The organism is Providencia rettgeri (assembly GCF_001874625.1).
Lineage (GTDB): Bacteria > Pseudomonadota > Gammaproteobacteria > Enterobacterales > Enterobacteriaceae > Providencia > Providencia huashanensis.
The window spans coordinates 3,170,552-3,631,924 of record NZ_CP017671.1 but is presented as its reverse complement, the minus strand read 5'-3'; the positions used below and the strand labels follow the sequence as shown (position 1 = coordinate 3,631,924).

The 461,373-nt window shown below is 40.0% G+C and carries 438 protein-coding genes, 1 tRNA gene, 1 other RNA gene, 12 pseudogenes and 1 riboswitch (1 of these 453 running past the window's edge); of the genes and pseudogenes, 279 read left to right on the top strand and 173 right to left on the bottom strand.

Features of this window, described 5'->3' with window-relative positions:
* On the top strand, positions 1 to 2,126 hold the 3' portion of the coding sequence (gene relA / locus RB151_RS16875) for a GTP diphosphokinase (RefSeq protein WP_042848182.1). Its footprint begins 106 nt before the window's first position; 2,126 of the gene's 2,232 nt are visible here — the last part of the coding sequence; its start codon lies off the left edge, out of view; it ends in the stop codon at positions 2,124 to 2,126.
* A 60-nt stretch (positions 2,127 to 2,186) separates the two neighbouring features.
* Here relA and RB151_RS16870 read toward each other — a convergent pair whose 3' ends face one another.
* Positions 2,187 to 2,816 (bottom strand): hypothetical protein, encoded by a 630-nt coding sequence (locus tag RB151_RS16870; protein WP_042848180.1) that lies wholly within the window; start codon positions 2,814 to 2,816, stop codon positions 2,187 to 2,189.
* A gap of 362 nt (positions 2,817 to 3,178) precedes the next feature.
* On the opposite strand from RB151_RS16870, the gene mazG reads away from it, so the two are divergent.
* From mazG to RB151_RS16840, 6 genes are all read left to right on the top strand, one after another.
* A complete protein-coding gene (gene mazG, locus RB151_RS16865; RefSeq protein ID WP_042848178.1) occupies positions 3,179 to 3,973 on the top strand; it encodes a nucleoside triphosphate pyrophosphohydrolase in 795 nt (264 codons plus the stop codon).
* A gap of 569 nt (positions 3,974 to 4,542) precedes the next feature.
* A complete protein-coding gene (gene pyrG / locus RB151_RS16860; protein WP_042848176.1) occupies positions 4,543 to 6,180 on the top strand; it encodes a glutamine hydrolyzing CTP synthase in 1,638 nt (545 codons plus the stop codon).
* A 65-nt stretch (positions 6,181 to 6,245) separates the two neighbouring features.
* Positions 6,246 to 7,547: a phosphopyruvate hydratase gene (gene eno, locus RB151_RS16855; RefSeq protein ID WP_042848174.1), complete on the top strand. Its 1,302-nt coding sequence runs from the start codon at positions 6,246 to 6,248 to the stop codon at positions 7,545 to 7,547.
* Between the two features lie 230 nt (positions 7,548 to 7,777).
* On the top strand, positions 7,778 to 8,689 hold the full coding sequence (locus RB151_RS16850) for a hypothetical protein (protein ID WP_071548532.1): 912 nt from the start codon (positions 7,778 to 7,780) through the stop codon (positions 8,687 to 8,689).
* Between the two features lie 66 nt (positions 8,690 to 8,755).
* Positions 8,756 to 13,732 carry a TcdA/TcdB pore-forming domain-containing protein gene (locus RB151_RS16845; protein ID WP_071548531.1) on the top strand — a complete coding sequence of 1,659 codons (4,977 nt, stop codon included), beginning with the start codon at positions 8,756 to 8,758 and terminating at the stop codon, positions 13,730 to 13,732.
* A 299-nt stretch (positions 13,733 to 14,031) separates the two neighbouring features.
* Positions 14,032 to 15,417 carry an SLC13 family permease gene (locus RB151_RS16840; protein ID WP_042848171.1) on the top strand — a complete coding sequence of 462 codons (1,386 nt, stop codon included), beginning with the start codon at positions 14,032 to 14,034 and terminating at the stop codon, positions 15,415 to 15,417.
* A gap of 75 nt (positions 15,418 to 15,492) precedes the next feature.
* Here the strand turns inward: RB151_RS16840 and RB151_RS16835 are convergent, their stop codons facing one another.
* Positions 15,493 to 16,431 carry a filamentous hemagglutinin N-terminal domain-containing protein gene (locus tag RB151_RS16835; protein WP_042848169.1) on the bottom strand — a complete coding sequence of 313 codons (939 nt, stop codon included), beginning with the start codon at positions 16,429 to 16,431 and terminating at the stop codon, positions 15,493 to 15,495.
* Positions 16,432 to 17,037: 606 nt separating this feature from the next.
* On the opposite strand from RB151_RS16835, the gene RB151_RS16830 reads away from it, so the two are divergent.
* A complete protein-coding gene (locus RB151_RS16830; protein ID WP_158516035.1) occupies positions 17,038 to 23,076 on the top strand; it encodes a TcdA/TcdB pore-forming domain-containing protein in 6,039 nt (2,012 codons plus the stop codon).
* A gap of 60 nt (positions 23,077 to 23,136) precedes the next feature.
* Here the strand turns inward: RB151_RS16830 and RB151_RS16825 are convergent, their stop codons facing one another.
* Both RB151_RS16825 and RB151_RS16820 read right to left on the bottom strand, forming a co-directional pair.
* On the bottom strand, positions 23,137 to 26,295 hold the full coding sequence (locus tag RB151_RS16825; RefSeq protein WP_042848167.1) for an efflux RND transporter permease subunit: 3,159 nt from the start codon (positions 26,293 to 26,295) through the stop codon (positions 23,137 to 23,139).
* 15 nt (positions 26,296 to 26,310) lie between these two features.
* A complete protein-coding gene (locus RB151_RS16820) occupies positions 26,311 to 27,498 on the bottom strand; it encodes an efflux RND transporter periplasmic adaptor subunit (RefSeq protein ID WP_048608073.1) in 1,188 nt (395 codons plus the stop codon).
* Positions 27,499 to 27,632: 134 nt separating this feature from the next.
* Between RB151_RS16820 and acrR the strand changes: the two genes are divergently transcribed.
* The 3 genes from acrR to mscK all read left to right on the top strand — a co-directional run bounded on the left by acrR (position 27,633) and on the right by mscK (position 32,138).
* On the top strand, positions 27,633 to 28,283 hold the full coding sequence (gene acrR, locus RB151_RS16815; protein ID WP_042848164.1) for a multidrug efflux transporter transcriptional repressor AcrR: 651 nt from the start codon (positions 27,633 to 27,635) through the stop codon (positions 28,281 to 28,283).
* Positions 28,284 to 28,295: 12 nt separating this feature from the next.
* Positions 28,296 to 28,649, top strand: coding sequence for a DsrE/DsrF/TusD sulfur relay family protein (locus tag RB151_RS16810; protein ID WP_042848163.1), 354 nt, complete (start codon positions 28,296 to 28,298; stop codon positions 28,647 to 28,649).
* Between the two features lie 108 nt (positions 28,650 to 28,757).
* Positions 28,758 to 32,138, top strand: coding sequence for a mechanosensitive channel MscK (mscK, locus tag RB151_RS16805; RefSeq protein WP_071548529.1), 3,381 nt, complete (start codon positions 28,758 to 28,760; stop codon positions 32,136 to 32,138).
* On the opposite strand, the gene RB151_RS16800 is transcribed toward mscK, so the two are convergent.
* Complete coding sequence (locus tag RB151_RS16800) at positions 32,135 to 32,311, bottom strand: DUF2496 domain-containing protein (protein WP_042848160.1); 177 nt, start codon at positions 32,309 to 32,311, stop codon at positions 32,135 to 32,137. The two genes, mscK and RB151_RS16800, sit on opposite strands and share 4 nt — an antisense overlap.
* Positions 32,312 to 32,338: 27 nt before the next feature.
* On the bottom strand, positions 32,339 to 32,887 hold the full coding sequence (gene priC, locus RB151_RS16795) for a primosomal replication protein PriC (RefSeq protein ID WP_042848158.1): 549 nt from the start codon (positions 32,885 to 32,887) through the stop codon (positions 32,339 to 32,341).
* A gap of 143 nt (positions 32,888 to 33,030) precedes the next feature.
* Here priC and apt point away from each other — a divergent pair, with 143 nt between their 5' ends.
* The 9 genes from apt to RB151_RS16750 all read left to right on the top strand — a co-directional run bounded on the left by apt (position 33,031) and on the right by RB151_RS16750 (position 43,907).
* Positions 33,031 to 33,582 (top strand): adenine phosphoribosyltransferase, encoded by a 552-nt coding sequence (gene apt / locus RB151_RS16790; protein ID WP_042848155.1) that lies wholly within the window; start codon positions 33,031 to 33,033, stop codon positions 33,580 to 33,582.
* 111 nt (positions 33,583 to 33,693) lie between these two features.
* Positions 33,694 to 35,616: a DNA polymerase III subunit gamma/tau gene (dnaX, locus tag RB151_RS16785; RefSeq protein WP_048608071.1), complete on the top strand. Its 1,923-nt coding sequence runs from the start codon at positions 33,694 to 33,696 to the stop codon at positions 35,614 to 35,616.
* Between the two features lie 48 nt (positions 35,617 to 35,664).
* Positions 35,665 to 35,994, top strand: a complete 330-nt coding sequence (locus tag RB151_RS23095; RefSeq protein ID WP_004260403.1) for a YbaB/EbfC family nucleoid-associated protein — start codon at positions 35,665 to 35,667, stop codon at positions 35,992 to 35,994.
* Positions 35,994 to 36,593 carry a recombination mediator RecR gene (gene recR, locus RB151_RS16775; protein ID WP_042848149.1) on the top strand — a complete coding sequence of 200 codons (600 nt, stop codon included), beginning with the start codon at positions 35,994 to 35,996 and terminating at the stop codon, positions 36,591 to 36,593. Before RB151_RS23095 ends, recR begins: the two co-directional genes overlap by 1 nt.
* A gap of 805 nt (positions 36,594 to 37,398) precedes the next feature.
* Complete coding sequence (gene htpG / locus RB151_RS16770) at positions 37,399 to 39,267, top strand: molecular chaperone HtpG (protein ID WP_071548871.1); 1,869 nt, start codon at positions 37,399 to 37,401, stop codon at positions 39,265 to 39,267.
* A 192-nt stretch (positions 39,268 to 39,459) separates the two neighbouring features.
* Positions 39,460 to 40,104 (top strand): adenylate kinase, encoded by a 645-nt coding sequence (gene adk, locus RB151_RS16765; protein ID WP_004913624.1) that lies wholly within the window; start codon positions 39,460 to 39,462, stop codon positions 40,102 to 40,104.
* A 173-nt stretch (positions 40,105 to 40,277) separates the two neighbouring features.
* Positions 40,278 to 41,243, top strand: coding sequence for a ferrochelatase (gene hemH / locus RB151_RS16760; RefSeq protein ID WP_071548528.1), 966 nt, complete (start codon positions 40,278 to 40,280; stop codon positions 41,241 to 41,243).
* 123 nt (positions 41,244 to 41,366) lie between these two features.
* Entirely contained in the window at positions 41,367 to 42,488 is a 1,122-nt protein-coding gene (wzz(fepE), locus tag RB151_RS16755) for an LPS O-antigen length regulator Wzz(fepE) (protein WP_225832991.1), read from the top strand.
* A 105-nt stretch (positions 42,489 to 42,593) separates the two neighbouring features.
* Positions 42,594 to 43,907 carry an inosine/guanosine kinase gene (locus RB151_RS16750; protein ID WP_048608064.1) on the top strand — a complete coding sequence of 438 codons (1,314 nt, stop codon included), beginning with the start codon at positions 42,594 to 42,596 and terminating at the stop codon, positions 43,905 to 43,907.
* 331 nt (positions 43,908 to 44,238) lie between these two features.
* Here RB151_RS16750 and eutH read toward each other — a convergent pair whose 3' ends face one another.
* Together eutH and RB151_RS16740 are read right to left on the bottom strand one after the other, a co-directional pair.
* Positions 44,239 to 45,483 (bottom strand): ethanolamine utilization protein EutH, encoded by a 1,245-nt coding sequence (gene eutH, locus RB151_RS16745; protein ID WP_042848141.1) that lies wholly within the window; start codon positions 45,481 to 45,483, stop codon positions 44,239 to 44,241.
* 20 nt (positions 45,484 to 45,503) lie between these two features.
* On the bottom strand, positions 45,504 to 46,943 hold the full coding sequence (locus RB151_RS16740; protein ID WP_042848140.1) for an FGGY family carbohydrate kinase: 1,440 nt from the start codon (positions 46,941 to 46,943) through the stop codon (positions 45,504 to 45,506).
* Between the two features lie 250 nt (positions 46,944 to 47,193).
* Here RB151_RS16740 and RB151_RS16735 point away from each other — a divergent pair, with 250 nt between their 5' ends.
* The 4 genes from RB151_RS16735 to RB151_RS16720 all read left to right on the top strand — a co-directional run bounded on the left by RB151_RS16735 (position 47,194) and on the right by RB151_RS16720 (position 51,091).
* On the top strand, positions 47,194 to 48,594 hold the full coding sequence (locus RB151_RS16735; RefSeq protein WP_042848137.1) for an NAD(P)/FAD-dependent oxidoreductase: 1,401 nt from the start codon (positions 47,194 to 47,196) through the stop codon (positions 48,592 to 48,594).
* Positions 48,591 to 49,820, top strand: coding sequence for an NAD(P)/FAD-dependent oxidoreductase (locus RB151_RS16730; RefSeq protein ID WP_042848135.1), 1,230 nt, complete (start codon positions 48,591 to 48,593; stop codon positions 49,818 to 49,820). Before RB151_RS16735 ends, RB151_RS16730 begins: the two co-directional genes overlap by 4 nt.
* A 35-nt stretch (positions 49,821 to 49,855) precedes the next feature.
* Positions 49,856 to 50,632 carry a DeoR/GlpR family DNA-binding transcription regulator gene (locus tag RB151_RS16725; RefSeq protein WP_042848132.1) on the top strand — a complete coding sequence of 259 codons (777 nt, stop codon included), beginning with the start codon at positions 49,856 to 49,858 and terminating at the stop codon, positions 50,630 to 50,632.
* Positions 50,633 to 50,740: 108 nt separating this feature from the next.
* Positions 50,741 to 51,091 carry a DUF1937 family protein gene (locus RB151_RS16720; RefSeq protein WP_042848131.1) on the top strand — a complete coding sequence of 117 codons (351 nt, stop codon included), beginning with the start codon at positions 50,741 to 50,743 and terminating at the stop codon, positions 51,089 to 51,091.
* A gap of 68 nt (positions 51,092 to 51,159) precedes the next feature.
* Here the strand turns inward: RB151_RS16720 and RB151_RS16715 are convergent, their stop codons facing one another.
* The 3 genes from RB151_RS16715 to RB151_RS16705 form a co-directional block, all read right to left on the bottom strand.
* The gene (locus RB151_RS16715; RefSeq protein ID WP_071548527.1) at positions 51,160 to 51,951 is read right to left on the bottom strand and encodes a hypothetical protein; all 792 of its coding nucleotides are present in this window, start codon (positions 51,949 to 51,951) and stop codon (positions 51,160 to 51,162) included.
* A gap of 111 nt (positions 51,952 to 52,062) precedes the next feature.
* Entirely contained in the window at positions 52,063 to 53,814 is a 1,752-nt protein-coding gene (gene ybaL / locus RB151_RS16710) for a YbaL family putative K(+) efflux transporter (protein ID WP_042848129.1), read from the bottom strand.
* A 286-nt stretch (positions 53,815 to 54,100) separates the two neighbouring features.
* Positions 54,101 to 55,324: an MFS transporter gene (locus RB151_RS16705; RefSeq protein WP_042848128.1), complete on the bottom strand. Its 1,224-nt coding sequence runs from the start codon at positions 55,322 to 55,324 to the stop codon at positions 54,101 to 54,103.
* Between the two features lie 256 nt (positions 55,325 to 55,580).
* Here RB151_RS16705 and ushA point away from each other — a divergent pair, with 256 nt between their 5' ends.
* Positions 55,581 to 57,251 carry a bifunctional UDP-sugar hydrolase/5'-nucleotidase UshA gene (gene ushA / locus RB151_RS16700; protein WP_042848127.1) on the top strand — a complete coding sequence of 557 codons (1,671 nt, stop codon included), beginning with the start codon at positions 55,581 to 55,583 and terminating at the stop codon, positions 57,249 to 57,251.
* Between the two features lie 42 nt (positions 57,252 to 57,293).
* Here ushA and RB151_RS16695 read toward each other — a convergent pair whose 3' ends face one another.
* The 5 genes and pseudogenes from RB151_RS16695 to copA all read right to left on the bottom strand — a co-directional run bounded on the left by RB151_RS16695 (position 57,294) and on the right by copA (position 62,738).
* Positions 57,294 to 57,581, bottom strand: coding sequence for a hypothetical protein (locus RB151_RS16695; RefSeq protein ID WP_042848125.1), 288 nt, complete (start codon positions 57,579 to 57,581; stop codon positions 57,294 to 57,296).
* An 11-nt stretch (positions 57,582 to 57,592) separates the two neighbouring features.
* Positions 57,593 to 58,065 (bottom strand): annotated as a pseudogene (gene ybaK, locus RB151_RS16690) (Cys-tRNA(Pro)/Cys-tRNA(Cys) deacylase YbaK).
* Between the two features lie 29 nt (positions 58,066 to 58,094).
* Positions 58,095 to 58,892 (bottom strand): TraB/GumN family protein, encoded by a 798-nt coding sequence (locus RB151_RS16685; protein ID WP_048608060.1) that lies wholly within the window; start codon positions 58,890 to 58,892, stop codon positions 58,095 to 58,097.
* A 170-nt stretch (positions 58,893 to 59,062) separates the two neighbouring features.
* Positions 59,063 to 59,644, bottom strand: coding sequence for an HdeD family acid-resistance protein (locus RB151_RS16680; protein WP_042848118.1), 582 nt, complete (start codon positions 59,642 to 59,644; stop codon positions 59,063 to 59,065).
* Positions 59,645 to 59,795: 151 nt separating this feature from the next.
* Positions 59,796 to 62,738, bottom strand: a complete 2,943-nt coding sequence (gene copA, locus RB151_RS16675; RefSeq protein WP_071548526.1) for a copper-exporting P-type ATPase CopA — start codon at positions 62,736 to 62,738, stop codon at positions 59,796 to 59,798.
* Positions 62,739 to 62,855: 117 nt separating this feature from the next.
* On the opposite strand from copA, the gene cueR reads away from it, so the two are divergent.
* On the top strand, positions 62,856 to 63,266 hold the full coding sequence (gene cueR / locus RB151_RS16670) for a Cu(I)-responsive transcriptional regulator (RefSeq protein WP_042848115.1): 411 nt from the start codon (positions 62,856 to 62,858) through the stop codon (positions 63,264 to 63,266).
* Here cueR and RB151_RS16665 read toward each other — a convergent pair.
* The 5 genes from RB151_RS16665 to tesA form a co-directional block, all read right to left on the bottom strand.
* A complete protein-coding gene (locus tag RB151_RS16665; protein WP_042848113.1) occupies positions 63,220 to 63,699 on the bottom strand; it encodes an NfeD family protein in 480 nt (159 codons plus the stop codon). The two genes, cueR and RB151_RS16665, sit on opposite strands and share 47 nt — an antisense overlap.
* Positions 63,696 to 64,640 carry an SPFH domain-containing protein gene (locus tag RB151_RS16660; RefSeq protein ID WP_042848111.1) on the bottom strand — a complete coding sequence of 315 codons (945 nt, stop codon included), beginning with the start codon at positions 64,638 to 64,640 and terminating at the stop codon, positions 63,696 to 63,698. Before RB151_RS16660 ends, RB151_RS16665 begins: the two co-directional genes overlap by 4 nt.
* Positions 64,641 to 64,653: 13 nt before the next feature.
* Positions 64,654 to 65,511: a co-chaperone YbbN gene (locus tag RB151_RS16655; protein ID WP_042848109.1), complete on the bottom strand. Its 858-nt coding sequence runs from the start codon at positions 65,509 to 65,511 to the stop codon at positions 64,654 to 64,656.
* 59 nt (positions 65,512 to 65,570) lie between these two features.
* Complete coding sequence (locus RB151_RS16650; protein ID WP_042848107.1) at positions 65,571 to 66,374, bottom strand: SDR family oxidoreductase; 804 nt, start codon at positions 66,372 to 66,374, stop codon at positions 65,571 to 65,573.
* Between the two features lie 79 nt (positions 66,375 to 66,453).
* Positions 66,454 to 67,095, bottom strand: a complete 642-nt coding sequence (tesA, locus tag RB151_RS16645; protein WP_042848104.1) for a multifunctional acyl-CoA thioesterase I/protease I/lysophospholipase L1 — start codon at positions 67,093 to 67,095, stop codon at positions 66,454 to 66,456.
* Between tesA and ybbA the strand changes: the two genes are divergently transcribed.
* The 3 genes from ybbA (at position 67,063) to RB151_RS16630 (ending at position 71,778) form a co-directional block, all read left to right on the top strand.
* Positions 67,063 to 67,749: a putative ABC transporter ATP-binding protein YbbA gene (ybbA, locus tag RB151_RS16640; protein ID WP_042848102.1), complete on the top strand. Its 687-nt coding sequence runs from the start codon at positions 67,063 to 67,065 to the stop codon at positions 67,747 to 67,749. The two genes, tesA and ybbA, sit on opposite strands and share 33 nt — an antisense overlap.
* Positions 67,746 to 70,193, top strand: a complete 2,448-nt coding sequence (ybbP, locus tag RB151_RS16635) for a putative ABC transporter permease subunit YbbP (protein ID WP_042848100.1) — start codon at positions 67,746 to 67,748, stop codon at positions 70,191 to 70,193. The genes ybbA and ybbP overlap by 4 nt, the downstream gene beginning before the upstream one ends.
* Positions 70,194 to 70,407: 214 nt before the next feature.
* Positions 70,408 to 71,778 carry an esterase-like activity of phytase family protein gene (locus RB151_RS16630; protein WP_071548525.1) on the top strand — a complete coding sequence of 457 codons (1,371 nt, stop codon included), beginning with the start codon at positions 70,408 to 70,410 and terminating at the stop codon, positions 71,776 to 71,778.
* Between the two features lie 129 nt (positions 71,779 to 71,907).
* Here the strand turns inward: RB151_RS16630 and RB151_RS16625 are convergent, their stop codons facing one another.
* The 5 genes from RB151_RS16625 to ppiB form a co-directional block, all read right to left on the bottom strand.
* Entirely contained in the window at positions 71,908 to 73,146 is a 1,239-nt protein-coding gene (locus RB151_RS16625; RefSeq protein ID WP_042848096.1) for a CynX/NimT family MFS transporter, read from the bottom strand.
* A gap of 119 nt (positions 73,147 to 73,265) precedes the next feature.
* On the bottom strand, positions 73,266 to 74,348 hold the full coding sequence (gene purK / locus RB151_RS16620; RefSeq protein ID WP_071548524.1) for a 5-(carboxyamino)imidazole ribonucleotide synthase: 1,083 nt from the start codon (positions 74,346 to 74,348) through the stop codon (positions 73,266 to 73,268).
* Complete coding sequence (purE, locus tag RB151_RS16615; protein WP_048608054.1) at positions 74,348 to 74,863, bottom strand: 5-(carboxyamino)imidazole ribonucleotide mutase; 516 nt, start codon at positions 74,861 to 74,863, stop codon at positions 74,348 to 74,350. Before purE ends, purK begins: the two co-directional genes overlap by 1 nt.
* 149 nt (positions 74,864 to 75,012) lie before the next feature.
* Positions 75,013 to 75,738 carry a UDP-2,3-diacylglucosamine diphosphatase gene (lpxH, locus tag RB151_RS16610; RefSeq protein WP_042848091.1) on the bottom strand — a complete coding sequence of 242 codons (726 nt, stop codon included), beginning with the start codon at positions 75,736 to 75,738 and terminating at the stop codon, positions 75,013 to 75,015.
* A 10-nt stretch (positions 75,739 to 75,748) separates the two neighbouring features.
* Positions 75,749 to 76,243, bottom strand: coding sequence for a peptidylprolyl isomerase B (gene ppiB / locus RB151_RS16605; RefSeq protein ID WP_042848090.1), 495 nt, complete (start codon positions 76,241 to 76,243; stop codon positions 75,749 to 75,751).
* Positions 76,244 to 76,512: 269 nt separating this feature from the next.
* Between ppiB and cysS the strand changes: the two genes are divergently transcribed.
* Positions 76,513 to 77,901: a cysteine--tRNA ligase gene (cysS, locus tag RB151_RS16600; protein ID WP_071548523.1), complete on the top strand. Its 1,389-nt coding sequence runs from the start codon at positions 76,513 to 76,515 to the stop codon at positions 77,899 to 77,901.
* A gap of 926 nt (positions 77,902 to 78,827) precedes the next feature.
* On the opposite strand, the gene fruA is transcribed toward cysS, so the two are convergent.
* From fruA to folD, 5 genes are all read right to left on the bottom strand, one after another.
* On the bottom strand, positions 78,828 to 80,522 hold the full coding sequence (gene fruA, locus RB151_RS16595; RefSeq protein WP_071548522.1) for a PTS fructose transporter subunit IIBC: 1,695 nt from the start codon (positions 80,520 to 80,522) through the stop codon (positions 78,828 to 78,830).
* 11 nt (positions 80,523 to 80,533) lie between these two features.
* A complete protein-coding gene (gene fruK, locus RB151_RS16590; protein ID WP_042845343.1) occupies positions 80,534 to 81,478 on the bottom strand; it encodes a 1-phosphofructokinase in 945 nt (314 codons plus the stop codon).
* Positions 81,475 to 82,647 (bottom strand): fused PTS fructose transporter subunit IIA/HPr protein, encoded by a 1,173-nt coding sequence (gene fruB / locus RB151_RS16585; RefSeq protein ID WP_071548521.1) that lies wholly within the window; start codon positions 82,645 to 82,647, stop codon positions 81,475 to 81,477. Before fruB ends, fruK begins: the two co-directional genes overlap by 4 nt.
* A 404-nt stretch (positions 82,648 to 83,051) precedes the next feature.
* Positions 83,052 to 83,264 carry a ribosome-associated protein YbcJ gene (ybcJ, locus tag RB151_RS16580; protein WP_071548520.1) on the bottom strand — a complete coding sequence of 71 codons (213 nt, stop codon included), beginning with the start codon at positions 83,262 to 83,264 and terminating at the stop codon, positions 83,052 to 83,054.
* Between the two features lie 17 nt (positions 83,265 to 83,281).
* Positions 83,282 to 84,139 carry a bifunctional methylenetetrahydrofolate dehydrogenase/methenyltetrahydrofolate cyclohydrolase FolD gene (gene folD / locus RB151_RS16575; protein WP_071548519.1) on the bottom strand — a complete coding sequence of 286 codons (858 nt, stop codon included), beginning with the start codon at positions 84,137 to 84,139 and terminating at the stop codon, positions 83,282 to 83,284.
* 187 nt (positions 84,140 to 84,326) lie between these two features.
* Here folD and RB151_RS16570 point away from each other — a divergent pair.
* Positions 84,327 to 84,403: transfer RNA gene (locus RB151_RS16570), tRNA-Arg, on the top strand.
* Positions 84,404 to 84,479: 76 nt separating this feature from the next.
* Here the strand turns inward: RB151_RS16570 and RB151_RS16565 are convergent.
* The 8 genes from RB151_RS16565 to csrA all read right to left on the bottom strand — a co-directional run bounded on the left by RB151_RS16565 (position 84,480) and on the right by csrA (position 89,106).
* Positions 84,480 to 84,695, bottom strand: coding sequence for a helix-turn-helix transcriptional regulator (locus RB151_RS16565; protein ID WP_071548518.1), 216 nt, complete (start codon positions 84,693 to 84,695; stop codon positions 84,480 to 84,482).
* 36 nt (positions 84,696 to 84,731) lie between these two features.
* Entirely contained in the window at positions 84,732 to 85,304 is a 573-nt protein-coding gene (locus tag RB151_RS16560) for a 3'-5' exonuclease (protein ID WP_071548517.1), read from the bottom strand.
* A complete protein-coding gene (locus tag RB151_RS16555) occupies positions 85,294 to 85,842 on the bottom strand; it encodes a hypothetical protein (RefSeq protein ID WP_071548516.1) in 549 nt (182 codons plus the stop codon). Before RB151_RS16555 ends, RB151_RS16560 begins: the two co-directional genes overlap by 11 nt.
* 2 nt (positions 85,843 to 85,844) lie before the next feature.
* The gene (locus RB151_RS16550) at positions 85,845 to 86,516 is read right to left on the bottom strand and encodes a hypothetical protein (protein WP_071548515.1); all 672 of its coding nucleotides are present in this window, start codon (positions 86,514 to 86,516) and stop codon (positions 85,845 to 85,847) included.
* Between the two features lie 2 nt (positions 86,517 to 86,518).
* A complete protein-coding gene (locus RB151_RS16545) occupies positions 86,519 to 86,989 on the bottom strand; it encodes a hypothetical protein (protein WP_081363970.1) in 471 nt (156 codons plus the stop codon).
* Positions 86,990 to 87,003: 14 nt separating this feature from the next.
* The gene (locus RB151_RS16540) at positions 87,004 to 87,780 is read right to left on the bottom strand and encodes a hypothetical protein (protein ID WP_071548513.1); all 777 of its coding nucleotides are present in this window, start codon (positions 87,778 to 87,780) and stop codon (positions 87,004 to 87,006) included.
* Positions 87,781 to 87,862: 82 nt separating this feature from the next.
* Positions 87,863 to 88,765 carry a recombination-associated protein RdgC gene (gene rdgC, locus RB151_RS16535; RefSeq protein ID WP_071548512.1) on the bottom strand — a complete coding sequence of 301 codons (903 nt, stop codon included), beginning with the start codon at positions 88,763 to 88,765 and terminating at the stop codon, positions 87,863 to 87,865.
* A 152-nt stretch (positions 88,766 to 88,917) separates the two neighbouring features.
* Complete coding sequence (gene csrA, locus RB151_RS16530; RefSeq protein ID WP_071548870.1) at positions 88,918 to 89,106, bottom strand: carbon storage regulator CsrA; 189 nt, start codon at positions 89,104 to 89,106, stop codon at positions 88,918 to 88,920.
* A 33-nt stretch (positions 89,107 to 89,139) separates the two neighbouring features.
* Here csrA and RB151_RS16525 point away from each other — a divergent pair, with 33 nt between their 5' ends.
* Entirely contained in the window at positions 89,140 to 89,448 is a 309-nt protein-coding gene (locus RB151_RS16525) for a hypothetical protein (protein WP_237071482.1), read from the top strand.
* Here RB151_RS16525 and RB151_RS16520 read toward each other — a convergent pair.
* The 3 genes from RB151_RS16520 to RB151_RS16510 all read right to left on the bottom strand — a co-directional run bounded on the left by RB151_RS16520 (position 89,423) and on the right by RB151_RS16510 (position 90,638).
* Positions 89,423 to 89,668, bottom strand: coding sequence for a hypothetical protein (locus RB151_RS16520; protein WP_071548511.1), 246 nt, complete (start codon positions 89,666 to 89,668; stop codon positions 89,423 to 89,425). The two genes, RB151_RS16525 and RB151_RS16520, sit on opposite strands and share 26 nt — an antisense overlap.
* Positions 89,669 to 89,697: 29 nt before the next feature.
* Positions 89,698 to 89,907 (bottom strand): hypothetical protein, encoded by a 210-nt coding sequence (locus RB151_RS16515; RefSeq protein ID WP_071548510.1) that lies wholly within the window; start codon positions 89,905 to 89,907, stop codon positions 89,698 to 89,700.
* A gap of 98 nt (positions 89,908 to 90,005) precedes the next feature.
* Positions 90,006 to 90,638, bottom strand: coding sequence for a LexA family protein (locus RB151_RS16510; protein WP_071548509.1), 633 nt, complete (start codon positions 90,636 to 90,638; stop codon positions 90,006 to 90,008).
* Between the two features lie 102 nt (positions 90,639 to 90,740).
* On the opposite strand from RB151_RS16510, the gene RB151_RS16505 reads away from it, so the two are divergent.
* The 12 genes from RB151_RS16505 (at position 90,741) to RB151_RS16440 (ending at position 97,326) form a co-directional block, all read left to right on the top strand.
* Positions 90,741 to 90,926 (top strand): Cro/CI family transcriptional regulator, encoded by a 186-nt coding sequence (locus RB151_RS16505; RefSeq protein ID WP_071548508.1) that lies wholly within the window; start codon positions 90,741 to 90,743, stop codon positions 90,924 to 90,926.
* Between the two features lie 57 nt (positions 90,927 to 90,983).
* Entirely contained in the window at positions 90,984 to 91,442 is a 459-nt protein-coding gene (locus RB151_RS16500; RefSeq protein ID WP_071548507.1) for a YmfL family putative regulatory protein, read from the top strand.
* A 282-nt stretch (positions 91,443 to 91,724) separates the two neighbouring features.
* Positions 91,725 to 91,904 carry a DUF4222 domain-containing protein gene (locus tag RB151_RS16490; protein ID WP_071548505.1) on the top strand — a complete coding sequence of 60 codons (180 nt, stop codon included), beginning with the start codon at positions 91,725 to 91,727 and terminating at the stop codon, positions 91,902 to 91,904.
* Between the two features lie 9 nt (positions 91,905 to 91,913).
* Positions 91,914 to 92,975 carry a conserved phage C-terminal domain-containing protein gene (locus RB151_RS24445; protein ID WP_071548504.1) on the top strand — a complete coding sequence of 354 codons (1,062 nt, stop codon included), beginning with the start codon at positions 91,914 to 91,916 and terminating at the stop codon, positions 92,973 to 92,975.
* Positions 92,972 to 93,220: a hypothetical protein gene (locus RB151_RS24440; protein ID WP_237071480.1), complete on the top strand. Its 249-nt coding sequence runs from the start codon at positions 92,972 to 92,974 to the stop codon at positions 93,218 to 93,220. Before RB151_RS24445 ends, RB151_RS24440 begins: the two co-directional genes overlap by 4 nt.
* On the top strand, positions 93,220 to 93,858 hold the full coding sequence (locus tag RB151_RS16475) for a phage N-6-adenine-methyltransferase (protein WP_048608715.1): 639 nt from the start codon (positions 93,220 to 93,222) through the stop codon (positions 93,856 to 93,858). Before RB151_RS24440 ends, RB151_RS16475 begins: the two co-directional genes overlap by 1 nt.
* A gap of 1 nt (position 93,859) precedes the next feature.
* The gene (locus tag RB151_RS16470) at positions 93,860 to 94,327 is read left to right on the top strand and encodes a hypothetical protein (RefSeq protein WP_071548503.1); all 468 of its coding nucleotides are present in this window, start codon (positions 93,860 to 93,862) and stop codon (positions 94,325 to 94,327) included.
* 356 nt (positions 94,328 to 94,683) lie between these two features.
* Positions 94,684 to 95,070: a RusA family crossover junction endodeoxyribonuclease gene (locus tag RB151_RS16460; RefSeq protein ID WP_071548501.1), complete on the top strand. Its 387-nt coding sequence runs from the start codon at positions 94,684 to 94,686 to the stop codon at positions 95,068 to 95,070.
* Positions 95,067 to 95,606, top strand: a complete 540-nt coding sequence (locus RB151_RS24640) for a DUF968 domain-containing protein (RefSeq protein ID WP_071548499.1) — start codon at positions 95,067 to 95,069, stop codon at positions 95,604 to 95,606. Before RB151_RS16460 ends, RB151_RS24640 begins: the two co-directional genes overlap by 4 nt.
* Positions 95,607 to 95,637: 31 nt before the next feature.
* A complete protein-coding gene (locus tag RB151_RS16450; protein WP_071548497.1) occupies positions 95,638 to 96,036 on the top strand; it encodes an antiterminator Q family protein in 399 nt (132 codons plus the stop codon).
* Between the two features lie 667 nt (positions 96,037 to 96,703).
* A complete protein-coding gene (locus tag RB151_RS16445) occupies positions 96,704 to 96,922 on the top strand; it encodes a hypothetical protein (protein ID WP_071548867.1) in 219 nt (72 codons plus the stop codon).
* A gap of 17 nt (positions 96,923 to 96,939) precedes the next feature.
* The gene (locus tag RB151_RS16440) at positions 96,940 to 97,326 is read left to right on the top strand and encodes a DUF1327 domain-containing protein (RefSeq protein ID WP_071548496.1); all 387 of its coding nucleotides are present in this window, start codon (positions 96,940 to 96,942) and stop codon (positions 97,324 to 97,326) included.
* Here the strand turns inward: RB151_RS16440 and RB151_RS16435 are convergent.
* Positions 97,313 to 97,531 (bottom strand): hypothetical protein, encoded by a 219-nt coding sequence (locus RB151_RS16435; protein ID WP_071548494.1) that lies wholly within the window; start codon positions 97,529 to 97,531, stop codon positions 97,313 to 97,315. The two genes, RB151_RS16440 and RB151_RS16435, sit on opposite strands and share 14 nt — an antisense overlap.
* A gap of 152 nt (positions 97,532 to 97,683) precedes the next feature.
* Here RB151_RS16435 and RB151_RS16430 point away from each other — a divergent pair, with 152 nt between their 5' ends.
* The 32 genes and pseudogenes from RB151_RS16430 (at position 97,684) to RB151_RS16290 (ending at position 122,280) form a co-directional block, all read left to right on the top strand.
* Complete coding sequence (locus RB151_RS16430) at positions 97,684 to 98,097, top strand: putative holin (RefSeq protein WP_071548492.1); 414 nt, start codon at positions 97,684 to 97,686, stop codon at positions 98,095 to 98,097.
* Positions 98,097 to 98,465 (top strand): hypothetical protein, encoded by a 369-nt coding sequence (locus RB151_RS16425; RefSeq protein ID WP_071548490.1) that lies wholly within the window; start codon positions 98,097 to 98,099, stop codon positions 98,463 to 98,465. Before RB151_RS16430 ends, RB151_RS16425 begins: the two co-directional genes overlap by 1 nt.
* Positions 98,462 to 98,818, top strand: a complete 357-nt coding sequence (locus tag RB151_RS16420; protein WP_071548488.1) for a D-Ala-D-Ala carboxypeptidase family metallohydrolase — start codon at positions 98,462 to 98,464, stop codon at positions 98,816 to 98,818. Before RB151_RS16425 ends, RB151_RS16420 begins: the two co-directional genes overlap by 4 nt.
* A complete protein-coding gene (locus RB151_RS23375) occupies positions 98,803 to 99,192 on the top strand; it encodes a hypothetical protein (protein ID WP_158516034.1) in 390 nt (129 codons plus the stop codon). The genes RB151_RS16420 and RB151_RS23375 overlap by 16 nt, the downstream gene beginning before the upstream one ends.
* Complete coding sequence (gene lysC, locus RB151_RS24635; RefSeq protein ID WP_423810738.1) at positions 99,077 to 99,331, top strand: Rz1-like lysis system protein LysC; 255 nt, start codon at positions 99,077 to 99,079, stop codon at positions 99,329 to 99,331. Before RB151_RS23375 ends, lysC begins: the two co-directional genes overlap by 116 nt.
* Positions 99,332 to 99,457: 126 nt before the next feature.
* Positions 99,458 to 99,739, top strand: coding sequence for a hypothetical protein (locus RB151_RS16410; RefSeq protein WP_141240661.1), 282 nt, complete (start codon positions 99,458 to 99,460; stop codon positions 99,737 to 99,739).
* Positions 99,740 to 99,749: 10 nt separating this feature from the next.
* Positions 99,750 to 100,124 (top strand): hypothetical protein, encoded by a 375-nt coding sequence (locus RB151_RS16405; RefSeq protein ID WP_071548482.1) that lies wholly within the window; start codon positions 99,750 to 99,752, stop codon positions 100,122 to 100,124.
* Between the two features lie 71 nt (positions 100,125 to 100,195).
* The gene (locus RB151_RS16400) at positions 100,196 to 100,384 is read left to right on the top strand and encodes a hypothetical protein (RefSeq protein WP_071548480.1); all 189 of its coding nucleotides are present in this window, start codon (positions 100,196 to 100,198) and stop codon (positions 100,382 to 100,384) included.
* Positions 100,385 to 100,844: 460 nt separating this feature from the next.
* Positions 100,845 to 101,483, top strand: coding sequence for a hypothetical protein (locus RB151_RS16395; protein WP_145927308.1), 639 nt, complete (start codon positions 100,845 to 100,847; stop codon positions 101,481 to 101,483).
* The gene (locus RB151_RS16390; RefSeq protein ID WP_071548476.1) at positions 101,465 to 101,818 is read left to right on the top strand and encodes an HNH endonuclease signature motif containing protein; all 354 of its coding nucleotides are present in this window, start codon (positions 101,465 to 101,467) and stop codon (positions 101,816 to 101,818) included. Before RB151_RS16395 ends, RB151_RS16390 begins: the two co-directional genes overlap by 19 nt.
* A 1-nt stretch (position 101,819) precedes the next feature.
* Complete coding sequence (locus RB151_RS16385; RefSeq protein WP_071548474.1) at positions 101,820 to 102,032, top strand: hypothetical protein; 213 nt, start codon at positions 101,820 to 101,822, stop codon at positions 102,030 to 102,032.
* 123 nt (positions 102,033 to 102,155) lie between these two features.
* Positions 102,156 to 102,623 carry a phage terminase small subunit P27 family gene (locus RB151_RS16380; RefSeq protein WP_071548472.1) on the top strand — a complete coding sequence of 156 codons (468 nt, stop codon included), beginning with the start codon at positions 102,156 to 102,158 and terminating at the stop codon, positions 102,621 to 102,623.
* Positions 102,577 to 104,319 (top strand): terminase large subunit, encoded by a 1,743-nt coding sequence (locus tag RB151_RS16375; RefSeq protein ID WP_071548470.1) that lies wholly within the window; start codon positions 102,577 to 102,579, stop codon positions 104,317 to 104,319. Before RB151_RS16380 ends, RB151_RS16375 begins: the two co-directional genes overlap by 47 nt.
* Complete coding sequence (locus RB151_RS16370; RefSeq protein ID WP_071548469.1) at positions 104,320 to 105,657, top strand: phage portal protein; 1,338 nt, start codon at positions 104,320 to 104,322, stop codon at positions 105,655 to 105,657. It begins immediately after the preceding gene.
* 5 nt (positions 105,658 to 105,662) lie between these two features.
* Positions 105,663 to 106,513, top strand: a pseudogene (locus tag RB151_RS16365) (head maturation protease, ClpP-related).
* Between the two features lie 14 nt (positions 106,514 to 106,527).
* A complete protein-coding gene (locus RB151_RS16360) occupies positions 106,528 to 107,742 on the top strand; it encodes a phage major capsid protein (RefSeq protein ID WP_071548467.1) in 1,215 nt (404 codons plus the stop codon).
* A 46-nt stretch (positions 107,743 to 107,788) separates the two neighbouring features.
* Positions 107,789 to 108,037 carry a hypothetical protein gene (locus tag RB151_RS23530; protein ID WP_094301218.1) on the top strand — a complete coding sequence of 83 codons (249 nt, stop codon included), beginning with the start codon at positions 107,789 to 107,791 and terminating at the stop codon, positions 108,035 to 108,037.
* On the top strand, positions 108,037 to 108,363 hold the full coding sequence (locus tag RB151_RS16355; RefSeq protein WP_071548465.1) for a head-tail connector protein: 327 nt from the start codon (positions 108,037 to 108,039) through the stop codon (positions 108,361 to 108,363). The genes RB151_RS23530 and RB151_RS16355 overlap by 1 nt, the downstream gene beginning before the upstream one ends.
* Positions 108,364 to 108,372: 9 nt before the next feature.
* Entirely contained in the window at positions 108,373 to 108,699 is a 327-nt protein-coding gene (locus tag RB151_RS16350; RefSeq protein WP_071548463.1) for a phage head closure protein, read from the top strand.
* Positions 108,692 to 109,141: an HK97-gp10 family putative phage morphogenesis protein gene (locus tag RB151_RS16345; RefSeq protein WP_071548461.1), complete on the top strand. Its 450-nt coding sequence runs from the start codon at positions 108,692 to 108,694 to the stop codon at positions 109,139 to 109,141. The genes RB151_RS16350 and RB151_RS16345 overlap by 8 nt, the downstream gene beginning before the upstream one ends.
* Complete coding sequence (gp17, locus tag RB151_RS16340; protein WP_071548459.1) at positions 109,138 to 109,473, top strand: tail completion protein gp17; 336 nt, start codon at positions 109,138 to 109,140, stop codon at positions 109,471 to 109,473. The genes RB151_RS16345 and gp17 overlap by 4 nt, the downstream gene beginning before the upstream one ends.
* Before the next feature lie 60 nt (positions 109,474 to 109,533).
* Positions 109,534 to 110,019 carry a phage tail tube protein gene (locus RB151_RS16335; protein ID WP_071548457.1) on the top strand — a complete coding sequence of 162 codons (486 nt, stop codon included), beginning with the start codon at positions 109,534 to 109,536 and terminating at the stop codon, positions 110,017 to 110,019.
* Positions 110,019 to 110,411: a phage tail assembly chaperone gene (locus RB151_RS16330; RefSeq protein ID WP_071548455.1), complete on the top strand. Its 393-nt coding sequence runs from the start codon at positions 110,019 to 110,021 to the stop codon at positions 110,409 to 110,411. Before RB151_RS16335 ends, RB151_RS16330 begins: the two co-directional genes overlap by 1 nt.
* 56 nt (positions 110,412 to 110,467) lie before the next feature.
* Positions 110,468 to 110,692 carry a phage tail assembly protein T gene (locus RB151_RS16325; RefSeq protein WP_071548453.1) on the top strand — a complete coding sequence of 75 codons (225 nt, stop codon included), beginning with the start codon at positions 110,468 to 110,470 and terminating at the stop codon, positions 110,690 to 110,692.
* Between the two features lie 32 nt (positions 110,693 to 110,724).
* Positions 110,725 to 113,829 (top strand): tape measure protein, encoded by a 3,105-nt coding sequence (locus tag RB151_RS16320; RefSeq protein WP_071548452.1) that lies wholly within the window; start codon positions 110,725 to 110,727, stop codon positions 113,827 to 113,829.
* Between the two features lie 2 nt (positions 113,830 to 113,831).
* On the top strand, positions 113,832 to 114,428 hold the full coding sequence (locus RB151_RS16315) for a hypothetical protein (protein ID WP_071548450.1): 597 nt from the start codon (positions 113,832 to 113,834) through the stop codon (positions 114,426 to 114,428).
* Entirely contained in the window at positions 114,428 to 115,009 is a 582-nt protein-coding gene (locus tag RB151_RS16310; protein WP_071548448.1) for a hypothetical protein, read from the top strand. Before RB151_RS16315 ends, RB151_RS16310 begins: the two co-directional genes overlap by 1 nt.
* A gap of 106 nt (positions 115,010 to 115,115) precedes the next feature.
* Complete coding sequence (locus RB151_RS16305) at positions 115,116 to 115,955, top strand: hypothetical protein (RefSeq protein WP_145927307.1); 840 nt, start codon at positions 115,116 to 115,118, stop codon at positions 115,953 to 115,955.
* Between the two features lie 89 nt (positions 115,956 to 116,044).
* A complete protein-coding gene (locus RB151_RS16300) occupies positions 116,045 to 116,443 on the top strand; it encodes a DUF6950 family protein (protein WP_071548444.1) in 399 nt (132 codons plus the stop codon).
* Positions 116,444 to 120,754: a phage tail tip fiber protein gene (locus tag RB151_RS16295; protein ID WP_071548442.1), complete on the top strand. Its 4,311-nt coding sequence runs from the start codon at positions 116,444 to 116,446 to the stop codon at positions 120,752 to 120,754.
* Between the two features lie 65 nt (positions 120,755 to 120,819).
* Positions 120,820 to 121,212, top strand: coding sequence for a hypothetical protein (locus tag RB151_RS23785; protein WP_237071478.1), 393 nt, complete (start codon positions 120,820 to 120,822; stop codon positions 121,210 to 121,212).
* A complete protein-coding gene (locus RB151_RS16290; RefSeq protein WP_237071476.1) occupies positions 121,213 to 122,280 on the top strand; it encodes a pyocin knob domain-containing protein in 1,068 nt (355 codons plus the stop codon). It begins immediately after the preceding gene.
* A 43-nt stretch (positions 122,281 to 122,323) separates the two neighbouring features.
* Here the strand turns inward: RB151_RS16290 and RB151_RS16285 are convergent, their stop codons facing one another.
* From RB151_RS16285 to RB151_RS16190, 19 genes are all read right to left on the bottom strand, one after another.
* The gene (locus RB151_RS16285; RefSeq protein WP_071548440.1) at positions 122,324 to 123,547 is read right to left on the bottom strand and encodes a tyrosine-type recombinase/integrase; all 1,224 of its coding nucleotides are present in this window, start codon (positions 123,545 to 123,547) and stop codon (positions 122,324 to 122,326) included.
* A 231-nt stretch (positions 123,548 to 123,778) separates the two neighbouring features.
* The gene (locus RB151_RS16280) at positions 123,779 to 124,936 is read right to left on the bottom strand and encodes a tyrosine-type recombinase/integrase (protein ID WP_071548438.1); all 1,158 of its coding nucleotides are present in this window, start codon (positions 124,934 to 124,936) and stop codon (positions 123,779 to 123,781) included.
* Between the two features lie 451 nt (positions 124,937 to 125,387).
* Positions 125,388 to 126,020, bottom strand: a complete 633-nt coding sequence (locus RB151_RS16265; protein WP_071548435.1) for an MT-A70 family methyltransferase — start codon at positions 126,018 to 126,020, stop codon at positions 125,388 to 125,390.
* Positions 126,007 to 126,234 (bottom strand): hypothetical protein, encoded by a 228-nt coding sequence (locus RB151_RS16260; protein WP_071548433.1) that lies wholly within the window; start codon positions 126,232 to 126,234, stop codon positions 126,007 to 126,009. Before RB151_RS16260 ends, RB151_RS16265 begins: the two co-directional genes overlap by 14 nt.
* A gap of 339 nt (positions 126,235 to 126,573) precedes the next feature.
* Positions 126,574 to 126,903, bottom strand: a complete 330-nt coding sequence (locus RB151_RS16255; RefSeq protein WP_071548431.1) for a hypothetical protein — start codon at positions 126,901 to 126,903, stop codon at positions 126,574 to 126,576.
* The gene (locus tag RB151_RS16250) at positions 126,903 to 127,223 is read right to left on the bottom strand and encodes a hypothetical protein (RefSeq protein ID WP_071548429.1); all 321 of its coding nucleotides are present in this window, start codon (positions 127,221 to 127,223) and stop codon (positions 126,903 to 126,905) included. Before RB151_RS16250 ends, RB151_RS16255 begins: the two co-directional genes overlap by 1 nt.
* 275 nt (positions 127,224 to 127,498) lie before the next feature.
* Positions 127,499 to 127,834: a hypothetical protein gene (locus RB151_RS24435; RefSeq protein WP_145927306.1), complete on the bottom strand. Its 336-nt coding sequence runs from the start codon at positions 127,832 to 127,834 to the stop codon at positions 127,499 to 127,501.
* A gap of 77 nt (positions 127,835 to 127,911) precedes the next feature.
* Positions 127,912 to 128,466, bottom strand: coding sequence for a hypothetical protein (locus RB151_RS16245; protein WP_071548427.1), 555 nt, complete (start codon positions 128,464 to 128,466; stop codon positions 127,912 to 127,914).
* 12 nt (positions 128,467 to 128,478) lie between these two features.
* Positions 128,479 to 128,949, bottom strand: a complete 471-nt coding sequence (ssb, locus tag RB151_RS16240) for a single-stranded DNA-binding protein (RefSeq protein WP_071548425.1) — start codon at positions 128,947 to 128,949, stop codon at positions 128,479 to 128,481.
* The gene (locus tag RB151_RS16235; protein ID WP_071548423.1) at positions 128,950 to 129,822 is read right to left on the bottom strand and encodes an ATP-binding protein; all 873 of its coding nucleotides are present in this window, start codon (positions 129,820 to 129,822) and stop codon (positions 128,950 to 128,952) included.
* Positions 129,823 to 129,837: 15 nt separating this feature from the next.
* Positions 129,838 to 130,191 carry a hypothetical protein gene (locus RB151_RS24430; protein ID WP_071548421.1) on the bottom strand — a complete coding sequence of 118 codons (354 nt, stop codon included), beginning with the start codon at positions 130,189 to 130,191 and terminating at the stop codon, positions 129,838 to 129,840.
* A gap of 141 nt (positions 130,192 to 130,332) precedes the next feature.
* Positions 130,333 to 130,806, bottom strand: coding sequence for a class I SAM-dependent methyltransferase (locus RB151_RS16225; protein WP_071548419.1), 474 nt, complete (start codon positions 130,804 to 130,806; stop codon positions 130,333 to 130,335).
* 10 nt (positions 130,807 to 130,816) lie between these two features.
* A complete protein-coding gene (locus RB151_RS23490) occupies positions 130,817 to 130,993 on the bottom strand; it encodes a hypothetical protein (RefSeq protein ID WP_167363358.1) in 177 nt (58 codons plus the stop codon).
* Positions 130,994 to 131,198: 205 nt separating this feature from the next.
* Positions 131,199 to 132,140 carry a hypothetical protein gene (locus RB151_RS16215; protein WP_071548415.1) on the bottom strand — a complete coding sequence of 314 codons (942 nt, stop codon included), beginning with the start codon at positions 132,138 to 132,140 and terminating at the stop codon, positions 131,199 to 131,201.
* 64 nt (positions 132,141 to 132,204) lie between these two features.
* Entirely contained in the window at positions 132,205 to 132,570 is a 366-nt protein-coding gene (locus RB151_RS16210; protein ID WP_071548413.1) for a hypothetical protein, read from the bottom strand.
* Position 132,571: 1 nt separating this feature from the next.
* On the bottom strand, positions 132,572 to 132,793 hold the full coding sequence (locus RB151_RS16205; protein WP_071548412.1) for a hypothetical protein: 222 nt from the start codon (positions 132,791 to 132,793) through the stop codon (positions 132,572 to 132,574).
* 29 nt (positions 132,794 to 132,822) lie between these two features.
* A complete protein-coding gene (locus RB151_RS16200; protein ID WP_145927305.1) occupies positions 132,823 to 133,062 on the bottom strand; it encodes a hypothetical protein in 240 nt (79 codons plus the stop codon).
* 297 nt (positions 133,063 to 133,359) lie between these two features.
* Positions 133,360 to 133,551, bottom strand: a complete 192-nt coding sequence (locus tag RB151_RS16195) for a hypothetical protein (protein WP_071548408.1) — start codon at positions 133,549 to 133,551, stop codon at positions 133,360 to 133,362.
* Positions 133,552 to 134,093: 542 nt separating this feature from the next.
* On the bottom strand, positions 134,094 to 134,786 hold the full coding sequence (locus RB151_RS16190; protein ID WP_071548406.1) for an XRE family transcriptional regulator: 693 nt from the start codon (positions 134,784 to 134,786) through the stop codon (positions 134,094 to 134,096).
* A 108-nt stretch (positions 134,787 to 134,894) separates the two neighbouring features.
* On the opposite strand from RB151_RS16190, the gene RB151_RS16185 reads away from it, so the two are divergent.
* The 37 genes from RB151_RS16185 (at position 134,895) to RB151_RS16005 (ending at position 160,215) form a co-directional block, all read left to right on the top strand.
* Positions 134,895 to 135,122, top strand: a complete 228-nt coding sequence (locus RB151_RS16185; protein WP_071548404.1) for a transcriptional regulator — start codon at positions 134,895 to 134,897, stop codon at positions 135,120 to 135,122.
* A 179-nt stretch (positions 135,123 to 135,301) separates the two neighbouring features.
* The gene (locus RB151_RS16180) at positions 135,302 to 135,619 is read left to right on the top strand and encodes a CII family transcriptional regulator (protein WP_036978872.1); all 318 of its coding nucleotides are present in this window, start codon (positions 135,302 to 135,304) and stop codon (positions 135,617 to 135,619) included.
* Positions 135,620 to 135,686: 67 nt separating this feature from the next.
* Positions 135,687 to 135,812 (top strand): hypothetical protein, encoded by a 126-nt coding sequence (locus tag RB151_RS23905; RefSeq protein WP_255468396.1) that lies wholly within the window; start codon positions 135,687 to 135,689, stop codon positions 135,810 to 135,812.
* Positions 135,805 to 136,638 (top strand): replication protein, encoded by an 834-nt coding sequence (locus RB151_RS16175; RefSeq protein ID WP_071548402.1) that lies wholly within the window; start codon positions 135,805 to 135,807, stop codon positions 136,636 to 136,638. The genes RB151_RS23905 and RB151_RS16175 overlap by 8 nt, the downstream gene beginning before the upstream one ends.
* A complete protein-coding gene (locus RB151_RS16170) occupies positions 136,638 to 138,008 on the top strand; it encodes a replicative DNA helicase (RefSeq protein WP_071548400.1) in 1,371 nt (456 codons plus the stop codon). The genes RB151_RS16175 and RB151_RS16170 overlap by 1 nt, the downstream gene beginning before the upstream one ends.
* A gap of 25 nt (positions 138,009 to 138,033) precedes the next feature.
* Positions 138,034 to 138,426 carry an ASCH domain-containing protein gene (locus tag RB151_RS16165; protein WP_071548398.1) on the top strand — a complete coding sequence of 131 codons (393 nt, stop codon included), beginning with the start codon at positions 138,034 to 138,036 and terminating at the stop codon, positions 138,424 to 138,426.
* Positions 138,426 to 138,653 carry a MarR family transcriptional regulator gene (locus RB151_RS24425; protein WP_071548396.1) on the top strand — a complete coding sequence of 76 codons (228 nt, stop codon included), beginning with the start codon at positions 138,426 to 138,428 and terminating at the stop codon, positions 138,651 to 138,653. Before RB151_RS16165 ends, RB151_RS24425 begins: the two co-directional genes overlap by 1 nt.
* A complete protein-coding gene (locus tag RB151_RS23370) occupies positions 138,640 to 138,891 on the top strand; it encodes a hypothetical protein (RefSeq protein WP_158516033.1) in 252 nt (83 codons plus the stop codon). The genes RB151_RS24425 and RB151_RS23370 overlap by 14 nt, the downstream gene beginning before the upstream one ends.
* The gene (locus RB151_RS16155) at positions 138,878 to 139,117 is read left to right on the top strand and encodes a DUF551 domain-containing protein (RefSeq protein ID WP_158516032.1); all 240 of its coding nucleotides are present in this window, start codon (positions 138,878 to 138,880) and stop codon (positions 139,115 to 139,117) included. Before RB151_RS23370 ends, RB151_RS16155 begins: the two co-directional genes overlap by 14 nt.
* The gene (locus RB151_RS24420) at positions 139,114 to 139,338 is read left to right on the top strand and encodes a Lar family restriction alleviation protein (RefSeq protein WP_081363967.1); all 225 of its coding nucleotides are present in this window, start codon (positions 139,114 to 139,116) and stop codon (positions 139,336 to 139,338) included. Before RB151_RS16155 ends, RB151_RS24420 begins: the two co-directional genes overlap by 4 nt.
* The gene (locus RB151_RS16145) at positions 139,331 to 139,615 is read left to right on the top strand and encodes a hypothetical protein (RefSeq protein WP_071548390.1); all 285 of its coding nucleotides are present in this window, start codon (positions 139,331 to 139,333) and stop codon (positions 139,613 to 139,615) included. Before RB151_RS24420 ends, RB151_RS16145 begins: the two co-directional genes overlap by 8 nt.
* Before the next feature lies 1 nt (position 139,616).
* A complete protein-coding gene (locus RB151_RS16140; RefSeq protein WP_071548388.1) occupies positions 139,617 to 140,060 on the top strand; it encodes a YbcN family protein in 444 nt (147 codons plus the stop codon).
* A gap of 99 nt (positions 140,061 to 140,159) precedes the next feature.
* Entirely contained in the window at positions 140,160 to 140,450 is a 291-nt protein-coding gene (locus RB151_RS16135) for a DUF1364 domain-containing protein (RefSeq protein WP_071548387.1), read from the top strand.
* Entirely contained in the window at positions 140,447 to 140,812 is a 366-nt protein-coding gene (locus RB151_RS16130; protein WP_071548385.1) for a RusA family crossover junction endodeoxyribonuclease, read from the top strand. The genes RB151_RS16135 and RB151_RS16130 overlap by 4 nt, the downstream gene beginning before the upstream one ends.
* On the top strand, positions 140,802 to 140,993 hold the full coding sequence (locus RB151_RS16125; protein WP_071548383.1) for a hypothetical protein: 192 nt from the start codon (positions 140,802 to 140,804) through the stop codon (positions 140,991 to 140,993). The genes RB151_RS16130 and RB151_RS16125 overlap by 11 nt, the downstream gene beginning before the upstream one ends.
* Positions 140,990 to 141,601 carry a hypothetical protein gene (locus RB151_RS16120; protein ID WP_071548381.1) on the top strand — a complete coding sequence of 204 codons (612 nt, stop codon included), beginning with the start codon at positions 140,990 to 140,992 and terminating at the stop codon, positions 141,599 to 141,601. Before RB151_RS16125 ends, RB151_RS16120 begins: the two co-directional genes overlap by 4 nt.
* A gap of 361 nt (positions 141,602 to 141,962) precedes the next feature.
* On the top strand, positions 141,963 to 142,538 hold the full coding sequence (locus RB151_RS16115) for an MT-A70 family methyltransferase (RefSeq protein WP_071548379.1): 576 nt from the start codon (positions 141,963 to 141,965) through the stop codon (positions 142,536 to 142,538).
* 427 nt (positions 142,539 to 142,965) lie between these two features.
* Positions 142,966 to 143,379: a putative holin gene (locus RB151_RS16105; protein WP_071548375.1), complete on the top strand. Its 414-nt coding sequence runs from the start codon at positions 142,966 to 142,968 to the stop codon at positions 143,377 to 143,379.
* A complete protein-coding gene (locus tag RB151_RS24415) occupies positions 143,376 to 143,654 on the top strand; it encodes a hypothetical protein (protein ID WP_071548373.1) in 279 nt (92 codons plus the stop codon). The genes RB151_RS16105 and RB151_RS24415 overlap by 4 nt, the downstream gene beginning before the upstream one ends.
* Positions 143,641 to 144,123, top strand: a complete 483-nt coding sequence (locus RB151_RS16095; protein WP_071548371.1) for a TIGR02594 family protein — start codon at positions 143,641 to 143,643, stop codon at positions 144,121 to 144,123. Before RB151_RS24415 ends, RB151_RS16095 begins: the two co-directional genes overlap by 14 nt.
* Position 144,124: 1 nt before the next feature.
* A complete protein-coding gene (locus RB151_RS16090) occupies positions 144,125 to 144,574 on the top strand; it encodes a lysis protein (protein ID WP_071548369.1) in 450 nt (149 codons plus the stop codon).
* Positions 144,575 to 144,800: 226 nt separating this feature from the next.
* Positions 144,801 to 145,169: a Gp49 family protein gene (locus RB151_RS16085; protein ID WP_071548367.1), complete on the top strand. Its 369-nt coding sequence runs from the start codon at positions 144,801 to 144,803 to the stop codon at positions 145,167 to 145,169.
* A gap of 117 nt (positions 145,170 to 145,286) precedes the next feature.
* Positions 145,287 to 145,514, top strand: coding sequence for a DUF2560 family protein (locus RB151_RS16080; RefSeq protein ID WP_071548364.1), 228 nt, complete (start codon positions 145,287 to 145,289; stop codon positions 145,512 to 145,514).
* Positions 145,515 to 145,600: 86 nt separating this feature from the next.
* Positions 145,601 to 145,798 carry a hypothetical protein gene (locus RB151_RS16075; RefSeq protein WP_071548362.1) on the top strand — a complete coding sequence of 66 codons (198 nt, stop codon included), beginning with the start codon at positions 145,601 to 145,603 and terminating at the stop codon, positions 145,796 to 145,798.
* 83 nt (positions 145,799 to 145,881) lie between these two features.
* Positions 145,882 to 146,370, top strand: coding sequence for a terminase small subunit (locus RB151_RS24410; protein ID WP_071548360.1), 489 nt, complete (start codon positions 145,882 to 145,884; stop codon positions 146,368 to 146,370).
* Complete coding sequence (locus RB151_RS16065; protein WP_071548358.1) at positions 146,351 to 147,793, top strand: terminase large subunit domain-containing protein; 1,443 nt, start codon at positions 146,351 to 146,353, stop codon at positions 147,791 to 147,793. Before RB151_RS24410 ends, RB151_RS16065 begins: the two co-directional genes overlap by 20 nt.
* 2 nt (positions 147,794 to 147,795) lie before the next feature.
* Positions 147,796 to 149,886 (top strand): portal protein, encoded by a 2,091-nt coding sequence (locus RB151_RS16060; RefSeq protein WP_071548356.1) that lies wholly within the window; start codon positions 147,796 to 147,798, stop codon positions 149,884 to 149,886.
* A 14-nt stretch (positions 149,887 to 149,900) separates the two neighbouring features.
* A complete protein-coding gene (locus tag RB151_RS16055) occupies positions 149,901 to 150,815 on the top strand; it encodes a scaffolding protein (RefSeq protein ID WP_071548355.1) in 915 nt (304 codons plus the stop codon).
* A complete protein-coding gene (locus tag RB151_RS16050) occupies positions 150,815 to 152,098 on the top strand; it encodes a P22 phage major capsid protein family protein (RefSeq protein ID WP_071548353.1) in 1,284 nt (427 codons plus the stop codon). Before RB151_RS16055 ends, RB151_RS16050 begins: the two co-directional genes overlap by 1 nt.
* Positions 152,099 to 152,152: 54 nt before the next feature.
* Positions 152,153 to 152,362: a hypothetical protein gene (locus RB151_RS16045; protein ID WP_071548352.1), complete on the top strand. Its 210-nt coding sequence runs from the start codon at positions 152,153 to 152,155 to the stop codon at positions 152,360 to 152,362.
* Positions 152,340 to 152,837 (top strand): packaged DNA stabilization gp4 family protein, encoded by a 498-nt coding sequence (locus tag RB151_RS16040; RefSeq protein WP_071548351.1) that lies wholly within the window; start codon positions 152,340 to 152,342, stop codon positions 152,835 to 152,837. The genes RB151_RS16045 and RB151_RS16040 overlap by 23 nt, the downstream gene beginning before the upstream one ends.
* On the top strand, positions 152,809 to 154,602 hold the full coding sequence (locus tag RB151_RS24405) for a packaged DNA stabilization protein (RefSeq protein WP_081363966.1): 1,794 nt from the start codon (positions 152,809 to 152,811) through the stop codon (positions 154,600 to 154,602). The genes RB151_RS16040 and RB151_RS24405 overlap by 29 nt, the downstream gene beginning before the upstream one ends.
* Positions 154,599 to 155,321 (top strand): phage tail protein, encoded by a 723-nt coding sequence (locus tag RB151_RS16025; RefSeq protein WP_158516031.1) that lies wholly within the window; start codon positions 154,599 to 154,601, stop codon positions 155,319 to 155,321. The genes RB151_RS24405 and RB151_RS16025 overlap by 4 nt, the downstream gene beginning before the upstream one ends.
* Positions 155,322 to 155,328: 7 nt before the next feature.
* A complete protein-coding gene (locus RB151_RS16020) occupies positions 155,329 to 155,778 on the top strand; it encodes a DUF2824 family protein (RefSeq protein WP_071548347.1) in 450 nt (149 codons plus the stop codon).
* Positions 155,779 to 155,789: 11 nt separating this feature from the next.
* Positions 155,790 to 156,494: a DNA transfer protein gene (locus tag RB151_RS16015; RefSeq protein ID WP_071548345.1), complete on the top strand. Its 705-nt coding sequence runs from the start codon at positions 155,790 to 155,792 to the stop codon at positions 156,492 to 156,494.
* Positions 156,494 to 157,876 carry a phage DNA ejection protein gene (locus RB151_RS23780; RefSeq protein ID WP_071548343.1) on the top strand — a complete coding sequence of 461 codons (1,383 nt, stop codon included), beginning with the start codon at positions 156,494 to 156,496 and terminating at the stop codon, positions 157,874 to 157,876. Before RB151_RS16015 ends, RB151_RS23780 begins: the two co-directional genes overlap by 1 nt.
* On the top strand, positions 157,876 to 160,215 hold the full coding sequence (locus tag RB151_RS16005) for a hypothetical protein (RefSeq protein ID WP_071548341.1): 2,340 nt from the start codon (positions 157,876 to 157,878) through the stop codon (positions 160,213 to 160,215). Before RB151_RS23780 ends, RB151_RS16005 begins: the two co-directional genes overlap by 1 nt.
* Positions 160,216 to 160,225: 10 nt before the next feature.
* Here the strand turns inward: RB151_RS16005 and RB151_RS16000 are convergent, their stop codons facing one another.
* Together RB151_RS16000 and RB151_RS15995 are read right to left on the bottom strand one after the other, a co-directional pair.
* Positions 160,226 to 160,705: a hypothetical protein gene (locus tag RB151_RS16000; protein ID WP_094301217.1), complete on the bottom strand. Its 480-nt coding sequence runs from the start codon at positions 160,703 to 160,705 to the stop codon at positions 160,226 to 160,228.
* A gap of 389 nt (positions 160,706 to 161,094) precedes the next feature.
* Entirely contained in the window at positions 161,095 to 161,346 is a 252-nt protein-coding gene (locus RB151_RS15995) for an Arc family DNA-binding protein (protein WP_071548339.1), read from the bottom strand.
* Positions 161,347 to 161,453: 107 nt separating this feature from the next.
* Here RB151_RS15995 and RB151_RS15990 point away from each other — a divergent pair, with 107 nt between their 5' ends.
* From RB151_RS15990 to RB151_RS15960, 8 genes and pseudogenes are all read left to right on the top strand, one after another.
* Positions 161,454 to 161,609: an Arc family DNA-binding protein gene (locus RB151_RS15990; protein WP_071548338.1), complete on the top strand. Its 156-nt coding sequence runs from the start codon at positions 161,454 to 161,456 to the stop codon at positions 161,607 to 161,609.
* Positions 161,606 to 161,815: a hypothetical protein gene (locus RB151_RS24400; protein WP_071548337.1), complete on the top strand. Its 210-nt coding sequence runs from the start codon at positions 161,606 to 161,608 to the stop codon at positions 161,813 to 161,815. Before RB151_RS15990 ends, RB151_RS24400 begins: the two co-directional genes overlap by 4 nt.
* A 5-nt stretch (positions 161,816 to 161,820) precedes the next feature.
* Positions 161,821 to 162,681: a phage antirepressor N-terminal domain-containing protein gene (locus RB151_RS15980; RefSeq protein WP_071548336.1), complete on the top strand. Its 861-nt coding sequence runs from the start codon at positions 161,821 to 161,823 to the stop codon at positions 162,679 to 162,681.
* Between the two features lie 123 nt (positions 162,682 to 162,804).
* Positions 162,805 to 165,096, top strand: coding sequence for a phage head-binding domain-containing protein (locus RB151_RS23775; protein WP_081363965.1), 2,292 nt, complete (start codon positions 162,805 to 162,807; stop codon positions 165,094 to 165,096).
* Between the two features lie 415 nt (positions 165,097 to 165,511).
* A pseudogene (locus tag RB151_RS15970) lies at positions 165,512 to 165,991 on the top strand (tyrosine-type recombinase/integrase); the annotation flags it as partial.
* Positions 165,992 to 166,182: 191 nt separating this feature from the next.
* Complete coding sequence (locus tag RB151_RS23365) at positions 166,183 to 166,347, top strand: hypothetical protein (RefSeq protein WP_158516030.1); 165 nt, start codon at positions 166,183 to 166,185, stop codon at positions 166,345 to 166,347.
* 145 nt (positions 166,348 to 166,492) lie between these two features.
* Positions 166,493 to 167,065, top strand: a complete 573-nt coding sequence (locus RB151_RS15965; RefSeq protein WP_071548335.1) for a hypothetical protein — start codon at positions 166,493 to 166,495, stop codon at positions 167,063 to 167,065.
* 66 nt (positions 167,066 to 167,131) lie between these two features.
* Positions 167,132 to 167,812: a hypothetical protein gene (locus tag RB151_RS15960; RefSeq protein WP_071548334.1), complete on the top strand. Its 681-nt coding sequence runs from the start codon at positions 167,132 to 167,134 to the stop codon at positions 167,810 to 167,812.
* Between the two features lie 59 nt (positions 167,813 to 167,871).
* On the opposite strand, the gene RB151_RS15955 is transcribed toward RB151_RS15960, so the two are convergent.
* From RB151_RS15955 to RB151_RS15945, 3 genes are all read right to left on the bottom strand, one after another.
* Complete coding sequence (locus RB151_RS15955; RefSeq protein WP_071548333.1) at positions 167,872 to 168,288, bottom strand: hypothetical protein; 417 nt, start codon at positions 168,286 to 168,288, stop codon at positions 167,872 to 167,874.
* Between the two features lie 428 nt (positions 168,289 to 168,716).
* Positions 168,717 to 168,974, bottom strand: coding sequence for a DUF2798 domain-containing protein (locus RB151_RS24395; RefSeq protein ID WP_071548332.1), 258 nt, complete (start codon positions 168,972 to 168,974; stop codon positions 168,717 to 168,719).
* Positions 168,975 to 168,986: 12 nt separating this feature from the next.
* The gene (locus RB151_RS15945; protein ID WP_071548331.1) at positions 168,987 to 169,658 is read right to left on the bottom strand and encodes a hypothetical protein; all 672 of its coding nucleotides are present in this window, start codon (positions 169,656 to 169,658) and stop codon (positions 168,987 to 168,989) included.
* A 144-nt stretch (positions 169,659 to 169,802) separates the two neighbouring features.
* Between RB151_RS15945 and RB151_RS15940 the strand changes: the two genes are divergently transcribed.
* The 4 genes from RB151_RS15940 to RB151_RS24390 all read left to right on the top strand — a co-directional run bounded on the left by RB151_RS15940 (position 169,803) and on the right by RB151_RS24390 (position 172,532).
* Positions 169,803 to 170,108, top strand: a complete 306-nt coding sequence (locus RB151_RS15940) for a MerR family transcriptional regulator (RefSeq protein ID WP_071548330.1) — start codon at positions 169,803 to 169,805, stop codon at positions 170,106 to 170,108.
* Between the two features lie 655 nt (positions 170,109 to 170,763).
* On the top strand, positions 170,764 to 170,952 hold the full coding sequence (locus RB151_RS15935) for a hypothetical protein (protein ID WP_036960459.1): 189 nt from the start codon (positions 170,764 to 170,766) through the stop codon (positions 170,950 to 170,952).
* A gap of 742 nt (positions 170,953 to 171,694) precedes the next feature.
* A complete protein-coding gene (locus RB151_RS15930) occupies positions 171,695 to 171,982 on the top strand; it encodes a hypothetical protein (protein ID WP_071548329.1) in 288 nt (95 codons plus the stop codon).
* Positions 171,983 to 172,211: 229 nt separating this feature from the next.
* The gene (locus tag RB151_RS24390; protein WP_071548328.1) at positions 172,212 to 172,532 is read left to right on the top strand and encodes a DUF3024 domain-containing protein; all 321 of its coding nucleotides are present in this window, start codon (positions 172,212 to 172,214) and stop codon (positions 172,530 to 172,532) included.
* Here the strand turns inward: RB151_RS24390 and RB151_RS15920 are convergent.
* From RB151_RS15920 to dcuC, 5 genes and pseudogenes are all read right to left on the bottom strand, one after another.
* Entirely contained in the window at positions 172,517 to 172,837 is a 321-nt protein-coding gene (locus RB151_RS15920) for a hypothetical protein (protein WP_071548327.1), read from the bottom strand. The genes RB151_RS24390 and RB151_RS15920 overlap by 16 nt on opposite strands.
* 130 nt (positions 172,838 to 172,967) lie before the next feature.
* Positions 172,968 to 173,459, bottom strand: a pseudogene (locus RB151_RS23770) (transposase); the annotation flags it as partial.
* A 250-nt stretch (positions 173,460 to 173,709) separates the two neighbouring features.
* Positions 173,710 to 174,759 (bottom strand): asparaginase, encoded by a 1,050-nt coding sequence (locus RB151_RS15910; protein WP_071548325.1) that lies wholly within the window; start codon positions 174,757 to 174,759, stop codon positions 173,710 to 173,712.
* 71 nt (positions 174,760 to 174,830) lie between these two features.
* On the bottom strand, positions 174,831 to 176,105 hold the full coding sequence (locus RB151_RS15905) for an amidohydrolase (RefSeq protein WP_071548324.1): 1,275 nt from the start codon (positions 176,103 to 176,105) through the stop codon (positions 174,831 to 174,833).
* Positions 176,106 to 176,131: 26 nt separating this feature from the next.
* Complete coding sequence (gene dcuC, locus RB151_RS15900; protein ID WP_071548323.1) at positions 176,132 to 177,496, bottom strand: C4-dicarboxylate transporter DcuC; 1,365 nt, start codon at positions 177,494 to 177,496, stop codon at positions 176,132 to 176,134.
* Between the two features lie 222 nt (positions 177,497 to 177,718).
* Between dcuC and RB151_RS15895 the strand changes: the two genes are divergently transcribed.
* Positions 177,719 to 178,651, top strand: a complete 933-nt coding sequence (locus RB151_RS15895; RefSeq protein WP_081363962.1) for a DMT family transporter — start codon at positions 177,719 to 177,721, stop codon at positions 178,649 to 178,651.
* A 78-nt stretch (positions 178,652 to 178,729) separates the two neighbouring features.
* Here the strand turns inward: RB151_RS15895 and RB151_RS15890 are convergent, their stop codons facing one another.
* A complete protein-coding gene (locus RB151_RS15890; protein WP_081363961.1) occupies positions 178,730 to 179,266 on the bottom strand; it encodes a MarR family winged helix-turn-helix transcriptional regulator in 537 nt (178 codons plus the stop codon).
* 485 nt (positions 179,267 to 179,751) lie between these two features.
* A pseudogene (locus RB151_RS23765) lies at positions 179,752 to 180,050 on the bottom strand (integrase); the annotation flags it as partial.
* 184 nt (positions 180,051 to 180,234) lie between these two features.
* Between RB151_RS23765 and RB151_RS15880 the strand changes: the two are divergent.
* From RB151_RS15880 to RB151_RS15870, 3 genes are all read left to right on the top strand, one after another.
* Positions 180,235 to 180,438, top strand: coding sequence for a hypothetical protein (locus tag RB151_RS15880; RefSeq protein ID WP_071548322.1), 204 nt, complete (start codon positions 180,235 to 180,237; stop codon positions 180,436 to 180,438).
* A 52-nt stretch (positions 180,439 to 180,490) separates the two neighbouring features.
* On the top strand, positions 180,491 to 181,102 hold the full coding sequence (locus tag RB151_RS15875; protein WP_048608050.1) for a hypothetical protein: 612 nt from the start codon (positions 180,491 to 180,493) through the stop codon (positions 181,100 to 181,102).
* Positions 181,103 to 181,495: 393 nt separating this feature from the next.
* Positions 181,496 to 182,026: a GNAT family N-acetyltransferase gene (locus RB151_RS15870; RefSeq protein ID WP_071548321.1), complete on the top strand. Its 531-nt coding sequence runs from the start codon at positions 181,496 to 181,498 to the stop codon at positions 182,024 to 182,026.
* A 484-nt stretch (positions 182,027 to 182,510) separates the two neighbouring features.
* Here the strand turns inward: RB151_RS15870 and RB151_RS15860 are convergent, their stop codons facing one another.
* The 3 genes from RB151_RS15860 to RB151_RS24630 all read right to left on the bottom strand — a co-directional run bounded on the left by RB151_RS15860 (position 182,511) and on the right by RB151_RS24630 (position 184,300).
* Positions 182,511 to 183,245: a class I SAM-dependent methyltransferase gene (locus tag RB151_RS15860; RefSeq protein WP_042845325.1), complete on the bottom strand. Its 735-nt coding sequence runs from the start codon at positions 183,243 to 183,245 to the stop codon at positions 182,511 to 182,513.
* A gap of 38 nt (positions 183,246 to 183,283) precedes the next feature.
* Positions 183,284 to 183,820, bottom strand: a complete 537-nt coding sequence (locus RB151_RS15855) for a GNAT family N-acetyltransferase (protein WP_071548861.1) — start codon at positions 183,818 to 183,820, stop codon at positions 183,284 to 183,286.
* Between the two features lie 315 nt (positions 183,821 to 184,135).
* Positions 184,136 to 184,300 carry a hypothetical protein gene (locus tag RB151_RS24630; protein ID WP_420720285.1) on the bottom strand — a complete coding sequence of 55 codons (165 nt, stop codon included), beginning with the start codon at positions 184,298 to 184,300 and terminating at the stop codon, positions 184,136 to 184,138.
* Positions 184,301 to 184,398: 98 nt separating this feature from the next.
* Between RB151_RS24630 and RB151_RS23760 the strand changes: the two are divergent.
* Both RB151_RS23760 and RB151_RS15845 read left to right on the top strand, forming a co-directional pair.
* Positions 184,399 to 184,488: pseudogene (locus RB151_RS23760) on the top strand (Arm DNA-binding domain-containing protein); the annotation flags it as partial.
* A 171-nt stretch (positions 184,489 to 184,659) separates the two neighbouring features.
* Positions 184,660 to 185,073, top strand: a complete 414-nt coding sequence (locus RB151_RS15845) for a hypothetical protein (RefSeq protein WP_071548319.1) — start codon at positions 184,660 to 184,662, stop codon at positions 185,071 to 185,073.
* Between the two features lie 389 nt (positions 185,074 to 185,462).
* On the opposite strand, the gene RB151_RS15840 is transcribed toward RB151_RS15845, so the two are convergent.
* The 3 genes from RB151_RS15840 to RB151_RS15830 are packed head-to-tail and all read right to left on the bottom strand — an operon-like array spanning position 185,463 to position 188,630.
* A complete protein-coding gene (locus RB151_RS15840) occupies positions 185,463 to 186,122 on the bottom strand; it encodes a MarC family NAAT transporter (RefSeq protein WP_048608043.1) in 660 nt (219 codons plus the stop codon).
* 21 nt (positions 186,123 to 186,143) lie between these two features.
* Complete coding sequence (locus tag RB151_RS15835) at positions 186,144 to 187,778, bottom strand: FUSC family protein (protein WP_071548318.1); 1,635 nt, start codon at positions 187,776 to 187,778, stop codon at positions 186,144 to 186,146.
* Between the two features lie 3 nt (positions 187,779 to 187,781).
* A complete protein-coding gene (locus RB151_RS15830; RefSeq protein ID WP_042845314.1) occupies positions 187,782 to 188,630 on the bottom strand; it encodes an efflux RND transporter periplasmic adaptor subunit in 849 nt (282 codons plus the stop codon).
* Positions 188,631 to 190,160: 1,530 nt separating this feature from the next.
* Between RB151_RS15830 and RB151_RS15820 the strand changes: the two genes are divergently transcribed.
* From RB151_RS15820 to RB151_RS15810, 3 genes are all read left to right on the top strand, one after another.
* Positions 190,161 to 190,598, top strand: a complete 438-nt coding sequence (locus tag RB151_RS15820) for a hypothetical protein (protein WP_071548317.1) — start codon at positions 190,161 to 190,163, stop codon at positions 190,596 to 190,598.
* Between the two features lie 522 nt (positions 190,599 to 191,120).
* The gene (locus RB151_RS15815; protein WP_071548316.1) at positions 191,121 to 191,804 is read left to right on the top strand and encodes a hypothetical protein; all 684 of its coding nucleotides are present in this window, start codon (positions 191,121 to 191,123) and stop codon (positions 191,802 to 191,804) included.
* Positions 191,805 to 192,287: 483 nt separating this feature from the next.
* Entirely contained in the window at positions 192,288 to 192,866 is a 579-nt protein-coding gene (locus RB151_RS15810) for a cytochrome b/b6 domain-containing protein (RefSeq protein WP_042845306.1), read from the top strand.
* A gap of 203 nt (positions 192,867 to 193,069) precedes the next feature.
* On the opposite strand, the gene RB151_RS15805 is transcribed toward RB151_RS15810, so the two are convergent.
* The gene (locus RB151_RS15805) at positions 193,070 to 193,558 is read right to left on the bottom strand and encodes an isochorismatase family protein (RefSeq protein WP_048608039.1); all 489 of its coding nucleotides are present in this window, start codon (positions 193,556 to 193,558) and stop codon (positions 193,070 to 193,072) included.
* 241 nt (positions 193,559 to 193,799) lie between these two features.
* On the opposite strand from RB151_RS15805, the gene RB151_RS15800 reads away from it, so the two are divergent.
* The 5 genes from RB151_RS15800 to arsC are packed head-to-tail and all read left to right on the top strand — an operon-like array spanning position 193,800 to position 198,092.
* Positions 193,800 to 194,135: a metalloregulator ArsR/SmtB family transcription factor gene (locus tag RB151_RS15800; RefSeq protein ID WP_042845301.1), complete on the top strand. Its 336-nt coding sequence runs from the start codon at positions 193,800 to 193,802 to the stop codon at positions 194,133 to 194,135.
* Positions 194,136 to 194,182: 47 nt separating this feature from the next.
* A complete protein-coding gene (gene arsD / locus RB151_RS15795; protein ID WP_071548315.1) occupies positions 194,183 to 194,548 on the top strand; it encodes an arsenite efflux transporter metallochaperone ArsD in 366 nt (121 codons plus the stop codon).
* A gap of 13 nt (positions 194,549 to 194,561) precedes the next feature.
* Entirely contained in the window at positions 194,562 to 196,313 is a 1,752-nt protein-coding gene (arsA, locus tag RB151_RS15790) for an arsenical pump-driving ATPase (RefSeq protein WP_071548314.1), read from the top strand.
* Between the two features lie 53 nt (positions 196,314 to 196,366).
* Entirely contained in the window at positions 196,367 to 197,656 is a 1,290-nt protein-coding gene (locus tag RB151_RS15785; protein WP_071548313.1) for an arsenic transporter, read from the top strand.
* Positions 197,657 to 197,666: 10 nt separating this feature from the next.
* Positions 197,667 to 198,092, top strand: coding sequence for a glutaredoxin-dependent arsenate reductase (gene arsC / locus RB151_RS15780; RefSeq protein ID WP_071548312.1), 426 nt, complete (start codon positions 197,667 to 197,669; stop codon positions 198,090 to 198,092).
* A 218-nt stretch (positions 198,093 to 198,310) separates the two neighbouring features.
* Here the strand turns inward: arsC and RB151_RS15775 are convergent, their stop codons facing one another.
* From RB151_RS15775 to RB151_RS15755, 5 genes are all read right to left on the bottom strand, one after another.
* Positions 198,311 to 198,889 (bottom strand): DJ-1/PfpI family protein, encoded by a 579-nt coding sequence (locus RB151_RS15775; protein WP_071548311.1) that lies wholly within the window; start codon positions 198,887 to 198,889, stop codon positions 198,311 to 198,313.
* 29 nt (positions 198,890 to 198,918) lie between these two features.
* Positions 198,919 to 199,773: a tagatose bisphosphate family class II aldolase gene (locus tag RB151_RS15770; RefSeq protein ID WP_042845292.1), complete on the bottom strand. Its 855-nt coding sequence runs from the start codon at positions 199,771 to 199,773 to the stop codon at positions 198,919 to 198,921.
* Between the two features lie 111 nt (positions 199,774 to 199,884).
* The gene (locus RB151_RS15765; RefSeq protein ID WP_042845291.1) at positions 199,885 to 201,360 is read right to left on the bottom strand and encodes a DUF2264 domain-containing protein; all 1,476 of its coding nucleotides are present in this window, start codon (positions 201,358 to 201,360) and stop codon (positions 199,885 to 199,887) included.
* Between the two features lie 64 nt (positions 201,361 to 201,424).
* Positions 201,425 to 203,032 carry a sulfatase family protein gene (locus RB151_RS15760; RefSeq protein ID WP_042845290.1) on the bottom strand — a complete coding sequence of 536 codons (1,608 nt, stop codon included), beginning with the start codon at positions 203,030 to 203,032 and terminating at the stop codon, positions 201,425 to 201,427.
* Positions 203,033 to 203,056: 24 nt separating this feature from the next.
* Positions 203,057 to 204,292 (bottom strand): anaerobic sulfatase maturase, encoded by a 1,236-nt coding sequence (locus tag RB151_RS15755; RefSeq protein WP_042845289.1) that lies wholly within the window; start codon positions 204,290 to 204,292, stop codon positions 203,057 to 203,059.
* 525 nt (positions 204,293 to 204,817) lie between these two features.
* On the opposite strand from RB151_RS15755, the gene agaR reads away from it, so the two are divergent.
* The 11 genes from agaR to RB151_RS15700 all read left to right on the top strand — a co-directional run bounded on the left by agaR (position 204,818) and on the right by RB151_RS15700 (position 214,783).
* Positions 204,818 to 205,594 carry a transcriptional repressor AgaR gene (gene agaR, locus RB151_RS15750; protein WP_042845288.1) on the top strand — a complete coding sequence of 259 codons (777 nt, stop codon included), beginning with the start codon at positions 204,818 to 204,820 and terminating at the stop codon, positions 205,592 to 205,594.
* Positions 205,595 to 205,646: 52 nt separating this feature from the next.
* Positions 205,647 to 206,930, top strand: a complete 1,284-nt coding sequence (gene kbaZ / locus RB151_RS15745) for a tagatose-bisphosphate aldolase subunit KbaZ (protein WP_048608028.1) — start codon at positions 205,647 to 205,649, stop codon at positions 206,928 to 206,930.
* Positions 206,931 to 206,938: 8 nt separating this feature from the next.
* A complete protein-coding gene (locus RB151_RS15740) occupies positions 206,939 to 208,123 on the top strand; it encodes an SIS domain-containing protein (protein WP_042845283.1) in 1,185 nt (394 codons plus the stop codon).
* A gap of 32 nt (positions 208,124 to 208,155) precedes the next feature.
* On the top strand, positions 208,156 to 208,650 hold the full coding sequence (gene agaV / locus RB151_RS15735; RefSeq protein WP_042845281.1) for a PTS N-acetylgalactosamine transporter subunit IIB: 495 nt from the start codon (positions 208,156 to 208,158) through the stop codon (positions 208,648 to 208,650).
* 46 nt (positions 208,651 to 208,696) lie between these two features.
* Positions 208,697 to 209,467, top strand: a complete 771-nt coding sequence (gene agaW / locus RB151_RS15730) for a PTS N-acetylgalactosamine transporter subunit IIC (protein ID WP_042845280.1) — start codon at positions 208,697 to 208,699, stop codon at positions 209,465 to 209,467.
* Positions 209,457 to 210,344: a PTS system mannose/fructose/sorbose family transporter subunit IID gene (locus RB151_RS15725; RefSeq protein WP_042845278.1), complete on the top strand. Its 888-nt coding sequence runs from the start codon at positions 209,457 to 209,459 to the stop codon at positions 210,342 to 210,344. The genes agaW and RB151_RS15725 overlap by 11 nt, the downstream gene beginning before the upstream one ends.
* 51 nt (positions 210,345 to 210,395) lie before the next feature.
* Positions 210,396 to 210,827, top strand: coding sequence for a PTS galactosamine/N-acetylgalactosamine transporter subunit IIA (gene agaF, locus RB151_RS15720; protein ID WP_048608013.1), 432 nt, complete (start codon positions 210,396 to 210,398; stop codon positions 210,825 to 210,827).
* On the top strand, positions 210,824 to 211,996 hold the full coding sequence (gene nagA, locus RB151_RS15715; RefSeq protein ID WP_042845274.1) for an N-acetylglucosamine-6-phosphate deacetylase: 1,173 nt from the start codon (positions 210,824 to 210,826) through the stop codon (positions 211,994 to 211,996). Before agaF ends, nagA begins: the two co-directional genes overlap by 4 nt.
* A 38-nt stretch (positions 211,997 to 212,034) precedes the next feature.
* Positions 212,035 to 212,865, top strand: a complete 831-nt coding sequence (gene kduI, locus RB151_RS15710) for a 5-dehydro-4-deoxy-D-glucuronate isomerase (protein ID WP_042845272.1) — start codon at positions 212,035 to 212,037, stop codon at positions 212,863 to 212,865.
* Positions 212,866 to 212,941: 76 nt separating this feature from the next.
* A complete protein-coding gene (gene kduD, locus RB151_RS15705; RefSeq protein ID WP_042845271.1) occupies positions 212,942 to 213,697 on the top strand; it encodes a 2-dehydro-3-deoxy-D-gluconate 5-dehydrogenase KduD in 756 nt (251 codons plus the stop codon).
* Between the two features lie 18 nt (positions 213,698 to 213,715).
* Entirely contained in the window at positions 213,716 to 214,783 is a 1,068-nt protein-coding gene (locus tag RB151_RS15700) for a glycoside hydrolase family 88/105 protein (protein ID WP_042845268.1), read from the top strand.
* Between the two features lie 216 nt (positions 214,784 to 214,999).
* Here the strand turns inward: RB151_RS15700 and RB151_RS15695 are convergent, their stop codons facing one another.
* The 5 genes from RB151_RS15695 to RB151_RS15675 form a co-directional block, all read right to left on the bottom strand.
* The gene (locus tag RB151_RS15695; RefSeq protein WP_042845267.1) at positions 215,000 to 215,719 is read right to left on the bottom strand and encodes an oligogalacturonate-specific porin KdgM family protein; all 720 of its coding nucleotides are present in this window, start codon (positions 215,717 to 215,719) and stop codon (positions 215,000 to 215,002) included.
* A gap of 122 nt (positions 215,720 to 215,841) precedes the next feature.
* The gene (locus tag RB151_RS15690) at positions 215,842 to 217,401 is read right to left on the bottom strand and encodes a sulfatase-like hydrolase/transferase (protein ID WP_048608009.1); all 1,560 of its coding nucleotides are present in this window, start codon (positions 217,399 to 217,401) and stop codon (positions 215,842 to 215,844) included.
* 572 nt (positions 217,402 to 217,973) lie between these two features.
* Positions 217,974 to 220,937 carry a TonB-dependent receptor plug domain-containing protein gene (locus RB151_RS15685; protein WP_071548310.1) on the bottom strand — a complete coding sequence of 988 codons (2,964 nt, stop codon included), beginning with the start codon at positions 220,935 to 220,937 and terminating at the stop codon, positions 217,974 to 217,976.
* 25 nt (positions 220,938 to 220,962) lie between these two features.
* The gene (locus tag RB151_RS15680) at positions 220,963 to 222,417 is read right to left on the bottom strand and encodes a porin family protein (protein ID WP_071548309.1); all 1,455 of its coding nucleotides are present in this window, start codon (positions 222,415 to 222,417) and stop codon (positions 220,963 to 220,965) included.
* Between the two features lie 75 nt (positions 222,418 to 222,492).
* Positions 222,493 to 223,248 carry a Slam-dependent surface lipoprotein gene (locus RB151_RS15675; protein ID WP_042845264.1) on the bottom strand — a complete coding sequence of 252 codons (756 nt, stop codon included), beginning with the start codon at positions 223,246 to 223,248 and terminating at the stop codon, positions 222,493 to 222,495.
* A gap of 445 nt (positions 223,249 to 223,693) precedes the next feature.
* Here RB151_RS15675 and RB151_RS15670 point away from each other — a divergent pair, with 445 nt between their 5' ends.
* Together RB151_RS15670 and RB151_RS23755 are read left to right on the top strand one after the other, a co-directional pair.
* Positions 223,694 to 224,317, top strand: coding sequence for an NAD(P)H-binding protein (locus RB151_RS15670; protein ID WP_071548308.1), 624 nt, complete (start codon positions 223,694 to 223,696; stop codon positions 224,315 to 224,317).
* Between the two features lie 17 nt (positions 224,318 to 224,334).
* Entirely contained in the window at positions 224,335 to 224,526 is a 192-nt protein-coding gene (locus tag RB151_RS23755; RefSeq protein WP_225832987.1) for a hypothetical protein, read from the top strand.
* 313 nt (positions 224,527 to 224,839) lie between these two features.
* On the opposite strand, the gene cfa is transcribed toward RB151_RS23755, so the two are convergent.
* From cfa to RB151_RS15645, 4 genes are all read right to left on the bottom strand, one after another.
* Positions 224,840 to 226,003, bottom strand: a complete 1,164-nt coding sequence (gene cfa, locus RB151_RS15660) for a cyclopropane fatty acyl phospholipid synthase (protein ID WP_042845262.1) — start codon at positions 226,001 to 226,003, stop codon at positions 224,840 to 224,842.
* A gap of 443 nt (positions 226,004 to 226,446) precedes the next feature.
* Complete coding sequence (locus tag RB151_RS15655) at positions 226,447 to 227,742, bottom strand: cytosine deaminase (protein ID WP_042845259.1); 1,296 nt, start codon at positions 227,740 to 227,742, stop codon at positions 226,447 to 226,449.
* Positions 227,735 to 228,982, bottom strand: coding sequence for a cytosine permease (gene codB, locus RB151_RS15650; protein ID WP_042845257.1), 1,248 nt, complete (start codon positions 228,980 to 228,982; stop codon positions 227,735 to 227,737). Before codB ends, RB151_RS15655 begins: the two co-directional genes overlap by 8 nt.
* A 157-nt stretch (positions 228,983 to 229,139) precedes the next feature.
* Positions 229,140 to 230,027, bottom strand: coding sequence for a LysR family transcriptional regulator (locus RB151_RS15645; RefSeq protein ID WP_042845255.1), 888 nt, complete (start codon positions 230,025 to 230,027; stop codon positions 229,140 to 229,142).
* 100 nt (positions 230,028 to 230,127) lie between these two features.
* Between RB151_RS15645 and RB151_RS15640 the strand changes: the two genes are divergently transcribed.
* Complete coding sequence (locus RB151_RS15640) at positions 230,128 to 230,571, top strand: PACE efflux transporter (protein ID WP_042845253.1); 444 nt, start codon at positions 230,128 to 230,130, stop codon at positions 230,569 to 230,571.
* Between the two features lie 58 nt (positions 230,572 to 230,629).
* Here RB151_RS15640 and dbpA read toward each other — a convergent pair whose 3' ends face one another.
* Positions 230,630 to 232,003 carry an ATP-dependent RNA helicase DbpA gene (gene dbpA / locus RB151_RS15635; RefSeq protein ID WP_048607997.1) on the bottom strand — a complete coding sequence of 458 codons (1,374 nt, stop codon included), beginning with the start codon at positions 232,001 to 232,003 and terminating at the stop codon, positions 230,630 to 230,632.
* 551 nt (positions 232,004 to 232,554) lie between these two features.
* On the opposite strand from dbpA, the gene RB151_RS15630 reads away from it, so the two are divergent.
* The 5 genes from RB151_RS15630 to RB151_RS15610 all read left to right on the top strand — a co-directional run bounded on the left by RB151_RS15630 (position 232,555) and on the right by RB151_RS15610 (position 237,747).
* Positions 232,555 to 233,700 (top strand): trans-sulfuration enzyme family protein, encoded by a 1,146-nt coding sequence (locus RB151_RS15630; RefSeq protein ID WP_042845250.1) that lies wholly within the window; start codon positions 232,555 to 232,557, stop codon positions 233,698 to 233,700.
* Positions 233,701 to 233,740: 40 nt separating this feature from the next.
* Positions 233,741 to 235,165, top strand: coding sequence for a Na+/H+ antiporter NhaC family protein (locus RB151_RS15625; protein ID WP_042845248.1), 1,425 nt, complete (start codon positions 233,741 to 233,743; stop codon positions 235,163 to 235,165).
* A gap of 15 nt (positions 235,166 to 235,180) precedes the next feature.
* Positions 235,181 to 236,176: a D-cysteine desulfhydrase gene (locus RB151_RS15620; RefSeq protein WP_071548307.1), complete on the top strand. Its 996-nt coding sequence runs from the start codon at positions 235,181 to 235,183 to the stop codon at positions 236,174 to 236,176.
* 64 nt (positions 236,177 to 236,240) lie between these two features.
* Entirely contained in the window at positions 236,241 to 237,347 is a 1,107-nt protein-coding gene (locus tag RB151_RS15615) for a trans-sulfuration enzyme family protein (RefSeq protein ID WP_197679463.1), read from the top strand.
* A gap of 55 nt (positions 237,348 to 237,402) precedes the next feature.
* Positions 237,403 to 237,747, top strand: coding sequence for a DUF3088 family protein (locus RB151_RS15610; protein ID WP_052219313.1), 345 nt, complete (start codon positions 237,403 to 237,405; stop codon positions 237,745 to 237,747).
* An 83-nt stretch (positions 237,748 to 237,830) separates the two neighbouring features.
* On the opposite strand, the gene dmsD is transcribed toward RB151_RS15610, so the two are convergent.
* From dmsD to RB151_RS15595, 4 genes are all read right to left on the bottom strand, one after another.
* Positions 237,831 to 238,448 (bottom strand): Tat proofreading chaperone DmsD, encoded by a 618-nt coding sequence (gene dmsD / locus RB151_RS15605; protein ID WP_042845240.1) that lies wholly within the window; start codon positions 238,446 to 238,448, stop codon positions 237,831 to 237,833.
* A gap of 371 nt (positions 238,449 to 238,819) precedes the next feature.
* On the bottom strand, positions 238,820 to 239,572 hold the full coding sequence (locus RB151_RS15600; RefSeq protein WP_042845239.1) for an energy transducer TonB: 753 nt from the start codon (positions 239,570 to 239,572) through the stop codon (positions 238,820 to 238,822).
* A gap of 358 nt (positions 239,573 to 239,930) precedes the next feature.
* A complete protein-coding gene (locus tag RB151_RS23360; RefSeq protein WP_155405740.1) occupies positions 239,931 to 240,098 on the bottom strand; it encodes a hypothetical protein in 168 nt (55 codons plus the stop codon).
* 33 nt (positions 240,099 to 240,131) lie between these two features.
* Entirely contained in the window at positions 240,132 to 240,602 is a 471-nt protein-coding gene (locus RB151_RS15595) for a multidrug/biocide efflux PACE transporter (protein ID WP_042845237.1), read from the bottom strand.
* A gap of 110 nt (positions 240,603 to 240,712) precedes the next feature.
* Here RB151_RS15595 and RB151_RS15590 point away from each other — a divergent pair, with 110 nt between their 5' ends.
* Both RB151_RS15590 and RB151_RS15585 read left to right on the top strand, forming a co-directional pair.
* Entirely contained in the window at positions 240,713 to 241,567 is an 855-nt protein-coding gene (locus RB151_RS15590; RefSeq protein ID WP_042845235.1) for a LysR family transcriptional regulator, read from the top strand.
* Positions 241,568 to 241,756: 189 nt separating this feature from the next.
* On the top strand, positions 241,757 to 242,236 hold the full coding sequence (locus RB151_RS15585; RefSeq protein ID WP_071548305.1) for a DUF4822 domain-containing protein: 480 nt from the start codon (positions 241,757 to 241,759) through the stop codon (positions 242,234 to 242,236).
* A 60-nt stretch (positions 242,237 to 242,296) separates the two neighbouring features.
* Here RB151_RS15585 and RB151_RS15580 read toward each other — a convergent pair whose 3' ends face one another.
* The 9 genes and pseudogenes from RB151_RS15580 to nrfA all read right to left on the bottom strand — a co-directional run bounded on the left by RB151_RS15580 (position 242,297) and on the right by nrfA (position 252,490).
* The gene (locus RB151_RS15580; protein ID WP_071548304.1) at positions 242,297 to 243,241 is read right to left on the bottom strand and encodes a phosphotransferase; all 945 of its coding nucleotides are present in this window, start codon (positions 243,239 to 243,241) and stop codon (positions 242,297 to 242,299) included.
* Positions 243,242 to 243,331: 90 nt separating this feature from the next.
* Positions 243,332 to 244,684: a molecular chaperone gene (gene yegD / locus RB151_RS15575; protein ID WP_048607984.1), complete on the bottom strand. Its 1,353-nt coding sequence runs from the start codon at positions 244,682 to 244,684 to the stop codon at positions 243,332 to 243,334.
* A gap of 490 nt (positions 244,685 to 245,174) precedes the next feature.
* Positions 245,175 to 245,573, bottom strand: a complete 399-nt coding sequence (locus RB151_RS15570) for a hypothetical protein (protein WP_042845227.1) — start codon at positions 245,571 to 245,573, stop codon at positions 245,175 to 245,177.
* Between the two features lie 322 nt (positions 245,574 to 245,895).
* Entirely contained in the window at positions 245,896 to 246,936 is a 1,041-nt protein-coding gene (gene nrfF, locus RB151_RS15565) for a heme lyase NrfEFG subunit NrfF (RefSeq protein ID WP_042845226.1), read from the bottom strand.
* A complete protein-coding gene (locus RB151_RS15560; protein ID WP_042845225.1) occupies positions 246,929 to 248,803 on the bottom strand; it encodes a heme lyase CcmF/NrfE family subunit in 1,875 nt (624 codons plus the stop codon). Before RB151_RS15560 ends, nrfF begins: the two co-directional genes overlap by 8 nt.
* 24 nt (positions 248,804 to 248,827) lie before the next feature.
* Positions 248,828 to 249,784, bottom strand: a complete 957-nt coding sequence (gene nrfD / locus RB151_RS15555; RefSeq protein WP_071548303.1) for a cytochrome c nitrite reductase subunit NrfD — start codon at positions 249,782 to 249,784, stop codon at positions 248,828 to 248,830.
* Positions 249,781 to 250,451, bottom strand: a pseudogene (gene nrfC / locus RB151_RS15550) (cytochrome c nitrite reductase Fe-S protein). The gene nrfD and the pseudogene nrfC overlap by 4 nt, the downstream one beginning before the upstream one ends.
* Positions 250,448 to 251,017 carry a cytochrome c nitrite reductase pentaheme subunit gene (gene nrfB / locus RB151_RS15545; RefSeq protein WP_042845222.1) on the bottom strand — a complete coding sequence of 190 codons (570 nt, stop codon included), beginning with the start codon at positions 251,015 to 251,017 and terminating at the stop codon, positions 250,448 to 250,450. Before nrfB ends, nrfC begins: the two are co-directional and overlap by 4 nt.
* A 47-nt stretch (positions 251,018 to 251,064) precedes the next feature.
* Positions 251,065 to 252,490, bottom strand: a pseudogene (gene nrfA / locus RB151_RS15540) (ammonia-forming nitrite reductase cytochrome c552 subunit).
* A gap of 808 nt (positions 252,491 to 253,298) precedes the next feature.
* On the opposite strand from nrfA, the gene napF reads away from it, so the two are divergent.
* The 15 genes from napF (at position 253,299) to RB151_RS15465 (ending at position 267,437) form a co-directional block, all read left to right on the top strand.
* Entirely contained in the window at positions 253,299 to 253,790 is a 492-nt protein-coding gene (gene napF, locus RB151_RS15535) for a ferredoxin-type protein NapF (protein WP_042845220.1), read from the top strand.
* Positions 253,780 to 254,058, top strand: coding sequence for a chaperone NapD (napD, locus tag RB151_RS15530; protein ID WP_071548302.1), 279 nt, complete (start codon positions 253,780 to 253,782; stop codon positions 254,056 to 254,058). Before napF ends, napD begins: the two co-directional genes overlap by 11 nt.
* Positions 254,039 to 256,525 carry a nitrate reductase catalytic subunit NapA gene (napA, locus tag RB151_RS15525; protein WP_048607977.1) on the top strand — a complete coding sequence of 829 codons (2,487 nt, stop codon included), beginning with the start codon at positions 254,039 to 254,041 and terminating at the stop codon, positions 256,523 to 256,525. The genes napD and napA overlap by 20 nt, the downstream gene beginning before the upstream one ends.
* Before the next feature lie 6 nt (positions 256,526 to 256,531).
* The gene (gene napG, locus RB151_RS15520; RefSeq protein WP_042845217.1) at positions 256,532 to 257,242 is read left to right on the top strand and encodes a ferredoxin-type protein NapG; all 711 of its coding nucleotides are present in this window, start codon (positions 256,532 to 256,534) and stop codon (positions 257,240 to 257,242) included.
* Complete coding sequence (gene napH, locus RB151_RS15515; protein ID WP_071548301.1) at positions 257,229 to 258,092, top strand: quinol dehydrogenase ferredoxin subunit NapH; 864 nt, start codon at positions 257,229 to 257,231, stop codon at positions 258,090 to 258,092. Before napG ends, napH begins: the two co-directional genes overlap by 14 nt.
* Positions 258,089 to 258,538 (top strand): nitrate reductase cytochrome c-type subunit, encoded by a 450-nt coding sequence (napB, locus tag RB151_RS15510; RefSeq protein ID WP_042845215.1) that lies wholly within the window; start codon positions 258,089 to 258,091, stop codon positions 258,536 to 258,538. The genes napH and napB overlap by 4 nt, the downstream gene beginning before the upstream one ends.
* 9 nt (positions 258,539 to 258,547) lie before the next feature.
* The gene (gene napC / locus RB151_RS15505) at positions 258,548 to 259,186 is read left to right on the top strand and encodes a cytochrome c-type protein NapC (protein ID WP_048607975.1); all 639 of its coding nucleotides are present in this window, start codon (positions 258,548 to 258,550) and stop codon (positions 259,184 to 259,186) included.
* 199 nt (positions 259,187 to 259,385) lie between these two features.
* Positions 259,386 to 260,126 carry a heme ABC transporter permease gene (locus tag RB151_RS15500; RefSeq protein ID WP_042845213.1) on the top strand — a complete coding sequence of 247 codons (741 nt, stop codon included), beginning with the start codon at positions 259,386 to 259,388 and terminating at the stop codon, positions 260,124 to 260,126.
* On the top strand, positions 260,123 to 260,335 hold the full coding sequence (gene ccmD, locus RB151_RS15495) for a heme exporter protein CcmD (RefSeq protein ID WP_048607973.1): 213 nt from the start codon (positions 260,123 to 260,125) through the stop codon (positions 260,333 to 260,335). Before RB151_RS15500 ends, ccmD begins: the two co-directional genes overlap by 4 nt.
* On the top strand, positions 260,332 to 260,820 hold the full coding sequence (gene ccmE / locus RB151_RS15490; RefSeq protein ID WP_042845209.1) for a cytochrome c maturation protein CcmE: 489 nt from the start codon (positions 260,332 to 260,334) through the stop codon (positions 260,818 to 260,820). Before ccmD ends, ccmE begins: the two co-directional genes overlap by 4 nt.
* Positions 260,817 to 262,748: a heme lyase CcmF/NrfE family subunit gene (locus tag RB151_RS15485; protein ID WP_042845207.1), complete on the top strand. Its 1,932-nt coding sequence runs from the start codon at positions 260,817 to 260,819 to the stop codon at positions 262,746 to 262,748. The genes ccmE and RB151_RS15485 overlap by 4 nt, the downstream gene beginning before the upstream one ends.
* A complete protein-coding gene (dsbE, locus tag RB151_RS15480) occupies positions 262,745 to 263,302 on the top strand; it encodes a thiol:disulfide interchange protein DsbE (protein WP_042845205.1) in 558 nt (185 codons plus the stop codon). The genes RB151_RS15485 and dsbE overlap by 4 nt, the downstream gene beginning before the upstream one ends.
* Complete coding sequence (locus tag RB151_RS15475) at positions 263,299 to 264,369, top strand: cytochrome c-type biogenesis protein CcmH (protein WP_042845203.1); 1,071 nt, start codon at positions 263,299 to 263,301, stop codon at positions 264,367 to 264,369. Before dsbE ends, RB151_RS15475 begins: the two co-directional genes overlap by 4 nt.
* Positions 264,370 to 264,781: 412 nt before the next feature.
* A complete protein-coding gene (locus RB151_RS15470) occupies positions 264,782 to 265,252 on the top strand; it encodes a DUF2946 domain-containing protein (RefSeq protein ID WP_225832980.1) in 471 nt (156 codons plus the stop codon).
* A 157-nt stretch (positions 265,253 to 265,409) separates the two neighbouring features.
* Positions 265,410 to 267,437, top strand: a complete 2,028-nt coding sequence (locus tag RB151_RS15465) for a TonB-dependent copper receptor (RefSeq protein WP_071548300.1) — start codon at positions 265,410 to 265,412, stop codon at positions 267,435 to 267,437.
* A gap of 54 nt (positions 267,438 to 267,491) precedes the next feature.
* Here the strand turns inward: RB151_RS15465 and RB151_RS15460 are convergent, their stop codons facing one another.
* Positions 267,492 to 268,376, bottom strand: coding sequence for a helix-turn-helix domain-containing protein (locus RB151_RS15460; RefSeq protein ID WP_042845201.1), 885 nt, complete (start codon positions 268,374 to 268,376; stop codon positions 267,492 to 267,494).
* An 897-nt stretch (positions 268,377 to 269,273) separates the two neighbouring features.
* Here RB151_RS15460 and RB151_RS15455 point away from each other — a divergent pair.
* On the top strand, positions 269,274 to 269,528 hold the full coding sequence (locus RB151_RS15455) for a helix-turn-helix domain-containing protein (RefSeq protein ID WP_042845200.1): 255 nt from the start codon (positions 269,274 to 269,276) through the stop codon (positions 269,526 to 269,528).
* A gap of 142 nt (positions 269,529 to 269,670) precedes the next feature.
* On the opposite strand, the gene RB151_RS15450 is transcribed toward RB151_RS15455, so the two are convergent.
* Entirely contained in the window at positions 269,671 to 270,666 is a 996-nt protein-coding gene (locus RB151_RS15450) for a hypothetical protein (protein WP_042845198.1), read from the bottom strand.
* Between the two features lie 250 nt (positions 270,667 to 270,916).
* On the bottom strand, positions 270,917 to 271,753 hold the full coding sequence (locus RB151_RS15445) for a MurR/RpiR family transcriptional regulator (protein WP_042845197.1): 837 nt from the start codon (positions 271,751 to 271,753) through the stop codon (positions 270,917 to 270,919).
* A 394-nt stretch (positions 271,754 to 272,147) separates the two neighbouring features.
* On the opposite strand from RB151_RS15445, the gene RB151_RS15440 reads away from it, so the two are divergent.
* From RB151_RS15440 to iolB, 9 genes are all read left to right on the top strand, one after another.
* Positions 272,148 to 273,659 (top strand): CoA-acylating methylmalonate-semialdehyde dehydrogenase, encoded by a 1,512-nt coding sequence (locus tag RB151_RS15440; protein WP_042845196.1) that lies wholly within the window; start codon positions 272,148 to 272,150, stop codon positions 273,657 to 273,659.
* A 12-nt stretch (positions 273,660 to 273,671) separates the two neighbouring features.
* Positions 273,672 to 275,609, top strand: coding sequence for a 3D-(3,5/4)-trihydroxycyclohexane-1,2-dione acylhydrolase (decyclizing) (gene iolD / locus RB151_RS15435; RefSeq protein ID WP_094301216.1), 1,938 nt, complete (start codon positions 273,672 to 273,674; stop codon positions 275,607 to 275,609).
* Between the two features lie 501 nt (positions 275,610 to 276,110).
* Positions 276,111 to 277,097: an inositol 2-dehydrogenase gene (gene iolG / locus RB151_RS15430; RefSeq protein WP_042845192.1), complete on the top strand. Its 987-nt coding sequence runs from the start codon at positions 276,111 to 276,113 to the stop codon at positions 277,095 to 277,097.
* Positions 277,098 to 277,488: 391 nt separating this feature from the next.
* Positions 277,489 to 278,895 (top strand): sugar porter family MFS transporter, encoded by a 1,407-nt coding sequence (locus RB151_RS15425; protein ID WP_042845190.1) that lies wholly within the window; start codon positions 277,489 to 277,491, stop codon positions 278,893 to 278,895.
* Positions 278,896 to 278,949: 54 nt separating this feature from the next.
* On the top strand, positions 278,950 to 279,378 hold the full coding sequence (locus tag RB151_RS15420) for a PTS sugar transporter subunit IIA (RefSeq protein WP_042845189.1): 429 nt from the start codon (positions 278,950 to 278,952) through the stop codon (positions 279,376 to 279,378).
* Positions 279,379 to 279,989: 611 nt separating this feature from the next.
* A complete protein-coding gene (locus tag RB151_RS15415) occupies positions 279,990 to 281,123 on the top strand; it encodes a Gfo/Idh/MocA family protein (RefSeq protein ID WP_071548299.1) in 1,134 nt (377 codons plus the stop codon).
* A gap of 25 nt (positions 281,124 to 281,148) precedes the next feature.
* Positions 281,149 to 283,053, top strand: coding sequence for a bifunctional 5-dehydro-2-deoxygluconokinase/5-dehydro-2-deoxyphosphogluconate aldolase (locus tag RB151_RS15410; protein ID WP_071548298.1), 1,905 nt, complete (start codon positions 281,149 to 281,151; stop codon positions 283,051 to 283,053).
* Positions 283,054 to 283,083: 30 nt separating this feature from the next.
* The gene (gene iolE / locus RB151_RS15405) at positions 283,084 to 283,977 is read left to right on the top strand and encodes a myo-inosose-2 dehydratase (RefSeq protein WP_071548297.1); all 894 of its coding nucleotides are present in this window, start codon (positions 283,084 to 283,086) and stop codon (positions 283,975 to 283,977) included.
* 245 nt (positions 283,978 to 284,222) lie between these two features.
* Positions 284,223 to 285,053: a 5-deoxy-glucuronate isomerase gene (iolB, locus tag RB151_RS15400; RefSeq protein WP_042845181.1), complete on the top strand. Its 831-nt coding sequence runs from the start codon at positions 284,223 to 284,225 to the stop codon at positions 285,051 to 285,053.
* A 91-nt stretch (positions 285,054 to 285,144) separates the two neighbouring features.
* On the opposite strand, the gene RB151_RS15395 is transcribed toward iolB, so the two are convergent.
* Both RB151_RS15395 and RB151_RS15390 read right to left on the bottom strand, forming a co-directional pair.
* Entirely contained in the window at positions 285,145 to 285,786 is a 642-nt protein-coding gene (locus tag RB151_RS15395; RefSeq protein WP_048607963.1) for an NAD(P)-dependent oxidoreductase, read from the bottom strand.
* A 197-nt stretch (positions 285,787 to 285,983) separates the two neighbouring features.
* Positions 285,984 to 286,952 (bottom strand): FUSC family protein, encoded by a 969-nt coding sequence (locus RB151_RS15390; protein ID WP_071548296.1) that lies wholly within the window; start codon positions 286,950 to 286,952, stop codon positions 285,984 to 285,986.
* A 208-nt stretch (positions 286,953 to 287,160) separates the two neighbouring features.
* Between RB151_RS15390 and RB151_RS15385 the strand changes: the two genes are divergently transcribed.
* Complete coding sequence (locus tag RB151_RS15385; protein WP_042845176.1) at positions 287,161 to 287,781, top strand: malonate decarboxylase holo-ACP synthase; 621 nt, start codon at positions 287,161 to 287,163, stop codon at positions 287,779 to 287,781.
* 138 nt (positions 287,782 to 287,919) lie between these two features.
* On the opposite strand, the gene RB151_RS15380 is transcribed toward RB151_RS15385, so the two are convergent.
* The gene (locus RB151_RS15380; RefSeq protein ID WP_048607961.1) at positions 287,920 to 288,549 is read right to left on the bottom strand and encodes a glutathione S-transferase family protein; all 630 of its coding nucleotides are present in this window, start codon (positions 288,547 to 288,549) and stop codon (positions 287,920 to 287,922) included.
* A 383-nt stretch (positions 288,550 to 288,932) separates the two neighbouring features.
* Here RB151_RS15380 and RB151_RS15375 point away from each other — a divergent pair, with 383 nt between their 5' ends.
* The 5 genes from RB151_RS15375 (at position 288,933) to tehB (ending at position 293,420) form a co-directional block, all read left to right on the top strand.
* Positions 288,933 to 289,490, top strand: coding sequence for a cytochrome b (locus RB151_RS15375; RefSeq protein ID WP_042845173.1), 558 nt, complete (start codon positions 288,933 to 288,935; stop codon positions 289,488 to 289,490).
* A gap of 13 nt (positions 289,491 to 289,503) precedes the next feature.
* Positions 289,504 to 290,082 (top strand): YceI family protein, encoded by a 579-nt coding sequence (locus RB151_RS15370; protein WP_042845172.1) that lies wholly within the window; start codon positions 289,504 to 289,506, stop codon positions 290,080 to 290,082.
* Positions 290,083 to 290,364: 282 nt separating this feature from the next.
* Positions 290,365 to 291,138 carry a hypothetical protein gene (locus RB151_RS15365; protein WP_042845171.1) on the top strand — a complete coding sequence of 258 codons (774 nt, stop codon included), beginning with the start codon at positions 290,365 to 290,367 and terminating at the stop codon, positions 291,136 to 291,138.
* A gap of 172 nt (positions 291,139 to 291,310) precedes the next feature.
* The gene (locus RB151_RS15360) at positions 291,311 to 292,390 is read left to right on the top strand and encodes a linear amide C-N hydrolase (RefSeq protein ID WP_048607959.1); all 1,080 of its coding nucleotides are present in this window, start codon (positions 291,311 to 291,313) and stop codon (positions 292,388 to 292,390) included.
* 133 nt (positions 292,391 to 292,523) lie between these two features.
* Positions 292,524 to 293,420 (top strand): SAM-dependent methyltransferase TehB, encoded by an 897-nt coding sequence (gene tehB, locus RB151_RS15355; protein WP_071548295.1) that lies wholly within the window; start codon positions 292,524 to 292,526, stop codon positions 293,418 to 293,420.
* A gap of 48 nt (positions 293,421 to 293,468) precedes the next feature.
* Here tehB and clcA read toward each other — a convergent pair whose 3' ends face one another.
* On the bottom strand, positions 293,469 to 294,875 hold the full coding sequence (gene clcA, locus RB151_RS15350; RefSeq protein WP_048607958.1) for a H(+)/Cl(-) exchange transporter ClcA: 1,407 nt from the start codon (positions 294,873 to 294,875) through the stop codon (positions 293,469 to 293,471).
* 344 nt (positions 294,876 to 295,219) lie between these two features.
* On the opposite strand from clcA, the gene hcp reads away from it, so the two are divergent.
* Positions 295,220 to 296,872, top strand: a complete 1,653-nt coding sequence (gene hcp, locus RB151_RS15345) for a hydroxylamine reductase (RefSeq protein ID WP_042845165.1) — start codon at positions 295,220 to 295,222, stop codon at positions 296,870 to 296,872.
* Positions 296,873 to 296,949: 77 nt separating this feature from the next.
* A complete protein-coding gene (hcr, locus tag RB151_RS15340) occupies positions 296,950 to 297,954 on the top strand; it encodes an NADH oxidoreductase (protein WP_042845164.1) in 1,005 nt (334 codons plus the stop codon).
* 99 nt (positions 297,955 to 298,053) lie between these two features.
* On the opposite strand, the gene RB151_RS15335 is transcribed toward hcr, so the two are convergent.
* Positions 298,054 to 298,290, bottom strand: coding sequence for a HEAT repeat domain-containing protein (locus tag RB151_RS15335; RefSeq protein WP_042845162.1), 237 nt, complete (start codon positions 298,288 to 298,290; stop codon positions 298,054 to 298,056).
* A 578-nt stretch (positions 298,291 to 298,868) separates the two neighbouring features.
* A riboswitch (M-box (ykoK) riboswitch) is annotated at positions 298,869 to 299,041 on the top strand.
* A 73-nt stretch (positions 299,042 to 299,114) separates the two neighbouring features.
* On the opposite strand from RB151_RS15335, the gene RB151_RS15330 reads away from it, so the two are divergent.
* On the top strand, positions 299,115 to 300,185 hold the full coding sequence (locus RB151_RS15330; RefSeq protein ID WP_042845160.1) for a magnesium transporter: 1,071 nt from the start codon (positions 299,115 to 299,117) through the stop codon (positions 300,183 to 300,185).
* 30 nt (positions 300,186 to 300,215) lie between these two features.
* Here RB151_RS15330 and RB151_RS15325 read toward each other — a convergent pair whose 3' ends face one another.
* Positions 300,216 to 300,749 (bottom strand): SprT family zinc-dependent metalloprotease, encoded by a 534-nt coding sequence (locus tag RB151_RS15325; RefSeq protein ID WP_042845158.1) that lies wholly within the window; start codon positions 300,747 to 300,749, stop codon positions 300,216 to 300,218.
* Between the two features lie 108 nt (positions 300,750 to 300,857).
* On the opposite strand from RB151_RS15325, the gene RB151_RS15320 reads away from it, so the two are divergent.
* The 3 genes and pseudogenes from RB151_RS15320 to RB151_RS15310 all read left to right on the top strand — a co-directional run bounded on the left by RB151_RS15320 (position 300,858) and on the right by RB151_RS15310 (position 302,034).
* Complete coding sequence (locus RB151_RS15320) at positions 300,858 to 301,181, top strand: ArsR/SmtB family transcription factor (RefSeq protein WP_042845157.1); 324 nt, start codon at positions 300,858 to 300,860, stop codon at positions 301,179 to 301,181.
* A 1-nt stretch (position 301,182) separates the two neighbouring features.
* Positions 301,183 to 301,619, top strand: a pseudogene (locus tag RB151_RS15315) (YeeE/YedE family protein).
* Between the two features lie 4 nt (positions 301,620 to 301,623).
* Positions 301,624 to 302,034 (top strand): DUF6691 family protein, encoded by a 411-nt coding sequence (locus tag RB151_RS15310; protein ID WP_042845154.1) that lies wholly within the window; start codon positions 301,624 to 301,626, stop codon positions 302,032 to 302,034.
* An 83-nt stretch (positions 302,035 to 302,117) separates the two neighbouring features.
* Here RB151_RS15310 and metK read toward each other — a convergent pair whose 3' ends face one another.
* The gene (gene metK, locus RB151_RS15305) at positions 302,118 to 303,269 is read right to left on the bottom strand and encodes a methionine adenosyltransferase (protein WP_042845152.1); all 1,152 of its coding nucleotides are present in this window, start codon (positions 303,267 to 303,269) and stop codon (positions 302,118 to 302,120) included.
* 715 nt (positions 303,270 to 303,984) lie between these two features.
* Between metK and speA the strand changes: the two genes are divergently transcribed.
* The 3 genes from speA to RB151_RS15290 all read left to right on the top strand — a co-directional run bounded on the left by speA (position 303,985) and on the right by RB151_RS15290 (position 308,544).
* Positions 303,985 to 305,889, top strand: a complete 1,905-nt coding sequence (gene speA / locus RB151_RS15300; RefSeq protein ID WP_048607955.1) for a biosynthetic arginine decarboxylase — start codon at positions 303,985 to 303,987, stop codon at positions 305,887 to 305,889.
* A gap of 97 nt (positions 305,890 to 305,986) precedes the next feature.
* The gene (locus tag RB151_RS15295; RefSeq protein WP_071548294.1) at positions 305,987 to 307,162 is read left to right on the top strand and encodes a tyrosine-type recombinase/integrase; all 1,176 of its coding nucleotides are present in this window, start codon (positions 305,987 to 305,989) and stop codon (positions 307,160 to 307,162) included.
* Positions 307,163 to 308,151: 989 nt separating this feature from the next.
* A complete protein-coding gene (locus tag RB151_RS15290; RefSeq protein WP_071548293.1) occupies positions 308,152 to 308,544 on the top strand; it encodes a hypothetical protein in 393 nt (130 codons plus the stop codon).
* Between the two features lie 20 nt (positions 308,545 to 308,564).
* Here the strand turns inward: RB151_RS15290 and RB151_RS15285 are convergent, their stop codons facing one another.
* Positions 308,565 to 310,832, bottom strand: coding sequence for an NACHT domain-containing protein (locus tag RB151_RS15285; RefSeq protein ID WP_006661141.1), 2,268 nt, complete (start codon positions 310,830 to 310,832; stop codon positions 308,565 to 308,567).
* 191 nt (positions 310,833 to 311,023) lie between these two features.
* Here RB151_RS15285 and RB151_RS15280 point away from each other — a divergent pair, with 191 nt between their 5' ends.
* Complete coding sequence (locus RB151_RS15280; RefSeq protein WP_071548292.1) at positions 311,024 to 311,590, top strand: recombinase family protein; 567 nt, start codon at positions 311,024 to 311,026, stop codon at positions 311,588 to 311,590.
* Between the two features lie 120 nt (positions 311,591 to 311,710).
* On the opposite strand, the gene RB151_RS15275 is transcribed toward RB151_RS15280, so the two are convergent.
* The 4 genes from RB151_RS15275 to RB151_RS23745 all read right to left on the bottom strand — a co-directional run bounded on the left by RB151_RS15275 (position 311,711) and on the right by RB151_RS23745 (position 315,380).
* The gene (locus RB151_RS15275; RefSeq protein WP_071548291.1) at positions 311,711 to 312,271 is read right to left on the bottom strand and encodes a hypothetical protein; all 561 of its coding nucleotides are present in this window, start codon (positions 312,269 to 312,271) and stop codon (positions 311,711 to 311,713) included.
* Between the two features lie 164 nt (positions 312,272 to 312,435).
* Entirely contained in the window at positions 312,436 to 313,056 is a 621-nt protein-coding gene (locus tag RB151_RS15270) for a hypothetical protein (RefSeq protein ID WP_071548290.1), read from the bottom strand.
* 906 nt (positions 313,057 to 313,962) lie between these two features.
* Positions 313,963 to 314,568: a hypothetical protein gene (locus RB151_RS23750; protein WP_237071473.1), complete on the bottom strand. Its 606-nt coding sequence runs from the start codon at positions 314,566 to 314,568 to the stop codon at positions 313,963 to 313,965.
* Positions 314,569 to 314,711: 143 nt separating this feature from the next.
* On the bottom strand, positions 314,712 to 315,380 hold the full coding sequence (locus tag RB151_RS23745) for a hypothetical protein (RefSeq protein ID WP_237071470.1): 669 nt from the start codon (positions 315,378 to 315,380) through the stop codon (positions 314,712 to 314,714).
* 1,841 nt (positions 315,381 to 317,221) lie between these two features.
* Here RB151_RS23745 and speB point away from each other — a divergent pair.
* Positions 317,222 to 318,142: an agmatinase gene (gene speB, locus RB151_RS15255; RefSeq protein ID WP_042845149.1), complete on the top strand. Its 921-nt coding sequence runs from the start codon at positions 317,222 to 317,224 to the stop codon at positions 318,140 to 318,142.
* A 159-nt stretch (positions 318,143 to 318,301) separates the two neighbouring features.
* Here speB and RB151_RS15250 read toward each other — a convergent pair whose 3' ends face one another.
* Positions 318,302 to 319,048: an SDR family oxidoreductase gene (locus RB151_RS15250; RefSeq protein WP_042845148.1), complete on the bottom strand. Its 747-nt coding sequence runs from the start codon at positions 319,046 to 319,048 to the stop codon at positions 318,302 to 318,304.
* A 516-nt stretch (positions 319,049 to 319,564) separates the two neighbouring features.
* On the opposite strand from RB151_RS15250, the gene RB151_RS15245 reads away from it, so the two are divergent.
* Entirely contained in the window at positions 319,565 to 320,344 is a 780-nt protein-coding gene (locus RB151_RS15245) for an acetoin reductase (RefSeq protein ID WP_042845147.1), read from the top strand.
* 65 nt (positions 320,345 to 320,409) lie between these two features.
* On the opposite strand, the gene RB151_RS15240 is transcribed toward RB151_RS15245, so the two are convergent.
* Positions 320,410 to 321,285 carry an alpha/beta fold hydrolase gene (locus tag RB151_RS15240; RefSeq protein ID WP_042845145.1) on the bottom strand — a complete coding sequence of 292 codons (876 nt, stop codon included), beginning with the start codon at positions 321,283 to 321,285 and terminating at the stop codon, positions 320,410 to 320,412.
* Positions 321,286 to 321,448: 163 nt separating this feature from the next.
* On the opposite strand from RB151_RS15240, the gene RB151_RS15235 reads away from it, so the two are divergent.
* Positions 321,449 to 321,697, top strand: coding sequence for a Pathogenicity locus (locus RB151_RS15235; RefSeq protein ID WP_071548288.1), 249 nt, complete (start codon positions 321,449 to 321,451; stop codon positions 321,695 to 321,697).
* Here the strand turns inward: RB151_RS15235 and RB151_RS15230 are convergent.
* A complete protein-coding gene (locus RB151_RS15230; protein ID WP_042845141.1) occupies positions 321,694 to 322,425 on the bottom strand; it encodes a TerC family protein in 732 nt (243 codons plus the stop codon). The two genes, RB151_RS15235 and RB151_RS15230, sit on opposite strands and share 4 nt — an antisense overlap.
* 76 nt (positions 322,426 to 322,501) lie before the next feature.
* Positions 322,502 to 323,185: a DNA mismatch repair endonuclease MutH gene (gene mutH / locus RB151_RS15225; protein ID WP_042845420.1), complete on the bottom strand. Its 684-nt coding sequence runs from the start codon at positions 323,183 to 323,185 to the stop codon at positions 322,502 to 322,504.
* A 939-nt stretch (positions 323,186 to 324,124) separates the two neighbouring features.
* Between mutH and sgrR the strand changes: the two genes are divergently transcribed.
* Complete coding sequence (gene sgrR / locus RB151_RS15220; RefSeq protein ID WP_048607951.1) at positions 324,125 to 325,804, top strand: HTH-type transcriptional regulator SgrR; 1,680 nt, start codon at positions 324,125 to 324,127, stop codon at positions 325,802 to 325,804.
* A gap of 81 nt (positions 325,805 to 325,885) precedes the next feature.
* Here sgrR and leuD read toward each other — a convergent pair whose 3' ends face one another.
* From leuD to leuA, 4 genes are read right to left on the bottom strand one after another with little or no spacing between them, the layout of a single operon-like run.
* The gene (gene leuD, locus RB151_RS15215; protein ID WP_042845138.1) at positions 325,886 to 326,488 is read right to left on the bottom strand and encodes a 3-isopropylmalate dehydratase small subunit; all 603 of its coding nucleotides are present in this window, start codon (positions 326,486 to 326,488) and stop codon (positions 325,886 to 325,888) included.
* Between the two features lie 11 nt (positions 326,489 to 326,499).
* Positions 326,500 to 327,903, bottom strand: a complete 1,404-nt coding sequence (leuC, locus tag RB151_RS15210) for a 3-isopropylmalate dehydratase large subunit (RefSeq protein ID WP_071548287.1) — start codon at positions 327,901 to 327,903, stop codon at positions 326,500 to 326,502.
* A gap of 1 nt (position 327,904) precedes the next feature.
* Entirely contained in the window at positions 327,905 to 328,993 is a 1,089-nt protein-coding gene (leuB, locus tag RB151_RS15205; RefSeq protein ID WP_048607947.1) for a 3-isopropylmalate dehydrogenase, read from the bottom strand.
* Between the two features lie 2 nt (positions 328,994 to 328,995).
* Complete coding sequence (gene leuA / locus RB151_RS15200; protein ID WP_071548286.1) at positions 328,996 to 330,573, bottom strand: 2-isopropylmalate synthase; 1,578 nt, start codon at positions 330,571 to 330,573, stop codon at positions 328,996 to 328,998.
* 901 nt (positions 330,574 to 331,474) lie between these two features.
* Between leuA and leuO the strand changes: the two genes are divergently transcribed.
* The 21 genes and pseudogenes from leuO (at position 331,475) to lpxC (ending at position 356,733) form a co-directional block, all read left to right on the top strand.
* Positions 331,475 to 332,443 (top strand): transcriptional regulator LeuO, encoded by a 969-nt coding sequence (gene leuO / locus RB151_RS15195; protein WP_042845131.1) that lies wholly within the window; start codon positions 331,475 to 331,477, stop codon positions 332,441 to 332,443.
* A 342-nt stretch (positions 332,444 to 332,785) separates the two neighbouring features.
* Positions 332,786 to 334,618: an AMP-dependent synthetase/ligase gene (locus tag RB151_RS15190; RefSeq protein ID WP_080750874.1), complete on the top strand. Its 1,833-nt coding sequence runs from the start codon at positions 332,786 to 332,788 to the stop codon at positions 334,616 to 334,618.
* 340 nt (positions 334,619 to 334,958) lie between these two features.
* Positions 334,959 to 336,686 carry an acetolactate synthase 3 large subunit gene (ilvI, locus tag RB151_RS15185; protein ID WP_042845418.1) on the top strand — a complete coding sequence of 576 codons (1,728 nt, stop codon included), beginning with the start codon at positions 334,959 to 334,961 and terminating at the stop codon, positions 336,684 to 336,686.
* A gap of 2 nt (positions 336,687 to 336,688) precedes the next feature.
* Positions 336,689 to 337,180 carry an acetolactate synthase small subunit gene (ilvN, locus tag RB151_RS15180; protein ID WP_042845128.1) on the top strand — a complete coding sequence of 164 codons (492 nt, stop codon included), beginning with the start codon at positions 336,689 to 336,691 and terminating at the stop codon, positions 337,178 to 337,180.
* A gap of 84 nt (positions 337,181 to 337,264) precedes the next feature.
* Positions 337,265 to 338,275 carry a catabolite repressor/activator gene (cra, locus tag RB151_RS15175; RefSeq protein ID WP_042845417.1) on the top strand — a complete coding sequence of 337 codons (1,011 nt, stop codon included), beginning with the start codon at positions 337,265 to 337,267 and terminating at the stop codon, positions 338,273 to 338,275.
* A 697-nt stretch (positions 338,276 to 338,972) separates the two neighbouring features.
* Complete coding sequence (gene mraZ / locus RB151_RS15170; protein ID WP_042845126.1) at positions 338,973 to 339,431, top strand: division/cell wall cluster transcriptional repressor MraZ; 459 nt, start codon at positions 338,973 to 338,975, stop codon at positions 339,429 to 339,431.
* Between the two features lie 2 nt (positions 339,432 to 339,433).
* The gene (rsmH, locus tag RB151_RS15165) at positions 339,434 to 340,387 is read left to right on the top strand and encodes a 16S rRNA (cytosine(1402)-N(4))-methyltransferase RsmH (RefSeq protein WP_042845125.1); all 954 of its coding nucleotides are present in this window, start codon (positions 339,434 to 339,436) and stop codon (positions 340,385 to 340,387) included.
* Entirely contained in the window at positions 340,387 to 340,707 is a 321-nt protein-coding gene (gene ftsL, locus RB151_RS15160) for a cell division protein FtsL (RefSeq protein ID WP_048607944.1), read from the top strand. Before rsmH ends, ftsL begins: the two co-directional genes overlap by 1 nt.
* Before the next feature lie 11 nt (positions 340,708 to 340,718).
* The gene (ftsI, locus tag RB151_RS15155) at positions 340,719 to 342,485 is read left to right on the top strand and encodes a peptidoglycan glycosyltransferase FtsI (RefSeq protein WP_042845122.1); all 1,767 of its coding nucleotides are present in this window, start codon (positions 340,719 to 340,721) and stop codon (positions 342,483 to 342,485) included.
* The gene (gene murE, locus RB151_RS15150) at positions 342,472 to 343,959 is read left to right on the top strand and encodes a UDP-N-acetylmuramoyl-L-alanyl-D-glutamate--2,6-diaminopimelate ligase (protein ID WP_048607943.1); all 1,488 of its coding nucleotides are present in this window, start codon (positions 342,472 to 342,474) and stop codon (positions 343,957 to 343,959) included. The genes ftsI and murE overlap by 14 nt, the downstream gene beginning before the upstream one ends.
* A complete protein-coding gene (gene murF / locus RB151_RS15145) occupies positions 343,956 to 345,320 on the top strand; it encodes a UDP-N-acetylmuramoyl-tripeptide--D-alanyl-D-alanine ligase (protein ID WP_048607942.1) in 1,365 nt (454 codons plus the stop codon). The genes murE and murF overlap by 4 nt, the downstream gene beginning before the upstream one ends.
* Positions 345,314 to 346,396: a phospho-N-acetylmuramoyl-pentapeptide-transferase gene (gene mraY / locus RB151_RS15140; RefSeq protein ID WP_042845119.1), complete on the top strand. Its 1,083-nt coding sequence runs from the start codon at positions 345,314 to 345,316 to the stop codon at positions 346,394 to 346,396. Before murF ends, mraY begins: the two co-directional genes overlap by 7 nt.
* A 1-nt stretch (position 346,397) precedes the next feature.
* Complete coding sequence (gene murD, locus RB151_RS15135; protein ID WP_071548284.1) at positions 346,398 to 347,708, top strand: UDP-N-acetylmuramoyl-L-alanine--D-glutamate ligase; 1,311 nt, start codon at positions 346,398 to 346,400, stop codon at positions 347,706 to 347,708.
* On the top strand, positions 347,708 to 348,901 hold the full coding sequence (gene ftsW / locus RB151_RS15130; RefSeq protein ID WP_042845117.1) for a cell division protein FtsW: 1,194 nt from the start codon (positions 347,708 to 347,710) through the stop codon (positions 348,899 to 348,901). The genes murD and ftsW overlap by 1 nt, the downstream gene beginning before the upstream one ends.
* Positions 348,898 to 349,970: pseudogene (gene murG, locus RB151_RS15125) on the top strand (undecaprenyldiphospho-muramoylpentapeptide beta-N-acetylglucosaminyltransferase). The gene ftsW and the pseudogene murG overlap by 4 nt, the downstream one beginning before the upstream one ends.
* Before the next feature lie 46 nt (positions 349,971 to 350,016).
* On the top strand, positions 350,017 to 351,480 hold the full coding sequence (gene murC, locus RB151_RS15120) for a UDP-N-acetylmuramate--L-alanine ligase (RefSeq protein ID WP_042845115.1): 1,464 nt from the start codon (positions 350,017 to 350,019) through the stop codon (positions 351,478 to 351,480).
* A gap of 2 nt (positions 351,481 to 351,482) precedes the next feature.
* Positions 351,483 to 352,403: a D-alanine--D-alanine ligase gene (locus RB151_RS15115; protein ID WP_071548283.1), complete on the top strand. Its 921-nt coding sequence runs from the start codon at positions 351,483 to 351,485 to the stop codon at positions 352,401 to 352,403.
* A 1-nt stretch (position 352,404) separates the two neighbouring features.
* Positions 352,405 to 353,211, top strand: a complete 807-nt coding sequence (gene ftsQ / locus RB151_RS15110; RefSeq protein ID WP_042845113.1) for a cell division protein FtsQ — start codon at positions 352,405 to 352,407, stop codon at positions 353,209 to 353,211.
* A gap of 29 nt (positions 353,212 to 353,240) precedes the next feature.
* Positions 353,241 to 354,497: a cell division protein FtsA gene (gene ftsA, locus RB151_RS15105; protein ID WP_042845112.1), complete on the top strand. Its 1,257-nt coding sequence runs from the start codon at positions 353,241 to 353,243 to the stop codon at positions 354,495 to 354,497.
* 60 nt (positions 354,498 to 354,557) lie between these two features.
* Entirely contained in the window at positions 354,558 to 355,715 is a 1,158-nt protein-coding gene (gene ftsZ, locus RB151_RS15100) for a cell division protein FtsZ (protein WP_042845111.1), read from the top strand.
* A 100-nt stretch (positions 355,716 to 355,815) separates the two neighbouring features.
* A complete protein-coding gene (lpxC, locus tag RB151_RS15095) occupies positions 355,816 to 356,733 on the top strand; it encodes a UDP-3-O-acyl-N-acetylglucosamine deacetylase (protein ID WP_042845110.1) in 918 nt (305 codons plus the stop codon).
* A gap of 36 nt (positions 356,734 to 356,769) precedes the next feature.
* Here the strand turns inward: lpxC and RB151_RS15090 are convergent, their stop codons facing one another.
* Positions 356,770 to 357,291 carry a DUF721 domain-containing protein gene (locus tag RB151_RS15090; RefSeq protein WP_048607937.1) on the bottom strand — a complete coding sequence of 174 codons (522 nt, stop codon included), beginning with the start codon at positions 357,289 to 357,291 and terminating at the stop codon, positions 356,770 to 356,772.
* A gap of 83 nt (positions 357,292 to 357,374) precedes the next feature.
* Between RB151_RS15090 and secM the strand changes: the two genes are divergently transcribed.
* From secM to mutT, 3 genes are all read left to right on the top strand, one after another.
* Positions 357,375 to 357,902: a secA translation cis-regulator SecM gene (gene secM / locus RB151_RS15085; protein WP_042845101.1), complete on the top strand. Its 528-nt coding sequence runs from the start codon at positions 357,375 to 357,377 to the stop codon at positions 357,900 to 357,902.
* A 99-nt stretch (positions 357,903 to 358,001) separates the two neighbouring features.
* Complete coding sequence (gene secA / locus RB151_RS15080; RefSeq protein WP_042845099.1) at positions 358,002 to 360,713, top strand: preprotein translocase subunit SecA; 2,712 nt, start codon at positions 358,002 to 358,004, stop codon at positions 360,711 to 360,713.
* A gap of 65 nt (positions 360,714 to 360,778) precedes the next feature.
* Complete coding sequence (gene mutT / locus RB151_RS15075; RefSeq protein WP_071548282.1) at positions 360,779 to 361,168, top strand: 8-oxo-dGTP diphosphatase MutT; 390 nt, start codon at positions 360,779 to 360,781, stop codon at positions 361,166 to 361,168.
* 130 nt (positions 361,169 to 361,298) lie between these two features.
* Here mutT and yacG read toward each other — a convergent pair whose 3' ends face one another.
* The 7 genes from yacG to ampD form a co-directional block, all read right to left on the bottom strand.
* Positions 361,299 to 361,496, bottom strand: a complete 198-nt coding sequence (yacG, locus tag RB151_RS15070) for a DNA gyrase inhibitor YacG (RefSeq protein WP_042845096.1) — start codon at positions 361,494 to 361,496, stop codon at positions 361,299 to 361,301.
* Between the two features lie 15 nt (positions 361,497 to 361,511).
* The gene (gene zapD / locus RB151_RS15065; RefSeq protein WP_042845094.1) at positions 361,512 to 362,270 is read right to left on the bottom strand and encodes a cell division protein ZapD; all 759 of its coding nucleotides are present in this window, start codon (positions 362,268 to 362,270) and stop codon (positions 361,512 to 361,514) included.
* 8 nt (positions 362,271 to 362,278) lie between these two features.
* On the bottom strand, positions 362,279 to 362,884 hold the full coding sequence (gene coaE, locus RB151_RS15060) for a dephospho-CoA kinase (protein ID WP_042845092.1): 606 nt from the start codon (positions 362,882 to 362,884) through the stop codon (positions 362,279 to 362,281).
* 165 nt (positions 362,885 to 363,049) lie between these two features.
* A complete protein-coding gene (locus RB151_RS15055; protein ID WP_071548281.1) occupies positions 363,050 to 364,237 on the bottom strand; it encodes a type II secretion system F family protein in 1,188 nt (395 codons plus the stop codon).
* 2 nt (positions 364,238 to 364,239) lie between these two features.
* The gene (locus RB151_RS15050; protein WP_071548280.1) at positions 364,240 to 365,637 is read right to left on the bottom strand and encodes an ATPase, T2SS/T4P/T4SS family; all 1,398 of its coding nucleotides are present in this window, start codon (positions 365,635 to 365,637) and stop codon (positions 364,240 to 364,242) included.
* A gap of 12 nt (positions 365,638 to 365,649) precedes the next feature.
* A complete protein-coding gene (ppdD, locus tag RB151_RS15045) occupies positions 365,650 to 366,075 on the bottom strand; it encodes a prepilin peptidase-dependent pilin (RefSeq protein WP_042845088.1) in 426 nt (141 codons plus the stop codon).
* Positions 366,076 to 366,346: 271 nt separating this feature from the next.
* Positions 366,347 to 366,889: a 1,6-anhydro-N-acetylmuramyl-L-alanine amidase AmpD gene (gene ampD / locus RB151_RS15040; RefSeq protein WP_370661217.1), complete on the bottom strand. Its 543-nt coding sequence runs from the start codon at positions 366,887 to 366,889 to the stop codon at positions 366,347 to 366,349.
* A 106-nt stretch (positions 366,890 to 366,995) separates the two neighbouring features.
* On the opposite strand from ampD, the gene nadC reads away from it, so the two are divergent.
* From nadC to acnB, 6 genes are all read left to right on the top strand, one after another.
* Complete coding sequence (nadC, locus tag RB151_RS15035; protein WP_071548279.1) at positions 366,996 to 367,898, top strand: carboxylating nicotinate-nucleotide diphosphorylase; 903 nt, start codon at positions 366,996 to 366,998, stop codon at positions 367,896 to 367,898.
* 623 nt (positions 367,899 to 368,521) lie between these two features.
* Positions 368,522 to 369,292 carry a pyruvate dehydrogenase complex transcriptional repressor PdhR gene (gene pdhR / locus RB151_RS15030; RefSeq protein WP_042845083.1) on the top strand — a complete coding sequence of 257 codons (771 nt, stop codon included), beginning with the start codon at positions 368,522 to 368,524 and terminating at the stop codon, positions 369,290 to 369,292.
* Positions 369,293 to 369,464: 172 nt separating this feature from the next.
* Positions 369,465 to 372,131, top strand: a complete 2,667-nt coding sequence (aceE, locus tag RB151_RS15025; protein ID WP_042845081.1) for a pyruvate dehydrogenase (acetyl-transferring), homodimeric type — start codon at positions 369,465 to 369,467, stop codon at positions 372,129 to 372,131.
* Positions 372,132 to 372,144: 13 nt separating this feature from the next.
* Positions 372,145 to 374,013 carry a pyruvate dehydrogenase complex dihydrolipoyllysine-residue acetyltransferase gene (aceF, locus tag RB151_RS15020; RefSeq protein ID WP_048607932.1) on the top strand — a complete coding sequence of 623 codons (1,869 nt, stop codon included), beginning with the start codon at positions 372,145 to 372,147 and terminating at the stop codon, positions 374,011 to 374,013.
* Positions 374,014 to 374,217: 204 nt separating this feature from the next.
* Entirely contained in the window at positions 374,218 to 375,645 is a 1,428-nt protein-coding gene (gene lpdA / locus RB151_RS15015) for a dihydrolipoyl dehydrogenase (RefSeq protein WP_094301215.1), read from the top strand.
* A gap of 973 nt (positions 375,646 to 376,618) precedes the next feature.
* Complete coding sequence (gene acnB / locus RB151_RS15005; RefSeq protein WP_042845076.1) at positions 376,619 to 379,216, top strand: bifunctional aconitate hydratase 2/2-methylisocitrate dehydratase; 2,598 nt, start codon at positions 376,619 to 376,621, stop codon at positions 379,214 to 379,216.
* Between the two features lie 71 nt (positions 379,217 to 379,287).
* Here the strand turns inward: acnB and RB151_RS15000 are convergent, their stop codons facing one another.
* On the bottom strand, positions 379,288 to 379,665 hold the full coding sequence (locus RB151_RS15000) for a VOC family protein (RefSeq protein ID WP_071548278.1): 378 nt from the start codon (positions 379,663 to 379,665) through the stop codon (positions 379,288 to 379,290).
* A 192-nt stretch (positions 379,666 to 379,857) separates the two neighbouring features.
* On the opposite strand from RB151_RS15000, the gene RB151_RS14995 reads away from it, so the two are divergent.
* The 4 genes from RB151_RS14995 to RB151_RS14980 all read left to right on the top strand — a co-directional run bounded on the left by RB151_RS14995 (position 379,858) and on the right by RB151_RS14980 (position 382,964).
* On the top strand, positions 379,858 to 380,229 hold the full coding sequence (locus RB151_RS14995) for a YacL family protein (RefSeq protein WP_042845072.1): 372 nt from the start codon (positions 379,858 to 379,860) through the stop codon (positions 380,227 to 380,229).
* A gap of 137 nt (positions 380,230 to 380,366) precedes the next feature.
* Entirely contained in the window at positions 380,367 to 381,239 is an 873-nt protein-coding gene (gene mscS / locus RB151_RS14990; RefSeq protein WP_048607929.1) for a small-conductance mechanosensitive channel MscS, read from the top strand.
* A gap of 212 nt (positions 381,240 to 381,451) precedes the next feature.
* Positions 381,452 to 382,072, top strand: a complete 621-nt coding sequence (gene argO / locus RB151_RS14985; protein ID WP_042845070.1) for an arginine exporter ArgO — start codon at positions 381,452 to 381,454, stop codon at positions 382,070 to 382,072.
* 157 nt (positions 382,073 to 382,229) lie between these two features.
* The gene (locus tag RB151_RS14980; RefSeq protein ID WP_071548277.1) at positions 382,230 to 382,964 is read left to right on the top strand and encodes an oxidative stress defense protein; all 735 of its coding nucleotides are present in this window, start codon (positions 382,230 to 382,232) and stop codon (positions 382,962 to 382,964) included.
* On the opposite strand, the gene RB151_RS14975 is transcribed toward RB151_RS14980, so the two are convergent.
* On the bottom strand, positions 382,961 to 383,875 hold the full coding sequence (locus tag RB151_RS14975) for a LysR family transcriptional regulator ArgP (RefSeq protein WP_042845066.1): 915 nt from the start codon (positions 383,873 to 383,875) through the stop codon (positions 382,961 to 382,963). The genes RB151_RS14980 and RB151_RS14975 overlap by 4 nt on opposite strands.
* 317 nt (positions 383,876 to 384,192) lie before the next feature.
* On the opposite strand from RB151_RS14975, the gene rpiA reads away from it, so the two are divergent.
* Both rpiA and serA read left to right on the top strand, forming a co-directional pair.
* Positions 384,193 to 384,855, top strand: a complete 663-nt coding sequence (rpiA, locus tag RB151_RS14970) for a ribose-5-phosphate isomerase RpiA (protein ID WP_042845064.1) — start codon at positions 384,193 to 384,195, stop codon at positions 384,853 to 384,855.
* A 471-nt stretch (positions 384,856 to 385,326) separates the two neighbouring features.
* A complete protein-coding gene (serA, locus tag RB151_RS14965; RefSeq protein ID WP_042845062.1) occupies positions 385,327 to 386,577 on the top strand; it encodes a phosphoglycerate dehydrogenase in 1,251 nt (416 codons plus the stop codon).
* 43 nt (positions 386,578 to 386,620) lie between these two features.
* Here serA and RB151_RS14960 read toward each other — a convergent pair whose 3' ends face one another.
* The 3 genes from RB151_RS14960 to zapA all read right to left on the bottom strand — a co-directional run bounded on the left by RB151_RS14960 (position 386,621) and on the right by zapA (position 387,982).
* A complete protein-coding gene (locus tag RB151_RS14960) occupies positions 386,621 to 387,211 on the bottom strand; it encodes a 5-formyltetrahydrofolate cyclo-ligase (RefSeq protein ID WP_042845060.1) in 591 nt (196 codons plus the stop codon).
* Positions 387,212 to 387,360: 149 nt separating this feature from the next.
* A non-coding RNA gene (ssrS, locus tag RB151_RS14955) (6S RNA) lies at positions 387,361 to 387,542 on the bottom strand.
* A 110-nt stretch (positions 387,543 to 387,652) separates the two neighbouring features.
* Positions 387,653 to 387,982 (bottom strand): cell division protein ZapA, encoded by a 330-nt coding sequence (gene zapA / locus RB151_RS14950; protein ID WP_042845059.1) that lies wholly within the window; start codon positions 387,980 to 387,982, stop codon positions 387,653 to 387,655.
* Positions 387,983 to 388,121: 139 nt separating this feature from the next.
* Between zapA and RB151_RS14945 the strand changes: the two genes are divergently transcribed.
* From RB151_RS14945 to gcvP, 7 genes are all read left to right on the top strand, one after another.
* Entirely contained in the window at positions 388,122 to 388,700 is a 579-nt protein-coding gene (locus RB151_RS14945) for a YecA family protein (protein ID WP_042845057.1), read from the top strand.
* 158 nt (positions 388,701 to 388,858) lie between these two features.
* Positions 388,859 to 390,181 (top strand): Xaa-Pro aminopeptidase, encoded by a 1,323-nt coding sequence (pepP, locus tag RB151_RS14940; RefSeq protein WP_071548276.1) that lies wholly within the window; start codon positions 388,859 to 388,861, stop codon positions 390,179 to 390,181.
* 32 nt (positions 390,182 to 390,213) lie between these two features.
* Positions 390,214 to 391,392, top strand: coding sequence for a 2-octaprenyl-6-methoxyphenyl hydroxylase (gene ubiH / locus RB151_RS14935; RefSeq protein WP_042845054.1), 1,179 nt, complete (start codon positions 390,214 to 390,216; stop codon positions 391,390 to 391,392).
* Between the two features lie 27 nt (positions 391,393 to 391,419).
* Complete coding sequence (gene ubiI / locus RB151_RS14930) at positions 391,420 to 392,649, top strand: FAD-dependent 2-octaprenylphenol hydroxylase (protein ID WP_071548275.1); 1,230 nt, start codon at positions 391,420 to 391,422, stop codon at positions 392,647 to 392,649.
* Between the two features lie 544 nt (positions 392,650 to 393,193).
* Positions 393,194 to 394,288, top strand: a complete 1,095-nt coding sequence (gene gcvT, locus RB151_RS14925) for a glycine cleavage system aminomethyltransferase GcvT (protein ID WP_042845051.1) — start codon at positions 393,194 to 393,196, stop codon at positions 394,286 to 394,288.
* A 45-nt stretch (positions 394,289 to 394,333) separates the two neighbouring features.
* Entirely contained in the window at positions 394,334 to 394,726 is a 393-nt protein-coding gene (gene gcvH, locus RB151_RS14920; RefSeq protein ID WP_042845049.1) for a glycine cleavage system protein GcvH, read from the top strand.
* Between the two features lie 715 nt (positions 394,727 to 395,441).
* On the top strand, positions 395,442 to 398,318 hold the full coding sequence (gene gcvP, locus RB151_RS14915; protein ID WP_042845048.1) for an aminomethyl-transferring glycine dehydrogenase: 2,877 nt from the start codon (positions 395,442 to 395,444) through the stop codon (positions 398,316 to 398,318).
* A 115-nt stretch (positions 398,319 to 398,433) separates the two neighbouring features.
* Here gcvP and RB151_RS14910 read toward each other — a convergent pair whose 3' ends face one another.
* The 3 genes from RB151_RS14910 to ygfZ all read right to left on the bottom strand — a co-directional run bounded on the left by RB151_RS14910 (position 398,434) and on the right by ygfZ (position 401,106).
* Positions 398,434 to 399,324, bottom strand: coding sequence for a hypothetical protein (locus tag RB151_RS14910; RefSeq protein ID WP_225832977.1), 891 nt, complete (start codon positions 399,322 to 399,324; stop codon positions 398,434 to 398,436).
* A gap of 160 nt (positions 399,325 to 399,484) precedes the next feature.
* Positions 399,485 to 400,105, bottom strand: coding sequence for an HD domain-containing protein (locus tag RB151_RS14905; RefSeq protein WP_071548274.1), 621 nt, complete (start codon positions 400,103 to 400,105; stop codon positions 399,485 to 399,487).
* A gap of 11 nt (positions 400,106 to 400,116) precedes the next feature.
* On the bottom strand, positions 400,117 to 401,106 hold the full coding sequence (ygfZ, locus tag RB151_RS14900; protein WP_071548273.1) for a tRNA-modifying protein YgfZ: 990 nt from the start codon (positions 401,104 to 401,106) through the stop codon (positions 400,117 to 400,119).
* Positions 401,107 to 401,355: 249 nt separating this feature from the next.
* Here ygfZ and sdhE point away from each other — a divergent pair, with 249 nt between their 5' ends.
* Both sdhE and RB151_RS14890 read left to right on the top strand, forming a co-directional pair.
* The gene (gene sdhE / locus RB151_RS14895; protein ID WP_042845042.1) at positions 401,356 to 401,622 is read left to right on the top strand and encodes an FAD assembly factor SdhE; all 267 of its coding nucleotides are present in this window, start codon (positions 401,356 to 401,358) and stop codon (positions 401,620 to 401,622) included.
* Positions 401,603 to 402,013 (top strand): protein YgfX, encoded by a 411-nt coding sequence (locus tag RB151_RS14890; RefSeq protein WP_042845040.1) that lies wholly within the window; start codon positions 401,603 to 401,605, stop codon positions 402,011 to 402,013. Before sdhE ends, RB151_RS14890 begins: the two co-directional genes overlap by 20 nt.
* Before the next feature lie 53 nt (positions 402,014 to 402,066).
* Here RB151_RS14890 and fldB read toward each other — a convergent pair whose 3' ends face one another.
* Positions 402,067 to 402,585 carry a flavodoxin FldB gene (fldB, locus tag RB151_RS14885; protein WP_042845038.1) on the bottom strand — a complete coding sequence of 173 codons (519 nt, stop codon included), beginning with the start codon at positions 402,583 to 402,585 and terminating at the stop codon, positions 402,067 to 402,069.
* 117 nt (positions 402,586 to 402,702) lie between these two features.
* Between fldB and xerD the strand changes: the two genes are divergently transcribed.
* The 7 genes from xerD to RB151_RS23740 all read left to right on the top strand — a co-directional run bounded on the left by xerD (position 402,703) and on the right by RB151_RS23740 (position 414,625).
* Complete coding sequence (gene xerD, locus RB151_RS14880) at positions 402,703 to 403,605, top strand: site-specific tyrosine recombinase XerD (protein WP_042845037.1); 903 nt, start codon at positions 402,703 to 402,705, stop codon at positions 403,603 to 403,605.
* Positions 403,606 to 403,626: 21 nt separating this feature from the next.
* Positions 403,627 to 404,331 carry a bifunctional protein-disulfide isomerase/oxidoreductase DsbC gene (gene dsbC / locus RB151_RS14875; protein ID WP_071548860.1) on the top strand — a complete coding sequence of 235 codons (705 nt, stop codon included), beginning with the start codon at positions 403,627 to 403,629 and terminating at the stop codon, positions 404,329 to 404,331.
* Between the two features lie 9 nt (positions 404,332 to 404,340).
* A complete protein-coding gene (recJ, locus tag RB151_RS14870) occupies positions 404,341 to 406,074 on the top strand; it encodes a single-stranded-DNA-specific exonuclease RecJ (protein WP_042845035.1) in 1,734 nt (577 codons plus the stop codon).
* A 119-nt stretch (positions 406,075 to 406,193) separates the two neighbouring features.
* A protein-coding gene (gene prfB / locus RB151_RS14865; RefSeq protein WP_105881210.1) for a peptide chain release factor 2 occupies positions 406,194 to 407,295 on the top strand; the annotation gives its coding sequence in 2 pieces (ribosomal slippage) (positions 406,194 to 406,271 and positions 406,273 to 407,295; 1,101 coding nt in all).
* Positions 407,296 to 407,302: 7 nt separating this feature from the next.
* Positions 407,303 to 408,820, top strand: coding sequence for a lysine--tRNA ligase (gene lysS, locus RB151_RS14860; protein WP_042845032.1), 1,518 nt, complete (start codon positions 407,303 to 407,305; stop codon positions 408,818 to 408,820).
* An 844-nt stretch (positions 408,821 to 409,664) separates the two neighbouring features.
* Entirely contained in the window at positions 409,665 to 410,213 is a 549-nt protein-coding gene (locus tag RB151_RS14855; RefSeq protein ID WP_042845030.1) for a hypothetical protein, read from the top strand.
* A 20-nt stretch (positions 410,214 to 410,233) separates the two neighbouring features.
* Complete coding sequence (locus RB151_RS23740; protein ID WP_237071456.1) at positions 410,234 to 414,625, top strand: hypothetical protein; 4,392 nt, start codon at positions 410,234 to 410,236, stop codon at positions 414,623 to 414,625.
* A 211-nt stretch (positions 414,626 to 414,836) separates the two neighbouring features.
* Here the strand turns inward: RB151_RS23740 and RB151_RS14845 are convergent, their stop codons facing one another.
* The 3 genes from RB151_RS14845 to RB151_RS14835 all read right to left on the bottom strand — a co-directional run bounded on the left by RB151_RS14845 (position 414,837) and on the right by RB151_RS14835 (position 417,435).
* A complete protein-coding gene (locus RB151_RS14845; RefSeq protein ID WP_048607902.1) occupies positions 414,837 to 415,658 on the bottom strand; it encodes a helix-turn-helix transcriptional regulator in 822 nt (273 codons plus the stop codon).
* 905 nt (positions 415,659 to 416,563) lie between these two features.
* On the bottom strand, positions 416,564 to 416,926 hold the full coding sequence (locus RB151_RS14840; protein ID WP_042845026.1) for a nitrous oxide-stimulated promoter family protein: 363 nt from the start codon (positions 416,924 to 416,926) through the stop codon (positions 416,564 to 416,566).
* Positions 416,927 to 417,222: 296 nt separating this feature from the next.
* Entirely contained in the window at positions 417,223 to 417,435 is a 213-nt protein-coding gene (locus tag RB151_RS14835; RefSeq protein WP_042845025.1) for a DUF465 domain-containing protein, read from the bottom strand.
* Between the two features lie 265 nt (positions 417,436 to 417,700).
* Between RB151_RS14835 and eco the strand changes: the two genes are divergently transcribed.
* Positions 417,701 to 418,177, top strand: coding sequence for a serine protease inhibitor ecotin (gene eco, locus RB151_RS14830; RefSeq protein ID WP_042845024.1), 477 nt, complete (start codon positions 417,701 to 417,703; stop codon positions 418,175 to 418,177).
* 44 nt (positions 418,178 to 418,221) lie between these two features.
* On the opposite strand, the gene RB151_RS14825 is transcribed toward eco, so the two are convergent.
* Positions 418,222 to 418,659, bottom strand: coding sequence for a universal stress protein (locus RB151_RS14825; protein WP_042845023.1), 438 nt, complete (start codon positions 418,657 to 418,659; stop codon positions 418,222 to 418,224).
* Between the two features lie 300 nt (positions 418,660 to 418,959).
* Between RB151_RS14825 and RB151_RS14820 the strand changes: the two genes are divergently transcribed.
* Positions 418,960 to 419,889: a cation diffusion facilitator family transporter gene (locus RB151_RS14820; protein ID WP_042845021.1), complete on the top strand. Its 930-nt coding sequence runs from the start codon at positions 418,960 to 418,962 to the stop codon at positions 419,887 to 419,889.
* 210 nt (positions 419,890 to 420,099) lie between these two features.
* A complete protein-coding gene (locus tag RB151_RS14815) occupies positions 420,100 to 421,140 on the top strand; it encodes a galactose-1-epimerase (protein WP_042845020.1) in 1,041 nt (346 codons plus the stop codon).
* Between the two features lie 129 nt (positions 421,141 to 421,269).
* On the opposite strand, the gene RB151_RS14810 is transcribed toward RB151_RS14815, so the two are convergent.
* The 3 genes from RB151_RS14810 to prpB form a co-directional block, all read right to left on the bottom strand.
* The gene (locus RB151_RS14810; protein ID WP_071548271.1) at positions 421,270 to 422,724 is read right to left on the bottom strand and encodes a bifunctional 2-methylcitrate dehydratase/aconitate hydratase; all 1,455 of its coding nucleotides are present in this window, start codon (positions 422,722 to 422,724) and stop codon (positions 421,270 to 421,272) included.
* A gap of 13 nt (positions 422,725 to 422,737) precedes the next feature.
* On the bottom strand, positions 422,738 to 423,901 hold the full coding sequence (gene prpC / locus RB151_RS14805; protein ID WP_042845018.1) for a bifunctional 2-methylcitrate synthase/citrate synthase: 1,164 nt from the start codon (positions 423,899 to 423,901) through the stop codon (positions 422,738 to 422,740).
* A gap of 62 nt (positions 423,902 to 423,963) precedes the next feature.
* The gene (gene prpB / locus RB151_RS14800) at positions 423,964 to 424,851 is read right to left on the bottom strand and encodes a methylisocitrate lyase (RefSeq protein ID WP_042845017.1); all 888 of its coding nucleotides are present in this window, start codon (positions 424,849 to 424,851) and stop codon (positions 423,964 to 423,966) included.
* Positions 424,852 to 425,095: 244 nt separating this feature from the next.
* Here prpB and prpR point away from each other — a divergent pair.
* The 3 genes and pseudogenes from prpR to RB151_RS14785 all read left to right on the top strand — a co-directional run bounded on the left by prpR (position 425,096) and on the right by RB151_RS14785 (position 428,426).
* Positions 425,096 to 426,675 (top strand): annotated as a pseudogene (gene prpR, locus RB151_RS14795) (propionate catabolism operon regulatory protein PrpR).
* 47 nt (positions 426,676 to 426,722) lie between these two features.
* Entirely contained in the window at positions 426,723 to 426,923 is a 201-nt protein-coding gene (locus tag RB151_RS24385; RefSeq protein ID WP_071548270.1) for a hypothetical protein, read from the top strand.
* Between the two features lie 360 nt (positions 426,924 to 427,283).
* Positions 427,284 to 428,426, top strand: coding sequence for an MFS transporter (locus RB151_RS14785; protein ID WP_042845016.1), 1,143 nt, complete (start codon positions 427,284 to 427,286; stop codon positions 428,424 to 428,426).
* A gap of 68 nt (positions 428,427 to 428,494) precedes the next feature.
* Here the strand turns inward: RB151_RS14785 and RB151_RS14780 are convergent, their stop codons facing one another.
* Both RB151_RS14780 and RB151_RS14775 read right to left on the bottom strand, forming a co-directional pair.
* Entirely contained in the window at positions 428,495 to 429,439 is a 945-nt protein-coding gene (locus RB151_RS14780; protein WP_042845015.1) for an ATP-grasp fold amidoligase family protein, read from the bottom strand.
* A gap of 382 nt (positions 429,440 to 429,821) precedes the next feature.
* Positions 429,822 to 430,919: a fatty acid desaturase family protein gene (locus RB151_RS14775; protein ID WP_042845014.1), complete on the bottom strand. Its 1,098-nt coding sequence runs from the start codon at positions 430,917 to 430,919 to the stop codon at positions 429,822 to 429,824.
* A gap of 576 nt (positions 430,920 to 431,495) precedes the next feature.
* On the opposite strand from RB151_RS14775, the gene RB151_RS14770 reads away from it, so the two are divergent.
* The 4 genes from RB151_RS14770 to fghA all read left to right on the top strand — a co-directional run bounded on the left by RB151_RS14770 (position 431,496) and on the right by fghA (position 434,366).
* Entirely contained in the window at positions 431,496 to 431,822 is a 327-nt protein-coding gene (locus RB151_RS14770) for a DUF1090 family protein (RefSeq protein WP_042845013.1), read from the top strand.
* Positions 431,823 to 432,124: 302 nt separating this feature from the next.
* Positions 432,125 to 432,397, top strand: a complete 273-nt coding sequence (gene frmR, locus RB151_RS14765; RefSeq protein WP_042845012.1) for a formaldehyde-responsive transcriptional repressor FrmR — start codon at positions 432,125 to 432,127, stop codon at positions 432,395 to 432,397.
* A 17-nt stretch (positions 432,398 to 432,414) separates the two neighbouring features.
* Positions 432,415 to 433,527, top strand: coding sequence for an S-(hydroxymethyl)glutathione dehydrogenase/class III alcohol dehydrogenase (locus tag RB151_RS14760; protein WP_042845011.1), 1,113 nt, complete (start codon positions 432,415 to 432,417; stop codon positions 433,525 to 433,527).
* Between the two features lie 11 nt (positions 433,528 to 433,538).
* Complete coding sequence (fghA, locus tag RB151_RS14755) at positions 433,539 to 434,366, top strand: S-formylglutathione hydrolase (protein WP_042845010.1); 828 nt, start codon at positions 433,539 to 433,541, stop codon at positions 434,364 to 434,366.
* A 96-nt stretch (positions 434,367 to 434,462) separates the two neighbouring features.
* Here the strand turns inward: fghA and RB151_RS14750 are convergent, their stop codons facing one another.
* The 9 genes from RB151_RS14750 to hemP form a co-directional block, all read right to left on the bottom strand.
* A complete protein-coding gene (locus RB151_RS14750; RefSeq protein WP_042845009.1) occupies positions 434,463 to 434,681 on the bottom strand; it encodes a HEAT repeat domain-containing protein in 219 nt (72 codons plus the stop codon).
* A 328-nt stretch (positions 434,682 to 435,009) separates the two neighbouring features.
* Entirely contained in the window at positions 435,010 to 435,222 is a 213-nt protein-coding gene (locus RB151_RS14745; RefSeq protein WP_042845008.1) for a HEAT repeat domain-containing protein, read from the bottom strand.
* Positions 435,223 to 435,529: 307 nt separating this feature from the next.
* On the bottom strand, positions 435,530 to 436,321 hold the full coding sequence (locus RB151_RS14740) for a heme ABC transporter ATP-binding protein (RefSeq protein WP_395347456.1): 792 nt from the start codon (positions 436,319 to 436,321) through the stop codon (positions 435,530 to 435,532).
* Positions 436,322 to 437,323: a FecCD family ABC transporter permease gene (locus RB151_RS14735; RefSeq protein ID WP_071548269.1), complete on the bottom strand. Its 1,002-nt coding sequence runs from the start codon at positions 437,321 to 437,323 to the stop codon at positions 436,322 to 436,324. It lies immediately after the preceding gene.
* Positions 437,320 to 438,141, bottom strand: a complete 822-nt coding sequence (locus RB151_RS14730; protein ID WP_042845005.1) for a heme/hemin ABC transporter substrate-binding protein — start codon at positions 438,139 to 438,141, stop codon at positions 437,320 to 437,322. Before RB151_RS14730 ends, RB151_RS14735 begins: the two co-directional genes overlap by 4 nt.
* 16 nt (positions 438,142 to 438,157) lie before the next feature.
* Positions 438,158 to 439,207, bottom strand: coding sequence for a hemin-degrading factor (locus RB151_RS14725; RefSeq protein ID WP_042845003.1), 1,050 nt, complete (start codon positions 439,205 to 439,207; stop codon positions 438,158 to 438,160).
* Positions 439,208 to 439,231: 24 nt separating this feature from the next.
* Positions 439,232 to 441,232, bottom strand: a complete 2,001-nt coding sequence (locus tag RB151_RS14720; protein ID WP_071548268.1) for a TonB-dependent hemoglobin/transferrin/lactoferrin family receptor — start codon at positions 441,230 to 441,232, stop codon at positions 439,232 to 439,234.
* Positions 441,233 to 441,314: 82 nt separating this feature from the next.
* Positions 441,315 to 441,587, bottom strand: coding sequence for a hypothetical protein (locus RB151_RS23220; RefSeq protein WP_129466200.1), 273 nt, complete (start codon positions 441,585 to 441,587; stop codon positions 441,315 to 441,317).
* Between the two features lie 82 nt (positions 441,588 to 441,669).
* Positions 441,670 to 441,843 carry a hemin uptake protein HemP gene (gene hemP / locus RB151_RS14715; RefSeq protein WP_094301214.1) on the bottom strand — a complete coding sequence of 58 codons (174 nt, stop codon included), beginning with the start codon at positions 441,841 to 441,843 and terminating at the stop codon, positions 441,670 to 441,672.
* Positions 441,844 to 442,068: 225 nt separating this feature from the next.
* Here hemP and RB151_RS14710 point away from each other — a divergent pair, with 225 nt between their 5' ends.
* Positions 442,069 to 442,698, top strand: coding sequence for an NAD(P)H-binding protein (locus RB151_RS14710; RefSeq protein WP_042844998.1), 630 nt, complete (start codon positions 442,069 to 442,071; stop codon positions 442,696 to 442,698).
* Between the two features lie 168 nt (positions 442,699 to 442,866).
* Positions 442,867 to 444,192 (top strand): MFS transporter family glucose-6-phosphate receptor UhpC, encoded by a 1,326-nt coding sequence (gene uhpC, locus RB151_RS14705; protein WP_042844996.1) that lies wholly within the window; start codon positions 442,867 to 442,869, stop codon positions 444,190 to 444,192.
* Positions 444,193 to 444,245: 53 nt separating this feature from the next.
* Here uhpC and RB151_RS14700 read toward each other — a convergent pair whose 3' ends face one another.
* From RB151_RS14700 to RB151_RS14680, 5 genes are read right to left on the bottom strand one after another with little or no spacing between them, the layout of a single operon-like run.
* Positions 444,246 to 445,190 carry a DUF1177 domain-containing protein gene (locus RB151_RS14700; RefSeq protein ID WP_048607809.1) on the bottom strand — a complete coding sequence of 315 codons (945 nt, stop codon included), beginning with the start codon at positions 445,188 to 445,190 and terminating at the stop codon, positions 444,246 to 444,248.
* 2 nt (positions 445,191 to 445,192) lie between these two features.
* Positions 445,193 to 445,915 (bottom strand): dipeptidase PepE, encoded by a 723-nt coding sequence (pepE, locus tag RB151_RS14695; RefSeq protein WP_042844993.1) that lies wholly within the window; start codon positions 445,913 to 445,915, stop codon positions 445,193 to 445,195.
* A gap of 3 nt (positions 445,916 to 445,918) precedes the next feature.
* Positions 445,919 to 447,112 carry an aminotransferase class V-fold PLP-dependent enzyme gene (locus tag RB151_RS14690; RefSeq protein WP_080750873.1) on the bottom strand — a complete coding sequence of 398 codons (1,194 nt, stop codon included), beginning with the start codon at positions 447,110 to 447,112 and terminating at the stop codon, positions 445,919 to 445,921.
* A 20-nt stretch (positions 447,113 to 447,132) separates the two neighbouring features.
* Entirely contained in the window at positions 447,133 to 448,761 is a 1,629-nt protein-coding gene (locus tag RB151_RS14685) for an OPT/YSL family transporter (protein ID WP_042844990.1), read from the bottom strand.
* 53 nt (positions 448,762 to 448,814) lie between these two features.
* The gene (locus RB151_RS14680; protein WP_048607806.1) at positions 448,815 to 449,528 is read right to left on the bottom strand and encodes an IclR family transcriptional regulator; all 714 of its coding nucleotides are present in this window, start codon (positions 449,526 to 449,528) and stop codon (positions 448,815 to 448,817) included.
* 642 nt (positions 449,529 to 450,170) lie between these two features.
* Between RB151_RS14680 and galE the strand changes: the two genes are divergently transcribed.
* From galE to RB151_RS14650, 6 genes are all read left to right on the top strand, one after another.
* Positions 450,171 to 451,196: a UDP-glucose 4-epimerase GalE gene (gene galE, locus RB151_RS14675; RefSeq protein ID WP_071548267.1), complete on the top strand. Its 1,026-nt coding sequence runs from the start codon at positions 450,171 to 450,173 to the stop codon at positions 451,194 to 451,196.
* Positions 451,197 to 451,208: 12 nt separating this feature from the next.
* On the top strand, positions 451,209 to 452,261 hold the full coding sequence (locus tag RB151_RS14670) for a UDP-glucose--hexose-1-phosphate uridylyltransferase (protein ID WP_042844984.1): 1,053 nt from the start codon (positions 451,209 to 451,211) through the stop codon (positions 452,259 to 452,261).
* Positions 452,262 to 452,354: 93 nt separating this feature from the next.
* Positions 452,355 to 453,515, top strand: coding sequence for a galactokinase (gene galK, locus RB151_RS14665; RefSeq protein WP_042844983.1), 1,161 nt, complete (start codon positions 452,355 to 452,357; stop codon positions 453,513 to 453,515).
* Between the two features lie 29 nt (positions 453,516 to 453,544).
* Positions 453,545 to 454,585, top strand: coding sequence for a galactose-1-epimerase (gene galM, locus RB151_RS14660; protein ID WP_042844980.1), 1,041 nt, complete (start codon positions 453,545 to 453,547; stop codon positions 454,583 to 454,585).
* Between the two features lie 163 nt (positions 454,586 to 454,748).
* The gene (locus RB151_RS14655; protein WP_042844978.1) at positions 454,749 to 455,753 is read left to right on the top strand and encodes a substrate-binding domain-containing protein; all 1,005 of its coding nucleotides are present in this window, start codon (positions 454,749 to 454,751) and stop codon (positions 455,751 to 455,753) included.
* Positions 455,754 to 456,039: 286 nt separating this feature from the next.
* Positions 456,040 to 457,671, top strand: a complete 1,632-nt coding sequence (locus RB151_RS14650) for a sodium/sugar symporter (RefSeq protein WP_042844975.1) — start codon at positions 456,040 to 456,042, stop codon at positions 457,669 to 457,671.
* 124 nt (positions 457,672 to 457,795) lie between these two features.
* On the opposite strand, the gene RB151_RS14645 is transcribed toward RB151_RS14650, so the two are convergent.
* The gene (locus RB151_RS14645; RefSeq protein WP_042844974.1) at positions 457,796 to 458,710 is read right to left on the bottom strand and encodes a LysR family transcriptional regulator; all 915 of its coding nucleotides are present in this window, start codon (positions 458,708 to 458,710) and stop codon (positions 457,796 to 457,798) included.
* A gap of 112 nt (positions 458,711 to 458,822) precedes the next feature.
* Between RB151_RS14645 and RB151_RS14640 the strand changes: the two are divergent.
* The 4 genes and pseudogenes from RB151_RS14640 (at position 458,823) to RB151_RS14625 (ending at position 461,156) form a co-directional block, all read left to right on the top strand.
* A pseudogene (locus tag RB151_RS14640) lies at positions 458,823 to 459,669 on the top strand (HARLDQ motif MBL-fold protein).
* Between the two features lie 24 nt (positions 459,670 to 459,693).
* The gene (locus RB151_RS14635) at positions 459,694 to 460,482 is read left to right on the top strand and encodes a MipA/OmpV family protein (RefSeq protein ID WP_071548266.1); all 789 of its coding nucleotides are present in this window, start codon (positions 459,694 to 459,696) and stop codon (positions 460,480 to 460,482) included.
* Between the two features lie 11 nt (positions 460,483 to 460,493).
* Positions 460,494 to 460,730 (top strand): hypothetical protein, encoded by a 237-nt coding sequence (locus RB151_RS14630; protein WP_042844971.1) that lies wholly within the window; start codon positions 460,494 to 460,496, stop codon positions 460,728 to 460,730.
* A 42-nt stretch (positions 460,731 to 460,772) separates the two neighbouring features.
* Complete coding sequence (locus RB151_RS14625; RefSeq protein WP_071548265.1) at positions 460,773 to 461,156, top strand: hypothetical protein; 384 nt, start codon at positions 460,773 to 460,775, stop codon at positions 461,154 to 461,156.
* Positions 461,157 to 461,373: the final 217 nt, after the last annotated feature.

The window sequence follows — 461,373 nt, the reverse complement described above, 5'->3', positions numbered from 1 at the left end:
TCCATACCTGGCAATACTGTCATGACAAATTAGCTGGACAAGAAAAAGCGCCTTTATTGCTATGGCGCGGCATTGAAATGACCGAGATACTCTCTACATTGAGTATGGATATCGGTAGCTTACAAGCAGCTTTGCTTTTCCCTTTAGTCGAAGAAGGGGAGCTAAAAGAGCAAGATGTGATTGATGAGTTTGGTAATTCTATTAACGAACTTGTTAAGGGCGTGTTGGAAATGGACGCAATTCGCCAGCTCAAAGCCACGCAGTCGAGTGAAACAAGCTCGATACAAGTGGATAATATCCGTCGTATGTTACTGTCGATGGTAGAGGATTTCCGCTGTGTTGTCATAAAATTAGCTGAACGCATCGCACATTTACGTGAGGTAAAAGATGCAACAGAAGATGAGCGCGTATTAGCCGCTAAAGAATGTTCAAATATCTATGCGCCTTTAGCAAATCGTTTGGGGATAGGCCAGCTAAAATGGGAACTAGAAGATTTTTGTTTCCGTTATTTGCACCCTGATGAGTATAAAAAAATTGCTAAATTACTCCATGAGCGCCGTATCGATCGTGAAGAATACATTGATAACTTCGTAGGGACATTACGAAAGTATATGTTAAAAGAGAGTATTCAAGCTGATATCTACGGTCGCCCTAAGCATATTTACAGTATCTGGCGCAAAATGAAGAAAAAATCTTTAGCGTTTGATGAACTGTTCGATGTGCGTGCAGTGCGTATTGTCGTCGAACGCTTGCAAGATTGTTATGCTGCTCTAGGGATTGTACACACCCACTTTCGTCATTTGCCGGATGAGTTTGACGATTATGTGGCGAATCCAAAACCAAATGGTTATCAATCGATTCATACGGTGGTACTTGGGCCAAATGGTAAAACCCTTGAAATTCAAATACGAACTCGTCAAATGCATGAAGATGCAGAGTTAGGGGTTGCAGCGCACTGGAAGTATAAAGAAGGCGCAACGGGTGTTGGCAAGGGCAGTAGCTATGAAAACCGCATTGCATGGCTGCGTAAGTTAATTGCATGGCAAGAAGAAATGGCCGATTCTGGTGAAATGCTGGATGAGGTGCGTAGCCAAGTATTTGATGACCGAGTCTATGTCTTTACACCTAAAGGTGATGTCGTTGATTTGCCAACGGGTTCGACGCCACTTGATTTTGCATATCATATCCACAGTGATGTGGGTCACCGTTGTATAGGGGCTAAGATTGGTGGTCGCATCGTGCCATTTAGTTACCAACTACAAATGGGGGATCAAATTGAAATTATTACGCAAAAGCATCCAAATCCTAGTCGTGACTGGTTAAACCCTAACCTTGGCTATGTTACCACTAGCCGTGGACGAGCGAAAATACAAAACTGGTTCCGTAAGCAAGATAGAGACAAAAATATCCTTGCGGGTCGCCAAATATTGGATAGCGAGTTATCTCACCTCGATATTAGTCTTAGAGAAGCAGAAAAGCTGTTGATAGCGCGGTATAACGTTCATTCATTAGATGAAGTTTTAGCGGGTATTGGTGGTGGTGATATTCGTATCAACCAATTAGTTAACTTCCTACAAAGTAAGTTTAATAAGGCGACAGCAGAAGAAGAAGACCGTGCAGCGATGAAGACGCTGGAAAGTAAGTCTTCAGTTCCAAGGGCACCATCTCATGGAAGTGGTCGTGTGGTCGTCGAAGGGGTGGGTAACCTGATGCACCATATTGCGCGTTGTTGCCAGCCAATCCCGGGTGATGAAATTGTCGGTTTTATTACCAAAGGGCGAGGGATTTCCATTCACAGTGCGGATTGTGAACAGTTGGCTGAATTGCAAAGCCATGCCCCTGAGCGTGTTATTGATGCCGTATGGGGGGAAAACTATTCAAGTGGTTATTCTTTAGTCGTCAGGGTAGTCGCAAACGATCGTAGTGGGTTATTACGCGATATTACGACAATTTTAGCGAACGAAAAAGTTAATGTCCTTGGTGTCAGTAGTCGTAGTGATGTTAAACAGCAACTAGCGACAATAGATATGACAATTGAGCTTTATAACATTGAGGTACTAAGCAGGGTACTCGCAAAATTAAATCAGTTACCTGATGTGATAGAAGCAAAACGCCATTCATCATAGGTTGTCGTCAGATATTGAGCCGCAGCGTTGTTGGCTGCGGTCTTTTACTTTAGCCAAATACTATTTTTTTGCGTGAGCAGGGTAATACTTATGAACACTCGCGATCATCGTTTTTTCTTGTGGTGTATTGTGGTCAATGACCGAAAGTAGAGGGTCAACATTGGGATTAGATAAATATTCAGAGGTATCATTACCTCTTAGCACACCTCCATCCCCATATCCTATGACTTCTCTGTTTAATTCATTTGCAAATGATTGATAGACACCATTAGTAACACCAAAGCATGATAGGACATGCAGTGGTTTTTGGGAAACCGTAAGGTCAACATTGTGAACTGATTTTATATGAGATATCGCCTCTTTTACCGTTAAGTATTTTCTATTGGCCGTATTATTCGAATACATTGAAACTTGTCCATTAGGAGTTCCGTGTATGGTTAAAGCCTCTTCCTTCATTCCTTTAAAATCACTGATATAACCGATTTTAAAGTAGATATCTGATCGAGTACTTTTCTCAAAGCTAAAGGCTTTGCAAGTTTCATACCCTTTACCAACTCCTTTCGGATGAAGGTTGATTGAAGAGTTGCTAATTAATTTTACTTTTTTTGAAAACAAAGATTTAAGGCGATTTTTTGGTGTGATATCCGTTGTGTTTAATTCACTGACTGGATACGTAATTTTATTAAACATGCTATTAGCTCTTTAATGTTTTTCTTACCATACTTATTTTTTGGGCAGTATTTTTCATAAATGAAGGTAAAAATGTCGAATTTGTTTTTTTATCGTCATTGATAGTTGATGAAGGGGAGATAGCTTATTGAATTCCCATATTATACTCGTCATACTTCAAGTTGCATGGAACGGGCATTCAGGTAACTGCATTACGCATTGGTGTATGCCTATCAGACTATTTTTGTTTGTCGTCTACATGCAATTTGCATTAATTAAAATATAAAACTGCCATTGTAAAAATCGTTTCAGTTGGTTCTATCTTGTAATCAGTCAGTGATAAAAACCAACGCGTACAAAATCAAAGAAAAAAGGGAATAAAAATGAGTCAGGCCAATCCTCAGATAGAACGCTTATTGTCTATTATGGCACAGCTACGCGACCCTCAAAGCGGTTGTCCATGGGATAAAGTACAGACGTTTAAAACTATCGCACCATACACACTTGAAGAAACTTATGAAGTGTTAGATGCAATAGAGCGCGAAGATTTTGCTGACTTAAAAAGTGAATTAGGGGACTTATTATTTCAGGTGGTTTTCTATGCACAAATGGCGAATGAAAAGTCATTGTTTGATTTTAATGATGTCTGCCAAGCCGTGAGTGATAAGCTTGAGCACCGCCATCCCCATATCTTTGATGCCGATAATACGCTGAGCAGTACAGAGGTGATTGACGGGTGGGAAAAACGTAAATCGAAAGAGAGAGCTGAGAAATCCCAGTTTTCTGTACTGGATGATATTCCAAGCTCATTACCCGCGCTGATGAAAGCGTATAAAATTCAAAAACGATGTGCATCAGTGGGTTTCGATTGGGATACACTGGGTCCTGTAGTTGGTAAAGTTCATGAAGAATTAGAAGAGGTTATGGAGGAAGCAACTCAGGTTGTTGTCGATGAAACGCGCCTTGAAGAAGAAATTGGTGATTTATTATTTGCCACAGTAAATTTATCTCGCCATTTGGGGCATAAACCTGAAATAGCGCTACAAAAAGCATGCAACAAATTTGAATCTCGTTTTCGTCAAATTGAAAAATGTTTAGCTGAAAGTGGTAAATCTACAGAAAGTGCTACACTTGAGGAGATGGAAGCGCTCTGGCTGCAGGTTAAAAGCCAAGAATAAAATGTCTCGTCATATTTCGCACTACAGCGTTGTTGGCTGCGTTCGGCTACACAGGTCACATACTTATGTATGCTCCCCGAGATATCCTCTCTTGCTGCCTAGCTGTAATGCGAACTATTTAGAGCCATTATATGTAAGTATTGAAACTATCTGTCGTTTTAAGATTTGGATATTGTTGGTTTATTCTAAAAGTAATTTATTCAACATTCCCAAACAAAGCTTCAAAAACAATGAATAACGTGGCATTTTTGGGCGTTAAATAGCGGGTGATAGAGTAAATAGTTATTCAAAATCAAAGTTAGTGCAGAATCGCATTTTTTACGCCATATAATCAGCTGAAAGGATTTAGCTTTTGCCTTTAAACTGTGTTAATCTATAAAAACAGACATAGATGACTACTTTTAAAGCGATAAATAATTTTCGTTTTTAACTTGCTGATAATATTAGAGTATTGATGAAATTTAGCCTTATTATGCTTAGAACATTTGTAGCGAAATTAAGGTTCGGGTATACTGTTTTCCCGTCCTGTTATATCCATCATCTTTTAAACCTAAACTTTCAGGTTCAGCATGAAAACTAATTATATTTTTGTGACCGGCGGGGTCGTATCCTCTCTGGGTAAAGGCATTGCCGCAGCCTCTTTGGCGGCTATACTCGAAGCCCGTGGACTCAATGTGACGATTATGAAACTGGACCCCTACATCAACGTAGATCCAGGTACAATGAGCCCTACCCAACACGGGGAAGTTTTCGTTACAGAAGACGGCGCTGAAACTGACTTAGATTTAGGTCATTATGAGCGTTTTATCCGTACCAAAATGACACGTCGCAATAACTTTACGACTGGGCGTGTTTATTCCGAAGTTCTGCGCAAAGAGCGCCGTGGTGATTACTTAGGTGCGACAATTCAAGTTATCCCGCATATCACTAATGAAATCAAAGACCGAATTATCCGTGGTGGTGAAGGCCATGATGTCGTTCTTGTCGAGATTGGTGGTACTGTTGGTGATATTGAATCATTGCCATTCTTAGAAGCTATTCGTCAAATGGCGGCAGAAGTAGGTCGTGAGCGTACTTTATACTTACACTTAACTTTAGTGCCATACCTTGCAGCAGCGGGTGAAGTGAAAACTAAGCCAACGCAGCATTCTGTGAAAGAGTTACTATCAATTGGAATTCAGCCTGACGTATTAATTTGTCGTTCAGACCGTGTTATCCCTGCGAATGAGCGTGCAAAAATTGCGTTATTCTGTAATGTACCAGAAAAAGCGGTTATTTCCTTAAAAGACGTTGATTCTATTTATAAAATCCCAGCATTGTTAAAATCACAAGGTTTGGATGAATATATTTGTAACCGTTTCCGTATCGAATGCCCAGAAGCGAATTTATCTGAATGGGAACAAGTTATTTACGAAGAAGCTAATCCTGCAGGTGAAGTCACTATTGGGATGGTAGGTAAATATGTTGAGTTACCAGATGCATATAAGTCAGTTATTGAAGCACTAAAACACGGTGGTTTGAAAAACCGTTTAACAGTGAACATTAAATTAATTGATTCACAAGATATTGAAACTCGTGGTGTTGAATTACTAAAAGGCTTGGATGCTATTTTAGTTCCAGGTGGTTTTGGTGAACGTGGCATTGAAGGGAAAATTCTGACGGCAAAATATGCACGTGAAAATAACATCCCTTATTTAGGTATTTGTTTGGGAATGCAAGTTGCGTTGATTGAATTTGCTCGTAACGTTGCCAATATGGAAGATGCAAACTCAACAGAATTTAAAGCAGATTGTAAATACCCAGTTGTTGCGTTGATTACAGAATGGCGTGACGAAGAGGGTAACCTTGAAGTTCGCTCTGAGGAGAGTGACCTTGGGGGTACCATGCGAGTAGGCGGTCAGCCATGTCACTTAGTGAATGGTAGCTTAGTGCGTGATATGTATGGTTCAGAAACCATTATTGAACGCCACCGCCATCGTTACGAAGTAAATAATTTACTGTTGAAACGCATTGAAAATGCAGGCTTGAAAATTGCAGGTCGTTCAGTAGATAACAAATTGGTGGAAATTATTGAAAATCCAAATCATCCATGGTTTGTGGCATGTCAGTTCCATCCTGAATTTACTTCTACTCCAAGAGATGGTCACCCATTGTTTGCAGGTTTTGTTAAAGCCGCTGGTAAGTACCAGAAAGGTGAGTTGAAATAAGATATGGGGAAGTCGGTGCAGGTGTGCCAGCTTCCCGAAATTTAACTTGTACTGAGGAAAACCTAATGTCCAAAATTGTTAAAGTGATCGGCCGTGAAATCATTGACTCTCGTGGTAACCCAACTGTAGAAGCTGAAGTTCATTTAGAAGGCGGCTTTGTTGGTTTAGCAGCTGCACCATCAGGTGCATCTACAGGTTCTCGTGAAGCACTGGAACTGCGTGACGGTGATAAAGCACGTTTTCTGGGTAAAGGTGTTCTGAAAGCAGTTGCCGCTGTAAATGGCCCAATCGCAGAAGCCCTAACTGGTAAAGATGCAAAAGATCAAGCCAATATCGACCAAATCATGATTGACCTTGATGGCACAGAAAACAAATCTAAATTTGGTGCAAACGCAATTCTGGCTGTTTCTTTAGCAAGCGCAAAAGCAGCAGCAGCAGCAAAAGGCATGCCTCTGTATGAGCATATCTCTGATCTGAATGGTACTCATGGTCAATATTCTATGCCTTTACCTATGATGAACATCATCAATGGTGGTGAGCATGCAGATAACAACGTTGATATCCAAGAATTTATGATCCAGCCTGTTGGTGCACCAACACTGAAAGAAGCGGTTCGTATGGGTTCTGAAATCTTCCATCACTTAGCTAAAGTACTTAAATCTAAAGGTATGAATACAGCAGTTGGTGATGAAGGTGGTTATGCTCCTAACTTGGAATCAAACGCAGCAGCTTTAGCCGCAATTAAAGAAGCCGTTGAACAAGCTGGTTATGTATTAGGTAAAGACGTTACTCTAGCGATGGACTGTGCAGCATCTGAGTTCTATAACGCAGAAACGGGTAACTACGAGTTAAAAGGTGAAGGCAAAACCTTTACTTCACAAGAGTTTACTCACTATTTAGAAGAACTGACTAAACAGTATCCAATCGTTTCTATCGAAGACGGCCTGAACGAATCTGACTGGGACGGTTTCGCATACCAAACTAAAGTACTTGGTGACAAAATCCAATTGGTTGGTGACGACCTATTTGTAACGAACACTAAGATCTTAAAAGAAGGTATTGATAAAGGTATTGCTAACTCTATTCTGATCAAATTCAACCAAATCGGTTCGTTAACTGAAACTTTGGCTGCAATTAAAATGGCGAAAGATGCCGGTTATACTGCGGTTATTTCTCACCGTTCAGGTGAAACTGAAGATGCAACTATTGCAGATTTAGCTGTAGGTACAGCAGCAGGCCAAATCAAAACCGGTTCTATGAGCCGCTCTGACCGTGTTGCTAAATACAACCAGCTGATTCGTATTGAAGAAGCATTAGGCAAAAATGCGCCATTCAATGGCCTGAAAGAAGTGAAAGGCCAAGCTTAATTTAGTTTGACCTCAATAATATTATTACATGGGAAGCTTAGGCTTCCCTTTTTTATCTACTATTCATAGATAATAAATTTAAATAATTAATATATTATTTTCTACCAGCTGAATTAGTTCTTATTTTAGTTCTATTACCTAATGAGTTATTGCTTAAATTTTTTATAACTAATAGTGTTTAACTGTTTTTATATTAATTTTAACCTGTATTCAATAGGGATGGGTATTTAATGATTGTAATAAATGATGCGCAAAAAAAAATAGGAAAAGAACTAATTAAAAGCAATGATATTAATTTAATTACGTCTAATTTTATCGAGTTTACTCAAAGAAATGCCATTAATACTGATAGTATAACACATTTTGAGCAGCCATTTACAGAAGGTCGAATACAATTCATTAAGGTTGCGGATGGCGCTTATAGTATGGAATATGCCAGTGGTTCTGACGTACTTAGGGATGGAGAAAGTATTGAAAGTTATTTTTTAGGGTGTAACAGAATAAACGATAATAATAAGCGACCTATTTATATAGACATCCCTAAAAATGCAAAAGAAATAAAGTTTTTATTTACAGGGACGCTTTCAGGTCACTCAATAATAGTAACTGACTTAAATTCAGAGAGTTATCGGGTTTATCAAGATAGGCGAACTAATAGTTCTATCCTCTATGATAATGTCGTTATGGCTATTGACTATAATGACTATAGAGTAGAAGGGAGTCACGGAGGAATTGCCGCAGCATATATGCAATATATTAACGGTAAATGGCAACTTTTATTACAAAAGCAAAAATATAAAATAGAGGGCAATATTGCTATCCCTATTTTTCGAGATGAAAACAAACCATTAGATAGCTATCATGCAAGTGTTAATTTTCTATCATACAAAAAGCGAAAATTTATAGAATATAGGGGTAGGTTACACAAGAGAATATTGAATTTAGCAAAGCTATATAATGTTCCTACAAATGATATAAATAAAGGTAATTTTGAATTTGACGATTTTTCATTAGATAACTTAGCATCTAATCCTTGGGTGGTAATAATAAACAATATAAGCAATAAAATTAAGTCGGACTCAATCTTACTTAAACAGCTTTTAAAAAAATGGGAATCTGAATTAAAACATTTAGAATCATAAAGTCTTAACAAGGTAAAAGAAAGAAATAGAATTAATGTTTTAAAAACAAAAACAGCCAAAAATAGAATGTATTTATTATTTATAAAAGAACAATATGAATCGCTTCTTTTAGAAACTAGGGATGCGGAGCGGAGTTGGCTATGGTATCAAGTCAAAGAAAAAAAAGGGATGGATTGGGTAATTGAACGTAAGTCAATTAAACGACGAAATATCGAGTCTGATCTTTTAATTACAAACCGTTATCATAACTTGGTTTATATCCACAAAAACTCAGCTAATATAAAATTTAAAATAGATTTTAATAATGGGATGCAAAAATTTAGTGAGATTAGCATAGCTTTAGTTAGGGATGATATGACATCTCTACAAATGAAAGAAATATATGTAAATCAAAATTTAACTGCATTAAATAGAGGGGCGTTATATAAAAAAATAGAAGAGTCTGAGCATAAAGAATATATCGATAATATATTAAATAAAACGGAAAAAATTAGCGAGCTTTTTTATTTAAATGGTAGTATAACAAATCGCCTTGCACCACAAGATTTCTATTTGATGCTAGCTGATGATACATCTAATGGGCGGTGTTATCCATTAGTTAGAGCCATGTCAGTTGCATTATCAAACCGAGGAACAAAGGGCGCTAATTTATTAATTGATAGGTTATTTTTTGCTTCAGCAACCCCCAACGAAACGGATTCTGTTTTGTTTAAATCAGCATTAGCTAAATTACATTCTAATATTAGTGCAGTAGAGGCTTCAATTCCCCATGGATATATGGACTTAAATGACATAAAAAATTTATTAACTTTAAAAGAAAAAAACATGATGTTTGCAGTAAATACAAGAACACATTCCATGTTGATTGGTAAAACAGTTACGGATGGTTATACACTATATTATTTTTATGACCCTAACTTTGGGTTATTCTCTTTTGATAAAAGCAAATCTCTTTTTTCTGCGGTAAATAAGTTTATGATAGATAACCAAATGGCGAAGTATTATTCTGCCTTTGGTACAGATAGTACGCCTACTTTTTCAGTGCTGACAATTGTCAATGATGATATGGCATTAGTTCCTGTTGGTAATTATTTAAATGTTGACAATTTAAGTGATGTAGAGTCTCTCAGTACAGCTTCAGAGCGCCAACAATCGGTTGTTCAACTAATTGAACGACAGGATATAGTCGAAGTAGATATTCAGTTAAAAACATCACTTACTATTTTAGATGCACAGCAGTGGGGGAAATCACTAAGTAAATCGATAGAAAAAATATCATCTGAACATCGGTTAGGGAAAAGTTGGCTTCCTTTATTTTCAAATATCGAGGAAATTGAAGATAACCACTATCGGATTCAATTCATTAATAAAGATGATCCACAATCAACCTATTGGGCTGAAACAACAGACAGCTCATTAATGGCATTTAAAAATTACTATGAAAAAAATATGCTGGCATTTGAGCAATATTATTATATTAATGAAAATAAAGTGGTTCCAAAAGGGGGGGATATCAATACAGTACCTATTGAAGGCTTAAATGCGGGAATAGCAATACAATCTATAATTCAATGGGCTGAAAATAGAACGAAAAAGTTGAGTGAAGATAACGAGAACTCCTCTAATTTATCATTAGCACTTAAATTGCATAGCTATGTTAACTATACGATGACGGCTCATGGGACAATGACCGATGCAGTGAAAATAACGGAATTAGTTAAAACAGTATTAATCGAAGAATCCGATACATCGGCGATGGTAATTAGTGATTTTTCTTTTTCTTTAGCTAATGTAGCAAATGAAGGTGTAGGGCTAATTTTTAATGGTGCAGTTGTTGGCTTTGATATTTATGAACTAGAACATGCAGAAAATGAATCTCAAAAAGTGGTGTTTGGTACTCAATTATCTTTTGATTCAGTAGGGCTAATTGCAGGGGCTGGTAGTGCGGGGGCAGGTTTTTTAGGTGCAGCGAGTACCTCGATGGCTTTGGGAGATGCGAGTGTTATATTCGCAGGGCTTGGCATTGGGTTTGCGGGGCTAGCACGTAATTTTGCTATTATAGGTGATAATGCAAAAGCAGTTGGTCGTTATTTTTATGCTCTTGATCAAGCTTATAAAGGTAATGGATATGATTATTTAAGTGACAAAAAAGCGTTAGTGCCTCGTTTTGGTGCGGTATTTAGAAAAATTGATTTAAGGTCGAAGCAAATTGAGTTTGATAGCCAATATATTTATCGAACCAGTTCAGTATCAGCCGGTGGTGGAAGGCGAAATTATATTTTTTGGGGTGGCAATTTCCCTACAATGGTAATTGATAAAGATAAGGCGATTAATATTCGTGATGGGATAGGCTATCAAAATAAGGTACATAAATTAGAGACCGAAAATGTAGAAGCGCTAATTTTGCCAGTCATACCTAAGTCGTATATTAAATATAATTATAACTTATGGCCAGGAGCAACAATGCGCCATGATTGCGGTTTTGATGTGATTAGGCGCCTAGAAAATGAAGATAACTTTGATTATGATTTTTATATATTCCCGAGTGAGAATACAATTACACAAATTTACCATGAATATGTTGATACATCAATTGAAGTTAGGTTAGATAAAAAATATAGGTATTTATTTGTTCCAAAATTAGCCAAGGAATGGCATGGATATATAAAATATGAAATCCAAGGTGGTGGGGGTGAATATCAAATAAGCATACAAGAAGGCGTTAAAATTAAGTTAATGGATGATGATGGGAAGGCATCTCGTTGGGTGATAAATACAGAGCAACTGAATAACCCAAGCATTAAGGTTCTGGAAAATGGCCTGAATATCGGTGGTGTTGAAATAGAAATTTCATCTTATTTAAATAAAGATAATATTTTTGTATTAGATAAAAATAATGAGTTGAGCAAAGTAAATTTTGAAGCATTAACAGTGAGTGTTGTCAGTGAAGATGCGAGTCAATGGGTAAATAGTCAGCAAACGCTTGTTAGTCATCTTAGGCAATTATCTCATGAAAATAAATTATATGAAAAATATATAGTTATAGAAAATTATAAACACAATGAGATAAACGTCGGGCGTGCTTTTTTTGAAATGGATAAAGAACGATTTATATTCATTAATTCAGAAAAATATAGAAATAATAATATGGTTCTTGGAACGGCACTTGACGAAGTGGCATATTTTTATGTATTAAAAAGTAATGTAATGTTGGGGGTTGATATTAGCTCCGGAGATATTCTGTCTGAGTATAAAATGACCTATCCGGAAACTGCTTCAATTGAAATTATTGATATATGGCAAGAGGATGAAAGTATTTATATTTCATGTGAAATAATGGTAAAAGGTAATTTAGTTAAAACTACTCACTTATTTTATAATAATAAAATACAATTGTTGAGTATTACCATTGATGTGATATCACAAGAAAACCCCTCTGAATTATTTGATAAGATATCATCAAATAAAACGGTGTCTTTTTTAGCTGAACATATGGTAGGTATTACAGACAATGGTCGGGTATCAAACTCTACTACTTCTGAATTAGCAAAAGTAGTTATGATATCAGAAGAAAGTGAAGGTAAGGTATCACAGCGTTATTGGTATTTTATAGAAAATGATAAAATAATAATTCCTAATTATAATTCTATAAGAGAAAGAGGTGGTTTATCATTAAATCCGACTAAAGAAGATACATCTCTACTTTCTAATTTATTTTTAGTGGGGGGCTTGTTAGATGAAAAAGGAAATGAAGTATTTTATTTTTATAATGATAAGAATAAAATAATCTATCGCCAAGAAAGTTTTGAAAAACAAAATTTAAACTCAACGTCATCAGTTATGGAGAGTATTGAGATACCTGATTTAAAAAATGTTATTCTTTGGAAAAAAAGTATTTTAGCCATAGATGTTTATGGAATAGTCTATCAAATAAATGCAGATGGGAAATCACATCAAGTCGCACTTAATACTTTTTGGTTTGAGCAACACCCTTTTTGGTGGGATAGTTTGAATGAATTATTCAGTGACTTGCCTATACTGACATTATTCGGTATTAAATCGTCAAATGGTAAGGATACGGTACCTGCATGGTATGTAGATAACAAAGTTGTTATCGCCCAAGAATTGTTAACAGGAAACACACTAAAATTATTAGGTAGAAATAAGGACGACTCCGGTGTACTTATTTTTGATATAGTTAGTCGTAAAATTTACATACAAAAGTACGCAACTCCTGAGCAGTTAAGAGACTCGTTTGGTTCCGGTTACCAAATTAAGGAGGTTTCTAGCTTGCCTTCTATTATTGAATTACATCCTAATACTAAGTTTAAAAGTGTCAAAAGAGTCAATTCAGGGGTGCTTCTTTTTACAGAAAATGATGAAATACTTTATCATGATGTAATTTTAAATGGTGAGGATAAACCTAGCCCTGTGGGGACATCATTAATTATCCAAGCAAAAAAAGAGAATGGAATACTTATTCCTCCAGTCATTTCTAATGTTAAAAATTTAGTATTGAGCGGAGGTGAGGGACTAGGTAGGTATGTATTAATCAGATCTGTTTGGCGGCACTATAAGGTAATTGTTATTGATAATTACGCAAATGACTCTTTAATAGATACAATCTCTTTGCCTGTTGATGATTTAGATTCTTTACTAGTAAATCAGTACAATGATGATCTGCTTTTAACTGACCCCAGTACGGGGACAATATTAATGTTACGCCAAGTTTTCGGAGAACAATCTCAAACTCATAAACATTTACAGATAAACTGTATTAATAAGTTTGCTTCGTACAACGTGGATGAACTGATTCAGAAAGCATCATTTGAAAGTCGATTGAGTACTGAAGTTAGTTTAAGAAAAAAGCTTGAGAGTGCCCCTTATAAAGGGGAGTTTAGTGATCTTAGTATATCTAGGTTAACTGAAGTGATGGCGCCTTTTAGCAGTGAGAAATCATTTTTAACCAGTGACGCAACAAATCAACATCTTCAAAAACATACATCTGAACAGGTTTTTTCTTTATTTAATGAAAAACAGTAATTGTTAATTATGGATTAAAATACAGCCAGTGTTGTTAGGCTGGCTGACATAAGATGCTAAGCTTAGCGAGGCTTGTTTCTATCGGGGACTTAGGGCAGCATATCTAAGCTACTTTAATCGATAAAGTCGATTATTTATTGTCATTACAATGAAAAAATAGCTAAATTACACAACATAGATCGCAATTTTGGAGTATCCACATTTTCATCCTAATAAATTAACTCTATATTTCACTTCTCGTAAATAAATATTAACAATAAAACTCGAAACTGAATTTGCTTCCGAGCTATGGAGTTTACATGGATGCTTCTGAATCTTTAACACCAGCAGTAGGGCCTGGTCCATCAAACAAGCGGGGTTGGATAATCTTAGCGGTTGATATCGTACTATTGCTGTTACTGTTGAAATACTTGCCATTTGATGACAAAGCTAATGCAGGCCTCGCTATGATGGTCTTTATTGGCGTGCTTTGGTTGACCGAAGCTATTCACGTTACAATCACTGCTTTATGTATTCCAATTCTCGCTGTAGTGCTTGGGTTAATGAATACAGGTGATGCGCTGAAATCTTTTGCGAACCCAATTATCTTTTTATTTTTTGGTGGGTTTGCATTAGCAACAGCATTGCACATTCAAGGTCTTGACAGGCTAATTGCTAATCGTTTACTGATGGCAGCTCGCGGTCGCTTGTCTGTTGCTGTTTTATTATTATTTGGCGTTACAGCTTTACTGTCGATGTGGATCAGTAACACTGCAACTGCTGCTATGATGCTACCGTTAGTGTTGGGTATTTTATCTAACCTAGATGTTCGCCATGAACGTAACACTTTTGTATTTGTATTATTGGGTGTTGCGTATAGTGCCAGTATTGGTGGTTTGGGAACCATTGTTGGTAGCCCACCTAATGCGATCGCAGCTGCTGCATTAGGGTTAGATTTCTTATCATGGATGAAATACGGTATTCCTATCATGGTGGTATTACTGCCAATGATGTTTGTATTGATGTATATGATGCTGCGTCCTAATCTTAAACACCGTTTTGAAATTGAATTAGAACACGTGGAATGGAATGGTAAACGCATAACAACAATGGTTATTTTCTTATTAGCTGTTGTATGTTGGATCACCAGTACATTTATCAGTGATGCATTCGGTGGTGTTAAAGACTTAGATACTATTATTGCAGTCAGTGCCGCGATCCTAATTGGTATTTCTGGCGTAGCTAGTTGGGCGCAAATTCAAAAGAATACTGAATGGGGCGTGCTAATGTTATTTGGTGGAGGTTTGACCCTGAGCGCAATTTTAAGCTCTTCAGGTGCGAGCCGCATCATGGCAGATTGGATGCAATTAACATTTGGCCAAAGTCACTGGTTTGTGATTATTATCGCCGTCACAGCCTTTATCATCATTTTAACCGAATTTACCAGTAATACAGCGAGTGCGGCATTATTAGTGCCTATTTTTGCGACAGTTGCTGAGGCATTAGGTATGCCAGTTATTGTATTAACAATGATCATTGGTATTGGTGCATCTTGTGCATTTATGTTACCAGTTGCGACACCACCAAATGCGATTGTGTTCGGTTCTGGCTATATTAGGCAAATCGAAATGGTGCGGGTTGGGGCAGTGTTGAACGTTGCTTGTATCATAGTGATTTCACTGTTTGCATGGTTCGTTTGGATGTAACTTAAGCCCAAATTTGAATTAACACACGGCCTCTTATTCGGAGGCCGTTTTGTTTGTTACTTCGTAAGATTGGTATTACTGGGGTGGCTGAGCGATGAGTATTTGTTGGTTTTTACCTATCTTTATAGCACCTTTATCTGAAAGCATAATATCACCGTCTCCACGTACTGAAAGACTCATTGCACTGATAAGGCCTTTAATATCAATTTTATTTTGTGGGCAAAGGAAGTTATCTTGGCATTGGTACTGATGGCTCTCAAGTGTAATATTTCTCCCAGTTAATTTTGCTTGTTCGTCCAGTTCAAATTGATTTCCTTGGATGTAAGGAATGTCTGTTTTAAACTTTGAGCTATATTTAATGACTGCTTCACTAGGTGACAGTGTACCGATACCGGATGCACTAATATAATTTTGTATAGCTGCATTGATATTGAGAGTGTTTTGTAGCTTTATTTGGTCAGCGAATACATTTATTTTTGACAATAATATAGGGTTACCTTGTTGTTGAGTAATGGTGACAAGGCTATCTGGCTGGGTTGAAAACTTTAGTTGGCTGTAGTCCTCTAATTTTTTTGGTTCAAGTTGGTTATCTTTTTCTTTATTTTTGATATATTGCCTTTCAAACTTTCCTGCTACTAATGACAAACTATTTATATTATTAGTTATGCCATTCTTCCATGAAATACCATTTGGGTTTGCGATAACTAGGTTAGCCCGTTGGCCTTTTATGCCTAAAACTCCTTGTAATTGGCTTTCTTCATTTCCTGTTACTTCAGCAAATATAAGCTTGGCAGCTTTATTATTAAGATTGCTATTGCTGTTTATATCATTGTTAAAAACTAAACCGTCTTCATTGGAAGATAAACTCTCAAAAGTATTGAATGAAATATGGTTTTTAAGTGGAGCTTCAATGTTAATGACTTTTGCTTTATCGATGTTGGGAGGGGTTGAGTTAGAAATAAAAGGTAGAAATAAACTTAGATATGTGGCGGTTTTTACAATTATTAATTTCATATATAACTTCCTTGCTATTATAATGACTCCTGAACAGTGTTGATTATACTTAAAAGTAAGGTTTTTAAAATAACAAAAAAAACACCATTATAATAAAAAATATCAGTTATTTCCCATGGTGACTGTATGGGGTTTATTTGTTTATTTTTGTTTTTTAGTTAAATTATTTAAATTTATAGTGTTAATTAATAAATGATTATTTAATTAATAGATTATTACATCAAAGGAATGATATAAATGTTGAATGATAAATATAGTTTGCTAGATTTTTTAATTATAAAAAAACATTTTGGGATTAAGCTAATATATGTAGGGAATGTATTAGCGCAGAAAATAATGCAAGTTAGCCCCGAATTAATAGCTCAAGTATTTCGGGATAGATCTTTAAAAACGGGCCTTTTGGGGCGAAGGATACAAACAAAAAATGGTCTTGCAAGCCATGATATTCAGCAATTAGCCACAGACCCATTATCCTTTATTAGACTGAATGCCATTAGTGGCGATAACATGACAAAAATGGGGAAGCTTCCTCCACACGGCCGTGCTCAATTAGTCAAGCTAGCACCAAACAGTTATGCAGCTGAATATCTGTATGAGCCTTCAAGAATGGACCCTAAATTAGCCGTTGAAGCCTATTTTTTAGGCTATAATGGGGCTAATCAGTCAATTAAAACACCTGCTTATGTTGATATACCTATACAAGCAACTGAAAATAGCTTTTTATTTACAGGGTCTTTGACAGGGTGCTCTGTTATTGTCACAAAGTTAAACGAGACAACATACCGTGTTTATCATGATGGCCGAGTAAACAGTTCAGTATTATATGATAACGTAGTAATGGCATTTGATTTTAAAGACTATCAAATATCTGGCACTGAAGAAGGGCTTGCCGTTGCTTATATGCAGTTTAATCATGGTGGGTGGCAATTATTACTACAACGCCAAGAATATGAAGTCATTAATGGCACTCCTACCCCTATATTGCGTAGAAATAGTGCCTCGATTAGTGCTTTATACCCAAATGAGCGGCTTTCTCATGATGTTTTAGATAAATTTAACCTTCATCGTAATGAAATACATAAAAAATTAAAACAAATTGCAAGTGAATTTGGTATTGATACTGATAATATTTTAGATGGCGTGTATTTTGAAGGGGAGTTTTCATTACAGCATCCTGCTATTACGCCTTGGTTAAATTTACGTGATGAGATAAAAATTCAAATTGCTAAAAATATTAATATACTAAATAATAAAATAGAAGAAATAAATTTAGAATTGACAGCGTTAAATAGAAAAGAAACACATAGTAATGAGGATTCGATTAGAATTGCACAATTTAAAAAATCTATTGAGGAACATAAGATTACACGTGGATACTATAGGCAGAAGTATGGTTCTATTTTGGCAGAAGCATTAGTCGTTGAACGCAATTGGTTATGGTTACAAATAAAAAAACAACATGGGGAATCTTCAATTATTCAAATGGAAGACCCGAGTATCCAGAGTGGAATTAATTTTAAAACCCAGCCAATTGAAAAGCTTTATGAGCTGGTGTTATATAATGACATAGTAAAATATAATGTTAAATTTAATGAGGGTATTGAACAATATGATCAGATAGTTATTGATGGTTTTAATGATGATATGTCATCATTAGAAATGAAAGAGTTATATATTAAGAGTGAATTAAGTATTGAAAAGAGGGGGGCTTTATACCAACATATAATTAGAAAGGAGAAAGCAGAGTTTGAAAGTAATATTTTAAGCTTCACTTTGAAATCTAATTCATTGTTTCGAGACGCGGGGGGGATTGACCAACGAATTGCTCCCCAAGATTTTTACTTGCCTTTAATGGGGGATAATTCGGGGGGGCGTTGTTATCCTTTAGTTAGGACGATGTCTGTTGCATTAAAGTCAGAGGGGATGATAGGTGCAAATAAATTTCTTAATAAAATGTTTTTTGCAGCAGCATCACCTGAAGATAAAAACTCAATTTTATTAAAATTTGCACTGGAGAATCTCCATTTAAATATAGAGGCGACTCAGGCATCAATAGTTCTTGGTACATTTGAATTAAATAAGGTAAAAGAAATTCTGGTTGATTCTAAAGGATCAAATATGTATGCACTTAATAGTGTTACACACTCGATGCTATTAGGGAAAACGATAATTAATGATGAAACAAATTATTATTTTTATGATCCTAACTTTGGTATTTATGCTTTTGATGATCCTGATAAATTATTTTCTGCTTTGAATAAATTTATGTTTGAAAATAACATGGCTCAGCACTATTCGGTCGTCGGTGGTCAATTTGAAATGGTATCAATTGACACAGAGCAAATGTCTGATGTTCAAATTGGTAGCCGTTTAACTGTTGCCGATTTAGTTCAGTCGGATGATTTAACGGAGTCTATTCACCAAAGCGAGGAGGTAGCAGAGATAATTGCTCGTCAAGACTTAATCGCAAGAGACAAGCAAATACAGGCTTCCTTAGCCATTTTAGAGTCAGAGCGGTTGGGAGAACGCCTTGAATCGGCTCTTTATGAAGTGATTAATAAACATCAATTAGATGAAAAGTGGTTACCCGTTTTTGAAAATGTTGAGAAATTGAGCGATGACCGATACCGCATTCAATTTATTCACCAAGACGTAGAAGCAAAAACACGGTGGATTGAAACAGAAAACGCAACATTTTTTGAATTTAAAGAATATTTTCATAAACAGATAGCAATACTAAAGAAAAATTATTCTTTTAATGGTAAGGAGTTACAAAGAAAAAGTGGTATTGGGGAAGCGGAACATGTAGATGGCCTCAATATAGCAATGGGTATACAAGCAATAATTCAATGGTCTGCAAATCGAAATCGCAAGGCAGCGGCTTCTTCGGAACAGCCATCAAATCTAGAAACAGCATTACGTATTCATACTTACATTAGTTATTCAATGATGGCACATGGGGTGATCAATGATGCTGCTAAAGTAGGGAAAATAGCTTACTCATTGTGGCGAGAAGGAAGCGTAGCGGCTAAAACAATGATGAACAACTTTTCTTTATCGCTAGTACGTATGGCAAATGAAGGGCTTGGTATTCTTTTCCAAGGAGCAATGGTTGTATTTGATATTTATGAGTTAGCTAATGCACAAAATGAAGCACAAAGAGCCGTGTTCGGAACGCAATTGGCTTTTGACTCAGCGTCACTCGGAGCTGGTCTTGTCGGTATAGGTGCCTCTATACTCGGTGCTGAAACCGTCGCAGGTATTACTGGGCCATTATCTGTACCGATTATGGGGGTAGGGGTTGGTTTTACTGCTTTAATCAATATTAATGAACGCCACGCACAAAAAGCAACTGCTGTTGGTCTGGAATTTACGGCTTATCAGCAAAGTTACCAGAGTGCGGCAATAGCTTATGATGATGAAAAAAAACTTTTAATCCCAACTTATGGAGTAGTAATAGAAGAAATTAACTTTCAAAGAGGTTTTTTTAAACTGGGGAGTCAATATATCTACCGTGGTGAAAACATGACATGGACTATTCCGCATTGTTGTATGAGTGATTTTCAGTCAGCGCCACGAGCAGATATTGATAGAAAGAATGCCATTAATATTAGGGAAGCGGTTGGCGTTGTAGATAATCAGGTCAGCTTTGATGGGGGACAGTCTCATATTATTGTGTTGCCCGTCGTTCCGCAATCTTATATTCGTTATAACTACAGTGTTCTTTTCGGGGGAACAGTACGTGATGATAATGGCTTTTCAATATTGCGGAAAATGGAGGAAGACTACCAATTTTATTTTGATTTTCTCTATTGTAGTGCCGAGTACATAATCTCAGAATTAGTGCATGAGTATGTCAATACTAAAATCCAAGTTACGCTTAACACTGAAAATAAACATTTGGTTGTTCCACTAATGCCTGAACCATGGCGAGGTCATATAGAACATGTTGTTAAAGGGAATGGCGGGGAATATCAAATTACAGTTAACCATGGTGCTTCCTTGCGGCTAATGGAAGACTTAAGCAGTGATAAGCTATCCCAATGGATACTTGATACAAGTCTGATTGATGATGGTAAAGAACTTAACGTTTCATTTTATGATGACCATATTAAAATAAATGGGTTTACGATTGGAATTGATGCTACAGCTAAATCAAGCCTGATAAAAATTATTAATAGTAAGAATGAGCTTAATATAATTAACTTTAGTGCTCAAACAATTGAACCCATTAGTTTAGATGGACACCGATGGAATGTAAAAGGCCAATCTATTGAACAACACCTTAATGAATTAGCGGATAAACATGAGTTACATGGGCAATATGTAGTAGTTAATGGTTATCAGCATAATGGCTTAGATGTTGGGCGTGCTTTTTATGACGTTGCAACAAAACGTATGTTATTTACGAATTCATTATCAGAAGAAAACCAAACAGCAGAATTAATCGGCGTTATTGGTGATGTGGTTTATTTCTATTCGAGAGAAAAAGCGATAGCTTGGCAAGCCAATGTTAAGACCGGCGATATTACCCATAAAATAGAGGCTTCATCAGTTTTAGGTAGTGGAGCAGAAATTGTTCATGCTTCATTAGAATATAATCAATTTAATATTACATTACGTCAAAATTATCTGGGGCAGAAAATAGATAGCACTTATCGAGTGCTTAGAGATAAATTAGAGCTAACAAAGGTATTTAATAATAGAAAGTTAATTAATATGCTTCATAATACCCCGACTATATTATCTCAAGAACAACGTCAAAAACTGTTACAACATGACTACTTAGTTTTTTCTGATGAAGTAATAAACTCTAGTTCAGATTTATACATGCCTATTGAGCCAAATGTTAGGAAAGTCGTCATACTCACAGAACAGGAGCAAAACCACGAAAGGGAACAAGGTTTTACTTATCATCCTGAACATATTGGAAACCCTAGTTCACAGACCGAAACTTCCGTTGGGAAAATCGTAAAGCTAATAGGGACAGACAAAGGTTTTACTTACCGTTATTGGTTACGAAGTGAGAGTGGGACATTAATTAAGTGTAATTTAGCCAGACCTGATAATTATGATAGCCAGCTAAGTTCACAGTTATTACGGCGATATTCCATAACGGCAGAAAAACAAGTCGAAATTGATTTGCTATTAGCTAAACCAGGTATACCACTAAAAACAATTATGGAAAGTTCTCATTTGGGTATATCACAAGAACACTTAATACGAGCTGAGAATTTATTTAAAATTAGTGGAAAGAAAGCAACCTTAGCCAAGGTTTTGGGGGTAGTTCATGATCTCTATGACTTGAGAAGCGACCAGTGGGTATGGCAATCACCTGAAGATTTAATATTGGTTGGTAGACTGTTTAATCAAAGTGGACAGGAAGTATTCTTTTTTTATAGTCGAAAAGAAGATGTAGTTTTTTACCAAGAGGGGCTTGGGCAAGATATTATTGAACCAAATAACCCAACGGCTTTACGTTTAAATTTCCGCCAGATAGAGAACGTTATTAACTGGCAGAATAATATTTTAATTATTCAAGATGATGGCACAGTAAAGCAACTTAATGCTGATGGCACTGCTGATACAGTTGCCCTTAATAAAAATTGGTTTAATAAGTCAATTTTTAAGTGGAGTAATTTCAACCAATTTTCAAATGAAAAACACCCTATTGCGTTATTTGGGTTAAAAGGTGCTGATGGGAAACGTATATTACCTGCATGGTATTTAAAAGGTAAAATTATCATATCACCATCATTTTCATCGGAGAGTGAATTACAAATCATGGGGTTTGATGATGCTAAACAGCAGGGCATAATTTTTGATACAAAATCAAAGAAATTATATCAAGTAAAGGCAATTGACTCTGCTCAATTTGACCGCATTTTTGATCAGAATAGGGTTATGATACACCCTGAGAACCTACCTGAATATATGGATTTATACCCAAACCTCAGCTTTAAGTCCGTAAAAAAAATAGCTGGTGGTTTAATGCTACAAATAGATAGTGATGAAATTATATATCACCCAATTTTGCAGAATAATAAACAGCTAAGTTCATCGTTAATTATAAAAGGAACAAGGGGCGATGATAATTTAAAGTTAGAGGAATTCAGAAATACATTTGTTTTGATTATTAGCTTAGGTGAAGGCTCAGATACGTATAATTTCGAGAAAGCAGATTGGCAGTATTATAAAGCGATTATTATCAATAATTACTCGGCAGATCGGGTTGTTGATCGGCTAGTTCTCCCCATAGAAGCTCAACTGGGGGATATATATGCTAGTCGCCAAGGGGAGGATTTAATCATTACGGACCCAATAAACAATACATCGTTATGTATATATAAAGCTTATAGCTCACAGGCTGACTCCTACCGTCACCTACAAATTCAAATTGGTGAAACTGAACAATTTATTGATATTAGTATTCTTGCTGAACGCCCTCAGGTTCGTCATGGCTTAATGTATTTATCCGCTTATTTTAATGAGCAGCTAAGAATAAATGACGAAATTGCGCTATTAGGGGGATTTACAACTCAAATGGCTGTGGATGATGGAGTCAATACGTTGCAGAAATTAGCCTTAGGGCAAGGGCAACGTTATTCCGATACATTATTATTCGATACAGTGAATCAACATTAAATAGTGATCAGGTTAAAAAAAAGAGCCACGTAAGTGGCTCTTTTTAAGTCTTATAGGTAATTAATGCGAAGCTGGTGGATGGCTGTGTTCAATATCTTCAGACTTCTTAGAGAAACGGCGACGGATCACCACGAAGAAGACTGGGACAAAGAAAATAGCCAGTGAAGTTGCTGCGAACATACCACCCAGAACACCCGTACCTACTGAGTTCTGAGATGCAGAACCTGCACCATTACTAAATACCAGTGGAATAACACCTAGCATAAATGCCAGTGATGTCATCAGGATTGGTCGTAAACGCATCTTAACTGCGTCAAGTGTTGCCTCGACTAACCCTTTCCCTTCTTTTTCCATTAAGTCTTTGGCGAATTCAACAATCAATATTGCGTTTTTCGCCGAGAGCCCAATGGTTGTTAGTAGACCTACTTTAAAGTAAACGTCATTATCTAAGCCTCGAACTGAGGTGAAGATTAATGCCCCGATAATACCTAGCGGAACGACTAACATAACAGAGAACGGAACTGACCAACTTTCATACAGTGCTGCCAAGCATAGGAAGACGACTATCAAGGAAATCGCATATAGAGCAGGGGCTTGGTTACCTGCTAAACGTTCTTGATAAGACATCCCCGTCCACTCATAACCAATTCCTTTTGGCAGGTTTTCAGTCGTGAGTTTTTCCATTAGCAGCATAGCATCCCCGGTACTTTTACCTGGGGCAGCCTGACCTTGAATGTTCATTGATGGGACACCGTTATAACGCTCTAAACGTGGTGAACCAAACTTCCAAGGGTCTTGGGATGTGTCCAAAAATGCAGAGAATGGAACCATTTTACCTTGGTTGTTACGAACATACAGGTTACTGATATTTTTTGGCAGCATACGGCTTTCTGCGTCACCTTGTACGTAAACTTTCTTCACACGACCGCGGTCGATAAAGTCATTCACGTAGGCTCCACCGAAGATCGAGCTTAATGTTGCGTTAATATCACTAATCGCAACACCTTGTGCCTGTGCTTTTTGTTGGTCGATATAAATACGGTACTGTGAGGTATCATCCTGACCATTTGGACGGACACCTTGCAGCATTTCTGGGTGCTGAGCTGCTAATCCAAGTAACTGATTACGGGCTTCCATTAATTTTTCATGCCCTAAGTTAGCTTTATCTACAAGCTCGAAGTCGAACCCGTCGGCGGTACCTAACTCAACAATTGCCGGTAGGTTAAATGCGTAGATTAGCGCTTCTTGTTTTTGTGACAGCGCGATATTAGCGCGTTGTACAATCGCATCGACGTGGTTTTCATCACCTTTACGCTCGCTCCAGTTTTTCAGAACGATAAAGGCTAGACCCATATTTTGTCCTTGACCTGCGAAGCTAAAGCCCCCAACGGTAAAGACTGACTCAACGTTTGCTTTTTCTTCGGTAAGGTAGTAGTTGTTAACTTCATCCAATACCGCTTGCGTTTGTTCTTGGGTTGATCCAGGTGGTAATTGGATCATTGACAGGAATACCCCTTGGTCTTCTGCTGGTAAGAAAGAAGACGGCAAACGCACAAACATAAAGGCCATGCCCGCCACTAATATCAGGTAGATGACAAGATAACGGCCTGTACCGTTAAGCATGCGGCTTACACTGTCAGTATAATGGTGAGCTTGCTTTTCAAACATTCGGTTAAACCAACCGAAGAACCCTTTCTGGCTACCGTGACTGCCTTTTTCAATCGGCTTCAACATGGTTGCGCACAGTGCTGGCGTTAAAATCATTGCCACCAGAACTGAGAATACCATTGATGATACAATCGTGATTGAGAACTGACGATAAATAGCCCCCGTAGACCCTCCAAAGAAAGCCATTGGGATAAATACTGCCGAAAGTACCATTGCGATACCGACTAATGCACCTTGGATTTGACCCATTGATTTTTTGGTCGCTTCTTTTGGTGACAAGCCTTCTTCTTGCATTACCCGCTCAACGTTTTCAACAACAACGATGGCATCATCGACCAGAAGACCGATGGCAAGAACCATGGCGAACATCGTCAGGGTATTTATCGAGTATCCGAATGCCGATAAAATAGCAAAAGTACCCAATAATACGACTGGAACGGCAATTGTAGGTATTAAGGTTGCACGAATGTTTTGTAGGAACAAATACATTACCACAACAACTAGCATGATTGCTTCAACCAACGTTTTAACCACTTCGTTAATCGAAATTTTAACGAATGGGGTTGTATCGTATGGATAAACAATTTCTAACCCTTGAGGGAAGAAAGGTTTCATATCTTCAAGAGCTGCGCGCACGTTATTAGAGGTATCTAATGCGTTTGCACCTGTCGCCAACTTAATACCAATACCAGCAGCAGGTTTACCATTAAAACGGGCAATCGTGCTGTAGTTTTCTGCACCTAATTCGACATCAGCAACATCTTTAATGCGTACTTGTGAACCATCTTGGTTTACACGCAGCAAAATATTGCTAAATTCTTCAGCATTATTTAAACGTGTTTGTGCAATGATAGAAACGTTTAAACGCTGGTTAGCAATTGAAGGTGAACCACCGAGTTGCCCTGCTGCTACTTGGTTGTTTTGAACCTTGATAGCATTAATGACATCCGTTGTGGTCATGTTGTATTTAACGAGCTGTTCTGGTTTTAACCAGATACGCATCGCATATTGCGTACCAAATAGTTGCGTTTCACCGACACCATTTACTCGGCTAAGTGGGTCTTTAATATTTGACCCAACATAGTCAGCAATGTCGTATTGCCCCATTGAGCCATCATTAGAAACGAAACCGGCAACCATTAAGAAGGAACTAGTTGATTTATCAACACTAATACCTTGCTGCTGAACCTCTTGTGGCAGCAATGGCATTGCCAGTTGCAATTTATTTTGTACCTGTACTTGCGCTATATCACCATCAGTACCTGCTTCAAACGTTATTGTGATGCTAGCAGAACCTGATGAATCACTGCTCGATGACATATATACCAAGTTATCGATACCGTTCATATTTTGTTCGATAACCTGAGTTACGGTGTTCTGTACAGTCTCAGCATCCGCTCCCGGATAGTTAGCTGAAATAGAAACAGCCGGTGGCGCGATGGTTGGGTACTGTGAAACAGGTAACTGGATAATTGCCAACAGACCAGCAAGCATGGTGATAATTGCAATTACCCACGCAAAAATTGGTCTTTCTATAAAAAACTTAGGCATTAATCAGCCGCTCCCTTATTTAGACTTTTCTTCAGGTTTTGCCTGATTGTCTATGGATTGCGTTTCTAAGTTAGCTTCCTTAGGATTCACAACAATTCCTGGTTTGATTTTTTGTAAGCCGATGACAATGATGCGATCACCTTCTTGTAAGCCATCAGTTATCAGCCATTTATTGCCAATAGCTTGACCAGCTTTAACCGCCCTGACTTCAACTTTATTCTCAGCGTTGACGACCATAACTTGAGAGGTCCCTTGAGCTGTACGGGATAACCCTTGTTGTGGCACCAAAATCGCTTTTTCAATTATGCCATCTTCTAATACTGCACGAACAAACATACCTGGAAGTAACTCTTTGTTCGGATTAGGGAAAACGGCTCTCATTGTGATAGAACCTGTTGTTTCATCAACAGTCACATCAGAGAACTCGAGAACACCTTTTTGTGCATATTCTAGGCCATCATTACTGATTAAGCTTACAGGGGCTTGACCAGATTCTCTTTGGACAGCACCTTTGGCTATCTCATTTTTTAGACGTAAAAAATCATCGCTTGATTGAGTGACGTCTACATAGATAGGGTCCAGTTGCTGAACACGCATTAACTCAGTTGCTTGACCAGTAGAAACTAATGCCCCTTCAGTGACATTCGATTTACCAGTACGACCACTGATTGGCGCAGTTACTTTGGTATAGTTCAGGTTAATACGTGCAGTTTCAACTGCGGCTTCAGCCGCTTTAACAGCAGCAAGAGCTTGTGCATAAGTTGATGTTGCTTGGTCGTATTCCTGACGGCTAATGTAATTAGTGCCTAACAATGGTTTATAACGTTTAACTGTCAATCCTGCTAAATTTGCATTTGCTTGCGCTTTCGCTAATTCAGCTTTTGCACTGTCATAGGTTGCTTGGAATGGTGCAGGGTCAATCTGGTACAAAGATGTGCCAGCTTCGACATCGCTACCTTCTTTATAGTTGCGCTTCAAAATGATGCCACTAACTTGAGGACGAACCTCAGCAATACGAAATGCAGATGTACGGCCTGGTAACTCGGTTTTGAGCGTCAGAGGTTCGGCTTTAAGCGTAACAATTCCTACTTCAGGCGCCGGGCGTTCTCCGCCACCTTGTTGTTCGTCGTTACAACCGGATAAAGCTAAGCCACCTGAAAGAACCAACAGAGCCAGAGGTAACACCCCTCTGTTTTTTCGCATAAGTTAACCTCAATTAATCAATATGAGTTCAAAACAAAAATAAGAAAAATGGTAAACAATATGATTTATCACTGTGCTATAGTACAAACATACACGATTGTATGTAAATCAGCTTTCGATAGAAACGGGTCACAATGGCACGAAAAACTAAACAACAGGCTGAAGAAACTCGTCAGGAAATATTAGATGCTGCTATCAAAACATTCTCTGAACGAGGCGTTTCTGCCACATCATTAGCCGATATTGCAAAAGCCGCCGGGGTTACCCGTGGGGCGATATATTGGCATTTCAAAAATAAAGTTGATCTTTTTTATCAAGCCTGTGAGTTTGGTGATAACCAAATTGTACAAGCTGAAGAATATTATCGTTCTAAATATACCAATGATCCACTTTCAATACTAAGAGAATTGTTAGTTTTTATTTTAACTGATTTCATTGAAAGCCCTAAAAACCGCGCTCTGATGGAAATATTTTTTTTGAAGTGCGAATTAGTCGGTGAAATGGCGGCGCTAGTTGATTTTAAACGGGCTAATTATGTTGCTAGCCAATGTCGAATTGTTGAAAACTTACACTCGTGTATTGCGGCAGGGCAATTACCGGCAGACTTAAATGTCGACTGCGCTGCTATTATGATCCGTTCTTTGATGTCAGGTTTATTGGAAAACTGGCTACTCCAGACAGAAAACTTCAATATAAATCAACACACCATTACATTGGTTGATACACTATTAGAGACTTTAAAAAGTAATGCCGCAATACGGCTTAAACCAATTCAAACTGAATAATTGGAGTGTAAAATGTCATCTATCCTGATTATTGCCAATGGCGCACCTTACGGCAGTGAAACATTATTTAACTCATTGCGTTTGGCGATCACCTTAAAAGAGCAAAATTCACAGTTGGATTTAAAAGTTTTCTTAATGTCAGATGCAGTGGCTGCGGGCTTGGCTGCGCAAAAACCCAAAGAAGGTTATAATCTTCAACAGATGTTAGAAATTTTAACCGCACAAAATGTTCCCGTGAAATTGTGTAAAACATGTACGGATGCACGAGGAATTAGCGAACTTGCTTTAGCGGACGGTGTTGAAGTTGGGACGCTTGTTGAACTCGCCAGTTGGACATTAAGTGCTGAGAAAGTATTAACGTTCTAGTCTGGGGTCGTGCAATATTTACCTAGTGTGCTGATAGTTGTTTATCAGCACTTTGTGTAATAAAACAATATGTGAAAGCTTATTATGTGAGTATATAGGGATGTTGTTATGATGAAACAACAACGGAATTGGCTACATTTAATTAGCATAATCTTATTATTTGCCACAGTGCTTTTTTCCTATCCTGTTAACGCATTAACCACGAGTCATTTACCGAGTAAAAATGAGATTAAAAGTGCACTCGATGCATTGAATAAAAAAAGTGCCTTGAATGAAGATGATAAATTAGCGTTAGCGGATTTAGAAAAAACATCTGATTTTTATGAGGAACTGAGTAAATTAGAACAACGAACTGAAGAACTACAAGAAAAACTCAACAATACCAGTGAAGATTCGAGAAAAGCGGTTCAAGGTTTACAGCAAATAAAAAAAGAAAATAAACAACTTGCAGCAAACTTCACTGAACAAATTCAAAAAAGCACACTTTCCCAATTAGAAGCATTGAAATCATCTTACCTAGAAAACGTTCAGGTTGAACACAGTGACCTCGCTACCTACAGTAGTCAATTGATAGGGTTACAAACTCAACCTGAACGAGCCCAAGCGCTGATGCTAGAAAATGCGAAGCGTTTGCAAGATATTCGTAATGAATTAAATAATACACAAGACGATGTGGTGAGCTTAAGGCCAACCCAAATCAATATGCTACTGGTAGAACAATATCTATTACAGCAGCAAAATGAGTATCAAAAACGCATTCTACAAAGCAATACCCAATTGCAAGATGTATTGCAAAAACAACGCGATTATACCGCGGCTTATATTGAACAGCTCGAAGTCTACATTCAACAGATCCAAGCTGAAATTAGCCACCGGCGGCTTAATGATTCCCAATCGACGGTACGTGAAGCATTGAGTACCTCTGAAACAGATATTAACGTTCAACAAAACCCGATTATTCAAAAAGAAATTGCGATTAATAATACATTAAGTGATCGGCTTATTGCGGTGACAGAAGACAGTAATAAATTAGTACAAAATGGTATACGAGTTAAAACGTGGCTTGAAAGAGCGACACAATCAGAGCGAAACTTAAAAGAACAGATCAATGTATTACGAGGTAGTTTGTTGTTATCTCGAATTTTATTTCAACAACAAATTGATTTACCCGCTAATATTTTAACTAAAAACTTACCTACGACAATTGCTGATTTGCGCCTTGAACAATTTGATATTAATCAGCAGCGTGATGAACTATACCAACCCAGTGATTACATCACTAAATTAGAACAGCAATTAGAGGTTAAAACGGGGGATGACCCAGAAGCGTCAACCTTATTATCAGAGGAAGACAAAGCGGTTTTAATAAAACTGTTGGAAGTTCGCCGAGGGTTGTTAGATGAGCTGAATCAACAACTCGGAGGGCAAATTTCACAAGCAATTAATTTAGAGTTAGATCAAAACCAATTATTGAGTGTTGTGAGTTCTCTTGAAAACATATTGGCACAGCAAATATTTTGGGTGAACAGTAATAAACCGATTGATTTAGAATGGCTGAAAGCCTTTCCCGAAGCGGCGACTGCACAATTGGACAATGTTGATTTATCCATTTCAAGTCGTAGCATTATGAAGGGCGTCAGTAACTCTTTGCTGGTGGTTATTCCGTTAGTGTTAGTCGCACTAATTTTTATTTGGTTTAACCGTAAGATTAATCGACGATTACAGGATATCGGCCAGCACCTTTCAAGTTTACGTAGTGACAGCGTATTAAGTACACCATTTGCCTTATTATTAACGTTAATGCAGACCTTGCCAGTATCATTGTTTTTATTAGCTATTGGTTATTGGTTTTTGAAAACAGGTAATGCTCAAGGGCCCTTTGTTTGGAAATTTTGTCAGCAATTAGCCATCTTCTGGGTGTTATTTGAGCTAACTTATCGGGTACTTAAACCCCAAGGTATCGCGCAAAAACACTTTGCTATCGAAAAAGAGAAAATAACACTTGCTCGACGTGGTCTGTTCAGATTATCTATCCCTTTGTTACCGCTTATTTTCTTTTCGACTTACGGAATTAGCAATCCATTAAAAGTGTCAGAAGATGTGATTGGTCAGCTAGTAGTGTTAATTTCCTTAGTGCTACTGTGTATTTTTACCACTCCATTTTGTAAGCGGGTTTGGCAAGAAAGGGGCAGTCATTTAACTCGGAGTATTGTTGTGGCACTACTGACATTTTCACCATTGATTTTAGTGGGGTTGATGATGGCGGGGTACTACTACACCACATTACGTTTGACGAATCGTTGGATAGACAGCTTATATTTATTGTTGCTGTGGCATATCACTTATAATGCCTGCTTGAGGGGGTTGACATTAGTCGCTCGAAAGCTTGCGTATCAACGAGCTATTGAACGACGTGCGATGTCTAAGCAAGAAGAGACAGAAAATGAGCCAATTAAAGAACCCCCTATGGCCATTGATTTAATTAGCCAACAGTCGTTGCGCTTAATGACAATGGTCTTATTTATTATCTTTGCACTAGCGTTCTATGCTATTTGGTCTGACTTTATTACGATTTTTTCCTTCTTAGACAGCGTGAATTTGTGGGGCTACACGGCGACTTCGGCGGAAGGTGGCAATATTTTACAATACGTGACGCTTGCCAATTTAATTTTAGCGTTAGTGATTATTGTTGTGTCATGGGTGATGACGCATAACTTACCTGGGTTATTGGAAGTCCTGGTATTATCTCGTTTGAAGTTGCGTCAGGGCTCAACCTACGCCATTAAAGCCATATTAACTTACAGTATTATTGGTATAGGAGCGATTGCTTCGCTGGGGATGATTGGCGTAACTTGGAATAAATTACAGTGGTTAGCCGCTGCTTTAACCGTTGGCTTAGGGTTTGGTTTACAAGAAATTTTTGCTAACTTTGTTTCTGGGATCATCTTATTATTTGAAAGGCCAATTCGTATTGGTGATACGGTGACGATCGGCGAATATTCAGGGACGGTGAGTAAGATCCGCATCCGAGCGACTACCATTGTTGATTTTGATCGTAAAGAGGTCATTATTCCCAATAAGGCTTTTGTGACTGAAAGGTTGATCAACTGGTCGCTTTCAGACACCGTCACACGGGTAACGATAGCAATTGGTGTTGCTTATGGGTCAGATCTCGACAAAGTTAAGCAAGTTTTATTATCTGCGGCGACCAGTAACAGCAAAGTAATGACAGAACCTGCACCTAATGTTTATTTTACTAGTTTTGGCGCGAGTACTTTAGATCACGAATTGCGTTTTTACGTACGCCAAATTGGTGATCGGTCTGTAACGAATGATGAAATAAACCGAGCGATAGACAAACTATGTAGAGAAAATGATATTGATATTGCCTTCAACCAACTAGAAGTTCATTTGCATAATAGCCAAGGGGATGAAGTGCAAGAAGTCAAGCGTACATTAAAAGACGGTGATGGCAACTTAGCTAATTAGCGGTCTTTCGTGCAGGTGGCTTGGGCCGCCTGCATTTGCTTCGAAATATAGTCATTTCTAACAATATCAAGGGCTTTTAGTACGATATCTGTGTCTATTTCTGAGGTTTCTAATAAATAAATCAAATCAACGGCAAGCTGTATTTCTAGCGGTGCATCTTTAAGCGAAGACATGGCAATTCCTTTTGTCGTTAATGTTGATTAATCAAAATATTGGTTTTCTTGGTGCTCAATAGCTTTTTCTATCCGTAACAGTGCTTGTCGGCAACGGTATAAACGGCCTGCCAATACGGCAAGTTCTTTTTGGCATTGGTGCTGTAAACGATGATCCGTTAGTTGGCTTAGGTGAAGTTCTTTTTCACTGACCATTGACTGCAAACGGCGTTCGTAGTCTTGATGTTGTGATAAACGTTCATATAAATCAATCTGCTCTTTCTTCTTGGTAAATGTTGATTCTTTCTCCCGCAAGGGTTGTGTCGAAATCTCACGAGAAATTGCCTGTATCTGGTGAACGATTTTTTCTGTGAGGAAATTGACCTGCTCTGCATGGTTTAGCGTGACACTATGGCAAAGCTGTAGATAAAGCGCTTTTAACTCGTTTTGGCAATCACCAAGGCGCGTCGACTTACGATTAAATAATTGCACATCAAAGCGGGAATGCGAAAACTCAAGGTCCTTTATTGGGCTCACTCGCGTCTCTAATTCATCAATCTGCTTTTTTAACGCATCTAAAAGAGCGGGGATTTTCATTTTTTATTCTCATTAAATGTGAAAAATAGCGTAATATTGATATTCAGCAACAAAAGCAACTGCAAATAGTCGGCTTCTTGTTGCATTTTTATGGTACTTTACATAAATTCTACACTTTCGTGTTTACTATATTGGCTTTTATTATGACCGCTAAAGAGCAACAACTGCAATTGATTAAAGAAAGTATCGCATCTATTCAAGATTATCCAATCGAAGGTGTGATTTTTCGTGATATCACGACTTTGTTAAACACCCCAGCAGCATACCAAGCAACCATTGATATGTTAGTTGAGCATTACCAAAATAAAGGGGTTACTAAAATTGTAGGGACTGAAGCACGTGGTTTTCTATTCGGTGCACCTGTCGCATTACGTTTAGGTGTTGGTTTTGTTCCTGTACGTAAAAAAGGGAAACTACCGCGTGAAGTATTAAGTATGACTTATGACCTTGAATACGGTACCGATACCCTTGAAATCCACAAAGACAGCATTACCCCAAATGATAATGTATTGGTTGTTGATGACCTATTAGCAACTGGTGGCACTGTCGAAGCAACAGTTAAAATGATCAAGCAGCTCGGTGCTAATGTGGTTGAAGCCGCATTTATCATTAGCTTACCTGACCTTGGTGGTGTGGAGCGGCTACAAAAAGAAGGCGTATCTTCTTACAGCTTAGTTGAATTCCCTGGGCACTAATCTTTATTTTCCCTCTATTTTTATCACAACCTCGCCGTAAGGGTTGAGGCTGTGGTAGCATGTACTAAGATTATATTTATTCACGTATCATGTTAAATTACTGTGGGAACCATGAGCTATCAGGTACTTGCCCGTAAGTGGCGACCTCAAAAATTTTCAGACGTTGTTGGCCAACAACACGTCTTGACTGCACTTGCTAATGGGCTGGAGCACCAGCGACTTCATCACGCCTATCTTTTCTCGGGCACACGAGGCGTAGGGAAAACGACGATTGCTCGCCTTTTTGCCAAAGGTCTTAATTGCGAAAAAGGGATCACGGCGTCCCCTTGTGGTCAATGTGTCAACTGCTTGGAAATTGAACAGGGCAGGTTTGTCGACCTAATTGAGATTGACGCAGCTTCACGAACTAAAGTGGAAGATACCCGCGAATTACTCGATAACGTCCAATACGCACCAGCACGCGGTCGCTTCAAAGTCTACTTGATTGATGAAGTCCACATGCTGTCACGTCATAGCTTTAATGCCTTGTTGAAAACCCTTGAAGAGCCGCCAGAACACGTAAAATTTCTTTTGGCGACGACTGACCCACAAAAACTTCCCGTGACTATTTTGTCACGTTGCTTGCAGTTCCATCTAAAAGCGTTAGATGTCACTCAAATTAGCGAACAACTTGAATTAATTCTTAATGCTGAAAATATTGAACATGACCTGCGTGCTCGCCAGCTGATAGCGAGAGCCGCTGATGGTAGTTTACGTGATGCATTAAGTTTAACAGACCAAGCCATCGCGATGGGGCAAGGCAAGGTAACTGCTGACATAGTGAGTCAAATGCTTGGCACACTGGATGATGAGCAACCATTAGCTATCATTGAGGCATTAGTCCGTGCTGATAGCATCGCCGTGATGACCCAAGTGGAGCAAGCGGCTAGCCGAGGTGCGGACTGGGAGAATTTACTGGTTGAAATTTTAACCCAGTTACACCGCATCGCGATGATCCAACTTCTTCCTGCGGAGCAAGAAACAGACCCATCTTCGATAGACGGGCGCTTGCGGCAAGTTGCAAGGGTTATTTCTCCAGCAGATTTACAGCTTTTCTACCAAACCTTGTTGGTAGGAAGAAAAGAATTGCCCTATGCACCTGAGCGGCGTATGGGGGTAGAAATGGCCTTATTGCGAGCACTGGCATTTCACCCTAAAAGTGTAATCGAAGAAATTGAAGCGCCTCCTCGGGTGATCACACAAACGGTAACACAGAGTGCACCTCAAAGGGGAGCGCCGCCACAAACTCGTGCAGAGAATTTGCCAGAAAATAGCCCAACCTTGCAGTTATTAAAAGCTAGGCAGACCCTGCAATCACCCCAAAGCGAGGACCCTGGCCTAAAAAAGGCTAAACCGGCGACGTCTGAAAAGGCTAAGCCGGCGGTATCAGCACTAGAAAGGCTGGCCGCCGTGACCAGCAAACACCAACAAAATGTGGAAAACAAAGCTTCACAAGGGGTGAAAGCTCAGAAACCAAAGCCGTATCAGTGGAAAGCTCAGAACAAAGAAACAATGGCTCAAAAAGATGCCGTTACGACGCCAAGTGAGATCAAAGAAGCGTTAGAATATGAGAAAACCCCTGAATTAGCAGTAAAAATTATTGAAGAAGGGCGGGAGCGAGACAGCTGGTCCGGGACAATAGCAAAATTAAATATTCCTAAGCTGGTTGAACAATTAGCTTTGAATTCATATATAGAAGAATTAAGTGAGTCGCAAATTGTTTTACATTTGCGTTCATCTCAGAAGCACCTCGATAAGCCCCAAGCGCATAAAGCGCTAGAGGAAGCTCTGAGCGAGCAGTATGGTCGTTCTGTTGAACTGAAAATCGTTCATGATGATAATAGTGATGTGAAAACACCACTAGAATGGCGACAGGCGATTTATGAAGAGAAACTGGCGCAAGCTCGTCAGTCAATTATTGCGGATAAGACGATTCAAAAACTTCGCTCTATGTTTGATGCGCAGTTGGATGAAGAAAGTATTCGCCCCGTTTAACGCTACAGTATATTGGTTAATCTGTAGCCTCAGTTGTGAGAGAAAACTATGTTTGGTAAAGGTGGATTGGGTAACCTGATGAAACAGGCCCAGCAAATGCAAGATAAAATGCAAAAAGTTCAGGAAGAAATCGCTCAACTTGAAGCTACAGGCGAGTCTGGTGCTGGCTTAGTGAAAGTGACAATTAATGGTTCGCATAATTGCCGCCGTGTTGAGATCGACCCTAGCTTGTTAGAAGATGACAAAGAAATGTTAGAAGACTTGATTGCAGCGGCATTTAACGATGCGGCTCGACGCATTGAAGAGACACAAAAAGAGAAAATGGCGAGCGTTTCTAGTGGTATGCAATTACCACCAGGCTTTAAGATGCCATTCTAATGCAAACAAGTCCGCTTCTTGAATCATTAATGGAAGCGTTGCGCTGTCTTCCCGGCGTTGGGCCAAAGTCAGCGCAGCGTATGGCTTTCCATCTTCTACAGCGTGACCGGAGCGGTGGGATGCGTTTAGCGCAATCTCTCACAAGTGCAATGTCTGAAATTGGTCATTGCCGTGATTGCAGAACGTTTACCGAACAAGAGGTTTGTAATATTTGTGCGAATCCGCGTCGTCAGCAAAATGGTTTAGTTTGTGTTGTCGAAAGCCCAGCAGATATCTATGCCATTGAACAAACTGGGCAATTTTCAGGGCGCTATTTTGTTCTTATGGGGCATTTATCGCCATTGGACGGTATTGGTCCGATAGATATTGGCCTTGATAGGTTAGAAGAACGCTTAGCGGTAGAGACGATCACAGAAGTGATTTTAGCGACAAACCCGACGGTAGAAGGTGAAGCAACAGCAAACTATATTGGGGAAATGTGCGCACAATATGGGGTGGCAGCGAGCCGAATTGCTCATGGGGTGCCTGTGGGTGGGGAATTAGAGTTAGTCGATAGTACGACGCTGTCTCATTCGCTCTCCGGCCGCTCTCGATTGTAATATCCTCGTCATATTTCAAGCTGTAGGGGTGTTGGCTGCACTCGGCGACTCGGGTCACATACTGATGTATGCTCCCCGAGATCTCCTCATTTGCCGCCTACCTACAACTTGAACTATTTAGAGGATAGTATTGATTTCGTTTTTCTAAAATCACCCTACAGAATTCAGTTACTAATTTGGGTCGTGGGGGCTACACTCGGCGACTCGAGTCACATACTGATGTATGCTCCCCGAGATCTCCTCATTTGCCGCCTACCTACAACTTGAACTATTTAGAGGGTAGTATTGATTTCGTTTTTCTAAAATCACCCTACAGAATTCAGTTACTAATTTGAGTCGTGGGGGCTACACTCGGTGACTTGGGTCACATACTGATGTATGCTCCCCGAGATCTCCTCATTTGCCGCCTACCTACAACTTGAACTATTTAGAGGATAGTATTGATTTCGTTTTTCTAAAATCACCCTACAGAATTCAGTTACTAATTTGAGTCGTGGGGGCTACACTCGGTGACTTGGGTCACATACTGGTGTATGCTCCTAGGGATTAACGTATTTGACGCCTAGCTACAGCACAAATTATTTAGAGTATATGATTGGAGATGAGTAGAATTATTCCTTTCATTAACTATCTTTAAAATGATTGCGGTTGTTATTATTTCCTTTCTAATCATTGGTTTTGGTTTTTTCTTCAGTAAATTTTTTTGTCTTTATCGCTTGAATTTTTGTTTTTCGCCCCCAACTAATCTGCATCGATAAGTCAAACCTATCCAATTAGATTGATGAAATAGAGGCGATTAATGAGTATGAAAGGACAGGAAACGCGTGGTTTCCAATCAGAAGTTAAGCAACTCCTCCAATTAATGATCCACTCTCTTTATTCGAATAAAGAGATTTTCTTACGCGAATTGATCTCCAACGCATCAGATGCGGCGGATAAACTGCGTTTTCGTGCGTTATCTAAACCAGAACTGTATGAGAATGATGGTGAATTGCGTGTACGTATTAGCGCAGATAAAGACCAAGGTACATTAACGATTAGTGATAACGGTATTGGTATGAGCCGTGAAGAAGTTATTGATAACTTGGGGACTATCGCAAAATCAGGTACGAAAGCATTTTTAGAATCTTTAGGTACTGATCAGGCAAAAGATAGCCAAATGATTGGTCAATTTGGTGTTGGTTTCTATTCAGCTTTTATTGTCGCAGATAAAGTCACAGTACGTAGCCGTGCAGCAGGAGCCCCTGCGGGTGAAGGTGTTTTTTGGGAATCTGCGGGTGAAGGTGAGTATACTATTGCCGATATTGAAAAAGCGGAACGCGGTACAGAAATTACGTTGCATTTACGTGACGATGAAAAAGAATTCCTTGATAACTGGCGTCTACGCTCAGTAATTAGTAAATATTCAGACCATATTGCTTTACCTGTTGAAATTGAAGATAAAAATGAAGAAGACGGTACGGTAACGTGGGAAAAGATTAACCAAGCTAAAGCACTATGGACACGTAGTAAGTCTGAGATCTCTGATGAAGAGTATGTTGAATTCTATAAACATATTTCCCACGACTATGCTGACCCTTTGACTTGGACGCACAACCGTGTTGAAGGTAAACAAGAGTATACCAGTTTACTGTATGTTCCTTCTCAAGCACCATTCGACTTATGGAATCGTGACCAACAGCATGGCCTGAAATTATACGTTCAACGCGTATTTATTATGGATGACGCTGAACAGTTTATGCCAAATTACCTACGGTTTATTCGTGGTGTATTAGATTCCAATGATTTGCCATTGAACGTTTCTCGTGAAATATTGCAAGATAGCGCATTAACACGCAGTTTACGTAGTGCATTGACTAAACGTGTTCTACAAATGCTTGAAAAATTGGCGAAAACAGATGCGGAAAAATATCAAACTTTCTGGCAACAATTTGGTTTAGTGATGAAAGAGGGCCCTGCGGAAGATATGGCAAATGGTGAAACCATTGCTAAACTTCTGCGTTTCGCGACCACTCAAACAGATAGCAGCGTGCAAAATGTTTCTTTAGAAGACTACGTTAGCCGTATGGTGGAAGGGCAGGATAAAATTTACTATATCACCGCAGATAGCTATGCGGCGGCAAAAGGTAGCCCACACCTCGAATTATTCCGTAAAAAAGGTATTGAGGTATTGTTGTTATCCGACCGTATTGACGAATGGATGATGAACTATTTGTCTGAGTTTGATGGCAAACAATTCCAATCAGTCAGTAAAGCTGATGAGTCATTAGATAAACTTGCGGATGAAAACAAAGCTGAACAAGAAGAAGCGGATAAACAATTAGCACCATTTGTTGAGCGTGTAAAATCATTCTTGGGTGAAAGGGTTAAAGACGTCAAACTGACGCATCGTTTAACCGATACTCCAGCGATTGTCACTACAAATGCTGATGAAATGAGCACTCAGATGGCGAAATTATTCGCTGCGGCTGGTCAAGCTGCGCCAGAAGTGAAATACAACTTCGAATTAAACCCAGCACACCCATTGGTGAAAAAAGCGTCTGAAGTGTCAGATGAGTCTGTATTTGCTGATTGGGTTGATGTGTTATTGGATCAAGCATTATTGGCCGAGCGTGGTACATTGGAAGATCCAAATTTATTTATACGAAAAATCAACGAATTGCTTTTAAAATAAGTTAATTTTGTACTTTCGTTTTTGAACATAAACCACGCTTTTGCTTGTGCTTTAGCGTGGTTTTTTTCTTTTGCGAAAAAAGATAAATGCGAAAACGTTTACGTGTGTTCTTGAGTAAAGCGCCATGCTAATGGTATGGTAGCTTGTTTTCTTTTCAAATTATAAAAATCTAAATAGCAAGGGGTTTACGCAATGCGTATCATTCTGCTTGGCGCTCCAGGCGCTGGTAAGGGCACTCAAGCTCAATTTATTATGGAAAAGTTTGGGATCCCTCAAATTTCAACAGGTGACATGCTACGTGCAGCTGTTAAGTCAGGGAGCGAACTTGGTTTGCAAGCTAAAGAATTAATGGATAACGGTAAATTAGTGACTGACGAATTGGTTATCGCATTAGTTAAAGAGCGTATCAAACAAGATGATTGCCGTAATGGGTTCTTGTTAGATGGGTTCCCTCGCACAATTCCGCAAGCGGATGCCATGAAAGAAGCGGGTATTACCGTTGATAACGTCCTTGAATTTGATGTACCAGACGAAATCATCGTTGAGCGCATCATTGGCCGTCGTGTACATGCACCATCTGGTCGTGTTTACCACATCAACTTTAATCCACCGAAAGTGGAAGGTAAAGACGATGTAACCGGTGAAGAATTAACGATACGTAAAGATGACCAAGAAGATACCGTACGTAAACGTTTAGTTGAGTACCATGCATTAACGGCTCCTTTAATTGCTTATTATCAAAATGAAGCAAAACAAGGTAATACGAAGTACTTCAAATTGGATGGTACACGTAAAGTTTCTGAAGTTAGTGAAGAATTAGCAAAAATTTTAGGTTAATATTGGCACTCCTTATGCTTCTTGTTACTGTATAACAGTAACTTGCATTATTAAGGGTGTAAGCCAAGTATAAGGCAGCGAGATCGCTGCCTTTATTGTTATACCACTTGGTGATAAAAATAGTTATTTAACTATGTTAATGTTGGGAATGATTATCAATTAGGAGTTGTTTCATGTCAGAAAAAAAATACGGCATTTTATTGGCTAACCTAGGAACACCTGATGCCCCAACAACCTCAGCAGTTAGACGCTATTTAGCAGAATTTCTTAGTGATACTCGCGTTATTGATGTACCTCGTCTAATTTGGAAACCTATTCTATATGGTGCAATTTTGCCTATTCGGTCGTCGAAAGTCGCGAAATTATATCAATCTATTTGGTTAGAAGACGGCTCCCCATTATTGGTTTACTCTTTACGCCAAAAGCAAAAATTAGCCGCTTTGTTGCCTAATATTCCAGTAGATATAGGGATGAGCTACGGTTCACCATCAATTAAAACTGCGATTGATAACCTGATGGAGCAAGGGGTTACTGATTTAGTGGTCTTACCTTTATATCCACAATATTCATGTACCACAACTGCTGCGGTTTATGATGCAGTTACAAGGGCATTTCAAGGTCGACGTACTATTCCGTCAGTTCAATTTATTCGGAGTTATGCCACTCATCCTGCGTACATTAAAGCACTGGTAACTTCTATTGAAGCTAGTTTTGCCAAGCACGGTGAACCAGATAGGCTGGTATTGTCTTTCCACGGCATTCCTAAGCGTTATTGTGATACAGGTGATATCTATCAGCAAGAATGTGAAAAAACCGCTCAGGCATTGCGTGAAGCCTTAAATTATCCAAGTGATAACGTGTTACTCACTTACCAGTCACGTTTTGGACGAGAGCCTTGGCTCATGCCCTACATGGATAAAACAATGCATGAATTACCCAGCCAAGGTGTAAAATCAGTTCAGGTTATTTGTCCTGGGTTTTCAGTTGATTGTTTGGAAACATTAGAAGAGATAAGCGAACAAAATAAAGAGTTCTTTATTAGCAGTGGTGGTCATAAATATAATTACATATCAGCTTTAAATGATAATCAAGATAGTATTAGCATGATTAATTTAATAATTGAAGATGCATTAAAGTAGTCAATGCATACAATTAATACAAAAAAGTTAGCTTATCGATATATCAAAAATTCGATTATAGACTATAATAACTTATCTGAAATTAAAAACGATTAAACAAATTTTATGTCTTTTGGAATTAATATGAGCAATGAGCAACCGCCACGAGGCAATAATATAGAGCAGAAATCAAATACTGCTCCTCAGTTTCATTTACAGCAGAATGATGAAATTGACCTCATGGCATTATTTTCGATTTTATTAAAGCATAAGCTCTTAATTATTATTTTTACTGCTTTCTGTATTGTGTTGAGCGCGGGGATTGTCAGCTTTTTACCCCAAAAATGGAGTAGTACGGCAATTGTTATTCCTCCTACATCTGAAAACATCCAAGAAGTAAACAAATTAAAAGCGCAATTAGACGCACTAGAAATCCCTATTGATTTAAGTGCTCAGCGCATTTTTAGCGTGTTTGTTGATCAGTTTCGTTCAAAAGTTAACCAGAGCGAATATGTAAAAAGTACACGGTATTTTCAGCAGTTAGCGCAAAATATCGAACCGAAAGATGATGTTGCTAGTCAACAACGGTTAGTGAATCAAATCATTACCAACGATATCCAAATTCAAGACCAATCGAAAGAAAAAAACAGTACCTCCAATGACATTGTTTTAAAGTTTACGGCGTCTTTACCTATCGAAGCACAAGACTTACTTGAGGGGTATATTCGCTATAGTGCATCAAAAGTGAGGCAGCAAATTAAAGTTGAGATAGATAACACTGTTTCTCAGCGGTTGATCTTTGCTAGCGAATCACTGAAACGCGAAGTCAGTAAAATCCAAACGGAATATGATGTTAAAGTTGAACGCTTAAAGCGAGCTGTTGACATCGCGAAGGCTGCTGGGATAGAAAAACCGATTGCGAGTGATTCTGTAACGATCAACGATGACCCTGACTACCCAATTGCGCTTGGTACAGAAGCCTTAGAAAAGAAATTACTCATTGAGACACAAAACCGTGATTTAGCTTTAATGAGCGAAACCTTGCAGAACCGTCAAATTTATATTGATGAACTTAATGCGTTAACGAGCAAGGAGTTAGACTTTGCACCCGTGATGTTTATTTTGACACCGGATTTCCCACTACAAAAAGATTCACCTAAATCATCGCTTATTGTGGCATTGAGCGCAGTTCTCGGCTTTATATTGAGCTGTTCATTTGTATTGAGTCGCCAGTTATATCGTGATTATAAACAGCAAAATGTGTAATTATTCAGCTAGGTGATAGTAATCAAGCCAGCTCTTTCTTTTGAGGTGCTGGCTTAGCTTTATCGTGTTAGAATAGGGAGATGTTCCATTTTTAATCTCCTAATTATGAAATTCCCCGGTCAGCGTAAGTCAAAACATTACTTCCCTGTTAGTCTCAGAGATCCGCTTTTACAGCCCCTAAAAGAAACGTTGGCTGATGAAGAAAACTGTAAATCCTATATTGTTGGTATCGACCAAACTTTGGTCGACATCGAAGCAAAAGTGGATGATGAGTTTATTCAACGCTATCAATTAAGCAAAGGGCACTCACTGGTTATAGAAGATGCTATTGCTGAGGCGTTATATAAAGAATTAACAGATAACGCATTGATTACACATGAATTTGCGGGTGGTACGATTGGTAATACATTGCATAATTATTCTGTCTTAGCGGATGATCGCTCTGTCCTGTTAGGCACAATGTGTAACAATATCCAAATTGGCAGTTATGCTTATCGTTATTTATGTCATACCTCTAGCCGTATGGATTTAAATTTCTTGCAAGGTGTTGATGGCCCTATTGGGCGTTGTTTCACGCTAATTACTGAAAATGGTGAGCGGACGTTTGCTATTAGCCCTGGCCATATGAACCGCTTACAGCCTAGTAGTATCCCTGAAGATATTATTGCAGGGGCTTCTGCATTAGTATTAACGGCCTATTTAGTACGTTGTAAGCCAGGTGAGACCATGCCTGAAGCGACGATGCAAGCCATTACATATGCGAAAAAACATAATGTGCCAGTGGTATTAACTTTGGGGACTAAATTCGTTATTGCTCAGGACCCACAGTTTTGGCGTGATTTTCTCGCCGAACATATTTCAGTAGTCGCGATGAACGAAGATGAAGCACAAGAACTAACCGGTTTAAGTGATCCTCTATTAGCCTCGAATATGGCTTTAGATTGGGTTGATTTAGTGCTTTGTACCGCTGGGCCGTCAGGGTTGTATATGGCTGGGTACACAGAAGAAAGCTATAAACGTACAACACAGCACCCATTGTTACCAGGGGCGATTGCAGAGTTTAATTTGTATGAGTTTAGTCGTGCAATGCGCCAGCAAGATTGCCAAGTACCATTACGGATTTTTTCTCATATTGAACCTTATATGGGGGGGCCGGAAAAAATAATGAATACGAATGGTGCAGGAGACGGCGCATTATCTGCATTACTCCATGATATCACAGCAAATTCTTATCATCGTTCAAACGTCCCAAACTCCAGTAAACATGAACGCCAATACTTAACATATTCATCTTTAGCTCAAGTGTGTAAGTATGCTAATCGTGTTAGTTATCAAGTGTTAACACAGCATTCACCACGGTTAACTCGCGGGTTACCTGAAAAAGAAGATAGTTTGGAAGAATCCTACTGGGATCGCTAAGTTAAAAATGATATTCAATATTTATATTATTGAAGTATGTTAAGTTAATTGACCCCAATATAAATATTGGGGTTTTTTATATCAATATATAACATCTATATATTAATTGATTAATATATTAATTAATTAGTAACAAATTATGAGATAAATTGTGAATAATGATGACAAGAAATAAATCATGGGGCATTAACTAAATGTAGTTAATGGATGAATTTTGGCATTTAAAAGCGACGAATAAATAAAAGCTGCATCCTACTTTATGGGTATAGATATTTCAAATGCAGCTAATCTCTAATAATAATTATATAAACATAACTAATGTGAATTATTTTTATTTAGTGGTAGCAAGTTGGTGCTCTACCTCCACCTTTTCAGATTCTTTTGCATCTTCCTCTTCATAGCGCATAGCTTGAGGGACTGATATTTTGATTGCAATAAATACGGCTAAGGCCCCACCGACCAATTTACCAAGTAAAATGGGGAGAACAAGTGTGGGTTGGAAATTTGCGGTAAAGGCTAAGTGATCACCAATGGTAGCCTGTGCACAAACACCGAATGCAACACATAATACTTTATCTCTTGCACGCATATCTTTGAATAAGTGATAAGTTGCAATGATGTTTGCCATTACCATAATAAAACCTAACGAACCGGTATCACTCAATTTTAAACGGTTACTTAATGCGCGAACTAATGGTTTACAGTAACGTTGGAACAGGTAACAAATTGGGAATGTCCCTGCCAGCATGATACCAATATAACCTGCAATTTCGATTGCACGGAATAGCTCATTTTGATCTGCAAACAGTGGGTCAAAGCCCCATGCACCGAAGACTTTACTAAATACGCCAGTAAAATGCTCAACAATAGAGAATGCTAAGACTAATTTCACAAATGCATCCATAATCTTACCGAAAATTAAAAAACCGGTAACCATTAGCATTGGGCGATATTTTAACCCAGCAGCGAGTAAGAAACAGAATACAAACAGTGGCATCAAGTATTGCAACATCGTGAAGAAGTCTAAGGTTAATTGATGCGCTGCGGGTGAGTTAGTCGAAATAATGTCTCTAACTGGAATATTATTGAATGTAATTAACAACAGGGATGCCAGTACGCCAAAGGGGATCGAGATCAGACCTGCCATCGCACCCAGTGCTAGATATTTATGATCTTTACGATTTAACATGGTTAAACCAACAGGGATCAAATAAACAATGGTGGCACCAGAGGTATAGCCGATCAACATGGCCGTGATCCACATATCGCGGTTTGTTGTGAGTGCATCAGCTAATTGATAGCCACCCATATCGACTGCAATAATTGACAATGCAGCAATTGAAACATCTGACCCTACAGATGAAAAAACAGGGCCAAGCACATAGGATATTAACTGTGATAGTAACGGTACGGCTGCCATAATCCCTGCTTGTGCAAGGAAAACGGGACCAATAGAGAATATACCATTAACAAACTCTTTTCCGAGGTCACTTGTTGGTCTAACAATAGATGCGACTGCGCCTATAATCGCACCGCACATGATTAAATAGATAATGTAATTTCCGAATTCAGCCATGGTAGGGTCCTTTTATTATTTTAGTGTCTTAATTGGCGAGAACGGGCAATGATGTCGCGATACTGTTCCATCACGCCTTGCATGTTGGTTCCATCTGGGCGTGTTATGGTTGCATTGCGTCTAACTGCCATTTCGTGAGTGATACCTAGGCCTTTACGAGCCAATAAGGCTGCGCCTAATGCTGTTACTTCACGGTTTGCTGGTGCTTCAATATTTTTTTGTAATAAATTGGCTAAAAACTGCTTAAAGTATTGATTTGAAGATAACCCTCCATCGACTGAAATTGACTGACCTAAAGGTGAAACTTGCTCCATTGCAAAAATAACTTCCGCTGAACGAGCTGCTATTCCTTCAAGAACGGACTGCATCATATCTTTTTTATCGGTATCTAGAGAAAGCCCCGCCCATAACCCCGCGGCACTCCGATCCCAGTAAGGGCAGCCTAAGCCAGATAATGCAGGTACGAATGCAAGGCCGCGTTTAATTGCTGGTTCAGTTCTAAAATCGGTGAGTTCATCGAATGAGTCGAAAAGGCCAATTTTACGCGCCCAATTAATGGCTGATGCTGCGTTATATACCCCTCCATCTAATCCGAAAACGGCAGGTGTACCCGGAAATTTCCAGCACAAGGTTGGTAATAATCCACTTTCGTGAGTTTTAGGAATATCAGCCCCTGTCAGTGCTTGTAAAAAAGCGCCTGTACCGAAAGTAATTTTTGCATCCCCTTTTTCACGGCAGCCATGACCGTATGTGCCGGCAAACTGGTCAACAATGATTGCCGTGACAGGGGTTAAATGCCCATCGAGGTTGATGGCACCAAAATCACCAATATTGTCTTTAATAGGTGGCAAACAATGAATAGGCACACCAAAAATGTCACATAGTTGTTGATCCCACTCTAAAGTGTGAATATTGAGTAGTGAGGTTCGTGATGCGGAATTATAGTCAGTGACAAATACACCACATAAACGGTCGAGGAAAAAAGCATCCATTGTGCCTATCCGTAGCTGGTTTTTATCCGCTAGCGTTTTCGCTCCCACCACATTCTCAATAATCCATCCCATTTTGCTGGCGGAAAAATAAGGGTCTAGTGGCAAACCTGATTTAGATTGCACTAGTGGTTCCAAGCCTGCTTCTTTCAGTCGTGAAATGGTTTTTTCAGTGCGTAAATCTTGCCAAACGATCGCATTGTATAAAGGGCGCTTACTTTGAGCATCCCATGCGACAATGCTTTCACCTTGATGACAAAGACCAATCGCATCAACAACCTCGCAGCTATTTAAGCATTTAATAATATTTGCCAAGATTTCCTCAGGGTCATGTTCTACCCAACCACTGTTCAACGTGATTTGTTTATGAGGAATGCTCATTGGGGAGTGATAATGGCCGCCTTCTTCAAAGACAACGACCCGGGTTCCCGTTGTTCCCTGATCGATAGCCGCATAACGTTGATTGAGCATCGCAATATTCCCAGTGTTGTAAATGTTGTAAATGTTGTAAATTAGTCTGTTTTTTTGCTTACTATCGTTTAATCGGAAATAAAATCCACAAAAAACTCACAATAAGTTTCACTAATGTGATAAAACTCACAATATTGTAACAATGTGAATAATATTTTTGTTAATGTTGTGGTTTGTGTTGTTTTATTTGTTGTGGTTGTGGGAATTATGTGGTTTTATGTGTGCAAGTTAGAAATTAAGGATCTCAGCCATGGATATTAATAATAAAAAAATTTGGGATGTCATTGTCATCGGCGGTGGTGTCATTGGCTGTGCTGTGACACGTAAATTTACACTAATGGGTGCCAAAACACTGCTGTTAGAGCGTGGTGGAGACATTCTTTCGGGAGCAAGTAAGGCAAATAGTGCACTATTACATACGGGTTTTGACGCCACACCAGGGAGTCTGGAACTTGAATGTATGCAAGATGGGTATCGTGAATTCATTGAAATCAGAGAAAAAATGAATTTACCGTTACTCGAAACCGGAGCATTAGTTGTTGCATGGAATGAAGAGCAATTGAGTAAACTCCCTGCGATTGTTGAGCAAGCACACACTAACAATGTATTAGATGTGGCAATCATCGATAAAGAGGAGTTATATCGCCGAGAACCACATTTGGCTCAGGGCGCGCTGGCTGCGGTTCATGTCCCCGGTGAAGCGGTTATCGACCCTTGGAGTACGCCACTGTCTTATTTAACTCAAGCAGTGAAACATGGTGCTGAATATCGTTTTCATTGTGAAGTAAAAAACGGTTCGCTAAACAATGGGGTGTGGGATTTAACCACATCAAAAGGTGAGTTTTCTGCCCGTTTGGTAATTAATTGTGCTGGTATTAACGGTGATATTGTGGAGTCGATCTGCCACCCATCACCATTCCAAATAAAACCACGCAAAGGGCAGTTTTTGGTTTATGACAAAGCCGCCGCTGCCGATATTAATGCGATCATTTTACCAGTGCCAACCGCAATAACTAAAGGCGTACTATTATCAAAAACTATTTTTGGTAACTTATTATTAGGCCCAACAGCAGAAGAACAGGATGACCGTTGGAAAGCGGAAGTGAAACAAGAAGTGCTAGAGGGGTTAATCGCCCAAGGCTCTCAGATGTTACCTTCATTACATAATTATAGTGTAACGGCAACTTATGCGGGACTGCGCCCTGCAACAGAAGAAAAACATTATCGTATAAATGATTATCCTGAAAAACACTGGATATGCGCAGGCGGGATCCGCTCAACGGGGTTAACCTCTGCTTTAGGTGTTGCTAACTACTTGGCAAAACTATACCAACAACACTTTACGCCATTATTTGAGCTTTCTCCTCCAGAAACGCTAATTTGGCCAACAATGCCAATGATATCCGAATATCACCAACGGGATTATCAGTGTAAAAGTAATGGTGGCATCGTATGTCACTGTGAGCTTGTTACGCAGCGAGAAATTGAAGCTGCGTTTGACTCCGATATTCCGCCTGAATGCTTAGGGGCATTGCGACGTAGAACGCGCGTGATGATGGGGCGTTGTAATGGGTTTTATTGTAGCAGTCAGGTAGCAGAAATAATCAATGGCCGGTTTGACCATACATTAGCAGTGGAGGCAGTAAAATGAGTTTGAATTATGATGTGGTTATCATAGGCTCAGGGCCTGCTGGGGTTGCTGCTGCGTATTCGTTGCGCCGTCGCGGTATTCAACGTGTTGCTATCATTGAACGTGAAGCTGATGCTGGCGGGGTCCCGCGTCATTGTCAGCACCCAACGTTTGGGGTACTTGCCTTTAAGCGCCCAATGAAAGGGAACCAGTTCGCTAAAAAGATTGTAGCTCAACTGGGAGACACGCCTATCTTTACCCGTAGTACGGTGACTCAGCTTCACCCTAATGGGCATTTAACCATTTCTACTCCTGATGGGCTTGTAGAGGCGCAAGCAAAACGTGTTTTAATTGCAACAGGAGTGCGGGAGACACCAAGGCATCCACGCTTGGTATCAGGGTTGCGTCCCCAAGGTATTATCACTGCGGGTGCATTACAGCAATTTGTGTATCTTAATGGTAAAAAACCGTGTCGTAACCCAGTTATTGTGGGGAGCGAACTGGTAAGCTTTTCTGCTTTATGGACACTAAAAAATGCAGGCGTTAAAGCGCAGGCTATGATTGAAAGTGGTGATCGCATTTTGGCCTTTAAGCCAGCCACATTATTTGCCAAAGCAATGGGAACGCCAGTGTTTCTTAATAGCCAAATTACTGAAATTGGTGGATTAGAGCGTGTAGAGTATGTGGTAGTTGAAAGTGCCGGTAAAACTCACAAAATTATGTGTGATTCGGTCATTTTTACTGGGCAATTTGTTGGGGAAAATACATTAATTCGCAAAAGCCACCTTGATTATGATGCGGCGACAGGCAAACCTGTAACGGACCAACGGGGTCGTTGCTCTGATACGAGTTACTATGCTGCTGGTAATATGTTACACCCTGCAGATATGGGTGATCAATGTTACCAAGAGGGGCTTTGGGTAGGTGAACAGATTGCAGATGACCTACTGGCGAATCATCACCAACAGCAACTAAAAGAGACTCAACGGCTCCCAGTGCATCTGGATGATAAAATTTGCTTTAGTGTGCCTGCTTGCATTGATATTAATGATAATTCAATAAATAAAATTAATTTTAATATTAAAGTCGAGCACGCGGTGAATGGCACTATTAAGGTTATGGCTGGCAGTACATTATTATATGAAAAGCACCATCGAGGTTTGCCAACTAGGCGTATTTTGCTGAAAAATATCGATTTAACAAAAATACAACGAGATGCTACTGAAATTAGTATCGCTGTTGTATAGTGCTAGAAATGTAAATGGTCAAGAAGGGTTAAACTATGTGTGAGGGGCGTTCCTCAAAAGTACGTCATCAAACCATCATTGAGTTACTTTCTACTCAGGGTCAGGTGTATGTACAAGAGCTCGCAAAGCATTTTAATGTCGCGCAAGAAACTATCCGTCGAGATCTGAGTAAGCTCGAAACTCAAAAATTACTTAAGAAAATTCATGGTGGCGCAGTTAATATTCAGTCAAAGTTTGAACGTAATTTTACTGAAAGGGCTCAAGCCGCGGTTGATGAAAAAAAAGCGATTGCAGCGAAAGCGGCTGAATTTATTAAACCGGGTGATACGTTGTTTATCGATTTTGGTACAACAACATTTGAATTTAGCCAGCGAGTAAAGCTAATTGATAACCTAACAATAATTACTAACTCACCGCTATTAGCGAATATATTGCAGGAAAACCCAACAATTGAAACTATTTTAATTGGTGGGCAATTTAATGCAGCGCAAAATGCCTGCTTAGGGGCTATTGCGCTAAAGAATATTGCTGAATTTTTTGCTGATTATGCGGTTATAGGTGCAGGGGCTATTCATTCATTACATGGGGTTATGGATCAACACGTTGATGAGGCTGCTATTGCGCAAAAAATGATGGAAAATAGTGACAAATTAATGGTATTAGCGGACGGCACAAAAGCCAATAAGCATGCCATTAATTTTGTTACAGGTTGGGATAATATTGATTATTTAGTGACAACCAGCAAAGACTTTAAATTACCTGAAAATAAAAAACGACCAAAAACAAAGATTATTATTGCAGAGCTTGAATAAGCTGTAGTTTTAAAAATTAAATTTTAGTTCTCCCTATGGAAAATAATGAATTATTTTTTATAGGGTTACTTTATCCAAAATACGTTATTGCCAACACTAGGAATTATTATGAGCCTTTATTTTATTGCTTGCCCTTACTCAGACCCTGATAGCAATGTTGTGGAAATGCGCTTTCAGGAGTGTACAAAATTTGCCGCTGAACTCGCCCTTCAAGGGATTGCAACTTATAGCCAGATCACAATGACTCATCCAATAAATCAATTTCTTGCAACACAAGGACAAAAAGTGGCTTGGTCTTCCATCGATATGGAATTCTTGAAACGTTGTGATGGGTTAATTGTATTGACGTTACCCGGCTGGGAAAAGAGTGGTGGTGTTGCGGCAGAAATTCAATTTTTTAAAGATAAAGGCTTGCCTGTTTGGACTGGCGACGAGTTTAAGGCACAAATGGAAAAATAATTTCCAGCCATAAAATAAATCGGTCCATAACCTATTGTTGTTATGGACTTTTTATTTATGTCAATTATTTAATAATATTCGTACTGATATTTGAACGTTTCAATTAAAGTATCAGGTAGATTGCTACGTGAATTCGTTAACTTTTCTGTTAGGCAGTTACCAAATTTATCAGTTTCTAAACACTCAATAGTGGTGGAGACTTCCTCATTATTGAGTTTGATTTTACGTATTTCTTGTTTAAAAAAACCGTGAGTGTCATAACTAAACTGGCGGATATCTTTCCCTGAATTACCGACCATTGAGACCAGTTTTCCTTGGTCATCATAGGAATATTGGTAAAATACCTCGACTCCTTCAGTAAAGCCCTTTGTGGAATCTATTTTGCCATTTTTGTACGTGGTACTGACTGTATAGTCATTACCTGCTTGGTCATGGGTTTTGATTGTGGATATTTTCCCGGATGGGTCTTGCTCAAAGGTGAACTTACCTTCGATACTCTGTATTGGCTGGCCGAATGAAATAATATTTACCATTTCATAGGTTGGATTTTTTTGGATGGTTCTCTTTAGTGATGAGTTTAGTTCTTTGTCTAAAAACCATTTTGACTCACTTTGATAGCTTTCTAAAGCACCACAAGTTGAAAACTGCATTTGTAGCGTTTTTGTATCTAGAGGCGAGCCTGTGGGAGTTGATGCATAGCTTACTGACTTTATTGATTTAATAGGGCCATAGACTATCTTTTGAGTCATTAAATGCAAGTTTTCACGATGTGTGTTTCGTAACTCATCACGACAGTCATCTACTGCATAAGCCGATGAAATAAATAATGACAATAAGCAAAGCAGGTGGTTTTTTTTCATTTATTATTTTCCTGAATTTTAACGAGTAGGAAATAATATAGAAGGTGTAATCAAAAAGTTTGTGTAAAAAAGCCGTAACTCGAGTTACGGCTTTAAAGGGGGAATAAGGCTCTAGTGGCTAGGTTTTAGGTATTCCGCTAAATTCTTGCCTTCACCTTTTTTATCGTTGTCACCATCAATAAAATCATCGACAGAACAGCCAAATTCCTCTACATCGTGGCACATGAGTGTCGCCATTGATTTGGCAATTTCATGTTCACCAATAATGATATGGTCAGCACCGCGTTCTTTGATAAAGCTGACTTCGTCATCATAGTGAGCACGAACAATCACAGTAATGTTAGGGTTCATTTCTTTAGCTGTTGCCACAATTTCACCTGCTTCATAACCATTAGGAATGGTTAGCAGTAACGTTTTGGCACATTCGATGCGGGCAAGGCTAATAATGTCTTTATTCGCGCCATTACCTAAAATCGCACTAAAGCCATTTTCGGCCAGCTCTTCAAACCTTGCTCGAGTATCTTCAACGACAACAACAGGGATTTCTTTTCTACGTAGCTTGTCTGCTAGCATACCGCCTACACGCCCATAACCGACAATGATGGCATGGCCACAAATATCGACAGGCACTTGAGTTTCTTCTTCCAGCGTTTCTTCCAGAAGTTGTTCTTCAATGGTTTCGGTACTTTCGAGGTATTTATCTAATAAAGTAAATAACACAGGGTTAAGCATAATAGAGACAATTGCCCCTGCTAACACAAGGTTCTGCGCGTCTTTATCCATGACACCGAGTGTTAAGCCCATACCTGCTAAGATAAATGCAAACTCACCGATTTGTGCAAGGCTAACTGATATGGTTAAGGCGGTTCGCCGTGAATGGCCAAACATCCTGACTAGTGCTAATGCCGCCGCAGATTTACCAATGATAATAATGGCGAGTACACCAAGAATGCCTAAAGGTTGTTCAATAAGTACGACTGGGTCAAATAGCATCCCGACGGAGACAAAGAACAGAACAGCAAATGCATCACGTAATGGTAAGGTATCCTGTGCTGCGCGGTGGCTCAATTCTGATTCGTTTAATACCATCCCAGCAAAGAAAGCACCAAGAGCGAATGAAGCGTCGAAAATCGCGACTGCTGCGTAGGCAATACCTAATGCTAGCGCAAGTACTGCAAGGGTAAATAGTTCACGAGACCCCGTAGAAGCGGTGCGCGATAAAATCCATGGAATGACCTTTCTGCCAATCACTATCATAATGAAGATGAATAGAACAACTTTCCCGATAGTCCAAGCTAGGCCTAATGCTAATTCACTAAAGCTTGCGTCATCGGTATTCATGATGGCAGCGGCTGCGGGGAGTAGGACCAAGGTTAATACCATGGCTAAGTCTTCCACAATCAGCCAGCCAATCGCAATTTGCCCACGTTGACTTTCAATCAGTTGCCGTTCTTCTAATGCACGAAGTAATACCACAGTACTGGCGGTCGAAAGACAAAGACCAAAAACAATACCCGTAAAGATCCCCCAGCCGAACAATAGGGACAACCCAAGACCAAGTAAGGTGGCTACTGCGATTTGTGCAATTGCCCCAGGAATGGCGATGGATTTAACGGCGAGTAAATCTTTCAGTGAAAAATGTAGGCCAACCCCAAACATCAGTAAAATAACACCGATTTCAGCTAACTCGGGTGCAAGAGCCGCATCCGCAACAAACCCTGGCGTAAATGGGCCTGCGAGAACACCTGCTGCAAGGTAACCAACTAAAGGGGAGATTTTTAATCGCTGTGCGATCATACCTAACACATATGCAAGGGCGAGACCACCAACAATGGTTGTGATTAAGGGCGTTGAATGCTCCATTTAGTCTCCTCTGATTAGTATAAATAATAATAGGTGGGTACATGCCGTTGACTTTTAAAATGAGGCCTTCATTTTAAAATGCAAATGCGATGTTTTTATATTTTAACTTTTTTTGAGAAAAATTTCCTTAAAAAAATGAAATGTTTTTAAAAAAAAGACGCTTTAAGGGTGCTAAATCGTTACAAACGATAAGATTATGGGATTTTTATCTGGAATTTATCTCTAATGTGGTGAGAAAGACCCACACTTATTTTTAGGTAAGTGTGGGAAATATAACAAAATAAATCTATTTGTGACCGATATTCGGCAGCAATACTGTAAAAATGCCAAGTAATGGTAGGAAAGCACAATAATGATAAACTTGTTCTATACTGGTTAAGTCAGCGATATGCCCTAAGACGGCAGCACCGACGCCTCCCATTCCAAAAGCGAGACCAAAGAATAACCCTGACACCATGCCTGTTTTACCGGGGATTAGTTCTTGCGCATAGACCAAAATAGCAGAAAAAGCGGAGGCTAAAATCATCCCGATAATCACGGTAAGGATACCAGTCCAATACAGTGAGGCATAAGGTAAAATTAAGGTAAAAGGTGCAACTCCGAGGATTGAGAACCAAATAACGTATTTACGCCCTATTTTGTCACCAATAGGGCCGCCAATCATGGTGCCTGCTGCAACTGCGAATAAGAAAACAAATAAGTGGATCTGGGCGTTTTGCACAGAAACACCAAACTTATCGATCAGATAAAAAGTGTAATAGCTGCTAATACTGGCCAAATAGAAATATTTGGAAAAAATCAACACTAACAATACTGCTAGTGAACCAATAATCGCTTTACGTGGTAACACGTTAATATCAGCGGTAGAAGCGGGCTTTTTACTTGCAGCACGGTGCTGTTGCTTATACCAATTACTGACTTGTAATAAAATGACGATGGCGAGTAATGCCGCTAATGAAAACCAGCCAATATTCCCTTTCCCATAAGGCTCTATAATTAAAGCCGCGAGTAATGGTCCTAAAGAAGCGCCTAAATTGCCGCCAACTTGGAAAAAGGACTGAGCGAGGCCATGACGCCCCCCTGATGCCATACGAGCAACACGCGAAGACTCAGGGTGAAAGACCGAAGAGCCGGTTCCGACTAAAGCGGCAGCGAGCAAAATGGTAGGGAAAGTTTCAGCCATTGCGAGCAAAATAAGCCCCGTTAGGGTAAAGGTCATTCCAATCGGCAATGAATACGGCTGTGGGTGCTTATCGGTATAGTACCCAATGATAGGCTGCAATAATGAAGCCGTAATCTGATAGGTCAAGGTGATCATCCCTATTTGGGCAAAACTCAATGAGAAATCAGCTTGCAACAAAGGGTAAATCGCTAATATCAACGATTGGATCATATCATTGAGTAAATGAGAAACACTGATAGCAGTTAGAATACTAAAAACAGTTTTCCCAGTTTTATTCAGTGGTTTTGATGGATTCGTGTTATTTGGGGTTGTGGTTTGCTCACTCATAATTATCAACTTTCTGTGTTACATAATTGTTATCAATATAGCTGAAATACAATTTATTTAAATGAATAAATAAGTCACATGAAAAAATAACACCAGTGATTTATTTGATGGCGATCTCATTTTTATGAAACGAATTTCTTATTCTGCAATAGGTATCAAATCCTGTTCATATTTTTGTGCTATAAAACTGAGGGTCGTGACAAGCTATAATCTAATATTAGTCAATTAAAATTCCTATACCAGCAGGGAGAAATGTATGAGGTTTACATTTAAGGCATCCGCATGTGCATTGACGGTATCATTAGCGTTAATACCCGCCACTATGGCAAATGCGTGGGAAAAAGATAAAACCTATAATATCACTATTTTGCATACCAATGACCATCATGGGCACTTTTGGCATAATGACCATGGCGAATACGGGCTAGCAGCTCAGAAAACAGTGGTTGATGAAATTCGCGATGAAGTAGCAAAGCAGGGTGGTAGCGTTTTATTGCTATCTGGTGGTGATATAAACACAGGTGTTCCTGAATCAGATCTGCAAGATGCAGAGCCTGACTTCAAAGGTATGAACCTTGTAGGTTACGATGCAATGGCATTGGGTAACCATGAATTTGATAATCCTTTGGAAACTCTGCGCCAGCAAGAAAAATGGGCAACGTTTCCTTTCTTATCTGCCAATATTTATCAGGCAAGCACAGGTAAGCGTTTATTTAAGCCTTACCAAGTTTTCGATAAGCAAGGCGTAAAAATCGCCGTGATGGGGCTAACAACCGATGATACAGTTCGTATCGGTAACCCAGCAAACTTCCCTGACGTTGAGTTTCGCGTACCTGCTGATGAAGCGAAAAAAGTCGTCGAAGAGTTACGAGAAACAGAAAAACCAGACATCATCATCGCCGCAACCCACATGGGGCACTATGATGATGGCAATCATGGTTCAAATGCGCCGGGTGATGTAGAAATGGCTCGTAGTTTACCCGCGGGTTATTTAGATATGATTGTTGGGGGGCATTCACAAGACCCTGTTTGTATGTCTCAAGAAAATAAAAACTACAAGCAAGCTGATTATGTGCCAGGCACGCCTTGTGCGCCAGATAACCAAAATGGGACTTGGATTGTTCAAGCACACGAATGGGGTAAATATGTCGGACGTGCTGATTTTGAATTTAAAAATGGTAAGTTTACCCTGAAACATTACCAGTTAATTCCAATTAACTTAAAGAAAAAAATCACGAAAGAAGACGGCACGAGTGAGCGCGTTTATTATACGCAAGAAATAGCTCACAACCCTGAAATGACCAAGCTTCTGACGCCTTACCAAGAAAAAGGTGATAAGCAACTTAGTGTGAAGGTGGGGTCAGTTGAAGGTAAACTTGAAGGTGACCGCAGTAAAGTTCGTTTTGTTCAAACCAATATGGGGCATCTTCTGTTAGCTGCACAAAAAGAGCGAGCAGGGGCCGATTTCGCCATCATGAGCGGTGGTGGTGTTCGTGATTCTATTGAAAGTGGTGATATTACCTACAAAGATGTCCTTAAAGTTCAACCGTTTGCTAATGAGCTAGTGTATGTTGATTTTAAAGGGGATGAAGTGATCCCTTATTTGACAGCTGTGGCAAATATGAAGCCTGATGCGGGTGCGTATGGTCAGTTTTATAATGTGAATTTAACACTGAATAAAGATGGCACTATCAGTGATGTTAAAATTGATGGTCAGCCTGTTGACCCTAGCAAAACTTATCGCATGGCAACATTAAACTTCAATGCTATCGGTGGAGATGGTTATCCGAAGATCGACAACCATCCAAACTACGTCAATACAGGTTTTGTCGATGCAGAAGTCCTCAAGGGGTATATTGAAAAACATTCCCCTCTGAAGGCCGCGGACTATGAACCTAAAGGTGAAATTATTTACAACAATAAATAATTCATAAAACCAGTAGAAAAGCTCCATTTATATGGGGCTTTTTTATCGCAAAAATACATTTGCCACTAAACGTGGTCCTTCAAAGATCTTGAAAGTAGATAAGTGCTTAAAATAGTCATTAGGTGCATGGTCAACAAGGAAACGAACTTTTCCTTGTGTTAACCACAACTGATGGCTATTTATTAAGTGGATTTCAAGTTGAAATACTACACTCCAATTTTTACTGTTAGGGATATCGAAGTGAGCGACTGCATAATAGAGCCCGATTGGCGGTAGTTGTTTTCTACCACCATTTTTAGTTAATACCCATTCAATAGTAACGGGAAACATTAAATCAGCAGCTACTTGCGAATTTCAGCAAAGGTGGCATTCAGTACGTTAGCGAGGTCTGTGGGGGCGAGTTCAATATCTAATCCACGTTTTCCCCCAGAAATAAACATCGTCGCATATTGTTGTGCTTGGTCATCGATAACGGTGGGCAGACGCTTCTTTTGGCCTAATGGGCTAATCCCCCAAGCAAATACCCCGTTGTTTTTTGGGCTATCTGAGGGTCGGCCATTTCAACTTTTTTTACTTTAAATACTTTGGCGACTAACTTTAAATCTAATTGACCTGAAACAGGGGTGACAGCAACGGCTAATGTTTTTTGGTCACCATTTAAGGCGACTAAGAGTGTTTTAAATACCTGTTTGGCATCTAACCCGAGCTTACGCACTGCTTCATCACCAAAGTTACTTTCATTGGGGTCATGTTCATAGGGATGCAGTGTAAATTGAATTTTTTGTTTTTCGAGTAATTTAACGGCTGGAGTCATTCTTTTGCCTTTTATTGAGTTATGACTTACTAACGCAAATATTCAACAAGACTATTTTCACCAAATAAATGCAATGCGCCCACGGCGACAACATAATTTCCATCAGGGAGCGCTTTGAGCTTCTTTCCCCAATCTGCATTACGTTGATTCATTAATACTTGATATGTCCCTTCGCTAAAGGTATTTGGGAGAATCGTTCGATTATTGGGTTGGTAATCTAGCCACCAACCTATCATGGTTTGCAGTAAACGTGCGTTTTCTCGCCAGTGAACCAGTGAGTCTTGTAATAACGTAAGCCCATTATTAGGCAAGGAAAGCAACAATTCAACTTGGGAATGGGTTCCCTCAAGCTCGATAATAGGTTTATTCTGCGATTGGGCACTGCGGAGTAATTGATAGTCTATGCCATAATGACCGCGCAAACCCAGTTCTTGGGCTTGTGTTGCTTGTAAGATCAATGCGATTTGCCATGAAGGTAGTGCGTCAAAGCGTTCAGGTGATTGGTGTATTTCTTGGCAAGACTGTAAGAAAAGACTGAACTCTTTATCAGTTAACCGCTGTTGGACTGGAGGTAGCTCAGTATTACCGTCAGAAAAAGGTGAGTGGGTATCAGTAATATCCGCTTCAACAATCAATGCATCTGCTTGGTTAAGTTTGTCTAATAGTACGCTAGATAAGGGAAACATATTTTCTGTTCCCATATGAATACTGCCCACTATGTGCAGTTTGAGGTGCTTTGATAGTCGAACATCAATGGCGGGATAAGGATAGACTGGCGCAGTTTCCATATGGAGCCAATTTTTTAAATTTTCGATAAGTTTTCCCATGTTCCCTACCCAATTCTTAGTTAGACAACTAGGTTAAACAATCTTTGGTCATTTTGCGAATGTTGAACGTCAATTGCGCATTTTTAGTGTGTTTGTCATTAAAAGTGATTAAATAAAGGGTGGATAAAACCGAGGAAATAATGCCTCTATAATAGAGGCATTATCAGTGATTAACTTTGCTTATTGATATTTTTAAACACGCTTAACAACGTAAATAAGCTAAAGGAACTAAATACCATTTCAATACCAATCAATGTTGTCAGTAAAGTGATTGACGTAATTGGGCCGTTTCCGATGAGTAAATAGGCGATAAAGAAATCTAAAAGACCAATAATAATTTGCAACCAACCGCTAGCGGAGCTGATTTGTTGGAAGCCAACATATAGCCGAATAACACCACCAATAATAAAAAGAGCGGCTACAAAAATGGCGAGAGCAATTAGACTTTGGAGCGGGTCTTTGATAAAGGAATAGCCAACAATGATATAGATTAGCCCAATAATAAAGCCAAATAAGCGTGACCACCCCGTGTAAATAACGGTGCTTAAGATGCTCACAATTGCGCCAACACCACCAATAATAAGCAAAACACCTAGTACTGTACTGACGGCGATACCAGATATCATTGGGTTAATAATACAAAAAATCCCACCTGCTAATAGTAAAAAAGATAATATTAACAAAATGGTGCGCTGTTTTTTAAACTCTTCACTAGCGAGTTTTGCGAGCTTATCACTATCAATATTAAGCATTTTGTACTCCAAATATTAAATAACGGGATATTTAACATTATAGACTTCGCTTTCAATTAATAACATATAAGATAATAAGATTTTACTGCATAAAGCATTTTCTGTGAGAATGGATAAAAGGAGAGGAAATCAATTTCCTCTCCTTACAGGGTTATTTCTCAGGTTTAAAGCGTAATAAGCGGTTGGCGTTACTGACCACGGTAATGGATGATAAGGCCATTGCTGCACCTGCAACGACAGGGTTAAGTAAAGTCCCCGTAATTGGGTATAAAATACCCGCCGCGATTGGAATGCCTAATGTGTTATAAACAAAGGCACCAAACAGGTTTTGTTTCATGTTACGCAGTGTTCCTTTTGAAATAGACACTGCATCGGCAACGCCATGTAAGCTTTGGCGCATTAAGGTAATGGATGCGGTCTCAATCGCGATATCACTACCGCCACCCATCGCAATACCAACGTCAGCTCGGGCTAGAGCAGGGGCATCATTGATACCATCACCGACCATCGCCACTTTGTGGCCTTTGGCTTGTAAGGCTTCGATTGCTGCTGATTTACCGTCAGGCATTACGCCGGCGATAACTTCATCAATACCCGCTTCTTTGGCTATCGCATTGGCGGTTACTGGGTTGTCGCCAGTTAACATGACTAAACGGAAACCTTGTTTATGTAAACGCGCCAGCGCACTTATGCTGTCTTCACGTAATGGGTCACGGATAGATAATAGTGCAGCGACTTTGCCATCCACCGCTAACATGACAGGTGTTACACCTTGAGTTGCTTGTTGATGCAATGTCTCTTCAATATCGCGGGTGTCGATATTATTTTGTGTTAACAGCTTTTGGTTGCCTAATAAAATGGTTTGCCCATTAATGATGGCGCTGACACCAAGGCCTGCGAGAGTCCTAAATTGCTCATTGGTTGGTAATGTTAAGCCTTTTGCTCGGGCTAATACCGCACGTGCTAATGGGTGATTAGAACCATTTTCCAATGAGGCCGCCAGTTGTAAGGCGGTATCTTGTTCATAACCATTAAATACATGGATATCGGTAACTTGTGGCATACCCTCAGTCAATGTACCTGTCTTATCGAATACTATGGTATCTAATTCACTGGCTTGTTGTAACGCATCTGCATCACGCACTAAGACACCAAATTCAGCAGCTCGACCTACGCCTGAAATAATGGACATAGGCGTCGCTAAACCTAAGGCACAAGGACAAGCAATAATAAGTACCGTGGTGGTAATGACCAGTGCGTAGGTAATTTGTGGGGCAGGGCCAACAAAGTACCAGATGGCACCTGAAATCAAAGCAATAGCCACGACGATAGGTACAAACACCGCAGAAATACGGTCAGCAAGTTGGCCGATTTGTGGTTTGCTGCTTTGTGCTTGGCGAACAAGATAAATAATACGAGCTAAGGTAGTTTGACTCCCCACAGCTGCTGCGCGAAATAGCACAGTTCCATCCTGAACTACAGTACCTGCATGGACTTGGTCACCCTTGCTTTTTTGCTGAGGGATTGGCTCACCAGTTAGCATTGCTTCATCTAGCCAGACTTCTCCTTCAATGATTTCACCATCGACAGGTACGCGGTCGCCCGTCGCTAAGCGTAACACCATCCCTTTTGTCACCTGCTCTAATGGCATATCCACTTCGCCTTGCTCTGTGACGACACGGGCAGTGGGGGGCGTTAAATCCAATAGCCTTTCGAGAGCTTTTGATGAACGCTGACGAGCACGTTGCTCTAGCGCATGGCCTAGGTTAATCAGACCGATAATCATTGCACTGGCTTCGTAATAAAGGTGCCTTGCCTGATCAGGAAACCACTCTGGCCAAATATTGACGACGATAGAGTAAAACCAAGCTGCACCTGTTCCTAGTGCAACTAGGGTATCCATTGTGGCACTGCCATTTTTTAGGCTTTGCCATGCATTACGGTAAAAGTGGCCGCCTGCAAACACCATGACGGCAAGGGTTAACAGACCAATGGTTAGCCAAATAGTATGGTTTTGCTCAGTGAGCACCATATTATCGCCCATCATCCCCCAGACCATCACTGGGATACCAAGAGCGAGTGCTAACGCTGATTGCCAGCGAAAACGACGCATATTTCCCTGCGCCACTTCTTGCTGTCGTTCGCGGCGTTTTGCTTCATCTTGAATAATTTCAGCGCCATAACCGGCTTTTATGACGGCGTTAATCAGGTCTTCAGGGACTGCGGTTCCTGTAACTAACGCACTGCGTTCAGCTAAATTTACACGTGCATTCTCAACACCTGGGACGCTATTTAATGCTTTTTGCACTTTACTGACACAACTGGCACAAGTCATCCCGTCTAATAATAATTGAACACTGTCATCGGTTGGTGTTATGTCAGGTTGTTCATCTAAATCAGACTGCTGTGCCGGAATATCACATATTGCCGCTGAATCAGCTTCCGGCTGTTCAGTTTCTATCGTCAGCGGCTCAGTTTTTGGGGATTCAGAACCTTCTTGACTGAGGGATGCTTGATATCCTGCTCCTTCAATTGCACTAATTAGTGCATCAACGGAAGCATGACCGTGAACAACAGCCGATTTAGTATCAACTTTAGCACGTTCAACCCCCTCAACGGCTTCTAAAGCTTGTTGCGTTTTCGCTGCACATTTCATGCAACTTAAGCCAGAAAGAGCTAGTGTTGTTGTATTAGGTAGTGCAAGCTCCGCATGATAACCGGCTTGCTGAACCGCGCTAATTAAAGCTTGTGGATCAGCGGTTCCATAGACTTTTGCATGCGTGGTATCAACAATTGCGACGGCAACACCATCAACGGATTCAAGTGCTTGCTGGGTTTTACCTGCACATTTCATGCAGTTTAGACCGGAAAGCTGTAATTGTACGTCAGGGGTTGTTGCGACTGTAGCTTCATAGCCAGCGTCGGTGATTGTAGGAATAAAATCAGTTGCATCGGTATCACTGTCAAAAACAGCATAGTCGATGGTAACTTTAAGGTTAGCCACATCATCACGACTTTCCAATGCTTTAGTGACTGAACTGACGCAATGCATGCAGCTTAGCCCTTGTAATTTCAATATAACTTTATTACTCATTTTCCAGCCTCCAAACCCTTTTAGTAAATGGGTCTATAATTTTATCTTTAATTTGGTCTATAATTCGTCGATATGCAAAGGTTACACCTTCCAGCAAGGTTAAGGTCAAGAGGAATTATGAATATTAGTGAAATTGCCAAAAAAACTGGCCTAACTGCAAAAGCGATTCGTTTTTATGAAGAGAAAGGGCTAATTACTCCACCAGAAAGGGGGGAGAATAGCTACCGCTATTATCAAGAGAGGCACTTGAATGAACTTGTGTTACTCAAACAAGCAAAAGATGTTGGCTTTACACTGGATGAATGTGGCGAGCTGTTAGGGTTATTCCGTAACCCCAGCAGACATAGTGCGGATGTAAAAAGCACAACTATTGCTAAGATAAATGAAATAGAGCAGACAATCGTAAAATTGTCTGCTATTCGAGATACATTACAAGAGCTTGTCGATGTGTGCCCCGGGGATGATGGTGCTGACTGCCCAATTATTGACCATTTGGCGCGTAGTTGTTGTCACCTTCAGAAGGCTTAACTTTCAAAGTGATACCATCAACGGCAACGACGACCACTTCAGTGTTTACAGAAAGAGGGACGTCGCTATAAACACGCCAACTGCCATCGGCAAGGCGTATGCGGCTATAGCCCTCTTCAGTATCGGTTAATAAACGTGCTTTGAAGCCAACCAGTTGGTGACTAATTTGATTGACGTCATCGGCAGTCGTTTTCTTTCGCCCACTTAACCACTTACGCCATAAAACGGCAGACACAACCGTTAATACGGCGAATAAAATTCCTTGCCATTCCCAACCAAGAAATGGCAGTAACCAAGTGAGTAACCCGACGGCAACAGCGGCAATTCCTGACCATAGTAGATAACCGCCAGTACCAAGTAGTTCGGCAATTAGCAATAGCCCACCAAGACACAGCCAAAACCATGCCGGCTGAGCACTGATAAGCTCTATCATTCTGCGACCTGTTTTTTGGTATTGTTGGCTTTTTTACTTTCGCCGATCAGCTCTGTAATTCCGCCGATTGCTCCCATTAGATTGCTAGCTTCTAATGGCATCATAATCACTTTGCTATTTTCAGCGGAACCAATACTGGTTAGCGCATCAGTGTACTTCTGGGCAACGAAATAGTTAATCGCTTGCATATCCCCTGCGGCTATAGCATCGGACACCATTTGAGTCGCTTTCGCTTCGGCTTCCGCGGCTCTTTCCCGCGCTTCTGCTTGTAAGAAAGCAGACTGGCGTTCACCTTCTGCTTTTAGGATTTGGGATTGTTTTTCACCTTCGGCTTTTAAAATAGCCGCTTGACGAACCCCTTCAGCTTCCAAAATATCAGCACGCTTAGTCCGTTCAGCCTTCATTTGTGCATTCATCGCGCTGATAAGTTCTTTTGGTGGTTTGACATCACGAATTTCAATACGGGTGATTTTAACCCCCCAAGGGTTAGTTGCTTCATCAACGACATGTAATAAGCGAGTATTGATAGAATCACGTTGAGACAGCATTTCGTCAAGTTCCATTGAACCTAATACAGTACGAATATTGGTCATGGTTAAATTCAGTACGGATAACTCTAGATTACTGACCTCATAAGCTGCACGAACAGGGTCTACGACCTGAATAAAGCACACGGCATCGATAGTGACGTTGGCGTTATCCCGAGAAATGACTTCTTGAGATGGGATATCAAGGACTTGTTCCATCATATTAATACGACGGCCTATTTTATCCATAAATGGCACGATGATATGTAAGCCTGGTTGTAAGGTACGGGTGTAACGACCAAAGCGCTCTACAGTCCATTGGAAACCTTGAGGCACTGTTTTAACACAGGTAAAAACAATAACGATAGCGACAAAAATGATAATCGGTATTGCACCATAGGCGAACAAGTCCATATCGACCTCTTAATTAATAAAGTAATGAATAAACTTGGCGGCGATATTTACTTGCTAACGCATCGCCAGTACCCATTGCTGACATGATATCCATCATAGTTTTTTTAACGGCACCTTCACCAGCACCCAAATCTTTACGTAAGAAGCCAAATAGTAATTCCAGTGCTTCTTCATTACGGTTCACTTCATGGAGTTTTAATGCCAATTGTACCGCTAAATTTGTATTTTGTGGTTCTTGGTTAAATTCATCCTGCAATTGTTGAATTTCTGGGGTATCTGCAGCTTGTTTCAGCAATTCAATCTGAGCAACTAAACCTTGATAACGGCTGTCTTTATCTTGTAATGGAACACTATTCAGGGTGATTTGGGCATCATCAACTAAGTTTAAGCTAATTTGTGTTTCTGCCAATAATAGTGTGATGTCACTATTTTTAGGGTTAAGTTGGTTAGCTTCTTTTAATAATGGTAATGCTTCTTGTGCTTTACCTTCCGCGATTAGCTCCGCGGCTTGTGCCGCTTTCATTTCTTCTGGGCTAGGGAGTACCCGAGATAAAATTTCTAGCACAACCTCTTCAGGTTGTGGCCCTTCAAAGCCATCGACGGGGCGACCATTTTGCAATACATAGACGGTTGGGATTGCTTTTAAGCCAAATTGACCTGCAATCATTTGTTCTTCATCACAATTAACTTTAGCTAAAATAAATAAACCTGCATAGTCATTGGTGATTTTTTCCAACAGGGTACCAAAATCTTGGCAGTGTGGGCTGCGAGGGGACCAAAAATAAAACATGACAGGTAAGTTCATTGATTGTTCAATGACTTGATGCAGGTTAGTTTCGTTGATATCGATAATTTGAGCGTTAGCAAACATAAGGTATCTCTTTAGAATTTTTTAACATTAATAGTAGAGTGGGGCTGATTTTGCTTTTTTCAAGCCTTTTTCCCCTGATTTGCCAGTATTTTATCCATTAATTTGTCGGGTAGAATACGTTTAAGTATACGCACGGCAACGGTTAATAATGTGACTGAATAGCGTACTTTGGGGCGTGGGCTTTCTAAAGCATGGATTAGTTTCTCAACCACATGCTCTGGCGTTAATGTAAAGCGAGAAGCAATCCCTGGGTTTTGAATGGGTTTATCTTTTTGAGTTTGTTCGACATTTTGGGTAAATGCAGTATGAATAGGGCCGGGTTCAATTAAGCTGATAAATACACCGCTACCTTTTAGCTCTAATCGTAATGCATCTGACCAAGCTTCAAGGGCATATTTACTGGCTGCATAGGCCCCGCGGCCAGGGGTCGAAATAATGCCCATTACGGAGCTAGTTTGAATTATTCGGCCTTCATGGTGCTCTAGCATGGAAGGGAGTAATTGTAAGGTAAGCTGGTGGACACCAAAAAAATTGGTGGAAAATTGCGCTTCGAGTTGCTCGCGACTAATGCTACTTAAAGGCCCATATACGCCAAACCCTGCGTTATTGAATAATCCGAAAAGCCGATGGTTACAGAGAGATAATACAGTTTGTGCCGCAGCATCTATGCTATTGTTATCATTAAGATCAAGGGAGACCGTGTCATAGCCAAGTGCTTGAAGGCGTAAAATATCGCTTTCTTTTCGACAAGCGGCAATAACATGGTAACCACGCTGGCGTAGGGTTTGTGCAGCACAAAAGCCAATACCACTCGATGCTCCGGTAACCAAGATTGATTTTTTGTTTCGTGCTGATGTTTGCATAACTTTACCTTGATTCCATGCAATTTAAATTATTTCGAGTATAAAAGAGGGCTTTTATACTCTGAGTTTAGCCATTATTTTACTGCTTAGGCGGTAAAATATGCGCAGAAAGTTGCTTTTCCATAAAATCAGCAATTGATGGTTGGGCTTCTACTGTAGGATGAATACCATCTTGTTGTATCCATTCAGGCTTTGTAATCACCGTTTCCATATAAAATGGTAATAAAGGTATTTTATTATTTTCAGCAAGTTTGGGATAAACTTTTTCAAAGCTTGTTGTATAACGTTTTCCATAATTGGGTGGAATACGAATTTGCATTAAGAGCGGTTTTGCACCAGATTGCTCTATTTGGTCGATAATTTGCTGTAAATTAGTTTCGAGATCCTCAACAGGGAGGCCTTGTAAGCCATCATTGGCACCTAATTCAATCAGAACCCAGTTTGGTTTGTTTTGTGTAAGTAAGGTAGAAAGGCGTTCAAGCCCTTGTGCTGAGGTATTCCCACTGATGCTGCCATTAATAACTGCAATGGGCGGTGACAGTTTCTGCCAACGGTCGGCAAGTAGCGAGGCCCAAGCCTGCTCAGCCGGTAAACGGTAGCCTGCACTCAGGCTATCCCCTAAGATCAATAACTTAGTTGACGCCAGTGCGTGTCCACTCGCGGTTAGTAACAGGAGAAAAACCAATATATGTCGGCGAATAATATTCTTGAAGTTCATCATCTCATTAAACGTGTTGGTCAAGGTGAACATGAACTGACTATATTGCAAGGTGTTGAGCTAATTGTCGAGCCCGGTCAAACAATTGCTTTAATTGGCGAGTCTGGATCTGGAAAATCGACCCTATTGGGGATCATCGCAGGCTTAGATGATGGTTCTAGTGGCACGGTTAGTTTACTAGGGCAAGAGCTAACCCGTATGGATGAAGAACAACGTGCGCGTTTACGTGCTGAAAGTGTCGGTTTTGTTTTCCAGTCTTTTATGCTTATTCCAACATTAAATGCGGTTGAAAACGTGCAGCTACCTGCCTTATTACGTGGTGAATCTGAATCAAAAAGCTACCAACAAGCCGCTGATTTACTGGCTGAATTAGGGCTAGGGAAACGCCTTAATCATATGCCGGCTCAGCTTTCAGGAGGGGAGCAGCAACGGGTTGCATTAGCTCGCGCTTTTAATGGGCGCCCGAAAATTTTGTTTGCAGATGAGCCAACGGGGAATTTAGACCGCCATACTGGGGATAAAATTGCTGATTTATTATTTGCTATGAATAAAGACCATGGCACAACCTTAATTTTAGTCACTCATGATAACGAATTAGCCGCTCGTTGCCAGCGTCGTTTACGGTTAGTTGATGGGCAATTGAGGGAAGAAATATGATTTGGCGTTGGTTTTGGCGTGAATGGAAAACACCATCGCTACTTATTGTTTGGCTTGCATTGACGCTTGCTGTTGCCTGCGTATTAGCGTTGGGGCGCATTAGTGATCGTATTGAAAATAGTATGAGTTACCAAAGCCGTGAGTTACTGGCTGGTGATTTAGTTTTACGTTCTTCACACCCCGCTGACCCAAAATGGTTGCAAGAAGCGAAAAATACAGGGCTACAGCTGAGCCAGCAGATTTCATTTTCGACGATGGCATATGCAACCGAAGATGAAGATGCAAGGCCGCAACTGGTACTAGTCAAAGCCGCAGATAACGCTTACCCACTCTATGGTGGGTTAGTAACTGAACCTGAAGGCTTACAGCCTAGACAAGGGCAGGTTTTAGTTGCACCACGGCTACTTGAGTTATTGGGACTTAAAGTTGGAGATAGCCTCGATATTGGTGATGCCACACTTAAAATTTCAGGTAAATTGCTCCAAGAACCTGATAGCGGTTTTAACCCATTTCAAATAGCGCCAAGGGTATTAATTGCGATTGAAGATGCACCATTAACAGGGGCAATTCAATTGGGGAGCCGTTTAACATATCGCGATATGTTTGCTGGTGATACCGACATGGTCAGCAGTTTTCAACAAAAATTTGATCAACAGCTCCGAAGTGACCAACGTTGGTATACTTTAAGTGAGAATAACGGGGCGGTCGGAAAAACCTTCCAGCGGGCGCAACAGTTCTTGTTACTGTCAGTTTTATTAACCTTATTGTTAGCCATTGCCGCGGTAGTGGTTTCTATGACCCATTATTGTCGCAGCCGTCACCAGTTAATAGCAGTGCTTAAAACCTTAGGTGCAGGGCGAAATGCGTTACGGAAATGGATTATTGGCCAATGGTTGGTGATCTTAATTGCTGCGGCACTACTCGGCTCATTATTAGGGTTGGCTTTTGAAGGCATTTTAATGCAAATCCTTGGGGCCATGTTACCGAAAGAACTTCCATCAGCAAGCTTAATGCCTTGGGTTTGGGCTGTAGGTACCCTATTTATTATTGCTATTATTGTTGGTAGCCGGCCTTATTACCAACTTATGGCAACTCAGCCTTCAAGGGTATTACGGGATGATGCTCAGTCTCCTGTTTGGCCACTATATTATTATTTACCTATCGTAGTATTCATTGTTGTTGGTGGTTTATTTATCTTTGCGGGGGTAAACCCACTGTTATGGTCGATTCTAGCAGGGATTGTGGTTGTTGCTATTTTATTGGCTTTAATTGGTTGGCTAGGGCTATGGGGGCTTCGACATATTAAATTCCGCCAGCTTAGCTTACGTCTTTCTGTGAGCCGGTTACTAAGGCAACCACTACAAACGATTACTCAGATGAGTGCATTTTCATTATCGTTTATGTTATTGGCGTTATTGATCTTAGTGCGCGGTGATCTTCTTGATCGTTGGCAGCAGCAACTTCCTGCGGATAGCCCTAATTATTTTTTGATCAACATGAATCACTCACAGCTTGAGCCTGTGACAAAATTACTTGCACAGTACCAAGTTAAACCGACAGAGTTTAACCCTGTGGTACTTGCACGCTTAACGGATATTAACGATCAATCTGCTATTGAATGGGCAGATGAGCGAGATCCCAATAATAATACGGTTAGGCGTGAATTAAGTTTAACATGGCAATCGGAATTAGCCCCTGCGAATGTAGTGGATGAAGGGATGTGGCCACCTAAAGCGGGTGAAGTTTCAATTGAACAGACGGTGGTTAAAGAGCTAGGTTTAAAAATCGGCGATAAACTTACTTTTAACGCAGGTGCTCAGGTGTTTTCGGCAACAGTAAGCAGTATTCGTACTGTTGATTGGGAAAGTTTACGGCCAAACTTCTATTTTATTTTTTCAGAAGAAACGTTATCGGCCATGCCAGCAACTTGGCTAAGTAGCTTCCATTACGAAGGCGATGGTCAGTTATTGACACAACTTAGTCGTCAGTATCCAACTATTAATGTCCTTGATACTGGGGCGATTATCACACAGATCCAGCAAATTCTTCAGCAAGTCAGCCAAGCTCTTGAAGTAATGGTTGTGTTGGTTATCTTCTGTGGAATACTGTTGCTATTAGCGCAGATCCAAGTGGGAATGAGCCAGCGTGAACGTGAGTTGGTTGTTTATCGCACCCTCGGTGCAAGTAAAAAACTGATGCGAAGAACACTGTGGAGTGAATTTGCTTTACTTGGTTTAATGGCGGGTCTTGCGGCTGCATTTGGCGCAGAAATCGCGTTATGGTTACTGCAAAGTAAAGTATTTGATTTTCCATGGCAACCCGAGTGGCGTATGTGGGTATTACTCCCTTTAAGTGCCGCCTTATTGTTATCTATTTGTGGCGGGTGGCTGGGGCTGCGTCTGGTTGGAACAGGAAACCAGCACAGGCGGCTACCAAATAGTTAACAGGGTGATTTTTAGCGTTAGGCGGTCTGTAATGCTAAAAGTTAACTTAAATAAAGGGGCAAGTATGAGTGCTGTTTGCTTGCCCTTAATCATAGTAGGCCGTTTGTTGGTGTCTCTAGTCAAATAACTGTCTTTAATTCATCACAAAATTGTCATTCACTATAGTTATGATTCCGCTGTCTATTATTGATGGTCATACAGTGGAAATATAACAATGCAATATAACAATTCTATTAAGCGTAAGTTCGGTTCTTTATCTTTGTTGGCAGGTTTAATTACTTTTAGCATTTCAGGGTTCGCTCAACAGGAAGTACCAGCAACGCTGGCTGGGCATTCTATTTTGCCTGTTGATTCAACGGTTTCAGCGCCACACAATGCGCCTTCAGGTTTACAAGTTAGCGGTAAATTTACTACGGGGACTCGTGTTGATACTCTCGGTAAAGTCGAAGGTAAATCTGCTGATCGACCAACAGGGATGTCTATTCCAATTAAAGGTCAACCGCGGCAAGGTCATTCAGGTATCAAGCATATGGCTGATGGTACTTATTGGGTTTTGACTGATAACGGCTTTGGTAACAAAGTAAATTCACCAGATTCTATGTTATATATCACGCAATATGATATTGATTTTAAATCAGGTAAAACGACACCATTGAAAACCGTTTTCTTCCATGACCCAAATAAAATTATTCCTTTTCATATTATTAATGAAGACTCAAAAGAACGTTATTTGACGGGGAGTGATTTCGACCCAGAAAGCTTTCAGTTTGCTGATGGTGCGTTATGGGTAGGTGATGAATTTGGCCCTTATTTAATCAAGATGGACCTTGATGGTAAAGTCTTGGCATTGTTTGAAACCCAAGTGAATGGGGGAAAAGTGATTTCTCCAGATCACTACCAAGTAACAACACCAGGCAAACCATCTGATACAGTGGCTTTTCAAGTTAATCGCTCAAAAGGTTTCGAAGGGATGGCATCATCACCGGATGGCTCAAAATTATATCCGATGCTAGAAGGGGCAATTTGGGACGATAAAAAGCAAGACTATGAAAGTGTGGATGGTAAGCGAGCCGCTCGCATTTTGGAATTTGATGTCAAGAAACAAGGTTGGACAGGCAGAAGTTGGTTGTATGTCTTTGAAGATAACCAAAATGCGATTGGTGATTTCAATTTAATTGATGATACCCACGGTTTAATTATTGAGCGTGATAATGGCGAAGGGACAGCTGACAAGGCATGTGCAGCGGGTAGTAGTAACACTGAAAATTGTTTTAGTCATTTAGCGAAATTTAAACGCGTATATCGCATTGAGTTCTCGGATAAAAATGTAGGCGGTGCGGTCGATAAGCAAGCATATATAGATTTGATGCAGATTAAAGACCCGAATAACCAAGCAAGAAAGGCGTTAAACGAGGGCGTATTTACCTTCCCATTCTTTACTATTGAAAATGTGGATATTGTGGATGATGAACATATTATTGTGGGGAATGACAATAATTTCCCATTCTCATCGAGCCGTGACCCTAATAAAGCGGATGACAACGAATTTATTTTACTGAAAGTCCCTGAGTTACTAAAACCTTAATTTATTTTATGCCACTTTAACACGATGTTGGGTGGCATAAACTGATACGCATGTGTTGATCCAATATCTGGTCTTTTAGCTTATTTTCCCTTGGTTTTAATCTTTCCCGAGCTAGAGTCTCGGGATTTTTTATTGGGTATTGAGTACAGGAGGCTTCATCATCAATGTTAGCAGTAAAATAACGACAACAGGGGTAGCAATAATTAAAAATGCTGGGGTGAAGCTGCCTGTAAAATCTTTTATTGCGCCGGCGATAAAAGGGGCCAAACAGGCAATAGTAGAAATTAAATTTACCACGGAAAACAATTCTAAATAAGGGCCACGACCAAAATAGTTAGACAGCAGAACACTCGATGCAAGGAAGGTCATACCATACCCAACACCGACACACAGTACGAATAAAATGAGCCATAACCAAGATGTCGCAATGCTCAGGAAAACCACGCCAAGTACCATAATGATTAGACTACCAATTAATAGTTTTTTAGGTTCTAACCATTCACCAGCAGCTCCACCAATAAACCTTGAGAATGCATTAACAAATGCCATTGTACTAAGTAATGAAACTGCAACGGTCATACCAAACCCGCGCTCCTCAATATGTGCCACGGCAAAGCTGTTGACAGTAATGCCACACCATAAAAAAGAGGTGTAGGTTGCTGCAATTAAATAAAATTGCCATGTACGCAGTGCTCTGCCGACAGTCCATACTTCAGCAGTACGATAAATGGGTTTATTGGCATCACTCACTTGTTTTTGCATCACTTTTTTTGCATGAGCTTGTTCTTGTTTGCCTTCGCGCAACATAAAAATCGTGATTAAAGTAACAATGCTCAGGTAAACGGCGCAAAGTACCCAATGCATACGCCATGAGCCGAGCTGATTAGAGGCATAAAAGTAGATCCATGGGCCTGCTACGCCACCTAACCCGCCTATGGTGAAATACATCCCAAAGGCGAGAGATTGTTTTTCAAATAACCGTGAGAGGACATAAGTCCCTGGAACGGTAGCCAGTAGGGTAAAACCTATCCCAATTAGTGCTGTGCCAAGAAAATAAGTACTGATGGTATGTGTGGAGTATAAGTTATAAAAACCCGTGATAAAGACCAATGTTCCCAACAGTAAAGTGGCGCGTACCCCCATTTTACGGATAAGAAGTGAAGGGAGAAAACTGGCGAGACCACAGGTTAACCCGAGTAAAGTAAAACCGAAGCCTGCTTCGCTCCAGCTCCATTTAAGTTCGCTTATCATCTCCGGTAGTACCACACCCAAAGAGGTAAAGGTTGTTGCGGTGGCTAAAAAGTAAACCAGCCCTAAAAGGATGAGAATGCACCATTGATAAAGCGGACTAAAAGGCTGCGAGGACATATTAACTCCGGTAATGCCGCACACCTTGAAACCAGGATACGTATTGATTGGGTGACGGCCAAAAATAGCAGAATGCCCGAAAACATGTTCGGGCATCGATTAAGCGTTATTTTCGCTATTTATTGCTGAGAGTGCCAGTCTAATTTTGCATTTGCCCACTCAATGCCACTTTTGTACTCATTTGGTAAAAGCGGAATTAGGCTATTAAGGGTTGAAATAAGTTGCTGGTAATCATTATGGGCTAAATTTAAATGACCAACTTTACGGGCAGGGCGTACTTCTTTTTCATACCAGTGTAGGTGAATAAGCGGTAGTTTAAGCCAGTCAAGGTTGATATTAGTGCCAATAAGGTTGACCATAACCGCAGGGCTATAAACCTCAGGGGATGGCATCGGCAAGTTTAAAATTGCCCTTAAATGTAATTCGAATTGGCTAATGGAGGCACCGTTTTGAGTCCAATGCCCACTATTATGAACGCGAGGGGCAATCTCATTGATAAGTAAGTTATCGCCAACCACGAAACATTCCATTGCCATGACACCGATATAACCTAATTCATCCATGACTGCACTTAACATCGCCTGCGCTTGCGCTTGTAATGGAGTAGCAGATTTAGGGAAAGCGACGCTGGTACGCAAGATCCCTTCTTGATGAAGGTTATGGGTGATTGGGTAGAAAACGGACTCCCCTGTTTGGTTGCGTGCGCCAATCACAGACACTTCGCCATCAAAGGGAATGCCTTGCTCAACGATGCACTCACCATAAATTTTTGCGGGCAATTGAGTTTCATCGCCGGGGCGCACTCTCCATTGCCCTCGGCCATCGTAACCGCCAGTTCTACGCTTGACGATGAGAAAGTCCCCTAACGTAGCGAATAGCTCAGGCCATTGTTCTGGTGACTCAAGCCGTGCCCAAGGCGCCGTTGCAAGCTGCAAGCTATCAAATAGGCTTTTTTGTGGGAACCTATCCGCTAGGCGTGGAAAAATATCACGATTAATAAAAGCGTTATGACGTGCGAGTTCTTTTGTTAATGGGGTTTCAGGCCAGCGTTCAATTTCCGCAGTGATCACGCTTTGTTGATAAGGAACCGCCTCAGGTTCCGCATCAAGGCCAACAGGAAAAACAGCGATACCTAATGGCTCGCCCGCTTGGCGAAGCATTCGGCCTAATTGGCCATTACCAAGAACGCAGACGGGCTTCATTAGGCTTCCCTCGGATCTGGGTTGTTTAACACATCATCAGTTTGCGTCGCACGCCATGCAGCGAGGCGATTGAAAACGACGGAGTCACTGATTGCGAGTACTTGAGCGGCTAATAAAGCCGCATTGGCAGCGCCTGCTTTGCCTATAGCTAAGGTCCCAACGGGGACCCCTTTGGGCATTTGTACGATAGAATAGAGGCTATCGACGCCACTGAGTGCAGCACTTTGTACAGGAACGCCAAATACAGGAACTAAGGTTTTCGCTGCTAACATACCCGGTAAATGAGCGGCTCCGCCAGCACCGGCAATAATCACATCAAAGCCATTTTCTTTCGCATTTTCAGCGAAAGAAAACAGTTTGTCTGGGGTGCGGTGTGCTGAGACTATTTCGACATGAAAAGGGAGTTGGAGCTCGGTTAACACATCAGCAGCATGCTGCATGGTTGTCCAGTCACTTTTCGAACCCATAACAATGGCGATTTTTGCCGCAGATTGATCAGAAGCTTGGGCAGTCATTTGGTGCTTTCCTGTATTGAAAAAAACGTCACCCGAAGGCGGAGAATTGAATTGTGCCGATCATATCACGACAAAGCAGCAAGGAAAACGTTTGCGTGATTAATAAATAGGCAATCAGTTGTGTTTACAACCAAGAAGTTGCAGAAGCGTTATTCGAATGGGAAGAAAATGAGTTCGATACCTTGTTGATTGATAACAAAGGCAGAACCTTCATGATGCCATGCACCTAACACGCCACGAAAATGAACTTTACCACCAATATTGATTTCATGAATAGCAGGGCGGTGGGTATGACCGTGGATCATCCATTGGGCTTGGTGCCTTTTTAGTGCGTCAATAACCGCTTGAGGATTAACATCCATGATGGATTCTGCTTTCATACTGCTTGCATACTGGCTATTTTGGCGCATTTTTTGGGCAATGCGGCGGCGAATAAATAAGGGAAGTGCAAGAAAAATACGTTGAACCCATGGAGTATGGACTTTTTTACGGTAGTTTTGATAAGCGGCATCATCAGTGCATAAAGTATCACCGTGTAAAATCAAAATGCGATTACCATAAAGTTCCAGCAATGTTTCTTGGGGCAAAATAGTCATGCCACATTGTTTGGCGTAACGTTTACCCATCAAAAAATCCCGATTTCCGTGAATGAAATAGCAAGGGACTCCCTGACTTGTCAGTGTTTTTAATTCGTTAGCAACAAGTTGATGAAGCGGGCCTTGATCATCATCACCCACCCAATAATTAAAAAAATCACCGAGGATATACAGGCTATCGGCGTGGATGGCTTGCTGTTGAATAAAATTAATAAAACCGGCGGTGATCGCCGGTTCATCTTCACTCAAATGCAAATCTGCAATGATATAAGTGGACATGCGCTCAGGCTTACTCGCTAACTGTCACTTTCTCAATGATTACATCTTCACGAGGAACGTCTTGGTGGAACCCACTGCGACCAGTAGATACCCCTTTGATTTTGTCGACAACGTCCATGCCTTCAACAACCTCTGCAAATACGCAGTAACCCCAGCCATCAGGGCGCTCTGAGCGGAAGTTTAAGAAGTCATTATCAACAACGTTAATAAAAAATTGTGCGGTTGCAGAATGTGGGTCGTTGGTACGAGCCATTGCTAATGTACCACGGCTGTTTTTGACACCGTTGTTAGCTTCATTTTTGATAGGAGCTTTAGTGTTTTTTTGTTCCATGCCGGGCTCAAAACCACCACCTTGGATCATGAAACCATTAATAACACGATGGAAAATGGTATTATTGTAGAAACCTTCACGACAATAAGTTAAAAAGTTTTCGACTGTGACGGGGGCTTTATCGTCAAAGGTTTTGATAACAATGTCACCGTGATTGGTATGAAATGTAACCATAATAGCTATCCTGAATAATTGTTTTTTATGCGCTATCTTGCGAAAGCGTTGAGATCAGCAAGTTTATATCACAGATAAAACCTGACTTGAAGCAGCAGTACGCATTGTAGCTGTTTTATAGCATAATAGGTGCGTCTTAAATACAATGAAAAAACCGATAGTAAAGGTAGGTTAAACCCTTGCATTCTTAAGGTGAACGGGGTTCAATAACATGATATTTTATCGATAGAAATCGATAATCATTTTTCAAATAAAATGGAAAAGTTCAGATGCTGCAAATTTTTAATACACTAAGTCGCCAAAAAGAAGAGTTTAAGCCCATCCACGCAGGTAAGATTGGGATGTATGTGTGTGGCATCACTATCTACGACTTGTGTCATATCGGTCATGGCCGTACATTTGTAGCGTTTGATGCAATTAGCCGTTATTTACGTTATTTAGGTTATGACTTGAATTATGTTCGTAATGTGACTGATATTGACGATAAAATCATTAAACGTGCGGCGGAAAATAATGAAAGCGTTGAAGCGCTGACAACGCGTATGCTGGCTGAAATGCATAAAGATTTCGATGCTTTAAATATCTTGCGCCCAGACAGCGAGCCACGTGCAACACGCCATATTAGTGAAATTATTGAATTAACCCAAAGTTTAATTGAACGTGGACACGCGTATGTTGCAGGTAATGGCGATGTCATGTTTGAGGTAAAAACTGACCCGAATTATGGCTTATTGTCGCGCCAAGATTTAGAACAACTGCAAGCGGGTGCACGCGTTGAAGTTGCGGATGTTAAACGAAATCCAATGGATTTTGTGTTGTGGAAAATGTCCAAACAAGGTGAACCTAGTTGGGAGTCACCTTGGGGTTTAGGTCGCCCAGGCTGGCATATTGAATGTTCCGCGATGAATAGCAAAACGTTAGGTAACCATTTTGATATTCACGGTGGGGGCTCTGACTTAATGTTCCCACACCATGAAAACGAAATTGCACAATCTACCTGTGCCCATGATGGCCCATATGTTAATTATTGGATGCACTCAGGGATGGTGATGGTCGATAGAGAGAAAATGTCTAAATCTCTCAATAACTTTTTTACTATTCGTGATGTGCTTGAATATTACGATGCAGAAACGGTACGTTATTTCTTGTTATCTGGTCATTATCGTAGCCAACTCAATTATACCGAAGAAAATTTAAAGCAGGCTCGTACAGCACTTGAGCGCATGTATACCGCATTACGAGGCACCGATAAATCAGCTGTACCAGCTGGCGGTGAAGAATTTAAAGCTCGTTTTATTGAAGCGATGAATGACGATTTTAATACTCCAGAAGCCTATTCTGTATTGTTTGATATGGTGCGTGAAGTAAACCGCTTGAAATCAGAAGATATGTCAGCGGCCAATGGGATGGCGGCACAACTTCGTGAGCTAGCCGGTGTTCTAGGTTTGTTAGAACAAGACCCAGAAAGTTTCCTAAAAGGTGGCTCACAGACTGAAGATGATGCGGAAGTGGCAAAAATTGAGGCATTAATTCAACAACGGTTAGATGCGCGTCAGAATAAAGATTGGGCACAAGCGGATGCGGCGCGTGATGAACTTACTGCAATGGGGGTGGTGTTGGAGGATGGTGCGGCTGGCACTACGTGGCGTCGCAAATAATACGCGTCATATTTCGCGCTGTGGCGGTGTTGCCATCACTTGGCTACTTGGGTCACATACTTTTGTATGCTCCCCAAGTTATCCGCGTTCGGCGCCTAGCCACAACGCGAACTATTTAGCGTATTAATAAGTGTTAATTTCACGCTGTGGCGGTGTTGCCATCACTTGGCTACTTGGGTCACATACTTTTGTATGCTCCCCAAGTTATCCGCGTTCGGCGCCTAGCCACAACACGAACTATTTAGCGTATTAATAAGTGTTAATTTCACGCTGTGGCGGTGTTGCCATCACTTGGTTACTTGGGTCATATACCTTTGTATGCTCCCCAAGTTATCCGCGTTCGGCGCCTAGCCACAACACGAACTATTTAGCGTATTAATAAGTGTTAATTTCACGCTGTGGCGGTGTTGCCATCACTTGGCTACTTGGGTCACATACCTTTGTATGCTCCCCGAGTTATCCGCTTTCGGTGCCTAGCCACAATACGAACTATTTAGCGTATTAATAAGTGTTAATTTCACGCTGTGGCGGTGTTGTCATCACTTGGCTACTTGGGTCACATACTTTTGTATGCTCCCCAAGTTATCCGCGTTCGGCGCCTAGCCACAACACGAACTATTTAGCGTATTAATAAGAATCAACTTCACGTTGTGGCGGTGTTGCCATCACTTGGCTACTTGGGTCACATACTTTTGTATGCTCCCCAAGTTATCCGCGTTCAGCGCCTAGCAATAACATTAAATATTCAGCATATTAATATAAGTTTTATTTCAAATATAAATTGAGTTAAAAATAAAGCGTTAGATATTTAAGCGGTTAGGTAGTGATATCTAACCGTTTTTATTTTGTTCTAGATAAAAGCCCCCCAATTAAGGGGGGAATAAGACTACCAACAGGGACTAGGAATGGAACTTAAATTGGTATGACTAAGCGATACTTGCCATTTCTTGTTGAGCTTCTTTAGGGGTTGCTTTTTTGACAATGGCATAAAGCACACCTGAAACCACTGTGCCAACTACTATCGCGAATAAATACATCAATACATGATTAATGGCTCCGGGTATTAACAGCACAAATAGACCCCCGTGAGGTGCCATCAACTGAATACCAAAGTACATGGATAACGCTCCAGTTATTGCGCCACCAATGATACAAACAGGGAGAACACGGATAGGGTCTTTTGCTGCAAAGGGAATGGCTCCTTCAGAAATAAAGCATAATCCTAGAACAAATGAAGCTTTGCCTGCCTCACGTTCCGCTGGAACAAATTTATGACGAGCCAAAAAGGTTGCAATACCCATTGCAAGAGGGGGAACCATTCCTGCTGCCATAATCGCTGCCATTGGCGCATAAGTTTGTGAACTTAACAGGCCCACACCAAAAGCATAGGCAGCTTTATTGACCGGGCCTCCCATATCAGTGCACATCATTGCACCGAGAATCGCCCCTAAGATCACGGCATTGGTGGTTCCCATCGTATTTAGCCAGTTTGTTAGCCAATCCATTAACCAAGCGACGGGATGCCCTATTACATAGATCATGGCTAGGCCGGTCACTAAGGTAGAAATTAGTGGCACGATTAAAATTGGTTTTAGTGCCTCCATTGTTTGCGGTAATTTTAATCGAGTACTAATAAAATGAGCACTGTAACCCGCAAGGAAGCCAGAAATAATCCCACCTAAGAACCCAGCACCTAAAGTGGTTGCAAGTACACCGCCGACTAGACCTGGCGTTAAACCAGTCCTATCAGCAATAGAGTAGGCGATATAACCGGATAGCACTGGCACCATCAACGCGAGAGCTGTTTGTCCACCAATTAGGCTAAGTGCCCAAGCCAGTGACCCTTCAATGTTGGAAGCGTCCAAACCAAAAGCAAATGACAGTGCGGTGCACAGACCTCCGGCAACAACCATCGGAAGCATATAAGACACTCCAGTGAGTAAGTGTTTATATATTCCACGTTTTTCATTGGTTTTATGTGATTGCGAGGAGGGGGTTCCACATTGTGGCGTGAATAGACTCGCTTCTTCTATAGCTTTATCCATTACTTGAGCTGTTTTTTTCAATGCCGCACTGGTGGAGGTGCGGTACATTTTTTTCCCCGCAAATTTATCAACATTGACTTCAATGTCTGCCGCGACGATAACAAGATCGGCCCGTTCTATTTCTTCTGGTGTAATTTCGTTTCCTACACCGACGGAACCTCGAGTTTCTACTTTTATATGCCAGCCACGTTTTTTGGCTTCAGTTTCAAGAGCTTCTGCTGACATATAGGTATGTGCAACCCCTGTAGGGCAGGCGGTAACTGCCAGAACAGATAGAGGAGATGAATGAGAAGGTGCTGAAGCATTTTCTGTTAAGAATATAGCTTGGCTAAGAGCTGCTGAAAGAAATTCAGCAGGTTGCCTAATTGCGTGCTCAGGAAGGCCAAAATAAACTTTTTTATCGATGCAAGGAAAGTTATCAGGTAGTTGATTTTCAAAACAAATGATAATATCGGCATCTGAAAGTTGTTCTGTAAACGTAATATTTTGGCTAGCAGATATTTTTTTTAAGGCATCAATAGCCAGCCAGACAATAGCAGGACCTTGTTGATGACTCGGAGCGATTAGTATTTTCATCATGTTTACCCTTATTCTACTGTAAACGGCTGTAAGTCAATTTGAGCCATCATGCGTGCAAGTTGAGCTCTGTTAGTAACACCAACATTAGGTTGTGAGACTGCGAGTGCGGATACCGCTGTAGCAAGACGTAAGGTATGTTCACTAGTTTGGCTCATTAATAAGCCATAGATTAGCCCGCCAACCATGGAGTCTCCGGCACCAACAGTACTGATAACTTCGCATTTAGGTGGTTTTGCAAACCAAGCCCCTGATGCGTTAACCCACATAGCACCTTCTTCACCCAAAGAAACGACAACATGGGCAATACCTTGCTGCCGGAGCTGATTCGCGGCCTCAACAATTTCTTGATGGGTAGATAGTGCTCTGCCTGCCCAAATTTCTAATTCACGGTGATTGGGTTTGACTAGCCAAGGTAATGCTTTTAAGCCTGCGACAAAGGCTTCGCGACTACTATCAAAAATCACACACATGCATTGTTCACGCAGGCGGCGCATCCATTGGGTAAAATCATTTAAGTCGACGCCTTGAGGTAAACTTCCGCTAACACAAATCATATCGAATTGCCCAGCCCAGCTTAGTGAGTCTGTTACGAAACGCTGCCAATCTGCTTTGGTAATGCTAAAACCTGAAAAATTGAAATCAGTCACAGACCCAGCTTGCTCTGTGAGTTTCACATTAATTCGTGTACGTCCTTCAACGACTTGGAAGCGATTCGCGATACCCGTTTCACTAAAGACTTTTTGAAAGCCATCTTGGTTTTCTTTTCCTAAAAAACCACCGACGGTGACATCAATATCTAAATTTTTAAGTACTTTGGCGACATTGATCCCTTTTCCTGCTGCGTGAAGACCTGCAGTTTTAACTAAATTCACATCACCACGATGGATATCAGTTAACAGACCAACTAAGTCATAAGCTGGGTTTAAAGTGATAGTTGCAACTCTTCTACTCATGGAATTTGTTCTCCAAGTCCGGAATTAATGGCTTCGCCAATCGTGCTTATCGCTTGCTGTGCATCAACTCCTTCTGCGTGAATTCGTAAACGATGGCCACATTTAGCGCCTAAACTGACTATTTTCATTAAACTACGCCCATTAACAGGTACTGCTGTCCCATCAAGGTTACTGACGGTGATTGTGCTTTCGAATTTTTTAATAGTGCTGACTAACAGGGTACTTGGACGAGTATGCAAGCCATGTGGATTCATAATGGTAAAATCTTGAGTGATCCCAGACTGGCTTGGTTCTATAAGTGAATCGGAGGGGGAAGGGGAGTTTGTGTTTTGTTCATTTGTAAAGCGTGAAACTAAAGAGTTAACGTTATCATTTTTTAAAATATGACTGATTTGTTGGTTTTGTAATAACTGACTTACTTTTGATAGAAATGACTCAACTTGGTTATTCGCATAAGAAATGGTGATTAAGGCTTTGACTGGATGCTCTTGAAAATGAAAGGTGTTTTTGGCGACCGATAACGCAATACCATTTTGAATGTTCCCAACAGGGCTATCACTTAGCCAAATACCTTGTCCAAGGTAATAAGGTGTTTCAGTGAGCACTTGCGTAATAAAGTCAGTACTCACTATTTGGGCATTTTGTAGGTTAATAATATTTTGTATTTTCAGTGTATTAATATTATCTGCATGGGCATTAATAGTAACCATCGTATCGTCAAATTTTAATGGCTGAATTTGGCTTTCTCCCATTAATAATTGCTTTAGTGCTTTAGGTGTATTTGCCTTTACCATTGCTTGCGCAATATTTTCATCACTAATAACGTGGGTCAATTGGCGAAGCAATTCTAAATGTTCATTAGATTGAGCTGCAATACCAATGACAATGTAAGCAGTTTGCCCATCGCCCCATTCAACACCATGAGGAAATTGGAATACAGAGAAACCCGTTTTTAATACTTGGTCTCGAGTGTCTGTTGTCCCATGAGGAATAGCAATCCCATTGCCTAAAAAAGTGGGGGCTTGCAGTTCTCGATTAAGCATCCCTTTTACATAACCACTTTTAACATAACCTGAGTTTTCTAATGCTAGAGCCACTTGTTCAATGGCACTCTTTTTGTCAGTTGCTGATGCAGCAAGATGGATATCATTAATTGATAGGCTAAACATAATTTCTCCTGATTATTTAGTGATAACCGGACCAGCCAGAAAGAATGCTTACGAGCAGATCTGATTGTTTGTTAATCATGTTATCGTTAACAACGATAGCTGAATCGTTTAGTCTTGTCTATGGAATAGAAGAAAATCATGTTGAAATTGAGATCTAAGTTAAATTTTTTAACTTAAATAAATACGTTTTATAAGGAGAGTTTTATTGCGAGCTGAAGTGTTGCTGAAATTATTTTCTTATCAAAAACAAAGAATAATGTTTTTTTAAAAAGGCAGGGGATAAAAAATATCTCAAAATAAATTGTTGATGGTTTACTTGGAAATGAGCTAACAGATAAAGGGGTGTTATGATGGGGGTAAAGAGGGAGGTGGGTAAGCTGAATGGCTCAGCTTACCCAAATAAACTATTCTTCAACTCTGACTGTTTCACTACCCATTGAAACGGTTTTTCCAGCCAAAATTTTGCAGCGTTTACGTGTTTCAACGACGCCGTCGACTTGTACTAAGCCATCAGCAATCATTGCTTTAGCCATTGCGCCACTTTCAGCCCAGCCTTGAATTTTTAGCAAATCGCACAGTTCGACGTGCGGATGCCCATCAAGATTGAAAATTTCCATTGTTGCTCCAGATTACATTAAATATCGTGGTACTCTTCACACGCTTGTAACGTGTTTTGAATCAGGGTTGCTACGGTCATTGGCCCAACTCCACCGGGAACGGGGGTTATCCAAGATGCGCGTTTTGACGCCTCATCAAAATCAATATCCCCTGTTACTTTACCATTTTCTAAACGGTTAATACCAACATCAACAACGATAGCACCAGATTTAATCCACTCTCCTGGAATAAAATTAGGCTTACCAACCGCAACAACAAGTAAGTCTGCATTGCGCACATGTTGTTCTAAGTCTTGGGTAAAACGATGGGTAACGGTTGTGGTGCAACCTGCTAATAGTAGCTCTAGGCTCATTGGGCGACCAACGATGTTAGATGCGCCAATAATAACGGCATTTAAACCGTGTGTATTGATATTATAGCGTTCTAGCAACGTAACGATGCCCCTTGGTGTGCAAGGGCGTAAGCGAGGTGCTCGCTGGCAAAGGCGACCCACATTGTAGGGGTGGAAGCCATCAACATCTTTGTCTGGATGAATGCGTTCAATAACTTTAACGTTATCAATGCCCGCAGGTAATGGCAATTGAACTAAGATCCCATCAATTTGGGTATCTTGGTTTAAATCGTCAATCAGTTTTAGTAATTCCGCTTCTGACGTTGTATCAGGTAAATCATAGGAACGCGAAATAAAACCGACTTCTTCACAAGCACGACGCTTACTGCCAACATAGATTTGCGAGGCAGGGTTGGCACCGACTAAAATAACGGCAAGCCCTGGAGCGCGTTTTCCTTGTTCTAAACGTAACTGTACTTTTTGGGCAACTTCTTGCCTAATTGTCTGCGCAATCGTTTTCCCATCAATAATTTTTGCTAACATCTGTAACTTAATCCATATATGAGACACGGTAATATCTCTATTTTGTCAGAACTTCACACTATTGTCAGTTCAAACTGTTACATAAATTGAGCATCTAGTAATTTTAGTAGCGAAAAGCCATTGACTCGGCGCTCAGCAACCGTATAATTCAACGCCATCAGCCATATAGGCTACCTGCATTATCAATGCGCCCTTAGCTCAGTTGGATAGAGCAACGGCCTTCTAAGCCGTAGGTCACAGGTTCGAATCCTGTAGGGCGTACCATTTAAAATCAATGAGTTATGTAATTTTAAAAAGAAGCCCGCAAGAGATGCGGGTCAAGTAACGGGTCAAGTTAGTATTACAGCTTTTCGCTCCTGACCCACTCTTCATAAACGTGTTCTGGCCAACCTAAAAACGTACCGCCTTTAGTTCTTTCTGGTTTAGGAAACTCATTTCGTTTAGCGTACATTCTCCAAATTGTAGGTTTACTCTTTCCTGTCAACTGGATCATTTCTTTCCATTTAATGTATCTTGATGTTGTATGGGTCGAATTACTTTGAATTCTATCACTCATAATTATCTCCACATCTGCCACATACAGATTTAAAAATTAAATATCGTCGTTAACTGGTTTAATTAAATGCTGGTGGATAATAGACACATACTTAGCCTGATGGATTGCATCAGCTAATGCGTTGTGTTGCTCACCTTCGAACTGAAGTGTTTTCTTTGGATCAATAGCAGCGTTACGGCCTAGTTCTACAATGGTACGAACATCACGGTTATTATAAAATTTCCAGAACGGGTTAAAATCACATGCAGCGTAAGCGCTAGCTAAGGCAACATTGTCAAAATCACTACCGTTACCCCACACACATACATTGTCAGATAAATGCTCTTCAGCGAAAGCGGATAGGGCGAGTAATGCCGATTGAATAGTTCTAGAATCTTCATCAACGATAGCTGCTCTTGCTTCACTACTTTGTCTCATCCACCAAAGAACTGTATCTGCATCAATATGTAGGCCGAGCTTTTCGCAACTAACCAGATCAACAGTCAAATAGAATTCGGGACCTAATTCACCCGTTGAGGGTTCAAAAGCCACTGCACCAATAGAAACAATAGCGGCATTGCCTTTATTGCTCATCGTTTCCAGATCTACCATTAAGTGTTTAAATTTCATTACGTCGCTCCAATTCAGTTTTAATCCATTCTTCAGCTTGTTCATTGCATGCAAGAACATCACCCATCATTAATTCAATATCAATTGACTCATTTGCTACGTGAGATAACAGACTCATGAATTTAGCGAATTCTTTTAAATCGCAATCAATAAAGTTAGCTCGATAAGCACTAATTAAATGATTACGCGCAAACAGAACGCCAAGTTTCATTTGTTCTTTGTTGAATTGTTCTCCCTGTAATTGCTTAATTTCTTGTTGCATTTTGGTGCATTTGTCAGCCAATTTAACTACTAAACTAATTAAGGTTGAATTTTCTTGCTCCCTTACATTAAGTAACTTATGCCATTCAGCATCATCAGCACAGAAGGCTTCAATTAATTTAGTGCTATCTTCGTTTGCTTGAGATATTTTCTCAACATGCTCACACAGATCAATTAATTGGTCACTCCATACAGAACATTTTGCAATTTGATATCTACGGGTTAATAACGCATCGGCCTTCAATTCTTTAGCTAATTCAAGCATTTTATTATTCATAATCACACTCGCTTAAATTCAATAACCCACACCCACGGATTACTTTCAAAATTACAGTCAGGTTTACTAACTGAATCCCATAAATGACGAAACCAACAAAATGCATCTGTACTGCCGCCAGTTAACTCTCTCTCCAGCGGGTAGCCTTCGGCTTTTAAATCATCGTCGCTAGCTGCTTGTAATCGCTCTACTCGAACATCAGTAATTTCTAGCGTTATACGTGAAGCCCAGCGAGGCATGTGTATTGATGGTCGCCATGTTCCATCATATTTATGATTATCAGTATAGGGCTTCCATTCGGCATCATCAGGAATGGACCATAAACCGTAATCACCGTTCTTTTGCTCACAAGAGGCCTTATAAATTCTGGCTGCTTCTTCTGATTCATAAACAATTTGGTCATTCCAATCGACACAAATCCCATCTTCGTTGCCAAGCAACGCAAAAGTCTCACGAACCCAAAGGCGATCACCAACTCGCCCATACTCATAATTAATTGTACTTAGCGGCTTTTCAGAACCAATCATTGACCAGTGAAAGAAACCATCATCACAAAGCTTTATTTCTTGGCTGGGGTGTCTCTGGTGTTTAACTATTCTACGAGTTTGAGTTTTACGGCCATCAAGGATGGCGCGTACCATTTCTGAGTTAAAAATAATTCCGCGCTCTTTCATGCTTAATCCCTTAACGATTCGTAAGTTAATTTCATTTCTTGATAAAGTTTTTTGCCTTCGCCAGCTTCGTAGAGGTCTTTCCATTTCTCCCAATTATCAATAACAGCAGACCACTGAGGTGAGCATGCTTTCATTTCATGTAATTGGCTTGCTAGTTCAGGTACGGCTTCTAGTAATCGAATGCAGCGGCCTAAATCAGCACCATCCCAAGGGTAATGATGTGGAGCGCTAAATTGACCAGAAAGAACGGAAGCCATATATTTAGAACTCAAACCTACATCGTCACTAGCAAGCCATGCAGCAAGGCCCATACCTTCAGAAGCTTTAACAAGCGGCTTTTTGAATTCATCACAAACCAATGTTGCAGCCTTAATAATGGCATTCATATAACGAGGTTCAGCAGGTATGCCGGGTATTTGTTTTTCTATTTCATTAGAAATAGCGGAAATTAAATTAATTTGGCTAAGCTGCATAATTTATACCCTCATTAATCCCAACCATTGCTATAACAAATACCTTCTGGTGACTCATCCCACACCAAGAAACTTCCACCGTAATAAAGAGCTAAGACTAATTTGTCGAAACGGGAATATGCTTTAACTATTTTCTTACCTAAAATCCTGTCATTTACCTTACCCCCAATTAACTCATAAACATTATTACCATCCTGCAGTAGAGGTTCGCTGCGGTAACCCCCTGTACGTTGAATACTTAAATGGAAACTATAATCACAGCTATATGCGCTAACTGAATTAGACGAGTATCTTGATGTTGACTTTTCTTCTGGATGTATGCCGACTTGAATAAACCCATCATGCTCATCATTAATAAAGACTTGCGGTGACTCCCATTGGTTTTCCATTGCTGATTCACTATTATCTTCAATAAACGCTTCCCATAAATCAGAGGCTTTAATGTATTTAGGGCACTCCTCTTCACTAGTGAAGTCTTTTACTAAAGAAATAACTTTTTCCTGTAAGTCCATTTCGATTCCTGAGTTTTCCCAAGAGTTGCGCATTTTCTCAGTAACCAGCGTGTTGTATTTTTTCAAATCAACCATATCTTCTATATTGTTTGGCAGGGCACTTTCCATTGCTTTTTTAAGTGCTTTGCCAAAATCACCATAGGAACGAAAGGCATCATCAACAACACTGGTAAATAATTTAGTGATACCTTTATCAATAATTTCCACGGCCTGTTCGCTATTAGCAAACTCAACACAACGTTGAGTTAATAATTCACGTAATGTTAATTCTTTAGACATAATTAATACTCCACACAAATTTAGATAATAAGATTCCGTCTCTTAATAAAGAGAATTAAATTCCTTGGTGTTGGTTAAATAGTTATTCTGTTTTTTCTTTATATTTTAATAATTCGATTAATAGCTCGATGGTATTAACCATGTGAAACATAAATACAGCGTTTGTGTATCGATAGCGAAAAACTTTATCCCCGTCATAGTCTATTTCCATTAACGGTTTGATATTTTTAAAATCAAAATCATCAGTAAGTTTAAAGCTAATATCAAAGGTACTTAATTCAATTAAACAAACTTTAAAATGATTATCAATTGAATCTTTAACTTGCTCACTGATTAAATTAAGTTCAGCATCATATTTTAGAGTTTCTAGCTTTTTATCAAGCTTACGTTGCAGCAAAAGGAAATTGCCAGGATAAAGGTCATGACCAAAGCACTCTGCTGGTGGTTGGTTATCAATGTGGTTAGATAACCGTGTTGTAATCCCATTCTTTGCATCATCAATGTGAAAAGTTTCAGTTTTTACAGTACCGCAAGCTTTCACTAAACTACCTAATAGTGCTTGGTGGTCTGGCTTTCGCGTTGTGGACACAAACAGGAAACCCTTTTTAACATGGTACAGAGCAGTGATGATTTTTGTTTTAGTTAAAGCAATCTTTAGCATTTCTTCTATTGCAACATGTTTTAGCTCCGCTTCAAGAAAGTCATCGATACCTTGTTCTTTCAATTTTTCAATGCGTCTATTGACTTCAAATGTAATAGCAGCTTTAGGAATTATCTTTTCATCAATACGAAAAGTAATAATATAGCCACCTTCAATTGGCGTAACTAATTCACCTGTGATTTTATTAGGAATAAAACCATAGCTGATAGAGTGTGATTCTAAAATATCAACAAAAGGTAATTTTTTTAAATGATTTTCTAAAGCTTCAGCGCTGGGTAATTCAGCCTTAAAAATAACACAGCTAGTAATTGGAAAACGTTTCATTTATTTTTTTCCTCAAATATAATTAACTCCACACAATAAATAAGACCACTGACAATATATAAAGATATATTACCTAGTATGGACTGACATAAAGTCAGTGGCCTTATGTATTATGAAAAAGGGCGGTGCGATACCGCCAAAAACTACAAGGGTCAATCACTAGCAGTGGCAATACTATTTTCAGCTAAGATACGCTGATAAATTTCTTCACGATGTACAGCAACATCTTTTGGGGCTTCAATACCAATCCGCACTTGGTTACCGTTCAGACCCAAAACAGTGACTTTAATATCATCACCAATCATTAAAGTTTCACCGACTCGACGAGTTAAAATAAGCATTCCCATACTAAGCACTCCACACAGTTAATAAGGTTGCCTGAACTAACTTATCCACATCAGGCGGCTGTGGTATTCTTGGAAGCCCTACACAACCAAGAGAATATTTTAATGCTTAAATCTACGTTAATTGCTAAATGCCTTTTTCAATGCGGCATGATTGCCGATGTAAAAAGTGGCGAATATGCGGTCAAAAATATCTTCAATGAGCATTTTCCTGATCATTCCTTTGATGAATGGAACACAAATCTTTCATCAAGTGTTGTTAATAAATATTTAAAAGAAGGCAAAGGTGCAAACATAATAAGAATTAACGTTCTTATTGAGAACCTTTGGGATTTTTAGTTGTTGAAAATGCCTTATTTTTATGATGAATAGTTTTTCCGTTTGCATTAGCTTCGCTTTCAAGGGATACCTTATCCAGATATAAAGTCTCAGTTGTTGCCGCTAAAAATGATAAGTAGTCAACAGATACGGCGCCTTTAGTGTTCAAGTAGCACACAGTGGCGCCATTGATTTTTAGCTCAATGATGTTGCCTTTGCTTTTATCTGCCGCGTCACACATACCTAATACCCCACACATTTAAAATTTAGCTAAGCACTAACAGTAACCGCACACATATCCATGCACTCTGCAATTTCTTCGTCGAGCTTTTCGAGTTTAGATTGCAGCTCATCACGCTCGTTACGTAGTTTTTGCAGGTTGTTAATTTGTTTGGCTTTTTCTAGTGTCCACTCGCGCACATCATCCTGCGACATTGGCACACTAAAAGTTACGATTGGTTCATTTGAATTAGTTTGCATTGAACACCCCCTAAGTTGTCTTTGGTATAAATCTAATCCAGCTTAGGGGTTGTGTCAATAAGAAATCTAAATAATCTTAGTATTTTTGCTTGGGAGGGTTAGAGTTCAAACTGAACACTTCTGACGACGCCTACTATTTCACAGTTTCCATTGATAGGGATGCTTGGATATCTGGGGTTTAAAGGAAGTAAAAATCTACTCGGTCCATCTATTACTAATTTTTTAACGGTTACTTCATTAGAGCCTGATAATCTTGCAACAACAAACTTTCCACTAATAGGCTCTACGTTCGGGTCAACAATAATATGTGCTCCCTCCGGTATTGATGGCATCCCCAATGGGTTGGTCATCGAATCACCCTTTACTATTAACGAAAACGCCATAGGCGATACCTTCATGCTAGTTTCAATATATTCTAGGTCGTCATTAAATATTTCTTCTGGTGGGTAATCAGTAAACATTCCAGCCTGAACGTAAGACAGCACAGGTATTCTTTGGATTGTAGTAACTACAGCATCAGCATCTCTGGTTGGTATACCATATAGGATGTAAGCTTCTGATGTATTGAAATATTTTGCCAGCTTAATTAATGCTTCTCCATTGGGTAAGTTAAGATCTCTTTCCCAGTAACCAACAGCTACGTCAGAGACACCACAAAACCTCCCTAAATCTTTCTGGGATGTTTTGGATATTTTTCTCATTTTTTTAATTCTTTCTCCTACCGTTTCCATTAGCTCTCCATTAGTCATTAAAAACCTAAGTTATCTTATTTTTTATTGACCAACATAAAATTCGGCTTTATTATCTAAGTATTCTTAGTGCAAGGGGGTCGTATGACAACAAATCAAGTTGAACAATATTTCGGAAGCGGGACTAAAGCTGCCGATTTTTTCGGTATTAGCCCAGAAGCTTTTTATCAATGGAAAAAAAGGCCTAACCAATTGATACCCAAAGGTAGGGCTATCGAAGCTGATTACAGAACTAAAGGTGGGCTTAAGTTTAATCCAGCGCTCTATTAAAAAGTACCAAAACCAACTAACTGAGTTAACTACCAACAAAACAACGGAATTGTAGATATGTGCAAACAAACATTAAAAGAAGTCGTGAAAGAAATGTGTAAAGCATTCCCTGGTGGTCGTTCAGCGATGGCGGGTGCATTGGGTATTTCTGAAACTACTTTCAATAACAAGTTGTATGAGAAAAACGGCTGTCGTTTCTTTGAAAACGATGAGCTTGAAGCAATTGAGGAATTATCAGGTACCAAAGCGCTGGTGGAGTATCACATGGATCGTCACTCGATGGTTCCTGCAACAAAAGTTGAGCCTGAGAATTTAGATGCAGTCGAGCTCTTTGAAATTCGAATGAACCTTGGTGCTATGCAAGGTGCGTTATCTGTATTGATTCAAGACAGCATTTCTGACGGTGTTCTAACACCAGATGAAACAAAGGCTATCTACCGAAAGATGGAAAAAGTCTTTGCTTATGCGCTGGGGTTTGTTGGTTCTTTGGAAAGTGTTTATGGGATTAAACAATGATGAGCATAGCTAGAAAGGTTGACGCCCCAGATATGCGGTCCGAGGCGTCGGGTGCTAATAACAACTTGTGTGGAGTAACTAGCATGAGCAGTGTAAACCAATTTCAATCAAAAAAGCAATTTAGATGCTTACCTGTATCGAAATGTGGTCCGTTTCAATATGTAGAAATCATAACCTCAGCTGACGAGTCGGGCAACTACCAGACCGAACAACAATTGGTAGATAGCAAAGCCCTAAGAGATAGCTGGGCTAAATACTATTTCCGCAGTGGGAGAGAGGTTAGTGAGCAATGAAAAGCATAAAAACCTTAATCGTTACTTCCGAGATAAGCGAGGTCGTATTGTCCATGTTGTTGAGTGGGACAAACCAAGGCAACGGGTTGTTTTCATGCTCGATGACTATGAGCACCCCTGTTTCGAGCCCCTCGAACAATTCAAAAAATATTACACAGAAGTTAAGTAAGGTGGCTGTATGAGTAGCTTATTACTCCTTAAAACCCGCCCACAAATTGTTATACCTGAGCTGGCGGTTCGCTTGGGCTTGAATGAGGCTTTATTGCTTCAGCAAGTTCAATACTGGCTATCTGAAACCTCGTCAGGTGTTGATCATGACGGTAGGCGCTGGGTTTATAACACTATTGAAGAATGGCGTGAACAATTCCCGTATTTTTCCGAATCCACAATTAAACGTGCATTTAACAATTTAAAAAAATTGGGCGTATTAAATATTGAGCAAATCAATAAACGCACCCATGACCGCACAAATTATTACTCTATAAATTATGAACATGCGTTGTTATCCGATGAGGTCAAATTGAACTCATCGAACAGTTCAGCCGAAGCCTCTCGAACAGGTCAAAATGAACCCATCGATAAGCGCAAAATGAAATGTTCGAACAGTACCAAAATGACCTCATCGAACGGGTCAAATTGCCCTGATCTTACAGAGAGTACTACAGAGAATACACAAGAGATTACAACAGAGAGTAACTCTTTTTGTCAGGCTCATGCTGAGCCCGACCATGCGCAAGCTGTTTTAGATCATTTCAACAAGGTCACTAACTCAAGTTATCGCGATGGTAAAACAACTATGGGTCATATCAGAGCCCGTCTAGCTGAAAATTACACCTCAGAGGATTTAATTCTGGTGACTGACTACATCACAGCCAAGTGGCTAAATGACTCAAGAATGAGTGATTACCTACGCCCGAAAACATTATTTAGCCCTGAAAACTGCATGGAGTACTTTGAAAAAGCTCAGAAATGGAGTGAGGCTGGTCGCCCCGTCTGTGTTAACGGCAAATGGCTCAAGCCTGGTGAAGTTGCTGTAAGTATCGATCCGGTAGAACGTGACAATGCTTACACACGGATCATTGGTTCTAGGTTAACCCCTAAAAATCGGACGGAAGAAATCGCAGCTGAATTAGCGGGTAAACAGGGTGTTCGTAACATGTCGGATTTTGTAGGTCGCAAGGCATGGTTAGGTATTTGGCAACAGGCAGCAGAGCTAGCAGCGAAAGAGGTGACAGCATGATGCGTAGTGAAACTAAAACAATCTATGGCGTTGACGTGCTAGGCATGATTGCCATGTTCAAACAGCTACGTAAATGGAGCACTATTCGCAAGCTTCGTAACAGATGGAATCAATCTCGTCGTGACTTGGTGACCTGCAGGAAGTTTCGCCACTTAGACCATCATGCTGACCATTTTCAAGTTCAGCAGCGTTATAAGCATATGCGCGAGTATGTTAAATCCCACCAGCAGCGAGGGGCTATCTGATGAATAAATACATTCAAAGCCTCGAGGCACTTAAAGCTAAACCACGACATAAGCTTAATGAAATTGGGGATCAGTGGTGTACACCCGATGAGTTGTACTGGGGTATCAGCTCGATATATGGGCTATTCAAACTCGATTTATTTACTGACGGTAAAAACACTAAGGCACCTAACTTCTACACTGCAGAAGATAATGCTTTAACTCAAGACTGGTCGGAAAAGCTAAAAGAAGTTGGCGGTGCTGCATTTGGTAATCCACCATATTCACGCAGTTCATATCACGAAAAACAGGCTATAACGGGTGTTGGCCACATAATGAACCACGCCTTTGCAATGAGAGAGAAAGGCGGTCGCTATGTTTTTCTTCTGAAGGCGGCAACAAGTGAAAGCTGGTGGCCAGAAAATGCAGATCATGTTTGCTTTATTCGCGGTCGTATTGGGTTTGAGCTCCCTGCGTGGTTTAACCCATCAGATGATAAACAGAAGCCAACGGGGGCATTCTTTGCTGGCGCTATTGTCGTTTTTGATAAGTCATGGACAGGTAAACCATTTGATTATATCAAGCGTGAGGATCTAGAGGAACGAGGCAGAATATTCATAGAGCAAGTTAGGTGGTTAGCGAAGAGGGTGGCTGCATAAAATGATAACTGAATACCAATACACGCAAGGAATTGAAGTCATTAGGATTGGACGCGAATTTAAAACAATAAATGCAGCGATCCTAAAAAATGTTGCTAGTTATTCACCATCCGCTGCACACCGAACTTTTGAAATGCTGGAAAAAATTGGCTGCATAAAATATGTCGGCAATTTCCCTGCAGGGAAAACTAAGCAGAGGTCAAAGCAATACAGCATCGATCCCCATGCAATTACAAAGCTAAAGGCAGCGTGGGAGACAAAGTTAGAGGAGAAGGAAAAACCAAAGAGGGCAGAAAAGCTTAAAGCGCAGCCACCAGCTGAGCCTAAAAAAGTGGACGAAATCAAGAAGTGTGAGCCTGAGCCTCGATTCGAGTGTGGCATTAAAGTTGTCGAAAAGGCTTACATAGGCGATATGGGAAACCAATCACTAAAGCAATTAGATCAGTTGCTGGCGGAGGTGAGAGCGTGATTATCGGTTATTTCATGAATACTAGATTACTGTTTTTAATAACTATGATTTCAGGATGGGCCGCTGTGGGATTTGAATTGATTTATTTACCTGTCAGCTTTCTAGTAGCTTCATTCATGGTTTATCTAATTATTCCCTTTGCTATTTATATCTGCATTCCCATGTTACTGAAAAAGAAATCGGGAGGCAGTCGTGGATGAAATTCATCAGTGCAAATGCGGCAGTGAAGATCTGCATATTCTTACCCTCGAATACCGCACTTGGTTTTATGTTTATTGTCATAGCTGCGGGAAAAAAAGCCCTGCAATAAATGATAGGACAGAAGCGGTAAGAATTTGGAATGAGGTGGTATCAAAATGAATTCTTCAATTACTTTAATACTCCCATTTCCACCTAGTGTTAATGCTTGCTGGCGGAATATCAACGGTAAAACGTTAATCAGTGCAAAAGGGCGTGCATTTCGGGCTAGTGCAATAGCTGCTATTTATACCCAATTAAGACCAAGGCCTAGGGTAATTACTGAAAATGTATCCGTCATTGTGAAGATGTACCCACCCACTTATCACAGAAGAGATATTGATAACTATCTAAAAGCACCATTTGACGCCATCACCCATGCCAATATTTGGAAAGACGATGAGCAAGTTAAGCATGTTGATATCACTTGGTGTGAGGTAGTTAAAGGTGGTCGATTTGAAATTGAGATAAGGCCTTTCAATGCAGAATTGGAGAAAATATCATGAGCCACCAATGGATATTAACTCCAATATTAATACCTGAGCTTAGTGCGGTGATATTTAGACCAGGAGCACATTTAAATACATTCAGTGGAAGAATGTTGCTCATGACTTTACCTGAGGAGCTAAAACATAAACCATCAGGCCTTATCTCTCTTTCTGACCAATACCTCAGCGGCGTAGTTGGTGATGAACGGGTATCAAAACCTGTATTAAATTTAACCATCGATCCGGAGCCACCAGCTAGTTTTATGCTAAAGCCAAAACTACTGCGCTGGACAAATGATAAATACCTGCAGTGGGTTAAATCACAGCCATGTTGCGTATGCGGTGCTACATCGGACGATGCACATCACCTAATCGGTCATGGTCAGGGCGGAATGGGTACTAAGGCTCATGATTTGTTCACTATTCCATTGTGTAGAGTTCACCACAGCGAGTTGCATAAAGATCCGAGGGAATGGGAAAGGGAGCATGGAAGCCAAATAGATTTTTTATTTCGATTCCTAGACCGTTCAGCGGCATTAGGTGTTTTCGGTTAATGCGTTGTGCGGAACGCAGGAGACTTTTTGCATGAGAGATATTCAGTTAGTTTTACAGAAATGGGGCACATGGGCTCATGAGGGGAATAGTGACGTTGATTATTCTTCCGTAGCTGCTGGCTTTAAAGGTTTACTTCCAAGCACAAAAAAAACGAGAGAAAGCTGCTGTGATGATGATGGTATTGCGGTTGATGCCGCCGTTAATAGATTGAAAAAGAGTAATTCATATTTATTTCAATTAGTTATTCTTTATTACGTAAAAAACTGCACATTAAGAACGCTAGAAAAAAAATTAGGGATATCCCATAACGAAGTTGCAAAGAGGCTACAGTATGCAGAGGGTTTTGTGGAAGGGTGCCTAGCAATTGCCGAAATAACACTGGAAATGGACAGAGAAGTTAGAAAAGAGTGTATATATGGGCTTGCGTAATTACAAAACTCAATATATTGTGATAAGAGTGAATACGTTGTCACCTAACTTATAGAATGAAACCTCGCCATTTGTGCGGGGTTTTTGCTTTTTAGCGCATAGTTTCTTTACAATCCACAAAATATAGCTACTTTTATATAACAAGTGATTGATTAATTGCTGATTATAAAGGGATTGTATTTATGGGGATCTTTCATGTATTACAGGTAGCGGTAGCTGCACTGGTATTAGTTCTTCTATTTGTCGCTATTCCACATTGGGTAAAGTAATTAGTAGCTGAAGAGTTGAGCTTGCGCAATTTAAACTGTGAACTATATTTAATTTGCGAACTACATCAGTTGTAAGATAATCAACCCTAATCAAACCCGTCAGCAATGGCGGGTTTTTTGCTTTCTAGGCAATGAAAACTCTATTTGTCAGCTTCTATCTTGCACATAGCGGCATTAAAGCGAGTAGGGTTTTCATTGTGGAGAATGCCAAGGCTGATTGGCTAACTCGCATGGGTTAACTGTACTTATCAGGATAGAAGCACACACGCCATGGGGAGCCTGAATGCATACACTCTCAGCGTATGCCTCCACAACACCATTTCGAACAACAAAATATTCCAAAAATTATTCCAAGGGCTGCGCATTGCGTGGCCTTTTTCTATTTAAGAGGGCGCCAAATGAAAACAATCCAAGTTACGGTGACGAAGCTCAATGGCTCCGTCTCTTTTGAAGTACACCAAAACGGAGAGCGCCTGGTCAAAGATGCCTTTTATGGAAAAACAAGCACTCAGTTTGCTCGGAAATATCGTGTTAACGGCACATCTGATGATTTGGTTGTCACTATCACTCATAGTGAGGGTGAAAATACAGGTGTTACAGCTAAGTTTATTAATTAAAAGTGAGAGAGGTGGTTATGAGTAAAAAGTATGAATATAGTGCAAATGACTTCACCCACACTGATTCAGCTATCAATGTTCAGGTTTGTGTTGCGCCAAGTAATTTTAATTTACTGCCGATTTTTACACTAACAGTACGGGTTGAAAAGAAAGACGGTGAAGATATTGATTATTACCGTGCTGAAGCAATTAAGAAGGCAAAAGCAGTCATTGCAGATATTGCGGAAGATGCCGTACAAGGCGATTTACATCAAAATAAAGCTGAATTTTCAGGCGTTATTGTCACTAGTGGTCCAAGCCTAGAAGAGCGCGTAATAGCATTAGAAAAACAGCTCACTGACATGCAAGCGAAAGCGAGCTGTGCCATGAACGTCAGAGGTACTATTGAAGCTAACTCTGTGTAACTTCAAATGACTCAATGAGTGCGGCAAGGGCTAAAAGAGCTTCTTTAGTAGCTGAATTATTATTATCTGAATCAAATCTCAACGCATTAACTATATTGTTTTTAACTGACGGGGTCTTGTGGGATATAGCCGTGATTGTATAAGCAAGGGCAGATTCAATAGCATACAATCTCGCGCTAGTATCTAAATTATTACTATATTGCATAAATTTCCTCACACCGAAGTTAATCAGCCATCCCTTCGGTAAGTCACATAGGGCTGAACCTCTAACTTAACCTAAATATCAACTGAATTCATTAACCCACATTAGCTTCTGTAGCTGGTGGATTTCTATTAAATCAAGAGAATAAATCATTTATGAGCACATCAATAGGGATAACCCTCGGTGCTGCTGGCGGTGGCGCGATGGGCGGTTTCCTTATTGGTGCCGACTATGGTGTTGTGCTAGGGGCAGTTATTGGCGCTTCAATTTCCGTCATTGCATCTAAAGATAATAACCGACGAAAGATACTTCATTTTATTTTGGCGTTAGGTGCGGGGATCCTCATTGCTAAAGAAGCCTCAGATTTTATTGCTCAGGTATGGCAGTGGGAAATTAGCCCTAAGATAACAGCCATTATTATTTCGGCTTTGTTAATCCCCGTTTTGGTGCTTGCTGCAAACAAAGACAACCTTAGAAAGTTGTTTAGTCGTATTGCCGCATCAATAGACCGAAACTTTAGCAGTATCGTACAAGCTATTAAAGATTGGCGAAATAAAGGGGGTAACTGATGGATGCCTTCTTAACGATTTTTACTGACATAGCCTGCTGGATAGATACTCATCCATTAGGGGTTGCTGATATTTTGTTTAAATCCGCCTCAGCAATCACCGTGTTTTTGTGTCGTTATGCTAAGCGCCGAGATTCGATTATCGGCACAGTCTTATTTGTTTGTTGGGTTTATCAAATTTATCAAACGGCGGTGGGCGAGCGTATAGCAGCATCATCAGATGTATTGTTTAGTGGTGTTTTATTTACCGTTATCTTCTCTGCGGGTGGAAACATCATGTCGGTTGTTGTCATTAGTAAATTAATAGCCCGAATCAAATCAATCTGGCTGCTAATTAAGCGGCCTTTTACTTTTATGGTGAAGAAATGAAATTAAGTAAACATTTCGATAGTAATGAATTTGCATGTAAAGACGGGTGCGGAGCAAATCAAGTTGAACCTAAGTTGGTTGAAATACTTGAAAGTGTTCGTGCCCATTTTAGTAAGCCAGTAATTATTGTCAGTGGCCGTCGCTGCACCAACCATAATAAAAGTGTAGGTGGCGCGCCTAGATCACAACACTTGTTAGGCACTGCGGCAGATATCAAAGTCAAGGATGTAGCGCCTAAAATAGTGGCTGATTATCTTGAATCTATCTTTCCTGATAGCTACGGCATTGGTCGCTATAAGACATTCACACATATCGATGTGAGAGGATATAAAGCACGATGGGGCAGCAATTAAGCATACTAACCAAAGCATTAATGGCCACTTGTGCCATTTTATTATTTTGGCTTGTTTGGGTTGTGAATGACTATGACAAATTAAGTGATAAGTTTGATAAAAAAGCAAATGAGCTAGCCGCCAATCAATTCATATTGTCCACCGTTTTAGAACTTTCGGTAACATTCAATGAAATCTCACGAAATAACCTTAGGGAACGCGACGCGGCAGCAGTGGCTTCTGAAACGGTTAAAACCATTATCAAAACCGTTATTGTGGATGATAAGTGTGCCGCTATTGATGCTCCTCGTGATGCTACTATCGAGCTGCACAACCACGCGAATAGAATACGTTCAAACGCCATCAGTGCCCATTCCAGCTCATTTACTCAATGATTGTTTGCCTGAGTACATCCCTGAGACATTTCCTTGGGGTGACTCTCTATTGATAAATGAGTCGCTACTAACGGTGATTGAGCAGTGCAATTTAGATAAAAAAGCCATTAGAGAGATTGAAGCGGCTAGAAATAACTAGTGAGGTGCTATGTACACATCAAAAACAGGATCTAACTATCATTTGAGTCTTAAGATGGTCATCGTTAACCTTTTTCGTGCTATATTTTTCCCATTGTTCGCATTATGGATGCTATGGAAAATAAATATGTCCAGTAAAAAGGAAATACTCGAAGATTTAGCTAGGTATAGGTCAAAAGGAGATGCTTTATATAAGGATTTATATGATGTATCTACGTCAGCGTTAAGGCTTATGTCTGAATTGGAGATGAGACTGCGGCAGAATGGTACCGAAGAAGATCTACGACTCATCGATGAAATAAACAAGTTTGCTGAAAGAGTTATGGAAGCAACCATTCATTCCAATGAATACGCAACCTCCTTACTAAAAGATTACGGGCAAGCGTTAAAGAAAATAGGGAATAGTTGAGGTACATTGCATGACAAACTCTGTACGTAAGGCGCTAGATGGATTAAATAATTCGATTCATAGTAATGAGCCAACATTTGCAAAAATAAATGAGGGTCAGCAGAAAGAGATTTCTAGAGCTGATAATGAAGCAAGAGGAAGGTTAACAACGTTTTTTGTTCGTGGTTTCTTTTTTTCCATTGCAGGCGGCGGTTTATTTGTCCTCTTATATAATTATTGCGCCATTTTATGGATTGAGTCATTAAGTGATCGCGGGCTTGTTGAGGCCGCGAGTAAGGTATCTTTACTTGAGCTGGATAAGGTTTTATCACTCATAATCAGCGCTCTCGGCACCTCACTTGGTTTTATCATCGGTTATTATTTTAAAGAAAAGCACTCATCTTAAAACCTAATTCAATAAATCAATATTGAGCCTCTGAGAAATCAGGGGCTTTTTAATATCTACAGGAGTACTAAATGCCTAATCCAATCATGAAATATTTTGAATACCAACATCTACCAGCTCACTTGCAAGAGGTTAGTAAGCCTATTGGTGATTTAGCTAAGCAGATGGATGAACAGTTACCAGATGGTGCCGAGAAGTCAGCGGGACTTCGCAAGTTACTTGAGGCTAAAGATTGCCTTGTGCGAGCTAAATTAGGTTAGTTGTAATAAAAAAATCCCCTTTTGCGAAAAGGGGAAAGGATTTATTTAGTTTATTGAACTAATTTTTGATTATGAATACCCAAATGTCGTAAGGGCGTGAGCATGATACCAATATAAGTTAAATAATCTAGGTATAAATTGTTACGAAATACGGAAAAGAATATTGAAAAACGCGTATGCAAATAAAAAAAAGCCTACACAGCGGTAGGCTAAAGTATTGCTTTACGATGAATATCAGCGTTAAGCCTAGCAGGTTATTTCAAATGCGCAATTATATTGGTGATTATCAAATGACATAAAAAAAGCCCTCTATAGAAGGGCATATCTAATGGAAATGTAGCTTTATAATTATTGTAGTAAGGCCAGTCATCCTTGACCAGCGGCGAGATATTATCACTACTTATTACTTAATCCAAATCGGAGTACGGCCATCAGCTAATCACTGGTGGCTTTTTCATTTATGGAGACAGTTATGTCAGATAAAAAAGAAATAGCCACCCTATCTATAAAGATATCAGTCGATAGCACTGACTTAGATAAGCTGGAAGCGCAACTAAAGCGCATTGAAAGGCTGATGGTTAGCACAGGATTAAAGCAGCCAACAAGCGTAGGTTTTAGTGCTGATAAGTTCTTTATTACAAATGGTCAGGTGCTTATTAATGAAGAATGCATTGAACAAGCCAAACTAGAGAAAATAGTACTGCCGCCAGAAGAACACACTGAAAAGGCACTGACTTCACCAGCAGCCATACTACGAACAAGTGAAGCTATCTCCACTGAGCAGTCAGAATTCGAAAAGTTTAAGCTGCAGGTTGAATCTGAGTTTAGTCAATTGCAAGCTCAAATAAATGGTATTCAATGTGCATCTGCTGTCAGTGAGCAATCGACAGCGCAACACCTATCTGGTCTACAGCGTCAGGTTACTGAACTTGGTAAAGAGGTTGAAGAGGCAAGGCTGAAAGGTAGTCTTAATGCAATGAATATTATCAGCATAAAACAGACAATGGAGCAACAAGAGAAGTTGATGATCCAGACTATCAAAAGTGTTATTGCTGAAGATGTAGCGAGAGGCGGTCCATTGTGTCGCGCCCTACGGTAAAGAAGACCAATGTCTACGGTGGTCGGTGGGCAAGGGTTAGGCTTAACCATCTTGCTAAGCATCCCTTATGCGTGATGTGCCAAGAGCAAGGTCGCATTACTGCAGCAACTGTGGTCGACCATATCACTCCACACCGACTGAAGGACGCGCTTGACTCAGGCAGTGCCGAACAGATAGCCAAAGCCCAAAAGTTATTCTGGGATACCAATAACTACCAAAGCCTATGTGCGTCACATCATAACTCTACTAAGCAGCGCATGGAGAAGAGTGGTGTTGTTGTCGGCTGCAGTGAAGATGGTATTCCGCTTGACCCTAATTCACATTGGAATAAATAACATGACTAATCAAAAGTTAGTGAAATTATCTAAGCTATTTAAAAATGGTCACTTCGTCGGCCATGCATTGAGTGTGGATGGACAGCTATTGAGTAACCAAACCTCGGTCATCCTACCACCCACCAATGGAGCAACTAATTCGGTAGAGGTTACGGTCAAGCTTACCTGCACTAATGACATGGTTACTGATGCGCCTGATATTCACTTGAAATAGTTTCAATCTGAAATCATAACGGTAGGGGCGGGGTAAAAGTTCAAAACCTTTGCCTTAAATTACCGACCGTAGTCATTCGTGTGCACAACCGCGAAATGAAAAGTTTTTTTCTGGGAGGTTCCGATGGCAGGAAGACGCCCGAAACCGACCAACTTGAAATTGGTAACGGGTAATCCGGGGAAACGAAAACTTAACGACAAAGAACCCAAACCTCGGCGTGAAATTCCAAGCCCACCCGAACACTTAACGGATTGGGGAAAAATCGCATGGGCAAAATTAACCTTGCTACTTGATGGTATGGGCGTTTTAACTATTGCCGATGCTTTGGCTTTGGAAAGGCTTTGTGATATCTACGCTGATATTCTTCAGCTACGCGACACGATAGCAATTGAAGGTCGCACTTATACAACAAAAACCCAATTGGGTGATTTTCTGATTAAAGCGCACCCAGCAGTAGCAATGTTGGCTGATGCGGATCGCCGTTTTAAAAGTTATTTAGTCGAGTTCGGTTTGACTCCGGCAGCTCGCTCAAAGGTGAAAATCGATGGTGGAGAAGAAGAGGAAGACCCGCTCAACGCGTACTTCGGTTGACCCTGCAACGCAATATGCCCAAGACGTTCATGACGGTAAAATTCTTGCTGGCCCCGACATTCGAAATGCTTGTGCTAGACACCTTAAAGACCTGAAAGAAGCTAAACAACGAGGTTTAGTGTGGGATATTGATGCAGTTCAGCGTGCAATTGGTTTCTTTGCAAAGGTACTAAAACTTAATGGTGGTGAGCACGAGGGGAAGCCTTTTATTTTGCTGCCATGGCAATGTTTCGTGGTTGGTTCGATTTTTGGTTGGCAAATGGAAGATGGCACTCGTCGCTTTCGCATGGTGTATGTTGAGTCAGGGAAGGGCTCGGGCAAATCACCTCTAGCAGGTGGAGTAGGTCTTTATTGCTTAACGGCTGACAGTGAGCCGCGCGCTGAAGTTTATGCCGCAGCAACGAAGAAAGACCAGGCTATGATTTTATTCCGTGATGCGGTTGCAATGGTTGACCAATCACCCGCATTGAGCCAGCGGATCACAAAATCAGGTGGTACAGGTAAAGAGTGGAACTTAGCCTTTTTAAAAACAGGGTCATTTTTCCGACCGATTAGTGCTGACGATGGGCAGTCAGGCCCACGCCCTCATTGCGCATTAATTGATGAAATTCATGAGCATAAAAATAATAACGTTGTTGAAATGATGCGTGCTGGAACTAAAGGTCGACGGCAAGCATTGATATTTATGATCACTAACAGTGGCCATGATAAAACCAGCGTATGTTATGACTACCATGAATACGGTCGAAAGGTCGCTGAAGGTTCGATTGAAGATGACAGTTTCTTTTCTTATATCTGTTCACTTGATGAGGGTGACGACCCCTTTAAAGATGAATCGTGCTGGGGAAAAGCCAACCCCTCTTTAGGTTATACCTTTACTGACCGTTATTTACGGGAGCAAGTTACGCAAGCCCAAGGCATGCCAGCTAAAGAAAGCATTGTCCGTCGGCTTAATTTCTGCCAGTGGGTGGATGCCGATAATCCATGGATAAATGGTGATACATGGATGAATTGTGAGAAGGCGTTCACATTAGAGGATTTACAAGGCGAGGAATGTTATGGCGGCCTAGATTTATCAGGAACGCGAGATTTAACCGCGTTAGCGCTTTATTTTCCAAGAATTAAACATCTTTATGTTGAGTTCTGGACACCGAAAGACACCCTGTTAGATAGGGCTAAAACTGACCGCGTTCCCTATGATGCTTGGGCTAGAAAAGGCTTTATCCACACACCACCCGGTAATGCCGTTAAATATGAGTTTGTTGCTGAGCGAATTGCTGAAATCACAGCGCATGTAAATTTGCTCGCGATTGCATTTGACCAATACAGGATCAAATACTTAGAGCCTAAATTAGATGAGGCGGCAGTCACAGTACCCTTAGTTCCTCACGGGCAAGGTTATTATAAGGCGAAAGATTCTGGCTTGTGGATGCCTCACTCAATTGAATTATTTGAAGGGTTAATTGATGACCAGACCATTATTATTCATGCAAATCCCTGTTTACGCTGGAACGCAGCCTCGGCTGTGACGGAAGCAGACCAAAAAGAAAACCGTATATTTGCAAAAAGGAAGAGTACGGGGCGTATCGATGGCGTTGTAGCTTCCGCAATGGCAATCGGTGCATCAGAAGAGGAATACGAAGACGACGGGGATATTGAAGGTTTCTTTGATGATCCAATTATAGTGGGGATCTAAATGAGCAAAATGAAAAAGCCGGGGCGAATCAAATCGGCAATACTGAATTGGATGGGTGTTCCAATGAGCCTCACCGATGGTACCTTTTGGGCTGAATGGTCAGGCAAAAGTAGTAGTGGGAAAATCGTCACTGCGGATAATGCATTGCAGCTTTCTGCAGTCTGGTCTTGCGTCCGATTACTGAGTGAGTCAATTTCAACATTACCGCTAAAAATATACCAAACCAAGGAGGATGGTTCTCGTGTGCTAGCTAAAGATCATCCAGCATATCGGGTGCTTTGCCGCAAGCCAAATTCAGAAATGACCCCCTCGCGGTTTATGTTGATGGTTGTGGCCAGTTTATGTTTGCGGGGTAATGCTTTTGTAGAAAAGCTCTATATTGGTCCAAAGTTGGTGTCATTGAACCCGCTATTACCTCAAAACATGACTGTAAAGCGGTTGGAAAATGGAAAATTAGAGTATACCTACACAGCATCGAAAGGCGTAAAGCGGGTCATTGACTCAAAAAACATGATGCATATCAGAGGGTTTGGTATGGATGGTGTTTGCGGCATGATACCTATTCAAATTGGTAAAGATGTGTTCGGAACGGCGTTATCTACTGATGAAGCCGCAGGTAAAGTCTTTGAAAACGGATTACAGACAAGTGGCTTGCTAACCTCCAAAACTGCGTTGAAATCTGACCAACGCGAGCGGTTGCGGAAGCATTTGACGGCATTTTCCGGCTCTAAGAATGCTGGTAAGGTCATGATCCTAGAAGCGGACTTATCATTTCAAAATGTCACGATGAATCCCGAAACGGCTCAGTTGTTACAAAGTCGAGGGTTCAGTATTGAGGAAATTTGTCGCTGGTTTCGTGTGCCGCCCTTTATGGTAGGCCATGCGGATAAACAGAGTAGCTGGGCATCGAGTGTGGAGGGGATGAATATGCAATTCCTGACCAATACTTTGCGTCCCTTATTGGTCAATATTGAGCAAGAGATCAATCGTTGCTTGCTTGACAGTGATGACGATTATTACGCGGAGTTTTCTGTTGAGGGGCTATTACGCGCAGATAGTGCAGGTCGCTCAGCTTACTATACCACGGCATTGCAAAATGGCTGGATGAGTCGAAATGATGTACGACGGTTAGAAAATTTACCGCCTATTGACGGTGGTGATATTTATACCGTTCAACTTAACCTTACGCCGATTGACCAGCTCGGGAAAGATAGCGCGGGTAATGAAGCAGAAAAACTCAAGGCACAGTTAAGCAACTGGTTATTTCCTGAAGGCAATCCATCAGCTCAAGATAATAAACCTTCCCCTGAATATAACAAACCTCATTCCGAGGAGTAAATCGAATGAAAAAAAGTCATTTGCCAGTTGCGCTGGAGGATCGCCCCTGCGCATCGATTAGCTATGAACTTAAACCTAAAGCGCTGGATAAGTGGAATAGTGGTATTCGTGCAGCCAGTTTTGACAACACCATTTCGGTATTAGACGTGATTGGTGAAGATTATTGGGGCGAAGGCGTCACAGCTAAGCGTATTTCTGGTGCGCTCCGAGCCATTGGGAACAATGATGTTGTCGTCAATATCAATAGTCCGGGGGGGATATGTTTGAAGGGCTTGCGATTTATAACTTACTCCGTGCTCACTCAGGAAAAGTTACCGTAAACATCTTAGGTATTGCGGCTTCAGCGGCTTCCATTATTGCTATGGCGGGCGATGAAATACAAATGGGCCGTGGTGCCTTTTTGATGATCCATAACTGCTGGTCAATAGGGGTTGGTAACCGGCACGACTTTGCAAAATTAGCGGCAGACTTAGAGCCTTTTGATAAATCAATGGCCGATATCTATGTTGCCAGAAGTGGACAGCCTGAAAGTGTTGTTAGCAAAATGATGGATGATGAAACCTATATCGCATCAAGTGATGCAATAGCAAAAGGTTTTGCTGACAGGTTGCTTGCTGCTGATGAAATTAATGATGGTGATGAAAGCCCTCAAGCCGCTATACGTAAGCTCGATGCAGCCTTGGCTAAAGCGGAAATGCCGCGTTCTGAGCGACGAAAACTGATTAGTGCTTTAACGGGAAGTATGCCGGGCGCTACTTCCGATCCTAATGGTATGCCAAGCGCTACCAACGAAATAAACCCAAAAACCTTATCTGATTTGCAAGAGGCCGTAAGAGCCTTTGCAAAAACTAATTAATTATTGGAGACATTATGTCTGATACAAATGAATTATTGAAAACCTTGTCAGCAACAATCAAAGAAGCCAACGAAAAATTTACTGCTAAAGCGGAGGAGGCTCTAAAAGAAGCAAAAGCATCTGGTGATTTAAGTGCATCAACTAAAAACACCGTTGATAAAATGGCGTCCGAATTGCATGCTTTAAAGTCAGCGGAAACAACTTTAAAGGCCGCATTAGATGAACTGGAACAACATGTTGCTCAGATGCCGCTTAATAATGCTCTGAAAGTGGTTCAAAGTGTTGGTCAGCAATTTGTTTCAGCTGAAGTACTAAAAGATATCAACTCTAGTATTCAGGGAAATAAACGAATTTCTGTGCCTGTTAATGCTGCCTTAATTTCTACTGACGTTGCCGAAGGGGTTGTTCCTCCTCAGCGATTACCAGGAGTCGATATTGCACCAAAGCAACGTTTGTTTATCCGTGAGCTTATCGCTCCGGGCAAAACACAATCACCTGCAATTTTCTGGGTTCAGCAAACTGGATTTACTAACAATGCTGCTGTTGTGCCTGAAAATACAGCTAAACCCTACAGTGATATTAAATTCGAGCCAAAAATTACCGCAGTAACTACCATTGCACATTTGTTTAAAGCATCTAAGCAAATCTTAGATGACTTTTCACAGTTGCAGTCACTGGTTGACGCAGAAATGCGCTACGGGTTGAAGTTTGTGGAAGAGCAGGAAATCTTATTTGGTGATGGGTCTGGAGCGCACTTACACGGCATCATTCCGCAGGCATCTAAATTTAAAGCGGAGTTTGAGGTAGAAAAACAAAATGGCATTGATGATCTGCGACTTGCCATGTTGCAGGCTCAGTTAGCGCGATTCCCAGCCTCTGGTCATGTGTTGCACTTTGTTGATTGGGCGAAAATTGAGTTAATGAAAGATACCTTAGGCCGTTATATTTTAGCGAATCCAGCGGCACTAACGGGACCTACTCTGTGGGGATTACCTGTTGTTGCCACTGAAACTGCCGCTTTCAAAGGTAAGTTTTTAACTGGGGCATTCAATGCAGGGGCTCAGTTATTTGACCGTGAGGAAACTAACGTTGTCATTTCTACTGAGAATACTGATGACTTCGAGAAAAACATGATTTCCATTCGTTGCGAGGAACGATTGGCATTAGCGGTAAAACGACCTGAAGCCTTTATTTATGGTGATTTTACGGCACCAAAAACAGGTGAATAATCCATGAAAGCGGTCAATAGGCCGCTTTTTCTTTTTGGGGTGATCTATGAAACTAAAGATATTACGTGCAATTTATTTTGGTAATAAGGTAGTTGTAGAAGGTGAAGAAATAGAAACACTGGAGCAACATGGCCGTGAACTCGTTTTAAAAGGCTATGCAGTTGAAATTGAAGGTGAACAGAATCTTGTAGAGCCAGAGCCAGAGCCAGAGCCAGAGCCAGAGCCAGAGCCAGAGCCAGAGCCAGAGCCAGAGCCAGAGCCAAAAAAAGAAACTAAAGGCAAAAAGGAGAAATAATGCTTTCTCTTGAACTAGTTAAACAACATTGCAATATCGATGCTGATTTTACTGATGATGATAAGTTGCTAACGATTTATACAGGCTCTGCCTTGAAGTATGTCGAAAACTACACACGTCGGAAATTGTATGAGAGCGAATCATCAGACGGTTATCAGGACGATCCTGAGTCGTTGTTGTTAAGTGATGATGTCAAAAATGCCATGCTGTTATTGATTGGTCAATGGTATGAAAGCCGTGAGAATGTCATTAGTGGGCAGTCCTTTTCGACCCAACCCTTTGCTGTTACAGCATTGCTTCAACCTTATCGTATTTATGGGCTGTAAGGAGGCTTTATGCAAGCTGGGCGTTTACGTCACAAGGTGACTTTCCAGCGTAAGGAACTAGTTAAATTACCCTCGGGTGCTCGTGAAAATCAGTGGGTTGATATAGCTACAACACGCGCAGAAGTTAAACCCATCTCAGGTCGTGAGCTTCTTGCGTCAGGTGCCGAAATGTCAGAAATCACCGTTCGCGTTTGGATGCGTTATCGATCTGATATTAACTCAACCTGCCGGATGGTATTTAATGGGCTCAACTATGATATTCAGTCCGTTATTCCTGATGTGAAAAAGACTCGGCTTGAATTGCTGTGTAAACAGGGAGTTAAGGCTGATGGATGATTTTAATATTGATTTCAGCGGGTTCCTTGATGTGAGTAAAGAGCTTGAGGAACTCAGCAAAGCTGAGAGTACGAGGGTATTGCGACAAGCGACTTATGCGGGTGCTGCTGTTTTGCGTGATGAAGTGAGAGCAAAGGCGCCAAGGCGTACTGGAAAGCTAGCCCGAAATATTATGGCCAGCAGCCAGCGCAGTCGCAAAAATGGCGAAGTTTCGGCGGGTGTTTATGTTCGGGGTAGTAATAAAGAGGGGACTAATAGCGATAATTCAATGAAAGCCAAAGACCCAAGAAATGCTTATTACTGGCGATTTTTGGAAGAAGGCACTTCAAAGATGCCACCGGTACCTTTTATCCGTCCTGCATTCGATAGTAAAGCCGATGAAGCCGCTAGTGCAGCAATCGAAAAACTGAATCAGGCGATTGATGGAGTGCTCAATAAATGATTGATGCCGACTTGCTCAAACTCTTAGACCCTGTATTGCCTGATAAGGTGTTTCCGCTCGTTGTTCCGCAAGATGTGCCCGCTATCAGTCCGCCATGGTTAATATTTTCATTCTATGAAGTTGACGAGGATGTGTTCGCTGGACAGGCTGAAACAATGACTAATATTCAAATTGATATTTATGCGAAAAGCCCTGATAAAGCTAGCGAAATACGGGATAAAGCATTTATGGCCATAAAGGTATTAGCACCTACAAATGTCTCCCGAAAATCGGATTATGAATCTGACACGGCTTTGTATCGTAAAACGTTAGAATTCCAAGTCTGGAATTAAATTTCAACTCACACCATCAGCCACCTACGGGTGGTTTTTTTATGTCTATAGGAAACTGATATGACGAGTAAACATGAAAAAACGCAAGGTACCAAAATCAGCGTTTCTAAATTGGCGGCAACAGATATTGCTGCAGTCGAAACAGATTCGCTGTCGATTGATTGCACAACGAAGGAAATTAGCTACACGGGTGGTCAAAAACAAGACATTGATGTCACGACATTATGCTCCACTGAGCAAGAAATGATAAACGGGTTAGCAGCTCCTGCTGAAGTCACTATTAGTGGTAACTGGGCACCTGATGAAGGGCAAGAGGTGTTACGCCAAGCTTATGACGACGATACGGTTCATGCATTTAAAGTGGTTTTCCCTTCCAATAATGGTTATGCCTTTTTAGCCGAAGTGCGCCAAAACAGTTGGTCCGTTTCGACTAATGGTGTAGTCACTGCATCATTCACACTACGCCTTAAAGGTAAAACAATACCAGTTGTGAAAGGGGAGTCAGCCCCAGAAACGCAATCACAAACAACAGGGGGTGGTAAATAATGGCTAAAAAAGTCAATAAACTGCGTGATATCGCATTAAACCCAGCCCAGTCATTTCGCACAAAAAAGGTGACTGTAGCTGAATGGGGCGTTGATGTTGTGTTGCGTGAACCCTCGGTTTCTATTTGGCTGAAATGGCTTAAAGAACATCGTGATTTAGGGGATTCGGAAGGTGTCAGTACAGAAGAAACTGTTCAGCGAAATCTTGAAACAGATGTGGAGTTCTTGATCAACGTGTTACTTGAAGAGGATTTAAGTCCCGTTTTTACGCCAGAAGATAAACCCGAAGTACTGAAAATTTATGGTCCTGTGCATGCACGATTAGTGCATCAAGCATTTGAGCTTATTACCAGTACAAATGAAGCTGAAAAAAAGTCCGAGAACCTGCACTAAAATTCTTGCTCACCCTAGCATTGCGGCTAGGAAAAACCCTCTCTGAAATTGGCACCATGCCCGCCAGTGAATTACAACTCTGGTGGGCATTTGATTCGATAAATCCCATTGGTGATGCGCGTTTAGATGTACATGCCGCACAAGTCACTGCTGCAATATTTAATGCACAAGGCGTGAAAACAACCCTTAATGACACATTAATTCAATGGGATAGTGAGAGTGTGCAGGCAGAAGAGCAAGCGGGATCGGGGCTAGAAGATTTTTTTGCTTCCTTATCGTGATTGTGATCATTACCCAACGGTAGCTATGTATTATGTCAAAACTCCGCGAATTAATTATTAAAATCTCTGCCAACTCAACGAGCTATCAAGCTGAGATCGCTAAGGCTTCCCGAACGGGTAATGAGTATTACAAAACGATGAGCGCAAATAGCCGTCGTTTTGAGCGTGACCTCCGAACGCAGAAGCAAGCTCTTAATGATATCAACAAACAACTTGCGACAGTGACTAGCACAGCAAAAATGATGTCGGGTGCATTAGCGGGTTTCTTCTCTGTCTCAACCCTGATCACTGCGGTAGATGATTGGGGGCAAATGTCAGCTCGAATTAAAATGGCCTTGACTTCTGCTGAAGGTGATGTCAGTCGCTATGAAGAGCTTCAGCAGCGCTTTTTAACGGTGAGTAATCGCAATGGTAAAGCGATAGAAACTACCCAAGAATTGTATGTAGGTTCAGCCTCAGCAATGAAAGAGTTGGGCTACTCTACGGCTCACACATTAGATTATATTGAATCGTTATCATCCACATTCACTGCAAACGCAACGAGTGCACAGCAAACTGAATCGGCGTTCACGGCACTAAACCGTGCAATGGTAACAGGCGTTTTAAAAGGCAACGATTGGCATTCTGTATTAAATGCCATGCCTTCTGTTGTGGGTGATATTGCTAAAGAACTCTCTCGCATGCGTGGCGGTGTTAAAGTCACTGAAAATGATGTTAAGTTGATGGCCACCAAAGGTGGTATCTCAATGCAACTCTTTGCCAATGCAGTGATTAACGCCAAAGAGGCTAATAATGCACTAGCAGATTCTATGGACAATACCGTTGCAGATGGGTTCACTAAGGCAACGAATGCGGCGAAATCTTATTTTGGTGAGATAAACGCCAGCTGGGGTATTACTCGTTCAATGTCAGCAGGGTTGGCAACCCTAACCGAAAACTTTAGCAGTTTTGCGATAGCAGGTGCCGCGATTGGGGGGATTGGTTTATCTCGTTACATGGGTAACTTATCACTAAGTGCCTATGAAGCGGGTAAAAAAATGCTTGGTGCAGCTAAAGATAACTATGTTCTTAATAGCGCGCAAGCAAAAGGTCTTGAAATAAGCCTGTCTAAAATTAGAGCAGAAAAAGCCTTTGCTATTACCACTCAGGAATCGTTAGCAGCACAGCTACGTGCAGCTCAAACCGAAACCCAACGCAATGCCATTCGCCAGCAAATGGCAAAAAACTCTGCGACGATTATTGCCTTAAATAAAGCAGAGGAAGCTAGTACGAACCAATTGACCGAAGCTCAAAAACGACTGAATTTTGCAGCTAGGGCAGCCAGAGGGACTTTAGCGCTATTAGGTGGCCCAGTTGGTGCAGCAATGCTAGCAGGTGGAGCACTGTTTTATTTCTCACAAAAATCGGATGAAGCTAGAGAAAGTGCTTTGTCGCTAAAAGATTCTGTGGTGGAAACCATAGCTGAGCTACAAAAGTTATCAAAAGTAAAAGTTCAGTTATCTCTTGATGAGGATAGGGAAAACTTAGAAAAGTTAATTGAACAGCAAGCAATTGATGCGAGGCGGCTAGAGAACTACTCTGATGAGAAGCTGGCTAAGTTAGAACGGCGGAGTAAAGGGGTACTTTCTTTTGCTTATGAAAATCCCAATGATTATCGTAGGGAAAGAGATCAGATTTTATCTGATATTGAAGATGGAGAGAAAGGTCTACAGAAATTAAGGGAGAAAATTTCCAATAAAGAACAGGTCTTAAAGGGAAACATATTTAACTCACCATCTGAGACGGAACCAAAAGACTTACCGCCACCAAAACTAACAGGTAGTACTGACAAGGATAAAGGCAAAACTAAAGCGCTTAATGATTATCAGCAATTGCGCAAATCGATTGAGTCAGAGCATTTTTCAAGCCTTCAGAAAATTCAAGCGAGTGAAAAGGAAAATAATGACAAGTTAGCTAGTCTTCACAAGAAAGGCTACATCAGTCAAACCGAAATGCAGCGTTTGATTTTGCTTAATACAGAAAATCACCAGCAAAAACGCTTAGAACTTGCCGAAAAGTATGATCCTTATGCCACTATTGTTCGCAAAGAAAAGGAGGCTGCAAGGGAGTTAAATGAGCTTCGTCAGTCCAAGTTATTAAGCGAACAGCAGTATTATTCCGCTAGTTTGCAGTTACACAATGATTACACCAAGCAAAAGTTAACCGAGGAGGCCAATAAAAAGGCTTTACCCAGTTATGATCTTGCGGGTGAAATTGACCCTGTTGTTAAGCTGCAAAACCAACTCAATGAGCAGCAGGCATTGTATGAGGCTTATCGTAGCAATGACCTAATCAGTCAGGAGCGGTATCAGGAACTCATGATAGCAGCAACTAATCGCTCAAAAGAAGCGCAATTAGAAGCTGCAAAAGAGCTGTATGGTGCTCAGGGTAACTGGCAAAAAATGCAGATGAACTTACTCGAAACCGTTGAACAGCGCACCAGCAATGCGTTAACGGGTATTTTAACGGGTTCTAAATCATTTTCAGAAACACTCCAAGAGCTTTCCGCATCACTAGCACAATCCATTATTCAGGATTTAATTCGTATTGCTATGCAGGCGATGATCACCAATGCTTTAACTGGGTTATTTGGTGGGTTTGCTGGTGGCGGTGCATCGGGCGCGAGCTCGGCAGCTTCGGCCTCTGGTACTGGAGCGATGGGTATGTCAACGGGGTGGCAAAGTTATGTGCCAAACGCCAAAGGAGGGATGTATAACACTCCTGGTCTAAGTGCTTATAGCGGTCAGGTTATTGATGCACCGACATTTTTCCCATTCGCTAAAGGTGGAGTGCCTTCGCTGGGGTTAATGGGGGAAGCGGGGCCAGAGGCTATTATGCCGTTAACTCGTTCTAAAGATGGCTCACTAGGTGTTCGCGCTCAGCTTCCTAAAATTGATATGCCAGTTAATGAAAAGCCTGCTGGCGGTAATGTGTTTAATCAAGATTTTTATATATCTGGCAATGGAGATGCTGCACTGGAAGGTGCCTTAAGGGAGGCAGCACGACAAGGGGCGGAAGAGGGCGCGGCAAAGGCCAAGGCGGACATTATGCGAGATTTTCAAACTAACGGTAAGTTACGTAAAACGCTAGGGAAATAATCATGGATATTTTAACATGGCCTAAAGAATTGGAGCCGTCATCTCTTGATTGGCAGCTGATTAGCAACTCTAAGACATTTGTTTCCGTTTTTACTGGGAGCGCACAAACTGTGCGTTACCCAGGTAGCCGATGGCGTTGTGATTTAACCCTCAATAATTTAATAGATGAAAAAGCGCGCCTACTGGAAGTTATTCTGGCACAGCTGGACGGTGAGTCTGGGCGTATTAAATTGTTTGACTGGGCTCGAATGGGCGTTAATGGTGTCGGAGTTCCTATCGTTAATCAGCCAAATCAAATGGGACGAACCTTGTTAACTAAGGGTTGGAAACCAGATTCATTGGTACTAAAAGCGGCTGATAATATCACGATTAATCATGAACTTAAAAAAGTAACTTCTGATGTAATGAGTGATGCACAAGGAAATGCAACAATCTCATTTTCCCCAATGCTACGCTATTCCCCTGTAATGGGGGATAAAATTGAAGTGCAAAATCCTTATGGCATTTTTAAGTTAACTGACAACAATCAAGGGCGATTGCGTAGAACGCCAGGCGTATTTACATCTACTACGCTTTCTTTTGAGGAGGCACTTTATTGATGATCTATCATCCTTTTTCAAATGAAATGACCCAAGCCATTAATGATGGTTGTTATGTCGTCGCTGCAGCTAAACTTGATCTCAAATCTGGTGTAACACGCGTGCACACCGCGACGGGTAATTTAGTTATTGCTGGTGAGATGTATCAAGGTGTAGGTCAGTTTGGTGCGATAGAAACGGTTTCAGAAGAAAATACGACAGGCCCACAGCAGCTTATTTTATCGCTCAGTGGTTTTGATTCCTCATTACTCGGTGATGTGATGAATGAGCGGAGCCGAGGGCGGGATGTGCGATTAATGATGGTGGCTCTCAATGAAGATGGACAGCCTATTCTCGCTGAAGTGCTATTTGCAGGTCAAATTAGCAATATCGGTGTGAGCGTAGGTGATAAGTGCGAAGTTGCGGTCACAGTATCAAATCGCTTTGAACGTTGGTCTCAGGGGTTACCTGATAGGTTTACTGATGAATCATGGCAAAAGCGACATATAGGCGATCGCATATTCCGCTATGTTGCTCAGATGGCTGAAAGGGCAATTTACTGGGGAAGTAAAAAAGATGCCCCAACATTTATCTATAAGTGATCTGTGTCTCTGTTATTTAGTTTACATCTATTCTATTGTTCTTATTGGTTTGGTATGGTTATTACTTAAGTTAACATATTAAAACTAATTAATGGGATGGATAGCCGTGGCAGAGTCAAACACAAAATATATTGATAGTGATATGGCAAGTCACATAGAGCGAATTTACGATGACGTTGTTATGTATTGTTCGAATAGAAAGACATTTGATAGTGAATTGCTATGCAAAGTATTTGAATTGGACGAATACACCTGCAGTGAACTTATCACCACAATGGTCATTAATGGGGTAGTAGGTGATATTAGTGATGATGGAATATATAAAGTTAGTGATAAATATGTTCATAGTGATTTTTTGGCAATAAACAATGCAAGTAAATATACCAGAACGCAAATTAAATATAATAAAAAAGAATCAAATGGCGCAGGGAAATATTTCGCTTTGTTAGCGCTAATTGTTTTTCTTGTATCCGTTTATTTTCTTTTTAGATCACCAATCTCTCTATTATTACTTATACCGTTGTCATTAATGGTTACGGCTCTTTGCGATAAGGTCGGAGCCATAGCTTCATCTATCGGCGTTATTGTTATTTGTGTCTTTAGTCTGATATTTGTTAATTCATCTACACCTATATTTGGTGAAAAATATGAAGCAAGGATTAAGGCTGAAGATTATAAAGATAGAATAAGAAAGGAAGCTATAGAGGAAATGAATCAAATATCGTTTGGTGAAAAACGATTGAAAAATTCGCTTAAAGATCCATCCTCTGCAGATATAAGAAATAGTAAGCTTGGAAAGTCAGGGGTGGTATGCGGACAGGTAAATGCAAAAAATAGCTTTGGGGCATACACAGGCTATAAGAATTTTGTGCAAATAGGAACTACATCATTAATAGATGATGGAACAAAAGATTTTGCCAATGAATGGAATAATTTATGCAATTAAGATCTGGGCGATAACACCTATAACCTTTTTTAAATCAATTTAATACATAAACCTGCTTCGGCGGGTTTTTTTATGCGCGGAGATCAGCAATGCGACACTCAAACTGGACATCTCAACTACCTGAAACCCTACAACAAGCGATGCATAAGCCTTTTTCATGGGGTGAACATGACTGTTGTTTATTTGCTGCGGATTGCGCAATTGCTGTTTGCGGTATTGATATTGCTGAAAAAGTTCGTGGTCGCTATAAGACAAAATCAGGGGCTATGCGAGTTTTAAAGTCCGATTTTGGGGATCTGGAAACTGGTCTATCAGGCTTCTTTCAAGAAATAGCCCCAATTGATGCAATGCGCGGCGATATTGTTATGTTCAACGGAGATGACGGGAAAACCCTTGGTGTTCTGTGGGCGAATAAAATATGGGCTGTAACGGATGACGGCGCACGCCCTGTTAATTTTCAACCAGTTAAAGCGTGGAGGGTCGAATAAATGGGTAAGACAGTCACCAATATCGTTTCTGCTGGCTTAATGGTTGCGGGTGTTATTGCTACGGGGGGATTAGGTACCGCATTAATCGTTGCAGGGATAGCTGTTCAGGCTGCAGGTACGTTTATTTTTCAAGATAAAATACCTGCAATGCAGTACCGCGACCAATCTGAGCGAAAACAAATGTTACGTTCTGCGGTTGCACCAGAAACGATTATCGTGGGGAAAACTGTGTGTTCTGGGTTACTGTTTTTCGCCGAAGAAGAAAAGGGCGACCAAACAGAAAATGAACGATTATTCATGGCATTAGCCATTGCTGCTCATAAAGTTGACCGTATTGGCCAGATTTGGTTGAACGATGATTTAATCGGTACCTTTGGTGATAAAGCGGCTTATGAGTTTCACAATAGCCGAACGGACTGTGACCCTTACTTGTTGAAAAATGCGCCATCGTGGAAATCGGATATGATAGGCGATGGTTTGGCATGGCTACGTTTAACTCTGAAATACGATGCTGAAAAATTCCCATACGGCGTTCCTAACATCAAAGTCGAAGTGTGGGGGAAGCCTGTCTATGATCCGCGCACAAATAAAACGGCTTGGAGCAATAACGGGGCATTAATTATTCTTGATTTTTACCGTAGCTATTTGGGTGTACCCGATTCAGATATTGATTTTAATGCGTTCAAAGTTGCGGCTGATTTATGTAGCGAACCGGTAACAACGCCCGAAGGCAACACAGAGCCTCGCTATACGATTAATGGGGCCTATGAACTTTCTGAGTCTCCATCAGCAATTCTGGATCACATGCATAAATGCATTGCTGCTGAGCCGACTTATGTTGCGGGCAAGCACGGCATTTTGATGCAGGCTTATAATGGTCCAGCAGTATTACGCATTGAACCCAATCAAATCATCGATACCGTTAATATCACACCAGAACTGGCGCTACGTGACGCAACTAACGCCATTTACGGTACGTTTGTCGATGCAGAGCAGCAGTACATTAAAACCGATTTTGAGCCTGTTATTGTTGATGAATGGATTGAAGAAGATGGGTTAGAAATCAAAGAGAATATGGATTACCGCTTTGTCACTAGCCCATACCAAGCGGCACGTCTCTCTAATTTATATCTACGTAAAAAACGGGCAGGGCGTCGTGTTCAATTACGGATGAATATGGATGGTTACGCCTACAGACCAGGAGAGGTGATTTTATTAAACCTGCCTCAAATTGGTATTCAAAACCTTGAATTTCGTGTTGCTGAATGGAAGTTTCACCCGCAAGAGGGCGTTGATATTCTCCTCGAGGAGGACGGAGCTTATATTTATGAAGACATTATAGGTAAGCCTTTTGTTCGACCCCCATTCACGGTTTTACCCACTGGTGGGGTAGCGCCACCGCTTAACCTTGCTTTTGTGGCCACGAATATTGGTGAAGTCGTCCAAGGGTTTTTGAGCTGGCAATCAGCTGCTGCTGATGTTCGCTATAACACAGTAAACATCATTGAAAATGGCAAAGTTATTCAGTCCATTCAGGTGCCACAAGACAGAGTAGATTTATCAGGCCTTGTGCGTGGTTCTTATCGTGCGGAGGTTCGTTCTATTAATGCGGCTGGCGCAATGTCTGCCCCTGCCATTGTTGATTTTGATATCCAAGCTCCACCTAAACCAGTCAGCGTTGAAATGGTCGGTGGTATGTTCTCTCTGACCTGCATTCCGCACGGTGGCGAAACCGCACAGCATGGTTATACGTTTGAGTTTTGGTTTAGCGACAAAAAACTGGCCAGCACGAATGACACCGAAGTCACCACAAAAGCCAACCGCCAAGGGCAGGGGCAATTCTGGACTAAGGAGAATTTAAAAGCCGATACTAATTATTGGTTTTATGTTCGTACGGTTAACAGCTATGGCAAGTCACCGTTTGTTGAAGCCGTAGGAAAGGCTGACGGAACGCCAAAGGATATGATTGACGAATTGGGTAATAATTTCCTCAGCAATGAAGCTGGCCAGCGAATGCAGGAGCAAATCGACTTCAATAAAGATAACCTCACTGATTTAAAAATTGATAGTGACGACTTTAGGCAAAAAGTTATCAGTATTGATCGCGAATTAGAGGCGGTTAATGAAGCCGTGATGACGGTAACCCAGATGTCTACTGAAAATTACTATGAGCTCAAGGAGGAATCCGCTAAAGGTAAAGCGTCAATTAAGCAGTTAGAGCAAGTTCAAGCTGACTTCACTACCTCTCAGGCAAAGTACCAGCAAGAAGTTGCGGCTCAATTTGAACATACGGCTGCTGATGTTCTGAATGTTCAAAATGCGCTAGCAAAATCAAATGAAGCTTTCGCAGAGGATATTAGGCAAGTTCGTGCTGATTTAGGTGAGACTAACGATGAAGTCGGTACGATTAAAGGCCGTGTAACGGATATCGCTACCGCTACCACTGATTTGGAAAAGGCTCAAGCAAAACATGAAGCGTCTGTTGTTGCTGAGTTTGGCGAAATGAGAGGGTATCTAACACACCTAGGGCAAGTCACAACGGATGATAACAAAGCCTTAGTGGAGGCCATAGGACAAACCCAAGCGCAGTTTCTTTCGCTGCATAATGAAAGCTTAGTCTCGCGTGCCCGTATTATCCGTACGGAGACAGCCTTAGCCACTGAAACAGAAGCGCGAGCGGAAGATAAAGTACAAATTGATGCACGTCTCAATGACGCAGAAGGCGCGATTACCACGATTAAGGAGGTTCAGGCTCAACAGGGTGAAGCGATTGCAAAGTCTGAAGAACAGCTACGTGCTGAAATTAACCTCGGCGATGAGGCGCTACAAGGTCAGTTAACCGAGCAAGGTCGTGAGCTATCTGAAGTTAGCAGCGTTGTGACTGAGCACAAGAGTGCAATTGCTGATTTAGATAAAACCGTCACGCAGGTTAAGCAAACTCAGCAGAGCCAATACAACGAAACTAAAGCGAGCATCAATGAGCTATCAGAAACGACGACAAGCCTTGATGAAGCGATGACAACGGAGAAAGCTTTAACAGAATCCCGCTTCGAAGAAACCGAAGCCTCAATTTCGAGTCTGCAGCAAACGGTAGCCAATATTGAAGGGGCAACCGTTGAGGCAGTTGGTCAATTGCAAGTTCAGCATGATATTCAAGGCATAGAAGTGTTGAGTGTGAAGGCTTCCATTCGACGTGTGGAAACTGTTATAGCGACTGAAACGCATGCCTTGGCGCAAAAAGTGGAACAACTTGATGCTCAATATGGCGCTATGAATTCAAGTATCAACTCATTACAAAAAGTTGTCGCTGATAACCAGAAGTCACAAGCGGAAGTTAACGAACTCATTAAATCAGAAATAGGTGATAACAAAGCTGCAATTGAGTTGCGGGGGCAAACTGTTTTCGATCACGAAGGGAATGGCTCTGCGATTTACACAATTAAGACCGGTATTAATTGGAATGGCCAATACTATGACGCCAAGTTCATGATGGGAGCTAGCGTTAAAAACGGGAAAGTTGAGACGTTAATTGGTTTCAGTGCAGACACGTTTGCTATTTTTAATAATGTAAGCGGGAAAATGGAAACCCCATTTGCAATAAAAAATAATCAAGTGTTTTTAGGTCCAACGTATATCGAGGATGGCTCAATAACCAATGCCAAGATTGGCAATGTCATTCAAGCCAATGGTTACAAAGCAGGTAAGAGTGGCTGGAAAATTGATAAAGAAGGTGATGCTGAGTTCAATAATGCCGTTTTCAGGGGGCGTATTGAGGGGGCTGATGGTTATTTTAGTGGTACCGTTGATGCAAAAGAAATATTGGGGGACGTGTATTATTCAACAGCAACGAAAATTACAGGGACAGTTCATGATGCAACGCTGCATGTTGGAACACTAAACACAGGCTGGATAAAAGCAGTTGAAATCAACTCTGAAATTTTTAGCCGAGTATTTGATGCTGATTTGGCATGTAGCTTGAAAATGGACAGAGTAGAGGGGGGTTGGCAATACTCTGCATATATTCGGATTCAAGTCGGCGTTGATGATGGGAGTGGAGGGGTTGCGCTTGCATACAGTGAAACAGGAAAATATTTAGGAAATGGTGGGCTTAATTTAACTGTCAATGCAGGCCCTATTCAATTGCCTATCGCCCCACGAGGCGGCAAGAGTTATATCTATATTCGTGCAGTGTCCACAAAAAACGACCCAAACACAAACGCAACAGCAAGAGTTGTTTTAAGCTACTCAAATCTTAAGAGAGTGGAGGTTTTCAAAGTTGGTACATCGACTGTCAAAGCACTAACAATTTAAACCACAGAATAATCAATAAACCGCTTAATTGCGGTTTTTTTACGTCCAAATTTCGAGGAAATAACATGTACAGTACGGGCACAGTTACAACAACAGCAAACAGCACAAAATTAACTGGAGTGGGCACAAAATGGCTCAATAACATTAATCGTGTCTCTGCAGAGCAAGCGATACAAATTCAAATCGGCGCCACAGTTCACAACAACAGCATTCAATCGATTCAATCTGATACGGAATTAACGCTTAACTTCCCATTCCCTACAGCAGCCAAAGATGCGAAATACGTCATTCTCACCACCATGGTTCACTCTGTTTCAGATGCAATGAATAAGATAGTGTCCATGAATGGTTCAAATGTGCAGTTCAGCGACATACTGACGCGCTGGATGACAGAACAAGGCATTATCACGGTCACATTGCCCGACCAAACCACTCAGCAGCTACGCACCACAAAATAAATGGATAAGCAGCTCGATGGGAAGCTTGATAAAACGGGAGGCGAAGTTTCAGGTGATTTATCTGTTACGGGTACAAATTTTACTGTTGGGAAAGATGCAAGCGTGTTGCAACTCAAAGCAGGGGCATTAGTACCAAAACCGTTTATCAATTACAGAACTAATTCGACATGGTACCAGCACTACTTTCAAGATAAAACAGGAACACTAATGCATGTGCGAGACTTTGGCATTGGTGCTATTGCGAGTGTCGCAGCAACTGCGCCAACCGTAGGTGATATGAATAGCTTAGAAACGAGTGGATTTTACGGTGCTTCAGGGGCGGGTTCATTGAATACATTCAATCAAACATCACCCTGCATTTCAGCGGCCAGAAATGGCGGGGGCTCAGGAACGGGCATGGTTTTGCAAATTCAAGCAAAGGCTAACGGCAGCATAGGGACTAGATTTAGAAGTGAAAACGTGTGGTCTGCATGGATTGAAAACTATAATGTGACAAATACCACTAAAGACACTAACGGCAACTTAAAAGCTGCATCCCCGGTGGTAAAACTCTTCGCTGATAACATTGAGCTTAACGACGAATCTGAAGGCGTTGAAATGGAGCACCTTGGTGTTGGCCATTACCTCATTAAAGGTGTTGTGGGTTTTAATGCAGATGGTGCATGGGGTATCAATAACGGCTTTGTCATTCCTCAAGACCATAACGGTAAAAACATGGTTCTCATTGATTACGAGGTGAGACCTGATGGTGATATTGAAGTTTTTGTTTTCCACCAACAGAACGCAGATATGCCAGAGCGTTTCCAGAACAGGCGCATTAAGCACTTTGATGAAGAAGGCGTGCCTGTTTACTTCGAAAACTACGAGCCTTGCGACGTACCTGAATCGCGCTGGATAGACATGCGTGTCGAAATGCCACCTAACTCACTATACAATCAGAAGCAAGCTGAAGCACAGAGACTCGCTAAGCTAGAAGCAGAGCGATTAGCGCAAGAAGAAGCTAAACGTGCAGCAGAGGAAGCGGAAAGGGCAGAGCAGGAAGCGGCGGAACAGGTAGAGCAACAATAAAAACTAATGCGCCAGCTCGAGTGGTTGGCGCATTTTTAGAACGTTAGTCAAACAAAGAAGATAGCTTTTCGTGCCAAGCGTCGAGAATTTCGCGTTTTTCCCTTAAGTAATCATATCTATCATAGTGTTTTTTAGACACTCCTGGTCTTTTATGGTTTTGTACCATATCCCTCATTTCTGAGCTTATCCCCATTTCCCCAGCCAATGTTTTAAATGTCCGTCTTATATCCCTTGGTGTAAATTTTTCAAACTCATTACGCTTGCAAAACTTATTTAATTGTTTTGCGTACTCCGATGTTAATAAATGGCCTTCTTGAGTATCAGCAGGGAATAGAAAACTGGATGTTGGGTATAACAATTCCTGAATATTTAAAATATCGATAGCAGGTTTTGTTAACGGTATTACGTGATAGTCCTCTGTTTTTGAAATATGCGGAGGTACAGTCAATGTATTATTCTTTTTATCCCAATTATCCCGAGTGTTAGCTATTATTTCCCACGGCCTTTGTCCAGCAGCGTAAACACAGAATAAAAATAACCTAGCATAGTCGGGATTAATAGGACATTCATTGCTAGGCTTATTAAATAACTCCAGCAAGTGTTTTAATTCATCCCATGACAAGAATCTATCTAATGCTTTGTCGGCACCTTTTTGTCTAGGGACAACTGCAACAGGGTTTCTATCTAAACCGTAAATAACTCGTTCGTTAATTTTTGCTGGGTCATTGTCAGCAAATAGGCCGAAATTAAACACTGCATGTAAATTAGCCCTAACCTTGTTTGAACCAGCCAATGCACCGCGATTAATAAACTCAGATAGTATTCTTTTAATATGATCGGGAGTAACATCTTTAGCAGCCATGGATGGATTTATATGCTTGCTTTCTAAAACCTGATTTAGCCTATTTTGCGTTTTATCGTACGAACGCTTACCTTGTCGCTTCTGATCTTCAATGTAGTCGTCAAAGAGTTGCTTTACAGTTGCATGCTCATATTTAATTTTTTCAGGTGATGATGCTTCTGCAGCGGCAGCTACAGATTTTACAGCGGCATCAGCTAATGATAAATTTGGGTAGTCACCAAGTGAAATAAATTTCTCTTTTCCATCTTTGAAGTAACGGTAAACGAAAACCTTTCTTCCTGATGGATATGTTTTTACACCAAGTCTGCCTGTACCCCTAGTCGCTGATGCTTGCCAAGTATAGTACGCAGATTTCTTAGGCTTCAATCCTCGTATTTTACTGTCTGTTAGTAATACGCTTGCCATTTAGTAATTCCGTTGCAGGTTGGTTACGGGTCAAGTAACGGGTCAAGTAATGACGAAATGATATGAAACTAGGTGAAATCATGCAAGCTATATAAAGCCTTAAAAATCAATTGGATGAAATATTATGAAATCATATAAAACTCAATGAAATCAAGCTGTAACGCCCTTCTAAGCCGTAGGTCACAGGTTCGAATCCTGTAGGGCGTACCATTAATTTTCAATCACTTACCATCATTTAAAATTCTCCACTTTTGCTAACTGGGACGTATTTGGGACGCAAGTACCGAAAATAGTGTCTATTTGCTTCGCATGTTCAGTTAAATGATTAGGTGCTAAGTGTGCATATCTTCTCACCATATCAACTGATTCCCATCCGCCCATTTCCTGTAAAACTGAAAGTGGGACGCCAGACTGAATTAACCAACTCGCCCATGTATGCCGCAAGTCATGAAAGCGGAAGTTTTCTATTCCTGCTCTTTTCAGTGCGGCTCTCCATGCTGTGTTAGAATCAACTCGCATTTTTCTGACGCTTGGCGTTAATGTTCCGTCTGGTCTCTTTTTGGATTCAGTGTGAACAAATACCCATTTGTGATGGTTTCCTATTTGTTCCTTAAGAACCTGACAAGATGTATCATTCAATGCAACACCGATAGCCTGACCTGATTTGCTTTCCTCTGGATTTATCCAAGCGACTTTTCTTTGCATATCAATCTGATTCCACTCTAAATTGATTATGTTGGAACGTCGCAGTCCAGTAGCCAATGCAAATATAACTACGGATTTCAGTGGTTCAGGGCATTCACGGATCAGCCTTTGCGCTTCGTGATGTTCTAACCACCGAACCCGCTTTTCTCTCACTGTTGGCACTTTAATAACTGGTGACTTTTCCAGCCATTTCCATTCTCTCTCAGCAGTTCTTAGCAATGACTTCATAATTGCCAAATGCTTTGCTTTGGTGGCTGTGGTTACTTGGGCTTCTGAATAAGCAGGGATTTCCTTTCCCTTACGCTTAGCTGCTTCAGCTTGCTTTTCCCATCGTTCTCTAACCTTCCTGTTTCTCATCTTGCTTACAGCTGCATAAATTTTTGCTTCTGTAATATCTTTCAGCTTCACACCTTCGAAGTGATCTAACCAAAAGGAAAGCCGACCTTTATCATCATCCAGTGATTTTTTATCGGCTTTCTCCTCTATCCAACGAATAATCGCCTCCTCAAATGTGACATCAGGGAAGTCACCGAGCTTTTCTATGCGCCACAATTCAGACTTTCGTTTGTCGTGTAGCTCCTGTGCTTGCTTCTTGTTCGTTGTGCCAAGAGACTCCTTGATACGCTTGCCGCTTGGCGTCGTGTAGTCCCCGTACCAGATTTTTCCTCTTTGGAATATTGACATGGTTTCCTTTCTCCTGTCTCACCAGTGTTCACTGGTATAGTGTGAATTGATTTATTGGCCGCTGCAATACATGCCGACCTAGTGAATAAGTAAGGGGAGTTTTTCTTTAGCGGGTTTTTCTTTGTGAATGCGATCATTCCTTGCTTGCACCACTGTGATAGCGTGTTTTCAGTTATACCAATTATTTCTGCTGCTTCTTTTCTAGATATGGTTATTCCAGTCACCATTAATCTCCTTATCTATCGTCATAACATAGTGATTGAGCCACATATTGGGTGTGTACTTTAGTTTCTTATCGGATGGTAAATACTTAGTGAATTCGGGAAGGTGCTTGAGTAGGGTTTTGGTTGATATTTCGTTTGTTATTTTTTTATATTTCTTTAGTTCCGTGTGGCATTTCCTTGCCACTGCTCGCAATCCGTTTTCATGCTCCTGCGGTGTCATAGACCACCTATGCTATTTTCAATACATTATTAAATTGAATATTGCTTTCTACCTGATCCCCGAACACATCCCAATCACCAAATTTTTCACGAGCGAATAATTCGATGCGTGGCACGTCTCCATATAGTTCCTCTAGCCTGTGATGTACTTCTTTCGGCTTTTCACTATGATCACCAAGGCATGAATAAATTACTTGTCGAACACTGGCCGATTGACGCGGTAGGCCATTACCACGAACAGCTATTAGGCATATTTCCGCATTTGCACGAGTGTAATTACCGCCATTGATTTTCGTTTCGTTATTTAAAATATCCATATAATCGTAGGCATCGAATAACTCACCGTTTTGTATTTGCTTTGTTATTCTTTCCATAGCCAATTTATTTAATTTCACCCAAACGAAGCCGAGCATAGTTTTAACTTTAAATCCCCACGCTTCGGATAGCTTAATTGCTTCAAGTGCAAAATTACCTGTGTACCACATGCACAGAACGGAGTTTTCAGAAGCTATAGTTTCTATTGGCAATCGAGAGAGGGAATATAAATCGGTGGTGTTGTAATGATTGGTTGCTGCGCCATTTGATGCTTTATTATTATATTGCCAAGGTGGGTCAGCTAATATTAGGTCATACTTTTTCATTCTCCACTCCGCTATCACTTATATTAAAAGGCAATCCATCGGCTTCCATTGGCTCTATGTGAGTAAACGTACATGGGATGATTCCACCGCCAAACTCTTGGGCGAACATCAATGCTTGCTTTGCCTGAAGGGATACATATTGTTTTGGCAATGCTATTTGATACGTAACGCCATCAATTAATACTGGCGTCGTCATTGCTTGAACTTGTTTCATTAATTAACTCCCAATATTTACAAGTATTTTTCTTAATAATCCCACCCGCCTCCAAGTGACCAATCACACAACTAACCTGACTCCTTGAATAATCAGGACTGCATAAGTGATATAGTTCGTCCGTGGTAAGCTGATTACATTGAAGAGCTTCCATTATTCTCTCTCTTAATTTATTCACTCCCTCATCACCTCACCACATTTAATTTCAACATCCCGCACCTGCATTAATTGACTGGCACGGCTCTCGCATTCTTGCTGTGTGTATATTTGCTCTGTAACAGGCACAGCAGAACCCTGCATTACAAGCAGTAATACATATCCGATTATTTACATGGTTATTTACTTTTGAATTAAATCAGCACGAATATATAACGTGTCAGTTGTATGAATTCTATCTACACACCAAGTCACATCATCACTACGTAAATTAACTGGAAATTCAGGTTTATTTATTACCTCTGGTTCGGGGTCAACTTGTAGCCATATTAATTCTGGCGCAGTAGGGCAATTAATGCTTTCTGGTAAGTTATTAATTAAACTCTCGCGTGATGCTTTCCAGCACTGATACGTTTTATTTTTAATGAATTCTAAATCTCGTTTAGAACACCACCCTGCTGAAATGCCATTCTCATTAAACCACTCTTCAAATTGCTGCCTTGATTTATCCATCACTCCACCTTTCTATATCCAGCTTTATATAAGCGCTCTGCATACGCATAAGCATTCGCCATACCCATATCAATTAAACCTTTATCGTCAGCGGAAATAACAGCTGCTATGCGTTCTATTTCTTTTTTCGATAATCTTTCGCGTTCTTTATCTACTATTACCTTTGCTAAATCCGAGCAGTCAAAGCAAATATTTGCCGCTTGGCCTTGGATTAAATTATCTTTTCCGACATTCCCACCGCAAAGGTTGCAAACATTCTTAGGGTCTGACTCTGGCACAACAAATTTCATAATTTGTCCTTGGTACATAAAATCATTCATATTCATTCCTATTATTGCATCTATTTAATCGATATGATTAAAATAATTCATCATTGTTTTTAATTTATGACCTATAGTTAATTTGAACTTTCTAATTATTTTTGTAGTCCTCGCCGATTCTCCCTGTGTCGGCATTTTTTTATCTACTTCCTTGCTAAATTCCATGGCTTAACTATTCTTAAATTGCTTACACAGATAAATTATAAGTTTCATTCCTGCACGTCCCCTTGCCGTCAGCTCCGTGGCGGCTTTTTTATTCATTGCATCCCTGCGAGTTAATGGCGATTCTTTAATCCGTAGTAATAGCCTCGCCTTAACCATCTCTCTATTTTCTTTACCACCCCGTGTTTAGCTCTAATTTCGTCAGGAATGCATGATGTATACTCTATTAAATTCAATTGCTTTCTTTTCGTGCCACAATTAATTCCAGCTTTAATGTATTCACTGCGATATTTTTTTAGCCATTCGTCTGAATTGCAGTTGGGACAAGGCCTGCTTTCATCTGAATAATCGTAATAGTCACTATGATTGTCGATATATAAGCGACCTCCGACGCATTTACCTGTCCTATGGCTTCCATAGTTGCACGAGTGTTGAGTTTTGTTTTTCATATCTATCTCCTGTTTGCATCCTTGCAAATATATCCTTTGGTTAAATCACATAGGGAAGGGTTGAAGGGTAGTGTGGATTACAAAAATTGGAAGAATGGCAATAATTCACTTTCTTCTATTTTGTAATCAGCCCATTTACTAGCTAGTGTTTCTGGAATCGATATTGTTGATACAGTGGTAACAATTTCATTCGGCATGAGAAAAACATGCTCAGTTTCATTGTCATCATTAAGAGCGTACAAGACAAAAAAGTCAGCGGTGTCTTTTTGTTTATTGATGCAATAACCCCACCTTGGGGCTGAATTACGAATTCCTTTTCCTTGCTGGTAACGTCTAATTCGTGAAGTTTTAACGTCTACCGTTATGTTTCCAATGGTGAAATCAATATCTGCTTGATACTTCAAGTCATTATTATCTATAGCTATTGGAACTGCATTCTTAAACTTTTGCTCACCAATAACTGCTATTCTATCCGTAACTGACCCATATCTAGCTTTATCTCCAGTCACTGGATAATCCGCCTTCCTTAGCGTGCTATATACCGATTGCCACGGTATACCTAGCTCCATGCCAACTAACTTAAGGTTTTTATGTCGAGAGTAACTTTCTATACATAATTGCGTATTATCCATGCTTGATTCCTTCTAAAACGGGATCAGATCATCATCAAAATCTAATGGTGGCTCAGGTTGTTGAGTTTGCGGTTGTTGGTGTGGGCGCTGAACCCCCTGAGTTGATGGTTTCGGATTCTGACTTTCAGTCTGATTACCGCTGCCTAACATTTGCATTTTTCCATCAATGCCAACGATGACTTCAGTAATGTACTTATCTTGCCCGTCATTACCTTGATACTTACGAGTGCGCATTTTCCCCTCTATGTATACCTGACTTCCTTTTTTCAGGTATTGACCTGCCACCTCGGCTAACTTTCCTTGTATGACAATGTTGTGCCAGTCAGTGCGCTCTCGTTTCTCACCTGTGTTTTTGTCTTTCCACGTTTCGCTTGTGGCGACCGAGAAATTAGCAAATGCTGTTCCGTTCGGTGAATACCTCACGTTCGGGTCATCGCCTAAATTTCCTAGAATGATGGATTTATTGACGCCTCTCTCAGCCATTTACGCTGCCTCTTGTTTAGTTAGCTCTTCTTTTCTTAGCTCATATATCTTCTGAGCTTCCGCTTGTTCTGATGTATCCCTAAGCGCATTGTATGCCTCACGAAACGCATTCTTAAGCTCATCCATATCTTGTGCTTCCATTGCAATATCAGTGAAGTGTGATAAATCCACCTCGGCTTTCGTGCGCCCATCATTAAGCCAATCCATTAGCTTTTTGCCCGTTAATTCATTTAACTGGGTGACTTCGGCATTGCTGAACAATCCTGTTCTATCCTTGCTTGCCATTGCTGTGTGAGTTTCGTGATTAAGGTCGAGCACGGTAGTAAATTCATACTCAACACCGTCACGTTGCTCTGATTTCATGCCTAGTTTATCCACGCCTTTCTTGCCATTACCTTTATCAACCTGAGCAGTTTCCGTTTTGCTTCTCATGGTTGCGATAATATGCAGGTCAGACCGTAGAATTGAATCTAGAAATGCGTTGTGACGAGGTGTTATTTCGCTCCATGCTGACCACGTATTACCGCGATACTTAGCTTTTGCTAAACCATCTAGCAATTCAAGACAGCCGCCTGAACCGCTCCATTCATGGGTGATACTGTCGATTATTAAATTGTCGTAACCAGCTTCCTGCGCAGCTACGATAGCTTCAATAAATCGCTCGGGGGTGAATGGAGGGTCTAGCTCAAGTACGTCGAAATTAAATCGATCGGAGTAGAGTGATGCGCTTCCTTTCTCCGTGTCTATCACGGCTGTTTTACCGCCAAGTCCTTTGGCTATTTCTAGTGCTCCGTATGTTTTTCCTGAGCCACTAGGGCCAGTTAATGCAAGTCGTAGCTTTGCTTTTTTTCGCAATGCTTTTGCAAATTTCATAATTACCTCCGAAAATTAGTCACCTACAACCCTGCCGCCTAATGGAATCTCTGTGGCGCCACGATAAGGGTCAAAAGTGCCTCTGGATAAATGCCTTGCGTATCGCTCCAAGTCAGCCTGTCTTCGTTGCGCTTGAATGTGTTCAGGTAGAGGAGGGTAGAAAACTAGCATTTCTAAGTTTTGACTTTTAACTAGTGCGGCGAGAGCTAATTCTAGTGTTGAAATCCTTTCAACTGGTTGAATTTCATTGCCCGTTAGGTCACGCACTCTTCGCCTTTCGATATCTTCATCAATCATTGATAAAGCATATTTCAGGGCAGCATCCTTGCCTTTATGACTAGGAAATGCAGGTATTAAATACTTACCCATATTCACCTCTCATCCACCTACTAGGAGTTGACTGAGGCTGAATGCCGAGGCTTTCCATGCGATAGTATTCAGCCTCTTCCTCGCGCTCCCTGCGTCGCTTTTCGGAATCCTGCCGTTGCTTGAGTTCATACTCTGAAATTCTCATGCTGCGTCCTTAATGAATAATATCCAGTGAGTTTTGTCGTTCTTGCCAACTCGCTGAACTATCGTTGGCTTATAGTCAGTAAGGGCTAACACTTGCTTTGTAGGAATTTGAGTTTCGTTCCATTTGAAAGCCAATGTTCCGTTTGTCCGCAGTACTCGAAATGCTTCATTAAACCCCTTGGCTAAATCCTCTTTCCAAGATTCTTTATTTAATCGACCGTACTTTTTAAACATCCAACCGTTATGGCCAACACGAATTAAGTGAGGTGGGTCGAATACAACTTGATGGAATGAGTTATCAGGGAAGGGTAGGTTTTTAAAATCAGCGATAATATCTGGTGTTATGTTTAACTTCCTGCCATCACATAGAATGTGTTTTTCTACCCTTATATCGCTGTAAATTGCTCTGTTGTCTTGCCTATCAAACCAAAACATGCGACTACCGCAGCACATATCCAGAATAGGACGCATGACTATCTCCTTACGTGAATGCTTTTGCTCCACGGTTATTAATTTCATGCTGAATGAGATTTGTACGCTCCATCGATGCTTTCATTTTCCATTGGAAAACCAAGTCGTCGATTTGCTCATTTGTCATTTCAGACTCGCGAAGTAGGGTGAATATCTGCTGTTTTGCGTGTTTCTGCTTTGCGTTCATGCTGTACTCCGTATGCTGTTTTTAATGTTTCGTTTGCTTCGCTCCATCCGTTCTCATCCTTGAGATACCGAGCAATTCCAGCTTGCTGTTGAGCTAAACAAAGTTTGTATTTATCAATATTCATGCTTACCTCTGGATGTGCGAAACTCTCACCTATCGATTGATAGCGATTGTTGTTTAGGTTCTGGTGTTGGTGCGGTGGGTGTTAGTAATTCATTGTCATGTGGGGGATTTGGTTGCTTGCAACTAGCTTAATAAATTCAGTCGCTAGTTTTTCATCAAATCCGTTACTGACTAAGGCTCGTAATGTTTCTTGGTTATACTTGCGGCGATGCTCTTTATCTTCCTGACGTTTTGCATCTTCCTGACGCTTGCGCTCTTCTTCAGCTAATCGCGCTTGTTCAGCTTCATGAGATTTCTTGCGCTCAGCTTCGATAGCGGCTTGTTTCTCGCGCTCAGCTCTCTCCTGAGCTTCTTTAGCGTCACGTTCAGCCTTTTCCTTGGCCTCCTTCGCTGCCTGCTCGGCACGTTGAATAGCCTCCTGCTTTTCTCGCTCTGCGCGCTCAGCGGCTTCTTTTGCTTCCCGCTCTCGCTGTGCTGCTGCTTCGATTTCTTGCTGCGCTTTACGTTCGGCTTCGAGTCGTGCCTGTTCCGCAGCTTGTCGCTTCATTTCTTCTTCACGAGCGATTCGCTGGCGTTCTTCTTCGGCTTTGCGTAAATCAAACAATTCGTTCATTTGCAAAGCTTCTTCGTGGTCAATCTCGATTTGCTTTTTAAGTACCTCAGCTTCTTCACGAGCCTTTTCTTGTTCTTCCCACTCGGTTAGTGGCTTGCGAATCCCATCACTCAATGAGTCAAGTTCATCACGGAATAATTTACGTGCAGCATCTACTTTCTTAGGTAACTCTTTCAGGTCATCAACAACCAACTTGCCAGCCTTATCAATGGCTGTTTTTGTTTGAGTAACTTTGTATGCCAGTGACGCGAATGCCTTGCGGTTTTTAGCTACAGATAAATCACCGTCGAGTTCTTTTCGCTCTTCCTCAGCCAGCGTTTTAATGTGAGCTAGCATCTGACTTACTTTTTCTGGTGCCGTGAATAAATCCAGCGCCGTTGCTTGTTCGATTACGACTAATTCATTTGCCATTTCCTATGTTCCTTGTGTGCGTATTCCTCACTATTAATAGCGATATGAATGATTAAGTGGTGGGTTACTGCTGACCGAGGGCTTTTGTGATTGCTGCTTTGGCTTTGTTGAGTGATGAATCTTTATTAATCATGATTTCTGGTGAATCGCAGTCACCCCCAAGTTCGATAATTCTTTCGTAGCCAATTCTAAGCGAGTATTCGTGAGTCTGAATTAACTCCTGCAAAGTATCAAATAACTCTGGTGCTGCTGCGATTAGATGGGCGTTGGCTAATGCTTTTTCATCGCCAACTCTTACTGAGTCAAGTAAATCCATGTATTCATAACCATCTGTCGACATAGAGCGAATATCAAAATACTTGGCATCACACTTTCCATTAATGTCGTACTCCTCAATAAACCAAGGTGCAGGCGTGCCTTTAAATTCCATATCACCCCCTAGCTTTTAACATTGCATCTGCAACAAGATACGCATCCCGCGATACCCATTCAGCTGATTTGTAATTAACGTTATCAAGCTGTGCAGGATTGGCTAAAATTCCTTGCATAGCCTTAGCAGCGAAATAGTCACGCAATGTCATACCGAACTTAGCATATTGTGTTTCTCTGTTGTATGCGACTGGAAAAGCCGCTCCACCTGTTTTATCTGTCATACTCCCTCCGTTATTAACTAAACACGATGCTACTTGCTGTTACACTTCATGCCACAGAAAGGGCAGAATGAGAACGTAACGGGAAAATCCTGCTTTGTCAGGCGGGCTTTCGGTGTGCCGTCCTTTTTAACTTCTTGATAACTGGCGTTGTACTCAATGAAATAATTAACTGACATAACGCCGCCAGACATAAACAAGCCTGATTGTTTCCAGCCAGTAGACCGTAGGCTTGCGCCTTCTGGTAGTTTTGCTTTGATGCGACTTTCCATGTCATCGCCTAATTTCGTAAAGCAGTCACACATATCTCTATCTCCTATCTATTAATCAACTCACCACAGCCAACAGAATGAGCCTGATGCACAATTTAATTTGCCCGCGGTGGAACTCGCCATGTCTACATAGGGTGGAAGCTATCTGCCTTTGTTGCTAGCCTTCCAGATACGCATAGTCGTGCTTCGTGCGCGGTTCCCTATATTTCCTTTGTCAACTATCCACTTTATTCGCCGTCCCGGCTTAACTTGGGCTAAAACTAAATAATGCTAAAGATGTTATGCTTGTAATTTAAATCAGCCGTTATACTCAGGCATGGCCCACATAATTCTAATTTCTCTATCCCACTCAACTTGCAAACGAATTTTTTCGTCTTGTAATTCCAAGCTATCCAGCAATCTTATTTTTGGATTTTCAAGCTTGTGATTGACGCGAGATAGCAGGTTTTGGATGTTTATAACTCGCTCACGTTGCTCTTCGTATTTCATATTCATCCCCTTGCCGTAACACTTCCATCACTCATAATCGGCTTGCGTAGCCGAGGTTGCTTTCGTGTGTCGCATTTCTGCGAACGTTTCTAATCTTTGCTAACTGCGCGTCAGTAGCATCTTTGTGATACTTGCTGATGTGCATAACTGGTAATCGTGGGTCAAATGTCCTTAGACACAACGGACAGGTAACTTTCGTTTTCATGCGCTGCTCCTATCAAATGACTTATGCAAATACTGTTATTTCATAAGTAATCTGTAGTGCATCTCATTGCCGCTCTTCCAACTTCGCATACTGCCCTGAGCCCGCCGAGTGCCCGACGCATGGTTTAAAGTCGCGCCGTTCGACTATCTTTTATCTCTGGTTGCCCTTCGATGTGATTAAATATACCTGCAGGTAATTTAATTGTAAATACCCAAAGGTAAACTTTGTATACGGAATTAGTTTACCTTTATGATTTTTCAGGTAATTTATTTTTAATTATTTTTGTTTAGGCGTAAAAAAAGCCCTGAAAAGGGCTTAATTATGAGAGATAGGTAAACTATCCGTGGAATTTGTACTTGATGGATTGGCTAACGAGTACTTTGGCCTGAATAAAAACCCCGTCAATTTCAGCTTCGCTCAGGTGCCATGTCTCGTATCTTGGGTTATCTGAGATGATAGCAAGCTTCTTATACTGCATTTGAAGGCGCTTAATGTAGAGTTGGTTATCTAAAACAAAAACGTAAATACCGTCACCGTCGAAATGATTAACGGTCATATCAACAAATATCTGATCTCTAGGCTCGAAAGTCTCAGACATAGAGTCGCCTTTTACAGTGATCATCTTTATCGTACTTGCGGGTCTACCTCCGAATAGGCGCTTAGCCTCCTCATCGGAATACTCAATAGCGGTGATGGTTTCTATAAACTCATCAAGAACCATCACGCCAGTTCCTGCGCTAGCTTCTACATCAAGAACTTCCACTTTATATGATCTGGATGGTTGCGGGATTTCTGATTCAATAATGCCGTCCATCCACCCAGCAGGCAATCCTAAAGCATCCTGAATAGCTAAAACCATCTTATCGCCTATTCGCTTATATCCAGATTTACTAGGCGGGTAGAGCATTCTGGATACATAGGATTTGTCTTTACCAATGGCGCGTGCAAATTCCTCTTGCGTCTCATAACGAGCAACAAGCTCAGCCAGTTTTTGGCGTCTTTTTTCAAATAATTCAGTTTCTGCGTTCATAAGTAAATCATCTATCAAAAATACCTGCTGGTAAATTGCCTGTGGGTATTGATATTTAATTTACCTACAGGTATATTTATTTCATGTTTAGGTAAACAAGGACAATAAATGGAACAATTACGGATATTCCTAAATTCCCTTTCTGTTTCTGAGCAAGAGAAGTTCGCTAAAAAATGCGGAACTTCAATTGGCTACCTCAGAAAAGCTTTAACAAAGGGCTCAAAACTAGGAGCCGCTTTATGTGTGGCAATTGAAGTTAACAGTAATTCAAAAGTAACCAGAAAAGACCTCTACCCAGATGACTGGGAAAAGAACTGGCCTGAACTGGCGGCGTAATAAAGATTAAAAACAAAGCGTTAACTGAACGGCACAGTATATTGTCGGCCTCGAGGATCTGCCAAGTTGGATGGCTAAAAGTCGAATGAGAGCGAAAGAGACACTAGCTCGACAATATTTATCAACACACTCACAGGATCGTGAGCAACGGACTAACTACGTCAAAAGGAATTTAACAAATGGACTACGCAATTTCACGCAACGTGCGAGCTATTGAGGCTCGTATTCGCAAAGGGATCATCTTAACTACACCGAAGCAAGTTGCTAAGGCTGTCGGTGTACACGAATCCCAAATCACTAGATGGCAAGCAGAGAACGGCTTTGTTGAGAAGGCAGCAAGACTGCTGGACGCAATAGGGTTCGATGCGCCAATTCAAGATGTGATTATTCAGGGTGATGAGGCTAGGGCATTAATTCAGATGCTAGAGCATGTCAGATACCCAAAAAGAAAAACCTCAAAGGCGGCAACCGATGAGGCTCAGATGGAGCTAATTTAATTTTCGTAAGCAGGAGTAATTATACATGAGAAACAAATTTAATTACAGCGCTGTGCATAAAAACGTCATGCGTGATCGGGCTAATCGCTCGGTCACTGAGCAGGGAATGAAGGCCCTCAAATCTGCATTCGAAGATGCAAAATTACGGCTTGAGCATCGTCAGGAAGTCACTGGAGGGAAACGGCATGAGTAACGTTGCATACGCTGATTTTAGCAACCAACGACAGCAAGAGAGGCCGAAAGTGGCAAACCTTGAAGATGGCTACACCAGAATTGCTAATGACCTTCTTGAGGCTGCTATGTCGTCTGATTTGACAGCTAGGCAATTAAAAGTATTTCTGGCGATAGTTAGAAAAACATACGGGTTTAGTAAAAAACTGGACCGCATCACAAATACTCAAATAGCATCAATGACAGGCATTCATCACACTCATGTATGCAAGGCCAAAAATGAAATGATAGCTATGAATATTGTTATTTCATCTGGTAATCAAATAGGAATTAACAAGGCGTTTAATGAGTGGAAATTTGATATTAGCCAAGTTAGCGAAACATTAGCCAAGTCAGCTAATGAAAGATTAGCCAAGTTAGCTAACGAGGATAAGCCAAGTCAGCTAAACACAAAAGAAACTCTTTCAAAAGAAAAGAAAGAAAGTAATACACCCCTTACCCCTCAAGAGGTGAAAGGGGGAGAATTGACTAAGCCTTCTAAGCGAAAATCTCAACCAGTTAACTATGACGAATATCTCAATGCCTACAACGAGGAAGTTGGAGATAGATTACCTCATGCTGTTGAGGCCAACGAGAAACGTAAAACTCGGATCAGGAAAATAATCAAAAACCTCGCAACGCAAAATGTTGATGGGTGGCGGGCCTATGTTCGAGCCTTTGTGAGAATGGCCAAGCCATTTTATTTTGGTGAAAACAATACAGGATGGACTGCAGACATTGATTATTTACTGAGAGACACAACCCTGACAGGGGTTCGTGAAGGGAAATTTGCTGACAGGGGATTCTAATGGTCAACAACCAAATCGAAGCAAGTGTGATTGGTGGCTTGCTGAAAGACGGATTAACACTCAACGCATCAGATGTACTGGCCACTTTAAAACCAGAAGCATTCGGCTCTCATTTCTACCGTGAAGCCTACAAAGTCATTCAGAAGCAAGCCAAAACCCGCGGCATGATTGATTTAATGATGGTTGCAGAGGCAATGGGTGACAAACATTTCGCTGACATCATGGAAGCAGCAAAGAACTGCCCAAGCGCAGCAAACTTGAAAGGCTACGCTACGATGGTGACTGATAACCACAATCGACGTGAAATGATTAGCTTGATGGACCAACACCGCCACGTTATCGAATCAGGCACGATTGACGCAGCCGCCGAAGCAATGGACCAACTCATCAAAAAGGCTAACGAACTACGGGCCGCTAACGATGAGATTAAACCAGTACACACTAAGGACCTGATAGCCGATTTTACGGAAGTGTTAGAACAGCGCCTAACCAATGGCGATGAATCAGACACGCTGAAAACGGGGATTCCTGAACTTGATGAAATCACTGGCGGTATCAACGCAGTGGACCTCGTTATCGTTGCCGCACGTCCTGCAATGGGAAAAACCGAGTTTGCATTACGAGTCACCGAAGGAGTGGCGTCACAAGTCGATAAAAAAACGGGCTACAAGAAGGGTGTTCTGATTTTCTCAATGGAAATGAGTTCACGCCAAATCATGGAGCGTCAAATTGCTGGGGCGTCGGGCCTATCTGTTTCCTCACTGAGAAACCCTGCAAAAATGGATGATGAAGGATGGGCCAGAGTTTCAAATGGTATCGGTCGGGTTCAAGATTTGGATGTGTGGGTTGTCGATGCAAGCAAACTCGATGTGGACCAAATCAGGGCCATAACGAAGCGTCACAAACAGCAATACCCATCATTGGCATTAATTCTGGTCGATTACTTGGGCCTGATAGAAAAACCGAAAGCAGAGCGTAACGACCTTGCAATTGGTTATATCTCATCAAACCTCAAGGGAATGGCCAAAGAGTTGCTAACGCCAGTTATCTCACTCAGCCAACTTTCACGCGATGTTGAGAAGCGACCAAACAAACGGCCCGTCAATGGCGACTTACGCGATTCAGGAAGCATTGAGCAGGACGCAGACTCCATCATTATGCTTTACCGTGATGCGGTTTATAACGAGAACTCATCAGCAGCCCCATATGCTGAAATTATCGTGACTAAAAACCGATTCGGCAAAACAGGGACCGTATACCAGAGATTTAAAAATGGTCACTTTATGGATGTGGACCAAATGGAAGCCGCTAACGCCTGTCTACAAAGTAGCAAACCTCAACAACGCCGATTCCAAGGCGCTGACGTGTAACACACCAAATCATAAGGACTTCTAGATGAAAGCAATATCAATTCGTCAGCCTTGGGCGTGGCTTATAGTCAATGGTCATAAGGACATTGAGAACCGAAGCTGGCGCACAAAATACCGAGGCGAAGTATTAATTCATGCATCTCAAGGCGTTAAAACTATTGAATATGTTAGAGCATCCACACTGGCTAACAGGTTAGGAATAACACTTCCAGAAATCGACGCATTTGATACAGGCGGTATTGTTGGTATGGCCACGATTATTGATTGTGTAGAGCAAAGCGAATCACCTTGGTTTTTCGGTGAAAAAGGTTTCGTATTAGCTGATGCAAGGCCGCTTGAGTTTATCCAAATGAAAGGGAAATTAAGTTTCTTTGAAACAGGGATTGAGCCAGAGGGAATTAAGCGAGGTGTTGAGTGATGAAAGGAACAACTAGTACCGCTCTGATGTGGATATACGCATCGGAAAGAATGAATAGAAAATTAAAATATGTGAAAAGCGGCAGAGGCAAAGTTGATTACAACCGAAAACTGCATAAGCCATATCGTAGCGAGCGAGTTTTAAATCGACTCATGAAGCTAGATGCTGCTGTATTTTTCAAAGCTATTAAATCTAGCCAACGGGAGGCATCTAATGCAGGGAACTAATTTAATCGAATTGAACATTGCGTACCGATTTCAAGCTCTAAGACTTACCAGTCGAACGCTAAGAAACGGAAAATCTACCGTTAACCATTTTGTTTCAGAATACCGAAAAAGCTACAAGAAGCTCACTCCAAGAGGCAAGGCATTTAAAAAAATAAAAAATATTAACAATGCATTTTTCAAGAAGAGATTTGATGAGGAGTGCATGGAAATTAAAGGGGATCAGAATGCAGGGAACTAATTGGGTTAAGTGTTCCGACAAAATGCCCGAGTTAGGGAAGCCGTTACTAATTATTGCTAGCGGCAAGTTGAGAAAATTTACTTACTACTTGGATATTGTTGATTGCGCAGAGTCATACCGTTCTTTCCAATTTGCGGATGAAGATTCATGGGTATCTAAATTTCTTGTAACTCACTGGATGTATGTAGACAGCATCCCGCTCCCACCAATGCCAGAGGGTGAATGATGAACAAACTCAAGAAATGTCCGTTTTGCGGCGGTGAAGCTAAATTAATAGATAACCGTTTAGGTTGGTATGTTCAATGTCAAGATGATGATTGTAGTTGCACTGTAATCGGCGAGAGAGTACCTGAGCCACAATCCGAGGCAGAATCAGACGCTATTGATTGGGATGCTGTAAGGCAAACAGCTATAGCAGCATGGAACAGGAGAGCTAACAGTGAGTGATAAGCTACCAGATGAAATTTTAAAAACTCTAGCAACTGAACCGATGTTTATCGAGGTGGTAGAACGCTGTTTAGATGAAAGCGAGTTAGTTAGTAATTTTAGCCGTATCTATGGCGTTGATTTACCAAGAAAGCCAACCTCACCACTAATTGCAATGGTCGATGAAGCGACGGGATTTAGAGAGCATCAATTTAATGAGTTCTTTACCTCTTTTATCCCGTTTGTTTATCGGTGTGTTTGGTTGCCACTTTACAGCAAAGGAAAACTAGGAGGCTAACTTGGAAGCAGATTTTCTCTTCCACGAATCAACCAAAAATACCGCATGGCAACACCTCAAAGAAGTTCTAGCAACAAACCAACCACACCGAATCATCATTAAGCCTTGGAAAAATAAGCGCTCATTGTCTCAGAATTCCACTTTTCATATGTGGTGCACAGAGATAAGCAAATACCTATGTAAGAACAATGCCAATTACACACCAGAAACCGTCAAGGAGATGCTTAAGCATACATTCCTAGGTTACGAGGTGGTCGATATGGTTGACGTTACTACACAGCTTACAGAGCGCGTAAGGACACTTCGAAAAACATCAAAACTTGATACAGGTGAAATGTTCCACTTCATGGAGCAGGTTGAATGCTGGGCGGCGGGCATAGGTTGTCTCGTGACAATCCCAAATAATTCGGAATATATGAAACTCAAGGAGCAGCAAGAGAGATGAAACGTAAACACCTAAACTTAACACTCGGAGCCAAACTGTTTTTTGTGGCCATATTTGCTTGTCTATTTGCATCAGCGTGGATATTTATTGAGGTGATATATGGCTAACTTACGCAAAGAAGCAAAAGGCAGAGAATGCCAAGTCAGAATACCTGGAGTGTGTAACGGCAATTCTGAAACCGTAGTGGGCGCTCATTATCGAATGTCTGGATTATGTGGCACAGGATGCAAGCCTAGCGATTTATTTATAGCGTGGGCATGTGGCGCTTGTCATGACGAAATAGACCGCAGAACGCGAACCACGGACGCTGAATACGCAAAGCAATGTCACTTAGAGGGTGTAATGCGAACTCAGGCCATATTGCAGAGTGAGGGGAAGATTAAGTCATGAATGAATATCACCTCAAATTACCGTGGCCACCTTCAGTAAATACGTATTGGCGACACTGTAAAGGACGTCACTATATATCAAAAAAAGGCGAAACCTACCGAGAACAAATCATAGATTATATAGAACAGCAAAACCTAGATATTAAAACCACTTCCCGTATCAAAATAGTCATCACCGCAAATCCCCCAGATAAACGCAAAAGAGACCTCGATAACTTGCCTAAAGCTGTTTTCGATTCGCTTACTCACGCCAATTTTTGGGATGACGACGAGCAGATAGATGATTTCCGAATAAGGCGCGGAGAGAGAATTAAAGACGGCTCCTTGGATATCACAATATGGGAGATAGGCGATGCAGACTGAAATAACAACTATTCCAGCGTTACTTGTCAAGACGCACGGAAATATGAGCGAAGTAGCAAGACGACTCAATTGCAATATGGCAACAGTCAAGAAATATTCTGGTGATGTATTTAGTTTTGACCACGCGATTATAAATGGTCGACTGATGACTAAGTATAAACATGCGAAGGGGGCTAAATGAGAAACGATGAACCGTTTTATTTACTCGCTCATTATTCAAGTAAAAACGAACTGCGGCGCGTGTGGGGCTCTGGAAGAAAGAATGCACTAGAAAGCAAAAGAGCATGGGTTCGTTATATGTTGATGACTTGGGGTAAGGTTTATGGTGGCGATGATTATGCAGAAGGTGGTGAGTGTAGTGTAATCGGTCGACTCATGATCCGTTCTGATTGGAGTGAAAACGAAGGGAAAAGGATTATTGGTGTTGTTAATGATTTACATAAGATGGGGTACAGGGGGGATGAGTTATTTAAAAAATCACATGAAATACTCAATCCAAAAGCAAGTATAAGCGACCTCATCGCTCTCGCCAAAGAATCAGATGATGCCGCTTTCATTGAATCAGTAATTAACAAGACATTCAAACTAAACAATCCAATCCGTCACGTAGCAATTAAACGTTATTGCGACTGCAAATACACGCAAAAGATGGCTCGTGAATTAACCTTCAAGAAAAAGATAAGCATACAGCAAAGCACAAGGCGCATTGAATGGGCTTTGGATTTACTGGAAGAAGAGCTTTTCTATGCAATTAAACGCGAAGAGGAGAATGTAGTTAATGTAAAATAACAATAAAATAGAAAATATTTCTAATATCTATTGCAATTGCGAAATTTACATGTATAGTTTGTGATAAGCTCACGGCAGTAAAACCAAGAGCGGGTAACAAGGTAAAAGAGGCGGCACTTGTTATCGACCCCGCCTAGTTGGTCACTTCGTCTATTTGGACTGGAACTCCAACCACATCGGCTGAGAGGTCGAAGAAAATGGAGCCTCACTTCGGTGGGGCTTTGTTGTTTCTAACGTATTGATATTGTTCCGTTATGGGAATCCCCATATCGATAGTTCAACCTGTAAGTAATCCTTACAAGTTCACATTCAAGAGGTCGCCTAGTGCGGCCTTTTTTGTTTTCTAATCCATGAGGTCGTTATGAAATATAATTTAATCTACGCCGACCCTCCGTGGATGTACCGAGATAAATGCAAGTCAGGAAATAGAGGTGCTGAATTTAAATATCCCGTAATGAAGATAGAGGATATTTGCAGGCTCCCTGTGTGGGAAATAGCTAACCAAGAATCATGTTTATTGGCAATGTGGTGGGTGCCTACCATGCCATCTGAAGCTCTTGAAGTAGTTAAATCGTGGGGATTCAGGTTAATGACAATGAAAGGCTTTACTTGGCATAAAACAAATAAGAAAAAAGGAAATAGCGCTATTGGCATGGGGCATCTGACTAGAGCAAATAGTGAGGATTGTTTATTTGCAGTAAGAGGTCGGCTACCAAAAAGAATTAACGCATCTATTTGTCAGCATGTGACAGCGCCAAGAACTGCTCATAGTGAAAAGCCACATATCATTAGAGATAATCTAGTTTCTCTGCTAGGCGATGTTCCGAAAATAGAGCTGTTTTCTCGTGAAAACATTCAAGGGTGGGATGCTTGGGGTAATGAATGCATAAATAGTATAGAAATGAAAAACGCGACAATAATCACCGAATTAACTTAAGCTAAATGTTATTAAATTATCTTCATTGTTGAATGGAGGTAATGAATGGCAGTTTGTTCAGAGTGTAGTCAATCTTTATCTGATTCTCAGGTTGTCGAGATAAGTGGTGAAGTATACAAATCATGCCCTAATTGCTCAGACAGGAATGGCGTTCATATTTTTTATAGATATGAAGATTTTGGGATGAGGGATATGGGGGACGGGCGAAATATTGTTCAGTCTTGGTGCCCATCTTGCCGATCTGATGAGAACCCATCGCTTGAAGTAGAGTTTACCTGTTAGTTTATCGGTAAAACAAATAAGTAAGGCTTCCTTTTATTGGAGGCCTTTTTCGTATACGCCGCCACAGAATTCTAATCACACACACTTAATTGACGCATAGAGATTGTGCGCGGCTATCTATTAACTAAAAACACAGGTGTTATATATGCCAAGTACCGCAGCTGGTGCTATCGTCGGCGCGGCAGGCGGTGGTGCAATCGGATTAATGACAGGAAGCTTTGACTACGGAGTAATTACAGGTGCGATTATTGGCGCAACTGTTGCGGTTATAGCCTCTAAAGATAACAACAAGAAAAAGGTTCTGTTATTTATCTTATCGTTTTTAACTGGCGTTCTTATCTCTGAATCAGTAGAGCGAATAATTGTAGCTGAGACAGGTTATGAGATAGGTAAAACATTAACTGCCATTCTGGTTTCAGCATTATTTATTTCATTGCTTCTCATTATCGCAAGTAGCGAAACACTAACAAAGGCCATTAGATGGTTACCTAGACTCATTGAGAATAATTTCTCCGTACTGATGAGCACCTTAACTGAAAAGTGGAGGGGCAAAAAATGAGTTATCAAGAGATTATCAACTATACGAATGTCGTTGTGTTAATTCTCATGGCTATTCGTGTATTTCTATGTAATTACGCTCGCCACAGAGATTCATTTATCGGCATGGTGCTTATCTGGCTTTGTATATGGCAAAGCTACCAATTAATAAAGCCTAATGATTTCGATACGAGCTTATCTAACTTACTCGGTGATGTGTTCATCTGCGTTTTGGTTTTCGCGGCTAAAGGCAACATCATGCAGGTATTCAAGAAGGTGAAAAATGAGCGAACCTAAATGGCTAATTGAAGCCAGAAAAGAAATTGGTGTGTCAGAGCATACCCCTGAGGGCTCGAAAGCAGTCGATCAGATGTGGATTGATAGTAAGCTACGCGGCTTGGTTGGTACTGCAAGAAAAGTTCCTTGGTGTGCAGGTTTCGTCAACGCCATGTTAGAGCGTGCCGATATTAAATCTCCTCGCAAAGATGCTTCAAGTTCATACGATAATTTCGGGAAAAAACTAACAGAGCCTAAATATGGCTGCATAGTTCGCTTCTCGCGTTCAGGCGGTGGGCATGTTGGTTTCTGCGTTGGTAAAACTGCAAATGGTTCACTTCTTATCTTGGGTGGCAATCAATCAGACGCAGTAAACATCAAAGCGTTTGGGACTGACCGAGTTGTTGCTTATCGCTGGCCTGATGGCGTTGAAGTAGATAATCGACCTCTGCCAATCGGTGATGCTGCATTGTCAGTGAAAGAGTCGTGATATGGGTTCGCTAACTAAAGTCTTTGGTAGTGTTTGCGCTATCCTGGCTTTCTGGCTTTGGTGGGTAATGGGTAGTTATAGTGACTTGAAAGGTGATTATTCACTACTGAAGAATAAATTCAATGAGCAAGTAGCCATTACAGCAGACTACGAAAAGCGCATTAACTCCCTTCACGAACTCGACACAAAACACACAACGGAACTCACAAATGCAAAAGCTGAAATTGACCAGTTGCGTATTGCTGCTGAGCGTAATCCTGAGCGGGTGTACATCCGAGCCAGTTGCCAGAAAGTCGAAACCAATTCCACCTCCAGCTTGGATGATGCAGTCACCGCCAGACCTACTGACTCCGCTATCGGAAATTATTGGATACTCAGACAACGAATCACAGAGTCCAAGCAAATGATACTTGGCTTGCAAGATTACATTAGAACGGAGTGTTCACAATGAGCGTATTCAAAAAGATATTTTGCAAGCGCGAATATATTTTGAAGCGTCAAATATTCGGCGATGAAATCAAATACCTGAATGGAAAGCGTAGTGAATGGCGATGTGCAAAGTGTGGTAAGTTTAAATATGGAAGATATCTAACAGAGCTTTAAGAAAGCAATACGGGAAATTGAACAACAACGAGCCTCGCAATAGCGGGGCTTTTTAATTAATAGCGAGAGATGAAATGACAGATAAAGATATTGAAAAAGAAATCCAAGCCAAAGGTAAAACAGCAGCGCGTATCACGCCAGATCACATTGAAGGTGTAATTGCTAGTGAGCATTATTTTACAGCTAAAGATGGTGTTATCGGTGTTCATGCTCCGACTGCAAAGCGCTACCCAGAAGATAGTGAGCTTCCAGAGTCATTGGGCATTCTTACTTTCTGTGTTCTGGTTCTGAGTAATGGCTTTACTGTTACAGGTGAGTCGGCATGTGCAAGTCCTGAAAACTTTGATGCAGAAATTGGGCGCAAAATTGCACGACAAAATGCCGTTAACAAAATCTGGATGCTTGAAGGTTATTTGTTAAAGCAAAAGTTATCTGAAGAATAACCCCGACAAGGTAACAGGAGGTAATCCTTCTTGCTGACGGGTAAGCCGTAAGTGACCAAAGTAACGTAGTGATACGTGATGATGGTTGCGAATAACTTACATAGATAAGGTAACTAAATGAAAGAAATTACACCCACACAGAAACTGGCATTAGATATTTACCGATTAGTTGGTAAAGACTCATCAGCTACTCAGGCAGCAATGGAATTTATTGGTGATAGTGAAATTAAGTTTGAGCTATTCAAGGATATGTACAACACCTGTCAAACTGAATCTCAATTCTTAGCCCGTGCACAGAAAGCCGTCCGAGAAGTAAAGCAGATACTAGACCTATTTCCGAGCTAGTTAATTACACAGCTCATTTACGAGTGGGTGGATAATTGATTAAAGGTCTTGCGATTTGATGTACAATCAACGCAAAGGAGGGGATTATGAATAATAGATTTGCACCGCCAATTCCACCACAGCAGTGGGGTTTTGTTTTCCCTAGAAGCGAGCAAGAATACATTGAGCAACAAAACTTCATTAGGGAGCAGTACGAAAGAAATACAGGGGTTAGGATTAACAACCAGTCTCTTGATTCTAGCAAGATAGAAGAAATATCTAGGCTACAAAATCCTTACAAATAACAGGTCACTTCGGTGGCCTTTTTTATTGCCAATTACAAAGCCTATTTGATGAATTGGTTTTCTAATTGATTAAAGGGGGATATATGGCAGATGATTTAAATGAGCAACAAACAAGATTCTGCCAAGAGTACATTGTCGATTTAAACGGTACTCAGGCAGCAATTAGGGCTGGGTATAGTGAAAAGTCAGCCGCACAGATAGCAAGTGAAAACCTTAGAAAACCTCATATTAGGTCGCACATAAAGACGTTAGCAGCAGAGCGTAATGAGGCTGTTGGTCTAAGTTCTCAGTTTGTCATTGAGGGAATAATTAAAAATATTCGTCGGTGCGAACAAGGCGAGAAGGTTACTTATCCAAATGGCGATCCTGTTCTGCATGAAACGGACGATGGAGAGTTAAGCGCTGTTTATCGTTATGACTCATCGGCAGTGCTAAAAGGTTATGAGCTTCTAGGTAAGCACCTCAAGCTATTCACTGACAAGGTAGAGCATTCTGGCTCAATTGAAACAATGTCAGACGAAGAATTAAATGCAAAGTTGGCGAGGCTAATAAATGGATCAGTTAAATCGTGACCAGAAACTAGAGCTTATCGCTTTACTAGAAGAAAAAGCCCGCCGCGCAAATGTCTATCGATACAAAACCTATTACGAAACTCGCTACCCTTGGCAGAAAAAATTCATTGCGCTTAGTGTTGAATATGCACAGGTTGGATTAATTGCCGCCAACCGCGTTGGAAAAACAGACACTGCGACCTATATGGATGCTGTCCATGCCATGGGTGATTACCCTGATGAATGGGAGGGTTATAGGTTCGACCACGCACCGCTTGTATGGTGTCTTGGATATTCTGGCGAAAAATGTAGAGACTTATTACAAGCGCCTATCATTGGTAGGAAAACAGATAACGGCTGGCAAGGTGGATTAATACCGAGTGAGTTAATTGTTGATACTGAACCAATGGCTGGTACGCCTAACGCTGTTCGCTCTGCATACATCAGACATAAATCAGGTGACTTAGCAAAGATTCAATTCTGGTCATACTCTCAAGGTCAGCACGCTTTAATGGGTGATAGTGTTGATTGGTTTCATATCGATGAAGAACCAAAAGACCCTACTATCTATCCGCAGGTGTTAACTCGCACCGCAACAGGCGATAAAGGTCGCGGTGGTCGTGGCATTTTGACGTTTACACCAGAGAACGGTAGGACTGATTTAGTTATCGGCTTTATGGATACTCCATCATCTGCTCAAACATGTATGAATGTTGGATGGGATGATGCGCCACACTTGAGCGAAAAAGTTAAAACTGAATTACTGGCTTCGTTCCCGCCTCATCAGCGTGATATGCGAACTAAGGGTGTTCCGATGCTCGGTCATGGTCGTATTTATGACTTTGGCGAAGAGTTTGTAACGTGCGACCCATTCCCTATCCCTGAGTATTGGGCTGTCATTGATGGCATGGACTTTGGTTGGGATCACCCTCAAGCGCACATACAGCTAGCTATCGATTTAGACAATGATGCCTATTATGTTACTAGGGCATGGAAGGCTAGTAAGACTTCACCAGCTGAAGCGTGGGGCGCTGTAAATAAGTGGGCTAAAGATATTCCTACCGCATGGCCACAAGATGGATTGCAAACTGAAAAAGGCTCTGGTTTACAGCAAAAAGAATATTACGAAGATGCAGGATTTAAGATGCTTAATGATCCTGCTCAGTGGCCTGATAAATCCCGATCTGTTGAGGCTGGTCTATTTGAAATATATGACCTAATGAGAACGGGACGATTTAAAGTTTTCCGTGGTTTGCGTGATTGGTTTGAAGAATACAACTTCTATCATCGCGACGAGAAAGGAAAGATTGTTAAAACTCGTGACGACTTACTTGATGCTACTCGATACGCCTACATGATGCGCAGATTCGCAAAACGATTTGGCGAGATAGGAAAAGTTAAGCAGCGAGTAATTCCCGCACCGATTAGGCCGATTAGGAGATAACAATGGTCGATAGAAACGAGCGGCTTGAGAAAATACTTCGCAAATTCGACCTCGATTACTCTGCATCTGAAAATGCCAGAACGGAGGCGAGAAACGATTTATTCTTTAGTCGCGTTAGTCAGTGGGACGACTGGCTTGAAAGCTACGTCACATTGCAATATCGAGGGCAGTTTGATGTAGTGCGCCCAATGGTTCGTAAGCTAGTCGCTGAGATGCGTAAGAATCCTATTGAGGTTCAGTATCGACCAAAGGATAACGCGCCAGATGATGCCGCTGATATTCTTATGGGCATGTATCGAACTGACATGCGAAACAATAGCTCAAAGATTGCTGTTAACGTGGCAGTAAGAGAGCAAATCGAATGTGGTTACGGTGCTTGGCGACTCGTCACTGAATATGAGGATGATAACCCAACTAGCAATAATCAGATTATCCGACGCGTTCCAATGCATGAGTCTTGTACTCACGTTATCTGGGACTGTAACGCTAAGGCAATGGATAAGGCGGATGCTAAGAATTGCACCATAATTCACGCGATGAATATTGATGGATGGGAGGCATTCGCTGAACAGTACGGGCTTGACCCTGAAATTCAGCCATCATTCCAATCACCTAACAATGATTTATTGTTCACTTGGTCGAGTGGGAAAACAATTCATATCGCTGAGTATTATGAGGTTGAAGAAAAGAAAGAGTTAGTGTTTGTCTATCGTGACCCGCTAACTAATGATCTTCAAACTTACTCGGCAAAAGAAGCGAAAGAAAAGATTGATGAGCTGGCAAATGCTGGTTATCAGAAAGTAGGTGAGCGCAGAGTTAAAAAGCGTAGAGTCTATAAGTCAATCATCACTAGCACTGGCATTCTGAAAGATAAAATGCCAATAGCTGGCGAGCACATACCGATTGTTCCTGTGTATGGCGAATGGTCATTCTTTGATGATAACGAGTTATACGAAGGTGTAGTTAGGTTATCGAAAGATGCTCAAAGGCTGCGTAACTTTATTTTATCCAAGTCTGCCGACACCGCTGCAAAATCACCTAAGAAGAAACCTTTCTTTTTCCCTGAGCAGATAGCAGGGTATGAGCACATGTTTAGTGGTGAGGATGACTACCCTTACTATCTACTCAATCGCACTGATGAAAATAATGCTGACCTGCCTCCTTCACCTGTTGCTTATATGGAGAATGCAGAGGTTTCACGAGCTGACGCACTGCTCCTAGAGGTTGCAACGGAAGCGGCTAAATCAACTGCTCGTGTCGGTGTCGATACTGAGGCGGCTAATGGGCAAGTGGCGTTTGATACTGTTAACCAGCTCAATAGTCGCATCGATTTAGAAACGTATGTGTTTCAGGATAACTTAGCTATCGCAATGCGCCGTGATGGTGAAATCTACGCATCAATAGCTGCTGAGATATACGACACTCAACGCACGGTAACAACTACCGCCGAGGATGGAGGAGAGAATCAAATCGAATTAATGCATGAGGAATTAGACTTCAGCAAAGGCGAAATGGTTACTCACAATGATATCCGAGGCAAGTACGAAACGTTCACCGATGTAGGACCATCTTTTCAATCACAAAAGGATGCAGCTAGAGCAGAAATAAGCGAGCTGATCACTAAGGTTCCACCTGAGCATCCTATCTGGAATGTAATGATGCTTACTTATGCAAACATGCTAGAAGGTAAGGGCATTGAGACTATTCGTGATTACGCTAACAAGGAGCTAATTACTAAGGGTCTGAAGAAACCAGAAACCGAGGAAGAACAACAATGGTTGATGGAAGCTCAACAAGCCGCACAGAGTAACCAAGACCCAATGGCAGAAATGGCAAGAGCTGAAACAGTGAAGGCTCAGGCTGAAATGCAAAACTCACAAAACAGAATGATGGAAACGCAAATCAAAGCGTTTACAGCGCAACAACAAGCGCAAGAGTCACAAGCTAATACCGTTTATAAAATGGCTCAAGCTAGAGATATAGACGAGAAAGCTGTTAGAGAGGCTATTGATTTACTTAGTAGACTATCACAACAGCAACAACAAAATATTCCTACCGACAATAACGTCGAGAATAATCCTCAATCCATGTAAGAGAGTTAAATATCATGAGCACAACCACCGAAATTCAGAATCAATCTGAAGAATTAGTCCTGTCTGGCGATCAGGCGGCGGCATCCGCAGATGGCTTAGTTATCGATAATGCCAACGGTAACGCAGGACAAGAAGAAGGCTTCGACATTGTACTGAAAGACGATGAGAAAACGCAGGAAGATAAGCCTAGCAATAACGCAATACAAGCAGCTAAACGTATCGCTCGCAAACGTCAGCGAGAAATTGAGCAGCAAGTGCAAGCTATTGAGAATGGTCAACTTCCTGATAATTTGCGAGTTAATCCTGAATTGCCAGACATGCCTAAGTTAGATGATTTCTTATCTGATGAGGCGCTGGAGAAATATAACTACGACACCCACAAAGCTACGGCCGCATTTAACGCTGAGTTGCAACAGTGGCAGATGAAAGCCCTTGACGCACGAAGCAAGGCTGTAGCGGATCAGGGTCGTAAAACTCAGGAGTTTACGCAGCAAAGCCAACAAATCGCTAACGCAATGAAGGCGCACTATGATGCGGCTGAAAAACTCAACTTACCTGACTATCAGGAAAAGGAAGATTCTGCATTGCAAGTATTGCCACAAGGTGTTTATGAGGCAGTCGCAACAAACTTCCCAGAGAAATCAGCCGCCATCATTTACTACCTAGGGTCTAACCCTGAGAAAGCGCAAGAGTTGTTTAGCAAAAACCCTGTTCAGGTCACTATCGAACTAACTCGATTAGCTGATCGTTTAACTCTCAAGCCTCGCGGCACACAACGATCATCCGCACCACCTGCCGACGAACCAATTAGCGGTGATGTTTCAGCGGCAAATGTCGCGGCATTACAAAAGCAAATGGACGACGCAGCAAGTAAAGGCGATGTGCAAAAGTACCGCGCTATCAAGGCTAAATTACAAGGAATAAAATAATGTCTTTAAGTGAAGGTCAAATCATCACCTATATGGTTGATGAAGTAGTAAGTACAATTGAAAACAACTGCCCGATGGCTCAGCGTGTTAGTCATTACACGCCTCCAGCAGGGGACATGCAACGCTCACAAAACACTGTCTGGATGCCAGTAGAGCAAGAAGCACCAACTCAGGCCGGATGGGATTTAACTGACAAAGCAACCGGTATTTTGGAGCTGTCTGTTAAGTGCAACCTCGGCGTTCCTGATAATGACTTCTTTGGCTTGCGAGCTGATGATACTCGTGATGAAACCTCATTGCGCCGTCGTATCAACGCTTCTGGTCTAAAGTTGGCAAATAACGTAGAAACCTCTATTGCGAAGCAAGCTGCCGAAACAGCATCATTGATTGTTACTGATATTGATCATGTATCTGCTGAAAATAAAGCGTGGGATATGATGTCTGATGCTGAGGCACTAATATTCTCTCGTGAGTTAAATCGCAGCCAAGGTTTAAGCTACTTCTTTAATGCTGACGACTACAAAAAAGCGGGCATGACATTAGCTGGAAAAGATATGTATGGGCGTATCCCAGAAGAAGCATACAAGTCAGGAACTATTCAGAAACAAGTCGCGGGTTTTAATGATGTGCTTCGATCACCTAAGCTACCGACTATGTTAGCGGCTACGGCTACTGGGGTAACAGTTGATGGCGCTCAGAAGTTTAAGCCACAAGCGTGGAAATTAGATGCTGATGGAAATCAGGAAAACGTTGATAACCGTACTGCTGTTATAAAAGTTAGTGATGGATCAGCATTTAAGCGCGGCGATAAAATCAGCTTTGCTGGAGTTAAGTTTATCTCTCAAATGGCTAAAGACCTGCTAACTCAAGATGCTACGTTTGCGGTTGTTGGTGTTGATGGTAACAACTTGACCATTATGCCCAAACCAATTGCACTTGATGATGCCGCACTTAAACCAGAGGAGCGCGCATACGCCAACGTTAACACATCATTAGCATCAGGCGCGGCAATTAGTGTTATTAACGTAAAAACAACGAAGTCGAACGTCTTCTGGGCTGATGATTCTATCACCTTACTGTCTCAGGCTATCCCTCTTAATCACGCATTGTTCAGCGGTATGAAAACGGAGTCATTCAGCATCCCATCGGTTGGACTGAATGGCGTTGTAGCTTATCAGGGTGATATCAATACCTTTGAAGGAAAATGTCGTATTGCTGTTTGGTATTCAGCATGCACTAAGCGCCCTGAAGCTGTTGGCGTTGGTCTTACTGGCCAAAAATAAACCTCGTTGTCACACTGGGAGCTTCGGCTCCCTTTCTTTTTTTGGAGATTATTCATGAGCACGATGCTTTATAAGGCTGATGGTAATGTAAAAATCTGGGGTATGAGCCTTCAGATTGTCACTGTCAGCGATGATGAAATTGAAGATTATCTAAATGATGGTTGGCATAAAAACCCAAAAGATACACAAATCTTGCCAGAGCCAGAAAAGAAACCCGCTACCAAGAAAAAGGCGGTGAAAGATGCAGATAACAACGAAGGGTGATTTAGTCATCGCGGCACTGCGTAAACTCGGTGTCGCATCGGATGCCACGCTAACCGATATTGAGCCTCAGTCATTAGAAGATGGCGTAGTTGATTTAGAATCAATGATGTACGAATGGTTTGAAGATGGAGCAGGAATTCACACTGGCTATAAGTTCGCTGATGAAGATACACCGATCGACCAAGGTGATGAGCACGGACTGTATAAGCAAGCCATTAACGCCGTTATCTACAACCTAGCCACTCGCATTGCTCCTGACTATCAAATCACGCCACTTGATAAAGTCATTACAACAGCTCGTTATGGCAAAGAAAGACTGATGCGTAGCTGTGCAATGAAACGAGCAAAAGAAGCCAGAGCGCACCATCCAAACGGATTCCCTATTGGTTCTGGTAATCACCTAGCAACCATGAACGGATATCGATTCTTCCATAGGAGTAAACCACATGCTAAGGATTCAGATCCCTCTTGCTAGAGGTTTACGCAAAGACCCGCACACGGCTGATTATATCGATGGTTTGCCAGTTAATATGCTGGCAACACCGAAAGAAGTATTGAATGCCGCTGGTTATCTTCGGTCATTCCCTGCGCTGGTAAAACTTCGTGATGCTGACGGGGTGTCGCGAGGCGTACAATTCAACACGAAAAATGGCACTGTGTATCGTGTGTGTGGCGGTAAGTTATATCAGGGTGCAAATGCCATAGGTGATATTCAGGGTAAAGATAGAGTGTCACTGGCACATTCTGGTGTGAGTCAGGCTGTGGCGTTTGGCGGTAAATTAAAACTTTATCGTTACGATGGTGAAGTTAAAGAGTTAACTAACTGGACTGAAGAGGAAGTAGTCAAAGAGGGCTACACTCGTGATGTTAAAAAGTGGACTCACAAAGCTGGTAATGATGATTTTGTATCGCTGACTAAAGATGATATCGACGGTTCGTTAACGCTGAAGATAACCCCAAAGGCATCAGATGGTGTTGCGGGTGAGGTTATTGAGATACCCGAGTATCAATTTGGCGCTAAAAAGTCACAAGATAAACCTGAAACAGAAAAGCCATATCTAACGGATGTTATCGTTAATGGTCTGAAGCGCACAGGGAATAAAATCACGATTGAATACAAGTTCAATTACGATAAAACGATACCCGATAACACAGTTAAACCAACTGATACGACTGAATTTTTAATGACTCAGGAAGTGCTAGAGGTCGTTAACAAATATCCTCAGTACGACTTAGGAGAAGTTATCGACGTTGCTCGTAATCGTGGTCGTTATATTTGGCTGCAGAAGGGCGGCGCTCGTTTTGGTATAACTGACATTGAGGACGAATCAAAGCCTGATAGGTATACGCCATTCTACACAGCTGAATCACAGCCTGACGGTATCATTTCTGTTAGCTCTTGGCGTGACATGGTTATCTGCTTTGGTGCTTCAACTATCGAATACTTCTCATTAACTGGTTCTACATCTGCAACTCAACCAATTTATGCAATGCAGCCCTCATACATGGTGCAAATGGGTATTGCTGGCCGTGATGCCAAATGCAAGTTTGGCGATTCATACGCATTTATCAGCAATCCAGCAAACGGCGCACCGTCTGTCTATTTACTTGGTTCTGGTAATGCTAGCGCAATATCGACAGCAAGCATTGATAAGATTATCCGCACATATACCGCTGATGAGTTATCAGGCGCTGTTATGGAGTCCGTTAAGTTTGATGGTCACGAGTTGGCAATCATCCACTTACCACGCCATACACTTTGCTTTGATGGCACAGGTAGCCAGCAATATCCGCAATGGTGCATTTTGAAAACTGGCTTATACGATGAGACATACCGCGCCATTGACTTCATGTATGAAGATAATCAGATAACCGTTGGTGATAAAAAGGCTGGCCTAGTCGGCAAGTTAGCCTTCGATAAATCCTCACAGTACGACCAACAAGCTGAGCACATTTTATACACGCCAATGGTGAAAGCGGATAATGCACGTATTTTTGACCTAGAACTCGAAGCATCAACGGGTATTGCTCAAATAGCTGATCGCCTATTTCTATCTGCAACTACAGACGGTATTAACTTTGGGGCAGAGAAAATGCTAGACCAAAACGCACCATTTCGTTACGACATGCGCGCTATCTGGCGCAGGGTTGGCAGGGTGAGAAAGAATATTGGTTTCAAGATTCGCGTTATCACTAAGTCGCCAGTAACTCTTTCTGACTTGTCTATGAGGGTTGAATGATGGCTAATGAAAATCTATCAACCCCTATTGAAGTTCAAGCGGCTTATATCGTTCCTGAGATACTACCGAGTAACTTTGGTGCGGTGTATACACGTATTGTTCTTAGTGGCGCGGAGGATATGGCTAAGGTTGCAGGGCGTGCGAATGAGGCTGGAAACGAGGCGTATCAAGCTCAGTTACGGAATGATGAGCAGGATATCATTCTTGATGACCACGAACTGCGCTTAAAGTCAGCAGAAGAAACTCTAGAGCAGCACACTGCACAGCTAGCCAATCACGAAACACGCATTACCGCAGCAGAAGAAAAAATAGTTGACCATGAAATAAGAATTGAAGCAGCCGAAGAACGCCTAGACGACCATGAGGAGCGATTAACTACAGCAGAGAGTGATATTGACTACCTTGCAGAGAAGGTGTCTGAAATCGACGCTGATTACGTCTCATTGGGTCGCACAACTACGCAAACTTTAGCTTCTCCTGTCTCTGTCAAAGAATCGTACTCTGTTAACGGTGTGAAAGTTATAGGAACTCGCGTTACTGGCTTCACCGCTTCAACAGGAACAGCTTCAAAGTCTGGCATCAATGCCAGTCAAACTTACAGCGTAGGCGCTACTTACTCACAAGCTGAAGTTAAGGCAATCTCTGATGCTCTCACAGAAACTCGTAAATCACTCAAAGCGCTGGAAGATATGGCGCGGTCGCATGGATTAATCGATTGAGGTAATCATGATCACATTCAAACCAACGAGAAATATCGACTTGATTGAAACGGTTGGAAATCACAAAGATATTATCGCGGGCAGTAATAATGGTGATGAGTTCGATTACAATGCTAACCAGAAATACTTTGAGGTTAATGTTCACGGTCAATTTGGTGGCATCGTGTATTACGAAGAAGTACAGCCGATGACGTTTGACTGCCATGCTATGTATCTACCAGAAGTAAGGGGATTCAGTAAAGACATTGGCCTAGCGTTTTGGCAATTCATTCTCTCAACAACTCATGTTCAATGTGTTACCTCATTCGCTGCTCGTAAGTTTCGGCACGGTCAAATCTACTGCACGATGATTGGCCTTAAACGAGTTGGCACTATCAAAAAGTATTTCAAAGGCGTTGATGACGTCACCTTCTATTCAGCAACTCGCGAAGAACTAGCCGAGTTCATCAGTAAATAACGGAGTTAACAATGGCTATCGGAAATATTTTTGCACTAGGCAGAAAGCTGCATGGTGAAGAACCTCTATTCCCTGAAGGTGGAGGTGGGAAAGGTGGCGGTGGTAGCAGTGGTTCAGGTGAACAGGCCGCAGCAATGAAGTATGCAACTGACAGACAAAACCAACAGTTTGAGAGGGTTATGAATGGGCTTGCTCCATTGACGCCTCTTGCTAGTCAGTACATTAACCAATTACAAAATCTTTCTTCCCCTGAAGGCCAATCTCAAGCATTGAATGGTTATTACAACTCGCAACAATTCAATGATTACTCAAATCAGGCGAGATACCAAAACCTAGCAGCGGCCGAAGCGATGGGCGGCTTAGGTTCAACGGCCACAAGCAACAGTCTAGCTTCAATTGCTCCTGCACTTGGTGAAAGCTGGCTGAATGGTCAAATGAACAACTATAACAACCTAGCAAACATTGGCCTTGGTGCGCTTCAAGGTCAAGCAAACGCTGGGCAAACATTTGCAAATAACGCTGGTCAATTGGCACAGCAAAACGCAGCTTTAGCCGCTGCAAATGCTAATAGACCGTCTGGCTTTCAGAATGCTATTGGTGGCGCTTTCGGTGGTGCTGCATCTGGAGCCGCGTTGGGTAGTATCGTACCGGGTTTAGGTACTGGATTTGGCGCTGCAATAGGCGGTGGTTTAGGTTTATTAGGGAGCTTATTCTAATGGCTACATGGAATCCAAATATTAATTCAGGCGGGTTCCTTGGTGGAATCGGTCAAGTAAACAGTAACGCACCTAGCGCTAGTGACATCAACCCTACTCTTGGCCTTATTCGTGAAAATAACGACCTGCAACGTTCTGGTGCTAATAACTGGGGCTTGCAAGGTCTTGCTGGATTATCTGGCGTTGCTCAGGTTATGAACGAACAAAAGCAACAAGAACGCCTGAAGGAGTTCCAAGGTAAATGGGGTCAGGCATACGCCAATGGTGATAGAACGGCAATGCGCCAATTGATGGCTGAATATCCAGATCAGGCTGAGCGTATTACAGGCGGTATGAAAGGCATATCAGATGATGTTAGGGAGTCATTGGGAAACCTATCATCAGGATATAGTCTAGCGGTCAAATCTGGGACTGTAGAAGATTACGCCCGTAAGAATGCAGATGAATTTCGCCGTCTTGGTATTGATCCGCAAGGTGCTGTAGATATGGCATTGAATGACCCAAAAGCAGCCATGGAACTTGCAGACCATCTAGGGTTATCGTCGCTTGGCATCGATAAATATTATGATGTTCGTGACAAGATGGAAGGTCGAGTAATTGAGCGAGATAAGCTGGCCGAAACTGTTAGAAGTAATCAGGCTAGCGAGGCTAATCAAGTAAGGGGACAAAACCTTAGCTATCAGTCAGCTATGACAGGTCATAGTATCGCGGCTCAGAGATTGGCATTAGATAGAGAAATAAGGATTGCTGAAACACAAGAAAAGGTTCTTGATCGCAAATTACAGCGTGAGAAAAACGAACTCGAAAGAGAAAAGTTACAGCAACAAATCGGAGAGGCTAGGGAAAAGTCAGCGGCTGCCAAGAATGAAAAATTAAATTCAGTAGTCGGAAGTCTTGATACATTAACATCCGCATTAAGTGTTGGTGCTGAAATTCAAGCTCATGTAGATGAGCATCCAACGGTTGTTTCTAGGAATCAAGGCGGTCTGTTGGGGCATTTTCCTAATCTAACTGATGATACCAAAACCCTATCTGCCAAGACTGATGAATACAATATGAAAGTTATCTTGCCAGCGTTAAAAGGCACTGTGGGAGCAAACCCTACAGAGGGCGAAAGGGCGGCATTGTTGCAATCATTTAACAATATGAAAAATGCACCATCAGAGGAAGAGTATTTAAGGGAACTGAATAAGTCACAAGACGTAATCATTGGTATGCAGAAGCGGCAAATAAAGAGTCTTGGCATTCCTGTAACAAAATCAAGTGATGAGGAAACTGATGTTAAAATGTTATTGTCAGACCCTTCCTTAGTTGGTGAATACATCAAAACCTATGGATATTTACCTGATGATTACTACAAGTTAAAACGTGGTGGTAAATAATGACGACTGAAACTAACGATAGAATCGCTTCATGGGAAGAACGAAGGAAACAGTTTTCTGGTGGTTCGCAAGCAAATCAAAGCCAAGAGCCGCAAGCGCAGTCAAATTCATGGGAAGAAAAACGCAGGCAATTCTTAGAAGCCAACCAGCAACCGCAATTATCTGATGCGCAAATGGCTAATTTAGATATTCCAACGGATGAAATCTTAGCCTATCACAACGCGCAGAAGCCACAACAGCAACCTGAAATGGGCAATCCAGTTGTAGAGGCTGGTAAAGGGTTGTTATTAACTGGAACTAAAGTTGCTAATATTGTGCCAGAGATGGCTGATACTTTTGCATCATTTGGCTCATGGGCTGGTCAGGCATTTGGTGGTGACGGTACATATCAGCCAGCACCTAGACTACAATTGCCTGATGAATTACAACCTCAAGATCCATATGCAAAATTAGCCGCTGAAATTGGTCCATATCTAATTCCGTTGCTAAGTCAGGAAAAAGCAGCGTTAGCACTAGCAGGAACAACAAGCAAGCTTGAACGTGCCGCCGTTCGTGGTGCTGATATGGTTGCCGAGAATACAGTAGGCGCTTTAGCTCAAAATAGCGACAAAGATAACGCAAGTAGCCTAGCTACTGATTTAGGAATGGGTGTTGCTGGTAGTGGCATTGCTAGGGCTGCGGCTCCATTACTTAAAGGTGCTTACAATACTGTTGCTAGTAAGTTTGGTAAAGAAGCGCAACAGGCAGCTCAACAAACAGCACAGCAAGCGGATCGCGTAGCTTCGGGAAATTCACCTGTAGGGGTGGATAATGCAACAATAGCAGCAGTTAATAAGCAATATGATGATGTTGCTGGGGCTTTTAGTCACGATAAAGAATTAACGAATGCGGCAAGGACTCTAGGTATTGAGCCAGAGCAAATGTTTGATGCTTATTTGACTAAAAATAAAGCAGGACAAGAGTTTCAGACTCAAATGGCTTTAGTCCCTGATAGTGAGTTTTCTGTTATTAGACGAGACTCACTAACTGCTCTTAATGACAGTGCCGAAAATTTGCTAAATAACTTAGGCAAAAGAAACCTGTCAGATATGGACGATGCTTTAGTCGGGAGATATAACTCCACAATCAAAGGATTAAAAGACCAAGAGAAGAAACTATATAAAAGCGTTAGCAGGGCAGTGCCAAGCAGAACTCCTGTTAATGCTGACCTGACGGAAATTCAGTTAAATAAGTGGGCGGATGACCGTGGCGGTTGGGAATACTTATCACCAATAGAAAAAGAAGTTTTTGAGGCCGTAGCTCCTTTAGGTGGCGCTAAAAATAGCGGAGGGTTAACTTATGACCGCCTTGATTATTTAAGAAAAAGAGTAGGGAAAGAGTACGATAAAGCTAGCACTGTTTTTGGAAACGAAAATGAGTCAAGAATGAAAATGCTATATGCTTCACTGTCTGATGACATGCATGCCATAGCAAACAAATTTGATGTTGGCAATGAAGCTAGGTTAGCCAAACAGATTGGTGCTCAACGCTTTAAAGTTCAAAAGGCATTTGAAAACGTTGCAGGAAAAGGGCTGGATAAATCCATAACCAATCAGGTGACTAGCGCAATATCAAATTTAGCTAAAGGTGAAAGGGCGCAGTTTCACAAGGTGATGAATGCCATACCTGAGAATCAAAGGCAGCAAGTAATAGCCACGTCTCTAAATGATATTTTTAGTAAAGGAACCCAAAAATCATCAGATAATATGTTTACTGGAATGGTTAACACTTGGGCGGCGATGAAAGACAAAGGCACAGAAAAAACTCTTTATCGATACCTATCGCCAGAGGCTAGAAAGTCATTAGAATCAATGTACTTACTGTCTAAAAACGTCAAAGATGCGAATACATACTGGAAACCAACTGGTGTAACAGCTAGATTCACCGAAAAATTCAATGACAATATTGGATTCTCAGGGAGAATGAACTACATAGGAGAGTTGTTATCTGGTGAGCGTGGAGGATGGATAGGTAAAACACTTGCATCACTGGCGGCTGCTAAAACTGGTGGCGGTTCATTCATTGCCTCTCAAGCCTTAAAGCAAACGTCTGGTAACGTAAAGGGTAGAGGTTACAATGCGGTAACGGAAATGATGACCTCACCAGAATGGAAAAGGCTTGTTATGTCATCAAGAGGCTCGCCGCAAGCACAACAAGCCACCGTTAAATCAGTGGAGGAAAACATTTCAAAATCAAGATGGTGGAGGGAGATATATAACAAACTTCCAGCAGATGAAAAGAGGAATGTTGCAAGACTTGGTATTATTGGGTGGTTTTCAGGTGAAGATGAAGGGCTATAGCCCTTCTTTTTTAATATGAACTATTACAATTAACGTTATTGCCTAACTTATAACAGTTGGTTGATATATTTCCATGCTGTTGAGCTGGAGGGTAGTAAATATCAGGCCTATTGGCTTTGTTCTGTATCGCTTGCATCGTCTGTAATGTTTGATAGTTTAGCAAGCCCTGCTGGATAGCTTGACCTTGCATTGCTGAATTGTAAGCTTCTTGATTCTGTAGCGCGATATAGAAATTTTGTAACTCCAATCTTGCTTGTGTTTCTGTTATTTCACCAGCATCTACTTTTTCGCCGAGATATTTTGCGGCTAAAATATACATTTTTACTTGTGGTGAGTTAGCCATTCTTGAATCTGACAGAACGGAGTTATTGAGACATGTTGCAACTTGCGATAATTTTTCGTTTTGAATTTCGCATTTATTCTGATAATCACTAACTTTTGCGCATCCAATCAAGAGGAAGGGCAATAAGATAATAAATTTTTTCACCATCACCTCGTTATTTGTTTATAGTGGTGCCATATTTATACATATTAATGAATGCATCAGCGTACTTTTTTGCTCCTTCAGGAGATACAAATCCTTTCGATGAAAAATCATCATACATCATGTTCCATAATTTCTCTGTATCATAATCCTTGTCAGTTATTCCTCGCTCACAGAAGGAGATTAGATCGTTTATTATTTTAATTTCAGTTTTACTTAATTTACTTGGGTTATCCCCCTGAGAGCAGATAAAGTAGAGTCATAAGTTATCAATTTAGAAAAATAAATATTCGTTGCCTTCTCAGAGCACTTAACGCTAGAAGCTATTGAGCTAAATACTGGGAAAAGTAAAAAAGAAAAAATAAGTAACTTTTTCACCACAACCTCACAATTGTTTATTTTTTATCATTATATAGTTTAACTAATGTATCATAAACGGCTTTTTTGAACTCTTCAGCTTGTATCGCAGCTTGATGCTCAGCATTACTTTTTGGCTTTGATGACGCGGAGTCAACGGCTTCTTGTAAGATCATAACAATCTCAGAGTTTAGAGACCTACCATTCTGGGCAGCTCTGACAGTTAATTTTTCTTTTAAGTCATCGTGCATTCTCACACCGAACGGTGCAATGCTTCTCATGCCTTTCATATTAAATCCCACTGTTGCATGTGCGTGATATCACAGTGTAGTGAAATTTTTTTTGACTTAATACTCTCACCGTGTAATTATAATGTAATTGAAATGGAGGGTTTAAAATGAAAGTAAGGGATATAGCGCCATTTGGCGTAAGAATGAAACCGGAGTTAAAGGAAAAGCTAAAAGAATTAGCTGAAAAAGAAGGTCGCTCTCTTAACTCAGAGATTATTCAGCGTTTAATGAGGAGTATTGAAAATGAAGAGGCCAAAGCATGAGTATATGGTGTGATTTTTGCTGTAAAAATAACTCAATTACAAACCAAGGTATGATTTTTGCGACTAGCAGCAAAGGCGGGATGAACGTTAACATGTGTGAACACTGCATCGTAGAAACTGCAAATGCATTGAAAGAGAGAAAAAATAGTGAAGCCCCAACTGCGGGAACAGGTGAGGCTTCGGATTTGTCAGGAACTAAGGAGTAACCGACATGAATACTATATCAACAATTAACGTACCTTTCCACGGTAACAATTTATGTATCGTAAATTATAACGGTGAGCCATATGTACCTATGAAACCTATTGTCGAGGGGATGGGGTTAGATTGGATGGGGCAGTATAGAAAGCTAACTCAGCGCTTTTCTAAAGGTATAGAGGAAATGTCTATACCCACAAAAGGCGGTGAGCAATCAATGATTTGCCTAGCTCTGCGTAAACTTGCTGGCTGGCTTCACACTATCAGCCCTAACAAAGTTAAACCTGAAATCCGCGACAAAGTAATCCAGTATCAAGAAGAATGCGACGACGTACTTTATGAGTATTGGACTACTGGCGAAGTTAAGGCTAAACACAAGTCAACGGTTCAGGAACGCAACCCATTAAAGAACGCTGTTAATCTACTGGTGAGCAAAAAGGGCATTATGTACCCCGAAGCATATTCACTGGTACATCAGCAATTTAATGTTAGCGGAATTGACGAGCTAACAGCCGACCAGATACCAATGGCCGTAGAGTATGTTCACAAGCTAGTGATGGAAGGTGAATATATTCCTAAGCAGGACGAGTTACCTTTATCAAATCAGCAAATAACAGATGATGAGTTAATCACTCTTTGCTGGCAGTGGAATTACTTATCGCTGTGTTGTGCAGCCATGAGCGAGGTTTACCCGATACTTCATGCAGCAGAACATAGATTAGAGGGAAGATATTACGATATGCCTAAAGAGGCTAGCAGGGCGAATGGTGAGATAAGAAAACTACTTGATAGATTAACTCGCCACATCGAACCAAAGCAAACAGACAACTCTAGAATTCTAAATAGATTAAGATTGGATTCATTGCCAGCTTAACCGCATAGCCCAAGGATGGGCTAACAAAACCAACCACGCCGCTTAATTGCGGTTTTTTTACGTCCTAATTTTAACAACACACCAGATTAACACTGGTGCGACTACTCACGCTTGGAGAAAGCAATGTCAGATATTATCCCTAATGTCGTCGTCTCGATGCCTTCGCAACAATTCACTCTCGCAAGGAAATTCCAAGCGGCGAGTAATGGCAAAATTTATATTGGTAAGATTGATACCGATCCGACCATTCCAGAAAATCAAATCCAAGTTTATTTGGAAAATGAGGGCGGCAGCACAATTCCTGTCGCTCAGCCGCTAATCATCAACCAAGCTGGATTTCCTGTTTACAACGGTCAGATTGCTAAGTTTGTGACAGTGGAAGGTCACAGTATGGCTGTTTATGACAGCTACGGAGCGCAACAATTCTATTATCCGAATGTGCTGAAGTATGACCCTGACCAGTTAGATAAAAAAGCTCAATACGGGTTCAAGTCAGTGGAAGATATGAAACTTATATCCCTGCAGATTGGGGTGACCGTTTCTCTTGGTGGGTATTATAGAAACATAGACGCTCAGCACTTTCGAGTTATCAGTGATACCGATGATGGCACTGGCGTTCAATTAAGCAACGGGTTGTGGGCTAATATTATTATAGATGGTGATGCCTGTGTGGATTGGTTTGGGGCTAAAGGTAATGGTATTGATGATGATTGGTGGGCGATAGATAAGGCAATCAATGCATCTTTATCGACGGAATACCAAGGAGATTGGGAAAAAACATCGAGAAGAAATCCTAAATTCAATGTTAGATTAAGTCGCCGATCTTACCGCATAACAAAGCAAATATTACTCCCTCCTTATATGAAGTTTTATGGAATGGGTTCGCGTTGGTATTTTTCAGGCTTAACGCACAGCGTCTTAATTCCAGACTTTGAAAACCCATTACAGTTTGCAGTGCAATCAGCGAATTACCTTGTGGACACGGGTGATTTGATTGGTCAGGGTTACTTCTCTGGTGTTCTTTGGTTGGATACAAAGAAAATGACAGCGACACACGGTATTGTTACCTATGGCTACAGCATAGAGCCCAAGAATCAAATTCTAGGCGGCGTTAGATTAGTAGGAAGCCCTACATCAGAGGTCTATGATATCTTCGCGAACAAAATAGACTGTGGTGTTATTTTAAACTGCTCATGGTGCAGTAAAGTTGATGTTCGGACTGAGCACATTAAATTTGGCGTTTATTCTGGACAAGACGGCAACAACTCTCACGTTGACGGATATTATACAGGAGGAACGGGTACACCATTAGCTGGGAATCCATACCTAAACCCGATTGAGTCTTTAGACCCATCAACCGGATTATCAACTCAAAAAATATCCGACCCTAACTCTAAAATTGGTGCTATTTTTTACTGGTCGCAGGGGACAACAAGCACAAATCTAACCAGCGAAGGGAATGACCATTCTCTGGCTGTTGCTAAAGGTGCCGCAGATGTTCGCTGTCTTTACACGGAGAAGAACAAAGCGAGCTCTGTGGTTGGGTACAATAGCCAATTGACGATTGGGGAGATAACAGGTGCCAATGATGAAAGCACATTTTGCATGGGCGTCAATAATGATTGGACTCTTGAAAAAGACACGCAAACAGGTGTATCCAAACGTTTTAAATATGTCGATACATTCGGTAATAGAATAAAAGTGCCGCTGGCATTCAAAGAGTATACACGAGGCATATGTGTTGATGGGCATGATTTCAATATTGTCACTGTAAACTCAACATCAGGGAATGATGATTATGTCGGCACGCCGACTTCGCCCGTTAAGACAATTGATAGGGCATTGGAGCTATTGCGCATAACCTATACAAAATCAGACAGGGCGTTAACGAATACGGGCGCAAGACGGATAATCATATCAGACTCTGCGTCTTATACGTTAAGTTACGGGAATCAAATGCGTGGCGGGGAATTAGAGATAGTCACAACAGCAGCAAGTAGACCAACAATTTCATTTAATGCGGGTTTGCGGTTGTACAATATCGATGTAACTAGTACGGGAATTAACATGAACAGGCCAAATGTTGACTATGGTGTTTATGACCAAGGTGCATTTTGGCTTGAAGGTGGGGTAGTTAATTTAAATCTCGGGAACGCTAATATCAACCTAGCCAAGTATGAGTTATCAAGTTTGCGTGCTGGGTTCTCTGGTATGGTCACACTGAATATGAATAACGTTTCTTTATCGGCTCCTGCTGACTCCAGTATCATTCACCAAGCCTATCAAAATAATGATGGACACTTAGTTAACGTATTTAAGTTTAGCACAACATACAGTGGTGGAATTGAGTCACGCTCTGACAAAGGGTTGAATATCCCGACCAATCGGATTATCCACACGCTAGGCGTTTATTAATTATATAAGAGGAAAATCACTGTGACGAGTTGTGCCGAAATTGTGACGCAAAAATGAAAGGGGGATGATGGGACGTGGTTGGGGCGTTCAAGTTTAAATGTGATTGAACGACTTTAAACAACTTTGAATTACTTTATCTTCTTTGTAGCTTGTGAACACTGAAAGAGACTGTAATTAACTGATTATAAAGTATTAATTCTACGCTCTTCTAAGCCGTAGGTCACAGGTTCGAATCCTGTAGGGCGTACCATTCTCAAGTATTTCAAAGTCTACAACAGTCTATAAAACCCTTATAAAATCAGTTATCACAAGAAATCATAGTATTCCAAGGTCTAGTCACGTCTATTGAAATCTACAACTATGTGGGGGCATAATTGGGGGCATTACCCCGTTCAATGAAAATCGGTGCCCCCAGATGAAGCTAACAGCCAGACAAGTAGATACTTCCAAGCCAAAAGAGAAAGCTTATAAACTTTCTGACGGTGGGGGCATGTATTTAGAAGTTGCTCCGAATGGTTCTAAGTATTGGCGTATGAAATATAGATATGCTGGTAAAGAGAAAAGGCTGGCTTTAGGCGTATACCCATCAATATCACTCGCACAAGCTAGGGCGAAAAGAGAAGAAGCCAAGCGCATATTAGCGTTAGGGGATGATCCATCGTTGGTAAAGAAAGCCGAAAAGCGAGAAAAAGAGTCTCAGGTCAATAATAGCTTTGAGAAAATCACGCTTGAATGGCACGACTATAAAAAGCCGAATTGGTCGCAAGGCTACGCTGATGACTTATTAGAAGCCTTCCAGAAAGATATCTTCCCTTACATTGGTAAAGCTAGCATTACAGAAATTAAGCCTCTAGACATGCTAGAGGTGCTTAGAAAATTAGAAAAGCGTGGTGTGAAACTAATCACTCTGCAATATTAAAAGCTGCCAATAATGATGATATATCCATTATTTTATCCAGCTCGGACGAGAAAGCTATTAGCTCAACTGTACTAAAAACAGAAAATGCTAAGATTAATTGTTATCCGGGAGATACTTGTAAAGCACGAGTTAAGTTTGATAATGGAGAAATAGGGGTTTTTGAATATGTGAATGTGACCATTGAGCAAAATGTTGCTGTTCCGGTAGAGTATATTGAATTCGCCAGTAAAATTAAAAATTCAGATGTGGTTTTTATCGAACTATCCATTGAAGGCAAAGGTACGCAGCAATTCAAATTCAAAACATCCGGGTTAAAGTGGAAAGTCGAGTAATTAACAAGTAATGCCATAATTGGCTGGATTCACTCAACGAGTTCAGCTATTCCTCGTTTAATCCTCATAAAGTTTCACTTCAACTCAACAGCCTATTTTTGATGAAATACTCATATTATTTCGGATTGAAAAACACGAGGCGCTCATGAGAAAGCAATCAAGGCATTACACCGATTCATTACCTGTCATTGGACATAAGACCATTGCGGCAATTAGAAAGCTAAACATCAACGGGCACGGCTTGAAATGGGACACTAGTGTAGGGAAGCTAGTTATCAGCAAGGACGGTGATAGATACATAGTGATTATCGGGGGTAAAAGGCTCTCATTATTGCTTGATACCACTCAGGCTGGCTATGGCGTTCGGTATTGGTATTTATGCCCTTGCTGCTATGAGCGCAGGGCTGAGCTGTATTTTAGCAGTAAAGACCTCGGCTGTAGAAAATGTTGGAAACTTCACTATGCTAGCCAGAGTGAAAGTAATCTTGACCGATTAAGGCGCAAGGTACGAGTAGGCCGCTTTGCTATTTGGGGTTACAGCCCTGATGTTAGCAACCTAACCAAGCATGTGTATTCTTTCGATAAACCCAAAGGCATGAGATGGGAGAAATTCAGGGAGAAAGTGGCAGAGCAGGCAAGATTAGAGGATTATTACTGGCAGGCGTTTATACCATTTGTAGACAAATTAACATCGGGTATAAAGATAACGATAACCTAATAAAACATTATGTTTATAAATAATGCTCACGCACTAATTTAGTAAGAACTTAACTGAGAGGGCTAAATGAAACAAAAAGATACAGTGGATAGTATATTAAATCTCCTCATGTGGATTATGTTTCTGATTGGAGGTGTAGCTTTATTTTTCTATTCCGCCGATATGGTTGCGATAACATTTTTTGTCTTAGGTTGTTGGTTTCGGATATTTCTAGAAAGAGAAATACTAGTTCATTTTGTAAAAACTAAATTGATTATTTGGACTTGGGGAGCTGTTTTTTCAGGTGGCTACTTTTTTGCAGAGAAATATCTAAATTTTCGCTTTCAAATAGAGCCTGATTATTTAAATACTTCACCATGGATAGCGTCGATTCTTTTTAGTATTTTATTTTCATTTATATTACTAGAAATCATAGTGTTTATCGCTTTTGGTTTATCCTTATTTATGGGTAAGAAGGAAATAATATTTGCGTGGGATAGGGTAGTTAAAAAGAAAAAAATCGAAAGTATCGCGCTAACCTTGTGTTGTACATTTTTTGGTTTCTTCCCTTTGGTTGTGGGGCTAGCAGTAGTAGAGACTAAAATATTAATGGTAAGTTTAAGGATGGACTCTTATGCAGTGTCAGATTGTGGAAAAATTGAGCCTAGCGTTTCGTATTTAAGAAAAAATGAAAATTATTGCTATAAGTTCGAACCTTGGTTTGACCTCAGTTACCCTAAAGAAATTGAGAGCAAGAAAGGCAGTTAATGCCAATCACTACTTATTGAGTATTTAAGCAGAGTTAAGCTCGCATAATACTGCTCTGCTTATCTTAGTTTTCCAATAATATCTTTGTGGCGCTTCCACGCTGAATAAATATCTTTATCCCACGCTTTGCCAGCCTTAGTTTGATATCCAGCCTCATTAATTCGTTCAGCGATAATGCGTCCGTTATCTATACCCTCTGATAGCACCAAATTAACCACAGAAACGACAGCAGACTCATTATAGGTATACGGTGGGATATCTGCCTTACCAGCAATTAAAGATGCCACAGACGATTCTAGGCGTTCCACTAGCGATAACATACGAGCGTCAGGATTGCTGTCTGGGCGGTTTAACTTCTCTTTGATAGCTGAGACTATCCACGCTGTTTTATCGGTACCAGAGTTCGATACAGCATCATTAAACAGGGCTTGCAGTTCAGCAGGTAGACGAAAGGCAATAAGATTAGATTTACTCATGATAATAGTCCGTTATTAGCTCAGTGAGTGCTTATTATATCAGCGTATAACAGTGTTATACAGATTAGAAAATGTAAAATTGCTGGTGGATTTAACGAGTAATTGTATAACTTAATATAACAAAGTCAGGGTAACTTACTGTAAAACAAGCAAAGCGTATTATTGCGCCTTGTAACTGACTGAATACATGGCAAAGCTCAAATTTGAGCACGGTCTAATTTTACCAATAGAATCAATCGGCTCATTTTTGAGCCTGTATTTGTCAATAGAAACAATGCCCTCAAAATTGAGGAGGGTTAACGATTGTGATTATGGCCATAGTCGGAAAGGGTAACAGTTGAAATGCTACCCTTGATACTGAGAATGGCTTGAAGTGAGGCTCTAATATTAAAACCACAACTAAGTGATTTTAATATTATTTACGATTTTTAATTCTCCGCTCTTACTAGTCTAAGAGCTAGTTTTCTAGCTAATGGCAGTAATAAAAGTACTGATGGAAAAGCAATAGACCAAGATAGCATCCAAGATGAAAACCAAATTGAGACTGGTAAGTTACCTATGCCTTGCGCTTGCATTAAACTAATTGCTGAAACAATAGATGACATAGCGCAAGACAAAAATAAAGGAATCAAGAAATGTAAAAAAGCTCTTGGTAATTTAAAATGATTTATTCGAATAGAATACATGTTATCAACCCCTTATTTATTATTTTTCGCAAGCCATTCATCATGAAGCCACTTTTGTGTTTGCCTACCTGCGCGGATGAAGTCCCACTTGATATCTTTTTCAAAAACCATGATAGAGGCATCGGGGGCGATAATAGTCCAGAAATAAAGACCTGTATTTAAGTCACGACATTTAACTTTCATTCCTCGAATAATTATAGGCTGATTATTAATTATGATATTTTCATCATGCGAATCAATCCATTGTATTTTATAATTATTTTTTAAATTAGGAGCATATTGGCTAATAAAATTAACCATGATGGATTCCGCTTCTGATTTTGTTACTTGAGGTGAGTTTTTATTATATTGAGGGCGTAATCTAACAAAGCCCTGTAATTCATTAGTCTTATCATTGATAAGTATAGAGCTGTGTTCTGCAAATAATTCAAATGAATTATTTGGTTCAAACCGAAAAAGGGTAACTGGCACTTCGCCATGTAATCCAGTTTTAGAAAAGGCTAATGGCCACATTAATTCCTCTTGGCTCATTAGCAATTGAATATCATCATTAATAATTTGTTTCATTGTATCTTGTTTGTTATTCATTTCGGTCTCTTTACTTTTTTTATCTAAAGTATCAATGGTATATATTGATGGCGTGAAAAATATAATTGCAGGTATTAATAGTTTCAGTAATGACATGTGCCCCTTGCGTTCATTTTCTTCAATAATTGTAGTTATACTACAATATGTGAAGCAATAGTTCAAGTGTTGGTGTGTTTGTATGCTGACGTTATTTACAGTACAATTCAACGAGGTATTATTTGTGTGTTTTAGGGGGGTAGCATGGCTAAAGATGAAGCAAGTAAAACATACTCTGAGTTTTTGACAAATATAAGAGTAGGTATCAGCGAGGTTGCTGAAATAACGAACGTCCCAATTCGAAAACTTCGTTATTGGGAAGAAAAAGGGATTATCAATACAGTGGATTTAGAATCCAAATCTCGTCAATTTAATTTAGCAAATATCAAAAAAATCATTTTAATTCAAGAGCTAATTGAAGATGGATACTCTCTTGATGGCGCTGCTAAAAAAGTGGAGTCAAGAATAGAAAAAATAGATTCGTTACTAAAATTGATATCAATGGAATGACTGTTCAAAGTACTTATTGTTGTTGGTAGCTTTCGGAGTGCGAGCCTAAAGAATCGACGGATTTAACGTATTTTAAATGTTATGTCGTAGAATTAATTTAGCTGGTGAGTTAGTTGTGATAGCTTCATTGGGGTTATCACAAACTCTCTTCCTAAGTGCCTGAAAATTTAACATCGAAGCCTACTAAACTTTCAGGTCAGGGTGGGATGAGGCTGAAGCAAATATTTTTAATTGTTGATATCAGAACCTGACAAAACCAGACATCGTGTCAAACAAATTTATAAGCCCGTCCAAAATTAAATAGGTACGCAGTAGGTATGTGTTTAATTCTCGCATTTCGTTATAATCAAATAAAATCATAATGTTGTGTAAAAGTACGCAGAATGGTACGCAGCAAAACAAGGGTAATAAGTTTGGACTAGTCTGGACAATTACCACTGTAAAACATAACCCATTGATTTACCCGAGGCCGTCACTTTGGGTTAGCCTTTAGATTGCGTATTTTAACCCGTGAGCGTGGTTGCCATTTTGACGGTTGCCACTCTGGTTGCCAGCAAAACAGCATGTTTTATGCGAGTGGCATGATGGACTTTGATTGTTCCAATTCAGCACAATCAAGGTATAGCGATAATCACAACACCTTTGAGGTATAGCCATGTTACAACGTGAAGCAATAGAAGCCGTTATGATGGAGTTAGCCCACCAGCAAGGGCAATCACTCAACGGACGCGATAGATTAGCCATTAGAACAGGTGTAGCCCAGACCATACAGGCTAAAGAACGTCACAGACGGAGAATGACAGCACCAACCTACCAGTGGACTAAGCCAGCACCAAAACGGTGATGCGAAGATAATCGCAATGGTTAAATATTAAGCGATGCAAGAAAAAGTGTGACGGTATACAGGCTATAGGTTGCCTTGAAATCAAGGGCACTTAAGGCGGTTAAATAGGACTCCTTGATATTAAGGAGTCATGAGGCTCTGAAATTGGAGGCTCGTCACTGGCTGGCAATATTCTAATCATGGCCATGAGATAAAAGTAACCACTTTGGTAACCATCAAAAGTAACCACAATGCAAATAAGCATTGCGATACCCACAGGACAATTTTGTCCTCTGAATAAATATCAATAAGTTACCGTGACGCAAATATGCGTTACCGAGTAAATCAATAGTTTATCTACTCTGAACATGAATAACCAAAGCTAAAATAACGGTCCTATTACGGTCCGTATAATGCGATTGAACGGCAAGGTTAAACGGTGAGATTACGGTGAGGATTAAGCCGATAACGGTGAGATTACGGTGAGGTTTCCACAATGGTTTCCAGTGAAAACGCACTTTAGGAAATGGAAACTAACACTAAGGTTACGCTAAGGTTTCAGGCGGTCAATTGTATTTTGATTCCGTCGATTTAATGGAATTAAGTATAATCAATAACTTATAGTTACATACGGGATAATCCCGTATCATCATGGTTAAATTAACATTTAGATCACCCCTAGAAATTGGAATTATTACCCAATCTTCCAGAATCCTATCAGCATTTTATTTTAACCAATGGCTTATATTGTGATGGTATCAAGATGAATAAACCAGAAATGAGAAAAGAAAAATCAATTAGGATCACCACATCAGGAACGGTAATAAAAGCCCCTGAGCGAGTGAAAACAGCTACAGGTAAAGTTATGGCCACGATGACTATTCAGGCTGAGAGTGACAAGCGTAGCCCGTATCCATTAAAGATAGTGGCATTCGATATTAACGCGCTGGAGATAATGACCTGCCAGAAAGGAAACAAAGTCACGGCTACAGGTCGCTATGAATGGTTTAATGGTTATCAGCTAACAGGGGCGCAGATAGTTACTACTTAGTAAAAGTTAGTATCAATAAACCGATTTGAAGTCGGGAAATCTAAAGAGGACATTTCACCTCTTTGGACTAACCCACAATTAGTTGCCTACCTTTAACTGACCCTCTTTAAGATGACCAGTTCAACTAACCCGAAAATATCGGGGCAGTTTGGTAAGCTACATTCAAGTATTGCTTTACGATTAGAATTCAATTGGAATGAGAACAATTATTTTTGTGCAGGTATAGCGAATGATGGAATCATCAAAGATTAAGTATCTTATTGAGCAATATATTAATATATGGATGCCTTCAGGTGATGCAAGGAGTGTTTTCAACTTAACCTACAGCGTTCGAAATAAGGAGGTAATCATTAAGCAAAGCGGTAATTGTTGTGGTGATAAGCAATCTATACCTATTATAAAAATAAAGTTCGATTGTACTGAGTCCAATTGGCGGCTGTTTTGGTTTAATGTTGACCATTGGGTAATTTATGACAAAACACGCACATATTCTTTAGAAGAAGCTCTTAAGATAGTTGATGAAGATGATTCATCCTATTTCTTTGGGTAGCTCTCTGCATGTGAAAAATATTTTTCGGTTGTTATCGTTCCGTTTGAAAAGGCGGTAGTAAAAAACACATGTAGATTACGGATAGGGTTATTTCTGGTTGGTATTTCGTTATCTGCAATGAAATCATCAATTGATGATATTTTTGCAACGCTGGTGGCATTGGGAAAAATTAAGCTTGAACCTCTTAATTTTTGAGTCACAAAATAAAAAGGGGGCATAATTGGGGGCATGACACGAAATTGAATGATTTTAAGGTGTTTATAATCAATGAGGTATGGCTTTATATTGAATCCTGTAGGGGCCATTCTCAAGTATTTCAACGTCCACAATAGTCCATAAAGCCCTTATAAAATCAGCTATCACAAGAATCCATAGTATTCCAAGGTCTAGTCACGTCTATTGAAATTGTAATGGTCAACAAATTCTGTAGAAGATCTAAGCGGCATTTTTTAGTTCATGATATTTTTGATGGGGTGTTAAATAGCCAATCGTTGAATAGCGTCGATAATAATTATAAAACTGGATATAATCTTCAATTTTATTGATAACAGACTGATGATTTATAAACGATAAGTGGTTAAATCTTTCAGTCTTTAAGCTCCTAAAAAATCTTTCCATCACTGCATTATCGAGGCAATTACCTTGCCGATTCATGCTCTGAGTTACTTTCCTTTCAATGAGGTGCTCCTTAAACTCCTCCAATGAATATTGGCAACCTTAATCTGAATGGAACATCAAACTTGTCGTATCCGGTAATTGCCTTTCAATGCTGTTATCTAAGGCTTCTTTCGCTAATTCCGAATCCGGTTTTGTTGATAAGATATAGCCAATAATTTCTTTGGACACTAAATTCAACATACGGGCTAAGTAAATCCACTTACTATAATGTCGAATATACTTGATATTCCCGACATAATAGTGATTATATTCTTAACTGGAGAAAACCGGATATCATTGCGCTTGTTATTGGATTGGTCTCAGGTATGATTAGCTATAATTTTGCATTTTTTATTACATTCCCTATTACAGCGATTGTTTATTACCTGTTAGCTAAAAAAGAAAATCTTTAAATCTTAGATAGATAATCGTCTTATTTGACCATGCATTAAAATCATTAATAAATAAAAAGGCGCCAATATATTAGGCACCTTTAATAATATAACCATTCGGTATTCGGCTAACGTTGGCTATCAAAATAATTAGAGATTTGTTTAATATCGGCACCGCTTGCGAGCGCTAGTTGTAATAAAATACGGGATTTTTGTGGGTTTAAAAATCCTGCTCCTATCGCAAATGATTTACTACTTACATAACCTGATCCTGTACGCGTTGCCATCACGATAGGAACACCTTTATCACTCAGCTGTTTAATTGCCTCTTCCATATTGCTAGAGACATTTCCATTGCCACTTCCCGCAACAATAATTCCTTTTGCTCCGTTACTGATAGCAGCATCTAGCAGGGCTGGAGTTTGATCTTGATAGGCATAAATAATTTCAACACTCGGTAGATCATCTATTTTACTGATATCAAAGAAAGCACGATCAATAGGCTGTGCTGGGGTATAGTAAAATTTAGGATTTCCACTCACAAAGACACCTAAATAACCAGGCTCGTAAGATTTAAATGCATCAGGTGTTGTGGAGTTTGCTTTAGTGGTATAAAAAGCAGAGCCAATACGGTCATTTAAAACCACCATAACCCCACGGTCTTCTGCTTTTTTGTCTGCGGCAAGTACTACGCCTTCAAGCAGGTTTATTGGGCCATCTGCACTGATAGCCGTGGCTGGTCTCATTGCTCCGACAATAACGGTCGGCTTTTTATTGTTAGTTGTTAATTCTAAAAAAAATGCTGTTTCTTCAATTGTATCAGTACCATGAGTGATAACTACACCTTGTTGATTTCCTTCATTCAGTAAATAGTTAACACGCTTACTGAGGTTTAAGAGGATCTCGCTGCTAATATTGCCGCTAATGGTGTTAGAAACTTGTTCGCCTTTGACGATAGCAACATCGTTGATTTCTGGCACGGCATTGATTAATACATCAATACCCAGTGAGCCCGCTTTATAATCGGTGGTATCAAGGTTGGACTTGGAGCTTCCTGCGATGGTGCCCCCAGTGGCTAAAATGGTTACGTTGGGTTTAATGGCGTCGGCTGCGAGTGAAACAGAGGTATATAAGATTATGCTAGAAAGTAGCGTATTTAATAATGTCTTTTTCATCATATTTCCTTAAAAAACCTTATAACATTATCCGTTATAAGGTTTCATAATTGGCTTATATTGATTTGTTGTTTTTATACGGATAAACGTTGTAGTAACCCTGTAAAGATTGAAAAACCAGTGAATAGCTGTTCTTCATCGATATCAAATTTGGCTTGATGGTGGCCCGCTTTGATGTCAGAGCCAATCACAAAATAAGCGGCCTTTCCGCCATGGGCTTGTACACGTTTAATCAACAGCGTGGCATCATCACTGCCATTAAAATTCATGGTGCGCTGTACTTTTTCTACGGCTGGAATGGTTTGAGCTACTTCAGTGATATAGTCAGTCATTTCATCGTCAGGAATGAAATCAACGGCTTCCCCCATGACCTCAGTTTCGAGTTCAACATCAAAGCTGAGTGCTACACCGCGTGCACGTCTTAAGGCTTCTTCGGTCATGTAATTGTTAATTTTTTCGTTTTCACCCCGTACTTCAATTTGCATCTGTGCGTATGAAGGGATCACGTTACGGCCTTCACCTGCATTTAAGACTCCGACGTTGGCTCGTGTCATTCCTTCACCGTGGGTTGGCAAGCTTAAGATCTGGATAGTGGCATTACAGGCAGCCAGTAAGGCATTTTTCCCTGCATGGGGCTCCATTCCTGCGTGAGCGGCTTTACCTTTAAAACGGAGATCCATTTTTAAGGTGGAAAGGTAACGTTCAGGTGCAGCAACGACCACTCCACTCGGAATATCACAGCCAAGGTGGCCACAGGCAAAGTAATCAACATCATCTAAAATGCCACTTTCAGCAATAGGCTTTGCTCCCCGTACACCTTCTTCTGCGGGTTGGAATATGAGTTTAATAACCCCCTTAAGTGGACGGTCTTTATTCTCGATTAGCCATTTTGCCACACCGAGGCCGATAGCCATGTGTCCATCATGGCCGCAAGCATGCATATAGTCTTGATTCGTTGAGCTAAACCCTTCTTGATTTGGGATGTGCTCTGCCGTATCGGTTTCTTGTACATTGACGCAATCAATATCAAAACGAAATGCGACAGTGGGCCCCGGTCGTCCTGTATCAAAGATTGCCGCACATCCAGTGTAGTCACCGATCCTTTCGAGTAGCGCATCATCGACCCCGCGTTCTTTGGCTGCGCGCTTGGCTTTTTCAACAATGGATGGATTGCGACCACGAATGAAATCAGGGTTGATAATCTGCTCCCCTTCTAATACATGGTGCCCCATTTCTTCAAGTGTTTTAATTAAGATCGCCGTGGTATAAAACTCTCCCCAACCCGTTTCTGGGTAACAGTGGAACTGACGCCTCCACGCAACTAATGAGGCATTATCTATTGTAGTCATTTTGATTTTCCTTTTAATAACCCATTCTACGCATACAGAAAATATGCATAAATTAACGTTGCTATCGTGCCTACCGCTAAAGGTACAGAGGTTCTTTTCACTACTTCAACAGGACTCACTTTGATAACCGATGCGACAATAATGACGACAGCAGAAACTGGAGAAATTGCTCGAACTAGGTTAGAGGTAAATTGCATTGGTAGAGCAACCATAATTGGGTCAACATGAGCCTGATTAGCAATAGATGGGATCAATTCAATGAAAGAATAGAATACTGCGTTACCACTACCGCTAATGAAGGTGATCAATGCCGTTAAGCCAGAGAAAATAAACATTAACCCAACCCCTGCGTTATTGACGTCCTTCACAACACCGGAAATCATGTCGATGATACCAATGGCATTCAGACCCGCAACCAGAGTACCCGCAGCAACAATCAGGACAACGACTTGAGAAAACCCTTCCCCCATGCCTTTAAAAAATAACCCGGCTTGCACCATTTGTTCTTTTGGATTGCCTTTACGGGTAAGCTCAGTGACAAATGCAAGAACAAAAGAGAACAGAGTAATTTCAACTAGTCCGACTTTGATTTCTCTAAAACACAGCCCTAATACAATAATTAAGATAAGTGGAACAAGTGGAAAGAGGGCATAATAAGCCGGAGGAAGATCTTTATTACCTTCAAGCTTACTCTTATCAACTTCGGTAAAGGCCGCGGCACCTTGGCGCTTATCCATATATTTTTGCCAGAAATAATGCGCAAAACCCATTAATAATAAAACGGGGAGGGAGATCACGGCATGGTGTAAGGTGACATAGTCGACGACATGCTCAAAGCCCAGTAACCGAGCGGCGACAACGTTATCTCCTCCTAATGGTGTTGGCATAATAGTTGCAGTGGTGGCAATAATACCCGCGGCGGTCATTGATGACATTTTAGCAGCCCTTAATATTGGGTATAAGGTCGCCATTAAAATAACGGCTAAGGAAGCCGCACTGGGGATCACTAACGACAGTAAGTTTCCTAGCCAAAAAACGATTGGAACTAGGATATAAGGAGACCGGATTTTTGAAATAGGCTTTGCAACTAAATGAACCGCGGCATCGTTTGCACCAATGCGTGACATATAAGAAGAAAAACCGAATAGGACCATGATTATGATCCCTGCGCCACCAAATTGTTTGATAAACCCTAGCTGTATTTGTTTTAGTGGATCAAGCCAAATATTCCCTGTGCTTTGCTTTATATCTAAAATAGGCATCCCTAACATTGCTGCGCTGAGCATCAGCGCAATACCTGCGGTGAATAATACAATTTTTGCTTCGAAGTTCTTCGCAATTGCATAACCCGCTAGTATCAACACTATTACACTGATAATTATAACAGTCATAGCTGCCTCGCATCATTATTGTTTTATTAGAAGTATCTTCATGAGAAGATATAATTAGTATTAATTAATGGTTTTTTAATATCAATTTAAAAACGTACAAACATTGATTTTAATCATCAATTCACAGCGTTTGTGGTTGTTTTTATCTTTCTGCCTTGTTTCTTCACTAAAAGTATCTTAGCATGAAGATATATTTTTATTGAAAAAGTGGTAGAAAATTCAATGACGATGAAAAAAATATCTTTAGTGGGTATCACTCTCGCTTTATGTGCGGCCTTCTTATGGGGAACGGCTGGGACAGCTCAAAGCTTTGTGCAAGGAGCAACGGCTCCTTACTGGATTGGGGCATTTAGGTTGCTTGTTGCGTGTTTATTCTTTCATTTGTTGTTTTTTTATCGAATTACAAACCGCCAAGCGCTAAAAGTAAATGAGCAACAACAAACAGATAATTCTGCCAAAAAATCAATGATATATTGGCGATATATAACTATCGCAGGTATCTGTATGGGGTTATATAACTTAACTTTTTTTGCAGGTATTAAGGCGACTGGGATCGCAATTGGAACTGCTACAACGATTGGTAGTGCGCCTATTTGGGCGGGCTTAATGCAGGCGCTCCTTTTAAAGAAATCACCGTCTTTGCTTTGGTGGCTCGGTACTTTTTGTGCAACGGCTGGGGGGACATGGATGGTTCTTTCTCAAAGTAGTAGCTGGCAAATTAATACGGGGGGTTTGCTTATTTGTTTGAGTGCGGGTTTTTGCTATGCACTTTATACGTTGATGAGTAAAAAATTGGTCAGTATTGATTCTCCATTAACCATTACTAAGCATACATTTAGTATTGCTATATTTATTGCTGTTCCAATAGCTTGGGTACTAGCCGGAACACCAACCGTCGGTTGGGTAAGCATTGCTGTTATATTTTATCTTGGATTATTAACGACTGGAGTGGCTTACCTTTTATATACCCAAGCTTTGAAACATATTAGCGCACCTACAGGTGTGGCATTGGGCTTAATTGAACCGATTGTGGCGTTTTTCCTTGCGATCGTTGTCGCTCATGAGAACGTTAATATGTTAGCTGTCATAGGATTATGTTTGATTTTGGCGGGTTTATGGTTAGTTTTAAAGTCTGAAGGCCAGCAAACAGCTTAATTGAAGTGATTAAGTCAAAATGAAGACAGCTCAATGTGAGCTGCACCTTGAGGTTTAGTCCAACTTTGGGGTGTTTTTTTATTTAGCCCCATTTTTTTCGTTGAGCTCAGATTTTTGTGATTGTATAAGTTTCTTCAGTAGCATGGCGAGTTGGTCTTTATTTTCGGCATCTAATCCTTGAACTAAGGATTTTTCAATCGCTACGTGGGTTTCTACTGCTTCAAGGGTTAACTTCCGTCCTTCAGGGGTTATTTTTACAATGACTCCACGTCTATCCGCAGGATCTGGAATTCTAACAATAAATTTTTTTTCTTCTAACCGGTTAATTCGGTTAGATAATCCACCAGAGGAAATAAGGATTTTCTTTTGCAGTTCTTTGGGTGAAAGCTGACGATCAGGATTTCTAGCAAGTGCTGCGAGTACTTCAAACTCACCTACATTGAGATTATAGCGAGCGAGATTAGCATCAATAAATTGAGAGATATAGTGGCTCATGCGCACTATGCGGGCGATAATAGGTAAACCACTCAGGTCTAATGTAGGGACGGTTTCCAGCCACTCTTGTATCAGTGTATCAACAAAGTCTTTTTCTGACATTTTTTTGATTTCTTTCATGACTAAAATCCAGTTTTGAGCTTATGTTTATACTAAGTCTGAATCAACCTAACTCTTTATATTTTCAATATAAGTTTATCATGAAAAAGAACCTTTTCACAGACTTACCCTCATTCAAAATAGAGAACTAGTAAGGTGAAAGTAGAAATTTTATTTTTACATTTGACTTAATATTTGATTTTTCGATTATATTTTCTTTTGGTAATACGAAAGCAAGTTTTACAGCATCGGTGATAGTGTACCACCGTCTATAAGAGCACTTGCTCAAAAGTGGATTATTAGGCTGTACTATAAAAGATAAATGCGTGATTGATCGCGCTATCTATAGGTATTCTAAATTGAAAACCTTAATTATTTTGTAGAAAAATAATTGTTGGTATATTTGTTGGTATAAAATTTATCGAACACGATATTTTCATTATAAAACAATGTTAATTGACTCGTGTTCGAATCCTGTAGGGCCATTAATTTTCAATCACTTACCATCATTTAAAATTCTCCACTTTTGCTAACTGGGACGTATTTGGGACGCAAGTGCCGAAAATAGTGTCTATTTGCTTCGCGTGTTCACTTAAATGATTAGGTGCTAAGTGAGCATATCTTCTCATCATATCAACCGATTCCCATCCGCCCATTTCTTGTAGAACTGAAAGCGGAAGTTATCTATTCCAGCTTTTTTGAGTGCTGCTCTCCATGCTGTGTTAGAATCAACTCGCATTTTTCTAACGCTTGGCGTTAATGTTCCGTCTGGTCTCTTTTTGGATTCAGGGTGAACAAATAACCACCAAAAGTAACCGCAAGACAAATTTGTCCTCTGGGAATTAATTCCACAGTGAAAACAAGCACTCTTTTTAAATATCAATAAGTTACCTACTACCCGTTTCCATAAAATGAAAAAACTAGAACATATATGTTCGTGGGGGTATTTTAATAGAATTAAGATGTATTAATTTAATTAGAAGGCCTTAATGTCATTATCTGAACGCTTGAAACCTATTAAAGTTAGTCGTATCACAATAAAGAAAAAGCAGGAGTTGCTAGAGAAAATAACTAGCAAGATTGATAATGGCACAATCGAAAATGACAAAGAACTGAATTCTATGATATCTAATTGGCATGATGGAGTAGCAAATATCTGTCAATTTTCAGATTTTCGTGATTATAGTTCATGAATAAGCGCTAAAGAGTTTACACGTATAGCATTCGATAAATGGAGATGCCTCAGTGGTTAAAGGCAGATATAAATTATTGCCTGGTGAGTCTATTGCTTTTGGATATAAAATTGATTTATATAGAAAAATCTCAGGGTGGGCACATTTATTCCCCTACTTTTTAGATAACGAGTGTTTAAGTGTTGAGGCATTAGATTCTTGTACCGTGGCTCCTCTTAGCTCGACTGATATTAAATTTGGTAATCAACTTGCGGGGAGAAAACAGAATCAATTGCTTGAAACTAAACTTGCGAGTATGCATATTAATTGTGTAACAGCAGGTAAGCTTTTAATGGTAGTTTCAGCTAATCAGCAATTACATAGGGAAACAAGTTCGGGAAATAATTCAGGCACAAATTTGGCTGGAATGGCCTTGGACTCACTTAGTGGCAATACAGCGGATTCAACAGAAAGGCCATATATTGTAACCTCAAGAGCAGCATCTACCCCAGATATTTGTAGAAATGGAAATGGTGATGCTATTCCATATTATGACCGTATTAAGTTAGGGAATATGTCAAATAGTAGCACTAAAGAAACATTATATTTCAACCTTTGTCATAATGGAAATATCAAAGCGGGAAGCTATCGAGGGAGTATTGATGTTTCATTTTTCTTAGAATAGTTACTATAGTTCGTAATTAAAATTATAATATCCTCTTAGTCTGATATTTAACAATTAATTACGAACTATTATTTTAATAATTTACTCATAAAGCTACAGAGGTTTAATGGCTATCAGCTAACAGGGGCGCAGATAGTTACTGCTTAGTAAAAGTTAGTATCATAAGCCGATTTGAAATCGGAAAATCTAAAGAGGACATTTCACATCTTTAGACTAACCCACAATTAGTTACCTACCTTTCATTGTTCCTCTTTAAGATGACCAGTTCAGCTGCTCCGAAGTTACCGAGGAGTTTCAAATATATCTATAAAATTTTAGTTACTTGTGTGCTCAATTAATTCATAGTTAATCTACTAACTTATTGTGCAATGAGACCCTTATTGAGGCGCAAATATGATTATACGTTGTTATAGTGACAAAATAAGCGATAACAAAATAGATGAGCTGACCAATTTATTGTATAGATGCGTCCTTGGTGGGGCTAGTGTTGGATATACTGACGCAAAAGATCAAATAGGTGATATGAAAAATTATTGGGTTGGTGTCAATCACTCTTTATCAACAAACAATTTTAAGCTTATCTCAGTAGAGGTAGATAATAAAATCGTTGGTGTTGTTGGACTTGATTTGTGTACAAAGCCAAATGGCAAACACCGAGGAGAAATTTGTAAATTATTGGTATTACCTGATTACAGGCGCAAAGGTCTCGCAAGGAGATTAATGCTAGCGGCTGAGCAAATAGCATGGGAAACAGGATTGACACTTCTAACATTAGATACAAATACCAAAGGAATAACTGTTAGCTTATATACCTCTCTAGGATGGCAGGTTAGTGGTGAAATCCCTGAGTTCGCTCAATCAATTCATGGCGACCTTGAATCAACAACCATCATGTTCAAGCTAAACCCTGAAAGTAAAGTTTAAATAAGATTGATTAATAGCTGATTAAATTTGAAGTCGTACCTGTGTTAATTTTACAGTTCCGTTTGAAACGAAGTCGTGGAAAACACGAGTAGAACTATTTCCGGTTGGTATTTCATTATCTGCAATGAAATTACCAATTGATGATATTTTGCAATGCTGGTGGCTTTGGGAAAACTGAAGCCTGAACCTCTTAATTTTTGAGTCACAAAATAAAAAGGGGACATAATTGGAAGCATGATACGAAATTGAATGAATATAAAATGTTTATAATTAATGAGGTATGTCTTTATATTGAATCCTGTAGACTTCAAATCATGTCTATTTTTATGCCTAAAATTCAGTGGGTTAACTGATTTTACGCTTTCTTTGTTCATCTTCCAATGTAAAAAACTCCGCTCTATAAGCCGTCATGTGAACCCCTTGATGGTGATCCTACGTGATGGACACCTTAACTTAACTCAGAGCGGATATTACAACTTTGCTATTACAAACGGTGTGCGCTAATAATTAAAAAAGGTGAATATCGATTAAAAATTTCAGCTTCCGGTTTTTCCAATAGGGCTTCATTGATGACTTTAGGCTCTTTAAGAGCATCAATCACAAATCCCACATTGAGTAATCCCATAATATAACTTTCGACTGTTCGGTGATATTTAATAACGTCATCGACAAACCATGAGGTATGACGTATAGACTCATTCTGATAATTATCGACAGGCATACAGATAAATTCACCAGATTCATTTTTCATAAATGAAGAAGCATGTGCGGTACACATCGGATGTTCCACAGAGAATACAAATTTCCCACCCTCTTTGAGGTGAGAATATGCTTCGCTTGCGAGCTGATTAAAGTTTTCGATATAGTGGATTGCGAGGGAGGAAATAATAAAGTCAAAACGTTCATCGAAAGTCATAGGGTCAGTCATTGACGCATGAATATATTCAATATCATCGGTTTGGGTCAGTTTTCTGGCTTGTTCTATCATGTTACTTGAAAGCTCAATACCGTAAACTTTTTTCGCCCCTTTGCTGTGTGCGTACCGTGCAAAATCACCAAAGCCAGATCCCAAATCGAGAATTATTTTACCTTTTAAATCAGGTAATAGAGCCCTTAATGCAGGTTCTTCTATGATGCCATTAAGGCCCGTATCATTGACCCTTAATGTTTGATAATTTTTAAAAAAAATGGGGTTATCATAAATATTCTGTTCTTTCATAGATAGTCTCAGTATCGTTATAAATTATCTTCAAGCTGTTACCACTGATCACCACTGCGAAAATCGCAATAGAGTGGTTGGGAAAAATCAATCGTTTTATCTTTTGTCCACCCAAGAACGCCGCCTTCTTCATCAATGGAATGAATATAAGAGCCTTGTTTGAGTTCATACAGCTTTCCTTCCCAAACATGCCATCCTGCTGATTGATATAGAGGAAAACCCTCTTCAGATGCAGAAAGTAAGCCGAGTTGATAACAGTTTTCTATAATTTTGTTGGTTTCCTGCATGAGCTGTCGACCAATACCTTGGCGGCGATAACTTTCTAATACTGCCATGGCTTCAACATAACCGACAGTGACTGGGTGATGACCTAATGCCATATTGCGCTGAACAATGGATACGTGGCCAACAACATGTTTTTGGTCGTAAGCTAAAATATGCATGCCGCCTAAAGCATGCTGAAAGTCATCTCGAGAAAAATCATAGTCAAAGCTTTGATATAACAAAGTGTAGATAACCTCTTTTTGGTCATTAGATAACTGCGATGTATGGCGACTGAAATATTGGATAGTCATAGAGTCTCTTGAAGTGCTAGAAATAAAAGTAAATAGAATCAATAATTTTTTTGGCGCCCCAAATATACCAATAATATTATTTAATAATTTTTGGATAAGTGGGGTTAATGTGTTTGTTAAAAAGGTAATTTCATTATTATCTAACTCATGCAAATGGAGCGGTTTGTACGAGCGCTAATATCTCGCTCTAGGGAAGAAAAGTTTTCATAAACACGTTGTGCCTCACAAAAAAACTGTGAGGAAACAAGTTTGAAGCCATATTGCTGTAATACAGTTTCAATTTGTTGCTGCATTGGACTGCGTATAGCTCCAATTTCAATCAGTTTGAAAAGCATTCAAAGAGGAAACCACGTAAGTGTTGTTCTCCACCCGATAGGGCAACATTTTCATGCTTCTATCCTGAATAATAAAATACCCATAATCATTTAGAATTCTATGGATTTCATTATAATTACTATTGTAATCATTAGTGTGGTGAATTAGTGCTCTTTCAAATACGATATCAATACTTACTGTATCAGTCTTGCTGAAAAGATATTTGTAGATAATTGATGGGTTTTTCTGTCGCGGCTTTAGCCATGTATTTAGAAGTTACCCCGAATGGCTCTAAGTATTGGCGTATAAAATATAGATATGCTGGTAAAGATAAAAGGCTGGCTTTATATGTATAATTGTAATGTGTGAGAAGCCAGTCATTGATATGGTAGATATTCACATTAGAGCTGATAGCGTGAGATTCTTACACACCATAGGGCGCAGTGCTTTCTGTTTTCTAGTGGATAACAATCGAGTAGTGTCGACCATATCTTTTTATAAGACAAAAAATAGGTCCGTTCAACATGATAGCGATTTTGATTAAATCATTTATTGGTAACATTAATGGATATAAAAATATAAAGAAAATAATATGGTTATGTATGTTAATTCCAGTTTTTGGTATCGCTAAGGAGAAGCCTACCGTTGTTTATACTCCCTTAGAGCTATTAGAGATGACCGTTACCAATAAAATTCCGAATAGTGAAACCCCCGTTTTGGATAAGTCTGATAGCTCTAAAATGCTATTTAATGAATGTAAATCAATAGCAAAGATTGTAATTTCTAATTTCAGTAACGCCTACCCAACAGTAATTGATGTTGATAGCAGCACACACTTTAAAGTAAGAGTCGGATCAATAGATGAAGTGTTTACCTTGGAGTGTGTTAATGATGAAAAACGGGTTTACAGGGCTAAATACAAACCTAAAAGTAATTAGTTTTTATGGGGAATAGTTGATTATTGGTAGGGGAATAAGAATGATGATTTTCGGGCTCGTTAACAAAGGTAGTTAGATAGTTTTTTAACATTATATTTAAATTATATCCACTTCTCATGTAAATATGAAAAGGCGTTGTAATTTCAAATAGTTAGTAACTATATTTAAAAATTAAGTAATAACATATTCACTAATGTGTTTTTTGTATATTCTAAAAGGATTTAGAGATGGTAAAGATAATTAATACTATTCGATATTAATTTATCACCTTTGTTGACTGGCGATGAAAAATAAAACGCTATAACACCTTATTCAGTTGAGGAGTAAGAGCTGAATAAGGTGTTATTTATATATTAAATCAGAGCAATACACGATAACATTGATCAAAACTAGCTAAAAAAACCAGAACGTGTGAGTTCTCCTATACCCGTAATGATAAACTGCACGCCCATACAAACCAGTAAAAATCCCATCAGCCTAGATATTGCATCAATACCGCTTTTACCAAAAAACTTCATAATAAGATTTGAGCTTTTTAGACTGGCCCACAGGATCACAGAAAAAATTAAAAATACCAGCGGTGGCGCGACAATAACAACCCAATGTGGGTAAGCGCTTTCATTGGTGATTACTGATGAAGCCATACTAATAATCATCGCTATAGTACCTGGCCCTGCAGTACTTGGCATAGCTAAAGGAACAAATGCAATACTAGATGTATTATCTACCGCTTTTCCCTCTTCAACATTACGGCTATTTTCAGCGATAGGAAACAACATACGAAAACCAATGTAGGCAACAATAAAACCACCTGCAATCCTCAAACCAGGAATAGTAACACCAAAGGTATTCATGATCGCTTGCCCTGAATACCATGAGGCCAACATAATAAAAAAGACATATACAGGCGTCATTTTTATAGTTTTTTTACGAGCCTCAATTGTCATTCCACCTGATAAACCAAGAAACAATGCAACTGTAGTTAGTGGATTTGATAATGGCAACAATACCACTAACCCAATACCTATTGCAGTTAATAATTCAAACATGACCACCTCATATATTTATGGTTATAACAACAAGCCAATAACGTCTTTGGCATACTTTACATTAATATCAGAATAAAATTTTTCAGTACCATTAAGAGATTTCAATATATTATCTTTATCATCTTTTATTGATACTGCATTAATGATACTTACTATCAGCTTTCTTACCTGCTCAGATTCGGATAATTCATATAGGCTAATCAATGCAATTAACACGTAAAATTGGTTAATATTTTTATGTTCATATAATGAATTCACATTCATTAGTAAGGTATTACGGATTTTTATGAGAGCCAATTCATTTAACGGTATTGTATTTATCTTCTGTAAAATGAAATTAACTTTACGAGATTCTATTTGCTGTGTATTACTCAATGGGATGATATACAACATCAAGATCACTATAATGATAGAAAAAATAAGTGCTATGGCTGTATTAGCAAAAAAGACAAAATCAAAGCTCATTGGATTAGTAAAATTAATTAAAAATATTAATGAAATACACATAATATGTGAAATCAGAAATGCTAATTTACCGACTGTTTTCAGGACACCTAAAAGGATGAAAACAGGGGTCATAATCAAAGCTGCTTGCATAAAGCTTGATGCTTGTATTAAAAAGAAAAACTTCAATACATAGCTAAGTGCGATAACCAAGAGAGCAACAATAAATACAATAAAAGCAAGCTTATTAGCATTGGGAATAGTAACCCCAAAAGTAAAAGAAATACTCACTAGCACAGGTAATATGTAGCCATATTCCCAACCAGTATTAAGCCAAAAAATGACACTAATCACTAGGCTTACAACTAACCTTAATGTATTTAAAAAAGCATCTTTCCAATCAAAAAAAACATAAAACTGAGAGGTAGAGGGATTATCAACCTTGTTCTTCAAGCTTAATATTTGATTATATTTTTCATACTGTAAAAATGCTCGATCGACTAAACCAATAATAGATATAGTGACCAGCATAGGTAATTTTAATACCTTACTGTGTGCCTTTTTAAAAGATAAAAAATGACTTTCATATTTACTCACTTCATCATGGGCAATACTATCAGCAATGATAATAGATAGATTTTTCATCGTATTATCATAGTTTCCTTTGAACACACTTGATAACACATCTTTTCTATCCGTACTTATTTTTCTTTTCAGTAGAACTGTTTGTAGATTATTCGTTCTATTTGGCAAAGCATAACTAATAAATGTATAAATAATGATACCTATCATGACCTCCATTAGCCTTTCTTGAGACAAATTAAATATAGTCATAGGCAATGGATAAACTGAAGTACCAAAAGCAATAATTGCAGAAGTATACCCCGAAAGTGAAAACATATAAGGCATCATATAACGTGAGGTCAGCGCCATAAATAAACATACTGACAGCCAAATAATAATCAGGGCGGTAAACAGCCAGTGGTCACTGATACTAATATTAGCGATTAATGTTACTGCTATAACGCCAATAAAACTTCCCGCAAGCCGTGCCACCATTTTAGCCAAGCTTAATGATGGGTCTGGATAGCCAATGATTGCGACCGTCATCATTGACCAATAGGGCTTATCAAAACCAAAATATGAAGATATATACCAAGCCAATAAAATCGCTAGCATATATTTAACTGCGAATATCCAGTTTAGTTTCATCACTTAGTCTTCAATAAATACAGTGCAAGTCGTACCCGGTATAAGTGTAACTCCTTGAGTGCCATTTAATGATATTTTAATTGGTACTCTTTGCGCTAATCGAACCCACGGGTAGTTAGGCTGTATATTTTCAAGTAACAGACTCCCTGTCGTGGAATTGTTATCATCAATTGCTCTACCAATGCTTTGTACTTTGCCTTTTAATTCATGATTGTTACTGTATAACTTTATACTTGCACTATCACCAACCACAACATTGGTCATTTTAGTTTCTTCTAAATAAGCAATCACATAGAAAGAGTCTTTATCAACGATCGCAAATAAAGGGGAACCTGCATTAATATAATTCCCTGAACGTAAATTCAAATTAGTAATAAAACCATTTACTGGTGAATGAATTTGTGTTCTTGATAGGTCAAGTTTAGCTTTTTCAATCTTCACTTTTGCTAATTCAATTTTCTTAGCTAAGCTTTCCTGGCGGGCTCTAGCATCATCTAGCTCTTCCTTAGATATTGCAACTTGACTTAATTTAGTCCGCCTTGCTAATTGGTTCTTTGCAAAATTGTATTGAACTACTAAATCATTAAGTTCTAATTCAGATTGACGTAGTTTAATTTCATAATCAGTAGGGTCAACGATGAGTAACAATTCACCTTGTTTGACCTCTTGGTTGTCAATGACCATCAATTGTTCAATTTTCCCTGAAACCTCAGCTGTCACTTGGTTGATTTCAGCGCGCACTCTACCATCACGAGTCCATGGACTTAATGCATAATGGTTCCATAATAAATATATAGACGAAATGATGATAAAAACAGATATAATAATTAATAAGTATTTCTTTATATTCATTATATTACCAACTATAAATTAATAATGAATGAACGGCCAAAACGCAGAAAAATAGTATGGAAATATCGAATAAACTCCCCGCATATTCATATTTGCACACTAAATTTGCGTAAACCACCCTAATCAATAACCAAAAAAAGAAACCTAAAAAAAATACCAAAGCAATACCGGGTATAAAAACCGTACCCCCTAGAATTAAATCTTTCATACGACTATCCCATTATAAAGAGATATTTGGCGACATTAACTATTGTAGGTAGTAAATTTACATCGCAGTATAATTTTTAAAATATAACAAACCCAAACAATTGCTTTAATTATATAAACTGTAAAATGTTACGATTTTCTTATTTCTACTTTACTACATGATAGGAATAATGAATTTAGCCGATTATATTACCAATAAATACCGATGTAAAACTTGAAAGCACCAAAAGTTAACTTGTCAGAGTTAAATGCCAAAATTAATCATGATTGGTTATTGTGCAGATAAATGAATTTATCTTAATTATGTGCATTGTAACTAGTAATCTCATGCATTTTTATTAATTAAGTCTGTACTATTTTAATAACAAGACAACTAAATAGAACACGATATAATTTACTAAATAGATATTTACATTGGTGCAATTAATCAGAAATACAATTTAAATTGGTAATGATAATATATCCTATGGATAAGCTACCTCTTAATGTGGTGAAATTATTCAGTTTTATTACAACCATTTAATTGCTGACTTTGACGCAAATCCATTAAAAATAGTAACAATACTACACATGAAAGACGTTAAAATACTAAGCCACCCATCCGCAGATATGCCACTATTCTTATGGAGAATACGTATTGATAGGGTTGATGGGTTTCATTTAGGAAGAGCTCAGTAGCCATCAAAAACTAACCCGCTTATGAATTGCACCCAAAAAGTTGGACATATCATTCAACATATAGGGGGCTTTTTTATGGATATCTCATGGAGATAACCGACTATCCTGAATGGTTCTCGTAACCACAAAACGTGGATAAGAATAGACCGACTGACACAGCGTTCAGGATTGAGTAATCACAGTATGTGATCGTGAATATCACCAAGAAAAACCGTGCTTAAATCGCGAGAAAAAGAGTGAATTCGTAGTTGGCCTTGAAGGGGAATAGAGTATTGAAGCCTATTAATGGCTGTATTTATCCAATAATTGCCTACTATTAATTGTTGTTCTCAGTTTACTACCACAGAAAACTTCAGATTGAAATTAATTATTGTTCACAATATCAGATGTATAAAAATGATTAGGTCAATAGATTATTATGATACAAAAGTTTTAGTAAGAGATTGTAATTGGTAGAGCGAAAAAATAGCCATGCGATATCTTTCGTACCGTTTTGAACGGCGCAATATTTGGGGGTTAGGTTGTGTTTATTTCAATATCGGATGATTCTCATATGTCTAATAATTACTATAGTTAGTATAAGATACACTTAAATTTCATATCTACATGAAATAATTACTAATTATTAACTTTGAGCTATCTTCGATGAATAAAAAATTCAATTTAAGTATAATTTTAGTTTCACTGATCATATTAAGTGGTTGTACTCAGAAACATAGAGATACCATATCAGATATAACTTATGCATTAACGGGTGTCCCTGGTGCAAAGCACAAAAACAATGGAAATAACACCACTACAATGAAATCAAAAGCACAATTAGAAAGAGAAAAAGAGGAGTATGAATTCAAAAATCGCCGCCAAAGTTGGATTGGTAAATCTATAGATGACCTAATAATGCAAAGGGGCAGCCCTTTTGGGGTTCATAAGAGACAGGATGGGGGATCTCAGTATACCTTTAAGAAAACCCAAAACAGTTCTAATGACCCGTACCTTAATAACCCTCGCTTATGCGTAGATAACTTTATTACCGATAAAAATGGATTAATTAAAGACTGGTCATCTTCTAACTGCCTTTATTAAACATAGCTAATATAGTTTCTCCTAATCCTTTTTTGTTAGAAGGGCGAGTTAGTTAGCTAAAACCGCCCCTCTACCTGTTTTATAATTAAATAAGCTTACCTACAATATCCTTATCCCATACTTTACCGCCTTTAGCTTGATAGCTAAGCCCATGAATTCGTACAGCGATAATGCGCCCGTTATCTATGCCTTATGATAGTACTAAATTGATCACTGAAACGACGACAGACTCATTATAGGTATAAGGTGGGATAACTTCTTACCAGTAATTTTTAAAACCTGTAATGGTAATAATGACTCAAATGGAAAGAATCAGAGCTATTCAGGATGCTGAAAAAGTCAAGCCACCTCTAAATTAACGCGTTGTAGCGGGTGACCTGCCAGAAAGGAAGAAAGTTACAGGTTACTATGAGTGATTTAGTGGTTATCCGCTAACAGGAGCGCAGAGAATTGCTTGTTAGAATTTGTTTATAAATGTAACCTTTGATGTCCACATATGTTTTTTTCCACGGGTCTTATTAAATGAAAAATTTGTTAGTTTCTGTTAGTTGTATTCTTTCATTATCTGGGTGTGCAGTGACCGAATATAATTACACGCCAGATTCACATAAAATAAGTGAGCCGAAAGTAGGTAGTGTTAATCGTGCCATCATAGGTCAAAGTTTAGTTAGGGAAGGTGATATAAGCGAGCTGAAAGCGATTAAGGTATTGAACCCAATACAAATAGACTTGGCTTATAAAATTATTCCTGGTGTGTTCAAAAAAGTTGGTTCAAGTGACAAAGGTGATTTCTATATGCCAGCTCAAACCATTGACTCCGGTTCTGTTGTCGTTGAGGCTCTTGGTCAGCCATGGAGTTCAATTTTAATAAAGAAAGGAGCCAATGCTAATGAAATTTGTATTGTAACTGACTTAAATGTTGCTGTTTGTAGTGATAAAGCCCAAATTGAATATCTTGAGTTAAATAACCCTGATGGTAATTCATTTGAGCAGGCTTTGATTTTTAATGGGATAAATAATCAAATAGTAGATATTAGCTACAGAAAAATAGGCTCAAACATTGAAAATCAAGGGTTTGGAAATAACCTTCAATATAACCTTAAAAAAAGCAATGTTATTTCTTATGGGAATGTAAAACTAAAAATTATAAATAGTTCTAATGATTCATTGACGTATGAAGTTATAAGTAATTTCTCGGGTAATTAAAACTATCGGAAATGGATGGTTTTTCCAAAATATAGCGTTAAACATATAAAGTCATTCTTTGTTTAACGCTACTATCGTAACTTTGAAATATCAAAGCTAATAGTTCCCGCGCATAAAAATCTTGTAATAATTTAAATCGTAAACTGTTTATAGTTTTACTATAAAAAATAGTTATGGTGAAAATATATTTCAATGAAATTTCAATAAGATAAGGTATTTTTTTGTTGGGCGAATGACACCTTTCTCTGTAATTTATTATCTTCTGAAATTTTAGTAAAAAGTCTGTAAACCCTTGTCTAATTGAATCACCCTTATAATGATAAATATAATTATCACAAAAAGAGAGTCATAATTGAACAGTATATGTATGTTATTTTTCATATATAATATTCTGCAGTCAAGGTTTGGCAGTACGAGGTAGTCGAGTTATAAACTAATAAATTTTGTGTAAATGAAATATTATAAAAAGAAAGGTGAGATACTGTGAGCATATTTAAATCGATTTGGGATTTTTTTGGCCTGTATCAGACTAAAAAAATAAGAATTTTACATTTATTAATTTTAGTTTTAGTGATATCGCAAATCATTGTTAGTAATTGGATGACAGGAACAAAGTCAGTCGTTCCTCCTTTTTTTGATATGGCTTATTTATTCACTTGGATTCATATTATTTCTGGTTTTGTGCTCTTTTTTTTAACGTTCTTTTTAGTCGTATCTTGTTTTAATCAACGCGGTTTTAGATATTTTTATCCCTATCTCTGGGGGGATTTTAAACAAATCAAAGAAGATATAAATTCTCTTTTAGCTAAAAAGCTACCAGATAGCTCTCCTAAAGGACTTGCTGCAACAGTTCAAGGGTTGGGGTTGGGGGCTTTATCAATTGTTATTTTGTCAGGTATAACATGGTTTATTTTATGGCTACAGCAGTCTCCATTTGCTTTAGAGGCTAGGAGTATTCATAAGTCACTCACTATTTTAATTGAGATTTATATTTATGGTCATGGTGGTTTAGGGGTTATCCATTTTATAATTTGGAAAAAAAATAATAAAATGGGTGGTTAGTTTTGCTCCTATGTATTTAATGATTTTTTATGAATCTCTAAATACTAATAAAAACAAACAATTCCATTTTAAATGAAGTTGGTGAAGGTTATTTTTATTCCCTATGATATTTAATAAAGTTAAATAAATCATAGGTATAGGTTATCACTTTTGACACTTTTGCTAGCAATAATATCTATAGAAAAAATAACCCAATTACCGCTTTAAATCACATTTGTTATTCTCGATAAGCCTTTTAGTGCAACAGCATGAATCACGGGTGAAACACTTGTACAGCAATTCCCTAATACTGTTATTTTATATTTCTTTGCTTGTTCAGCAATCGTGGTAAATAGTACGCAGTTTTGAGTCATCATTCCGCATAATTCAATATGTTCTATATTATGCGTTATAAGCAAATCATCAAGGTGCGTTTCATCAAATGAGTTGCCATGTCTTTTAGTTACAACGAAATGATCTTGGGACAGGTTAGTCAGTTGAGATATAAGTTCACAACCTTTTGTTGTTTCGTCAAAAAAGGCCGAGCCTAGAGGTGATAGATGTTGTATAAAAATAATGGCACAGTCATTTTTTTTGAATTCTAAAATTTTATCAGATATACGCATTAAGGTCGTTTCAATATCCCATAAAGGAAACCGCCCATCAGTAAGATAGTCATTTTGTGCATCTATAACGATTAATGCCTTTTTCATAATATCTCGTTAATTTAGGTTAGATTAGAGTTGAGTGTGAAATAAAGTAAAAAGAATTACAACAACTTTTAGTATTAACTCTCAATGATGCTAATCATATTCTGTATGAAATATTGCCATAGCGTGGTGGCTCATTGCCTGAAGGGGGGATTAGGATAACCTATAGTTAAAAAACACATATGCTTTGACGTATGTGTTTGGCGTGTATATATTATACATAGTAGAGAGTAAAGGAGCATGTATGGAACCATTACAACTGTTTAAAATTTTAGGCGATCAAACAAGGCTAAACATCGTGTTGCTTTTAAAAGCATCAGGTGAATTGTGTGTTTGTGATATCTATACCGCATTAAATTTATCACAGCCCAAGACATCTCGTCACTTAGCGATGCTTAGAGAATACGGTCTTTTGCTTGATTCTAAACAGGGTAAATGGGTTCACTATCGCTTATCTCCAACATTACTTCCATGGGTAAAAAATATCATTGATGTCACCTATGCAACCGAGAAAAATAGAATCGCAGATTTGCTCAAGAGCCTAGAGACAAAAGTGTCAGTGGGTCATTGTTCGGCATAAAATTTTTTAAATTAACATATTCGAAAAAACATATATAAGGTTGAGATATGAAAAGATTAGAAGTATTTGACCCAGCGCTATGCTGTAGCACTGGTGTTTGTGGAACAGAAGTCGACCAAGTATTAGTAGACTTCGCAACAGATGTAGATTGGTTAAAAAAACAAGGGGCGAATGTAAAGCGTTTTAACTTAGCACAAGAACCTATAGCGTTTGTTGACAATACAAAAGTGAAAACATTTTTGGAAACCGCGGGGGCGGAATCACTCCCTCTATTTATTCTTGATGGTGAGATTGTGTTGACTGGTCGATACCCTAAACGCCATGAGCTTGCTAGATGGTTTGGAATTCGTATGAATATTGAGAAGGTTGAGGTCATTAAGCCGTGCTGTGGTAACGATAAAACATGTTGTTAACGAGGGATATACAATGAAATTTTTAGATAACGCACCTAACTATTTATTTTTTACAGGAAAAGGTGGGGTCGGTAAAACCTCGATTTCATGCGCAACAGCAATCAAATTGGCAGAGGAAGGAAAAAAAGTTTTATTGGTAAGTACTGACCCGGCTTCTAATGTGGGGCAAGTATTTTCTCAATCAATTGGAAACCACATTAAGCCAATAACATTAGTGCCAAACCTATTTGCGATTGAAATAGACCCGCAAGCCGCTGCCGAAGAATATCGAAATAAAATTATTAATCCCATCAAAGAAAGTTTACCTGAAGCGGTAATTCAAAGTATTACGGAGCAGCTATCAGGTGCCTGTACAACAGAGATTGCTGCTTTCGATGAATTTACTGGGTTGTTGACTAATACACAGATTACCCGTCAGTTTGACCATATCATTTTCGATACTGCACCAACGGGGCATACCATTCGTTTACTACAACTCCCGAGTGCATGGAGTGATTTTATCAGCGATAACCCTGACGGAGCGACATGTTTAGGGCCAATGTCTGGCCTTGAAAAACAGCGCGAGCAGTACAGCATGGCTGTGGAAGCGCTGAGTGATAACTCGCTAACAAGGTTACTATTAGTTGCACGTCCTCAGTCAGCTGCGTTAAGAGAAGTTGCGAGAACCTACAATGAGTTATCTTCTCTGGGGATTAAAAATCAGCAATTGATCGTTAATGGTGTTTTCCCCGAAACGGCGATAACTGACAATGATAAGTTATCCCATGCGCTCTACTCTCGTGAACAAGCCGCATTAGCGTCTATGCCTGAAGCACTACGCTCGTTACCTGTCGATATTCTTTATTTACAAAATATCAATATGGTTGGAGTCGATGCACTGAAGCAGTTGTTATCTAATGACATGCCACAAGTTCCAACTACTCCCCCGACAAAACAACCTATTTCTTTACCTACTTTGTCAGAACTGGTTGGCGAAATATCTCAACAACAGCATGGGTTGATTATGTTAATGGGAAAAGGCGGTGTAGGGAAAACAACGATTGCAGCATCAATAGCGGTGAAACTGGCAGAAAAAGGGTTAGATGTTCATCTGACCACATCCGACCCTGCTGCTCATATTGAGTCAACACTCGATGGTGTTTTACCCAACCTTCAAGTTAGTCGAATTGACTCTATCGCCGAAACTGAACGTTATCGTAGTTATGTTTTAGAAACAAAAGGGAAAGATTTAGATGCAGAGGGGCGGGCATTACTAGAGGAAGATTTGCGCTCCCCATGTACTGAAGAAATTGCGGTATTTCAGGCCTTTTCTCGCATTATTAGGGATGCTGGAAAACGTTTTGTTGTGATGGATACAGCTCCAACAGGGCATACATTATTACTCCTTGATGCAACTGGGGCATACCATAAAGAAATTGCTAAGAAAATGGGAGGGAAGGGCCACTTCTTAACCCCTATGATGCAATTGCAAGATCCTGAAAGGACAAAAGTGATTATTACGACACTTGCTGAAACAACACCTGTGCTTGAGGCGGAAAACTTACAAAATGATTTAATACGTGCAGATATACACCCGTGGGCATGGGTGATTAATAATAGCCTATCTATCACAGAAACAACCTCACCATTGTTACTTTCAAGGGCAGAGCAGGAGGTTTCTCAGATTGAAAAGGTGGCATCAACATTGGCAAAGCGTGTTGCTATTGTCCCTTTACTTGAGACAGAGCCTGTGGGGATATCCGCATTAAGTCAGCTCGCAGGATAAGTTCTACTTTTGGAAAAAGGTGCATAGAAAAGCACCTTTTAAACGAGGTTGTTATGTTTATTGCCGCATTAATTTTTATTTTGACCATTACGTTCGTTATTTGGCAACCCAAAGGGCTAGGTATTGGCTGGAGTGCAACGGCAGGGGCGGTATTAGCCCTTATTTTGGGGGTGATTAGTTTTCAAGATATTCCCGTTGTTTGGAATATTGTGTGGAATGCCACCGCGACATTTGTTGCCGTGATTATTATCAGTTTGCTGTTAGATGAAAGTGGCTTTTTTGAATGGGCGGCATTACATGTTGCCAAGTGGGGTGGTGGCCAAGGAAAACTATTATTTAGCTATATTGTGTTACTCGGTGCGACTGTTGCGGCTTTATTTGCCAATGATGGTGCGGCATTGATATTAACGCCGATTGTGATTGCAATGTTACTTGCACTTGGCTTTAACAAAGGCACGACATTAGCATTTGTTATGGCTGCTGGTTTTATTGCAGATACAGCGAGCCTGCCACTTATTGTTTCTAACCTCGTTAATATTGTTTCAGCTGACTTTTTTAATATTGGTTTTACTGAGTATGCGTCAATTATGGTGCCGGTGGATATTGCTGCGATTATTGCGACACTGGTGATGTTACATTGGTTTTTCCGTAAAGATATTCCTAAACAATATGATGTCACTAAACTGAGTGAACCAGCTTTAGCTATCAAGGACATGACGACGTTTAAAGCAGGCTGGTTTGTGCTAGCGCTATTACTCATCGGTTTTTTTGTCTTAGAACCATTAGGTATTCCTGTTAGTGTGATTGCTGCGATTGGTGCTTTAATTTTATGGGGAATTGCAGCTAGAGGTCATACGATTAATACCAAAAAAGTGTTGCGTGGTGCGCCGTGGCAAATTGTTATTTTCTCGTTAGGTATGTACTTGGTCGTGTATGGTTTAAGAAATGCAGGGTTAACGGATTACCTCTCTGAAACGCTTGATTACCTTGCCGATAAAGGGTTATGGGTAGCAACACTAGGAACAGGGTTTATCACTGCGTTTTTATCATCCATCATGAATAACATGCCAACAGTATTAATCGGCGCTCTTTCCATTGAAGGTAGCCAAGCAACGGGAGTTATTCAACAGGCGATGGTGTATGCCAATGTCATTGGTGCTGATTTAGGCCCGAAAATTACCCCTATAGGGAGTTTAGCAACATTGCTGTGGCTGCATGTGTTATCACAAAAAAATATGACCATTACATGGGGATATTATTTTAAAACGGGGATCATTATGACTATTCCTGTACTCACCGTCACATTGATTGCTTTAGTGCTAAGGCTTTCACTGCTAAATTAAGGGCAACTCCATGAATGAAATTACAATTTACCATAACCCAGATTGTGGTACTTCACGCAACACTCTAGCGATGATCCGCAATAGTGGCATTGAACCGACGATTATTTATTATTTAGAAACGCCACCCACTAAAAATGTATTAGTTCAACTGATTATAGATATGAACATTACGGTAAGAGAGCTATTACGCAAAAATGTGGAACCGTATGAGCAACTAAGCTTAAAAAAAACGATTTATACCGATGACCAATTAATTGATTTTATGTTGCAGTACCCAATATTGATTAATAGGCCGATTGTGGTAACGCCATTAGGTGTGAAATTATGCAGGCCATCTGAAGTGGTATTAGACATATTGCCAAATCCGCAGCAAAAGGTGTTTATCAAAGAAGATGGTGAGGTTATCGTTGATAAACTGGGGAACAGACTAAAGTAGGTAACTATTTAGTGGTTTTATTATGTTTTCTTTTACGTGAATACGTCTGAAATAATGAGAAAAATAAGCTCTATTTCAATGAAATGGGCGATAAAACCCCCTGCGATTACCAGTGAAAACGGTTTTTTTATATTGCTCGGTCTTAAAAAGCACTAAAGGCTGAAGGCCGCCTTTAGTGCGAGTTGAGGTTACAGCGCACTATCCCGTTAATTAAGGGATTACAAATAAGGCAATGGCCAGTGCTTAAAGTAGATATGCTTTGCTTGCCAATCTACTTTCTCAGTATTGTCTGAAAGTAAATAGCGAGCGACAGTAAATGCAAATTCAAAGCTGACACCTAGCCCTTTTGCACTAATAAATTTACCATCCACAACAACGTCTTGATCAACGTAGTGCCCATCATTATATTTTTCAGCAAGTTTATCACCAGTACTATAATGTCTACCTTCAAGTAACTGATGAGCTGCGAGTACTTTGGCACCAGAGGAACATAGGGCACAAATATATTTATCTTCAGAAATATGACGGCGAAGAAACTCAATAACTTGTGGTGAGCTACTAAGGCGATCGGTGCCTTTTGGGCCGCCAGGCATCATTACTGCGTCATAACTGTGAGATAGTTTTTCTGTTAACAAGTAGTCAGCACTAATTTTAGTTTCAAAATAAGTATTTAGTGTCAGGGTATCCATACATGAAAGAACATCAACATGAATATCTAATCGACGCATAATATCAATGAAAACGACGGCTTCACCTTCTTCGAAGCCATCTGCGAGTAATACAGCAACTTGTTTCATGTCATTCCTTTATTATTTATTTCAATGAATTATAACTTTCCATCACTTTTACAAACGCGAATTTTATCCATGACAACCGATTTCATTGCAGCTTTGCCTGGAACTAAATAGTGACGAGGGTCAGTAGCATCTGGGTTTTCAAGAAAGTAGTGTTTGATGGCATCGGAAAAGGCTATTTTCAGTTCAGTTGCCACATTTACCTTACAAATACCTAGATCAATACAATGGCGTACATCTGCATCGGGTATCCCTGATGCACCATGTAATACTAGTGGTATTTCTGTTTTTTGACGGATTGCTTGTAAACGGTCAAAATCTAAGTGCGGCTCGCTTTTATACATACCATGAGCTGTACCAATTGCGACCGCAAGTGAGTCAATACCAGTGCGTTGGATAAATTTTACGGCAGACTCTGGGTCTGTAAATAAAGCATCTGCAGCATCAACGACCAAATCATCTTCTTGGCCCCCTAAGCGTCCAAGTTCCGCTTCTACGGTACAATCCCATTGGTGACAGTAATCAACAACTTGTTTAACAATTTGAATATTTTCTTCGAAAGGAAAGTGGGATGCATCTATCATTGCGGAACGCACTCCTGAGACCACCTTCTGGAAAATATCAGGAATATCTTCATGATGGTCTAGGTGTAATGCGACAGGAATATGATAGCGTTCAGCCGCTTGCTGGCAGATAGCAATAAGATAATCACTCCCCGCATAGGCAAAGGTACTTGGTGTTCCTGCGAGGATCACTGGAGACCCCATTTCTGCGGCAGTTTCCATCACAACTTGAATAGTCTCGAGATTGTGGATGTTGAATGCAGGCACAGCATAGCCACCTTGTTGGGCTTTATTTAACATACTACGGGTCGATACGAGAAACATAGTTGCCTCTTCTTTCATTTAATTTCGATTTATAATAATCGAAAGATAAAGAAAGGTAAAAGATCTAAATCACATTTTATTTGTTTCACACCGAAAGGTAATGAAAGAAAACTAAAAAAAATGACTCATTTTAGAACTATAAGTTGTCACACCTTTACGTAATAGGTTGTTTTTAGGACGTTTTGATTGACCTATAATTGTTTCAATTACCTTTTGAGTGAGAGGTTGTTTATCTAAGCGGCGACTTAAAGGAGACTGCTGTTGAGTATACTCCTGCCGAAATATCACCGTAACTTCCTGCGTATCTTTAACTCCTATTACCGAAGCATGAATCGATGGAATTTCGAAACGAAAATCGGCCTTTTCGATTGGAAGTTCGCTGGTGGGAGTTTGCCAAAGCTGTAGCCGTTCACCACAATATAAAGCGATGACCACAGACCGCAATGACCAGAAACTGCTTGCAGGTCCGCTGTAATTATCGACAAGACGAGAGTCTTGCGCGAATAAGCCTTGCGTTGGTGCTCCCGCTTTTAATGCACCATTACTAATAAAGTAGCGAAGTGTGCTTTCTAAGGCATGTTTGGCTTGACCGATACTGACGGAATCACAACCTAAATCAACACCTGCGATTAATGGAGTTGACACCGCTAAACGGTAACATGCACTGCGCCCAAAAAATGGAATACCTTTGGTTGTAATAAATGGTAGATAGCTGCGATTAAACTGGTTAAGGGATTGCTTTATAAATTCATGATCGAAGCCTGGAATAATTTGGTTTAGCCAGTAAAGCCCATAGTAAAAACCCCAAGCATTGTAATAATCAAAATTCCCTTTTGCACCATCACGGAACCAACCGTCGCCAGCATAAAATTGTTTAATTCTGTTATAACGCCAATGGGCAATATGGTCAGTTCCCGTCAATGCTTTGATAACAAATTGGACGGTGAGTGGGAATAAATGCCAGTTATTATCAACGATTTCGCAGTGATTAACTTGTTCGAACCACGTGATAATTTGGTGTTGTAAGCTAATATCAAGCTGATCCCATACCCATTTACGACTGAGCCAAAGGGTGAGAGCTAAGTCTGCAGATTCACATATTTTTTGGTCGTAGTTTTCAAGCTTCCCCCAATAGCCTTTATGGGAAGGGTTTGTCCCATTCACAAATGCGCTTTTAATCATCTCTGCAATATTAAATGGTTGTTGGTTTAGCCCTTTGATTATCGGTTGCTGATGATGAACTAACCATGCTGCAAGCAGGGGTAATACTCGGCTAACACCTTCCATAGCATCTGTCTTGACGGTTTGTTGTCCGGGGCTTCCGGGGTAATAAGCATGGGTATAATCCCAAACTTGATAATGATGAAAAGCCTCCGTGACATAGCGAGTGAGTGTTTCGCAAAGAAATAATAATGGCTTTTGATTATCGCGAAAGGTATCGGCAATAAGTTGGTCATGGTGGTGGTAAGCCCGTTTTCGGATACATCTTCTAATAATATTTTCTTTAAACAGTCGTTGATAGATGGCTATATTAGGATGTTCATAGGGGAGTTTTGGACGTTCAGTAGGAATAATAGGTGTAGTCATATTTATTCTCGATTGTTAGAAAAAGCGAGCCTCCATGCTCACTTAATTGGCCAAAGATCCGATTCTATCGTGCAGAATCAACAAGTATTTGGTAACGGTCTTGTCCCCATACAACAGGTTTTGGTTTGTCTTTAACCCAATGATAATAAGCAGATTTTAGCTGTTTAACTTTTTCTGGATACTGACGTGCTAAATCAATTGATTCAGCAGGGTCTTGTTTATCATTGAATAGCTTAGGTTGGTTTGAGCCATCGTCATAAAAATACAGAGCCCATTCGCCATCACGGATCGCCCATGAGCCTTTTGATAGTTTTTCTAGGTTAGGGTTATTAGGGATTTCTTTACGTTGGTATGTTATCCATTCATGGTAACCGTGCCAGAATGCCTGATTTTCTTCGCTGTAGTGTTTAGTCCCTGGGCCTGTCCAATAAAGGTATTGGTGTGGAGATTTATCGTCTTTGCCTGTTAGTACGGGCATAATATCTTTCCCTTCTACTTTCAGGGTATCTGGGATAGTTATTCCTGCACTTTTCAGCGCCGTCGGCAGGATATCGATAGCTGAAACCATGATGTCACTCTGTTTACCTGCTGGGATATGGCCCGGCCAATAAGCAACAAAAGGGACACGCACTCCGCCATTAAACATTTGGCCTTTAAAGCCTTTATCCATTGCGTTCATTGGCATTGGGGATTCATGAACAGCCCCGTTATCTGAAATAAAGAAAATTAACGTATTTTGTAATTCTCCATTTTCTTTCAACGTGGCAATTATTTTTCCGATCCCTTCATCTGCGGCATTCAGAGCGGCAAAATACTTATCAGCTTCAACATTACCTGTATTAAATTTATCCATATATTTGGCAGGTGAAGCCTCCTCAAGTGGGATATGAGGCACGCTATACGACAAATTAATAAAGAAAGGCTTATCTTTATGACTGTCTATGAATTTGACAGTTTCATCCGTCAATAAATGAGTCAGGTAGCCAGAAGCAGGGACATTTTCCCCATTACGCCAAATCGCTGGTGAATTCCACAACGCTGCGCCAGAGGCATAATAACTGTAGGCATAATCAAAACCCCTTTCATGGGGGGCAAACCCAGGTTCTGGTGTTGATATCATGTTGTCATGATAATCACGAGTTTGTTTATCTTCAGCTATCTTGGGCTTTTTGATCACTTTCGCATTATGCCACTTCCCAATGCTGGCAGTTGCATAACCATCGGCTTGGAATAAAGCGGGTAATAATTTAATGTCCTCTGGAATGCCTAACATAGCATCATCATTACTATAGGTACCGAAGCTTGCAGGGGAGCGACCAGTAAAAATCCCTGCTCTAGATGGCCCACAAACTGGGTGAGCAACAAAGGCGTTAGTCATTTTAATTCCGCCGGCTGCCATTTCAGTGACATTTGGCATCGCAATTTTCGCGGCTTCGACCATTTTATTTATGTCGCCATCATAACGTTGGGCGGTAGGGCGTTTTGCTAGCTCGTTAACATCAAGATTGTCTAACACAAAATCAAGCTGACCAGTCCCTAAATCATCCATAACAATAAGTAAAACATTGGGTTTTTCAGGGGTCCCTCCAGCAGTTGCAGCTAAGGGAAAACTTAAGCAACTAGTGGCTATAAGGCCAGCAAGTAGGCTTTTTTTTACAGTAGGTAAGATCACAAAAGTCTCTCCAGAAAGGTTAATTTATTGAAAATAAGCTTTTTTTAAGGCAGGGAGTGCATCGCTAGCCAATCCCCCGCGGGAAATAGCTTGCTGCATTAACTGCATGCCTAGTGCGGTATGATGAAATATTTTTTTATAAGAACGGCACAAGTAATTGTGGCGATATTTTTCTCCATCAATTGCCACAATTCGGTGTTTAGGGCAGCCACCGTAGCATAAGCTTTGGACTTCACAACGTTGGCAAATACTGGTGAGTTTGTCGTATTTATTTTGACCAAAGCGTGTCTGTTGCTTAGAAGAAACTAAACGAGCTAAGGTGTTTTCTTGGACGCTACCTAAGCGGTTTGCAGGGTAAACGTAGTGGTCACAGGAGTAAACATCACCATTAGATTCAATGATTAATGCTTGTCCACAGGTTTTGGATTGAATACAAGTGGACGCAGGATAACCCATCCATGTACCAAGTAAGCTATCGAACAAACGGATGTATACTTTTCCTACATCACCTTGGCGTATCCATTCGTCGAAAATATCAGCCATAAATTGTCCGTATCCTTCACTTGAAACTGAGAAAGACGCCATAACAGCATTCGGACCGGGCGCATAGTGCCCCCCTTGCATATGTGGAAAACGTCGGTCTACTTCAACAATTGGAATAAATTGAAAGAATGTCGAGCCGATATCTTTTAGTGCTTGATACGTTTCTTTTCCTTTACGCCAATTCTGATCGTTCACGACGGTAAGTGTATTAAATTGAACACCATATTCGTTGAGTAACTGAATTGATTTTTTAACGCGTTCGAAGGTTGGGTTACCATTGACTGAAATACGATATTTATCATGCACCGCTTCAAGTCCATCAATAGAAACCCCGAGTAAAAACTGGTGATCGGCAAAAAATTGTGCCCATTGACGGTTTATTGCAATTGCATTGGTTTGGACACTATTTGTGATCGTTTTTCCTTGTGCGTATTGTTTTTGATACTTCACAACACGCTCAAAAAACGCTAACCCAGCGAGTGTTGGTTCTCCGCCTTGCCATGAAAAATCAATTTGGTCACTCGCGTTAGACTGAATATAGTCTTTAATGTAACGACGTAATACATTGTCAGGCATCACGTCATGATGGTTATCTGCTACTTCTTCGTTAAATACATTCTCTTTTTCGAGATAAAAACAGTATTCACACTTGATATTACAGCGATAGCTAGTGGGTTTCGCCATCATATGAAAGTTAGTTGGTTGGTTAGAAGCCATTTTTTTATCCGAAAGAAGTCAGGTTATTTTTATAGCATTACGCAATTTTCGTAAAATCAAAAGAGATTGAAATCACAAAAATGGAAAATGAAAGATTTTGAAAGGTGGGGGAGGGGAATAAATGGGGGATTCACGATAAAGTATTTTGTCGTTAAAATTCCAAAATATACTTTTTAATTAAACGGAACCCGACATCTTTCGAATAGAAAAAGTTTTTTCAGCACGTTTTGCTAATTTTAGAGTCATTTCATTACTAAAATTTCACGAATCTGGGCTTAGAGGCGACAGTCTGACGATTAGATTAATTAAAATACACTGATTAACACTTTATATATTGGATAGTTTCTCATTCGAAGCTATGATATTTCAATTATGAAAATATCCGTAAGCAAATAGTGAACAAATCGAAACTTTGTGAAAGAGATCAAAAGTTTTGTTTTTTTACGTTGTCGGTAATTTTTGGCGTAGTAAACTAATTTCGAAATCAAATGAAAGTCTTTTGTTTGGTTTCGTAAGGAGACGAAAGTGAAAGCGGCAGTTGAGCGGCGTATGGAAATACTCGACATGGTTAACCAACATGGTAAAGCCAGAGTTGAGGATCTAGCCGAAATTTTTAAAGTTTCAAGTGTCACCATTCGCAGCGATTTAAGTTTTCTTGAAAAAAATGGTTATGTTATTCGCTCTCATGGCGCTGCAATACCGAATACAGGGTTTATTGCAGAACTGAGTATCCACGAAAAACGTGGGCAAAATGCGGGAACAAAAACGTTAATAGGGAAAGCTGCCGCCACGCTAATTAAGGATGGGGATACCGTTATTTTAGACTCGGGGACAACTACGCGTGAAATCGCGACACATTTAAAATCGCGTGAAAACGTAGTGGTCATGACTAACGGTTTAGATGTTGCAATGGAGTTGGCGAATACCGCAGGCGTTGATGTATTAATGACAGGCGGTGCATTGCGAAAGAATGCTTTATCGTTTTCTGGCTCTCAAGCAGAAAGCAGCCTAAGAAATTACCGATTTGATAAGGTTTTTCTTGGGGTTGACGGATTCGATTTACGTGTTGGTATCACGACACACAATGAACAAGAGGCGAGCCTCAACCGTTTAATGTGTGATATCTCAGAGACTATTATTGCAGTTGCTGATTCTACGAAATTCGGTAAACGCAGCTGTCATATGATCCGTGAGTTTGGTGATATTGATATTTTGGTAACAGACTCTGGTATTCCTGATGAATATGTCCAAGAGTTAAAGGACCATAAAATCGAAGTCATTATCGTCGATAAAGATTTATAGCTGACTAACTCCATTAACAGCACTGCCGGTGTTGATTGTGGAGTTAGTATTAATGCATCCTTTAGAAAAAATTGTTCAGCAAAATAAGTTAGGTCAACAGAACGGTATTTATTCTGTTTGTTCTGCTCATCCTTTTGTTATTGAAGCATCATTGCAGCAAGCGTTGGACAATAATTCCTTTCTTCTTATTGAAGCCACTTCTAATCAGGTTGATCAATTCGGTGGTTATACCGGTATGACACCTGCTGATTTTTATCATTATGTTACTGAAAAAGCAGAGAAAGTTGGCTTTCCTCTCAATCAGCTAATTCTTGGTGGTGACCATTTAGGCCCTAACCGTTGGCAAGACCTCCCTGCTGCAGATGCTATGGATAATGCCGATGTTTTAATCGCAGCTTATGTTGCCGCTGGATTTAAAAAAATTCATTTAGATTGCAGCATGTCTTGCGCTGATGACCCTGTTCCTTTAACCGATGAAATTGTTGCTGAGCGGGCGGCTCGCCTTGCGGTTATCGCAGAAAAAACAGCAAAACAACAATTCGGTCGTAGCGATATTGTGTATGTCATTGGTACTGAAGTTCCTGTTCCCGGCGGAGCCACAGAAGCTTTAGAGGGTGTGGAGGTCACTTCTCCTGATGCCGCTCGCAAAACCTTAGAGTGTCATGCGAAAGCATTCGAAAAAGCAGGTGTGGGGGATTGTTGGCAACGGGTTATCGGATTGGTCGTTCAACCTGGAGTGGAATTTGATCATACCGGTGTGATTGATTATCAACCCGAAAAAGCACAGGCATTGAGTAAAGTAGTTGATGATTATTCACATCTGGTTTTCGAAGCTCACTCAACTGATTACCAAACAGAAGATGCTTATAAACAATTGGTTCGTGACCATTTTGCTATTTTGAAAGTAGGCCCCGCATTGACGTTTGCAATGCGCGAAGCGCTGTATTCATTGTGCGAAATTGAGAATGAAATGTTTCCTGCCAAGCAATGTTCTCATTTAAAAGAAAAAATGGAGCGCTTGATGTGTAGCGAGCCGCATTTCTGGCAGAAGTATTATCATGGCGATATTCACCAACAAGCATTTGCTCGGGTATATAGCTTCAGCGACCGCATTCGTTACTATTGGCCGGATAAAGAAATTAGCGATGCAATAGATAAGCTAATGAATAATTTATCTGCTAAACCAATCCCATTACCTTTACTTAGCCAATATCTGCCACATCAATTTAAACAATTGAGAGAGGGTCTGATTGATAGCTCACCTAAGTCGTTTGTTTTCGCAAAAATTCGCGATGTGTTATCGGTGTACGCCGATGCGTGTAAATTCAGTCACTGAGGTTTGACATGGAATATTTAAGTTATCAACCGGCTGAACTAGAACAACTTAATGCGTTCTGGACAGCAAAAGAAATTGAGCAGCAACCTGAATGTTGGCAAAAAACGGCGTTATCAGTGAAAGCATTACGTACTGAAATTGATGCGTTTTTAGCTAAAGTTTTATCAGCACCAGATGCTCGTATTATTATGACTGGAGCAGGCACTTCTGCATTTGCCGGACGTGCACTGGCCCCTATATTAACTGGGCATCTTAAGCGTCGTGTTGATGCAATAGCAACAACAGATTTGGTTTCTGACCCGAAAGAGTATTTAGCTGAAGATGTGCCGACCTTGTTAGTTTCTTTTGCTCGCTCTGGAAATAGCCCTGAAAGTGTTGCAGCTCTTGATGTCGCTGAAAAGTGTTTATCTCAATGTTACCACTTAGTGCTGACTTGCAATTCACAGGGGCAATTATTCCAATATTGCCAAAATAACCCTAATGCATTGGCACTTTTGATGCCAGAAGAGTCGAATGACCGCTCTTTAGCCATGACATCAAGTTTTTCATCTATGATGATGGCCGCACTATCCATTTTCTTAGATGATACTTTCTTTAATAAACAAATCTTACCATTTTTCACTCAATATCATGAGAATTATCAGCAGTTTAACCGAATAATTCGTGAGAGCTATGCAGGTAAATTCAAACGTGTGATTTATTTAGGTAGTGGGGGGCTTCAGGGGCTTGCACAGGAAGCGGCTTTGAAAATGTTAGAGCTTACCGCAGGTAAAGTGGTGGCTAGTTTTGATACCCCATTAGGATTTCGTCATGGCCCTAAATCAATCGTTAACAAAGACACGCTAGTCGTTTTATTTCTTTCGAATGACCCGTATACCAGACAGTATGAAACTGACTTATTACGAGAGGTAATTCACGATAATGCATCATCCAAGGTGATCGGGATCACTGCGTCCTCTGAAGATATTTTTTTGAAAGATAATTTCATTTATATTTCAAAACTGGAGCATTGTTCTGACGCAGCGTTACTATTTCCTTATCTAATGTTAGCGCAAGCATTTGCTTTTCATAGCTCTATTGCACTGGGGAATACACCGGATAACCCTTCTCCAACAGGAGAAATTAACCGGGTTGTTCAAGGTGTTACTATTTACCCGTTCTCATATCAAAAAGATGGCGAATCGCTATCTTGAGATAAACACAACAAATAATAAGAGAGCAAGTTATGCACACACCAAATATTGTCTGGACCCGAATCGATGAACGTTTATTACATGGGCAAATTCGTATTACATGGGGTAAACACACGGAAGCAAATTTAATTCTTGTTGCGAATGATGACGCTGCTGATGGACCCAATTCTGCTTTTATGCAAGCTGGCATGAAAGCATCAGCAGGTGGAGAATATGCGGTCCGCTTTTTCTCTATTCAAAAAACCATTGATGTGATTAGTAAAGCATCTCCTCGCCAGAAAATTTTTGTACTTTGCAATAACCCAACTGACGTTGCTCGTTTAGTTGAAGGTGGTGTTCCTATAACGCACTGTAATGTTGGCAATATGCATTTCCATGAAGGGAAAAGACAGATTGCGAAGACGGTGTCTGTTGATGAACGTGATTTGGAGGCATTTCGCCGTTTGGTGGATAAAGGCGTCACCTGTACCGTGCAAAATACACCTGACCAATCTCCAGTGGATGTGTTAGCGCTTGCAACGGCTTAAGGCTGCTTGAGGCATAACTTAAAACAACTGTGTTTAAGGAATTATTATGATTTATGAAGCTTCTCTTGTGGCTTTATGGGCCTTCTTTTGCGGTATAGATAAGTATGATGTTGCGCTAAACATTCACAGGCCACTCATTACAGGCCCTGTTGTTGGGTTGATTATGGGTGATATGCAAGTCGGTTTGATTGCAGGCGCTACGCTGGAACTTGCATGGTTAGGGTTAGTTCCTAATGCAGGGGCTCAGCCACCAGATGTCACATTAGGGACTATAGCGGCCGTTGCTTTTGCCATCATGACTAATCAATCACCTGCAGTTGCGATGGGGATTGGGATGCCTATCGCAGTGCTAATGCAAATGATCATTATCGGTTTCTTCGCCATGACTGCATTTACTATGGGTAAAGCAGACCGTTATGCAGAAAAAGCCGATGCATCGGGTATTTCTCGACTGTTGATAGCCACTATTACTGTTCGTTCATTACTGTATTCCATTGTTGCATTCGTCACGGTTTATTTTGGTGAACATGCTGCGGAATGGATAGATCAAAACACGCCAAAAGTATTGCTAGAAGGTTTAGGTATTGGCGCGAAAATGGTACCAGCAATTGGCTTTGCTATGTTGTTAAAAATCATGTGGTCAAAAGAAGTGGCGGGCGTGTTCTTCGTTGGATTTGTTATGACAACTTACTTGAAGCTTCCCATCATGGCGGTAGCAATACTTGGCGCATCCGCAGCAGCACTGTATTACTTCTTCAGCGGTAACAGTAACAACAATAACTCACAGAAAAATGAGGATTTTGAAGATGGTATCTGATAACAAAGCAATCGAACAAACGAAAAACCTCCCTGTTGAGTCCTATGTTGATGGTGTTGATGAGTATCAGGATACAACGGTTCGTAAGGTAATAACGAAAGGCGATCTTTGGAAATGTGCGTTTCGTGGTTTATTTATGGAAGGTAATTTTAACTTCGAACGCATGCAAGGTGGTGGATTTGCTTTTTCAATTATCCCTGCTTTGCGCAAAATCCATGGAAACAACAAGCGGGACTATGCGACATCACTAAAAAACCATCTGCAATTTTTCAATGCGAGTCCAAAGTTGTTTACGTTTTTGCTCGGCACAGCGGTTGCTATGGAGGAAAACAAAGAGAAGCCTTCAACGGTCAACGTGATGAAAGTTGCAGGTATGGGGCCTACTGGTGGGATTGGTGATGCTATCGACCACATGACATTAATGCCATTGACGTTAGCATTAGGCGCTTCTATTGCAATGGAAGGGTCTATTGCAGGGCCGTTTGTCTTTTTCTTTCTCTATCAAATAATCCACTTCTTTGTGTATTTCGGTTTGATGTTTATGGGCTATCGCGCAGGTACAGCTGCGATGGTCAATATGAGTGATGCGACTGAAAAATTAGCGAAAGCCGCCAACATTATGGGGATTTTTGTTATCGGTGCGTTATCCGCTACTTTCATAAAGGTGCAAACAACGGCCTCGATTGAATTAGGTGGCAAGGTTGTTGAGCTGCAAAGTGCATTATTCGACAAAATTATGCCGAATTTACTACCGCTAGGCTTGGTTTTCCTGATGTTCAAAATGGTCAAGGGCACAGGCTTTTGGGCTAAACCTCCTGTACTTATTTTTTCAATGTTGGCATTCGGTGTGATTGGTCACGTATTGGGTGTTCTGTAAGTAAGTTAGATATTTGCGGGCAAATGGGTTTGCCCGCTTAGGAGTATACGAATGATTGGTTTGATTATTTCGGGTCACCTCAATTTTGCAAGTGGTATGGCATCGGCAGTAAAAGCTATCGCAGGTGAACAGGAGAATATGGTGTTTATTGATTTCATTGAATCAATATCGCCCGATGAATTAGAGCAGCAAATGCGTGCCGCTATTCAATCGATGTCTTGTGAGCAAGTTGTTTTCCTCACCGACCTTCCGGGTGGCACTCCATGTAATCGTGCCATGGCAATTATGATGGAAAACCCCTCTGTTGAAGTCTTAGCTGGCGTCAACCTTCCTATGATTGTTAATGCTGCATTTGAACGTGAAGATACCACCGCCAGTGAGTTACTGTCGGTTCTGAGAGAGATTGGTATGACAAGTATCCAAGACCTCCGTGAGCAGCTTGCTATGTCGTCTGAACCTGAAAATGAAGAAGATGGTTTATGAACCAGCAATATGCAATTTTAGCGGATAGGACGTTCACTCCAGAGGGCATCCGTTACCAGCAGTATGTGGTGATAAATGATGGCATTGTACAGGAAGTTACGAATATCGCGCCTGAAAACTGCCCGATTATCCATCTTAAAGACCGCAGTTTGCTACCCGGATTCGTCGATATTCATATTCATGGACGAGCCGGCTGTGATGTGATGGATGCAAGTCAATCTGCTTTGCAAACTATCTCAGATGAATTAGTCCAAACGGGAGTTGTGGCGTGGGTTGGCACGACGGTCACAGCCCCAATGGATGATATCCAGCAAGCGTTAACCAGCATCCGAGACTTTACCTCCAAACCACAAACATCCGGTGCACAACTGCTAGGAAGCTTCCTTGAAGGCCCTTATTTCACAGAAAGGCATCGTGGGTCGCATCCAGTGAAATACCTTAAAGCGCCTACAGTTGCTGAGCTTGATGAGCTTTATCGATGTGCAGAAGGTTCTTTACTGCGTGTTGCTATAGCCCCTGAAGCCGAAGGCGCCACTTCAGCTATTGATTGGCTTGTTGAACATAAAATTAAAACCAGTGTTGCACATACTGCGGCGGATTATGAGCAGACTAGCCAAGCTTTTGCGCGTGGCGCAGATTGTGGCGTGCATCTTTATAACGGGATGACGGGGTTACATCACCGTGAACCTGGCTGCTGTGGTGCCGTGTTATATCACAATGTACTCGCTGAATTGATAGCCGATGGTATTCATGTCCACCCTGTCATGATGGAACTGGCTTATCGCCTAAAAGGTTACCAACAGATTGCATTGATTACTGATTGCATGCGGGCAGGGGGGCTCCCTGATGGTGACTACGCACTTGGCGCACAAATGGTCAAAGTCACGAATGGCCAAGCTCGAACTGTCGATGGTTCTTTAGCGGGGAGTACATGTAGCTTGGATAGTGCATTGCGCAATATGGTGCGCTTAGCTCACATACCTGAATGGGAAGCCGTTCAGATGGCAACCGCAATACCGGCTGAATATCTCGGTATTAGCGAGCAATTTGGTTATATCCGTAAAGGTGCTCAAGCCAATTTTGCTGTTGTTGATAACAATTTTTATTTAACAGACACATTCATCAGAGGTGAACACGTTCACTCTGTATTCGGGAAAGCCGATCACTAAGATGGTTAACCCATCAGTAAATTTATGAGGTATTTATAATGGAAATTCGTCAACCAATTCACAGTGAGCATGCTAAAACGCTCGATACCGAAGGGTTACGTCAACAGTTTCTGATTGAGGATCTGTTCCGTGAAGGGGAAATGAATCTCACTTATAGCCATATCGACCGTATTATTGTCGGTGGTATTGTTCCAACAAGTGCGCCATTAGCGTTAATGGCGGGGAAAGCCTTAGGTGTTGATTTTTTTCTAGAAAGGCGTGAATTAGGCGCAATCAATATTGGTGGGGCAGGTAAAGTTATTATCGATGGCGATGTGTTTGAGATAGCCCCGCGTGAAGCCATTTATATTGGTATGGGGACTCGAACAGTTGAATTTATGAGTATTGATGCGAAAGAACCTGCTCGTTTTTATATCAATTGTGCACCGGCTCACCATGCTTATCCAAGCCGTAAAATTACGATTGACCAAGCATCGCCTGAGAAACTGGGTAATGCTGAAAACTGCAATGTCCGTACTATTTATAAATTTTTGCACCCGTCAATCCTACCAACATGTCAGTTATCAATGGGGATGACGGTATTAGAGCCGGGAAGTTTGTGGAATACCATGCCATGTCATACCCATGAGCGCCGTATGGAAGTTTATCTGTATTTCGATATGAAAGAAGATAATGTGGTTTTCCACTATATGGGTGAACCAACAGAAACTCGCCATATTGTGGTCCGCAACGAACAAGCGGTGATTAGCCCTAGCTGGTCGATTCACTCCGGTGTAGGTACCGCGGCTTATACCTTTATCTGGGGCATGGTTGGGGAAAATCAAGTTTTCCATGATATGGACCATGTCGCAATGAAAGATCTGAAATAGTTACTCCTTTCACTCTTTTTTTTTCTTATACAGTAAAACGATGTGGGATATTCCCACATCGTTAGAGGAACTCATCATGAATTTATTTGATTTAACTGGGAAAGTTGCCATCGTTACGGGGTGTAACACTGGGTTAGGGCAAGGTATGGCTATTGGTTTGGCACAAGCAGGAGCTGATATTGTTGGGGTTGGTGTACAAGATGCACCTGAAACACGACAGCAGATAGAAGCATTAGGGCGCAAATTTCATTACATTACCATGAACTTAATGGAACAATCAGGCTTACAAGATTTAGTTGACGAAGCAGTATCGGCAATGGGTCATATTGATATATTAGTTAATAATGCGGGAATTATTCGCCGTGAAGACTTATTAGAGTTTAGTGAAAAAGATTGGGATGATGTGATCAACATTAACCAAAAAACATTATTCTTCCTATCACAACGCGTTGCCCGTCAGTTTGTAAAACAAGGCAATGGTGGCAAAATCATTAATATTGCGTCAATGCTATCTTTCCAAGGTGGTATTCGGGTGCCATCTTATACGGCCAGTAAGTCCGCGGTAATGGGGCTGACTCGCGCACTGGCAACAGAGTTATCTCAATATAATATTAATGTTAATGCCATTGCACCTGGTTATATGGCAACAGATAATACGGCGGCACTGCGCGCTGATGCGGCTCGTAATGCAGCAATCGTGGAGCGCATACCTGCCGGCCGTTGGGGAACTCCAGATGATCTCGCAGGGCCTGCTATTTTCTTAGCTTCAAAAGCCAGTGACTATATTAATGGTTATACCATTGCGGTAGATGGTGGATGGTTGGCCCGTTAATCCATCAGGAGAATAAGAATGGAACAATCATTATTACCTCAATCGCTACAACGAAATACTGTTTTGCAGGATATGAAACGAGTATACCGTTTTCAGTCTGCGAATCAGGTACGTAGTGTGATCCGCCGTAGTGGAAAAACCCGTTTTATTAAAGATACGGATTGGGAGCGTGGCGTTCTGTGGTCTTGTGTTGCTGCGGCATGGCAAGCGACACAAGATAAGGAATACCTTGATGGTGTGATGAATTACACACTTCATACCGGGTTTCGCCCAGGCCCTAATGCACGCTTTGCGGATGACCATGTTTGTACGCAAGCTTATTTAGTGGCGAGTAGCCAATTTTTACAACCGGAAGTTCTTGAGCCAACGATTAAAGCGTTTGATTTGATGTTAGCAGAGCCCAAAGCGGGTCGCGAAGATTGGTGGTGGTGTGATGCCTTATTTATGGCGCCCCCAGCATTTGCCGCGCTTTCGGCAAAAATAAAAGATGTACGTTATTTAAACTACATGAATCAAGCTTATTGGGATGCAATTGAGCATTTACGCGATATTGAGACTGGGCTTGTTTATCGTGATTATCGTTATATCCCAGATGGCCAAGGTAGTGAGCTACGTGAGGCGAATGGCGAGAAAGTGTTTTGGAGCAGAGGGATCGGTTGGGTTATCGCATCAATTCCTCGGATTTTACCACACTTACCGAGTGACCATCCCGATCGTCAACGTTATATTGATTTGTTTACAGAATTATTGGCTGCAATCATTCCTTATCAGCAAGAAGATGGTTTTTGGCGTACGAGTTTGCTTGACCCACAAAGTTTCCCGGCGCCTGAAAGTAGTGCGGCAGCGTTATTTTGTTATGGAATAGCATGGGGAATTAATCATAATATTTTAGATGAAAAGACTTTCTACCCAGTATTAGAAAAGGCTTGGGTCGCATTACGCGGCTGTATTCACCCTAATGGTATGTTAGGTTATGTACAATTACCTGCATTTAACCCGAGAGATGTTAATTTTGAACATAATATGGATTATGGTGCGGGAGCTTATTTATTAGCGGGTAGTGAAGTTATCAATTTATTTTGTTAGGTTATAAATTCATTTAGCATTGCTCATTGTTATTACTTTTTAATACTATATTTGTTATTTCACCGGTTATGTTGTTAGTAATAAAACATAACCGGTTTTTTTTATTGTTATTATTGTAGAATGTAGGGTGCTCAATGTTTTTTTAAATAAAAAGACCTATTCAATATTTCAGAAATAGGTCTTAATGTTTTTAGATTAATAATAACCGCTGCTTAATTACCAAGTATATTGAATACCAACGCGGAAACGGGTTTGACGGTCGCTTGAGAAACGATTTTCTTTCACGTTACCTACTTCAACAAATGGTCGCCATAATGCGCCATCATCAGCTTTAATATCATAACGTAGGCGCACGTTATGTTGATAATCAAATTTCTTATTGTTATACATAGGTTGTGCGTTATCAGCCATTTCCCACATTAAGTCTAATTGATATTGTAAGTCTAAATTATTCCATTTATAACCAATCCAGCTATCAAATTCTTGAACTTTAGAGTGGTAGTTGCTGCCGTTTTCACCAACTTGCCCATAATCCCAAACCTTCCATTTATAACGACCTTGTAAGCGAATACCGTTATCAAACGTATAGTTTAAGCGGACGTAAGGAACATAAACTAGACCGAGCTTATCAAAATCAAGAGATGCACCAACAAGGCCAACGAGGTTTGGATTGAGTTTTTTATAATAAAATGCAGAAAACTCAGAACCATCAATTTTCATTGCATCATATGCGCCATCTTTATTTCCATAGCGAGCATCTAACTCAAAGCCAATATTTTTCCCAGTATCCAAAAAGGCTTTAATACGGTCGCCACTTTTCCCAGAAGCATCTAAATATTGATGACGGTATTCAATTGTCGTTTTATAGTTATTAGCGAGTGCATATTGTGAAGAAACTGCAAATAATACGGCACTAGTGATAAATAGTTTTTTCATTATCTTTATTCCAAGCTGTATGCTTTAAGCATGATGGTAGTAGTTCCCTGTTTTATTAGAGAATTTATTGTTTTATTTTTTATGAAATTGCCACCTAAGGAGAGGTGGCAAATTAATATTAATTATTTAGTTTCACATTCTGTGACTTTTTTGTTTAATTTATTTGTTGTTGCTGTAATAAATTCACTTGGTCTCCAAGAATCACCTGTCTTTTCTAACCAAGGAACTAGCTCTTCTTTAATTAATTTATCGATAAGCGGTTTATTCTCATCAGCGACATTTTTCATTTGATAAGGGTCATTTACGTTATCGTAAAGAGTATATTTCAGAGGCTGGCCATCTTGGCGATCAATAACTAATGTATGGGTTTTAGTTCTTACCCCCCGTTTACCAAATGAAGGTTCGCCATAAGGAATAAACAGGTATAGCTGTGAATTAGCGGTATCGCCTTCACCTGTTGCTATACGCTCCGCTAAATTACTCCCTTCAACTGAGCCGGGGATCCAGTGTTCTAACCCTAGTAGCCCTAATATTGTTGGGTATATATCTGGCGCAGACATCAATGCATCATCTTGTCCTACTTTGATTTTTCCGGGTAAACGGAACATCATTGGTACGCGCATAGACTCTTCATAAGGGTTGTTCTTAGTTGCCTGCCCATTAGCACCAAGACAACTACCATGGTCAGAGAAAAAGACGACTAACGTATTGTCTGCAAGACCTTGTTTTTCTAGTTCGTCAACGATGCGACCAAATTGGTCGTCAACGCCGTTTACCATCGCTAAATACTCTTTAAAGTATTGGGGACCATAGCCTTCTTGATATTCAGTATCCCATTTTACATTTGGTCTGGTATTAAGTTCTTGTGAGGTTTTTCCTTTGTAAGCGTCTAAATATTTTTGTGGCACTTGGTCATAAGGGGAGTGAGGAGGGTTCATGGAAACCACTAAAGCAAATGGCTTCGATGTATCTCGGTATTTACCCTCTTCATTGCGTAGAAATTTGATAGCCATATCAGCTTCATGTTCAGGCCCCCACTGGTCGACATAAATTGGCTTCTCACGTGGTGTATCATTTCCCCAATACATAGGCTTCATATGTAGGTCATAAGTGCCATAGGAGTACCAAAAATCAAAGCCATGGCGGCGATCAGGTGCTGCCCATTCATTCCAATAACGGCCTTCCATCGGGTTATTATAACTTTCAATAAAAGGGGCATAAGGTGCATCCAAATGCCATTTTCCAATATAGCCTGTACTATAATCGAGTGATTTCAATACATCGGACCAACATTTCGAATAAGGAGATAAATCAATACCGACCTTACCGCCATAGTCATGAGCATTACCTGTTATGCCGTTACGAACAGGATATTGACCTGTCATAAACATGCCGCGAAATGGTGAACATAATGGGTAGTTAGACGCCATTTGTGTCATTACTTTAGCTTGTTTGGCAAACTTATTTAGGTTAGGTGTAATCGAAGGATCTTCTCCCATAAATTGCAATGCATGTGCACGCATTTCATCTGGGAAAATGATCAATAAATTTGGAGCATTATCAGGACGGGCTGGCATGCCATTAGAAGGTTTCCCTGAGTTGGCTAAAATGGGACTAGAAACCGACATTGCTGCACCGCTGGCTGCTAATCCTTTGATAAAGCTTCTGCGCGAAACAGTCATTGCTTCTTCCTCTTTGTTTACGTTTTCTTTCGTTTTGTGTTTTTATATATTATTTATACTTTTGCATAATATCAAAAAGTAAGTGATCGAAAATGTCGAAATTGAAGTCATGATCACAAAAAATGACCAATCGAAAGCTACTGTGATTTGTTTCGAAAGAAAAACAAAATAGTGTAAGTGTGGTGATTTATATTCATCTATATGATTTAGAACTGTTAATTGATATTTTGTGATAAGGGTTGCAAATTTTACATTTTTACTTTCATTTGGCATAAGGTGAGCTTTTTATTTTTCATTTGCTTTCATTGGTTCTGGTGAGGGGAGTATGAGGTGTGTTTATTCAAGGTTATAGAGACTAAATAACGCCTAGGTGATCGAGAATAATAAGTAAAGATGGCTTTGGCTTACTGTCGAATCATGATGCGTTTTAGAATAAGAGAAATAATAGAGCGGTAAGGTATATCAGGTCTTTGATAAAAAGATTGATACTTGAGTTAAGGCGTTTAAATAAGTTAAGGATATCCGTTACATATTAATACGGGTATCCTTTTATGATAAATAACTAACCAATATTAAAATTGTGCATTTAATCCTAAGCGTAATGTGCGCCCAGGCGCTGGCATCATACTACGAGTCAATGGGTCGATATAATAACGGTCAGTTAAATTGGTAACTAAAAACTCAACATTGATGTTTTTATCTATTTGGTAGCGAGCGTAGGCATCGGCGGTTAATGTTGGAGTCCAGTGCATAGGGCTATTATTCGCCATTGAATAACTACCGGGGTAACGCTGCATCATTTTCTTTTCATCTTTATTTTGCACGCTGCTGGTGTAACGTAAACGAGTTCCTACTTCAAGGCTTTCATCCATAAAACGCATCCCAAGGTTCGAGTTAATCGCATATTTGGGCTGTAACTGCGTTCTCAAGAAGCCGCCGGGAAATCCAGCTGTTGTACATTGGGAAATATTATATTGATTACCAATGTCTACTTTTGCAGGCTCGGAGTCATCGCAAACTTCATTTTTCAAGCGGTAATCAATACCTATATCCATAAATACCCCGCCATTATCATAACGAGCGAGGGCTTCAATCCCTGCGGTTTTATGTTCTTTTACTTGAATAAAGTTAAGGCGACCATCACGGTCAAACGCATTTTCGATTACAGTGTGGTAGTAACCTATTTTTATATCTGCATGGCGTTCAGCGCCTAATAAGCTTTGAAGGTTACGAGAATAGCCAAATTCCATGGTTTTAGCTCGTTCTGGTTTAAAAACCATTTTTTCTTTGCGGGCTTCACTTGAGCCTGCAAAGCCGATACTGTTTTCAAAAATACTTGGTAAACGTATTGTTTCGATATAGCGTGCATAAACTCGGTCATTATCCGATAACCAGATATTTGCACCAAAAGCAGGGGCCCAGCCATGACTTTTTTGTTTGCCGGGAAACTGCCATTTTTCTTCCTCTGTGAGTTTTCGCTTAAGTTCGCTTGCTGGATGTTCATACGCTTTATTATAAACAAACACTTCCTTACCTGTGACGGGGTCAATTGCGCGTGCTTGTGGATCGATAGTGCCATTGTGGAAAGGGTTCGTTTTTGTTGTGTAACGACCATCTTTATCCGATTTCCAGTCAGTACGGAAACTGACGTCTAAAACGCCATTTTCGTTTGGTCGCTGAGGGTCTTTTCTCTCGGTGATATAAACATGGTAATCTGCATCATCAAGCCCTAATACCTCAGTTAAAATTTGTTTATTACGATAAGAACCGCCAAAGGGTTGATAACCTTTAGCGACGGCTTTGTCATATTCTTCTTGTGTCAAAATTCGGTTGTAGTTGATCCTTCTAGCAAGGCGTTCATCAGGGTTTTGAAAACCATTGGCGCGTTTTCTCATTTGCTCTTTTAAGTAATCATCTTCTGTCCAACCATCAATATATTTTGCGCCTGCATCAAGCTCTAACCATGTTGTTGGCCTATAGTTAAAGTTAAAAGCAATGGTTGTCTCTTGCCGATGCCCTTTTCGGGGGAGAGCAATAAAGGGGCTAGCTGATTGGGAGGGGGGCACATCATTAGAGTCTAATTTTTCTTTAAGCATTGACCCGCGTAGCGTTAAGTCCAGATCTGGTGTAAGTGCCATTGTATTTCGCAAGTTGAAACCGATGCGGTCATTTTCAGAGTTTGTTGCGGCAGTATTAATTAAAGAACCGTCAATATTAGGGTCTTTACCGTTTCCATAGCCGTATTCAAACCCCCAATCACGTTCTTTAGGTTCACGAGGGTAACCCCCTGAGGTATTTGTATCACCAACAGAGTGTGTCATCCAGATATTGGCATTTAGATCAATCCATGGATTGTCATCAGGTTTCCATGCATATTCTGCATTATAGGCATTTACCGTAAAGTGGGTTAATGGCCATTGAGGAAGCACTTGTTTCCCTTCAATTTCTTTAAAGCCGATACGCGAAGGCATAATTTCACCATAGGTACTTTCGCTGCGCCTAAAACTTAAATGTAATGTTTGGTTTTCAGTGAGATACAAATTTGTTTTAACTAAATAAGATTCTAATTCATTAGATGTATTTGTGACCTCTTTCCCGGGACCATATATTTTGGCTGCGAAAGGGAGGTATGGGTCTGGGCCTAGCTGCTGTTGCACTGTTTGTTGTTCGTTGAGCTGAATTGCTTCTTGGTAGCGATGAGCGCCTTTTTTGCCAGCAAAATAGTTGCCTTGTCGGCGGTATGCATAGGCCGCCATAACATCAAATTTTTCTTGGCGGGTACCTACTGCTATTCTCCCACCGTTATCTTTAAAATTGAAAAATTGCGCATTACCGCGAGATTTTGGGGTGATATTAACGACGGGGTCTGAAAAAACATAGTTATTGTTTTTATAGATCTCAGGGTGATCTCGATAATCGCTACCATATCCAAAGTTTGGTACTCGTTCTCGTGTCGAGTTACTACTGGTTTCTAGCTTTAAACTAAAGCCAAATTTTTCATCGGGGGCGACAACATCATCTATTCCTATAGTTCTAATTGCTATCCCACCACCAACGGATGTTTTGATATCGCTAACCAGTGAACCACTTTTTTCAATATCAATACTGCTAATGAGGTTAGGGTCTACATAATTACGGTTATTGGCGCCATTATAACCACGATAGACGGTTAAAGATTGTTCTGTGCCATCGACTGTGACGGGGACGCGCTCTTGACCTTGAATACCTCGGACATTAGGGTCTAATGCACCACTATTACGCGCATCGCCACTGTATACACCAATTGCACTATTTAGTACGTCAGCGGTGCTGGTTCCTTTATAGCGTTCAACTAGATCTTTACCTAAATATACCTTAGAACCCTTGGCATCATATTGATCATCGTAGCCTTGTTGGTCTCGTTCCTTGATGGTTTTTGCGGAATCCTGAACAGTAATAGTGCCAATATGTTCTTTCTTTTCCGCTTGAGTCGTTGCTGGGAAAAAGAGGGTGGTAATAATTGCAGTAGTAATAGGTTTTAATTTGTATTTGTACATTTTGTTTTTCTCTATGCCATAACACTTAAAAGCGGGTTTCTAACCCAACTGAAACCTCGTGCTGATGGTAGGAATAGATCCCATCTGCCGAGCTTTTATTATTTCGAAAGCGGTAACTGGTATAAGGCGTGAAGGTCAGTAGTGTGTAATTTGGAAAATTTAATCGCGCAAAATACATAGTTTCACGGTCATGACGCTTAACATTTAGCAAATAGTTGAAGGCACCAAATTGGCTTTCTCGATAAGTTGCTAATGCTAAGAAATGAATATCGGGTGTTAATACCGTATAAAAGCCAGCCCGTGCGCCAAGTTGGTCATAGTTGTCACTGCGAACTTCAGTGGTTACGCGAGTGGCATCAGCACCTAAAAATATGGAACTATTAGGTGTAATACCGTAAATCCCCGTCATATGAAGTGCTGTTCGCGAGCCATCAGCGCTGTCATAGGGTTTCTGATAATGAAGTTGTTGATAATCAGCTGAAGTTGTCAGGATCACTTGAGGGGTGAATTGATAATCTGCGTCTATTCGTCCCCCCATTCCTAAATATCGACGCTTTTCATTGACGGTTTTTAGTTCGAGTTGCGGGCCCAAAGATACGGTTGTATTTGCATTATTAAAGCGATATAAGGCAGCGAAAGATGAGGTGTTTTCACTATACTCAGCATAATGTGGATAGCGATCACCATAGGATGTTCCCTTGATTTGAAGGGAATGGTTTCCTGTTATTGGGATAATTTTACTGAGGCTAGCATCATAAGTAAGCCCTGAAGACGCGATTGGGTTGGCCATTTTCCATGTGCCGCCCGGTGTTTGCCAAACTTTATTTTTATTAGGGGCTTGATTAATATTACTGTTGTATTTATATCCAAAAGATAAACTTCCTGTCCAAGCCGTACGGTTTTCAATCGCGCCAATAAACTGTTGAATAGTTTGTTGAACCCCAGCAGGCAAAGCGAGGGTCTCATCGTTAATTAGGCTTTGGAATAACGCTAATGATTCTTTATTTTGGTTGTCTTCAAAATAGGCACGAGCCAATTCCAACTTGACTCGTAGAAATTGGGGGGATAACGCTAATATCTGTTGATAATACGCAATGGCCTGAGGGTAGTGATTTTGCGATTTTTCTATTTCGGCTTTAGCAAATAAAATTAATAACGGATCAGCGTCAGACAAAGCCTGATAGCGTTTTAATAAACGCTGTACATCCTGAAATTGCCGATGGTTAATGGCTAAATAAATTGCTTGCCCTAAATCTTGGGCATTGTTTCTCAGCGTGTAAGTTTTACCGCTAAGATTAATAGACATGTCATCAGGGAGTAACTGTTGGTCTTTGCCGGGAACAACGGCGCTTTTATCACGATAGTTTTGTTTGTCTTTCTGCCATAATAATTGTTCTCGGTCTGTATCCAGACTTGCTGAGAATGTAGGGAAAGAAAGTACTAATATAGTTGTGACGGAAAAAAGTAAAAAATATTGCATAGGTTGTTTTCGGCATTAAAGGTAGGCAGCCAACTGTCAATCATGCTTTGTTGACCACCTAAATTGATTTACACGTTACTGGGAGATATCTCCTCGGCTCCCACCAAAGGCCATATCTTTACTTTGGTCGTTAAATTTAGTCACACCCGCTATATGTTTCGCTTGGTCGCCAAAGAAGTGACCGCGAGCTTCACCGACAGCGCCATTTAGCGTTGCATCCCCTGCGAAGGTTGCGTTATTTTTAATTTTGGCATCGATATTTGTGCTACCGATATTCCCTGCTAATGATTTGCTACCAAAGTTAGCCGTCAAAGTTCCCGTCGCTAGTGCACCGCCGTTGTATTGGCTAATCCCTTTCACTGAATATTCCGCAGTTCCTGCCGTTGGCATATTGCTAGTAACATCTTTACCTGAGTAATAAGCAGTATGTGTGGTGTCATTGACTTGGCCTGTTGATGACCATTCACCAAAGTAAATTTCAGCGTTGGCAACTTGTGCAAAATTGAATACGCCCATTTTGTTGTGTGTAGCTGGATTGCCAGGAGTATTAGGCATTGAAATCACATGGGCTTCATTTCCAGCTTGTTTTGGAGCCATTTTTGTTAAACCAGAAAAAGAAATAGTTTTGCCGCCATAGACAGCTTGAACTCCTATTCCAGGGTCACCAATTGCGCCACCATGGCCTCCAGCAGTACCTTCTGTGGCACCTACTTGTACGGAAGGGCCCGATGGATCAAAAGGCTGGCTTTGATCAGAACCGACAGCGGCGAAGGTACTAAAAGACATTCCGCATGCTGCGAATGCTAGAGCAATAACATTTAACTTTTTCATCGGAATACTCCATTTTAATTAAAGATAATAATGATATTACTAGTATGGTAATTATCATTTTTCTGATATATAACGGGTGTCATTAAATCAAATAAAAATATAAATGCAAATGATAATTCTTCGCATTAACATTGATATTATTATGGGTATCAATATGATAGGCTCGGTATTTGGTGTGTTAGCTATTGATATTAAAAATTTTTTTGTAAATTAATTGTTGTTTTATTTATTTTTCACTTAAAAAATTTTTAATAAAAAAGTTAGATTAGTCACATTTTAATGAATGTAAAAAATAGTATTTCACAATAAAACATTAAAATAAGTAATGTTTTATTGTGGGGGATAGGATGAAATAGACGGGCTAGGAGCAGTAGATTGATAATTTGATTAAATCAAAGTTGCATATTAATGAGTTACAGGCATAAAGATTGATAGGGGTACAAGAATGAGTCCTTGGTTAATTTTGGGCGCTGGTGGTAAAGGCGTCGGTAATATGGTTGCTAAACTGGCAGTTACGGATAAACGTCCTGTTATCGCAATAGTGCGTAATTCTCAATCAGCCGAAATGCTAGAAGATCAAGGCATACAGGTGTTTAGGGGTGATGCTTGTGATAAGGCCGTCGTTTCGGCAGCTTGCCAAGCAGCTGGCGCCTCAGCAACGGTTATTTCTACGATGGGGGGAACACAGGGTTATTTAGCTCACCGCACTGTAATTGATTGTGCCGAGCAGGCTGGTATATCTAGCATGGTTCTCGTGACATCGCTTGGATGCGGTGATTCATGGCAATATTTGTCTTTACGGGCACGTACCGTTTTTGGTCAAGCCGTGCGTGAAAAATCCCTTGCTGAATCATGGTTACAAACGAGCTCTCTCGATTATGTCATCGTTCGCCCTGGTGGTTTACTGCACGGACAAGCAACAGGAAAAGCGATATTACAACAAGTAGATGATGTTCACGGTTTAGTGATGCGGGCAGACGTAGCAGAACATGTTTATCTTCTAGCCCAACAAACTACGCTTAAAAATCAAATCTATAGCATAATTCAGCCAGAGCTGGCATTAGCTTAAACAGATAGTGGCCTTGCTTGGTCACTCAACACTGTAATAGCGATAATGATATCGTGACTATCGTGAATTATTTGTTCATTGTGTTGGACTCCACTAATTTCGAACATATTGTGCAGGCATTGGGGGAGCAAACCGAAAAACATAAGGAAACTATAATGAATATTGCACAGCGGTTACAGGATAAAGGTCGCCAAGAAGGTCTACTTTAAGGCATTGAGCGAGGGCGAGAAAAAAGAACGACAAGAGGCAACAATTGTTTTGGCAAGTAAGCTACTTAAACAAGGCATTAGCCTAGAAATTATTATGGAAAGCACGGGGTTAAGCTATGAAGTACTGGTTTCATTACAGTAGGGTTTTAGGCATTACTGGTCATTAAAGTGCAACATGATAAGGAAGAATATACAACAAAGCTTGCAACTGGTTGAACAATGGTTGAATGGGTAAAATAGGTATAAGCCAGAAAGCTCTGATGACAGAACTTTCTTTTAGCTTATTTTTGCAATCCTAATTCAATTTCAACATTTAGCGGGCAACACGTAAGCCACCTTCAACACCCTGTGGGCTCCAGAGAATTTGCCATAATTGAATATCGCGAGCTCGGAATGCACCAGCACACGCATTGAGGTAATAAGAAAACATACGCTTAAAACGAGGTGTATAATTAGCTTCAAGCTCAGGCCAAGCTGATTGAAAACGAGCATACCACGCCATCAGTGTATGGTCGTAATCCGCACCAAAATTGTGCCAATCCTCCATCACTAATTTGCCTTCACTACTTTCGCCAATATTTTGTATTGAGGGTAAACAGCCGTTTGGAAAGATATATTTATTGATCCACGCATCAACATTAACTTTATTGCGATTAGACCCAATGGTGTGAAGGAGAAATAAACCATTGGAGGCTAAATTACGTTGGACAACATCAAAATAGGTTGCGTAGTTTTTTGGCCCAACATGTTCAAACATACCCACTGAAACAATACGGTCGAATTGGTCATTAAGGTTTCGATAATCTTCTAATAAAATTTTGACATCCATATCAGCACAACGAGCCTGTGCATATTTTTGCTGTTCAGCTGAAATTGTGACACCAGTGACGGAAACGCCAAAATGTTTAGCTGCATAGGCAGCAAGACCCCCCCAACCACAGCCAATATCAAGTAACCGCATACCTGGTTTTAATTGTAATTTTTCACAAATTAAATTTAATTTTTGTTCTTGAGCTAGAGGGAGGTTTTCAGGGCTATGGTCTAAGCCTTTCCAGTAACCACAGGAATATTGCATGTAAGGGTCTAGCATCAAAGAAAATAAATCGTTACCTAGATCGTAATGCTCTTCACCAACGATACGAGCCCGTTTTAGGGTTTGTAAATTTCGCACTCGTGCTACAGCGACTTTCAACGTATCACTGAAATGATGGGGTAATTTGTTATCAAGCCCATGGCGTAAAACGCGCTGAAAAAACATATCCAACCGCTCGCAATCCCACCAGCCATCCATATAGCTTTCACCCAACCCTATTGAACCGTGTTGTAGGACACGTTTAAAGAATTGGTTATTATGAACTTGTATATCGAAAGGGCGGGAACCATTAATTTCAATGCCTGCTTCATTTAATAGCTCTGAAGCAATACGCCGCCAAGAGTCGATAGAGGCTTTCTGGTTAACTACATTTTCAGTACTCATCTGATCTCCAATTTTTGTCAAAGTGGGATTCAGAGAACTTTATTTGTGACGTATTCGCGGTACAGCAAAACAGGAATATTGACCACCACGGTATGACAGTCAGTGTATTAGCGTTATTGTTGCTATAAATAAAGCTCAAATCCAGTTTTAGATAACTCTTTAAAAAATATAAAACCTTCAGGTTTAATTTCAATAAAAATTGCACTTAATTTTTATAAATGGCACTTATAACCAAAAATAAGGGGTAACTAGACGTTTATTGCTTATCAAAAATTGTCAATATTTTATAGAAATCAACTATGTAAATAATAAGCTTAGTATATAAATATGGCAATGGTATGAAAGATGAACAGCAAATTTAAAATGGGGGGAATGAAATATAGGAAGACAGCTTAAATGGTTCACCTGTTGGCCACAGAGAACCATTTAAACGGCTAAATAACTTATTTAGTTCGATCTGAATAACCGTAATTGATAATTTCGGCTTGCTCAAGCTGGATTTGTGTTACCGCAGGTTGAGTATTGGCTATCACACGCCCATCACGGATAGAATAGCGAACAGGGACTTGTCGGCGTACCGCATCAAAACCATTTTCGGCAGGTAAAACTAGCAGGTTAGCCCGCTTCCCTTCACCAATACCATAGTCAGCTAAAGCCAATGTACGCGCACTGTATTCACTAATTAACTTCAGCCCATCATTGATTTGTTGATAACCCATTAACTGGCAAACATGTAACCCCATATGTAGCACTTGCAGCATATTTGCTGTACCGAGAGGATACCAAGGGTCAAATACATCATCGTGACCGAAGCAAACATTAATATCTGCTGCTAGCATCTCTTTAACACGTGTAATACCACGGCGCTTAGGGTAAGTATCAAATCGGCCTTGTAAGTGAATATTGACGAGTGGGTTCGCGACAAAGTTAATCCCTGACATTTTCAATAAACGGAATAAACGCGAAGTGTAAGCGCCATTATAGGAATGCATGGCAGTTGTATGACTAGCAGTCACACGAGCCCCCATCCCTTGTGCATGCGCTAATGCGGCTACGGTTTCCACAAAGCGTGATTGTTCGTCATCGATTTCGTCACAATGCACATCAATTAAGCGGTCGTATTTCTGAGCCAGTGCAAAGGTTTTATGTAACGACTCAACACCATACTCGCGGGTAAACTCAAAATGTGGAATTGCTCCTACCACATCTGCGCCTAAGCGTAATGCTTCCTCTAATAGGGCTTCGCCATTTGGATATGACAAAATCCCTTCTTGTGGAAAGGCGACAATTTGTAAGTCGACCCAAGGGGCGATTTCTTGCTTAACTTCTAACATGGCTTTCAGGGCTGTTAATGTGGGGTCAGAAACATCCACATGGGTACGAACATGTTGAATTCCATTAGCAATTTGCCATTTTAATGTTTGCCACGCTCGGCTTTTAACATCATTGTGAGTCAACATTGCTTTACGTTCAGCCCAGCGCTCAATACCTTCAAATAAGGTGCCTGATTGGTTCCAGCTAGGTTGCCCAGCAGTTTGCGTTGTATCTAAATGGATATGTGGCTCAACAAAGGGAGCAGTCACTAAACCACCTTCAGCATCCAAGCTTTCAGGCAATATTTCCCCGGCGGGTTGTGGCACAATGGCTTGAATTTTTTTGTTTTCGATATCAATGCGCCATAGTCCATCACGTTCTGCTAAATGGGCATTATGAATATGTTTGAAAGTTTGATTAAGCACGTGTCATCTCCGAGTCTGTTGTGCGGCGGCGATTTAATAATGGGTTAAGAACAGCGTAACATAATGCGCCACCGAGCACGGCATTAACTGGGACAATCCCAGGTAAATAATTACCTGCAATGACACCAGCAGCAACGGCCAATAATGCACTAACGTTAACATCACGCATTTTATTGCTATCGAAGGTGCTATAACGGTGACGATACATTAAGAAATCTGCAATGATAATTCCCCCAATTGGAGGAATAGCGGCAGATAAGAAAGTGAGCCAACCAACAAAATTATTATATAGCCATAAAGCACATAAAGTACCTATTAAGCCGTTGATGATAGATAAGGTTTTGCTGGATAGCCCCGTAATATTTGCAAAGCCTAAGCCAGATGCGTAGAGGGCATTATCATTGGTAGTCCATATATTTAGCCCTAAAACAATAATTGCGGGTAATAAAAGTCCTTGAGCAATCATAACATCAGAAATGTCTGCCATACCCAATGAAGCGGCTCCTGCCGCGCCAAAGATAAACATTAATGAATTACCAAGGAAAAAGGCAACAATGGCGACGAGGACGGCGATTTTTGGCCTACGACCAAAGCGAACAAAATCAGCAGTTAATGTGCCTGCACTCACAAAAGACCCTACGACCATGGCTAATGCAAGGTTAAAATCAATTGGTTTTGTCGGGGTAATTGATTGTAAAGCATTCATGCCCCCCATATCAGTAACCGCAAGATAAACGGAATAGCTGCCCAGTATGGCGATAGCAGGGACAGCAACGACAGAAAGAACCGTAAGTGCAGAAATACCGAAAATAACAGTCACCGTCATTAAGACCCCTGAAATACCAATTAGCCAATTAATATCCCAACCAGTAGCTTTCCCGACAGGAATTGCAAACATAGCAACTCCAACACCAAACCAGCCGACTTGGGTGCCGCCTAATAAGAAAGAAGGAAGCCAAGAACCTTTGATACCAAAAGAATAGCGTGCAAGGAGGTGGGTTGTTAAGCCAGTTTTAGAACCGATAAAACCAAGAAATGCGGTGTAGATACCAAGAAGAAGATTACCGATGAGTACTGCGAGGAAGAAATCATGAAAATCAAGACCGGTACCAAGAGCGCCTCCGGTCCACATACTGGCGGAAAAGAAGGTTAATCCTAGCATTACAAAGGTTAATGCTAGCCCGCCTTTTCGCGCGGATATGGGCACGGGGCCATGACTATAATTTTTATCTTCGCTCACGATAGTCTCCAATTATTTTTTCAGGGCAAAAAAATCCGACGCATTTTATAGCCAGAAAAATAAAAAGCAAACGTTTTCGTTGGTGGTATTAAAATAATTAATCTATTAAAAAGCAATTTAATTTAAGGAAATAAGTCAGAAGGGGTCATGAAAATTTTTATGTAAGATGTGTTTTTTTCAGTAATTCAATGCATTCTTGTGCGCCGCGTTTAAGTGCATGGCTCTTTAAGCTAACCACATGAATAGGGAGCTTCAAACCATTAGGCGTATTTTTAAACTGTAACGGCTTTAAAGTCCCTGTCGCTAGCTTATCTTTAATCAGGGACAAGGGAAAATTCCCCCAGCCCATGCCCCCTTCGACTAAGCCTAGTGCTAGGGAAAAGCTATCTGTTTTCCAATAGTTGCTGGAAACAACAATGCGCATATCACTGAGCTCGTGCTGCCGGCTACCAATAATAATTTGTCGGCTTTCGACGAGGTCTTCAATATAAAGTGAAGTTCTTTCTTGCAAAGAAGGGTGCTTTGTCGAAATAGTCGCAATAATAGACTCCTCGCCAATATAATGAAATTGTTCTTGAGAGTTAACATGTATTCCACCAAATACAATAGCGAGCTGGAGTTGTTTTTTATGTAGTAGTGGTAATAGGTCATCTTGGGGCGCGGTGACAAGTTCAATATGTAACAAGGGATATCGTTGGCTTAAAACACGTAGAGCATCAAAGAGTATATTTGAATTAATACCTGCCGCAACACCTATAGCCAGAGTGCTTTCTACCCCTTGGGTCAACTCTCTGGAAAATGTATTAAGTTGTGATAAGTTTTCAATAATATGGCGTGCATAGGGGGCTAATGAAAGGGCTTTCTCTGTCGGTTTGGGCTCACGGGAGTGACGATCAAATAGCTCAAAACCCAATTCTGCTTCAAGATTAGCTATTGCCATACTGACTGCCGAGGGGACTCGTTGTAATGATCTTGCAGCGGCAGAAAATGAGCCTTTGTCTAGAACAGTGAGGAAAATAATAAGATTGTCACTATTGAATGACATGGTAGACCTTTCAATAAAATTGATAGTAGCTGACTTTTATTATCATTGAATTATATTTATTTTACCACCTATTGATGACGATATATTTAGAGGTGGAGATATGCAGGGAATTAAACGGAAAATTGTGTTTGTTACTATCTATGAAGTTGTTGGGTGGGTGATTTCAGCGCTAGCACTGGCCTTTCTTTCAGGGAATTCAGCGGGAACAACAGGGCCATTAGCATTGGTGATAACTACGATTGCTGTTAGTTGGAATTTTATTTTTAATACAGGGTTTGAATATTGGGAGTCAAAACAAAAATCACGAATTAGAACCTTTAGGCGCCGGTTTGTGCATGCCATATTATTTCAATTAACACTGGTAATTTTTTTAATACCGTTAATTGCATGGTGGCTCTCGATTAGTCTTTTACAGGCGTTAATACTTGATTTTGCATTAATTATTTTTATCCCAATTTATACTTTCTTTTTTAATTGGGCTTTCGATAAAATTTTTGGGTTGCCTAAATCAGCTCTGCCACAAGATAATAAAGCCGTATCATAAAACAAATAGCGTGTTTCCTTCCTTTTTTATTGCGGAAGGAAACACAAATTGCCCAATATTATTTTAGTAACCTAACCTTAACCGCTTTGCCTTTAATTTTCCCTTGTTGCAATTGTTTCCATGCTTGTTGAGCAACAGAGCGTTTGACGGCAACATAGGCATGGGTAGGATGGATAACAATTTTACCAATATCATCGCTTACTAAACCGACATCACCAGTTAGTGCTCCTAAAATATCGCCTGGGCGCATTTTGGCCTTTTTGCCGCCATCAATACACAATGTTGCCATTGTTGCTTCTAATGGTGTGATATGAAGCCCCTCAGGCTCAGCGTGCCAATTGAGCTTCATATTTAGCATTTCTTCGAGCACGTTAGCGCGTTGAGCTTCTTCAGGTGCACATAAGCTAATTGCTAGGCCGCTTTCTCCTGCTCTTGCAGTTCGGCCAATGCGGTGAATATGCACTTCTGGGTCCCATGACAATTCATAGTTAATCACCATTTCTAATGCTTTGATATCTAACCCACGGGAAGCAACATCTGTTGCGACTAAAACGCGGCTACTGCTATTGGCAAAACGTATTAGAGTCTGGTCGCGGTCACGTTGTTCCATGTCACCATGTAGTACTAAAACACTCTGTTTACTCTCTGTTAGAGCGTCAAATACGGCTTGGCAATCTTTTTTAGTATTGCAAAAAATTACGCAGGATGCAGGTTGCTCACGGCTTAATAATTTTTGCAATAGGGCTATCTTCCCATGACGTGAAACTTCATAGAACTGTTGTTCGACAGCGGGTAATTCGTCAATGCTATTAATTTCAATAGCTTGTGGTTCGTGCTGGATTTGCTGACTGATACGTGCGATTTCATCTGGCCAAGTTGCTGAAAATAATAAGGTTTGACGATTCACTGGGGAGTAATCAATCACGGTTTCTATGTCAGGCATAAAACCCATATCTAACATTCTATCAGCTTCATCTAACACTAGAGTCTGCAAAGCATCTAACTGAACGGTTTCACGGTTTAAATGGTCAAGTAAACGGCCCGGCGTTGCGACAATGATATGTGCAGCATGGGCGAGGGAATCCCGTTGTATGCTAAATGGGACGCCACCACACAGGGTTAAAATCTTAATATTAGGAATTGCACGTGCTAGCCGACGTAGTTCGTTTGCCACTTGCTCTGCGAGTTCACGAGTAGGGCATAAGACTAATGATTGTGTTTTAAACAACTTAGCATCGATATGTTGCAATAACCCCAGACCAAACGCTGCGGTTTTGCCACTCCCCGTTTTAGCCTGTGCTCGAATATCTTTTCCGGCAAGGATTGGCGGAAGGGCGGCGGCTTGGATAGGGGTCATACTGAGATAACCTAATTCTTGTAGGTTAGAAAGTTGTTCAGCAGAAAGAGCGTTAAGGTCAGCAAATGAAGTCACTATAAAATCTCAAATAGAATAAAAGGCTAATGATGCTAATGATACTATCCTAGCGTTGCGCTGTCTGTTTTTAATTCTGAATACTTAACTAGAATAGTTAATCCAATGATCTATTTTAATTTTAAAGCAAAGAGAATAAAATTCTCTTAAACCCATGTTCAGTAGTATTGATAGAGGGGGAATAAGCAAATCCCCTAAGAAATAAGTTAAATTTATTTAAATATTGATACTGATTGATTACATGTGACACTGATATATTTAACTTCTCACATACATTTATTGTTTGTTTTTAATTGGTTATAGCTTATTTGCTGCCTTTTTTCTATTCGTTAAGTGACTAAATAATAATATTGTGACGCTGAACTCATTTATTGTAATTATAGTAATTTATTGATTTTTAATGTTATTAAACTCAGTTTAGAAAAATTTTCTCTTAATTTGCAACATGTCATCAATTTTTAGAAAAAATTTTCTATTTCTCTGTGGCATATTCCTTTTAGCAACAAATATAAATATATCGTTCTTTATTTTACTATTACTGGGTTTAGATAATGACTAAGAATATCGCTACAATTTTAATTCATGGTGGAAAGCAGCAAGATGCAGTTAATCACGCTATTTTCCCTGCAATTACAACGGCCAGTACTTTTGTTCAACAAAGCTTAACAGATCATGGAGAATATTGTTATTCACGTTGTAGTAACCCAACACGTTATGCATATGAAACCTTACTAGCTGAAATTGAAGGTGGGGTTTATGCAACGGCAACCGCCTCAGGTGTTGCCGCTTCGAGCTTAGTATTAAACTTATTACCTAAAGATTCGCATATTATTGCGATGAAAGGGGTTTATGGTGGAACGTTTAGGTTATTTGAACGCGTCTCAACATTAAATTGTGGGCACCAAATAGACTATGTTGACCTTAATAATCTGGAAGAAGTTAAAGCAAAAATAAAAGAAAACACCCGTTTAATTTGGATAGAAAGCCCAACAAACCCATTATTAGAATTAGTTGATATTAAAGCAATTTGTTCATTAGCTAAAAAGCATCATATTTTAACTTGTGTTGATAATACATTCGCTACGGCATGGAATCAAAAACCGTTGGAATTAGGTGCTGATTTAGTGATGCTATCGGCGAGTAAATATATAGGTGGCCACTCTGATTTAATTGGTGGTGCAGTGATTACTCAGAGTGATGAGCTAGCGAATCGTCTAGATTTTTTGAAAACCACACTAGGCGCGATTGCTTCTCCTTTTGATGCGTATCTAGCTTTACGTGGACTTAAAACATTAGCACTTCGCATGTCAGCACAATGCTGTAACGCAGAACAAGTTGCAAAATATTTATCTACACACCCAAAGGTTGAACAAGTTTATTACCCAGGGCTGTCTTCGCATCCACAATATGAACTATGTAAAAAACAAATGCGTACTGGTGGGGCGGTCGTCACGATTAAATTAAAAGGCGATATTGAAGATACAAAGTATTTCTTATCTAAAGTGAAGTACTTTGTATTAGCTGAGTCTCTTGGTGGTGTAGAAAGTATGGTGAATCATTCTGCAACTATGTCCCATGGCTCAATGACAAAAGAAGAAAGAGAAAGTATTGGTGTTTATGATACGACATTACGTTTATCTGTAGGCATTGAAGATATTACTGACTTATTAAATGATTTAGAAAACGCATTATCTTAATTTATTAAAATCACAATAAAATATAATAAGAGAGCATCTAATGAATGATTATGGGATTTGGACTATTGTCACGCCAATGGTGACAATACTTTTAGCCATTTTTACACGACAAGTTATATTATCATTATTACTGGGAATATTAGTCGGTTTTACCGTTATACATGATCACAATATATTATTAGGTGTGAATGGGACACTTGATGGTATTATTAATACGTTTGCTTCACCAGGGAATACAAAAACAATTCTATTTATGGTAATGATTGGCGGTATTATGCGACTGGTTGTTGTTACTGGGGGCGTAAAATCACTGGTTAGGTTATTAACGAATAAAACAAAATTAATTAAAAATAAAAAAGCCGTTCAATTAATGGCGATGATTATAACCTCATTAATTTTTATCGAAAGTTCGATTAATCAATTAATCGCAGGGGCTTCAACTAAAACACTAGCTAAAAAATACGGCGTATCGCCTGAGAAAATGTCATATATTGTTCAAACATCCTGTGTTTCAGTTTGTTCTTCAGCCATGATTAACGGTTGGGGGGCGGCAATGATGGGGGTGATTGGCGTACAAATATCCAAAGGTTTCATCACAGGAGAACCATTTGAAATTTTAGCGAGCTCAATGGTATTTAATATCATGGCGTGGTTTTCTTTAGCATCAGTATTGTTTTATATCTTCTCTAATACATCTTGGGGGCCAATGAAAAAAGCCGATTTACGTGCGCAAGAACAGGCTTTGACAATGTTGGCGGCAGAAGAAACAGAACAGGATGATGAAGATATTATTGACCACCCTAACTGCCATACATCCCTTAATTTCTTTATTCCTATTCTATCTACAGTATTAATGGTACCTCTTGCGCTTTATATCACTGGTAATGGCGATTTTAGCAAAGGTAGTGGCTCAACTTCGGTATATTGGGGCGTCATGTTTGGAACTTTAGTTTCTTTTGTTTGGTTCTTAGCTCGTCGTGTATTGAACATTGAGACTTTTTTTAAAGAACTGTATATCGGCTATGCCAGCATGGTCAAAATTAGCTCTGTGATGATTTTGGCATTTTTAATGGGGACCGTATCTTCAGATTTAAATACCGGGGCCTATATTGCAGAAATTACATCAGGGGTTATTTCACCTGCATTTTCAATAGGGTTTATTTTCTTAATTAGTGCGGTGATGTCTCTTGCAACGGGAACATCATGGGGAACATTTGCCATTATGATCCCGATTGGCGTTCAACTAGGGATTTCCGTCGGTATGCCTATTGAATATATGATTGGTGCAGCTATTGCGGGTTCTATTTATGGCGATATGACTTCTCCAATATCCAGTGATGCGATTGTGGCTTCAATGGCAACGGATTGCGACCATATTGAACATATTCGTACTCAAATGCCTTATGCCACCGTAACAGCTGTCTTTGCGTTAATGGTTTATCTCTATTTAGGTTTTACTTATTAGCGGGATACGTTAAAAATGAATTTTCAAGAAAAAATCTCGGCTATTACCAAAATAGATTTACTTCATGGGGTAACTCCCTTAATGAAATTACATAATATTTCAGAGTATCTAGGCCGTGATATTTATATTAAACGTGATGACATGACCCCCCTTGCTATGGGGGGAAATAAACTTCGTAAATTAGAATATCTTTTTGCAGATGCATTGAGTAAAAAAGCCAAGGTTATCGTTACCGCGGGGGCTATTCAATCTAATCATGTTCGCCAAACAGCAGCTATTGCTGCAATGTATGGCTTACAGTGTGTTGCACTATTAGAAAACCCAATACGAAGCCATAATTCACTATTTTTGAATAATGGAAATAAGCTGCTAACCGACTTATTTAATGCGGATTGTTATTTTTGTGATGAACTGACAGACCCAAATACACAACTGCAGGAACTTATTGAAAAACTAAATTTGCAAGGTAGTTATATTATTCCTGTAGGTGGTTCAAACGTATTAGGGTCAATAGGTTATGTCAATTGTGCTTTAGAAATTGTGCAGCAAAAACCAAAAGAAATCGAGTTTGCGGCTGTAATTGTGGCCTCAGGGAGTGCTGGAACACATGCGGGGTTGGCAGTTGGTTTACAAGCGTTTTTACCACATACCCCAGTCATAGGGGTTACAGTTTCTCGCACGGTAGAACAACAAAAACCTAAAGTTGAATATTTACTTAATCAACTTGCCGTGCAATTTAATCTTTCAGCATTACCTGAAATTAAATTATGGGATCAATATTTTGCCCCTTGTTATGGAATGCCTAATGATAAAGGCCAACAAGCAGTTGAACTATTGGCGAGAAAAGAAGGGATTTTACTTGACCCTGTTTATACAGGCAAAGCAATGGCAGGGTTAATTGATAATATTTTAAAAGAAACGATTGGTGGCAATCAGCCATTACTCTTTATTCATACTGGCGGTTCACCCGCTATGTTTGCTTACTCTGAAATTAATGTGGCAAGTATTTAAATATACTTATTAATAATGCGATTTACTTATGAAAATTAATACCAAAGTTATACATGGTTACCCGATGACAGATAAATATACTGGAAGTTCGTCTATTCCGTTATATCAATCATCGACTTATTCTCAATCGGATATTGAAGAAAATTATTCCTATATTTATTCACGTTTTTCTAACCCTACTAGAGATGCATTAAGTGATGCTATCTGTGCGATTGAAAATGCCAAGTATGCTGAAATTTTTTCCTCCGGAATGGCAGCAATTAGTGCTATTTTGTTGAGTTTTAGCCATGGTGACCATATTGTTGCTTGCAAAAGTATTTATGGCGGGTCGTTTCAATTAATGACTGAATTTTTACCAAGATATGGTATTTCAGTGACATTTGTTGATGCAACAAACCCGCAAAATTATGCGGATGCAATTAAAAAGAATACCAAGGCTTTTTATATTGAAACTCCATCAAACCCAACATTACAGGTGATAGATTTAATCTCAGTGATCCGTATTGCAAAAGAAAAGCAACTCATCACAATTTGTGATAATACGTTTATGACACCGTTATTGTCTGATGTGATTTCATTAGGTATTGATTATTCGATTAATAGCGCTACAAAGTTTATTAATGGCCATAGCGATGTGATTTTAGGAACGGCAGCAACAAACAACCCCGAATATGCTAAATTGCTACATAAATCTGCGGTAGCTATTGGTAGTATTGCTGCACCTTTTGATAGCTGGTTAACCATGCGTGGGTTGAAATCGATGGCGATGCGAGTTGAAAGATCTAGTGAAAACGCACAAAAGCTTGCTGAATATTTGCATAAACATCCTAAAGTTGAGCAAGTATTTTATCCAGGTCTACCCTCTCATCCAAATTATGATATTCATATGCGGCAATCTAAAAATGGGGGAATGGTTGTTTCTTTTGATTTAGGCAGTTATGAGAATGTGAAATTATTTTTAGATACAATTCGCATACCATTAGTTGCCGTGAGTTTAGGGGGGATAGAATCTATCGTTTCTTATCCTAGGATCATGTCTCATGCTTGCATACCTGAAGAAGAACGCCTATTACAAGGTGTTACTGAAGGGCTTTTGCGTTTCTCATTAGGTTGTGAAGATATTGAAGACATTATTGCAGATGTTGATATTGCACTTGCTCAAATAAAGTAACAATAATGCCTAATAGTTTATTTTGGTTTACTCATCAGTTCAATTAGGTAACATTATGAAATGTAAATTATATCTTTTAAATATGGGTTTTTCAGATAAAAATTATGAAGGTGAAGTATTTTATTGCCCTGATTGCACAATGTTAGAAGGCATTCTTGCTAAGAACACTAATTTAAGGGAATTTATTGATGTGGTCTATATTGGTTTTGAAAAACCTAGACAAGAACTGATCACTGTTATCGGGGATGTGAACCAATCTTTGCCTGTGCTGGTATTGCCTGAAGGGATTAGTTCGGTACATCAAACGGGGGTTTACAATAATACTGCTTATATTTCTGACTTGGACAAAATTATCCTGTTCTTAAATGATGCCTACCATATACCTAAAAAACACCCATAGTATAATAATAGCCCTAAATATACCCTGATTTAGGGCTATTATTCACACGTATTTATTTTCTATTCAAATAGCTATTGAAACAACTAAAGGTAAATTTCTTTATTTATCGGATTTAATTGGATAGCTTGCTGTATGTATTTTAAAGTTTCATTCGCTAATAGTGCAGTTGCTTCATAAAAAGCATGGCCACTTTGTAATTGCATTTTCTCTAAATAACGATAAGCCCAGGGTAACAAATGCATTTCTAATAGGCCCCGTAATAGCTCGGGTTTATTTTCAACAACCCAAGCAGTGAGTAACAATAATAAACCAATATGATCTTCTGGTTCATTTTGATTTAATTCAATATTAATTTGGTTATTGCGTAGCCAAGCCCTTAGTTCAAGGGTGGATATACCAAAAACACTATTTTCCTTATCAAGGTAAACAGAGCCCCAAGGTGGTACGGGAAGCGCATCAGGGCCAATAAATAAGCGCTGATAAGCTTCTTGTAATGTTTCTTGCTCATTTAAGCTATCTTGAAAGCGTTTATCAATACGTTGGCAATCATAGATATTATTGAAAGGCCACTCAGATTGCCATTCACTTGAGCTAAATAAGTGAATTAATTTATTTACACGGGCATCAGAAGGGTTATAACTAAATAATGCGCCAAGAGTTTGTGCGCAAAGTGAAAAATCCGCCAGTAGTTTTTGTTCCATATTGATCCACTTGATATATTGATTTCGCTTTTTAAGCCGATCGTAACCAAACATCAGGCTTTTGTCGATGATAACAAGAAATAAGCTTTTTCTCGTTCTATATAAACAGTATTAGGTAATGATTACCCCGCAATAGCCTTGGCAACAATCATCTGTAGCCTGTAGAGAATTTCACTACTGATTAGTTCATCATACACGATTAATAAAACAGCATTAGAAAGCCTATTCTCAACGGTTTTTTCATTTTTATGTATAGTAAAGCCAAACAGCTAAACCCAATGATAATCAGGCTGTTCACTATTCAATATATTGCAGGCATTAACAGCATAGTAACTCATATCACGATAGCGGGTTATTAGCTTTATTTAGCGTTAATTAAATTCAATATTAAGGGTAATTGATTGAGCAAAGCCCGCTGGTGGCTTACCTACTGAGCGGCTTTTTTGTACCGCTGTTAATGCGGCATTGTCTAATAATTCGTTTCCAGAACTACTCGCTAAGCGTACTAAACTAATTTCTCCCGTTTGGCTTAATTGGAACTGAACTGTGCTGACACCTCGACTTTTCATTTTTTTAGCTCTACGTGGATATTGTTTATTGCGTTCAATTTCTTGACGTAATTTTTCACGATAGGAACTTATTAATTGACTGTCTATATTACTAGGGGCTTGTTGTGTTTTGTGGCTTTTATTTCCCAAGGATAAGGACGTCACTTGACCACCTGCTTTTTGCTGTTGGGCAATTTCAGTGTGTAGAGGTGTTTTTTTCTCTACTGGCTTCTTAGGCGTCTCTGTATTTTTAACCATTGTAGATGTTGTTGGTTTAACCGGTTCTTTGACGGTTTTTTTTATTTCTTTTTGTTTTTTAGGGACGACAATAGTGGCTTTTTCCACCACAGTGTCTAACTTTATTTTACTAAGGATAGCGTGGGCTTGTGCTATTTCTTCAGGTTGAGTTTCTTGAGCGGCCTGAGTCAGTGCAATAGAAATAACTGGAGCATCCTGCAACGCTTGGTTTTTCTGAGATTGAGATAATGATTGAGTCGTTATATAAATAAAATACCCGATAACTAAAATATGCAATGTTATCGACAGAATAAAAGTAAGTAGTTTTTGACTCATCATAAGACCTCGGTATTCTTTCAGTTAAAGCCAAAAAGGTAACGGCTAAACGTGTTTAAGATAAGTAATTGCTAACATTGCTTTAAGGTTATAAGGGGTAAAAGAATTCATTTGGTTATAAATCATAAGATAATATGATGTTTTATTTTATGTTAATGATTATCAATTGCAAATGCAAGTTGTTGTCATTATCGTGAGGTACGTCGTGGTTTCTCAGTTTTATAGTGTCATTAAAGTAATTAACAGCAGATAAAGTGGGGATATTTATTTCTCTATTAAAACAAAAAGGCTTAGCAAATAACTAAACCTTGATGAAATGACTTATATGATAAATTATGACTGTTAATAGTATCTTATTATCTTATTTAGTTTTACTCCGGATTAAATGTTGTTCCATGGCATAAATTGTCGCAGAGGATTGGTTATTCTGTGTAAAACTAAGCGCTACCGCTGCTTTCTCATGGCTATCCATTTCTCCAAAGTTTTTTGCAATGATAGCTAATATCGGGTCACTATTTGACAACGACACCGAACATGTTTCGTGTTCGGTGTCGTTGCTGAACTATGTACGTTTTATGGCTGGCTTAATCGAGTTTGATTGGTTTTCTTGGTTAGTAAACCAACGGTCACGCAAAATGTCATAGAGTAGGTTAAATGCATAAGTGTAAAATAAGAAAAAAGCGAAGAAGCCAATCTCAAGTAAAAATGCATCCCATAAAGTCATTTTTAGGAGTACTGCCAGTATCGGTAGGCCGAGGATCACAAAACTTAATTCGAAACCAACAGCATGGGCAATACGTACTTTAGTTGGGCGTAGCCCTTTAGAAAGAGGCCAGTAGAGGTCAAATAGCATGTTATAGAATAGGTTTAATAACATGGCGAGTGTCGATAATATAATCGCGACGGTACCCATTTGGAAAATTGAGCGTCCTAAAATCCATGCACTGACCGGAGCAGTTATCGCGATTGCGATGATTTCAAATGAAACTGCATGAAAAATTCGTTCAGTTAATGTTTTTGTCTGCTTGCTCATAACTACCTCAAATATATAGCTATCTAATATGTTATAAAAAAAACAGGTGCAATTATTTGCTATTTTATATATATATACAAAATGGCAGCCATCGGAAAAATCGATACCTTATGAACTATTCTATAGAAACATTGCGTACCTTTGTGGAAGCCGCTGCACTGAAATCGTTCTCTGCGGCAGCGAGAAAGCTTAATAAAAGCCAATCGACAGTGAGTACGACTATTAGTGGTTTTGAAGATGATATGGGGTTTGCTTTATTTGATAGGCAAGGGCGTGAATCAACACTGACTTTTGCTGGAAGAAAGGTATTAAGTCTAGTTGAGGATATCTTATCAGCTGATGAACGATTACAAGCCTTGAGAGTTGAATTGTCACCTGATATTGAACCACGGTTAAGTTGTGCTTTTTCAGATATTTATCAACCTCCACACGCAGAGCATGTATTAACAATATTAGATAGACAATTTCCTCATATTGAATTTGAATTCTTAATAGCCGAAAACAATGATGTCATTGAAATGATCCAAAATCAGCAGGCTCATGTTGGCATGATGGAGTCACGAATCGAATATCCTGCTGATATTTCATTTTCACGTTTACCTGTTCAAGGGGAGCTAGGGTTGTATGTGTTAGCTAGCCATCCGTTAGCAAAAGAAAAACAAATTACCTATCAACATCTCACGACGACACGTCAACTACGGTTAAGTAGCAGCAGTGAAACCGTCATTAACAGCGAAAAAAACTGGCTGGCTCCCAATTATTTGTTGTTACTAGAAATGGCTGAACAAGGGACTGGCTGGGCAATACTACCCACTTGGTTAGTCAAGCAATTCGGTCATGGTCTATTGGTGAGCCTTAATTATGACCTATGGCCGCGTAAAATTAATGTAGATTTAGTGTGGTCTAAGCATAATCCACCGGGTAAAGCGGGATATTGGTTGATCAATAAATTGTTAAATAGTTAGGATTGAATATATTTATTCTAATTAATTTGTAATTGTTGGTATAACTGTAATTTATTTAGAACTCCTCCTCGTATGTAACAAAACATTTCCATGTAAATAAACGTAATAACATTATGATAATAAGTCTTATGTAGTTACCCTTAAGTTAAATCAAATGCTTGTTTGAGCTTGTTAGTTAAAGGAAATAAAATGAAAAGACTATTAGTACCTACATTATTTGCTGTTGTATCTACAATGTCATTTGGTATTCAAGCCGCTACGGCTCCAGCAGCAACGCAATCACAAAATGCTGAGCATAAATTAAATGCTTACGAAGAAATCATGGTTGGTAAAGTCTGGACAACAACGGAAGCTTTAGACCAAAACAAAAAAGAAGTCAGTGCCGATGATAAGCAAGTTTCTAACTTCTTTGGCTTAGCTGAATATTATCCAGATGGCACCTTTAATATGACTACATTTGATGGGAAACCAAAAATGAAAGGTGATTGGTCATTTGATGAGAATGGAAAAACCCGCTCATTAACTGCAAAAAATGATCAAGGGGAAGTGTTATTTACTCGTGTTGTAGAAAATGTCACTGTAACACCTGAAGAATATACTTATCGTATTTATCCAGAGCAAGATAACAAAGATAAGTACTTTGATATTGTACATAAAGTTAAAAAATAATTTTCTTATGGATGCCGCTTTGAGCGGCATCCATATTATCTAGCAACGTGCTGTTTTAAATTATAGCGTGTATTTTTTTAACAATTTTTCATCTAATATTAATGATAACAATGAAATAAATAAATTTCGTTGCCGTGTATTTTCCCATCCTTGTTCAAAATCAGACATTAACCAAATCACTTCATCTAAAAATAAATGTTTGATAGCTTGTTGCCAACAAGACTTTTCAAAAGGGGTAACTGTAATGAATTCAGAATAACCGAGTTTAAACAATTCCCATTCATCTACAGTAAAAATACGATTTGGTGCTGTTTCTAATACATTATGGAAAAGTAACAATGTTAAGGCTAAATCGAAAATCCTAGGAATATAAGTTGCATTATCGGGGTCTATAATAAAGGCTTGGTTGCACTCTAAATAAATTAAATTATCAGCTTTGTAGTCATAAGGCGTAGCAACAGCGGGTAAATTATATTTTCTTAAAACCGATTGGTTTTCAATAGTCTCTAGCATTAATCTTTTAAACTGATTTATATCTATAGCTAATTTATGCTTTATACAATGGTCATGTATGATATTGATATCATTGATTATATCGCTATCCTCAAGCTCATATTCATTATACTCACTGAGTTTTTCTTGATTATTGATAGAGGAAACCGAGTGTATTTTCCCCAGTAAACGGCCTGCTTCAATAATTTCATGTGTAGAAGCGCTATATTTACTTCCTTTAATAAACGGATAGAGCACCCAAACATCATTATTTATTTCTTGTGGATTTGGGGTAACTACTGAAATTGGTGTGACAATATTTATTTTCTTATTATTTAAATTGGATAAATAGCTTGCTAATCTGTTGGCATCATCAATATTAGAGCAAGTCTGTTTTAGTACATAATCATGATTATTCTTATGTATTTTATATACTGGCGAATAAGGATAGATGCTTTCGATCTGACTAATATCTGTTAGCTTAAATTTTTTGAGAATATTATTAATTTTCATGTGACTACCAGCAACTGAAGAAGTAAGGTTAAAAGGCAATGTTAAACATTACCTTTTATTGTAAGTAGTCACTTAGAAAATAATGTGTTTTTATTTAAAACAGGTTTCAGCCCAGCGAGTTAGCCCTGCGGTAACGGAACCAAAATCATCTCCGCGTACGATAGGGATATTAGGCAATTCTTGGGAGATAGCTTGATGCAATATGGGTGAGCGAGCACTTCCCCCCGTAATGTAAATAGCATCAGGTTGCACTCCCCCTTGATTGACAGCCTCTTTAACTAGTTCAATCATTTTATTCTTTGGTGATTCTATTGATTCAATTAAATGCTCTCGTTGAATATTAACTTCAAGCGTTTCATTCAATAGCGCAATTTTAGCTAAATAATTAGCATCTTCAGATAAGGCAATTTTCGCCTCTTCAGCTTTACGGACAAGGCTATACCCAAGGGTTTCGTTATATACTTCTAGTAAGCGAGCCAATTTTTTAGGCTCTTTTGCTTCTTGTTTTAATCGAGTCAGCGCTGAAAGGTTTTGCCGCGAATAAAATTCTTTTTGGGCTTCAACATTATTTATCGCAATTGGGTTCCAAAACTGTAAAAATGGCATTTTAATACCTGAAAGCGACTGGCTTTCCATCCCAAAAAGTTGCATCAATTGTTTTAGCGCAATATAGATATCAAGATCATTTCCACCCACTCTTTGGCCACTATGGGCTAATAAGGAAGGGGTTCTATCTTGTGCGGTTCGGTAACTTGGCCCCATTTGAATTAATGAGCAATCAGTTGTTCCGCCACCAATATCAACAACTAGGATTATTTGGTCACTATTTAAAGTTGATTCATATTCAAGGCCAGCAGCGACAGGTTCAAATTGAAATGTAATATGATGAAAGCCTGCACGTTTTGCGGCACGATATAATATGGATTCTGCTTGCTGGTTAGCTAATTCTCCACCGCGACCATGGAAGTTAATTGGCCGTCCAATCACTGTATCGTCTATAACTTGTTGTAAGGTATGTTCAGCAGTATCTTTGATATTTTTCATCATGGCGCAAACAAGGTCTTCGAAAAAACTAATTTGTGTTTCATGAAGCCCGGAAGCGCCTAAAAACGACTTAGGTGATTTTACATAATAAACATCTCTTGGGTCACTTAAATATAAATCTAAGGCAGCTTGCCCGAAAACAATATCTTCAGGCATTAAATCGACCCCTTCATCTTGATTAAAAGTTATCGACCTTCTTAATATTTGCTGCCCAATTTCATCTGAAGGTGTGATTTTGCAATGACGAAATAGGTGTTCAGATACAGATTCTCTTGTTGGCGCACACAGTGTTGATGGAATATATTTACTATGGCCCTCTAATGGTAATAGTGTCGGTATTCCGTCCTTCATGATTGCGACAGCGCAGTTGGATGTACCGTAATCAAAGCCTATAAACATCTCGCCTCCAAAATAGTAACCTTGAAAAAAAGGGTTGTGACTTTATATCAAGCAATCAAGAATTACTACCAAAATAGCTAGTTAATTTAACGTTGCAAGATTAGAAAATCATAAGATAGGCATGACTTCGCTTTTCTCAAAGTCAGTTGTGTGATTAAGGTTATGGAACTATTTTTAACCTTTCTTAAGCAGATGTATGCACTATAGTATATGGAGGTAGATAGAAAATTAACATATAGTGCTCATCTTAATTCTAACTTATCTTGAATGCAGAAATAAACAAGTTGAGAATATGAGAATATTGTTTATGCTGGTTTATTCGACCATTTATTATATTTTTATTATATGTAATTGAATCAATATAAAAACAACATACTTTATTTCGTTTGAAATGTGTAAGATTGAGTGATGGTTTTAGACGTAATTTAAATATTATTTTTATATTATTAATGTGTTAAATTTAACCTTGATTGTATTTTTATCCGGCGGATTAATTATTACAATATTTACCCCATATTATATTAAAATCATCATTAGGGAACTCTTTGTCTTTATCATCAATAATTGGGATAGAGACAACATTACGACCATCGTCATGACGATATGTTTTGACGATAAAACGTTTAAATGAATATGGTGTTTGACTGGTAAAAATGAGTACTTCTCCACAAACATAACCTAACATTCCGTGGTCAAGAGTTTCTCTTATCTCATGATATTTAACATTTTTATACTCTGCTGTTTTAGGGTCAACTAAAAAATCCTCAACTGCTTTTTGTGATTTTTCAATAATATCTAGATCAGGTGTATAGTTACTTGCGACACCGCCAATAAAGGACGCGCCAGCAATAAGGCCAACAACCAAGAATGAAAATATTTTATTTTTCATGTTTTTTATTTCTTATGTGATTGTTTTACATTCCTAAAATAACATCGTAAAAGAAAAATGTTTAATCGTATATAAGTAAGATTAAGAGCGTTAATTTTACTTACGTTATTATACACAGGTTTAATTTTAGGAGTTTAATATAGCGAATGTAGCATAAAATTATTTAATGTAATATAGAGATGAAATAATGATGAGCAGTAAGAAACGAAAAATTACATATTAAAATGAATTGACATTAATTAGGGGGGTATATTTGTTACTATAGTGATAATTTAGTATGTATTAACACTTAATGTAAAGATATTAATTTTATATATTTTAATTATTTTTTATTTCCCATTATTTTTGCCATATGGATGGCTTCAATTAGTTGTGAACGATTAATACGGGAGCTATTGCTATCTAATAGTTTTTGCCAAATATCAATTGCTTGCTCGTAATTTGCATTCATAAATGCATCAGAAGCAACTAGCATTAAGGCTGTGACCTCATTGTTATCAAGAGCTAGGGCTTTATTAATTACAGCATGGGCATCTGGAGTCAGGTGCTGCCCTGCTTGATAATATAATACAGTTGCAATTGCGGAGTATATTTGTGCATTCTCATCGCCATATTTTAGTGCTCGATAATAAGCGATTAGTGCGTTGTCATAGCTGTTTTGATATAAATAATATTCACCAAGTGTTGCCCATAGTTCACTATTTTCAGGTGACTGACGAATATCATTTTGTAAACGTAACAAGTCATTTTGTTCTTGTTGTAACGGAGTGAATGATAAAAGAGGATCAGAGATACGTAAATATTCGCGATACGTCAGTTCAAAGCGGGGTATAAAGAAATAACCAATAATGGCGAAGAATAATACAATGATAAACACCGTGTTTCGTTTCTGTTGAGAAGGAGATTCATCAGTCACGGAGACTAAAAGTTGTTTTGTAGTTTGGGTTACTTCGGCGCTATCATGGCGATAATGATATTTTTGTCGGCGAGTTAAGTAGAATGTTAAACTTAAAATCCCCGCCAGAGCAATGATGGGCAATCCCCATAATAAAGCAGTTCCTAGCGTTAGCGGTGGGTTATAAAGAACAAACTCGCCATATCTATCAGTCATATATTGTTGGATTTGGCTCTTATTTTTACCTTCAGCTACCATTTTGAATACTTGATGCCGCATACTGACCGCAGTAGGGGCATTTGACTCTAATAAATTTTGATTTTGACATTGTGGGCAACGTAGTGATGAGGCAATTTGCAAAGAATAGTCTTGTTCTTCCTGCGAATTAAATTGCCACACGTCTACAATTTGTGCTTTAGCCATAAACGAAGCAAATAAGAAAATGAAAGTGACTAAAGCTTTATTCATGCTTTGTTCTTCCTTTTACCCAACCAATTAGCAGCCCAAAACACATAAATAACGCACCTCCCCAAATCCATTGAATGCCATCTTGCACATAAAAGCGTATTGCGTAGCTATTTGCACCTGTTTTCTCCCCTAAAACAGCATACCAATTACGTACCCAGCCCCAATAGGTTCCTGGTTCAATCATTAATTGCTGACGTGCCGTATAAAAACGGCGTTCAGTAATTAATTGGTGTAAGGGGTGGTTGGCTTGGGCAACTTGTATAACGGCTTTTTCAGTTGTGTAATTCCCCTTAGCAAGGAGTTTAAGCTGTTTAAATTGGAACTGATAATCTGCTAAAGAAACAGACTGCCCAATGGAAAGGTTGACACTAATTTCTTGCCGGCTACCAACGGAAAGGGCAATACCCGCAGCAAAAATAATTACCCCAGTATGGGCAAGAAGAGAGGGTAATTGTTGGTTAATTACACGAATTGGACGTAACCAAAAAATGCATAAAATAGCCATTAAAAACCCACACGAAATGGCGATAATTATTCCGTGTGACCATAGAACAATACTGAGTAATGTACTGAGGAGCAATATAACCGGAAATCGCCATTGGGTGATGAAAGGGATTTTCTTCGGTAGATTAAGCACGCTTAATGCCATAATAAGTAACATTAAAATGCCGAATGGGAGTAATGCTTGATTAAAATATGGCGCACCAACAGAAATTTTCCCCCAACCAAAGAGGGCATAAATCATTGGATAAAGCGTACCAGTAAGAACAATAAATAATACTGTAGCAAATAGGACTAATGTTAATAATAAGTAAGTATCACGTTTATTCACCTTAGCGGTTTTACTTTCTACATTTTTTGCTTTCCAGCCATAAATAAACAAAGCGATAAGGCTTAAGATACTAAATAGTAAAAATAGGGGAACGGCTCTCACATTATCAAGGGCAAAAGCATGTACAGACATTAAAATGCCAGAGCGTACAATTAATGTACCCAATAAAGATAAGATGAAGGTAAGAATGGCAAGTAATATTGACCAGTGCCGATATCCTTCAGTTTTCCTCGATGCGGATAAGCTATGAAGCAGGGCAGTGGCACTTAGCCAAGGAAGTAGTGATGCATTTTCAACAGGGTCCCAAAACCACCAACCCCCCCAGCCTAATTCGTTATATGCCCACCATGAACCCAGCGTAATTCCGAGAGTCAGTATACACCAACTTGGTACGGTGAAACGCCAACACAACCAAGCCGTGATTTGATTAAATTGGCCTGTGAGTATTGATGCGAGAATTAAGGCGGTCACAACCATTAACCCACTATAGCCTAAATACAGCAATGGAGGATGTAAAATAAGCCCCCAATGCTGCAACATTGGGTTGAGATCACGCCCTTCAATTGCGGGTGGGAAAATCCGCTCAAAAGGGTCTGAATAAAAAATAATGAACCATAATAAAGCGCCACTGATCATGGCAAGAAAGGTTAATGTCAGTGGGAAGACAAGATGATTTTGCTGGCGATAGCGCCAAGCAAATAATGCGCTCCAAGCCGATATAAACAGTAACCAAAGGAAAATTGACCCTTCATGTCCTCCCCATACTGCGGCAATCTTGATATATAAAGGGGATAAACGATGACTATGCTGTGCAACATATACTACGGAAAAGTCACTTTGGATAAAGCTGACGGTCAAACAAATATAGGCAGTAAGTAGCAGAAAAAACTGTGAATAAGTCCAAAGCACGTTCTGAGGCATTTGCCTCGGAACGTGTTGGATGAGACCAATAACTCCACTCAAAGCTTGAAAGCTAGCGATACATAAAGCCAATACAAGGCAGAGAAAGCCGATTTCAGGGAGTATTAGTTCCAATTATCACCTTTATGATTGAATGAGTTATGCAACTGTTAATTGCCCCGCATATAACACAAAAAAGCGTAAGCAAAATACACCTAATAAGCTGGCACCACTGATAATCAACACTCGAGATGCCCCTAGTCCTTTATCAGCCCATTTTTTTAATGTTAAAGGAATAATGAAGCCGAAACCGACGACACCAATCCAGAACCAAGTGGTCCAGAAACCGCCACCCAGCGCCGCAGTTAAGGAACGTATCTTCCCGTCATCGCCAAGTGCTAACCCAACAAAAAATGCAGCTAATAGGAATATTTCTAACCAAATCACATAGCCTTCAACTTTATGTAGAAATGCACTTTCAGGGTTATGAACATTTTTACGATAACGTAGGGCGATAGCAATTAGCGCGACTGCGATCCCCGACGATATCCCTGAAAATAGGAATAAAGCGGGTAAAATCGGGTTATTTAAGAAAGGGTACGATTTTAGCGCTGAGAGTAAAAAGCCAGTATAGGCTCCAAGTAGTACCGCGAGTACTAACATGATGATATCGAGAAAGCGTACAACGCGATTAAATAAGCTTAATATACGAGGAACAAAACTGAATTTAGGGAGCCACTTTTGTTGTAATGTAATCACCTCTTTTTCATATATTTTTGCTAACCAAATAACCAGAACTACCATATATAGCTGAAATAGCATGACCCCCATCGACATCACTGAAGTTAGGCTGTAGTGGAACATCAGTTTCCAAAACGTCCACGGACGAGTTAAGTGGAGGATCAAAATCAGTAGCCCAAATATGATGGTTGTTGGCGCAAGTATCAGTGTCGTTCTCATTAGAGTACTGTCACTGCCTGCCGCTTTGGGGTAATACTGACGTAGTAATACCGCCAGTACGACTAGCCCTGCCGAAATACCAATTAAGAATAGATAAACAGCAATTGGCCAATCCCAAACGAGAGATTCAAAATGGAAAGCTGAAGCTGTTGTCATTGGCTAACCTCCCCATATTTGAAGGGAACTCGATACATTTTGGGGTGTGTGCCGAGCGCTATTTTGAACCGGTATGTTGGTTTTTCTTTTAGCATTAACGAAATATCGCTATTAGGATCATCTAAATTACCAAATGTCAGTGCTTTGGTTGGGCAAGACTCGACACAAGCGGGTTGTTTACCCTTTTTTAGATTGGTTTTACGACAAAAATCGCATTTATCGGCGGTTTTACTCACGGGGTGAATAAACCTGACACGGTAAGGACAGGCTGCAATACAATATTGACAACCTACGCATAAGTCAGGGTTTACATCCACAATTCCAGTTGTTTTATCGATAAAAGAGGCCCCTGTAGGGCATACATCAACACAAGGGGCGCTCTCACAATGTTGGCAGGAATGGCGAAAAAAACGATATTTAACATCAGGAAACTGACCAATAGGTTCACTACGAATAATCGTTAACCGAGAAACACCTTCGGGGACTTGGTTAACTTCTCTACACGCATCCATACACGCCGTACAGCCGATACACAAGTTTTCATCGTGGATCATGCCGTAGCGAACCCCGTCTATTTTCATTGTATTCGCTAGAGTATGACTCGCTATCCCCCCACCGCCGCCAGTGCGCCTGAGTAGATGATGAATTGACGACGAGAACAACTCATGGTTGCTCCTTACGCAATTTTACCGCTGCTGGGTTAAAGTCAGGGTTATTGCGTTGATCAGAGTGGCAGTCGACACAAATTTTCACTTTCCCTTTATCTGTCAGTACCTTCATAGTGTCTTGTTTAGGATGAAGGTCATGGCAGCTAGCACAGGCTACTTTGGTGACGTGGACATCATGTGGCCAAAACGCTTTTTGTAGCTGTTCGGGTAAGTGACAGGACAAACACACACTATTTTGCTGTTCCACACCGTACATTGGGTCGTTAAAACGCATAACATCTTTAACGCCTTCGCGGTGTTTTGGTCCAGGGTTCCCGTGACAATTGGTACAAGTTACCGGTAAGTTATTATTGGGGTTAATAACTTCTGCGTGCGTGCCGTGCATGCCTTCTTTGTCAGGTTTATGGCAGTCGATGCAAGCGCTATCTGCGCTACGCTGCGGTGTAACAACCCAACGGCCTTCTGCATTTTCTTGTGCAATCTGAGGTGTCGCGGATGCAGCCGCTGCCCATAATAAGCCTGTTGCCAGCACCCCAGCAGTTAATAACGAACGTAGTACGCTCATATTCACTCCATTGGTTAAATCGCCCTTAGGTTGCGGGCGAATCTAGTTTATTTGGCTAATAGGTTATTTTTACGGGCTTGGTCATCCCACTGTGGCACGACTGTTTTTAAGAACTCTTGTTTTTCTGCATTAATTTTTTGCATATCTAAACCAATAGCTTGCTGTGCTTTTTCTTTAGTCGAAATATCGGGAATAGCTGATCCCTTTGGAACCTAGCAAGCGAGCTAATTTAGTCCGTGCATCCGCAGCCTTATCCATCGCGCCACCTAACATACGCAAACCTTCATCTGGTGCGTGCATATGAATACCGTGAGAGGCAATAGATAAATCCCAGCGCCATTGCGCATGACGAATATCGGTTAAAATTGGTTTCATTTCATCTTCGGTTGCACCTGCATCCCAAGCTGCTTTTGCTTCAAAGTGAGCACGAACTAACTGGTCTTCAACTTTGATTTTCATTTCTTGGATAGCGTGTTTACGTTCAGCGACAACATCTTGCAGTTGTTGTTTACTTTGAGTATGGCAAGTACTACAGGTTTGTTCGAAATTATCGAATGGGTTACCGATTTTATGACTGGTATACAGCTCACCTTTGTCGTTTTGCAGTTTAGGCATATGGCAGTCAATACAGGTCACATTATTTTTACCATGAATACCCGCACTCCAAGTTTCATACTCAGGGTGCTGTGCTTTTAACATGGGGGCTTTTGATAAGGAGTTTGTCCAATCAGAAAAACCGATATTATCGTAGTAAACTTCCATATCCTCGACTTTTGTCCCGTTATCCCATGGGAATTTCACTGATTTTTTATCGCCAGAGAAATAATACTCAACGTGACATTGACCACAGACCATGGATTGCTGGTCGAAGCGACTGGCTGTAGCAAATGGTTTACCAATGGCTTCCATTGCCCGTTCTGCATATGGGCGTGAGAGAGTTAACTCCGGTTTGCCTTTAGCAAAATCGGGTGAATCTGTTTTGTGGCAGTCGGCACAACCTAAAACATTCACAACTTCAGGACCGCCTTTTGCCCATTTGCCTTCAAAGTAGCCATCTTCGCCATGTTCTTGGATTAACCTAGCAACATCTGGGCTTTTACAGCTCCAGCATGCCATAGGCAATGGGCCATCTTGAGCATCTTTTGGCGCACCAGTTCGTAACGTTTCACGAACGTCGATAATTGCATAAGCATGGCCTCGTGGCTTGTTATAGTCACGAGAGAATGGGTATCCTGCCCAAAGTACCACTAAGCGAGGATCTTCAGCGAGCGCATCTTCGCGGTTGGATTGCTCTGAAGTTGCTCTCCATGAATGGTATTGATCTGGGTGAGCCGCCTCGAAAGTTTCATTTCGAGCATTAATAGTGGAAGTCGTATCTTTAGTGGTAGGGGTTTGTGCATGCACAGAGGTAAATAGAAATATTCCTGCCACCAAACTCAATAAGTATAGTGCATTATTTCTTATGTTTGCCATAAAGGGCCTCGAGTAATGTTAGCCAGCCATCCCTTCATTGTTCGAGTTGTTTTTTTTGCATGTAGCCTGTAACTCGGACGAATTTGGATATATTTTTGTTATATAAGTTTGATAGTAAGCGCACAGATGCTATCAAGACATTGCCAGCCTATATGTGTAACAAAAAACCACACTAAAAATATTGTTTTTGATCAAAAGATAATTTGTATTAAAGGAATAGAATGCAGAGAAATAATAAAAATGAGGTACTGTTAAATCTGATATAGTTATTAGTCACTAGTTTTCAAACTGTTTTAAATGAAATGGATCGTAATGATTCTTATTATTTAAAATAAAATTAATTTTAATTTAATTCGTTGATTTTATGTGTTTTTTTAAATTTTATTTACTCTTTTATTATTTTTATAATAAAAGAGTAAAAGTAAAATGTGCGTAATATCAAAAATATTGCATATATTTTTTTGCAAAATGACATTGCATATACCACTTTAGTAGTAGTTTTTGGTGTTAATTTAAACCCATAACATTAAAAGTTAGGTTTAATTTAAAAAATCATATTGAATGATTGTTAAAAAATAATTAATAAATTGTCTTAATTACCTCTTTTGGCTCTATTTTGAGGGTCAATTCCATCAATAAAACCAATGTCATCATTTTAGGGCGTAAGTCGTGTTATTACTCCTGTTACCTCCTAGGTAGTATGTATTTTTATAACCTCTCTCGTTAATATTTCTCATAAATACACATATAAAAAATGCGGTTTATTAGTACTTTTTAGTTTTCTTGTTGGCAATGTAAAGGAAAAAACATGGTTGATCTCACCCGTCGGGGAGTATTAACTGGTGCGTGGCGTAACGCAGCTCCAGTGGTTCGGCCGCCATGGAGTGGTAGTGAAGTGCAATTTATCGAATTGTGCACCCGTTGCAACGCGTGTGTGGAAAGTTGTGAAACTGCAATTTTGCGACCAGGCGCGGGCGGCTATCCCGTTGTTGATTTTAAACGCGGAGAATGTACTTTCTGTTACGCGTGTGCGGCATCATGCCCTGAACCTATTTTCCTATCAAAACATTCCCAACCTTGGGATATCTCAATTTCGATTGGCCAGAATTGCCTTGCGTATCTTTCGATCGAGTGTCGTCGTTGCCAAGACAGTTGTGAGCCAGAAATCATCTCTTTTCGTCCGTCACTGGCAGGTATTTACCAGCCAAAAATAGAAACGCAAGGCTGTACAGGCTGCGGAGCTTGTGTTGCAAGTTGCCCAGTATCAGCCATTACCGTGGAGCATGAACATGCACAGTAACTATCAAGTGTGCAGTTTAATCGTACAAGTAAAAAGTGAACGAATGTCTGCTGTGACCGAAAAAATAGAACAATTTTCGAATTGTGAAGTTGCGTTAAGTTCTCCAGACAACGGAAAACTGATCGTTGTGGTTGAAGGTCAAGATAGCAGAGCATTGTTAGATACTATTGATTTAGTACGCGATATTGATGGTGTACTAGATGTTTCGCTGGTGTATCACCAGCAGGATGAGCAAGGTGAGGAAGATTATGAAACTCAGTCGTCGTAGCTTTATGAAAGCCAATGCGATAGCGGCCGCTGCTGCGGCGGCCGGTATTGGTGCACCCAGCATTGCGAAAGCTGTTGTTGGTCAACAGGAAAGTATCAAATGGGACAAAGCGCCTTGCCGTTTTTGCGGTACAGGCTGTGGCGTTCTGGTGGGAACGCAAAATGGCCGTATTGTAGCAAGTCAAGGTGACCCTGAGGCTCCTGTTAACCGTGGTCTGAACTGTATCAAAGGGTATTTCTTACCGAAGATCATGTATGGAAAAGACCGTTTAACACAGCCGATGTTGCGTATGAAAGACGGTGAATATGACAAAAATGGTGAGTTTACTCCAATCACTTGGGAACAAGCCTTTGATGTTATGGAAGAAAAAGTCAAAACCACATTGAAGGATAAAGGCCCTGAAGGCATCGGAATGTTCGGTTCAGGTCAATGGACAGTTTGGGAAGGCTATGCAGCGTCGAAACTGTTTAAAGGGGGCTTCCGCTCGAATAATTTAGACCCGAATGCTCGCCACTGTATGGCGTCTGCGGTTGTTGGCTTCATGCGTACTTTTGGTATGGATGAGCCTATGGGTTGTTATGATGATATTGAGCACGCAGATGCATTTGTTCTGTGGGGCTCGAATATGGCAGAAATGCACCCAATTTTATGGTCACGCATTACTAACCGCCGTCTATCTAATCCAGATGTACGTGTTGCGGTACTCTCCACATTTAAGCATCGTAGTTTTGAATTGGCGGATAACGGGATTGTATTTACGCCGCAATCTGACCTTGTGATCCTAAACTATATCGCAAACTACATTATTCAAAATAATGCAGTTAATCAGGAATTCCTCGATAAACACGTGAATTTACGTCGTGGTGCAACAGATATCGGTTATGGATTACGCCCAACTCACCCATTAGAAAAAAGTGCAAAAAATGCGGGTTCCGATGCATCAGAGCCAATGACATGGGATGAATATAAGGCATTTGTCGCAGAATATACGTTAGATAAAACGGCAGAAATGACTGGTGTGCCAAAAGATCAATTAGAAGAGTTAGCGAAACTTTACGCTGACCCGAATACCAAAGTGGTATCTTACTGGACGATGGGCTTTAACCAGCATACTCGTGGCGTTTGGGCAAATAACTTAGCGTATAACCTACATTTATTGACCGGCAAAATCTCTCAGCCTGGTTGCGGTCCTTTCTCTTTAACTGGCCAGCCTTCAGCATGCGGTACTGCGCGTGAGGTTGGGACATTCTCTCACCGTTTACCTGCTGACATGGTGGTTACTAACGAAAAACACCGTGAAAAAGTGGAAGGTGTTTGGGGCTTACCTGCTGGCACTATTCCTGAAAAAGTCGGTTTACATGCTGTTGCTCAAGACCGAGCGCTCAAAGACGGTAAGCTGAACTTCTATTGGGTAATGTGCAACAACAATATGCAAGCAGGCCCAAATATTAATGAAGAACGCATGCCAGGCTGGCGTGATCCGCGTAATTTTATTGTTGTTTCTGACCCCTATCCAACAGTCAGTGCGTTAGCCGCCGATCTGATCTTGCCAACGGCGATGTGGGTAGAAAAAGAAGGGGCGTATGGTAACGCAGAGCGTCGCACTCAATTTTGGCGCCAACAAGTTAAAGCACCGGGTGAAGCAAAGTCAGATTTAATGCAGATGGTGTTGTTCTCTCGTCGTTTTAAAACGGATGAGGTTTGGTCTGAAGAGCTATTGGCAAAAAAACCGGAGCTACGTGGAAAAACCTTATATGACGTGTTATTTGCCAATGAAGCGGTGACTAAATTCCCTGTTAGCGAACTCGCTGAAGACCAGTTAAACGACGAATCTCGTGAACTTGGTTTTTATTTGCAAAAAGGCTTGTTTGAAGAATATGCAGGCTTTGGACGCGGTCATGGTCACGACCTTGCTGATTTCGATGAATATCATAAAGCACGTGGTATTCGTTGGCCTGTTGTCGATGGCAAAGAAACCATGTGGCGTTATAGCGAAGGGAACGACCCATACGTTAAAGCCGGTGCTGGTTATCAATTTTACGGTAAGCCAGATGGTAAAGCGGTTATTTTTGCATTGCCATTTGAACCTGCGGCAGAGTCTCCAGATAAAGAATATGACCTGTGGCTATCAACCGGACGTGTATTAGAACATTGGCATACTGGAAGTATGACTCGCCGTGTTCCCGAATTACATCGAGCTTTCCCTGAATCATTAGTCTTTATACATCCATTAGATGCGAAAGACAGAGGGTTACGTCGTGGAGACAAAGTCAAAGTGGTTTCACGCCGTGGTGATGTGACGACGATTGTGGAGACACGTGGCCGTAACAGACCACCGAAAGGCTTAGTGTACATGGCATTCTTCGATGCTGCGCAGCTAGTGAATAACTTAACACTGGATGCAACGGACCCACTTTCAAAAGAAACGGATTACAAAAAATGTGCCGTTAAATTAGAAAAGGTGTAATAGCTAATGCCCCAGAAAGCGAAAGCTCAAAAGGCTAAGTCCCAGAACAGTCGCCGTCGTTTTTTGCGTGATGTTGCTCGCGCAGCGGGCGGGTTAGCGGCTGTTGGTGTGGTACTGGGGCTTCAGCAACAAACGTCTCGGGCCAGCGGAGTTAGGCTCCGCCCACCGGGCGCTCTTGATGAAAAGGCATTTTCAAGTGCTTGTGTACGTTGTGGTCAATGCGTGCAAGCTTGCCCTTATGACATGTTGAAACTAGCAACATTAGCATCAGGCTTAGCAGCAGGAACCCCGTACTTCATCGCCCGTGAAAACCCATGTGAAATGTGTGAAGACATTCCGTGCGCCAAGGTATGTCCAAGTGGTGCGCTGGATAAAGACATTGAATCAATTAATGATGCACGAATGGGATTGGCAGTTTTGTTAGATCAGGAAAACTGTCTTAATTTTCAAGGGTTAAGGTGTGACGTCTGTTACCGAGTATGTCCACTTATTGATGAAGCAATCACCTTGGAATTGGAACAAAATCACCGAACAGGTAAACATGCGAGGTTCTTACCAACAGTCAATAGCAATTACTGTACAGGGTGCGGTAAGTGTGAACAGGCTTGTGTACTGGAAGAAGCTGCTATCAAGGTATTACCAAGGTCGCTAGCGAAAGGTGAATTAGGTCATCATTACCGTTTTGGCTGGCTGGAGGGCAACAATGGCAAATCGTAAGCGTGATGCCGGACGTGAAGCTCAGGCTAAAAAGGGCTGGTGGCATAGCCATAAGTGGTTGGTATTTCGACGTGTGAGCCAATTGCTTGTGCTCGCTATGTTTCTCAGTGGGCCATGGTTCGGTGTTTGGGTTTTACATGGGAACTACAGTAGCAGCTTATTGCTAGATACTGTGCCTTTGACTGACCCACTCATTACCTTAGAAAGCTTAGCAAGTGGATATTTACCCGGTATTTCGGCACTGGTAGGTGCAGTTATTGTGTTCGGGGTATATGCACTATTAGGTAAGCGTATTTTCTGTAGTTGGGTCTGTCCTGTGAATCCGATCGCGGATGCGGCAGCTTGGTTGCGCCGTAAGTTTGAGTTAAGCCAGTCCGCAACAATACCGCGTTATATCCGCTATGTATTGCTCGGAGTGATCCTCATTGGTTCAGCGGTGACAGGGACTCTTCTTTGGGAATGGTTAAATCCAGTTTCATTAATGGGGCGCAGTTTAATTTTTGGTTTTGGTAGCGGTGCATTAGTCCTCGTTGCACTGTTTTTATTCGATTTATTGGTTGTGGAACATGGATGGTGTGGTCACCTTTGCCCTCTGGGTGCCCTGTATGGCATCGCGGGTTGTAAAGGCGCATTAGTTGTTACAGCGGAAAATAAACAAAATTGTAGCCGCTGTATGGATTGTTTCCACATTTGTCCGGAGCCGCAAGTACTGCGTGCCCCGGTCTTAGATAAGCAAGCCCCAGCGCAGATTACAGATAAAGACTGCATTACTTGCGGTCGTTGTATTGATGTCTGTTCTGAGGATGTTTTTAAAATAACACTACGATGGAGCTCGGGAGCTAAATCATGAAAAATCCTGTCCTGAAAAAGACGCTAAGCCGCGCAATTGCAGGTATGGCCCTTGTTGTTAGTAGTCTTGTTTGGGCTGCTAATGGTGTCGATTTGTCTCAATCACCGGAAGTGTCTGGTACGACAGAGGGAAGCATTCATATTCCGAAAGAACAGGAAAGAATGGCGCTAAACTATGTGAACCAACCGCCGATGATCCCACATAGCGTTGAAGGTTACCAAATTACGACGAATACTAACCGCTGTTTACAGTGCCATGGTGTTGAGAATTACCGGACAACAGGTGCGCCAAGAGTGAGTCCAACACACTTTATGGATGCAACAGGTAAAGTGCTTGGTGAAGTCGCACCAAATCGCTATTTTTGTTTACAGTGCCATGTGCCGCAGTCAGATACGGCACCTATCATTGATAACACATTTACCCCATCCAAAGGCTTTGGGAAATAAGGGGGAGACATGGCAAATAACAATGATAAGCAGGTCAATGGCGAAAAACAGCCGCGTAAAGGGCTCTTTGGCTTAATTGGACGAATATGGCGTTGGTGGCGTAGACCAAGTCGCTTAGCGTTAGGCACCTTATTGCTGATCGGTTTTGTGGGTGGCGTGATTTTCTGGGGGGGCTTTAATACGGGGATGGAAATGGCGAATACAGAAGAGTTTTGTATTAGTTGCCATGAGATGCGTGAAAATGTCTATGAAGAATATATGGATACCATTCACTATACGAACCGTAGTGGTGTGAGGGCGACTTGTCCAGACTGCCACGTACCCCATGAATTTGGCCCCAAAATGGTACGCAAAATTCAAGCCAGTAAAGAATTATACGGTAAGATTTTTGGCATTATTGATACACCACAAAAATTTGAAGACCACCGTTTGGCAATGGCACAAAGCGAATGGCGCCGGATGAAAAATAATGACTCTCAGGAATGTCGTAACTGTCACAACTTTGAGTATATGGATTTTACTGCGCAAAAAGGGGTCGCGGCAAAAATGCATGACCAAGCTTTAACTGAAGGTAAAACCTGTATTGATTGCCATAAAGGGATCGCACATAAATTACCGGATATGCGTGAAGTTGAACCGGGCTTCTAACCTTAGAGAGTCGTTTTACCATTGCTTATAACTATGATTTGTAAACAATGGTTAACAAATAGGCTGGTTATACATCTGAGTATGATCAGCCTAAGTTATATTTGTGTTAAATCAATATATTTGCTTTTTTAACGTGTATTGTATGATGTGCTGTTATGCAGAATTTACTAACAATATAAAAAATCAAGGTAACTAAACTATGTGGAAAAAGCTTCATCAACTTGCCATTCCAGTCAACCTTTACCGGTTATGCGGCCGTCTAGTACCGTGGTTTATTATATTGAGTGTAGTCTGTTTAGCTGTCGGTTGGATTTGGGGTTTTGGTTTCGCACCAACAGATAAAGTTCAAAGTGAAAGTTATCGCATTATGTATATCCATGTTCCAGCTGCAATGTGGTCAATGGGGATTTACGCAGCCATGGCGATCACGGCCTTTGTGGGTTTAGTTTGGCAAATGAAAGTGTCGGAATTGGCCATAGCAGCAATGGCTCCCATAGGAGCAGTGTTTACGTTTATTGCATTAGTGACAGGTGCAACATGGGGTAAACCAATGTGGGGCGCGTGGTGGGTATGGGATGCACGTTTAACCTCAGAGCTGATTTTACTTTTTCTATATGTGGGGATTATTGCTTTATGGCATGCGTTTGATGATCGTCGTATGGCGGGCAAAGCAGCGGCTATTTTAGTGTTAATCGGGGTGATAAATTTACCTATCATTCATTACTCTGTTGAATGGTGGCAAACGCTGCATCAGCCTTCTACTCGTATGCAAGAAAGTATTAACCCTGCAATGCGCACACCACTCCGTTTAGCTATCTTGGGTTACTTATTTTTATTTATTTCTTTGACATTAATTCGTTTACGTAATCAATTATTGATTCTAGAACGCAATCGCCCATGGGTATTAGACATAGTTAATAAGGGAGGCCGCAAGTCATGACATCCGCATTTGCATCTTGGAGTGATTTTTTTGCGATGGGGGGCTATGGTTTTTATGTATGGCTGGCTGTTGCGCTAACCTTAATACCGATTCTGTTACTCTGTTTGCATACATTTTTTCAAAGAAAAATGATTATAAACGCAATTCTTAAACAGCAAGCTCGTGAAGTAAGGCAAAAAGCGGCAAGAGCGCGTAGGGAGGGGATGTGAATATTCGTCGTCGTAACCGGCTTTGGTTAATTTGTTCCATACTTGTCGGTGTCGGTTTAACATTGGCGTTGATCCTATATGCGCTACGCTCCAGTATTGACCTCTTCTATACACCCGGTGAAATTATTTATGGTAAACGGGAAACCCATCAAATTCCAGAGGTTGGGCAGCGTTTACGTGTGGGTGGAATGGTAATGCCAGGCAGTGTTGTACGCGATGACTCAAACCCAAACTCATTAAAAATCACCTTTACGGTTTATGATGCTGAAGGTGAGGTAGATGTGAGCTATGACGGTATTTTGCCCGATTTATTTAAAGAAGGGCAGGGGGTTGTTGTTCAAGGCGAATTACAAGCGAACAACCATGTTTTAGCCAAAGAAGTCTTGGCGAAACACGATGAAAACTACACTCCACCAGAAGTTGAAAAAGCGATGCAAGAAAATCACCGCAGGCCAGCAGCTGCCTATAAGGACAATGCATCATGATCCCTGAAATTGGTAGCATTCTGCTTTGCTTAGCATTAGGTATTGCGGTTTTACTGTCGTTTTACCCTTTATGGGGAGTGGCACGTAATGACGCACGCTTAATGTCATCATCTCGTCCATTAGCATGGTTACTTTTCTTATGTGTCACAGGGGCATTTTTAGTATTAGTCAATGCCTTTATTGTTAACGACTTCTCTGTGACTTATGTTGCTAATAATTCCAACACACAACTACCCATTTGGTACCGCATAGCCGCAACATGGGGGGCTCATGAAGGTTCTTTATTGCTATGGGTATTGTTGATGAGCGGTTGGACTTTTGCCGTAGCAATAGGAAGTTATCGTATGCCACTTGATATTGTGGCTAGAGTACTCGCGGTAATGGGGATGGTCAGTGTTGGCTTTTTGTTATTTATTATCTTCACCTCAAACCCATTTTCACGTACGTTGCCGGCTTTCCCGATTGAAGGGCGAGACCTCAACCCGTTATTACAAGACCCTGGGCTAATTTTTCACCCTCCATTGTTGTATATGGGGTATGTTGGTTTCTCTGTGGCATTTGCCTTTGCCATTGCGGCATTGCTTAGCGGGCGTTTAGATAGCTCTTTCACTCGCTTTGCACGCCCATGGACGATGGCGGCATGGTTCTTTTTAACCCTTGGCATTATGCTTGGTTCGGCTTGGGCCTACTATGAATTAGGTTGGGGCGGCTGGTGGTTCTGGGACCCAGTTGAGAATGCCTCATTCATGCCATGGCTAGTGGGGACAGCTCTGATCCACTCATTATCTGTCACTGAGCAGCGAGCCACATTTAAAGCATGGTCATTATTATTGTCGATTTTTGCTTTTTCCTTGTGCTTGCTTGGCACATTTTTAGTGCGTTCTGGGGTTCTAGTTTCTGTACACGCCTTTGCCTCAGACCCATCCCGAGGACTATTTATCCTTGCCTTCATGGTACTGGTGGTCGGTGGCTCTTTATTAGTGTTCGCATTAAGGGGGCATAAGGTTCGTTCAAGGGTCAACAACGCATTGTGGTCACGTGAGTCCATGCTATTAGGGAATAACGTTATTTTAACGGCAGCAATGTTGGTTGTTTTATTAGGGACATTATTACCTTTAGTGCATAAACAAATTGGTTTGGGGACGATTTCGATTGGTGAGCCGTTCTTTAATACTATGTTTATCGCCTTGATGGTGCCGTTTGCCTTGCTATTGGGGATTGGGCCGTTAGTACGCTGGGGGCGAGATCGCCCTGCTGCTATCAAAAAAATGCTTATTATTGCAACGATAATGACATTAGTGTTGTCATTTGTTTTACCGCTATTAATGGAAGATCGTATTGAGGCGTTAACCGTTGTTGGCTTGATGATGGCGTGCTGGATTGCAATTTTAGCTTTTGCTGAAATGAAAGTTCGTATAAGCAAAAAAATCAAACTAACGCCGAGTTATTGGGGCATGGTTTTGGCGCATTTAGGCTTAGCCGTCACGATAGTTGGGATAGCCTTCAGCCAAAACTACAGTGTTGAGCGTGATGTCAAAATGAAGCCAGGGGATAGCATTAATATTCGGGCTTACACCTTTACGTTTAATGGCGTCAGAGAAGCCGATGGTCCTAATTATCAAGGCGTTATAGGTAGCATCTCTGTAACAGAAAAAGGCAAAGTGGTTAGTATTTTGATGCCTGAAAAACGTTTTTATAACGTTAGTCGTGCTGTAATGACAGAAGCGGCTATTGATGGTGGTTTTACCCGTGATTTATACGCAGCTTTGGGTGAAGAAATATCAAAAAGTACATGGAGCATGCGCTTGTATTATAAACCCTTTGTACGCTGGATTTGGTCAGGTGGTGTATTGATGGCAGTTGGTGCGTTGTTTTGCATGTTTGACCCACGCTACCGTCGTCGTAAATTACAGAGGGAAACGGCATGAATCGCAAAGTCTTTTTAATCCCTTTTATTATCTTTGCAGGGATAGCCGCCGTCTTATTATGGCAGCTAATGCGTAATGCGGAGGGGGATGATCCTCGTTTACTTGAATCTGCTCTAATTGGTAAACCTGTTCCTGTATTTAGGCTCGAATCATTAGAAAACCCCGGGAAACATTATGAATCTGATGTATTAACACAGGGGCAACCGATTTTACTTAATGTATGGGCGACATGGTGCCCGACTTGTCGTGCAGAACATCAGTATCTCAATAAACTGTCTGCACAAGGTGTACGGGTTGTGGGGCTAAACTATAAAGATAAGCGTGATAAAGCGATTGTGTGGCTGCGAGAGCTTGGTAACCCTTATGCACTGAGTTTATTTGATGGGGAGGGGATGTTGGGCCTTGATCTCGGTGTCTATGGCGCACCAGAAACCTTTTTAATCGATGGCAATGGTGTGATCCGCTATCGCCATGCAGGGGCAATGGACGAACGTGTTTGGGAAAAAGAGTTTAAACCCCTTTGGGAACGCTATAATCAGGAGGCGAACCAATGAGGTATTTACTCGGTTTATTCATGTTAGTACTCAGCTCAACAGTCACATATGCGGCTACTGAAGTGTTTACTTTTGATAGCGAACAGCAGGAACAACAATTTCGCAAGTTAACGGAAGAATTACGGTGTCCAAAGTGCCAAAATAACAGTATTGCGGACTCTAACTCAATGATTGCGCTGGACTTACGTCAAAAAGTGTATGAGTTGATGAAAGAAGGTAAAAGCCGGGACGAGATTGTTGATTACATGGTTGCCCGCTATGGTTATTTTGTGACTTATAACCCGCCATTAACGCCACTCACCATGATGTTATGGGGCTTACCTTTTGCCGCCATCGCATTGGGGGGATGGATTATTTTTGCCCGTTCGAGAAAACGGGTGCGCATCAAGCAGGTGGAACAGGGTAATGATGGCGTATTACCAGAAGCCTCCCGTGCCAGTAATTGGGTTTACCTTCCAGGGTTAGTGATTGCTTTAGGTGTAGCTGGCGGCGCCTATTATCAAGTGGGTAGTTACGCTAAAGTCACGGATTGGAATAATGCTTACCAACAAGCCCCAGCTTTACTAGATAGAGCATTAGACCCTTCTGAGCCCCCGTTGAACAATGCGGAAATGGAACACTTAGCTTTAGGCTTACGGACACGTTTACAAGAAGACCCTCAAAATATCGAGGCATGGGTGATGTTAGGGCGAATTGGCATGGTACTCAATAATGCGACCATGGCGACAGATGCTTATGGCAGAGCTTATCGTCTTGCGCCTAAAGATGAAAACGTCATTATAGGGTATGCCGAGGTTCTTACTCGCTCGTCTGACCCTGAAGATAACCGCCAAGGTGCTGAATTGCTCAAAAAATTAATTGCTAAAGATCGCACGAATGTGAAAGCGCTGAGCATTTTTGCTTTCAATGCATTTGAACAAGAGCGCTATGCAGAGGCAATTTCAGCTTGGCAAATGATGTTAAAATTATTACCTGAAAATGATCAGCGTCGGCCGATTATCGAGCGCAGTGTTGAGCAGGCTTTGATGATGGTACATGAAAAGAAAGGGACGCCGACAGGTAAGTAATATCCTTCTTGATAATGTTATACAGGCGAAAGTCTGTATAACATTCATTTCTTATCGTTCACTTCAGTTTTTTCTAATTTCAGTTGCTTATTAAAGAAAGCTAATAATCATTATTTTAATATGGTTTTAGCTTTTAATTATATTAAAGGTAACTTATTTATATTTTTACTTATTATTTTATGATTGCAATCATGTCTTTTCTATCTGCTAGTTTTCATTTACCGCTTTCAAATAATATTCATCCAACAAATGATGCCAATAGGATAGGTAAATCCTAAAACAAACAGTTGTATAAAAGCGAAAAGCCTCCTTTCACTGTACAAATAGTACAAAATTGTCGTGCGATTTAACATTAATGGTGAAAATCAATAACATTAGGCATCCAAATAAGATACACTTTCGCCCTATAAAAATGGGTATTGAAAATAACGGAAAAACGTTGCACCTGCGTCCTTTTATCAGACAGTTAGCTGCTTATCTTGCTTTACTTGCTGTCGCAATGCTGTTTATTGCTCCTTTGGTTTCAAAATCAATGGAACATGCAACCGCTTGCACAGAAGCACATAGTGAGACGGCTGCGCCTTTGATGCATAAGCATCAGGGGGAAGTAATGCCTGAAAATTGTGAGCTATCGGTACCCATGAATCATATGTTAATGACAGGGGTTGGTCAGTCGCCTATGGAAGACATAGCCTGTGGTTACTGCCAGTTATTGATTCATTTCCCATTTCTAATTCTGTTTGTTGCTGCGGTAATCCGTCAACTGGCAACCCTGGCAATTTTTATCCCCTTTGAGCGTTGTATTCAATTTTGGCTGTATAGGCCATGGTCATTACATTTAGCTAGAGCCCCTCCTCAATTCCTATGCTTATCTAAAAATTAATTATTTTTCAGACTGTTATTTTGTGTTTTTTTGCACAGAAGGTTTTTCATCATCTTGAATTTATACTATTTTCAGGATTGGTATTCCTGTTGCAAATTTTTAGACACAAAGGTGAATAGCAGAAATATTAGTGTTGATATCGATACATAGGTAGCAAATGAATACTCAATTTTTTAAAATTGCCCCCGTTGCAGCGTTGGTGGTTAGTGCGGTTATTAGCGAATCTACAGCAGCTAAAAATGAGGCTAATCAGAGTCTCATTACAGATAGCTCAGTGATGATTGTTACTGCACCTGTTGATTCTCCATTAACTATCACTACATCGCCTAAAACCCCAAGGCAGCCAGTTCCCGCAAGTGATGGTTCAGATTACCTAAAAACTATCCCTGGTTTTTCGCAAATTCGTAATGGTGGGACAAATGGCGACCCTGTTTTTCGCGGGATGTTTGGCTCGCGTTTACGTATTTTAACTAACGATAGTGAAATGTTAGGCGCCTGTCCTTCCCGTATGGATGCTCCAACATCCTATATTTCGCCAGAAAACTTCGATGTTCTTAATATGATTAAAGGTCCACAAACCGTTTTATGGGGACCAGGGAATTCTGCTGGCACGATCCGTTTTGAACGAGAAAAACCTTTGTTTACTGAAGCTGGTATAAAAGGGAATGCAAGTGCATTAACTGCATCAAATAACCGCTGGGATGGTAATGCTGATATCAGTTTAGGTAATGAAGTAGGTTACATTCGAGTCATTGGTAATAAATCCCGTTCTAATGATTATAAAGATGGTAATGGGCATAAAGTACCCTCTAAATGGGATAAATGGAATGCTGATGTCGCAGTGGGTTGGACGCCAGATGAGTATACTTTATTAGAATTAACCGCAGGGAAAGGTGACGGGGAGGCCCGTTATGCTGGAAGAGGGATGGATGGTTCTCAATTTAAACGGGAAAGTTTAGGTTTGCGCTTTGAAAAGAGCAATATTGGTGATGTTCTTGATAAGGTTGAAGCGAATGTTTATTACAATTACGCTGATCATATTATGGATAATTACTCTTTGCGTTCACCTTCAGGTGGGGGAATGGGGCATATGGGACATGGCGGTCATGGCATGATGAATATGCCAATGAAAATGCGAGTTGACCGTGAAACCATGGGTGGGCGTGTTATGGGTACATGGTTATGGACTGACTATGAGCTACGTAGCGGTGCGGATATGCAAACAAATAAGCACCGAAAAAATCAGAATAATAGTTGGAAAAAGGATGCTCAATTCCAAGACTATGGGGTATTTAGTGAGTTGACTTGGCATGCAACCACACAAGGCAAAATGGTCAGTGGAGCACGGTTAGATCGTGTGATCGTTGATAATAATACAGGTATAGGGGCTTCTGGGCGTAATACAGTAATGCCAGCAGGCTTTGCTCGTTATGAACATTCGTTATCTGATACCCCTGTTATGCTGTATGCCGGTGTAGGATATACCGAGCGTTTCCCAGATTATTGGGAGTTATTTTCACCTAAATTGGGACCGGATGGTACCAATAATGTATTTGATAAGGTGAAAACTGAAAAAACAACCCAGTTAGATATTGGAGCTAAATATGCACATGAAAATACAAATGCATGGGTTTCTGCATATATTGGTCATGTGGATGATTTTATTTTGTTTCGTTATAGCCCAACAAACCCACGCATGAGCCAGATAGAAAATGTAAATGCGCTTATTATGGGCGGGGAGCTCGGTATTGCCCAAAAACTGAATGATGAATGGAAAGCAGATGCGAGTCTCGCTTATTCATGGGGAGAAAACCGTACAGATGGTAAAGCATTGCCACAAATGCCCCCATTAGAAGGGCGTTTAGGGTTGTCATGGGAAAAAGGGGATTGGACAACAATTGGTCTATTACGTGTTGTGAGTCGTCAAAACCGTGTTGCGATTAATGATGGTAATGTTGTTGGAAAAGATTTTAGTCAGAGTGCGGGTTTCACTATTTTCTCATTAAATACAGCGTATGTTGTCAATCAAAATATGAAATTAAGTGCAGGGGTTGATAATCTATTTGATAAAACATATAGCGAGCATTTGAATTTAGCGGGTAACAGTGGATTTGGTTATTCATCAAACCAGCCTGTTAATGAGCCAGGAAGAACTTTTTGGGCAAAAGTTAATGTGACCTTTTAATTTCAATTAAATTTGCAAACAACCCGCAGAGTAATGCGGGTTGTTTGTGAGTAGTTAAACAAGCACTGGAATATAATAATTCAATTCTTGGATGTAGTGATGGGGGTTATTTATAAATGCTTCGTAAGTAGGTTTGGAGTTTAAAACATACATTTCTATATCCGAACCAGTTCCACGGACAATATCCATTTCAGCTAGAACTTTACCATAAGCAGTATAGATAATATCGTTGTAATCAATCCCCTGCAGACTACCATCTAATTTAATTTCCAAATAATTTCCACTCGGTAGTTGAAAGTTTGTTGCTTGTGGTGGGGTGATATCAACATCTTTTTCATCTAATGCAGTAATATATAAGAAAGTCCCTTCTTCATTAGAGCTCAAGTCTACACCATGAATAGCATATAGGTGCTGCGTCACATATTGGTTTTTATCAAGAAATTTTTTCCAATATTGTCTGCGTAATTCATCGGTTTTAAGGTTCCAACCATTTATATCCTTGGTATATCGATGCTTAATACCAAGTAAATTTATTGCGGGCAATTGAGTAAGTCTGACTTGGAATTGAAGTTCTTTATTTTCACGAAGTGGCAGACAGAACCCATCGACCTTCCAACCTTTGCGCTTTCTATATTCAGAAGGGGTAAGGTTAAATTGCTTTTTGAAAGCGCGACAAAATGTTTGTTGCGAATCAAATCGGTATCTCAGTGAGATATCCATAATGCTGTCGTTAGTTAATCGTAATGCTACCGCTGAACAGGAAAGGCGCCTTGCTCGGATATACGAGCCAAGTGCCAAGCCAGTTTGGTTTTTAAATAGGCGCTGAAAATGCCATTTAGTGTATCCTGATTTATCGGCAACAGTATCTAGGGATAGGCGAGATTCTAAATTTTGTTCTATCCAGAGAATGATTTCCCTGATAACGCTTTCTTGTAGCATGATTATCCTTTCAAGTTGCTATTACCTAGATCAATAAAGTAAATAATGCTTAATACTGACAATGATACTAGATAAGAATTCATGGATGCTCGCAATAGAATACCATGTCTACAGACAGTTTGATTAAAAAGATGTGAAGTTAAGTAAGTTTTTCTTCTAAAAGTATTGTTGTTACCGACTGAAATACAATTATTTGTTGTTAGTTTAACATTAAATATGTATTAATAACTATTTAAGTTTAAAGTAAATAAACGTACAACTATAGAAATAGATAAAGAACAGTTAATATTATTATTGCTAAATGCCGATAATCCTTTTGAGATGATTGTAAATGGATTGATATAAAAAACAGATCCAGCTTGGATTGTTGTGATTTATAATGAAAATATAAGCCGTTTATCTTTAATGGGTTGCTGAAACGATGATTAGTTATAAAAAATAGGGCTATTTTTTATAACCACAAATATTATTTTTTTTATACAATAGCCGTATGGAAACTTATTGATACGCTTAACTACAAATTGTCACGATTTCCATAAGTAAATAACATTAAATGTATAGAGTTTATTTCATCAAATTTAAAAAATAAGCTAAAATATTATTGTAATCTGATAGATACATTGTTCACGATTAGGGATAGGTGAGTAAATTAACCCATTCTTCATTGGGGGGGTAATGTAGTACCAATCGAATCTTATCTGCAACAATGAAATAATAAAAAATAATAATATCATAATGTTATGTTTTTATTGTGTTTTCCTTCGATAGAAATAGTCTTTTAATGATTGGTTTAATCGGAATTTAGTTATTTTAAGTCAATTTATAAATTGAAAAGTGGTGTTAATTTACGCGTCGCTTAATTAGATAGCTTATACGTATGTAACCCAGGGGGGTATTATGAGTAAAGACAGTATCGCTAAGATGTTGGGGATAAAAATTCGTAATCAACGAGAAAGTCATAAAATGACCGTTAAACAAACTGCGAATTTAATTGGGGTAACTGAAGATGAAATGAGACGTTTCGAAAACGGTGAAAGTTGTATTGATGTAGATTCATTATTTCAGTTTGCCTACTTATTCAATATTGAGCCAGCCTCTTTCTTATATGGCGTAGTGAATGTTAACAGCGGGATGCGCAGTACTCTACACTAACATTGTTTAGTATTGGCTGAATAAAAAACTTAATGATCAATTGGTTAAACGTATCCACACGATAATGTTGGAAAACTTAACTCTGTAAGTTAAAAAATAGGTTAACAGAGCTGCTGTATCTCTTAATTTGTCATTATCGTACTTAAATAAACCCCTCATCGTATAATTGTTTTAATATTTCATTGGTAAGTTCATTAGTACGTGCCCAATGAGCTGGTTGTGTAAGTTTAGTACCGCCGTGCAGTTTTAGAATGAATTGGTCTATTTGTTTAAAAATAGTATTTTTTTCATTAAGTTGTTGTCTTTGTGGGTTAAATAGTACTTTATTTTCAACCTCATAACTTTGATTGCACTGTTTTAGAGATAATTTGTCTGAAATATTCCCCGTATTAAAAAATAGCTCAAATGAAATTAACAACCCCCCTTTATGACGCAAATTGATTATTAGCACATCCCCATCTTCCATTTTTGCGAAAGGGTGTGAAAACTGAATTGACGCTGTAGAAAATGAAAAATCAGGGAGTAAGGTTAATAACAGTTCAATTTTTTGTGTAATCGTACCTCTTAGTATATTGAATGGTAACCTATTTTCTGGCTCAATGACCCGGTGAGCGGATAAGCGTAATAACCCTGTTTCTAATTTGTTTTGAGTGTGCAAGACATGCTTTATTTGATTAAATGAGTCCTCAAAAGTGAGTGCTTGACTGTAGTCAATTAAAACATCGTTTCGTATTGCTTTTATGAATAATTCTTCAAGCTCTTTTTCATTAAAGCTTGGGATATTATTGAGTAAGATATCTTTTCCTGCTGCAATTGCGGCATTGATTGTAAATTTCAATAGCTCATCACTACAGACTGCTGTCATGATGATGCAATCAACGTCATCGTTATTGACCAGTGCCTCTATTTGTTGTTTTTGATACATAAAATAAGACATAGAGGGAAGTGGGGGAGCGATATCACAAACAGATACCAACTCACTATGATGAGCACTGCATTTTACTGCATGAATATAAGGTTGATTATGAATGGACGTTCCGATTAAACCAATCCCTGAGCGATGAAGAGAAGTGACAGAGTGCTGCTCTTCAAGCAATCGAAGATGGCCCAGTAAATAAAGAAAGTGTGTATTTAACATGGTCGTTCCTTATTATCGGTTTTAAATCAGAAATTCATGTGCTCCCAACATAACAGGATGAAATAATAATTTCATATTAATGTGTTGTCGAAATTTGTATTTTCTGATGAAACTCACAAATTAAAGAAATCATTTATGTAAACCCACTTGAGCGGCGGTATGTAGCAAAGAGAAATCAATTTAGTAATGGAAACGGCCAAATAGGGGCTCTAAACTAATGGAGGTATTTAGTTTTCGAGCCAAAGTAGCGTTAAACTAACTTACTTCCTTGACGGTAGGCTAAGGCGACTGTCAATGATTGAGCTAAACATAACGTTGCTGACTGGGAACGAAATGCATCCACTTGCGCTTCTTTAATCACAAAGCAAACGTCACTAAAACTGGCGAGTGGGCTAATCTGGCTGTCAGTAATTACGATTTGTTTAGCACCAGACTGTGCTGCTTTTTCACTAACCATTACTGTTTCTGATGCATAGGGGGTGAAACTAATTGAAATAACCACATCGTTTTCACTAATTTTACTGATCTGTTCTTTAAACATTCCCCCAAGACCATCTATCAGAACAGGGCGGCACTCCAAATGGCTTAATGCATAACTGAGGTAGGTCGCGACACTAAATGAGCGACGCAAGCCAATTATGTAGACATTTTGTGCATTAGCTAATAATGAAACTGCTTTTTCTAAATCTTCGGCAGAGGTCCTAGCTGCCATTTGCTGCAAGGCTTGTGCATTGGAGTGAGCAAATTCTTTTAAAATTTGAGCGGGGTCATCACTCAATTCTTGAGCACTATCCATTTCGCGAAATAGCCTTGCTCTATCAGTGTAGCTTGCTGTTTCTTCAACAAGGTTCATACGAAACAATTGTTTCATTTCATTAAAGCCACTGAAATTAAACGCATTTGCAAAACGAATTAATGTTGATGGTGGAACATTGGCTTCTTTTGCAATAACGGCAACGGTATCAAATGCGACACTATTTGTATTATCGAGTACGTACCTAGCCACCTGTTGCAAGCGTTTACTTAGCTCATCATAACGAGAGCGAACTTGCTCTTGAAACTCATTTAAATTTGATGCACTTGACATATAACCTCCATGATTTGGCTCTAATTGTAGTTGTTTTGCACGGTTAGTCGAATTATTTTGAAACGGTTAGTTCATATTTCTACATTCTCTATCTTTATATATCTAAAATAATTTGAATTTCGGTTAGCAAATTGAATGAGTTACATTGATTGCTTTTCTTATTGTGCCTAGTTGGTAAGTGCTTCTGTCTGCACTGCAATAGACGTGTATACCTAATTAAATAAGTGATTAGGAGACTTTTTAAAATGGCATTTTCTATCTTGAATTAGAAATTTCATAAAAACTTTGTCTAGATCACATAAATTGAATGTTATTTCAAATTTCATTGCAAATGAAACAAATATTTCATATACATTGGGTAACAACGTAATCCTGTCAGTTAAAGAGAGGCAACATGGAACAGATTAATAATTTCATCGGTGGTGAAATAGTTTTGAGCAAAAGCGGTCGATTTGCACCTGTATTCAACCCAGCAACGGGCGAGCAAATTGCACAGGTGGTATTAAGCAGTGCTGATGAAACGAAACACGCCATAGCGATTGCTCATAAAGCATTTCCAAAATGGTCGAAACTTTCGCCATTAAAGCGCTCTCGAATCTTATTTAAATTTAAAGCGTTACTTGAAGATAACATGGATGATTTAGCGCGCCTTATTTCTAAAGAACACGGTAAAGTGTTTTCTGATGCGGTGGGTGAGATTACACGAGGCCTAGAGGTTGTTGAATTTGCTTGTGGCATTCCTCACTTACAAAAAGGTGAACACTCGGCCAATGTCGCCACAGGTGTGGACAGTCATTCATTAATGCAACCACTAGGTGTTTGTGCTGGTATTACCCCATTTAACTTCCCTGCTATGGTACCGATGTGGATGTTCCCAGTGGCGATTGCTACCGGTAATACTTTTGTTTTAAAACCATCTGAGAAAGACCCGTCTTTGGCTCTTGAATTGGCTAAATTGTTAAAGCAAGCTGGTTTACCTGACGGTGTATTTAACGTCGTTCAAGGGGATAAAGAATCTGTTGATACGCTGCTAACTGCACCAGAAGTTCAAGCGGTAAGCTTTGTTGGTTCAACTCCGATTGCCGAATATATTTATACCACAGCGTCTCAGCATGGTAAGCGTTGCCAAGCGTTAGGTGGAGCAAAAAACCATTGTATTTTAATGCCTGATGCGGATATGGGGCAGGCTACGAATGCAATAATGGGCGCTGCATTTGGGGCTGCGGGTGAGCGTTGTATGGCACTTTCTGTTGTATTAGCCGTAGGGGATGAAACGGCAGATACATTAATTGCTAATTTGAAAGCTCAGATAGCCAAAATGACCGTGGGACCCGGTATTACAGATGGCAAAGAAAATGATATGGGGCCAGTAATCTCAGCACAGCATAAAGCGAAAATCTGCGACTATATTGCGAGTGGTGAAAAACAAGGGGCGACATTATTGGTTGATGGTCGTGATTTCAAAGTAACGGGTTTTGAAAAGGGTTATTTTGTTGGGCCAACATTATTTGATAATGTGACTCCTGAAATGGATATTTATAAAGAAGAAATTTTTGGGCCTGTATTAGCTGTTGTACGAGTACCTGATTTTGAAACAGGGTTGAAACTAATTAACCAACACGAATACGGCAATGGAACCGCAATTTTTACACGTGATGGTGAAACAGCCCGTGAGTTCCAAGAAAATGTTCAAGCTGGAATGGTCGGAATTAATATCCCAATCCCAGTACCAATGGCTTTCCACAGTTTTGGTGGTTGGAAACGTTCAATTTTTGGGCCTCTCAATGTTCATGGAAATGATGGTGTTCGCTTCTATACTCGCATGAAAACAGTGACTAGTCGTTGGCCTGCTAGCGTACGTTTAGAACATCATGAAAGTAGTTTCACAATGCCAACCATGGAATAAATGGAGACCCATATGAATAAGCAGAAAATGACTACAGCCCAAGCATTGGTAAAGTTTCTTAACCAACAATATGTTGATGTCGATGGTGAGCAGTATCCGTTTATTCAGGGAATATTTACGATTTTTGGCCATGGTAACGTTGTCGGTTTGGGTCAGGCGCTTGAAGAAGCGCCTGGACATCTGCGAGTTTATCAAGGTTGTAATGAGCAAGGTATGGCGCATATTGCGACTGGCTTTGCCAAACAGAAAAAACGGAAACAAATTTTTGCAGTGACTTCTTCGGTAGGGCCGGGGGCAGCTAATATGGTAACGGCGGCGGCAACAGCTACAGCCAACCGTATTCCGTTGTTATTACTACCAGGAGACACCTTCGCCACTCGTCAACCAGACCCTGTTTTGCAGCAAGTCGAACAATATGGTGATGGGACAATCAGCACGAATGATTGTTTCCGCCCTGTATCTCGTTATTGGGACCGGATTTCGCGGCCTGAACAGCTAATGGCAGCGATGATTAATGCAATGCGTGTATTAACTGACCCTGCTGATACGGGGGCCGTTACCATTTGCTTACCTCAGGATGTTCAAGGGGAAGCATGGGAATACCCTGATTACTTCTTTGAAAAGCGAATTCATCGCATTGAACGTCGGCCGCCAACAAGTGTAAGTCTAGAGGAAGCCGCTCATCTTATTCAAAGTAAGCAAAAGCCGCTTCTGATATGTGGTGGTGGTGTGCGTTATTCAGAAGCACATAATGATTTCGTTCAATTTGCGGAGGCTTACGGTATTCCGTTTGGTGAAACTCAAGCGGGTAAAAGTGCTGTTGTTGCCAACCATCCTTTAAATGTAGGGGGAATAGGCACGACAGGTGGGCTTGCGGCAAACTTACTTGCAAAAGAAGCTGATTTGGTTATTGGTGTTGGGACTCGTTTTACTGATTTTACCACGGCATCTAAGTCATTGTTTAGTAAAGAAGGTGTGCGGTTTTTAAATATTAACGTTGCTGAATTCGATGCCAGTAAGTTAGATGCATTAAAAGTGGTAGCAGATGCAAAAGAAGCTTTGCAAGCTCTTGATGCAAAAATGAAGGGGTCAGGCTATCAGGCCCAATGGGGACATGAAATTCAACTGGCGAAGCAACAATGGAAGAACGAATTAGACCGGTTGTTTAGCATTCAGTATCGGCCGTTGGATTTTATCCCAGAAATTGCAGGCCACCTTGATGATAAACTTGAAGAATACAGTAAAACACTCGGCACTGAACTTGCGCAAACTCGGGTTCTAGGTTTGATGCAGCAGCACATGGAGAGTGACGCGATTATTGTGGGGGCAGCGGGGTCATTACCGGGGGACTTACAGCGTATTTGGCTACCAAAGCAGCGGGATACTTACCATCTAGAATATGGTTATTCATGTATGGGGTATGAAATTGCTGCGGCTGTTGGCGCGAAAATTGCGGCTCCAGAACAACCTGTATATGCCATGGTCGGGGATGGCTCCTATTTGATGCTACACAGTGAGTTGCAAACGGCAATTCAAGAAAATATTAAAATCACTATTTTATTATTTGATAATGCGGGCTTTGGTTGCATCAATAATTTACAAATGAGCCAAGGCATGGGGAGTTTTGGGACTGAAAATCGCCAACGCAATCCACAAACAGGCCTACTGGATGGGCCATTAGTGAAAGTGGATTTCGCTAAAAATGCAGAAAGCTATGGTTGTAAAAGTTATCGAGTTCATGATGAAGCTCAGCTGATCTCTGCTTTGGAGGATGCTAAAACGCATTCAGGTTGTGTATTGATTGATATTAAAGTGCTTCCAAAAACCATGACTAATGGTTATGAAGCGTGGTGGCGTACAGGAACAGCTCAAGTTGCTAAAAAGCCTGAAATTGTTGCGGCGGCTGAGGAAATTAAACATAAAGTTGAACATAAGGTACGGCTTTATTAATTAACGTGTTATTGGTGGTTTACGTATCATCAAAATAACTCGATGGTGTTATGCCATTGAGGAGGTGTTTTATTTTGAGTGATGGTGTAGGCCTCATTTCGTCGGGTATTATTGTGAATATCCGCAAGGATTTCACTTATTGTGTTTATGAGTTGTCGTCATGTGTATTTTTAAACCCAGCGTTTGCTGGGTTTTTTTATGGTTTTAATAGTTTAATTTTCTTTTTGTTGAAATGTATGTTTTAAATTTAAGTTGGTCGGAATTAATAAAACAGAAACAGAAAATAAAGTTGCAGTAAAGTACATACTTTATTGTCAGATAGTGATGAGTTACATTATTATTTTGTGATCTAAATAACACTAAAAATACACTTTAATGCAACATTTGTTACCTAGAGCCCAAAAACATAATTTCCAAAAAATTATAAATTGAAATGAATGTTTTATTTGGTATATTTCGTAATATCCAAATAGTGGATTTAAGGTATCAAGGAGCATTTGAATGTTCAACATAGCACTATTCGGCGCAGGACGTATTGGACAGGTTCATGCTGTTAATATTGCCGGCCATAAAGAAACCGCACTTTATTCTGTTATTGATCCGTACCAAGCTAATGCATCTGCGTTGGCTGAAAAGTACCAAGCTAAAGTACAAACCACAGAAGAAGCGATGCAAGACCCAAATGTGCATGGCGTTTTAATTGCTTCTGCCACAGATACACATGCTGATTTAATTGAGTTAGCGGCTCAACATAAAAAAGTCATTTTTTGTGAGAAGCCAGTTCATCTCGATCTTGAACGAGTAAGACAATGCCTTAAAAGTGTTAAACAACACAATGTCCCATTGTTTATTGGTTTTAATCGCCGTTATGACCCGCAATTTCGCCATCTCAAAAATTTATTCCAGCAAGGGGCGATTGGTAAAGCTGAGTCTTTAATTATTACATCTAGAGACCCGTCACCGCCACCAGCAGAGTATGTCAAAGTCTCCGGTGGTATGTTCAGAGATATGACGATTCATGACTTTGATATGGCGCGCTTTATGATTGGTGAAGAACCTTGCTCTGTATTTGCCCAAGGAAGTAATGTAGTAGACCCTGCGATTGGCCTTGCGGGTGATATCGATACCGCATTCATTATTTTGAAGTTCCCTTCAGGGGCCATGGCGACCATATCGAATAGCCGCCGCTCAGGGTATGGTTATGACCAGCGCATTGAACTGCATGGTGAGAAGGGGCTGCTGACAGCTGGGAATATAAAAGAAAATAGCGTTGCGTTATTAAGCGAAGTCGGTTGTTTGTCTGCTAAACCCGAATATTTCTTCTTACAACGCTATCATGAGGCATACAAAGCTGAATGGGAACATTTTGTTGATATTTTAGCTGGACGTGCTGAATCAGAAACCACAGGTACCGATGGTGAGTTTGCATTATATCTTGCAGACAAAGCACTTGAATCATTAAAAACAGGAAAAGAAGTTAAACTCTAATTTATATTTTTAAATTATATTTTAATTGATTATTAATATGCGGACGAAAAAATGATTTTTCGCCCGCAATAGAATTCAGATATATTCATCCGATTATTTAATAAATATATACATTAATATTTGTCTTACGTATTAATTAAATACCCTACAAGCAGTAATGCTTCTATAAAATTTGTGGCTATTTTACTGTTTAATTTTTAAATTCAATTTAAGTGTTTGTTTTCATTTGTGAATTTTGATTTATAAAATAGCCTTGAAGCTTGCAAGTAGTGATTCAATAAGAGCGCCAAAAATTTTTCATTATTTAATACTTAACATGTAAAGAATTTATTTAAATACTGAAAATTTGCTTTTTTGGTAGACATAATGATTCAAATAATAAGGTAATAATATGTCATTAATAATGAATCTCAATGAACAACAGAGAAAAAGGTTGCACCAAATCACCTTGGTAGCAACCTTTGGTGGGTTACTTTTTGGTTATGATACTGGTGTAATCAACGGGGCATTTTCCTCACTGAAAGAAAACATGGGGTTAACACCGACCACTGAAGGCCTTGTGATGAGTGTCTTGTTGGTTGGTGCCGCACTTGGAAGTGTTTGCGGCGGGCGAGTGGCTGATTTTATCGGGCGACGCACCTATTTACTTTACCTTTCGTTTCTTTTCCTATTTGGCGCTTTTTTATCTGCCGCTGCACCGAATATTGAAATTCTCCTTGTAGCTCGATTTATTCTCGGTTTTGCTGTTGGTGGTGCATCAGTCACTGCACCAACATTTATTTCAGAGGTTGCGCCTACAGAAATGCGAGGCAAACTCACCGGGTTAAACGAAGTGGCAATTGTGATAGGTCAACTTGCTGCCTTTGCGATTAATGCGATTATTGGTTCTATTTGGGGGCATTTACCAGACGTTTGGCGTTATATGTTGTTAGTGCAAGCTGTACCTGCTTTATGCTTACTTTTTGGTATGTGGAAAGCTCCGGAAAGCCCGCGTTGGTTGATGAGTAAAAATCGTCGTGAAGAAGCATTGAACATTTTAAAACAAATTCGCCCAGAAAAACGTGCTATTCAGGAATATGAAGATATTGTCACATTGTTAGATGTTGAAGCCGCAGAAGCAAAGAAAAACCCAAATGGAAAAAAACAAAATCTAGCTTTAATTTTCAATACCCCTTGGATTTTTAAATTAGTTTTGATTGGGATGGTATGGGCTGCTTTACAGCAAACCACAGGGGTTAACGTAATTATGTACTATGGTACAGAAATACTGAAAACGGCTGGTTTTTCTGAACAAACTTCTTTGGTTTTTAACGTATTAAATGGTGTGTTCTCTGTTGGGGGAATGGTTATCGGGGTACTGTTCTTAGTTGACCGCTTTAAGCGCAAGACATTAATTGTCGGTGGTTTTGCTTTAATGGCATCGTTACATTTATTAATCGCAGCAACGGATTATTTCTTAACTGGGGATATTAAAGCAACGTTGATCTGGTTACTTGGTGCGGTATTTGTTGGTGTGATGCAAGGGACAATGGGCTTTTTAACTTGGGTGGTATTAGCCGAGTTATTCCCATTAAAAATCCGTGGGTTATCGATGGGGATTTCTGTGTTCTTTATGTGGATTATGAATGCGATCGTGAGTTACTTGTTCCCTGTATTGCAAGCCGAACTTGGTTTAGGACCTGTATTCTTAATTTTCGCGGTAATAAACTACTTAGCAATTGTCTTTGTGGTGAAACTACTTCCTGAAACATCGAATAAATCGTTAGAGCAGTTAGAAGAAGAGTTGTCATCAATGTAGTTGTTAACCATTCATGATACGAATGTACCTAGTTAACTTAAAAGAGGGTTAGATATGATTGAACAACTGACCACAAATAATCTGCATTTAGGGTGTCAGGCCAGAAATAAAGCTGAAGTATTAAAGATGGTAGGAACCGAGTTTAAAAATAAAGGCTACGTAGATAGGGACTGTGTCCATTTTCTAACTGAAAGAGAGCAGCAAATCTCGACTTTTTTAGGCAATGGTATCACTCTGCCACATTTACCTAAATCAGCGAATGACATCATCTTACATACGGGAGTGGAAATTTTTCAATTCCCTGATGGGGTGATTTGGGATAGAACCAATGTGATGTTCATTGCCATCGGTGTGATTGCTAAATCAAGGGAGCATATTGATGTACTCAAAGAGATTGCATTGATTTTCAGTGATGAGTTTATTGCTAATGCATTATCTTTAACGTCGAGTAAAGAAGAGTTTCTCAGTATTTTACATCGCTAATTATACTGTTTTCATCTTAAACCGTTATGAGAACAATAACATACTCATGACGGTTTTTTATATTCACTGAAAAAGTAAGAATAGGGACAATATTGGGAAGATAGTCGCTCTTTTTATAAAATGATATTGCTCCTTTACCTTAATTGATAGGAAGTCATTGATGTCATTTCATATACCAACTAACTAAGTTAATGTACACCTAGAACAAACCAGCGATGATAACTTACGAGCCCAAGGAACGGTATGGTCTGCAAACATACAGGGAATAAACACATTGTTTATTTACTTAGCTGTGTAAAACAACAATGAACAACTGAGGTGCAATGTTTCATTTCATTTCATTTTTTGCTTTTTCATTCCATTTTTTATTCTTTTATTTCATCATTTATCTCCGCCTTACCTCTTTAGGTTCCTGAGTAATAGAGTTAATTCTTTATATATTAGCTAATTACATAAAAAATTAACGCTAGATCACACAATGAAACTAATGTTCTTAATTTCATTGAAAATGAAATGAATATTCCGTATAACATTATTATCAACTTCTGAATAAATCAGACCCGCATTGGGTTAGCCAGTGCGCCACTAAAAATGAGCGAGGGGAAGAACAAATGAAGGAAATCCGTATCGGTATGATTGGTACTGGCTATATTGGGCGAGCTCATGCCATTGCTTATGCACAGGCACCTACTGTTTTTCCACTACAAGGAAAATTGGTTCGCGAAATGATTGCCGAGATTACACCAGAGCTAGCTCAAGCTCGGGCTCAAGAAATGGGATTCAATCGTTCAACCAATGATTGGCGCAAACTCGTGGCTGACCCAAATATTGATGTGGTGGATATTTGTTCCCCTAATTTTCTGCATAAAGAAATGGCAATGGAAGCAATTAAACATGGCAAACATGTTTATTGTGAAAAGCCATTAGCGCTTAACTCTGATGATGCAAAAAAAATGGTAGAAGCGGCAAATAAAGCCGGTGTTTTAACCTTGGTGGGTTTTAATTACATGAAAAACCCAACATCACAACTCGCAAAAGAAATTATTGCTAATGGTGAGATTGGTGAGGTTATCCATTTTTATGGTACCCATAATGAAGATTATATGGCAGATCCCAATGCCCCCATTCATTGGCATTGTTTCAAAGAAAAAGCGGGTTTAGGGGCGCTGGGTGACTTATCTGCACACATTATCAATATGGCACAATTTTTAGTTGGCGATATTGAAACCGTTTGTGGCGACATGGAAATTGTTATTAAACAACGCCCAGAGAAAGAAGGCTCATCTGTGATGGTGCCTGTTGAAAATGAAGACCAAGCACATGCGATGGTACGTTTTTCAAGCGGAGCGATGGGGGTTATCGAAACTTCACGCATTGCAGCTGGACGTAAAATGGGGCTGACCTATGTGGTGACGGGTACTAAAGGGACATTAACCTTCACACAAGAAAGAATGGCTGAACTAAAACTATATCGTCACGACGACCCAAGTAACCGTCAAGGTTTTAAAACAATCTTAGTTGGGCCTGAACATCCAGATTATGCACCGTTTTGTGGTGGTGCAGGCCATGGTATTGGCTTTAACGATCAAAAAACCGTAGAAGTGCGCGATCTCATTAATGGGGTAGCCACAGGCACACCAATGTGGCCTGATTTTGAAGAAGGCTGGAAAGTATCGCGAATTTTAGATGCAATCGCGCGCTCATATGAAGAACAGCGCTGGGTTAAAGTCAAAGAAATCAATTGATTCTGTTGTAGTTAAGGGGTGATTAATGGATAAGCAGAAGAAGTTAGATGTTATCTGTATGGGCCGTATTGCCGTTGACCTGTACGGACAACAGATAGGTTCTCGTTTAGAAGATATGAGTACATTTGCCAAATATTTAGGTGGCTCTTCGGGGAATGTGGCATTTGGAACTGCGATACAAGGATTAAGGTCATCAATGCTTGCCCGTGTTGGTGATGAGCATATGGGCCGTTTTTTACGTGAGGAATTAAAGCGTGTAGGGTGCGATACCAGTCATCTTATTACTGATAAAGATAGATTAACGGCATTGGTAATATTAGGGATCAAAGATCAAGACACTTTTCCATTGATTTTCTATCGTGATAATTGTGCTGATATGGCAATTAGTCCAGACGATTTTACGGAAGAATATATTGCATCCTCTCGTTGTCTGGCAATTACAGGGACGCATTTATCTAACCCTAAAACCCGTGCCGCTGTGCTAAAAGCATTGGAATATGCCAAACGTAATGATGTAAAAACTGCCATTGATATAGATTATCGCCCAGTCTTATGGGGGCTAACTTCCCTAGGTGATGGTGAAACGCGTTTTATTGCTTCTCAAAGCGTAACTCAGCAATTACAAGACGTGTTGTCACTGTTTGATTTGATTGTCGGAACCGAAGAAGAGTTTCATATTGCCGGTGGGACAACGGATACTGTTCAAGCCCTTAAAAATATTCGTCAATTAACAAATGCTGAACTAGTGTGTAAACGCGGTTCTTTAGGGTGTTCAGTGTTCAGTGGTGAGATCCCAGAGACCTTAGACGAAGGGATTACAGTACATGGCGTGAGGGTGGAAGTCCTTAATGTATTAGGTGCAGGTGATGCCTTCATGTCTGGTCTATTACGCGGTTATTTGAATGGAGATGGTTGGGAAAAAGCCTGCGCTTTTGCTAACGCATGTGGGGCATTAGTTGTTTCGCGCCACGGTTGTGCGCCCGCGATGCCAACGAAAGTTGAACTGGATAACTACCTTGAGCGCGCTGCGGCTGTACCGCGTCCTGATCTCGACCCAATGCTTAATCACTTGCACCGAGTGACATCACGTAGCACTCAGTGGGATGAATTATGTGTAATGGCGTTTGACCATCGGATCCAATTTGTCGATATGGCACGTAATGCAGGCGCAGATATTTCATGTATCCCTTATTTGAAAAAATTGATTTTCCGTGCCAGCCGTGAAGTAGCTGAAGAGGCAAACTTACAGGGTAAAGCAGGTTTATTGTGTGATAGCACTTTTGGTCAGGATGTTTTGAATGATGTGACAGGGCGTGGTTGGTGGATAGGGCGACCCATTGAGCTACCAGCGTCCAGACCACTATGTTTAGAGCATGGCAATATTGGTTCGCAGCTGATTAGCTGGCCGAAAGAGCATATCGTGAAATGCTTAGTATTTTTCCACCCTGAAGATAATCATCCGCTGCGTTTAGAGCAAGAGAAAACCGTTCAAGAGGTGTATAGCGCATGCTGCCAATCAGGCCATGAATTATTACTGGAAGTAATATTACCAGCTGATATGGAGCGTAATGATGAGCTGTATTTACGAGCCATTAAACGTTTTTATAACTTAGGCATCAAGCCAGACTGGTGGAAATTACCACCGCTACAGGCAGAAAATTGGGATGAGGTTGATGCATTGATCCAAGAGCGTGACCCTTATTGTCGTGGTGTTGTATTACTAGGGCTTGATGCGCCACAAGCAGAATTACAAGCGGGCTTTAATGCCGCTGCTGGGAAGTCAATCGTAAAAGGATTTGCCGTTGGTCGTACTTTATTTGGTAAGCCTTCTTATGAGTGGATGAAAGGTGAAATCAATGACGACGAGCTGGTTCAGAAAATAAAAAGCAATTACTTAAATCTGATCGCCTTATGGCGTCAGCGTAAATAATATTACTCTTACCTACACAGGAGCTTCATCATGGCAATCCAACTTGGTATTAACCCTTTGACATGGACCAATGATGATTTACCCACTTTAGGGGCAGAAACGTCTCTAGAAACATGTTTAACTGAAGGTCGTCAAGCAGGGTTTGCTGGTTTTGAGTTAGGAAATAAGTTTCCACGTAAAGCGGAAATCTTAGGGCCAATTATAAAACAGCATGATTTACAACTGGTTTCAGGCTGGTATTCGGGTGAATTGTTGACTCGCAGCGTGGAAGAGGAAATTGAAGCGGTACAAGGTCACTTAGCATTACTGCGTGATTTAGGCGCGAAAGTGATGGTATTTGCCGAAGTGACTCACTGTATTCATGGCGATCAAAATAAACCCGTTCATATGCGACCACTATTTCCAAATGACCAATGGGAAGAATACGGCAGGAAGCTGACTGAGTTTGCGAAATATACCTTATCTCAAGGGGTTAAAATCGCCTATCACCACCATATGGGGACGGTTATCGAGTCAGCAGAAGATGTTGATAACCTGATGAAACATACCGGTGATGAAGTAGGCTTATTACTGGATACAGGGCACTTAACATTTGCAGGTGCGGACCCAGTAGAAGTCGCTAAACGTTGGGCAAAACGAATTAATCATGTGCATTGCAAAGATGTGCGTGCAGATGTATTAAAAGATGTTAAAAACCGCAAAACAAGTTTCTTAGATGCAGTGTTAGCTGGGGTGTTTACAGTACCCGGTGATGGCTGTGTTAACTACCCAGAAGTCTTTAAAGTATTAAAAAATAGCCAATACGAAAATGGTTGGTTAGTGGTAGAAGCGGAGCAAGACCCAGCGATTGCCCACCCGTTGACTTACGCGACACTGGGCTATAACAATTTACATAGGTTAGCCAAAGAAGCCAGGCTAATCTAAATCGTCGTCATATTTCAGTCTGTGGCGTTGTTGGCTGCACTCGACCACACAGGTCACATACTTATGTATGCTCCCTGCGATGCTCTTGTTTGCCGCCTAGCCACAAACTGAACTATTTAGTGTATTTAGAGCGAAAGGCTCAAAAGAATTAAAAAGTTAGATGGCTGTATTTTGAGTGATGGCCACAGGTCAATAAAACAGATTGCAGGTGTTAGTAGGCAATCTTAAAGTGTCAGAGGAAAATTATGTCAAAATTACTGTCGAAATATCATGCTCCAGATGCACATAAGCGAACTCAGCATATCACTCCGAAAATCGCTAACTGGGGATATGTTCACTTTGATGTTTATGAATTAAAACAAGGTGAGTCGATTTCTTTACCCGCTTGTGAAAATGAAATGTGCTTAGTGCTAGTGGCAGGTAAAGCGACGATTAAAACGCCAAATCAAACATTTGATAATATTGGCGACCGCATGGACCCTTTTGAACGTAAAAAACCATATGCAGTTTATGTCACAGCCCAAGAGTTTGCTGAAGTTAAAGCTGAAACAGCATTGGAACTCGCAGTTTGCAGTGCAAAAGGAAAGGGCACTTACCCAACTCGCTTAATTGGCCCTGATGATATTGGGGCAGAGCAACGGGGTTATGGCAACAATAAACGCTATGTACATAATATTTTACCCGATGATAAAGCGGCAGATAGCTTGTTAGTGGTGGAAGTTTATACGGATGAAGGCTGTACTAGTTCCTATCCAAGCCACAAGCATGATACTGATAACGAGCCAAATGAAACGTATTTGGAAGAAACCTATTATCACCGATTAAATCCATCTCAAGGTTTTTGTATGCAGCGTGTTTATACAGATGATCGTGAATTAGACGAGTGTATGGCGGTGTATAACAAAGATGTGGTTATGGTGCCAAAAGGGTATCACCCAATGGCAACAATGGCAGGTTATGACAACTATTACCTTAATGTGATGGCTGGCCCAACACGTAAATGGTTATTTACGTGGGAAAAAGACCACAATTGGGTTAATAGTGAGATTTATGCAGCAAAACATCGTGAAAAGTAAGTGAAAGTTATACGTGAATTAAGTTAAGTAAGCACCAAATCTGTTATCAATTTTGCCGGTAAGTATATAGTTACCGGCTTTTTTATTTAATTTAATATGCAACGGTAAACTGTTGGCGAATAAATTGTGCATGTTCAGCTTCATCAAGGATGGCGACAGCGAGATCTTCAACGGAAATCTTTGCGGGGTGTTGGCCATTCATGAGTAACTGGCTCCCACCTAAACGGAATGTTTCGGTTCTTTCTCCTGGTTCAAGTACCGCAGCAGGGGAAACATAGGTCCAATCAAGAGAATCGATAGATTGTAAGTGGCTTTTGAGTTCCCTCATGGCTTGAGCCCCAGGTTTTATTTCAGTTGGGAAATTAGGAGAATCAATTAAATCAACACCCGAAGAGGTTTTTAAACTCCCCGCACCACCGACAACGATAAACCGTTTTACCATTGATTTTTGTACAGCTTGTAAAATTGCTTGGTTACCTGCCACGGTATCTTGATATAAATTTGGGTTTTGCCAGCCACCATTAAAAGCACTAATGACGACATCTTGCCCTTTGAGCCGAGAAGTTAACCAAGCAACATCGGTGATATCACCAGATGCGGTAATTAAATACGCATGTTGAGACAATTGGTTGCTGTGACGAGAAATAGCCGTGACTTGATGATGACGGAGTAACGCCTCAGCTACGATGGCCTTACCCACAAACCCTGTTGCGCCAATGATGGATATTTTCATTTTGAGCCTCGCGTTACTTGAATGTGAAATGCATCAATAATGATCCCAAAATTACTGACTTGAGTGTTTTTTATCCTTATCAAAGTATAGAACAGACTTATTCATTACGTAATCTAGTTAGTTTTTATTTCGTGAAGTACCCTAGAGATTCGACAAAACTTAACAATGCTTGTTTTTTGAGGATTTATTCCCCTTAGTTATTTTTCTTGCCTGAATAATTTTAAAATAACACTTGTCATAATAGCGATAGCACCTCCTAAGGCGGTCTCTAAGACTCGGTCAAATAATAATTCATAGGTAGGGTGTCGCCAATAAATGACTTGTTCAAGAACGGATAAAATTAAACTGGTAACGACAAAAGTCATGAAAGTGTAGCCATGATGAAAGCTCATAGGCATGAGAAATGCGAACACCACCATTGCAAATAAGCCAATATAAGGCATCAGAGGGGTGTTAAATAAAAGGTACAGTAAAAGTACGGAAATAAGGCTCCCTAAAACGCGTTGCCCTGTAATATGAATGATACCCTTAGTTTTGGGGTGTAAAACAAATACAAATGTGAGCAATGTCCAATAAAAATGACCTAGGTCGAGCATTCTAGGAATGGCTAATGTTAATAAAAGCCCCACAGCATAAATCATGGAACGCGGGATAATATTCTTATGTAATGTGAATAAATTTTTCTCAACCAGTGCACCGGTAATAATGCTATGTCGTGTCATTTTGTGGCTTAAGGTATAGTAAGTTACTAAAGTAACACCGCTTCCAATAATAAAGCCCAACGCTAAGCTTCTAGAAATATCAGGTAAAATTGTCCCTATGGTTGACATGATAATCATAAATTTCATGGTTAAATCCATCACAGGGTCAGTGCCATATAACTGATAATAAATAAAAGAAAACACGAAGAGATAAACATAAAACGCCATGCTTAATCGCAGGGTATCACCTATAAATATGGCGACTAAAATCATCAATAGCCAAAAAGCGGTATAGGCATAATTTTTATACTCTTTTGCAGCATTGAACAGATTAAAAGAATAAAGTGTGGAAAATGCTGCCCACATAGCTGCTTGCGCATCTAAAATCAGATAGGCCGCGACTGCACTAAACAACATGCAGCTGGTAAAAAGGAACCCATCGTAAATAGCAGGGATGTTTCTCATAATACGACGCTCATAAATAGAAGCTTAACTTATTAATTATTAAGGTAATTAGATAGCAATCTCATTGATGTTTCAAGGATAGAAAACAATATCTGGCTAGATTGTTAATTAATGGCACGATATTCATGGTTAAAAGGTAAATTCTGTTTTTATGCAGTAAAAAAGGCATAATAGAAGGAGCATTCATAGCAATCATAAAGGTAATAAAATGCAAATAATTAATCCGCATGATTTTGTTTGGGTCGGCAATGATAATGATGTTGCGGTAGAATCGCTTCCTGAATGGGTTGCCTCACAGTGGAATAGTAAGCTGCCACTGACCGTTTATAGAGATAAAGCGGACAATAATAAATTGACGGTCGCAATTCGGGGAATTAAACCACATCAACGCGTCACGACTCAAATTGAGAAATCAGCGATAACCCATATTATGAATGTAGAGTCTTTGGTAGCAAATTCAGTTGAATTACAACGCTCTATGTTTATCGCGTTACCACCTGTTCAGGTGTTATGGATAATCTCACAGGATAAATGGCCTTGGCAGTGGGGCGTCACGGGGAGTTGTGCCTATACCTTGGCAACCGATATTCAAAGTATGTTATCTGACTGCGACCTTGATGTAGTTATTCGTTGTTCAACTCCTCAACAAAAAGAAGATTTTGCCGAATTCGCCATTAAAGCAAATACCCCGTATTGCCCAATTGATATTCACATTGAAACCCCAAAAGGGGGCTTTTCGTTAGCGGAATGGTTTAAAAACGACCAAGTTACATTACATACTCCTACAGGCGATGTAATGACTGCTAACCCTTGGGATGAAAGATTGTAATCTTTTATTTATAAAATAGGGGTAATGGCTTGAATATTAATCAGATTGGTTAATATTTAATTTTGATGTTCGTGCAGGTGATTTTTTCCTAATCAATAAATTAGGGGGCAATACAACTAAGCGCCCCTATCTTATCGGTTAGTGGTCGATATTCGGTTCATGTAGACTTGCTTCGTGCCATTCTTTCATTGCCGGTAAATCTAAAACGCGGGCTACCCAATGTTGTGCTGCTGGGCTTATTGGTAACTGATAGCTACGGATGCGAAAGGCTACAGGTGCGAAGAAAGCATCAACAACGCTAAACTCATTGCCCGCAAGCCATGGCCCGCCGAATTGATTCAACCCATCTTGCCATAATTGCTGAAGGCGGTTTAGGTCCGTTTGTAATTCGGAAGAAATCGTCGCTGTAGTTGCTTTGAGCGCAACATTCATTGGGCATTGTTGGCGTAGATAAGTAAACCCAGAATGCATTTCTGCACTAGCGCTGCGAGCCCAAGCTCTTGCTTTGTTATCTTTTGGCCATACTTGAGGGTGCGTTTCAGCGATGTATTCACAAATAGCGAGAGAATCCCAAACAGTGAGTTTGTCATCAACTAAACAAGGTACTAAGCCCGTTGGGGAGAAACGACTAAATTTGTTATGGCTACTTTTACCATTTTCAAAAAAACACAGATTTTCTTCAAACGGGATTTGCAATACTTTTAATAAAACCCAAGGACGTAAAGACCACGAAGAGTAATTTTTATTCGCTATCCAAAGTTTATACATAGAGTCTAACCTGCTAGTTAATTAAAAATGTAAAAATGGAGAATACCAATGTAAAAGGAAAATGCCTGACCGACAAATTTTATTTTTATGAGAAAAGGTTATATCTATTTGCTATAAGGTAGAACAAATTGAAATTAACCAAAATGGAAATATAATTATCCAGTTACGATTGCTTACAAAACTGGAAGAATCTTTATTCAACTTTTACTATTAAATATAGACAAAACAAAATAGTAAACTATTTTTAATTATGTTGATTGTATTTGAATATCTACAACAAATTATTTGTTTAACTTAGGGATAGGAATAATATTAGTTTCACCTTATGATTATTACGGCTTAGTTAATACGATATCACCTTCACCTCTAAATGGTTTTTTATCATGCAATGGAAAAATAGTGCAACCCGTTATGGGCATATCTCGTTGCTCGTGCATTGGTTGGTCGCAATAGTCGTATATGGAATGTTTGCTTTAGGTTTATGGATGGTGACACTGGGATATTATGACAGTTGGTACCACCAAGCTCCTGAGATACATAAGAGTATAGGAATATTATTATTTATTGTTATGGCATTTCGTGTGATTTGGCGATTTATTTCTCCCCCACCGAAACCATTAGCAAGTTATAGCAAATTAACGAGAGCAAGCTCTTTGATTGCACAGGTGCTGATTTATATTATTTTATTCAGTATTTTGATTAGCGGTTATTTAATTTCGACTGCTGATGGACAGCCTATTAGTGTATTTGGCTGGTTTGAAGTACCCGCAATATTTACTGGCGCTGCAACACAAGCGGATACCGCAGGTGAAATTCACTTATATTTAGCTTGGGCTGTAGTTTTATTGTCAGTTTTACATGCTTTTGCTGCTTTTAAACATCACTTTTTTGATCGTGATATTACATTAAAAAGAATGTTGGGTTTTAATCCCGATAAGTAACGTGGAGATAATTATGTTGAAGAAAACGGTTCTTGGTCTGGCTACTGGTGCTTTATTTTTAACCGCAGGTTCTGCATTAGCAGAAACATATCAATTTGATAAGCAAGGCCAACATGCGTTTATTGAATTCCGTATTCAGCATTTAGGATATAGCTGGGTATATGGTAGCTTTAAAGATTTTGATGGCAATTTCACTTATGATGCAAAAGACCCATCAAAAGATAAAGTAGAAGTCACGATTAAAACGGGAAGCATTGATACTAACCATGCAGAGCGTGATAAGCATTTACGCAGCGCAGACTTTTTAAATGCAGCTAAATTCCCTGAAGCGAAATTCGTTTCAACAGAAGTGAAAAAAGACGGTGAAACTTATAAAATTACAGGTGATTTTACTTTAAATGGTGTGACAAAACCAATTACCTTAGATGCAAAACTGATGGGTGAAGGTAAAGACCCATGGGGTGGATATCGCGCAGGTTTTGAAGCCCAAGGTAATATTAAATTGAAAGAATTTAATATTAAATCTGATTTAGGGCCTAAATCTCAAGAAGCACAACTGCTGATTTCTGTTGAAGGCGTTCAAACTAAATAAGTTTTATTATTCAAAACCTTCGGGCTGCTAAGCTCCGGAGGTTTTTTATTTTATGAATAACTAAATTATTTTCTGTACTAAATCCCTCTTATCTTTATTTCGCAATTTCCTTTATTCCTATAGCTAGACAGCTTCGATGCAAGCTAAAATAGTAGGCATAGGACGTTATCGTCTTGAACACTATTATTTGGTGTATGGCAATATATCTCATTGTTTAGGTGATATAGGCAAGTTTGACGGCATTTGTGGTGATCCGTTTTATAGAGAAAAGGCAGGGCAATTTTGAAAACAAATAACTCACGTAAAACCGCATTAATTGTATGCATTATTTTTATTGCATTTGCGCTCGGTTTTTATTGGTTAAGTAAAGATAATGACGTGTTATCAACTGAAAATAATAGTGCTATTCATTCAGAAGCACTTGCTCAAGTTGAAAAAGAATTGCCGATAATTGCCACAGTAAAGAAAATAAGCCCTGAGACCTACCAAAGTTTTGAGCACCTTATTACACAATATGACCCGACGAATGAAGACCTGCGTCGTCAATTATTTGATCAGGTTGTTGGCAGCGTAATGAAACTGGTGCTGGAGCGTATGGAATACGCCTCTGATGATTCTGTTATTAATTTCACCAGTAAAGTGAATGATTATCTTAAAATCTTATTAGAAGAAGACCCAACAGGGCAAACATGTTTTTATTCTCTTTTCCCACATTTAAGAGAGACGGCGGAAATTATCCCACCCCAAAAAAGCCAAGTAGTATTATTAAAGCAAATTCAAGCAACGAATGAACTGTTAATTTCGAGTGAAGCGGGTACGAAGCAAGCTTTAATGTCACCTGCTGAATATACTGAGATGTTGACTAAACTAGCCAGCGAACTTTCTACAAAATATGGTGCAGATACAGCAATTCTTGGCAATTTACAAGCGGGTAAAAAATCGCCTGCATTAGCTTGTCGTATTTCGATTAGCTTCTATGATGAAATATTAGCTATCCCAGATAACAAACAAAAAGCAGCATTATTACGTTCTTTGTTTTCTTCAGTAAATAACTAGTTTTTTCACTGTAAAAAATGGCACTGATACAAAGAAGTGCCATTAACGTTTATCATTTATTGTATTTCTTACTATATCCATATCTCATTTTATTTTTTATCTAGTAAGACTAAATAATATCCATCTGTATACTATGCTTATAGTACGTTAATTTGATTATTTTGGAGATGGCATGCAGTTTGTTAAAAAAAGCATCGTAGCACTAGCGACAATCGCAGCAATATCAATGCCTATTATGGTGAGCCAAGCATGTACTCGGGTACTTTACTTGGGTGACAACGAGCAAATCATGACTGGTAGAACAATGGATTGGAAATACGATATTGGTACCAATCTTTGGGTTTTCCCTCGGGGAATGGAGCGTAATGGGGTTGCTGGGCCAAATTCTCTACAATGGAAGTCAAAATACGGTAGCGTGATCGCTTCAGGTTATGATATTTCGACGACTGATGGGGTCAATGAAAAAGGCTTAGTAGCAAATCTCTTGTGGCTAGCGGAATCAAAATACCCTCAAGTGGACGATAAACAACCTGCATTGTCTATTTCATTGTGGGCACAGTATGTTTTAGATAACTATGCAACGGTCGAAGAAGCGGTTGCTGATTTAGAAAAAAATCCGCTAGTCGTCGCTACTGATAATGTGCCAGGGCAAGATCGTTTGGCGACCTTACATTTATCTTTATCAGATGCTAGTGGCGATAGCGCTATTATTGAATATATTGATGGTAAGCAAGTTATTCATCACAATCGAAAATATCAAGTGATGACTAATTCACCAATTTATGAAAAGCAATTAGCAATGCAGGAATATTGGCAAGGGATTGGTGGTACAGTGATGTTACCAGGAACTAACCGCTCAGCAGACAGGTTTGCCCGGGCCCAATTCTATATCAACGCCATCCCTCAAAAAACAACAGCTAACAAAGCGGTAGCGAGTGTTTTTAGTGTCGTTCGCAATGTGTCTGTACCATATGGTTTGACATCAGAAAACTCACCAGAGATATCATCAACTCGTTGGCGTACTTTGGTGGATCATAAGCGTCAACTTTACTTTTTCGAGTCCGCATTAACGCCAAATATTTTTTGGACCGATTTAAAGAAAATTGATTTTTCTGCTGAAACAGGGAAAGTCAAAAAGCTTGACTTAGGAGTAGAGCAAAGCAATATCTATTCAGGGGATGCGACCAACAGTTATGTGGTAACAAAACCATTTGAATTCTTAGGGTTAAGTGCTAAGCAATTAGGTTATTAATTATCTATTATTAGGTAATGAATCATAGGGCAACCGCTAGTGCTGACTGGCGGTTGATTTGTATCAAAACCCTGATTGTTTTATTAATGAAAGCTTTGCAGTGTTCAAGCTATCGGTATAAGATGTATTTAAAATGCAACTTATTGGTGATGATATGAATGAACTTGTGTGCTACAAGACCATGCCGGTCTGGAATAAAACCTCTTTACCGCTCATGTTTCAAGAGCGCCATAATACAAAAGAGGATACATACGCCCAGTTAAAGGTATTGAAAGGCTCTCTTGATTTTATCATTTTTAATGAAGATGGCAGCGAACAGCACTTCACCTTTGATGTTCATAACCAGCCGCCAATAATCGAACCACAAATTTGGCATCGTATTTCCAATTGTAGTGATGATATGGAATGCCAACTCGCCTTTTTGTGCCAACCAGAAATTAAATTTTATAAGCAGTATGGTTTAACGATCCCCCATTCAGAAGTTCGGTATTTATGTGAAAATAAATTATCAGCCCCTTGTAAAACGTTGGATTTAGGCTCTGGTCGTGGAAGGAACAGTTTTTACCTTGCATTACAAGGTTATGACGTTACTTCCGTCGATATCAATCCGCAACATATTCAAGCGATTGATTTTGTGAAAAAACAAGCAGGTATAGATAATATTCATACTGCTATTTACGATATTAATAGCCACCAAATTCAAGATGATTATCAATTAATTATTTCTACTGTGGTACTGATGTTTTTGCAGCGTGAAAAGATTGCGGATGTGGTGGCGAACATGCAACAGCATACGTTATCAGGTGGTATTAATGTGATTGTCTGTGCTGTTGAAACACCAGATGCTCCATTAGATTTAGTTCCTTTTAAATGTTTCTTGAAGCCAGGCGAATTAAAACATTATTATCAAGACTGGGAAATTTTAAAATATAATGAAAACCCAGGTCATCTGCATCGCACAGATGCACAAGGAAACCGAATTAAGCTTAATTTCGCAACGCTAATTGCAAAAAAAGATAAAACTATCTGATTGATAAAAAACGGGTTGTTTCAACAACCCGTTTTTTTATGGCTAACGTTAAGCAGAAGGGGGGATGGTCGCTTTCGCTGCTGACTCTTCTTTTGCACTACGCTCAAGTGTTTTTTCTAATATAACGGAGTAAAGGGGCCTGCCACCTAAAAACTGGGCCATCATAGTGGCACCGATACAAGTAATAATCATAGGTAAGATAAGTTGATAATTATTCGTCATTTCTAAAACTAATACGATACCCGTTAAAGGGGCCCTTACCGTTGCAGCAAATAAAGCCCCCATGCCTGCGATGGCAAAAGTCCCCACTTCTATTTGGTAATGGGGAAATAGTTCGAGTACAGCATAGCCAAAAACACCACCAAATAACGTTCCCAGAGCGAGTAAGGGAGAAAAAATCCCTCCAGGTGCGCCTGAGCTAAAACTAATTGTTGAGGTTAAAAAGCGTAATGCAAAAAAGAGGAATATTAAGGTAATCGTAAATTGCCCTGCAACCATTTGGTGGATCACCGAGTAACCACCGCCAACAATTTCAGGGGTATAAACACCAATAGCACCAAAAGCCCCACCAATCAGCCCTCCCATTAAGACGAAACGAGAGATTTTATTTTGATAAAAGGCGAGAAATTTATCCTGTAAAAATAATAAAAAACGGTTGAAGCAGATCCCTACAATACCAAATAACAGCCCTAAAACTAAATAGAGCCAAAGTGTGTTCATGGGGGCTGAGGAAAATTGCCCGATATTTAATAAGGCGGCTTCCCCATTAATTAGTCTAAAAACAATAGTGGCTGTAACTGCACCTATGAATACAGCTTTAATGGAGATTAAACTGTACTTAAATTGAGGGCGCATCTCTTCAATAATAAATAATATCCCTGCAAGAGGCGCATTAAATGCAGTTGATAAGCCAGCGGCTGCACCCGCAGCTAATAAAGTGTGGCGAGATTCATTATCTTTTAAGCGAAAAATATCATAGAACATCTGGCTAATATTAGCCCCTAATTGGACTGTTGGCCCTTCACGCCCTAATACCATCCCAGAGCCTAGTGTTCCTAAGCCACCAAAAAATTTTACGGGGATGACTCTCCACCATCTAACAGGGCGTAAATCTTGCAGAGCCCCTTCGATTTCGGGGATACCAGAGCCCCCTGATTCAGGGGAAAAACGTTTAACAAGATAATAACCTATCATTGCCAGAATAGCTGAGACAGCAAACATAGTCGGAATAACTAACCATTTATCTATGACTAAGTCGCCAACAGATTGAGTACGGTAGTTACTGATCCAAGTGGTGCCTAACATAAATAGAGAGCCAATAAGCCCAACGGCAGCGCCAATAATTGCGGCTAATAGTAAGATCTTTATGGGAGTCTTATCTGATTCTTTTAACCGTCTAAGTACACCGAAACGATATTTCATTACGGACTTACTTGTTAATTTTTCCTGTGCCATCTTTTTTTGATTCTCTTTTTGTGATTACATAACAATAACTTACATTCATAGTATAGCAAGAGATAAAGTAAACCTTATCATAGGAAAATTATATTGGAATAAATAGTGATTATTTTTCAAAAAATAAAATGAGGGCAGCTTATTCATTCTGAAATAATGAATAAACACTAAGGCCAGCAGCAGATGGTTTATCATACTTCTAGTATTGATAATAGTTCTCATTCATACAAAACATTAATGTAGATCAATAAATGGTTAGATAGCTAACAATTCCACTTTTTTATTCTAATAAAGAGCGTAATCTTAATGTTGTATTTGAAATGCAACTTTAAGAGGCGAATAACATGTACTGTGTGCAATGTGAACAAACAATTAGAACTCCAGCTGGTAATGGCTGTGCATACGCGCAGGGTATGTGCGGTAAAACAGCAGAAACTTCTGACCTACAAGATTTATTAGTTGCTGTATTGCAAAGCTTATCGGCCAGTGCAGTTACGGCTCGTGAACTCGGTATTATCGATCATGATATTGATAGTTTTGCTCCACGCGCATTTTTCTCCACATTAACTAACGTCAATTTTGATTCAGACCGTATTATTGGTTATGCACGCGAAGCTATTTATTTACGTGATAAATTAATTAAACACTGCCAGTCAGTAAATAGTGCTGTGGTATTTAATCACCCCTTGATCCACTTGCAGTTAGCCGGTACCGATATTCCTACCTTACAGGCACAAGCAGCACAATTCTCTTTGGATATCGATAAGGCAGAAGTAGGCGAAGATATCCATGGATTACGCATGTTATGCCTCTATGGCTTAAAAGGGGCTGCGGCCTACATGGAACATGCTCATGTACTAGGCCAATATGATAATGAGGTTTATGGCCAATACCATAACATTATGGCTTGGCTAGGTACGTTGCCATCAGACATGAATGAATTGCTTGATAACTCAATGGCAATTGGTTTGATGAATTTTAAAATCATGGAAATATTAGATGCGGGTGAAACCGGTGAGTTTGGTCATCCAGTGCCAACTGAGGTTAATGTTCGCCCTGTTGCAGGTAAATGTATCTTGATTTCAGGCCATGATTTAAAAGATCTGAAAATGTTACTCGAGCAAACAGAAGGTACAGGGATCAATATTTATACCCATGGTGAAATGTTACCCGCACATGGTTATCCAGAACTGAAAAAATATGCTCATCTCGTCGGTAACTATGGCAGTGGGTGGCAAAACCAGCAAGTTGAATTTGCTAAATTCCCTGGGCCTGTTTTGATGACATCAAACTGTATTATTGACCCTGATGTTGGGCAATATAAAGACAGAATTTGGACGCGCAGCATTGTCGGCTGGCCGGGAGCTAAACACTTAGTTGGTGATGATTTTTCTGACATGATAGCGCAAGCACAATCACTAGCAGGGTTCCCATATACCGAAATTGAACACAAAATCACGGTTGGTTTTGGACGCCAAACTTTATTAGGCGCTGCTGATGCGGTGATTGATTTAGTCGCACAGAAAAAACTGCGTCATGTCTTCTTAGTAGGGGGTTGTGATGGTAGCCGTGGTGAAAGAAGTTACTACACTGATTTTGCACGTAGCGTACCTGAGGACTGCCTGATCCTAACATTAGCGTGTGGTAAGTATCGTTTTAATAAATTGGACTTCGGTACATTAGAAGGTTTACCACGTTTATTGGATGTTGGTCAGTGCAATGATGCTTATTCCGCAATCATGCTGGCGGTCAATCTGTCAGAGAAACTTGGGTGTGGTATCAATGACTTACCACTAAGCTTGATTCTATCTTGGTTTGAACAAAAAGCGATTGTTATTCTATTAACACTATTGGCGCTAGGTGTGAAAAATATTTATACCGGTCCAACAGCCCCAGGTTTCTTAACCGAAAACTTATTAAATGTGTTAAATGAGAAGTTTGGTATGCGTAGCATCACCACGGTAGAGCAAGATCTCGCTGAAATTTTACCTGCATAATTAGTAAGACGACTGAACCCGTTTAAAATACCGATATGAGAGAAGGGGGCTGTGACCCCCTATAAAGGAGTGAAGCAATGACAATGCCAAGCAGTTTATGTCCAAATAGGATGCAAATTCATTCTATTATTCAAGAAACAGCGGATGTTTGGACTATCAATCTTATTAATCACGATTTCTATATGTATTCACCAGGGCAATATGCTTTGGTTAGTATTAAAAATAGTGATGAGGTCATGCGTGCTTATACTCTTTCATCATCACCAGGGCAAAGTCGTTTTATTTCGATTACAGTCAGGCGATTAGCAGATGGTATGGGGTCAAATTGGCTCACACGTTCTGTTAAAGAGGGTGATTACCTTTGGCTTTCAGCCGCTCAAGGGGAATTCACTTGCGCTAATGTAGAAAACCAACAATATTTAATGCTGGCGGCAGGTTGTGGCGTGACGCCGATTATGTCTATGACTCGTTGGCTAATGGCAAATCGTCCTGAGGCAAACGTCAAAGTATTATTCAATGTTCGCGATAACCAACAAGTCATTTTTGCACAAGAATGGCAACAATTAACCCAATTATATCCAGATAGGCTACAGCTGTGTGTAATGGCTGAAACTCCAGATAATGGGGAGGTTGCACAGGGTCGTTTAACCGAAGAAAAACTAAAAGTACTAGTACCCGATATTCATTCACGTATCGTAATGACATGTGGCCCAGTTCCATATATGAAAAATGCGCAGCAATTTGCTGCAAATTTAGGCGTCCCTGCTGAGCAATTCTTTATGGAGCGCTTTTCTACCGAACCAGAGGCTATTGATAGCGAAGATGTTCTGACATTAAAAATTCGTCAGCGTTTAGTGAATTTTAAAGTACCAGTTGGTACCTCTTTATTGTCTGCATTAGAACAAAATAAACAGCCGGTTATCGCGGCGTGCCGTGCAGGTGTCTGTGGTAGTTGTAAAACAAAGGTATTATCAGGAAATTACACCACATCCAGTACGATGACATTGACTGAAGCAGAGATTGCCGAAGGTTATGTTTTAGCCTGCAGCTGCCAATTACAAGGCGACACTGAAATCGAGTAAGGTTATTTAACGTCGTTAGGCTGTCTCATTATAAAAATAATGGGGCAGTGCTACACAATACGAAATAATATAAATTTAACGTACGCATAATAAGGGTTTTTAGTGTTCTATTTTTGGACTATGTATGAAATAAACAGACAATTTACTCAATGTATTAATTGCTGAAACTGCGACTTCTTTATTTGGGTCTTGGCATAAATCTATGATGCGTATGATGGCATCATGATATTCAATTGTTGCTTTAAAATCGCCTAATGCTGAAATTGCTGCGATTTTTATTTCATCATTCACTCTGTATGTTAAATTTGTTAACATACCTACAATTACTTTATCCATAATAAAACTTTCACTGTTAAATAAATTAGAAAATATTCTAAGATAATTCTAGTGATATTTAATTCTGAATTGACATCTAAAAATTATTATTAAGAATTAATAATTCATTTTTTGTTAATATATTCGAATTAAATATCGCTTTAAGTGTATTTTCTTACTAATTAATTTTTAAATTTGATTGTTGTTGGTTTTAAAAACCACTCAAATAATTAGTGTTAGTAATTTATGATACACCAATAAAGAGTGAGTGGTTTATTTAATAATGCTTGGAGTCATGGGTTTTGATATTTATGCTGTAAGGCAAGGAATAAGGGTGAATTTAATTAATTTTATTAAATTATATCTTTAATGTTATTTTTGTTTTCTTGGTTATTATTGATGTGGTTACTGTTTTATTATAATGTTTTTATAACAAAAACATTATAATTTATTGTTTTTTACAAATTGTTACTTGATGAATTTATATTAAATATAAACTTAAACAAACCCTAAACAATAAGTTTACTATGCGTAAAAAAACGTAGATAGAGACTAGTAATTAATTTATCAATGGGTATAATTCGCGCCGCATCCAAAGTGCAGTATCTCGTTAGGCGAGGCTCCTATACAAACATAGGTTACTGATCTGACGACGTCGAGAGACGCCCAAGATTAGGACAGGATATATCGACCGAAGGTATATCCCCATGTAACTTCCTGCTCAATACAGGATACGTTGTATAGTGCTAAAACCGAGACGAAGAGATAGCTTTTGCATTCTCTCATCTGGTTTCGCCCCTATTTGAGTACTGTTTGAGTAACCAACAGTAATAGGGACTAAAAAAATGACATTCACTTCTCAAAACAAAGCGGGAGCAGTTGCAATTGCTCAATCCGCGATGAAAGGCACGCGCCTTAAAAACCACAATACACAGCAGCCTAAAATTGATGACGCAACTGTTAGTGCATATATGAGCCAATCATATCTACCAGTTTCTGTCGCAGATTCAATCGCCTGTGTAAAACAAAACCTTATTGAACACCTTGATGGCGAACAAATTCCGACTTATTTATTTGTTGTTGATAGCGACAATTATTTAAATGGAATTCTTTCAGTTAAATCATTGTTAGCTTCTCCAGAAGATTTATTAGTGTCTGATATTATGCGGCACAATTATTTTTCGGTTGCACCAGAACAATCTCGTCATGATGTCTATGACCTGATTAACCATAGTGGTCTAGATATGATCCCTGTTGTGCAATTTGGCAAATTAATGGGTGTTTTGCGTCCGCAAGATATCGCAGAACTGATTGAAGATGAGAATACACTTGATGCGCAGTTACAAGGCGCAACGACACCGCTTGATGAGCCTTATTTAACGACTAGTCCAGTAACACTGTGGCGTAAACGTGTAGTTTGGTTGTTAATGTTATTTGTCGCTGAAGCCTATACAGGGACAGTATTAAAAGCATTTGAAGAACAACTTGAAGCAGCAATTTCACTTGCGTTCTTTATCCCATTATTGATTGGTACTGGTGGCAACAGCGGTACTCAAATTACGTCAACGCTAGTTCGTGCAATGGCGTTGGGAGAAGTTAGCTTACGTAACCTTGGTGCAGTGCTGAAAAAAGAGGTTTCTACTTCATTTTTAGTTGCTGTCACTATTGGTGGGGCTGCTTTAATTCGTGCTTGGATCTTAGGCGTTGGTCACGAAGTAACGATTGTTGTAAGCTTAACAATTGTCGCTATCACTATGTGGAGTGCGATTGTTTCTTCAATTATACCAATGGTATTAAAGAAACTAAAAGTAGACCCAGCAGTCGTATCGGCACCGTTTATTGCGACTTTTATTGACGGCACAGGTTTGATTATCTACTTCGAAATTGCCAAATTAGTGATGACGGAGTTTGCTTAAGAGACATGTTGAATTTGCTACGGCGGAAGGTTAATTTTCTGCCGTAGCGGCACTAACTTCCTTCGGTTTTAAAATTTCCCCACATCGACGACACAAATATTGGTTTTCACCTCTCATCACTTTGTTATGACGACGTATTGTTAATTCATGGGTTGTTTTACAGGCACAGGTATAATTAAAGGTTTTACTTTTTACTGTTGCGACTGAAAAACGATGAGTACGGTTTGCATCCACTTCTAGCACATGTTGCATCATCCATTTCCATTCTTTGCCATGGGGCGCAATTCCCTGTCGACCGAACACCTTAAAAACCAATAAGTGAGCCAGTTCATGAGGAACAACCTCATCGATGAAAAGATGTGTATTTTCAATTAGTAATATTGGATTAATACGAATTTCCCATTCTTTTAAGTAAGCACTACCAGCTGTTGTGCCGCGTTGTTTGTAATTGAGTTTGGGTTCTGGAAAAGCTTGTTCAAGTTTTTGTTCCGCCAACGCGAGCTTTTCCCGTAGGGTGCTCATGACTCGTTGCTGTAAAAAAATAGGGACTCTAATCGTTTTCATAAGTTAAGGATACGTGAAGGTGAGCAAGGCAAACAAGTAAAATTTGACGATTATTATATAAAAATATATATTATAATAATACATAATAAAGATAACTAACGTGACTATATGAATAATACACCAGAAGAATTGCTTTTTGCGATGAAGCAAGCAGCAACACAAACTGCATCATTATTAAAAACACTGGGGAATCCTGATCGCTTAATCCTACTTTGCCAATTAACACAGGGGGAAGCTTGCGTCAGTGAATTAGAGGAACAACTGGGTATCCAACAGCCCACCTTATCACAACAACTGACTGTGTTACGAAATGAAGGCTTAGTGACAACTCGTCGTGAGGGTAAACGCATTTACTATGCAATAGCAGATGAAAAACTATTCACGCTACTTAATACGTTATATCAACTTTATTGCCCGGCAAAGGAGAACTAACATGGTGATTGATTGGGCTAATTTTACCCCGATATCCGCTGCGATAGGGGGCGTGCTGATTGGGTTGGCAGCGGCAATTTTATTAGTTTTTAACGGACGAATAGCAGGGATTAGCGGCATTTTAGGTGGTTTACTAAGACCGATAAAAGGTGATACGGCATGGAAGGCGGCTTTTATCATTGGATTGATGATTGCCCCGTTGTTATTCACTTGGTTTGCTTATACGCCAGAAGTAAATATTACGGCTAGCGTACCAGTTTTAATTCTAGCAGGTCTATTTGTTGGCTTTGGCACGCGTTTAGGGGGGGATGTACCAGTGGCCATGGCATTTGCGGTATGTCGAGGTTTTCTCGTCGCTCCATTGTTGCCGTAATTATTTTTATGCTTGTGGCTTTTGTAACCGTAGCGCTTGCTAACCAGTACGGGCTAAGGGGATAAGTGAATGCCAATTATAATTGCACTGATATCAGGAATATTATTTGGTTTAGGTTTGGTGATAGCGGGGATGGGAAACCCGGCTAAAATTCTATCCTTTCTTGATATTACGGGGAATTGGGACCCGTCCTTACTTGTCACAATGGCAGTGGCAATGGTGATTAGTGGGGTTTCCTATGTTTTTATCAAAAGAAAACGAGTAAGTATCCTGAGTTGTCCATTACAAATACCAACTAACCAAATAATTGATAAAAAGCTGATTACGGGCAGCGTGTTATTTGGTGTTGGATGGGGGCTTGCAGGTATTTGCCCAGGACCTGCCTTGCTATTAACAGGAATGGGGGTTACTCAAGGGGTTATATTTACATTAGCTATGATAGCAGGAATGGCAATTTTCCAATTTACACAAAAAAATTAAGCCATTTATATGACGATATTATCGACAATAAAAACCCATCATTAGCAGATGGGTTTTTTACTTTACGGTATTAACTAAATAAATTATAAGCCAGCGGCACTGCGCAATAATTCAGCTTTATCCGTTTTTTCCCAAGGGAATTGCGAACGACCAAAATGGCCATATGATGCAGTTTGCTGATAAATTGGGTGTAGAAGGTCAAGCATATTAATTAAACCGTAAGGGCGTAAGTCAAAGAATTCACGTACTAATTTAATTAATAACGATTCATCTACTTTAGCCGTACCAAATGTTTCGACCATAATAGAGGTTGGCTCAGCGACACCAATAGCATAAGAAACTTGGATCTCGCAGCGGTCTGCAAGCCCTGCAGCCACAATATTTTTTGCAACATAGCGTGCAGCATAAGCCGCGGAGCGGTCGACTTTAGAAGGGTCTTTACCAGAAAAAGCACCACCACCATGACGAGCCATACCACCGTATGTATCAACGATGATTTTACGGCCAGTCAAACCACAGTCACCCATTGGGCCCCCAATGACAAAGCGACCTGTTGGGTTAATAAAATATTTAGTTGCAGAACTTAACCATTCAGCAGGAAGAACAGGTTTAATGATTTCTTCCATTACGGCTTCATGCAGGTCTTTTTGTTGAATTTCTTCAGAATGCTGAGTGGATAAAACCACCGCATCAATACCGACAATTTTATTGTTGTCATATTGAAAGGTAACCTGACTTTTTGCATCTGGACGTAACCAAGGTAAGGTGCCATTTTTACGTACATCTGCTTGGCGTTGAACTAAGCGATGTGCATAAGTAATTGGCGCTGGCATTAATACATCAGTTTCATTAGTGGCATAACCAAACATAAGACCTTGGTCACCTGCACCTTGTTCTGATGGGTCGATACGATCAACACCTTGATTGATATCAGGTGATTGTTTACCAATGGCACTTAAGACCGCACATGAATTGGCATCAAAGCCCATTTCGGAGCTGGTATAACCGATTTCGCGAACCGTTTTGCGTGTGATTTCTTCAATATCAACCCAAGCACTGGTGGTGATTTCTCCCCCAACCATCACCATACCTGTTTTGACGTAGGTTTCGCAGGCAACGCGAGCTTTCGGGTCTTGTTCTAGAATAGCATCAAGTACTGCATCAGAGATTTGATCAGCAATTTTATCTGGATGCCCTTCTGATACAGACTCAGAAGTAAAGAGATGTGTAGCCATGAGATTAATACCTTAAGAATTCGCAGATTTATAATTGGATGTTTTAACATCTAGACGTCTATTTTAGTCTCATACAGCAAAAATTTCTACCTCTATTTATACAAAAAACGGCTAGAGCACAAAACAACGACCCATAAAGTTTTATCTCAATTTAGTTATTTTGGTTTTGCTTTTTGAGCGTAATAGATGTATAAACAGCGACCGTAACGGATGGTTGTTATTTCCCGTTATATACCAGCAGGTAAAATAAAATCCCTGCTATCTATCAGGAATGTTTATAAACTTTTGAATTTCAATAAAAAACAAGGTGATATAGCTTAAATCAACAGGTCAACCTGCCAAAATAGTGCTACAACATTGAAATTTTAAAGGGTTAAACAGTTATATTGGGGGTTAATGGGGAATGAACCATAATCTACTGAATAACAGTATCCAACCGTCATTTGCGGATCGCCGCGTGACATTGGCGTTTACTTTCCTGTCATTCTTTACTTCATCACGAAGTTACCGTCACATCTCTAATACACCTTTGAGGCTGAGTCATTAATTTGTCAGCTTAAGGTCGTATATTGTCACTGTTTAGATGTTCTAAGCACTTTTTATTAAAATCTGAGTATTGCCGTTTCCCCGACATAACTGTCTTGTCGTGCCATGTCGTAATTACATGCATCGGAAGGAGAACGCGTCACTCACCCCTCCATATTAGGAGTTTGTTATGAATGATAATATCGCTCGCAAAATGCGCCAGACTTACAATATTGCGTATTGGGGTGGTGGTTACTATCAGGTGAATGAGCGCGGAAATGTCTGTGTTTGCCCTAATCCTGAAAACCCTGACACCTTTGTTGATTTAGCTGACCTTGTAAACGAGGTCAAAGAAGAACAACAGCATTTACGTTTACCTGCTTTGTTTTGCTTCCCACAAATTCTACAGCATCGCCTTCGCTCAATAAATGCGGCGTTTAGACGTGCTCGTGAATCTTATGGCTACAAGGGGGATTATTTCCTTGTTTATCCTATCAAAGTCAACCAACAACGCCGTGTGATTGAATCTTTAGTCAATTCGGGGGAACCATTAGGGCTAGAAGCGGGCTCTAAAGCAGAGTTAATGGCTGTTTTAGCCAATGCAGGCAAAACACAGACAGTGATTGTTTGTAACGGTTATAAAGACCGTGAATACATTCGCTTAGCTCTGATTGGGGAAAAATTAGGTCACAAAGTTTATCTGGTGATCGAAAAAATGTCCGAAATTGAGATGGTACTCGCAGAAGCTAAAAGCCTCGATGTCACTCCACGCTTAGGGGTACGTGCCCGTCTTGCTTCGCAAGGGTCTGGTAAATGGCAAGCTAGTGGTGGTGAAAAATCCAAATTTGGTTTGGCTGCGACTCAAGTATTACAGTTAGTCGAAATCCTGCGTAATGCAGGTCGTTTAGACAGCTTGCAACTGCTTCATTTTCATCTGGGTTCTCAGATGGCAAATATTCGTGATATTGCCACGGGTGTTCGTGAATCCGCGCGTTTTTATGTGGAACTACATCGTATAGGCGTCAATATTCAATGTTTTGATGTGGGCGGTGGTCTAGGTGTTGACTATGAGGGGACTCGCTCCCAATCTGATTGCTCAGTTAACTATGGTTTAAATGAATACGCTAACAACGTGATTTGGGCTATTGGTGATGCTTGTGAAGAGTTTGGGTTACCACACCCAACGGTTATCACTGAATCTGGCCGTGCGTTAACGGCGCATCATACCGTTTTAGTTTCCAATGTGATTGGTGTAGAGCGCAACGAATTTACTAAGACATCACCACCAAATGAAGATGCCCCGCGCTCACTTATTTCATTGTGGGACACATGGGAATCGATGCAACATCAAGGGAATAGCCGCTCGTTGCGTGAATGGTTACATGATAGTCAGTTTGACTTACAAGAAGCGCATACCCAATACGCACATGGTGTTTTAGATTTAACTCAACGTGCATGGGCTGAAGAGTTGTATCTTAATATTTGCCGCCGTATTCAACAAGATTTGGACCCGAGTAACCGTGCTCATCGTCCAATAATCGATGAACTTCAAGAACGTATGGCAGATAAGTTCTATGTTAATTTCTCCTTATTCCAGTCATTACCAGACTCATGGGGTATTGACCAAGTTTTCCCTGTATTGCCGATTGAGGGGCTAGATAAACCATTAGACCGCCGTGCTGTATTGTTAGACATAACATGTGATTCTGACGGTATTATTGACCATTATGTCGATGGCGATGGGGTTGAAACCACCATGCCAATGCCTGCTTATGACCCAGAAAACCCACCAATGATTGGTTTCTTTATGATTGGTGCATATCAGGAAATTTTAGGCAACATGCATAATTTATTCGGTGATACCGCTGCGATAGATGTATGGGTTGATAGCCAAGGTAATGTGCGTTACTTACAAAGTGAAGAAGGCGACTCCGTGGCTGATATGCTGCAATACGTTAAACTGGTTCCTGAAGTGTTATTAGAAAGCTTTACTGAGCAAGTTAAAGGGACGGGGCTGAGTGAGCAGCTACAGAAAGATTTTGTGGCAGAGTTCGAGAACGGGTTGTATGGGTATACTTATCTCGAAGATGAGTAACCAGTACTGAAAGGTTAGGTGCTAATATAGTACCTAACCTTTATTTTCAATGTGTTATGTGAATATTCGCGTGCTGATGGTAAATCAAGGGGCACCAATGGCACATGTACATTTCATGTATATTTCATGTAATTCTCGTGGTTATTATATTTGGCAAAAGTCATATGTAGGAAAGCTAATTCGATTTGACTTGAGAACTAGAGATCTACAAATCGCTCATAAACGTTCAAAAATTCTACTTAGTACTTTTCATCGATTAAAAAAAGAATGCACTGATTTTGATGAGATCAGAGCACATTTAATGAATGAGCGAGATATGTTCATCGAAGAAGGGATCCATTTAGAGGCAAACTACATTTATTGGATTAATAGCGGGAATTTACCTAATAGACAGCAGAATGATAGCCGCTTTCAAGCTAAAGGGCATAAAATTAGCCAAGTTGCTGATGAGTGGTACAACGAAATGAAATCTGAATGGAGGCCATTAACATTTAAAGGTAACAAGGCTGCGATTGATTACTTAATTAGCCTATATGGTGATAAAGATATTCAATCATTTAACAAACCAAAGGTAGCTAGTTTTAAAAAAGCTTTAAAGAATAAGTATAAGTCTGAATTCTCTAGCCAATCCATGTTTAAGAAAGTATCAGCTCTTTTTAGCTTTGCCGCTGATAAAAGGGATTATATTACTAAAAACCCTTTTAGTAATATGGGATATAAGAAGATTAAAAAAATTAACCCTAGAATCTCAGTATCCACTGAATCACACAAAAAAGTACTTGAACTTATAGAGCACAAATCTCATCTGTGGTGGCTTATACAGGTACTATATTACACAGGTATGAGAGTTACCGAATGTATACAGTTAACAGAGCAGGATTATGTCTACATTGCAGATAAAGGACAAAAAATAGCTTGTATAAGTGTTAATGATAGGGATGGTAAGAGGATTAAAAATTCAAGTAGTATAAGAACTATACCAATTCATAAAAATTTACTTCAAAGCGGAATTATGAATGAGAAGCCTGTATTTCCATGGACTGTTCATAATCCAGTATCTAATGCTGTAGCAAACCTATTTAAAAAAATAGATGAAAAGCATAGCCCACATGACTATCGATACGCTATGAGTGATAGGCTAAGAGATATATCAGACCTTCCCGACCATATAAGGTTTAGCATACTTGGTCACAGTAGTAGTACTATGACTGATAGCGTATACAGAGGGAAAGAGCCTATTTTTCTGATGAAAGAAGCAATTGACCGAACTTAGCCATGTTGTTCCAACATAGCTAAGTTTTTACCATCAGCACGCGAATATTCACATAACACATTGAAAATAAAGGTTAGGTACTATATTAGCACCTAACCTTTCAGTACTGGTTACTCATCTTCGAGTACTATCAGTACTGGATCCTAATCCAAAAAAATTAGTTATTACAATGAATTATAATTCATACTCACATGCTAATGAGTTTAGTTTTACATGAATATTACATGATTATATCAGGCTCCAGTACTGATATGGTAGCGTTATGATAAGTACAAAACTGAAGCTCAATGTGTTCTCGCGACAAAGTTACTTGCCTTTAGTACTCGAATTATTGAGAGTCAGGGGGAATATACTGATTTTATGAATACTTAAAGTAATCCCTTACTGAAGTAAAAAATGATGTGGTTTTTATATCATTGAAGTAAAAGTTCAGTACTTAATATAGATAATTAGTAATGAAAATAAAAATAACTGAATTATAAATTTATACTACTTTTAAAAGTAAAGTAATTGTATTCTTATTCTATTTAAATGAAATGCATAATAATTTAAATAGAACTTGAATTATATCCCCTCGGTATTGCTTTTATTTTATTGAGTTTAGAATTCAGTACCTTATGCTTGTTAATAATTATTTTACGATATTATCGTGATAAGAAAATTGATATGCAAGAAAATTTATTTAAAGAAATTATGCTAAAAATGAAAATTATGCGTTATAATAAGGTCGTTAGAACGATTATTTGAGAAATGGTTTTATGTAATGAAATTATTTTCAGGAATGATGTGAAAAATTTAAAAGCATGCGTTATAATGTGGTTGAAATAACCAAATGTTGATTTTCAATAAATACTCTAAAATAATATCTATTAGATACTATCCACTAGTGCCTACGATAGGCTTCATTAGTAAATAATATTAACTAAGTAATTAAATTATATTTAACCCCCATTAAAACGCAAATTTTTAAAATCCAAAGGAGATAAACCATGAAAATAAAAAAAATGCTAAAAAGAAAAACGAAAACGAAAACGAAAACTTACAAAGTTTTTGTTAACGACTGTGTATCACAAGTAATATACCTAAGAGTTAAAATAGAGCATGTATATGATTTAATGGATAAATATGAAAAGCTAAACGTACAGTCTAAATTAAGAAAAAAAACCAAAAATGTATGGTTTTATAAAAATTATTTTTTTGTTCCTTTAGTGACAATGGTTAATAATAAATTTAGCATATGGAATGGTAGGCATAGAACTTGTTGGCTAAGGCAAAAAGGTGCAAAAAAAATTGTTATAGCGATTCCAAATGTGGATTTTGCAGCATTCAAGATTTTAAATATGAATTATAGAATAGTAAATAAAATAGAAATACCCAATTAATGGGTATTTCTATTTTAAAATCATTTATTCATGTCAATTTTATTATTAGCAGTTAGTTCTTGAGTGGGCTTTTCATATAAAGAATATATGTAGTCTTTCATTATTGGGTTTTTTCTTACTGTCTTAAAATGTTTCTTCAAATACTTATCTACAGATTTACTTGAGTTATTTGAATCTTCAATGTTATGCCTAATTCCAAGAGTGATTAATATATTTAAATCTTTATCTTGGATTAGGTCATCAAATGATTCAGAGTCCCCTAATTCATTAAGGCATGATGCAATAAAATATTTTGCATAATTAACATATGCTCCCACATCTCTAGAATTATAGATCCTTTCTATTGAATATTCTAATGCTTCTCTAAAAAAATCATAACTATAATTATTATTCAAACATTTAGTAAAAATGCACAATAAGGACATAGGTGTTAAATTATTTAAAGGGGTATCAGTATTTCCACATAATGTATCTTCTAATAGCTTACCAGCATCCATGAATGCATCATAAACTCCCTCTTTAATCTTATTATATGGTGTTAAGTAGGCTGCTAACAAAAAACTTCCATTAAAAAACAATTTCAAAAATCTAGTTCTATTAGAAGAAGCTTTGATATTATTAACCAGTGTTAATGTTTCTTCACTATCTCTTAATAATCCAAAATAAAAAAAGTAACTATTTGACCAATAAATTTCATAAATTTCTTCATCAATTATTGCTGAATTATTTTTCCTCATAAACTCAGCATAAAAATACTCCATAAAAGAGCGGTGAATGAAGCTGTAGGTTTGATTTTTTTCATTTACGAAGGCAATTTCATTTTTGTAGATCAAGCGATTGAAAAGCTTATCCTCATCAATATTTATTTTTCTTTTTTCTATATAACTTAAATAAATATCTCTTATTTCTGAAATAGAAACACATGTTAAAGAATTTTTCATCATATAACTAGATAACTCTAATAATATATTATTCATGACGTCATATTCTATTTGAGATAACAATCCTTTTGAAGTATCCCACCGTCCCAGTACTATCTCCGTATATTTAGAGTATAATTCAGTCATAGTAGATGGTAACTCTTTAATTTCATCCTTCAATATTCTTGCTAATAAAATAGCACTAATAGGAGTCCGTGGTATACATTTAAATAAAGGTGTTTTTTCTATCCCATTTTTTAATTTGTTTGAGATATCCATATCATTACATATCTTATCTACAAAATTTATTATTTGGTAAATACTAAGAGGTAATATGGAAAATCTAGAAAACATTCTATCAATAAGGTCATAATCTTGAACAGAGTCCATTGTTCTAGATGCTACCACTAATTTAACATTATCTAGCTTTGATATACAGTTAACAATATTTGTGAAATTATGTAATCTTTCTGGGAGAGATTCATTTACCTCATCGACTGAATCCACAATAAAAATCAATGGCTTATCTTCTGGTAAATTATTGGATTTAAGCGTGCTTTTTATTAAGTCATCAATGCTACAATTATTAGTAATGATATCAGAATATTGAAATAATATAGGTATCATATAGTTTTCATTTTTTTCGACATCAATTTGAAGTTTTGATATCAGCTGTTTTAATATTGTACTCTTCCCTGATCCAACAGTACCTTCAAGAAATATATAACGCTCATTTTGAATTGCATTATATAAAGTAATTGGTTTTTGTTTATGTTTTTTTGATGATTCTTTTATTATTCTTTGCTCAATATACTCATTAATCCCTACAGGGCCAAAAAATGAAGAGTCATTTCCTTTAGACATTAAAGATAATGTACTTGAAAAGTATTGACCAAAGTTAACACTATTATAATCCCAAAACTCAGGATAATGCCTAGTAATTAAACTTACAACTTTTTCACCACTAAGAAACCGTATATTTGTATTTTTATATTTTTGATAAAATTTTTCTTCAGCGTTGCTAGATATAGTAGTATTACTAACAACCCAAATTTCATTAAGATAGATTTTTTTTGCCGCACCTTGAATGAATCTCTCAAATAATTGACATTCTTCAATTTGCCTATCGACTTCACTATTTGACTGTGTAATTTTACCAATTTTACAAATTATGCCAATGTATCGCTCTTCGTCTAATGATTCATCTCTTTTTATTAAAACAAAGTCAGCCCCTTTTTCATTTGGCCCCTGCTTATACTCTACTTGGGTTATTGATGGTAAACGTGAAAATAGTTGCTTAAGTATAGGATGAAAATCCCTAACTTCATATTCTAAGGATTCTAGTTTTTTTAGATGTTCTTGTTTCATATTCTTTCCTTGTAATCAAATAACAATGAGTATAGCTTGTTTTGATTTTCATAACTATTCTAATGGTAGTCTTTTAACTACTCCCTAATGATACCCGCCTAATTCAACTAAAATAGTATCATTTAGTACTTGATCCCATCTATATGATTTAGTATCATTTTGGTATAGTAAATGATACTAAAGGGCTTAATATGATATTCGGCTATGTTCGAGTTTCTTCAAAAGATCAAAATCTAGAAAGGCAGCTTTCAGTACTTGAACCTATCTGCAACAAAGTGATTCAAGAAAAAGTATCAGGGAAAAATATTAACGATAGGCCAGAACTACTATTACTATTATCGCATTTAAGGGAAGGTGATACTCTCATTATAAAGTCTATCGATAGATTAGCCCGTAATACTAAAGAACTCTTATCGCTAGTGGATGAGTTAGTAGAAAAAGGAATCACTGTTAGGTTCTTAGACAATAACATGAGTTTTGATAATTCTCCCGCTTCAAGGCTAATTTTGACGATGATGGGAGCAGTGGCAGAGTTTGAACGAGGTATTATTGCATCTAGAAGAGACGAAGGTATTGCTATTGCTAAAAAGGCTGGAAAATACAAAGGAAAACAAAAAAATGCAGTACTGCATAGTAAAATAGGTGAAATGCTAGAAACTGGAAAATATACTGCTGATGAAATAGCTAAGCTTTGTGATTGTGGTCGAGCTACAGTTTTTAGAGTCAAGAAATTACGATCAGTTAACCAACAAACATAGCTTATTTTTTTTACTTATTATATCTATATAGGAAAATCCTATTGATATCATAGCATTCAAAGGTTTTACTTTAAGTAAAGAGTGAGTTTATGCAACTCACTCTAATTTATTGGAAGACTATTATATATTACCTGCAAGATCGTAATACGTATCACACATTTTTTGATCTACTGTTTTATTTTTATTACTAGAATATGATCTTATACCTATATTTTTATATTTCACCATTCCATCTCGCCATGAGATAAATTGATATGGATTCCTGTCTGCTTGCTCTAATACTTGATAAAAGTATATATCAAATTTTTCACTATAAAATTTAGCCATTTTTCGATTATTCGGAACCGCAGTTGAGTAGCCGTAACAGTAAGCAACATAAAATATTTCTTTTTCATATTCTGAGCTTCCTTTTACTATCGAACGCTCAACTTCCCTAGATACTGGGACTTTACTGGAATTATTCAAACTATTTTTTGGTATGTTATTCTCTGTATTCTTGTTTGTATTGAATACCAATACTAACATTACAAATGTTAGTATAAATCCAATAAAGCTAATTCCAATCAAAAAAATATATTTAATAAATCCATTTATATTACTTTTAATGCACCATTTATTCAACTTTATATAACAATATATTCCTATTAACATACTAATTAAAAATAGTACTAACGGATTCATAAAAAACCCCATTCTATGTTAAATGACTATTAACAGTGGTTATTAGATAAGATTGTGTTTTTAACTGGTTAAATATTAATCAATTAAATTGTATCATCTTATTATTTAATGAATTAAATAAAATGTATTGACACCCACCTAACTATTGTTCAGACTAAATCCAACTAAAATGTCGTTGCCATATATTTAAATTTAAAAGCGTCAGGGTTTCTTGGGATGCGATTGGTTAATTTTTGAGATTCAGTATAGAAACACTCCTCCATTTTCGGTATAACTATTTTCTGTTTTTTGGTTAGTAGTTCCAATGCTTTTTGTATTTCAACATTTCGCACATGCACGGGAAATTGCTGCCAGTACTTCACTTGCTCACCATACCATGAACTTAATTTATTAAAATCTTTTTGGCAATCTGGACGAATTTTTTCATCAAAATCTTTCAAACTTATTCCATAGCTTAAATATATATTAACTGCTCTCGCAAATTCAACACTACCAATAGGATAAGATTTTATACTCTTATAAAGTGACATTTCTAATGGATCTTTATCATTAAACTCTAAGTATACAATTTCATTATCTGTATTCTTATACTTAAGAACGATAGTAGGAGATGTAAGATTATGAAGTACTGAATACATTACAATATATAACAATACAGACGGAATAAAAGCCACAAAAAATATGGAACCTTTGCCTAATCCTTTCCCCTTAAAGTATCTAGACATTTTTTTATAGACTAATACAGCTAAAAATGTAGTGATAACAATAGCTATTAGTTGAGGCACCTAATTCTCCTTGATTAGATTTTTACATTTAATTGAAGCAATTATATCACACTCTAAAATATTGATCGATAAAAACGATCAATTAAACAAAAACGATCGTTAAAATCTATTAAGCCTATCGATAACTATTCAATCAATAGGAGATAACGATCAATGTTATTAGGTCATATAATCTTTGAAATACCATGTACTCGCTAAAGCTCGTCATGGGCATATTCTAAGATCGATGATAGTTCTCTTCAGTTCAGTACTAATCCAGTACTAAATTAACTCACTTAGTCATGTACTCGCTAACGCTCGACATGGGCATATTCTAAGGTCAGTAATAGTACTTTTTAGTTCAGTACTGATTTAGTGCAGGTATTTTTTCGTTATGAGTTTTTTTCGCGAAAAAAACGAAATAAAAGAAGAAATACCAGTGATTGCTCTCGCCAAGAGAGTAATCTTCTGCGAAAAAAAATTAAATTAGCTCACTTAGCCATGTACTCGCTAACGCTCGACATGGGCATATTCTAAGGTCAGTAATAGTACTTTTTAGTTCAGTACTGATTTAGTGCAGGTATTTTTTCGTTATGAGTTTTTTTCGCGAAAAAAACGAAATAAAAGAAGAAATACCAGTGATTGCTCTCGCCAAGAGAGTAATCTTCTGCGAAGAAAAATAATATACATTCTTATTCGTTTGGTAACTGAGTCTAGTCTCTTGCGAGACCTAGACACGCAATAAATTCCTTTTATTGCTCACATAGCTCACCGCAGCGAGCTTGCGGTTTACTAAATGAGCAATAAAAAGAATTTAAATTGCCCTTCCTCATTGATATGTCCGAAATTTATTCCCTTATATAATTATAGGGATTATTTTTATGACACATTTTGAATGTCTGATAGTGTTTCTGACAAAGAGCAGGGTTATTTATTTTTCTTTTGAATTGCTTTCTCGTACTTATTGTACATTTCATTTCTTTCTTCTTCATTGAGATCTTTATTGATTTGGCTTGATAGAAATTTATTAAATTCCGAAACATTAAGCTCTGGGTTATTTGCTTTCCAGCGACTGAAGCGGCTAGCTTTTGTATTAGAAAGAGTAAAACGTTTTTCTTTGTTTGTAGAGCCTTTTGGTCTTCCTCTCAGTGCACATTCATCGTCATCAAGGCCAAGATCTATATACTCAATATTATCAGTGAGATAGTTTGCCTGAAATTTGTCGAAAACATAAACAGTCTGTATCTCAGTACTATTATAATCTCTTGATATCCCTCTAAGTACAAACTGATGCAAACTTTCATATTCTCTAGCATGATGAACTTCTGCCATAGATAGTTCAAAAAATAATTTACATTGAGTTGCTTCTACATCTGATGGCCTCATGCAAGCAAGCCATACACAGGTTTTAATCTTACTATACTGATTTAAGCCTCTAGGATCTGGGCTTATCTTTGTACCGTCATTAAGTTTTTGAATGTCAGCTCTGTTTTTTGTCCAATAAAATTCTTCATATTTAAGCTTATCATTCAAGTAATTATATATTTTCTTTAGTTTTTCAGGATTATTTTTCTTCCAGGTTTTCGAGAGTTGTATCTTTTCTGAAAAATAATAAACCTTAATTCTATCTTTAAGAGGAATTTTTCTAGTAAGTAAGCTTTGAATGTTTTCCTTTTTTAAAATTTTTTTGTTTTTTTATATATCAATGAGTTTTCAAAATTAGCACTAAAGAATGTTATATCTAGTTCAACATATCTATTAAGGTCTTTAAAACCTGTTATGCTTAATTGCGTTTTATCCGAGTCTAAAAAATAACTCTTATTCATTATTAAAATATGATTGTTTTTCATAATTGAAAAGTCATTGGAAATATTACTAACAATATCTCCATGCGACTTTAATTTACTATCTGCTATTATATACTCTTCGCTACCATCGAGGTTTTTAATATTACATATCAATTCATCTTTTATTACTTCCTTTATCTTGGTGTTACCTTCATTTATTAATTTAAATTCATGAAAGTTAGTTACGTCATCTAAATATATAACCCATCCAGATAAGAGTTCTATAGGTATTTTAAAAAAAGTTTTATCTGAAATGATTAGTGTTCTATTACTTGGACTATTCATGAAATCTATAACATGATCAATAACTCGCTTACCATTAGATATTGAGTCAGTAGTGATAGGTTTACAATCTTTAATCTTTTTTGCTGTATCTCGTATTAGTTCTTGAGTACATTGAACAATTAAAAATTTATCATTACTATTGTTAATTTCATTACATATGTAATGCGTTTTACCTGCTCCACAAGGTGCAGATACGTATTTAAGTTTATTCAACTTTTTTATCCTTGTTGTCGTTAAATAACTTTTACAATCCATTTCTAACAAAAAAGATTGTAAAAGTTATATGTTGAAATGTATTACATCAAAAGTATTATATGTACTTCCTTATAGAATACATAGATTTAGCTTTGGCATACCAACCCGAGTATTCGGGGATTTTATTACTAATCAGATCACGAAAGAAAGCTTTACTTATATTCATCTTAAGAAGATTACAGATCCTACAGTAAGATATGTCACTGATTATAATATTCAGGTACTGTTCATATGTAAGAGAAATAGAATCTAATCTTTTCTTCTTTCTTACGCTTTTGTTTAGTGTTTTTCTATTTGTAAGTATTTTATTCCTTCTTCTATTATAACGATTATGTTCTATCATGTTTTCTCCTTGAGTAATTTCGCTATTAAATATTTTGTTTCTATTTTCATATATTCCTCCAATAAAAGTTTTATAAAAATAGTGTTGTTAAAATGCCATCTGATTCTTTATGATAAGATCAATTTCACATATCCATGTTACCACATGAACTATTAATTATGCATTTCACTTAATAATATGTTACTTAAAAGTAATTTTTTTAACTAACTGTACTGAGTGAATTATAACGCATGCTTTTAAATTTTTCACATCATTCCTGAAAATAATTTCATTACATAAAACCATTTCTCAAATAATCGTTCTAACGACCTTATTATAACGCATAATTTTCATTTTTAGCATAATTTCTTTAAATAAATTTTCTTGCATATCAATTTTCTTATCACGATAATATCGTAAAATAATTATTAACAAGCATAAGGTACTGAATTCTAAACTCAATAAAATAAAAGCAATACCGAGGGGATATAATTCAAGTTCTATTTAAATTATTATGCATTTCATTTAAATAGAATAAGAATACAATTACTTTACTTTTAAAAGTAGTATAAATTTATAATTCAGTTATTTTTATTTTCATTACTAATTATCTATATTAAGTACTGAACTTTTACTTCAATGATATAAAAACCACATCATTTTTTACTTCAGTAAGGGATTACTTTAAGTATTCATAAAATCAGTATATTCCCCCTGACTCTCAATAATTCGAGTACTAAAGGCAAGTAACTTTGTCGCGAGAACACATTGAGCTTCAGTTTTGTACTTATCATAACGCTACCATATCAGTACTGGAGCCTGATATAATCATGTAATATTCATGTAAAACTAAACTCATTAGCATGTGAGTATGAATTATAATTCATTGTAATAACTAATTTTTTTGGATTAGGATCCAGTACTGATAGTACTCGAAGACGAATAAGTTATCTAATGCTCGTCATATTTCGTGCTGTGGCGGTGTTGGCTGCACTCGGTTACTCGGGTCACATACTTGTGTATGCTCCCCGAGATATCCTTGTTTGCCGCCTAGCCACAACACGAACTATTTAGAGCATTATGCACGTTATATTTTGTAGAGTGGCGGTGTTGGCTGCACTCGGTTACTCGGGTCACATACTTGTGTATGCTCCCCGAGATATTCTTGTTTGCCGCCTAGCCACAACACGAACTATTTAGAGCATTATGCACGTTATATTTTGTAGAGTGGCGGTGTTGGCTGCACTCGGCTACTCGGGTCACATACTTGTGTATGCTCCCCGAGATATCCTTGTTTGCCGCCTAGCGACAGCTCGAACTATTTAGCGCATGAGTTGAGAGTATTGCAGATAATAACTTTGTGCAAATAACATGATTTGTTTATTATTTATACTGTGCGAAGTTAATTAGATAAAAACCATTCGAATCGAATATTAAAAGGGCTTGCTAATAGGCAGGTTCATTTTGAGGAACAGAAATGATTAATAGTACTTTAGGCAATCAAGTTGATAATTCACTGGTTTCTAACGCATTTGGTTTCTTACGTTTTCCGCTGAATTTTCAACCTTATAGTTCAGATGCCCAGTGGGTGATCACAGGTGTACCATTTGATATGGCGACGTCAGGGCGCGCTGGAAGTCGTCATGGCCCTGCGGCAATTCGCCAAGTTTCTACTAATCTTGCATGGGAAAGCCATCGTTGGCCGTGGAAATTTAAATTAACCGAGCGTTTAAAGGTGGTTGACTGTGGGGATGTTGTGTTTGCTTTCGGTGATGCTCAAGACATGTGCGATAAACTGCAAGCTCATACGGAAAAGCTACTTGAATCGGGTAAACGTTGCTTAACATTTGGCGGTGACCATTTTGTGACACTGCCGCTGTTACGTGCTCATGCAAAACACTTTGGTAAAATGGCATTAGTGCATTTCGACGCTCATACTGACACTTATGGTAATGGCAGCCAGTATGATCATGGCACTATGTTCTATCATGCGCCGAAAGAAGGGCTAATTGACCCAACCCGTTCAGTGCAAATCGGTATTCGTACTGAGCACGATAGTGACAACGGTTTTACAGTGTTAGATGCAGCGCAAGTCAACGATCGTGGAGTAGATGACATGATCGCGCAGATTAAAGATATTGTTGGTGACATGCCAGTATATTTGACATTCGATATTGACTGTCTTGACCCTGCGTTTGCACCGGGAACAGGGACACCTGTTGTGGGTGGCTTAACCTCAGACCGTGCATTGAAATTGCTGCGCGGTTTACAGCCATTAAATATTGTGGGTATGGATTTAGTGGAAGTGGCTCCCGCTTATGACCAATCTGAGATTACTGCATTAGCGGCGGCATCCATTGCATTGGAAATGTTATATATCCAAGCATCTAAAGAATAATGTATTTATTTCTATTTTAGAATCAAAGCCACCAACTCGGTGGCTTTTTTTAGGTTGCGAACCAATGCTATGCTTGCATGAGGTTTTATTTAAAATGGCGCTGCGGTTTGGTTTTTCATTTTTTCCTAAAACGGATTAACTTTTTTCTCCTAACAAGTCTTATTTGCATACGGAAACGCCTCCATCCACATATAATGATGTTCCGGTTATAAAACTTGATAGTGAACATGCTAAAAATAACGCGGAGGATGCGATTTCCTCAGGTTCAGCTAACCGTTTCATCGCGTGTAAATTTGCTGCCCATTCACGTTGTTGTTGGTTGCCTGCCATATCGGTATTTACCCCACCGGGTAGAATGACGTTTGCCCGAATATTCTTATCTGAATAGTCCACCGCGATACCTTTAGCTAACGCCAGTAAAGAGGATTTGGCTGTTCCATAACTGCACATCCCAGGAAGACTGATACTATTACCAACAAAACTTGAGGTGAATATAATTGACCCTCCCCCTGATTTAACCATTAAAGGTATTTGATTTTTAGCGCCCAAAAATGCGGCTGTAGAGTTTATAGTTTGAACCTGTACCCACTCTTCAAGGCTGAACTCTGCTACTGGTTTCATTGGGCCTACCATGCCAGCATTATTTACAGCGATATCCAATCGTCCAAATTCTTTTGAAACTAGGTTTATCAGGTTGAAATGTGTCTCTTCTAAGCAGATATCTCCCGCATAATAAATTGCAGTTCCTCCTGTGGCATTGATCTCATTAGCCACTTCGCTAAGCTCCGCTTTTCGTCTACCGGTCAGGCACACTGAAGCTCCATTTTGAGCAAACATTATTGCGATAGAGCGGCCAATACCAGAAGATGCCCCAGTGATAATTGCAGTTTTACCGTTGAGTAGCATGTTTATCCCTCATTTTTCTATGGAGCCCTCAAAATAAAGGGTTTTAAATCAGGAAAAACTCGGCTTATTGCTTTTTATTTTGGTTTAAAACAATGTGTTGTTGTGTGAAATTTATTCGCCTTGCAGGGACAAAGAAGATTAATGTTACTGAAATCGTTAACATTAATCGGTATATAGGGAAACGCCAGGGTGGAACTGAGAGAATAATTGAAACGTATGAGCCCCAATTCGATTTTAAATTTCAATTAATTGTGTATTAATTAAACATAATACAAGAAATCGCATTTTTTGTTTATTATATTGATAATGATTTTTATTAACAATCATCTTTGAATTTCATTATTTATCCCTTTTTCTTTGGAAAATCAAAAGTATTTATCAAGTTAATAGTTAAATATATCTAATAAATAGAGAATGACAGAAGAAAATCTTTACTTTGTAACTTATTGTTATTATTGCTAACTTATTGTTAATGGTGGACTAGTCATTTTGACTATTATTCAGTAGGAGAACAGTATGGCGTTAAATAATAAAGTCATTTTAGTTACTGGTGCGGCACAAGGAATTGGTCGCGGTATTGCATTACGTTTAGCAAAAGAAGGTGCCAATATCGCACTGGTGGATTTGAAAAAAGATAAACTTGAAGATGTTGCAAAAGAAATTGCAGCCTTAGGTCGTAAAGTGACAACATTTGCCGCAGATATCAGTCAACGTGACCAAGTATTTGCTGCGGTAGCTCATGCAGAAGCAGAGTTAGGTGGTTTCGATGTAATGATCAACAATGCAGGGATTGCTCAAGTTAAGCCAATCGCTGATGTTCGCCAAGAAGATATGGATTTAATCTTCAAAATTAACGTAGATGGCACTATGTGGGGCATCCAAGCGGCTAGCGAGAAATTCAAAGAGCGTAAGCATAAAGGTAAAATCATCAATGCTTCCTCGATTGCAGGCCACGATGGTTTCGCTATGTTAGGTGTGTACTCAGCAACTAAATTTGCGGTTCGTGCGTTAACTCAAACGGCGGCAAAAGAATATGCAAGTTCAGGTATTACGGTGAATGCATATTGCCCAGGTATTGTGGGTACAGATATGTGGGTTGAGATTGACGAACGCTTTGCAGAAATCACTGGGGCACCAAAAGGCGAAACCTACAAAAAATATGTTGAGGGTATCGCACTGGGTCGTGCTCAAACCCCTGATGATGTAGCAGGTTTAGTGGCATTCTTAGCCAGCGATGACTCTGATTATATTACAGGTCAATCAATTTTGACTGATGGCGGGATTGTTTATCGCTAATTCACATATGTGATATCAAAATTGAACTGATAGCCGCGTTGATTTATTCAGCGCGGCTTTTTTCATTAAGCGGCTTGCTTCTTAATATTAGTTAAAATAGCGTCTGCTTGTGTCCAAAGCAATGAACCGCCTTCTTGAGGATATAAGTAGCGGTTGCAGTTTAAAAAACGGCTGGCCAACACTTCACCAAAATCAGGGGAATGTACTGTGCTCATATCCAACTCGCCGTACCATAAGGAGGTAGGACATTGAATATTTTCAGGGGTAAAGCCCCATTCTTGCAAGGTGATTAATAAGTCTTGTACATATCCTTGGTTACCTTGAGCAAAAGCGCGCTGAATACAACTTGTATAGGCTGCAAGAAATTGTTCTTCATTGTACAGTTGTTGGTCTATTTCTGCACTGCAATTGAGGATAAAAGCTAATAGCCACTCTCCTGTTACATTCTTAAGTAGCCAATCGGATAAATTATCAGGCGTATTAAGCGCTTGTTCCTGCATATTCACAACATCGGCCGTTAATTTTGCGCGAGTATCTGGGTATTCAAATTGGTCTTGCCCAGAAACAATAGACAGTGAATTTGGCTGGCAATAATAGGCAATGGCCATCGCAAAGACCGCACCTTGGGAAAAGCCAATTACAGAAAAGGTATCAATAGATTGCTCATTTAAAAGCGCTTGGATATCCATAGCAAAACTTTTTAATGATTTTTTTGTTTGGAAGGTGGAGCCCCCAAGCCCTGCGCGTTCAGGAACAATTAAGCGAATATTTAATTGTTGCAGTAAATCTAACCCAAAGCCCAATGTGCCACTCATACCTGCTCCAGTACAAAAAATCACGGGGAAACCTGTTTTGGGGCCTGATTCAAACCAACACAATTGACGGCCATCGGCTAACGTCATCGTATGTTGATGTAGATTGGTCACTGGAACGTTATACATATGAATTCCTAAGATAAAGCAAGTTTGGGCTGGGTGATAAGATAGGTCAGTTAATAATTATTCAAACTGGCATTGTTATAATTGCGATTTTAAAGTATTAAAGAGGTAAATTGCAAAATATTAGCTTAAATAATTATTGGGTAATTAGTATAAAGAGGGTGATATGGCATTTTCCGAGTCAGAAAAGAAAATTTTATTGGCTGTTAAAGGGGTTGGTCCCATGGTGATAAGCCGCTTAGAGCAAATGGGGTTTAGCTCATTAGCTCAATTAAGTGAAGCTTCTTATGATGAAATTTTAATTTCAGGAGCCGCATTAACAGGCTCAAGTTGTTGGAAAAATAGCCCTCAGGCCAAGAAAGCCGTTGAGGGGGCTATCTTGGCAGCAAAGCAAGCGCTTGGAACATCAAGTTAATGGGGGGGATGTTTTGTTTTCCATTTTTTACTGCGTAAAATATTAAGTACCTGTACTGCCATTGAAAAGAACATAGCAAAGTAAATATAGCCTTTTGATACATGGACTTGGACGCTTTCGAGTATCAGCGTAAAACCGACTAATATTAAAAAGGATAAGGCTAAAATTTTCACTGACGGATACCGGTCAACAAACTCCCCAATAGGTTTGGCGGCAACCATCATAATTAATACTGCAATAATTACCGCCGCCATCATGATGAATAAGTGATCTGACAGCCCAACGGCCGTGATCACAGAATCTAGACTAAAAATAATATCTAACAAAGCAATTTGTACGATAGCCCCCCAAAATGAGCTAATGCGCTTACTGGCAAAACTATTCTCATCTTCCCCTTCAATAGTGTCGAAAATCTCTTGGCTAGCTTTCCAAATGAGAAAAATGCCTCCTGCACACAAGATTAAATCGCGGGCAGATACCATATGCTCAGCAATGCTAAAAAGTGGTGTGGTGAGTCGTGATAACCAAGCTATTGAGGCAAGTAACGCAAGACGCATTACCATTGCTGCTATCAGCCCAGTGCGCCTTGCACTATTTTGTTGGTGGGCAGGGAGCTTGCTGACGACAATACTGAGGAAAATAATATTATCTATGCCTAATACAATTTCTAATATTGTTAGTGTAGCCAGTGCCATCCACGCATTAGGGTCCAATATCCACTCAAACATCTTTGTACCTTCTAAATCAAATAAATAAACAGTGATAATTGTTTATCGTCTGCTTTGGTACAGGCGATGGGGGTTGTTAAGCAAGATTAAAATGCCGCGCTAATAAAGGCGCAGTGAAATCTTTCTTAAGGTAAAAACCACGTGGTAATGTCATGATTGGTTGACCAAATTCACCAATCGCTTCAGTTAGTGCTTTATTATTTGCTGCTTTGGGGCGAATTTGTAGTACTTGGCCATGCCGTGCCGTAATGGTTTCTACTTTACCTAACACGATGAGGTCCATTAACTCCTCCCAATCTTGCCGTAGCAATTGTTCTTCAAAAGGAGAAGGGCTCCAAATTAAGGGGTTAGCGACGCGCCGTTGGGCAAGAGGGATTTGTCTTTCTCCCTCGATTGGGAACCATAAAATTCGCGATAGCTTACGGCGTACATGGCTATTTTCCCATGTTAAACCACTGTTGCCCGTTAATGGTGCTACAGAAACGAAGGTGGTTTCTAATGGAACGCCGTGGCGGTCAATTGGGATGGTTTTTAATTCAATACCAATATGAGCGAAATCTTGTTCTGCTTTGCTACCTGCGCTGGCACCTAAAAAATACTCCAATAACATCCCAACCCAACCTTTGTCTCGTTTAAGATTAGGGGGAATTGGGATATTGGCTATTTGAGCGAGCTGACCCAGTGTATAGCCCGCGAGTGCTTGAGCCCTATTCATAAGGGTTGCTTCGTTTTCAGGTGGTTGCGGTGGTATAAATGGCATCATGATTTGGGTATTAGTGTGTAAAAAACGAACAAAAATAAATTGCTGAATGAGGTGAGTATAACACTTTATAGCTATAAATTTTAACTATATGAAATATATGATAATATCATTAGTTATTTACGTATATTAAAAACGATTTTAGAGGTTATTAAAGTTCCTCCCAAGATAATCACAGGATCATGCACTAGGTTATCCACAGGATTTCTGGATAACTGTTAAAAATAGGGAGCACTGTGTGCATTTACAGGCTTGACGAAACGTTTTTTTTGAAGTTTATCACAAAAAACGAGTGAGTTAAGCGCATATGTTGTGGATAAATACCTCGTTGTTTGATCTTTGTTCAGTTAGACTCCTAAGCGATTTAGTTAAAAAATTAACCAGTGGATAAAGTGGTGTTTTTGATTTTATTTGATTGATTTACCAATGTTTATTAGTTTCTGTTTTTTTTTGATAAAAAAAGGCGCTGGGGATATACCCTGATTACCATAGGGTTGTTAACATAGATATCCACAGAAAAAGTGAATAACATCCATATTATTGGCTTTGGCTGTTTATAACTATGAATGATTTACTTTTCAAAGACTACTTGCCAGTGAGTTTCTTACGGTATAATTATTTAAGTGAAGTGTAGAATTGTGACTATATCGATAATAAATAATACACAAATAGCTAACCTCTAAATAGTTTGCGCCATAGCGAGATGACGAGGGAAGGTAGCTTGGGGGCGAACACAAGTATCTGATTGGAAGAGAGAGTGAAGCCTGAAAAAACAGGGCAAAAAAAAGCCGGCGAACCGGCTTGGTGATAAAACACCATTACTCTAAATGGGGGAGTTGGTCAGCAATATGCAAACCAAACGAGCTACTTACTGCTAACTATTATCGCTTGGTTTTAGAAAATTAAAATTGATGCATTTTTTGCCGGAGTTCCTCTTTTATGTCTAATTCACGCTTACAAAACCAATTCATCCGCCTTTGGCAACACTTTCAGGGGCAAGATAGTGAAACTACTCTGCAAAATATTGCAGATACCTTGTTTTGCTCTAGACGTCACGTTCGTACACTACTTAATAATATGCAATCTAATGGTTGGCTTAGTTGGCGAGCAGAATCAGGCCGAGGTAAACGCTCTACGTTAATCTTCCATGTAAATGGCTTAGAGTTACAGCAGGCGCAGGCTGAGCAATTACTAAAAGAGGAAAGTATAGAAAAGCTGGTGGCTCTTGTCGGTGATAAAGAAACTATTCGTCAAATGGTACTATCTGAATTAGAGCGCAGTTATCGGCAAGGTAAAAACTTACTACGCATTATCTATTATCGTGATTTTCCGGCGCTTTTACCTGGTGCGCCAATGCGTCGCTCAGAAATTCACTTAATGAGCCAAATTTTTAATGGGTTAACCCATATAAATGAGGAAAAAGGGGAAGTCGAAGATGGTTTAGCACATCACTGGCAGAGCATTAGTGATACTCGATGGCGCTTTTATCTACGCCCCGCAATTTACTTTCACCATGGAAGAGAAATGGTGGTAGATGATATCATTTCGTCACTATTACGCTTAAAAAGCTGCTGGCCGCTTTTTTCTCATATTCAATCTGTGTCGTCTCCCCAGCCTTATGTCATTGATATCACCCTCAGCAAGCCCGATAAGCAGTTGCCTTGGTTATTAGGTAGCCATCATGCCGCTATTCTACCTAAAGAATGGGAAAGTATAGAAAATTTTAGTCGTTGCCCTATCGGTACAGGCCCTTACCAAGTTGAAAAAAACTTGCCACAAAAACTGACTATTTCGGCTTTTGACCGCTATTTTGGCTATCGAGCGCTACTTGATGAAGTGACTATATGGGTGGTTCCTGAGCTATCAGAGCAAATGGTGTGTACCACATTAAAAATGGATGGCGATACACATCACAATGATTCATTGGAAAGTCGCATGGAGGAGGGGTGCTATTTCTTGCTGATGGATCAGCGTTCAGAAATTGCTCAACGTGAAGATGTCCGCAAGTGGCTATGCAGCTTTTTAACGCCAGTAAACTTACTTGCTCATTGCGAGCCGTTTTACCAGCGTCACTGGGCGCCTGCTTATGGTTTGTTATTACATTGGCACCATAGCAAAATGCTGACTTTATTTCCTAAACCTGCTGACCTAACTGAACTGACAGTCACCTTTTATCATCATCACCATGAGTTTTATGCGATAAGCCAAATTATGAAAAGGGTGCTACAAACACAAGGTGTTGAGCTTAACATCAATATTATTGATTATGATGATTGGTTTAATGGGGATGCGCCAAGCGATATTTGGTTAGCCACGGCAAACTTTTTTAAGCCACTGGAGTTTTCAATTTTTGCTACCCTATATGAAATGCCGCTATTACGTCAATGTCTTGGAAATACACTGGAAAATGAACTTTGTTTATGGAGAACTCACCAATTAGACGTTGAATCTTGGTGTGAAAGTTTAATTGACTCACAAATTTTCCATCCTATTTTTCATCATTGGCTTGAATTACAAGGTCAACGCACAATGCGTGGCGTTCGCATGAATACCTTTGGCTGGTTTGATTTTAAATCTGCTTGGTTTAAGCCTTCTGAAGATGTTCCTCGTCTTGAATGATGAGGCTTTACGGCGTTAGTGAGGGGATGTTCCACTTTATATCGTGAAACTACGCCTACTGAAGTAGGCGTAGAGACGGGTTTATTGCATAAAAGAGGGGATATTCTGCTCGTAATCTTTAATTTGGTCGACGTGTTGCAGCGTCAGCCCAATACTGTCCAACCCATTCATCATGCAATGACGGCGGAAACTATCAATCTCAAAATGATACGTTTTATCGCCTGCTGTGACTGTTTGCGCTTCTAAATCAACAGTGAACTGGCAACCTTCATGGCTGTTCACATAGTTAAACATTTCATCCACTTCTTGTTCGCTTAATTTGATTGGCAATAATTGGTTATTGAACGAGTTGCCATAAAAAATATCGGCGAAACTTGGGGCGATAACGACTTGAATGCCAAAGTCAGTCAGTGCCCATGGAGCATGTTCACGAGAAGAGCCGCAACCGAAATTTTCACGCGCCAGTAAAATACTTGCGCCTTTAAACACGGGTTTGTTCAAGACAAAATCAGGGTTGGGCTGCTGGCCATTTTCATCTAAAAAACGCCAGTCATTAAACAGATGTTGACCAAAACCAGTACGAGTAACTTTCTGCAAAAATTGCTTAGGAATAATGGCATCAGTATCAACGTTTGCGGCATCTAAAGGAGCAACAATGCCTACGTGGGTAATTAATTTTTCCATTGCTTTTCCCCTTAAATTTGAATGTCGCGAACGTCAGCAAAATGGCCATTAATCGCTGCGGCAGCAGCCATCGCTGGGCTAACTAAATGTGTACGACCAGCACGACCTTGGCGACCTTCAAAGTTACGGTTACTGGTTGATGCACAGCGTTCACCTGGATTTAAACGGTCATTATTCATGGCTAAACACATTGAACAGCCCGGTAAGCGCCATTCAAAACCGGCATCAATAAAAATTTTATCTAAACCTTCTTGTTCAGCTTGTGCTTTAACAGGACCAGAACCCGGAACCACAATCGCTTGAACACCGTCTGCGACTTTTTTACCTTTAGCAATTGCAGCCGCTGCCCGTAAATCTTCAATCCGTGAGTTGGTACATGAGCCAATAAACACTTTATCAATTTTTACATCTGATAATTTAATGCCTGATTGTAACCCCATATAAGCCAACGCTTTTTCTGCAGATGCGCGTTCAACTGGGTCTGCAAATGACTCAGGTGCAGGGATAGGCTGATTGATAGCAATAACTTGCCCTGGGTTGGTTCCCCAAGTAACTTGTGGTGCGATGCTACTTGCTTGAATAGTGATGACCTTATCAAATTTAGCATCATCATCTGTTTTCAACGTTTTCCAATATTCGACTGCGTCATCCCATTGTTGGCCTTTAGGTGCAAACTGGCGCCCTTTTATATAATTGAAGGTGGTTTCATCTGGTGCGATGATCCCAGCTTTAGCACCTAATTCGATAGCCATGTTGCACACCGTCATACGGCCTTCCATGCTTAAATTTTCGATGGCTTCACCACAAAATTCAACAATATAGCCTGTACCACCTGCGCTACCCGTCGTCCCAATGATAGCTAATACGATGTCTTTTGCTGTAATCCCTGCTGGGGCTTTACCGACAACTTCAATTTTCATGGTTTTGGCACGCGCTTGTTTCAGCGTTTGAGTTGCCATAACGTGTTCAACTTCAGAAGTTCCAATCCCAAAAGCTAACGCACCAAATGCTCCATGTGTTGCCGTATGGGAGTCACCGCAGACAATTGTCATTCCAGGCAGGGTGATCCCTTGCTCAGGGCCCATCACATGGACAATACCTTGATATGGGTGATTTAAATCATATAAAGTCACACCAAACTCTTGGCAGTTTTTCATTAATTCTTGCATTTGGATGCGAGCCATATCGCCACAAGCATTGATATCTTTTGTTTGTGTCGAAACGTTATGATCCATAGTAGCAAAGGTCTTACTCGGCTGATGTAACGGGCGGTTTTTAGTTCTTAACCCATCAAAAGCTTGAGGAGAAGTCACTTCATGTACCAGATGGCGGTCGATATAAATTAACGGGGTTTCATTTTCGACTTCCCGAATAACGTGCGCGTCATATAATTTTTGATATAAAGTCTTAGCCATGTTACACCCCTTCTGCAATATAACGAGCAATGGTATCGCCCATTTCACTGGTACTAATTGATTTACCTGTACCAGCTAAATCTGATGTTCTATAGCCTTCTTCTAAGGCTTTATTGACTGCACGCTCAATAGCATCTGCAGCGTCAGCTTGGTCTAAGCTAAATCTTAACAGCATAGAGGCTGATAGGATCTGAGCAATTGGGTTTGCGATATTTTTCCCTGCAATATCGGGGGCAGAGCCGCCAGCAGGTTCATACAAACCAAACCCAGATTCATTCAAACTTGCAGAAGGTAACATACCCATAGAACCAGTGATCATGGCGCATTCATCAGAAATAATGTCGCCAAATAAGTTAGAACATAACACCACATCAAATTGTGAAGGTGCTTTAATCATTTGCATTGCCGCGTTATCGATATACATATGGCTGATTTCAATATCTGGGTATTCTTTTGCAATTTGATTAACGACTTCACGCCATAACACTGAACTTTGTAACACGTTAGCTTTATCAATAGAGGTCACTTTTTTATTTCGCTTACGAGCTGATTCAAATGCAATACGTGCGATACGCTCAATCTCATAGCGGTGATACACCTCGGTATCAAATGCATACTCTTCGCTGCCTTCACCTTTACGGCCCTTTGGTTGACCGAAGTAAATACCACCTGTTAATTCACGGACACAAAGGATATCGAAACCTTGGGCTGCGATATCAGCACGTAAAGGGCAGAATGCTTCCAGTGCCTGATATAAACGGGCAGGGCGTAAGTTGCTGAATAATTTAAAATGTTTACGTAAAGGTAATAACGCACCGCGTTCAGGTTGGCTATCGGGTGGTAAATGCTCCCATTTTGGTCCACCGACAGAGCCAAATAACACCGCATCTGCTTCTTCGCAACCTTGTACTGTTGCTTGTGGTAAAGGTTCTCCGTGTTTATCGATAGCCGCACCACCAACGTCATACTCTTTAGTATTAATAGTGATAGCAAAGCGTTTGCTAATGGCATCTAAAACCTTGTGTGCTTGCGCCATAACTTCAGGACCGATGCCATCACCCGGTAATACGGCAATTTTATAACTAGACATTGTTAAACAGCTTCCTTTGTGTTTGATTGTGATTCTTGGTTTATTTTTTGTTTTTCTATTTCGACTTGTTCTGAACGCCAAATGCTATTCAACACATGCACCATGGCTTTCGCTGAAGATTCGACGATATCTGTCGCTAACCCCATGCCGTGGAACTTACGGTTATGGCATTCAACCACGATATCCACTTGGCCTAATGCATTTTCACCGTGGCCTTTAGCTGATAACTGGTAAGATACTAATTTCATAGGGAATTTCGTGATGTTGCTGATGGCTTGGTAGATGGCATCAACGGGGCCATTGCCGGTTGCCGCTTCAGACTTCACTTCATCGCCACACTGCATTTTGACTGTTGCTGTTGCGACAATGCTAGAGCCTGATTGTGTACTGAAATAGTCCATCACGAAGTGGTCAGTTTCATCTTGTTGTTTCGTAAAGAAAGCTAAGGCTTCTAAGTCATAGTCAAAGACTTGACCTTTCTTATCGGCTAAATTCAAAAATGCAGTATATAATTCATCCAATTTGAAGTCTTTACCTTCGTGATACCCCATTTCTTCCATACGGTGTTTAACGGCAGCACGGCCTGAACGCGAGGTTAAATTCAATTGTTGTTCTTTTAAGCCGATAGACTCTGGCGTCATAATTTCGTAGGTTTCACGGTTTTTCAAGACACCGTCTTGGTGAATTCCTGATGAGTGAGCAAATGCGTTGCTACCTACAACCGCTTTATTGGCTGGGATTGGCGTATTACATAATTGGCTAACTAATTGGCTGGTACGGTAAATTTCTTTGTGATTAATATTGGTATGCACATTTAACATTTGTTCGCGCAATTTAATTGCCATAATCACTTCTTCTAATGCTGTGTTGCCAGCACGCTCGCCTAAGCCATTGATAGTCCCTTCAACTTGGCGGGCACCGGCTTGCACAGCACTGATTGAGTTAGCAACGGACATCCCTAAATCATCATGGCAATGAACAGAAATTACGGCTTTGTCGATATTGGGCACACGGTTATACAAATCAGTGATAATGCCGCCAAACTGGTAAGGCGTTGTGTAACCGACAGTATCTGGGATATTGATTGTCGTTGCACCTGCATTAATAGCCGTTTCTACAATGCGACATAAATTGTCAGGGTCAGTACGGCCCGCATCTTCACAGGAGAATTCAACGTCATCGGTATAGCGTCTAGCGCGCTTGATGGAATTGATTGCCATATCCATTATGCCATCAAAGGATTTATTTAATTTTTTCTCCATATGCAAATTGGAGGTGGCTAAGAAAATATGGATACGAAAGGCTTCGGCAACCTTTAATGACTCGGCTGCAACATCAATGTCATTTTCAATACAACGTGCTAATGCACAGATTCGGCTATTTTTAATTTCACGAGCGATGGTTTGGACTGACTCGAAATCACCTGGAGAGGAGACAGGGAAACCCGCTTCAATAACATCAACACCTAAACGCTCTAAGGCGAAGGCAATTTGTAATTTTTCTTTGACTGACAAGCTTGCCTGCAATGCCTGCTCACCGTCCCGTAAGGTGGTGTCGAAAATAATAACTTGGTTGCTCATATTGTGTTCCTCATCTCGAATTTTATTTTATTAAACCAATCGTTATGTTCTTTTAAAGCCGCAGGCATAAAAAAACCCGCGGGTTGCGCGGGTTCTTAATGTTTGTGGACAGTGTCTTGCTATTTTCCGTCCATAAGCATACCGCGCAAGTTTAATGCGAGTAGTAGTAGGCTTAGTAGGCGGATAGAAAACATCATTTTAAACTGTCTCTCTTGTGTTGCTTAATTAACTGTATTTATTGATACGTGATCTCATGGTTAATGTCAATCTTAGATTTTTCACATATTTTTACCAATCATGAATTACCTCTAAAAACTAGGGGTTGTGACTAAATTTTATAATTTATATGACGTTTTTACCTATATTTACTGGCTGAAATAAGGGTAAAATTCTTTTGGTGAAATAGTTGTGCGGATTGATTCATGTAATCTATTGTTTTTTAACTATTTCTTTGTTTTTGTATGTGGGTGATGGATTAAAAGAGGGAAATGAATCATGTTCACTGATGGTTTTCAATTAAATTAATTATCTAATAAATATATAATTAAAAAATAATCTGATAATGCGAATATTTCTTGAATTCACACACGATTTATTATGATTTCTTTCACAAATTGTTTTATTATTTTTACTGAGAGTGATTGTTCGCTTAATAAGTAACCATCATTCATTACTTTAGTGAATATTTACGTTTTAATAATGATATTTATACTGTGAATCTAATTAATGGGTAAAATAATATAAACGTCGTTTTAATAAATGCAGGGAAAGCGAAATGACTTATTATCTATAAGTTGTTTTAAACATAATATTTAATGAATTTATATATTCGTCGGTTTTTTCTCGATGAATGAGCCTTTTCATTAATGAAAAATGATAAATATATTTAGTGGAGTAAAAAATGACTGATTTTGATACGATTTTAACAGCCAAAAAAGACAATGGTGATATTCATTTGCGTAATGTTGATTTAAACTTATTAACGGTTTTTGATGTTGTCATGCAGATGCAAAACGTGACAAAAGCGGCTCAAGTTTTAGGGATGTCTCAACCCGCTGTAAGTAATGCGGTTTCTCGTTTAAAATCCATGTTTAATGATGAGCTGTTTGTTCGGTATGGTCGGGGTATTCAACCAACATCTCGTGCTAAACAGTTGTTTGGCCCCGTTAGGCAAGCGTTGCAGTTAGTACATAATGAATTACCTGGCGCGGGGTTTGACCCACAAGATAGCGAACGAATGTTTAATTTGTCTATTTGTTCTCCATTAGATATTCGCTTAGCTGCAATTATTGTCGCGAAATTTAAAATAGTATCACCTAATATTAATATTTTTATTCATTCATTTATGGATAACAACATTGCTCATCAATTAAAATATCAAGAAATAGATTTTTTCCTTGGCTATAGCCAATTCGAAAAACCCGAATATCAACAACAAATTTTATTTGATGATGAATTAGTATTAGTTGCATCAAACCATCACCCTCGTATTGGAAATACTATTTCTGCTATTGAAATAAACAATGAGCGTCATGCTATTGTTGCTATGGATAATATTGGCTCATTCAGTAAGCCTTATTATTATAATACTGAATTATCTGACAACGTGAGTTATCAAGGAACTGATTTAAACAGCGTGCTTAATATTGTTGCTCAAACTGATTTAGTGGCATTTGCACCAAAATGGTTGGTTGAACATTACTCAGGTCAATTCAAATTACGTTCGCTAACATTACCGTGGGAAAATAACACACGCCCTTGTTATTTAACGTGGCACGAGTCAACGGCAAGGGATAAAGGCCACCAATGGATGAAGTCTCAATTCAACCAAATGATTGCAGGGCTAACTGAGCAGGCGGCAGCGGCATAATTATTTTGGGCGTTAACTAAAGCTAGAGGAACAGACGTAATGGTTTTCAGTCAGTTGTCAGGGTGAGGCCAATGCAGCTAAAGGGTATTAACAAGCACGATTAATCTCCCTTCTAAAAACTACCTATAAAACAGAATAGGCACTACAACAGCATAACTAACTCATTATAGTGAGAACTATGATGAGTTTTGTAGTGCATATAACATTTGCAAAAAATTTACATATAAATGCTTTCCACGCTTCCCTTTAGTCGATACACTTCGAATATTCAGCTAACAGTTGTAAGCTGAAATTGTAAGATAGCTAAGTGCTTGTGAGCAAACCGAGCAACTTATATTGATAATGGCCGATAGGAAATTAACTTTGATTACTGAAAATCTATATCCATACCACTTGGTTAATCGCTTACGTAGCAGAATTAATGCACAAGAGTCAGCGAACCGGATAGCTTTCAGTCAATGGGATTGCGGGCAACAAAGCTCGTTAACATGGAGTGAGGTTGGTGAACGCACTTCTGCGATTTCTCGCCGCCTTTTGGCGTTACAAGTTGCAACGCAAGGTAATATTGGTCTCTTTGCTCATAACAGTATGGACTGGTCGCTTGTTGACTTTGCGGCTTTGCAAATTAGGGCGGTCACCGTTCCACTTTATGCAACCAGTAGCGTTGAGCAAGCAGCCTATATTGTTAATGATGCAAATATCAACATTCTTTTTGTTGGGGAAGACGTTCAATATCAGGTCGCTTGCCAGCTACCAGCACTTTGTCCACAGTTAAAAATGATTGTCGTGATGAATGAGAGCGTGGAGCTGATCGGTAGCTCCGTAGAAACGATGCATTTGTCGGCATTTATGTCTCAAGCTAAGCCTGAATTTCAAACTGAGTTAGATGCCCGTATTGCGGCGCATAATCTTAGTGATTTATTTACGATAATCTATACATCAGGGACCACTGGTGAGCCGAAGGGGGTCATGTTGGACTACTACAACATGGCGGCGCAATTGTACCTTCATGACCAACGGCTAAAATTAACAGCGGATGATATTTCTTTGAGCTTCTTGCCGCTTTCCCATGTGTTTGAGCGTGCTTGGAGCTTTTATGTGATGCACGTGGGGGCTTTAAATGTTTATCTAACCGATACCAACAATGTACGTGAAGCTCTCGCCGATGTTAAACCAACCGTCATGTGTGCGGTACCGCGTTTCTATGAAAAAGTGTATAGCGCGGTACAAAGTAAAGCGGCTAAACAACCGTGGTTACGCAGGGGGTTATTTAACTGGGCAATTTCGCTAGGTAAAAGCCGCGTCAATGCCATAGCAAAAGGTCGCCAACCTTCATTGTTTAACCGGGGTCTTTTCCCTCTCGCAGATAAACTAGTATTGAGTAAAATTCGTGCTGGTTTAGGTGGGCGAATTCGCTTTATGCCAGCAGCAGGTGCTCGTCTAGATGATGACGTGATTGCCTTTTTTCTTTCAGCAGGTGTCGATATCAAATATGGATACGGCATGTCAGAAACCTGTGCCACGGTATCTTGCTGGGAAGAAGGTAAATACCCGTTAGGGTCTATTGGCACACCATTATCAGCAGTCTCTGTACGTATTGGTAAAGATGACGAAATTCAAGTCAAAGGCCCTGTCGTCATGAAAGGCTACTATAATCGGCCAATAGAGACCTTAGACACTTTTACATCTGATGGTTGGTTAAAAACTGGGGATGCAGGGAAAATCGATGCCCACGGTAACCTCTATATTACAGATAGACTGAAAGATTTAATGAAAACGTCTAACGGTAAGTATATTGCTCCACAAATGATTGAAGGCGTTTTAGGGCAAGACAAATTTATTGAACATATAGCCGTTATTGCTGATGCACGTAAATTTGTTTCTGCGCTGATCGTACCTTGCTATGACAGTTTGGAAGAGTACGCTAATTCAATTAATTTGAAATATCGTGACCGTTTAGAGCTCTTAAAAGACTCAAAAATTGTGGCGTTGTTTGAGTCCCGCTTAAAAGACTTACAAAAGAATGTAGAACATTTTCATCAAGTTAAACGTTTTACCTTATTACCGACTACTTTTACGATGGAACAAGGGGAATTAACCCCCACATTGAAGTTGCGCCGTAAAATTATTTCTGAGCGCTACCAATTAGAAATTGAAACTATGTATAAAGAATAATAGATATAGAAACTAAAGCCATTCAAGCTAACTTACTTGGGTGGCTTTTTGTTTATGAACCTTGTGATTTTTGCAACTGACAATGCGAAGGGAAATTCCACTGTTTTTTTAGCTAAACTAGTCATTCAACCTCCTATTTTTTTCATATATAGTCAATCTACCTACCAACAACTGATGTTCAAGATTATCTGAAAGTTTAATGTACTTGGTGCTGAAAATGATGTTTGCTTCGTTTCAGCCGGAGCGATATGTTAATAGCACTAATTCACCTATTTTAATGATAAAAATAAAGGGGTAATTGATACCTCTTAACTTGCAAATAATGTCTGGGGGCAAACTCATGGAGATGTTGTCGGGAGCTGAAATGGTCGTCAAATCATTGATTGACCAAGGAGTAAAGCACGTGTTTGGTTATCCAGGCGGTGCAGTATTAGATATTTATGACGCACTTCACACTGTTGGTGGGGTAGAACATATTTTAGTGCGTCATGAACAGGCTGCGGTGCATATGGCAGACGGTTACGCTCGTTCAACAGGGGATGTCGGCGTGGTGCTTGTGACATCGGGTCCTGGTGCAACGAATGCAATCACAGGGATAGCGACAGCATATATGGACTCTGTTCCGATGGTCGTGTTATCAGGGCAGGTTGCTAGTTCGCTAATTGGCAATGATGCTTTCCAAGAATGCGATATGGTTGGGATTTCTCGTCCAATAGTTAAACACAGCTTTTTAATTAAAGATGCACAAGAGATCCCTGAAACAATCAAAAAAGCTTTTTATATTGCAGCCAGCGGTCGTCCGGGTCCGGTGGTCATTGATTTTCCAAAAGATACCGTTAATCCGGCTTTAAAATTTGCTTACCGTTATCCAGACAGTGTCTCTTTGCGTTCTTATAACCCAACATTGCAAGGGCATAAAGGCCAAATAAAAAAAGCGCTATCTAAGCTAGTCGCAGCAAAAAAACCGGTTTTTTATATTGGTGGGGGTGCCATCAATGCAAATTGCTCCGCAGAAATTATTGAACTGGCTGAGAAACTGCAATTGCCGGTAGTATCCACACTAATGGGGTTAGGGGCTTTCCCTGAAACTCACCAGCAGTCTGTTGGTATGCTAGGTATGCATGGTACCTATGAAGCCAATAAGGTTATGCATAACTCGGATGTTATTTTTGCAGTTGGTGTGCGCTTTGATGACCGTACAACCAACAATTTAGAAAAATACTGTCCAAACGCGACGGTCATTCAAATTGATGTTGACCCAACGTCTATCTCAAAAACGGTTAATGCGGACATTCCTATTGTCGGAGATGCCAAATTAACACTAAAACAAATGCTGGGTCAGTTAGAGCAAACATCATCACAACAAGACAGCCAAGCGCTCAAAGATTGGTGGAAAGATATAGCGCAATGGCGTACTAAACAATGTTTGCGTTATGAAACTAACTCAACAAAAGTTAAGCCCCAGCAGGCGATTGAAATGATCTATCGTTTAACGAATGGGGAAGCCTATGTCACGTCTGATGTAGGGCAACATCAAATGTTTGCTGCATTATATTACCCTTTTGATAAACCACGTCATTGGATTAACTCAGGTGGCTTAGGCACGATGGGGTTTGGTTTGCCAGCTGCATTAGGGGTGAAATTAGCACACCCTAAATCAACGGTTATTTGTGTGACTGGCGATGGCAGCATCCAAATGAATATTCAAGAGCTTTCAACCGCGCTGCAATATGGTTTGCCAGTTGTCGTACTTAATTTAAATAACGGTTTCTTAGGTATGGTGAAACAATGGCAGGACATGATTTACCAAGGTCGCCATTCACAATCTTATATGGAATCATTACCTGACTTTATTAAGTTAGCAGAGGCTTATGGTCATGTGGGGATTTCAATCTCCTCACCTGATGAACTTGAAACCAAGTTGCAACAAGCCCTCGTTGAGGTGAACGAAAATCAACGGTTAGTATTTGTTGATATTAATATTGATGAAACTGAGCACGTCTATCCAATGCAAATCCGTGGTGGGGCAATGGATGAAATGTGGTTGAGCAAAACAGAGAGGACCTGATCATGCGTCGTATTTTATCCGTTTTATTAGAAAATGAATCAGGTGCTTTGTCCCGCGTCATAGGTCTGTTTTCTCAACGTGGTTATAATATTGAAAGCCTAACCGTCGCACCAACGGATGACCCAACCTTGTCACGGATGACCATCCAAACTAAAGGTGATGCAAAGGTGCTTGAGCAAATAGAAAAGCAATTGCATAAACTGGTTGATGTTTTGCGTGTCAGTGAGCTAACAGCGTCAGCACATATTGAACGCGAGGTCATGTTAGTGAAGCTACAAGCTTCCGGTTATGGGCGTGATGAAGTGAAACGTTGTGCTGATATTTTCCGTGGGCAAATCGTAGATGTGACTCCAACGCTTTATACCGTTCAGCTAGCGGGAACAAGCGAAAAACTCGATGCTTTTATCGAATCTGTACGCGGTGTTGCTGAAATTGTTGAAGTTGTGCGCTCAGGGATCGTCGGTGTTTCACGTGGTGATAAAATTATGCGATGAAAAATTTATCTTCCAAAGGTAGAATACTCGCGTTTAAGGCTCCGAATGACTCGGAGCTATTCCCAAAATTGTAAAGAGGTTAACGTGAAACTGGATGAGATAGCCCGTCTAGCGGGTGTTTCCCGCACAACGGCTAGTTATGTGATCAACGGCAAGGCCAAGCAGTATCGAGTCAGCGATAAAACTGTAGAAAAAGTGATGGCAGTCGTCAGAGAGCACAATTACCATCCAAATGCAGTCGCGGCGGGTTTACGTGCAGGTCGTACCCGTTCTATAGGGTTAGTGATCCCTGATCTGGAAAATACCAGCTATACCCGTATAGCGAACTACCTTGAAAGGCAGGCACGCCAGCGTGGTTACCAATTACTCATTGCGTGCTCAGAAGACCAACCAGACAACGAAATCCGCTGCGTTGAACACCTTCTGCAACGGCAAGTTGATGCCATTATTGTTTCAACGGCATTACCCCCAGAGCACCCGTTTTACCAGCGCTGGGCAAACCGTTCTTTACCTATTATTGCACTCGATAGAGCCCTTGAAAAAGAGCACTTTATTAGCGTAGTAGGGGATGACCAAGAAGATGCTTTCATGATTTCAGCAGAATTGCGTAAGTTTAAAGCTGAATCGGTATTGTATTTAGGGGCATTACCTGAGTTATCTGTCAGCTATTTGCGTGAGCAAGGTTTTCGTAAAGCATGGAACGAAGACCCTCGCCAAGTTGATTATTTATATGCAAATAGCTATGAACGGGATTCAGCAGCGGAAGTTTTTGCCCACTGGCTTGATAGTGGTAATGAAATGCCTGATGCGTTGTTCACGACGTCATTCTCCTTGCTACAAGGGGTACTTGATATTGCGCTTAAACGCAGCGGTCGTTTACCGGAACACATGGTCATTGCCACCTTTGGTGATAACGAACTGTTAGATTTTCTGGGGTGCCCTGTGCTTTCCCTAGCTCAGCGTCATAGAGACATAGCAGAACGTATCTTAGAGTTGGTATTAGCCAGCCTAGATGAAAAACAAAAACCGGAACCGGGTGTCACCCGTATTCGTCGTGATTTATGTCGTCGTGGAAGTTTAGGTCGTAAGCAATAATTACTCGCTTTAACTTTAGCCGAACAGTTAATTATTTATGCGATAATGAGTGATGTTAATCACAAAAATGAGTAAGATAACGGCCCCTACACAGTAGGGGCTTTTTTTTATATGCAAAAATAGGTAAATATTTAACTTTGGGAATTATCTTAAAATATTTATTAACCATTTAACAGTGAAAGCTAAATTAGCGGATTAGAGTGAGAATTCGAGTCTGACTGTTTTATAAAAAATTAGTTTGTAAATCTTCTATTAATTAATACTGTTTATTAAAACAGTTATTTATTGGGTTGAAATATAATGGTTTTATTTTTTTACAGGGGTGTTTTTGCTGTGATTATATATTAGTGGTTGTTTTAAGACCAAGTAAACCCAAAAAATTGGTGAGAGATGCACGGATTAAAAATAAAACATAGGTCAGACTTATAACAAATTGTTTGATTTTTAGTCAAATTATCATAATTTAGTTTATTTAGACTGTGTTCTATAAAATATGTCAATTATATCAATCTGTTATTTCTTATTTTCTTTCCCAGTAAGATTTTACCCGCCATTATTTTTTCTGAATTGTTCTGTAAATAAAGCTAAAGCTCAATCTGACTGGCTTGACAAGGTTTTCATACCATTCGTAAACTTTATATGTGGTGAATTGTGGGGTAAAGTGGGTGGCTTGGAAATAAAAGGGGTTTAATCGGGTATGTTTCGTGGGGCAACACTGGTTAATCTCGACAGCAAAGGGCGTTTAACCGTGCCTACTCGTTATCGAGGAATGCTGAACGAGGAATCAAAAGGGCAAATGGTTTGTACCATTGACCTTCACCAGCCATGCCTGCTGCTTTATACCTTACCCGAATGGGAGATCATCGAAGAAAAACTTTCTCGGTTATCGACCATGAACATTGCAGAACGGCGCGTACAAAGGCTTTTGCTTGGCCATGCAAGTGAATGCCAAATGGACAATGCGGGGCGTCTTTTGTTAGCCAGTACATTGCGTCAACACGCAGGGCTAACCAAAGAGGTCATGTTGGTTGGCCAGATTAATAAATTTGAACTTTGGGATGAACAAACTTGGTATCAGCAAGTGGATGACGATATTGCCGCTGAACGCCTTACCAATGAACCACTTTCAGCCCGCTTACAGGATTTGTCACTATAACAATGACGCAACAGCAATTTAAGCACGTAACAGTATTATTGGATGAAGCCGTTAATGGCTTAAATATTCAGCCTAATGGGGTATACATCGACGGCACATTTGGTCGCGGTGGGCACTCCCGTCTGGTTTTAAGCCAACTGGGTGAACATGGTCGATTGATAGCCATTGACCGTGACCCAGAAGCCATAAAAGCAGCACAAAGTATTGATGACCCTCGTTTTATGATTAAACATGGGCCGTTTTCTGATATAGCAGCCTACGTAGAAGAAGAAGGTTTAGTGGGTAAAGTTGATGGGGTCTTGTTGGATTTAGGTGTTTCTTCGCCGCAATTAGATGACCCAGAAAGGGGGTTTTCCTTCATGCGTGATGGGCCATTAGACATGAGAATGGACCCAACGAAAGGCCAGTCAGCACAACAATGGCTGATGAACGCTGAGGCAGATGACATTGCTTGGGTACTTAAAACATTTGGTGAAGAGCGTTTTGCTAAGCGTATCGCAAGGGCGATCGTTGAACGTAATCACAATCCAGAAGAAGAGCCATTAACTCGTACGCGGCACCTTGCTGAATTAATTGCCAAAGTTAGTCCAATGAAAGACCGACATAAGCACCCAGCAACCCGCAGTTTTCAAGCGATTCGTATTTATATCAATAGCGAATTGGAAGAAATTGAACAGGCATTAGAGGGGGCGATGAATGTACTTGCTCCAAATGGGCGTTTATCTGTAATTAGTTTCCACTCTTTGGAAGATAGGCTAGTTAAACGATTCATTCGCAAAAATAGCAAAGGGCCTACTGTACCTGCGGGGATACCCCTCACGGAGAGTCAAATAAAGGAACTCGGTGCTGCGAAATTGCGCGACTTAGGGAAAATGAAGCCTTCAGATAGGGAAATAAACGAAAATCCACGCGCACGTAGCTCTGTGCTGCGTTTTGCAGAAAAGGCGGGGCAATAATGGTTCCTGAAAGGCACAGCCTAGCACGCGTGATTGGGCGCGATTTATTCCGTTATGGCGTTGTTCCTTTGATTTTATTAGCTGCAATTATTGTTAGTGCAATATTTGTGGTGACCACGGCACATGAGACACGTTTGTTAACTGCTGCGAAAGACAGGCTCTACGAAGAGAAAGACTCGCTAGATATTGAATGGCGCAATCTGATCCTTGAGGAAAATGCATTAGCGAGCCATAGCCGGATAGAACGTTTGTCTATTGATAAATTACAGATGGTACAAGTTGAACCATCACAAGAAAAAATTATTGTTTCTAAACAATAAAAAGGTCCCTAATGAAAGCACCGAAAACAGCGAAAAATAAGAAACAAGATGAAAGCACCAGCTTTATCCGCTGGCGTTTTATTTTGCTGTGTGGATGCATTGTCTTAGCGTTAGCTGGTTTATTGGCGCGTGTGGCTTATCTACAAATTATAGCGCCAGAAAAACTGGTAAAAGAAGGCGACATGCGCTCTTTGCGTGTGCAAGAAGTGGCAACCTCAAGAGGAATGATTAGTGACCGAGAAGGGCGCCAACTCGCCGTCAGTGTGCCTGTTAATGCAATTTGGGTTGACCCAAAAGAAGTGTTTGAAAAAGGGGGGATCAGCAATGATGAGCACTGGAAAGCACTCGCTGATGCACTTGAGATACCACTGGAACAAATTACCAACAAAATATCGGCCAATCCAAGAGGCCGTTTTGTGTATTTAGCGCGCCAAGTTAATCCATCTATCGGTGATTACGTTAAAAAATTAAAAATCCCAGGGATCTATTTACGTAAAGAATCCCGCCGCTATTACCCATCAGGCCCAGTTACCGCGCATTTGCTTGGTGTGACAAATATTGATGGTGAAGGGATTGAAGGGGTCGAAAAAAGCTTTGACCGTTGGTTAAAAGGGGCGCCGGGTGAGCGTACCGTGCGTAAAGACCGTAATGGACGCGTTATCGAAACTATCTCATCGGTTGATAGCCAAGCAGCTCATAACTTAACGTTGAGTATTGATGAGCGAATTCAGTCTATTGTATACCGTGAGTTAACTCGTGGTGTTCAACAAAATAAAGCCGAATCTGGTGTGGCAATTTTAGTGGATGTGCATACAGGGGAAATCTTAGCGATGGCTAACAGCCCATCCTACAACCCTAATAACCTTGCTGGTACACCAATGGATGCAATGCGTAATCGTGCTATTACCGATATTTTTGAACCGGGTTCGACCGTGAAACCAATGGTCGTCATGAGCGCGTTGCATAATAAAATTATTAAAGAAAACTCAGTGATAAATACTTATCCATATCGTGTTGGCGGTCATGAAATTAAAGACGTTGGGCGTTATGCAGAGTTAACAATCACTGGGATTTTACAGAAGTCGAGTAACGTTGGTGTTTCTAAACTGGCGTTAGCGATGCCTGCCACAGAGCTGGTGGATGTGTATAACCGCTTTGGGTTTGGCAAGCCGACTAATCTGGGGTTAGTCGGGGAAAGTAGTGGCATATTCCCAAGTAAAAAAACACGGTGGTCTGATCTTGAAAGGGCCACCTTTTCTTTTGGCTACGGGCAAATGGTAACTCCGTTACAGCTTGCGCGGGCCTATGCAACAATCGGTAGTTTTGGTATTTATCGCCCATTATCTATCACAAAGGTAGACCCTCCTGTTCCAGGGACTCGTGTATTTCCCGAGCCGATTATGCGAACAGTGGTTCATATGATGGAAAGCGTCGCTTTACCAGGCGGTGGTGGTGCAAGTGCAGCCATTAAAGGCTATCGCATTGCAATCAAAACAGGGACCGCGAAAAAAGTCGGTCCTGAAGGGCGTTACGTCGAAAAATATCTAGCCTACGCCGCTGGCGTTGCGCCAGCCAGTAATCCGCGTTATGCATTGGTGGTGTTAATTAACGAACCAAGTGCAGGCAAATATTATGGTGGTGCGGTATCTGCACCTATATTTGGTTCAATTATGGGCGGGGTCTTACGACTCATGAATATTGAACCTGATGCATTACAACCGAACGAACAAAACGAAATTGTGAATAGCAAAAAAGAGGTTAAAAGTGGCAGATCGTAATCTTTGTGATCTTCTCTCACCTTTTGGTGTGAGCATAGCTCCAGTCTCACTACGTGAGATGACACTAGACAGTCGAAAGGCTGCCTCGGGCGATCTGTTCATTGCTATAAAAGGTCATCAATCGGATGGTCGACACTATATTCCTCAAGCAATTGCTCAAGGAGTTTCCGCTGTTATTGCTGAGGCACAGGGAGAAGCGGCAGAAGGCGAAGTGCGTTTTATCCACGGCGTACCTGTTATTTATCTGCATGACCTTAATAATCGCTTGTCGGCACTTGCTGGTGAGTTTTACCAACATCCATCAACAAAAATGAAATTAGTTGGTGTTACTGGGACAAACGGTAAAACGACGACAACACAATTAATTGCGCAGTGGGCAAAAGGCTTAGGTGAAACCAGTGCCGTAATGGGAACTGTGGGTAATGGGCTATTAGGGCAGGTTACGCCAAGTGAAAACACCACTGGCTCAGCAGTTGATATCCAGCTTGAACTTACACAATTATTAAATAAAAAAGCGAGTTTAACTGCGATGGAAGTATCTTCACATGGCTTAATTCAAGGCCGTGTGGCTGCATTACAATTTGATGCGGCAGTATTTACCAACTTAAGCCGTGATCACCTTGATTATCATGGTGATATGGAAAATTACGAAGCCGCAAAATGGTTATTATTTTCTACTCATAATACAAAATCGCAAATCATTAATGCAGATGATGATGTCGGGTTGAAATGGTTACAGCGTTTACCTCAGGCCTGTGCGGTAACGATGGAAAATCGAATACCTAATGGTTGGCAGGGCCCATGGTTAGCTGCGACAGAGGTGGAATACCATGATAAAGGCGCGACGATCCACTTTGCTTCCTCGTGGGGGAATGGGGTGTTCGAAAGCCCATTAATGGGGGCTTTTAATGTCAGTAACTTATTAGTGGCGATGGCAACTTTATTAATGATGGATTACCCATTGGGCGAACTGATGGCGACAACATCCTCATTATCGCCAGTGTGTGGTCGCATGGAAGTATTTAGTGCACCTAACAAACCGACAGTGGTGGTTGATTATGCCCATACACCTGATGCCTTAGAAAAAGCATTAGCTGCGGCTCGTTTACACTGTAAAGGGCAACTCTGGTGCGTGTTTGGCTGTGGCGGCGACCGTGATAAAGGCAAGCGCCCACTAATGGGGGCTGCGGCGGAAGAATGGGCTGATAAAATAGTCATTACAGATGATAACCCTCGTAGTGAAGACCCAATTGACATTATTAATGACATTATGGCGGGTTTGTTAGATTCAAGCCGAGCATTAGCTATCCCTGGCCGTCCAGAGGCGGTGACCAGTACAATTTTGCAAGCCTCACCAGATGATGTGATTGTGATCGCGGGTAAAGGCCATGAAGACTACCAAATTATCGGCCAGCGAAAATTGGATTATTCAGACCGCTTAACGGTCGCAAGGTTATTGGGGGTAATCGCATGATCCCACTAACACTTGCACAATTAGCACAAATTACAGCTGGGCAGATTGAATGCACGGCAGATAACCAATTACAGCTAACCGCAGTGAGTACGGATAGCCGGAAAATTCCAGAAAACGGCTTGTTTATTGCTTTAAAAGGTGAGCGTTTCGATGCCCATGATTTTGCACAGCAGGTGGTTGAGGCGGGTGCAAAAGCCTTATTGGTAGCACGTAAACTGAATGTGGATTGCCCACAAGTCATCGTGAAAGATACTCGGATTGCTATGGGGCAACTGGCTGCGTGGGTACGTCAACAAAGCCGAGCGAAAGTTGTTGGCTTAACGGGCTCTTCTGGCAAGACGTCGGTGAAAGAAATGGTGGCGTCAATTTTGTCAGAGCGGGGCAAAACACTATATACCGCGGGTAATTTGAATAATGATATTGGTGTTCCGTTAACGTTATTTCGCTTGACTGACGAATACGATTTTGCCGTCATAGAAATGGGGGCCAATCACCCCAATGAGATTGCTTATACGACGAATATAGTGAAGCCTGAAGCGGCACTAGTGAATAATTTATTTGGGGCGCATTTAGCAGGTTTTGGTTCACCTGAAGGGGTTGCTAAGGCCAAAGGTGAAATTTATCAAGGTGTGGCAGAAGAAGGCACTGCGATTGTTAATCTTGATAGCTACAGTGATAAATGGCGGTTTCAGCCACGCCAGACGGTTTGGTATTATTCATTAGCGCCAGAAGCTAACGTGGATTTTTACCCTTCAGATATTCAAGTTAAGCAACTGACAACGGATTTTGTTTTACACACACCAGTGGGGCGTGCTGATATCACATTGCCACTTCCGGGGATGCATAATATTGCGAATGTCCTTGCTGCGAGTGCATTAGCCATTTCAGTGGGGGCTAGCCTTGAAAACATTAAAAATGGCTTGGCGAAAACTCAAGCTGTACCGGGGCGCTTATACCCTGTCAGTTTAGCTGAGCATAAAGTGGTTTTCGATGATACCTATAATGCAAATGATGGCTCAATGATTGCTGCTATTAATGTGCTAGCACAAATGCCGGGATATCGCATTCTGGTTGTCGGCGATATGGGCGAGCTAGGCGATTACGCTCACGATTGTCACCAACGTGTTGGTATCGCAGCTAAGCAAGCAGGTTTAGAAAAAGTATTAAGTGTTGGTGAACTGAGTGAGCTGATCAGCCAATTAAGTGAGTGCGGTGAACACTTCACCACCAAAACAGATTTATTGTCCCGACTAATTCCGCTAGCACAGCAGAATGATGTTGTTTCCATTTTAGTTAAAGGTTCACGCAGCTCCGCGATGGAAGATGTAGTGAATGCATTAAAGGAGTGCTTTGAATGTTAGTCTGGCTTGCCGAAATGTTGGTCCACAAGTTTTCCGTGTTGAACGTCTTTTCTTATTTGACGTTCAGAGCCATTGTCGGTTTGCTGACAGCACTCGCTATTGCTTTATGGATGGGTCCACATCTAATTACTTACTTGCAAAAAATGCAAATTGGTCAAGTCGTTCGTAGTGAAGGGCCTGAGTCACACTTTAGTAAACGCGGCACGCCAACCATGGGCGGCTTATTGATTTTATTCTCAATTACAGTTTCAACACTGTTATGGGCTCGCTTAGATAATCCGTATGTTTGGTGTGTATTACTGGTGTTAGTCGGCTACGGTATTGTTGGCTTTGTTGATGATTACCGCAAAGTGGTTCGTAAAGATACGCGGGGGTTAATCGCGCGTTGGAAATATTTCTGGCAATCCGTTATCGCATTAGTCGTTGCATTTTCAATGTACGCGATTGGTAAAGACACACCAGCAACACTGTTGGTTGTTCCATTCTTTAAAGATGTTATGCCGCAACTGGGTGTGCTGTATATTTTATTGACTTACTTTGTGATTGTCGGGACTAGCAACGCGGTTAACTTAACGGATGGCCTAGATGGCTTAGCGATTATGCCGACTGTTTTCGTTGCAGCTGGGTTTGCTTTAGTGGCATGGGCGACAGGTAACGTCAACTTTGCAGGTTATTTGCATATTCCATTTTTACCTCATGCAGGTGAATTGGTGATTGTGTGTACCGCCATTGTTGGCGCTGGCTTGGGCTTCTTGTGGTTTAACACCTATCCAGCACAAGTCTTTATGGGCGATGTTGGCTCATTAGCGCTTGGTGGTGCACTCGGTACCATTGCGGTGCTACTACGCCAAGAGTTTTTATTAGTGATTATGGGTGGTGTGTTTGTGGTTGAAACACTGTCGGTGATCTTACAAGTTGGTTCGTTTAAATTACGCGGTCAACGTATTTTCCGCATGGCACCAATTCACCACCATTATGAATTGAAAGGCTGGCCAGAGCCACGAGTGATCGTGCGCTTTTGGATTATTTCGTTAATGTTAGTCCTGATCGGGCTAGCAACCTTGAAGGTGCGTTAACATGGTCGATTATCAGGGTAAGAATGTAGTTATTATAGGTCTTGGGGTAACAGGCCTATCCTGCGTTCATTTTTTCATTGAGCGTGGCGTTGTGCCGCGTGTGATGGATACCCGAACCGTACCGCCCGGTGTTGATAAACTTCCTGTAAATGTGGCGTGCCATAGCGGTAGTTTGAATAACTCATGGCTACAAGAAGCGGATTTAATTGTTGCAAGCCCTGGTATTGCTTTAGCAACACCGCAATTGCAGCAAGCTGCACAAAACGGCATCGAAATTGTGGGTGACATTGAACTCTTTTGCCGTGAAGCCGATGCTCCGATAGTGGCTATTACGGGGTCGAATGGTAAAAGTACGGTTACCTCACTTGTGGGTGAAATGGCAAAAGCCGCCGGGATTTCAGTCGGCGTTGGTGGCAATATAGGTATTCCTGCACTTTCATTACTGAATGCAGGGCATGCTCTCTATGTTTTAGAGCTATCAAGCTTTCAACTGGAAACGACATCCAGTTTAAAAGCGGCTGCTGCAACGGTATTGAATATTAGTGAAGACCATATGGATCGCTATCCATTGGGGCTAGTGCAGTATCGCGCAGCAAAATTGAAAATTTATCATCAAGCTGAAAACTGCATTGTGAATGGGCAAGATGCGCTGACATTACCCGAAAACCTAACACAAGATGAATGCATCAGTTTTGGTTTAAATAACGGTGATTATTTCTTTGATACCCAAAAACGTGTGTTAGTGGCTAAAGGTGAGCAACTGTTGGATGTTAACGAGATGCATCTGACCGGCCAACATAATTACCTCAATGCGTTAGCCGCATTAGCCTTGGCAGATGCAGTTAATATTCCTCGTAAAGCGAGTGTACAAGTCTTGAAAGAATATGCAGGGCTGGCACACCGTTTTGAATTGGTCCTATTTAAACATGGTGTTCGTTGGATTAACGACTCTAAAGCAACTAATGTTGGTAGTACAGAAGCGGCGCTGAATGGGTTACATGTTGAAGGCACTTTGTATTTATTATTAGGTGGCGATGGTAAGTCTGCTGATTTTTCATCACTCAAACCTTATATTGCTGCGGATAACTACCGTTTGTATTGTTTTGGTCGCGATGGTGAAACATTGGCGGCGCTGGCGCCGGAAAAATCAGTATTGACAGAAACCATGGAGCAAAGCTTACGCCAAATTGCACCAAATTTAAAAGCCGGTGATATGGTGTTGTTATCTCCTGCCTGTGCAAGTTTGGATCAATTTAAAAGTTTTGAGCAGCGCGGTGCTGTCTTTGCTCAATTAGCCGAGGAGTTAGGTTAATGACAATACCGGGTGCATTGCGTATCAAAAACTGGGTCATTGGTGAAAGAAATGGCGTGATTTCAGGCTCAACGCTTTACGACCGTACATTAGTATGGTTGGCATTCGGTCTTGCTGCGGTTGGTTTCATTATGGTGACATCCGCGTCGATGCCCGTAGGGCAACGTTTAACGGAAGACCCATTCTATTTTGCTAAACGTGATGTTGTGTATATCGTCATTGCATTTATTTTAGCGCTAGGTGTAATGCGTATTCCGATGGCGGTTTGGGAAAAATACAACTTTATATTACTGATGGCATCATTAGCCATGCTAGTTGTAGTACTTGTCGCAGGCAGCTCGGTTAATGGTGCATCACGCTGGATAGATATCGGGTTGGTAAAAATCCAGCCTGCGGAGCTCTCAAAATTTACATTATTTTGCTATGTATCTAGTTATTTAGTTCGTAAATCAGATGAGGTACGTACACGCTTCCTCGGTTTTATCAAACCAATGTGTATTTTGGTCGTTATGGCCTCTTTACTGTTATTACAGCCTGATTTAGGAACCGTCATTGTTTTAGTGGTCACGACACTTGGTTTATTGTTTTTAGCTGGGGCAAGGCTCGCACCATTTATTATTGGGATCGCTGCTTGTGCAGTTGGGGTATTAGCATTGATTTGGTTTGAACCATATCGTTTGCGACGTGTTACCTCTTTCTTAAACCCATGGGATGACCCGTTTGGTAGTGGTTATCAGTTAACGCAATCCTTGATGGCTTTTGGTCGTGGGGAAATGTTTGGTCAGGGGTTAGGTAATTCAGTACAAAAATTGGAATATTTGCCCGAAGCGCATACGGATTTTATTTTTTCAGTTTTAGCCGAAGAGCTGGGTTATTTAGGCGTGGTACTGGTTCTGCTAATGGTATTTATGTTGGCATTCAGGGCGATGATGATTGGTCGCCGCGCATTAATGTCAAATCAACTGTTTGGTGGTTATTTAGCGTGCTCAATTGGGATTTGGTTTACTTTCCAAGCACTTGTCAACGTCGGTGCGGCATCCGGTATGCTGCCAACGAAAGGGTTAACATTACCATTAATTAGTTATGGTGGTTCAAGTTTACTGGTTATGGCTGCTGCGATAGCAATATTATTACGAATTGATTTTGAAACACGTCTTGAAAAAGCACAGGCGTTTGTAAGGAGCGTTAAATGAGTCAGGCAAAAAAACTACTCGTCATGGCCGGTGGAACAGGGGACATGTTTTTCCTGGTCTAGCTGTGGCGCATTATTTGCAGGCTCAGGGCTGGGAAATTCGTTGGTTAGGCACCGCCGATCGTATGGAAGCTACATTAGTACCTAAACATGGCATTGATATCGAGTTTATTCAGATATCGGGTTTAAGGGGAAAAGGGATTGCGGCATTGGTCGGTGCACCTTGGCGGATTTACAAAGCGATCCGTCAAGCTAAGGCCATTATTAAACAGTATCAACCCGATGCAGTCTTAGGGATGGGGGGCTATGTCTCCGGTCCGGGTGGAATTGCAGCATGGCAGTGTGGGGTTCCGGTTGTTTTGCACGAACAAAATGGCATCGCTGGTTTAACGAATAAATGGTTATCTCGAATAGCTAAGCGTGTATTACAAGCTTTTCCGGGGGCATTTCCAAATGCACCTGTGGTTGGCAACCCCGTCCGTGAAGATGTTTTAGCTTTACCGGCCCCACAAATCCGTTTGGCGGGTAGAGATGGCGCAATACGTGTATTGGTTATCGGTGGTAGCCAAGGGGCGCGAATTTTAAACCAAGTTATGCCTTTAGTGGCTGAAAAAACAAGCAAGCAGTTAAATATTTGGCATCAGGCTGGAAAAGGTAGTAAAGGTTCTACTGAAGCATTGTATAATGAACACCTGCAAGTTTCGGGTAATTCCGAGTATAAAGTTACTGAATTTATTGACGATATGGCGCAAGCTTATGCTTGGGCAGATATTGTTGTTTGCCGCTCAGGTGCATTGACAGTAAGTGAAGTTGCAGCCGCAGGTTTACCTGCCATTTTTGTTCCTTTTCAGCATAAAGACCGCCAGCAATATTGGAATGCACTGCCGCTAGAAAAAGCAGGGGCCGCTAAAATATTAGAACAGCCGCAATTTACGGCTGATGCTGTGGCTAACCTACTTGAACAGTGGGATAGGGCAACGTTACTGTCGATGGCGCAAAAAGCCCATGATTGTGCAATAACTGATGCAACGGAACGCGTTGCTGCTGTTATTTGCGAAGTGGCTAAATAATTTTAGCCATAATTGATACCGATTTAATTAGAAGCGAAGAAATATAGTGAATACACAACAATTAGCGAAATTAAGAATATCAGTGCCAGAAATGAGAAGAGTTAGGCACATCCATTTTGTTGGCATCGGTGGTGCCGGCATGGGTGGTATCGCTGAAGTGTTGGCAAATGAAGGTTATGAAATTAGTGGTTCTGATTTAGCACCAAATGCAGTGACTCAACAGTTAACCGAATTGGGCGCAACAATTTATTTTAACCATCGCCCCGAAAATGTTGAAAATGCGAGTGTGGTTGTAGTTTCTACAGCTATTTCCAGTGAGAACCCTGAAATTCAAGCAGCAAAAGAGTTACGTATTCCTGTTATTCGCCGTGCAGAAATGTTAGCTGAACTAATGCGTTATCGTCATGGTATTGCTGTTGCAGGGACTCATGGCAAAACAACAACGACAGCAATGATTTCTGGGATTTATGCACAAGCAGGTTTAGACCCAACCTTTGTGAATGGCGGTTTAGTTAAATCAGCAGGGACACATGCTCGCTTAGGCAGTAGCCGTTACTTAATTGCTGAAGCTGATGAAAGCGATGCTTCATTTTTGCACTTACAACCGTTAGTTGCGGTCGTCACGAATATTGAAGCTGACCATATGGATACTTATCAAGGTGACTTTGATAATTTAACCAATACGTTCATTAACTTCTTACATAATTTGCCATTTTATGGCCGTGCAGTCATGTGTATTGATGACCCTGTAATTCGTTCATTATTACCCAAAATTGGTCGTTATATAACGACTTATGGTTTTAGTGAAGATGCTGATGTGCGTATCACAAAATATGAACAAAAAGGTAATCAAGGTTTTTTCACCATTGCGCGTGAAGGGATGCCAGAACTGACTGTCGTACTTAATGCGCCGGGGCGTCACAATGCATTGAATGCAACGGCTGCGGTTGCTGTGGCAACTGAGGAAGGCATTGATGACTTACATATTTTGTCTGCGCTGGTAGAGTTCCAAGGCACTGGGCGTCGTTTTGATTTCCTAGGTAATTTCGCATTACGCAATGTGAATGGTAAGGAAGGCGAAGTGATGTTAGTTGATGACTATGGTCATCATCCAACAGAAGTTGACGCCACCATTAAAGCAGCAAGAGCAGGTTGGCCAGATAAACGTATTGTTATGATTTTTCAGCCTCATCGCTATACACGTACGCGTGATTTATACGATGATTTTGTTAATGTGCTGGGGCAAGTTGATATATTACTGATGTTAGATGTGTATTCTGCTGGTGAGAAGCATGTTCCGGGGGCTGATAGCCGCTCATTATGTAGAACAATTCGTGGTCGCGGTCAGATTGATCCTATTTATGTTGCCGACGTTGAACAAATACCACACATCCTAGCTCAAACTCTTGATGAAAATGATTTAATTTTAGTTCAAGGCGCAGGAAATATTGGTAAAATAGCAAAAAACCTAGCGGAAACGAAATTACAGCCGCCGATGGTTGAGGAATAAATATGGCAGAGAAAGTTGCGGTTTTATTAGGAGGGACATCCGCTGAACGTGAGGTTTCACTTCAGTCAGGGAGTGCTGTGCTGACAGGGTTACGTCAAGCAGGTATTGATGCTCATCCTATTGATACCAAAGATTTTCCTGTTGAAACACTGAGAAATGCAGGTTTCGATAAAGTATTTATTGCGTTACATGGTCGTGGCGGTGAAGACGGAACATTACAGGGGTTATTGGAATTTTTAAACCTACCTTATACTGGTAGCGGTGTAATGGCCTCGGCACTCAGCATGGACAAGCTAAGAACAAAACAATTGTGGGAAGGGGCAGGGTTAAGTGTGTCTCCGTATGTATACTTGACTCAGCAGCAGTATACCCAAGCTTCCCATGAACAAGTTATCGAAAAGGTTCAACAACTCGGTTTACCACTTATTGTTAAGCCAAGTTTAGAAGGTTCCAGTGTTGGGATGAGTAAAGTCGACAGTTTAGAGACATTGTCTTCAGCACTAGAATTGGCATTTCAGTTTGACGATACAGTGTTGATAGAAAAATGGCTTAGTGGCCCAGAATTTACGGTTGCAATATTAGGTGATAAGACATTACCGTCCATCCGTATTCAACCACCGGGTATTTTTTATGACTATGAAGCAAAATATCTGTCAGATGAAACGCAATATTTTTGCCCAAGTGGTTTAGATGAACAAGCGGAATCTGAGTTGTCTGAGTTAGCAATGAATGCATATCAGACAGTAGGATGTGAAGGCTGGGGGCGAGTGGATGTAATGCAAGATAGTGACGGTCAGTTCTATTTATTAGAAGTGAATACCTCACCAGGCATGACTAGCCATAGCCTAGTACCAATGGCCGCACGTCAAGCAGGTATGGAGTTTTCTGAGTTAGTTGTGCAAATTTTGAAATTGGCTCGTTGATATGTCGCAGGCAGCATTAAACGTTAAACATCATAACCATAAGAACGATGAAGACCCAAGTTCAGGGCCAAGTAATGGTGCATTTTTAGGTGGGTTATTTTTCTTCCTAATTGTTGTAAGTACTATCATTTGGAGTGGTTGGATGGTAACGACATGGATGAAAGATGCAGATAGGCTACCAATGTCTAAGTTGGTTCTAACAGGGGAGCGTCATTACACCAAAAATGATGATGTTAGAAAGGCAATTTTAGCATTAGGGCAACCGGGTACGTTTATGACAGTTGATGTCAATGCTATCCAAAATCAAATAAGCATGATGCCTTGGATACGCCAAGTTACAGTGCGCAAACAATGGCCTGACGAATTAAAGATTCACATTGTTGAGTATCGTCCATTTGCAAGGTGGAATGATCAAAACATGGTAGATGGAGAGGGGCGGGTATTTAGTTTACCGGTCAGCGAAAATGGGAAAGGCGACTATGTGTTGCTGTATGGCCCACAAGGTAGCCAAAAAGAAGTTCTTAAAGAATTTGCAGTATTTAAGAATACGTTAGCTGCACATAACTTAAAGCTAAAGTCACTCTCTATGACTGCTAGGCATGCATGGCAAATTATTTTAGACAACGATGTCAGAATTGAACTGGGTAAAAAAGATGTTTCAGAGCGGCTAAACAGGTTCCTTGAACTTTATCCGCTTTTGCAGCAAACGACGGATAAACGAGTTGATTATGTTGACTTACGTTATACCAGTGGTGCTGCGGTGGGTTGGGCACCACTATTGGTCGATGCTCCACCGAGTTTACAATAATGACTAATAACTCTAATTAGGCAGAAGAAATGATTAAAGCAACGGACAGAAAATTAGTGGTAGGCCTTGAAATTGGAACTTCCAAGGTATCAGCCCTTGTTGGCGAAATTCTGCCCGATGGTATGGTTAATATTATTGGGGTGGGAAGTTGTCCATCTCGCGGAATGGACAAAGGTGGCGTAAACGACCTTGAATCAGTGGTAAAATGTGTCCAAAGAGCGATTGATCAGGCCGAATTAATGGCAGATTGCCAAATATCTTCAGTATATCTTGCGTTATCGGGTAAGCATGTTAGCTGCCAAAATGAAATTGGTATGGTGCCAGTTTCAGAAGAAGAAGTGACACAAGAAGATGTTGATAGTGTGGTACATACTGCAAAATCAGTTCGTGTTCGTGATGAACACAGAATATTGCACGTAATTCCACAAGAGTTCGCGATAGATTACCAAGAAGGGATTAAAAACCCGGTTGGGTTATCGGGTGTACGTATGCAAGCCAAAGTACATCTGATCACCTGCCATAATGATATGGCGAAGAACATAGTCAAAGCAGTTGAGCGTTGTGGGTTAAAAGTCGATCAGCTTATTTTTGCGGGTCTTGCTGCAAGCTATAGCGTGTTAACTGAAGATGAGCGTGAGTTAGGCGTTTGTGTCGTCGATATTGGTGGCGGTACAATGGATATGGCAGTTTATACGGGGGGCGCTTTACGCCACACTAAGGTTATTCCATACGCAGGTAATGTGGTGACTAGTGATATCGCTTATGCTTTCGGAACACCGCCAACAGATGCAGAGGCAATCAAAGTGCGTCATGGTTGTGCAGTAGGTTCGATTGTCAGTAAAGATGAGACCGTAGAAGTGCCTAGTGTGGGCGGTCGTCCACCTAGAAGTTTACAGCGTCAAACCTTAGCAGAAGTTATCGAGCCACGGTATACTGAGCTGTTAAACTTAGTAAATGAAGAAATTTTAAATTTACAGGAACAGTTACGCCAACAAGGTGTCAAACACCATTTGGCCGCTGGTATCGTGTTGACTGGTGGAGCAGCTCAAATCGATGGTTTAGTCGAATGTGCTCAAAAAGTGTTCCATACGCAAGTGCGAATTGGTACACCGCTCAACATCACAGGATTAACGGATTATGCACAGGAGCCATACTATTCAACTGCGGTTGGGCTTCTGCACTACGGTAAAGAAAGCCATTTAGGCGATGATACCGAAATAGAAAAACGAGCATCAGTGAGCGGGTGGTTTAGTAAAATAACTAGCTGGCTGAGAAAAGAATTTTAATTTTTATAAAGAAGCATATTATTAGCTTCAAAAGTAGTAAGCACAAAACGGAGAGACATTATGTTTGAACCAATGGAGCTAACCAACGATGCGGTGATTAAAGTCATCGGCGTTGGGGGCGGCGGCGGTAATGCCGTTGAACACATGGTGCGTGAACGTATTGAAGGCGTTGAGTTCTTCGCTGTCAATACAGACGCACAGGCACTGCGTAAAACCGCAGTTGGACAAACTATCCAGATCGGTACAGGTATTACCAAAGGTCTGGGTGCTGGCGCAAACCCTGAAGTCGGCCGTAATGCCGCTGAAGAAGATCGTGAAGCTCTGCGTAATGCATTAGATGGCGCAGATATGGTCTTTATCGCAGCAGGTATGGGCGGTGGTACAGGAACTGGGGCTGCTCCAGTTGTTGCCGAGGTAGCCAAAGAACTGGGTATTCTGACAGTTGCTGTTGTGACTAAGCCTTTCAATTTTGAAGGTAAAAAGCGCATGGCATTTGCAGAAGCGGGGATTACTGAGTTATCAAAACACGTAGACTCACTGATCACCATCCCAAATGATAAATTATTGAAAGTACTTGGTCGTGGTATCTCGTTACTAGATGCTTTTGGTGCGGCAAATGACGTACTTAAAGGTGCAGTACAAGGTATCGCTGAACTGATTACACGCCCAGGTTTGATGAACGTAGACTTCGCTGACGTACGTACAGTCATGTCAGAAATGGGCTACGCGATGATGGGTTCAGGTGTCGCTCGTGGTGAAGATAGAGCAGAAGAAGCGGCTGAAATGGCCATTTCTAGCCCACTACTTGAAGATATCGACCTGTCTGGTGCGCGTGGTGTGTTGGTTAACATCACCGCTGGTTTCGACCTGCGCTTGGATGAGTTTGAGACGGTAGGTAATACTATCCGTGCTTTCGCATCTGATAATGCGACGGTAGTAATCGGTACTTCTCTAGACCCAGAAATGCACGAAGAGCTGCGCGTCACTGTTGTTGCTACGGGTATTGGTATGGACAAACGTCCTGAAATTACCTTAGTCAGCAATAAGATGTCTCAGCAGACGTCAATGGAGCAACGTTATCAGCAAATGCAAAATAGCATGTCTTCATTAACAGAAGAGAAACCAGCAGCTAAAGCGGTTAATGACCAAAATACGCAAACAAATAAAGAACCAGATTATCTTGATATTCCTGCGTTCTTGCGTAAGCAGGCCGATTAATTTTAATTTATATTGGTTTCTCCGCTTTTTGTGCTAAAATTTCCTACTGGTTATCCTGTAAGATAATCAGTAGGACTTATAACATTGCGAGAAAAATACGATGATCAAACAAAGGACATTAAAACGTATAATTACAGCGACTGGTGTCGGTTTACATACCGGCAAAAAAGTTACGCTTACTTTACGTCCAGCGCCGGCCAATACCGGGGTCATCTACCGTCGTACTGACCTTAATCCACCGGTTGATTTTCCGGCAGATGCGAAATCAGTTCGCGATACTATGTTATGTACTTGCTTAGTCAACGAAGATAACGTACGTATTTCAACTGTTGAGCATTTGAATGCTGCCTTAGCAGGGTTAGGTATCGATAACATTGTTATTGAAGTCAATGCGCCTGAAATCCCTATTATGGATGGCAGTGCAGCACCATTTGTTTTCTTACTGCTTGATGGCGGTATCGAAGAGTTAAATTGTGCAAAGAAATTTTTGCGTATTAAAGAAACTGTACGTGTTGAAGATGGTGATAAATGGGCAGAGATGAAACCTTATAATGGGTTTAGTCTTGATTTCACTATTGATTTCCAACACCCGGCTATTGATAGCAGCACACAACGCTATTCACTTGATTTCTCTGCGGAATCATTTGTTAATCAAATCAGCCGAGCACGTACTTTTGGTTTTATGCGTGATATTGAATATCTGCAATCAAAAGGCTTATGCTTAGGCGGTAGTTTCGACTGCGCTATCGTTGTTGATGACTATAAAGTTCTTAACGAAGATGGCTTACGTTTTGAAGATGAATTCGTTCGTCACAAAATGTTGGATGCAATAGGTGACTTATTCATGTGTGGGCATAACATTATTGGCGCATTTACTGCGTTCAAATCTGGTCATGCACTGAATAACAAACTTCTACAAGCGGTTTTAGCGAAAGAGTCCGCTTGGGATCTTGTTACCTTTGAAGATGAAGCTCAATTGCCAGTGGCATTTAAAGCCCCTTCAGCTGTATACGCATAACGTTGGTTATGCGGCTATCACCGAAAATAATCGGGGTTAGCCCTTTCTGTTGGCTGTGCTAGTACTCTCTCCGGCTAGTGCAGCCAGCCGCTCAAACCTTTCTTTTAACCCTTTTGGGCTATTCTCCGCTAATTTTAATAATGTTAGTGCTGTTTGCGTGCTTATCTGACGGTTGTTCATTTTTTGACTTGCTGAGTCTGTTTGCTTAGTTACTGAACTATTTTGCTTCGATTTTCGCATTAGATCGGGATTGATTCTGATGTCGATAGAAGATAAAGATGGTAGAATAGATGTCCTTAATGCAGAAAGAAGGTTTATTTTTTCATAATTAAGGCGGGTCATCCAGCTGGCATTAGCCACTTCGAGGACCATAACATTGTTACGGTAGTTTGCAACACGGCACATTGGTTTGATTTCACTAGGAAGTAAGCCTTTTACTGCACGGTTCAGTTTAACAATGGCTTTTGCATTGCGCTGAATTGTCTGCAACGTGTTCGATGATGTTGCCAATGACCCTTCAAGAACATCAAAAAGTGCTTGGGGATGACTATCTCTCATTTTTGGCTCCAGCTAACAATGTGCAATGATAAAACGTATAGACAGATAATAGCATTGTCACGAATTGATGATATAAGAGTTTAATGGGCATTTTAAATTTTTGGCGACAACTTGGTAGAAAATACTTTTGGTCCCACCTATTATTAGGTGTGGTTGCCACGGGTGTCGGCTTGCCTACAATTTTAAATGCATTATCTGAGTCTCAATTAACACAAATTAACTCTTCACCAGTTAATCGCCAAAGTCAGGCGGTTAATGCGTTTGATAATTTATTTGCTCAGCAAAATTCTCAACGTTCTTCATCCTCATCCTCTTTTTCGGTTAATTATTGGCAGCAACATGCGGTAAGAAATGTCATCCGTCAGTTAACTTTTGCCTTTTCAGCAACCGAAGATGACGATGCAAGTACGGCCAAAAAAGAATCAGAACAACTTATTGTACCACAATTGATGTTAGATACGTTGTATGCCATGTTGGCTCAGCGTTCACTTCAATGGGATGAACGTATTGTTCAAGTTAATCATTATGATTACCCTCACTTTATTTCCTACCAACCTGCGATGTGGGTGGCACAAGTCCATGGTATTCGTGCAGGGCCGTTAACTTCTTAATCTCCCTCATAAAGTATCAGCAGATATCGCTGTATTATTTTATGGCATAACAATGAATAAAAAATTAAATAACTAATTGATATATTAGAGATTAAAGATATGTTAACAAAGATCCTAACCAAAGTTTTTGGTAGCCGTAACGACCGCACACTACGCCGCTTACGCAAAGAAGTTGAAAAAATTAACCGTTTAGAGCCTGATTTCGAAAAGTTATCGGATGATGAACTAAAAGCTAAAACAATTGAGTTTCGTGAGCGTCTAGAGAAAAACGAAAGCTTAGAAAGCATCATTCCTGAAGCGTTCGCTACGGTACGTGAAGCGAGTCGACGTGTATTTGGTATGCGTCACTTTGATGTACAGTTAATTGGTGGGATGGTACTGAATGAACGCTGTATCGCTGAAATGCGCACAGGTGAAGGTAAAACACTTACCGCAACGTTACCTGCATATATTAACGCATTAAGTGGCAAAGGTGTCCATGTTGTAACAGTAAACGACTACTTAGCAAAACGAGATGCGGAAAATAACCGCCCATTATTTGAGTTCTTAGGCTTAACGGTGGGTATTAACTTACCGGGTATGGCTCCTCCAGCGAAACGCGAAGCGTATGCTGCGGATATTACTTATGGAACTAATAACGAGTTTGGCTTCGACTACTTACGTGACAACATGGCGTTTAGTCCTGAAGAACGCGTTCAACGTAAGCTTCATTATGCTTTAGTGGATGAGGTTGACTCAATCCTTATCGATGAAGCTCGTACACCTCTAATTATCTCAGGTCCTGCTGAAGATAGCTCAGAATTGTACCAAAAAGTGGATAAACTAATTCCACATCTGCAACGCCAAGAAAAAGAAGACTCCGATACTTTCCAAGGGGAAGGTCATTTTTCGGTTGATGAAAAGGCACGTCAAGTTACCATTACTGAGCGTGGGCTAGTATTAATCGAAGAGTTATTGGCAAAAGAAGGCTTAATGGCTGAAGGAGAGTCGTTATATTCTCCATCTAACATTATGTTAATGCACCATGTTATGGCTGGCTTACGTGCGCATGCTTTATTTACGTTAGACGTTGATTATATTGTAAAAGATGGCCAAATTGTTATTGTCGACGAACATACAGGTCGTACAATGGAAGGGCGTCGTTGGTCTGATGGTTTGCACCAAGCTGTTGAAGCGAAAGAAGGTGTTGAAATCCAAAATGAAAACCAGACACTCGCGTCTATAACATTCCAAAATTACTTCCGTTTGTATGAAAAACTAGCCGGTATGACGGGTACCGCAGATACAGAAGCGTTTGAATTTAGCTCTATTTATAAACTTGATACCATCGTTATTCCAACTAACCGCCCAATGGTTCGTAAAGATTTACCTGATCTGGTTTATATGAATGAAGCAGATAAATTCGCTGCAATTATTGAAGATATCCGTGAAAGAACTGCCAATGGTCAGCCAGTACTGGTCGGTACTATTTCGATTGAAAAATCAGAGCTAATTTCTAATGCATTGAAAAAAGCTAAGATTGCGCACAATGTTCTTAATGCTAAATTCCACGCAATGGAAGCTGATATTATCGCCAATGCGGGTCAAGCGGGTGCTGTCACCATTGCAACGAACATGGCGGGGCGTGGTACTGATATTATGTTGGGTGGTAGCTGGCAATCTGAAATTGCCGCTTTGGAAGACCCAACTCAAGAACAAATTGATGAAATCAAAGCCCAATGGAAAATTCGTCATGATGCAGTATTAGCATCCGGCGGTTTACATATCATTGGTACAGAGCGTCATGAGTCTCGCCGTATTGATAATCAGTTACGAGGCCGTGCTGGTCGTCAAGGGGATGCAGGTTCATCACGTTTCTATTTATCGATGGAAGATGCACTTATGCGCATTTTCGCCTCTGACCGTGTCACTGGGATGATGAAAAAACTGGGGATGAAACCTGGTGAAGCAATAGAGCATCCATGGGTCACTAAAGCGATTGCGAATGCGCAACGTAAAGTTGAAAGCCGTAACTTTGATATTCGTAAACAATTACTTGAGTATGATGATGTAGCGAGCGACCAACGTCGTGCTATCTATACTCAGCGTAATGAATTGTTGGATGGTGGTGATATCAAGGAAACCGTTGATAGCATTCGTGAAGATGTATTCACAACAACAATGGATGCATATATTCCTCCGCAATCATTAGAAGAAATGTGGGATATTGAAGGGCTACATCAGCGTTTAGTTAATGATTTTGACCTCGATTTACCAATCAAAGAGTGGTTAGATAAAGAACCAGAACTGCACGAGGAAACATTGCGTGAACGTATCATGGCAAAAGCCATTGAAGTTTATGATCGCAAAGAAGAAATTGTCGGTGCAGAAGCAATGCGTAACTTTGAAAAAGGGGTAATGTTGCAAACATTAGATACCTTATGGAAAGAGCATTTAGCTTCAATGGATTATTTACGTCAAGGTATTCATTTACGTGGTTATGCTCAAAAAGACCCGAAACAAGAATATAAACGTGAGTCTTTCAGCATGTTTGCAAATATGCTTGAAGCACTGAAATATGAGGTGATCAGTACGTTATCTAAAGTACAAGTTCGTTTACCTGAAGAGGTCGAAGCTTTAGAACAACAGCGCCGTGAAGAAGCAGAGCGTTTAGCGAAGAAACAACAACTTAGTCACGAAGCAGGTTCGGAATCTTTAATGACTGAAACTGAAGCCAAAATAGCAACACAAGGCCATAAAATCGGTCGTAATGACCCATGTCCTTGTGGCTCAGGTAAAAAGTATAAGCAATGCCATGGCCGCTTAAACTAATTCGTTGTTAAAAATATCAATACTATAAAAAAGGCGGGGGTACCCGCCTTTTTGGTGAAGAAATAATGGAAAAAAAACATTTGCATATTGCAGCTGGGATTATACGCAATTCACAGCAGAAAATTTTTATTACTAAACGCCCAGAAGGTACTCACATGGCTGGTTTTTGGGAGTTTCCGGGCGGCAAGCTTGAAAAAGGAGAATTACCAGAAGCGGCATTAATCCGTGAACTTGAAGAAGAAGTTGGCATTATTGTCACTCAAAGTGAATTATTTCACCGCGTTGACCATGAGTTTGATGATCGGTTTATTACACTTTACTTCTTTATGGTTTCCGAATGGGATAATGAACCTTATGGTAAAGAAGGGCAGGTTTCACGTTGGGTTGCTCAACAAGATCTGGTTGCGGATGAATTCCCACCAGCAAACCGTGTTATTGTTGATATGCTAAGGTAAAATCGGGTAGTTTTTAGCCCGGTACTAATTGAGGCCTAAACATAAAGAATCGTACCTGAAAGCATAATAAGTGGAAAATACATAAGGGGATAATCACCATATTTTGTATTTTCCACCTAAATTATAGATATTACTTATCGGGTTGTTCACTCCAATCATCGCTGTCAGATATGTCACCTTGACTCGCAATGCGTTTTTCTTCACTTGCCCATTCACCAAGATCAATAAGTTGGCAACGTTTACTGCAAAAAGGTCGATAAGGGCTAGTTTCATCCCAGACCACTATTTTTTTGCATGTGGGGCAATTTACCTCAATAATTTCACTCATAAATTATAACTCTAGCTAGCAACAGGATAATTCAAAATTAATTACGTCTGGTAGTATACCATTCTCACTGTCAATATGCAGGAAACGTAGAGCAAACCGTGTTTTGTGCCCTGAGATTTGCGGGTAAATTAGGTATTCTGTAGATAGCTTGATACGCAACAATTCTTTGCCTTCTACATTATCTTGGTAGAAGCCATTATTAGACTCTCTGACTTCGAATTTTCCACTTTGCCGAATTAAAGTAAGAACAGTTTTTAATGCGTCATTTAGAGGCTCAATACTTTGTAGCCAGCCGTTAATCGCTTTATCCCGTTCAACTTGAGGGATATTTAACCAGAGTTGTAATGTAGGAAGATCAAAACTACAGCATCCTCCAGGAATGCTTAGGCGTTGGCGCACCATACTAATAATTTTATCTGTACGTAAGTGATGACCAAAACGAGGCGCAGACATTAAATGGGAAATTTTACCGGATAATTGTTCTAATAATGAGGAAATCAATTCATTATCTGCGTTAGGGGCTTCAGCCCAATTGGATAACCGAGTCCGTTGTTTTTCAAGTTCTTTAATTAGCTCAGAACGAACTTCCCCTCTATCGAGAATTTCAATTAATTCTGAAACAGAGCGAAAAAAAGCGATACCTGAAGAATAAGAGGTAATATTACTAAGCTCATAAATTTGAGATAAAAGTGTTTCAAGGCGCAACCATGAACGGATCTTTTCATTCATCGGATACTCATAAGTAATAAAATTTGTTGCAATTAATTCGCCCATTTTTATTCCTATTTTTTTATTTTTGCTAATGCTAAATATTGATTGTGTAGAATTGCTACCTTATCTGAAATATCTGTGTCGTTAGTATGGTTTGTAATTATGTCATCGGCATAAGATAGACGTTTTTCACGGCTTACCTGCGCATTTAGTATATTCGTTATTTGCTCAAGACTGGTATTATCTCTTTTCAGGGTTCGTTGAATTTGTTCTTCGGGTGTTACATCTACAATTAACACTCTATTAGCCAAATGATAAATATTATTTTCAATTAATAATGGAACAACCCAGAGCACGTAAGGGTAATTTGCTTGTTGGAATTGCTTTTGTGTTTCTTGCTGAATAAGGGGGTGTAGCAGTGCATTCAACCATTTTTTTTCATTAGGGTTAGAGAAAATAATTTCCCTGAGCTTACGCCGGTTGAGAGAGCCATTAGGGAGAATAACCTCTTCACCAAAATGAGATTTAATGGTTTCTAATGCTGGTGTATTTGGCTCTACGACCTGACGCGCGATGACATCCGCATCGACAAGAGGGACACCGTATTTTGCAAACTCGTTTGCAACCGTTGTCTTTCCGCTACCAATACCACCTGTCAAAGCTACTATATAGGGCATAAAATTATTCATTTATTCATCGAAGAAAAATAGATTACACTGAAACAATCAGTTTGTCTTTACTCAATTTTGTATTAATTTCACTAGTTAAAAATAACTAGTGAAAGTACGCCATATGATATTGATATTCTGTAAATATAACAATTGTATCTTTATTAAAATAAGTTATAACCCAGTTATTACATTACCTAAATTAAATATCGGCAAATACATCGCTAACATAATCGTACCGACTAAAATTGCAATAAAAACCAATAAAATAGGCTCTAGGTTTTTGAGCGATTTTTCAGTTAAAAATAGATATTGCTCTGAATAATATTTAAATAAATATTGGGTGAAATACTGAAGCTTTCCTGACTCTTCAGCAATAGAGAGTAGCTGTACAGATAAATCAGGGAAGAATTTAGTGTGCTTCATTGCATAAGAAAGTAATTCCCCTTGGTGTACAGAGGTTTGTATTTGCCTACAATCTTTATTGTATTGGTAATTGCTGATAGTTTGAATAGTGCAACTTAAGCATTCAGATAATGATAATCCGACTCTTAATGTTGAGTGCATGGTTAAAAAATAAAGGCTTAAGTAATGGGTTTGTATTAAATCTTTGAGTAATGGTATGCGCATCATGACTCTATTTAAAATAGATTTAAGTGTAAATTTAAATTTAACTGTTAATACTGATAAAGTGAAAAATATAAATAACAGAATGATTGATTTTTCTTGTATATATTCAGAGGTAAAAATAACAACTTTAGTAACAAAAGGTAATTCATGTTGAAAATTACCATATATATTTTCAAATTGAGGGACAACATAGTACATCATAATTATTAATAGTAAGATTGAAAATAGTGATAGTGCGATTGGATAACGTATTGCTTTTTTGATAAGTAATGCATTTTTTTCATTGTGTTCTAACATTGTGCTAATAACTTGAAAGCTTTCATCGTAACGCCCTGTTTTTTCGGCAACAATTATTAGGCTGACTATTGTGTTATTAAAAATAAGAGGGTGCTTATTTAGATGCTGTGAAAGCTTATCGCCTTTTTCTAGGTTTTCAATTGAATTTTCTATCATGTTTTGCCAATAAGGAAGGTGGCAATTAGATAGTAGTATTTTTAGGCATTGAACTAGGTTAATACCTGAAGATGCCAATATACTTAATTGGTGAAAGAAATGTATTCGATAATCTATATTCTCACGATTTAAAATAAAAATCATTTTAAATTTAATTTTTAATGGGGTTAGGTTATTTTTAGTAATTGCCAAAAAAGCATTTTTCTTACTACTGGCTAAAAGGTTTTTTTTAATTAAATTGTTGTTACTGTCAATAGCAATATATGAATAAATAAACATAATTATAGTTTTCCATGCCCAATAACAGAATAAATTTCTTGCAGAGTTGTTTCACCTGATTCAACTAAAGTTAGGCCTGCTTTAAATAAGTTATCGAAACCCTCTATGCTAGAGGGCTGACCAGAAAATAATTTGCCTATCTTTGGTTGATCGATATACTCATAAATAGCGGTTCTGCCCATAAAGCCAGAGAAGCAGAGCTCACACCTTTTAGACGACCACTGATTAATAATTAGATCATCATTCAGTTTAACGGGCTGCGCTGTAATTCCTTTACAATAAGGGCAAAGCTTTCTTACTAACCTTTGTGCTATTACCATTTTTAAACACGATTTTAATTCAATATGACTAACACCTAGCTGATTCATGCGCTCTATCGCACTAAAGGTACAATTAGTATGTAATGTTGATAAAACTAAATGCCCTGTTTGTGCGGCACGCGTGGCAATTTTAGCGGTTTCTTCATCTCTAATTTCCCCAATCATAATAATATCTGGGTCTTGTCTTAGTAATGCTCTCAGAATAAAAGCGAAGCTAAGATCATATTTTTCATTGACTTGAGTTTGATTGACCCCTTGTAAAGGGATCTCAATTGGGTCTTCGATGGTTGAGATATTTCTAGAGGACTTATTTAAATATTCAAGGGCACTATACAACGTTACTGTTTTACCGCTACCTGTAGGGCCTGTAACTAAAATTAACCCTTGTGGCTGATTTAGATAGTCTTGTAGTGAAGAAAGAAGGGAAGAGCACATCCCAATGTGCTCTAAAGAATATTTTAACTGTGTATTCAAAATGCGTAATACTAGTTTTTCACCATGAAGAGTTGGAATACTTGATAGGCGGATACTGTAATTTTTCCCATCAAAATGCCAACTCATTTGCCCATCTTGTGGACGCCGTTTTTCTGCGATATTCATTTTTGCGAGTATTTTTATACGAGCAATGATTTCATTGTTAATTTCATATGGTGGGGAAGGGATAAAATATAATTTCCCATCAACCCGTAACCTAATCTTTAACCCTTGTTTGGTAGGTTCAAGATGGATGTCCGATGAACGTTTATGAACAGCGGTTTTTAGTAGGTCCTCAACAAAATCAACAGCGGGTGAGCTAACATTAAGGGACTCAGCCTCTTTAGGTTGATATTGAGTCTCTTCTTCTTTTATTTGATGTATTTCACTGTTGAAATAATGGTCGATTTTCTCTTTTGGCCAAATATCGTAGCAAACGGGTACACTTGCAATAAATTTTAGTGTGGCAATTAAATTGTCATTAGGCTTTTTTGCGACAGCGATAGATAACCTTTTGTGATTATAATCAATTATGATCATATAGTTTCTATCACATATATTTTTTAACTCTTTTAAAATATATTGCTTGTCCTTGAGTGTGTTCATGAAAACTCCTAATTAAAATACAAATGTTTTTTCACATAATGATTTTAAATTTGCATCAGTTTTACTTTCACAAAGAACTGACCATTTAAAAGGCATGCTATTTGCTGGGATTGACGGTGTTAAGGTTATATTAAGTGCTGATAGTGACTTATCACCCGTTAATTTAATAACCCCAGACTTTACTTCTATTTTACTAATGTACTTTCCTGTTATATTAGTAGGTATGTTATTATTTCCATTATTACATTGTGATAAACTTCCTTGCTCAAAACTACACAGTTCTATACTACTTTTATAGGGGAGCACCATTTGTAGTACATCTGTCATCGCAGCTTTTTGCATATACCCTTGATAACCAGGAATAGCAATAGCACTAAGTATAGAAATGATTGCGATGACTACCATTATTTCGATAAGAGAAAAACCTTGCTGATTCATAATTAAAACCTCTTTTGTTTAGTGAGGTTTAATCATAATTAATTTTTTTTAATAAACTTATCGATAAATAAAAAAATAGAAAGCGTTTTGTAAGTTTTGTAGTGTGAAAGGATGCGTTACATTATTTTTTTCGAGTGGCTTCGCAATAAAAAAAGAATTGCTTTTAAAACAGCGTTAGGTAATGAATTGTTATATAAGATAAGTGCGGTGCTATTAACAGCTAATATATATTAAAATAAAAATATTAGCTGTTAATTAAGTATAATAACTATTAACGTTTTAATTTATTTTTATATTTTTGCCAATCGAAAAATGGGCCTGGGTCTGTTTTCCTTTCAGGGGCTATATCACTGTGACCAGTAATATTATGTTTAATTAATGGGTACACAGAAATAAGCAACTGGGTTAGTTGGGCAAGAGACTGGTATTGCGCTTCAGTGAATGGTTCAAAATCTGTACCTTCCAGCTCAATGCCAATTGAAAAATCATTACATTTTTCTTTGCCTTGGTAGCTAGATTGCCCTGCATGCCAAGCTCGTAAATGAAAAGGTACATATTGAACGATCGCACCATCACGGCGTATTAAGCAGTGTGCAGAAACACGAAGGTGTTTGATTTCTTCAAAAAAGGGGTGTTCTTTAGGGTTTAACTTCCCTGTAAAGAGTTGATCAATATAAGGTCCACCAAACCTACCGGGGGGGAGGCTAATATTATGGATAACCAAAAGAGAAGGAATAACATTCTCAGGGCGTTGGTCGTGGTGTGGGGAAGGGATATGAGTCACATTATTTAGCCAACCATCATGTATTTTCATATCGTTATCCATAGTATTCTCTTTTCTTTTTGGTTAATACTCGTTATCTGCGAATGAAAAGATTAGCATAGATAAAATAAGACGGGTGCATATTTTGGAGTTATAAATGCCTATACGACGTTATGATGAACAGCAAAGACGTACAATTCTTCAGGCAAGATTGGATACGGATATTCCATTTATGGTTGGTGTTGCTCTGAAAGAAGATTTAGGTCAGGTCATTGATTATAAAAGGGATATAACAGGTCAGTTATTGAATGCGGATACTCAAGCGACTGCACTCATTATCACCCGTGAAAATGGGGTCTTTTGCGGGAAACAATGGTTAGAAGAGGTGTTTCTTCAACTAGGGGGGCAAGTCAAAATTGACTGGAAAGTACAAGATGGCGAAGTTGTTACGCCAAACCAAGTATTGTGTGAGATGCATGGCCCATCACAAATTTTATTAACTGGCGAACGTACTGCGTTGAACTTTATTCAAACACTTTCATCGGTATCAAGTGTAACCGCGCAGTATGTGAAACAAATCGAGGGGACGAAAGCTAAACTGCTTGATACCCGTAAAACCATACCTGGGCTGAGAACCGCTTTAAAGTATGCTGTGCTGATGGGCGGTGGTTTTAACCATCGACTAGGGTTGTCTGACGCTTATCTAATAAAAGAGAACCATATTATCTCCGCAGGGTCTGTTGAGCGCGCTGTTGAGTTAGCTCGCCAAGCTCACCCTGATGTACCGATTGAGATCGAAGTTGAAAGTTTAGCTGAGCTATTACGTGCTTTGAAGGCAGAGGCTGACATCATTATGTTAGATAACTTCACTTCAATGATGATGAAAGAAGCCGTAGTACTCACCGCAGGGAAAGCAGCACTTGAGGTCTCAGGGGATGTTACATTAAATACAATAAAGGAATTCGCGGAAACAGGGGTTGATTTTATTTCTGTAGGGGCATTGACTAAGCATATTAAAGCAATGGATTTATCAATGCGCTTTGTTGAAAGTAAAGTATAAATTGGCCTTTCTTTTACTGTTAAAATTAATTAGATCAAAGGGTTAGTAGAATCGGAGGGCGGTAAAATGTCATTATTTTTGTCGCCCCATGATTAAACTAAATAAATAGGCTTGCGCCTATCCGCAATATTGAAATATTAGCGTGTTATTCTATTCATTACTTCCATTTTATTCTGAAGTTTTATGGTAAAAAAAGTGTGTTATCAACACACTGTGTTTCACTTAAGTCAGGGTTAACTCTTTTGTTAACATTTTCATTACAATAGATAGTGTTTTTTAGAGCCTGAATATAGGTTGGTTTTTATTGTCGATTACTTATTCAGAAAATATGAATTTAAATTTAAAGAATGACTTACTTTAACGCTTCAGCTTTTGTTTTTTAGCATAAAAAATCGGTTTTAATGTTAAAAATATTCATATGTGATTGGTTATTAAGTTATCAAATCATGCTAAATATTAAAAAAAATTGTTAAGATTTGCAGGATTTTATGATTTAGCGCAAGGTCTTTATGGACAGATAGTGAATACTTTGTTACTTTATTACCCCATAAGAAAATTGGTATTACCAATTAACACTGGGTAATACCTAATCAATAATTACTCACTAATGAATATGGCAGATTATGACTTACGGTAAAATTCGCCAACCAAAGTTATCAGATGTGATAGAGCAACGACTCGAACATCTTATTTTCGAAGGGACACTACGGCCCGGCGAAAAGCTGCCTCCTGAGCGTGAACTTGCCAAGCAATTCGACGTATCTAGGCCATCAGTGCGTGAAGCAATTCAAACGTTAGAAGCTAAAGGGCTTCTATCTCGTCGCCAAGGTGGCGGCACTTTCGTTCAAAAGAAAATGTGGCAAAGCTTCAGTGATCCTTTAGCCCAACTACTTGAAGGTAATCCCGAATCTCAATTCGATCTGCTTGAAACTCGCCATGCTCTCGAAGGTATTGCAGCTTATTATGCTGCACTTCGCGGCACAGAAGAGGATCTTGAACGAATTCGGCAAAGCTATGAACTAATTAAGACAGCACAAGAAAATGGCGGCCTAGAAGCTGAGTCAGATGCCGTATTGCAATATCAATTAATTGTGACGGAAGCTGCCCATAATGTTGTGCTATTACACCTATTGCGTTGCATGATCCCAATGCTAGAACAAAATATTCGTCAGAATTTTGAGTTCTTATATACCCGTAAAGAAATGTATAAAGCAGTTAGTGAACATAGAGCCCAGATTTTTGCAGCTATAATGGCAAGAGAGCCAGAAAAAGCGCGTGAAGCTTCTCATCGTCATTTAGCTTTTATCGAAGATTTGTTATTGGATATCAGCCGTGAACAGACAAGACGAGAACGTTCTTTACGTCGGTTACAGCAACATCCTGATTTAAATTAATAATATAGATCCTGACTGCTGCGTCTATATTATTGTGAATACTCTAAACGAGAGTTAAAGCGGCAACTACATCAGGGCCTATCTTCCCGCTATTTTTAGTCATATTGGGAAAATGGCAGGAAGATAGGCTCCATATAACCATATAAAATAGATAACAGATAAGGAATACACCATGTCAGATATGCTAAAAAATGACGTGGATCCGATTGAAACTCGCGACTGGCTACAGGCGATTGAATCGGTCATCCGTGAAGAAGGTGTTGATCGTGCTCAGTTTATTATCGAACAGGTATTAAGCGAAGCGCGTAAAGGCGGTGTTAATATTGCCGCTGGTGCATCTGGTCGTTCTGATTACATCAACACAATTGCTGTTGAAGATGAGCCGGCATACCCTGGTAACATGGATTTAGAGCGCCGTATTCGCTCGGCAATTCGCTGGAACGCAGTAATGACTGTTCTGCGGGCTTCTAAAAAAGACTTAGAACTGGGTGGCCATATGGCTTCTTACCAGTCATCAGCAACCTTATATGAAGTATGCTTCAACCACTTCTTCCGCGCTCATAATAACAATGATGGCGGTGACTTAGTATTTTTCCAAGGTCATATCTCTCCGGGGATCTACGCACGTGCTTTCTTAGAAGGTCGTCTAACTGAAGAGCAAATGAACAATTTCCGTCAAGAAATTGGCGGCAATGGTCTGTCTTCTTACCCGCACCCTAAATTAATGCCTGATTTCTGGCAGTTCCCAACCGTATCAATGGGGCTGGGGCCAATTAATGCTATTTATCAAGCTAAATTCCTGAAATACCTAAACAACCGTGGTCTGAAAGATACATCCGCTCAGCGTGTGTATGCATTCCTTGGTGATGGTGAGATGGATGAGCCAGAATCTAAAGGTGCAATTACTATTGCAACACGTGATCAATTAGATAACTTAGTTTTCGTTATTAACTGTAACCTGCAACGTCTGGATGGCCCAGTTACAGGTAACGGTAAAATTGTTAACGAATTAGAAGGTGTCTTTAGTGGCGCTGGCTGGCAAGTTATCAAAGTGATGTGGGGCGACCGTTGGGATGAACTGCTGCGTAAAGATACGAGTGGCAAACTTGTTCAACTGATGAACGAAACCTTAGACGGTGACTACCAAACCTTTAAATCACGTGATGGCGCATATGTCCGTGAGCACTTCTTCAACCGCTACCCTGAAACGGCTGCATTAGTTAAAGATATGACTGATGATGAGATTTGGGCACTGAACCGCGGTGGTCATGATCCGAAGAAAGTGTATGCAGCATTCAAAAAAGCACAAGAAACCAAAGGCAAACCAACTGTTATCTTAGCTCAAACCATTAAAGGTTATGGTATGGGTGAAACAGCAGAAGGTAAAAACATTGCGCACCAAGTGAAAAAAATGAACATGGATGGCGTTCGTCATTTCCGTGATCAATTCAATGTTCCAGTCGCTGATGAGCAAATCGAAAAACTGCCTTACGTTACTTTTGAAAAAGATTCAGAGGAATACAAATATCTGCACGAGCGCCGTCAAGCGCTGGGTGGTTATTTACCAGCTCGTCGTTCAACTTTTGATGAGAAGCTGGAAATCCCTGCACTGGAAGATTTCAGCCAATTATTAGAAGAACAATCGAAAGAAATTTCGACCACGATCGCTTTCGTTCGTGCATTGAACGTTATGTTGAAAAACAAGTCTATCAAAGAGCGTTTAGTGCCAATTATCGCTGATGAAGCGCGTACTTTTGGTATGGAAGGTCTATTCCGTCAAATTGGTATTTATAGCCCGAAAGGCCAGCAATACACACCACAAGACAGAGAACAAGTCGCATACTATAAAGAAGATTCGAAAGGCCAAATCCTGCAAGAAGGTATCAATGAATTGGGCGCAGGTTCTTCTTGGTTAGCTGCTGCAACATCTTACAGCACTAACAACTTGCCGATGATCCCATTCTATATCTACTACTCAATGTTTGGTTTCCAACGTATTGGTGACTTAATGTGGGCAGCGGGTGACCAACAAGCACGTGGCTTCTTGATTGGTGGTACTTCAGGTCGTACAACGCTAAATGGTGAAGGTTTACAACACGAAGATGGCCATAGCCATATTCAATCACTGACAATCCCTAACTGTATTTCTTATGACCCAGCATTTGCTTATGAAGTTGCTGTAATCATGCAAAACGGTTTAGAGCGCATGTACGGTGAAAAACAAGAGAACGTGTATTACTACATCACGACTCTGAACGAAAACTATCATATGCCTGCAATGCCAGAAGGTGTAGAAGAAGGTATCCGTAAAGGTATCTATAAACTGGCTTCAGTTGAAGGTAGTAAAGGCAAAGTTCAGTTGTTAGGTTCAGGTTCTATGATGCGTCATGTGCGTGAAGCGGCGGATATTCTGTCTGCAGATTATGGCATCGGCTCTGATGTATACAGCGTGACTTCATTTACTGAATTGGCGCGTGATGGCCAAGACTGTGAGCGTTGGAATATGCTACACCCATCTGAAGCTCCACGTGTTCCATATATCGCACAAGTGATGAACGATGCACCAGCTGTAGCGTCAACTGACTACATGAAACTGTTTGCTGAACAAGTTCGTACTTATGTACCAGCAAGTGACTACCGTGTTCTGGGTACAGATGGCTTCGGTCGTTCAGATAGCCGTGAAAACTTACGTCACCACTTTGAAGTGGATACTAGCTATGTGATCGTTGCAGCATTAGGTGAATTAGCTAAACGTGGTGAGATTGATGTTAAGGTCGTTGAAGAAGCGATCAAAAAATACAACATCAACCCAGATAAAGTTAACCCACGTTTGGCATAAGAGGTAAAAATCAATGTCTATTGAAATCAAAGTGCCAGATATCGGTGCTGATGAAGTTGAAGTCACCGAAGTGATGGTTAAAGTGGGTGATAAAGTAGAAGCTGAGCAATCGCTTATTACCGTTGAAGGTGATAAAGCTTCTATGGAAGTCCCATCTCCACAAGCGGGTGTGGTTAAAGAAATTAAAATTGCAGTTGGTGATAAAGTCACAACCGGTAAATTGATTATGCTGTTTGAAGCAGAAGCGGGTGCAGCAGCACCTGCTCCAGCAGAAGCACCTGCAGCGGCTCCAACGGCAGCACCAAGCGCAGCAGCGTCAAAAGACGTTGCTGTACCAGATATCGGTGGTGATGAAGTTGAAGTTACCGAAATCATGGTAAAAGTCGGTGACACCGTTGAAGCTGAGCAATCATTGATTACTGTTGAAGGTGATAAAGCTTCGATGGAAGTACCTGCTCCATTTGCAGGTACTGTTAAAGAAATCAAGATCTCGACTGGCGACAAAGTACAAACTGGCTCGCTAATTATGGTCTTTGAAGTGGCAGGCGCAGCGCCAGCAGCAGCTCCAGCTTCTGAAACGGCGGCACCAGCTGCTCCAGCAGCTTCAGCAATTAAAGATGTTAATGTTCCAGATATTGGTGGCGATGAAGTTGAAGTTACCGAAGTGATGGTTAAAGTGGGTGACACCGTTGAAGCTGAGCAATCAATCATTACGGTTGAAGGCGATAAAGCATCAATGGAAGTGCCTGCACCATTTGCGGGAACTGTTAAAGAAATCAAAATTGCGACTGGCGATAAAGTGAAAACTGGCTCGCTGATTATGACTTTTGAAGTTGCGGGTGCAGCGCCAGCTGCGGCACCAGCACCTCAAGCATCAGCACCTGCTCAAGCAGCAACGCCAGCTCCTGCGGCGGCTACTCCAGCTAAAGCCGCTGATAGCAAAAATGAATTCGTTGAAAACGATGCATATGTACATGCAACGCCAGTTATTCGTCGCTTAGCGCGTGAATTTGGTGTTAACTTAGCGAAAGTAAAAGGTACAGGTCGTAAAGGTCGTATCCTGCGTGAAGACGTTCAAGCTTACGTGAAAGATGCGGTTAAACGCGCAGAGTCTCCAGCAGCAGCTGGTGGTGGTTTACCAGGCATGTTGCCGTGGCCAAAAGTGGATTACAGCAAATTCGGTGAAGTCGAAGAAGTTGAACTGGGCCGTATTCAAAAAATCTCTGGTGCTAACCTGAGCCGTAACTGGGTGATGATCCCGCATGTTACGCTAATGGAAGAAGTAGATACCACAGAAGTTGAAGAATTCCGTAAGCAACAAAATAAAGAAGCAGAGAAAAAACAGCTTGGCGTGAAAATTACCCCACTGGTATTTGTCATGAAAGCCGTTGCTCGCGCACTGGAAGAAATGCCACGCTTTAATAGCTCGATTTCTGAAGATGCGCAGCGTTTATTCCTGAAAAAATACATCAACATCGGTATTGCAGTTGATACACCAAATGGCTTAGTTGTTCCTGTCTTTAAAGACGTTAACAAAAAAGGCATTTTAGAGTTATCTCGCGAACTGATGGAAGTTTCTAAGAAAGCACGTGCAGGTAAACTGACTGCATCTGATATGCAAGGCGGATGTTTCACTATTTCTAGCCTTGGTGGTATCGGAACAACCGGCTTTGCACCAATTGTGAATGCACCAGAAGTTGCGATTATGGGGCTGTCACGTTCTGCAATGAAACCAGTTTGGAATGGTAGTGAGTTTGTTCCTCGCCTGATCCTGCCTATGTCACTGTCCTTTGACCATCGTGTTATTGATGGCGCTGATGGAGCTCGCTTCATTACCTTAGTAGGGCAATTAATGAGCGATATTCGCCGCTTAGTGATGTAAATAATAAGACCGGCTTATAGGCCGGTCTGCTTTATTTAGGCTGAGACAGAATTTTTTGCTGCTGCTACGAAAGGTTGGGAGTTACATCACGAAATGAGCCTTTTCAGGGTGTTAACAATTCTGTAAACTGCTCTCGGTGTGTACTTTTCCAGTGGAAAATCGTTTATTCAGCAGTACCGCTGGACAAAACAAAAAGAGGTCATGATGAGTACTGAAATTAAAGCCCAAGTCGTTGTGCTTGGTGCAGGCCCTGCAGGTTATTCTGCGGCTTTCCGTTGCGCTGACTTAGGTTTAGAAACTGTTTTAGTAGAACGTTATTCAACGCTTGGTGGGGTTTGTTTAAACGTTGGCTGTATCCCTTCAAAAGCTTTATTGCATGTTGCAAAAGTGATCGAAGAAGCAAAAGCTTTAGCTGAGCACGGTATTGTTTTTGGTGAGCCAAAAACTGACATTTCCAAAGTCCGTTTATGGAAAGAAAAAGTGATTAATCAGCTGACTGGCGGTCTAGCTGGTATGGCTAAAGGCCGTAAAGTTAACGTGGTTAACGGCTTCGGTAAATTTACAGGCGCTAATACTCTGGTTGTTGAAGGCGAAAATGGTAGTACGACTATCAATTTCGATAACGCAATCATTGCTGCAGGTTCCCGTCCAATTCAATTACCATTTATCCCACATGAAGACCCACGTATTTGGGATTCAACAGATGCATTAGAACTGACTGAAGTTCCTGAGCGTCTGCTGGTGATGGGTGGTGGTATTATCGGTTTAGAAATGGGGACTGTGTATCATGCACTGGGTTCTCAAATCGATGTGGTTGAAATGTTTGACCAAGTCATCCCAGCGGCTGACAAAGATGTGGTTAAAGTATTCACCAAACAAATCAGTAAAAAATTCAACCTACTGTTAGAAACTAAAGTAACAGCAGTTGAAGCGAAAGAAGACGGTATCTACGTTTCGATGGAAGGTAAAAAAGCTTCCGCAGAACCACAACGTTATGATGCGGTATTAGTGGCTATCGGCCGTGTTCCTAACGGTAAAAACTTGGATGCAGGCAAAGCAGGCGTCGAAGTTGATGATCGTGGCTTTATCCATGTGGATAAACAAATGCGCACTAACGTGCCACATATTTTCGCTATCGGTGATATCGTTGGTCAGCCAATGTTAGCGCATAAAGGTGTGCATGAAGGTCACGTTGCCGCTGAGGTTATCTCTGGTCTGAAACATTACTTTGACCCGAAAGTTATTCCTTCTATTGCCTATACTGAGCCAGAAGTTGCATGGGTTGGTTTAACTGAGAAAGAAGCGAAAGAGCAAAATATCAGCTATGAAGTTGCGACTTTCCCATGGGCAGCATCAGGCCGTGCAATCGCATCTGATTGTTCAGAAGGTATGACTAAACTGATTTTCGACAAGCAATCTAACCGTGTTATTGGTGGTGCTGTTGTCGGTGTCAACGGTGGTGAATTACTGGGTGAAATCGGCCTAGCAATTGAGATGGGTTGTGATGCCGAAGATTTAGCATTAACTATCCACGCGCACCCAACACTGTACGAATCAATCGGTATGGCTGCTGAAATTTACGAAGGTAGCATTACTGATTTACCAAACGCTAAAGCGAAAAAGAAAAAATAATTTTCTTTAACTGCACTGATAAACAGTATCTCTAGTATGCTGTTTATCACCAAAGCGAATTGAAGCCAATGTGGAAACATGTTGGCTTTTTTTTGTTTTTGTGAATATAAACAACTAGTCACATGTTTCAGTTCAATTATTTATTAAAATCTAAACAAATATTAATTGAAAATAATTTAATTACCTTCAGAAAAAACATTGCGGAGATTGAAAAACCGCTCGGCTGGAAATTTTTAATTGACCCACAAAAATATCCTTGTACATAAAAATGGCATTCAAATAGGAAATAGGACTTTAATTGAAATGCCAAATAAAGGTAACGCAAAGGTTTTTAATGGAGCATCAGAAGTAGAAATTAAGCAGTAAAGGCACTGTGCTTTATTGGCAAGTCGATAATTTTAATTTGGCCTGTGAACATTTCACTCAGTTAGGAGCAAAATTATATCGAGGGCCAATGTTAATCGATGATAACAACCACATGTGCCAGTTTATTGACCGCTTCGGAAATTTACTTGGAATAAAAGGTTAATAAAATCAATAAAATCCTTTAAATAGATTAAAACCAATCGTAATGATTTACCTTATCAATTAGTAATGTAAATAAAATTACGATAATAAATATAATTTGTGATACCCAAAGGAAAAAGCCATAAAAGAGGGTGCTTTAATCAGCGAAATGCATTATAAAAAGTATGGTTTTTTCAGCTTTTTATAAAGATTTATAATCTCTTAAGCTAAAAAATAACCCGTAATTAAGTGTTAAGGCATGAAGTTAGTAGATAAATGTTACTTTCTTGTGAATGAATTAACATTGCGTTTAAATTCTGCTATGCTGAGAGCCCGAAGCTGGACATAATTTTACCGCCATTGAGATTATGCGAGCAAATTCCTCTGACCTGGCACCGGATGATAATTTTATCAATAAGGTGCAGACAGCCGGGTATATAAATAACAAAGAAGCGAGGAGAACGTCGTGCTAGAAGAATACCGTAAGCACGTAGCCGAGCGTGCCGCTCAAGGGATTGTCCCTAAGCCATTAGATGCGTCACAAGTAGCTGCACTGGTAGAGTTACTAAAAAACCCACCCAAAGGTGAAGAAGATTTCTTGTTAGACCTGCTAACCAACCGCGTCCCCCCTGGTGTTGATGAAGCAGCGTACGTAAAAGCTGGATTTTTAGCCGCAATTGCTAAAGGCGAAACTTCCTCTTCTCTTATCTCCCCTGAAAAAGCCATTGAATTACTAGGTACCATGCAGGGCGGATATAACATCCATGCACTAATTGAAGCTCTTGATGATGCTAAATTAGCGCCTATCGCAGCGAAAGCCCTTTCCCATACATTATTAATGTTTGATAACTTCTACGACGTAGAAGAAAAAGCGAAAGCTGGAAATGCGCATGCGAAACAAGTTATTGAATCATGGGCTGATGCTGAGTGGTTCAAACAGCGCCCTGCATTAGCAGAAAAAATGACCGTGACTGTTTTTAAAGTCACTGGCGAAACGAATACTGATGACTTATCTCCAGCTCCGGATGCATGGTCACGTCCTGATATCCCTCTACACGCTTTAGCCATGCTGAAAAATGCGCGCGATGGTATTGAACCAGACGATGCGGGCAATGTTGGCCCAATCAAGCAAATCGACGCGCTAAATAAGAAAGGCTTCCCATTAGCTTACGTGGGTGACGTAGTCGGTACCGGTTCTTCTCGTAAATCAGCCACTAACTCCGTGCTGTGGTTTATGGGTGATGATATCCCATTTGTGCCAAATAAACGTGGTGGTGGGGTAGTATTAGGCGGCAAAATTGCCCCAATCTTCTTCAATACGATGGAAGATGCTGGTGCGTTACCGATTGAAGTGGATGTGTCTAAACTAAATATGGGTGATGTTATTGATATCTATCCATTTAAAGGTGAAGTACGCAACCATGAAACAGGTGAGCTGCTTGAAACATTTGAATTAAAAACGGATGTTTTAATTGATGAAGTCCGTGCCGGTGGCCGTATTCCATTGATTATTGGCCGTGGTTTAACTAACAAGGCTCGTGAATCATTAGGTTTAGAAGCAACTGATGTATTCCGTCATGCGAAATCTGTAGCTCAAAGTAACCGTGGTTTCTCATTGGCACAGAAAATGGTTGGTCGTGCTTGTGGTCGCCCGGGTATCCGCCCAGGTGAGTATTGTGAGCCAAAAATGACGTCAGTAGGTTCACAGGATACAACAGGCCCAATGACACGTGATGAGCTAAAAGACTTAGCTTGCCTTGGTTTTTCTGCTGACTTAGTGATGCAGTCATTCTGTCACACTGCGGCGTATCCAAAACCTGTTGACGTTACTACGCACCATACATTACCGGATTTCATCATGAACCGTGGTGGTGTTTCTCTGCGTCCGGGCGACGGTATTATCCACTCTTGGTTAAACCGTATGCTCTTGCCTGATACCGTCGGTACAGGTGGTGACTCACATACGCGTTTCCCTATTGGTATTTCATTCCCAGCAGGGTCAGGGCTAGTTGCGTTCGCAGCGGCAACAGGGGTAATGCCTCTGGATATGCCTGAGTCTGTTTTAGTTCGTTTCAAAGGTGAAATGCAACCAGGTATCACATTACGTGACCTTGTTCATGCCATCCCTTTGTATGCGATTAAAGACGGCCTTCTGACTGTTGAGAAAAAAGGTAAGAAAAATATTTTCTCAGGTCGTATTTTAGAAATCGAAGGTTTGCCAGAACTGAAAGTTGAACAAGCGTTTGAATTAGCTGATGCTTCAGCAGAACGTTCAGCCGCGGGTTGTACTATTAAATTAGATAAAGCACCAATCACTGAATACTTGCAATCGAATATCGTTTTATTGAAATGGATGATCGCTGAAGGTTACGGCGACCGCCGCACTATCGAACGTCGTATTAAAGGTATGGAAAGTTGGTTAGCTGATCCGCAACTGCTCGAAGGCGATGCAGATGCAGAATATGCAGCAGTGATTGAAATTGACTTAAACGATATTAAAGAGCCAATTTTGTGTGCACCAAATGACCCTGATGATGCACGTTTACTGTCTGATGTCCAAAACGAGAAAATTGATGAAGTGTTTATCGGTTCTTGTATGACAAACATCGGTCACTTCCGTGCAGCAGGTAAATTACTGGATTCTCACAAAGGCCAGTTACCAACCCGCTTATGGGTTGCTCCACCCACTAAGATGGATGCAGCACAATTAACCGAAGAAGGTTATTACAGTGTGTTTGGTAAGAGTGGTGCAAGGATTGAAGTTCCAGGCTGTTCACTGTGTATGGGTAACCAAGCGCGTGTGGCGGATGGGGCAACGGTTGTTTCGACATCAACCCGTAACTTCCCTAACCGTTTAGGAACAGGGGCGAATGTGTATCTTGCATCAGCTGAGCTTGCTGCAGTTGCTTCATTGTTAGGCCGTTTACCAACGCCTGCAGAGTACCAGCAATTTATGGATAAAGTCGACGAAACAGCAGCGGATACATACCGTTACTTGAACTTTGACCAATTATCACAATATACCGAAAAAGCGGATGGCGTGATTTTCCAAACAGCGGTTTAAGCCACTTTTTATATTAACGGTAAAGGCTCCTAATTTAGGGGCCTTTTTTGTCTCTATTGCAGAATATTGAGTTAAATGTATTGTGAAATTTCAATTAGGTTTAAGTCAGGGTCGCGTAAATAAATTGACATAATTGGCCCCACTGCACCAGTACGTTTCACTGGCCCTTCTACAATTTTTACACCTTGTTGTTCGATGTGTGCCTGTACCTGTTCAAGGGGGATATCGCTAATAAAACACAGGTCTAATGCGCCGGGAACGGCTAAATGTGCTTTCGGCTCAAATTCCTTTCCATATTGATGAATATTTATTTTTTGCTGACCGAATTGCAGGGCATAGCGTTGTTCACCAAAGGTCATCACTGACATCTTTAATACACGCTGGTAGAAATCAAGGCAGGCATCAAGGTGAGTGGTTGTTAGGACTAAATGGTCTAAGCGGTTGATCATTGGAACTCCTATAATCTAAACAGAGGTTATTATCATTTTTTAGTCATTTAATATTAAGTGAATATAAAAATTATAGTGTTGAAATTGGTGTTTTATCGAATTTTCTTTCAGCGAGCAGGTAATACCTCTCAACAAACGTGATTGTCTCACGTTATACTGGTCATAATGACGCAAAGAGTAGAGGTATTGCATATGGACTACCAATTTTTCCAAGATATCACCGGAGCTATCTCCGCTAAATTCTCGATGGATCATGAGGCTATTGGATATTGGCTTAATGAAGAGGTTAAAAATAACCTTAGTCTGTTAGATGCTATCGAAGATAATTATAAAAAAGTCAAAGGCAGTGAAAAGCAGTGGGAGCTTATTGGTCATGAATATACACTGTTACTTGATGATGAAGAGGTGATGATTCGAGCTAATCAATTATTCTTTGAAACAGATGGCCTAGAAGAGGGAATGAGTTATTACGATAATGAAAGTATTGCATTTTGCGGTATCGATGACTTTCTTTTAATGTTAAAAGATTACCGTGTTTTTGTTATTGAAAATGGGAAAAAATAATTTTTTTAGTGATTTGTTTTGTATTTCTATAAATTATCGCTATTATTTTCAGGGTATAGCTAGCTATTAAACTTTTTATTAGAAACTTAAATGGCTAGGGTTGATATTGATAATGAGATCCAAAAGGGCATATATATATGAATACTGATGATGTTACAGGGGCGTTGAATAATGCAACGAATTGGTTTGTGGCAAACCAAGATCTGTTAGTTCAGTATGTGGTGAACATCGTGTCAGCTATTGTTATCCTCATAGTCGGTATGATGGTAGCAAAAGCAGTCGGGCGCGGTTTGCATCGCGTAATGACGATGAAAGGCATTGACGCTACAGTGAGTGATTTTTTATCTGCAATAGTTCGCTATACGATTGTTGCGTTTACCTTAATCGCGGTATTAGGCAAAATTGGTGTACAGACAGCTTCTGTTATTGCGGTAATGGGTGCGGCAGGTTTAGCGGTTGGTTTGGCATTACAAAATTCACTCGGTAACTTTGCTGCTGGTGTATTACTGGTAATATTTAGGCCATTAAAAGCGGGGGAGTATGTCACTATAGGTGCGGTTGAAGGCACGGTGCAAAATGTGCAAATATTCTCAACTACACTAAAAACAGTTGATGACCGCATTATTGTTATTCCAAATGGCAAAATAATTGCTGATAACATAATTAACACCTCACGTGAACCTAACCGTCGTCAAGATATCATTGTCGGGGTGGCTTATGACTCTGATATTGATACCGTGAAAAAAGTATTAGGTGATATTGTTGCGGCTGATGAACGTATTCAGCACAGCAAAGGGGTCACGATACGTTTACATGATATGGCGCCATCTTCATTAAATTACGTAGTGCGTTTTTGGACGACAAATGGGGATGCATGGCCAGTGTATTGGGATCTGCTAGAAGAATTCAAGCGTGCCTTAGATAAGCACCAAATTGGTATTCCATTCCCACAAATGGATGTCCATTTATACAAACAAGATACAGCAACGAATAAAGTATCAGCAGAGTAATTTGCATTAATATTTAAAAATGGAGCCAATTTGGCTCCATTTTTGTTTTTAATATACCAATATGGCATTGGCATTTATGACAGAAAATCTAGCTTAATTAAGTTAAATGCCATAAGTCTGACTTATGACCCATTAGAGTAAATCATTTCCGCTAATAATTGTTTCTCGCTAATATCCCGCATATAAATTGAATAACTATTTGGAATTTATGCATGATTACGATTTATTTTCAGGGGATATTATTGGGTGCAGCAATGATATTGCCATTAGGGCCACAAAATGCATTTGTTTTACAGCAGGGAAGTCGTAAGCAGTTTCATTTAATGAGTGCATTGTTATGCTCTTTAAGTGATGCCGTTTTAATTAGTGCTGGTGTTTTTGGTGGTAGTGCATTACTGAGTCAGTCAGAAATATTAATGCAATTGATAACTTGGGCTGGGGTATTGTTTCTTTTGTGGTATGGCTATGGTGCATTCCGTATTGCAATGAGCCCAGATGAGACAATTCTTCAAGTTGAAAACCGAGTGATTACTCGGTGGAAAGTAATTGTAACTTTGTTTGCCGTGACATGGTTAAACCCACACGTGTACTTAGATACTTTTGTTGTGTTAGGTAGCGTAGGTGGCCAACTAGAAAGCCAGCTACGGCCTTGGTTTACCGCAGGTGCACTGACGGCATCCTTTGTATGGTTTTTTGCTTTAGCTATATTAGCTGCATGGTTTTCACCTGTACTTAATAAACCTCGTTCACAACGCTTGATCAACGTATTTGTTGGTAGTGTTATGTGGTTTATTGCTGTTCAGTTAGCATTGCAAGGCTTAAAAGGGTTTTAAAAGACAATATTACATCAACAGATTGAAAACGCCTTTCAGTTTCTTATTATTCTGAACTACGTTTTTTATTTAGTGTGATATTGTTAAGTTGTATTGAGGGATAGTTTGTTATGAACTATCCTTTTTTTAGCGATAAATAATATCATTGGGAGGTTCTGTGAAATTAAAGTCTTTAGTTTTTGCTACTATGGTAGCTGGTGCTGCGGTTCCGGGCTTCTCATTCGCCGATCCACTACCGAATGGCCCACATATTACGACATCAGGGAACGCAATCGTAAAAGCAGCCCCTGATATGGTAACACTGAATATTTTGGTCGAGGTAACAGCAAAAGATGCGGCTGCGGCTAAAGCGGGTGTTGATAAACGAGTCGCTGAGTATTTTGAATTTTTGAAGAAAAATGGCATTGAAAAACAAGATATTAATGCTGCTAATGTGCGTACTCAGCCAAAATACGATTACAGTAGTGTGAAGCAAAAATCGACGATTGAAGGTTATACTGCAACACGCTCAGTGGAAGTTAAGGTTAAAAAACTTGATCAACTGAATACTTTATTAGATGGCGCTTTAGCAGCTGGTCTTAATGAAATAAACTCAGTACAGTTTGGTGTTGCTAACCCGCAACAGTACCGTGATGAAGCACGGTCTCAAGCGATTAAAAATGCGACAGAACAAGCCAATATCTTAGCGAAAGGTTTTAATGTTCAGTTAGGCCCAGTGTATAGCATTAACTATAATGCGCCAGCTGCGGTGCCATATCCAATCGCTGCAAGAAATTACGGTGGGGCAATGAAAGCCTCTGTTGCTCAAGACCTCAAAGTTGATGAGACCTATGAACAACAGAGTATTGATTTTAATGACCAAGTGGATGTGGTGTTTGAGTTGAAACGTTAATTTTCAGAGGCTATATCATCTTCTTGTTTTAACATTTGGCGCCCTGTTTTCAATAGGGCGTCGGTTACTCTCTTCATTGTACGGCTTTCAGGTGCGAACCGGTGCCAATACAGCATGCGCCTTTGGCATAACCCCGGCGTTAAATCAACCAATTCACCATTTTTCAGCTCATCTGCTATTTGCAAATGAGGGATCATGCAGCAAGTTGAACCTTGTTTCGCCAGTTGGACAAAGGCTTCGGATGAATTCACGATATGGCAAGGAACACTCCCCGGTGATAGCCCAAAATTTTGTTGCACAAAGGCTTGGTGCATATCATCTAAATGGTCAAATGCAACCGCGGGGGCTTTAAGTAATGAAGAACGAGTTACACCATCAGGGAAATATTTAGCGGCAAAGTCAGGGGAAGCGACAAAAATGTAGTCGAGAGCACCGAGTTTATCAACTAAGCAGCCGGGTAATGCTTGGGGTTGAATACTGATAGCACCCACGACTTCACCACGCCTTAACCTTTCCTGAGTTCGAGTTTCGTCTTCAACTTGTATATTTAGCCGAATAGGGCTATTACCCAGTACTGGGTTTAACGCGGGTAGCAACCAAGTTGCTAAGCTGTCTGCGTTAACGGCAAGGGACAGAAGAAGTGGTGTTGAGCCCCCATTTTCATCGCCAAGCCATTGTTCCTCTAATAGTTCTACTTGATGAAGTAGCGCTAGCAGTTTTTGCCCTTGTTCTGTTGGATGAGGCGGAACAGTGCGGACAAGTAAAGGTTGCCCAAACAGGTTCTCTAGCTGCTTGATACGTTGTGAAACAGCAGATTGTGTGATGCAAAGTTTCTGAGCCGCACGCTCAAAGCCGCGTTCACGAATGACGGCATCCAGTGCTTGTAACGCGCGATAATCAGGGCGCTTCATCGAAAAGATCTCCTTATTGTTATTCTATTCGAGGCTATTGACCTTTGCTGTTCCATAAAAATAGATGGGGAAAACACACAAGGCGAATTTCCAACTCAGTGTAAAAGCTCAGCTAGGGTTATTAACAAAGAGCAGTAACCTTAAATCACTATGCCATATTTTTAGTGATAACACTTGAAAATATTATTGTTGCTAGATAAATCCCAAAAACAACGGCATAAATGTAAAGAACAATACTGCAACTTAGCCAGTGTCCGGTATATACTAGCTATTCATAACCTTAATCACGACTCAATTAATTAGCAAAAGGCATGATCATGACTCAGGACGAATTAAAAAAAGCGGTAGGTTGGGCTGCACTCGATTACGTTAAACCGGGTACTATTGTTGGTGTTGGAACGGGTTCAACAGCTTCTCATTTCATTGATGCTTTGGCAACGATGAAGGGGCAAATAGAAGGGGCGGTATCCAGTTCAGAAGCATCAACCCAAAAGCTAAAATCACTGGGGATCACTGTATTTGACTGTAATGAAGTTGATTCATTAGATGTTTATGTCGATGGCGCTGATGAAGTCGACCATCATATGAATATGATTAAAGGTGGCGGGGCAGCCTTAACAAGAGAAAAAATTGTTTCAGCTATTGCAAAAACATTTGTCTGTATTGTTGACCAATCCAAATTAGTTGATGTTTTAGGTAAGTTCCCATTACCCGTTGAAGTGATCCCTATGGCTCGTAGCTATGTGGCACGTGAGTTGGTGAAATTGGGGGGGACCCCTGAATATCGTCAAAATGTCGTAACTGATAACGGAAATGTGATTTTAGATGTCCATAATTTAAGCATTGTAGACCCTGTTGCATTAGAAAATACTATCAATGGTATTGCTGGCGTGGTGACTGTTGGGCTATTTGCTAACCGTGGTGCAGATGTCGTATTAATGGGAACCTCTGATGAAGGGGTTAAAACTATTAAGTTATAATTTATGTTATAACAAATAGATAAATTCAGCGTCTTAAAATAAGTCAGTAGATGTCATATTTACTGGCTTTTTTTATGTTTGATTGTGAATTGAGCGGGTGTTATTTCTGAGATAGCACTAAATTAATTAACCAGTTTTATAAATATCGATGATTTGAAATTTATTTCATTTTTTTTAACACCCCGTTATTTTGGTGATATATCTCACACTAATGCGCATTGTGCAGGAAAAAAACTTATTTTGTGTTACTGCTCCTGATTTTCTACCGTTTAACTTCTTTTTCTTTGCTATTTTTAGTATCCATAAAGCAAACGGTTGTATTGATACTGCGCCGTTTTTTGTTATGTTGGTATAGCTGCATACTTCAAGGTGGGTGGATGTCGATTTTTACAGGTGCTTTGAAGAATGCGAAGCAAACATGCAAATTCATCGGTTATAAATTATTAGTACGTTCACGATAGGGTAGGGGAAATGGTCAAGGTATCTTTGCAAAAAGACAAAATAAAATTTTTACTGCTAGAAGGTGTGCATCAAAGTGCGGTTGAGAACCTAAAAGCAGCGGGTTACACCAATATTGAATACCACAAAAGCGCGTTATCCGACGAAGAATTAAAAAAAGCGATTAAAGATGCACGTTTTGTTGGTATCCGTTCCCGTACTCACCTTACTGAAGAGGTTTTTGCGGCAGCAGAGAAATTAGTTGCAGTCGGCTGTTTTTGTATCGGGACTAACCAAGTTGATTTAGATGCTGCGGCAAAACGCGGTATTCCAGTATTTAATGCGCCATTTTCCAATACTCGTTCCGTTGCAGAAATGGTGTTAGGTCAACTATTACTGTTATTACGCCGTATTCCCGAAGCGAATATGCAAGCACACCGTGGGATATGGGAAAAACAAGCTAAAGGCTGCTTTGAAGCTCGTGGTAAGCGTTTAGGGATTGTTGGATATGGTCATATTGGTACTCAGTTGGGGATCTTAGCTGAAGGGATCGGTATGAATGTTTTCTTCTATGATATAGAAAACAAATTGCCATTAGGTAATGCAACTCAGGTCCGTTCTTTAACTGAACTGCTTAATATGAGTGATGTCGTGAGCTTACATGTACCTGAAACAGCAAGCACCAAAAATATGTTTGCTAAAGAGCAGTTTGACCGTATGAAGCCGGGTTCTATTTTTATTAATGCTTCTCGAGGTACAGTGGTGGATATCCCAGCATTGGCAGCTGCGCTGGAAAGCAAGCATTTATCAGGTGCTGCCGTTGACGTATTCCCAACAGAGCCAGCGGCGAATAATGACCCGAATGACCCGTTTATCTCTGAATTAATTAAATTCGACAATGTGATTTTAACACCGCACATTGGTGGCTCGACTGAAGAGGCTCAGGAAAACATCGGGTTAGAAGTTGCAAGTAAATTAGCAAAATACTCAGACAATGGTTCAACGTTATCTGCTGTTAACTTCCCTGAGGTTTCACTGCCAGTACATACCGAGGATACTAACCGTTTCTTGCATATTCATGAAAACCGCCCAGGTATTCTTAATAGCATTAACCAAGTATTTACGGAGAATAATATCAACGTAGTTGGGCAGTATTTACGTACAGCTGGTAATGTTGGCTATGTGGTGATCGATGTGTTAACGCAGAGCCCAAGTCAAACAGATGATGCCTTAGCTAAGCTAAAAGCACTGCCAGGCACTATCCGAGCACGTTTGCTGTTCTAAATTAGCATTGGTTGCTTTTACTTGATGATGGCGCAGGTATTAATTACCAGCGCCATATTTTTTGTGGCGTAATAATTTCAGGTAACGGAATATCCCAGTGCGCTACGGGAAGTGCCTCGACCTGCTGGCAATCATGGGCTAAGCCGATGGGGTAAAAACCGGTTTGTTGCCAATGAGCTAATGTCCTATCATAAAACCCACCCCCCATTCCTAATCGCTGCCCTTGGCTATCAAAAGCCACAAGGGGAATGAACATGATATCCAGTTTTTCTATAGGGAGTACATCTTGTACATTGAGTGGGGGTTCATCAATATTAAAGCGGTTTTTGACTAACTGTGTTTTTGCGTGATAGCGAAGAAAAAGTAAATGATGGCGGCTGAAAGGGTGTAAAACAGGAAGGTAAACCTGTTTGCCTTGTTCCCACAGTGCACTAATTAATGGCCTAGTATCAATTTCACCATCAAACGAGAGAAATAGGGCGATGCATTTCGCTGAGTTAATCTTTGGGTGCTGCAAGGCATTCTTCATGACCAGTTGAGCGGCTAACTGTTGTTGTTTCGTGGTTAATTGACGACGAGCCTGACGGATGGATTGGCGTACTTGCTGGCGTTGTGTGGAAAGGGCATCTTGCATATGAAAACCTACTCTATCAGCAATAGGAAATAATTAACTATTTAGAGTATATCGCAAGGCGAAAATTATTGTAGAAAAGTAAATCGTCTGAATCAATACGACGTTGTATTATTGGTGTGTGTTATTAAAGGTAAATAGGAATACAGTAGAGGGTCTCCAAGATGCCGTTGTAGGCTGTAACCCTTGAACCCTTGGTTCAAGGTGAACGCAGTTTAGCAACCTTTAGGCTTCCTGAACGAATCAGGCATGCTCACCAGCGCAATAACCACATTCTGTTTGGTAGAAATATCGGCTCAGGGGACTCGCCCACTCACGCGCATCTCAGAGAAATTTGGTTTGAGTACTTTCGTTACCCAGTGATTTCATTGTACAAAACTAGATTTAAAATGCAACCTTAATTTTGGATATTTTTTTCTACTAGTGTCTGATTAATAAGCGAATTTACTCTAGGGGCAATACTTGCCTCTCAGTAATTTTTACCTGATCATGCAACGCTTGTTCAATAGTATGTTGCAACATTTTTATCTTTTCTTCCATATTATAAGCATAATCACGCGTTTTTGTCTTTTCTTGTGCTAATTCGTGACAGACGTTCAATGCTACGATAAAAATAAGTTGTTCCATATTGGTGACACCGCTTCTATCTTTTAGGTTCTGCAAGCGCTGTTCTAATTCTTTAGCCGACTCAAGAAGGGCTTCCTTTTGTTCTGCAGGGCAGTTGACTCGCAGTGAGCGCCCAAAAATTTGAATGTCGACAGGTTGTGCGGACATGTTACCTCCATACTGAATAATGTTCGCCATAAATACAACATATTTGGCGCAATTAATAGATAAGACAAAAGCATACTGGTCTAGCGGCTATCCTTGATGGTAGCATATCACGAATCATAAGCTAACATGACGAATTCAGATGTCTATACAAAAATCTTTACCAAACTATGAAACACTGGACAAACTGTTACAACAGCACTCAATAGCACTTACCGCAGCTGAAATCCATGGTCTAATAACGGGGTTAATTTGTGGTGGTAGCCGTGATCATAGCTGGCAAACATTAGTCCATGACCTTGCTAACGATGGTTTAGCATTTCCTCAAACAATTTCACAGCCACTACGTGATTTATTTGACACCACTTTTGAGTCGCTAGATGACAGTGAATTTGCATTTACTATGCTATTCCCTGATGAAGACGCCTCTATTTTTGACCATGCAGACGCATTAGCGGGTTGGGTTAATCACTTTTTATTAGGCGTTGGGGTGGCTCAACCCAAACTGGCGGATAAAAAAGAGATTGCAGAAGTTATTACAGATTTACGTAATATCGGAATGCTTGGGTATGACGAAGACGAAGACCAAGAAGAGCTTGAGCAAGCGCTAGAAGAAGTGGTTGAGTACGTCAGGGTTGCGGTACAGCTATGTTATATCGCATTAGTTGAGCCAAATAAAGGCCCAACAGCGGTTGAGAATAATAAGCCTATCCTTCATTAATTCTAATCGCGTCAGTTTTACACATGAGCTCTGTTTTATCACTAAAATAGGGGAACTTAGAGCTGGTTTATCCAGCTTTGGGTCATTGTCGCCAGCGCGTATTGTTCGCTAGCATAATATTAGCAACATCATAATTCAGATAATAAGGCAAAAACGGTATGAATAAACAGGAATTTATTTCTCGTCGTAACGCATTATTGGCAAAAATGCAGTCAGGTAGTGCAGCAATTATTTTTTCTGCCCCGCCTGCACAGCGCAATGCGGATTGTGAATACCCTTATCGTCAGCACAGTGATTTCCTTTATCTGACCGGTTTTAGCGAGCCTGAAGCTATATTAGTCTTAATTAAAAGTGATGAAAAACATAGCCATACTGTTCTTTTTAATCGGGTCCGCGATTTAACAGCTGAAATTTGGTTTGGGCGTCGTCTTGGTCAAGAGGCCGCTCCTGAAAAGCTAGGCATTGATAAAGCCTTACCATTTAACGAAGTTGAAGAGCAGTTGTATCAGTTACTCAACGGATTAGATGTGGTTTACCATGCTCAAGGTGAATTTGCTTACGCAGATAAACTCGTTTTTGATGCACTAGATGTTTTACGTAAGGGAAGCCGTCGTAATCTGCGTGCGCCAGAAACTATGGTGGATTGGCGTCCGATTGTGCATGAAATGCGTTTATTTAAATCGGAAGCAGAAATTAATACGATGCGCGAGGCAGGGCGGATTTCAGCCCTTGCACATATCCGAGCAATGGAAACTTGTCGGCCAAATATGTATGAATACCAGTTATGCGGTGAGTTAGAGCACGAATTTACCCGTCATGGTGCACGTTTCCCTTCTTATAATTCTATTGTTGGAAGCGGTGAAAACGCGTGTATTTTGCATTACACCGAAAATGAATGCCAAATGAAGGATGGTGAGCTGGTATTAATTGATGCAGGGGCAGAGTTTGAGGGATATGCGGGGGATATTACGCGTACATTTCCTGTTAATGGCAAATTTAGCCAAGCTCAGCGCGAAGTCTACGATATCGTGCTGAAAGCTCTAAATACCGCATTAGAATTGTATCTCCCGGGAACGAGTATACATGAGGTTACTCGCCAGATTGTGCGTATCAAAACCGAAGGATTAGTGGCCTTAGGTATTTTACAAGGCGATGTCGATCAATTGATCGAAAACAAAGCATATCAAGCTTTCTTTATGCATGGTTTAAGTCATTGGTTAGGGCTAGATGTGCATGATGTCGGTTTTTATGGGACCGATAGAGACCGTATACTTGAGCCTGGGATGGTATTAACCGTCGAGCCTGGTTTATATATTGCACCAGATGCTGATGTGCCTCCTCAATACCGTGGTATCGGCATACGTATTGAAGACGATATTGTGATCACTGCAGAGGGCAACGAAAATCTGACAGATCTGGTCGTGAAAGACCCAGATGAAATAGAAGCTTTAATGTTGCAAGCAAAACAGCGTTTGGTTTAAAAAGAGTTATTAATAAAGGTAAGAAATAACGCATGAATGTGATTATCGTGGGGGGCGGAATGGCGGGCGCGACGTTAGCACTCGCTATTTCTTCCCTTAGCCAAGGAAAGTTATCGGTTTCACTCATCGAGGCCGCTTTACCGGAAGGCAAGCACCCAGGGTTTGATGCTAGAGCCATTGCATTAGCACATGGTACTTGCCAGTATTTATCAAAAATAGGGGTGTGGCCTGCATTCTCAGATTGTGTGACACCGATTAATCACGTTCATGTTTCTGATAGAGGGCATGCGGGTTTTGTCAATATTGCCGCAAAAGATTATCATATTGCCGCATTGGGTAATGTGATTGAGTTACATGAGGCTGGAACCCGTTTATTCTCCCTTCTGCGTAAAGCGCCGGGGGTGACATTATACTGCCCCGCCAAAGTCGAAAGTGTTCATCGTGAACAAGGCTCTGTTAGCGTGACTTTGGACAATGGTGATACAGTAACTGGTCAATTATTGGTTGCCGCTGATGGTAGCCATTCTGCGATTGGTAAAGCATGTAACATACAATGGCAACAAGATGATTATGGGCAAGTAGCCATCATCGCTAATGTGAAAACGGCGGTTGACCCAAAAGGCCAAGCCTTTGAACGCTTTACTGAATTTGGCCCCCTTGCACTATTACCTATGTCACAAGGGCGTAGCTCTTTGGTTTGGTGCCACCATCAAGAACAAGCTGATGCCATTAATGCATGGGATGATGCAACATTCATTCACAGGCTACAACAAGCATTTGGTTGGCGTTTAGGTGAGGTTGTGATGGCCGGTAAGCGTCATTGCTACCCATTAGTATTACGCAAGGCACTGACACCGGTCAGCCACCGAGTGGTATTGGTTGGTAATGCAGCACAAACATTACACCCTATTGCAGGGCAAGGCTTTAATTTAGGACTCCGTGATGTTATGCAATTAGCTCAAACGGTGGTGAATGCACATGCTGATAATCAAGATATCGGCAGCTATTCGTTGTTAAGTCAGTACCAACAAATACGGGCTCTCGATAGGGACAAAACCGTCACAATGACCGATGGGTTAGTACGCATATTTGCTAACCGTTGCTTACCACTGATTGTTGGCCGTAATTTAGGCTTAATGGCAATGGAAATGTTGCCACCCGCTCGCGATGTTTTGGCGCGCCAAACATTGGGTTGGGTTACACACCAATAACCACGAAATAGAGAGGAAATTAATAACATGCAATCATTTGATGTGGTTATCGCTGGCGGGGGTATGGCTGGACTTGCGCTGGCTTGTGGTTTAGAAGGCAGTGGCCTACGTATCGCTGTGGTTGAAAATACCCCCCCTAAATGCACATTTTCAGCGGCAGAACCTTACGCATTAAGAGTGTCGGCAATTAATGCAGCGAGTGAGAAATTACTTACTCACTTAGGTGTTTGGTCAGCTATTAAAGAAATGCGAGCCTCAGCTTACGGTGGTATGGAAGTCTGGGATAACGACAGCTTTGGCCGTATTACATTTTCTGCTAACGAACAAAATTTGACCCATTTAGGTCATATTGTTGAGAATAATGTGGTGCGAGATGCTTTATGGCATAAAGCGTCTCAACTAAGGGATGTAACGTTATTAGCGCCTGTAGCGATAAAAAAAGTGGCTTGGGGGGAAAATGATGTTTTTATCACATTAGAAGATGAAAACATGCTGACGGCAAGGCTAATAGTTGGGGCTGATGGGGCAAACTCATGGTTACGTAGCCATGCTGATATCCCGCTGACTTTTTGGGATTACGAGCATACTGCGCTTGTTGCAACTATCAGAACCGAAAAACCCCATGAAGGGATCGCAAGGCAAGCTTTTAATGGTGAAGGCATTTTAGCGTTTTTACCCTTAAGTGACCCACACCTTTGTTCTATTGTTTGGTCACAAGGGGCAACGGAGGCTGCAAGGCGACAAACGTTAGATAAGGCAAGTTTTGATAAAGAGCTCGCAGTGGCGTTTGATTTACGTCTTGGTCTTTGCCAATTAGAAAGTGACAGGCTAACAATACCATTAATAGGGCGTTATGCTAGGCAATTTGCCGCTCAACGCTTAGCTTTATTAGGTGATGCGGCACATACTATCCACCCATTGGCTGGTCAAGGCGTTAACCTTAGTTTTATGGATGTGGCGATGTTAATTGGTGAAATTAAACGCTTACATCGGGAGGGTAAAGACTTTGGCCAATATCTCTACTTGCGTGATTATGAGCGTAGTCGAAAACACAGTGCTGCATTGATGCTAGCGGGGATGCAAGGTTTCCGAGAGCTATTTGAGGGGAATAACCCTGCGAAGAAACTGCTGCGTGATATTGGTCTAGTTTTGGCTGATAGTTTGCCGGGTGTTAAACCCCAGTTATTGAACCATGCTATGGGGTTATCTGATATGCCTAAATGGTTGGAAAAACTATCATTAGAAGAGTCGCTCTAATTTCTTGTTCAGTAAAGGTATAGCGCCAGTTATACCTTTATCTTGTCATATTAAATTCCAAGTCTGTTAATACATATTCTGTTGCCAGAAATAACTCGTATTGTTTAATCCCTGATCCTGCCATGGTCTTTCGTTTAATTTGCTATTTGGGCGCAGTATTATTTTCACAGTATGACTGAAAAAAACTAATTGCAGCCACATTTCGCATTAGTTTTACTTATTTTGCTCGTTGGGTTTTGCTCTCCAATTTTATTCATAAAGAATATAATCTGGTTGCTTTTTAATCTATTCTGCCTTGATTGTAAGCATTTTGAGTGATCATTCTCAATTATTTAACAAAAAGCACTGGTAAAAGTAGGATGTAATCAGTAATACAGTGGAGCAGTAGCCCTATTTTTTTTTATAGAATCTAGCCGCGAACAATGGTAGGTTTTTAAAAATGTTATCGTTTGCGTCAGGTTAGTAATGCCAATTGATTAATCGATAATAGGTATTCTTAACCACGCAATCACCCTGTCATATAAATAATGTAAAGAGGGTATTCATGGTAAAGCAAACAACACTATATGAAGAGCATATAGCCTGCGGCGCAAAGATGGTGGATTTTCATGGCTGGATGATGCCGTTGCATTATGGTTCTCAAATCAATGAACATAATTTCGTCAGAACCGATGCAGGGATGTTTGATGTTTCCCATATGACTATTGTCGATTTACATGGTGAAGGTTGTCGTGACTTTCTTCGTTATCTACTCGCTAACGATATCAATAAACTTACAGAGAAAGGTAAAGCCTTGTACACGGGTATGTTAAATGCATCCGGTGGGGTTATTGATGACCTGATTGTTTATTATTTGGAAGAGGGTTTCTATCGTTTGGTGGTTAACTCTGGGACAAGGGATAAAGACATCGCATGGATTGAGCAGCACGCAGCGGGTTATGCTGTCGAAATTCGTGTACGGGATGATTTAGCCTTATTGGCAGTTCAAGGCCCTCAAGCTCAGCAAAAAGTACACTCCTTGCTCAGTGATGAGCAAAATAAAGCCATTGCTGGCATGAAACCTTTCTATGGTGTCCAAACAGGGGATTTATTTATCGCCACGACAGGGTATACCGGTGAAAAAGGTTATGAAATTGCGATGCCGAAAAATCAAGTTGTTGGTTTTTGGCATAAGTTATTAAAAGCGGGTGTCCATCCTGCTGGCCTTGGCGCACGTGATACATTGCGTTTAGAAGCAGGTATGAATCTCTATGGCCAAGATATGGATGAAAGTATTTCCCCTCTAGCCGCGAATATGGGGTGGACGGTTGCTTGGAAACCGGAAGACCGCCAATTTATTGGGCGTGAGGCATTAGAACAATTACGCGAACAAGGAACTGAAAAACTCGTCGGTATTGTGATGCGTGAAAAAGGTATACTGCGAGCAGGGCAAGTGGTCCGCTTTACTGATGAATTGGGTAAATTACAAGAGGGGGTAATCACGAGTGGTTCTTTCTCTCCAACTCTCGGATTTAGTATTGCGTTGGCGCGTGTCCCTAACGGAATTCAAGACAAAGCGATTGTTGAAATTCGACATCGAGAAATGCCAGTTGAAGTGGTTAAACCGGGCTTTGTCCGCGAAGGTAACTGCTTAGTGTAATTTGGGGTAACCCGATAAACAAATTTTAAAATTGAGAGGCAAATAATGAGCAATACACCTAAAGAATTATTGTATACCCGTGAACATGAGTGGCTGCGTGATGAAGGTAACGGTGAGTATACCGTTGGTATTACTGAGCATGCGCAAGAAACTCTGGGTGATATGGTGTTTGTTGATTTACCTGAGGTTGGTAGCGTGGTTAGCGCAGGTGATGACTGTGCTGTTGTGGAATCCGTAAAAGCGGCATCTGATATCTACGCACCTTTGAGCGGTGAAATTGTTGCAGTTAATAGCGACCTGAATGATTCACCTGAACTAGTAAATGAACAGCCTTATCAAGAAGGTTGGATTTTCCGAATTAAAGCGTCGGATACCTCTGAGCTGGCGGACTTAATTGATGCGGCGGGTTATATCTCAATGATTGAAGTTGAAGAATAATTTATTCGTCATATTTTGTGTTGTGGCGGTGTTGGCTGCACTCGACAACTCGGGTCACATACTAGTGTATGCTCCCCAAGATTGTCTCCGCTTGCCGCCTAGCCACAACGCAAACTATTTAGAATAAATACTTTCAGTATGAGTTATAAGATGAATTATTTATAGGGTTTATTAATACGTTTGTTTTGTGGGTGTTGGCTGCACTCGACAACTCGGGTCACATACTAGTGTATGCTCCCCAAGATTGTCTCCGCTTGCCGCCTAGCCACAACGCAAACTATTTAGAATAAATACTTTCAGTATGAGTTATAAGATGAATTATTTATAGGGTTTATTAATACGTTTGTTTTGTGGGTGTTGGCTGCACTCGACAACTCGGGTCACATACTAGTGTATGCTCCCCAAGATTGTCTCCGCTTGCCGCCTAGCCACAACGCAAACTATTTAGAATAAATACTTTCAGTATGAGTTATAAGATGAATTATTTATAGGGTTTATTAATACGTTTGTTTTGTGGGTGTTGACTGCACTCGACAACTCGGGTCACATACTAGTGTATGCTCCCCAAGATTGTCTCCGCTTGCCGCCTAGTCACAAGATGAACTATTTAGAGAGTTGAAAAATATAATTAGCAAGCAACAAGTCGTTACCTCGCAAGTTCCGTAATAACCGCCCTACAACTTATGCATAGCAGACAAAGGATGGGAACACAGATATGTCGATGTCACTGAGTCAATTAGAAAACCGTTCAGAATTTATTTCACGCCACATTGGTTCATCAGAACAACAAATAAAAACCATGTTAGATACTGTGGGTGCAACCTCATTAGATGCTTTGATGGACAAAATTGTTCCTAAAGCAATTTTACTTTCAGAGCCACCAAGAGTAGGTGGTGGGGCAACTGAACAGGAAGCTTTAGCTGAATTGAAAGCTATCGCATCACTGAATAAACGCTTTAAAAGTTATATTGGGATGGGTTATGCACCCGCGGTGCTTCCCCCTGTTATTTTGCGTAACTTATTGGAAAACCCCGGTTGGTACACAGCTTACACGCCATATCAACCTGAAGTTTCACAAGGCCGCTTAGAATCATTACTTAATTTCCAGCAGTTAACGATTGACCTTACCGGATTAGACTTAGCATCAGCCTCATTATTAGATGAAGCGACTGCGGCGGCTGAAGCCATGGCGATGGCAAAACGAATTAGTAAGTTAAAGAATGCTGAACGTTTCTTCGTTGCTGATGATATTCACCCGCAAACCCTTGACGTTGTAAAAACACGAGCCGGTACCTTTGGTTTTGAAGTGATTGTTGATAGTGCAGAAAAAGTTCTTGAACATGAAGGGGTGTTTGGGGCCTTGTTACAACAAGTGGGCACAACCGGTAATATCCATGATTACAGTGAACTATTCGCAACATTAAAACAGCGCCAAATCGTTAGCTGTGTTGCTGCAGACATGATGGCATTAGTGTTATTAGCTGCACCGGGTAAACAAGGGGCCGATATCGTATTTGGCTCAGCGCAGCGTTTTGGTGTACCTATGGGCTATGGCGGTCCACATGCAGCTTTCTTTGCTTGCCGTGATGAGTTTAAACGTGCAATGCCGGGGCGTATTATCGGTGTGTCACGCGATGCCGCGGGGAATACAGCATTGCGTATGGCGATGCAAACCCGTGAGCAGCATATTCGTCGTGAAAAAGCGAATTCAAATATTTGTACCTCACAAGTTTTGTTAGCCAATATTGCGGCTATGTATGCGGTTTATCATGGTCCTGAAGGTTTAAAAATGATTGCTGGGCGTATTCATCGCTTCACATCAATCTTTGCTAAAGCTTTAGCCGAAGCGGGGTTCTCATCACGCCATAAAACTTGGTTTGATACTTTAGCAGTTGAAGTGGAAGATAAAACCGCAGTATTAGCCCGAGCAGAAAAAGCAAACATCAATTTACGGACGGATATTCGTGGAGCCGTGGGGGTCACCTTTAGTGAAGTCACCACTCGCCAGGACTTAAATGAGCTGTTTACGGTGATCACGGGTATTGACACTAAATTGGATTTTGAAAAATTAGACCAATCTGTTGCAAATCAAGAACACGCCATTCCAAAATCTATGCAACGGGCAGATGAAATCTTAGTTCATCCGAATTTTCATCGCTATCACAGCGAAACAGAAATGATGCGTTATATGCATAGCCTTGAGCGTAAAGATTTAGCGTTGAACCAAGCGATGATCCCGCTGGGGTCGTGTACGATGAAGCTTAATGCAGCCGCGGAGATGATCCCGATTACATGGCCAGAATTTGGGGAGCTACATCCATTCTGCCCTGTGGACCAAGCACAAGGCTATCATCAAATGATTGAACAGCTTTCTCATTGGTTGGTGCAATTAACGGGTTACGATGCGGTTTGTATGCAACCTAACTCAGGTGCACAAGGGGAATATGCAGGGCTGCTCGCTATCCGCCGTTATCATGAAAGCCGTAATGATGGGGGGCGGAATATTTGTTTGATCCCAGCTTCCGCTCATGGAACCAATCCAGCGTCTGCCCATATGGCAGGTATGGAAGTCGTGGTTGTACGTTGTGATGATGAAGGGAATATCGACTTAGACGATTTACGCGATAAAGCGCAGCAATATAGTGATGTACTTTCTTGTGTCATGGTGACTTATCCATCTACACATGGGGTTTATGAAGAAAGTATTCGCGAAGTCTGTGAAATTATTCATCAATATGGTGGACAAGTTTACCTTGATGGAGCAAATATGAATGCTCAGGTTGGGTTAACGACACCGGGCTTTATTGGCGCGGATGTGTCTCACTTAAATTTACATAAAACATTCTGTATTCCTCATGGTGGTGGCGGTCCAGGTATGGGTCCAATTGGGGTGAAAAAACATTTAGCTCCGTTTGTACCAGGGCATTCAGTAGTTGAACAAGAAATGGTCACAGACCAAGGTGCAGTTTCTGCTGCTCCATTTGGTAGCGCTTCTATTTTGCCCATTAGCTGGATGTATATCCGAATGATGGGCTCTTATGGCTTACGCAAAGCGAGCCAAGTGGCTATTTTGAATGCGAACTATATTGCTAAACGCCTTTCCAGCCGCTATGACATTTTATATACAGGGCAAGATGGTTACGTTGCTCATGAATGTATCGTTGATTTACGCCCAATTAAAAAGGATACCGGCATCAGTGAGCTTGATATAGCTAAACGGTTGATTGACTATGGTTTTCATGCCCCAACCATGTCTTTCCCTGTGGCAGGCACGTTGATGATAGAACCAACGGAATCGGAATGTATCACTGAAATCGACCGTTTTATTGAGGCGATGTTAGCAATACGGGATGAGATTGACCAAGTGGTTGAAGGGCAGTGGACGCTTGAGGATAACCCTCTGGTGAATTCTCCTCATGTCCAAACCGAGCTAACGCAAGAATGGCCTCACAGTTATAGCCGTGAATTGGCTGTGTTCCCGACGGCGCAAACCAAAGCTAATAAATATTGGCCAGCGGTTAAACGTCTTGATGATGTGTATGGCGACCGTCATTTACATTGCTCGTGTGTTCCGATTGAAGAGTATATGTAAGATATAATTTAAAGTGCTCATATCATGTTGAGCACTATCAATAAATTAGTTATAAGGCTTGAACTCAATATTAGACTGAGTCAGGCCTTTTTCTTTAATATATTCACATGATAAATTAAGGTGAATACTGGGTGATCCCCGTATAGTTTTTACCTTGATAAACTTTCTCAACGTCACCGGTCGGTATTGTTACGCGATAAACCCCGCCATTTAGGTCTGCGACATACATTAATTGAGCAGGTTTATCATAAGTGAGACCGATAGCTTCTTTGAAACCACGGCTGATAACTTTGTGATTATTGACGCCATGCGCCGTCACATTTGCACAATTTAAACTATTACCATCCGGTTCGGCACCTCTATCCGTCCAATATAAAAGACAGGCTTCTTCATCAAGTAATAGGTCAATAGGCTCAGGTAGGCGATCAAGTAATAGTTCAATATCAGTTCGGTTCTCGGGTGGTTGCTGAATGTTTGGTTTTAGTGGTGCTCTGAAAATACGACCAAGATTACCTTTTGGCGTCCCTTTTTGTGTCCAATAAACCCAATTGTTGGGAATATCTAAAGAAATACCGACACACTGGTCTAAAATATCAACTTGGTTTTGCTTATTTCTGGGCCTTGCCACATGAGTTTGCAAGTTTGAGCCATCGACATGGCAAGAAGCAACTTTTCCCCCTTCGCGATCACACCAATATAGCCTTTGATTGATTAAATCGAGTTGTAGCTGTTTTGGTGTTCTGACATCTCCATGACCTAACAACATTTTTCGCCCACTACCATCGAAGTTCATTACGTTAATTGAACCATCATCAGCGTCATAATCCTCTCCCATATTACTCCAATAAATTAATTTATTCGTTGGGTCGACGGCGATACCATCTGGTGTTCCACCTAATTGTTCTATTAGGCATGTAATTTGATAGGTTGATTTATTAAACTGAATAATGGCTGGAGAATGGACATCAAGTAACAATAGATAAGGGGATGAGCTAATTTTATTCATTGGCATATGTCACCTAATTGATAATCAATACATCACGTGAATGTTTGTTTAAACCATAGGTAACATCTTATTAATTAGCAAACTATTAAATGTATTAAAAATTAGTTTTGAAGGAGGTTATAGGATTTTTATAAGCGACCGTTAAGCCGCTTATCGGGAATTACAGTAACCAGCCTTTTTGCTGGGCTTGCTCTAACTGTAATTTAAGTTGTTGATAAAAATCAGGAAGAATTTGCTCTATATAATCACATTTACTGATTACTTGCTCAAGACGGATGTTGTTTTCAACCCAGCTTTGCCCTTGATTATGTAAATTCATCAGCATTGGCATAGCCCTATCAATCGCATTGGCGTAAATGGACTCAGGAGTTTCAAGCGCATCATATTCATTCCATAATGCTAAAAGCGTTTCAGCTTGCGGGTTAGGCAATAGGTTGAAAATACGATTAGCCGCTTTAACTTCTTCTTCATGGATAGCGTCACGAGCAGCATTATCGAATACCATGACATCACCTGCGTCAATTTCAACTATGTCGTGAACTAATGCTAATTTAATCGCATGCTCAATGTTAACACCTTGAACATAAGGGGCGAAGCTCATGGCTGCAACTGCAAACTGCCAGCTATGTTCGGCAGTATTTTCTTGGCGTTCGCGATTCAATAACTTATTTTTACGGTAAATACTTTTGAGCTTATCTAATTCCATTAAAAATTGGACGACCTCGGTAAAAGCCCCAAACTTGATAACCTCAATAGGCTCGTTACCTAATACAGATGACATAAAAACCCCAACTATTTTTCTTCTAATGAATATGGCAACGGTACGATAGTTAAATGGCTTTGCTCATCACCCATAACGCGAAAAACACTGTCAGGTTCCATATCGTTATTCATAATGATTTGCACATATATTTTGCCATCCCCTAAGCGAACCGTGGCAAGAACTGTCCCAGTACGGCGCCATTTATCGCCGAGTTGCCATTCAACGCCTTCACCAATATTTGGGGGTGTTGAACCTGTTCCTTTTAACAAATACATTGCGCGTTTATTGGCACCACGAAATTTGGCCCTAGCGACCATTTCTTGACCCGTGTAACAGCCTTTTTTAAAGCTAATTCCATCAGGAAGAGCTTGTAAATTAGCCGCTTGAGGTAAGTGTTGAGCGCTATTTTCTTGGTCGATAACGGCAAAGCCTGCTTCGATATCGAGTGCTAACCACTGTTCATCACTGACTTGTGGGGCACCGAGTGTCTGCACTATTGTCTGTGCTGTTGCCTCTGTTGTAACCACTAAAAAACGTTCTGTAGGTAATGAAAAATAGAGTAAAGTCGAATCACCGTCAGTGACTACTTGGTTTTGTTCGTCAGGTAAAATGCTAAAGACTGCTGAAAGTGCTGCTCTTGCTCCTTTACCCGCTACCCCAAGTAGCTTAAGCTCATTTTTTTTCTCAAATGTTACTTTGGAAAAAACTGCATATTTTTTGAGTTCAGCGAGTTGCGTATCAGCAATACTGCTTCTTAATAAATAAGAGAACCCTTCTAAATGATGGAATAACCGCAGGTCACTCCACATTTTACCTTTTGGGTCGCAATGGGCAGTTAATGCATGTGATTGAGTGAGTGTGGCAACATCTGCGGTCACTTGGCCTTGTAAATATTTTTCTGCGTCTAGGCCATGAAGGTGGATAAGTTCCCAGTTTTCCAGTGAAATCAAAACGAGCGGTAAAGAGTGTGATTCAAAGGGAAATTGTTGTGTACTATCAATATCAATTTGGGTAGTCATGATTTCACCTGTTGTTCTTTGATAGATAAAGGTGCTTAATGGTAAAATAGCTAGATAACATTGCAAGTAGTTATTATGATACCACGGGTATTATCGAGTATTTTTTTGTTATCTGTTTGTAGAAAAACGGCATTTTACTACTAAAATTACAACAATGTAGCCTATGGCATGTTTTCTCAGTAGATAATCTGTTAGAGTATTGAAAATAATCAATCTTATCAGTTAACTGCAACAAAAGGTCGTAGTGGAATGGATATTGAGAACAAGGCGCGAATTCATTGGGCTTGTCGCCGCGGTATGCGTGAGCTAGATATTTCAATCATGCCATTTTTTGAGTATGAATATGATAGTCTGACAACCAATGATAAACAGGTGTTTGTCCGTTTATTGGAGTGTGCGGACCCTGATTTATTTAACTGGTTAATGAATCACGGTCGCCCAGATGACGACGAGCTATTTCGTATGGTAAAACTGATTCAGGAAAAAAATAAAAATCGTGGTCCTGTGGAAATCTAATCTTTCCATTTCATGGAAAACACAGTTTTTTTCAACCTGTGTTCATGGGGCAGTAGGCATGTTTTTGCTTGTTGCACCATGGGCACCGGCTCATTCAATGATATGGTTGCCACTTCTTGCGGTTGTGGTGGCTAGTTGGGCAAAAAGCCAAAAGAACATCAGCAAAATAAAAGGGGTTGCTGTGTTGGTTAATGGTAATAAAGTCCAATGGAAAAAGAATGAATGGAATATTGTGAAAGCACCTTGGTTGAGCCGCTATGGCATCTTATTGTCATTAGAAGCTTTACAAGGTAAGCAACAAAAAATTCACCTATGGGTTGCTAAAGACTCTGTTTCTGAGGAAAGTTGGCGTAATTTGAACCAATTATTACTTCAATACCCTGATATTTAAGGCTACTGAAAAACAAGTAGCCGTAAAGAACCTTAGTCACTTATGTTCATGTATTACAGGGAAGCTTCGATTTCTTGCAAAATTTGCACACACCATTGCGCAATGCGCTCATCGGTCTGCTCAAATTGATGAACTTCATCTAATGCTAGCCCAACAAATTTATCACCCTGTTCATTTAAGGGTTTTGGGCTTTCGAATTCATAGCCATCAGTAGGCCAAAAACCGACAAATTTGACACCTGTTGGTTTTAATTGGTGGTATAACATGCCCAAGGCATCAAGAAACCATTCGCTATAATCTATTTGATCTCCTAACCCGTACATAGCAACAATTTTATTTGCTAAGTTAAGAGTGGGAAGCGCTTCCCAAATTTCTAGCCAATCTTCTTGTATTTCACCAAAATCCCACGTTGGTATTCCCAAAATAAGAACATCATACTGTTCCATTTCAGTTGGCGGTGTATCGTTAACGTTATGCAGTGTGACGAAATCATCGCCCAGAATATCACGTATTTTTTCTGCAACCATTTCGGTATAACAGGTACTAGAACCGTAAAAAAGACCTATTTTCATATATATTGTTACTATGTCCAGCTATGGTTTTCATCACAAGAGATGTATTGTAACAGAAGCAACTACATTCAGGCATAATAGAATTGTGTGGTCTTACCCTAAGGAAGCTCATTTTTCGTGGAAATAAAACAACTTAATCCATTAATTGAACAATTTCTTGATACCATTTGGTTAGAACAAGATCTTGCCGAAAACACTTTGGCATCTTATCGTAATGACCTTCAGTCGTTAGACAACTGGCTTGATGCTCACCAATTGTATTTAGAAAGTGTTCAGTCAATTGACCTGCAATCTTTTTTAGCAGAACGCATTGATGGCGGTTATAAAGCGACCAGCTCTGCTCGCCTATTAAGTGCTATGCGTAGGTTATTTCAGTATTTGTATCGTGAAAAAATACGTCTCGATGACCCATCTGCGGTTATTGCAGCACCCAAAATTCCTCAGCGTTTACCTAAGGATTTAAGTGAGCGGCAAGTCGAAGATTTATTGAATGCACCCGCAACAGAGGATGCGCTTGAGTTACGAGATAAAGCGATGTTAGAAGTGTTGTACGCTTGTGGTTTGCGAGTATCTGAATTGATAGGCTTAACATTTTCAGATATCAGTTTACGTCAAGGTGTCATCCGTGTGGTAGGTAAGGGTGATAAAGAAAGATTGATTCCATTGGGAGAAGAGGCAATATACTGGCTAGAAAAATATATTGATGAAAGTCGTCCTGAACTATTGAATGGCAAAACCAGCGATATTTTATTTCCCAGTAAGCGTGGCACTAAAATGACACGGCAAACTTTTTGGCATCGGATAAAATATTATGCAGTACTTGCTCATATTGATACTGAACTACTCTCACCTCACGTACTGAGGCATGCATTCGCAACCCATTTATTGAACCACGGGGCGGATTTACGTGTTGTGCAAATGTTATTAGGTCATAGTGACTTATCCACAACACAAATTTATACCCATGTTGCCACAGAACGGTTACGCATGTTACATGAGCAACATCACCCAAGGGGGTGATGTATGATTAAAGGATTATCTATGAAACGCAAATTGTTATTATTGGCTGCCGCGTGTATTACGGCATTTACAGCGACAGTATATGGCGCAACCGAAGAAAAAGTGATCCGCGATACGTTAGAAAAATACGATATGTCGGTTGAGGCAATTAAACCCTCACCAATAGTCGGCTTGAATGTCGTTGAAACAACAACTGGTATTGTTTATATCACTGACGACGGTAAATATTTACTGCAAGGGCCGATTTATGACATGAGTGGCAAAAACCCAGTCAATATTAGTAATCAGCCACTGATGAAAAAAATTGAAGCACTAAAAAATGAAATGATTATTTTCAAAGCGCCTCGAGAAAAATATGTTGTTACTGTCTTTACCGATATTAGCTGCGGTTACTGTAAAAAATTGCATGAATCTGTTGGTGAGTTAAACAGTAAAGGGGTTACGGTTCGTTATCTTGCATATCCGCGTCAAGGCGCTGATAGCGACGTAGGTAAAAAAATGGCATCAATATGGTGTAATGGTCTCCCTCAAAAAGCCTTGACTCAGGCATTTAAAGGGGACGAAATTGCGATGATTGATGGTTGCAAAATTGACTTAAGCAAACATATGAATGTCGGCAATTTATTTAAAGTCACAGGGACGCCTGCCATCATATTACCAGACGGCCAAATGTTATCCGGTTTTCTTAAGCCAGATGCTCTTATCCAGTTACTTGACCAAAAATAGTTAATTATTGTGAATGTAGAAACGTTATTACAACAAAGAACCCAAGATAACTCGGCTGTCCAATTACCTGGTTTACCGGAGCTGTTACAGCGCATTTATCGGCATCGGGGGATCACGGACATAACGCAATTAGAACGTAAAGCGTCTAATTTATTGGACTATCGTTCATTAGCTGGTATTGGGGATGCGTTATCACTGCTTTATCGCGCATTGGTTGAACATCAGGCGATCACCATCGTTGGTGATTTTGATGCAGATGGGGCAACGAGCACGGCATTAGCTATCCGCGCCTTAAAAGCGATGGGCTATGCAAACCTTAATTATATTGTTCCTAATCGTTTTGAAAATGGCTATGGTTTAACGCCGCTTGTTGTTGAAGAAGCTTATAAACGCGGGACAAATTTAATTATTACTGTTGATAATGGTATTTCATCTCATGAGGGAGTTGCCGTAGCTAACCAATATGGAATAAATGTCATTATTACGGATCACCATCTGCCCGGCGAAGTTTTACCTGCAGCTGATGCAATTATTAACCCAAATCTAAATGATTGCCGTTTTGCGTCCAAATCACTCGCTGGTGTTGGCGTGACCTTTTATTTGATGTCTGCATTGCGTGCACATTTACGCCAACAAGGGTGGTTTACGCAACAAGGTCTTAGTGAGCCTAATTTAGCAGAGTACCTTGATTTAGTCGCATTAGGGACTGTGGCAGATGTGGTTCCCCTTGATACCAATAATCGCATTTTAGTTCATCAAGGTTTAAACCGTGTTAGAGCAGGCCGTTGCTGTGTTGGTATTAAAGCATTAATTGAAGTTTCTAAACGGGACTTATCTAGGTTAGTCGCAAATGATTTCGGTTTTGCACTTGGTCCAAGGCTAAACGCTGCGGGTAGGTTAGACGATATGTCCGTGAGTATTGAGTTATTATTAACAGATGATATGGCCCATGCTCGGGAGCTTGCTAACGAACTTGATGGTTTAAACCAAACACGTCGCGATATTGAAGCAGGGATGCAACAAGAAGCATTGGTTCTGTTTAATAAACTTGAATACGGTAATAACCCATTGCCTAATGGCTTAGCGATTTACCATCCTGAATGGCACCAAGGTGTTGTTGGGATTTTGGCTTCAAGGATAAAAGAACAATACCATCGCCCGGTTATTGCTTTTGCACCGGCAGGGGATGGGATATTAAAAGGGTCAGGGCGTTCAATTCAAGGTGTACATATGCGAGATGCTTTAGAGCGGCTAAATACCTTACAACCTGGGCTGATGCAAAAATTTGGTGGCCATGCCATGGCGGCTGGGTTGACTTTGGACGTCGATAAATTTGATATTTTTAAACATCATTTTGAACTATTAATGGGTGAACTCATTCAGCCCGAGCAGCTTTCAGGCGTAGTTTGGAGCGATGGTGAGTTATCGCGCCATGAATTTTGTTTAGAAACAGCTGAGCTTCTTCGTGAAAGTGGCCCATGGGGGCAAGCATTCCCTGAACCTGTATTTGACGGGCATTTCCAGTTGCTACAACAAAGGTTAGTTGGGGAGCGTCACCTTAAATTGATGTTAGAACCTGTTTGTGGTGGGCCTATGCTAGATGCCATCATGTTTAATATTGATGTTCGCCGGTGGCCTGATAACAGCATCAAGAAAGCAAAAATTGCGTTTAAACTTGATGTAAATGAATACCGTGGGCAAAAAAATGTCCAGTTAATGGTTGAACATATTTGGCCGGATTGAGCTAACAAATAGCCAGAGAAATAGCGTTTGATGCCGCTATAAACCTGAGATAAATTCCGTTATACTAAACGGTTTGTAAATAAAAATTTTATTTTTGACTAACCATAAGATATTGAAAAATGACGTTTGAAATAAACCCAGTAAAAAGTAAGATTCAGGACCTGTCTGAACGGACAGAGGTTCTGAGGGGGTATCTTTGACTATGATGCCAAGAAAGAACGCTTAGAAGAAGTCAACGCTGAACTTGAGCAACCAGATGTCTGGAATGAACCAGAAAGGGCTCAGGCACTTGGTAAAGAACGCTCATCCCTTGAAGTTATCGTAGAAACGATTGACCAGATGGTTCAAGGCCTTGAGGACGTAGAAGGTTTATTGGAGTTGGCTGTTGAGGCCGACGATGAAGATACTTTCAACGAAGCCGGTGCTGAGTTAGAGCTACTACAAGGTAAGTTAGAGCAGCTCGAATTCCGCCGTATGTTCTCAGGTGAGTATGACAGCGCTGATTGCTACATTGACTTACAAGCAGGTTCTGGCGGTACTGAAGCGCAAGATTGGGCAAGTATGCTGTTACGCATGTATTTGCGCTGGGCAGAGTCAAAGGGCTTTAAAACCGAGATTATTGAAGAATCTGATGGTGATGTTGCTGGGCTGAAATCTGCAACGGTCAAAATTATTGGTGACTATGCCTACGGGTGGCTAAGAACGGAAACCGGGGTTCACCGTTTAGTGCGTAAGAGCCCGTTTGACTCAGGTGGGCGCCGTCACACCTCTTTTAGTTCTGCGTTTATTTACCCTGAAGTGGATGACGATATTGATATCGACATTAATCCAGCGGATCTGCGTATTGATGTATACCGTGCTTCTGGTGCTGGTGGTCAGCACGTTAACAAAACAGAGTCAGCGGTTCGTATCACACACATTCCAACGAATATTGTGACTCAATGCCAGAATGACCGTTCGCAGCATAAAAACAAAGACCAAGCGATGCGCCAGTTAAAAGCTAAGTTATACGAACTGGAAATGCAGAAGAAAAATGCAGATAAGCAAGCGATGGAAGAGAACAAATCCGATATTGGCTGGGGAAGCCAGATTCGTTCTTATGTCCTTGATGATGCAAGAATAAAAGATTTACGTACTGGTGTGGAAACGCGTAACACGCAAGCCGTACTGGATGGTGATTTGGATAAATTCATTGAAGCTAGTTTAAAAGCTGGCCTGTGAGGAAAAAATGTCTCAGGAACAACAAGGCGCTGAACAAGCACCTGATTTGAATAACGAACTTAAAGCCCGCAAAGAAAAATTAGTGGCATTGCGTGAAAAGGGTATTCCATTCCCCAATGATTTTCGTCGTGAAAATATTTCTGACAAAATTCATGCTCAATATGATGATAAAACATCAGAAGAGCTTGAAGACTTAAATATTGAAGTGTCGATTGCAGGTCGTATGATGACTCGCCGTATTATGGGTAAAGCGTCATTTGCCACGTTACAAGATGTTGGTGGGCGCATCCAGATTTACGTATCTCGCGATGATTTAGCCGAAGGCGTCTACAATGAGCAATTCAAAAAATGGGACTTAGGTGACATCCTTGGTGCAAAAGGTCGTTTATTTAAAACCAAAACAGGTGAATTAACGGTTCATTGTCACGAAGTGCGTTTATTAACTAAAGCGCTTCGCCCTTTGCCTGATAAATTTCATGGGTTAGCAGACCAAGAAACACGTTATCGTCAACGTTATCTTGATTTGATTGCTAACGATGAGTCACGTCATACATTTATTGTTCGTTCGAAGATCCTTGCAGAAGTCCGTAATTTCATGGTGGATAATGGCTTTATGGAAGTCGAAACACCAATGATGCAAGTTATCCCTGGCGGGGCATCTGCTCGTCCGTTCATTACTCATCATAATGCGTTAGATATTGATATGTATTTACGTATTGCACCAGAACTGTACTTAAAACGGTTAGTTGTTGGTGGTTTTGAACGTGTATTTGAGATTAACCGTAACTTCCGTAATGAAGGGCTATCTCCACGCCATAACCCAGAGTTCACTATGATGGAACTCTATATGGCGTATGCGGATTACCGTGATCTGATTGCTTTAACTGAAGATCTCTTCCGTACACTGACACAAAAAGTGTTAGGGAATACGGTTGTTCAATATGGTGAGCAGCAGTTTGATTTTGGTAAACCATTTACTAAATTAACAATGAAAGAAGCTATCTGTAAATATCGTCCAGAAACTAATGTTGCTGACTTAGACGATATGGATAAAGCGGTTGCGATTGCTCAATCAATTGGTATCAAAATTGAGAAGAGCTGGGGTCTTGGCCGCATTCAATGTGAGATTTTTGAAGAAGTTGCGGAAAGTCATTTAATCCAACCAACTTTTATCACCGAATATCCGGCTGAAGTATCACCATTAGCGCGTCGCAATGATGATAACCCATTCATCACTGACCGTTTTGAATTCTTCATCGGTGGTCGTGAAATCGGTAATGGTTTCTCGGAATTAAATGATGCGGAAGACCAAGCAGAGCGCTTTGCCGAACAAGTTCGTCAAAAAGATGAAGGTGATGACGAAGCGATGTTCTATGACGAGGACTATGTTACTGCATTAGAACATGGTTTACCGCCAACAGCTGGTCTTGGTATTGGTATTGACCGTATGGTGATGTTGTTTACTAACAGTCATACAATTCGCGATGTTATTTTGTTCCCTGCATTACGTCCAAGTAAAGCTTAAATACTATATATGCCCAGTTAAATCTGGGCATTTTATTTATCCCCATCCTTTATACTCTTTTTATGCTTTATTCAAGCTCATCATTTTAGTTGTAAAATTACTACCTTGTTTGTTTTATATTGCAATGTCTCGTTTAAGTTTGCACATTTAATCGCTGTGCCTCTGCTAAATACGACGAATGAAACATATATTAAAATCAAAAATAAATTTGAGTTACGAATGGTATCAATTTAATATAAGTAATTCTGACAGATAGCTGGTATAATTGATGGCGCAAAATTACTGTTATACTAATGTGTGCTTCTATGCAACATATTGATTAAGTATAAGTTTTATTGTTTTTTTGCGAGGTTTGTAGCTAATGTTTTAAAGTGAACTGCATTTATTATGGATAGCTCTTCGCTATGCTAAAGCATTCTTTAACCCGTTGTTTGTAATAAAAATGAAAAATAGATTTGTTTTGCAAAGTGGATGACTGCTTTATTTGTTAGCAAGTGTTACAAAGAAATACTTAGAATTAGGCTTGACCTAAGATGTTATTAGACTGTTTGATTTACGATTAGGTTAACGGTTTAAATAATCTTTTGCTAACATAATATAATTAAAAAGCCTACTCATAGGTGTTGAGTTATCACTTATTTGGCGTATTAATGAGAATAAGCTCATAAAAATAACTAAAATGTAGCGATAAAATTATTTTGAAACTAAAATTAATTTAATCATAAATTTATGAGAACACTCTATTTCTACATTCGGGCTTATAGAAAATAGCTAATTTTTAGCTTACACTAGGTTTCTTGGACATCATTATAATAGCGAAGAAAAGTGCTGTTAAGGTAACCATATGTTTTTAAAAAATAAATTTTATGTTGCATCTTTGCTTATAGCAAGTACAGCTCTTCTTTCAGGTTGTACATTTGGCTCAGACACATACAATACAGCAACACCGAACACCCCAAGTAAGCAGGTAGTCAATACTAATACCGCTCAACCAGTAGCGGATGCAACCGCAACTCAAGGGCAGGTTGATGATTCTTACCCTGAATCTCAAAAAGTTCTAAATAATGCTATCGACCGCACACCAATAGCATCCACAAGTTATGGTGATAATGCGGCTAACCAGCAAACATTTGCTCATCTAAATACGTGTGTTAAAGAATTAAACGCATTAAAAACGCTCTCACCTAAAGATTACAATCGCTTAGTAGGTTCATTTAAAGAGGTTAGCGAAATCAACCGCCTATATCGACAAGTTGAAGGTACTGCTAGCCCCGACACAATTGAACTATTACAAATGGCAATAGAGTCTAAAACTAAAGTGTTGTGCGCAAAAGTTCGCTATAACTCAGTATTGTCTACCGAATCAACGTTGAAGAAAATTAGTGGATTATGAGAATAAACCTTAGGCTTTGTGTGTCGCTGGCACTTGTTACGACTTTTTTTAGTCATGCTCCAAAAGCAGAGCGCTTTAACAATGTTATTGATGATTTTGATACTTACCTTCAATTAGAAAAAGAAGGTAAGGTGCAAGAGCAAAAACAACAATTACCAGTTAATACACAAAACCAAGGTTATGATATCTTTTCTTCGCTATCTACGGTCCCTGCGCCAAATGAAAAACAAAAGTCTGCGGCAGCCAACAAAGGGACCAAAGGAAAGAACTCAGGGAAGAAAAAATCAGCTGCGGCATCAAACAAGAAAAATGATGTAGCGAAAACTGAGGCTGAAAATTCAGATACAACAACCTTTCCTGAAGTTTGTGCAGTGACAACCGAAAATGTGGTTGCACCTGTTTTATTGTCGTCCTATCCTTATTTTTTCCAAAGTAATCAATGGAATCAGGCCTATCTCGCGAAAGATTTTGCGAAATATCAACTTGTCCTCGATCCACTGGGTTTGTATTCATCTAAATATACGAAACCAACGGGTATTGATGCTTCAGCTTACCTTGAGCAATTAGCTAAACTTATTGAACGTCAGCAATTAACCAATTTATATAAATTTGGTATTGCGCAAGGGGTAGGGCAATTAATTGCGTATAACAACTTGTTGAACGATGATCAATTAGTCGCAGAACTTATTAATCATAATAAGAGTATTGCTCAGTTGACGCATACAATCACTGAGAAACAATTTGAGATTGATAAACTGAATGCTGAGGTGCTTAAAAATAAAGAGCAAATCGCACAATTACAGGCTGTATTAGATTCATCAGATGATCAATCGCTAATTGATACTTTGAATACTAAATTAGCTGAAGCGCAAAAAGCTATTGAGCAAAAACAAAATAGCCTTGAACAATTAAGCCAAGAAAACCAACAAACACAAGAAACCATTGCTCAACTTGAAAATCAACTGAATGATAGTATTACTGAGCAATCAAAACTTAAACAGCAATTGGCTGAGAAAGAACAATTATTTGTTGCAGCAAATCTGAAGATTGAACAACTTACAGCGGATATTGCTAAATTAGAGTTAGATGCGAAAAATCAATTACAGATGGCAGGTAATACTGATGAGCAAATAAAATCAGTCACTGCTGAACTGTTGCAGCAAAAAGAGTTGCTTAAGCAGAAAGAAAGTGAATTAGCAGCAGTACAGAGCCAAAAAGATGATGTTCAAGTGGCTTTGAAGGCGCAGCAAGATAGTGCGAAATTATTAGAACAACAAAACCAACAGTTGCAGTCGCAATTAGTTGAGAAAGAACAGTTAGCTGAGAAAATCCAGGCATCATTAACAGAAAAAACACTTCAAGCAGAACAAAAAGCCGCTTTAGAAGTTGCATTAAAAGAAGCTCAAGAACAGCTTAACAATCACCAGACCACACAAAACACACTCGCAAAACAATTAGTAGATAGCGAAAAACAACAAGCACGATTACAGGCTCAATTAAGCCAAAATGAGCAGAATTACTCAGTTGCACAGGCCCAGTTAAAACAAGCCAACGCAGAACTGCAAAAATTGCAAGCGAATGTGGAAAAACAAACCGCCATGATGAACCAAGCCAGCGATGCTCAAGTGAAAGCGCTGACGGCGGATTTGAATAAGCAAATTATTTTGCTCAAGCAACAAGAAGAAGGCTTAGAAAAATCACAAGCTGAAAACCAAGCCACGCGTGAAGCGTTAGCCAAACAACAAGCAGCAGCGAAAGCTTTAGAGCAGCAGAACCAGCAGTTGGCGAAGCAGTTACAAGACAAAGCGCAGCAAGCCGATAAAATCCAAGCGTCATTGGCGGAACAAACCGCGAAATTAGCCCAGAAAGCGGTGTTAGAAAGCGAATTGGCGGCAGCGAAGAAACAGCTGGCAGAGCACCAAGCGGCGCAAAATGCATTATCGAAACAGTTTACTGACAGCGAGAAGCAGCAACTTGCGCTGCAAGCGCGTTTGCAGAAAAATGAGCAGGATTACGCCACGGCACAGGCACAGTTAAAACAAGCCAATGCAGAGCTGCAAAAACTGCAAGCAAACATGGAAAAACAAACCGCCATGATGAGCCAAGCCAGCGATGAGCAAGTGAAAGCGCTGACGGCAGACTTGAATAAACAAATTGCGTTATTGAAACAAAAAGAAGCTGGGTTGGAGAAAGCGCAAGCTGAGAGCCAAACCACACGCGAAGCGTTAGCCAAGCAACAAGCAGCAGCGAAAGCTTTAGAGCAGCAGAACCAGCAGTTGGCGAAGCAGTTGCAAGACAAAGCGCAGCAAGCCGATACAATCCAAGCGTCATTGGCGGAACAAACCGCGAAATTAGCCCAGAAAGCGGCGTTAGAAAGCGAATTGGCGGCAGCGAAGAAACAGCTGGCAGAGCACCAAGCGGCGCAAAATGCATTATCGAAACAGTTTACTGACAGCGAGAAGCAGCAACTTGCGCTGCAAGCGCGTTTGCAGAAAAATGAACAGGATTACGCTACGGCACAGGCGCAGTTAAAACAAGCCAACGCAGAGCTGCAAAAACTGCAGGCGAACGTGGAAAAACAAACTGCCTTGATGAGCCAAGCCAGCGATGAGCAAGTGAAAGCGCTGACGGCGGATTTGAATAAACAAATTGCGTTATTGAAACAAAAAGAAGCTGGGTTGGAAAAAGCGCAAGCAGAAAGCCAAACCACGCGCGAAGCGTTAGCCAAGCAACAAGCAGCAGCGAAAGCTTTAGAGCAGCAGAACCAGCAGTTGGCGAAGCAGTTGCAAGACAAAGCGCAGCAAGCGGATAAAATCCAAGCGTCATTGGCGGATCAAACCGCGAAATTAGCCCAGAAAGCGGCGTTAGAAAGCGAATTGGCGGCAGCGAAGAAACAGCTGGCAGAGCACCAAGCGGCGCAAAATGCATTATCGAAACAGTTTACTGACAGCGAGAAGCAGCAACTTGCGCTGCAAGCGCGTTTGCAGAAAAATGAACAAGATTACGCTACGGCACAGGCGCAGTTAAAACAAGCCAACGCAGAGCTGCAAAAACTGCAGGCGAACGTGGAAAAACAAACTGCCTTGATGAGCCAAGCCAGCGATGAGCAAGTGAAAGCGCTGACGGCGGATTTGAATAAACAAATTACGTTATTGAAACAAAAAGAAGCTGGGTTGGAAAAAGCGCAAGCAGAAAGCCAAACCACGCGCGAAGCGTTAGCCAAGCAACAAGCAGCAGCGAAAGCTTTAGAGCAGCAGAACCAGCAGTTGGCGAAGCAGTTACAAGACAAAGCGCAGCAAGCCGATAAAATCCAAGCGTCATTGGCGGAACAAACCGCGAAATTAGCCCAGAAAGCGGCGTTAGAAAGCGAATTGACGGCAGCGAAGAAACAGCTGGCAGAGCACCAAGCGGCGCAAAATGCATTATCGAAACAGTTTACTGACAGCGAGAAGCAGCAACTTGCGCTGCAAGCGCGTTTGCAGAAAAATGAGCAGGATTACGCCACGGCACAGGCGCAGTTAAAACAAGCCAATGCAGAGCTGCAAAAACTGCAAGCGAACGTGGAAAAACAAACCGCTTTGATCGGTCAAGCAAATGATAAACAGATTAAAGAGTTAACTGCTGATCTAAATAAACAAATTACCTTGTTGAAACAAAAGGAAGTTGCTTTAACGAAGTTAGATGCAGAGAAAAAATCAATTCAGGGAGAATTGGCGACTCAACAAAATGAAAGTAAAAAGCTTGAGCAGCAACTCACTGATGCAAATAAGCTTATCAGTACTTTGAAAGTGGATTCACAAAAAGAGTTGGCTGCAGCCCAAACAAAATTGAAAAAACTGCAAAGAGAATTAGATTCGCTCAATTCTGTAACCGGTGATAATGCATTAAAATCACAAATAATGGATTTAAATCGTCGCATTACTCAGTTACAAGTTGAAAACGATGCGTTAAAAGCGAAGGGAAGAACAAGTTCAACAGCAGGTTTAGCTGGAAGAGTCCTTCCTAGTAAAGATTTAAAAGTAATAGCTGCAGAAAACGCGAAGAAAAACCAGAAAATAATTGAGCAAATTACCGCTCAAAAATACAGTAAACTTGATAGTAATACCTATTATAAAATTATTCAGGCCGGCTCACCGATAAAAAATGTTAAGAGTAAAGATGTTACTTTTATTATGAGGGAGCAACTAACGGATGGTAAGGTTACTGTAATGTATACTGAGCAAAACCCAGTCACATTACCTTATGACCAGTTACCGACACCGTTGAACTCATTTGTTGAACGGGCTGGAGAAGGCGGAATGGTTAAAGTGTACATCAAACCAGAAGGCGGTTATGGCGTTGAAGGGATACCGGGCGAAGTGCCACCTAATTCAATGTCTATTATTGATTTGAAAATTATTAAAGCTAAATAATTTAGCGGCTACCTAAGATTATCTTGAGAAGTAGTTTGTCATTAAAAGGCAGGCTACTTTTTTTATGGTATCAGTAATCTAGGGGGGAATTTAGTCAGTGGATGTTAATTAGAAAGGGGGACGACGGAGGGTGCCTTTCTGCCAGTTTATAGTTAAAGCTGAAATTTCTATAACTGACAGGGCATGTGTCTATGCGCGATATGCTGCGATATTAAGCCGCTATTCTTGATCTGCTAGGCGTATATCCAAACCGCTTGCGATAAGTTTGTGTAAAGTAGGATTGACTAGAAAAGCCAGCTTCCATTGACACTTCCACAATACTCATTGCAGTGTTAACTAATAATTGGTGTGCATACATAATTCGTTTTTCGCTGATCCATGAGCGTGGTGATGTAGCATATACAGTATGAAATAATTCTTTAAAGGTCGTTAACCCCATACCAAACGTTCGTGCAAACTCGCTTAATTTCCATTCTTTAAGGTAATTGGCTTCCATAAATAATTGCAAGCGTTCCGCTTGTCGGCTACTGAGTTGCCTAAAATTAGATAATAATAAAGCGCCTTGCTCACTGTAGCTTAATAATAAGAGTAATTCACTTACACGAAGGGAAACAATTACTTCAGGATATTCATGATCGATAAATGAGTTCAGGCTATTTTTAATATCATCAATTAATGAATATGAGGTAAATTTAATGATGTCACTTGAGAATGTCTCATTTCGCTCTATTTCGCTTAATTGAGAGCCATGTGTTGCAATAAAATCACGTAAAAACTTATCATCTAAAGCTATCCAAAGTAATTGGCAATCTACTGAAGGATCAGTCATTTGCAAGGAATATGAACCTTGCTTATGATATAAGATATCCCCTTCGTTTAAGGTTTGTAAGTTAGCTGGAGTTTCTAATAATAGTGAACCTTTCTCTACAATAAAAATACCTTTTGTCGCAAAATCCATAATATTATGAGACATACTACTATTTACACTTATTCGTTTGATAACCTGTTGGTTTAAGTTACTTTCAATTTGCATAATTGACACCTTATTAATCTCATTTAAATATTCCAAATGTAATTAGCGAAATTAAACATCACGCTATTTCTTCTATTGATATCTAAAGTCGCTACTACTAGTAAGGCTGAAATTATATTTATCGATTGTTTTTATGTCACACTGTAAATTTAAATATTAAAAAATGTTTCAAAACATGGTTTTTTCGAGCTTTTCCTTTTATTTGAGAGGTATTTCCGTTGTTTCGTGGGAGGGGGTTTTATAATATTCTATATTTTTGTTATTTATCTGAAATATTATTCTAATTTATTAAAGTCATCTGGATGTTAATATTTTGTTGTTTTGTTACGCGTAACGTGAGTTTTTTTCAATTTAATGCTTGTTTGTCATTTTATAGGAATTAGTGTTAATTATAGGTATGTTAATAATGACTATAAAACTCGTTAAAAGTAGTATTGATAAGTTTATTTTATTAATACTAATGTTATTACATTGAGTTATTAAAAACATTAATCACTATGATTGATTTTTTTTATTAAAAGTGGGGTAAAAGGGATGAAATTGAGACATTAATCTTGTTTTTTAATCAATAGGCAAAACTGATAGGTTTGATAGGTTATATAAATATAGATTTTAATAAATAGTTTTTAAGGGTTACTATTTTTTAGATATCCATCATTACTGAAAAAAAATACATTTTATAAATTTTTGCATAGGGCATGGCCTATTAAGGAGATTTTTAGCAACAAATAGCCCACTGAAGAAATTTCAAAAATTACAGTAGGATATTGCTAAAGGGGGGATTATAGATACAAACTGATAATGGTAAGGCTCTTTAATCATTATAAGAAGATTAGTGATAATCTGCCGATGGGGGTTATATTGCTTTTTTAATGCAATGAAGTGGAATCTACTGTATTCGCTTATTATGAACTTTCTTTAGAGTTTGCTCTCTTATTAACCTTAGGTGGCAAATCAGGGACGGGTTTACGGTCATCGAGAAGGTGGCGTATCGCGAGTATTGGGTGATGAATAAGCATTTTTGGGCCAGCCCAACGCATGATTAGCTTCATTTGTTCACGCATTTTTGGTTGGTAACAATGGATAGGGCATTGTTTACAGGCGGGCTTTATTTCACCATAACGGCATTTCTCTAGTCGATTTACGGCATAAAAATAGAGTTTTTGATAATAATCGGGGGCATCATTGGTTGCTGGGTGTGCTTTTTCATAGATTTTTATCATCTTTTCAATTGTTTTAATTTCCCGATTAATACGTTTGCCAGCCATAACAAGTCCTCTATTACAGTAAACATACATTTAATATACAACTTTATTGGTGTAATGAATAGTTAACGATAAATTATTGAGTAATTTATTGATGGTGTTCAAGAAAGCGGTGGATTTTACTGAGGGCTGAAAAAGAGGGTAATAAGCTACCCTCTTAAATAAGAAAGTATTAATAACTTAATGGCGGCTTAAAATATCAGCCAAATAAAGTCATATTAACTGCTTAGCTAAAGTCCCACTTTTTTATAAAAGCGGCAGAGAAAGCTGAGCTAGTATCGTTGTGGTGAGGTGGCTGATCACCTATTCGACAACATTATTTTTTGCATTTCATCTTTAAGATGTAATTTTTCTTTTTTCAGTTTGGCTACGTGTTCATTATAACCTGCGCCTGAAGGGCCCTCGAGCTTACTGATTTCTTTGTCGAGTTGATGATGCTTTTCATAAAGAGTTTGAAAACGGGGATGTGTAGATACTAATTTTGAAACTAAATCTTGATCTGCTGATAACATACTACCTCCTCAGAATGTATTAAGCCTCAAGTTCAGTATAATCAGTGCCTAGCTGTTGTGCATTAAAATAGGGGGTAATTTACATAATTTTTATCATTTTTATGATCACTCTACTAAAATTAAGTATGATTACGTTAATACTGGGGGTGATTTATTTTTTTGTAATTAAGAATCATCCATAGTGATAATTATGGTGTAAATAACTTAACATATAGCCAAGTATGGTTTTTTTAATTGGTTTTATCTTCTGAAATAGGAATAAATAATGAAGAAAGCGATTTTATCTGTAATGGCAGCGGCACTGATTTCATCTTGTGCAGTAGCAACGGAAGAGTTGGAAAAGATCGCGCCATATCCAAAAGCAGAATCAGGTATGACACGTCATGTCATTCAACTTGCCAATCAACAAAATGAAAATGACTTTATGGTTGAATTAGTCATTGGGAAAACCATCAAAGCTGATTGTAACCGCCAATGGTTTATGGGAGATCTGGATAAAAAAACATTGGAAGGCTGGGGATATGATTACTATAAACTAGATGAAGTCAAAGGCCCTGCCTCTACTATGATGGGCTGCCCTGAACCTGCGAAAGACCGTTTTGTTTCCACACAATTAGGCGATGACGCTTTTATGCGTTATAACAGTAAGCTGCCAATCGTGGTTTATACGCCATCAGATATGCAAGTTAAATACCGAGTTTGGTCAACCGATGGTAAGCTAATGGATTCCATCAAAAAATAATTAAAAGAATGCCGCATATTGCGGCATTTTTTATCAGAAAATATTTAACGAATAACAAATACCGAAGTTTTAGCATGGCGCACAATAGCGGATGCAGTAGAGCCCAATAGATAGGTTGAAGTGCTTGGGCGATGTGAACCGACCACAATTAAATCTGCGTTAATTTCTTGCGCATAATCTAATATTTCATCTTTAGCTGAGCCGATACTGACTTTACAGTTAATTTGCTTATCGGAAACTTTGATGTCTTTTATGACTTCTTCAAGTGCGCGCATCGCCAGAATTGAACGTTCAGCGGAATCTTTATGGCTTTCAGGTAGTGCTGCGATTTCAATACCAAAAAACAACTCGACACTAGGGATTACAGACAGAAAGTGAATTTCAGGTGAGCCTAGCTGCGCTAACGCTTCTACGTGTTTGAGGATCTCTTGATTCAATTCATCTTCTAACAAATCAATAGGAACTAGGATTTTTTGATACATAGCTACCTCATTTAGTGTCATTTAAAATTAATTATAGTGGCTTACCTACAATATACTATAAGTTAAATAGAAAGTAACAAATGCTATTAAATGCGCATTTATCGTGTTTTTGCAAGTTTAATATTATTAACTTAATAAAAAGAAAGGGTAATTATTATTAGTTAAAAGCTTTATTTACAATTAATAATGGGACTTTAAACGAAGAATGTGAGAATATACAGAGAAATCATTTTTAACTTATTGATTTAAAAGCTTTATCTGAATGATAATTATTTTGTTTTTCATTAAAGAATATATTTTATGAATATAAAAAATACTTCATCTAATAAAATGAGTGAGTTTGAAACGCAACAAGCAAAATTCAAAGCGGCAAAGAAAAGCACACTAATCAGTGTGGTGGTGAATACGCTGTTGTCGATTTGGCAGATAATCATTGGTATTTTTTCACACTCTTCGGGGTTAATTGCTGATGGTATTCATACATTATCTGACTTGGTTGCAGATTTTGTTGTACTTATTGCGAATAAAAAAAGCCACAAAAAGCCGGATGAAGACCACCCTTATGGCCATTTTCGTTATGAAAATGGAGCTTCATTAATTTTAGGGATTATTTTGTTAGTGGTCGGTGTGGGAATGGTGTGGTCAGCGATTGGAAAGATGTTGAACCCAGCACTGATCCCTGAAGTTCATACGATTGCATTAGTTGCAGCTTTAGTGGCTTTAGTCGCGAAAGAGGGCTTATTTCGTTATATGTTGTATGTGGCGAAAAAAGTGAATTCTAATATGTTAGTTGCCAATGCATGGCATGCGCGTTCTGACGCTGCCTCTTCATTAGTTGTTGCAGTTGGTATTGTTGGTAGCTTATGTGGGTTGCGGATCCTTGACCCAATAGCCGCTTTGATTGTTGGGACATTCGTTTTTCGTATGGGGTTTAAATTCACCAATCAATCGATGCAAGACCTAATGGATAAAGGCGCTGATGAAGAAACATTACAAGAAATTCGCACTGTTTTAGAGGGTATTAATGAGTTATCTGGATATCATGATTTAAAAACCCGTAAATCAGGTGATTTTTTATTAGTGGATGTTCACCTAGAACTTGATGGCAATATGAGTATTACCGCAGGCCATGATATTGCCGTGAATGTGCGGAAAAAATTGATGGAAAACCCGCAAATATTAGATGTTATGACCCATCTTGACCCATATGATAAAAACCATAAGCACTAAACCACCATGAATTAATCTATTTTTATATAAGGCCGAGCTTTTAATAGCTCGGCTTTTTTGTTGCTAATATGAATTAGAAACTTAACAATAAGTTATTGCACTTTATGAGTTACAAATGGAAAATCAGCAGGTTGTTTCCAAACAATATGCATTAATGATGACACCCGCCTAGCGAACTATACGGGTTAATACTGAATAATTGAGGGAAAAATGCAGTTTACTCAAGAACAATGTCAGATGCTCCGAACGCCAAAAGTTATCGCTCTAACCAATAAAAATGGGATGAAAATTATCTTAACGAGCCTCGGTGCCAGTTGGGTTAGCTGTATAGTGCCTTTAGCGACAGGGAAAAGGGATGTCATCTTGGGAGCCCCCAATATGGCAAAGCATATGGAGCAAGGTGTATACCTCGGTGCCACAGTTGGGCGAGTCGCTAACCGGATTTGTGCATCACAGTTCACTATTAATGGGCAACATTATCGAGTATCGAATAATCAAGGTAATCACTGCTTGCATGGTGGAAAAGATAATTTTAGTTATCGTATATGGGGAATTCTTCAACCTAGTCCACAGAAAGCGGTTTTTGTGTTGACCTCTCCTGAGGGAGATCAAGGCTTTCCTGGTCGTCTCTATATTGAAGTGAGTTATGAATTAACCGAAACAAATCAAGTCATTATCGACTATAAATATCAATCAACAGATTATGGCCCTGTTAACCTCACTAACCATGCTTATTTTAACTTAGCAGGGGAAGACTCGCTAAGAACAGCACTCGAACATGATTTACAAGTGCATGCCGATGCCTATTTGCCAATCACTCATGATGGTATCCCTACGGGGGAGTGGCGTGATGTAACAGAAACCAGCTTTGACTTTCGTCAGGGTAAGCGTATTGGGTTTCATTTTTTACAAGATGAAGAACAACAGCACGTCGGAGGGTATGACCACGCATTAGTGTTAAATAAAACCCTTACGGATGGAGTGCAAACTGTCGCAACACTTGGGTCACCTAATGGGGATGTGAAATTAAATATTGCGACCACTATGCCAGCACTTCAGCTTTATAGTGGCAATCATTTAGTTGCAGTATCAGGAAAAAGCCAGACCTATACAACCTATTCAGGTGTGGTACTTGCTACACAGTTTCCTCCAGATGCGGTAAATCATCCAGAATGGGGGGAGCAATATGATTCACTTGTTCAACCTAACAAAATTTATACCAGCCAAACCTGTTACCAATTTTTATTTTGATACTTATACGTAATAGCCTAATTTTACGGTATTTAATAGATTAAAAAACACCCCAAAAGTCAGACTAATGGCGTCCAACTTTTGAGGTGCTGTTCACATTAGAGGACGGAAACAGTTACAAAAACAATATTAAATAACAAATAAATCCATATATTCATTCACCGGCATTTTTTCCAATAGTGGTTTATCAAGGGATGCTTTAAGAATACGTAGTTGCTGGGCTTCAGGGAATTGTCTTGCCAAGTTTATTCTAAATTTCTGTAATAATAATGGCATTCCCTCTTTACGACGACGTTTGTGGCCGACAGGGTATTCGATTACGACCTCTTCTAGCACTTGGCCATCTTTTAAGGTGATGGTTACCCCATTACTGATCGAACGTTTTTCTGGGTCGTGATAATCCTGCGTGAAATTAGGGTCCTCATAACAGTGCATTTTTGCCCGTAGTTCATCAATACGACTATCATTTGCAATATTGTCTTCGTAGTCAGCAGCGGTGAGGCGACCAAAAATTAATGGGACTGCCACCATATATTGAATACAATGATCGCGATCAGCAGGGTTATGCAATGGGCCTTTTTTATCGATAATACGGATGCATGCTTCATGTGTACGGATAGCGATAGACTCAATGTCTTGCGCCGTTTTGCCTAATTTCAATAGCGTTTGGTAGAGCTGTAAAGCCGCTTCAACTGCTGTTTGTGAGTGAAATTCTGCTGGGAAGGAAATTTTAAATAAAACATTTTCCATAACATATGAACCATAAGGACGTTGAAAAGTCAGTGGTTTCCCATCAAACAAAACATCATAGAAGCCCCATGTTTTAGCAGTCAAAGCGGTTGGGTAGCCCATTTCACCTTTTTGAGCCATTAACGCAAGCCTAACTGCTCGTGATGTGGCATCACCGGCTGCCCATGACTTACGCGAGCCCGTATTGGGCGCATGTCGATAAGTCCGTAAGCTATGACCATCAATCCACGCTTGAGAAACTGCATTTAGGATCTGTTCTCTTTCTAACCCTAACATGTGAGCAACAACGGCGGTTGATGCTACTTTAACTAAAATAACATGATCGAGACCCACTTTGTTAAAGGCGTTTTCTAGCGCAATACAACCTTGAATTTCATGGGCTTTAATCATTGCGGTTAAAACATCTCTAATCACTAATGGCGGTTTTCCTTTGCTGATGTTCTCTCTCGATAACCAATCTGCTGTTGCTAAAATCCCCCCTAGGTTATCAGAAGGGTGCCCCCATTCAGCGGCAAGCCAAGTATCGTTAAAATCTAACCAGCGACACATTGTACCGAGATTAAATGCGCCTTGAACAGGATCTAATTGAAACTGTGTACCAGGAATTTTTGTGCCATTAGGTACGATTGTTCCGGGGACGATAGGGCCCAGCAATTTTTTGCAAGCGGGGTATTCGAGCGACTCCATGCCACAACCTAATGTATCTAACAGGCAATGATAGGCCGTATCGTAAGCTAAATCAGAGACAATGGGGTAATTCACTACATAATCAACAATGTCGCTGATCACTTTATCAAATTCAATTTTCTGCGAATTAACGGTTTGAGTTGTCATTATTTTACCTTTATTAGCGCTGTTCTATCGGAGTAAATAGTTGATTTTCAGGGCCAATGTAGTTGGCTGAAGGGCGAATAATTTTATTGTCTTGTCGTTGTTCAAGAATATGAGCAGACCAGCCCGCAGTACGTGCCATGACAAACAATGGGGTAAACATGGCGGTTGGGATGCCCATCAAGTGATACACCACTGCGGAAAACCAATCTAAATTAGGAAACATATTTTTTTCGCGTTTCATCACGGATTCAATGCGGTCAGCAACCGTGTATAAATGACGATTTAAGTTTTGTTCAGATAACTGTAAAGCCACCGATTTAATAATGGGATGGCGTGGGTCGGCGAGGGTATAAACGGGATGACCGAAACCAATAATCACCTCGTTATTTTTTACACGAGACATAATGTCTTGTTCAGCTTCATCCATCGATGCATAACGTTGCTGAATTTCTAATGAAACTTCATTTGCTCCACCGTGTTTAGGACCTCGAAGTGCAGCAATAGCACCGGTCATTGCGGAATAAAAGTCTGTCCCTGTACCTGCAATAACTCTGGCTGCAAAAGTGGATGCATTAAATTCATGCTCTGCGTATAAAATAGAGGCAATATGCATGTATTTTTCCCACTGTGCAGGGGGCTTTTTACCGTGTAATAAATGTAAAAAATGTGCGCCAATAGAGTCATCATCGGTTTGGGTCTCTATGCGGCGTCCATGATGACTAAAATGATACCAATACAGTAACATTGAGCCTAACGACGCCAGTAAGCGGTCAGCGATATCTCTAGCAGCAGAAAAGGAATGGGATTCTTTTTCTGGAAGGACACAGCCCATCATTGAAACCCCTGTACGCATGACATCCATTGGGTGTGCATTAGCTGGAATGGACTCTAGCGTTTTTTTTACATCGGCAGGTAACCCACGAAAAGATTTTAGTTTTTCTTTATAAGCGACTAGTTCGGTTGCGGTAGGAAGCCTATCGTGGATCAGCAAATAAGCGACCTCTTCAAATTCACACTGAGTTGCTAAGTCATGAATATCAAATCCACGGTAATGTAGGTCATTGCCATTACGGCCTACAGTACAAAGAGCGGTATTTCCAGCCGCGATACCGGAAAGCGCAACAGATTTTTTAGGTTTAAATTGAGATGCTTCAGGGCGATTAAGTTGTTCATTCATCATTTATTCCTTGTAGGGGATAGAGGAGGTGCAACTTGTGTTAAATATGATGGCCTAACGAATTAAGGTTTTTTCTGAGCAAACAAAGCATCAAGTTTTTGTTCATAATCGTAGTAATGAATGCTTTGATAAAGTTCTTCCCGTGTTTGCATAAGAGGAATAACACTTTTTTGGGTGCCTTCTTTACGTAGTGTGGAATAAACCTGTTCTGCTGCTTTATTCATCGCGCGAAATGCAGAAAGCGGGTAAAGCGCAATTGCGATGCCGACACTGCGCAGCTCATCAAGGGTAAACAGCGGGGTTTGGCCAAATTCAGTTAAATTAGCCAACACTGGGGCGGATGTATTACTCGTAAAGCGCTGGTACATGGATAGTTCAGTAATGGCTTCTGGAAATAGCATATCAGCACCGGCTTCTATATAGGCGTGTGCTCGCTCAAGCGCGGCATCTATTCCTTCAACAGCTAAGGCGTCTGTTCGTGCCATAATCACAAAGCTATCATCTGTACGTGCATCAACTGCCGCTTTAATACGGTCAACCATTTCTTGTGTCGAGACAATTTCTTTATTAGGGCGATGACCACAGCGCTTTGCACCAACTTGATCTTCAATGTGCAAGCCAGCGGCTCCTGCTTTACAGAACGATTTTACTGTACGAGCCACATTAAAAGCGGAAGGGCCAAAGCCAATATCTGCATCAACCAGTAGCGGTAAATCACACACATCTGTGATGCGACGAATATCAATCAGTACATCATCTAATGTTGAAATACCTAAATCAGGCATGCCTAATGACCCAGCAGCGACCCCTCCACCAGATAAATAGATAGCTTTATAACCTGCTTGTTTAGCGAGTAAGGCGTGGTTGGCATTAATTGTTCCCACTAATTGCAATGGAGATTCTTGCGTGACTGCATCACGAAATTTTTGTCCAGCAGAAATCGATGACATAGTAGCCTCATTAATTGTTAATGATATGTAATAAATTTATTGTAGTGGTAGTCATATAGCAATTGGTATGCCAGTTTGAAAAATAAAAAATATTTTTTATAAAATTATTAGAAATCAATTGATTAAGAATTTATTTAAATTGTGACATTAAGAGCAGATTTTAAATAATAGGCTATTTTGTTTCATTGAAACATTATATTGTTAAATGAAACATAAAATGAAACATGAGAAAGGTATCGTTTTTATGGATAAACCGATTATTTGGACCGTCTCAGTATCAAGATTATTCACGCTTTTTCGGGATATTAGCCCTGAGTTTAGCGAACAAGCTGACATTACCCCATTAAACCTTGGCTTTGAGCAGGCGGCAGAAGCCGTACGTGAGCGTTTAAAAGAAGGGCATTGTGATGCCATTATTAGCGCAGGTTCGAATGGGGCTTATTTGAAAAGTCATGTTTCAGTTCCGGTTATTATTGTCAAAATCAGCGGCTTTGATGTGATGCAATCATTAGCAAAGGCCAGAGAAATAAGCGATAAAGTAGGAATTATCAATTATAAAAATATCATTCCTTCATTGGATGAGTTTCAATCCCGCTTCGGTTTGCATATTGAGCAACGAAGTTATGTGACAGCGGAAGATGCGAGATCGCAGCTTAAAGCTCTAAAAGCGATGGGAATATCAGTCGTGGTTGGTGCGGGTTTGATTATGGACCTTGCCGATGAAATGGGCATGACAGGGATTTTTGTTTACTCGACGCAAACGATACGACAAGCATTTTCTGATGCGATTGAACTGAGCAGATTATCACAGCAAAATAGTCGTTCCCAAGATAAGTATTTGCCCGTTAACCCTACAAAAGTTCGCTATACTATCAATGACTTGATTGGCTCTTCATCCCCCATGGAACATGTGCGGCAAACGATTATGCTGTATGCCCGTTCAGATGCGACTGTACTTATTCAAGGGGACAGTGGAACAGGGAAGGAAATGGTTGCACAAGCAATCCATCATGAGTTTACCTTATTTAATCAACATAAGCGCAGTAAAAAACATATGCCATTTGTGGCTGTAAACTGTGGCGCAATTCCGGAAACATTGCTAGAGGCTGAACTCTTCGGTTATGAAGAAGGGGCATTTACAGGGTCTCGACGCGGTGGTCGTGCTGGGTTATTTGAGATCGCGAATGGTGGAACGCTGTTTTTAGATGAAATAGGTGAGATGCCAATTGCATTACAAACTCGGTTACTTAGGGTTCTGGAAGAGCGTTCTGTGGTACGGGTGGGGGGTATAAACCTCTACAGGTGGATGTGAGAGTTATTTGTGCGACACATTGTGATTTAGATAGCTGGGTAAAAGAAGGGCGTTTTCGAGCTGATCTTTTTTACCGACTTGGGGTGCTAAGAATGCGAGTGCCTGCTCTCAATGAGCGCGGAGACGATATTTTGGTGCTAGCTGAAAGGTTATTAAAGCTAGCATTTGCAGGTTTGATGCTGCCATTACCTTCATTTCGGGTCCAGCAATTGTTGGATAGCCGTGATTTTTTTGTCAATTATGCGTGGCCTGGTAACGTACGTGAATTGAGAAATTTAATGGAGCGTGTGGCATTGTATTGCAGCGCTTATCCAGAAAAAGCAATTACAAAAACGATGTTAATGAGTTTGTCACCAGAAAGGCATATCGATGACGGCACTGAAATAGTAACGGAAAATAAACTTGATGAGTCATTAGAGCAAGTGATGGCTCGGTTTAATGGGGACCGCAAAGCCGTAGCTCAGTATTTAGGGATTAGTAGAACAACACTTTGGCGTCGTCTTTCAACTTAAGTCGGTCAGTTATCATTGGCATTGATTAAACACTCCGTAATTATTTTATGAGCTATAAGTTAAGTGTTGGCTATTTTGGAAACGAATCATCTAATGCCTACGCTTATATAAAAAGAAAAAGTGATGGGGTTATTGAATATAAAATAGTTGGGGGTGATTGGTTTTATATAGTCAATATTGTAATGAATAAATTAATAAATGAATTATTTTGTGGGATAGCACTTTTCGCTACTTGGAATATTACTTAAGTTGTATCAAAAAGTAACAGAAACTATTTAAGCTTAGTTTTGTTTAACTTATTGTTTTTAATGTGATAATTTATTTTTTGTACCCGTGTTTTATCTAAGTTATCCCTCGTAAAAAACGTGATTTTTCTCACATAAATTATTTTGCTAGTCACCATTAGATTTTCTCATTTTAACTTAGCGATTGAACGATCTATATTGCGCTCAAATTAGTCTTACCTTTGTTATTTTACTACTGCACTAATCGCCGAATTGTGTTCCTTTTTTAAGAACACAACGTTGTCGTATTCTACGATGTAGTTGCAGCGCATATTATTTACTTTGTTAGTTGGAGAGTGGGGCGTGAATCAGTCCACTACTATCATGCGCAAACGCGACAATGCATTCGTTCCTGTTGCAGGGTTAACGATTTTTGCTATTGCATCGGGTTATTTAATGAGCTTAATTCCTCTGTCGATGGGGAGTTTTGGCATTGACACACAATATGCCGGGTGGTTAGCCAGCGCTTATTATATTGGCTTATTAATTGGTTCAATGCTGATTGAACCTGTTATTGCAAAAATAGGCCATCGCTTAGCATTTATTGGTTTTCTGTTAATGTTAGCGGCAACGGTGATTGTACTACCTTGGGTTCCTACCATTGAAGCTTGGCTGCCGAACCGCTTAATCGCAGGGGTTGCTGTCGCCGGTATTTTTGTCGTTGTTGAATCTTGGTTATTGATTGGTGATAACCCTAAAGAACGAGCAAAACGCCTAAGTTTTTATATGACTTCATTATATGGCGGGACAACACTCGGTCAATTGGCGATTGGCGTTATTGGTACGCATGGTGCATACCCTTTTATGGTGGTTTTAGGGTTATTATTATTAGCTGTTATGCCGCCATTATTTGTGCGTGGAGGCCAGCCTGAAAGTGGCTCACACCAAAAATTATCATTAAAGAAAATATCTCGTTTAAGTAAACCCGCAATTATTGGTTGCATGGTTTCGGGTATGACGATGGGCACTATCTATGGGTTAATGCCACTATCATTGAAAAAAGATCAATTTACCACTGACCAAGTGGGTGTTTTGATGGCTTCAATTATTTTAGGTGGGATGTTAATTCAGCCAGTCGTCAGCAAGTTATCTGTTATGATGAGTAAAACATTATTATTGGCGATGGTTTCTTTGTTAGGTGTTTTCGCGATGGGGGTGATTTATATCTCTAGCGATTATTTAGTCATGATTGTGGCTCTAGCATTATTAGGGATGTCAACATTTGCGCTATATCCTGTTGCAATTACCTTAGCTTGTGACAACCTTGATTCGTCCTATATTGTTGCAGCAACTCAGGTTATGCTATTTAGTTATAGTATTGGCTCAGCAATGGGGCCGATAGCAGCTGGGACTTTTTTAAACCAGCAGAATGGGCTAGTGGATTTCTTCTTCCTTGTATTGTTGGTAACGGCAATTTATATGTTAATTGCTAGCTTACGCCGTAAAGCGAGTGTTTTGGCGAATTAAATTTACTCAGTTTGCCAACAACAAAAAGGCTCTGTTACTTAGTACAGAGCCTTTTGTTTTATTTAGTATTATTTTTTCTTGTTAGCGGCAGGGGTGGCGAGTTTAGCCCCTACAGGAACATCATTTTTTGCTGGTGTGATCCGCTGCTCCCACAATTCCCCCAGTTTAAAGTCCCATGAAAGAGGCGATATTTCTGTTCTGCCTGCATTTGGTGCAAAGGTCAACTCACTAAAATAAAGTGTATTTTCATCTGACATTAAAAAGTCGGCTCGACAGTAGTCAAAAGGAGTGACCAGGATTTCGGCTAGACGTAACATTTCTTTAAACAATGGTGGTTCAGGAACAGGGTCCAACATATTCGGGTAGCCAAAGGTAACGGGCTGCAACTGCCAATTAACATCATAGATGTTAATAAATTCATTACCAAGCTCATCAGTATAATCAATTTCAGCATAAACAGGTTTACCAGAGAAACAGTGAACACGGCATGTTTCAGGCACGAGTTTTTTGTTTTTATTGGCAAATAAATCAATATATTCCTCGCAGATAATGCGTGCTGGAATATTTTTATAATGACGTTCACGAGTAATGTAATAAAGGTTTTTGGTTAAATGAAATGCCAATTTATCCTTTGCTTTAGGCCAATTAAATTCCGCTTTATTATTACATATAACGCTACTGCCGCTATCATGACTACATTTTAAAACAAAACGTTCCGGTAGGTCATCAATAATGATTTCATTGGCATTTTTATAGGTCGCTAAAATAGGGACTAAATATTCATTACCTATTGTACGGGAAACATAATCACGTACGGCTAGTTTATTTGCAAACTGAGTGTAAAGTGGGTTTTTGTCACGTAGCATCCTAAAATTCACCTTCTCATTAAAGCTTTTCGGGGCTTTAAAATCAGGACGATAATTAAGATTTTTAGTGAATTTATTAGCCAGATACGTTTTATCACTGACAACAAATGTGCGTAATTGTTTTATAAAATACTCTGCTTTTTTCATGCGAGTTTTAACCATTCTAAAATTGTAGTGTGTAGTTTTAAATATAATTTTTCTTCGATTATATTTTTTATAACTTAAATAAATCATCAATAAACGTAATGTCCGACTTAATAATTTCTTAATAAATTAATGCTAAATAAATGATAAATAAAAGGTGTTGGTTGTAATGAAGGATAATGGGTTGCTTATTTTTATATCAATAATTAAATCAATTGTTTTAATTGATTGTTATTAACAATGTTTTTTTAGTAATAAAATAGCAAAAGTCTAACGTGTTACTCTTAAGTAATTATTTTAATGGTGACATATCCTAAATTAATTTATTTAGGATATGCCTGGCATTGCGAAAGTAAGGGGGAATAAGACAACATTGTTTAGGGAATTATGATAAGGGAGGCTCCCCCATTTGTCGTAAGAAACGTAACTGCGCAGCAACAAGCTGTTTGTAATTAATGCAACGATACGGCATGTTATGTTGTTGTGCGAGCGTTGCCAAAATCTTGGCGAGAGCAGGGTAATGACGGTGGTGCCAATTAGGGAAAAGGTGGTGAGTGAGGTGGTAATTTAACCCACCGGTTAAGCGCCACAAATAATGAGGTGAAGGGACCCAATCACAAGCCGTCACAAAATTATGATGGTACCAACCATGTTTTATTTGTTTGTCATCAGGAGCGGTAAAAAATTGTGCTTCTGCCCAATGAGTACCGAGGAGCAAGTAAATGACAAAAATAGAGGCGACCATTTGGCTTAATAAATAAGTAATAAATATTGTGGTATAACTGATCCCATGGCTATGAGCAAAGAATAACGGCAACCCTATCATTAAGATTAAATGGCCTAATTTGCTAGCAAGAAAGAGGCTCCATCCTAACTTACCCTCTAAAACTTTTTGAGTTTTTAAGCGTGTTTTCCCAGTTCTATCTGACCAATCAAATACTAATGCAATCCATGTCAATGAGAGTGAGGCAACAAAAGGCCAATAAATATGTTGATATTTCATAAAGGGACGCCATTTCTGGAATGGCGTTTGGCGAAAAACCCCATTTTCTTCAGTATCTAGATCATAGTGTTCAATATTGGCGTAATGATGGTGATAATGAACGTGCCGTGTACGCCAAAATTCAGGCTCTAGCCCTAGAGGTAAGGTTACGAAGCGCCCAAATACACGATTTTTCCAGCGTGTTTTAAACAGGGTATTGTGGCAAGCGTCATGTTGGCCTATTACATTTAATAACATAATAAGTAGAACGAATATAAAGTAAGCGGATACGTAAACCAAAGTGGACGAGGTAAACAGTGTTGGCAGGTAACTCAATAGAGCAATAGCAAACAAGGTCACTATAGCTATTAGGTCAACTTTCCCTGCATACACATGATCTTGTTTTGCGTGCAGGTACGCTTGGCTCGCCTGTTTTAATGCGTTATGAAAACGTTGCTCGTCAGCATTTGCAAATATTAATTCGAATTCAGAAGGGTGCATTACTACTCTCTGTGGGGGTAATTTTCTTTAGAATCTATACTATAGCGTTACTCCGTAAATAGCCGCAAAATAAAAATGAAAAGCAGTGATGGTTTCGACCTATTCTTAATCAAGAAAAAGTATTCGTTATATCCTGTTTTTTATTAAATTCGCTGGCTATTAGCCAATAGTGCTTAATTGATGAGAAGTTTAAGAAGCCAGTTTAATCAGGGCAGGAAACGACTATATAACGATAATAGTTGAATTAAACTAATCGATTTGATTGGGTGGATAATGCTTAACCAGAGAAAATTGATAAGGTTAAGGAACAAATTTTTAGCTACATCCTTGTAGAATAGTCCGTTGAACATAAAGTAACAAAGAAAAGTATGTCTGTCTGTAATAAAGCATCAGAAAGAATGTTTTTAGCTTCATTCAGTATTTATGATAAATAATCTTTATCATCATTATGGTGTTTTAGTATTTTGTTTGTAATATTATACTGAATTAAGTTAAATTAGGAGTTTGCCTATATTTAATAATGTACAAAAATGATTATATTTTAGCGATTAAAATTTTTGTATGTAGGAGTCTTGAATGAAAAAAGTATTGTTAATATTTTTATCAATATTATTTATCCCATTATCTTCTTCGGCAGGATATAAATACTATGGTTGTGAAAATAAAATTTACCAATTAGAAAAGCAATTAAAATATGCCAAAATGCATGGGAATAGAAATAGAGTTGCTGGGTTAGAACGTGCGATTACTAAGGTACAAAATAATTGTTATGACCATTATTCGGGTGCGACAGGCCCTACGAGGTTGAATAATCAGTATCACTTTGATGATACTGAGAAATTAGAGCGAGAAATAGATATTCTTCGCGAAGAAATTAACCGATTAAAAGCCTTGAACAACTAATCTAAATAGCGGTTATTAATTTGCAAAGTAGATAACCCATCTTTGGAATATTTACTTTGCATTTTTTTATCGAAAATTTTTTACGCCTAAGTGGGCGAGGAAAATTACTTTTCAGCCCTGTATTTAACCCTTTTATACCTTTCTTTCTCTGCATATAAGTTAATTATAAACTATAAACCAAATAGATAACTTATTTTCTTCCTAAGGGAAATTTTGAGTTTTTATTTTAACAAATAGATAAGCCCTGTACAGATAATCTCTTAGATACTATACTCCCCCTATGTATAATGAAGGGCTTGAATATGCCACATTCACCAAAAGAAAAAAAAGCGGTACTGACGAGAGTCAGGAAAATAAAGGGGCAGTTATTAGCTCTAGAGTCGGCTTTGGAAAATGAAGCTGAATGCGCCGCGATTTTACAGCAAATAGCGGCAATTCGCGGTGCAGTTAATGGTTTGATGGCTGGGGTATTAGAAAGTCACTTACGCGAAGGGCTTCAAGAGTCAGCAACAACACAATTGCAAAAAGATTCAGTGGATGATGCTATTTCATTGATTCGAACATACTTGCGATAAATAAATAAGGAATAATGATGAAATCACGTGCAGCCGTCGCATTTGGTCCAGGCGAACCACTGAAAATTGTAGAGATTGATGTAATGCCTCCTCAAGCTGGGGAAGTGTTAATTAAGATTAGCCACACGGGTGTTTGTCATACGGATGCTTTCACCTTGTCAGGCGATGACCCAGAAGGGCTTTTCCCCGTTGTCTTAGGGCATGAAGGTGCTGGGGTTGTTGTGGAAGTTGGTGAAGGGGTAACAAGTGTTGAGGTAGGTGACCATGTTATTCCTCTTTATACTGCGGAGTGTGGGAAGTGTGTTTTCTGTGAATCAGGTAAAACCAATTTGTGTGTGTCTGTACGGGCAACACAAGGTAAAGGCGTAATGCCTGACGGTACAACGCGTTTTTCCTATAACGGGCAACCTATTTACCATTATATGGGGTGCTCAACCTTCAGTGAATATACTGTGGTTGCAGAAGTCTCTTTAGCGAAAATTAATCCGCAAGCCAATCATGAAGAGGTTTGCTTACTAGGTTGCGGTGTAACAACTGGTATTGGCGCAGTTCACAATACGGCGAAAGTACAAGAAGGTGATTCTGTTGCTGTATTTGGTCTAGGTGGTATTGGCCTTGCTGTCATTCAAGGGGCAAGACAAGCAAAAGCTGGGCGCATTATTGCGATTGATACTAACCCCGCAAAATTTGAATTAGCACGTCAGTTTGGTGCAACGGAATGTTTAAACCCTAAAGATTATGATAAACCCATCCAGCAGGTATTAATTGAAATGACGGAGTGGGGGGTTGACCATACTTTTGAATGTATCGGTAATGTCAATGTGATGCGAGCAGCATTGGAAAGTGCCCACCGTGGTTGGGGGCAATCAATTATTATTGGTGTTGCTGGTGCAGGGCAGGAAATATCGACTCGCCCATTCCAATTGGTTACAGGTCGTTCATGGCGAGGCACTGCATTTGGTGGTGTGAAAGGGCGTAGTCAACTACCAAAAATGGTTGAAGATGCAATGAAAGGGGATATCGAACTCGCGCCGTTTGTGACACATACCTTACCATTAGATAGCATTAATGAAGCATTTGATTTAATGCATGAAGGTAAATCAATTCGTACAGTTATTCACTACGACTAAGGGAGGGAGTCATGGAGAGAATTGAACGCCATGCCTCTTTTGGGGGGTGGCAAGATGTTTATCAACATCAATCTACGGTGCTTGGCTGTGAAATGAAATTTGCTGCCTATTTACCGCCTCAGGCAAAAATTCAGCCTTGCCCAGTGATTTATTGGTTGTCAGGGTTAACCTGCGATGAGCAAAATTTTATTACTAAGGCGGGTGCGCAGCAGTTTGCTGCTCAGCATGGTGTTATTTTGGTAGCCCCTGACACAAGCCCTAGAGGGGCTAAAGTGGCGGATGATGAGGCTTATGACTTGGGTCAAGGAGCAGGTTTTTACATTAATGCTCTGCAAGCTCCATGGAATAGCCATTACCAAATGTATGATTATATTGTGTCGGAATTACCCACTTTGGTCGAAGCTCATTTACCCGCTTCAGATAAGCGCTCCATTTTTGGTCATTCCATGGGTGGGCATGGGGCACTGATGATTGGCTTACGTAATACGGGCCGTTATTGTAGTTTATCTGCGTTTGCACCTATTGTGGCTCCATCTCAAGTTCCATGGGGGCAAAAAGCATTTACGGCATATTTAGGGGATGAACGGGAGCGTTGGTCTCAATACGATACGGTAAATTTGCTTGAAAACGCGGACTCTATTCCCCCAATATTAGTCGATGTGGGTACGGCGGACCCTTTTTATAAAGAACAGTTAAAGCCTGAATTGTTTGCTGATATTTGCGATAAAAAACAGCATGCATATACATTAAATTTACGCGATGGTTATGACCACAGTTACTATTTTATTAGTAGTTTTATTGGTGAGCACATTGCGTTCCATGCATTACATTTGAAATAAAATAGCTAAAACACAAAAAGTGGGGCTCGATAATGAGTTTCACTTTTTTATTATAAAAATTAGAAATATTTAGATAACAAATTTCAGAGTATTATTCTATTCAAAGTGTTGGTTTAATAATTTGCTCACAGCATTGATTGCACTTATTGCAACATCTCTATTTGGGTCATGACAGAGTTCAAGTAATCGGTTAATTGTATTATTTTGCTCAATAGGTAGTTTACAGTTACCTAAAGCTGAAATGGCGGCTATTTTGACGTCATCATTTTTTCGTTTAGTTAAACGAAGAAATGTTTCTAACACTCTATGATCCATAATTTATCCTAAAAAATACTATTATTAAAAATAGATGGGAAAAATATATTAATATTATTAATTTCCTAATTATTAAAGTACAGGAACGTTGATATTAGCAAAATAAAATTATAAATAATATTAAAAAAACTCGGCTGCTGTGTGCTATTTTATGAGAGGGTTTAATCACCAAATTACCTAATAAATCATAGGGGTTTATCTTCGTCGGTATCAGGTTCAATGGTGATTTTTCAGGGAATAAGAAAGCCTGTTAAAGTTTATGACAATAAGCTAGAAGGTGAGTGCTATATACAATAGCATGACTCGAAAAAATAGTATTACCCATAGATTAAAAGTGGTCAGAAAGTTTACTTAATGCTTTTATTGCAGATACCGCAACATCTTTATTTGGGTCTTTGCATAATGCAAGTAGCCGAGTGATAGCCGTCTGCTGCTCAACTGTGGCTCGATAATCCCCCAATGCAGATATGGCCGCTATTTTTACATCATCATTTCCTCGGTGTGTTAATTCTATTAATGTTGTTATGATATTATTTTCCATGTGCTTCCTTGTCAGCTTTACTAAATCACACATGCATTCTAAGTGAAATTACTTGATATTTATTTTTTAATTTAGGCTTATTATTAACGTATTGTTTTGATTCTACTCATTTTTAGAATAATAACCACGTTGTATATTTAATAATGGTAAATCAATAGGCTATGCAGGAAATAAATGATCACAGCAACAACTTATAAGAGTAGGGCTATTTTAAATAGTGACAGATAATTAGATTAAAGGGTAAATAAAAGCACTTTAGCAAGTTATGAGTTAAAGTGCTTATGGGGTAATTAATATTATAAATAAATCAATGGCGTAAATAAATATATGGCGTGTTATTTTCAGGGTGTAGAGTGACGCCTAAATCTGCTTGATACCAACGCGTTAGGTTTTCGGTGGTTAATACATCAGTAGGAGAACCTTTCGCCACAAGTTGACCATCATGGATTAATAAGACTTTATCCGCATATAATGCTGTAAGGTTAAGGTCATGCAATACGCAGCAAACTGCTAGTGGCTGTTCACGAGTGAGTTGGTGTAATAACCGTAGGCTATGCTGTTGGTGGTATAAATCGAGAGCAGAGGTTGGCTCATCAAGAAATAAACAAGCCGGTTGTGGGGTTGGCTGCCATAATTGGGCTAACACGCGCGCTAATTGGACTCGCTGTTGTTCCCCCCCTGAAAGCTGCCGGTAATCCCGTTGGCGCAATGGTTGGCAGTGCGTTTGTGATAACGCCTCATCAATGGCAAGGTGCTTGTTTTCAGAGCCATAAGGTGTTCTCCCCATAGCAACTACATCTTCAACCGTAAATGCAAATTGCAGGTGACTATGCTGTTTCATGACAGCGCGTTTACGTGCTAAGTGGTTGTGATCCCAATCGGATAGTGCCTTGCCTTCTAAAAAGCAAGCACCTTGAGTTGGAGTATTGTAGCCGGTGAGTAACTTCAATAAACTGGATTTACCTGCACCATTAGGCCCAATAATAACGACCATTTCCCCTTGTCCTATCGATAAACTGATATCTTGGATCAAGGTTTTGTCGTGGATTTTGTAAGATAGATTTTTGGCTTCTAACAATGTTGGTTTCATTTGCGTCATTTAAATTTTCCCCGCGGGTTGCCGTAGAATCAACCATAAGAAATAGGGGCCACCAATAAGGCCAGTGAGTAAACCAACAGGTATTTCTGCAGGGGCAACAGCTGTTCGCGCAATAGTATCGGCAATTAAGAGTAGTGAAGCACCGACTATCGCAGAACCTGGGATTAACCAGCGGTGATCAGGGCCAAGTGTCATGCGGATCAAATGCGGAACGACTAAGCCAACAAAACCAATGACACCGCTCATCGCAACAGCACAGCCGACCAACATGGCGCTAAGGAAGAGTAAAATAAATTTAGCGCGTTCAACATTTAGGCCAAGATAATGAGCGTCTTCATCGCCGAGTTGTAAGATATTAAGCTTGTTCCCTTGTGCTAAACAGACAACACTGATGGGCAAAATAACGGAAGCGGCAATAGCCAATGAAGGCCAGTCAACATTCCCGAGTGTTCCCATCATCCATAAGCTAAATGTTCTGAGTTGTTGGTCATTACTGATATAGCTAAGAACCCCAATAAATGACATACACAATGCATTAATGGCAATTCCGGCTAATAAAAGCCGTGCTAGATTGCCATTTGATGAACGATTCAAACTAAAAATAATGAAAGAAACGGTCAGGCTACCCACGAATGCGGCAGCAACGTGACCATAGCCCTGCATAACCGTCGGCAATGAAATGGAAAAAACAATAAAAGCGGCAACGGATAAAGCAGCACCACTACTAATCCCCAATAAACTTGGGTCCGCAAGCGGATTACGAAATAGGCCCTGCATAATTGCACCTGAAACAGCGAGTGCAAGGCCGACTAGGATTGCAATTAAAATACGCGGCAGGCGAATGTTTAACCAAATTTGCCAGTCGGTATCTGTGGCAGAAGCTTGCCACAGCGTTTTAAATGAAAAGTTCATTGCACCTGCATTAGATGCGAGAACGGTCAGGCCACAAAGCATTAGAAATAAAACGATAATCACCAAAAATGGGTTTTTAAAACGGCTCATTGGGACTTTTCTAATGCCTCACGTAGTTGTTGCATGACTTGAGGGGTACCTAAGCTAAAGGTGAGCATACCGACATCGTCAACAACGAGCAGAGCTTTGTTTTTCCCTGCTGGTGTCATTGACATTCCCTGTAATTTCCACACTTTATCGATCCCCCCTAGTGACTTAACGCCTTCTTCCGTAAACACGATTAAATCAGGTTGGCTTGAGAGTAACCCTTCTTGAGATAAAGGGCGGTAACTCTCAAAGTTAGACATCGCATTTTTTGCCCCGATGGCGCTGATAACACTATCTGCGGCAGTCTGCTTCCCTGCTGCAAGGGGCAGGACTCCGCCATGGCTCATGATAAATAGAACTTTTTTATCAATAGGCGTTGTATTGACCTGGCTTAGTGCTTGATTAAATTGATTAATAAGTTGCTCGCCTTGGCTCGTTTTTCCCACGGCGTTAGCAATAGTCTCAATTTTTTTGGGAATGGCTTCTAAATTAGGCTTCCCCGTTACCTTGATGATTTTTACACCACTTTTTTCTATTTGTGATAATGCCATCGAAGGTTTTGCGAGCTCACTCGCTAGTACGAGTGTTGGGCGCATGGATAACACGCCCTCCGCATTTAGCATCCGCATGTAGCCAACATCAGGAAGTTTGGTTGCTTGCTCGGGGTGAAGGCTGGTGCTATCGCGGGCAACGAGTTGTTGTTCCGCTCCTAGGGCATACACAATTTCAGTGACGTCACCACCTAAAGTGACGATACGTTCTGTTGCGTAAGCACTCATAGATATGACCAGCGTTGCAATTGTTAGAAGCCATTGTTTCATAATAAGTTACCTAGTTTTAAATGCGTGGTAATGCGGTGACTTGTTGGCGCCATTGCTCTTGCTCTGGAGTCCCTTCGGTACGCTGCCCATACATTTGTGCGATTTGATTTCCTTGGTTATCAAAGACTTCAAGACTAGTTACAAAGCCATCTTGTGTGGGTTTACGAGTTACCCAGCATTCGGCAATGCCATTTTCAATCATGTGCAAGGTGAAATCAGGGTTGAAAATGTTTAGCCACTTTAAGTCTGAACCTTCGCTTTGGTATGGCATGATTTTTTTTATTTCACCAGTAAAAATTTGCACACATCCGCGGTTGCCCACAAAAATCATGATTTCATTCTGATCCTTAAATGCAGTATTAATCAGCTGATTGAAGGAATCATTAGGGACTTTCCAAGCTAAATCATCGCTAACAGCGGCAAAAACTTGCTGGCGGCTTAAGTTATTTTTCTTTAACAACACAAAAAACTGATGGACATCCGTCATATCGCGCCATTGTTGTTCTAACTGGCGCTTTAGTTCTTCGCTAATAGGTTGACTGGTAAAAGGAACGATGGGCTGATGAACTAATTCTGCATTATCTTGGGTTGTGTATTTGTCAATTAGCGCATACCAAGCCGCCATATCCGTTTCTTCAGTGGTATAGACCTTATGTAGAGCATCACCATGTTTGTCAAAGAACTGAATACTGTGGCGTTCACCTTGTTTGCTTTCTTCAGTCAGGGCAAAAATCGCATCCCAGTGACTAAAAAACATCCGCAAATCAAGTGCGCGAGGGTTCAAAATTAACCCACCATGCGGGCTAAATGTGGCATTGTCATAGCGACCAACTTGCTCATGAACCACGTATTCGTTGCGAGTAATAGCTTTGACTTTCCCAACACTAGCCAATTCGGTCAGAAGCGTAGGTGCATCAATATCTAAGCGCACAGCTTTATCATGACCCACACGACTGTGTAGCAGTTGTGCTTCAGAAACATTTAAATAAGCGGCAAGATCACGAGCGTATCTGGCTTTATTCTCTGCTTTAGCTTGTTGGTAACGCTCGAAAAGTGTTGAATTCACGTGTATCTCCTTAAATTGTGTGAATTACCATTGGAAGCTGACAAGTAGCTTGGCATTACGACCATCTTGCGGAATGCCTTGCGATGAGTAATATTCTTTGTCGAAGGCATTGCCTAGTACCACACTCGTTCCTAACCCTTTGAGCTGCCCATCACCTTGGTAACTGACGTAAAAGTCATGAACTGCATACCCCGCTTGTTTAGGGGCTTTTGAGGCTTTATTGAAATTGGTGTGGCGTGTAAATTCGCTTAACCAGCCTACAGAGAACCCACTATTGGCGACAGGGATTGACAGGTTGCTTGTGACGGATTCTGGCTTGATGGAGGTAATTGACTCACCATTGAATTCATTAATTCCTTCAGTGCGGTTGTAAGCTAAACTCCATTTGGCATAATCATTTGTATAATCGAGAGAAGCATCCCAACCCCAAATTTTGGCGCGCTTGGCATTGATAGAGGTGGTGTAGTTTTCCACCATATTAACGTCGGTATTGATGTAGTCTTTCGCTTTAGTATCAAAGTAGCTCGCTTTAAACTGTAGGTTGTCACGAGCCATCATTAAGTCATCAAAACGCAAACCAAAGCCATATTCAGCTGTCCGAGTTGTTTCTGGTTTTAAGTTTGGGTTAGGACGCCATCTGTTAAATTTATTCAGTCCCATAGGGAAGTGAATGCTATCGTTATACATTTCCATCATGGTAGGTGCGCGAAATGCTTCAGAATATGAAGCAAACAGCATTGACCAGTCAGTTGGCGTAATACTGACTGCTCCTTTAGATGACCATTTACCTTCTTTGACTTTTTCATTACCTTTCGCTTTCGATTTATAATGGTCATAACGCGTGCCGATAATGAACGAAACAGGTAAATCTTTTAAGGTGATCTCATCTTGTAAAAAGCCAGAAGCAAAGGTGATCTCAGCATCAGGGAATTGAGTGGCTGCCGCGTAAGGGGTTTGTTTTTGCTGATAAGCTTCGCTGCCATAGGTTAAGTTATGCGAAGCAACAGGTAAGTCGTAGAAATTAGTTTTATTATCAATCTTTATACCAGAGGTTTTTTGCGTACGCCCCTCATAAGGGGTGCCTTGCCCTTTGGCTGTGATATTGACCTCTGAATAATAAGGCGTCACTTTTAGGTCGAGCCAATTCTGTGAAGACGGTTTTAAATGGTATGTCGCTTGTGCATCACGTTGGCGAGTCGTGCGGTTAACTTTTAAGTTTTTAGGTGTACTAGTGAGCTCTTGAGGGTTTTTTGGCTCGTGAGCATCGTTGTTGTAGTAACGGAGTTGGCCTGATAATTTTTGCGTATCGTCTATTTGCCATGTTCCTTTAGCTAATAGGTTGCCAATAGTCTCTTTGTTATCCATGTCATCGCCATTACTCATGCGAATATCGCCAGTCTCTTTGGTCACGAAACTGAATACGCCATCAAGGTTGTCGCTACGACCAAAAGCGGTACCACCAAAGCCAATACTATGATCTCCAGTTGAGCCTTGGGTAAATACACGGAAGCCGTGGTTTTGCCCTTCACGTAATAAATCTTTCGCATCAACGGTTTCCCACGCGATGACTCCCCCCATGGCACCACTACCATATAGCAAAGCTGAAGGGCCTCGAATGATTTCCACTTGCTTAATCAAGGCAGGGTCAATAAAGGTACCATTAATATGGCCCGTATCAGTACCTTGTCGTACACCGTCAACAAGCGTCAAAATCCCATTGCGATCAAAACCACGCATATAAATATCTTGGCCATTGGTGCGAGCGGTTCCTGTCACACCAATTCCAGGCACTTTACGTAAAATATCATTCACGTTATTTGCAGTTTCGGTTTCTGGGGAATTATTTTTGATTACAGTCACCATCATTGGTGTATCAAAGCTATCGCGCTCAGTCCCAGTGGCATAGACGGTCATAATATCGTTGGCATTCTTTTTGGATGAGACTTCAGTGGTTTGGGCCTGTGCACTGGCTATAACCCCCAATATCGCACTGGTTATAACTGACACTCGTAAAACATGGGACATAATTGTGAGACTCCATAACGTATTTTATTTTTCGCTGTATTAAACAGAATGAGTTAAATATTTATTAATTAGCAGCTTATGGCTAAATAAAAGTGAGTGGGTCAGGGGGAACTGACTTTGGTATCACACAGGGGAAATTGAGTGTAAGTGGTGCGCTAGCATAAGAAAAAAGGGGAGTTAATGACTGTAGATCACTGAGATAGGCGTAGTTTGGTTGTGATAACGGAGTAACGTTATCTGTCATTTTACGCAAATAGAATGGTGTAAAACCATGTTGGTGGATCGAATAGTTATTTATGTATACAGGGTGCCCAGAGGCAAAAATAGGGTATACAGACGTCAGTTTAAACTCCATAAGAAACCTTTCCTATGCTTAGGTTAAGCTGGCTGCCTGGATAATAACCTAGGTGGCTTGCGATTTATATTTTTGGCACAGACTACTTAGTTAAAATCAATTTACCTGTACGTGTTTGTCTTAATAAATAAAGTTCGCCATTATGTTGAATTGAGACCTTGCCATTAGGCCCCAAGAGTTGTTGGCTTTCTATTACGTCAGCTTTAACGGTTTGCTTTGCCGTTTCGACGTTGTGTTCTGCAACTGGCGCTGTCATATTATTTACCACACTAAATTTGTTGATAATAGAAATGATATTGAGAATGATTATCTTTAGAATCATTGTCAATATCAAGCGTTTTTCACAAACAAACAACAAAAGGGATACAAACCTTTGAGTCGGGAAGAAAATTATTCATTATGGGAGAGCTAGCAAAGGCAATAAGCGCGATGCAATGCTAAGCTATAGTTAGGGTTCACTGCTGACTCATGGAGAAATAAAGTGAAATTACTCATTGTTGGGGCAACAGGGCTAGTCGGTAGCCATGTATTATCATTAGCTTTAGCTGACCCTCGAGTCACGCAGGTTATTGCGCCTACGCGCCGTGATTTACCTGAGCATGCTAAGTTATGGGCGCCAACGGTTGATTTTAATCATTTGCCAGATGAGGCAGATCTTTGGGGAGTTGATGCGGTGGTGTGTACTTTAGGGTCAACAATGAAAGTAGCAGGGTCAAAGGCTGCATTTCGCCGAGTTGATTATGATTACCCGTTAGCCTGTGCTGAGCTCGCTAAAAAATGGCATTGTCCAACCTTTGTTTTGACTTCGGCATTAGGCGCTAATGCTAATTCCCCTTTTTTCTATAGCCGAGTGAAAGGGGAGCTTGAAAAGCGTTTAATATCATTGGGGTTTTCTTCTTTAACAATAGTGCGTCCAAATGTCATTAGTGGTCACAGAAGCCAAGAACGCCTTGGTGAAGTGGTGGTAATACGGGTTATTTCGTTTTTATCTCGTTTGCTTCCTGCAAGTTGCCAAATTAGCCCTGCAACTAATATAGCCTCAGCGCTACTCGAAGGCGCAGTCAATCCTATTCAGGGTGTGAATATTGTGTCATCAAAACAATTGGCATAACCAATTCACTCATTAAAAAATGAAGCTTAATCGATTAAGTTTTTTTGATGTCGGTAACAAATTGAAATAAAAATGTAATAAAACTGTAACATTTAAGTAAATTCACCTATTGTTGCTATCAATGTATTGTCATATTTTTGCCTGCTAATACTTTTAGTAGGATTCAATATGTCAATATTTAAGGAACAACCAGATGTGCCAGTAACGATGTCAAAATCGGAAATCGACGCAAAATATAAATACTGGCGTCTGCATTTAATGATTGTTAGTTATATTGGTTATGCTGTTTTTTATTTCACACGCAAAAGTTTTAACTTTGTTATGCCTGAAATGCTAACTGATTTGGGGATCACAAAGGGTGATATCGGAATGGTTGGGACAGCTTTTTACCTAACTTACGGCGCTTCTAAGTTTCTGTCTGGGATCATCGGTGACCGCTCTAATCCACGCTACTTTATGGGGGTTGGGTTAATTGCCACTGGGGTCGTGAATATTCTATTCGGTTTAACATCATCCATATCCATGTTTATTGTGTTATGGATGGTAAATGCATTCTTCCAAGGGTGGGGATGGCCACCTTGTGCGAAAATCCTCAATACATGGTACTCACGTAATGAGCGGGGTCTATGGTGGGCGATTTGGAATACCTCGCATAATATTGGCGGTGCCATAATTCCAATTTTGTCTGGTGGTGTTGCATTAGCATTAGGGTGGCGCTACGGAATGATTATCCCTGGTGTTATTGCTATTGTGATTGGTATTGGTTTGTGTATTTTGCTACGTGATAGGCCGCGTACGATGGGGCTACCGACAGTTGGTGAATGGCGCAATGACATTGAAGAATTAAAATATGAAGCCAAAGGGGCGGGGTTACCACTAGGCCAGATCCTTAATCAGTATATTTTTAAAAATAAGGTATTGTGGGTATTAGCGCTGTCTTATGCCGTAATATATATCATTAGAACCGGGATCAACGACTGGGCTAATCTTTACTTAATTGAAGATCATGGTTTTAATCTACTGTCTGCGAACGCCGTCGTTATGATGTTTGAAATTGGTGGCTTTTTTGGGGCTATCGTAGCTGGATGGGGTTCTGACTTAATCTTTAAAGGTAATCGTGCGCAGATGAATGTCATATATGCGCTAGGGATTATCATAACGTCATTCTGTTTATGGATTGTGCCAGTTGATAACGAATATGTATTTTCATTCTTATTTTTTATGACTGGTTTCTTTATTTTTGGTCCACAGTTCCTTATTGCGATGGCCGCTGCTGAAAATTCACATAAAAATGCTGCGGGTGCGTCAACAGGCTTTGTTAGCTTATTTGCTTATATTGGGGCATCAATTGCAGGTTATCCGCTATCGTTGGTGATTGAAAAATACCAATGGAATGGTTTCTATTCGTTATTATTAACCTTATCCATTTTCTTGATCCTACTGTTGATAATTGCGATGGCGATGACAAAAAAGAAAATCAGTAATGATGCATAACGGTTTATCATAAAACCCAAAGGTCACTTTGATAGTGACCTTTTTTCGCTAAATTAACCTTGAATTTGTGCAAGGGAGCCGTACAAGTTATACAACACATCATACTCGTCTTGTTGGTAAAAGCGTATTTTGTTCCAACAAAACTGCTTCGCAACTTCAACAGTAAACCTTGTAGCATCAACAAGTTCACTTTCATAACTTGCACCGGTTTCGCTACCGGGGACCAGTGCTTTGGCTGTGATGGCTAAGCCAACTACAGGAGCATGGGTAGCAACATGGGGTTGCATAATGGAATTGAAATGATAAACACCGTTTTCATAAGGGGAAATATCTTGCGTGGTAATTGGGAATGTTTTTGCTACATCACCAGTCGCATATTCCATTAAACGCACTAAATCTGGAGAAACTCGCAAAATATAGCCTTGCTTGGCAGTTGGTGAAATCGCAATTCCTCGGTGTTTAATAATACTATTTCCCTTGGATGTATCGATAGATAAAATGGCATCCATCTGTTTATCGACTTCGTATTTATTCATCGTAGCTGAGGAAACGGGCATCCCCATAAAGTCGACAGGGTCATGAGGGGTTATCGAAACATGGGTTGCAATATGGGAGGTTATAATCACATCCCCTTTAAGCCGGCTACCTTTTGCTGCCATATCAAGTAGTTTCATCGCACTTGCAAAGGCAACAATAGAGCCATCAGCATCAGACACTAACCCGATTCGATTAGGTTGCGCTTGTTGTGCCCCTAAACGGCCAATAATACCAAGTGTTGGGTAATTTCCACCAGATAGTTTTCCCTCTGTACCGGGAATGACAACCTTAATAAAATGGCATAATTGACGAGTATCTTCAGGAGCCTCGTAGTTGACTGAGGTCACCGTGATTTGAGCATGGTCGGGGCTAACAGAGCTTAATAACGAGGACATTTTTTCCCCATCAACATGGGGGCTGTCCAATAACTCATAGACTTGGCTAACATAGTTCAATGACATTATTATGCTCCTTTAATCATATCTAATCGGAAAGGTTGGTTAGTGGTAATTTCTTCAATTTTATCGGGGCCACGTAGCCATAATGCATTTTGGTCACCTAAAATAGTGCCTTGTTCATTTTCAATAAATAACGCGGTACCTTCGTAGAGGGCAATTAACTCTTCGGTTGGGTTAATCGTCAAAAATTCATTTAAACGTTCTTCGCGGCTTTCCCCATTGTGACCAACTGGTTTGCCAGAAATAAAGTGTGGGTTAATTTGAAATGGTGATATGTTCAGTGAATTAAATGAAGGTGGTTGAACAATAGGCATATCATTAGTTGTACGGATCGTAGGGGTTGCAACATTACTTCCTGCACTCCACCCCATATAAGGTACTCCATCCTGTTTGACGCGCTGGGAAATTACGTCAACAATTTTGGCATCGTATAGGCGTTTTAGTAGAGCGAATGTATTTCCCCCACCAATTGCGATAGCTTGTGCTTCCTGCACTGCACTAATCGGGTCGCTAAAATGATGAATGGATTTTAATTCATAACCTAAGGCTCTAAATACAGGTTGTACAATGGCTTCAAACTTATCAAAGCTAAAAGTCACTGCGGCATAAGGAATAAATAAAATATTTTGTTTTTTATGTTGTAATAATCGATGAATTTGCTCATCAGCATGTTCTAAATAATTCATGTTTCCCATGCGTGAACTACTCATTAATAATGCTTTAGTCATTTTTTATTCCTTTGTAATATCATTAATTGCGTTAATAAATAAATCTATTTCTTTTTCAGTATTAAAATAATGCAATGATAATCGAGCCATTTTTTCTATGTTATAGAACTGCAAAATTGCCGTTGCCATAAAATGCCCTGATTCAATAATGATATTTTTAGCTTCTAATTTTTGCATTAATAAATCAGAGGAAATACCCTTAATGTTAAATGGAATTATTCCTATACGCTGATTGCTATTATCTGGACCATATATTTCAATATTTGGAATTGTGGCTAATTTCTGCATAGCATATTGTGTGAGGGTTTGATTACGTATTTCAATTTGCTCAATACCTAATTGGGATGCATAGTCTAATGCAGAGTTCAAACTGATAATTGCAGGGATATTTGGGCAACCTGCTTCAAAACGTTTAGCGGTCTTGGGTAATATCACCGTACCTGTTTTAGGGTCGATGCTACTATTCCACCAACCAACTAGCATTGGGGTTAATAAGGGGATTAACGACTCACGGACAAAACATATCCCACTGCCTTCGATTGCTCTTAAGCCTTTTCGTCCACAAAAGGACATAAAATCACATTGCCAATTTTGAACATTAACACGATACATTCCAATAGCCTGAGAGGCACTGACATGGCTTAATACCCTATACTTTTGGGCTATTTCACAGATAGCCTGCACAGGTTGCATAACGCCAGTTATATTAGATAATGCCACAAAACTGATGAGTTTCGTTTTGGAGGTAATGGCGCATTCTATGGATGCGGGAGAAATAACCCCTTGCTTATCGGCTTGAACAGTAACAATTTTTATTCCTTTTTCTTCTGCTAGCAATTGCCATATTGAAATATTACTGAGCATTTCGGTATCCGGGATAATAACTTCATCACCTGCTTGCCATGAAATACCTCTAGCAATTAAGCAAATGGACTCTGTACCATTTTTAGTGAATGCAATTTCACTTTCTTTAGCACCAATAAACGCGGCCATTTTTTTCCGGCAAACTTCGACCTGCTGGTATGTTGCTTTGCGAAAACTTGGCAGATAGATACCTTGTTCTGCTGTTTTGTCGAGGTAGGCCTTTACCGCATCAATGACCGGTTTGGGTGGGGGGGCTGCGGCTCCAGTATCGAAATAGACGTAGTTTTGTGAGACTAGGGTATCTTGCTGTGCTTGTTGCCATATATTCATCATAATTATATTCCTATTGAAAACTATCGAGCCCATAGGGAAAGCAGTTTTGCTTTTATCGTTGGAAGAAAGGCTTTGGCGGTGGAATAGAGCGCATCACCGGCAATGAGTCCTCCAGCGAAAGTTGAAATTTTATCTGAGCTAATATTAAAGAAGCGTTGTATGATGACCCGCACGGCGAGCGCTACGAGAACGGTCCAACCTGCAATGGGGTAGTTGATCATCAAGCCTGTTGAAAAAAGAACACCAATTTGGTTTTTTGCCCCGCCAATTAATTGAATAACAGCCCCAGGAATGGCCCACAGTAACAACATCATTGCGACATCAGATGAACTGCCTGCTTGAATTGTTGCCGCATAGAGTCGAGAGGCAGGGACAATTTTGTCTTGCTGAAAATAGAAATCATAAGTCAGTGCAACAACGACTAAGGCACAGGAAAAACCAATAATAGAGGCAAAATATTGTTGTTTTCGGCCATAGCGTTCAACATTTGGGTTTTTGCCGTTACCGCGGATCATAAACCCAGTCTTTAAGTCAAACCCCATATCTGCGAATGCAGGGCCAGTGGCGACACAGAACCCAACTAATACGGCTAATGCTTCAGGGGGAAAACCAATAAGGATACCTATCATTAATGAGATAAGCGCAGCTGCCGTCGCTGGAAACCAACCTGAATGCATGGCAGCCATCCCCACAATCATCTCTTGAATCAAAGCTGCTAGGGTAGCAAAAATAAGGAATCCGATGAGTTGTGGCAATGTCATCGTCACAAAAATTTGGCTAATAAAGGTTAAGGCGAGGGCGGTGAGAAAGTAGAAAATAGCCCCTTTAATTAGTGTTGATTTAATACGGCGGCTACTTTGAATAAGTTCTTCACTTTCTTTAATTCGCTGATCCGTTTCTTTTTTATTACGAAAAACAATGGCACCTATTTGAATGAGTGCGACAATTCCTGCCCCAATCATTACACCGTGAGGGACATAGTGTTCATATAAATTATAACTAATTAGACCCGATTCAGAAAAACCACGAATAAGTAAGCCAATAGCAAACATGAATAATGCAAAGATACTACCGATTAAAGCGATACCTGCAGAGGCCATAGGGATGCCAAATCCCGCACCGATTGCGCCTGCAGCAAAGCCTGTTAATAGAGCACCTAGTCTTTTGCCACCTTTATTTCCTGCCCATAGTGTTTCTGCTGTTGCAACGCCAGCAGGCCAAGAGGCACTCGCTGGGTATGCGCGAGTATTAAATAATCCGTATAATATTGTGCCATCAATAATAATAGCCACAAATGCACCAGCCATCATAGGGTAAATTAATTCAGGCATACCGAGCACCCAAGGGACACCGATTGAGACCATCAATCCATTCGCTGCGGCAAAGGTGGCGGCTGAAATACTGGTTTGAATTAAATTTTGAGCATCTATAAATTTAAATGAAGAAAAAATTGAAAATGGTAATCTTGATAATAATATAGCTAATACAGCGCCAATAATTGAGGTGTTCGCCGATATTCCTAGTGTGACAATAATTTGTATACCGATAATAGCACCAACAAATGATAATATAATTATTGCAATAAGCAGTGCTGGAGAAAAAATAGATACACGTACCTCAGTATCATTTTTATCATGAGATATATTCATAGAGTTACCTATTTTAATATTGAATTATATTTATTTTTTATATTTCTCCATATTTAAAATATGGCAGATAACTTACTTGCTGTAGATTTTAATAATGGATAATATTCAGTTAAATTTTTACTTTGGCTTGAGGCAGCAATACATAAAGAGCCTAACACCCCTTTTTCAAATGAAAAAATAGGTACTGATAGCCCTTGAGTCCCTGCAAGGTAAGCTTCTTTCGAATAGGCATAGCCTTCATCCGCGTAAAGTTTCAATTGATGTTTTAATTCCAAATCATTTTGTAAATTGTGTTTTAAAAGATAATCCTCAATATAAGTCACATCCATTGAACTTAAGATAATTTGTGTAAAAGGCGCTTCGTGTAATGACAAGGCCTCACCTTCTTTTGAGGTAAAGCGTATTAGGTGGTCACTTTCTAAAATAAAATTACAAATGGCGATATCGTTATAGCGACGATAAATAAAAATAGTTTCATGCGTTTTGCTGGCTAATGGCTGGAGGTAATCATTAGCCAACTGAGAAAATTGCCGTGTATTATTTGCTATGTGGCCAATTTCGATGCAGCGTAAGCCCAATAAGTACTCTTTACTGTTATTTTTTTGTAGAAACCCTTGCTCCTCTAGAAGGTTAAACCCACGTTGCACCATTGAGGGGCTTTTACCGATATGACGAGCCAGTTCACGCACTCCCCATATTGGTTTATCAATTGAAAAATGGTCTAGCAGAGTTAAAACAAACCCTGCGGATTGTAACTGATTACTCATGCTTCCCCCTGTGTGCATTAAATTAAACGGTATTATTGTTATTTTTCGTTCCTTTATCAGGAACAGTGTTCCGCTTATCGATGTAAATATATTTAGATGAAATAACATACAAAGTAAATGATTTGTTGCTACAGTGTTAAGTTGGTCACTGAATCAATTGTGATTATTCATCAAAACAAGAGTTATTTTTATGTAATATGTTGATTTTTATATTTAATTATATGGTTGTAGACTGTTCCTAGTAGCGAAACAGTGAGTGGGAGCGTTGATATATGAGATGAATGGCATAAATCATCAAACAAGAATGGTGGTGACTAAACGTTATTCATAATGTGGTTGGGGGGGAACCCTAATACACTGATTTCGACGCGGTTGAATATTTTTTCGTCATAATAATATTCATAAAGTAACTTATTAGAGTCACAAAGTTACTCTGTGCTTTTTTATCCAAATCATTATCCTCGATTGGCATCTTATTTTTTCAATTCTCATGACATTCATCGGTTCTTTGCTATTTTTGTGTAAACGTTTACACTAAATCGAGTTTGATCACAGAATTGGATATCAACTCGTTGGTATACTCGCCCACAACGGCAAGCTGAAAGGCAAATATGAAATTGAAGGCGTACTAAGGAGTGAAACATGCAGCAGGGTGAAATATTCGTCACTGGGGGATTGGGTTATATTGGTAGTCATACTTGTGTCCAATTAATAAAAGCTGGATTACTTCCTGTTATTGTTGATAATTTACATAATGCTAAATTGGAAGTGCTTAATCGCATTGAACAATTAACTGGGGTGAGGCCGGTTTTTTATCACTGTGATATTCGAGATGAACCGGCTATTAAATCTATTTTTAGCGCCCATCAATTTCGTTCAGTTATTCATTTTGCAGGGTTAAAAGCGGTTGGCGAATCAGTTAAAAAACCCATTGAATATTATGATGTTAATGTCAATGGCACATTGGTTTTAGCTCGTTGTATGAATGAAGCTAACGTAAAAAGCTTAATTTTCAGCTCTTCGGCTACCGTTTATGGGGAACCTAGCACATTACCCATTACAGAAAACTTCCCAACAGGTAACACGCAAAGCCCTTATGGCACCAGTAAATACATGGTTGAGCGTTGCTTATCTGACCTTTATCACGCCGATAATTCGTGGTCGATTTCCTTATTACGCTATTTTAACCCTGTGGGTGCACATTCATCAGGCCTGATGGGGGAAGACCCTCAAGGTATGCCAAATAATTTAACACCTTATATTACACAGGTTGCGGTAGGAAAAAGGGATAAACTAGCAATTTATGGAAACGATTACCCTACTGTTGATGGGACTGGCGTTCGTGATTACATCCATGTAATGGATTTAGCCGATGGGCATGTTGCTACATTGCAAGGAGTCGGTCAGCAAGCAGGGTTACATATCTATAACTTGGGAACCGGAAATGGCTTCAGTGTACTGCAAGTGTTGCAGGCGTTTGAAAGAGCCGTTGGGAAGCCTATTCCTTATACTATCCAACCTCGTCGTGCTGGGGACATCGCAGAGTATTGGTCTACCCCTGAAAAAGCGTATCGTGAATTAGGTTGGCAAGCGGTGCGTACCCTTGATGATATGGCCGCAGACAGTTGGCGTTGGCAAGTAAATAACCCTAATGGATACAATAAATAGGAGATTGATAGCATGAATAAGATGCCATTTAACCCCTCAGATTGCCCTCATCGCCGTTATAACCCGTTGACGGGGCAATGGGTTTTGGTTTCACCTCATCGAGCAAAGCGCCCATGGAGTGGTCAAGATGAAAAGCCGTCAATAACAGACTTGCCTGAATACGATAAAAATTGTTTTCTGTGCCCAACAAATACTCGTGTTTCAGGCGAGGTAAACCCTAACTATCAAGGTACTTATGTTTTTCAAAATGATCACGGTGCTTTGTTAGAGCAAGCCTGTGTTCAGCCAGAAAACCAGTCAGCGTTATTTCAAACTCAATCAGTCAGAGGCGTTAGCCGAGTCATTTGTTTTTCACCAGATCACAGTAAAACGCTACCTGAGCTTTCACTTCCAGAAATTGAAAAGGTGGTGGAAACATGGCAACAGCAGGTTACGGAACTCAGTAAACAATTTACTTGGGTTCAGGTATTTGAAAATAAAGGTGAAATCATGGGGTGCTCTCAACCGCACCCTCATGGGCAGATTTGGGCGAGTGATTTTCTGCCAAATGAAATCGAACGAAAAGACCATTTTTTAGCACAATACTATCAGCGCCATGGCAGTAATCTACTGATGGATTATGTCAATGCAGAACAAAAATCTGGTGCGCGTACTGTGGTGGAAACAGAGTATTGGATAGCAGTTGTACCTTATTGGGCCGCTTGGCCGTTTGAAACGATGCTGTTACCTAAACAACCGATTAGGCGCATGGATGAAATGAATGAGACCGTCCGTACAGACTTGAGTTTGGCGCTAAAAAAACTGACTTGCCGCTACGACAATTTATTTCAGTGTTCCTTCCCTTATTCGATGGGGTGGCACTTTGCCCCTTATTTTAAACCACATAAAGATATTGAACATTGGCAATTACATGCGTTGTTTTATCCGCCGCTATTGCGTTCTGCAACGGTCAAAAAATTTATGGTGGGTTATGAAATGTTAGCTGAAACCCAGCGTGACCTAACGCCAGAACAGGCAGCCCAGCGTTTAAGAGAGGTTAGCGAAATACATTACAAACAACGCTAAACCTAACGAAATAGCTAAGGAATTATTCAAATTAATATTTGCTTGGATTTTATTGTTCGAGTAAATCAATTTTACGATTAAGGAAAGCAAACAATGGAAATGCTGAAAAAAACGGTTGCTAATTCATTCGAGAAAACCTTTGGTTATCCAGCGAATATTTATGTTCAGGCTCCAGGGCGAGTGAATCTGATTGGTGAACACACAGACTATAATGACGGTTTTGTGCTGCCGTGTGCCATTAATTACCTAACAATGACTGCGGCGGCAAAACGTGATGACCGTATTATTCGAGTAGTTGCTGCCGATTATAATAATGATTGTGACGAGTTTAGCCTAGACCAAGAAATTACATTTTTACCTGAAAAAATGTGGGCCAATTATATTCGCGGTGTAATTAAGTTCTTGCTGCAACGTGGGTTTAAGTTTAACGGATGTGATATCGCAGTCAGTGGCAATGTACCGCAAGGAGCGGGGTTAAGTTCTTCAGCTTCATTAGAAGTGGTTATAGGGCAAACAATGAAGGCCTTGTATCAATTAGATATTAGTCAGCAAGATATTGCGCTGAATGGTCAACAGGCGGAAAACCAATTTGTCGGTTGTAACTGTGGCATCATGGACCAATTAATTTCAGCCTGTGGTGATGAGGGGCATGCCTTATTGATTGATTGTCGTAGTTTGGATTTACTGGCAATTTCTATCCCTGACGACCTAGTTGTGATGATAATCAATTCAAATAAACAACGGGGGCTAGTGGGAAGTGAATACAATACTCGGCGTAAACAATGTGAAGAAGCTGCTGAGCGCTTGGCTGTAAAGGCATTGCGTGACGTGACCTATGATGAGTTTTTGCAAAAACAACATCAATTACCGCCATTAGTTGCCAAACGGGCTAAGCATGTGATTAGTGAAAATGAGCGTACACAGTTAGCCGCAATCGCGTTGACACAAAATGATTTACCCTTGTTAAGCCAATTGATGGAGCAATCACATATTTCCATGCGCGATGATTTTGAAATCACCGTAAAAGAGATTGATACATTAGTCGACATTGTGAAATCTATTTTAGGGGCTCAAGGTGGTGTGCGTATGACCGGTGGTGGTTTTGGGGGCTGTGTGGTGGCCTTAATGCAACAACAACTTGTGCAACCAGTGATTGAGGCTGTTGAAGCCCAATATTCTAAAATGACAGGCTTACAGGCGGATATTTATGTTTGTCAGCCAAGTGCCGGCGCTGGCGTAGTGAGTTTGAGTTGATCATAGAACCTGACAAATTGAGGGAAAAAATGCAATTTACTCACGAGCAACGTCTTGCGTTACAAGCCGCTAAAATTATTGAGCTAACCAATCAAAATGGTATGAAAATTACTTTGACGAACCTGGGGGCAAGCTGGATGAGCTGTATCTTACCCTTAGCAAGTGGTCAGCGTGATGTTATTTTAGGTTCGCCAAATATTGCGCAGCAGATGCAGCAGACGGTTTATTTAGGGGCTACAGTGGGCCGTGTTGCCAACCGAATCGCGAACGCACAATTTTCGATTGATGGTGAAAATTATAAAGTGTCTAGTAATCAAGGAATGCATTGTTTACATGGGGGGGAAGATAATTTCAGTTATCGGGTTTGGGCCATTTCACAGCGTCATGCTCAACAGGTGGTGTTTACTCTGATTTCCCCTCATGGTGACCAAGGCTTTCCCGGTGAGTTGCGAGTCGATACGAGTTATGAATTAACAGATGAAAATCAGGTCATTATTCGTTATCAGTACCAAACATCGGCTACTTGCCCTGTGAACTTGACTAACCATACCTACTTTAACCTTGCTGGGGAAAATACGGAAAAAACGTTATTTGAGCACGAGCTTAAAATCCACAGTAACGATTATGTACCGACAGACAAAGACGGGGTGCCAACAGGGGCGTGGCGCGGTGTTACTGGCAGCTATTTTGATTTTCGCCAAGGAAAGCCAATTGGCCGTGGTTTTTTACAAGATGAAGACCAAATAATGGTTGGGGGATATGACCATACGTTTATCCTTGATAGCACTCGTATTGATGGGAAGCAAACGGTCGCTTCACTTCGTGCACCTGCGGGGGATATTCAGATGAATATTTCAACAACCATGCCAGCAATGCAATTATATACAGGGAATTATTTGACTTCTGTCGCGGGAAAAACAAAGGAATATACCCCGTTTTCTGGCGTTGCATTTGAAACTCAATTTCCACCTGATGCGGTAAACCACCCTGAATGGGGGGCTAAATACAGCCCAATTTCATACTCAAATCAACGCTATACTAGCGAAACATGCTATCAATTTATTTTTTAATGTATTATTTCGCATAATTATTAACACCGCAGTGATGCGGTGTTTTGCTATTTAGGCATGAATAATCCGTTGTTTTCATTTAAATGATTTTAATATGCGTTATGCCATTGTTTTTAATCCTAGCTCATTGTTTAATAAGCCATCCTAATTGTAGAGGTATACGATGGCGACAATCAAAGATGTAGCAAAAGAAGCCGGCGTTTCTGTTGCAACGGTTTCACGGGTGATCAACCAATCGCCGAAAGCGAGTCAAGCTTCTATTGCATCAGTAAAAAGTGCAATGAATAAGTTGGGTTACCGGCCAAATGCTGCTGCTCGTGCATTAGTGAACCAAAGTTCTAATACAATAGGTGTACTGGTTAATGATGTATCCGACCCATTTTTTGGGGTAATGGTTAAAGCCGTTGATGGCGTTGCTCATCGAAATGGCAAACATATTTTGATTTGCAATGGTTATCATAATGCCAAAGAAGAGCGCCAATCTATTGAGTTATTGATCAATAACCGCTGTGATGCATTGATTATTCATTCAAAAGCCCTTTCGGATGATGAACTGATTGGATACGCGAAAGAAGTTCCGAGTATGGTGCTGATTAATCGGCATATTGATGAAATCGCTCACCGTTGTATTTCATTAAATAACTATAAAGGGGCATATTTAGCGACTGAACATCTAATTCGTCATGGGCATACTAAAATCGCTTATATTTCTTCAAATCATCAAATTGAGGATGCGGTGCAGCGCTTAATGGGCTATCGCGATGCGTTAAAAAATAATGGTATTATTCTTTCAGAAAGTTATGTCGAATATGGTGTCCCTTACGGTGAAGGCGGGGAACAAGCAATGACTAATTTGCTAACCAAGTCATTGGAGATCACCGCCGTGGTTGGCTATAACGATTTTATGGCAGCAGGGGCGATTGCCGTATTGGATGAAAATGAAATTCACTCACCAGAACAGGTTTCAGTAATTGGTTTTGATGATGTTTTGATTGCTCGGTATATTCACCCGCGTTTAACCACTGTACGTTATCCTATTCAAATGATGGCTGAAAAAGCAACGCAATTAGCCCTCTCTTTAGCTCGGGGTGAAAAAATCTTAGGGGATAGCTTAATTTACTCCCCGACCTTAGTTCAGCGCAATTCCGTTCGACCATTGCATTCTTAGTGGTAATGCCATTAGAGCCATGAATTGAGCATTCATTCACTTTTCATGTAAACGTTATCATTTATTTTTGATGGTCATCACGTATTTTAGATTTTAGCCTGCTGACTTTCAGATTCTCTCTGTTATTTATGCCCTTTATGACGCGATTTCTAGGTTTAAATCTAATGTTTAGCTAATTCAGTGAATATTCTTAAGAATATTGTGAAAATATGTGATTTAAGTAACGGTGATTATTTGTGGTAACGTTTACACTAACTTCGTTATCATTTGGCGAAGGAATTTTATTATGCAGACAGAAGGGGTTGGACTAAGCACTTTAGACTACGGGATCTTCATCCTGTACGTGCTTGTTATTATTAGTGTTGGGCTCTGGGTATCACGAGATAAAAACGGGCAAAAAAAAGGAACTAAAGATTATTTTTTGGCAGGTAAAACATTGCCTTGGTGGGCTATCGGTTCATCATTAATTGCAGCAAATATATCCGCAGAACAATTTATCGGCATGTCTGGATCAGGCTTTTCGATTGGTCTGGCAATTGCATCCTACGAATGGATGGCGGCACTTACCTTGATTATTGTCGCTAAGTATTTTATGCCTGTGTTTATTGATAAAGGTATTTATACTATTCCTGAATTTGTTGAAAAACGCTTTAATAAAACATTAAAAACCATTTTAGCGGTATTCTGGCTAGCATTATTTATCTTTGTTAACTTAACCTCAGTCCTATATTTAGGTGCGTTAGCGTTACAAACAATCCTAGGTATACCAATGAATTATGCTATTTTTGGTTTAGCATTATTTGCGGTAATTTACTCCCTCTATGGTGGCTTATCCGCAGTAGCATGGACCGATGTCGTGCAAGTATTCTTCCTGATTTTAGGTGGCTTGTTAACGACAATTATGGCTGTGAGTTATATTGGTGGGGACGCCGGTTTATTTGCTGGAATGAGCCGTATGGCAAGCGAAGCGCCTACTCATTTTGAAATGATCCTAAGCCAAGATAACCCTCAGTTTAGTAATTTACCGGGGATAGCCGTGTTAATCGGTGGCTTATGGGTTGCCAACTTATACTATTGGGGCTTTAACCAATATATCATTCAGCGTGCATTAGCCGCTAAATCCATCAATGAAGCTCAAAAAGGGTTAGTATTTGCTGCGTTTCTAAAACTTATTGTACCGATTTTAGTTGTTGTGCCTGGTATCGCTGCTTTTGTGATAGTTTCAGACCCTGCATTGCTTGCTGGTTTGGGGACTATGGCACAAGAACATATACCGACATTAGCGCAAGCGGATAAAGCTTATCCGTGGCTAACCCAGTTCTTACCTGTAGGCGCGAAAGGGGTAGTATTCGCAGCATTAGCAGCCGCTATCGTATCGTCTTTAGCTTCTATGTTGAACTCTGTAGCGACTATCTTCACCATGGATATCTATAAGGAATATATTGCACCTGCAACAACGGACCATAAATTGGTTAATGTTGGCCGAGTCAGTGCGGTTGTTGCATTGATCATCGCCTGCTTTATTGCACCATTACTGGGTAATATCGGGCAAGCTTTCCAATATATACAGGAATATACAGGCTTAGTGAGCCCTGGGATCTTAGCGGTATTCTTGTTAGGTTTATTCTGGAAGAAAACAAATGCGAAAGGCGCGATCATCGGGGTATTATTGTCTATTCCATTTGCTTTATTCTTGAAATTAATGCCATTAGGTATGCCTTTCCTTGATCAAATGATGTACACCTTCTTCTTTACTGCTGTAGTGATCGGGTTGATTAGCCTTACAACGGCAAAAGGGGATGATTGTGATGGCGCTATTATTTTAACTTCCGAGACCTTTAAAACGTCAACAGGTTTCAATATTTCCGCTTACGTTATTATGGTTGTTTTGTGTGTTTTATACGCACTTTTCTGGTAACGCCATAGCATTATTAAACTCACCATTAAAATGATAACAAAAGGCGGGATATTCCCGCCTTACTTATTTTTACTCGCTTGGATAGCGATTTTATATACTTTTATTAACAGATGCTCTGATATCGTTATAAATTAGTCGTCTTATAATACGATTCTATTTTGGATTTAAGTGACGCAACAATTTTTTTCTTCCAAGGTTGCATTGATTTTCTGTGCATCATAAATAAATTACCAATGGCAAGGCTATCAGTAAGCTTCGTTTGGTAAATGGTATGTTTTAGTGACTGATTTTCTAGCCAAGGTTCTGGCACAATCGCTAAATATGGGCTGCTATTTATTGCTGATATCACTTGCGAATATTCTGGGCATTTAAAGCCAATAGTTCTAAATAAACCTCTTCGACGTAATTGCCTATCTAGTTCGTTGTCATCTTGGGGCCAAGGTAAACAATAGACATGTTTATAAGATACGAGTTGTTCAAGGCTTAATTCTTTAACGTGCTCTAAAGCTGGTCTTAATGGCGCTCCGTAGATAATGACTAATCGGCTAATACCTATAGTTTCAAATTTTAGCGACGATACAGGGCTTTGATCTCCACCGACAGCAAAGACTAAATCAATGGTGCCATCAAGCACTTCTTCACGCCAAGACCGCCTTTGGTATGGAATACATTCCGCGTAAAAATCTAACTTGAAAGACAGTTCTGATAAAGGAGAGGTCATAATATCCATCAATGCTGGGGGGCAGACAATTTTGAAACTTCTTGAGCCATCAATGGAATCTGTAAATAAATCATCATTCAAGGAAATAAAAAGGGGAACGAGTTTCGCTTTAAGTGTTAAAGCAAATGGGGTTGGAACTTGAAGATTATTTTCTCGTTTAAATAACGGGTCACCCAACGCTGAGCGTAGCCGACTCAATGCGTGGCTGACCGCGGAAGATGAAATACCCAGTTTAGAAGCTGCTTCCTTGGTACTTCCTGTTAAAAGTAATGCATAGAGAACTTTGAGAAGATTAAAATCAAATTGAGCTAGGTTCATTTTGTACCAATATTAATGAGCAGAATTCAATTTACTTATACTATCATCTTGTTTCGATGATAAACAAGTAACGGTATTCATGAAACAGTTAAAATTAATAGTATTGCTCTGCATGCAAGGGTTAGTCGTGCAACCTATGGCTTATGCTTCATTACATCCTGAGCAACCATTATCTGTAGCTCCACCTAAAAGTGTCTTTATGGAATGGGCAAAGCCTATTGCACCTTTCAAAATAGCCCCTCAAGTTTGGTATGTTGGAACGACAAATTTAACGTCTATATTGATCACAACAAATAAAGGTCATGTACTCATTGATGCGGGCTTAAATGAAAGCGCAGAGTTAATTCAAAGTAATATTGAAAAACTAGGGTTTAATATTAGGGATATCAAATATATTTTGAACAGCCATGCTAGGTTGGATCAGGCGGGTGGGATAGCTAAATTAAAAAAAATAAGTGGTGCAAAGGTCGTTTCGAATAAACTCAATGCTGAGCAATTGGCTTTAGGTGGTGCAGATGATTTTGCATTAGGTGATGCATTATTATTTCCTTCAGTTAAAACAGATTTACTCTTAAATGATAATGAATCATTTAGTCTTGATGGTGTAACTTTTACTATATTATTAACGCCAGGGGCATTTACCGGGAAGTACGTCATGGAAGATAAAACTAAATAATAATGACACACTGATATATGCAGATAGCCTAGCAACTCCTGGCTATTATTTAATTAATAATCTGAATTATCCAGAAATTATTGAAGACCTCCAGTATAGCTATCAGGTTTTGTATGATCAAAAGGTAGATATATTTATTGCAAGTAAGGGAGATAAGTTTGACCTTATAGATAAACTTAAAGAATTAAATAATGGAAATGATAAGGCATTTTATGATGAAAATGGCCTTAAACGTTATGTTGAAAAATCCAAAATGTCTTTAATAAGCCAATTACATTTATAATCCTGTAAATAAAGAGTGAAAATCATGACAGTTAAATATTTAGTCCCAATGTTGGGTGCTATTTTATGCACTAATTCTTTTGCCGATGAATTAATATTAGGTGCAGGTGTTGGAATGTCATCACCCTATGAAGGGTCTGATAAATATATTTTAATACCGGATGCGACGATCCAATACACAGTAGATACAAACAGTTTTGGTATATTTAGTTTGGGCACTAGTGGTGCAAAGTGGCAATATAGTCTGTTTGATAATTTTCATATAGGTGTTCTTGGCGCTTATATGCAAGGTCGAAAAGAGGAAATTGGTTTTTCTGGTAGTAAAAATAAAGACTTAAAGGGAATGGAAGACCTTAAAGGTGCTATAGCTGCGGGTTTTGAAGTGAGTTATAGTATAGAAGAGCATTCTATCTATATTAATTCATTGACGGCACTTGGACATAGGGATTATGGCGGGGTAGATGTTGATAATGCAACAAGGGTTGAGTTTGGGGTTAACTCGCATTTTGAATTAAATGATGACTGGTTTATTGATACCAATATATCCACAAGATACGTAAATAAAAATTATAACCAAGCTTACTTCGGCGTGACTGAAAAGCAGTCTCTTAAGACGGATTACGCTGTATATACCCCCAAAGCAGGTATTAAAGATGCAGGTATTCTAATCGGGTTGAACTATAGGTTGAGTGAGAATTTTTTCCTTAATTTAAAATCTGGAGGTTATTATCTATTTGGTGATGCGGCTGATAGCCCAATTACAAAACAAAAATATGGGCTAGTCAATATAATTGGTCTCTCATATACATTTTAAAGAACATGCAAATGAAAATAAATATTAAATATACTATATATGCATCAGTGTTTTTATTATGTGGATGTGTTGTAGGCCCAGGCTGGTATAAAGAAGGTGTAAATTATGAAGACTCTGAAAATGTCTTGGCAAAATGTAAATATGATATTGGTATTGCTTTAGTGAGTTCAAATGAAAGGCCAGAACTCATCGCTGAATGTATGAAGTCTCAAGGGTATAGATACAAAAACTATTCACATAGCTATTAAATTTAACTTTATATTCTATATTGTAATTTATGGTGCTAACTGATGGCACCTTTTTATTGGATAACTATGATTATTATTTTTAGTAAGTTTTTAAGAGAGTTAAATAGCAGCGGTTTGTTTGAAAATATAAACTATGACTTATACCCTAAGTTGGGAGTGATATATGGATGTGATAAAGAAAAAAGAGAAATAAAAATCACTCTTTCAACATTAAATGATAAAGAAAATAGGGTGACAATCACTGTGCAATCCGATGTTGATTGGAATAAACGAAAACAATTGCGTGCAGTACTTATTAATGAAAGTTTATATATAAGCCATGGCGACTTTATAGATAGGGTTACGCCTATTTTCATAAGGAATTATTTCTTTAAATTTGATATTATAGATTTTTTATCTATAGTCATTTGTCATTTGTCAAAATAGAAAAAGATAATAGGGTTAAGCGGTTATCAGTAGGAAAAGTATCGATATAGAAAAGAATGCTTATTTACCTTAAGTAAGGGGCTATTATCTCTCTGTGCATGTTGATAAATTTTACTTAATGTACTTGTTGCGCATCAGTGATACCCCTTATCAACCATGTTTTAGGTAACTATATATCAATGAAATGACACGGTAAGTGCGTTTTTTTATTTGGGTG

Excerpts from the sequence above, each read along its gene's own strand:
- RB151_RS16870 (WP_042848180.1), bottom strand. The coding sequence starts at position 2,816 with ATGTTTAATAAAATTACGTATCCAGTCAGTGAATTAAACACAACGGAT.
- mazG (WP_042848178.1), top strand. The coding sequence starts at position 3,179 with ATGAGTCAGGCCAATCCTCAGATAGAACGCTTATTGTCTATTATGGCA.
- pyrG (WP_042848176.1), top strand. The coding sequence starts at position 4,543 with ATGAAAACTAATTATATTTTTGTGACCGGCGGGGTCGTATCCTCTCTG.
- eno (WP_042848174.1), top strand. The coding sequence starts at position 6,246 with ATGTCCAAAATTGTTAAAGTGATCGGCCGTGAAATCATTGACTCTCGT.
- RB151_RS16850 (WP_071548532.1), top strand. The coding sequence starts at position 7,778 with ATGATTGTAATAAATGATGCGCAAAAAAAAATAGGAAAAGAACTAATT.
- RB151_RS16845 (WP_071548531.1), top strand. The coding sequence starts at position 8,756 with ATGTATTTATTATTTATAAAAGAACAATATGAATCGCTTCTTTTAGAA.
- RB151_RS16840 (WP_042848171.1), top strand. The coding sequence starts at position 14,032 with ATGGATGCTTCTGAATCTTTAACACCAGCAGTAGGGCCTGGTCCATCA.
- RB151_RS16835 (WP_042848169.1), bottom strand. The coding sequence starts at position 16,431 with ATGAAATTAATAATTGTAAAAACCGCCACATATCTAAGTTTATTTCTA.
- RB151_RS16830 (WP_158516035.1), top strand. The coding sequence starts at position 17,038 with ATGGACCCTAAATTAGCCGTTGAAGCCTATTTTTTAGGCTATAATGGG.
- RB151_RS16825 (WP_042848167.1), bottom strand. The coding sequence starts at position 26,295 with ATGCCTAAGTTTTTTATAGAAAGACCAATTTTTGCGTGGGTAATTGCA.
- RB151_RS16820 (WP_048608073.1), bottom strand. The coding sequence starts at position 27,498 with ATGCGAAAAAACAGAGGGGTGTTACCTCTGGCTCTGTTGGTTCTTTCA.
- acrR (WP_042848164.1), top strand. The coding sequence starts at position 27,633 with ATGGCACGAAAAACTAAACAACAGGCTGAAGAAACTCGTCAGGAAATA.
- RB151_RS16810 (WP_042848163.1), top strand. The coding sequence starts at position 28,296 with ATGTCATCTATCCTGATTATTGCCAATGGCGCACCTTACGGCAGTGAA.
- mscK (WP_071548529.1), top strand. The coding sequence starts at position 28,758 with ATGATGAAACAACAACGGAATTGGCTACATTTAATTAGCATAATCTTA.
- RB151_RS16800 (WP_042848160.1), bottom strand. The coding sequence starts at position 32,311 with ATGTCTTCGCTTAAAGATGCACCGCTAGAAATACAGCTTGCCGTTGAT.
- priC (WP_042848158.1), bottom strand. The coding sequence starts at position 32,887 with ATGAAAATCCCCGCTCTTTTAGATGCGTTAAAAAAGCAGATTGATGAA.
- apt (WP_042848155.1), top strand. The coding sequence starts at position 33,031 with ATGACCGCTAAAGAGCAACAACTGCAATTGATTAAAGAAAGTATCGCA.
- dnaX (WP_048608071.1), top strand. The coding sequence starts at position 33,694 with ATGAGCTATCAGGTACTTGCCCGTAAGTGGCGACCTCAAAAATTTTCA.
- RB151_RS23095 (WP_004260403.1), top strand. The coding sequence starts at position 35,665 with ATGTTTGGTAAAGGTGGATTGGGTAACCTGATGAAACAGGCCCAGCAA.
- recR (WP_042848149.1), top strand. The coding sequence starts at position 35,994 with ATGCAAACAAGTCCGCTTCTTGAATCATTAATGGAAGCGTTGCGCTGT.
- htpG (WP_071548871.1), top strand. The coding sequence starts at position 37,399 with ATGAAAGGACAGGAAACGCGTGGTTTCCAATCAGAAGTTAAGCAACTC.
- adk (WP_004913624.1), top strand. The coding sequence starts at position 39,460 with ATGCGTATCATTCTGCTTGGCGCTCCAGGCGCTGGTAAGGGCACTCAA.
- hemH (WP_071548528.1), top strand. The coding sequence starts at position 40,278 with ATGTCAGAAAAAAAATACGGCATTTTATTGGCTAACCTAGGAACACCT.
- RB151_RS16750 (WP_048608064.1), top strand. The coding sequence starts at position 42,594 with ATGAAATTCCCCGGTCAGCGTAAGTCAAAACATTACTTCCCTGTTAGT.
- eutH (WP_042848141.1), bottom strand. The coding sequence starts at position 45,483 with ATGGCTGAATTCGGAAATTACATTATCTATTTAATCATGTGCGGTGCG.
- RB151_RS16740 (WP_042848140.1), bottom strand. The coding sequence starts at position 46,943 with ATGCTCAATCAACGTTATGCGGCTATCGATCAGGGAACAACGGGAACC.
- RB151_RS16735 (WP_042848137.1), top strand. The coding sequence starts at position 47,194 with ATGGATATTAATAATAAAAAAATTTGGGATGTCATTGTCATCGGCGGT.
- RB151_RS16730 (WP_042848135.1), top strand. The coding sequence starts at position 48,591 with ATGAGTTTGAATTATGATGTGGTTATCATAGGCTCAGGGCCTGCTGGG.
- RB151_RS16725 (WP_042848132.1), top strand. The coding sequence starts at position 49,856 with ATGTGTGAGGGGCGTTCCTCAAAAGTACGTCATCAAACCATCATTGAG.
- RB151_RS16720 (WP_042848131.1), top strand. The coding sequence starts at position 50,741 with ATGAGCCTTTATTTTATTGCTTGCCCTTACTCAGACCCTGATAGCAAT.
- RB151_RS16715 (WP_071548527.1), bottom strand. The coding sequence starts at position 51,951 with ATGAAAAAAAACCACCTGCTTTGCTTATTGTCATTATTTATTTCATCG.
- ybaL (WP_042848129.1), bottom strand. The coding sequence starts at position 53,814 with ATGGAGCATTCAACGCCCTTAATCACAACCATTGTTGGTGGTCTCGCC.
- RB151_RS16705 (WP_042848128.1), bottom strand. The coding sequence starts at position 55,324 with ATGAGTGAGCAAACCACAACCCCAAATAACACGAATCCATCAAAACCA.
- ushA (WP_042848127.1), top strand. The coding sequence starts at position 55,581 with ATGAGGTTTACATTTAAGGCATCCGCATGTGCATTGACGGTATCATTA.
- RB151_RS16695 (WP_042848125.1), bottom strand. The coding sequence starts at position 57,581 with ATGTTTCCCGTTACTATTGAATGGGTATTAACTAAAAATGGTGGTAGA.
- RB151_RS16685 (WP_048608060.1), bottom strand. The coding sequence starts at position 58,892 with ATGGGAAAACTTATCGAAAATTTAAAAAATTGGCTCCATATGGAAACT.
- RB151_RS16680 (WP_042848118.1), bottom strand. The coding sequence starts at position 59,644 with ATGCTTAATATTGATAGTGATAAGCTCGCAAAACTCGCTAGTGAAGAG.
- copA (WP_071548526.1), bottom strand. The coding sequence starts at position 62,738 with ATGAGTAATAAAGTTATATTGAAATTACAAGGGCTAAGCTGCATGCAT.
- cueR (WP_042848115.1), top strand. The coding sequence starts at position 62,856 with ATGAATATTAGTGAAATTGCCAAAAAAACTGGCCTAACTGCAAAAGCG.
- RB151_RS16665 (WP_042848113.1), bottom strand. The coding sequence starts at position 63,699 with ATGATAGAGCTTATCAGTGCTCAGCCGGCATGGTTTTGGCTGTGTCTT.
- RB151_RS16660 (WP_042848111.1), bottom strand. The coding sequence starts at position 64,640 with ATGGACTTGTTCGCCTATGGTGCAATACCGATTATCATTTTTGTCGCT.
- RB151_RS16655 (WP_042848109.1), bottom strand. The coding sequence starts at position 65,511 with ATGTTTGCTAACGCTCAAATTATCGATATCAACGAAACTAACCTGCAT.
- RB151_RS16650 (WP_042848107.1), bottom strand. The coding sequence starts at position 66,374 with ATGCAAACATCAGCACGAAACAAAAAATCAATCTTGGTTACCGGAGCA.
- ybbA (WP_042848102.1), top strand. The coding sequence starts at position 67,063 with ATGTCGGCGAATAATATTCTTGAAGTTCATCATCTCATTAAACGTGTT.
- tesA (WP_042848104.1), bottom strand. The coding sequence starts at position 67,095 with ATGATGAACTTCAAGAATATTATTCGCCGACATATATTGGTTTTTCTC.
- ybbP (WP_042848100.1), top strand. The coding sequence starts at position 67,746 with ATGATTTGGCGTTGGTTTTGGCGTGAATGGAAAACACCATCGCTACTT.
- RB151_RS16630 (WP_071548525.1), top strand. The coding sequence starts at position 70,408 with ATGCAATATAACAATTCTATTAAGCGTAAGTTCGGTTCTTTATCTTTG.
- RB151_RS16625 (WP_042848096.1), bottom strand. The coding sequence starts at position 73,146 with ATGTCCTCGCAGCCTTTTAGTCCGCTTTATCAATGGTGCATTCTCATC.
- purK (WP_071548524.1), bottom strand. The coding sequence starts at position 74,348 with ATGAAGCCCGTCTGCGTTCTTGGTAATGGCCAATTAGGCCGAATGCTT.
- purE (WP_048608054.1), bottom strand. The coding sequence starts at position 74,863 with ATGACTGCCCAAGCTTCTGATCAATCTGCGGCAAAAATCGCCATTGTT.
- lpxH (WP_042848091.1), bottom strand. The coding sequence starts at position 75,738 with ATGTCCACTTATATCATTGCAGATTTGCATTTGAGTGAAGATGAACCG.
- ppiB (WP_042848090.1), bottom strand. The coding sequence starts at position 76,243 with ATGGTTACATTTCATACCAATCACGGTGACATTGTTATCAAAACCTTT.
- cysS (WP_071548523.1), top strand. The coding sequence starts at position 76,513 with ATGCTGCAAATTTTTAATACACTAAGTCGCCAAAAAGAAGAGTTTAAG.
- fruA (WP_071548522.1), bottom strand. The coding sequence starts at position 80,522 with ATGAAAATACTAATCGCTCCGAGTCATCAACAAGGTCCTGCTATTGTC.
- fruK (WP_042845343.1), bottom strand. The coding sequence starts at position 81,478 with ATGAGTAGAAGAGTTGCAACTATCACTTTAAACCCAGCTTATGACTTA.
- fruB (WP_071548521.1), bottom strand. The coding sequence starts at position 82,647 with ATGTTTAGCCTATCAATTAATGATATCCATCTTGCTGCATCAGCAACT.
- ybcJ (WP_071548520.1), bottom strand. The coding sequence starts at position 83,264 with ATGGAAATTTTCAATCTTGATGGGCATCCGCACGTCGAACTGTGCGAT.
- folD (WP_071548519.1), bottom strand. The coding sequence starts at position 84,139 with ATGTTAGCAAAAATTATTGATGGGAAAACGATTGCGCAGACAATTAGG.
- RB151_RS16565 (WP_071548518.1), bottom strand. The coding sequence starts at position 84,695 with ATGAGTGATAGAATTCAAAGTAATTCGACCCATACAACATCAAGATAC.
- RB151_RS16560 (WP_071548517.1), bottom strand. The coding sequence starts at position 85,304 with ATGAAATTTAAACACTTAATGGTAGATCTGGAAACGATGAGCAATAAA.
- RB151_RS16555 (WP_071548516.1), bottom strand. The coding sequence starts at position 85,842 with ATGAATAATAAAATGCTTGAATTAGCTAAAGAATTGAAGGCCGATGCG.
- RB151_RS16550 (WP_071548515.1), bottom strand. The coding sequence starts at position 86,516 with ATGAAAGAGCGCGGAATTATTTTTAACTCAGAAATGGTACGCGCCATC.
- RB151_RS16545 (WP_081363970.1), bottom strand. The coding sequence starts at position 86,989 with ATGCAGCTTAGCCAAATTAATTTAATTTCCGCTATTTCTAATGAAATA.
- RB151_RS16540 (WP_071548513.1), bottom strand. The coding sequence starts at position 87,780 with ATGTCTAAAGAATTAACATTACGTGAATTATTAACTCAACGTTGTGTT.
- rdgC (WP_071548512.1), bottom strand. The coding sequence starts at position 88,765 with ATGAAACGTTTTCCAATTACTAGCTGTGTTATTTTTAAGGCTGAATTA.
- csrA (WP_071548870.1), bottom strand. The coding sequence starts at position 89,106 with ATGCTTATTTTAACTCGTCGAGTCGGTGAAACTTTAATGATTGGTGAT.
- RB151_RS16520 (WP_071548511.1), bottom strand. The coding sequence starts at position 89,668 with ATGTGTGACGCGGCAGATAAAAGCAAAGGCAACATCATTGAGCTAAAA.
- RB151_RS16515 (WP_071548510.1), bottom strand. The coding sequence starts at position 89,907 with ATGCAAACTAATTCAAATGAACCAATCGTAACTTTTAGTGTGCCAATG.
- RB151_RS16510 (WP_071548509.1), bottom strand. The coding sequence starts at position 90,638 with ATGGAAACGGTAGGAGAAAGAATTAAAAAAATGAGAAAAATATCCAAA.
- RB151_RS16505 (WP_071548508.1), top strand. The coding sequence starts at position 90,741 with ATGACAACAAATCAAGTTGAACAATATTTCGGAAGCGGGACTAAAGCT.
- RB151_RS16500 (WP_071548507.1), top strand. The coding sequence starts at position 90,984 with ATGTGCAAACAAACATTAAAAGAAGTCGTGAAAGAAATGTGTAAAGCA.
- RB151_RS24445 (WP_071548504.1), top strand. The coding sequence starts at position 91,914 with ATGAGTAGCTTATTACTCCTTAAAACCCGCCCACAAATTGTTATACCT.
- RB151_RS24440 (WP_237071480.1), top strand. The coding sequence starts at position 92,972 with ATGATGCGTAGTGAAACTAAAACAATCTATGGCGTTGACGTGCTAGGC.
- RB151_RS16475 (WP_048608715.1), top strand. The coding sequence starts at position 93,220 with ATGAATAAATACATTCAAAGCCTCGAGGCACTTAAAGCTAAACCACGA.
- RB151_RS16470 (WP_071548503.1), top strand. The coding sequence starts at position 93,860 with ATGATAACTGAATACCAATACACGCAAGGAATTGAAGTCATTAGGATT.
- RB151_RS16460 (WP_071548501.1), top strand. The coding sequence starts at position 94,684 with ATGAATTCTTCAATTACTTTAATACTCCCATTTCCACCTAGTGTTAAT.
- RB151_RS24640 (WP_071548499.1), top strand. The coding sequence starts at position 95,067 with ATGAGCCACCAATGGATATTAACTCCAATATTAATACCTGAGCTTAGT.
- RB151_RS16450 (WP_071548497.1), top strand. The coding sequence starts at position 95,638 with ATGAGAGATATTCAGTTAGTTTTACAGAAATGGGGCACATGGGCTCAT.
- RB151_RS16445 (WP_071548867.1), top strand. The coding sequence starts at position 96,704 with ATGAAAACAATCCAAGTTACGGTGACGAAGCTCAATGGCTCCGTCTCT.
- RB151_RS16440 (WP_071548496.1), top strand. The coding sequence starts at position 96,940 with ATGAGTAAAAAGTATGAATATAGTGCAAATGACTTCACCCACACTGAT.
- RB151_RS16435 (WP_071548494.1), bottom strand. The coding sequence starts at position 97,531 with ATGCAATATAGTAATAATTTAGATACTAGCGCGAGATTGTATGCTATT.
- RB151_RS16430 (WP_071548492.1), top strand. The coding sequence starts at position 97,684 with ATGAGCACATCAATAGGGATAACCCTCGGTGCTGCTGGCGGTGGCGCG.
- RB151_RS16425 (WP_071548490.1), top strand. The coding sequence starts at position 98,097 with ATGGATGCCTTCTTAACGATTTTTACTGACATAGCCTGCTGGATAGAT.
- RB151_RS16420 (WP_071548488.1), top strand. The coding sequence starts at position 98,462 with ATGAAATTAAGTAAACATTTCGATAGTAATGAATTTGCATGTAAAGAC.
- RB151_RS23375 (WP_158516034.1), top strand. The coding sequence starts at position 98,803 with ATGGGGCAGCAATTAAGCATACTAACCAAAGCATTAATGGCCACTTGT.
- lysC (WP_423810738.1), top strand. The coding sequence starts at position 99,077 with ATGATAAGTGTGCCGCTATTGATGCTCCTCGTGATGCTACTATCGAGC.
- RB151_RS16410 (WP_141240661.1), top strand. The coding sequence starts at position 99,458 with ATGTCCAGTAAAAAGGAAATACTCGAAGATTTAGCTAGGTATAGGTCA.
- RB151_RS16405 (WP_071548482.1), top strand. The coding sequence starts at position 99,750 with ATGACAAACTCTGTACGTAAGGCGCTAGATGGATTAAATAATTCGATT.
- RB151_RS16400 (WP_071548480.1), top strand. The coding sequence starts at position 100,196 with ATGCCTAATCCAATCATGAAATATTTTGAATACCAACATCTACCAGCT.
- RB151_RS16395 (WP_145927308.1), top strand. The coding sequence starts at position 100,845 with ATGGAGACAGTTATGTCAGATAAAAAAGAAATAGCCACCCTATCTATA.
- RB151_RS16385 (WP_071548474.1), top strand. The coding sequence starts at position 101,820 with ATGACTAATCAAAAGTTAGTGAAATTATCTAAGCTATTTAAAAATGGT.
- RB151_RS16380 (WP_071548472.1), top strand. The coding sequence starts at position 102,156 with ATGGCAGGAAGACGCCCGAAACCGACCAACTTGAAATTGGTAACGGGT.
- RB151_RS16375 (WP_071548470.1), top strand. The coding sequence starts at position 102,577 with ATGGTGGAGAAGAAGAGGAAGACCCGCTCAACGCGTACTTCGGTTGAC.
- RB151_RS16370 (WP_071548469.1), top strand. The coding sequence starts at position 104,320 with ATGAGCAAAATGAAAAAGCCGGGGCGAATCAAATCGGCAATACTGAAT.
- RB151_RS16360 (WP_071548467.1), top strand. The coding sequence starts at position 106,528 with ATGTCTGATACAAATGAATTATTGAAAACCTTGTCAGCAACAATCAAA.
- RB151_RS23530 (WP_094301218.1), top strand. The coding sequence starts at position 107,789 with ATGAAACTAAAGATATTACGTGCAATTTATTTTGGTAATAAGGTAGTT.
- RB151_RS16355 (WP_071548465.1), top strand. The coding sequence starts at position 108,037 with ATGCTTTCTCTTGAACTAGTTAAACAACATTGCAATATCGATGCTGAT.
- RB151_RS16350 (WP_071548463.1), top strand. The coding sequence starts at position 108,373 with ATGCAAGCTGGGCGTTTACGTCACAAGGTGACTTTCCAGCGTAAGGAA.
- RB151_RS16345 (WP_071548461.1), top strand. The coding sequence starts at position 108,692 with ATGGATGATTTTAATATTGATTTCAGCGGGTTCCTTGATGTGAGTAAA.
- gp17 (WP_071548459.1), top strand. The coding sequence starts at position 109,138 with ATGATTGATGCCGACTTGCTCAAACTCTTAGACCCTGTATTGCCTGAT.
- RB151_RS16335 (WP_071548457.1), top strand. The coding sequence starts at position 109,534 with ATGACGAGTAAACATGAAAAAACGCAAGGTACCAAAATCAGCGTTTCT.
- RB151_RS16330 (WP_071548455.1), top strand. The coding sequence starts at position 110,019 with ATGGCTAAAAAAGTCAATAAACTGCGTGATATCGCATTAAACCCAGCC.
- RB151_RS16325 (WP_071548453.1), top strand. The coding sequence starts at position 110,468 with ATGCCCGCCAGTGAATTACAACTCTGGTGGGCATTTGATTCGATAAAT.
- RB151_RS16320 (WP_071548452.1), top strand. The coding sequence starts at position 110,725 with ATGTCAAAACTCCGCGAATTAATTATTAAAATCTCTGCCAACTCAACG.
- RB151_RS16315 (WP_071548450.1), top strand. The coding sequence starts at position 113,832 with ATGGATATTTTAACATGGCCTAAAGAATTGGAGCCGTCATCTCTTGAT.
- RB151_RS16310 (WP_071548448.1), top strand. The coding sequence starts at position 114,428 with ATGATCTATCATCCTTTTTCAAATGAAATGACCCAAGCCATTAATGAT.
- RB151_RS16300 (WP_071548444.1), top strand. The coding sequence starts at position 116,045 with ATGCGACACTCAAACTGGACATCTCAACTACCTGAAACCCTACAACAA.
- RB151_RS16295 (WP_071548442.1), top strand. The coding sequence starts at position 116,444 with ATGGGTAAGACAGTCACCAATATCGTTTCTGCTGGCTTAATGGTTGCG.
- RB151_RS23785 (WP_237071478.1), top strand. The coding sequence starts at position 120,820 with ATGTACAGTACGGGCACAGTTACAACAACAGCAAACAGCACAAAATTA.
- RB151_RS16290 (WP_237071476.1), top strand. The coding sequence starts at position 121,213 with ATGGATAAGCAGCTCGATGGGAAGCTTGATAAAACGGGAGGCGAAGTT.
- RB151_RS16285 (WP_071548440.1), bottom strand. The coding sequence starts at position 123,547 with ATGGCAAGCGTATTACTAACAGACAGTAAAATACGAGGATTGAAGCCT.
- RB151_RS16280 (WP_071548438.1), bottom strand. The coding sequence starts at position 124,936 with ATGTCAATATTCCAAAGAGGAAAAATCTGGTACGGGGACTACACGACG.
- RB151_RS16265 (WP_071548435.1), bottom strand. The coding sequence starts at position 126,020 with ATGAAAAAGTATGACCTAATATTAGCTGACCCACCTTGGCAATATAAT.
- RB151_RS16260 (WP_071548433.1), bottom strand. The coding sequence starts at position 126,234 with ATGAAACAAGTTCAAGCAATGACGACGCCAGTATTAATTGATGGCGTT.
- RB151_RS16255 (WP_071548431.1), bottom strand. The coding sequence starts at position 126,903 with ATGGATAAATCAAGGCAGCAATTTGAAGAGTGGTTTAATGAGAATGGC.
- RB151_RS16250 (WP_071548429.1), bottom strand. The coding sequence starts at position 127,223 with ATGAATGATTTTATGTACCAAGGACAAATTATGAAATTTGTTGTGCCA.
- RB151_RS24435 (WP_145927306.1), bottom strand. The coding sequence starts at position 127,834 with ATGAAAAACAAAACTCAACACTCGTGCAACTATGGAAGCCATAGGACA.
- RB151_RS16245 (WP_071548427.1), bottom strand. The coding sequence starts at position 128,466 with ATGGATAATACGCAATTATGTATAGAAAGTTACTCTCGACATAAAAAC.
- ssb (WP_071548425.1), bottom strand. The coding sequence starts at position 128,949 with ATGGCTGAGAGAGGCGTCAATAAATCCATCATTCTAGGAAATTTAGGC.
- RB151_RS16235 (WP_071548423.1), bottom strand. The coding sequence starts at position 129,822 with ATGAAATTTGCAAAAGCATTGCGAAAAAAAGCAAAGCTACGACTTGCA.
- RB151_RS24430 (WP_071548421.1), bottom strand. The coding sequence starts at position 130,191 with ATGGGTAAGTATTTAATACCTGCATTTCCTAGTCATAAAGGCAAGGAT.
- RB151_RS16225 (WP_071548419.1), bottom strand. The coding sequence starts at position 130,806 with ATGCGTCCTATTCTGGATATGTGCTGCGGTAGTCGCATGTTTTGGTTT.
- RB151_RS23490 (WP_167363358.1), bottom strand. The coding sequence starts at position 130,993 with ATGAACGCAAAGCAGAAACACGCAAAACAGCAGATATTCACCCTACTT.
- RB151_RS16215 (WP_071548415.1), bottom strand. The coding sequence starts at position 132,140 with ATGGCAAATGAATTAGTCGTAATCGAACAAGCAACGGCGCTGGATTTA.
- RB151_RS16210 (WP_071548413.1), bottom strand. The coding sequence starts at position 132,570 with ATGGAATTTAAAGGCACGCCTGCACCTTGGTTTATTGAGGAGTACGAC.
- RB151_RS16205 (WP_071548412.1), bottom strand. The coding sequence starts at position 132,793 with ATGACAGATAAAACAGGTGGAGCGGCTTTTCCAGTCGCATACAACAGA.
- RB151_RS16200 (WP_145927305.1), bottom strand. The coding sequence starts at position 133,062 with ATGGAAAGTCGCATCAAAGCAAAACTACCAGAAGGCGCAAGCCTACGG.
- RB151_RS16195 (WP_071548408.1), bottom strand. The coding sequence starts at position 133,551 with ATGAAATACGAAGAGCAACGTGAGCGAGTTATAAACATCCAAAACCTG.
- RB151_RS16190 (WP_071548406.1), bottom strand. The coding sequence starts at position 134,786 with ATGAACGCAGAAACTGAATTATTTGAAAAAAGACGCCAAAAACTGGCT.
- RB151_RS16185 (WP_071548404.1), top strand. The coding sequence starts at position 134,895 with ATGGAACAATTACGGATATTCCTAAATTCCCTTTCTGTTTCTGAGCAA.
- RB151_RS16180 (WP_036978872.1), top strand. The coding sequence starts at position 135,302 with ATGGACTACGCAATTTCACGCAACGTGCGAGCTATTGAGGCTCGTATT.
- RB151_RS23905 (WP_255468396.1), top strand. The coding sequence starts at position 135,687 with ATGCGTGATCGGGCTAATCGCTCGGTCACTGAGCAGGGAATGAAGGCC.
- RB151_RS16175 (WP_071548402.1), top strand. The coding sequence starts at position 135,805 with ATGAGTAACGTTGCATACGCTGATTTTAGCAACCAACGACAGCAAGAG.
- RB151_RS16170 (WP_071548400.1), top strand. The coding sequence starts at position 136,638 with ATGGTCAACAACCAAATCGAAGCAAGTGTGATTGGTGGCTTGCTGAAA.
- RB151_RS16165 (WP_071548398.1), top strand. The coding sequence starts at position 138,034 with ATGAAAGCAATATCAATTCGTCAGCCTTGGGCGTGGCTTATAGTCAAT.
- RB151_RS24425 (WP_071548396.1), top strand. The coding sequence starts at position 138,426 with ATGAAAGGAACAACTAGTACCGCTCTGATGTGGATATACGCATCGGAA.
- RB151_RS23370 (WP_158516033.1), top strand. The coding sequence starts at position 138,640 with ATGCAGGGAACTAATTTAATCGAATTGAACATTGCGTACCGATTTCAA.
- RB151_RS16155 (WP_158516032.1), top strand. The coding sequence starts at position 138,878 with ATGCAGGGAACTAATTGGGTTAAGTGTTCCGACAAAATGCCCGAGTTA.
- RB151_RS24420 (WP_081363967.1), top strand. The coding sequence starts at position 139,114 with ATGATGAACAAACTCAAGAAATGTCCGTTTTGCGGCGGTGAAGCTAAA.
- RB151_RS16135 (WP_071548387.1), top strand. The coding sequence starts at position 140,160 with ATGGCTAACTTACGCAAAGAAGCAAAAGGCAGAGAATGCCAAGTCAGA.
- RB151_RS16130 (WP_071548385.1), top strand. The coding sequence starts at position 140,447 with ATGAATGAATATCACCTCAAATTACCGTGGCCACCTTCAGTAAATACG.
- RB151_RS16125 (WP_071548383.1), top strand. The coding sequence starts at position 140,802 with ATGCAGACTGAAATAACAACTATTCCAGCGTTACTTGTCAAGACGCAC.
- RB151_RS16120 (WP_071548381.1), top strand. The coding sequence starts at position 140,990 with ATGAGAAACGATGAACCGTTTTATTTACTCGCTCATTATTCAAGTAAA.
- RB151_RS16115 (WP_071548379.1), top strand. The coding sequence starts at position 141,963 with ATGAAATATAATTTAATCTACGCCGACCCTCCGTGGATGTACCGAGAT.
- RB151_RS16105 (WP_071548375.1), top strand. The coding sequence starts at position 142,966 with ATGCCAAGTACCGCAGCTGGTGCTATCGTCGGCGCGGCAGGCGGTGGT.
- RB151_RS24415 (WP_071548373.1), top strand. The coding sequence starts at position 143,376 with ATGAGTTATCAAGAGATTATCAACTATACGAATGTCGTTGTGTTAATT.
- RB151_RS16095 (WP_071548371.1), top strand. The coding sequence starts at position 143,641 with ATGAGCGAACCTAAATGGCTAATTGAAGCCAGAAAAGAAATTGGTGTG.
- RB151_RS16090 (WP_071548369.1), top strand. The coding sequence starts at position 144,125 with ATGGGTTCGCTAACTAAAGTCTTTGGTAGTGTTTGCGCTATCCTGGCT.
- RB151_RS16085 (WP_071548367.1), top strand. The coding sequence starts at position 144,801 with ATGACAGATAAAGATATTGAAAAAGAAATCCAAGCCAAAGGTAAAACA.
- RB151_RS16080 (WP_071548364.1), top strand. The coding sequence starts at position 145,287 with ATGAAAGAAATTACACCCACACAGAAACTGGCATTAGATATTTACCGA.
- RB151_RS16075 (WP_071548362.1), top strand. The coding sequence starts at position 145,601 with ATGAATAATAGATTTGCACCGCCAATTCCACCACAGCAGTGGGGTTTT.
- RB151_RS24410 (WP_071548360.1), top strand. The coding sequence starts at position 145,882 with ATGGCAGATGATTTAAATGAGCAACAAACAAGATTCTGCCAAGAGTAC.
- RB151_RS16065 (WP_071548358.1), top strand. The coding sequence starts at position 146,351 with ATGGATCAGTTAAATCGTGACCAGAAACTAGAGCTTATCGCTTTACTA.
- RB151_RS16060 (WP_071548356.1), top strand. The coding sequence starts at position 147,796 with ATGGTCGATAGAAACGAGCGGCTTGAGAAAATACTTCGCAAATTCGAC.
- RB151_RS16055 (WP_071548355.1), top strand. The coding sequence starts at position 149,901 with ATGAGCACAACCACCGAAATTCAGAATCAATCTGAAGAATTAGTCCTG.
- RB151_RS16050 (WP_071548353.1), top strand. The coding sequence starts at position 150,815 with ATGTCTTTAAGTGAAGGTCAAATCATCACCTATATGGTTGATGAAGTA.
- RB151_RS16045 (WP_071548352.1), top strand. The coding sequence starts at position 152,153 with ATGAGCACGATGCTTTATAAGGCTGATGGTAATGTAAAAATCTGGGGT.
- RB151_RS16040 (WP_071548351.1), top strand. The coding sequence starts at position 152,340 with ATGCAGATAACAACGAAGGGTGATTTAGTCATCGCGGCACTGCGTAAA.
- RB151_RS24405 (WP_081363966.1), top strand. The coding sequence starts at position 152,809 with ATGCTAAGGATTCAGATCCCTCTTGCTAGAGGTTTACGCAAAGACCCG.
- RB151_RS16025 (WP_158516031.1), top strand. The coding sequence starts at position 154,599 with ATGATGGCTAATGAAAATCTATCAACCCCTATTGAAGTTCAAGCGGCT.
- RB151_RS16020 (WP_071548347.1), top strand. The coding sequence starts at position 155,329 with ATGATCACATTCAAACCAACGAGAAATATCGACTTGATTGAAACGGTT.
- RB151_RS16015 (WP_071548345.1), top strand. The coding sequence starts at position 155,790 with ATGGCTATCGGAAATATTTTTGCACTAGGCAGAAAGCTGCATGGTGAA.
- RB151_RS23780 (WP_071548343.1), top strand. The coding sequence starts at position 156,494 with ATGGCTACATGGAATCCAAATATTAATTCAGGCGGGTTCCTTGGTGGA.
- RB151_RS16005 (WP_071548341.1), top strand. The coding sequence starts at position 157,876 with ATGACGACTGAAACTAACGATAGAATCGCTTCATGGGAAGAACGAAGG.
- RB151_RS16000 (WP_094301217.1), bottom strand. The coding sequence starts at position 160,705 with ATGGTGAAAAAATTTATTATCTTATTGCCCTTCCTCTTGATTGGATGC.
- RB151_RS15995 (WP_071548339.1), bottom strand. The coding sequence starts at position 161,346 with ATGAAAGGCATGAGAAGCATTGCACCGTTCGGTGTGAGAATGCACGAT.
- RB151_RS15990 (WP_071548338.1), top strand. The coding sequence starts at position 161,454 with ATGAAAGTAAGGGATATAGCGCCATTTGGCGTAAGAATGAAACCGGAG.
- RB151_RS24400 (WP_071548337.1), top strand. The coding sequence starts at position 161,606 with ATGAGTATATGGTGTGATTTTTGCTGTAAAAATAACTCAATTACAAAC.
- RB151_RS15980 (WP_071548336.1), top strand. The coding sequence starts at position 161,821 with ATGAATACTATATCAACAATTAACGTACCTTTCCACGGTAACAATTTA.
- RB151_RS23775 (WP_081363965.1), top strand. The coding sequence starts at position 162,805 with ATGTCAGATATTATCCCTAATGTCGTCGTCTCGATGCCTTCGCAACAA.
- RB151_RS15965 (WP_071548335.1), top strand. The coding sequence starts at position 166,493 with ATGAGAAAGCAATCAAGGCATTACACCGATTCATTACCTGTCATTGGA.
- RB151_RS15960 (WP_071548334.1), top strand. The coding sequence starts at position 167,132 with ATGAAACAAAAAGATACAGTGGATAGTATATTAAATCTCCTCATGTGG.
- RB151_RS15955 (WP_071548333.1), bottom strand. The coding sequence starts at position 168,288 with ATGAGTAAATCTAATCTTATTGCCTTTCGTCTACCTGCTGAACTGCAA.
- RB151_RS24395 (WP_071548332.1), bottom strand. The coding sequence starts at position 168,974 with ATGTATTCTATTCGAATAAATCATTTTAAATTACCAAGAGCTTTTTTA.
- RB151_RS15945 (WP_071548331.1), bottom strand. The coding sequence starts at position 169,658 with ATGTCATTACTGAAACTATTAATACCTGCAATTATATTTTTCACGCCA.
- RB151_RS15940 (WP_071548330.1), top strand. The coding sequence starts at position 169,803 with ATGGCTAAAGATGAAGCAAGTAAAACATACTCTGAGTTTTTGACAAAT.
- RB151_RS15935 (WP_036960459.1), top strand. The coding sequence starts at position 170,764 with ATGTTACAACGTGAAGCAATAGAAGCCGTTATGATGGAGTTAGCCCAC.
- RB151_RS15930 (WP_071548329.1), top strand. The coding sequence starts at position 171,695 with ATGAATAAACCAGAAATGAGAAAAGAAAAATCAATTAGGATCACCACA.
- RB151_RS24390 (WP_071548328.1), top strand. The coding sequence starts at position 172,212 with ATGATGGAATCATCAAAGATTAAGTATCTTATTGAGCAATATATTAAT.
- RB151_RS15920 (WP_071548327.1), bottom strand. The coding sequence starts at position 172,837 with ATGGCCCCTACAGGATTCAATATAAAGCCATACCTCATTGATTATAAA.
- RB151_RS15910 (WP_071548325.1), bottom strand. The coding sequence starts at position 174,759 with ATGATGAAAAAGACATTATTAAATACGCTACTTTCTAGCATAATCTTA.
- RB151_RS15905 (WP_071548324.1), bottom strand. The coding sequence starts at position 176,105 with ATGACTACAATAGATAATGCCTCATTAGTTGCGTGGAGGCGTCAGTTC.
- dcuC (WP_071548323.1), bottom strand. The coding sequence starts at position 177,496 with ATGACTGTTATAATTATCAGTGTAATAGTGTTGATACTAGCGGGTTAT.
- RB151_RS15895 (WP_081363962.1), top strand. The coding sequence starts at position 177,719 with ATGACGATGAAAAAAATATCTTTAGTGGGTATCACTCTCGCTTTATGT.
- RB151_RS15890 (WP_081363961.1), bottom strand. The coding sequence starts at position 179,266 with ATGAAAGAAATCAAAAAAATGTCAGAAAAAGACTTTGTTGATACACTG.
- RB151_RS15880 (WP_071548322.1), top strand. The coding sequence starts at position 180,235 with ATGTCATTATCTGAACGCTTGAAACCTATTAAAGTTAGTCGTATCACA.
- RB151_RS15870 (WP_071548321.1), top strand. The coding sequence starts at position 181,496 with ATGATTATACGTTGTTATAGTGACAAAATAAGCGATAACAAAATAGAT.
- RB151_RS15860 (WP_042845325.1), bottom strand. The coding sequence starts at position 183,245 with ATGAAAGAACAGAATATTTATGATAACCCCATTTTTTTTAAAAATTAT.
- RB151_RS15855 (WP_071548861.1), bottom strand. The coding sequence starts at position 183,820 with ATGACTATCCAATATTTCAGTCGCCATACATCGCAGTTATCTAATGAC.
- RB151_RS15845 (WP_071548319.1), top strand. The coding sequence starts at position 184,660 with ATGATAGCGATTTTGATTAAATCATTTATTGGTAACATTAATGGATAT.
- RB151_RS15840 (WP_048608043.1), bottom strand. The coding sequence starts at position 186,122 with ATGTTTGAATTATTAACTGCAATAGGTATTGGGTTAGTGGTATTGTTG.
- RB151_RS15835 (WP_071548318.1), bottom strand. The coding sequence starts at position 187,778 with ATGAAACTAAACTGGATATTCGCAGTTAAATATATGCTAGCGATTTTA.
- RB151_RS15830 (WP_042845314.1), bottom strand. The coding sequence starts at position 188,630 with ATGAATATAAAGAAATACTTATTAATTATTATATCTGTTTTTATCATC.
- RB151_RS15820 (WP_071548317.1), top strand. The coding sequence starts at position 190,161 with ATGAATAAAAAATTCAATTTAAGTATAATTTTAGTTTCACTGATCATA.
- RB151_RS15815 (WP_071548316.1), top strand. The coding sequence starts at position 191,121 with ATGAAAAATTTGTTAGTTTCTGTTAGTTGTATTCTTTCATTATCTGGG.
- RB151_RS15805 (WP_048608039.1), bottom strand. The coding sequence starts at position 193,558 with ATGAAAAAGGCATTAATCGTTATAGATGCACAAAATGACTATCTTACT.
- RB151_RS15800 (WP_042845301.1), top strand. The coding sequence starts at position 193,800 with ATGGAACCATTACAACTGTTTAAAATTTTAGGCGATCAAACAAGGCTA.
- arsD (WP_071548315.1), top strand. The coding sequence starts at position 194,183 with ATGAAAAGATTAGAAGTATTTGACCCAGCGCTATGCTGTAGCACTGGT.
- arsA (WP_071548314.1), top strand. The coding sequence starts at position 194,562 with ATGAAATTTTTAGATAACGCACCTAACTATTTATTTTTTACAGGAAAA.
- RB151_RS15785 (WP_071548313.1), top strand. The coding sequence starts at position 196,367 with ATGTTTATTGCCGCATTAATTTTTATTTTGACCATTACGTTCGTTATT.
- arsC (WP_071548312.1), top strand. The coding sequence starts at position 197,667 with ATGAATGAAATTACAATTTACCATAACCCAGATTGTGGTACTTCACGC.
- RB151_RS15775 (WP_071548311.1), bottom strand. The coding sequence starts at position 198,889 with ATGAAACAAGTTGCTGTATTACTCGCAGATGGCTTCGAAGAAGGTGAA.
- RB151_RS15770 (WP_042845292.1), bottom strand. The coding sequence starts at position 199,773 with ATGTTTCTCGTATCGACCCGTAGTATGTTAAATAAAGCCCAACAAGGT.
- RB151_RS15765 (WP_042845291.1), bottom strand. The coding sequence starts at position 201,360 with ATGACTACACCTATTATTCCTACTGAACGTCCAAAACTCCCCTATGAA.
- RB151_RS15755 (WP_042845289.1), bottom strand. The coding sequence starts at position 204,292 with ATGGCTTCTAACCAACCAACTAACTTTCATATGATGGCGAAACCCACT.
- kbaZ (WP_048608028.1), top strand. The coding sequence starts at position 205,647 with ATGCATCCTTTAGAAAAAATTGTTCAGCAAAATAAGTTAGGTCAACAG.
- RB151_RS15740 (WP_042845283.1), top strand. The coding sequence starts at position 206,939 with ATGGAATATTTAAGTTATCAACCGGCTGAACTAGAACAACTTAATGCG.
- agaV (WP_042845281.1), top strand. The coding sequence starts at position 208,156 with ATGCACACACCAAATATTGTCTGGACCCGAATCGATGAACGTTTATTA.
- agaW (WP_042845280.1), top strand. The coding sequence starts at position 208,697 with ATGATTTATGAAGCTTCTCTTGTGGCTTTATGGGCCTTCTTTTGCGGT.
- RB151_RS15725 (WP_042845278.1), top strand. The coding sequence starts at position 209,457 with ATGGTATCTGATAACAAAGCAATCGAACAAACGAAAAACCTCCCTGTT.
- agaF (WP_048608013.1), top strand. The coding sequence starts at position 210,396 with ATGATTGGTTTGATTATTTCGGGTCACCTCAATTTTGCAAGTGGTATG.
- nagA (WP_042845274.1), top strand. The coding sequence starts at position 210,824 with ATGAACCAGCAATATGCAATTTTAGCGGATAGGACGTTCACTCCAGAG.
- kduI (WP_042845272.1), top strand. The coding sequence starts at position 212,035 with ATGGAAATTCGTCAACCAATTCACAGTGAGCATGCTAAAACGCTCGAT.
- kduD (WP_042845271.1), top strand. The coding sequence starts at position 212,942 with ATGAATTTATTTGATTTAACTGGGAAAGTTGCCATCGTTACGGGGTGT.
- RB151_RS15700 (WP_042845268.1), top strand. The coding sequence starts at position 213,716 with ATGGAACAATCATTATTACCTCAATCGCTACAACGAAATACTGTTTTG.
- RB151_RS15695 (WP_042845267.1), bottom strand. The coding sequence starts at position 215,719 with ATGAAAAAACTATTTATCACTAGTGCCGTATTATTTGCAGTTTCTTCA.
- RB151_RS15690 (WP_048608009.1), bottom strand. The coding sequence starts at position 217,401 with ATGACTGTTTCGCGCAGAAGCTTTATCAAAGGATTAGCAGCCAGCGGT.
- RB151_RS15685 (WP_071548310.1), bottom strand. The coding sequence starts at position 220,937 with ATGTACAAATACAAATTAAAACCTATTACTACTGCAATTATTACCACC.
- RB151_RS15680 (WP_071548309.1), bottom strand. The coding sequence starts at position 222,417 with ATGCAATATTTTTTACTTTTTTCCGTCACAACTATATTAGTACTTTCT.
- RB151_RS15675 (WP_042845264.1), bottom strand. The coding sequence starts at position 223,248 with ATGAAAAAGTTAAATGTTATTGCTCTAGCATTCGCAGCATGCGGAATG.
- RB151_RS15670 (WP_071548308.1), top strand. The coding sequence starts at position 223,694 with ATGAGTCCTTGGTTAATTTTGGGCGCTGGTGGTAAAGGCGTCGGTAAT.
- cfa (WP_042845262.1), bottom strand. The coding sequence starts at position 226,003 with ATGAGTACTGAAAATGTAGTTAACCAGAAAGCCTCTATCGACTCTTGG.
- RB151_RS15645 (WP_042845255.1), bottom strand. The coding sequence starts at position 230,027 with ATGTCATTCAATAGTGACAATCTTATTATTTTCCTCACTGTTCTAGAC.
- RB151_RS15640 (WP_042845253.1), top strand. The coding sequence starts at position 230,128 with ATGCAGGGAATTAAACGGAAAATTGTGTTTGTTACTATCTATGAAGTT.
- RB151_RS15630 (WP_042845250.1), top strand. The coding sequence starts at position 232,555 with ATGACTAAGAATATCGCTACAATTTTAATTCATGGTGGAAAGCAGCAA.
- RB151_RS15625 (WP_042845248.1), top strand. The coding sequence starts at position 233,741 with ATGAATGATTATGGGATTTGGACTATTGTCACGCCAATGGTGACAATA.
- RB151_RS15620 (WP_071548307.1), top strand. The coding sequence starts at position 235,181 with ATGAATTTTCAAGAAAAAATCTCGGCTATTACCAAAATAGATTTACTT.
- RB151_RS15615 (WP_197679463.1), top strand. The coding sequence starts at position 236,241 with ATGACAGATAAATATACTGGAAGTTCGTCTATTCCGTTATATCAATCA.
- RB151_RS15610 (WP_052219313.1), top strand. The coding sequence starts at position 237,403 with ATGAAATGTAAATTATATCTTTTAAATATGGGTTTTTCAGATAAAAAT.
- dmsD (WP_042845240.1), bottom strand. The coding sequence starts at position 238,448 with ATGGAACAAAAACTACTGGCGGATTTTTCACTTTGCGCACAAACTCTT.
- RB151_RS15600 (WP_042845239.1), bottom strand. The coding sequence starts at position 239,572 with ATGATGAGTCAAAAACTACTTACTTTTATTCTGTCGATAACATTGCAT.
- RB151_RS15595 (WP_042845237.1), bottom strand. The coding sequence starts at position 240,602 with ATGAGCAAGCAGACAAAAACATTAACTGAACGAATTTTTCATGCAGTT.
- RB151_RS15590 (WP_042845235.1), top strand. The coding sequence starts at position 240,713 with ATGAACTATTCTATAGAAACATTGCGTACCTTTGTGGAAGCCGCTGCA.
- RB151_RS15585 (WP_071548305.1), top strand. The coding sequence starts at position 241,757 with ATGAAAAGACTATTAGTACCTACATTATTTGCTGTTGTATCTACAATG.
- RB151_RS15580 (WP_071548304.1), bottom strand. The coding sequence starts at position 243,241 with ATGAAAATTAATAATATTCTCAAAAAATTTAAGCTAACAGATATTAGT.
- yegD (WP_048607984.1), bottom strand. The coding sequence starts at position 244,684 with ATGTTTATAGGCTTTGATTACGGTACATCCAACTGCGCTGTCGCAATC.
- RB151_RS15570 (WP_042845227.1), bottom strand. The coding sequence starts at position 245,573 with ATGAAAAATAAAATATTTTCATTCTTGGTTGTTGGCCTTATTGCTGGC.
- nrfF (WP_042845226.1), bottom strand. The coding sequence starts at position 246,936 with ATGAATAAAGCTTTAGTCACTTTCATTTTCTTATTTGCTTCGTTTATG.
- nrfD (WP_071548303.1), bottom strand. The coding sequence starts at position 249,784 with ATGACAACAGCTTCAGCTTTCCATTTTGAATCTCTCGTTTGGGATTGG.
- nrfB (WP_042845222.1), bottom strand. The coding sequence starts at position 251,017 with ATGAGCGTACTACGTTCGTTATTAACTGCTGGGGTGCTGGCAACAGGC.
- napF (WP_042845220.1), top strand. The coding sequence starts at position 253,299 with ATGGTTGATCTCACCCGTCGGGGAGTATTAACTGGTGCGTGGCGTAAC.
- napD (WP_071548302.1), top strand. The coding sequence starts at position 253,780 with ATGCACAGTAACTATCAAGTGTGCAGTTTAATCGTACAAGTAAAAAGT.
- napA (WP_048607977.1), top strand. The coding sequence starts at position 254,039 with ATGAAACTCAGTCGTCGTAGCTTTATGAAAGCCAATGCGATAGCGGCC.
- napG (WP_042845217.1), top strand. The coding sequence starts at position 256,532 with ATGCCCCAGAAAGCGAAAGCTCAAAAGGCTAAGTCCCAGAACAGTCGC.
- napH (WP_071548301.1), top strand. The coding sequence starts at position 257,229 with ATGGCAAATCGTAAGCGTGATGCCGGACGTGAAGCTCAGGCTAAAAAG.
- napB (WP_042845215.1), top strand. The coding sequence starts at position 258,089 with ATGAAAAATCCTGTCCTGAAAAAGACGCTAAGCCGCGCAATTGCAGGT.
- napC (WP_048607975.1), top strand. The coding sequence starts at position 258,548 with ATGGCAAATAACAATGATAAGCAGGTCAATGGCGAAAAACAGCCGCGT.
- RB151_RS15500 (WP_042845213.1), top strand. The coding sequence starts at position 259,386 with ATGTGGAAAAAGCTTCATCAACTTGCCATTCCAGTCAACCTTTACCGG.
- ccmD (WP_048607973.1), top strand. The coding sequence starts at position 260,123 with ATGACATCCGCATTTGCATCTTGGAGTGATTTTTTTGCGATGGGGGGC.
- RB151_RS15485 (WP_042845207.1), top strand. The coding sequence starts at position 260,817 with ATGATCCCTGAAATTGGTAGCATTCTGCTTTGCTTAGCATTAGGTATT.
- dsbE (WP_042845205.1), top strand. The coding sequence starts at position 262,745 with ATGAATCGCAAAGTCTTTTTAATCCCTTTTATTATCTTTGCAGGGATA.
- RB151_RS15475 (WP_042845203.1), top strand. The coding sequence starts at position 263,299 with ATGAGGTATTTACTCGGTTTATTCATGTTAGTACTCAGCTCAACAGTC.
- RB151_RS15470 (WP_225832980.1), top strand. The coding sequence starts at position 264,782 with ATGGGTATTGAAAATAACGGAAAAACGTTGCACCTGCGTCCTTTTATC.
- RB151_RS15465 (WP_071548300.1), top strand. The coding sequence starts at position 265,410 with ATGAATACTCAATTTTTTAAAATTGCCCCCGTTGCAGCGTTGGTGGTT.
- RB151_RS15460 (WP_042845201.1), bottom strand. The coding sequence starts at position 268,376 with ATGCTACAAGAAAGCGTTATCAGGGAAATCATTCTCTGGATAGAACAA.
- RB151_RS15455 (WP_042845200.1), top strand. The coding sequence starts at position 269,274 with ATGAGTAAAGACAGTATCGCTAAGATGTTGGGGATAAAAATTCGTAAT.
- RB151_RS15450 (WP_042845198.1), bottom strand. The coding sequence starts at position 270,666 with ATGTTAAATACACACTTTCTTTATTTACTGGGCCATCTTCGATTGCTT.
- RB151_RS15445 (WP_042845197.1), bottom strand. The coding sequence starts at position 271,753 with ATGTCAAGTGCATCAAATTTAAATGAGTTTCAAGAGCAAGTTCGCTCT.
- RB151_RS15440 (WP_042845196.1), top strand. The coding sequence starts at position 272,148 with ATGGAACAGATTAATAATTTCATCGGTGGTGAAATAGTTTTGAGCAAA.
- iolD (WP_094301216.1), top strand. The coding sequence starts at position 273,672 with ATGAATAAGCAGAAAATGACTACAGCCCAAGCATTGGTAAAGTTTCTT.
- iolG (WP_042845192.1), top strand. The coding sequence starts at position 276,111 with ATGTTCAACATAGCACTATTCGGCGCAGGACGTATTGGACAGGTTCAT.
- RB151_RS15425 (WP_042845190.1), top strand. The coding sequence starts at position 277,489 with ATGTCATTAATAATGAATCTCAATGAACAACAGAGAAAAAGGTTGCAC.
- RB151_RS15420 (WP_042845189.1), top strand. The coding sequence starts at position 278,950 with ATGATTGAACAACTGACCACAAATAATCTGCATTTAGGGTGTCAGGCC.
- RB151_RS15415 (WP_071548299.1), top strand. The coding sequence starts at position 279,990 with ATGAAGGAAATCCGTATCGGTATGATTGGTACTGGCTATATTGGGCGA.
- RB151_RS15410 (WP_071548298.1), top strand. The coding sequence starts at position 281,149 with ATGGATAAGCAGAAGAAGTTAGATGTTATCTGTATGGGCCGTATTGCC.
- iolE (WP_071548297.1), top strand. The coding sequence starts at position 283,084 with ATGGCAATCCAACTTGGTATTAACCCTTTGACATGGACCAATGATGAT.
- iolB (WP_042845181.1), top strand. The coding sequence starts at position 284,223 with ATGTCAAAATTACTGTCGAAATATCATGCTCCAGATGCACATAAGCGA.
- RB151_RS15395 (WP_048607963.1), bottom strand. The coding sequence starts at position 285,786 with ATGAAAATATCCATCATTGGCGCAACAGGGTTTGTGGGTAAGGCCATC.
- RB151_RS15390 (WP_071548296.1), bottom strand. The coding sequence starts at position 286,952 with ATGAGAAACATCCCTGCTATTTACGATGGGTTCCTTTTTACCAGCTGC.
- RB151_RS15385 (WP_042845176.1), top strand. The coding sequence starts at position 287,161 with ATGCAAATAATTAATCCGCATGATTTTGTTTGGGTCGGCAATGATAAT.
- RB151_RS15380 (WP_048607961.1), bottom strand. The coding sequence starts at position 288,549 with ATGTATAAACTTTGGATAGCGAATAAAAATTACTCTTCGTGGTCTTTA.
- RB151_RS15375 (WP_042845173.1), top strand. The coding sequence starts at position 288,933 with ATGCAATGGAAAAATAGTGCAACCCGTTATGGGCATATCTCGTTGCTC.
- RB151_RS15370 (WP_042845172.1), top strand. The coding sequence starts at position 289,504 with ATGTTGAAGAAAACGGTTCTTGGTCTGGCTACTGGTGCTTTATTTTTA.
- RB151_RS15360 (WP_048607959.1), top strand. The coding sequence starts at position 291,311 with ATGCAGTTTGTTAAAAAAAGCATCGTAGCACTAGCGACAATCGCAGCA.
- tehB (WP_071548295.1), top strand. The coding sequence starts at position 292,524 with ATGCAACTTATTGGTGATGATATGAATGAACTTGTGTGCTACAAGACC.
- clcA (WP_048607958.1), bottom strand. The coding sequence starts at position 294,875 with ATGGCACAGGAAAAATTAACAAGTAAGTCCGTAATGAAATATCGTTTC.
- hcp (WP_042845165.1), top strand. The coding sequence starts at position 295,220 with ATGTACTGTGTGCAATGTGAACAAACAATTAGAACTCCAGCTGGTAAT.
- hcr (WP_042845164.1), top strand. The coding sequence starts at position 296,950 with ATGACAATGCCAAGCAGTTTATGTCCAAATAGGATGCAAATTCATTCT.
- RB151_RS15335 (WP_042845162.1), bottom strand. The coding sequence starts at position 298,290 with ATGGATAAAGTAATTGTAGGTATGTTAACAAATTTAACATACAGAGTG.
- RB151_RS15330 (WP_042845160.1), top strand. The coding sequence starts at position 299,115 with ATGACATTCACTTCTCAAAACAAAGCGGGAGCAGTTGCAATTGCTCAA.
- RB151_RS15325 (WP_042845158.1), bottom strand. The coding sequence starts at position 300,749 with ATGAAAACGATTAGAGTCCCTATTTTTTTACAGCAACGAGTCATGAGC.
- RB151_RS15320 (WP_042845157.1), top strand. The coding sequence starts at position 300,858 with ATGAATAATACACCAGAAGAATTGCTTTTTGCGATGAAGCAAGCAGCA.
- RB151_RS15310 (WP_042845154.1), top strand. The coding sequence starts at position 301,624 with ATGCCAATTATAATTGCACTGATATCAGGAATATTATTTGGTTTAGGT.
- metK (WP_042845152.1), bottom strand. The coding sequence starts at position 303,269 with ATGGCTACACATCTCTTTACTTCTGAGTCTGTATCAGAAGGGCATCCA.
- speA (WP_048607955.1), top strand. The coding sequence starts at position 303,985 with ATGAATGATAATATCGCTCGCAAAATGCGCCAGACTTACAATATTGCG.
- RB151_RS15295 (WP_071548294.1), top strand. The coding sequence starts at position 305,987 with ATGGCACATGTACATTTCATGTATATTTCATGTAATTCTCGTGGTTAT.
- RB151_RS15290 (WP_071548293.1), top strand. The coding sequence starts at position 308,152 with ATGAAAATAAAAAAAATGCTAAAAAGAAAAACGAAAACGAAAACGAAA.
- RB151_RS15285 (WP_006661141.1), bottom strand. The coding sequence starts at position 310,832 with ATGAAACAAGAACATCTAAAAAAACTAGAATCCTTAGAATATGAAGTT.
- RB151_RS15280 (WP_071548292.1), top strand. The coding sequence starts at position 311,024 with ATGATATTCGGCTATGTTCGAGTTTCTTCAAAAGATCAAAATCTAGAA.
- RB151_RS15275 (WP_071548291.1), bottom strand. The coding sequence starts at position 312,271 with ATGAATCCGTTAGTACTATTTTTAATTAGTATGTTAATAGGAATATAT.
- speB (WP_042845149.1), top strand. The coding sequence starts at position 317,222 with ATGATTAATAGTACTTTAGGCAATCAAGTTGATAATTCACTGGTTTCT.
- RB151_RS15250 (WP_042845148.1), bottom strand. The coding sequence starts at position 319,048 with ATGCTACTCAACGGTAAAACTGCAATTATCACTGGGGCATCTTCTGGT.
- RB151_RS15245 (WP_042845147.1), top strand. The coding sequence starts at position 319,565 with ATGGCGTTAAATAATAAAGTCATTTTAGTTACTGGTGCGGCACAAGGA.
- RB151_RS15240 (WP_042845145.1), bottom strand. The coding sequence starts at position 321,285 with ATGTATAACGTTCCAGTGACCAATCTACATCAACATACGATGACGTTA.
- RB151_RS15235 (WP_071548288.1), top strand. The coding sequence starts at position 321,449 with ATGGCATTTTCCGAGTCAGAAAAGAAAATTTTATTGGCTGTTAAAGGG.
- RB151_RS15230 (WP_042845141.1), bottom strand. The coding sequence starts at position 322,425 with ATGTTTGAGTGGATATTGGACCCTAATGCGTGGATGGCACTGGCTACA.
- mutH (WP_042845420.1), bottom strand. The coding sequence starts at position 323,185 with ATGCCATTTATACCACCGCAACCACCTGAAAACGAAGCAACCCTTATG.
- sgrR (WP_048607951.1), top strand. The coding sequence starts at position 324,125 with ATGTCTAATTCACGCTTACAAAACCAATTCATCCGCCTTTGGCAACAC.
- leuD (WP_042845138.1), bottom strand. The coding sequence starts at position 326,488 with ATGGAAAAATTAATTACCCACGTAGGCATTGTTGCTCCTTTAGATGCC.
- leuC (WP_071548287.1), bottom strand. The coding sequence starts at position 327,903 with ATGGCTAAGACTTTATATCAAAAATTATATGACGCGCACGTTATTCGG.
- leuB (WP_048607947.1), bottom strand. The coding sequence starts at position 328,993 with ATGTCTAGTTATAAAATTGCCGTATTACCGGGTGATGGCATCGGTCCT.
- leuA (WP_071548286.1), bottom strand. The coding sequence starts at position 330,573 with ATGAGCAACCAAGTTATTATTTTCGACACCACCTTACGGGACGGTGAG.
- leuO (WP_042845131.1), top strand. The coding sequence starts at position 331,475 with ATGACTGATTTTGATACGATTTTAACAGCCAAAAAAGACAATGGTGAT.
- RB151_RS15190 (WP_080750874.1), top strand. The coding sequence starts at position 332,786 with ATGGCCGATAGGAAATTAACTTTGATTACTGAAAATCTATATCCATAC.
- ilvI (WP_042845418.1), top strand. The coding sequence starts at position 334,959 with ATGGAGATGTTGTCGGGAGCTGAAATGGTCGTCAAATCATTGATTGAC.
- ilvN (WP_042845128.1), top strand. The coding sequence starts at position 336,689 with ATGCGTCGTATTTTATCCGTTTTATTAGAAAATGAATCAGGTGCTTTG.
- mraZ (WP_042845126.1), top strand. The coding sequence starts at position 338,973 with ATGTTTCGTGGGGCAACACTGGTTAATCTCGACAGCAAAGGGCGTTTA.
- rsmH (WP_042845125.1), top strand. The coding sequence starts at position 339,434 with ATGACGCAACAGCAATTTAAGCACGTAACAGTATTATTGGATGAAGCC.
- ftsL (WP_048607944.1), top strand. The coding sequence starts at position 340,387 with ATGGTTCCTGAAAGGCACAGCCTAGCACGCGTGATTGGGCGCGATTTA.
- ftsI (WP_042845122.1), top strand. The coding sequence starts at position 340,719 with ATGAAAGCACCGAAAACAGCGAAAAATAAGAAACAAGATGAAAGCACC.
- murF (WP_048607942.1), top strand. The coding sequence starts at position 343,956 with ATGATCCCACTAACACTTGCACAATTAGCACAAATTACAGCTGGGCAG.
- mraY (WP_042845119.1), top strand. The coding sequence starts at position 345,314 with ATGTTAGTCTGGCTTGCCGAAATGTTGGTCCACAAGTTTTCCGTGTTG.
- murD (WP_071548284.1), top strand. The coding sequence starts at position 346,398 with ATGGTCGATTATCAGGGTAAGAATGTAGTTATTATAGGTCTTGGGGTA.
- ftsW (WP_042845117.1), top strand. The coding sequence starts at position 347,708 with ATGACAATACCGGGTGCATTGCGTATCAAAAACTGGGTCATTGGTGAA.
- RB151_RS15115 (WP_071548283.1), top strand. The coding sequence starts at position 351,483 with ATGGCAGAGAAAGTTGCGGTTTTATTAGGAGGGACATCCGCTGAACGT.
- ftsQ (WP_042845113.1), top strand. The coding sequence starts at position 352,405 with ATGTCGCAGGCAGCATTAAACGTTAAACATCATAACCATAAGAACGAT.
- ftsA (WP_042845112.1), top strand. The coding sequence starts at position 353,241 with ATGATTAAAGCAACGGACAGAAAATTAGTGGTAGGCCTTGAAATTGGA.
- ftsZ (WP_042845111.1), top strand. The coding sequence starts at position 354,558 with ATGTTTGAACCAATGGAGCTAACCAACGATGCGGTGATTAAAGTCATC.
- lpxC (WP_042845110.1), top strand. The coding sequence starts at position 355,816 with ATGATCAAACAAAGGACATTAAAACGTATAATTACAGCGACTGGTGTC.
- RB151_RS15090 (WP_048607937.1), bottom strand. The coding sequence starts at position 357,291 with ATGAGAGATAGTCATCCCCAAGCACTTTTTGATGTTCTTGAAGGGTCA.
- secM (WP_042845101.1), top strand. The coding sequence starts at position 357,375 with ATGGGCATTTTAAATTTTTGGCGACAACTTGGTAGAAAATACTTTTGG.
- secA (WP_042845099.1), top strand. The coding sequence starts at position 358,002 with ATGTTAACAAAGATCCTAACCAAAGTTTTTGGTAGCCGTAACGACCGC.
- mutT (WP_071548282.1), top strand. The coding sequence starts at position 360,779 with ATGGAAAAAAAACATTTGCATATTGCAGCTGGGATTATACGCAATTCA.
- yacG (WP_042845096.1), bottom strand. The coding sequence starts at position 361,496 with ATGAGTGAAATTATTGAGGTAAATTGCCCCACATGCAAAAAAATAGTG.
- zapD (WP_042845094.1), bottom strand. The coding sequence starts at position 362,270 with ATGGGCGAATTAATTGCAACAAATTTTATTACTTATGAGTATCCGATG.
- coaE (WP_042845092.1), bottom strand. The coding sequence starts at position 362,884 with ATGCCCTATATAGTAGCTTTGACAGGTGGTATTGGTAGCGGAAAGACA.
- RB151_RS15055 (WP_071548281.1), bottom strand. The coding sequence starts at position 364,237 with ATGTTTATTTATTCATATATTGCTATTGACAGTAACAACAATTTAATT.
- RB151_RS15050 (WP_071548280.1), bottom strand. The coding sequence starts at position 365,637 with ATGAACACACTCAAGGACAAGCAATATATTTTAAAAGAGTTAAAAAAT.
- ppdD (WP_042845088.1), bottom strand. The coding sequence starts at position 366,075 with ATGAATCAGCAAGGTTTTTCTCTTATCGAAATAATGGTAGTCATCGCA.
- ampD (WP_370661217.1), bottom strand. The coding sequence starts at position 366,889 with ATGAAAATACATGATGGTTGGCTAAATAATGTGACTCATATCCCTTCC.
- nadC (WP_071548279.1), top strand. The coding sequence starts at position 366,996 with ATGCCTATACGACGTTATGATGAACAGCAAAGACGTACAATTCTTCAG.
- pdhR (WP_042845083.1), top strand. The coding sequence starts at position 368,522 with ATGACTTACGGTAAAATTCGCCAACCAAAGTTATCAGATGTGATAGAG.
- aceE (WP_042845081.1), top strand. The coding sequence starts at position 369,465 with ATGTCAGATATGCTAAAAAATGACGTGGATCCGATTGAAACTCGCGAC.
- aceF (WP_048607932.1), top strand. The coding sequence starts at position 372,145 with ATGTCTATTGAAATCAAAGTGCCAGATATCGGTGCTGATGAAGTTGAA.
- lpdA (WP_094301215.1), top strand. The coding sequence starts at position 374,218 with ATGAGTACTGAAATTAAAGCCCAAGTCGTTGTGCTTGGTGCAGGCCCT.
- RB151_RS15000 (WP_071548278.1), bottom strand. The coding sequence starts at position 379,665 with ATGATCAACCGCTTAGACCATTTAGTCCTAACAACCACTCACCTTGAT.
- RB151_RS14995 (WP_042845072.1), top strand. The coding sequence starts at position 379,858 with ATGGACTACCAATTTTTCCAAGATATCACCGGAGCTATCTCCGCTAAA.
- mscS (WP_048607929.1), top strand. The coding sequence starts at position 380,367 with ATGAATACTGATGATGTTACAGGGGCGTTGAATAATGCAACGAATTGG.
- argO (WP_042845070.1), top strand. The coding sequence starts at position 381,452 with ATGATTACGATTTATTTTCAGGGGATATTATTGGGTGCAGCAATGATA.
- RB151_RS14975 (WP_042845066.1), bottom strand. The coding sequence starts at position 383,875 with ATGAAGCGCCCTGATTATCGCGCGTTACAAGCACTGGATGCCGTCATT.
- rpiA (WP_042845064.1), top strand. The coding sequence starts at position 384,193 with ATGACTCAGGACGAATTAAAAAAAGCGGTAGGTTGGGCTGCACTCGAT.
- serA (WP_042845062.1), top strand. The coding sequence starts at position 385,327 with ATGGTCAAGGTATCTTTGCAAAAAGACAAAATAAAATTTTTACTGCTA.
- RB151_RS14960 (WP_042845060.1), bottom strand. The coding sequence starts at position 387,211 with ATGCAAGATGCCCTTTCCACACAACGCCAGCAAGTACGCCAATCCATC.
- zapA (WP_042845059.1), bottom strand. The coding sequence starts at position 387,982 with ATGTCCGCACAACCTGTCGACATTCAAATTTTTGGGCGCTCACTGCGA.
- RB151_RS14945 (WP_042845057.1), top strand. The coding sequence starts at position 388,122 with ATGTCTATACAAAAATCTTTACCAAACTATGAAACACTGGACAAACTG.
- pepP (WP_071548276.1), top strand. The coding sequence starts at position 388,859 with ATGAATAAACAGGAATTTATTTCTCGTCGTAACGCATTATTGGCAAAA.
- ubiH (WP_042845054.1), top strand. The coding sequence starts at position 390,214 with ATGAATGTGATTATCGTGGGGGGCGGAATGGCGGGCGCGACGTTAGCA.
- ubiI (WP_071548275.1), top strand. The coding sequence starts at position 391,420 with ATGCAATCATTTGATGTGGTTATCGCTGGCGGGGGTATGGCTGGACTT.
- gcvT (WP_042845051.1), top strand. The coding sequence starts at position 393,194 with ATGGTAAAGCAAACAACACTATATGAAGAGCATATAGCCTGCGGCGCA.
- gcvH (WP_042845049.1), top strand. The coding sequence starts at position 394,334 with ATGAGCAATACACCTAAAGAATTATTGTATACCCGTGAACATGAGTGG.
- gcvP (WP_042845048.1), top strand. The coding sequence starts at position 395,442 with ATGTCGATGTCACTGAGTCAATTAGAAAACCGTTCAGAATTTATTTCA.
- RB151_RS14910 (WP_225832977.1), bottom strand. The coding sequence starts at position 399,324 with ATGAATAAAATTAGCTCATCCCCTTATCTATTGTTACTTGATGTCCAT.
- RB151_RS14905 (WP_071548274.1), bottom strand. The coding sequence starts at position 400,105 with ATGTCATCTGTATTAGGTAACGAGCCTATTGAGGTTATCAAGTTTGGG.
- ygfZ (WP_071548273.1), bottom strand. The coding sequence starts at position 401,106 with ATGACTACCCAAATTGATATTGATAGTACACAACAATTTCCCTTTGAA.
- sdhE (WP_042845042.1), top strand. The coding sequence starts at position 401,356 with ATGGATATTGAGAACAAGGCGCGAATTCATTGGGCTTGTCGCCGCGGT.
- fldB (WP_042845038.1), bottom strand. The coding sequence starts at position 402,585 with ATGAAAATAGGTCTTTTTTACGGTTCTAGTACCTGTTATACCGAAATG.
- dsbC (WP_071548860.1), top strand. The coding sequence starts at position 403,627 with ATGAAACGCAAATTGTTATTATTGGCTGCCGCGTGTATTACGGCATTT.
- lysS (WP_042845032.1), top strand. The coding sequence starts at position 407,303 with ATGTCTCAGGAACAACAAGGCGCTGAACAAGCACCTGATTTGAATAAC.
- RB151_RS14855 (WP_042845030.1), top strand. The coding sequence starts at position 409,665 with ATGTTTTTAAAAAATAAATTTTATGTTGCATCTTTGCTTATAGCAAGT.
- RB151_RS14845 (WP_048607902.1), bottom strand. The coding sequence starts at position 415,658 with ATGCAAATTGAAAGTAACTTAAACCAACAGGTTATCAAACGAATAAGT.
- RB151_RS14840 (WP_042845026.1), bottom strand. The coding sequence starts at position 416,926 with ATGGCTGGCAAACGTATTAATCGGGAAATTAAAACAATTGAAAAGATG.
- RB151_RS14835 (WP_042845025.1), bottom strand. The coding sequence starts at position 417,435 with ATGTTATCAGCAGATCAAGATTTAGTTTCAAAATTAGTATCTACACAT.
- eco (WP_042845024.1), top strand. The coding sequence starts at position 417,701 with ATGAAGAAAGCGATTTTATCTGTAATGGCAGCGGCACTGATTTCATCT.
- RB151_RS14825 (WP_042845023.1), bottom strand. The coding sequence starts at position 418,659 with ATGTATCAAAAAATCCTAGTTCCTATTGATTTGTTAGAAGATGAATTG.
- RB151_RS14820 (WP_042845021.1), top strand. The coding sequence starts at position 418,960 with ATGAATATAAAAAATACTTCATCTAATAAAATGAGTGAGTTTGAAACG.
- RB151_RS14815 (WP_042845020.1), top strand. The coding sequence starts at position 420,100 with ATGCAGTTTACTCAAGAACAATGTCAGATGCTCCGAACGCCAAAAGTT.
- RB151_RS14810 (WP_071548271.1), bottom strand. The coding sequence starts at position 422,724 with ATGACAACTCAAACCGTTAATTCGCAGAAAATTGAATTTGATAAAGTG.
- prpC (WP_042845018.1), bottom strand. The coding sequence starts at position 423,901 with ATGAATGAACAACTTAATCGCCCTGAAGCATCTCAATTTAAACCTAAA.
- prpB (WP_042845017.1), bottom strand. The coding sequence starts at position 424,851 with ATGTCATCGATTTCTGCTGGACAAAAATTTCGTGATGCAGTCACGCAA.
- RB151_RS24385 (WP_071548270.1), top strand. The coding sequence starts at position 426,723 with ATGAGCTATAAGTTAAGTGTTGGCTATTTTGGAAACGAATCATCTAAT.
- RB151_RS14785 (WP_042845016.1), top strand. The coding sequence starts at position 427,284 with ATGCGCAAACGCGACAATGCATTCGTTCCTGTTGCAGGGTTAACGATT.
- RB151_RS14780 (WP_042845015.1), bottom strand. The coding sequence starts at position 429,439 with ATGAAAAAAGCAGAGTATTTTATAAAACAATTACGCACATTTGTTGTC.
- RB151_RS14775 (WP_042845014.1), bottom strand. The coding sequence starts at position 430,919 with ATGCACCCTTCTGAATTCGAATTAATATTTGCAAATGCTGACGAGCAA.
- RB151_RS14770 (WP_042845013.1), top strand. The coding sequence starts at position 431,496 with ATGAAAAAAGTATTGTTAATATTTTTATCAATATTATTTATCCCATTA.
- frmR (WP_042845012.1), top strand. The coding sequence starts at position 432,125 with ATGCCACATTCACCAAAAGAAAAAAAAGCGGTACTGACGAGAGTCAGG.
- RB151_RS14760 (WP_042845011.1), top strand. The coding sequence starts at position 432,415 with ATGAAATCACGTGCAGCCGTCGCATTTGGTCCAGGCGAACCACTGAAA.
- fghA (WP_042845010.1), top strand. The coding sequence starts at position 433,539 with ATGGAGAGAATTGAACGCCATGCCTCTTTTGGGGGGTGGCAAGATGTT.
- RB151_RS14750 (WP_042845009.1), bottom strand. The coding sequence starts at position 434,681 with ATGGATCATAGAGTGTTAGAAACATTTCTTCGTTTAACTAAACGAAAA.
- RB151_RS14745 (WP_042845008.1), bottom strand. The coding sequence starts at position 435,222 with ATGGAAAATAATATCATAACAACATTAATAGAATTAACACACCGAGGA.
- RB151_RS14740 (WP_395347456.1), bottom strand. The coding sequence starts at position 436,321 with ATGACGCAAATGAAACCAACATTGTTAGAAGCCAAAAATCTATCTTAC.
- RB151_RS14735 (WP_071548269.1), bottom strand. The coding sequence starts at position 437,323 with ATGAGCCGTTTTAAAAACCCATTTTTGGTGATTATCGTTTTATTTCTA.
- RB151_RS14730 (WP_042845005.1), bottom strand. The coding sequence starts at position 438,141 with ATGAAACAATGGCTTCTAACAATTGCAACGCTGGTCATATCTATGAGT.
- RB151_RS14720 (WP_071548268.1), bottom strand. The coding sequence starts at position 441,232 with ATGTCCCATGTTTTACGAGTGTCAGTTATAACCAGTGCGATATTGGGG.
- RB151_RS23220 (WP_129466200.1), bottom strand. The coding sequence starts at position 441,587 with ATGGAGTTTAAACTGACGTCTGTATACCCTATTTTTGCCTCTGGGCAC.
- hemP (WP_094301214.1), bottom strand. The coding sequence starts at position 441,843 with ATGACAGCGCCAGTTGCAGAACACAACGTCGAAACGGCAAAGCAAACC.
- uhpC (WP_042844996.1), top strand. The coding sequence starts at position 442,867 with ATGTCAATATTTAAGGAACAACCAGATGTGCCAGTAACGATGTCAAAA.
- RB151_RS14700 (WP_048607809.1), bottom strand. The coding sequence starts at position 445,190 with ATGTCATTGAACTATGTTAGCCAAGTCTATGAGTTATTGGACAGCCCC.
- pepE (WP_042844993.1), bottom strand. The coding sequence starts at position 445,915 with ATGACTAAAGCATTATTAATGAGTAGTTCACGCATGGGAAACATGAAT.
- RB151_RS14690 (WP_080750873.1), bottom strand. The coding sequence starts at position 447,112 with ATGATGAATATATGGCAACAAGCACAGCAAGATACCCTAGTCTCACAA.
- RB151_RS14685 (WP_042844990.1), bottom strand. The coding sequence starts at position 448,761 with ATGAATATATCTCATGATAAAAATGATACTGAGGTACGTGTATCTATT.
- RB151_RS14680 (WP_048607806.1), bottom strand. The coding sequence starts at position 449,528 with ATGAGTAATCAGTTACAATCCGCAGGGTTTGTTTTAACTCTGCTAGAC.
- galE (WP_071548267.1), top strand. The coding sequence starts at position 450,171 with ATGCAGCAGGGTGAAATATTCGTCACTGGGGGATTGGGTTATATTGGT.
- RB151_RS14670 (WP_042844984.1), top strand. The coding sequence starts at position 451,209 with ATGAATAAGATGCCATTTAACCCCTCAGATTGCCCTCATCGCCGTTAT.
- galK (WP_042844983.1), top strand. The coding sequence starts at position 452,355 with ATGGAAATGCTGAAAAAAACGGTTGCTAATTCATTCGAGAAAACCTTT.
- galM (WP_042844980.1), top strand. The coding sequence starts at position 453,545 with ATGCAATTTACTCACGAGCAACGTCTTGCGTTACAAGCCGCTAAAATT.
- RB151_RS14655 (WP_042844978.1), top strand. The coding sequence starts at position 454,749 with ATGGCGACAATCAAAGATGTAGCAAAAGAAGCCGGCGTTTCTGTTGCA.
- RB151_RS14650 (WP_042844975.1), top strand. The coding sequence starts at position 456,040 with ATGCAGACAGAAGGGGTTGGACTAAGCACTTTAGACTACGGGATCTTC.
- RB151_RS14645 (WP_042844974.1), bottom strand. The coding sequence starts at position 458,710 with ATGAACCTAGCTCAATTTGATTTTAATCTTCTCAAAGTTCTCTATGCA.
- RB151_RS14635 (WP_071548266.1), top strand. The coding sequence starts at position 459,694 with ATGACAGTTAAATATTTAGTCCCAATGTTGGGTGCTATTTTATGCACT.
- RB151_RS14630 (WP_042844971.1), top strand. The coding sequence starts at position 460,494 with ATGAAAATAAATATTAAATATACTATATATGCATCAGTGTTTTTATTA.
- RB151_RS14625 (WP_071548265.1), top strand. The coding sequence starts at position 460,773 with ATGGCACCTTTTTATTGGATAACTATGATTATTATTTTTAGTAAGTTT.